The organism is Burkholderia cepacia (assembly GCF_001718835.1).
Taxonomy (GTDB): domain Bacteria; phylum Pseudomonadota; class Gammaproteobacteria; order Burkholderiales; family Burkholderiaceae; genus Burkholderia; species Burkholderia cepacia_F.
Map to the genome: position 1 here is coordinate 566,440 of NZ_CP013443.1, position 454,605 is coordinate 1,021,044.

The following is a 454,605-nucleotide window of genomic DNA, read 5'->3' on the forward strand; positions in this document are numbered from 1 at the left end:
CGAGCTTGTCGCCACGCAGTGGCGACAAAGCACCCAACAATGATCGTTGCGGTGTGATGAGCGGTGGATTTGAAGGAGTGTACGCATGGTAGGAGAGCGTTCCGTAAGCCTGCGAAGGTGCCTTGTAAAGGGTGCTGGAGGTATCGGAAGTGCGAATGCTGACATGAGTAGCGATAAAGGGGGTGAAAGGCCCCCTCGCCGTAAGCCCAAGGTTTCCTACGCAACGTTCATCGGCGTAGGGTGAGTCGGCCCCTAAGGCGAGGCAGAAATGCGTAGCTGATGGGAAGCAGGTCAATATTCCTGCACCGTCGTTAGATGCGATGGGGGGACGGATCGCGGAAGGTTGTCCGGGTGTTGGAAGTCCCGGTCGCTGCATTGGAGAAGGCGCTTAGGCAAATCCGGGCGCAGGATTCAAGGGTGTGGCGCGAGCGCTCTAGGGCGCGAAGCAATTGGAAGTGGTTCCAAGAAAAGCCTCTAAGCTTCAGTCTAACGATGACCGTACCGCAAACCGACACAGGTGGGCGAGATGAGTATTCTAAGGCGCTTGAGAGAACTCGGGAGAAGGAACTCGGCAAATTGGTACCGTAACTTCGGGATAAGGTACGCCCTTGTAGCTTGACTGGCCTGCGCCAGGAGGGTGAAGGGGTTGCAATAAACTGGTGGCTGCGACTGTTTAATAAAAACACAGCACTCTGCAAACACGAAAGTGGACGTATAGGGTGTGACGCCTGCCCGGTGCCGGAAGATTAAATGATGGGGTGCAAGCTCTTGATTGAAGTCCCGGTAAACGGCGGCCGTAACTATAACGGTCCTAAGGTAGCGAAATTCCTTGTCGGGTAAGTTCCGACCTGCACGAATGGCGTAACGATGGCCACACTGTCTCCTCCCGAGACTCAGCGAAGTTGAAGTGTTTGTGATGATGCAATCTACCCGCGGCTAGACGGAAAGACCCCATGAACCTTTACTGTAGCTTTGCATTGGACTTTGAACCGATCTGTGTAGGATAGGTGGGAGGCTATGAAACCGGAACGCCAGTTTCGGTGGAGCCGTCCTTGAAATACCACCCTGGTTTGTTTGAGGTTCTAACCTTGGCCCGTGATCCGGGTCGGGGACAGTGCATGGTAGGCAGTTTGACTGGGGCGGTCTCCTCCCAAAGCGTAACGGAGGAGTACGAAGGTACGCTAGGTACGGTCGGAAATCGTGCTGATAGTGCAATGGCATAAGCGTGCTTAACTGCGAGACCGACAAGTCGAGCAGGTGCGAAAGCAGGTCATAGTGATCCGGTGGTTCTGTATGGAAGGGCCATCGCTCAACGGATAAAAGGTACTCTGGGGATAACAGGCTGATACCGCCCAAGAGTTCATATCGACGGCGGTGTTTGGCACCTCGATGTCGGCTCATCTCATCCTGGGGCTGTAGCCGGTCCCAAGGGTATGGCTGTTCGCCATTTAAAGAGGTACGTGAGCTGGGTTTAAAACGTCGTGAGACAGTTTGGTCCCTATCTGCCGTGGGCGTTGGATATTTGAAGGGGGCTGCTCCTAGTACGAGAGGACCGGAGTGGACGAACCTCTGGTGTACCGGTTGTCACGCCAGTGGCATCGCCGGGTAGCTATGTTCGGAAGAGATAACCGCTGAAAGCATCTAAGCGGGAAACTCGCCTTAAGATGAGATATCCCTGGGGACTAGATCCCCTTGAAGGGTCGTTCGAGACCAGGACGTTGATAGGTCAGGTGTGTAAGCGCAGTAATGCGTTCAGCTAACTGATACTAATTGCCCGTAAGGCTTGATCCTATAACAAGGCTGTCTCGATAGCCGTTAGCGCTTCAGCGCTTACGGATATCGAGCGTCGAGTGCAAGGCACTCGACGTACTGCGGTTGAAGTGCCGCGTATGTGTGAGATACACACAACCTAAATTACTGCTTCTTCCCAGATTGGTTCTGTTGCCAAGCCAGCAGAACAACCCTCTTTGCCTGATGACCATAGCGAGTCGGTCCCACCCCTTCCCATCCCGAACAGGACCGTGAAACGACTCTACGCCGATGATAGTGCGGATTCCCGTGTGAAAGTAGGTAATCGTCAGGCTCCCTAAGCCAGAAACCCCCGCCCGATCAGGCGGGGGTTTTTGCGTTTCCGGCGACGGAAATGGCACCGGGCCCGCCGGCGCACGGAAATGTTACCCATCACCTCGCCCGAGACTGGTGGCCAGAAGGCTAGTAGAGATCCCAGCCTTCTCGCGAACGCTCCGTTCGCCCCCCGATTCTCGCAATCTCCCTCCGTCCTCATCGAAGCACGAGGCGATTTCTCGTCACGAAATCGACACTTTGCCGCTCGCCTCCGCCGTAAAATCCTCTAATCCCCAATCCTCGAACAAAACGATGAACGCCCCTACACAGATGGCCAGGGCCGTCTGCCCGCATGATTGTCCGGACACGTGCGCAATGCGCGTGACCGTCGAAAACGGCAAGGCGATAAAGGTCACGGGCGATCCTGACCATCCGCCGACACAAGGCGTGTTGTGCACGAAAGTCAGCCGATATGCCGATCGCGTTCATCATCCCGATCGCCTCACCGTTCCGCTCAAGCGTGTCGGTGCCAAAGGGGAAGGGCATTTCGTACCGATCAGCTGGGGCGAGGCGTTCGACGAGATCGGCCGTCGTCTCTGTGAAATCGCGGCGCGCGCACCGGAGGCGATCCTGCCGTACAGCTATGCGGGGACGATGGGGCTCGTGCAAGGGGAGGGCATCGCCCAGCGGTTCTTCCACAAGCTTGGCGCTTCGCGGCTCGAGCGCGCGATCTGTGCCGCCGCGGGTGCGGCAGGGCTGCGCTACACCTATGGTGGCAGTCTCGGCATGCATCTCGAGCATTTCGAGGAAAGCGAACTGATTCTGATATGGGGGGCGAACCCGATCGCGTCGAGCCTGCATTTCTGGACGCGCGCGCAGGAAGCGAAGCGTCGAGGCGCCCGTCTTGTCGCCATCGATCCGTACCGCTCGCTGACAGCGGAAAAGTGCCACCAGCACATTGCATTGCGGCCCGGCACCGATGGCGCATTCGCACTTGGCATGATGCACGTGCTGATTACCGAAGACCTGCTCGATCATGACTACATCGCCAGCCATACGCTCGGTTTCGACGCACTCAAGGAACGGGCGATGTCCTATCCGCCGGATCGTGTCGCGCAGATCTGCGGCATCGATGCGTCGGAGTTGATCGACCTTGCGCGTCGTTACGGCGCTACCCGGAAGGCATCGATCCGCCTGAACTACGGCATGCAGCGCGTCCGCGGCGGCGGCAACGCGGTACGCGCGATCGCAAGCCTGCCGGCGCTGACGGGGGCATGGCGCGATCGGGCAGGCGGATTGCTGCTGTCTTCTTCGGAGTGGGCGCCGGTCAATCAGCCCGCACTGTTGCGCCCGGACTTGATGCCGGGCTGGCCGCACAAGCTGCCGCGCATCATCAACATGAACGCGATCGGCGACGCGCTGTTGCACCCGGGCGATGCCACCTTCGGGCCGAAGGTTGAAGCGGTGATCGTGTACAACTCGAATCCGGTGGCGGTCGCGCCGGACTCTTCGAAAGTCGCGGCGGGGTTCGCACGTGACGACCTGTTCACGGTCGTTCTCGAGCATTTCAAGACAGATACCGTCGATTTCGCCGACATTGTGTTGCCGGCAACCACGCAACTCGAGCATCTGGACATCCATAAATCGTACGGCCACACCTACGTGATGGCGAACCTGCCGTCGATTCCTCCGGTGGGAGACGCGCGGCCGAATACGGAGATCTTCCGCGGGATCGCGCGCAGCATGGGGCTGGCCGAGCCCGCGCTCTATCACAGCGACGAAGAGGTCGCGCGTGCGGCGCTCCGCTGGGACGATCCGGCACTCGACAGCAATTGGGATGCGCTGAAGCAGGCGGGATGGATCAAGCTCAAGCTGCCTGACGCGCCGTTTGCGAACGGCGGCTTCAGGACCCCATCGGGCAAATGCGAGTTCTATAGCGCGCAGCTGGCGGAGATGGGGATGGATCCGGTGCCCGACTACCTGCCGCCATTCGAATCGGCCGAGGCGGCACCCGAGCTCGCCGCGCGCTATCCGCTCGCGATGATTTCGCCGCCGGCCCGTCACTTCCTGAACAGCACGTTCGTGAACGTCGACAGCCTGCGCCATACCGAAGGTGAGCCGCATCTCGACATTCACCCGGCGGATGCCGATGCGCGGGGCATCGCGGAAGGCGATCTCGTTCGCATCTTCAACGACCGCGGATCGATGCAAGCGCGTGCACGGATCACCGACCGCGCCCGGGCCGGACTCGTGGTCGGCTTGTCGATCTGGTGGAAGAAGCTGTCGCCGGACGGCAGGAACGCGAACGAGGTGACGAGCCAGGCACTCACCGATCTCGGCAATTCGGCGACGTTCTATGACTGCCTGGTCGAAGTAGCGAGAATTTGACGGAAGATCGGTGCGAGCACGCGCACGTGGCCGCCGGAAGTTCGAAGGGGGTGTCTAACCCTGTTGTGCCAAGTCGAGCGAGCCGTTACGATGCGTTTTAGCACGATCATTCGAAAATCCGTGAGGAGACGCGCAGTATGGACAAAATTTGGCTGAAATCGTACCCACCCGGCGTTCCAGCCGAAATTGACGCGTCTCCTTATCCATCCGTTCCAGACCTGCTCGACGAAAGCTTCCGGCAGTACCGCGACCGCACGGCGTTCGTCTGCATGGGCAAGGGCATCACGTACGGCGAACTCGACAAGTTGTCGCGCCAGTTCGGCGCCTGGCTGCAATCGCGCGGGCTTGCGCGCGGGGCGCGCGTCGCGATCATGATGCCGAACGTGCTGCAGTACCCGGTGGCGATCGCCGCGGTACTGCGCGCGGGCTACGCCGTCGTCAACGTCAATCCGCTCTACACACCGCGCGAGCTCGAACATCAGCTGAAGGACAGCGGTGCCGAGGCGATCGTCATCCTCGAGAATTTCGCGTCGACGCTGCAGGCTGTCATCGCGAATACGAGCGTCAAGCACGTCGTCGTCGCGTCGATGGGCGATCTGCTGGGCATCAAGGGATGGCTCGTCAACTACGTCGTGCGCAACGTGAAGAAGATGGTGCCGGTGTGGCAGCTTCCGGCCTACACCCGATTCAAGGCCGCGCTGTCGGAAGGCGCGCGGCAGACATTCAAGGCGCAGAAGATCGGCCCCGACGACGTCGCGTTCCTGCAATACACGGGCGGGACGACAGGCGTGGCGAAGGGGGCGACGCTGCTGCACCGGAACATCGTGTCGAACGTGCTGCAGGCAGGCGCCTGGCACCATCCGGCTCATGAGAAGTTCCCGGAGGTGAAACAGTTCGTGACCGTTGTCGCGCTGCCGCTGTATCACGTGTTCGCGCTGACCGTCTGCGGTTTCCTGACGATGCGTACCGGGGGCATGGGCATCCTGATTCCGAACCCGCGCGACATCGCCGGCATGATCAAGGAGCTGAAGGGCTACCAGATCTCGACGATCCCGGCGGTCAACACGCTGTATAACGCGCTGCTGAACCACCCCGAATTCAATCAGCTCGACCTGTCGAAGCTCGTGATCGCCAACGGCGGTGGCATGGCGATCCAGGAAGGCGTTGCGAAACGCTGGTATGAAAAGACCCATACGGCGATCATCGAAGGATACGGGCTGTCCGAAACGTCGCCGGTCGCGACCTGCAACCCGGTGACGGCGACCGAATACAGCGGGACGATCGGCTTGCCGCTGCCGTCGACCGAAGTGGCGATTCGCGACGATGCAGGCAACGACGTCGCGCTCGGCGAACCCGGCGAGATTTGCATCCGCGGGCCGCAGGTGATGGCCGGCTACTGGAATCGGCCGGACGAGACCGCGAAGGTCATGTTCGCGGACGGCTTCTTCAAGACGGGCGACGTCGGCGTGATGGATGCGCGGGGTTACGTGAAGATCGTCGACCGGAAGAAGGACATGATTCTCGTATCGGGCTTCAACGTGTACCCGAACGAAGTCGAGGACGTGGTGGCGTCGCATCCGGGCGTGTTCGAGGTGGCGGCTGTCGGCGTGCCCGACGAGCATTCCGGCGAAGCCGTGAAGCTGTTCATCGTGAAGAAGGACCCTGCGCTCACCGACAAGGACATCCTCGCCTACTGCAAGGAGCGCCTCACGGGCTACAAGCGGCCGAAGCTGGTCGAGTTCCGTACGGAGCTGCCGAAAACGAACGTCGGCAAGATCCTGCGGCGCGAATTGCGCGACGGACGCGCCTGACGGGGCGAACGAACCACAGAACCCGGCTTCGGCTGGGTTTTCTTTTTTTCAGGCTGCCCCCACGCGTTTCCGATCGCCACAGTTCGCTGCAGAAAAAAGAAAAAGGCGCCCGGAGGCGCCTTCAATATGCTGCGGCTTGTCAGGCAAGCTGATTAGAACTTGTGACGGATGCCGACGCGTGCCGCGACCTGGTTCTTGGTGGACGACGGGTCGAGGCCGTTGATCGCCGCGGTTGCATCGACCGGCTGATTCGATTTCGGATCAAGGGTCTTGCCCGATGCGTGCTGGTACACGCCGATCGCGTAGACGTCGGTGCGCTTCGACAGGAAGTAGTCGACGCCCAGCGAGCCTTGGTGGTACTTGGCTGCCGAGTTGCCGTCGATCTTGCTGCCTTGCGTATAGTCGTACGCCGCGCCGAGAATCAGCGCCGGGGTCAGCTGATACTTGAAGTTGATTTCGCCGTTGTTGAACGTCGCGGTCTGGTTCACGAACGGGCCTGCCGAGAAGCCCTTGAACTTCGTGTTCGAGTACGTCGCGCCGATCGTTGCTGCGCCGAACGTGTATGCGCCGCCCGCACCGATGACCTGGTACGTGTTGGCGGTCGCTGCGTACGGACCATAGATCGGCGTCGATGCGATCGTCGTCGATGCGGTCGAACCGTTGTTGAACATGCCGCCGAACTGGTTCGGCGTACGCGCGTTCAAGTAACCGACGCCCAGGACCAGCGGGCCGTTGTTGTAGCCGGCGCCGAGCGACCAGACCTGGTTCTTCGAGAACTGGCCTGCCTGACCGCCGAAGCTGTACAGGCCGCCGAACGAGAAGCCGCCATAGGTCTGGCTCGTGAACTTGACCGCGTTGTTCACGCGATAGGCGTTGTTGAAGTTGTCGAGGTCGCCCGGGTGAGCGGCGATGTAGCCGCCCCACTGGTCGCCTGCCTCGAGCGGGCCGACGAAGTCGACGACGGAGTCGTATTGACGACCCAGCGTGACCGTACCGTACTGGCTCGACAGGCCGACGTAAGCCTGACGGCCGAATTCGAGGCCGCCCTGCTTGAGGCCGCCGGTGTTCACGTCGAAACCGTTTTCGAGGGTGAAGATCGCCTTCAGGCCGCCACCGAGGTCTTCGGTGCCGCGCAGGCCGAAGCGGCTGCCTTGCATCACGCCGCTGGCCATGCTGTACAGGTGCTTGCCGCCTGCGTTGTTGTTGAAGAGCAGGCCTTCATCGATGATGCCGTAAAGCGTCACGCTGCTTTGCGCATGGGCAGCGCCAGCGAACGCGCCCAGCGCGACGAGCGCGAGAAGCGACTTTTTCATTAACGGATCTCCAAAAATCACTGAATTTTTCTGGCGGGGCGGATAGTTATGTTCTGCAGACGATCCCCGCTTCAACTTCGCAAGAAGTCGCACGTAATGTAGCAAAAGGACTTTTTGCAACAAAGCAAGATGCCCTGGTCCGGGGTCGCCATGTTTCCTTTATGCAACAATGGTTAAAATCACGGGTTAACCGCAATTTCCGCTGAATAATCAAGTCGGTTACGCAGCGGACACGCGCTTTCGCCGGGTGCGGAAACGCAAGCACTAGCAGCCAGGAGAACAGGATGGTGTTTGATGAACTGATCAGCGAATTCGATCGCGGCCTGCGGTCGCTGACGGGCATTAGCCGGATGAGCCGGCCGGTGCCCGCGCCGGCCGAGGCGCCCGCCGCCGAACTGACGCCCGCGGAGCGTACGCATGCCGCCGGGCTGATGCGCGTCAACCACGTCGGCGAGGTATGCGCTCAGGCGCTGTACCAGGCGCAGAAACTCACCGCGCGCACGGCATCCGCGAAGGCGATGTTCGAGGAAGCCGCGCGCGAGGAGGAGGATCACCTCGCATGGACCGCGCACCGCCTGAAAGAACTCGACTCGCGCCCGAGCCTGCTGAACCCGCTCTGGTATGCGGGTTCGCTCGCGATCGGCATGGCTGCCGGCGCGCTCGGCGACAAGGTCAGCCTCGGCTTCATGGCCGAGACCGAACGGCAGGTCGAGAGCCATCTCGAAGGTCACCTGTCGACGCTGCCGGCGGCCGATACCGCGTCGCGCGCGATCGTCGACCAGATGCGGATCGACGAGGTGAAGCACGGCAAGGCCGCCGCCGACGCAGGCGGGATCGAACTGCCGCTGCCCGCACGAATGCTGATGCGCGCCGCGTCGAAAGTCATGACGAGCACTGCGTACTATCTGTGACGAAATCCACGGGGGCGGAGCGGTCTGCCGTCCCCCGATCGAGCCTTCCGATACCGCCCGTTTATTCCTCGTTTTCCCGCCCCCGAAAGCCCCGTCCGCACACCCGTCTGGCCCGTCTTTCTCACGTATCACCTTCACAAGTTGCACTAGCTCATTCATTTATAACGGTTTTTAGAATGAGGGGTCGCATGAGCATGTTCGCGTAAGTCCTTGTTCTAACTAACAAAATTCGTCAAAAAAGCGGGCCGCTCCCTTGACCGTGCCACACCCTTCCTCTAAAGTGGGAGACAGTGTGAGAAAGTGTATTTTTGTGTGATTTGGCGGGCTATTCCGGCTAAATTCTCAGCATTGAGCGGGTGCTTCGGTGCCCTGAACGGGAGAGCGGAAAGTGTTCCAAGGGGCGTCGGCGCTGACGCTCGATGCGAAAGGGCGGATGTCGGTGCCGGCTCGCTATCGCGAAGCGCTGCAAGGACAGGCAGAAGGACGGGTGACTGTGACCAAGCACCCGGACGGCTGCCTGTTGCTGTTTCCGCGCCCCGAATGGGAAGTGTTCCGCGCCAAGATCGCCGCGCTGCCGATGGACGCGCACTGGTGGCGGCGCATTTTTCTCGGCAATGCGATGGACGTCGATCTCGACAGCGCCGGCCGGATTCTTGTATCGCCCGAGCTGCGCATGGCAGCCGGACTGGAAAAGGAAGTCATGTTGTTGGGAATGGGTAGTCACTTCGAGCTGTGGGATTCGCAGACCTACAACGCGAAGGAGCAGGCGGCGATGGCGCAGGGCATGCCCGACGCGCTGAAGAATTTCACGTTCTGATTGCGGTGACGGAGACGCCCGCGATGGGAAACGAATTGCGGCATCGGACGGTGCTGTTGGATGAAGCGGTCGAATCGCTCGTGACGCGGCCGGACGGCGTTTATGTCGACGGCACGTTCGGGCGCGGCGGTCATAGCCGCGCGGTGCTCGCGCGGCTGGCGCCGGCCGGGCGGCTGATCGCGTTCGACAAGGATCCGCGAGCGATCGAGACGGCGCAGGGCATCGAGGATGCGCGTTTCTCGATCGTGCATGACAGCTTTGCATCGATGCGCGACGCGCTTGCGGCGCGCGGCGTCGAGAAGGTGTCGGGTGTGTTGCTTGACCTGGGCGTGTCCTCGCCGCAGGTGGACGATCCGGCGCGCGGCTTCAGCTTCCGCGCCGATGGTCCGCTGGACATGCGGATGGATCCGACGCGCGGCGAGTCGGCGGCCGAATGGCTCGCACGGGCTTCGGTGCAGGAATTGACGGAGGTGATACGGGATTATGGGGAAGAACGGTTTGCTTTTCAGATTGCAAAGGCGCTTGTTGCTCGCCGGGCAGAGTCCGACCGTCTTGGGCCTCTCGACACCACGGGCGAGCTTGCCCAAATCGTGGGTCACGTCGTCAAAACCCGTGAGAAGGGCAAGGATCCGGCAACCCGCACCTTTCAGGCTATACGGATTCACGTCAATCAAGAGCTTGCGGACCTGCAAGTCGTACTAGACGCGGCACTGTCGTTGCTGGAGCAAGGGGGGCGGCTGGTGGTCATCAGCTTTCATTCACTCGAGGACCGGATCGTCAAGCGATTCATGCAGGCGCACGCGAGTGCGCCTGCGGTCGATCGTCGCCTGCCGATCCGCGCCGTCGACCTCCCGAGCCCGCCGCTCAGGATCATCAGCCGCCAGTTTCCGAGTGAAGCGGAAGTCGCCGCGAACCCGCGCGCCCGCTCGGCCGTGATGCGCATTGCGGAGCGCGTCACGCCATGAGCCGCTTCAATATCTTCCTGCTGATCATCGTGATGGGCTGCGCGCTGTCGGTCGTCAATTCGACGAACCAGCAGCGCCAGATCTTCATCCAGCTGCAGCGTGCGCAGTCGCAGGAGCGTCAGCTCCAGCAGGACTACGCGCAGCTTCAATATCAGCAGAGCGCGCTGTCGAAGACGTCGCGCATCGAGCAGCTTGCGAACGATTCGCTGAAGATGCAGCCGATCTCGACCGGCCGCACGCAATACCTGACGCTGCCGCCGGGCGCGGCGAAGGCGATCGATGCGCCGATCCCGGCTTCGGCGGACATGGCCGGCAAGGGCAAGGGAGGCGCGCGATGAAGCCGTCCCAGAAGCGCCAGAACGTGAAGTTCTCGTCGAGCCCGGTGCTGGGCGTGCATCTGCCGATGTGGCGCTCGAAGCTCGTCGTGTTCCTGCTGTTCATGGCGTTCGTCGCGCTGGCCGCGCGCGCGTTCTGGATCCAGGGGCCCGGCAACGCGTTCTACCAGAAGCAGGGCGAAAGCCGCTACCAGCGCACGCTCGAGCTGCCGGCGACGCGCGGCAAGATCCTCGACCGTAACGGGCTCGTACTCGCGACGAGCCTGCCCGTGCGCGCGATCTGGGCGATTCCCGACGCGGTGCCGGACGATCTCGACGCCGACAAGGTCAACCAGCTCGGCAAGCTCCTCGGCATGACGTCGAAGGAACTGCGCGTGAAGCTGTCCGAAGACAAGGGTTTCGTCTACGTGAAGCGCCAGGTGCCGATCGACGTCGCGGACAAGGTTGCCGCGCTCGACATTCCCGGTATCTATCAGCGCAACGAATACAAGCGCTTCTATCCGGAAGGCGAGATCACCGCTCACCTGATCGGCTTCACGAACGTCGAGGACGAAGGGCAGGAGGGCGTCGAGCTCGGCGACCAGAAGATGCTGTCCGGCACGTCGGGCGTGCGTCGCGTGATCAAGGACCGGCTGGGGCATATCGTCGAGGACGTCGCCGAGCAGATCCCGCCGCACAACGGCACCGACGTCGACCTGTCGATCGACAGCAAGATCCAGTACATCGCGTACGCGAACCTGAAGGCCGCCGTCGAGAAGTTCAAGGCGAAGGCCGGCGCGGCGATGGTCGTCGACGTGCGCACCGGCGAGGTGCTCGCGCTCGTCAACTACCCGACCTACAACCCGAACGACCGCTCGCGCATGACGGGCGAGCAGTTGCGCAACCGGATCATGACCGACGTGTTCGAGCCGGGCTCGATCATGAAGCCGTTTACGGTGTCGCTCGCGCTCGACCTGCACCGCGTGACGCCGAACACGCTCGTCGAGACGGGCAACGGGCATTTCGTGCTCGACGGCGCACCGATCACCGACGACGCGGGTTTCGGCACGCTGACGGTCGGCGGCGTGATCCAGAAGTCGAGCAACATCGGCGCGACCAAGATCGCGATGACGATGCGGCCCGAGGAAATGTGGAATATGTATACGAGCATCGGCCTCGGCCAGGCACCGAAGGTCGGGTTCCCGGGCGCGGTGGCCGGCCGCCTGCGTCCGTGGAAGAGCTGGCGTCGCATCGAGCAGGCGACGATGTCGTACGGCTACGGCCTGTCGGTGTCGCTGTTCCAGCTCGCGCGCGCGTACACGGCGATCGCGCATGACGGCGAGCTGATGCCCGTGACCATTTTCAAGACCGACCCCAATCAGCCGGTCGCGGGTACGCAGGTGTTCAACCCGACCACCGCGCGCGAAGTGCGCGCGATGCTCGAAACGGTGGTCGCGCCGGGCGGCACGTCGCCCGATGCGGCCGTGCCGGGCTATCGCGTCGGCGGCAAGAGCGGTACCGCGTACAAGCATGAGGGGCACGGCTACACGCGCAAGTACCGCGCGTCGTTCGTCGGGATGGCGCCGATGCCGAATCCGCGCATCGTCGTCGCGGTGTCGGTCGACGAGCCGACCGCCGGCAGCCACTTCGGCGGCCAGGTGTCCGGCCCCGTATTCTCGGCGATCGCCGGCGATACGATGCGTGCGCTGAACGTGCCGCCGAACATGCCGATCAAGCAGCTCGTCGTGTCTGACGATTCGCCGGCAGCCCCTTCCGCAGCGGGGCCGCAAAAGCTCGCCGCGGGTGGCGGTGCGAAGCATATGATCGTGTCCAGCACGACGCGTAATTCACCAGGAGTTGTTCGATGAGCGCCGCTCGCAGTTCCCATCCGGCGCATCAGCAGATCGCAGCCGCGCTTGCGTGGCTGCATCAGCATGTGGCCCCCACGGCGCAACTGCATGCCGACACGCGCAGCCTCAAGGCCGGCGACGTGTTTTTTGCCTATGCGGTCGACGGGGCCGATAACCGCGCTTTCATTGTCGATGCCGTCGCGCGCGGTGCGGCCGCCGTACTGTATCAGCCGGAAGGGCTGGCCGCGGCACCGGCGGTGCCCGTTGCACTGGCCGTGCCGGCGCTCGACCAGCTCGCCGGCGAGATCGCCAGCGGCTGGTACGGCGATCCGAGCGACAGCCTGCTTGCGGTCGGCGTGACCGGCACGAACGGCAAAACTTCGTGCACGCAATGGATCGCCGCCGCGCTGACGGCGCTGCACCAGCCGTGCGCGGTGATCGGCACGCTCGGCACCGGGATGCCCGGCCAGCTCGTGCCGACGGGGTTCACGACGCCCGACGCGCCGCAACTGCAGCGCAGTCTCGCGCAGTTGCGCGACGCGGGCGCGAAGGCCGTGGCGATGGAAGTGTCGTCGCACGCGCTGCACCAGGGGCGCGTGAACGGCACGGGTTTCGACATCGCGGTGTTTACGAACCTCACGCAGGATCACCTCGACTATCACGGCACGTTCGATGCGTACGAGGCCGCGAAGGCGAAGCTGTTCGCGTGGCGCGGCCTGCGCGCGGCAGTCGTCAACCGCGACGACGCGGCCGGCAGCCGTCTGCTCGCGAGCCTGTCCGGCCAAGTGCGCACGATCGCATACGGAATCGGCGATGCGCCGGCGGCGGGCGCGGATCGCGAGCTGAGCGCGCATGACGTGCGCGCCACCGCGACCGGCACGGCGTTCCACCTGCGTTCGTCGTGGGGTGAAGCGGACGTCGAGGTCGGCACGCTCGGCACCTTCAACGTCAGCAACCTGCTCGCGGTGCTCGGCTCGCTGCTCGCGGCCGACCTGCCGTTCGACGCGGCGCTCGCCGAGATCGCGCGGCTCGAGTCCGTCAACGGACGGATGCAGCGGCTCGGCGGCCGGCTGCAGAACGACGAACCGCTCGTCGTGATCGACTACGCACACACGCCCGACGCGCTCGAAAAGACGCTCGACGCGCTGCGCCCGATCGCTACGGCGCGCGGCGGCCGGCTCGTCTGCATGTTCGGCTGCGGCGGCGATCGCGATGCGACGAAGCGCCCGCTGATGGGCGCGATCGCGGAGCGGCTTGCCGATGAAACCGTCGTCACGAGCGACAACCCGCGCAGCGAGGATCCGCAGCGCATCATCGACCAGATCGTCGCGGGCATGACCGCGGCCGACCACGCACGCCGTATCGAGGATCGCGCGAGCGCGATCCTGCAGGCCGTGCGCGGCGCCGCACGCGAGGATGTCGTCGTGCTGGCCGGCAAGGGCCACGAGGCCACGCAGGAAATCATGGGCAAGAAGCGTACGTTCTCCGACCAGGATCACGCGCGGCTCGCGCTGGCAGCGCGCGCAACGCATGGCAAGGGAGGCGCCGAATGACGATGCTCAGTCTCGGCGAAGCCGCTCGCCTGATTCCCGGCGCAACCGTCCACGGCGATGCGGGCGTCACGTTCGACCGCGTGTCGACGGACAGCCGCACCGTCGGCCCCGGCGACCTGTTCGTCGCACTGAAAGGCGAGCGCTTCGACGCGCACGATTTCCTGGGCGATGTCGCTGCGCGCGGTGCGGCGGCGGCGCTCGTCGCGCACGTGCCGGCGGGCGTCACGATGCCGGCGATCGAAGGCGGCGAAACACGTGCCGCGCTCGGCGCGCTGGCACATGGCTGGCGCAAACGATTCGCGCTGCCGCTCGTTGCGGTGACGGGCAGCAACGGCAAGACGACCGTCAAGGAAATGATCGCGTCGATCTTCGCGGCGGCGGTCGGCGCCGACGCGCGGCTCGCGACGGCCGGCAACCTGAACAACGACGTCGGCTTGCCGCTGACGCTGCTGCGCCTGTCGGCCGCACATCGTCTCGCGGTGATCGAGATCGGGATGAACCATCCGGGCGAGACCGAAGTCCTCGCGCGCCTCACGGCGCCGACGGTCGCGCTCGTCAACAACGCGCAGCGCGAGCACCAGGAGTTCATGGCGACGGTCGAAGCCGTCGCGCTCGAACACGCGGCCGTGATTCACGCACTTCCGCCGGACGGCGTTGCGGTATTCCCGGCCGACGACGCGTATGCGGGCATCTGGCGCGTCGCGGCGACCGGCAACCGGATCCTCGATTTCGCGCTGCACGACGCCGAACGGCAGAACGACGCGCAGGTCACGGGCAGCCTTCACGGCGGCGAACTCGCGATCGACACGCCCGCAGGCGCCGTCACGGTGCGGCTGCGCGCGCTCGGCGAGCACAACGCGCGCAACGCGCTGGCCGCCACGGCCGCGGCGCTGGGTGCCGGCGTCGCGCTGTCGGCGATCAAGCAGGGTCTCGAATCGTTCGAGCCGGTCAAGGGCCGGCTGCAGGTGAAGCCGGCGATCGCGGGCAGCCTCGCGGGTGCGACGGTCGTCGACGATACGTACAACGCGAATCCCGATTCGATGCGTGCCGCGATCGACGTGCTCGCCACGCAACCGGCGCCGCGCGTGCTGGTGATCGGCGACATGGGCGAGGTCGGCGACGAAGGGCCGGCTTTTCATCGCGAGGTCGGTGCATACGCGCGCGAGCGCGGGATCGACGCGCTGTTCGCGCTCGGCGACGCATCGCGAGATGCGTGCACGGCGTACGGCGACACGGCACGCCACTTCGACGACGTCGGCGCGCTCGTGGCGGCGCTGCTCGCGGCCGGGTACGGCGCGCAGGCGACGCTGCTCGTGAAGGGCTCGCGGTACATGAAGATGGAGCGCGTGGTCGACGCGCTGACGAACCAACCCGCGGCGGGCACGGCGCCCGCTGCACACTGAGTAGAAGGAAGGAAGCATGCTGCTGGCGCTGGCGCAATGGCTGCAAGGAGACGCAAGCTTTTTGCGCTTGTTCACGTACCTCACGTTCCGCGCGGTGATGGCCACCATCACCGCGCTCGGGATCGGGCTCGTGTGCGGACCGTGGGTGATCCGCAAGCTGACGCAAATGAAGGTCGGTCAGGCCGTGCGCAAGGACGGCCCGCAGACCCACCTCGTCAAGTCCGGCACCCCGACGATGGGCGGCGTGCTGATCCTGATCGGCATCGCGGTCGCGACGCTGCTGTGGGGCGACCTGACGAACCGTTTCATCTGGATCGTGATGCTCGTCACGTTCGGGTTCGGCGTGATCGGCTGGGTCGACGATTACCGCAAGGTCGTCCACAAGGATCCGCGCGGGATGTCGTCGCGCGAAAAGTATTTCTGGCAATCGGTGATCGGGCTGTTCGCGGCCGTCTACCTCGCCTTCAGCGTGTCAGAGGCGAACAACGTGCGCGTGTTCGACCTGTTCATGGCGTGGGTGAGGAGCGGCCTGTCGATGGGGCTGCCGGCACGCGCCGACCTGATGCTGCCGTTCCTGAAGTCGATCAGCTATCCGCTCGGCGTGTGGGGCTTCATCGTGCTGACGTATTTCGTGATCGTCGGTGCGAGCAACGCGGTGAACCTGACCGACGGCCTCGACGGCCTCGTGATCATGCCGGTCGTGCTGGTCGGCGCGTCGCTGGGTGTGTTCGCGTACGTGATGGGCAGCGCGGTCTATTCAAAATACCTGTTGTTCCCGCATATCCCGGGCGCGGGCGAACTGCTGATCTTCTGTTCCGCGATGGGCGGGGCAGGGCTCGCGTTCCTCTGGTACAACACGCACCCCGCGCAGGTGTTCATGGGCGACGTCGGCGCGCTGGCGCTCGGCGGCGCGCTCGGCACGGTCGCGGTGATCGTGCGCCAGGAAATCGTGCTGTTCATCATGGGCGGCATCTTCGTCGCGGAAACGCTGTCGGTGATGCTCCAGGTGTCGTGGTTCAAGTACACGAAAAAGCGCTACGGCGAAGGGCGCCGCCTGCTGAAGATGGCGCCGCTGCATCACCATTTCGAATTGTCCGGCTGGAAGGAAACGCAGGTGGTCGTGCGTTTCTGGATCATCACGCTGATGCTGTGCCTGTTCGGTCTGACCACCCTCAAGCTGCGGTAAAGGAAAGGTAACAAGGATGTCTGGCGAGATGTTTGGAGATCGGCAACGGCCGATGGTGCTCGTACTGGGGCTCGGGGAATCGGGTCTCGCGATCGCGCGATGGTGCGCGAGGCACGGGTGCCGGCTGCGCATTGCCGATACCCGCGAGGCGCCGCCGAACCTTGCCGCGCTGCAGGCCGAAGGCATCGATGCGGAATTCGTCGGCGGGGCGTTTACGCCCGCGCTGCTCGACGGCGGCGTCGAGATCGTCGGGCTGAGCCCCGGCCTGTCACCGCTCGAATCGGCGCTCGCGGCGCTGGTCGCGGCCGCGAACGAGCGCGGCGTCGCGGTGTGGGGCGAGCTGGAATTCTTCGCGCAGGCGCTGCGTGCGCTCGGCACGAGCGGCTACCAGCCGAAGGTGCTCGCGATCACCGGCACCAACGGCAAGACCACGACGACGAGCCTCACGGGCCTGCTGTGCCAGCGCGCGGGCAAGAAGGTCGCGATCGCGGGCAACATCAGCCCGGCGATGCTCGACCGGCTCGCCGGCGCGATCGACGAAACCGCGCTGCCGGACGTGTGGGTGCTCGAACTGTCGAGCTTCCAGCTCGAGACCGCGCGCACGTTCGCGCCCGACGCGGCCGCGATCCTGAACATCACGCAGGACCACCTCGACTGGCACGGCAGCTTCGACGCGTACGCGCAGGCCAAGGGCCGGATCTTCGGCGCGACGACGACGCGCGTGCTGAACCGCGACGATGCGGCCGTGATGAAGTTCGCGCCGGCAGCCGGTGCGGCCGACGCGCCGCGTACGGTCACGTTCGGCCTGAACGAACCGGTGCAGGACGGCGACTACGGGCTGTCGCGCGACAACGGCATCGCGTGGCTGGTGGAAGCCGTCGATCGCGATGCACCGGACGAAGCGGCGACGACGAGCCGCCGGCGCAAGCGCGATGCCGCGCACACGCCCGACATCGCGCAGAAGCGCCTGATGCCGGCCGACGCACTGCGTATCCGCGGGCTGCACAACGCGGCGAACGCGCTGGCCGCGTTCGCGCTCGCACGCGCGATCGACCTGCCGGCCGCGCCGCTGCTGCACGCGCTGCGCGAGTACCGCGGCGAAGCGCATCGCGTCGAAGTGATCGCGACGATCGACGACGTGGACTACGTCGACGACAGCAAGGGCACGAACGTCGGCGCGACGGTTGCCGCGCTCGACGGGCTCGCCCAGAAGATCGTGCTGATCGCGGGCGGGGACGGCAAGGGCCAGGACTTCGCGCCGCTGGTCGCGCCGGTCGCGCGCTGGTGCCGCGCGGTGATGCTGATCGGCCGTGACGCGCCGGCGATCCGCGACACGCTCGCCGAAACGGGCGTACCGCTCGCCGACCACGCGACGCTCGAAGGTGCGGTGCACGCGGCGGCCGACCTCGCCGAGCCGGGCGATGCGGTGCTGCTGTCGCCCGCATGCGCGAGCCTCGACATGTTCAGGAACTACGCCCACCGCGCGGATGTGTTCCGCGCGGCGGTCGACGAAATCGCCATCGACAAAGGAGCGACGCCATGAGCTGGTCCGATCGCCTCGTCTCCCGTTTCAACGATCGGCGCGACACCGGTGGCAATGCCGCGGGCGGCCGCGTCGCGTCGGCCACGCGCGCCGCGACCGGCGGCCTCGCGAGCGTCGTCAACGGCGTGCGCCCGAGCCGTTCGCGGATGCTCGACTTCGACTACTCGCTGCTGTGGGTCGCGATCGCGCTGCTCGGGCTGGGCGTCGTGATGGTGTACTCGGCCTCGATCGCGATGCCCGATTCGCCGAAATACGCGTCGTATCACGATTACGCGTTCCTGGTGCGCCACTGCGTGTCGCTCGTCGTCGCGTTCATCGCGGCGGTGATCGCGTTCCGGGTGCCGGTGTCGACGTGGGACAAATACGCGCCGCATCTTTTCCTAATCGCGCTGGTCGGCCTCGTGATCGTGCTGATCCCGCACGTCGGCAAGGGCGTGAACGGGGCGCGCCGCTGGATTCCGCTCGGCATCACGAACATGCAGCCGTCGGAAATCATGAAGCTCGCGGTGACGATCTATGCGGCGAACTACACGGTGCGCAAGCAGGAATACATGCAGAGCTTCGCGAAGGGCTTCCTGCCGATGGCGTTCGCGGTCGGCCTGGTCGGTGCGCTGCTGCTGCTCGAGCCGGACATGGGTGCGTTCATGGTCGTCGCGGCGATCGCGATGGGCGTGCTGTTCCTCGGCGGCGTGAACGGCAAGCTGTTCGGCGGCCTCGTCGCGACGGCGGTCGGCACCTTCACGATGCTCGTGTGGCTGTCGCCGTGGCGTCGCGAGCGGATCTTCGCGTACCTCGATCCGTGGGACGAGCGTTACGCGCAGGGCAAGGCATACCAGCTCACGCACTCGCTGATCGCGTTCGGACGCGGCGAGTGGTTCGGTGTCGGCCTCGGCGGCAGCGTCGAGAAGCTGAACTACCTGCCGGAAGCGCATACCGACTTCATCCTCGCGGTGATCGGCGAGGAACTCGGGTTCGTCGGCGTGCTGGTCGTGATCCTGCTGTTCTACTGGATCGTGCGCCGCGCGTTCGAGATCGGCCGCCAGGCACTCGCGCTCGACCGCACGTTCGCGGGCTTGATGGCGAAGGGCATCGGCATCTGGTTCGGCGCACAGACCTTCATCAACATGGGCGTGAACCTCGGGCTGCTGCCGACCAAGGGCCTGACGCTGCCGCTCGTGAGCTACGGCGGCTCCGGCATTCTGCTGAACTGCGTCGCGCTCGCGGTGCTGCTGCGGGTCGACTATGAAAACCGGGTGCTGATGCGCGGAGGGAAGGTATGACCGCGTCGCAACGCACGCTGATGGTGATGGCAGGCGGCACCGGGGGCCACGTGTTCCCGGGGCTCGCGGTCGCGCACCGGATGGAGGCGGCGGGCTGGCGCGTCGTGTGGCTCGGCAATCCGGCCGGGATGGAAGCGACGCTCGTGCCGAAGCACGGCATTCCGATGGAATACGTGCGGTTCGGCGGGCTGCGCGGCAAGGGCCTGAAGACCAAGCTGACGCTGCCGTTCAACCTGCTGCGCGCATGCGGGCAGAGCCTCGCCGCGCTGCGCCGCGTGCGCCCCGACGTCGTGCTCGGGATGGGCGGCTACATCACGTTCCCGGCGGGCGTGATGACGGCGCTGTCGGGGCGTCCGCTCGTGCTGCATGAACAGAATTCGATCGCGGGCCTGACGAACAAGGTGCTCGCGAAATTCGCGAAACGCGTGCTCGTCGCGTTCCCCGGCGCGCTGCCGCACGCGGAATGGACGGGTAACCCGATTCGCGCGGAACTTGCCGGCACGGAAGCGCCCAAAGCACGCTACGCATCGCGCAGCGGCCCGCTGAACGTGCTGGTCGTCGGCGGCAGTCTCGGTGCGGCGGCGCTGAACGAAGTCGTGCCGCGCGCGCTGGCGATGCTGACGCCGGGTGAACGCCCGCGCATCGTGCATCAGGCCGGCGCGAAGCACATCGACGCGCTGAAGGCGAATTACGAAGCGGCCGGTTTCGCGGCCGGCGAAGACGTGCGGCTCGTGCCGTTCATCGACGACATGGCGGCCGCGTATGCGGCGGCGGATCTGGTGATCTGCCGGTCGGGTGCGATGACGGTGTCGGAGATCGCGGCGGTGGGCGTGGCGGCGCTGTTCGTGCCGTTCCCGTACGCGGTCGACGATCACCAGACGAGCAACGCCGCGTTCCTCGCCGATGCGGGCGCGGCCGTGCTGGTGCAACAACGCGACCTGTCGGCGGAACTGCTCGCCGACTGGCTGCGCGGCCAGTCGCGGGCATCGCTCGCGGACATGGCGGAACGTTCGCGCTCGCTGGCGAAGCCCGAGGCCACCGACGAAGTCGCGCGCGTGTGCGCGAAGGCGGCCGGCGCGAACCTGGAAAAATTGCAATGAAACACATCGTCAAACACATTCATTTCGTCGGGATCGGCGGCGCGGGCATGAGCGGCATCGCCGAAGTGCTCGTCAATCTCGGCTACGAGGTCAGCGGTTCGGATCTCTCGCGCAACGTGGTGACCGATCGTCTCCAGGCGCTCGGCGCACGGATCGCGATCGGCCACGACGCGGCGAACATCGAGGGCGCGAACGCGGTCGTCGTATCGACGGCCGTGCGCTCGGACAACCCGGAAGTGCTGGCCGCGCGCGCGAAGCGCGTGCCGATCGTGCAGCGTGCGGTGATGCTGGCGGAATTGATGCGCCTGAAGCAGGGGATCGCGATCGCCGGCACGCACGGCAAGACCACCACGACGAGCCTCGTCGCGAGCGTGCTCGCGGCTGGCGGGCTCGACCCGACCTTCGTGATCGGCGGGCGGCTGATCAGCGCCGGGGCGAACGCGCGGCTCGGCACGGGCGATTTCATCGTCGCCGAGGCCGACGAGTCGGACGCGTCGTTCCTGAACCTGTATCCGGTGATCGAAGTCATCACGAACATCGATGCCGACCACATGGACACCTACGGCCACGATTTCGCGCGGCTCAAGCAGGCGTTCATCGAATTCACGCAGCGCCTGCCGTTCTACGGCAGCGCGGTCGTGTGCGTCGACGATCCGAACGTGCGGCAGATCATCCCGTTCATCTCGAAGCCGGTCGTGCGCTACGGGCTGTCGCCGGACGCACAGGTGCGCGCGGAAGACATCGACGCGCGCGATGGCCGCATGCACTTCACGGTGATCCGCGAAGGTCGCGCGCCGCTTGCGGTCGTACTGAACATGCCGGGCCTGCACAACGTGCAGAACGCGCTCGCGGCGATCGCGATCGCGACCGACCTCGGCGTGACGGATGACGCGATCCAGCAGGCGCTGGCCGAATTCAACGGCGTCGGCCGGCGCTTCCAGCGCTACGGCGAGGTGCCGACCGCGGACGGCGGCCAGTACACGCTGATCGACGACTACGGGCATCACCCGGTCGAGATGGCCGCGACGATCGCGGCCGCGCGCGGCGCGTTCCCGGGGCGTCGCCTCGTGCTGGCGTTCCAGCCGCACCGCTACACGCGCACGCGCGATTGCTTCGACGATTTCGTCAACGTGCTGTCGACGGTCGATGCGCTGGTGCTGACGGAAGTCTATGCGGCCGGCGAGGCCGCGATCTCGACCGCCAACGGCGAAGCGCTGTCGCGCGCGCTGCGCGCGGCAGGAAAGGTTGACCCGGTGTTCGTCGCGACGGTCGACGACGTGCCGGACGCATTGGCGAAGGTCGCGCAGAACGGCGACGTGGTGATCACGATGGGCGCGGGTTCGATCGGCGGCGTGCCGGCGAAGGTCGCGCCGCACACTCAACAGAAGGCATGACATGAGCGGGATTGATCCGAAACGTTTCGGCAAGGTGGCGGTGTTGTTCGGCGGCGAGTCCTCGGAGCGCGAGGTTTCGCTCACGTCCGGCCAGCTCGTGCTGCAGGGCCTGCGCGACGCGGGCATCGACGCGCACCTGTTCGACCCGGCCGAGCGCCCGCTGGCGGCGCTGAAGGACGAAGGGTTCGTACGTGCGTTCAACGCGCTGCACGGCGGTTACGGCGAGAACGGCCAGATCCAGGGCGCGCTCGATTTCTATGGGATCCGTTACACAGGCAGCGGCGTGCTCGGGTCGGCGCTCGGCCTCGACAAGTTCCGCACGAAGCTCGTCTGGCAGCAGACGGGCGTGCCGACGCCGCCGTTCGAGACCGTGCTGCGCGGCGACGACCTCGCGGCGCGCGCGACGGACATCGTCGCAAAGCTCGGCCTGCCGCTGTTCGTGAAGCCGGCGAGCGAGGGCTCGAGCGTCGCGGTGCTGAAGGTGAAGACGGCCGATGCGCTGCCGGCTGCGCTCGCGGAAGCCGCGAAGCACGACCCGATCGTGATCGTCGAGAAGAGCATCGAGGGCGGCGGCGAATACACCGCATGCATCGCCGGCGATCTCGACCTGCCGGTGATCAAGATCGTGCCGGCCGGCGAGTTCTACGACTATCACGCGAAGTACATCGCCAACGACACGCAATACCTGATCCCGTGCGGGTTGCCCGCCGACAAGGAAGCGGAGCTCAAGCGCGTCGCGCGGCGTGCGTTCGACGTGCTCGGCTGCACCGACTGGGGCCGCGCGGACTTCATGCTCGACGCCGATGGCAATGCGTACTTCCTGGAAGTGAACACCGCGCCGGGCATGACCGACCACTCGCTGCCGCCGAAGGCCGCGCGTGCGGTCGGCATCAGCTATTCGGAGCTGGTCGTGAAGGTGCTGTCGCTCACGCTCAACGACTGACGCAGGAACGGAACGACGTATGTGGAACAACGTTCGCCAACTCAACCTTGCCGCCAGCGCGCTGTACGCGCTGCTGCTGCTCGTGTTGGCGGCGGCCGGTTGCTACTGGCTGATCCAGCGCCCGACGTTCGCGTTGCGGGAAATCCGGATCGACGGCGACACCGAGCACATCAATTCGCCGACGGTACGCGCGGGCGTGGTCGGCCGGCTGAAGGGCAATTTCTTCACGGTCGATCTCGATGCCGCGCGCGCCGCGTTCGAGCAGATGCCCTGGGTGCGCCATGCGAGCGTGCGCCGGGTGTGGCCGAATGCGCTTGCTGTCACGCTCGAGGAGTACAAACCGCTCGGGACCTGGGGCAGCGACCAGCTCGTGAGCGTCGACGGCGAGCTGTTCACCGCGAACCAGGGCGAGCTGGAGCAGGAACTGCCGGCGTTCGACGGCCCGGAGGGCAGTGCGAAGGAAGTCGTCACGCGGTATCGCGACTTCGGGAAATGGTTTGCGCCGCTGAAGGCGGCGCCGGAAGAAGTGACGCTGTCGGCGCGGTACGCGTGGACGGTGAAGCTGTCGAACGGCATGCAGGTCGAGCTGGGCAAGGAACGCAACAGCGAGTCGCTGCATGACCGGAGCCAGCGCCTGGTCGCCGCCTGGCCGGCGGTCACGGAGCGCTGGGGCAACGACATCGAGTACGCGGACCTGCGCTATCCGAACGGATTCGCGATTCGCGCGGCAGGCATGCGGTTCCTGACCGATACCGACAAGCGCAAGAAGTAACGAGAGATCACACGCAAGAGCACTTTATGAGCAAAGACTACAAGGATCTGCTGGTTTCCCTCGACATCGGCACGTCGAAGGTGGTGGCCATCGTCGCCGAGCTGAAGGGCGAAGGTCACTACGAGGTGATCGGTCTCGGCCAGAGCGAGTCGAAGGGTCTGAAGAAAGGTGTGGTGGTCAACATCGAGGCCACCGTGCAGTCGATCCAGCGAGCGCTCGAGGAAGCCGAGCTGATGGCCGACTGCAAGATCACCAACGTGTTCACGGGGATTGCCGGCAGCCACATCCGCAGCTTCAACTCGAGCGGGATGGTCGCGATCAAGGACAAGGAAGTCACGCAGACGGACGTCGCGCGCGTGATCGAGACCGCGAAGGCGATCAACATCCCGACCGACCAGCAGGTGCTGCACATCCTCACGCAGGAATTCATCATCGACGGCCAGGAAGACGTGCGCGAGCCGATCGGGATGAGCGGCATCCGGCTGGAAGTGAAGGTGCACATCGTGACGGGCGCGGTGAGCGCCGCGCAGAACATCGTCAAGTGCGTGCGCCGCTGCGGGCTGGAAGTGAACGACCTGATCCTGCAGCCGCTCGCGTCGTCGCTGGCGGTGCTGACGGAAGACGAGAAGGACCTCGGCGTGGTGCTGGTCGACATCGGCGGCGGCACGACGGACATCGCGATCTTCGCCGAAGGCGCGATTCGCCACACTGCGGTGATTCCGATCGCCGGCGACCAGATCACGAGCGACATCGCGATGGCGCTGCGCACGCCGACGCCGGATGCGGAAGACATCAAGGTCGGCTACGGGATCGCGAAGCAGGCGCTCGCCGATCCGGACGAAATGGTGGAAGTGCCGGGCCTCGGCGAACGCGGCCCGCGCACGCTGTCGCGCCAGGCGCTCGCGGCCGTGATCGAGCCGCGCGTCGAGGAACTGTTCTCGCTCGTGCAGCAGGTCGTGCGCGAATCGGGTTACGAAGAACTCCTGAGCTCCGGCGTGGTCATTACCGGCGGCGCGTCGATGATGCCCGGCATGGTCGAGCTCGGCGAAGACATTTTCCTGAAACCGGTGCGCATCGGCGCGCCGGAGTATGCAGGCGGCCTTTCCGACGTCGTGCGCAATCCGCGCTACTCGACGGCGATGGGGCTGCTCGTCGAAGGCAGCGCCCAGCGCATGCGCGGCCGCAAGGTCGCCGTGCAGTCCGGCAACGCGGGGCAGGTGTTCTCGCGGATGAAGGAATGGTTCCTGAGCAACTTCTGACGAACCGAACCGAATCGAAATTCGCGCTGGTGCCGGCGGCTGGCGCGCGACAGGGGGTTGCCCGATCTCCTGCCGAATAACGGCCGAGTAGCAGTTTTTCTCTTGACGGAGGCAACATGGAATTCGAAATGCTGGAAACCGAGACCAACGGCACCATCATCAAGGTGGTCGGCGTTGGCGGCGCTGGCGGCAATGCCGTCCAGCACATGATCAACCGCGGCGTGCAGGGCGTCGATTTCATCGTGATGAACACGGATGCGCAGGCGCTGTCGCGTTCGCGCGCATCGTCGGTGATCCAGCTCGGCAACACGGGCCTCGGCGCCGGTGCGAAGCCGGAAATGGGCCGTGCGGCCGCGGAAGAGGCGCGTGAGCGTATCGCCGACGCACTGCGCGGCGCGCACATGGTGTTCATCACCGCCGGCATGGGTGGCGGCACGGGCACGGGCGCGGCACCGGTGGTCGCGCAGATCGCGAAGGAGATGGGCATCCTGACGGTGGGTGTCGTCAGCAAGCCGTTCGAGTTCGAAGGCGGCAAGCGCATGCGCGTCGCCGAAGCAGGCTCGCAGCAACTGGAGGATCACGTCGACTCGCTGATCGTCGTTCTGAACGACAAGCTGTTCGACGTGATGGGCGACGACGCCGAGATGGACAAGTGCTTCCAGTGCGCGGACGACGTGTTGAACAACGCGGTTGCAGGCATCGCGGAAATCATCAACGTCGATGGCCTCGTGAACGTCGACTTCGAAGACGTGAAGACGGTGATGGGCGAGCAGGGCAAGGCGATGATGGGCACGGCGACGGTTGCCGGCGTCGATCGCGCGCGCCTCGCGGCGGAACAGGCCGTGGCGAGCCCGCTGCTCGAAGGCGTCGATCTGTCGGGTGCGCGCGGCGTGCTGGTCAACATCACGTCGAGCCGTTCGCTGCGCCTGTCGGAAACGCGCGAAGTGATGAACACGATCAAGAGCTACGCGGCAGAAGATGCGACGGTGATCTTCGGTGCGGTGTACGACGACGCAATGGGCGATGCGCTGCGCGTGACGGTCGTGGCAACGGGTCTGGGCCGTGCGGCGAAGAAGCAGCAGTCGGCACCGATGACGCTGCTGCGCACGGGTACGGACAACCAGCCGGTCAGCGCGGTGTCGCACGGCTATGCACCGGCCCATCACGTCAGCACGGCGGACTACGGCGCGCTGGATACGCCGGCAGTGTGGCGCAATTCGCGCGAAACCGCGGCATCGCACGTGCAGGCGCTGCAGGAGAAGGGTGTCGACACGTACGACATCCCGGCTTTCCTGCGCAAGCAGGCTGACTGACGCAAACACAGGCGAAGCCGCGGCGAAACGGCCGCGGTATCGCCGGCGTGACGGATGCTACGGACCACGACAGGCCGCGTCGGCTGCGACGCCGGGCCGGGAAACGTGCCCTCTTCGCTCAGGCGGGGCGGGATGGGCCGTGCTGTCCGCAACACGCTGAAAAACCGCATCGCTATGAGGGACCAGCCATGATTCAAGTGGGCGACGCGCTGCCCGACGCGCAACTGTTCGAGTTCATCGACGACGCGCGCGAAAAGGGTGCACGCTGGGGCCGAACGCCTGCAGCGTGCGCGACCAGGTTGCGGGAAAGCGGGTGGTGATCTTCGGATTGCCGGGCGCTTTCACGCCGACCTGCTCGGCGCAGCATGTACCGGGCTATGTCGAACACGCCGAGCAACTGCGCGCGGCGGGGATCGACGAGATCTGGTGCGTGTCCGTCAACGACGCATTCGTGATGGGCGCATGGGGACGTGATCTGCACACCGCGGGCAAGGTGCGCATGATGGCGGACGGCAGCGCGGCTTTCACTCATGCGCTGGGGCTGACGCAGGATTTGTCCGCGCGTGGCATGGGGATTCGTTCCCTGCGCTACGCGATGGTGATTGACGGCGGTGTGGTCAAGACGCTGGCCGTCGAGGCGCCGGGCAAATTCGAAGTGAGCGATGCGGCGAGTGTTCTCGCGACGTTGACGTCCTGATCGTGCGGTGCGCCGTTGCCTGCCGGCAACGCTGCTCACCGGCCTCAGGGCAGTTGTAACACGGGCTGATGACCGGAAACGCCTCCGTTCCGGGCATCGGCCCGTCCCGTATCGGCAGGGGTAAACAGCCGAAACAGATTGATACGCAGTTTCAAACTGCGTTGAATAGGGAATTACGCTATAATCCCTCCTATCGAATATAACTCCTGATTGATATCTTCAATCACGACGAAGAACATCATGCTGAAGCAGCGCACCATCAAATCCATCGTGAAGACCGTGGGTATCGGTGTCCACTCGGGCCGCAAGATCGAGCTGACGCTCCGTCCCGCCGCACCGGGCACGGGCATCGTGTTTTCCCGCGTCGACCTTCCCACGCCCGTCGACATTCCCGCCGCGGCGACGTCGATCGGCGATACGCGGCTCGCGTCGGTGCTGCAGAAGGATGGCGTGCGCGTGTCGACCGTCGAGCACCTGATGTCGGCATGTGCCGGCCTCGGCATCGACAACCTCTATGTCGACGTGACGGCCGAGGAAATCCCGATCATGGACGGCAGCGCGGCGACCTTCGTGTTCCTGATCCAGTCCGCCGGGATCGAGGAGCAGAATGCGCCGAAGCGTTTCGTCAAGGTGAAGAAGACGGTCGAAATCCGTGACGGCGACAAGTTCGCGCGTCTCGATCCGTACTTCGGTTTCAAGCTGAAATTCTCGATCGACTTCCGTCACCCGGCCGTCGACAAGACCGGCCAGGAGCTCGAGGTCGATTTCGCGAATACGTCGTATGTGCGCGAGATCGCGCGTGCGCGCACGTTCGGCTTCGCGCATGAGGCCGAGATGCTGCGCGAGATGGGCCTCGCCCGCGGTGGCAGCATGGAAAATGCGATCGTGCTCGACGAGTACCGCATCCTGAACAACGACGGGCTGCGTTACGACGACGAGTTCGTGAAGCACAAGATGCTCGACGCGATCGGCGACCTGTACGTTATCGGCCATCCGCTGCTGGCGTCGTACACGGCGTACAAGTCGGGCCACGGGCTGAACAACGCGCTGCTGCGCGAGCTGCTTGCGAACGAAGATGCGTACGAGATCGTCACGTTCGACGATCCGCAAGCCGCGCCGAAGGGTTTCGCGTTCGACGCGCAGACGGCCTTCGCCTGAGCGGGTGAGCCCCGTGAGTCGATGAAAAAGCGGCCCAAGGGCCGCTTTTTCGTTTGCGTCGTCGACGCGGGTCGAGAAGCGTGCGTGGTCAGCGCGGCGATTTCGCCCCATGCCGGGCCGCCATCCGCGCAAGCGCGACCTGCAGCGGCGATGGTTCGAGATGATCGGCCAGATCGCGCAACGCGGCCGCGCCGACCGACGTCATCCGCGCCTGCTTCACGTGCGGCGGCTCCGGCGCATCCTTCGGCCGCACGCGCACGCGCAGCGTCGAGACCGGCCAGCCGCGCTTTTGCAGATCGCCGAGCAGCCGCGGCTCGACCTGCCGCAGCCGCGCGGCCAGCGCGTTGTGCGCGGCAAAGAGGGTCAGGGTGCCGTCCTTCACGAAGCCGGGTTCGACGTGGTTCGCCAGGTAGTCGGGCAGGAGCGCGGCAAGATCGCGCTGCAGCGACGCGATTTGCTCGACACCGGCGCGCAGTGCCGCGAACGCGTCGGTGCGGCCGAGCACTTCGGACACGGGTTGCGGGCGATAGGCGGCGAGCGGGCCGAAACGCTTGGAAAATCGGTTCATCGAGACATTCTTCGGGGCGCCGCAGCGCGCAGTGGTTGATGCCGATTGTACCCGCCGAGGCCCGCGCGCGGCCGGATTTGCGGCCGTGCCGGCAGCCGGCACGGCGAGGCTGCCGTCCGCCCGAGTCACGGGCGCGCGCCTCCCCGCGTGCTAAAATTCGACGTTTGAGTCCACTAATTCGCTAAGCCGCCGAGGCTCGGGCGTCGGGGCGCGCAACACGCGCCGGGCGCCGGTGCTGCGACGCAGGATCCGATCCGATGACAACCGGTTTTCTCCAGAAAATTTTTGGCAGCCGCAACCAGCGGCTCGTCAAGCAATACCAAAAGACCGTCACGACGATCAATGCGCTCGAAACGCAGATCGAGAAGCTGACGGACGACCAGTTGCGCGGCAAGACGGACGAATTCCGCCAGCGGATCGCGGCCGGCGAGTCGCTCGACAAGCTGCTGCCCGAGGCGTTCGCGGTCTGTCGCGAGGCCAGCCGCCGCGTGCTGAAGATGCGGCACTTCGACGTGCAGATGATCGGCGGCATGGTGCTCCACTACGGCAAGATCGCGGAAATGCGCACCGGCGAGGGCAAGACGCTCGTCGCGACGCTGCCCGTGTACCTGAACGCGCTGGCAGGCCGCGGCGTGCACGTGGTGACCGTCAACGATTACCTCGCGCAGCGCGACGCCGAATGGATGGCGCGCCTCTACAACTTCCTCGGTCTGTCGGTCGGCATCAACCTGTCCGGCATGGAGCACGACCAGAAGCAGCAGGCTTACGCGGCGGACATCACGTACGGCACGAACAACGAGTTCGGTTTCGACTACCTGCGCGACAACATGGTCTACGAGACCGACGCGCGCGTGCAGCGGGCACTGAACTTCGCAGTCGTCGACGAAGTGGACTCGATCCTGATCGACGAAGCGCGCACGCCGCTGATCATCTCGGGCCAGGCCGAGGATCACACCGAGCTGTACGTGCGGATGAACGCACTGCCGCCGCTGCTCGAGCGCCAGATCGGCGAAGAGAAGGCCGACGGCACGGGTGTCGAGAAGCCGGGCGACTACACGCTCGACGAGAAGGCCCGCCAGGTGTTCCTGACGGAATCGGGCCACGAGAAGGCCGAGCGCCTGCTCGCCGAATGGGGCCTGATCGGCGAGGGCGAGAGCCTGTACGCGCCGCAGAACATCACGCTGATGCACCACGTGTACGCGGCGCTGCGCGCACACACGCTGTTCCACAAGGATCAGCACTACGTCGTGCAGAACGGCGAAGTGGTCATCGTCGACGAATTCACGGGCCGCCTGATGGCCGGCCGCCGCTGGTCCGACGGCCTGCACCAGGCGGTCGAGGCGAAGGAACACGTGAAGATCCAGAGCGAGAACCAGACGCTCGCGTCGATCACGTTCCAGAACTACTTCCGGATGTACGCGAAACTCGCGGGCATGACCGGTACCGCGGACACCGAAGCGTACGAATTCAACGAGATCTACGGTCTCGAGACGGTCGTGATCCCGACCAATCGCCCGCCGAAACGGATCGACAAGCAGGACCAGATCTACAAGACGGCCAAGGAGCGCTACGACGCGGTGATCCGCGACATCCGCGAATGCCACGAGCGCGGCCAGCCGGTGCTGGTCGGCACGACGTCGATCGAGAACTCGGAACTGCTGTCGCACCTGCTGAAGCAGGCCGGGCTGCCGCATGAGGTGCTGAACGCGAAGCAGCACGAGCGCGAAGCGGCGATCGTCGCGGAAGCCGGCCGGCCGAAGCGCGTCACGATCGCGACCAACATGGCCGGCCGCGGTACCGACATCGTGCTCGGCGGCAACGCCGAGAAGCAGGCCGCGTTCATCGAGGCCGACGACGCGATCCCGGCCGACGAAAAGGCGCGCCGCATCCAGCAGCTGCACGACGAGTGGGAAACGCTGCACGAGCAGGTGAAGGCTGCTGGCGGCCTGCACATCATCGGCACCGAGCGCCACGAATCGCGCCGGATCGACAACCAGCTGCGCGGCCGTGCGGGCCGCCAGGGCGATCCGGGCTCGTCGCGCTTCTACCTGTCGCTCGACGATCCGCTGCTGCGCATCTTCGCGGGCGACCGCGTGCGTTCGATCATGGATCGCCTGAAGATGCCGGAAGGCGAGGCGATCGAGGCCGGCATCGTCACGCGCTCGATCGAGTCCGCGCAGCGCAAGGTCGAAGCGCGCAACTTCGATATCCGCAAGCAGCTGCTCGAATACGACGACGTGTCGAACGACCAGCGCAAGGTCATCTACCAGCAGCGCAACGAGTTGCTCGAAGCGCACGACATCACCGAGACGATCTCCGCGATGCGTCACGGCGTGATTGCCGAAGTCGTCCGCCAGTTCGTGCCGGAAGGCAGCATCGAGGAGCAGTGGGACGTGCCCGAGCTCGAGGAAGCGCTGCGCAACGACTGGCAGCTCGACCTCGCGATCCAGGAAATGGTGAACGAGTCGTCGTCGATTACGGCCGAGGAGATTCTCGACGCCGTGACGACGGCCGCCGACGAGCAGTACGAGGCGAAGGTCGCGATGGTCGGCCGCGAATCGTTCAGCGCATTCGAGCGCTCGGTGATGCTGCAGACGGTCGACCGCCTGTGGCGCGAGCACCTGGCCGCGCTCGACCATCTGCGCCAGGGCATCCACTTGCGTGGTTATGCGCAGAAGAATCCGAAGCAGGAATACAAGCGCGAAGCGTTCGAGCTGTTCGCCGCGATGCTCGAGGCGATCAAGCAGGAAGTCACGCGCGTCGTGATGAACGTGCAGATCCAGTCGCCGGAACAGCTCGAGCAGGCCGCCGAGCAGATCGAGGAGCGCGGCGGTCATCTCGAGAACGTCGAGTACCAGCACGCCGATTACGCGGAAGCCGGTGCGCCGGTGGCGAACGTCACGGCTGCCGCGGCGGCCACGGCGACGGCCGACATGGTCGGCAGCGCGATGACGCACAGCGGCCCCGGCGGCGAAATGCCGAAGGTCGGCCGCAACGACCCGTGCCCGTGCGGCAGCGGCAAGAAGTACAAGCAATGTCACGGGAAGCTGTCATGATCGGCGGCGGCGCGCGTGACGCGTGCCGCTCGGTTCGCAGCTTCGAGCGCGTGATATGAGTTGCGGCGGCCCGCGCATGCGGCCGCCGGTTCTTCCAATCGATGCCGGCGCATGCCGGCATTTTCCATCTGGCAGGTGTGCCCCATGGCTGTCAATTTTCCGTCGATCGATCCCGCCCAACTGCATCCTGTCGCCGGCGTCACGCTCGGCTGGGCGGAAGCGAACATCCGCAAGCCGAATCGCAAGGACGTGCTGGTCATCTCCGTCGACGAAGGCGCGACGGTCGCGGGCGTGTTCACCGAAAACCGTTTCTGCGCGGCGCCGGTCACCGTCTGCCGCGAGCACCTGGCGAAGGTGCGTGCGGGCGGCGCGGGCATTCGCGCGCTCGTCGTGAACACGGGCAATGCGAACGCGGGTACCGGCGAGCCGGGCCTCGTGAACGCGCGTGAAACCTGCTCGGAGCTTGCCCGCCTTGCGGGTATCGAGCCGGCGCAGGTGCTGCCGTTCTCGACCGGCGTGATCCTCGAGCCGCTGCCGATCGACCGCCTGAAGGCCGGTCTGCCGGCCGCGCTCGCGAACCGCAAGGCCGCGAACTGGTTCGACGCCGCGCAGGCGATCATGACGACCGATACGTTGCCGAAGGCCACGTCGCGCCAGGTGACGATCGACGGTCACGCGGTCACGCTGACGGGCATCAGCAAGGGCGCGGGCATGATCAAGCCGAACATGGCGACGATGCTCGGCTTCCTCGCGTTCGATGCGAACGTCGCACAGCCGGTGCTCGACACGCTCGTGAAGGAAGTGGCCAACCGCTCGTTCAACTGCATCACGATCGACGGCGACACGTCGACGAACGACTCGTTCATCCTGATTGCGTCGGGCAAGAGCACGCTGCCGGCGATCACGTCGACGGATTCGCCGGCCTATGCGGCGCTGCGCGATGCGGTGACGGAAGTCGCGCAGGTGCTGTCGCAGCTGATCGTGCGCGATGGCGAAGGTGCGACGAAATTCATGACGGTGCAGGTCGAAGGCGGCAAGAACGTCGCGGAATGCCGCCAGATCGCTTATGCGATCGGCCATTCGCCGCTCGTGAAGACCGCCTTCTACGCATCCGACCCCAACCTCGGCCGGATTCTCGCGGCGATCGGCTATGCGGGCGTCGCCGATCTCGACGTCGACAAGATCGACCTCTATCTCGACGACGTGCTCGTCGCGAAGGCGGGCGGCCGCAACCCGGCGTACCAGGAAGAGGACGGCCAGCGCGTGATGAAGCAGAGCGAAATCACGATCCGCGTGCTGCTTGGCCGCGGCGACGCTCAGGCCACCATCTGGACGTGCGACCTGTCGCACGACTACGTGAGCATCAACGCGGATTACCGCTCCTGATCGGGAGTGCCTGAACGACATGGACAAGCTTGAACAGTTTCTGACGCGCGCGGAAGCGCTGCTCGGTCGTCTCGAGGGAATGTTGCCGCCCGCGCAGGCAGCGGTCGACTGGAATGCCGCACACGCGTTCCGCTGGCGCAAGCGCCAGGGGCGCGGTTATCTGCAGCCGGTGCCGGCCGTGTCGTCGATCACGCTCGACGACCTCCACAACATCGATCGCCAGAAAGGGCTGATCGACCAGAACACGCGGCAGTTCGTGCAGCAGAAGCCGGCGAACAACGTGTTGCTGACCGGCGCGCGCGGTACCGGCAAGTCGTCGCTGATCAAGGCGTGCCTGAACGCGTATGCGAAGGACGGGCTGCGTCTGATCGAAGTCGACAAGGACGACCTGCACGATCTCGGCGACATCGTCGACCTGATCTCGCAGCGTCCCGAGCGCTTCATCGTGTTCTGCGACGACCTGTCGTTCGAGGAAGGCGAGTCGGGCTACAAGGCGCTGAAGGTTGCGCTCGACGGCTCGATCGCCGCGCAGTCGGACAATGTGCTGATCTACGCGACGTCGAACCGCCGCCATCTGCTGCCCGAGTACATGAGCGACAACGAGACGTACAAGCATCTCCCGGATGGCGAGATTCACCCCGGCGAAGTCGTCGAGGAGAAGATCTCGCTGTCGGAGCGCTTCGGTCTGTGGGTCAGCTTCTATCCGTTCAAGCAGGACGACTACCTCGACATCGTCGGGCACTGGTTGCGTCATTTCGGCTGCGGTGACGCCGAGATCGAGCAGGCGCGCGGCGATGCGCTCGTGTGGGCGCTCGAGCGCGGCTCGCGGTCGGGGCGCGTCGCGTGGCAGTTTGCGCGTGACTGGTCGGGACGCAAGGAGCAAGCATGAGCGCGGATCTCGCACAAGGCGCCGTGCGCGCGCCCGATGGACGCAAGGTAACGGAAGTAGCGGTCGGTGTGATGGTGCAGCCGGACGGCCGATACCTGCTCGCGCAGCGGCTGCAGGGCAAACCGTATGAAGGCTACTGGGAATTTCCGGGCGGCAAGCTGGAGGCCGGCGAAAGCGTCGAGGACGCGCTTGCGCGCGAACTGCACGAGGAACTCGGCATCCAGGTCACGGCCAGCCATCGCTGGCACACGCTCGAGCACGATTATCCGCATGCTTATGTGCGGCTTTATTTCTGCAAGGTGACGGGCTGGACGGGCGAGCCGCACAGCAAGGAAGGGCAGGCGTTCGTATGGCAGCAACTGCCGGTCGATGTCGCGCCGTTGCTGCCGGCCGCGCTGCCGGTGCTTGAACTGCTCGAGAAGGACGAAGCGCAACGCTGAGGCCGGGCGGCTCGCCGGGAGGCGGGCCGCAGCGCGCCGCGATTCAGCTCGGGCGATGCCCGTTCGTGCCGTCTTCTTCCTCGGACAGCGGCGAGTCGTCCGAACCGCCGATCCGGTACTTTTCCGCGGCCCAGGCGCCGAGGTCGAGCTGCTTGCAGCGGGCCGAGCAGAACGGACGGAACTGATTTTCGGGCGTCCAGCGCACTTCGGCGCCGCACGACGGGCATTTCACAACGGTAGTCATACGAAAGCGATCCGGCACGCGGCCGTTACAGATTGCACAGTGTCAGATGGAACGGCACGTCGATGTCCACCGCGCGCGGCCGCACATCGCCGTCCTGCATGGTGAACCGTACCCACAGCATGTATTTGTTGGCGCTTGCCTCGGGAATGACGCGCAATTCCGGCGCCACGCGCACCTGCATCAACTGGTAGGTGCGGCCGGACAGCATCTGCTGGTAGCTGCCCTGCATCGCCATGACCTTCGACGCCTGGCCCGATTCGCGCGCGAGCCGCAGCACGATCGCCGCGGCATCGCGCAGCGGCAGCATCGGCAGGATCCATTTTGCGATGTCCTGGCGCCGCTGCTCGGCGGGCCATTGCTGCCATGCGTAGTACGACGGCAGGTCGAACTTGCACGTGCCGCCCGGAATCACCGCACGGCTGCGGATGCTGGCGAGCCACTCGTTGTCGACGAGGTGCTGCCCGGTCTTGCCCTGCATCTGCGCGAGATTCGCGAGCGTCTGCTCGATTTCGCCGAGCACGGCTTCGAGCGCGTTCTGCTCGATGCCCGGATTGCCGCGAAAGGGGGCGAGCGTCTGGCGTTGACGTTCGAGCTCCTTCATCAGATCCGATTTCAGGTCCGCGCGGCCCGTTACCTCGGCGATTTCGAACAGCGTCGTCAGCGCGACGTGGTGTTCACGCGGGTCCTCCTGAGCCAAAAAGAACGCGAAGCGCTCGAAGAGATCTTCGAGGCGCAACAGCGTGCGAATTCGCTCGTTGAACGGATACTCGTAAAGAATCAAGCGCGCTCGCCTCTTTGGTAGGGATTGAAACAATGCAGAACATTCTAATGCTCACGCTCTACCCTAGCAACGCGCCAATTTCGTACGCCATCAGATCGCGCGCGAGGCTCAATGCGCGGCGGCTGCGAACCCGAGATAGCGTTGGTGCAGTGCATCGACCTGCGCGGCAAGCGCATCGGGCGTCGTCGCGTCGTTGACGATGACGTCGTCGGCCGCCGCGAGGCGGGCCTCGCGCGTCGCCTGCCGCGCGATGATCGCCTCGACCTGCTCGCGCGTGAAGCCGTTGCGCCGCATCACGCGTGCGATCTGCGTTTCGACCGGACAGTCGACGACGAGCACGCGATCGCTGCGCGTCTTCCAGTTGCCGGATTCGACGAGCAGCGGCACGACGAACATCACGTATGGGCCCTGCGCTTCGCGCGCCTCGCGATCGGTCTCCGCCCGGATCAGCGGGTGCGTGATCGCTTCGAGGCGCCGACGCGCGTCGTCGTCGCTGAAGATCAGTGCGCGCATCTGCGCGCGGTCGAGCGAGCCGTCGGCAGCAACGAAGCCGCGGCCGAATGCCTGTTCGATCGCGGGCATCGCGAGGCCGCCCGGCGCGGTGATGCGATGGGCGATCAGATCGGTATCGACCAGCGATGCGCCGCGGGCGGCGAACAGGTCGGCGACGGTCGTCTTGCCGCTGCCGATGCCGCCGGTGAGTCCGATTGCGAACATGTCAGCCTCCGAGCGCCGAATAGAAAGGGGTGCCGAAAAACAGCGTCGCGACGCCGCCTGCCGCGAGGAACGGGCCGAACGGAATCGGCTCCTCGAAGCGCATGCGGCCGCGCCAGGTCGCGACGAGCCCGACGACCGCGCCCGTCACCGCGGCGAACAGCACGACCTGCGGCAGTGCGGCCCAGCCCATCCATGCGCCGAGCGCGGCGAGCAGCTTCAGGTCGCCGAAACCGATGCCCTCGATGCCGCGCAGCCATTTGAACAGCCAGTAGACCGACCACAGGAACAGATAGCCGGCCATGGCCCCGATCACGGCCGAGCGCAGCGATGTGAACGTGCCGCCGAGGTTCAGCACGAGCCCGGCCCAGAGGAGCGGCAGCGTCATCGAGTCGGGCAGGTAGCCGGTCCGGATATCGATCGCGCTCATCGCGAGCAGCGCGGCGCACAGCGCGAACGCGGCAAGCGCGGCGACGGTCGGGCCGAATGCCGCGAGCGAACCGGCGGCGAGCAGCGCGCACGCGAATTCGATCAACGGGTAGCGCGCGCCAATTGCGTGGCCGCACTGCCGGCAGCGCCCGCGTTGCAGCAGGTAGCTGACGAGCGGGATGTTTTCCCATGCGCGCAGCACGTGGCCGCAATGCGGGCAGGCGCTGCGCGGGCGCCACAGGTCGTAGCGCGGCGGGTAGCCGTCGTCGGACTTCGCGTTCGTGCCGGTGGCCTCGGCGATCTCGGCCTGCCATGCGCGCTGCATCATCACGGGCAGCCGGTGCACGACCACGTTCAGGAAGCTGCCGACGCACAGGCCGATGACGACCGCGAACGCATACTGCAGCGCGGGCGGCAGCAGCGCGAACGCGGACAGCGCTGTCACGGGCGAATCGGGGGCGGCGTACAAGGGTTCGGGCGTCATGTTGCGGGGCGGTCGGACAAATCGGCGACAGAATCGGTTGCGATGCTACACCACGTTGCCGAGCTGAAGGATGGGCAGGTACATCGCGATCACGAGGCCGCCGACGAGTGCGCCCAATACGATCACGATCAGCGGTTCGCCGAGCGCGGCGAGTGTGTCGAGACGCGCGTCGAGCTGGCGCTCGCACAGCGTGGCGATGTCGGCGAGCATCGTGTCGAGTGCACCGGTCTCCTCGGCGACGGCGATCGGCTGCACGACGTCGTCCGGAAAGCAGCCGGCCGACTGCATCGCGTCCGCGAGACGAGCTCCGCGCAGCACGTGGGCTGCGATGTGCGCGGTGGCGCGCTCGAACACGGGATGGCCGGCCGTGCGTTCGAGCGTGGCGAAGGCGTCTGCGAGCGGCACACCCGCGCCGAGCAGCGTCGCCAGCGAGCGGCACCAGCGCGCGGCCGCGAACCGGCTCAGTATCGGGCCGACGAGCGGCGTGCGCAGCAGGCGCCGGGACAGCGAGAGGCGCAGCGCGGGCGAACGCCGGATCGCGTGCCGCGCGGCCACGCCGGCGGCCACGACGCCGGCAAGCAACGGTGCGCCCCATGCGGCCGTGGCGGATGCGAGCGCGAGCAGCATGCGTGTCGGCGCCGGCAGTGCGGCGCCGAAACCGTCGAAGATCTGGCGGAACGTCGGTACTACCCACACCATCAACGCGGCCGAGATCGCGAGCCCGAACAGGATGACAGCCGCCGGATAGGCCAGCGCGGCCCGCAGCTTGCGCCATTGCGCGTCGGCGCGCTCGCGATGCTCCGCGACGCGCGCCAGCACCGGGCCGAGCGCGCCGGACGTCTCGCCGACCTCGATCAGCTGGCGATACAGCGAGCCGAATTGAGACGGGTAGCGGGCGAGCGCGGCGGCAAAGCGCCGGCCGCCGACGATCTCGCGGGCGAGACCGGCGGCGATGCGCGGCAGGCCGTCGCGTGGGCGCGTGCGCGCGAGCATCTCGAGCGACGGCGCAAGCGGCAACCCGGCCTGCAGGAGGCTCGCGAGCTGGCGCGTGAAGCGCGTGATCTCCCGGGTGCGTGCCGTCGGCGGCCGGGCCGCACCGCGCGGATCGAGCGACAGGACGGCGATGCCGTCGCGTGCGAGCGCGGCGCGTGCGCTCGCGGCGTCGAACGCGATGACGATTCCGCGGCGTGGCGTGCCGTCGCGATGGCGGCCGCGCCATGCGAAGCGGCTTTCGCGCGGTGGCGTGTGCGCGTTCATGCGTCGGGCGTGGTGGCGAGCGCTTCCGCCAGACTCGTCGTGCCGTCCCGGACACGCGCGAGCGCCGCGTCGCGCAGACTGCGCACGCCTTCGCCGGCCGCATGGCGGGCGAGTTCGCCGACGCTTGCCCGGGCGACGATGCGTTCCGCCAGCCGGGGCGATACCGGCATCGTCTGATGCAGGCCGACGCGGCCGCGATAGCCGATGCCGTGGCAGGCCGAACAGCCTCGCGCGACGAACGGCCGCCATCCCGCGGCGAGCGCAGCCGGGTCGCAGCCGGCTTCGCGCAGCACGCGCGGCGGCGCGTCGGATGGCGCGCGACAAGCCGCGCAAAGACGGCGCACGAGCCGTTGCGCGGTGACGAGGTGCAGCGCGGCCGCGAGGTTGTACGGGGCGACACCGATGTCGAGCAGCCGCGCGACGGCCGCCGGCGCGTCGTTCGTGTGCAGCGTCGACAGCACGAGATGGCCGGTCTGCGCGGCCTTGATCGCGACGTCGGCCGTCTCCGCATCGCGAATCTCGCCGACCATGATGATGTCCGGATCCTGCCTCAGCAGCGCGCGCAGTGCGGTCGCGAACGTGAGCCCCGCCTTTTCGGCGACGCCGACCTGGCTGATGCCGTCGAGCTGGATCTCGGCGGGATCCTCCACCGTGCAGACGTTGTGCGCGTCGCGATCGAGCATCTGCAGCGCGCAATAGAGCGACAGCGTCTTGCCGCTGCCGGTCGGGCCCGTGACGAGCACGAGGCCATGCGGTGCGCGTATCGCGGCTTCCATCGCGGCCGCCTGTTGCGCGTCGAAGCCGAGACGGGCGAGCGTGAGGTCGGTCGGCAGGGTTTCGAGGCGCCGCAGCACGAGCTTTTCACCGAACAACGTCGGCAGCGAACTGACCCGATAGTCGCCGCGCGTACCGCCGTCGATCGCGATGCGCAGCCTGCCGTCCTGCGGGAGCCGCCGCTCGGCGATGTCCATGCGTGCGAGCACCTTGATCCGCGTGACGAGCGCGTCGCGCAGATGAAGCGGCGGCCGCGCATGTTCGTGCAGCACGCCGTCGATGCGCAGGCGGATGCGCCAGCCGGCTTCGAACGGTTCGATGTGGATGTCGGATGCGTCGCGCACGCGGCGTGAAGCGTGTCCGTCAGCAGCCGCACGGCCGGCGCATCGTCGAGCTGGGTCGCGTCGAGCGGGCGGGAGTCGGATGAAGGCGCGGAGCCGGGAGCGGCGGGCATCCCGCCTGAAGGTGTGAACAGCATGCATGCCGGCGCGTCGGCCGCCTGGTTACCGTGACCGTTGCATGGTCGCGCGACAGGGGCTGCGCCGGCAGTCGGCCGTTCGGCTAACGCGTGGCGAGGCTGCGCGCGCCGCGCGCCGGGCGCGGCTTGAAGAGCTTGACGGTGCGCACGGCCTGATCGTCGCTGCGCATCACCTCGAGCATCACGTCGCCGATTTTCAGGCACACGTCGTCTTCCGGAATTTCCTCGAGGATTTCGAGGACCAGTCCGTTCAGCGTCTTCGGCCCGTCGGTCGGCAGCTTCAGGTGCAGCCAGCGATTCAGTTCGCGCAGCGGCATGCTCGCCGAAACGATGCATTCGCCGTTCTCGTCCCAGCCGCCCGCGCGTTCGCTGCGCGGCATCGATGTCGTGAATTCGCCGATCAGCTCCTCGATGATGTCTTCGGGCGTGACGAGCCCTTCGAGTTCGCCGTACTCGTTGACGACGAGCGCGGTCCGCTGCCGCGTTTCCTGGAAAAACTGGAGCTGCTGGACCACCGGCGTGCCCGACGGCACGTAGTACGGCTCGGCGAGCAGCGTGCGCAGCGTCTCGCGGTCGAACTCCTGATTGTGCAGCGCGGTCAGCGTCTTGCGGACGTGCAGCACGCCGAGCACCTTGTCGATGTCGCCTTCGTAGACGACAAGCCGGTTGTGATAGCAGGTTTCGAGCTGGTGCAGGACGTCGTCGAGCGGCGCGTAGAAGTTGAGCGACTCGATCTGGCGGCGCGGCACCATCACGTCGTCGACCGTGATGTTCTCGAGGTCGAACAGGTTGAGCAGGATGCTGCGGTGCTTGGTCGGCATGAAACTGCTCGACTCGAGCACGATGGCCCGCAGCTCGTCGGCCGACATCCGTTGGTCGCGGCCCTTCTTCGTGTTGATGCGCAGCACCCACAGCACGCCGTTCGCGAGCGCGTTGACGAACCAGACGACCGGCTTGAACACGCGCATCAGCGGCGCGATCACGAGGCTGGCGGGCAGCGCGATGCGTTCGGGGAACGTCGCGCCGACGATCTTCGGCGCGATTTCGGCGAACACGATGATCAGGAACGCGACGATGCCGGTCGCGATCGACAGCGCGAGATTGTTGCGGCCGAACGTATGGAGCGCGAGCGACGTCGTCAGGACCGGGATGATCGTGTTGAACAGGTTGTTGCCGATCAGGATCACGCTGAGCAGCAGGTCAGTGCGCGTCAGCAGCCCCTGCGTGGTTTTCGCGCCGAGCGCGCCCTGGCCGGCGAGATGCTTCAGCCGATGGCGATTGAGCGCCATCATCGCGGTCTCGGAAATGGAAAAGAAGCTGGAACAGAGGAGAAGCAGGAAGACGGCGCCGATTTGCGCCCATAAGGGAATTTGGTCCACGCGTTGGAAGAGGCAGTGAAGGACAGGGATGGAGGGAATATAGCAGAGGCCGGTGGCAGGGGCGTGTCGCGCCGGCGGCACGGGTTGCGCGGCGCGCAGGCAAAAAAAAACCGTGCACATGGTGCACGGTTTTTTCAAAATCTGGTCGGGGTGAGAGGATTCGAACCTCCGGCCTCTACGTCCCGAACGTAGCGCTCTACCAGGCTAAGCTACACCCCGATTTATACTCTTCCGATTTCGCTGTCTTCTTCAAGATCGCTGCGTCGTCGAGCAAGAACATAACTATAACAGCGCTTTTTCTGAAATGGAATACCTTGGTGAAAATATTTTTTGAATCGTGTGTCCGCAGCGCGCTCAGGACTGCCGCGACGTCGAGTAAGCGCACAGCGCGAGCAGGCTTTCCTTGTAGATCGAATCGGGGAATGCGGCGATCGCTGCCGCTGCCGCCTGCGCTTCCTGGCGCGCGCATTCGAGCGTGTGATCCAGTGCGCCCGAGCGCGTGATTGCTTCGAAAATCGTGTCGAAGCGATCGGTGCCGCCCTGTTCGATCGCCTCGCGTGCCAGCGCTGCCTGCTCGGGCGTGCCGCGCTCGATCAGATAGATCAGCGGCAGTGTCGGCTTGCCTTCGCGGAGATCGTCGCCGGCATTCTTGCCCATTGCCTCGACGGTGCCCGCGTAGTCGAGCCAGTCGTCCATGATCTGGAATGCGGTGCCGATCCGGCGGCCGTATTCGGCGGCGGCGGCCTCGGTCGGCGCATCGGCGCCCGCGAGCACCGCGCCCAGGCGTGCCGATGCCTCGAACAGCTTGGCCGTCTTGTAGCGGATCACCTGCATGTAGCGCGTTTCGTCGACGTCCGCGTCGTGCATGTTGAGGAGCTGCAGCACCTCGCCTTCGGAAATGATCGTCGTCGCTTCGGACAGGATCTCCATCACGCGCATCTTGCCGACGCCCACCATCATTTCGAACGAGCGCGAATAGAGGTAGTCGCCTACCAGCACGCTCGCCGCGTTGCCGAACAGCGCATTGGCGGTCTGGCGGCCGCGGCGCAGTTCGGATTCGTCGACGACGTCGTCGTGCAGCAGCGTGGCCGTGTGGATGAACTCGACGACGGCGGCCAGCACGTGCCGCTGGTGCGACGTCTCGCCGAGTGCGCCGGCGACGAGCAGCAGCAACGCCGGGCGCAGCCGCTTGCCGCCCGCGCCGATGATGTACTCGGCGATCTGGTTGATCAACAGCACGTCGGACGCGAGGCTTTGCCGGATAACGCGATTCACCTGCTCCATGTCGCTGGTGATCGGAGCGAGCAGGTGGGCGGCGCTGAGGGTGGGGGAGGCGGTGGACGACGACATGATGATGGAATTGGGTGATGCGGCGGATTATAAGTCGAATCCGCCGCATCCCGGTCTGTCGCGCGCGCCGCGGGCACGATTTTGGCCATCCGGCCGAGGGAACGGCGCGGCAATCGTCGATCGGTTTTGACTTCGGTGCTAACCCCATGTATAATCACGTGTTTTCCGCGCGTGGTGTGCGGAAAAATTGGATCCAGAGTGAGGTTCTCAATGTACGCGGTCATAAAAACCGGCGGCAAGCAGTACAAGGTTGCCGTTGGCGAAAAACTCAAAGTAGAACAGATACCGGCTGACATTGACGCTGAAATCACGCTCGACCAGGTTCTCGCAGTGGGCGAAGGCGAATCGATTAAGTTCGGTACGCCGCTGGTCAGTGGGGCTTCCGTCAAGGCCACCGTTGTGTCGCACGGTCGTCATGCCAAGGTCACCATCTTCAAGATGCGTCGCCGGAAGCACTACCAAAAGCACGGCGGCCACCGCCAGAACTACACTGAGCTGCGCATCGACGCGATCAACGCGTAAGCGCCTCGGTAAAGGAGCAATCAGATGGCACACAAAAAGGCAGGCGGCTCTTCCCGGAACGGCCGCGACTCCGAGTCGAAACGTCTCGGCGTGAAAGTGTACGGCGGCCAGGCAATCAATGCCGGCGGCATCATCGTGCGTCAGCGCGGTACGCGCATGCACGCAGGCGAGAACGTCGGCATGGGCAAGGATCACACCCTGTTCGCGCTGGTCGACGGTCACGTCAAGTTCGCGACGAAGGGCGCGGACAAGAAGCATCTGGTCATCGTCGTCCCGGCGGCTGCCTAAGTTCAGGCACCCACGGGCTTCGTAGCCGAAAGGCCCCGCAGTCTTCGCGGGGCCTTTTTTTATTTGGCCGCCGGGCGCATGCGCGTTCCGGCGACCGTTGCGCAACCGGCGTACGATCGGCCGAACGGCAGATTGTTCAAGCGCGCCGGCGCGCGGCACAATAGCGGAAATACTGGGCGGAGTGACGAATGAAGTTCATTGACGAAGCACGAATCGAAGTCATCGCCGGCGACGGAGGCGATGGCAGTGCGTCGATGCGCCGCGAGAAATTCGTCCCGTTCGGCGGGCCGGACGGCGGCGACGGCGGTCGGGGCGGCAGCGTGTACGCGATCGCCGACCGCAACATCAACACGCTGATCGACTACCGTTACGCGAAGAAGCATCTGGCGCGCAACGGCGAAAACGGGCGAGGCTCGGATTGCTACGGCAAGGGCGGCGACGACGTCACGCTGCGCATGCCGGTCGGCACGATCATCAGCGACATGGATACCGGCGAGCTGATCGCCGACCTGACCGAGCACGACCAGCAGGTGATGCTTGCGCAGGGCGGTGCCGGCGGGCTCGGCAACCTGCATTTCAAGTCGAGCACGAACCGCGCGCCGCGCCAGAAGACGGACGGCAAGCCCGGCGAGCGTCGCATGCTGAAGCTCGAGCTGAAGGTGCTCGCCGATGTCGGCCTGCTCGGCATGCCGAACGCAGGCAAGTCGACGTTCATCTCGTCGGTGTCGAATGCGCGGCCGAAGATCGCCGACTACCCGTTCACGACGCTTGCGCCGAATCTCGGCGTGGTGCGGGTCGGCCCGAGCAAGAGCTTCGTGATTGCCGACATCCCGGGGCTGATCGAGGGCGCCGCCGAAGGCGCGGGCCTCGGCCATCAATTCCTGCGCCACCTGCAGCGCACCGGCGTGCTGCTGCACCTGGTCGATCTCGCGCCGTTCGACGAAAGCGTCGATCCGGTTGCGGAAGCGACGGCGATCGTCGGCGAACTGCGCAAGTACGACGAGGCGCTCTACGAGAAGCCGCGCTGGCTCGTGCTCAACAAGCTCGACATGGTGCCGGAAGACGAGCGCGAGGCGCGCGTCGCGGATTTCCTCGAGCGCTTCGAGTGGGACGGCCCGGTGTTCGAGATCTCGGCACTGACGGGCCAGGGCTGTGAAGCACTGTGCTACGCGATCTACGACTACCTCTCCGAACATTCGGACGCGCATCGCGCGGCGGAGGCGGAAGATCTCGCGGCGGACGTACGTTTCCGCGACACGCCCGCGCGCGACGGGCAGACGGCATCGGACGCCGACGCCTGAGCGGCGGGTGCGCGCCGGGCGCGAGCCGCCCGGCGCCGGCGTTCAGTCGCGCCCGGCCGGGCAGGCATCAGATACAGGAGACAGTGCAGGATGCGTTCGATCATCGCGGATTCGAAGCGATTGGTGGTGAAGGTGGGCTCCAGCCTCGTGACCAACGACGGCAAGGGGCTCGATCATGCTGCAATCGGCCGCTGGGCGGCCCAGATCGCCGCGCTGCGCGCCCAGGGCAAGGAAGTCGTGCTCGTCAGCTCGGGCGCGATTGCCGAAGGGATGCAGCGGCTCGGCTGGAGCAAGCGGCCGCGGGAAATCGACGAGTTGCAGGCGGCCGCTGCAGTCGGCCAGATGGGGCTCGCGCAGGTCTACGAGAGCCGCTTCACCGAACACGACATCCGCACCGCGCAGATCCTGCTGACGCATGCCGACCTGGCGGACCGCGAGCGCTACCTGAATGCGCGATCGACGCTGCTGACGCTGCTGCGGCTCGGCGTCGTACCGATCATCAACGAGAACGACACGGTCGTCACCGATGAAATCAAGTTCGGCGACAACGACACGCTCGGCGCGCTCGTTGCAAACCTGATCGAGGGCGATGCGCTGATCATCCTGACCGACCAGTCGGGGCTGTTTACGGCCGATCCGCGCAAGGATCCGAACGCGACGCTCGTCGCGGAAGCGAATGCGGGCGCGCCGGAACTCGAGGCGATGGCGGGCGGTGCGGGCTCGAGCCTTGGTCGCGGCGGGATGCTGACGAAGATCCTCGCGGCGAAGCGCGCGGCGCACAGCGGCGCGAATACGGTGATCGCGAGCGGCCGGGAGTCCGACGTGCTCGTGCGTCTGGCGGCCGGCGAGGCGATCGGCACGCAACTGATCGCACGTACCGCGCGGATGGCTGCACGCAAGCAGTGGATGGCCGATCACCTGCAGGTGCGCGGCCATGTCGTGATCGATGCGGGTGCGGTCGAGAAACTGACGGCCGGCGGCAAGAGCCTGCTGCCGATCGGCGTGACCGACGTACAGGGCGCGTTCGCGCGCGGCGAAGTCATCGCGTGTGTCGGCCCCGACGGGCGCGAAGTGGCGCGCGGGCTCACGAACTACAGCAGCGCGGAGACGAAACTGATTCACCGCAAGCCGAGCGGCGAGATCGAATCCGTGCTCGGCTACATGCTGGAGCCCGAACTGATCCATCGCGACAACCTGGTGCTGGTGTGACCCGTCCGGTCCGGTGATCGTCGATATGCAAAAGCCCTCGTGACGAGGGCTTTTGCTTTTCGGCTTCGGCCGGCCGGCGCGATCAGCGCAACTGGCTCATCGCGGTGCGGTGAAACCGGATGTTCTCCAGGATCTGCCGGGTCGAGCCTTGCGGCATCTTGTTCGCGCAGAAGTAATCCTGATACAGCGCCGAGTGGTAGGCATTCAGCTCGCCGTTCTCGATGCGCTGCCAATCGTTCTCGACCGTGCGATCCCAGCCGTCGTGGTCCGAATTCAGACCGGCATACTGGCGCCATTCGTAGGTGTCGCAGCGGATGCCTTCGTAGTTCACGTTGCGCGCGCCGGCCGGGCTCGTGACGACGACCGCGTAGCGCACGACGCCGTCGGTGCCGACCGCGAGCGACTTCGCATCGACGAAGAACTTGAGCGGCGTGTTCTGCGATACGTTGAACGGCAGCAGGTCGCTTGCCTGCGGCAGCGGCGGCAGCGAGTCGACCGTGTTTTCCTTCCAGGTACCCTGGCGGTCCAGCAGATACACGAACTCGCTGTCATCCTTGTTGGTCGGCGTCTTCGAATTCGCGCAACCTGCCAGCGCGGCCACCGCGGCAATCGATGCGAGCGCGAGAGCAATCGCTTTCAATATGCATTCCTCGTAAAAAAAGGGCGCGACACCAAGGTCGCGCCCGGTCATGCAGTTCGATTCGTCACTTGCCGACGATCACGCGGGGCGGCATCTCGTCGAGCGTGCTCGCTTCCACTTCGATCTCCGAACAGACTACCGATGTGTCGACAATCGTCAGCGTCTGCTGGGGCTGCGATTCCACGACGCGCGGATAGCGCGACAGACGCGGCCCACGCGGCTTCTCGGCTCGCTGCGCCGGGCGGCGCAGGAAGCGCGACAGTTCCGTCAGCGCCAACTGATAGACATCCCGCTTGAACTCGATCACCGCATCGAGCGGCACCCAGTACTCGTTCCAGCGCCACGCATCGAACTCCGGGTGGTCGGTCGCGCGCAAGCAAATGTCGCAATCGCGTCCAACCATCCGCAGCAGGAACCAGATCTGCTTCTGGCCGCGGTAATGACCGCGTACTTCGCGTTTGATGAACTTGTCAGGCACCTCATAACGCAACCAGTCGCGAGTGCGGCCGATTATCTTGACGTGTTCCGGATGCAGGCCCGTTTCCTCGTGCAGTTCCCGGTACATCGCCTGCATGGGGGTCTCGCCGTACTTGATCCCCCCTTGAGGAAACTGCCAGGAATGCTCGCGGAGCCGCTTGCCCCAAAACACCTCGTTGCGCGCGTTCAAGAGGATGATGCCGACGTTCGGGCGAAAGCCTTCACGATCCAGCATACAACCACCTTCGAATCCTTTAAAATTGCTTTGATTATAAACAGATAACGGGCGCTGCGCACCGTGGCGGAGCGAATCCGCGCGGGGCACACCGACTGAATTGTCCCTGATTAGTCTGCTACGTCATCTGCGCCATCGTCGTCCATTGCCGTCCATTGCCGTTCGCCGCGCGCAGCTTTTTCACCTTGAAACTTTTTCGGGCGCCCCGCCTGGGGGCGCCGTTTTTGGAACCGTCCGCATGAAAGCTTCCCGTTTCTTTATCGGCACCCTGAAAGAAGCACCCGCCGACGCAGAGATCGTCAGCCACAAGCTGATGGTGCGCGCCGGCATGATCCGTCGCGTCGCCGGCGGCATCTATAACTACCTGCCGGTCGGCCTGCGTTCGATTCGCAAGGTCGAGGCGATCGTGCGCGAGGAAATGAACCGGGCGGGCGCCATCGAGCTGCTGATGCCGGCCGTGCAACCAGCCGAACTGTGGCAGGAGTCGGGCCGCTGGGAACAGTACGGCCCCGAGCTGCTGCGCTTCAAGGACCGCAAGGACAACGACTTCGTGATCGGGCCGACGCACGAGGAAGTCATCACCGACATCGCGCGCAACCAGATCAAGAGTTACCGGCAGATGCCGGTGAACTTCTACCAGATCCAGACCAAGTTCCGCGACGAGATCCGTCCGCGCTTCGGCGTGATGCGCGGCCGCGAATTCATCATGAAGGACGCGTACTCGTTCGACAAGGATGCGGCCGGCCTGAACGAGTCGTATCGCAAGATGTACGACGCGTACGTGCGCATCTTCACGCGCCTCGGCCTCGAGTTCCGTGCGGTCGCGGCCGACAGCGGCTCGATCGGCGGCAACTTCTCGCATGAATTCCACGTGATCGCCGACACCGGTGAGGACGCGATCGCGTACTGCCCGACGTCCGAGTTCGCGGCGAACGTCGAAGCGGCCGAAGCGCTGCCGCTGAGCGCCGAACGCGCGGCACCGGCCGAGGCGATGGCGAAGGTCGCGACGCCGGGCAAGGCGAAGTGCGAAGCCGTCGCCGAACTGCTGGCCATCCCGCTCGAGCGCACGATCAAGTCGATCGTGCTCGCGACCGACAACGAAGGCGCCGAGCCGACCATCTGGCTCGTGATGCTGCGCGGCGATCACGACCTGAACGAGATCAAGGTGTCGAAACTGCCGGGCCTGAAGAATCACCGCTTCGCGACCGAGCAGGAAATCGTCGAGTGGTTCGGCACGCCGCCGGGTTATCTCGGCCCGGTCGGCACGAAGAAGCCCGTGAAGGTGATCGCGGATCGCACGGTCGCGAACATGAGCGACTTCGTCGTGGGCGCGAACGAGGTCGACTATCACATCGCCGGCGTGAACTGGGGCCGCGACCTCCCCGAGCCGGACGTCGCCGACGTGCGCAACGTGAAGAAGGGCGACCCGTCGCCGGACGGCAAGGGCGTGATCGACATCTGCCGCGGCATCGAGGTCGGCCACGTGTTCCAGCTCGGCACCAAGTATTCGGAAGCGATGGGCGCAACGTTCCTCGACGAGTCGGGCAAGCCGCAGCCGATGCTGATGGGCTGCTACGGCGTCGGCGTCACGCGTATTCTCGGCGCGGCGATCGAGCAGAACTTCGACGACCGCGGCATCATCTGGCCCGAATCGATCGCGCCGTTCGAAGTCGTGCTGTGCCCGATGGGTTATGACCGCAGCGACATGGTGCGCGAGACCGCCGACAAGCTGTACGCGGAACTGGCCGCGGCCGGCATCGACGTGATCCTCGACGACCGTGGCGAGCGCCCGGGCGTGATGTTCGCCGACTGGGAGCTGATCGGTGTGCCGCATCGTCTCGTGATCGGCGAGCGCGGCCTGAAGGAGGGCAAGATCGAGTATCAGGGCCGCCGCGACGCCGAAGCGACGCTGCTGCCGGCCGACGCGGCTGCGGCGACGGTCGCGGAGAAGATCCGCGCCGCGCTCGCGCGCTAAGCGCACCGACCGGGGAACGCGGTGGAATACACCTTCCTGTCGGCCACCGTGCTCCTGGTGCTGATCACCGATCCGCTCGGCAACATCCCGCTGTTCATCTCGGCCATGCGGGATGTGCCGCGCGAGCGGCGCGTGAAGCTGATCCTGCGTGAGGTGGGGATCGCGTTCGTGATCCTGCTGTTCTTCATGCTGGTCGGCGATCGCTTCCTGCGGATGATGAGCCTCACCGACCTGTCGCTGCGGCTCGGTGGCGGGATCGTGCTGTTCCTGATCGCGCTGCGGATGATCTTCCCGCATCCGGACGGCGCACTCGGCAACGATCCGCGCGCGGGCGGCGAGCCGTTCATCGTGCCGCTCGCGATTCCGGCGCTCGCCGGGCCGTCTGCGCTCGCGACGGTGATGCTGCTGACGTCGCAGGGGCCGGGCAAGATGCTCGAGTGGGTCGGCGCGCTGACGGTGACGATGATCGTCTGCGCGGTGACGCTGGTGCTGGCCGAGCGGATCCAGCAATGGATCGGCGAACGGACCGTCGCGGCGTTCGAGCGGTTGATGGGCCTCGTGCTCGTCGCGATTTCGGTCGAGATGATGCTGGGCGGCATTCGCGCATTCGTGCACCAGCTGTAGGCGGGGCGGGCGGCGCGTGCCCACGAAAAAGCGGCGCTCCGGGAAACCGGAGCGCCGCTTTCTATTTATATAGTGTAGTGCGGAGCAGGGCGCTCAGACGTTCGTGGTCAGCGCGCGGATCGTCGGCAGGTTGCGCCAGTAGCCCTTCGCATCCATCCCGCAGCCGAACACGTAGCGATCCGGCACCGCGAAGCCGCAGAAGTCGGGGTGCAGCGGCTTCGCCTTCGCGAGCGTCTTCTCGCACAGCACGGCCGACATGAAGCGCTGCGCGCCCATGTCGAGGATGCGGTCGCGGATCGCGGCCATCGTCTCGCCTTCGTCGAGGATGTCGTCGAGCACGAGCACGATCCGGTCCTTCACCGATTCGCGCGGCGCGACGCGCCAGTGCATTTCCGGGCTTCCCTGCGTCGTGTTGCGGTAGCGGGTCAGGTGGATGTAGTCGAATTCAAGCGGGAAATCGAGATGCGGCAGCAGCATCCCGGTAAACACCGCGGCGCCGCCCATTACCGAGAGAACGAGCGGGAACGCATCGCCGATCTCGGCGCGGATCGCGTCGGCCATCCGGGAGATCGACGCATTGACGGCGTCGGCCGAGACGATCTCTTCGGAGTGGTTGAAAATGTGGAGGGCTTCTTCGCGGTTCATGTGTTCTGGCGGGCAGTCGGTATACAAATAAGAATGAAGCAGAACGGCCGGCGCGCGCTACAGCAAAAACCCGCGCGCCGGCCGATGGGCGGAATCAGCGCATGCCGGGCATCATGCCCTTCAGGCCGCGCATCATCTTCTGCATGTTGCCGCCCTTCAGCTTCTTCATCATCGTACGCATCTGGTCGTACTGGTTCAGCATCCGGTTGACTTCCTGCACCGGCACGCCCGCGCCGGCTGCAATGCGGCGCTTGCGCGTCGCCTTGATGATCTCGGGTTTCGCGCGCTCGGCGGGCGTCATCGAGCTGATGATGCCTTCCATCCGGCGGATCGATTTCTCGGCCTGGCCCATGTCGGCGCCGGCCGCCGCCTGCTGGAACTGGGCGGGGAGCTTGTCCATCAGCGACGACAGGCCGCCCATGTTCTTCATCTGCGAGATCTGCGCGCGGAAATCGTTCAGGTCGAAGTCGCCGCCTTTCTTGACCTTGTCGGCGAGCTTCTGCGCGGCCTGCACGTCGACGCCGCGCTGCGCCTCCTCGACGAGCGCGAGGATGTCGCCCATGCCGAGGATCCGGTTAGCCATCCGGTCGGGGTGGAACACCTCGAGGCCGTCGAGCTTCTCGGCCACGCCGACGAACTTGATCGGCTTGCCCGTGACGTGACGCACCGACAGCGCGGCGCCGCCGCGCGAATCGCCGTCGAGCTTGGTCAGCACCACGCCGGTGAGCGGCAGCGTGTCGTTGAACGCCTTCGCGGTGTTGACCGCGTCCTGGCCGAGCATCGCGTCGACGACGAACAGCGTTTCGGCCGGCTTCAGCGTGCCGTGCAGCGCGGCGATTTCCTGCATCATCGCCTCGTCGATACCGAGGCGGCCGGCCGTATCGACGATCAGCACGTCATGGTAGTGGCGCTTCGCCCAGTCGACGGCCGCGACCGCGATGTCGACGGGCTTCTGGTCCGGCGTGGACGGGAAGAAGTCGGCGCCGACCTGTTCGCTCACCGTTTTCAGCTGCATGATCGCGGCCGGGCGATACACGTCGCACGACACGGTCAGCACCTTCTTCTTGTACTTCTCGCGCAGCAGCTTCGCGAGCTTGCCGGCGGTCGTGGTCTTGCCCGCGCCCTGCAGGCCGGCCATCAGGATCACCGCGGGCGGCGTGACCGCGAGGTTCAGTTCGGCGGCCTTGCCTTCGTAGTCGCCGCCGATCACGGCGGTCAGTTCCTTCTGGACCACGCCGACGAGCGCCTGACCCGGCGACAGGCTGCTGATCACTTCTTCGCCGAGCGCCTTTTCCTTGACCTTGGCGATGAATTCGCGGACGACCGGCAGCGAAACGTCGGCCTCCAGCAGCGCGAGACGCACCTCGCGGAGCATCTCCTGCGTGTTCGCCTCGGTAAGCCGGGCCTCGCCGCGCAGCGTCTTGACGACGCGCGCCATCCGTTGAGTGAGATTGTCGAGCATGGGGAGCGATGGACAGTGGGGCCCGAAGGCGCGCGGCGGAACCGAACAAAGGGAGCCGTCGCGGGAAGGGGGCCTAGTGTAAACTTCGAACATGGATATTGTACTGTATGCCCTCACCGCATTCCTGTACGGCGGCCTTGCCGTCGCAGGCTGGCGCACGCACCGTCAGGGCGCGACGCCGCTCGTCGCGAGCGTGCCGGCCGTGCCGGTTCCCGCGTCCGCCGCGTCCGGGATGAGCGGGGCCGGCCGCGCGCTGCTGTTCGCCGCGCTCGTCGCGCACGGCGTGCTGCTCCATACGACCATCTTCCCGCACGACGCGATGGTGTTCGGCTTCGCGTTCGCGCTGTCCGCGATGTTCTGGCTCGGCGCCGGCATCTACTGGATCGAGAGCTTCTTCTTCCCGCTCGACAGCCTGCGGCTGCTCGTGCTGCCGCTCGCGTGCGGTGCGTCGCTGCTGCCGCTCGTGTTCGGCGGCGTGCGGGTGCTGCCTTATGCCGCAGCGCCGCTGTTCAAGCTGCACTTCCTGATCGCGAACATCGCGTACGGGCTGTTCGCGATCGCCGCGCTGCACGCGATCCTGATGCTGATGGTCGAGCGGCGCCTGCAGTCGCTGAGGAGCGGCGGACGCGACGGCTCGACGGGCTGGATCGCGAGCTGGCTCGAGACGCTGCCGCCGCTGCTCACGCTCGAGAAGCTGCTGTTCCGCCTGATCGGCGCCGGCTTCGTGCTGCTCACGCTGACGCTCGCGTCGGGCATCCTGTTCAGCGAGCAGGTCGATGCACGCGCGCTGCGGCTCGACCACAAGACCGTATTCGCGATCCTGTCGTGGCTGATGTTCGGCGGCCTGCTGGTCGCCCGCAAGACGTCGGGCTGGCGTGGCCGCGGTGCCGCGCGCTGGGTGCTCGTGTCGTTCGCCGCGCTGCTGCTCGCGTATGTCGGCAGCCGGTTCGTTTTCGAGGTGTTGCTGCACCGTTCCGTGGTTTGAACGCAGGTTTCCGATGCGACAGATTCTTCTCCTGATTCTTCTCTTCTTCGCGGGTTCGTGGCTCGCGCGCAAGCTGCGCCAGGCGCAGGCGCAGGCGCGAACCGGGCAGGGCGCCGGTCGCGAAGCGGGGCCCGGCGCCGGTGCGCAAGGCTACCGCGGCGCCGCGCGCGCGGGCGGCGCGCAGCCGCTTCCCGAGCCGATGGTGCGCTGTGCCGAATGCGGCGTGCACGCGCCGAAGGGCGATGCCGTCGTCGCGGGCGGCGAATACTTCTGCAGCACCGAGCACGCACAGCGCCACGGCGCGCGCACGAACGACCGCGGCGCGCGATGAGCGGCGCGCGGTTCCTGTCGATCGACGCGAACGGCTGGGTGCGCGAAGCGCGCCACGCGCCGTCGCCGAATTTCGAGGTGCGTCCCGCGGGCGCGGTGCCGACGCTCGTCGTCGTCCACAACATCAGCCTGCCGCCCGGCGAGTTCGGCGGCGACGCGATCGAGGCGCTGTTCCTGAACCGCCTCGACTGCGATGCGCACCCCTATTACCAGAGCCACCTGCGCGGCGTGCGCGTGTCCGCGCACTTCCTGATCCGCCGCAGCGGCGAACTCGTGCAGTTCGTGTCGTGCGACGAGCGCGCGTGGCACGCGGGCTCGTCCGAGTTCTTCGGCCGGCCGCGCTGCAACGACTTCTCGATCGGCATCGAGCTCGAGGGCGCGGACGACGTGCCGTTCGACGACGCGCAGTACGCGACGCTCGGCACGCTCGCGCGCGGGCTCGCAGCCCGCTATCCAGTCGACGCGTTCGCCGGTCATTCCGATGTCGCGCCGGGCCGCAAGACCGACCCGGGTCCGCATTTCGATTGGCAACGCTTCGCGAGCGATGCCGGGTTTTCCGCCGAATACTTTCCTTTCCGTCAGCACTGATCGCGGGGTTTTTTGACGCGCGGGAACTATTTTTCCGGCGAATGCCTTGTCGTGTCTGCGCGTGAGCGATGTCAAGACCTCCATCGCAAATTATCCGTTTTGACCTCGTCCGAATGTCCACTATACTTGGTGCCAGTTGAGCGGTTCTGCACTAGATATAGTGTGTGTCGCAGGGGAAACCCGAGCGGCACCGGCCGGCGGCCAACGCCGGCGGACAGGGTTCTCAGGGCGGCGCGTCAGGCCGGGCGGTCCGGGCGTCGCGATCAGCGCAGCAAGTGTCGACGGGGCGCAGGACACATGACGAAGCACCAGACCGGATCACGTGCATCACGACGACCGAACCGGCTTCCCCGGCGCATCGCTCGCCTCTTACCGCTCGCGCACCGCGTTGCGCAGCGTTCGTTTTAATCCGCGGTTCTCTCCGCACCATCCAACACCAGGAGCTTTGCACATGCAAACCACCGACAACGCGACGTCCCAGTACGAGAGCGCCTCGAGCCGTCCGCTCGGCGGGACCGAACAGGGCGCGAAGGCGCTCGCGCCGCAGGCCACGTTCGCCGACTACAAGGTGATCCGCCGCAACGGCAGCGTCGTATCGTTCGAACCTTCGAAGATCGCGATCGCGGTGACCAAGGCTTTCCTGGCCGTCAACGGCGGGCAGGGCGCGGCATCGGCGCGCGTGCGCGAGCAGGTCGAACAGCTGACGCACAACGTCGTGCGCGCGCTCGTGCGCAGCCGCCCGAACGGCGGTACGTTCCATATCGAAGACATCCAGGACCAGGTCGAACTCGCGCTGATGCGCGGCGGCGAGCACAACGTCGCGCGTGCGTACGTGCTGTATCGCGAGAAGCGTCACCTCGAGCGCCAGCATGCGGGCGAGGAAGCCGCGGCAGCGGGCGGCGAGTCGAGCACCGGCATCAACGTCGTCGACAACGGCGTCACGCGCCCGCTCGACCTGAACGCACTGCGTGCACTGATCGTGTCGGCATGCGACGGTCTCGGCGCTGCGGTTAACCCTGACCCGATCGTCGCGGAAACGGTGAAGAACCTGTACGACGGCGTGCCGATGAGCCAGGTCTACGACTCGGCGATCCTCGCGGCGCGCACGATGATCGAGAAGGATCCGGCATACAGCCAGGTCACGGCCCGCATCCTGCTGCACACGATCCGTCGCGAGATCCTCGGCGAGGAAGTCGTCCAGGCCGAGATGCCGGCCCGTTACGCGGAATACTTCCCGCAGTTCCTGAAGCGCGGCGTCGACGCCGGCCTGCTCGACGACAAGCTGCTGCAGTTCGACCTGAAGCGCCTCGGCGAAGCGCTCGACGCGAACCGCGACCTGCAGTTCGGCTACCTCGGCCTGCAGACGCTGTACGACCGCTACTTCCTGCACGTCGACGGCACCCGCATCGAAATGCCGCAGGCATTCTTCATGCGCGTCGCGATGGGCCTGTCGCTGAACGAGATCGACCGCGAGACGCGCGCGATCGAGTTCTACAACGTGCTGTCCAGCTTCGACTTCATGAGCTCGACGCCGACGCTGTTCAACTCGGGCACGCACCGCTCGCAGCTGTCGTCGTGCTACCTGACGACGGTCGCGGACGATCTCGACGGCATCTATGAGGCGCTGAAGGAAAACGCGCTGCTGTCGAAGTTCGCCGGCGGCCTCGGCAACGACTGGACGCGCGTGCGTGCACTCGGCTCGCATATCAAGGGAACGAACGGCAAGTCGCAAGGCGTGGTCCCGTTCCTGAAGGTCGTCAACGACACGGCCGTCGCGGTCAACCAGGGCGGCAAGCGCAAGGGCGCGGTCTGCGCGTACCTCGAATCGTGGCACCTCGACATCGAGGAATTCCTCGAGCTGCGCAAGAACACCGGCGACGACCGCCGCCGTACGCACGACATGAACACGGCGAACTGGATTCCCGACCTGTTCATGAAGCGCGTGATGGAAGGCGCCGACTGGACGCTGTTCTCGCCGTCGACCTGCCCGGACCTGCACGACAAGTTCGGCGCCGATTTCGAGAAGGCTTACACGGCTTACGAAGAGAAGGTCGCGCGCGGCGAGATCAAGCTGTTCAAGAAGATCCCGGCGCAGCAACTCTGGCGCAAGATGCTCGGCATGCTGTTCGAGACGGGCCACCCGTGGATCACGTTCAAGGATCCGTGCAACGTGCGCTCGCCGCAGCAGCACGTCGGCGTCGTCCACTCGTCGAACCTGTGCACGGAAATCACGCTGAACACGAGCGACACCGAAATCGCGGTGTGCAACCTCGGCTCGGTGAACCTCGTCGCCCACCTGGTGAAGCAGGCCGACGGCAGCTACGCGCTCGACCACGAGAAGCTGAAGCGCACGATCAGCGTCGCGATGCGCATGCTCGACAACGTGATCGACATCAACTACTACGCGGTGCCGAAGGCGCGTAACTCGAACCTGAAGCACCGTCCGGTCGGCATGGGCATCATGGGCTTCCAGGACTGCCTGCACCTGCTGCGCACGCCGTACGCGTCGGAAGCGGCGGTCGAGTTCGCCGATCGTTCGATGGAAGCGGTCTGCTACTACGCGTACTACGCGTCGACCGAGCTGGCCGAGGAACGCGGCCGCTACTCGAGCTACCGCGGCTCGCTGTGGGATCGCGGCATCCTCCCGCAGGACACGCTGAAGCTGCTGACGGAAGCGCGCGGCGGTTACGTCGAGGTCGACACGTCGGCGTCGCTCGACTGGACGTCGCTGCGTTCGCGGATCGCCGCACACGGCATGCGCAACTCGAATTGCGTCGCGATCGCGCCGACGGCGACGATCTCGAACATCATCGGCGTGTCGGCCTGTATCGAGCCGACCTTCCAGAACCTGTACGTGAAGTCGAACCTGTCGGGCGAATTCACGGTGGTCAACGAGTACCTCGTCCGCGACCTGAAGGAACGCGGCCTGTGGGACGAAGTGATGGTCGCCGACCTGAAGTACTTCGACGGCATGCTGTCGCGCATCGACCGCATCCCGGCCGACCTGCGCGCGATCTACGCGACCGCGTTCGAAGTCGACCCGACGTGGCTGGTCGAAGCGGCATCGCGTCGCCAGAAGTGGATCGACCAGGCGCAGTCGCTGAACATCTACATGGGCGGCGCGTCGGGCAAGAAGCTCGACGAGGTCTACAAGCTCGCATGGCTGCGCGGCCTGAAGACGACCTACTACCTCCGCACGATGGCGGCGACGCACGTCGAGAAGTCGACGGTCGCGCACGGCGCGCTGAATGCAGTGCCGACGAGCGGCTCGAGCAGCGGCGGCGCGCAAGGCGCAGCGGGCGGCTTCGGTGCGGCGGGCGGCGATGCGTCGTCGGGCGCGGTCAACGCAGCACCGGCACTCGCGCCGGTCGAGGCGGATGGCCCGGTGTGCACGATGCGTCCGGGCGATCCTGGCTTCGACGAGTGCGAAGCGTGCCAGTAACGCAGTGCGCCTGACCTGAGAAGCAGGCAAGGGCGGCGCACACGACGACCGATCGAGGTTGAAGTGTGCGCCGCTCTCAACTAAAAAAATGATAAGGAATCTGTAACGCGGCACCTGCGTTGCAGGCAGTGACAAGCGATCGAAACGTCCCCGACGACGTCGTGTTTCGGTCAGCGTTCGATGCGTCGAGCGCACCTCGCGATACACGCGCGACTCGCATCGCGCGCTGCATGAATGACGATGCGTTGCTCAAAGTGTTGTATCGAGGTCGCAACGCGAATCGAAAAAAGGATTTTTCGTGAGCGAACCCTTTTATCGCTCAGGAAAAGATGGTACAAACCGTTCTAAATTGATGGTGAGAATTTATGCTCAACTGGGATGACGAGAAGACTGCCGTAACCCCCGCGAGCGGAGCGCAGCAAAACGCGATGCGCACCTCCGCCGGGATGGCTGTCGGAATGCAGGCTGCAACGCCTGCCGCCCATCAGGTCCGTGACATTTTCGAAGGCGATCTTGCGGTGCCGCCGCAAGCATCGGCTGTTCCCGCCGGCGGTTCGGAAGCGCGGGTCAATGTCGCCGACAAGCGCATCATCAACGGCCAGACTGACGTGAATCAGCTGGTGCCGTTCAAGTACAAGTGGGCGTGGGAAAAGTATCTGGCCGGTTGCGCGAACCACTGGATGCCGCAGGAAATCAACATGTCCCGCGACATCGCACTGTGGAAGGACCCGAACGGTCTGACCGAGGACGAGCGCCGCATCGTGAAGCGCAACCTCGGCTTCTTCGTGACGGCCGATTCGCTCGCGGCGAACAACATCGTGCTCGGCACGTACCGCCACATCACGGCGCCCGAGTGCCGGCAGTTCCTGCTGCGCCAGGCGTTCGAGGAAGCGATCCACACGCACGCGTACCAATACATTGTCGAATCGCTCGGTCTCGACGAAGGCGAGATCTTCAACGCGTACCACGAGGTCACGTCGATCCGCGCGAAGGACGAATTCCTGATCCCGTTCATCCACACGCTGACGGATCCGGCCTTCAAGACCGGCACGCTCGAAGCGGACCAGAAGCTGCTGAAGTCGCTGATCGTGTTCGCCTGCATCATGGAAGGCCTGTTCTTCTATGTCGGGTTCACGCAGATCCTCGCGCTCGGCCGCCAGAACAAGATGACGGGTGCTGCAGAGCAATATCAGTACATCCTGCGCGACGAGTCGATGCACTGCAATTTCGGTATCGACCTGATCAACCAGATCAAGCTCGAGAACCCGCATCTCTGGACCGCGGAATTCCGCGCCGAGATCCGCGAGCTGTTCAAGCAGGCTGTCGAACTCGAATACCGCTACGCCGAAGACACGATGCCGCGCGGCGTGCTGGGTTTGAACGCGTCGATGTTCAAGAGCTATCTGCGCTTCATCAGCAACCGCCGTTGCCAGCAGATCGGCCTCGATCCGCTGTTCCCGAACGAGGAAAACCCGTTCCCGTGGATGAGCGAGATGATCGACCTGAAGAAGGAACGCAACTTCTTCGAGACGCGTGTGATCGAGTATCAGACGGGCGGCGCGCTGTCCTGGGAATGACCCGCAGCAGCGACTCCGTCACGACGACGAGAAGCCGGCCGCCTCGCGGCGCCGGCCCTAGGTTTAGGAGCAAGAACGCCTGATGCAAAGCATGCCCGGTGCCTTAACGGCCCAACGACACGACAGGCACTTTGCGAACCCTTCAGTGGGATGGGCAAACTTCCCTCCGGAAAAAGCGGACGGCCGTGTGGCGGTCCGCTTGATCAAGCGATTAGGGGTAGCGGCGCGAGGTGCGCCGGCTACCGACTTGATTTGGCGCGCGAGGCCGGGTGGTCACGCGCGCCATACCGTATTCATTAGCGTAAGCGCGTGGTATCCGCGTACGCCGATGAATAGCCCGCTTCGAAGCGCACGTCCTGAACAGCGTCCGCGGGAAGCGGGTTTTGACGAAGGGTGTAGTTTGAACTGACTCTCATCTGAACCTGAAGGAGAACAACATGGCTACCGCCAAGAAGAAACCGGCTGCTAAGAAGGCTGCTGCGAAGAAGGCTGCTGCTCCGGCGAAGAAGGCTGCTGCAGTGAAGAAGGTTGCTGCGAAGAAGGTCGCGGTGAAGAAGGTTGCTGCGAAGAAGGCAGCACCGGCGAAGAAGGCCGCAGCGAAGAAGGCTGCTGCGAAGAAGGCCGCACCGGCGAAGAAGGCTGCTGCGAAGAAGGTTGCTGCGAAGAAGGTCGCGGTGAAGAAGGTTGCTGCAAAGAAAGTCGCTGCGAAGAAGGTCGCGGTGAAGAAGGTTGCTGCGAAGAAGGCAGCACCGGCGAAGAAGGCCGCAGCGAAGAAGGTTGCAGCCAAGAAGGTCGCTGCGAAGAAGGCAGCACCGGCGAAGAAGGCTGCTGCGAAGAAGGCCGCACCGGCGAAGAAGGCTGCTGCGAAGAAGGCCGCGCCTGCGAAGAAGGCTGCTGCGAAGACGGCAGCGCCCGCCAAGAAGGCTGCTGCACCGGCCAAGAAGGCTGCAGCTCCGAAGAAGGCCGTCGTGAAGAAGGCTGCGCCGGCAACGACCGCGTCGACCGCATCGGTTGCGCCGGCATCGGGCGTGAAGACCGCGCTCAACCCGGCAGCGGCATGGCCGTTCCCGACCGGCAGCCGTCCGTAATCGAGGCTGACCCGCACTACCCGGACACTCACGTGGTGTCCGTGGGTTGAGTAGCGCTACTCAATCAGTCCCGCCATCTGGCTCAGGTGGCGGGATTTTTTTCGTCCGCACGCGGCAGCACGGGGCGGCCAGGCGAAAAAAAACGCATGTGCAGCTTCGCACATGCGTTCGACCGCGGCTTGCGCCGCGAGCTGAGGTACCTGTTAGTGCGTGACGCGCGTGACGCCGCCGCTCGACAGCAGTCGTACCCGCTCGCCGGCGCGGAACGCTTCGCCGCTTGCTGCCTGCGTGATCGAGCGCAGATCGCCGTTGTCGAGGCGCACGGTGATTTCGACACCGTTCGCCGTGCTGAGGTTTTCGCCGACCGCGTTGCCCGCGACCGCGCCGACGAGACCGCCTGCGATCGCGGTCAGGATCGATCCCTTGCCGCCGCCGATCGCGCTGCCTGCCACCGCACCGAGTGCGCCGCCGCCGAGCGTGCCGATCGCACTACCGCCGCCGTCGGACTGGATGCGCACTGCACGGACGCTTTCGACCGTGCCCATGCGGACCGTCTGTTCGCGCTGCGCCTGGCCGACGCTATAGACATCCGCCGAGCCCGGCGCGGTGAAGCAACCGGTGAGCGTCAGCGAGGCCGTCAGCATGGCCGCGAGCGTGAGGGTCTTTTTCGTCAACATCTTTGCTCTCCCACAATATTCATTTGAGACTGTAACCGAATGCAGTCTCGAAGCGCGCGTCGATCTCGGCGCGCGTCAGTACGTAAGTCTGGGGCCCCTGGTGGGCGATCTTGATCGAGCCCATCAGGCTCGCGAGGCGGCCCGTGGTTGCCCAGTCGAGGCCATGCTCGATGCCGTACAGCAGGCCGCCCCGGAAGGCATCGCCGCAGCCGGTCGGATCGGCGATGTGCTCGGCCGGTACGACCGGAATCTGCTCCGCACCCTGTTTGTGGCGGATGGTCGCGCCGTGCTCGCCACGCGTAATGACGAGGGCGTCGACCCGGCTGGCGATTTCATCTTCGGACCATCCCGTCTTGTCGCTCACCAGCTTGGCCTCGTAGTCGTTGACCGCTACATAGGTCGCAAGTTCAATGCTGCGGCGCAGCGTCGCACCGTCGAACAGCGGCAGGCCCTGGCCCGGATCGAACACGAACGGCACACCGGCCTTCGCGAGCTCTTCCACGTGCTGCACCATCCCGTCGAAGCCGTCAGGGCCGACGATCGCGAGCTTGATGTCCGGCGCGTCGCCCGCGTGGTTCAGGTGCGATTGCATCATCGCGCCCGGGTGGAACGCCGCGATCTGGTTGTTGTCGAGATCGGTCGTGATCATCGCCTGCGCCGTATAGGTGTCGGGCAGCACGCGAACGTGGTCGCGGCGCAGGCCGAGCTGGTCGAGCCGGTCGAGATACGGCTGCGCGTCGAGCGCGCCCACCGTTCCCATCATGCGTGCATCGCCGCCGAGCAGGTGCAGCGCGTACGCGATGTTGCCCGCGCAGCCGCCGAATTCGCGGCGCATCGTCGGCACCAGGAAGCTCAGGTTGATGAGGTGCACCTGGTCGGGGAGGATGTGCTCGCGGAACCGCCCTTCGAAGGTCATGATGGAGTCGTAGGCGATCGAGCCGCAAATCAACGTAGCCAAGGTGTGCGTTCCTGTAGAAATGAGGGACCCTGCGCGACAACGCCGCGCGAAAGGCGCGGCGCGGCAGGGGAAAGCGAAAGAAAGCTTACTTCAGTGCGGCGAGCGCTGCATCGTAGTTCGGCTCGTCCTTGATTTCGCCGACGAGTTCCGCGTGGATCACCTTGTCCTGCGCGTCGAGCACGACGACCGCACGGGCGGTCAGGCCGTTCAGCGGGCCGCTCGTCACGTCGACGCCGTACGCGTTCGCGAACGCGCGGCCGGTGCGGAACGTCGATGCCGTCACGACGTTCGCGAGGCCTTCGGTCGTGCAGAAGCGCGTCGCGGCGAACGGCAGGTCGGCCGACACGACGACGACAACCGTGTTGTCGAGCGACGATGCGGCTTCGTTGAACTTGCGGGTCGACGTCGCGCAGGTCGGCGTGTCGAGGCTCGGTACGATGTTCAGTACCTTGCGCTTGCCGGCGAAGCTGGCGAGCGACAGGTCGGCGAGATCCTTGCCGACCAGCTTGAAATCGGCGCCTTGCGCGCCGACGGCCGGGAACGTGCCGGCGAGATCGATCGGGTTGCCACCCAGCGTAACTTTGCTCATGTTCGTGCTCCGAATGAGCGCGCCGCTCGGGCGCGCGGGTTGAGACGGGCGCGCATGCGCGCGCCGCGGTGCGTCACGGATAGAAGATCTGGACGCGGAAATTCGAGGCGGGCGTGCCGTTCGTTTCGAGGCGGACGACCATCGTCTGCGTCGTGCCGGGCGGCAACCCGGCGTCGATCGGCGTGCCCGGGCGCACGTAGTCGCGCGGCGCGAGTACGCGGCGCACGGTCACGTGGTTGGTGTCGTCCAGCAGCGTCAGCTCGAGCGACGGGTACGCGAGCGCGACGCGGTAGCGGTTCGTCAGCGGTACCTTCAGCTCGAGCTCGCGCGGGCCGTCGAGCTGGCGCAGGTCGGTCGCGTCGAGCCGCAGGCCGTCGATCGCGCGCGGCGGCGCGACCGTGCAGCCGAGCGGCGCGCAGGCCTGCCGGAACCAGCCCTGCGTGAGCGGCCAGTGGATCATCAGCGTTTCGCGTTGCCACCACGCGAGTTGCGCGACGAGCAGCACGGCCAGCACGGCGGCGACGAGGCCGCCGAAAAAGCCGCCGAGCATCCCGCGCCGCTGCGGCGCGCGCGTCTCGCGCGTGACGGCGAAGTGAGGACGATCGTCGTCGGCGGCCGGGATGGCCGAGAACGGTTCGGGGGCTGCACCGGCGGCGAATTGCGGTTCGCGTTGCGTGCGGGTGGCAGCGCGATCGGCGTCGGCGGAGGCATCGGCTGCGAAGCGGGGCTCGTGCTTGTCGTGCGCGGAGGCGAGCGGCGCGCGTTCGTCAGCGGCCGGTGCGTGTTCGCGCGTCGCGGACGGCGCTTCGGCGCCGAGGCGCGGCTCGCGCGCATCGTGTCGTGCGTCGTGCGCCGGGCCGAGGTCCGCGGACGCCGACGGTGCCGCCGGCTGCGCGGCAGCGGCGGCCGCAAAACCCGGGGACGGTTCCGGCGTTGCAGTCAGGCGAACGACGCCCGGTGCGGTTTCGAGCGCGGCATTCGCGTCAGGCAGCACAAGCGGAATCAGCGGTTCGGCGCTGACGTTCCGGCCACTGTGCTGCAACGACGGATCGACGTTGCCGTCCAGCCACGGCGCCCACATGTCCCAGTGATCCGGACGGAAGTCGGCATGCGTCGGGTGTTCGCCGGGCGCGTTGTCGACGAACAGCCGCGGCGGGGGTGTCGCGGGCAGGTCCGCAGCGTGATGCGCTTCGGTTTCGGGAACGGGGCTTGCGGCAGCGGGCGTTCCGGCGGCGGGCGATTCGACAGCAGGCGATTCGATCGCGCGCGCCTCGTCAGCGGGTGCCTTGGCCGCAGGGGTTTCGACGGCGGGCGTTTCGGCAGAAGGTGCTTCGACAGCCGGCGATTCGATCGCAGCCGCTTCATCGGCGAATGCTTTGGCCGGAGGGGCTTCGACGGCCGGCGTATCGGCAGCAGGTGCTTCGACAGCCCGGGATTCGATCGCAGCCGCTTCATCGGCGAGTGCTTTGGACGGAGGGGCTTCGACGGCGGGAGTTTCGACCGCGGGCGCTTCGAAAGCCGCGGCTTTGGTCGAAGGTGCTTCGACCCTGGCCGCTTCTACGGCAGCCGCGTGGTCAGCACCGGGCGCTTTCTCGGCAACGCGTTCATGATCCGCATCGCCGGCGAGCGCCGCCTCCGGCTGCGGCGCATGCTCGTGGACGAGCGATTCCGCCGCATCGAAGATTTGCCGGCAGTGCCCGCAGCGCACCAGCCCGCCGTGCAGCACGAGCTGTTCCTGCTGCAGCCGGAAGACGGTTTCGCAATGAGGGCAGCGCGTCGCAAGAAGCATGTCGAGCCGGGCGGCCTGCTGGCCAGAGTGAAGGACAGCGCTATTCTAATGGCTTTCGCGCCGGGTTCCGGCGAGGCATACCCAACCTTCGTGTTCGCGCCAGACCGAGATGTCGACGTAACGTGCATAGACGGCCGCGACTTCGTCCGCCTGGCGCGCGAGCACGCCCGACAGCGCGATGCGCCCGCCCGGCTTGACCTTCGATGCGAGCATCGACGCCATCAGCTTCAGCGGATTCGACAGGATGTTCGCGACGACGATGTCGAATTCGCCGTCCGGGCACGCGTCGGGCAGCCCGTACGTGACTTCCGCACGGTTACGTTCGCTGTTCTGCCGTGCCGATTCAACGGCCTGAGGATCGATGTCGATGCCGATGACGGGGTTCGCCCCGCATTTCTTCGCGAGGATCGCGAGAATGCCCGAGCCGCAGCCGTAGTCGAGCACCGATTGGCCGGGCTTCACCGACTGCTCGAGCCATTCCATGCACAGGCGCGTGGTCGGGTGGCTGCCGGTGCCGAACGCGAGGCCCGGATCGAGTTCGAGGACGAGCGCGTCGGGATCGGGCGCATCGTGCCACGACGGCACGACCCAGATCCGCTCGCCGATCGGGATCGGCTCGAACTGCGATTGCGTGAGTCGCACCCAGTCCTGTTCCTCGATTTCGCGGACGACGAACGTCGGCGCTTCAGCGATGCCGATCTCGTTGGCCGCCGCGGCGAGCAGCACGGCAGGCTCATGCTCGGCCGCGAGCAGCGCGACCACGCGCGAGTGCTGCCACGCGGTGCGATCGGGCACGAGGCCCGGCTCGCCGAAGAGCGGCTGTTCGTCGGGCGTGTCGGCGTCGGCGTCTTCCACGGACACCGACAGCGCGCCGAGTTCGAGCAGCGCGTCGGACAGCGCCTCCGCATGCTCACGGGCCAGTTCGACGACGAGTTCGCGATAGCTCATGCTTACGCTTCTTCCGGTGCGACCTGCTGCTTCTGGGCGAGCCGGTTTTCGAGGTAGTGGATGCTGGTGCCGCCTTCGACGAACTTCGAATCGATCATCAGCTCGCGGTGCAGCGGGATGTTGGTCTGGATGCCTTCGACGACCATTTCGGACAGCGCGATGCGCATCCGGCTGATCGCCTGCTCGCGCGTCGCGCCGTAGGTGATCAGCTTGCCGATCATCGAATCATAGTTCGGCGGCACGAAATAGCCATTGTAGGCGTGCGAATCGACGCGCACGCCGGGGCCGCCCGGCGTATGCCACGACGTGATCCGGCCCGGCGACGGCGTGAACTTGAACGGATCTTCGGCGTTGATCCGGCATTCGATCGCATGTCCGCGGAACTGGATGTCGCGCTGGCGCAGCGTGAGCTTCTCGCCGGCCGCGATGCGGATCTGCTCCTGCACGATGTCGACGCCCGTGATCAGTTCCGATACCGGATGCTCGACCTGCACGCGCGTGTTCATCTCGATGAAGTAGAACTCGCCGTTTTCGTACAGGAATTCGAACGTGCCCGCGCCGAGATAACCCATCTTCTTGCAGGCGTCCGCGCAACGGTCGCCGATGCGGTCGATCAGGCGGCGCGGAATGCCGGGTGCCGGCGCTTCCTCGATCACCTTCTGGTGGCGGCGCTGCATCGAGCAATCGCGCTCGCCGAGCCAGATCGCGTTCTTGTACGCGTCGGACAGCACCTGGATTTCGATGTGGCGCGGGTTCTCGAGGAACTTCTCCATGTACACCTGCGGGTTGCCGAACGCACGGCCGGCTTCCTCGCGGGTCATGTTGACCGCGTTGACGAGCGCGGCCTCGGTGTGCACGACGCGCATCCCGCGCCCGCCACCGCCGCCCGCCGCCTTGATGATGACCGGATAGCCGATCGCACGCGCAATCTTGACGATCTCCTTCGGATCGTCCGGCAACGCGCCTTCCGAGCCCGGCACGCACGGCACGCCGGTCTTGATCATCGTCTGCTTCGCGGTGACCTTGTCACCCATCATGCGGATCGTTTCCGGGCGCGGGCCGATGAACGTGAAGCCCGATTGCTCGACGCGTTCCGCGAAATCGGCGTTCTCCGACAGGAAGCCGTAGCCGGGGTGGATCGCTTCGGCGTCGGTGACTTCCGCGGCGCTGATCAGCGCCGGCATGTTCAGGTAGCTCAGGTTCGACGGGGCCGGGCCGATACAGACGGCTTCGTCCGCGAGGCGCACGTACTTGGCTTCCTTGTCGGCTTCCGAGTAGACGACCACCGTCTTGACGCCGAGCTCGCGGCACGCACGCTGGATGCGCAGCGCGATTTCACCGCGGTTGGCAATGAGGATTTTTTCAAACATAGCGAGTATTCGTCTCTTCGAGGGGCGCGCGAACGGCGCCTGGCGAGCATCGGCGGCGCGCGGCCCCCGCAGGCCGCGCGGCGGACTTAGCCGATCACGAAAAGCGGCTGGCCGTATTCGACGGCCTGGCCGTTCTCGACGAGGATTTCCTTGATCACGCCGGCCTTGTCCGACTCGATCTCGTTGAGCAGCTTCATCGCTTCGATGATGCAGATCGTCTGGCCTTCCTTGACCGTGTCGCCCACCTGGACGAACGGATCCGCGCCCGGCGACGGCGCGCGATAGAACGTGCCGACCATCGGCGACGTCACGACGTGGCCCTGCGGGGCGGCCGGTGCGGCAGCGCCGCCGGCGGCCGGCGCGGCAGCGGCTTCGGTCGGCAGGGCGACCGACGGAGCGGGCGCGCTGACTTGCGGGGCATACCCAGCCGTCGGCTGCACGTAGACCGGCGGCGCGTTCTTGACGATACGCACCTTGCCTTCGCCTTCCGTCACTTCCAGCTCGGAGATGCCGGATTCGGAAACGAGGTCGATCAGAGTTTTCAGCTTACGAAGATCCATCGGGAATTCCCCTTTCAATACGTGAAAGCGCCGGTTAAGGGGCCGGCGCTGAATCTAGATCGCGAATTCAGCCGCGCGACGTGCCTTGCAGCTTGTCCAGCGCGTACTCGAGCGCGTACAGATAACCTTTCCAGCCGAGCCCGCAGATCACGCCTTCGGCCTGGTCGGAAAAGTAGGAGTGGTGCCTGAACGCTTCGCGGCGGTGCACGTTCGACAGGTGAACCTCGACGAACGGGATGCCGACGCCGGCGATCGCGTCCCGGATCGCGACGCTCGTGTGCGTGTACGCGGCCGGATTGATCAGGATGAAATCGGTCTGTTCCTCCCGCGCGGCCTGGATGCGGTCGACCAGCGCGCCTTCATGGTTGCTCTGGAACGACGACAGTTCGGCGCCGGCTTCCCGGGCGCGCGCGGCAAGCGCCTGATCGATCTGTGCGAGCGTGACGCGGCCGTACACCTCCGGTTCCCGGGTGCCGAGAAGGTTCAGGTTGGGGCCGTGCAGCACCAGCAATCGTGTCATGGTCGCTTCTATTTCTGCGGAATTGCGCGAACTTTAGCGCTATTTAGAGAAATTTGTCTAGTTTTGCCGAACGGCCAGCCGCGCGGCGCCGGCAAGATTTACCGGCGCGCGGACAAAGTGTTCGCGAATTCACGCGAATTTGATGCGATCGCTATCCAAATCGCCGACAACGTGCAGCACGTTCGCCGGGCGGCTCAAAGCGCGTCGAGCGTCTTTTTCAGCTCGGCCGGCTGGATTTGTCCCAATTTTGTCTCGCGAATCTTGCCGGTCTGGTCGATGACGACCGTAAACGGCAGCGCGCCAGCGGTATTCCCGAAATTACGGGCCAGATCGGCACCCGCATATCCGCTGACGAATACGGGATAGTCGACCTTCACCTTCTGCAGAAAGTTCTTCACGTTCTGTTCGGAATCGACGCCGATCCCGATGAAACGGATGCCCTTCTGTTTGTACTGGTGCGACAGCGCGACGAGCTCCGGCATCTCCTCGACGCACGGGCCGCACCATGACGCCCAGAAATTGACGACGACCTTCTGGCCCTTGAACGACGCGAGCGTCGCCGGCTTGCCGTCGGCGTCGGTCAGCGCGGCGGCCCACAGCTGGGCGACCGCGTCGCCCGGGGCGGGCGCCGCCTCGGCGACGTTCTCGGCCGGGCCGCCCCGGAACCAATGGCCGGCGGCGAGCCCGCCGGCAACGGCGGCGGCCGCGACGACCGCGAGCGCCAACATGCGTTTCATGTTCATCATCGGATCAAGTGGGTTCTGAAGAGGTGTCGCTGGCCGAGAGGAGCGCGCGCAAGGCGGTTGCGTCGGCGCGCGGCAGCCGGCCGCGCGCGTCGGCCTTGACCGCGCCGCGCAGGTCGTCGCTCGCATAGAGGGCGAGATGGATGCCGATCGCATCCACGTCGCGCCGCGGGCGCCACAGGAAACTGAGCGTCTCGACGTCGGCGCGGCCCGCGAAGTGCCGCGTCTCGGACACGTCGTACTGGACGTTCTGGTTCAGCAGGTAGATCGCGACGTCCTTCGGGTTGTCGGTGAATGCCTGCAAATGGATATCCGAATGCGCGTTCGCGGTGCCGTTCAGCACGGCACCCGTCACATAAGGATGGAACTCGGCGAGCCGGCGCATCCAGTCGAGCGCGACTTCGCGCAGGCGGCGCAGTTCGTCCGGCTGCGTGTCGCTCTGGAACAGGGCGAGGTATTCGCGCAGTTCTTCCTCGATCTGGTCGTTATCCGGCAGCCATTCGCCGGCAATGCGCGAGTCGCCCAGCAACTGGCGCGCGGCCTTGCGTTTTGCGCCGGCATAGTCGAGGCCGTCCTCCGCGATCAGGCGGGCGGCGGACTGGGCAATTTCCTCGCGGAGGCGCCGCGGGTCGACAAGAGGTTTGCGAGACATGATCCGGCAATCATACTCGATCGACGCCGCGGCCGATGGCGGTGCGGCCGCTTGCCGCCGGCGGCCGGCCTTGCACGGGCCGCCGGCCGCCGCAAGCCGTCAGTTACAATAGCGGCCGGCGAACTGCGCCGGCCGCGCGGCCCGTCCGGCGTCTCGCCCATCCACTTTCCGAATCGACGGCGCCCGGCGGCGCGAAAGCATTCATCTATGCACATCCACATTCTTGGCATCTGCGGCACCTTCATGGGCGGTCTCGCCGTACTCGCGCGCGAGGCGGGCCACACGGTGACGGGTTGCGACGCGGGCGTCTATCCGCCGATGAGCACGCAGCTCGAGGCGCAGGGCATCACGCTGATCGAGGGCTACGGCGCCGAGCAGATCGACCTGAAACCGGACCTGTTCGTGATCGGCAACGTCGTCACGCGCGGCAATCCGCTGATGGAGGCGATCCTCGATCGCGGCCTGCCTTATGTATCCGGCCCGCAATGGCTCGGCGAGCACGTGCTGGCCGGCAAGTGGGTGCTTGCGGTCGCAGGCACGCACGGCAAGACGACCACGTCGTCGATGCTCGCGTGGCTGCTGGAAGATGCCGGCCTGACCCCGGGCTTCCTGATCGGCGGCGTGCCGCTGAACTTCGGCGTGTCGGCGCGGCTTACCGATTCGAGCTTCTTCGTGATCGAGGCCGACGAATACGATACGGCGTTCTTCGACAAGCGCTCGAAGTTCGTCCACTATCGGCCGCGCACCGCGGTGCTGAACAACCTCGAGTTCGATCACGCCGACATCTTCCCCGATCTCGCCGCGATCGAGACGCAATTCCACCATCTCGTGCGTACCGTGCCCGGTGTCGGCAGGATCGTCACGAACGGCCGTTCCGACGCGCTCGAGCGCGTGCTGGCGCGCGGCTGCTGGAGCGAGGTCGAGCGGTTCGGCGTCGACGGCGGCTGGCAGGCGTTGCCGGCCGAGGACGGCGTGCCGGTCGACGAGCGTTTCGCGGTGTATTCGCACGCGGAACGCGTCGGCGAAGTCGCGTGGCAGGTGCAGGGCGATCACAACCGGATGAACGCGCTCGCGGCGATCGCGGCCGCGCGCCACGTCGGCGTGCCGCCCGCGCAGGCCGCCGCTTCCCTCGCGTCGTTCCGCAACGTGAAGCGCCGCATGGAAGTGCGCGGCAGCGTGGACGGCGTGACCGTCTACGACGACTTCGCACACCATCCGACCGCGATCGAAACCACGATCGCCGGCCTTCGTGCACGCATCGGCCGTCAGAATTCCCGCATCCTCGCCGTGCTCGAGCCGCGCTCGAACACGATGAAGCTCGGCGTGATGAAGTCGCAATTGCCGGCGAGCCTGGCCGACGCCGATCTCGTGTTCGGTTACGGCGCGCCGACCGGGCGCGACGCGCTCGGCTGGAATCTGGCTGAGGCGCTGGCGCCGCTCGGCGACCGCGCGCACGCGTTCGACGATCTGCACCTGCTGGTGAAGTCCGTCGTCGCAGCCGCCCGCCCGGGCGACCACGTGCTCGTGATGAGCAACGGCGGCTTCGGCGGCGTCCACCAGAAGCTGCTCGATGCGCTCGGGAGCCGCACGTGATCCTGTATCTGCACGGCTTCCGGTCGTCGCCGGAATCGCAGAAGTCGCGCCAGCTCGCCGCGCGCATGGCCGAGCTCGGCCGCAGCGGCGAGTGGCGGTGCCCGTCGCTGTCGGTGTCGCCGCTCGAAGCGATCGCGGTCGCGGAAGCCGAGGTGGCCGGCGCGCGCGACGTGACCGTCATCGGCAGCTCGCTCGGCGGCTATTACGCCACCTGGCTGGCCGAAAAACACGGCTGGAAGGCCGTGCTGCTGAATCCGGCCATCGTGCCGCAGCGCGATCTCGAGCAGCACCTGGGCGAACAGCCGCTGTGGCACGGCGGCGGCACGATCGTCGTCGAGCGCCATCACCTGCATGAACTCGACGCGCTGCGCGTGCCGGCGATCACGCGTGCCGAACGCTACTATCTGTTCGCGGCCACCGGTGACGAAGTGCTCGATTACCGCGAGATGCTCGCGCATTACCCGGGCGCAAAGACGCGCGTGATCGAGGGCAGCGATCACGGGATCAGCGAATTTGCCGACTATGTCGACGACGTTCTCGCATTTTGCGACGGAAAGACGTCTTAATCCGGCCATGTGCCGATCGAATTCCCATCATCATGCGGCGCCGCAGACGCGGCGCCCGGCAGTCTGAACGAGAGTACTGAGTGAACGTTTTCTTCGAGGAATCGGGCAGTTTCAAGGCGGGCAGCGTGCTGTCGCGCCAGGGCGACGCATTTCAGGTCGAGTTGCCCGGCGGGCGGCGGGCCAAGGTGCGCGCGAAAGACGTGCTGATCGAATTCGACAAGCCGGCCGCGGGCGAACTGATGCAGGAAGCCGACACGGCCGCGCAGCAGATCGACCTGGATTTCCTGTGGGAATGCGCGCCGACCGACGAGTTCGCGTATACGGCGCTGGCCGCGGAATACTTCGGCGCGACGTACGGCCCGGTGGAGCGTGCGGCGCTGGTGTTGCGGCTGCACGGCTCGCCCGTCTACTTCCGCCGCAAGGGGCGCGGCCAGTACCAGCGCGCGCCGGAAGAGCAGCTCAAGATGGCGCTCGCGTCGCTCGAGCGCAAGCGCCAGCAGGCGCTCGTCCAGGCGCAGTATGAAGAGGAACTGAAGGCCGGCAAGCTGCCGGAAGCGTTCGCGGGCAAGGTGCTCGGGCTGCTGACGCGGCCGGACAAGAACGCGATCGAATACAAGGCGATGGAAGCGGCGGCCGGTGCGCGCGGCGTGTCGCCGGCGCGGCTGATGCTCGACTGCGGCGGCATCGCGTCGCCGCGCGCGCTGCACGAGGCGCGCTTCCTCGCGGAGTTCTTCCCGCACGGCACGGGCTTTCCGGCCGTCACGGTCGGCCCGCTGCCGGACGACCTGCCGCGCGCGGACGTCGAGGCGTTCTCGATCGACGACGTCACGACGACCGAAATCGACGACGCGTTCTCGGTCGAGCATCTCTCCGACGGCCGCGTGCGCATCGGTGTGCACATCGCGGCGCCGGCGCTCGGCATCGTGCGCGGCGACGCGATCGACGCGATCGCGCGCACGCGCCTGTCGACCGTCTACATGCCGGGCGACAAGATCACGATGCTGCCGGACGACGTCGTCGACGTGTTCACGCTGAAAGAGGGCGACTACCGCCCGGCGCTGTCGCTGTACATCATCGTCAACCGCGAAACGCAGGAGATCGTCGCGAACGAGACGCGCGCCGAGCTCGTGTTCGTGAAGAACAACCTGCGACACAACCACCTCGACGAGCTCGTCAACGAAGAGACGCTCGCCGCCGGCACCGGCGACTACCCGCACAAGGACGACATCGCCGTGCTGTGGCCGCTCGCGCAGGCGCTGTTCGAAAAGCGCCAGGTCGCGCGCGCGGGCTACGGCCTGAAGCGCGAGGTGCAGCGCAACACCGACTACAACTTCTACGTCGAAGGCGAGCACGTGACGATCACGCCGCGCCGCCGCGGCTCGCCGCTCGACCTGATCGTGTCGGAGCTCGCGATCCTCGCGAACTCGACGTGGGGCGCGTTCCTGCACGATCATACGGTGCCGGGCATCTACCGCTCGCAGCGCGGCTTCGGCGCACCGGGCCCGAAGCGCACGCGGATGCAGACGACGGCCGCGCCGCACGAAGGTCTGGGCGTCGCGCAGTACGCATGGAGCACGTCGCCGCTGCGCCGCTACGTCGACCTCGTGAACCAGTGGCAGCTGCTCGCGTGCGTGCAGCACGGCGTCACCGCGAAGCTCGCCGCACCGTTCAAGCCGAAGGACGCCGATCTGTACGCGGTCGTGCAGGGCTTCGACGACACCTATACGGCCTACGCCGACTACCAGCGCCGGATGGAGTACTTCTGGTGCCTGCGCTGGCTCGCGCAGGAGCAGAAGAAGCAGGTCGTCGCGAGCGTGGTGAAGGGCGATCTCGTGCGCCTCGAGGAAATTCCGCTGCTGCTGCACGTGCCGGGGCTCGGCGTGCATGCGCGCGGCACGCGCGTGCTGCTCGACGTGATGTCGCTCGACGAGCTGACGATCGAGGCATCGGTGCGGTTGCTGAACGTGCTCGACGCGCCGGTCGTGCCGGCCGGCGAAGCGGCCGAAGAAGAGGAAGACGGCGAGAACGGCGACGACGTGCTGCTCGACGCGGGCGACGCGTCGGCGCAAGCCGAGGCCGAAGCGCTCGCCGAGGCGGATGCCGGCCCGGCGGACGGCGATGGCGCCGCGGCGGAAAGCAACGGCAACGAGGAGGAGCGCGCATCATGAACGCAGCTGCGTCGACGAGCGGCGCCGACCGCTATGTCGTGTTCGGCAACCCGGTGGCGCACAGCAAGTCGCCGTTCATCCACGCGCAGTTCGCCGCGCAGACGGGCGAGGCGATCGTCTACGAGCACCGGCTCGCGCCGGTCGACGGCTTCGAGGCCGCCGTGCGGGCATTCGTCGCCGAAGGCGGTCGCGGCGCGAACGTGACGGTGCCGTTCAAGCTCGACGCGCATGCGCTCGCCGACACGCTGTCGCCGCGTGCGGCGGCGGCGGGGGCGGTGAATACGCTGCGCATCGATGCCGACGGCCGTATCCATGGCGACAACACCGACGGCGTCGGCCTCGTGCGCGACATCGAAGCGAATCTCGGCGTGTCGCTGGCGGGCGCGCGCATCCTGCTGCTCGGTGCGGGCGGCGCGGCGCGCGGTGTCGTGCTGCCGCTGCTCGACCGCGCGCCGCTGTCGATCACGATCGTGAACCGCACCGCGAGCAAGGCCGAGGCGCTCGTCGGCCAGTTCATGCAGGCCGCCCACGATGCGGGCTGCACGCTCGCGGGCGGCGGCCCGGACGTCGTGCGCGCGGAGCCGTACGACGTGGTGATCAACGCGACGGCCGGCAGCCTCGATGCCGCGCTGCCGGAGTGCGACGCGGCCGCGTTCGGCGCGGGCACGCTCGCGTACGACATGATGTACGGCGCGCAGCCGACGGTGTTCATGCAGCATGCGGCGTCGCTCGGCGCGCGCACCGCCGACGGGCTCGGGATGCTCGTCGAGCAGGCGGCCGAATCGTTCTTCATCTGGCGCGGCGTGCGGCCGGACGGCGCACCGGTGCTGGCCGCGCTGCGCCAGGCGCTCGCCGCCCACTGAGCGGGGGCGGCGGCAGGTGGTCGCGGTCAGCGGTGCGCAGCGGCGCGAGCGGGCGGACGGCCCGACGCGCTGGATCGTCTATGCGGGATCGGTGTTCGCGGGTGCGTGGCTCGCGACGCAACTGTTCTATCTCGCGCAGATCGCGCTGTGGTCGTTCATGAACCCGGGCTCGACCGCGTTCATGCGCACCGACGCGTGGTGGCTGTCGCGCGACAAGCCGCCCGCGCAGATCCAGCACCAGTGGGTGCCCTACGACCAGATCTCGCGCAACCTGAAGCGCGCGCTGATCGCGTCGGAAGACTCGACCTTCGCGACCAACAACGGCTACGACGTCGACGCGATCCTGCAGGCGTGGGAGAAGAACAAGGCGCGCGGCAAGATCGTCGCGGGCGGCTCGACGATCACGCAGCAGCTCGCGCGCAACCTGTTCCTGTCGCGCGAGAAGAGCTACATCCGCAAGGGGCAGGAGCTCATCATCACGTGGATGCTCGAAGCGGTGCTCGACAAGGAGCGGATCTTCGAGATCTACCTGAATTCCGTCGAGTGGGGGCGCGGCGTGTACGGTGCCGAGGCGGCCGCACGCTATTACTACCGGATTCCCGCGAGCCGGCTCGGCGCGTGGCAGTCGGCGCGTCTCGCGGTGATGCTGCCGAAGCCGCGCTGGTTCGACGCGCACCGCGGCTCGGCCTACCAGGCGCAGCGCGCGGCAGTCATCGCCCGCCGGATGGGGGCGGCCGAGCTGCCGCAATCGGAGTAAGCGCGCCGCGCGCGCGCGCGTTTGGCCCGATCTGCCCGATCTGCCCGATCGGCCGTTCAGCAGTTCCTGCCTCATTTTTGCGGTGCAATGCATGTGCGACGTCATGCATTGCGCACGCATTGTCTAGACGAATTCCTCTATTTCAGTTTGCTGACCAATGCCCATGTTCGGGCCCTGTTTGGTTGCAGGCACAACGAAAAACCCGGCAGTTGTCAGCGGATTCGAATGAACGCGCAGCTGGTTGAAAGCAGCACGAAATGCAACGTTTCGGAACTCGAATCATTTCTGAAAGCTCCGCACCGCATCGAATATCCTTCGAATATTTCAAAATTTTTCAAAGCTGACGGGCTCGCGTATATTGGCCAGCGCCTCGGCTTATCGGCCGTGCGATCGAGGCGGGGGGCGGCTTATCCGACCGCTCGACACAACAATATTCGAGAGAAGGAAAGCAACGATGCCAGCGAGCAAAGCGAAGCTGTTGTTGGGTGCAGTTCTCTCTTCGCTGATCCTGGCGGCGTGCAATGGAGACGACGTGACGTCGGCCTCCAGCCCCGCAAGCGCCGACAGCTCAGCCGATGCCGCTTCCACGGCGGACAAGCCGTACAACGATCCCAACCGCTATTCGTCGGACCCGGGCGCATCGCTCGCCGCGTCGGCCGCGCTCGAACGCGCCGCCGTCACGCATCACCAGATCACGCTGAACGGCAAGACGATCCGCTACACGGCCACGGCCGGCCACCTCGTGGCGCGCAATCCGCAGACGGGCGCGCCCGAAGCCTCGTTCTTCTACGTCGCCTATACGGCCGACAACCAGCCCGCGGCGAAGCGGCCCGTCACGTTCCTGTACAACGGCGGCCCCGGCTCGGCATCGGTGTGGCTGCACCTCGGCTCGTTCGGCCCGCGCCGGATCCAGACGGGCGACCCGAACGCGAACACGTCGACGTTCCCGTTCGTCGACAACCAGGAAAGCCTGCTCGACACGACCGACCTCGTGTTCGTCGATGCGATCGGCACCGGTTTCTCCGAAGCGATCGCGCCGAACACGAACCAGACGTTCTGGGGCGTCGACCAGGACGGCGGCGCGTTCCGCGATTTCGTCACGCGCTACCTCGCCGTGAACCAGCGCAGTGCTTCGCCGAAATACCTGTTCGGCGAGTCGTACGGCACGCCGCGCACCGACGTGCTCGCGAACCTGCTCGAGACGGCCGGCGTGAAGCTCGACGGCATCGTGCTGCAATCGTCGATCCTGAACTACAACACGAACTGCGACATGGCGAGCGACTACATCGGCAACTCGAACAACGGGTCGAGCCCGGTGAGTTGCGCGGGTTTCGTGCCGTCGTATGGCACCGTCGGTGCGTACTACCAGCTCGACAACCCGAACCCGTCGAACCTGCCGCAGTACGCGGACCAGATGCGCCTGCTGACGGCCGGCAGCTACGCGCCCGCCGTGAACGCGTACCTGGCGAGCCATACGCCGCCGCCGCCGGCCCTCGTCACGACGATGGTGAATTCGACCGGCGTGAAGCAGTCGCTGTGGAATGCGGACTTCAACGTGATCCCGACCTTCTTCGACAACAGCTTCCAGCTGTCGCTGATCCCGGGCACGCTGATCGGCCGCTACGACGCGCGCGTGAACGTGCCGCTGTCGAGCCCGCTTGCCGCGGACGGCGATCCGTCGAGCTCGTTCATCACGAAGCCGTTCACCGACACGATCGGCAAGTACCTGCCGAACGAGCTGAAGTACACCGCGCAGTCGGCGTATTCGTTGAGCAGCAATGCGATCAACACGTGGGACTGGACGCACGACGGGCTCGCGATGCCCGACACGATCCCGGATCTCGCCGCGGCGCTCGCGCTGAATCCGCAACTGAAGGTGCTGTCGCTGAACGGGTATCACGACATCGCGACGCCGTTCTACCAGACCGAGCTCGACCTCGCGCGGCTCGGGACGCAACCGAACCTGACGATCAGGGACTATCAGGGCGGACACATGGTCTATCTCGACGATACGTCGCGTCCGCAGGAGAAAGCCGACCTCGTGACCTTCTACAACGCGATCGCGCATTGATCCGATGCGCGGACCGGCGGCGCGCGCCACGGCGCGCGCCACGGCGCGGGCCGCCGGCCGTCGACGACCTCATTCCAGACTGGAGCCTGATATGAAGAATCGATTTATCGTCATCGCCGCAGCGCTCGCCTGCGGCAGTCTCGCCACCGCGTTCTCCGCGTTCGCGCAGGCGAGCGACGCCGCCGCACCGGTGCGCGCGCGCCAGGCGCAGCTCGGCGATCCGTACGTGCCGCCGGCCGCGCGCAAGCCGACCGCCGGCACGCAGACGACGGGCGCCGCGCTGCATGCGCAGGTGGTGCGCAAGCTCGCGCGGCAGTTCAGCGCGGCCGACTCGCAGAACACGGGTTCGATCACCGAATCGCAGGCGCGCGCGGCCGGCCTCGGTTATGTCGCGAACCACTTCCGGCAGATCGACTCGAGCGGCAACGGCCGCGTGTCGTTCGCGGACGTACAGCGCTACATGCAGACGCGCGACGCGAACCAGCAATAAGCGCATCGCGAGCACGACAAACGGGGGCGGAACCTGCGGCGAATGCGGGTTCCGCCCCCGTATTACTTCGTGCGCATGTGCCGCAATATCTCATTATCTGGGCAACGCATTCAAATATTGGAGGCGAGTGCGTGCGCTCCTACAATCCGAAGCACATCGACAGCTTCGGACCCACGCATCGCGCGGCGCCCGACGCACACGGAGACACCTTCCATGAAGTTCGCCGGGCGCTTTATTCGGTGCATCGACCGCCGCTTCGCCGCGGCGCCGGATCACGGTCCGGCGCGCGCAGCGGCATGACCGATTCCGTTGAAGACAGCCCGCTCATGACCAACATGCCCGCATCTTTTGCCCTCGACGTCCGCCGTCCGGCACCGGACGGCGCGCCGCCCCTCACCGACAGCATCGGCGCGACCAGTACGCCGCTCGATCTCGCTGCCCAGCAGGCCGGTACGCAGACGCTGCTGCGCGGTCTAGCGATCCTCGAGGCGATCGCGAACGGCGCGCGCGACATGCGCGCGATCGGCGCCGCGCTCGGCACGACGCGCAGCACGACGCACCGCCTCGTCAGCAGCCTCGTGCAGGCGCGCTACCTGCGGCAGGTGCAGGGCGGCTACCTGCTCGGCCCGAAGCTGATCGAGCTCGGCACGATCGCGCTCGAGCAGATGCCGCTCACCGCGGTCGCGCGCCCGCACCTCGAAGCGCTCGCGGAAGCGACGCTCGACACGATCCATCTCGGCGTGCGCGACGGCGACGACGTGCTGTACATCGACAAGATTCCCGGTACGCGCGGCCTCGAGATGCGCTCGCGCGTCGGCCACCGGATGCCGCTCGCGTCGACCGGCATCGGCAAGGCGATGATGCTCGACCTCGATCCCGACCTGTGGCGCTCGCTGTTCGAGGCCGCACGGCGCGCGCTGGCCGGCGTCAATTTCAAGCCCGACAACCGCCCCGAGACGAGCGCGTTCCTGCAGCGCATGGCCCATTACGCGGCCGGCGGCTATACGTTCGACCTCGAGGAGAACGAGGCGTCGATCCGCTGCGTGGCGGCACCGATCCGCGACGCATCGGGCGCGGTCGTCGCGGCGGTGTCGGTGGCGAGCACGATTCCGTACATGCCGCACGACCGGATGGACGAACTGATTCCGCTCGTGCAGCGCGAAGCGCGAGCCATTTCCGCGGAGCTGGGCTGGAGCCCGCCGCAGGGTACCCGCAGGATCAAACGATGACGACTTCGACCCGGCCCGTTCCGGATGCTCCCTCCGCCACCCCGTCGCTGATCGCGCTCGACTGGGGCACGACCTCGCTGCGCGCGTATCTGTACGACGCGCACGGCGCGCTCGTCGACACGCGCAGCCGCCCGGCGGGCGTCATGCATGTGCCGGGCGGCGGCGCGCGCGCGTTCGACGCGGTGTTCGAGGAAGCCTGCGGCGACTGGCTCGACCGCTCGCCGGGCCTGCCGGTGCTCGCCGCCGGGATGGTCGGCAGCGCGCAGGGCTGGCGCGAGGCGCCGTATGTCGCGGTGCCGGCCGGCGCCGACGCGCTCGTCGCCGGCATCGTCACGATCGAAAGCGCGCGCGGTGCGACGATCTCGATCGTGCCGGGCGTCATCGCCACGGGCGAATTGCCCGACGTGATGCGCGGCGAAGAAACGCAGATAGTCGGCGCACTCGATGAAGCTTCTTCAATTGGAGCGGATCATTCAGGTCTACTGATCGGCTTGCCGGGCACGCATGCGAAATGGGCGTGGGTGACGGACGGGCTGATCGAGCGCTTCCAGACCTTCATGACCGGCGAGCTGTTCGCGGTGCTGCGCGACCACACGATCCTCGGCCGCACGATGCGCTCGCCGGCGCGTCGCCCGATCGCGCGGCGTTCGTGCGCGGCGTAGCGGTCGCGCGCGGCGCGCGGCACACGGGGCTGCTCGCGACGATTTTCAGCACGCGCACGCTCGGCCTGACCGACCGGCTCGCGCCCGATGCGCAGGGCGACTACCTGTCCGGCCTGCTGATCGGCCATGAGCTCAACGCACTCGACGCGATGCTCGCGGAGCGCGGCGTCGCGCTCGCCGACCAGCCGCTGCTGCTGATCGGCGACGACGCGCTATGTGCGCGCTACGCGGCCGCGCTGCACGCGTTCGGCTGCCCGCATGCGCGGGTCGTTGCCGACGCGACCGAGCGCGGCCTGTGGCGGATCGCGTCGCGCGCCGGGCTCGTGCGCGCGGACAGTGCGCCGGTCTGCGCCGATTGATGAATCGAATCGATTGCGGAGGAAAGCCATCCATGTCGTCCGAACTCACGCTGCCCGCGCCGTATGCGCCGCATCCCGCGCTGATGCGCGCGTTCGACGCGTGTCCGCTGATCGCGATCCTGCGCGGGATCACGCCCGCGGAAGCCGCCGACCACGGCCGTGCGCTGTACGAAGCCGGCTTCCGGATCGTCGAGGTGCCGCTCAATTCGCCGGACCCGTTCGGCAGCATCGCGGCGCTGCGGCGCGCGCTGCCCGACGACGCGATCGTCGGCGCGGGCACGGTGCTGCGCGCCGAGTATGTCGATCGCGTGCAGGACGCGGGCGGTTCACTGATCGTGATGCCGCACAGCGACGCGGCCGTGATCCGCCGCGCACGCGCGCGCGGCCTCGCGAGCGCGCCGGGCGTCGCGACGCCGACGGAAGCGTTCGCGGCGCTCGCGAACGGCGCGGACGTGCTGAAGATGTTCCCGGCAGAGCAGCTGGGCGTGGTCGTCGTGAAGGCGTGGCGCGCGGTGATCGACCGCGCGGTGCCGCTGATCCCGGTCGGCGGGATCGCGCCCGACAACATGCAGCCGTTCCTCGCGGCCGGCGCGAACGGCTTCGGGCTCGGGTCGGCGCTGTACCGGCCCGGCCAGCCGGCCGACGAGACCGCTGCGAACGCGCATGCGTTCCAGGCCGGCCTGCGCGCGGCGCGCGGCGGAGCCGCATGATGGGCCGCCTCGCGGGCAAGGTCGCGATGGTGACGGGCGCGGGCCGTGGCATCGGCGCCGCGATCGCCCGCGCGTTCGTTCGCGAGGGCGCGGCCGTCGCGCTCGTCGACGTCGATCTTCCGCAGGCTTGCGCGACCGCGGACGCGATCGCGCGCGAGATCGACGGTGCGCGCGTGCTGCCGCTCTACGCGGACGTCACGCGCCAGGACTCGGTGCGCGACGCGCTCGCGCAGGCCGAAGCGTCGCTCGGGCCGCTCGACGTGCTCGTGAACAACGCGGGCATCAACGTGTTCGCCGATCCGCTGACGATGACCGACGACGACTGGCGCCGCTGCTTCGCGGTCGACCTCGACGGCGTGTGGCACGGTTGCCGCGCGGCGCTGGAAGGGATGGTCGAACGCGGCCGCGGCAGCATCGTGAACATCGCGTCGACGCATGCATTCAGGATCATCCCGGGCTGCTTTCCGTACCCGGTCGCGAAGCACGGCGTGCTGGGACTCACGCGCGCGCTCGGCATCGAATACGCGGCGCGCAACGTGCGCGTGAACGCGATCGCGCCGGGCTACATCGAGACGCAGCTCACGCGCGACTGGTGGGATGCGCAGCCCGATCCGGCCGCCGCGCGCGCCGACACGCTCGCGCTGCAGCCGATGAAGCGGATCGGCCGGCCCGAGGAGGTCGCGATGACGGCCGTGTTCCTGGCGTCCGACGAGGCGCCGTTCATCAATGCCGCGTGCATCACCGTCGATGGCGGGCGCGCGGCGCTGTATCACGACTGACGCAACGATTCGAAAGACCGCACGTGCGACGGCCGCGCGCACGCTGCGTCGAAACCAACAAGCGGCTGCATCCTGTTCGATGAAGACAAGGAGACACTGGAGATGAAACGCAGAACGTTCGTAACGCTGGCCGCCGCGGCCGCGGTGGTGATGGGCAGCCCGGTCGCGCACGCGGCCGACCCGGTCAAGATCGGCTTCCTGGTGAAGCAGCCGGAAGAGCCGTGGTTCCAGGACGAATGGAAATTCGCCGAGATCGCCGCAAAGCAGAAGGGCTTCACGCTCGTGAAGATCGGCGCGCCGTCCGGTGAAAAGGTGATGAGCGCGATCGACAACCTGTCCGCGCAGAAGGCGCAGGGCTTCATCATCTGCACGCCCGACGTGAAGCTCGGGCCGGGCATCGTCGCGAAGGCGAAGTCGCACAACCTGAAGATGATGACGGTCGACGACCGCCTCGTCGACGGCGCGGGCAAGCCGATCGAGTCGGTGCCGCACATGGGGATCTCCGCGTACAACATCGGCAAGCAGGTCGGCGACGGCATCGCGGCCGAGATCAAGAAGCGCGGCTGGGACATGAAGGATGTCGGCGCGATCGACATCACTTACGAACAGCTGCCGACCGCGCACGACCGCACGAGCGGCGCGACCGACGCGCTGGTGGCCGCCGGCTTTCCGAAGGCGAACGTGATCGCGGCGCCGCAGGCGAAGACCGACACGGAGAACGCGTTCAACGCGGCGAACATCGCGCTCACGAAGAACCCGCAGTTCAAGCACTGGGTGGCGTACGGCCTGAACGACGAGGCCGTGCTCGGCGCGGTGCGCGCGGCCGAGGGGCGCGGCTTCAAGGCCGACAACATGATCGGCATCGGCATCGGCGGCTCCGATTCGGCGCTGAACGAGTTCAAGAAGCCGCAGCCGACGGGTTTCTACGGCACCGTGATCATCAGCCCGAAGCGCCACGGCGAGGAAACCTCGGACCTGATGTACACGTGGATCACGCAGGGCAAGGCACCGCCGGCGCTGACGCTGACGACGGGCATGCTCGCGACGCGCGACAACGTGTGTCGAAGGTGCGCGACGAGATGGGGCTCGCGTCGAAGTAAGCGGCCCGCCGGCTGCCGCGGCGATGCGGCGGCCGGCGGTCGATCGATTCTCCGGAAGTGGAGAGGCGACGTGTCAGCGGCACTGCGTTTTGACAATATCGGCAAGGTATTTCCCGGCGTGCGCGCACTCGACGGCATCTCGTTCGACGTGCATGCGGGCGAGGTGCATGGCCTGATGGGCGAGAACGGCGCGGGCAAGTCGACGCTGCTGAAGATTCTCGGCGGCGAATACCAGCCCGATGCGGGCAGCGTGCTGGTCGACGGCCAGCACGTGCAGTTCGCGAATGCGGCCGCGTCGATCGCGGCCGGCATCGCGGTGATTCACCAGGAGCTGCAGTACGTGCCCGACCTGACGGTCGCGGAGAACCTGCTGCTCGGCCGCCTGCCGAATGCGTTCGGCTGGGTGAGGAAGCGCGAGGCGAAGCGCTACGTGCGCGAGCGGCTCGCGGCGATGGGTGTCGACCTCGATCCCGACGCGAAGCTCGGGCGGCTGTCGATCGCGCAGCGGCAGATGGTCGAGATCTGCAAGGCGCTGATGCGCAACGCGCGCGTGATCGCGCTCGACGAACCGACGAGCTCGCTGTCGCACCGCGAGACCGAAGTGCTGTTCAAGCTCGTCGACGACCTGCGCGCGCAGGGCCGCGCGCTGATCTACATCTCGCACCGGATGGACGAGATCTACCGGCTCTGCAATGCGTGCACGATCTTCCGCGACGGGCGCAAGATCGCGTCGCACGAATCGCTCGCCGACGTGCCGCGCGAACGGCTCGTCGCCGAGATGGTCGGGCGGGAGATTTCGGACATCTACCATTACGCGCCGCGCACGCTCGGCGACCTGCGGTTCTCCGCCGAAGGCATCGACGGCCATGCGTTGCGCGAACCCGCGAGCTTCTCGGTGCGCGCGGGCGAGATCGTCGGCTTCTTCGGGCTGGTCGGCGCGGGCCGCAGCGAGCTGATGCGGCTCGTGTACGGCGCGGATCACCGGCGCGCGGGCGTGCTGACGCTCGACGGCGCGCGCATCGACGTGAAGCGCACCGGCGACGCGATCCGCCACGGCATCGTGCTGTGCCCCGAGGACCGCAAGGAAGAAGGGATCATCGCGATCGCGTCGGTCGCGGAGAACATCAACATCAGCTGCCGGCGCCATTCGCTGCGCGCGAGGCTGTTCATCAACCGCAAGGCCGAAAGCGAAACCGCCGACCGCTTCATCCAGCGGCTCAAGATCAAGACGCCGAACCGGCGCCAGAAGATCCGCTTCCTGTCGGGCGGCAACCAGCAGAAGGCGATCCTGTCGCGCTGGCTCGCGGAGCCCGACCTGAAGGTCGTGATTCTCGACGAGCCGACGCGCGGGATCGACGTCGGCGCGAAGCACGAGATCTACGACGTGATCTACCGGCTCGCGGAGCGCGGCTGCGCGATCGTGATGGTGTCGTCGGAGCTGCCGGAAGTGCTCGGCGTGTCCGACCGCATCGTCGTGATGCGCGAAGGCCGGATCGCGGGCGAGCTGCCGCGCGAACAGGCGAACGAGCACGCGGTGCTGAGCCTTGCGCTGCCGCAGACGAGCGCCGTCGAGGCGGCCTGACGCGGGACACGACAATCGAATCGGACATGCGCGGCACGGGCCGCGCGATGCAGGAGCAGGAGACACAATCATGCAAGTCAACGAAAACCTCGGCAGCGCCGCCGTGAAGCCCGCGGCCGACGCGCTGGTGCCGCAGCAGAGCGACCGCCAGAAGTGGTGGCAGCACCTGACCGAATACAGCCTGATCGCGATCTTCGCGGTGATGTTCATCACGATGTCGCTGACGGTCGACCACTTCTTCTCGATCGACAACATGCTCGGCCTCGCGCTGTCGATCTCGCAGATCGGCATGGTCGCGTGCACGATGATGTTCTGTCTCGCGTCGCGCGACTTCGACCTGTCGATCGGCTCGACCGTCGCGTTCTCGGGCGTGCTGTGCGCGATGGTGCTGAACGCGACCGACAACACGTTCGTCGCGATCGTCGCCGCGGTCGCGGCCGGCGCCGCGATCGGCTTCGTGAACGGCGCGGTGATCGCGTACCTGCGCATCAACGCGCTGATCACGACGCTCGCGACGATGGAGATCGTGCGCGGGCTCGGTTTCATCGTGTCGAAGGGGCAGGCGGTCGGCGTGTCGTCGGATACGTTCATCGCGCTCGGCGGACTCACGCTCTTCGGCGTGTCGCTGCCGATCTGGGTCACGCTGCTGTGCTTCATCGCGTTCGGCGTGCTGCTGAACCAGACGGTGTATGGCCGCAACACGCTCGCGATCGGCGGCAACCCCGAGGCGTCGCGTCTCGCGGGGATCAACGTCGAACGCACGCGCGTGTACATCTTCCTGATCCAGGGCGCGGTGACGGCGCTCGCGGGCGTGATCCTCGCGTCGCGCATCACGTCGGGCCAGCCGAACGCCGCGCAGGGCTTCGAGCTGAACGTGATCTCCGCGTGCGTGCTCGGCGGCGTGTCGCTGATGGGCGGCCGCGCGACGATCTCCGGCGTCGTGATCGGCGTGCTGATCATGGGCACGGTCGAGAACGTGATGAACCTGCTGAACATCGACGCGTTCTACCAGTACCTCGTGCGCGGCGCGATCCTGCTCGCGGCGGTGCTGCTCGACCAGCTGAAGAACCGCGGCGTCCGCGACTGAACCGATGGAGCTGACCGACATGCATAACGAAACGTCCGCGCGCTATGCGCGCTACCCGAGCCTCGCCGACCGCACCGTGCTGATCACCGGCGGCGCGACCGGCATCGGCGCGGCGTTCGTCGAACACTTCGCGGCGCAGGGCGCACGCGTCGCGTTCGTCGACCTCGACGCGGCCGCCGGTGCCGCGCTGGCGGACAGCCTCGCGCACGTGCGCCATGCGCCGCTGTTCATCCAGTGCGACCTGACCGACGTCGGCGCGCTGCGCCATGCGATCGACGCGATCCGCGCGCGCATCGGCGCGATCGCGGTGCTGGTGAACAACGCGGCGAACGACGCGCGCCACGCGATCGGCGACGTGACGCCCGAATCGTTCGACGCGGGCATCGCGGTGAACCTGCGTCACCAGTTCTTCGCCGCGCAGGCGGTGATCGACGACATGAAGCAGCAGGGCGGCGGCGCGATCATCAATCTCGGCTCGATCAGCTGGATGCTGAAGAACGGCGGTTATCCCGTCTACGCGATGGCGAAGGCGGCCGTGCAGGGGCTGACGCGCGGGCTCGCACGCGACCTCGGGCCGTTCGGCATCCGCGTGAATTCGCTGGTGCCGGGCTGGGTGATGACCGACAAGCAGCGCCGGCTGTGGCTCGACGACGCGGGCCGCGCGGCGATCAAGGCCGGCCAGTGCCTCGACGCCGAGCTGCTGCCCGCCGATCTCGCGCGCATGGCGCTGTTCCTCGCGGCCGACGACAGCCGGATGATCACCGCGCAGGACGTGATCGTCGACGGCGGCTGGGCCTGACCGTTCGCACGACCCGCATCGTTTCTTCGACGAAGGAGTTCATCATGACCGCCACGTCCTCGCGCGCATCGTCGTCCACCAGCCAGTCGCGCCGCGCGCGCCTGGCCGCCGCCGCGCAGCCGGTCAGCCCCGGCCCGCAGACGGCCGCCTTCGCGCAGGGCGTCGGCGCCGCGCATGCGGCGGCCGTCACGCTGTCGAACGCGGCGCTGCGGCTCGACGTGCTGCCGCATCTCGGCGGCGGCATCGCGCGCTTCGACTGGCGCGGCGACAACGGTGCGTTGCTGCCGGTGTTCCGCCGCTGCGAACACCCGGAGACGGCGACGGACCCGAACGAGCTTGCGTGCTATCCGCTGCTGCCTTACTCGAACCGCATCGGCGGTGCGCGTTTCGAATGCGACGGGCGCAGCGTCGCGGTGCCGCGCAACCGCCGCGACGAGCCGCTGCCGATCCATGGCGACGGCTGGCTCGCGCCATGGCAGGTGGACGACGCGGCCGCCACGTCGCTGCAGCTGTCGCTCGATCGCACGGCCGGGGTGCCGTATGCGTTCCGCGCGATCCAGTCGTTCGAGCTCGACGATACGACGCTGTCGATCGCGCTGACGATCGAGAATGCGGGGCGTGCGCGATTGCCGTTCGGGCTCGGCGTGCATCCGTTCCTGGTGCGCGACGACGTGACCGAGCTGGCCGCGGCCGCCGGCGGGCTGTGGCTGTCGGGCGCCGATTTCCTGCCGGTGCGGCACGTGAGCGTGCCGCCGGCCTGGCAGTTCGGCGTCGCGTATCCGCTGCCGGCCGCGCTCGTCAATCACGCATTCACCGGCTGGGGCGGCCACGCGACGGTGAGCTGGCCGCGCCGCGGACTGTCGCTGACGGTGGCGGCCGACGCCGACGCGTACGTGCTCTATACCCCGCCCGGCGAGGACTTCTTCTGCTTCGAGCCGGTCGATCATCCGATCAATGCGGTGAACCTGCCGGGCGGCGCGACCGCGCACGGGATGACGCTGCTCGCGCCCGGCGAGCGGCTCACGCGGCGTTTCGCGTTCACCGTCGAGCGCAGCGACGTGCGCGGCGATGCACGCGGTGATGCACCCGCGCGCGAAAGCCGCCGGCGACGCGGGTAAAATACGCGGTCTACCAACGGTTTGCCGCGAGTACCCGCCATGTCTTCCCCGCTTACTTTCATCGAATCGCTGCGCGCCGCGTGGCAGCGTACGAATTCGCTGCTGTGCGTCGGCCTCGATCCCGAGCCGTCGCGCTTTCCCGTGCAGTTCGACGGCCAGCCCGACGCGATCTTCGAATTCTGCCGGCAGATCGTCGACGCGACCGCGCAATACGCGAGCGCGTTCAAGCCGCAGATCGCCTATTTCGCCGCGCATCGCGCGGAAGACCAGCTCGAGCGCCTGATCGCGCACATCCACCTCCAGCATCCGGGCCTGCCCGTGATCCTCGACGCGAAGCGCGGCGACATCGGCAGCACGGCCGAGCAGTACGCGCGCGAAGCGTTCGAGCGCTATCGCGCGGACGCCGTCACGGTGAACCCGTACATGGGCTACGACTCGGTCGAGCCGTACTTCGAGCACGAAGGCAAGGGCGTGATCGTGCTGTGCCGCACGTCGAACCCGGGCGGTTCCGACCTGCAGTTTCTGGAAACGAACGGGGCCGGCCATCCGGGCCGGCCGCTGTACCAGGTCGTGGCCGATCTTGCGGCGAACAAGTGGAACGCGAAGAACGGCCAGCTCGGCCTCGTCGTCGGCGCGACGTTCCCGAAGGAAATCGAGATCGTGCGCGGGATCGTCGGCGACATGCCGCTGCTGATCCCCGGCATCGGTGCGCAGGGCGGCGACGTGCAGGCGACCGTCAACGCGGGCCGTACGGCCGACGGCACCGGCATGATGATCAACTCGTCGCGCGCGATCCTGTACGCGAGCAAGGGCGAGGATTTCGCCGAAGCCGCGGCGCTCGCCGCGCAGAAGACCCGCGACACGATCAACGCGCATCGTTGAGCGGGGCGGGCCGCCGATCGCGGCCCGTTTCTTGGGTCCATCTCATGCGACCCGTCTCGTGCGGCCCGCACCGGGCCGCCGGCGCGTCAGCCCTCGCGCTCGTCGAGCAGCTTCAGCAGCCCGCGCAGTGCATGCGCGGCCGCCTGGGTGCGGATCTGATCGCGGTCGCCCTTGAACACGAGCGTCTCGACGTCGGTATGCAGCCGGTTGCTCCAGCCGAACGACACGGTGCCGACCGGTTTCTTCTCGCTGCCGCCGGCCGGGCCCGCGATGCCGGTGACGGACAGCGCGACCTGCGCGCGGCTGTTGCGCAGCGCGCCTTCGGCCATCGCGCGCGCGACGGGCTCGCTGACGGCGCCGTGCTTGTCGATCAGGTCGGGCGGCACACCGATCATGTCGATCTTGGCCTGGTTCGAGTACGTGACGAAGCCGCGCTCGAACCACTGGCTGCTGCCGGAGATGTCGGTGATCGCGGCGGCGATCATGCCGCCGGTGCAGGATTCGGCGGTGGCGAGCGTCAGGTGCTCGTCACGCAGCTTGTTGCCTGCGCGGATCGCAAGCTGGTGGACGACGGAATCGGTTGGCATGCGCGTCGGGAAACGGGAGTCGGGAAATCGGTCAGCCGGCGACGGAGCGCCACAGGGCGATCACGAGCAGCGTCATGAACGCGGCGACCAGGTCGTCGACCATGATGCCGAGCCCGCCTTTCAGGCGGCGCTCGACATAGCGGATCGGCGGCGGCTTGAGCATGTCGAAGATGCGGAACGCGACGAACGCCCATAGCTGGCCGACGAAGGTCGCGGGCGTGACGAACAGCATCACGAGCCAGATCGCGACGATTTCGTCCCAGACGACGGCGCCCGGATCGGACGTGCCCATCTTTCTCGCGGTGAAACCGGTGAGCCACGTGCCCGCCGCGAAGCCGACCGCGATCAGCGCCCACCATTCGGGCACCGTCAGGTAGCGGTTGAGCACGACGAACGTGAGCCAGCCGAACAGCGAGCCGAACGTGCCGGGCATGAGCGGCGCGAGCCCGCTGCCGAAGCCGAGCGACACGAGGTGTGCGGGGTGCGACAGCATGAAGCGCGCGGTCGCGCGCCGCGGCGTGTGTCCGCCAGGTGCGGCGCCGGGCTCGGCCGCGGCGTGCGCGGGCGTCGGGTCAGTCTGCATGGAAGTGGTCGAAGCCGTGCAACGTGAGGGCGAGGGGCGCGCCGGCGGCGTCGCGCCACGCGATCGCGGGCCGTTCCGACGGCGCGGACAACGCGCGTATTGTACCGATTCGCGTGACCGGCACGCCGGCCGTCAGAGGCCGGCCGCTTCGACCGCCGCGCGGGCCGCCGCCGGCGCGGTGAAGCACAGTTCGTAGTCGTCGCCCCCGGCCAGCGTGCAGCGTCGCTGCACGTCGGGCGGCAGCGTCGCGAGCGCGGCCGAGCGCGGCACCGCATCGGCATCGATTTCGGCGCACACGTGCGAGCGGGCGAGGATGTGCTGCAAGTCGCCGGCGAGGCCGTCCGAGATGTCGAGCGCCGCGTGCGCGACGCCCGCGAGCGCGAGGCCGAGCGCGATGCGCGGCTCGGGGCGCTCGAGCGCACGCCGGAACGCAGCCGCTTCGTTCGCACCGGCCGCCCATTCGCCGCGCGCGACGCCGAGGCCGGCGCGCGCATCGCCGAGCGTGCCGGACACCCAGACGTCGTCGCCGTCGCGCGCGGCATCGCGCCGCAGCGCCGCGTCGGGCGCGACTTCGCCGAATACGGTCACGCACAGGTTCAGCGGGCCGCTCGTGGTGTCGCCGCCGATCAGCTCGCAGCCGTAGCGCTCGGCGAGCGCGAACAGCCCGTTGCTGAATGCTTCCAGCCACGCCGCGTCGGCGCGCGGCAACGCGCACGCGAGCGTGAAGGCACGCGGTTCGGCGCCCATCGCCGCGAGGTCGGACAGGTTGACCGCGAGCGTCTTGTGGCCGAGCGCGTCGGGTGCGACGTCGGGGAAGAAGTGGCGGCCTTCCACCAGCATGTCCGTCGAAATGGCCAGCAATTTTCCGGATCGAGGCGCGATCAACGCGCAATCGTCGCCGATGCCGAGCGTCGACGCACGTGCGCCCTGGGCGGCACGGCGCGTGAAGAAGCGTTCGATCAGCGAAAACTCGGAGAGGGCGGCTGGCACGGCGGATGGATCCGAAACGATTGCAGGAACGGTTGTACGAGGCGAACGGCGGCGCTTCCGCACCATCCGGTACATTTTTGTCGCGGCTGTTGCACCCGAATCGCCGGTCTGGCGGCCGATGATTGGCGCTACAATGCCCGTCGAACAGTTATTCTAATCCGCCCGTCACGAGACACATGTCCACCCAATCCTCCTCCAAAGCCAAGCTCCGCGAAGCCGCGCTCGACTATCACGAATTTCCGACCCCCGGGAAAATCGCGATCGCCCCGACCAAGCAGATGATCAACCAGCGCGACCTCGCGCTCGCTTACTCGCCGGGTGTGGCGTACGCGTGCGAGGAGATCGTCGAGAATCCGCTGAACGCCGCGCGCTTCACCGCGCGCAGCAACCTGGTCGGCGTCGTCACGAACGGCACGGCGGTGCTCGGTCTCGGCAACATCGGGCCGCTCGCGTCGAAGCCGGTGATGGAAGGCAAGGCGGTGCTGTTCAAGAAGTTCGCGGGCATCGACGTGTTCGACATCGAGCTGAACGAGTCGGATCCGCACAAGCTCGTCGACGTGATCGCCGCGCTGGAGCCCACCTTCGGCGGGATCAACCTGGAGGACATCAAGGCGCCTGACTGCTTCATCGTCGAGCGCGAAGCGCGCAAGCGGATGAAGATTCCGGTGTTCCACGACGACCAGCACGGCACCGCGATCGTCGTGGCCGCGGCCGTCACGAACGGGCTGAAGGTCGTCGGCAAGGACATCAAGAAGGTCAAGCTCGTCGCGTCCGGCGCGGGCGCGGCCGCGCTCGCGTGTCTCGACCTGCTGGTCGACATCGGCCTGCCGCTCGAGAACATCACGGTGACCGACCTGGCCGGCGTGGTCTACAAGGGCCGCACCGAGCTGATGGACCCGGACAAGGAGCGTTTCGCCCGCGAGACGGACGCCCGGACGCTGGCCGAAGTGATCGACGGCGCGGACATCTTCCTCGGCCTGTCGGCCGCGGGCGTGCTGAAGCAGGAGATGGTGAAGGGCATGGCCGAGCGCCCGCTGATTCTCGCGCTCGCGAACCCGACGCCGGAAATCCTGCCGGAAGCGGCGCTCGAAGTGCGCCCCGACGCGATCCTCGCGACCGGCCGCACCGACTACCCGAACCAGGTCAACAACGTCCTGTGCTTCCCGTTCATCTTCCGCGGCGCACTCGACGTCGGCGCGACGACGATCACGCGTGAAATGGAGATCGCGGCCGTCAACGCGATCGCCGAACTCGCGCAGCACGAGCAGAGCGACATCGTCGCGACCGCCTACGGCATCCAGGATCTGTCGTTCGGGCCCGAATACCTGATCCCGAAGCCGTTCGACCCGCGCCTGATCGTGAAGATCGCGCCGGCCGTCGCGCAGGCCGCGATGGACGGCGGCGTCGCGACGCGCCCGATCGAGGACATGGACGCCTACAAGCAGCACCTGCAGCAGTTCGTGTACCACAGCGGCACGACGATGAAGCCGATCTTCCAGATCGCGCGCGCCGCGCCGGAAGAGAAGAAGCGCGTTGTGTTCGCGGAAGGCGAAGAAGAGCGCGTGTTGCGCGCCGTTCAGATCATCGTCGACGAAAAACTCGCGAAGCCGATCCTGATCGGCCGCCCGTCGGTGATCGAGCACCGTATCCAGCGCTACGGCCTGCGCCTGACGCCGGGCACCGATTTCACGGTCGTCAACACCGAGCACGACGAGCGCTACCGCGACTTCTGGCAAACGTACTACAAGATGATGGCGCGCAAGGGCATCAGCGAGCAGCTCGCGCGCGTCGAGATGCGCCGCCGCACCACGCTGATCGGCTCGATGCTGGTGAAGAAGGGCGAAGCGGACGGGATGATCTGCGGCACGATCAGCACCACGCACCGCCACCTGCACTTCATCGACCAGGTGATCGGCAAGCGCCCGGGCTGCAGCGTATACGCGGCGATGAACGGCCTCGTGCTGCCGGGCCGCCAGATTTTCCTCGTCGACACGCACGTGAACGTCGATCCGACCCCGGAGGAGCTGGCCGAGATCACGATCATGGCCGCGGAGGAAGTGCGCCGCTTCGGCATCGAGCCGAAAGTCGCGCTGGTGTCGCACTCGAATTTCGGCACGAGCAACGCCCCTTCGGCGAAGAAGATGCGCGATACGCTCGCGATCCTGCAGGATCGTGCGCCGGAGCTGAAGGTCGACGGCGAGATGCACGGCGACGTCGCGCTCGACGCGGCGCTGCGCAAGGAAATCCTGCCGGAATCGACGCTGGAAGGCGAAGCGAACCTGCTGATCCTGCCGAACATCGACGCCGCGAACATCGCGTACAACCTGCTGAAGACGGCCGCGGGCAACAACATCGCGATCGGGCCGATCCTGCTGGGTGCCGCCCAGCCGGTGCACGTGCTGACCGAATCGGCGACCGTTCGTCGTATCGTCAACATGGCGGCGCTGCTGGTCGCCGACGTGAACGCCGCGCGCTGAGCCAAAACGAACGCGCCAGGCCGGTCGAACCGGCGTGGCGCGTCGGGCGAAATTGTAAACAAAAGCAAAAAGAGGCGTGCCCGCAATGGGCACGCCGCGGGCAGGGCGCAAACGCGCTTCCCTCAAGGCAACAGCAGCATCTCTCCACTCCTGGTAACGAGCGCGGCAAGGAGGCAGGTCTTGCCATACGAGAGATGCCGCCTTTATTTTATCCTGTGTAAGATAAATGTAGTGCAATTTCGGTAAAAAATGCGCAAATCCGGGTATCACGATGCTTTCGATTCCCAAACGGACATTGATTCGCGCGGCCAATAACGCTACGCTAACGCCTTTGTTGGTCGTCAACTACTTGATTTAACAGCGGGAACCCTGGTTCATGGCACGCAAGTGGCTCCGCAACGGCGCGCTCGCGTCCGTCTTCGCGATGTTCGCGATGGGTATCGTCGGCACGCCGACGGGCAGTCTGGTTTCCGCCGCTTACGCACGGGAGGCCGTTCCGGCCGACGTCGCGGCGAGCGGGCTCGATACGATTCCGACCGCCAGTCTTCCGCGCGAGGCCGTGACCACGCTGGGCCTGATCGGCGCTGGCGGCCCCTATCCGTACGAGAAAGACGGCGTCGTGTTTGGCAACCGCGAGCGGATCCTGCCAAAAGCGAAGCGCGGCTACTACCATGAGTACACGGTACCGACGCCGCGTGCCCGCAATCGCGGCGCGCGCCGGATCGTCTGTGGCGGGCCGTTGCGCCGGATCGACAACTGTTATTACACGGGCGACCACTACAACAGTTTTAAACGTATTGTTGAATGACTTCGGGACGAATGGCATGAGCGACTCCATCTACGCGCACGAAACGGCGGCGGCGGAACTGTTCGCGGCCGGCGACGGCAATCTGTTTCAGCGCGTGATCCAACTGCACGCGGCGGCGCAGGCCGGCGGCACGCCGGAGCAACAGGAAGCCGAGCCCGGGCTTTCATCGAACGAGGAGCCTATGAGCCTTTTCACGACCGTGCGACCCAATCTCGTGCAGTCGATCCGCGCGTTCCGCGTGCAGGATCTTGCCGACGAAGCCGGCCGGCTCGGCCAGCATTTCCTGTATGCGTATTGCGGCGCCGCGCAGTCGAAGCAGGAAGTGATGGAAACGATCGCGACGTCGTTCCTGTTCCCGAAGCATTTCGGGAAGAACTACGACGCGCTGTACGACTCCCTCACCGACCTCGTCGCGAAGGCCGGCGCGCAGCCCGGTTTCGTGATCGTCCTCGAGGGGCTGCCGATCGCGCAGAAATTCGACAAGGAAGGGCGCGAGACGCTGCTCGACGTGTTCCGCGAGGCGGCCGAATTCTGGGCCGAGCGCAAGGTTGCGTTCCGCGTGTTCTACTCGTTCGCGTAAAAGTCCGGCGCTCGTCCCGGTTGCATAAGAAAGCCCGCCTTCGTGCGGGCTTTTTTGCGCCTGCGGCGCGAGCCCGTCGACGCTTTCATCGCGCGCTATTTTCCGGGACAATCGGCCGCCGTCCGGCGCGTCGGCGGCTTTCGGTGACGCAGCTGACTTCGCGTGCCGGACCGACAATTCGATCAATCCGAGAGAGGGCTATATTCCCATGACCGATTTCCGTCTCGCGCGGCGTGCCGCCGTGCGCGCGCTCGTCCTGTCGGTGCTCGCCGTCGCTGGCGTCGCCAATGCCGCACCGGTTTCGCCGACCCGCACCACCGAACTGTTCCTTGGCCTGTTCGTGAACGGCGACCTGTCGAAGGGCCGGGAATACAACGATGCGATGCGCGACTATCTGCACGGCAAGAACGCGCTCGATCTCGATGCGTACGAGAAGACGAGGACCGACCTGCGCAGGCAGTTGGCAGACCGGCTCGTGAATGCGCTGCCGCCCAACGTGCGCGCGCGCCAGGAAAAGCCGGCCCGCGACATGATGGCCGCGTTTGCTTCGACGATGAGCCGGTCTCGGTGCAGGGTGACGGGCGAGACGCGTGCGCCGAACCCCGGCCGCGACGGGCAGTCGATCGCGACCGTGACCTATGCGTGCGACGTGGCGAATGTCGGGCCCGGCGTGAAGCAGGTGGAGGCCGCGGTGCAGCCGGCGCCGGGCAAGTCGGAACAACAGCGCAGGGCGGCATTCGACACGATGTTTGCCGACATGGCCCGAGCGATGAACGACGCGCCGGTCGATTTGCCGATGACCGGCTCGATCGAACTGTTCGGCAGCGACGATACGGCGTGGACGAGCCCGTATGCGGGCGACATGTACCAGGCCGTGGCCGACTCGATTTTCAAGTCGGTCAGGATGCCGCGGATGGAGCGCGGCGACGAATGACGGGGCCGGCGAGGGCGCTGCCGGCGGCGGCCTGGCGACGTCCGCCGTTGCCGTCACGGCCGGCGTCGGTCACCACCCGCCCCAGCGTGCCGCAAGCGCGGCGAGCACGGCCGCGCCGGCGGTCTCGGTACGCAGCACGCGGGGCCCGAGCGACAGCGCGGTGAACCCGCGTGCGCGGGCCGCGTTTTCCTCGTCGGGCGACAGCCCGCCTTCCGGCCCGATCAGCAGCGTGACGGTTGCCGCAGGCGGCGCGCCGGGCAGCGACGCGAACGGGATGCTCGCGCGCGGCGACAGCAGCAGCCGCAGCTCGCCGTCGGCCGGTGCGGCCGGCAGCGTATCGAGCCACGCGTTGAAGCCGGCGACCTGCGCGACGTCGGGCACGCGGTTGCGCCCGCATTGCTCGCACGACGCGCGCACGACGCCGCGCCAGTGCGCGACGCGCTTGTCCGCGCGCTCGCCGGCGAGCTTCACGACGCCGCGCGCCGTCGACAGCGGCACGACCGCCGCGACGCCGAGCTCGACGGCCTTCTCGATCACCCAGTCCATCTTGTCGCCGCCGGCGATGCCTTGCGCGAGCGTCACGCGATAGGGCGGCTCGGCCTCGGCCGGTTCGAACGTGTCGATCTGCGCGAGCGCGCTGCGCTTGTCGATCTCGACGAGCCGCGCGCGGTACTCGCCGCCCGTGCCGTCGAACAGCGCGAGCGCGTCGCCGGGCTGCAGGCGCAGCACCTGAGCGTGGCGTGCGACATCGGCCGGCAGCGCGAGCGTGGCGTCGGCGCGCAGTGCCGCGTCGACGAAAAAGCGCGGCACGGCCGCGGTGGTGGTGGCTTCGTTCATGATTCGAGACGGCGCCCGAGCGCCCATCGGTAGCCGTCGAGATCCTCGATCTGCGCGAACCGGTCGCCCCAGAACTGGTCCTGCGGCGGGCTCAGCGACTTCGCGCCCGCGTCGAGCGCGCGCTGCCAGGTGGCGTCGACGTCGTCGACATACAGATAGAACGACTGCGGCGCGGTGGCGTTCGCGCTCTTCGGCGTGAGCGCGGTCGAGCCGAACGCGCCCTCGGGCGCGAACATCACGATCAGCTGGCCGCGATAGGCCATCTCGACGTGCATGATCGCGCCGTCCTCGTCGTGCACGTCGCGCAGCTCGAAGCCGAATGCGGCCTTGAAGAAATCGATGGCCGCGCGCGCGTTGCGTACGGCCAGGTAGGGTGTCAACCAAGGCACGTTGGCCGGACGTGGATCGGTCATGAAAATCTCCTGGATGGGGAAAGCGGAACGGCGCGACAGCTCAGCGGCGGACGCCCAGTGTATCGCGCAGCGCGCGCGGCAGGGCAAAGAGGGACGCATGCAGCCGCGCGTCGTAGTAGCGCAGCCCTTCGACGCCGCGGCTCGCGAGGCGTTCCTCGACGTCGTGCGCGAACAGCGCGGCCGCGTCGAGCGTGTCGCTCGCGATCGCCATCAGCCACTGCGAGCCGTACAGCGGCACGTGCGCGGACAACGGATCGACGACCGCGAAGCTTGCGCGCAGGTCGTCGAGCAGCGCGGCGATGCGCGCCGCGTGGAACACCGGCGAGCCGAGGTGCATCGAGATCGCGCCGCACGGCGTGAGGATCCGCTTGAGCCGCGCGTAGAACGCGCGCGTATAGAGGCCGGCCGCCGGCGAATCGGGCGGCGTGAGGTCGAACACGACGAGATCGAAATGCTCGACGGTCGACGTGACGAAATGCGCGGCGTCGCCGATCACGACCTCGACGCGCGGGTCGTCGAGCGCGCCCTGGTGCACGTCGTCGAGATAACGACGCGCCATGCCGACCACTTCGTCGTCGAGCTCCGCGACGACGATCCGCTCGATGCATGCGTGCTTGAGCAACTGGCGCGCCGCGCCGCCGTCGCCGCCGCCGAGCACGAGCGCCTTCCTCGGGCACGGATGCGCGAGCGCGGCCGGGTGCGTCATGCACTCGTGGTACACGTATTCGTCGCCGACGGACGTCATCGGCCGGCCGTCGAGCGTGAACAGGCGGCCGAGCTGCGGGGTGTCCCAGACTTCGATCTGCTGGTGCGGCGACGCGACGTGCGCGAGCCGCCGCGCGTTCGGGAAGCCGTACGCGGCGTCGGGCGTGGGATGAAAGAGAAGGGTCGTGCTCACGGGCGGGCCGCCAGGCCGCCAGGGCGGGGAGTTCCGACGTCTGAATTATAGGAGGCGGGCGGTTTGACGGAAAACCGTGCCGGAACACTACGCGCCGACAAGGGAAATGTCAGGCCATCTGTTAAAATGACGAGCTTTGCAGCCTCGTCCGTAGGCTCCGTCCGCTTCGCGTCCGTCAGGCGCCGCACCGCGCGCCGGGAACGATCGACGCCCGAGCTTCCGGATGCCGCCGTGCCCCCCGTTTCCTCGACTCGTTCTCCGGACTCGACATGACGACTTCGTCTCCCGCCTCCACCACCCTGATGGCCAACGCGATCCGCGCGCTCGCGATGGACGCCGTCCAGCAAGCGAACTCCGGCCACCCCGGCATGCCGATGGGCATGGCCGAAATCGGCGTCGCGCTCTGGTCGCGCCACCTGAAGCACAACCCGACGAACCCGCACTGGGCGGATCGCGACCGTTTCGTGCTGTCGAACGGCCATGGCTCGATGCTGCTGTACTCGCTGCTGCACCTGACCGGCTACGACCTGCCGATCGAAGAGCTGAAGAACTTCCGCCAGCTGCACTCGAAGACGCCGGGCCACCCGGAATACGGCATCACGCCGGGCGTCGAGACGACCACCGGCCCGCTCGGCCAGGGTCTCGCGAACGCGGTCGGCATGGCGCTCGGCGAGGCGCTGATGGCCGACGAATTCAACCGTGACGGCGCGACGATCGTCGATCACCACACGTACGTGTTCCTCGGCGACGGCTGCCTGATGGAAGGCATCTCGCACGAAGCCTGCTCGCTCGCGGGCACGCTGAAGCTGAACAAGCTGATCGCGCTGTACGACGACAACGGCATCTCGATCGACGGCGACGTCGTGAACTGGTTCCACGACGACACCCCGAAGCGCTTCGAGGCGTACGGCTGGAACGTGATCCCGAACGTGAACGGCCATGACGTCGACGCGGTCGACGCGGCCATCGCGAAGGCGAAGCTGTCGGACAAGCCGACGCTGATCTGCTGCAAGACGGTGATCGGCCAGGGCGCGGCGACCAAGGCCGGCGGCCACGACGTGCACGGTGCGGCGCTCGGCGCGGAAGAAATCGCGAAGACGCGCGAAGCGCTCGGCTGGAAGTGGGAGCCGTTCGTGATCCCGCAGGAAGTCTACGCGGCATGGGATGCGAAGGAGGCGGGCAAGCGCGCCGAAACCGAGTGGGATGCGACGTTCGCCGCCTATCGCGCGAAGTTCCCGGCGGAAGCCGCCGAATTCGAGCGCCGGATGGCCAACAAGCTGCCGGCCGACTGGGCGCAGAAGGCCGCGGCGATCATCGCCGGCGCGAACGAGCGCGCCGAGACGGTCGCGACCCGCAAGGCGTCGCAGCAGGCGATCGAAGGGCTGGCTGCCGCGCTGCCGGAGCTGCTCGGCGGCTCGGCCGACCTGACCGGCTCGAACCTGACCAACTGGAAGGCATCGAAGGCCGTCCGCGCGAATCCGGAAGGCCCGGGCGTCGTGCTGGGCAACCACATCAACTACGGCGTGCGCGAATTCGGCATGAGCGCCGCGATCAACGGCCTCGCGCTGCACGGCGGCCACAAGCCGTTCGGCGGCACGTTCCTGACGTTCTCCGACTACAGCCGCAACGCGCTGCGCGTGGCCGCGCTGATGAAGGTGCCGTCGATCTTCGTGTTCACGCACGATTCGATCGGCCTCGGCGAAGACGGCCCGACGCACCAGTCGATCGAGCACGTGTCGAGCCTGCGCCTGATCCCGAACCACGACGTGTGGCGTCCGGCCGACACGGTCGAGACGGCCGTCGCGTGGACCCGCGCGGTCGCCGCCGACCGTCCGTCGAGCCTGATCTTCAGCCGCCAGAACCTGGCATTCAACCCGCGTACCGATGCGCAGATCGCGAACATCGAGAAGGGCGGCTACGTGCTGAAGGACTGGGACGAGGAGATCGTCGCGCGCAAGGTCATCCTGATCGCGACGGGCTCGGAAGTCGAACTCGCGATGAAGGCCGTCGAGCCGCTCGCGCAGCAGGGCATCGCGGCACGCGTCGTGTCGATGCCGTCGACCAACGTGTTCGACCGCCAGGATGCCGAATACCGTGAGCGCGTGCTGCCGCACGGCGTGCGCCGCGTCGCGATCGAAGCGGGCGTGACCGCGTTCTGGCACAAGTACGTCGGCCTCGAAGGCGGCGTCGTCGGGATCGACACGTTCGGCGAATCGGCACCGGCCGGCGTACTGTTCAAGTACTTCGGCTTCACCGTCGAGCACGTCGTCGAGACCGCCAAGGCCGTGCTGGCCTAAAGACATACGACATACGCGACGCGCGCCCCCCTCGCGCGCGTCGCACGTGAAGCTGCACGAAACGAATTTTTTCAGCCATCAGGAGATAGACCCATGACGATTCGCGTCGCAATCAACGGCTACGGCCGTATCGGCCGCAACACGCTGCGCGCGTTCTATGAAAACGGCAAGAAGCACGATCTCGAGATCGTCGCGATCAACGACCTGGGCGATGCGAAGACCAACGCGCACCTGACCCAGTACGACACCGCGCACGGCAAGTTCCCGGGCGAAGTGTCGGTCGACGGCGATTACCTCGTCGTGAACGGCGACAAGATCCGCGTGCTGGCCAACCGCAACCCGGCAGAACTGCCGTGGGGCGAGCTGGGTGTCGACGTCGTGATGGAATGCACGGGCTTCTTCACGACGAAGGAAAAGGCGAGCGCGCACCTGAAGGGCGGCGCGAAGAAGGTCATCATCTCGGCACCGGGCGGCAAGGACGTCGACGCGACGATCGTCTACGGCGTGAACCACGACGTGCTGAAGGCCGAGCACACCGTCATCTCGAACGCATCGTGCACGACGAACTGCCTCGCGCCGCTCGTCAAGCCGCTGAACGACAAGATCGGCCTCGAAACCGGCCTGATGACGACGATCCACGCTTACACCAACGACCAGGTGCTGACGGACGTCTATCACGAAGACCTGCGCCGCGCGCGTTCGGCCACCCACAGCCAGATCCCGACGAAGACGGGCGCGGCTTCGGCCGTCGGCCTCGTGCTGCCGGAACTGAACGGCAAGCTCGACGGTTACGCGATCCGCGTCCCGACGATCAACGTGTCGATCGTCGACCTGTCGTTCATCGCGAAGCGCGACACGACGGTCGAGGAAGTCAACGCGATCATGAAGGAAGCATCGGAAGGCGCGCTGAAGGGCATCCTCGGCTACAACGACGCACCGCTGGTGTCGATCGACTTCAACCACAACCCGGCTTCGTCGACGTTCGACGCAACGCTGACCAAGGTGTCGGGCCGCCTCGTGAAGGTGTCGAGCTGGTACGACAACGAGTGGGGTTTCTCGAACCGCATGCTGGATACGGCTGTCGCATTCGCGAACGCGAAGTAATCCCGCACGTCGCGCGGCCGCCGCAAGGCGGCCGGCGTCGATCGCGATCGGGCCCGGTTCGGCTTCATGCCGGCCGGGCTTTTTTGTTGTCTTTTGCGAATTGCCGGAACAGGCAACATCGATTCTGGGGAACAGGCTGGTGCCATGAGCGTAGCCGCAGACCATACGCTTTATGGCCCCCGACGCGCCTGCCGACGACTTCGAACTGACCGGTGTGCATCGGCGCGCGCCAAAAAAAGAATGTGGTCTCGCTCACGCCCGGCAAGGAGACGAAATTCAGCTTCCCCGATGGCGGCGAGAGAACGGCGACCGTCTGGCGAGCGAAAGTCGACGACCATCCTGCCGGACCAGAACGCCATCACGAAGGGGCTGGATGCCGCGCCGCCAAATCCGCCAACATGTACTGGTCCAGCAAAGGCACGCCTTGTGAGCAGGAAGGACGAAAACGCTACCCCGCCCGTTATGAATATTTCGACAAGATCGCCAAGTAACTTCTGCCGAGCGTCAGCGGCTGTCATCGTGTCCACGTTGCTGGCGGGCGGTTGTGCGTCAGGTGCATTGGGAGCAAGCAGCACGTCAAAACCATTTCCGCCGGGCGCGCAGGATCCGCACGCGCCTCATCCCGGTTCGATCTCCGTGAAGTACGCATGGAACGGTTCGACGGAGATCTGGAAGGCCGCCGAATTGCCGGAGTCGTTCGTATTTCGCTGCAGCGATGCGAACGGGCATTCCGTCGCGCGGGGTCACGCTGCGTGGTGTATTCCTGTCGTCGAAATCGAGACCGTTTCGGTCGATCAGGCTGGCTGGCCAGCCGAGCCGACGGTGGCCCATTCGATCTCGAGCTCGCTCTACGGCCCCGGTCATATCTTCCTCGAGCAGGTGACGTCGGGACCCTCGAGCACGAAACGACTCCGATCGAATGATGCATGTCCGCGGAAATCTCCATGACCGAGATCCCTCCGTCTACACGGTTCAACCGAACGACACGTTGAGCGCGATCGCCGTTTGCGCAAGGCATATTGTCTGGTCCGAGCTACAAGGAAAACGACTACGACGGCAAGATGAAGGCCAATTTCGACGTATTCGAAAAGGCGGATGCCGACAAGAAAAAGGGAAAGTGATGAAGCGATTCTTGTTGGGATGGGCGGCGGCCGCGGCTCTGATGGCGGTGGGATGCGCAGGCGCCGACGAATTGCGCGCGGGCGTCTACGAATTGCGCAGCGTGCCGGGCACGCAGCTTGACTATCGGAAGGTGTACGTCGCGGTCGACAAGGGGGCGGTGACCGGCTATTTCGACAACCCGTTCACGGCGCCGGCCGTGAACAATCCGGATCGGGATCCGACGTGCCGTTTCCTGCTGAAGGGGGAAGCGGAGAAGGGCGGCGCGGTCGGTCTCGCCACGTATTTCGCGGGTGAACGGGGCGGGCGGATAAGCGTTTCGCCAGGCGATCGCGGCGTATGGAACGTGCGAGTCGACGGAGATCTGCCCAATTGCGAAGTGCCGACTATCGAAAGCGGGGATTTCCTGACGTTCAAGGCGAGCCGAAACTGGATCGGCTTCGCGACGGTTGCCAGTAAGCGGGCGCCGCTCTATATGGCTGCGCAGGATTCTGCACGCAGCAAGGCCTATGTCGTGAACGGTGACGTCGCCGCCGTGCTCGTGAGGCAAGGCGACTGGGTTCAGATCGATTACTTTGCGCGCGGCAGCGATGTGGTCCGCTGGATCAAGCGGAGCGACCTGCGCGACGATTGACCGGCGCAAGTGCAACTTGCTCGACCGCATCGACGAAAGCCCGCTTGACCGGGCTGTCGAGGTCGGTCCACGCGAGGCCGATACCGGTGCGGTGCCCGGCCAGGTCGAGCGGCCGCGCGAGCACGTTCGGCGGCAGCGCGCTGGCCGCCTCCGCCGGCATCAGCCCGATGCCCATCCCCGCCGCGACGAGCGCGAGCATCGTCGTGAATTCCCCGAACTCCTGGGCGATCTCGAGCGTCGTGCCCGCGCGGCTCAGCGCGAGCAGCATGTCGTCGTGAAAGCCCGGCGCGTAGCGGCGCGCGAGCACGAACGCGGGCTGGCCGCGCAGCGCGGCCGACGGGATCGCGTCGTGCGCGGCGAGTGGATGGTCGAGCGGCAGCGCGACGACGAAGCCTTCCTCGAGCACCACGCGCGTGTCGATGCCCGCATACGCGGCCGGCAGCCGGATCATCCCGAAATCGATCCGCCGGTCGCGCAGTGCGGCAACCTGGTCGGGCGTCGGCATGTCCTTCAGTTCGAGCGTGATCAGCGGATAGCGCTCGCGCATCGTGCGCAGCACGGCCGGCAGCAGCGCGGGCAGCACCGACGACACGAACGCGATCCGCAGCGTGCCGATCTCGCCGCGGCTCGACAGCCGCGCCATCTGTTCCGCGCGCGCGGCCTGCTGCAGCGTGGCGCGTGCTTCGGGCAGGAACACGCGCCCGGTGTCGCTCAGTTCGACCTTGTGCCGGTCGCGCTCGAACAGGCGTGCGCCGAGTTCTTCCTCGAGCGCCTTGATCTGCATGCTCAGCGCGGGCTGCACGATGAACAGGCGCTGCGCGGCGCGCCCGAAATGCAGTTCTTCCGCGAGCGTGACGAAGGCGCGCAATTGCTTGAGTTCCATGGGCGGCGGGCAGGCGTGGGCGGTAATCAGATTTCATGATAACCGGATCAAAAAAGACCATTGGCGCGAGGCCCGGCCGGCGGCCGAAGATACCGTCAACGCGAGACCGGCCGCGATGGGCCGCCGGCTCGACTGGCACGAGGAGACATGCATGACCCACGCGCTCGAACGGTTCCGCCTCGACGGCCGCCGCGCACTGATTACCGGTTCCGGACGCGGGATCGGGCTGACGCTCGCCCGCGGGCTGGCCGAAGCCGGCGCGGCGATCGTCATCAACGATCGCAATGAGGAGAAGGCCGCGACGCTCGTGCGGCACCTGCGCGAGGAAGGCTTCGCGGCCGACTACGCGGTCTTCGACGTCGCCGAGCACGCGCAGGTGCGTGCGGCGGTCGACGATTTCGAGGCGCGCGTCGGCGCGATCGACATCCTCGTGAACAACGCGGGCATCCAGCGCCGCGCGCCGCTCGACGCATTCGAACCCGACGACTGGCAGGCACTGATGCGCGTGAACCTCGACGGCGTGTTCAACGTCGCGCAGGCGGTGGCGCGGCACATGATCGCGCGCGGCCGCGGGAAGATCATCAACATCTGCTCGGTGCAGAGCGAACTCGCGCGGCCGACGATCGCACCGTATGCGGCGACCAAGGGCGCGGTGCGGATGCTGACGAAAGGGATGTGCGCCGACTGGGCGCGCCACGGCATCCAGGCGAACGGCCTCGCCCCCGGCTATTTCGAAACCGAACTCAACCGCGCGCTGGTCGACGACGCGGCGTTCTCCGACTGGCTGTGCAAGCGCACGCCGGCCGGCCGCTGGGGGCGCGTCGACGAGCTGTGCGGGGCGGCGATCTTCCTCGCGTCGGCCGCGTCCGATTTCGTGAACGGCCAGACGCTGTTCGTCGACGGCGGCCTGACCAGCGCCGTATAAGGAGAACCATCATGCGGATGCGTTGCATGTGTGTCGTGATCCACGGGCCGAACGACCTGCGGGTGGAAGAGCAGGACACGGGCGAGATCGGCCCGGGGCAGGTGCGCGTCGATGTCGCGATGGGCGGCATCTGCGGCTCCGATCTCCATTACTTCCGGCACGGCGGCTTCGGTGCGATCCGGCTGCAGCAGCCGATGGTGCTCGGTCACGAGGTCGCCGGCACCGTCGCGGAAGTCGCGCCGGACGTGACGTCGGTGAAGGTCGGCGATCGCGTCACGGTCAATCCGAGCCGGCCGTGCGGTGCGTGCCGCTACTGCCTGGAAGGGTTGCCGAACCAGTGCCTCGACATGCGCTTCTACGGCAGCGCGATGCGGATGCCGCACGTGCAGGGCGCATTCCGCGACGCGCTCGTGTGCAACGCGGCGCAGTGCGTGAAGGTTGCCGATCACGTGCCGATGTCGCTCGCGGCGCTTGCCGAACCGTTCGCGGTCGGTCTGCATGCGGTGTCGCGCGCGGGCTCGCTGATCGGCAAGCGCGTGCTCGTGTCGGGCTGCGGGCCGATCGGCGTGCTCGCCGTCGCGGCGGCGCGCGTGCACGGCGCGGCGGAGATCGTCGCGACCGACGTCGTCGAGGCGCCGCTGGAAGTGGCGGGCGCGCTCGGCGCCGACCGCACGATCAACGCGGCGGCCGACGCCGGTTGGGTCGAGCGCTACAGCGCCGACAAGGGCACGTTCGACGTGATGATCGAGTGTTCGGGCAATGCGCGCGCGCTGCGCGACGGGCTGGACGTGATGCGTCCGCGCGGGGTCGTCGTGCAGCTCGGGCTCGGCGGCGACGTCAGCCTGCCGCAGAACGTCGTGGTCGCGAAGGAGCTGTCGATCTGCGGTTCGTTCCGCTTCCATGCGGAATTCGCGCTCGCGGTGCAGCTCATCAATGCGGGACGCGTCGACCTGCGGCCGGCCGTCACGCGCGTGTTCCCGGTGCGCGACGCGAACCTCGCGTTCGAACTGGCCGGCGACCGGCAGCGCGCGATGAAGGTGCTGATCGATTTCGCGGGCGAGGCTGCGTGACGCCGGCAGGGCGGATGAGTGGTCGGGCGGCCGCCATCCGCTCCTGCGCGATCCCGCGACGGATTGCGTCCCGCCGGCGGGCGTCGCGCTACTGCGGCGCCTGCCTTGCGCCGACGCGCTGCGACGCAAGCCAGAGTGCGATCAGCACGCCCGCGAGCGCCGCGCCCGCGACGCACACGCCGCGCCAGCCGTCGATGCCGTACGCGACGCTCGCCGCGAACGACCCGAGCGCGCCGCCGATGAAGTAGCTCGTCAGGTAGATCGTCGTCACGCGGCTGCGCGCGTTGCCGGCCAGCGCATAGATCACGCTCTGGTTCGAGATGTGCATCCCCTGCACGCCGACGTCGAGCAGCAGGATGCCCGCGATCAGCGCCGCGAGCGAGTGCGCGCCGGCCGCGATCAGCGCGAACGACGCGAGCACGGCCGCCGCGAACAGCCCCGTCGCCGCATTGCCGTGTCCGCGATCGACCAGCCTGCCGGCCGACGTCGCCGCGAGCGCGCCTACCGCGCCGACGACGCCGAACAGGCCGATCTGCCCTTCGGAATAGCTGTACGGCGGCTGGCTCAGCAGGAACGTGAGGCCCGTCCACAGCAGGCTGAAGCACGCGAACACGAGCGCGCCGTAGGTGGAGCGCAGCGCGATCAGCGGTTGCGCGCGCACCAGCGCGACGAGCGACTTCATCAGCGCCGCATAGTCGAGGCGCGCGTCGCGGCGATCCTTCGGCAGCTTCACGGCGAGCACGACCGTCAGCACGAACACCATCGCCGCGGCGATGCCGTACACCGCCCGCCAGCCGAGCCCGTCGGCGATCGCACCGGCCGCCACGCGCGCGAGCAGGATGCCGAGCAGCAGCCCGCTCATGACGGTGCCGACCGCGCGGCCGCGCGAGCGCGCGTCGGCGAGCGACGCCGCGAACGGCACCAGCAACTGCGTCGAACAGGTGACGAAGCCGACCGCGACGTTCGCGGCGATGAATGCATGGAAGTTCGTGCTGCACGCGACGCCCGCCAGCGCGACGACGTTGAGCATCAGCAGCCGCACGATCAGCGTGTGGCGGTTGACAGCGTCGCCGAGCGGGACGATCAGCAGCAGGCTCGCCGCATAACCGAGCTGCGTCAGCGTGACGAGATAGCCGAGTTCGGTCGGCGCGCGGCCGAAGCTGTGCGCGATCGCGGCGAGCAGCGGCTGCGCGTAGTAGATGTTGCCGATGACGATGCCGCACGCGCACGCGAACAGCAGCGTCATGCCGCGCGTCAGGGCGGGGTGGGTGTCGTGGTGCGGGTTCATCTTTCCGGAAATCGGCGGCGCGGGTTACGGGAAACGGGCCGGCGCGGTTGCCGCGTTCGCGGGCCGCGCCGATGCGGCGGGCGGGCACGGCGTGCCGGTAGGGAAGCGCGTATGATGCGGACATCCGGCCATAGCGTCCAAGACTGGCTTGTTATGGTTTCGATTGGCCAAACCAATACCTGATTCGCGATGCTACTCCGCCACATCCGCTATTTCCTGGCCGTCGCCGAGCAGCGCAGTTTCACGCGCGCGGCCGACGCGCTGCACGTATCGCAGCCGACGCTGTCGCAGCAGGTCCGCCAGCTCGAGGACACGCTCGGCGTGCAGCTGTTCGACCGCTCGGGCCGCACGGTGCAGCTCACCGAGTTCGGCGAGGTCTATGCGCGCCACGCGCGCGCCGCGCTGCATGAACTCGATACGGGGCAGCGCGCGCTGCACGACGTCGCCGGTCTCGGCAGCGGGTCGTTGCGGCTCGCGATGATGCCGACCTTCGCGGCCTACCTGAGCGGCTCGCTCGTCGATGCGTTCAACACTGCGTACCCGAACGTCGCGCTGACGATCGACGCGATGCCGCAGGAACGCATCGAGGCGCTGCTCGCCGACGACCGGCTCGACGCGGGCTTCGCGTTCATGCCGCCGCCCGGCTGCCGGACATCGACGCACTGCCGCTGTGGGACGAGCCGCTCGCGCTCGTGACGGGCCGCACGCACCGTCTTGCGCGGCGCCGCCGCGCGCTGACGCCGGCCGAGCTCGGCGGCGAGCCGCTGGTGCTGCTCAGCCGCGCGTTCGCGACGCGCGAGAGCATCGACCGCTATTTCATCGAGCACGGCGCGCGGCCGCGCATCGCGATCGAGGTGAACGCGATCAACGCGATTCTCGAGCTCGTGCGGTGCGGCCGGCTCGCGACGGTGCTGCCCGACGCGGTCGCGCGCGAGAGTGCCGACCTGTGCGCGCTGGAGATCGATCCGCCGCTGCCCGCGCGCACGGCTGCGCTGCTGACGCGCAAGGGCGCGTACCGCAGCGTCGCGGCGCGCGCGTTCATCGAGCGCACGCTCGCGCATGGCGATGCGCCGGCGCGCGGGCGTTAGCGGACGTTGATCGACGTTGGTGGATTTTGGCCGGAACGCGCGCGGAGACCGCAAAGACTGAAGCGCGCCGCAAAGGCGGAACGCCCGGCCGAGCGGCCGCTCAGGCGCCCGGCGTCGGGAAGTACATGCCCGCGCGCTGCGCGGCGTTCGCGATGTGCGTTTCGATCGCGGTGCCCGCGGCGGCCGCATCGCGTGCGATCAGCGCGTCGACGATCGCGCGGTGCTCGTGCCACGTCGACAGCAGCAGCTCGCGCCGGTAGAACGGCATGCGCTGGCTTTCCTTCATGATGTCGGCGCTGCTGCGCAGGATCGATTCGATCGCCGCGTTGCCCGCGAGATGGATGATCCGCATGTGGAAGTCGAAGTCGAGCTGCGATGCCGCGTCGAGCGCGCTTTCGGTGAGCGCGACGTGCAGGTCGGCGAGGTTGTCCTCGAACCACGCGATGTCGTCGTCGGTGACGACGTGCGCGGCCATTCGCGCGGCGAACCCTTCGAGCGCATAGCGCATCTGGTACGTATCGGGCGGCGACGACTGCTCGGCGAACCGCCAGGCATGCGCGGCCGTGGCCTGCGCGCTTTCGACATACACGCCCTTGCCCGCGCGGATGCGCAGCATCCCGAGCGCCTCGAGCGTCGACAGCGCCTCGCGCAGCGACGCGCGGCTGATCTCCAGCTCCTCGGAGAGCTGGCGCTGGGCCGGCAGCAGGCTGCCGACCGGATACACGCCTGCCTCGATCCGGTCGCGGATCGTCGCGATGGCGGCGTCGGTCACGGTATGCGGAACGTTTTTCATGAGATGAACTTTGGCCGGTCTGACCGGCATTGTAATCCGCACGCAGGCGGTGCACGAACGCCCTACGGGAAAGCCACGATCTGCCCCTGTCCGGTGCGTTTCGGGCGGACGGGGAGGGGTGGGAAATCCCTATTTTGTCCGTCCTTGACGCCACTATATCGGCTTCCTACTATCCACCATAACATCACTGGTCTTACCAGTATGAACAGACGAAACTGCAACCGTTGGATCGGGAGAGCGCCGTGTCGAAATTCCTCAATTCGCTGTTTGGCCGGGTAGTCGTCGCACTAGTCCTGGGGATCGCGCTCGGCGCGTTCTTCCCGCATTTCGCCGAGTCGTTGCGACCGCTCGGCGACGGCTTCCTCAAGCTCATCAAGATGGTGATCGGGCCGATCGTGTTCTGCGTCGTGGTCAGCGGGATGGCGAACGCGGGCGACCTGAAGAAGGTCGGCCGGGTCGGCCTGAAGGCCGTCATCTACTTCGAGGTGATGACGACGCTCGCGCTCGGCATCGGCCTCGTGCTCGCGTGGCTCACGCGCCCGGGCGTCGGGATGAACATCGACCTGCGCTCGCTCGACGCGTCGTCGCTCGCGTCGTACGCGAAGAACGCCGAAAGCCTGAAGGACACGGCCGGCTACCTGATGAAGATCATCCCCGAGACCGCGATCGACGCGTTCGCGAAGGGCGACATCCTGCAGATCCTCGTGTTCGCGGTGCTGTTCGGTTCCGCGCTGTCGCTGCTCGGCGACAAGGCGCAACGCGTCAACGCGCTGATCGAGGAACTGTCGCACGTGTTCTTCCGGATCATCGGCTTCATCATCAAGCTCGCGCCGCTCGGCGTGCTCGGCGCGATCGCGTTCACGACCGGCAAGTACGGCGTCGCGTCGCTCAAGCAGCTCGGCTACCTGGTCGCGGTGTTCTACCTGAGCTGCTTCGTGTTCGTCACGGTCGTGCTCGGCGTGGTGATGCGGCTCGCGGGCTTCTCGGTGTTCAAGCTGATCCGCTACCTGCGCGAGGAACTGTCGATCGTGCTCGGCACGGCGTCGTCGGACGCGGTGCTGCCGCAGGTGATGCGCAAGCTCGAATACATGGGCGTGAAGGATTCGACGGTCGGCCTCGTGATCCCGACCGGCTATTCGTTCAACCTCGACGGCTTCTCGATCTACCTGACGCTTGCCGTGCTGTTCATCGCGCAGGCCACCAACACGCCGCTGTCGACGCATGACCTGATCGTCGTGCTGCTGGTGTCGCTCGTCACGTCGAAGGGTGCGCACGGGATCCCGGGCTCGGCGATCGTGATCCTCGCGGCGACGCTGTCGGCGATCCCCGCGATTCCCGTGCTCGGCCTCGTGCTGATCCTGCCGGTCGACTGGTTCGTCGGCATCGCCCGCGCGCTGACCAACCTGATCGGCAACTGCGTCGCGACGGTCGTCGTCGCGGTGTGGGAGAACGACATCGACCGGGCCCGCGCGAAGCGCGTGCTGAACCGCGAGCTGCGCTACGTGCCGGCTGAAGAGGAAGACCGCGCGGCGCCGGTCGCCGGCGACCAGGCTCACGCGCTCTGAGCGCAACCCCGCGCGGGCGGCCTTGCCCCGGGCTGCCCCGCACACTTGGCATTCATGTGGCCGGCGCCTCGACGCGCCGGCCCTTCATCGAACTTCAGGAGACGACATGGCAGCCCCCATCCTCGACCCGGATGCGCCGGCGTTTACGCGGCGTTACATGAACCTCGCCGACCCGCGCCTCGGGGCGCAAGCGCTCTTCGCCAGCGACGAATTCTTCGCGCCGAAGGAACGCATGCTGAATCCCGAGCCGGCCGTGTTCATCCCCGGCAAGTACGACGACCACGGCAAGTGGATGGACGGCTGGGAAACGCGCCGCAAGCGCACGACCGGCCACGACTTCTGCGTGGTGCGGCTCGCGCGGCCGGGCGTGATTCACGGCGTCGACCTCGACACGAGCCATTTCACCGGCAACTTCCCGCCGGCCGCGTCGATCGACGCATGCGTCGCCGAAGGCGACACGCCGTCCGACAACGCCGAATGGCGCACGATCGTCCCGGCGACGACGCTGCAGGGCAATTCGCATCACTACGTGAGCGTCGACGATGCGCAACCTTATACGCACCTGCGCGTGAACCTGTACCCGGACGGCGGCCTCGCGCGGCTGCGCGTGTACGGCCAGCCGCAGCGCGACTGGCGCCGGGTGCCGGCCGGCGAGCTCGTCGATCTCGCGGCGATCGAGAACGGCGGCTACCTGGTGGCCGCGAACAACCAGCACTTCGGCCCGGCATCGCAGATGCTGATGCCGGGTCGCGGCGCGAACATGGGCGACGGCTGGGAAACGCGGCGCCGCCGCGAGCCGGGCAACGACTGGGCGATCGTCGCGCTCGCGCGGCCGGGCATCATCCGGCGCGTCGAGGTCGACACCGCGTTCTTCAAGGGCAATTTCCCCGACCGCTGCTCGCTGCAGGCCGCATCGGTGGCGGGCGGCACCGACGATTCGCTCGTCACGCAGGCGATGTTCTGGGCCGAACTGCTCGGCGAGCAGAAGCTGTCGATGGACCACGTCCACACGTTCGACCAGCTTGCGGCGCTCGGGCCCGTCACGCACGTGCGTTTCAACATCTTCCCGGACGGCGGCGTGTCGCGCCTGCGTCTGTGGGGCGAGCCGGCTTGAAGGAGGGCAACGGCATGAGCGGATCCCGCATCCTGCGCGTCGAGCGCCTGACCCGCGAAGCGTTCGCGCCGTTCGGCGACGTGATCGCGCTCGAAGGCGCGCGGCATTTCCCGATCAACGGCGGCACGACCGAGCGCTTCCACGATCTCGCGACGATCGACGTGTGCGCGGACGGCGGCCGCCCGCTCGTCAGCGTGTTCCGCGCGCAGCCGCGCGCGCTGCCGGTCGCGCTCACGCTGATGGAGCGCCATCCGCACGGCAGCCAGGCGTTCATCCCGCTCGCGGCGGTATCGCGTTACGCGATCGTCGTCGCGCCGGCCGGCGAGTTCCGGCCCGACGCGATGCGCGCGTTCCTCGCGGAAGGCTGGCAGGGCGTGAACTATGCGAAGGGCGTCTGGCACCATCCGCTGCTCGCGCTCGATGCGGTCAGCGATTTCGTGATCGTCGATCGCGGCGGCCCGCAGCCGAACTGCGACGAAATCCCGCTCGACGGCGCCTGGCGGCTCGAACTCGCGCCGGCCTGCGCAAGCGCGGCCTGACCGGCGCCGGAACGCGCCCCAAAAGACGACGGCCCGCCCGGCGCAATGCCGGGCGGGCCGTCTCGCATGCGCGTGCGCGCGGATCAGTGCTTGCGGTGCGGGCAGTTCTCGGTCGTGCACGAACCGTACATCGCGAGCGAGTGCTCCTGGAGCCGGAAGCCGCGCTCCTTCGCGATCGCCTGCTGGCGGCCTTCGATCTCCGCGTCGAAGAATTCCTCGACCCGGCCGCAATCGAGGCACACGAGGTGGTCGTGGTGCGAGCCTTCGTTCAGTTCGAACACGGCCTTGCCGGATTCGAAGTTGCTGCGCGACAGCAGGCCGGCCTGCTCGAACTGCGTCAGCACGCGGTAGACGGTGGCGAGCCCGATGTCGAGCTGCTCGTTGAGCAGGTTCCGGTAGACGTCTTCCGCCGTCAGATGGCGCACCGGGCTTTGCTGGAAGATCTCGAGAATCTTGAGGCGCGGTAGGGTGGCCTTTAGCCCGATATTCTTGAGATCCGTCGGATTGGTCATGGCTAGGCATCCCTAGAGTACAATGCAGGGCTTCAATGTTACCGGCTTTTCGCCGTTCCAGAAACACGCGCGGCCTGCGACGCGGGCCTGCACGGTGAGGGAAATGATTCCAGAATCTCTTTCGCACTTTCAGAGGAGCCGCATGCGGAGTGTCATCATCGCTGCCGCCGCCGTTGCCGCGCTGGCTGGTTGTTCGTCGTACGACAGCGTGACGCAGCGCATCGCGCAGAGCATCACCCCCTACCGGATCACCGTCGTGCAAGGCAACTTCGTGTCGCAGGAGAAAGCCTCGCAGCTGCAGGTCGGCATGTCGCGCGAGCAGGTACGCGCGCTGCTCGGCACCCCGCTGCTGGCGGACATGTTCCACGCCGACCGCTGGGATTACCTCTTCTACTTCAAGCGCGGCTCGACGGCGGTCGTCCAGCAGCGCGATCTCGTCGTGACGTTCTCGGGCGATCGCGTCGCGGGCTGGACGGGGGCGGACAACCTGCCTTCCGAACTCGACCTGCTGGCCGACATCGACGGCGACCGTGGCGGCAAGAAGGCGAAGCAGGCGGCTGCGACCGCCGCTGCCGCGAGCGGCGCGAGCGCGGGGCAGACGGCTGCCGCACCGGTGGCGGTCGTGGTGCCGGAAGCGGCGAGCGCCGGCGCCGTCGCCGACCAGGATGCGAACGCGCAGGCCGCCCGCGCGGCGAACCGCGCGACCAACCAGGTGTCCGGGCAGGGCGGGTCCTCGCGGCGGTTCACGCCGTCCACGCAGGCTGCCGGCGGTGCGCCGGTGCCGGGCGGCCAGCCGCCGGGCGCGGTTCCGGCGATCCAGCCGCAGTTCCAGTTCCATCGTCCGCCGCCGCCGAACGCGTCGAACGAGGCGTCGCCGCCGGTCGGCCCGCAAGGCTCCGACACGCTGCAGAACCAGCCGCTCACCGCGCCGGCGCAGTAAGCCCGGGCGCGGAAACAGGGCGGCATGCGCCGCCCGCCTTTAGACCTGTCGTGTAGAAAGCCATGAAGATTGCGATTGCCGGCGCATCGGGCCGTATGGGCCGGATGCTGATCGAAGCCGTTCTCAACGATTCCGACGCGCAGCTCGTCGGCGCGCTCGATCGCGCCGATTCGCCGTTCCTCGGCCAGGACGCCGGCGCGTTCCTCGGCAAGGAAACCGGGGTCAGGCTGACCGCCGATCTCGACGCCGTGTTCACGCAGGCCGACTACCTGATCGACTTCACGCGTCCGGAAGGCACGATGGCCCATATCGAGGCCGCGCTGCGCCACGACGTGAAGCTCGTGATCGGCACGACCGGCTTCACCGCCGAGCAGAAGGCCGAACTGCAGGCCGCGGCGGGCAAGATCGGCATCGTGTTCGCGGCGAACATGAGCGTCGGCGTGAACGTCACGCTGAAGCTGCTCGAATTCGCGGCGAAGCATTTCTCGCACGGCTACGACATCGAGATCATCGAGGCGCATCACCGCCACAAGGTCGATGCGCCGTCGGGCACCGCGCTGATGATGGGCGAGGCGGTCGCCGGCGCGCTCGGGCGCTCGCTCGACGATTGCGCGGTGTACGGCCGCCACGGCGTGACGGGCGAACGCGATCCGTCGTCGATCGGCTTCGCGGCGGTGCGCGGCGGCGACATCGTCGGCGATCACACCGTGCTGTTCGCCGGGATCGGCGAGCGCATCGAGATCACGCACAAGTCGTCGAGCCGCGTGTCGTATGCGCAGGGCGCGTTGCGCGCGGTCCGCTTCCTGTCGGCGCGCGGCGCCGGCCTGTTCGACATGCAGGACGTGCTCGGCCTGCGCTGACCCCACGGCACGGGGAAACTCCGATGGCGATACCCACCGGCGTTGTCCACTACCTCGAAAGCGGCGATGCGATCACGCATGCCGTCGCTTATGTGCTGCTGGCGATGTCCGTCGCCAGCTGGTGCTTCCTCCTCATGAAAGCCTGGCTGCTGGTCCGCGCGAAGCGGCAGGGGCCGCGCGCGCTCGCCGCGTTCTGGCGCGCGCCGTCGCTCGACGCGGGCATCGCCGCGCTCGCCGGCGCCGATCGCGAGCGCGTGTTCGTGCCGCTCGCCGAAGCCGCGCGCGATGCGGCCGACGACCACGACCCGGCCGCGCTGGCCGCGCGCGTCGAGCGCAGCGAACGCGTGCTGCGTGCGTTGCGGCACGCGATGCTGCGCTCGCAGCGGCGCCTCGAATTCGGCCAGGTGCTGCTCGCGTCGATCGGCAGCACCGCGCCGTTCGTCGGGCTGCTCGGCACCGTGTGGGGCATCTACCACGCGCTCGGCAGCATCGCCGCGAGCGGGCAGGCGCAGATCGAGAACGTCGCGGGGCCGGTCGGCGAGGCGCTGATCATGACCGCGTTCGGGCTCGTGGTCGCGATTCCCGCGGTACTGGCCTACAACATCCTCGGGCGGCTCGTGCGGCAGCTCGCCGAGGAACTCGACGGTTTCGCGCGCGACCTGCACGTGTTCGTGTGCGCGCAGGAAGCCTGACGCGCCCATTCCGGAGGAGCGACCATGGCATTCGGCGGACTCGAGCACCACAAGACGTCCGCGCCGATGGCGGAGATCAACATGACGCCGCTGATCGACGTGATGCTGGTGCTGCTCGTCATTTTCATCATCACCGCGCCGTTGATGACGCACGCGATCCGGCTCGACCTGCCGAAGGTCGCGGCCAGCGTCGCGCGCGACACGCCGCAATCCGTCACCTTGTCGATCGACGACGCGGGCAAGCTGTACTGGGACGACGCGCCGGTGGCGCTCGACGCGCTGCCCGCACGCTTCCGGGCCGCCGCCGCGGGCGGTGCGCCGCCCGAGCTGCGGCTGCGAGCGTCGCGCGCGACCCGCTACGACGTGATTGCGCAGGTGATGGGCGCCGCGCAGGCCGCCGGCCTCACGCGGATCGGCTTCGTGACCGACGTGCCGACGCCGCAGCGAGGTTCCGCCGCGCTGCCTGCCGCGCCGGCGAACCGCTGAGCGGGCCGGGGCCCGCCGCGCCGCCGGCGCGAACGGGCCGCGACCCGCGAGACCGGCCGTGCGGGCCGGCGCGGACGGTATAATTGCCGTTTTTCCCCGGTTGGCAGAAATGCCCCAGGCAATCCGGGCAAGCACGATTTTCGATCCACTCCTGCGCGCGCGCCGTCGCGCCGCTTAAAGCCTAGTCCGAACCACACCATGCACGAGAGATACGTACCCGCCGACGTCGAAGCCGCCGCCCAGGGCGACTGGCGCGCAGCCGATGCCTACAAGACGCAGGAAGATTCGCAGAAGCCGAAGTTCTACTGCGTGTCGATGCTGCCGTACCCGTCCGGCAAGCTGCACATGGGTCACGTGCGCAACTACACGATCAACGACGTGATGTACCGCTATCTGCGGATGAACGGCTACAACACGCTGATGCCGATGGGCTGGGATGCGTTCGGGATGCCGGCCGAGAACGCCGCGATGGCGAACGGCGTGCCGCCCGCGAAGTGGACCTACGACAACATCGACTACATGAAGGGCCAGATGCAGTCGATGGGCCTCGCGATCGACTGGTCGCGCGAGATCGCGACGTGCAAGCCGGACTACTACAAGTGGAACCAGTGGCTGTTCCTGAAGATGCTCGAGAAGGGCATCGCGTACAAGAAGACGGGCACCGTGAACTGGGACCCGGTCGACCAGACCGTGCTCGCGAACGAGCAGGTGATCGACGGCCGCGGCTGGCGCTCGGGCGCGCTCGTCGAGAAGCGCGAGATCCCGATGTACTACCTGCGCATCACGCAGTACGCGGATGAGCTGCTGAACGACCTCGACGGCCTCGGCTGGCCCGAGCGCGTGAAGATCATGCAGCAGAACTGGATCGGCAAGAGCTTCGGCGTGAACTTCGGCTTCCCGTACGAACTCGACGGCGAGAAGAAGCTGCTGCGCGTGTTCACCACGCGCGCCGATACCATCATGGGCGTCACGTTCTGCGCGATCGCGGCCGAGCACCCGCTCGCCACGCGTCTGGCGCAGGACAAGCCGGAACTGCTCGCGTTCATCGACGAATGCAAGCGCGGCGGCGTCGCCGAGGCCGACGTCGCGACGATGGAGAAGAAGGGCGTCGCGACGGGCTTCTCGGTCACGCACCCGCTGACCGGCGAGCCGGTCGAGGTGTGGATCGGCAACTACGTGCTGATGAGCTATGGCGAAGGCGCGGTGATGGGCGTGCCGGGCCACGACGAGCGCGATTTCGCGTTTGCGAAGAAGTACGGCCTGCCGATCAGGCAGGTGATCTCGGCCGAAGGCCAGACGTACTCGCTCGACGCATGGCAGGAGTGGTACGGCGACAAGGAAACCGCGGTCTGCGTGAACAGCGGCAAGTACGACGGCCTGCGCTACACGGAAGCCGTCGACGCGGTCGCGGCCGACCTGAACGCCGGCGGCTTCGGCGACAAGCAGGTCACGTGGCGCCTGCGCGACTGGGGCGTATCGCGCCAGCGCTACTGGGGCACGCCGATCCCGATCATCCACTGCCCGTCGTGCGGCGACGTGCCGGTGCCCGAGCAGGATCTGCCCGTCGTGCTGCCGGAAGACCTCGTGCCGGACGGCTCGGGCAACCCGCTCGCGAAGTCGGAAGCGTTCCTGAACTGTTCGTGCCCGAAGTGCGGCGCGGCCGCGAAGCGCGAAACCGACACGATGGACACCTTCGTCGATTCGTCGTGGTACTTCTCGCGCTACACGGCGCCGGACGCCGAGACCATGGTCGACGCGCGCACCGACTACTGGATGCCGATGGATCAATACATCGGCGGCATCGAGCACGCGATCCTGCACCTGCTGTATTCGCGCTTCTGGACCAAGGTGATGCGCGACCTCGGCCTCGTGAAGTTCGGCGAGCCGGCGAAGAACCTGCTCACGCAGGGGATGGTGCTGAACGAGACGTTCTACCGTGAAGACGCTTCCGGCAAGAAGACCTGGTACAACCCGGCCGACGTGACGGTCACGCACGACGACAAGGGCCGCCCGGTCGGCGCGACGCTGAACACGGACGGCCAGCCGGTCGTGCTCGGCGGCATCGAGAAAATGTCGAAGTCGAAGAACAACGGCGTCGATCCGCAGGTGCTGATCGACCAGTACGGCGCCGATACCGCGCGCCTGTTCACGATGTTCGCCGCGCCGCCCGAGCAGCAGCTCGAGTGGTCGGGTGCGGGCGTCGAGGGCGCGAGCCGCTTCCTGCGCCGCGTGTGGAGCTTCGGTGCGACGAACCGCGAAGCGCTCGCCGCGCGCGCGGGCTTCGACGCGGCCGCGCTCGGCGAAGCCGACAAGGCGCTGCGCCGCGAGATCTACAGCGTGCTGAAGCAGGCCGATTTCGATTACCAGCGCCTGCAGTACAACACGGTCGTGTCGGCCGCGATGAAGATGCTGAACGCGATCGACGGCGCGAAGGGCGCGACGCCCGGCGTGCTGCGCGAAACGTACGGCGTGCTGCTGCGGGTGCTGTACCCGGTCGTGCCGCACGTCACGTTCGAGCTGTGGAAGGCGCTCGGCTATGCGGACGAATTCGGCCCGCTGCTCGACGCGCCGTGGCCGAAGGTCGACGAGGCCGCGCTCGAGCAGGCCGAGATCGAACTCGTGCTGCAGGTGAACGGCAAGGTGCGCGGCGCGCTGAAGGTCGCGAAGGACGCGAGCCGCGAGGCGATCGAAGCGGCGGCGGTGGCGGACGAAGCGTTCGCGAAGTTCAGCGACGGCAAGCCGGCGAAGAAGATCGTCGTCGTGCCGGGCCGCCTCGTGAACATCGTCGTCTGACGGCCCCGGCCGCCGGACGTACCCAGAAGGAGCGAAGGTGATCCGCAGATCGTTTTTGATGCTCGCCGTCGGCAGCGCGGTCGCGCTGTCGGCATGCGGCTTCCAGTTGCGCGGCCAGCAGGACTACGCGTTCAAGCACCTGCTGATCGTCGGCGCGCCGGCGCCGGTCGAGGCGCGCTTCGTGCGCCTCGTCGAGGCCGGCAGCGACACGAAGATCGTCAAGTCGGCGGACGACGCCGACGCCGTGCTGCGCATGTGGGAGTCGCGCGGGCAGAACACGCTGACGCTCAACAAGTTCGGCTCGGCGCAGGAATACGCACTGTTCTATACGCTGAACTACACGCTCACGAGCAAGGACGGCACCGTGCTGATCCCGCCGAGCGCGATCGCGTTGAACCGCGCGATGACGTATAGCGACCAGTACACGAACGCGAAGGCGCAGGAAGCCGACATCCTGTACGGCGACATGCAGAACGACGCGGTCGACCAGATGATGCGGCGTCTCGCGATCGTCCACTCGCTGACCCCGGCGCCGGAAGACGTGGTGCCGGGCGTCGCGCCGCGCGCGCCGTTGCCGCCGCCGCCGCTCTGATCGACGGCGTACGCACCGATGCAATTGCGACTTGATGCACTGGAGCCGCACCTCGCGAAGGGGTTGGCCGGGCTCTATACCGTCTACGGCGACGAGCCGCTGCTCGCGCAGGAGGCGTGCGACCGCATTCGTGCGGCCGCACGTGCGGCCGGCTTCACCGAGCGTTCGGTGCATACGGTCGAGCGCGGTTTCGACTGGAGCGTGCTGCTCGGCGCGACCCAGGCGATGTCGCTGTTCGGCGAGCGCCAGCTGATCGAGCTGCGCATTCCGTCGGGCAAGCCCGGCAAGGAAGGCGCCGACGCACTGAAGACGCTCGCGGCCGCGCCCAACCCCGACGCGCTGATGCTCGTCACGTTGCCGCGCCTCGATGCGGCCACGCAGAAATCCGCCTGGTTTACCGCGCTGCAGAACGGTGGCGTCGCGCTGAAGATCGATCCGGTCGACCGCGCGCAGCTGCCGAACTGGATCGGCCAGCGCCTCGCGATGCAGGGCCAGCGCGCCGCGCCCGGCGAGGACGGGCGGCGCGCGCTGCAGTTCATCGCCGAGCGCGTCGAAGGCAACCTGCTCGCCGCGCACCAGGAAATCCAGAAGCTCGGGCTGCTGTATCCGCAGGGCGCGCTGTCGTTCGAACAGGTGCACGACGCGGTGCTGAACGTCGCGCGTTACGACGTCTTCAAGCTGAACGAAGCGATGCTCGCCGGCGACGCCGCGCGGCTCGCGCGGATGATCGACGGGCTGAAGGGCGAGGGCGAGGCGATCGTGCTGGTGATGTGGGCCGTCGTCGAGGAATTGCGCACGCTGCTACGGATCAAGCGCGGCACGACGGCCGGCAAGCCGCTGGCGACGCTGTTGCGCGAGAACCGCGTGTGGGGGCCGCGCGAGCGGCTGATCGGCCCCGCGCTGAACCGTGTGTCGGAAGCCGTGCTCGAGAAGGCGCTCGCGTTTGCCGCGAAGCTCGACCGGCAGGTGAAGGGCCTGTCCGCGGTGACGCCGGGCCGCCGCACGCAGGACGAACCGCCGCCCGATCCATGGGACGGGCTGTTCCAGCTCGCGATGACGGTGGCCGGTGCCCGCGGCGAGCGACCGCCGACCGCGGGTCGCGGCGTGCGGCGCTAAGTCCCGCCTGCGGCGCCAGCGCGCCGTCCGCAACCCGCTTACAATTGCTTCGACAGCCGGCGCGGCCGATGCCGCCGCGTCGCGCCTTTCCCGACGAATTCATGCCGCCCAGCGCGGCGCGCTTCTCGAGTCACACGATGGATATCGATCAGTACATGACCGACCTGGGCCGTCGCGCCCGGCACGCTTCCCGCGCGATGGCGCGCGCCAGCACGGCCGCGAAGAACGCGGCGCTCGACGCCGTGGCTCGCGCGATCGAACGCGACGCGCAGGCACTGAAGGATGCGAATGCCCGCGATGTCGCCCGTGCCCGTGAAAAGGGGCTCGATGCGGCGTTCGTCGATCGCCTGACGCTGTCGGACAAGGCGCTGAAGACGATGGTCGAGGGCTTGCGCCAGGTTGCGTCGCTGGCCGATCCGATCGGCGAGATCGGCAACCTCAAGTACCGCCCGAGCGGAATCCAGGTGGGCCAGATGCGCGTGCCGCTCGGCGTGATCGGCATCATCTACGAATCGCGCCCGAACGTGACGATCGACGCGGCCGCGCTGTGCCTGAAGTCGGGCAACGCGACGATCCTGCGCGGCGGCTCCGAAGCGCTCGAATCGAACGCGGCGCTCGCGAAGCTGATCGGCGAAGGGCTCGAAGCCGCCGGCCTGCCGCAGGACGCGGTGCAGGTCGTCGCGACGGCCGATCGCGCGGCGGTCGGCAAGCTGATCACGATGACCGAATACGTCGACGTGATCGTGCCGCGCGGCGGCAAGAGCCTGATCGAGCGCCTGATCAACGAGGCGCGCGTGCCGATGATCAAGCACCTCGACGGCATCTGCCACGTGTACGTCGACGATCGTGCCGACCTCGGCAAGGCGCTGACCGTCTGCGACAACGCGAAGACGCACCGCTACGGCACCTGCAACACGATGGAGACGCTGCTGGTCGCGAGCGGTGTCGCGGCCAAGCTGCTGCCGCCGCTCGGCAAGCTGTATCGCGACAAGCAGGTCGAGCTGCGCGTCGATGCGGCCGCGCGTGCGGTGCTCGCCGATGCGGGCGTCGGCCCGCTCGTCGATGCGACCGAGGAAGACTGGCACACCGAGTATCTCGCGCCGGTGCTCGCGATCAAGGTCGTCGACGGCCTCGACGCCGCGATCGAGCACATCAACCATTACGGCTCGCACCACACGGATGCGATCGTCACCGAGGATCACGACCGCGCGATGCGGTTCCTGCGCGAGGTCGATTCGGCGAGCGTGATGGTCAACGCGTCGACGCGTTTCGCGGACGGTTTCGAATTCGGCCTCGGCGCGGAAATCGGCATCTCGAACGACAAGCTGCATGCACGCGGCCCCGTCGGCCTGGAAGGGCTGACGTCGCTGAAGTACGTCGTGCTCGGGCACGGCGAAGGCCGCCAATAACACACGCGAGGCACACAATCGATGGCGATGCTCTGGGTCAAGACGTTCCATATCGTTCTGATCGCCGCGTGGTTCGCGGGGCTTTTCTACCTGCCGCGCATCTACGTGAACCTGGCGATGGAAACCGATCCGGCCGCCGTGCGGCGCCTGTTGCTGATGGCGCGCAAGCTGTTCCGCTTCATGACGATGATCGCGGTGCCGGCGCTGGCCTGCGGGTTGTGGCTGTGGCTTTCGATCGGCATCGGGCAGGGGCAGGGCTGGATCCATGCGAAGGTGACGGTCGTGCTGCTGCTGATCGTCTATCACGCCTATTGCGGGCACCTGCTGCGGGTGTTCGAGCGTGGCGAGAACCGCCGCACCGACAAGTGGTATCGCGTGTTCAACGAACTGCCGGTGCTCGGCATGCTCGCGGCGGTCGCGCTGGTCGTGATCAAGCCGTTCTGAGTCGAGCGGCCGGCGAGGGGCGGCCGGCACGGTTGTCTGCACCGATCCCTGCGCGACGGCGCCCTTCGGGGCGCCGTTCGTCGTTTACGTGCGGGCCGGCTGTCGGCTGACGCGCCGGATCGTGCGCGGGTTCCGCATCGATCATGCGACGGCCGGTGCCGCGTGTGGGTCAATCCTTCGCGCCGTCGTCGATCCGGCGGCGCGTGATCGCCTCTTTCGCGCGGCCGACCCGCTCCATGAGCGCGGGGCCGCGCGACAGCGCGACACCGACCGCGAGGATGTCGCCGATCGCGAGATGCGACATCCGCGACGTCATCGGCGAGAACACGTCCGTTTCCTCCGCGACGTTCGATGCGAGGCTCACCGTCGCGAGCTTCGCGAGCGGCGAATGGCTCTGCGTGATCGCGACGACCTTCGCGCCGCACGCGAGCGCGGAACGCGCGGCGTCGACGATGTCGCGCGTGCGGCCGGTGTTCGAGATCGCGACGACGACGTCGTGCGGCCCGAGCAGCGCCGACGACATCGAGAACGTGTGCGGGTCCGAATACGCGACGCTCGGCACGCCGAGCCGGAAGAACTTGTGCTGGATGTCCTGCGCGGCGATGCCGGAGCCGCCGGCGCCGTAGAACTCGATCCGCGATGCATTCGACAGCAGCGCGATCGCTTCGGCGACGCTGCCGGCCGACAGGCTGTTGCGCACCTCGATCAGCGCGCCGATCGTGCGGTCGAACACCTTGCCGATGATGCCGGGCGCCGGTTCGTCGGGTTCGACGTCGCGATAGACCGACGACACGCCCGGCGCGACGCTCTGCGCGAGCCGGATCTTGAATTCGCGGAAGCCGCTGCAGCCGAGCGCCTGGCAGAAGCGCGCGATCGTCGGCTGGCTGACGCCCGCGCGCGTCGACAGCTCGGTCATCGCGAGGTCGAGCACCTCGCGCGGCGCGGCGAGGATGTAGTCGGCGAGCTTGCGCTCGGACGGGCGCAACTCGGCGCGGATCGCTTCAATGCGGGGCAGCATGGGACGGCAGGCAGGAATCGGGTTCGGATGAGCGAGTGTATCGCAATCGAATTGTAGAAAATCTACAAGAAATTACTAACTGATTCGTCAACAACTGATGGCGCGCGGGATACCGGTGATTAGGGTTTTCACTAGGTGAAGCCTTGCTGGTGGCGGGAATAAGGGTTGCGTGCATGCGGATCGACATTGCGTGCGTGTAGTTTTTCTACTAGACTGGCTTCGTTCGGTCGACGCACTCGACCGTCCCCACGATTCCAACCGCCGGTGTCGGCCGGCATACAGGAGCGCCCAGCATGACGTCGCTGCACCCCACTCTGGCGAAGGTCACCGAACGCGTGATCGCCCGCAGCCAATCGACCCGTTCCGCCTATCTGCAGCGCATCGACGGCGCGCAGGGCAAGTTCCCGGCCCGCGGCGCGCTGTCGTGTGCAAACCTCGCGCACGGCTTCGCGGGCCTCGAGGGCAACGACAAGTTCGCGATCAAGGCGATCCGCGAGCCGAACATCGGCATCGTGTCCTCGTACAACGAGATGCTGTCCGCGCATGCGCCGTACAAGGACTTCCCCGAGATCATCAAGGCGGCCGCGCGCGAGAACGGCGGCGTCGCGCAGTTCGCGGGCGGCGTGCCGGCGATGTGCGACGGCGTCACGCAGGGCAACCCGGGGATGGAGCTGTCGCTGTTCTCGCGCGAGGCAATCGCGATGGGCACGGCGATCGCGCTCACGCACAACATGTTCGACGCGGCGCTGTGCCTCGGCATCTGCGACAAGATCGTGCCGGGCCTCCTGATCGGCGCGCTGCAGTTCGGCCACCTGCCGACGATCTTCGTGCCGGCCGGCCCGATGACGAGCGGCCTGTCGAACGACGACAAGGCGAAGATCCGCCAGCAGTTCGCGACCGGCCAGGTCGGCCGCGACGCACTGCTCGAAGCCGAATCGGCCGCGTATCACGGCCACGGCACCTGCACGTTCTACGGCACCGCGAACAGCAACCAGATGCTGATGGAGCTGATGGGGCTGCACCTGCCGGGCTCGGCATTCGTTCATCCGCACACGCCGCTGCGCACCGCGCTGACGGCCGAGGCCGCGCGCCGCGTGCTCGACCTGACCGTCGAGCGCGGCCGCTACACGCCGATCGGCCATGTGATCGACGAGAAGGCGATCGTCAACGGGATCGTCGCGCTGCTCGCGACGGGCGGCTCGACCAACCACACGCTGCACCTCGTCGCGATCGCACGCGCGGCCGGCATCCTGATCGACTGGAACGACTTCGACGAACTGTCGGCGGTCGTGCCGCTGCTCGCGAAGATCTACCCGAACGGCAAGGCCGACGTGAACCACTTCCACGCGGCGGGCGGCGTGGCCTTCCTGGTGCGCAACCTGCTCGAGGGCGGGCTGCTGCACGAGGACGTGACGACGGTCGCGGGCAAGGGCCTGTCGCTCTACACGAAGGAGCCGAAGCTGATCGACGGCAAGCTGACGTGGGTCGACGGCGCGGCCGAGAGCCACGACACGAAGGTGCTGCGCGGCATCCGCGACCCGTTCCAGCCGGACGGCGGCCTGCGCCTGATGCAGGGCCGGCTCGGCCGCGGCGTGATCAAGATTTCGGCGGTCGCACCCGAGCACCGCAAGGTGAGGGCGAGCGCGATCGTGTTCGATTCGCAGGAAGCCGTGCAGGAGGCCTTCGATCGCGGCGAGCTGAAGCGCGATTTCGTCGCAGTGGTGCGCTTCCAGGGCGCGCGCGCGAACGGGATGCCCGAGCTGCACCGTTTGACGCCGCTGCTCGGCGTGCTGCAGGATCAGGGCTTCCACGTCGCGCTCGTCACCGACGGCCGCATGTCGGGCGCATCGGGCAAGGTGCCGGCCGTGATCCACGTGTCGCCGGAAGCGCTGCTGGCCGGCCCGCTCGGCAAGGTGAAGACGGGCGATACGCTCGTGATCGACGCCGAAGCCGGCGTGCTCGACATCGAGGTCGACGCCGCGGAGTGGCAGGCGCGCCCGGTCGCGCAGCCGCTGCACCAGGCCGAGAACGAGGTCGGTTTCGGGCGTGAACTGTTCGGCGTGTTCCGCGCGGCCGCCGCGCCGGCCGAGCAGGGCGCATCGGTTTTCGGCGCGCTGGTCGGCGAAACCGCCGCCCACGTCGCCGCATGAATTTCAAGGAGCCAATTCAATGAAGACGATTGCTGAAATCGTGAAGCTGGGCCCGGTCATCCCGGTGCTCGCATTCGACTCGGTCGAGCAGGGTGAGCACGTGTCGCGCGCGTTGCACGCCGGCGGCGTGAAGGTGCTCGAGATCACGCTGCGCACGCCGGCTGGCCTGGAAGCGATCCAGCGCGCGAGCCAGCTCGCGGACGACATCGTCGTCGGCGTCGGCACGATCACGAAGCCCGAGCATTGCGAGCAGGCGAAGCGCGCGGGCGCGAAGTTCGGCGTGTCGCCGGGCCTGACGAAAGAGCTGCACCTCGCGTCGCTCGACGCGGGCCTGCCGCTGCTGCCGGGCGTGATGACGCCGAGCGACATCATCCAGGCACTCGAATTCGGCTACGAGATCGTGAAGTTCTTCCCCGCCCAACAAGCGGGCGGCGTGCCGATGCTGCAGGCGTTCCACGGCCCGTTCCCGGCGCTGAAGTTCTGCCCGACCGGCGGCATCACGGTCGAAACCGCACCGAATTTCCTGAAGCTGCCGAACGTGGTGTGTGTCGGCGGCTCGTGGCTCACGCCGAAGGCCGCGCTCGCCGCGCAGGACTGGGCCGAAGTCACGCGCCTCGCGCAAGCCGCGAGCCAGCTTCCCCGTTAAGACTTGTACGAAATGACGGTTTGACCCTCGGAAAGCAAGCGCTTAGTGCTTGTTTTACCGAGGGTTTTTGCTAATGGAACCGGTTCTATCCGCGGACCGTAAAGATAAGTAAAATTCAGCGTCCTGACGGGGTGGGTACCCCCCGTGTTCCGGAGACCTGCATAGCCGGGCATACTCGCAACAACTCGCCCGGTTCGAACAATTCTAGGAGGAGTGGCCACATGGGGGCTGTCCAAGGCAGCATGCTGCTCGTATTCACGCTGATCGCGATTGCCGCGCTGATCCTGATGATCGCGCGCTACAAGATCTACCCGTTCCTGGTGCTGATCATCGTCTCGCTCGGCCTCGGCCTCGTCGTCGGCATGCCGATGGACAAGATCGTCAAGTCGTTCGAGGCGGGCACCGGCGGTACGCTCGGTCACATCGCGATCGTCGTCGGCCTCGGCACGATGCTCGGCAAGATGATGGCCGAATCGGGCGGCGCCGAACGGATCGCGACCACGCTGATCGACTGGTTCGGCGAGAAGAACATCCACTGGGCGATGATGTTCGTCGCGATCATCGTCGGCCTGCCGGTGTTCTTCGAAGTCGGCTTCGTGCTGCTGATCCCGATCGCGTTCAACGTCGCGAAGCGCACCGGCAAGTCGCTGCTCGTCGTCGGCCTGCCGATGGTGGCCGGCCTGTCCGTCGTGCACGGCCTGATCCCGCCGCACCCGGCCGCGCTGCTGGCCGTTCAGCAATACGGCGCCGATATCGGCAAGACGATCGCGTTCGGCCTGATCGTCGGCGTGCCGACCGCGATCATCGCGGGCCCGCTGTTCGCGCTGACGATCTCGAAGTTCGTGAAGCTGCCGGAAAACAACCCGCTCGCGTCGCAGTTCGTCGATTCGCACGCGGACGGCCGCAAGCGTGAACTGCCGAGCTTCGGCATCACGCTGTTCACGATCCTGCTGCCCGTCGTGCTGATGCTCGTCGGCAGCTGGGCCGACCTGCTGTTCACGCCGAAATCGCTGCCGAACAACCTGCTGCGCTTTGCCGGCAACTCGGACGTCGCGCTGCTGATCGCCGTGCTCGTGAGCTTCTTCACGTTCGGCAAGCTGCAGGGCTTCAACCGCGACCAGATCCAGAAGTTCTGCGGCGAGTGTCTCGCACCGATCGCCGGCATCACGCTGATCGTCGGCGCGGGCGGCGGCTTCGGCGGCGTCCTGCGCGACAGCGGGATCTCGCAGCAGATCGTCGAGACCGCGAAACATGCGCACCTGTCGCCGCTGCTGCTCGGCTGGTTCGTCGCGGCGCTGATGCGTCTCGCGACGGGTTCGGCGACGGTCGCGATGACGACGGCCTGCGGCATCGTCGCGCCGATCGCGGCGGCAGCCGGCACGACGGTCAGCCCGGAGCTGCTGGTGCTCGCCACGGGCTCGGGCTCGCTGATCTTCTCGCACGTGAACGACGGCGGCTTCTGGCTGATCAAGGAATACTTCGGGATGACGGTCGGCCAGACGTTCAAGACCTGGTCGTTGCTTGAAACGATCATCTCGGTGCTCGGCCTCGGTTTCACACTGCTGCTGAGCATGGTTCTGTAACAAGGGGTAGTCAATGATTCTGATCGCAATGGGCGTGTCGGGCGCGGGCAAATCGCGAATCGGCGAAATGCTGGCGGAACGCCTGTCGTGCAGCTATACCGACGGCGACGCGTTTCACAGCGCGGCGAACAAGGAAAAGATGCACAACGGCATTCCGCTGACCGACGACGACCGCTGGCCGTGGCTGCGCACGATCCGCGCGGCCATCGAGGAAAAGCAGCGCGCGGGCGAGACGGCCGTGTTCACGTGCTCGTCGCTGAAGCGGTCGTACCGCGACGTGCTGCGCGGCACCGACACCGACGTGCGGTTCGTGTATCTGAAGGGTTCGTTCGAGGTGTTGCACGAGCGCCTGAAGAGCCGCACCGGCCATTTCTTCGATCCGTCGCTGCTGAAGAGCCAGCTCGACACGCTCGAGGAGCCGGGGCCGGACGAAGCGATCGAGGTCAGCATCGAGCTGACGCCCGAACAGATCGTCGATCAGGTCATGCTGAAGATCGGCATCGCGCACCAGCACTGAGCGCGGTTTGCGGTAATCGGACAGGCAAGGGCGCCCCGCGGGGCGCCCTTGCTCATTCTGCGGCCGGCGTTCGTGTGTGCTGCGCGATGCCGTCGAGCAGCACGTCGAGCATCGTGTCGTGCACGGCTGCCGGATCGAGCTGCGCATAGAGCGGGGCGGCGGATTTCACGAGCGGGTGGCCGGCGTCGGGCAGCGCGTCGATTTCCGCGAGCTCGACGTCGTTCGCGGCGCGCGTGAGTCCGCCGGCTTCGGCCGCGGCAAGCCCGATCACGCTCGCATACCAGCCGACGCACACCGATGGCAGCGCCGCGCGCGGGATGCCGGCGTCGGCCAGCGCTCGATGCACGGCCTCGATGTGTGCGAGATCGGCCGGCCCCGTGCTCATGTGCCGCTGCAGCAGCGCGAACGCGGCCGGGTAGCGCAGCGCGAGCGCGCGGTACTGGCGCGCGAGATCCCGCAGCCGTTCGCGCCACGGCAGCGTGGCGTCGACCGGCACGAGCGAGCGCGACAGCGCGTTCGCGATCGCGCGGCTCAGGCCCTCCTTCGACTTGAAGTGGTACAGCACGCTCATCGGGTCGCAGCCGACCGACTGCGCGAGCTTGCGCACGCTGAACGCGGCTTCGCCGACGTCTTCGAGCAGCGCGAGCGCAGCCGCGACGATCGCATCCTTGTCGAGGCCGCGCGGGCCCTGGACGGGTTTCTCTTTCATCGGTGCGGAACGTCGGCCGGCGCATGCCGAGCCGTAAGCTTGACGAAAGCTTATTCTACACTGTAGAATTATTTCTGCGGTGTAGAAATTGGGTGTCCCGGCACCTTTCAATACGTGCTTTCGCACAGTCCGGGATCCAGGCGGCACGAGCGTGCCCGCCGTCAACACGGGCCATCGCGCCCCCTTTCTCGTTGACACCCATGTGGAACCGGCTGCCCCACCCGCGAAGCCAGACGGCTCTTCGACAGGCGGCCCAAGACCATGCAAGTGCAATCATGACTTCCAACAAGCCTCTGATTCTGGACGAATCGCGTTTCGAGCAAACGCAACTGAACATCGAAAAAGACAACTGGAACTGGTGCGATCCGGCCCGCTATGCCGGCGAGCGCCCGGCGAACTGGTACGAGGCGTCGCTGTCGCGCTGGGATAACGGCGCGCCGCTCGCGAGCGATGCCGTGTGTGATGTGCTCGTGATCGGCGCGGGGTTGCTCGGCGCATCGGCCGCGCTGCATCTCGCCGAAGCGGGCGTCGACACGATCCTCGTCGACAAGCATCACGTCGGTTCGGCCGCGTCCGGCCGCAACGGCGGGCAACTCACTCCCGGCCTTGCGCGCTGGGAAGCAGCTGACATGATCGACTCTCTGTCGCATGACGACGCGAAGCGGCTGTGGCGCTTCGCGTCGGCCGAATCGATGGACCTGATCGATACGATCGGTGCGCGTTACGCGCTCGAACTCGACCGCAAGCGCGGGCACATCACGGCGGCCGTCCACCCCGGCCACATGAGCGCGCTGCTGGACGGCGCGGATGCACGCCGCAGCCTCGGCGACGCAAGCGTGACGCTGGCCGGCAAGCATCAATTGCAGGACGAATACGTGCGCTCGGGGCTGTACCACGGCGCGGCGATCGATGCGATCGGCGGGCAGATCCATCCGCTCGCGCTGGTGCGCGGGCTCGTGCACGGCTTCAGGCTGAACGGCGGCGCGCTGTACGAAGGCACCGAGGTACTCGAGCTCGAGGAGACACCCGCGGGCGTCGTCGCGACGACGCCGGGCGGCACGATCACCGCACGCAAGGGTGTCGTGCTCGCGCTGCACAACACGACGTTCCGGCTGCTCGACGACGGCGCGGCGACCACGGTGCCGTTCTTCACCTACGTGAGCGTGACGGCACCGCTCGACGTCGACGTCGCGACGCTGATGCCGGCCGGCATGCCCGTGTACGACACGCAGTTCCAGATCGACTACTACCGGCCGGTGCGCGGCAACCGCCTGCTGTTCGGCGGGCAGGGCACCGGCACGTGCTGGGCGCAGCCCGACGTCAACGCGTATCTGCTGACGCGGCTGAACACGGTGTTCCCGCAGCACGACGGCCGGTTCGCGCTCGACTACTGCTGGAGCGGCGTCAGCGACTTCACGCTGAACGGCGCGACCGACAGCCGCAAGACCGACGGCCGCGTGCCGATGTACATGGTGCAGGGCTGGAGCGGCCACGGCGTCGCGCAGACGGTGCGGATCGGCAAGGCGATCTGCGACGATTTCGTCGGGCGCAACGACGATTTCTCGATGCTGACCGGCATCGACCATCGCGCGATTCCGCTCGGCCGCCAGTTGTCGCCGATCGCGATCCCGGCCGCGAAGGCCGCGATGAGCGTGATGACGGCGCTGAATCCGGGGAAGATGATCTCGTTCTGACCGTGCAACGCGGATCGCCGGCCGCACAAACGAAAACGCCCGATGCGCGATGCATCGGGCCTTTTTCCTGGGCGCGGCGCGGCGTTACGCGATCCGCTTCGCGAGTTCGACGGCCTTGCCGATGTACGACGCAGGCGTCATCGCGAGCAGGCGATCCTTCGCGTCCTGCGGGATCGCGAGCGTGGCGACGAATTCCTGCAGTGCTTCGCGCGTGATGCCCTTGCCGCGCGTGAGTTCCTTCAGCTGCTCGTACGGGTTCTCGATGCCGTAGCGGCGCATCACCGTCTGCACCGGCTCGGCGAGCACTTCCCAGCAGTTGTCGAGATCTTCGTTCAGGCGCTGCGGGTTCACTTCGAGCTTGTCGAGGCCGCGGATCAGCGAGTCGTATGCGAGCAGCGAGTAGCCGAGCGCGACGCCCATGTTGCGCAGCACCGTCGAGTCGGTGAGGTCGCGCTGCCAGCGCGACACCGGCAGCTTGTCGGCGAGGTGGCGCAGCGTCGCGTTCGCGAGGCCGAGGTTGCCTTCCGAGTTCTCGAAGTCGATCGGGTTGACCTTGTGCGGCATCGTCGACGAGCCGATCTCGCCGGCCTTCGTCTTCTGCTTGAAGTAGCCGACCGAGATGTAGCCCCACACGTCGCGGTCGAGGTCGAGCAGGATCGTGTTCGCACGTGCCACGGCGTCGAACAGCTCGGCCATGTAGTCGTGCGGCTCGATCTGGATCGTGTACGGGTTGAACGTGAGCTTCAGGCGGTTTTCGATCACGTCGCGCGAGAACGCTTCCCAGTCGAATTCCGGATACGCGGACAGGTGTGCGTTGAAGTTGCCGACCGCGCCGTTCATCTTGCCGAGGATCTCGACCTTCTCGATGCGCGCGATCGCGCGGTCGAGACGGGCCGCGACGTTCGCGAGCTCCTTGCCGAGCGTCGTCGGGCTGGCCGGCTGGCCGTGCGTGCGCGACAGCATCGGCTGGTCGGCCAGCGCGTGCGCGAGCGCGACGAGACGCTGGTGGACCGTGCGCAGCGCCGGCACGATCACGTGCTCGCGCGCACCGGCGAGCATCATCCCGTGCGACGTGTTGTTGATGTCCTCGGACGTGCACGCGAAGTGGATGAATTCGCTGGCCTTCTCGAGTTCTTCCTGGCCCTTCACCGATTCCTTGAGCCAGTATTCGACGGCCTTCACGTCGTGGTTCGTCACGCGCTCGATTTCCTTGATGCGCGCGGCGTCGTGCGCGGTGAAGCGCTCGGCGAGCTGCAGCAGGAACTGCTCGGAGGCTTCCGAGAAGCGCGGGACTTCCGCGAAGCCGGCGCGCGACAGCGCGATCAGCCAGTGCACCTCGACGGTGACACGGTGGCGCATGAAGGCGGCTTCGGAGAGCCAGTCGCGCAGCGCTTCGGTCTTGCTGGCGTAGCGGCCGTCGATGGGCGAAAGCGCGGTGAGGGCGAAAAGCGTATCGGGACGAGTGTCGGACATGATCGGGCGGGCTTTGAGGGCCGGGTCGAGCGAGGGAGGGAGAATCCGGCATTTTACCATCGGCGCGGGACGATTCCGGCCGTACCCGGCGAGCCGCCGCCGCCGCGAGCCGCCGCCATGCCGGCGCCCGCGTCCGGCAGCGCGCCGGGCCGCTTGCGCCGCCGCCGGCCGGGCTCGCCCGCCGGTAGAATGCAGGCTTCTTCCCGACCGCCGCCCGCCGCGCCCGCCTGCATGGAACTGAAATGGCTCGAAGACTTCGTCTCGCTCGCGGAAACGCGCAGCTTTAGCCGGTCCGCCGAGCTGCGGCACGTGTCGCAGCCGGCGTTTTCGCGGCGCATCCAGGCGCTCGAGGCGTGGCTCGCGACCGAACTGATCGATCGTTCGGTCTATCCGACGCGGCTGACGCAGGCCGGGCAGATCTTCTACGAGCAGGCGCTGACGATGCTGTCGCAGGCGCACGAGGCGCGCACGCTGCTGCGCGGCCACGTCGGCGCGCCGGTGCCGACGATCGAGTTCGCGGTGCCGCACACGCTGTCGCTCACGTATTTCCCGCGCTGGCTGCAGCGGATCGAGGCGAAGATGGGCCAGGTTCACACGCGGCTGCGCGCGCTGAACGTGCACGACGCGGTGCTGTCGCTTGTCGAGGGCGGCTGCGATCTCGTGATGGGCTACCACCACCCGAGCCACCCCGTCGCGCTCGACCCGGCACGCTACGACATGCTGATCCTCGGCAGCGAGCCGATCAGCCCGTTCTCGGCGCCGGGCCGCGCGGGGCGGCCGCGCTATACGCTGCCCGGCACGGCCGACGCGCGCGTGCCGTACCTGTCATATACGCCGAACGCGTATCTCGGCCGGATGACGGAGGTCATCGTCGCGAATGCGTCGACGCCGCTGTTCCTCGATCGCGTCTACGAAACCGACATGGCCGAAGGGCTGAAGGCGATGGCGCTCGCGGGCCACGGCATCGCGTTCCTGCCGCACAGCGCGGTCGAGGATGCGGTGGCGGGCGGCCGCCTGATCCGGCTCGACCGGTCGGTGCGCGGCGGCGCGCACCCGTTCACGCTGACGATGGAAATCCGGCTGTACTGCGACAAGCTCGCGCTGCAGGGCGACGACCCGCGACAGAAGCTCGTGCGTGCGCTGTGGGACGTCGTGCGCGACGAACTGCGCGAGGCGGCCGGCTGACGCCGGTTCACGCTGGCGGACGACGCGAGCCGGCGGCCGGCCGACACGTTGTCCGGCGCGCCGGATGCCGGGCCGATCGCGGGCGTTCTTGCGCAAATCGACCGCAGATTTGCGAAAAATCGCGATCATGCAAGAAACGCATAATCGAATAAGCAAACGGCATTGGATAAAAAAAACGGGTTTTTCGACAATGTGCGCACCTGTTGACCGTTGGAGCATCCATGTCTTCGCAATTGCAGTCCATCCCGTCCTACCTGCACGCCGACGATCTCGGCCCGTGGGGCAACTACCTTCAGCAAGTCGATCGCGTCGCGCCGTACCTCGGTTCGCTGTCGCGCTGGCTCGAAACGCTGAAGCGTCCGAAGCGCATCCTGATCGTCGACTGCCCCATCGAGCTCGACAACGGTACCGTCGCGCACTTCGAAGGCTATCGTGTGCAGCACAACGTGTCGCGCGGCCCGGGCAAGGGCGGCGTGCGCTACCACCAGGACGTGACGCTGTCGGAAGTGATGGCGCTGTCCGCATGGATGTCGGTCAAGAACGCGGCCGTGAACGTGCCGTACGGCGGTGCGAAGGGCGGTATCCGCGTCGACCCGCGCAAGCTGTCGCGTGGTGAGCTCGAGCGCGTGACGCGCCGCTACACCAGCGAAATCGGCATCATCATCGGCCCGAACACCGACATTCCGGCGCCGGACGTCAACACCAACGAACAGGTGATGGCGTGGATGATGGACACGTACTCGATGAACCAGGGCCAGACGTCGACCGGCGTCGTGACCGGCAAGCCGATCGCGCTCGGCGGTTCTCTCGGCCGCAAGGAAGCGACGGGCCGCGGCGTGTTCGTCGTCGGCTCCGAAGCGGCGAAGAAGAAGGGCCTCGAGATCGAAGGCGCGCGCATCGCGGTGCAGGGCTTCGGCAACGTCGGCGGCATCGCGGCGAAGCTGTTCCAGGAAGCGGGCGCGAAGGTGATCGCGGTGCAGGATCACACGGGCACGATCTACCAGCCGGCCGGCCTCGATTCGAACAAGCTGCTCGACCACGTTGCCCGCACGGGCGGCGTCGCGGGCTTCGAAGGTGCGGAGCCGATGCCGAACGACGAGTTCTGGACGGTCGAAACCGACATCCTGATTCCGGCGGCACTGGAAAACCAGATCACCGAAAAGAACGCAGCGAAGATCCGCACGAAGATCATCGTCGAAGGTGCGAACGGCCCGACGACGACGGCGGCGGACGACATCCTGACCGCGAACGGCGTGCTCGTGATCCCGGACGTGATCGCGAACGCGGGCGGCGTGACCGTGTCGTACTTCGAGTGGGTGCAGGATTTCTCGAGCTTCTTCTGGACGGAAGACGAGATCAACCACCGTCTCGAGCGCGTGATGCGCGAAGCGTTCTCCGGCGTGTGGGCGGTCGCGGAAGAGCACAAGGTGTCGGTGCGTACGGCGGCGTTCATCGTCGCATGCAAGCGCATCCTGATGGCGCGCGAAATGCGTGGCCTCTACCCCTGATCGGTCGACCTCGGTCGATCCTGACCAGAACATGACGCAATCCACCCGATTGCGAGCATGACCCTCGCGGGCGGCACCGGAACCGGTGCCGCCCGCTTGCGCATTCGGGGCGCCCGGAGCCGGGAGGAAGGCTTCGCCAGGGGCGCCGCGACGTGCGGTAAACAACAGTACTTTCAAAAATATTACTTTGATACACTGGCGCGGGTTTTAGCCAAGGAGATGACCAAAATGAAATACCAAAAGGCAGTCCTGATGGTCGCGGCGCTTTGCGCGTTCGCAAGCGGCGCGCATGCTCAGGAGACGGGCACGCTGAAGAAGATCAAGGACACGGGCGTGATCGCGCTGGGCCACCGCGAATCGTCGATTCCGTTCTCCTACTACGACCAGAACCAGCAGGTGGTCGGCTATTCGCGCGAATTCCAGCTGAAGGTGGTCGACGCGGTGAAGAAGAAGCTGAACCTGCCGAACCTGCAGGTGAAGAACATCCCGGTCACGTCGCAGAACCGCATTCCGCTGGTGCAGAACGGCACGGTCGACATCGAGTGCGGCTCGACGACCAACAACGCCGAGCGCCAGCAGCAGGCTGCGTTCTCCGACACGATCTTCGTGATCGGCACGCGCCTGATGACGAAGAAGGATTCGGGCGTCAAGGATTTCGCCGACCTGAAGGGCAAGACGGTCGTGACGACCGCCGGCACGACGTCGGAGCGCCTGCTGCGCAAGATGAACAACGAGAAGCAACTCGGCATGAACATCATCAGCGCGAAGGATCACGGCGATTCCTTCAACACGCTGGAATCGGGCCGCGCGGTCGCGTTCATGATGGATGACGCGCTGCTCGCGGGCGAGCGCGCGAAGGCGAAGCAGCCGGGCGAGTGGGTGATCGTCGGCACGCCGCAATCGGAAGAGGCTTACGGCTGCATGATGCGCAAGGGCGATGCGGACTTCAAGAAGGTCGTCGACGACGCGATCTCGCAGGTCGAGAAGTCGGGCGAAGCCGCGAAGATCTACGCGAAGTGGTTCGAGAACCCGATCCCGCCGAAGGGGCTGAACCTGAACTTCCCGTTGTCCGATTCGATGAAGAAGCTGTACGCGAACCCGAACGACAAGGCGCTCGACTGACCGCACGGCCGTTGATGCAGAAATGACGCTAATGAGACGGAAGAGGCCACGCTTCTTCCGTCTCTTTTTGCTGGAGTCTTGCCCATGTCTTACCACTGGAACTGGGGCATCTTCCTGAGCCCCGTGTCGACCGGCGAGCCGACGACTTATTTCGGATGGCTGATGTCCGGCTTCTGGGTGACGATCGAAGTATCGCTCGTCGCCTGGGTCATCGCGCTGATCGTCGGTTCGCTGTTCGGCGTGCTGCGCACCGTGCCGAACAAATGGCTGTCCGCGATCGGCACCGTGTACGTGTCGATCTTCCGGAACATTCCGCTGATCGTGCAGTTCTTCGTCTGGTATCTCGTGATACCCGAGCTGCTGCCTGCATCGATCGGCACCTGGATCAAGCAGTTGCCGCCCGCCACGCAGTTCTTCACCGCGTCGATCATCTGTCTCGGCCTGTTCACGGGCGCGCGCGTGTGCGAACAGGTGCGCTCGGGGATCAACGCGCTGCCGAAGGGCCAGCGCGCCGCCGGTCTCGCGATGGGCTTCACGCAATGGCAGACGTACCGCTACGTGCTGCTGCCCGTTGCGTACCGGATCATCGTGCCGCCGCTCACGTCGGAATTCCTGAACATCTTCAAGAACTCCGCGGTCGCGTCGACGATCGGCCTGCTCGACCTGTCCGCGCAAGCGCGCCAGCTCGTCGACTACACCGCGCAGACGTATGAATCCTTCATCGCGGTGACGCTCGCCTACGTGATCATCAACCTCGTCGTGATGGCGTTCATGCGCTGGATCGAAGGCCGCACGCGGCTGCCCGGCTATATCGGAGGCAAGTGATGCATCAGTTCGACTGGAGTAGTATTCCCGGCGCGATACCGACGCTGTGGACGGGTGCGATCGTCACGTTCAAGATCACGCTGATCGCGATCGTCGTCGGCATCGTCTGGGGCACGCTGCTGGCGCTGCTGCGGCTGTCCGGCGTGAAGCCGCTCGCGTGGTTCGCGAAGGCGTACGTGACGGTGTTCCGCTCGATCCCGCTCGTGATGGTGCTGCTGTGGTTCTTCCTGATCGTGCCGCAGGTGCTGCAGGGCGTGCTCGGGCTGTCGCCGACGATCGACATCCGGCTCGCATCGGCGATGGTCGCGTTCTCGCTGTTCGAAGCCGCGTATTATTCCGAGATCATCCGCGCCGGTATCCAGGCGGTGCCGCGCGGGCAGGTGAACGCCGCGTTCGCGCTCGGCATGAACTACGCGCAGGCGATGCGCCTCGTGATCCTGCCGCAGGCGTTCCGCGCGATGGTGCCGCTGCTGCTCACGCAGGCGATCGTCCTGTTCCAGGATACGTCGCTCGTGTACGTGATCAGCCTCGCGGACTTCTTCCGCACGGCGGCCAACATCGGCGATCGCGACGGCACGACCGTCGAGATGGTCCTGTTCGCCGGTGCATGCTATTTCGTGATTTGCTCGTTGGCGTCTGCTCTCGTCAAGGGTCTCCAGAAAAAGGTCACAAGATGATTTCCATCAAGAACGTTTCGAAGTGGTACGGCCAGTTTCAGGTCCTCACCGACTGCACGACCGAGGTCAAGAAAGGCGAAGTGGTCGTCGTGTGCGGCCCGTCGGGCTCGGGCAAGTCGACGCTGATCAAGACCGTCAACGGCCTCGAGCCGTTCCAGCAGGGCGAGATCCTCGTGAACGGCCAGTCGGTCGGCGACAAGAAGACGAACCTGTCGAAGCTGCGCTCGAAGGTCGGGATGGTGTTCCAGCATTTCGAGCTGTTCCCGCACCTGTCGATCACCGAGAACCTGACGCTCGCGCAGATCAAGGTGCTCGGCCGCGGCAAGGACGAGGCGAACGAGAAGGGCCTGAAGCTGCTCGACCGCGTCGGCCTGAAGGCGCACGCGCACAAGTTCCCGGGCCAGTTGTCGGGCGGCCAGCAGCAGCGTGTCGCGATCGCGCGCGCGCTGTCGATGGATCCGATCGCGATGCTGTTCGACGAGCCGACGTCCGCGCTCGACCCCGAGATGATCAACGAAGTGCTCGACGTGATGGTCGAACTCGCGCAGGAAGGGATGACGATGATGGTCGTCACGCACGAGATGGGCTTCGCGAAGAAGGTCGCGCATCGCGTGATCTTCATGGACAAGGGCGCGATCGTCGAGGACGACCGCAAGGACGATTTCTTCTCCAATCCGAAATCGGAACGCGCGAAGGACTTCCTCGCGAAGATCCTGCATTGACGCGGGGGCCGGCCCACGGGGAGGGCGGCGGGGCCGCCCTTCACATGTGCCTGCAAACGAAAACGCCCGGCGCTGCCGGGCGTTTTCGTATCCGCGCGTCGGAGCGCGCGTTCAGAAGTCGAACGCGTCCTCGCTGACGTCCGCCTCGACGGCCGGCAGCGGCCGCACGGGCGCCGACGCCGATGCGTCGAGCGCCGGATTGCGCAGCTTCTCGAGCACGCGTTCGGGCACCGGGATCCGCATCCGCGCGGCGACGTCGCCGCACTGGAACATGATCAGTTCGCCCGGCTCGAACGCGGTCCAGACTTCGTTGTCGGTGAGCGGCTGCGTCGCGATCACCGCGACGCGATCCTCGGGTGTCGTGTATTTCGCGAAGTCGATCGACAGGTCTTCGTCGACGAGATGCGCGGTCGAGAACGGCCAGCGCCGCACGAGGTAGTGCAGCCGCGTCGAGCAGTGCGCGAACAGCGCCTGGCCGTTCGACATCAGGAAATTGAACACGCCGTGATCGGTGATGCCGCGTGTCAGCTCGCCGACGCGCTCGAACAGTTCGGGCAGCGGCGGCTGCGCGCCGGGAAACGTTTCGCGCAGCCCCTGCATCAGCACGCAGAACGCCTGTTCGCTGTCGGTCGTGCCGACCGGATGATAGACGCTGCCGTCCATGTCCGGTGCGTAGTCCTGGAGGTCGCCGTTATGCGCGAAGATCCAGTGCCGGCCCCACAGCTCGCGCATGAACGGATGGCTGTTCTCGAGCAGGATGTGGCCCTGCGTCGCCTTGCGGATGTGCGCGATGGTGTTCTTGGACTTGATCGGGTAGCGCTTCACCATTTCGGCGATCGGCGACGTGGCCGATGCCTGGTGATCGATGAACAGGCGGCAGGCCTTGTCCTCGAAGAACGCGATGCCCCAGCCGTCGGCATGGTGATCGGTGAGCCCGCCCCGGGCCGCGAAACCTGTGAAGGAGAATGTGACGTCCGTCGGCGCGGCGCAGTTCATTCCTAAGAGTTGGCACATTTTACTTGGGGCAGCAGGCTGAGGCGGGGGGGGGTAACGAACCGGGCGAACCCCGGTACAATGCGGCTTCTAGCATATCACCGAGCCCTGAGCGGTAAAAAGCGGATTCCGCTGGCCAAAGGCCCCGTGTTGCGGTTTGCCGTCAGTCGGCCCGCGCACGCGCGTTCCGGCCCCGCCGATGGCCCGGCCGTTCCTCACGACGCCTCCTATGACTGCCTCGAACGCTTCCTCCCCGGCGACGCTCTCGCTCGCCCGTCCCGACGACTGGCACCTGCACCTGCGAGACGGCGACATGCTGGCCGCCGTGCTGCCGCACACCGCGCGCCAGTTCGGCCGCGCGATCGTCATGCCGAACCTGAAGCCGCCGGTGACGACCACCGCGCAGGCGCAGGCCTATCGCGAGCGCATCCTCGCCGCGCTGCCGGCCGGGATGACGTTCGAGCCGCTGATGACGCTGTACCTGACCGACAACACGCCGCCCGACGAGATCCGCCGCGCGCGCGAAAGCGGCTTCGTGCACGGCGTGAAGCTGTATCCGGCCGGTGCGACGACGAATTCCGACCACGGTGTCACCGATCTCGCGAAATGCGCGAAGACGCTCGAGGCGATGCAGGAAACCGGCATGCCGCTGCTCGTGCACGGCGAGGTGACCGATGCGTCGATCGACCTGTTCGACCGCGAGAAGGTCTTCATCGACCGCGTGATGACGCCGCTGCGCCGCGATTTCCCGGGCCTGAAGGTCGTGTTCGAACACATCACGACGAAGGACGCGGCCGACTACGTGCGCGACGCCGATGCGGCGCCCGGCCTGCTCGGCGCGACGATCACCGCGCATCACCTGCTGTACAACCGCAATGCGCTGTTCGTCGGCGGGATTCGCCCGCATTACTACTGCCTGCCGGTGCTGAAGCGCGAGACGCATCGCGTCGCGCTGGTCGAGGCCGCGACGTCGGGCAATCCGCGCTTCTTCCTCGGTACCGACAGCGCGCCGCATGCGCGCGACGCGAAGGAAACCGCGTGCGGCTGCGCGGGCTGCTATACGGCGCTGCATGCGCTCGAACTGTATGCGGAAGCGTTCGACCACGCCGGTGCGCTCGACAGGCTGGAAGGCTTCGCGAGCTTCTTCGGCGCCGATTTCTACGGGCTGCCGCGCAGCGCCGAGACGGTCACGCTGCGTCGCGAGGCGTGGGAATTGCCGCGCGAGATCTTCGCGGGCGATACGCCCGTCGTGCCGCTGCGCGGCGGCGAGACGATCGGCTGGAAACTGGCGTGACCATCGCGCCGCCGCGCGCGGCCGGTGAGCCGGACAGCGGTGCGGCGGCGTTCGCGCGGATCGACTGGTCCGTGCCGTGGCTCGCGGGCTTTGCCGCGACAGGGCGCGTCGCGCAGGCGGGCGCGCTCGACGGCGAGGCCGCGCTGCTCGACGCGCTGAACGGTGCACTGGATGGCGCGACGGGCGGCACGCCGCTCGTCACCGGCCGCGGCGCGCCGCTGCGCTTCGTGCCGCAAGCGGACCTGCCGCCCGGCGTCGCGTACGAGACCCATATCGCGGAGACGGGCGGTGTCCCGACCCGCCACAATCTGCACGACTTCTTCAACGCGCTCGTCTGGTTCGCGTATCCGCGCGTCAAGGCCGCACTGAATGCGCGCCAGGCCGCGGCGATCGACGAAGCGGGCGGGGTCGGCCCCGTGCGCGGCCCGTTGCGCGACGCGCTCACGCTGTTCGACGAGAACGCCGCGTTGTTCGTGACGGCCGACCGTGCGCTCGCCGACGCGCTGCGCGGGTTCGACTGGCCGCGGCTGCTGGTCGCCGCGCGCGATGCGTGGGGCACGCGCTGCGAGGCGCGGCTGGTCGGCCATGCGCTGCTCGAGAAACTCGTCGCGCCTTACAAATCCTGCACCGCGCACACGTGGATCGTCCAAGTGAGCGCCGACTATTTTTCGTGGCCGGCCGCGCGCCGGGCCGCGCACGTCGATGCGCAGGTCGCGCGGATGCTCGCGGCGCGAGACCTGACGAGCCGCGATTTCGCACCGCTCCCGGTGCTGGGCGTGCCGGGCTGGTGCGATGCGAATGCCGAGCCCGCGTTCTACGACGATCCGGCCGTGTTTCGCAGCGGGCGGCGGACTCGGCCACTGTAACGGCCGGACGCACAGTGCTAGAATGCGCGTCGCAAAGCAGGCCAGGCAGTCGCGGCCTCGCCGCCTTCGGGCGCGCGGGGGCGAGGAAAGTCCGGACTCCACAGGGCAGGGTGATGGCTAACGGCCATCCGTGGCGACACGCGGAACAGGGCAACAGAAAGCAAACCGCCGATGGCCCGGCGCAAGCCGGGATCAGGTAAGGGTGAAACGGTGCGGTAAGAGCGCACCGCGGCGACGGCGACGTTCGCCGGCACGGTAACCTCCACCCGGAGCAATTCCAAGTAGGCAGGCGTGCATCTCCGGATGCAGGACGGGGCCCCCGTCTCGTCTGCGGGTAGGAAGCTTGAGCGCGTCAGCAATGGCGCGCCTAGAGGAATGGCTGCCACGCGTTGCGTGCTTCGGCGCGCAGCGTGCACAGAATCCGGCTTATCGGCCTGCTTTGCCGTTCGAATGCGAAAGGGCCGGCGTCTCCCGACGGAGCGCCGGCCCTTTTTTCATGTGCGCTCGCCGCGCGCTCAGCCGGCGACGATGTCGAACGAATGCGTGAGTTCGGCCGTCTTCGCGATCATGATCGACGCGGAGCAATACTTGTCGTGCGACAGGTTGATCGCGCGTTCGACCGTGGCCGGGTTCAGGTTGCGGCCGGTGACGGTGAAGTGGAAGTGCACTTTCGTGAAGACCTTCGGGTCTTCGCTCGCGCGTTCGGCCTTCAGCGTGACCGAGCAGCCGCTGACTTCCTGGCGGCTCTTCTTCAGGATCAGCACGACGTCATAGGCCGTGCAGCCGCCGGTGCCGAGCAGCACCATTTCCATCGGGCGCGGCGCGAGGTTGTGGCCGCCGCCTTCGGGCGCGCCGTCCATCGCGACGAGGTGGCCGCTGCCGGTCTCGGCGGAAAACGCCATGCCGTCCTGCCCCATCCAGCTTACTTTGCATTCCATGCTTGCACTCCAGCGTTGCCTGATTCGGATTCGATCCGGCATTGTAGCCCGCACGGCCGTGGCCGGCTGATGCGCCGCACGATGCGGATCGGCGTGCGCCGCCGCGGGCTTCGCGACGGGGCGCGGGAACGCAAATTCCCTTCGGGATTTAGGGGTTTTGCTCTAGCCGGGTGCGGTCAGCTCGACTCCCTGGATTCTGCAAATAGATGATTTCAAAAGGAAAATTGGATAGCTGGCTTGCGATATCGAAATTTCGCATTATGGTTGTAGATTTCGTAATGCAAATTTTCTTGTGCTGCTGGCTGCCCGTTCGTATAATGAGCCTCATTGGTTGTCGCGCTGCGGCAACCTCCGAATGTCTCCTCCACCCTCCTCCTATGGTGGATTAAGCCCGAACCAGCCGTTCGGGCTTTTTTTCGTCCCATGCAAACATCGGCGCGCAATGTGCGCGTCTCGCGAGCGTCAGGCGCCTGGGGCGGCGACGGCTGATGCATGACCTTGGCGGCGCGCGCAGAAGTGGCGGACGCGTTCGCGCACCGCGCGCAGTTTCGCGACGCGGTCCTCGGCGCGTGCTTCGCGCGCGGCGGCGATGCGCGCGTCGAGCGAGTCGAGTTTCGCGGTGCAGCCGGCCGGGTCGGCGGCGGCCGATGTGGCGCCGCCCAGCAGGGCGGCCGTCAGGAGTGGCGTGAGTCGTTTCTTCATCGTGGCTGTTGTTTTCCTTGTCCGGCGCGTTCTTGCGTGCGCCGATGGATGCCCCCGGGCGCTCGGAATCGCCGGATATAACGGGGCAGGACCGGATTTTGGCCGATTTTCGGCGAGCCGGACACCCGGATGCGGATTCCCTTTGACCGCGTTGCGGTATTTCCTTTATAATTCAGGGCTTTTCCGCATTCATGCCCACGGAAAAAGAACAGGGAGAGCCTGCACCGCGCCTCGAAGCGCACACAGACAAGCAGGAAGAACACATCGGGCAAAGCAATTTTTTTGGATCGATCATGAAGACGTTTTCCGCAAAAGCCCATGAGGTGACGCGCGAATGGTACGTGATTGACGCGACGGATAAGGTTCTCGGCCGTGTTGCCAGCGAAGTGGCACGCCGTCTGCGCGGCAAGCACAAGCCTGAGTTCACCCCGCACGTCGACACTGGTGATTTCATCATCATCATCAACGCGAGCAAGTTGAAGGTCACGGGCAACAAGACGCTGGACAAGAAGTACTACCGTCACTCGGGCTACCCGGGCGGTATCTATGAAACGACGTTCGGCAAGATGCAGGAACGCTTCCCGGGCCGCGCGCTCGAGAAGGCGGTCAAGGGCATGCTGCCGAAGGGCCCGCTCGGCTACGCGATGATCAAGAAGCTGAAGGTCTACGCAGAAGCGACGCATCCGCACTCGGCTCAACAGCCGAAGGCGCTCGAGATCTAAGGGGACCCACATGATCGGTAACTGGAACTACGGTACGGGCCGCCGCAAGAGCGCAGTCGCACGTGTCTTCATCAAGGCTGGCAAGGGCGACATCATCGTCAACGGCAAGCCCATCGCTGACTACTTCTCGCGCGAAACGTCGCTGATGATCGTGCGTCAACCGCTGGAACTCACGAACCACGGCCAGACGTTCGACATCAAGGTGAACGTGAACGGCGGCGGTGAAACGGGTCAGGCAGGTGCAGTGCGCCACGGCATCACCCGTGCACTGATCGACTACGATGCGACGCTGAAGCCGTCGCTGTCGAACGCAGGCTTCGTCACGCGCGATGCACGTGAAGTCGAGCGTAAGAAGGTCGGTCTGCGCAAGGCACGCCGCGCCAAGCAGTTCTCGAAGCGTTAATTCCGCTTCATGGCCGCGCCGCTCCCGGGCGGCGTCCGCCGGAAAAACCGCCAGCTTTCGCGCTGGCGGTTTTTTTATGTCCGTTTCCAGGCGCGTGCTGCCGCGGCCTGCGCATGCGTGTTTGATGAAATCGACAAGAACCTATTGATTTCATGGACATCAGCACGATCTTCTGATCGGCCCTACAATAGCGGCTAAAGCTTTTTGGAGAGTTCGCAATGAACGCTGTTACCGAATCCGCAGCAACGACGGCGGCCGAAATGCCGGTTCCGTTCGTCTTCACCGACGCCGCAGCCGACAAGGTCAAGCAACTGATCGACGAAGAGGGCAATCCCGACCTGAAGCTGCGCGTATTCGTGCAGGGCGGTGGCTGCTCCGGCTTCCAGTATGGCTTCACGTTCGACGAGGAAGTCAACGAGGACGATACCGTGATGAACAAGAACGGCGTCCAGCTCCTGATCGACTCGATGAGCTACCAGTACCTGGTCGGCGCCGAGATCGACTACAAGGACGACCTCAACGGCGCCCAGTTCGTGATCAAGAACCCGAACGCGACCACCACCTGCGGGTGCGGCTCGTCGTTCTCGGTCTGAGCGCACGACAGATCCACGCCGGTTCGCCGGAATGAAAAAACGGGGCATGAAGCCCCGTTTTCTATGCGCGCATGCCGCTTCAGCGCGGATAGAGCGCGCCGAGCACGCGGTTGCCGGCCGCACCGGTGACCGTCGCGAGATTGCCGGGCTGGCGCGCGGTGAAACGGTGCGCGAGCCACGCGAACGCGAGTGCCTCGACCTGCTGGGGCGGCACGCCGAGCGCGGCCGTCGTGTCGACTGCCGCACGCACGCCGCGGTCGCGTAGCGCGCTTGAAAGCGCATCGAGCAGCACCGGATTGCGTGCGCCGCCGCCGCACACATGGACGGCCGTGCAGTCGGGCGCATGCTGCGCGATCTCGTGCGCGATCGACACGGCCGTCAGCGCCGTGAGCGTGGCCTGCACATCCTCCGGCGCGAGCTGCGCGAATGCGGCCAGTTTCGCGTCGAGCCAGGCGGGATTGAACAGGTCGCGCCCGGTGCTTTTCGGCGGCGGTGCGGCGAAATAGGGCTCGTCGAGCAGCACGTCGAGCAGCGCTGCATGGACGGTGCCGCGCGCCGCGAACTTGCCGCCGTCGTCGTACGGCTTGCCGAGATGGCGGGTCGCCCATTCGTCGAGCAGCGCATTCGCGGGGCCGCAGTCGAAACCGCGCACGTCGCCGCCTTCGCCGGGCAGGATCGTGACGTTGCTGATCCCGCCGAGATTGCAGACCACGCGCGTCTCGCCCGGTGCGCCGAATACCGTTGCATGGAAGGCCGGCGCGAGCGGCGCCCCGTGGCCGCCTGCCGCGACGTCGCGGCTGCGGAAATCGGCGATCACGTCGACCTGGGTCAGCTCGGCGAGCAGGGCCGGGTTGTTGATCTGCCGCGTATAACCGCGCTCGGGGCGATGGCGCACGGTCTGGCCGTGCACGCCGATCGCGCGGATCTCGTCGCGCGACAGCCCGGCCGTGCGCTGCAACTCGTGGCAGCACACCGCATAGCGCGCGACCAGCGCGTTCGCGGCGAGCGATTCGCGGTCGATCTCGTCGTCGCCGGGCTGCTGCAGCGCGAACAGCGCGTCGCGCAGCGATTGCGCGAAGCCGACGAAGGCCTCGGCAAGCACGGCCGGCGGCTTGCCGGCCTCGAAACGCACGGCGACGCCATCGACGCCGTCCATGCTGGTTCCCGACATCAGCCCGAAGTAGATGCCGTCGGCCGGATGGCCGGATGATGGACGTCGCAGCGGCACGTGAACCCTCCTGGATCGTGCGGCGCGGGCCGGTGCCGCGCGCCTTGCGCCCGATTATCCGCGCAACGCGGCGCGCCGTTAAGCGACGGGCGCGCAAGTTATGGGAAAATCCCTGTTTTTGCGACATTCTTCCTGGCACCGATGAGCACCGAACCCAGTTCCAAGCCCGTTTTCCCGATCACCGACGAAGTCCGGCATGCGCTCGCCGTCACGAAGCGCGGCGTCGACGAACTGCTGATCGAGGAAGAGTTCGCGCAGAAGCTCGCGCGCAGCGCGGCCACGGGCACGCCGCTTCGCATCAAGCTCGGCCTCGACCCGACCGCACCCGACATCCACATCGGCCACACCGTCGTGCTGAACAAGATGCGTCAGCTGCAGGACCTCGGCCACACGGTGATTTTCCTGATCGGCGATTTCACGTCGCTGATCGGCGATCCGTCGGGCCGCAACGCGACGCGCCCGCCGCTCACGCGCGAGCAGATCGAGTCGAACGCGAAGACCTACTTCGAGCAGGCCGCGCTCGTGCTCGATCGCGCGAAGACCGAGATCCGCTACAACAGCGAATGGTCGATGCCGCTCGGCGCGGACGGGATGATCAAGCTCGCGTCGCGTTACACGGTTGCGCGGATTCTCGAACGCGAGGATTTCACGAAGCGCTTCCAGGGCGGCGTGCCGATCTCGATCCACGAATTCCTGTACCCGCTGATGCAGGGCTACGATTCGGTCGCGCTGAACGCCGATCTCGAACTGGGCGGCACCGACCAGAAGTTCAACCTGCTGGTCGGCCGCGAACTGCAGAAGCAGTATGGCCAGGAACAGCAGTGCATTCTCACGATGCCGCTGCTCGAAGGCCTCGACGGCGTCGAGAAGATGTCGAAGTCGAAGGGCAACTACGTCGGCATCAGCGAGAAGCCGACCGACATGTTCGGCAAGCTGATGAGCATCTCGGACACGCTGATGTGGCGGTACTTCGAACTGCTGTCGTTCCGCAGCCTCGACGAGATCGCCGGTTTCAAGCGCGAGGCCGAAGGCGGCCGCAACCCGCGCGACTTCAAGGTGCTGCTCGCGCAGGAGATCGTCGCGCGGTTCCACTCGCAGGCCGACGCCGAGCGTTCGCTCGAGGATTTCAACCACCGTGCGAAGGGCGGCGTGCCGGACGACATCCCGTCGGTCACGCTCGCGGGCGCACCGCTCGCGATCGGCCAGTTGCTGAAGCAGGCGGGCCTCGTGCCGTCGACGAGCGAAGCGCTGCGCAATATCGACCAGGGCGGCGTGAAGATCGATGGCGCGACCGTGTCGGACAAGGGCCTGAAGGTCGAAGCCGGCGAGTTCGTCGTCCAGGTCGGCAAGCGCCGCTTCGCGCGCGTCACGCTGACCGCATGATCGCGCTGATCCAGCGTGTGAAGCGCGCCGACGTGCGCGTCGGCGACCGCACGACGGGCGAGATCGGCGCGGGCCTGCTCGCGCTCGTCTGCGCGGAGCGCGGCGACACCGAGGCAGCGGCCGACAAGCTGCTCGCGAAAATGCTCGGCTACCGTGTGTTCAGCGACGCCGCCGGCAAGATGAACCTGCCGGTGTCGAACATCGACGGCGAGGGCCGCGCAGGCGGCCTGCTGCTCGTGTCGCAGTTCACGCTGGCGGCCGATACCAACAGCGGGCTGCGTCCGAGCTTCACACCGGCCGCGCCGCCCGACGAGGGCGCGCGGCTCTTCGACCATTTCGTCGCGGCCGCGCGCGCGCGCCATCCGGTCGTCGAGACGGGCGAGTTCGGCGCCGACATGCAGGTGTCGCTCGTCAACGACGGCCCCGTGACATTCTGGCTGCAAGTACGGCCCTGATTCTTCCCCGGAGACGCGCCGCGATGGCCACCACGCAGATTCTTTTCATCCGCCATGGCGAGACGGCCTGGAATCGCATCAAGCGCATCCAGGGCCATATCGACATCCCGCTGGCCGACACGGGGCTCGCGCAGGCGCAGCGGCTGGCCGTGCGTCTTGCGCGCGAAACGCGCGACGGCGCGCGGATCGACGCGGTCTATTCGAGCGACCTGATGCGCGCGCAACAGACCGCGCAGCCCTTCGCCGATGCGCTCGGCCTGCCGCTCGTGCTGCGCGCAGGCTTGCGCGAGCGTGCGTACGGCATCTTCCAGGGGCACGACAGTACCGAGATCGAGGCGCTGTTTCCGGACGCATACGCGGCGTGGCAGACGCGCGATCCGGGCTTCGCGCCGGAAGGCGGCGAGTCGCAGCGTGAGTTCTATCACCGCGTGCTGCACGCGCTCGAGCCGATCGTGGCCGCGCACCCGGGCGGACGGATCGCGTGTGTCGCGCACGGCGGCGTGCTCGACAGCGTGTACCGGTTTGCAAACGGCATCGAACTGTCGGCGCCGCGCAATTACCAACTGCTCAACACGAGCATCAACGTCGTCGATTACGTGGATGGTCGCGCACAGGTCGTGCAGTGGGCCGACGTGTCGCACCTGGACACCGCAAGCGACGACGACGGGTACCGCAAGGTGCTCTGAGCGCAGGCCGCGCCCGGTCGTTCGCGGCAGGCCGTGGCCGGCTGCGCGCGCAGCTCGTCACATGAATGCGACGGCGAATCGAACTATTTGGAAGGCGGCTGTCAGGCAGAGGGCTTGCCGCTTTGCGGCGCCGCGGTCGCGCGCCGCCGGGCGCGCCTCGATGCGCCATTGACGAGCGCCCAGCGCAGCACGGGTGCGACGACCCGTATGCCTGGCCGGACCACCGCGCGTCGCAGCGGCGCGAATGCCGATACGCCGAGCATGCGCTGCGCCCACGGCGGCAGCAGGTCGATTCCGGCATGCATCACGAGGGTTGCGGCGGGCCGCATCGCCGGCCGTGCGACCGGCACGTTCAGCAGGATGGACATCACGTCGAACGTACGCGGCCCGGCCTCGAGTTCGGGCTGCATGCGCGCGAGATACGCGGCCACCTCGGCACGCGAACGGGGCACGTCCTGCGCGCCGAGCATCTCGGCGATGCGCGCCGTTTCGGCGTAGTAACGATCCTGCAACTCGCCCGGCAGGGCCGGATTCACGTAGCGCAGATGCGCGGCGAGAAAACTCGACACTTCCGCGACGTGCACCCAGGTCAGCAACGCCGGATCGTCGGCGCGGTAGGGCCGTCCGTCGGGCGCGGTGCCGTGCACTTTCGCGTGAATCGCCTTCACGCGCTCGATCAGCGCGAGTGCGTCGGCGCGGCTGCCGAAGGTCGTACCGGTAATGAACGTGGCGGTGCGCCGCAAGCGACCCAGGATGTCGGTGCGAAACGACGAGTGATCCCAGACGCCCGCGAGGGCGAGCGGATGGAGCGCCTGCAGCAGCAGGGCGGCGATGCCGCCCGTCATCATCGACGTGAAGTCGGCATGCACGCGCCAGCAGACGGCGTCGGGGCCGAACAGCCCCGGGTCTCCGGGCGGCAACGAAAAGTCGAGTGACGGGCCGCTGCCCGTCGTCAGGTGCGTGACGCCGGCCACGAGCCGCTTGCGGATCGGCTCGGCCCAGCGCGGGTGCGGCACCGGCGCGCCGGGGGGAGGATTGGATGGCGTCGTCATCGCCGGTGTAGCGTCGGGCGGGCGGTCACTGCCCGTCGGACGCCTCCCATGCGCCGCGCGCCGGGTTGCCCGTATCCGGCGCGGCGAGCCCGAAGTGGCGATACGTGAGCAGCGTCGCGACGCGCCCGCGCGGGGTGCGCTGCAGGAAGCCCTGCTGGATCAGGTAGGGCTCGAGTACGTCCTCGATCGTATCGCGCTCTTCGCCGATCGCCGCCGCGAGGTTGTCGATACCGACCGGGCCGCCGTCGAACTTGTACAGGATCGCCTCGAGCAGCTTGCGGTCCATCAGGTCGAAGCCGACCGGATCGACGTCGAGCATCGCGAGCGCGGCATCGGCGACGGCCGCGGTGATCTGGCCGTCGGCCTTCACTTCCGCGAAGTCGCGCACGCGGCGCAGCAGCCGGTTCGCAATCCGCGGCGTGCCGCGCGAGCGCTTCGCGATTTCCAGCGCACCGTTCGGATCGATCTGCGCGTTCAGCAGCGATGCCGAGCGCCGCACGATGCGCGACAGTTGATCGGCGTCGTAGAACTCGAGGCGCGCGACGATCCCGAAACGGTCGCGCAGCGGATTGGTCAGCATCCCGGCGCGGGTGGTGGCGCCGACCAGCGTGAACGGCTGCAGGTCGAGCTTCACGCTGCGCGCGGCCGGGCCTTCGCCGATCATGATGTCGATCTGGTAATCCTCGAGCGCCGGATACAGGATTTCCTCGACGACCGGCGACAGCCGGTGGATTTCGTCGATGAACAGCACGTCGTTCGCCTCGAGGTTCGTCAGCAGCGCGGCGAGATCGCCCGCGCGCTCGAGCACGGGGCCCGACGTCTGGCGCAGGTTCACGCCCATCTCCCGCGCGATGATGTGCGCGAGCGTCGTCTTGCCGAGGCCTGGCGGCCCGAACAGCAGCACGTGGTCGAGCGGCTCGGAGCGGCGCTTGGCGGCTTCGATGAAGATCTCGAGCTGGCCGCGCACCTTTTCCTGGCCGACGTAGTCGTCGAGCTGGCGCGGCCGCAGCGCACGTTCGAACACCTCCTCGTGCGACGAGGCGGGCGTGGCGGCGATGATCCGCTGCTGCTCGGTGGCGAGTTTGTCGGTTTCAATCATGCGGCCATTGTACCGCGCGCCGCACTCCGGCCCACCTGGCCGAACGGCCGACTGGCGCGCGGTGCCGCGCCGCGCGACACTGGTTTCGACGGCCGGATTGAACGCGCGTTACGCCTTCGACAGCGCCTTCAGCGCGAGCTTGATGCCTTCGGATACACCGGTGCCGGCCGGCACGTTCTTGATCGCGGCCAGGCCTTCCTTTTCGGAATAGCCCAGCGCAAGCAGCGCGTTGAGGATGTCGGTTGCATGGTCGGACGGCGACGCGGCGCCGGCGAGCGCGCCGAGATCGGCGCCGAGCTTGCCCTTCAGTTCGAGCAGCAGGCGCTCGGCCGTCTTCTTGCCGATGCCGGGCAGGCGCGTGAGGCGTGCGGCGTCCTGCATCGTCACGGCCTGCGCGAGCTCCTGCACGCTCATGCCGGACAGCACGGCGAGCGCCATGCGCGCGCCGATGCCGGTGATCTTCAGCAGTTCGCGGAAGGTCGTGCGCTCCTGAGGCGTCAGGAAGCCGTACAGCAGGTGCGCGTCCTCGCGGACGATTTGCTGGGTGAGCAGCACGACGCGCTCGCCCGTTTGCGGCAGGTTGTAGAAGGTGCTCATCGGCACGTCGATTTCGTAGCCGACGCCGTTGCAGTCGACGAGCAGGTGAGGCGGGTTCTTTTCGAGCAGGATGCCGGCGATGCGACCGATCATGGAGGGCGGGATGCGAGGAATAAAGCGCGAGTGTAGCGCACGTGCGGCGGAAAACCGATGGGCCGGCCGTTCGGCCGGGGGTGCAGGAAGCAGGGCGCGCGGCAGGGCGATCGCCCGGTGCGCGCCGCCGGGCGTCAGCCGACCAGCCGCCCGCGCCGTACGCGCAGCCCTTTCTTCGCGAGCGCCGGCGCGAGGCCGCCGAGCGTGCTGAGCGTGTCGCCGCCGTGCGCGTGGCAGATCGCCATGCCGAGCGCGTCGGCCGCGTCGGAGCCCGGCTGTCCGGAGAGATTGAGCAGCCGCGTGACCATTTCCTGCATCTGCGTCTTGGTCGCGCGGCCGTAGCCGACCACGGCCTGCTTGAGCTGCAGCGCCGTGTATTCGGCGACGGGCAGGCCGCCCGCGACGAGGCCGCAGATCGCGGCGCCGCGCGCCTGGCCGAGCAGCAGCGTCGACTGCGGGTTCACGTTGACGAACACCTTTTCGATCGCGGCCTGGTCGGGTGCGTGCTCGCGCACGATGGTCGAGACGCCCTGGAAGATCGTGCCGAGCCGGGTGGCCAGGTCGGCGGTCGGCGTGCGGATCACACCGCTCGCGACATAGGCGAGCCGGTGGCCGCTGACGTCGATGATGCCGAAACCGGTGACGCGCAGGCCGGGGTCGATGCCGAGAATTCGCATGAGTGAGGAGAAAAACCTGATGCAGCGATACTACAACGAATGGTGGGCGGCACCGGCCGCACGGTTGCGTGCGCCGGCGCGGCGCAATAAAAAACCCGGCGGGTGCAATGCCGCCGGGTCGTCGTGCCGCGGCCGTGCGGGCCGCAAGCGATCAGTGACGGAAGTGACGCACGCCCGTCAGGATCATCGCGATGCCGTGCTCGTCGGCTGCGGCGATCACTTCGTCGTCGCGCATCGAGCCGCCCGGCTGGATCACGCAGGTCGCGCCGGCCGCCACGACGACGTCGAGGCCGTCGCGGAACGGGAAGAACGCATCCGACGCGACGGCCGAACCGGCCAGCGTCAGGCCCGCGTTCTGCGCCTTGATGCTTGCGATGCGCGCGGAATCGACGCGGCTCATCTGGCCCGCACCGACGCCGAGCGTCATGCCGTTGCCGCAGAACACGATCGCATTCGACTTCACGTACTTCGCGACGCGCCACGCGAACAGCAGGTCGTCCATTTCCTTCGCGGTCGGCTGGCGCTTCGTGACGACGCGCAGCTCGCTCGGCTGCACGTTCTTCGAATCGAGCGACTGCACGAGCAGGCCGCCGCCCACGCGCTTCAGGTCGAATGCGTTGTGGCCGTCGCCCAGCGCGATCTCGAGCAGGCGCACGTTCTGCTTCGCGGCGAACACCTGCTTCGCGGCGTCCGTGAACGACGGCGCGATCAGCACTTCGACGAACTGCTTGGCCACCGCCTGCGCGGCCGCTTCGTCGACTTCGCGGTTGAACGCGATGATGCCGCCGAAGGCCGACGTCGGATCCGTCTGGAACGCCTTCGCGTACGCGTCGGCCGAATCGTTGCCGACCGCGACGCCGCACGGGTTCGCATGCTTGATGATCACGCAGGCGGGCGCGTCGAACGTCTTCACGCATTCCCATGCCGCGTCGGAATCCGCGATGTTGTTGTACGACAGTTCCTTGCCCTGCAGCTGGCGGTAGTTCGCCAGCGCGCCGGCCGGCGTCGCGAGGTCACGGTAGAACGCGGCGCTCTGGTGCGGGTTCTCGCCGTAGCGCAGGTCCTGCACCTTGTCGAACGCCATGTTCAGCGTCGCCGGGTACGCGCTGCGCGAGGCGTGCTTCAGCTCGTCGGTCAGGCTCGTCAGGTAGTTCGTGATCGCGCCGTCGTATTGCGCGGTGTGCGCGAACACCTTCGTCGCGAGGCGGAAGTTGGTCGCGTAGCCCACCGCGTTGCCGTTCGCCTTCATTTCGTCGAGCACGACCGCGTAGTCGGCCGGATCGACGACGACGGTCACGTCGCGATGGTTCTTCGCGGCCGAGCGCAGCATCGTCGGGCCGCCGATGTCGATGTTCTCGATCGCGTCGGCGAGCGTGCAGTCGTCCTTCGCGATCGTCGCGACGAACGGATACAGGTTCACGACGAGCAGGTCGATCGTCGGGATGCCGTGCTGTTCCAGCGCCTGCATGTGCTCGGGCAGGTCGCGGCGGGCGAGGATGCCGCCGTGCACCTTCGGGTGGAGCGTCTTCACGCGCCCATCGAGCATTTCCGGGAAGCCCGTGTAATCGGCCACTTCGGTGACGGGCAGGCCGGCGTCGGCGAGGAGTTTCGCGGTGCCGCCCGTCGACAGCAGCTTGACGCCGAGGTCGGACAGCGACTTCGCGAAGTCGACGATGCCGGTCTTGTCGGAAACGGAAATGAGCGCTTGCTTGATCATGATGGAACCACCAATAGCCAGGGAAACGGGGACGGGACGGCCGCCTACAGCAGGCCGTGCTGCTGCAGCTTCTTGCGCAGCGTATTGCGATTGATGCCGAGGTACTCCGCGGCGAGCGACTGGTTGCCGCCTGCCTGTACGAGCACGACCTCGAGCATCGGCTTTTCGACGCAGGACATCACCATTTCATAGACGTCGTGCGGATTGGAGCCGTCTAGATCCCGGAAATACACGTCCAGGCTCTCGCGGACACATTGTTCGATGTTGTGCTTGCTCATGCTGCTAACTGGTTATGGTCGTCCGACTCGCCCTGGCCGTTTTCCTCTTCGTCGTCGACGTAGACGAGGTGGTCCGACAGCGCCTTTTGCGCCTCGAAGAATGCGTTGACGGCGGCGAGCTGCTCGCGGGTGGAATCGAGCGTGTTCATCCTGTGCCGGAACCCGTTGGCACCGGAAAGGCCGCGAGTGTACCAGCCGATGTGCTTGCGCGCAGTACGGACTCCCGTGAATTCACCGTAGAAGGCGTAGTGGTCTTCCAGGTGTTCGTTCATCACGTGCTGGATCTCGTCGATCCGCGGCGGGGGCAGCAGCTCGCCGGTTTGCAGGAAATGGTCGATTTCGCGGAACAGCCAGGGCCGACCTTGCGCGGCACGACCGATCATCAGGGCATCGGCGCCGGTTGCGTCGAGCACGGCCTTCGCCTTCGCGGGCGACGTGATGTCGCCGTTCGCGACCACCGGAATCCGCACCGCCGCCTTCACGGCCGCGATGGTGTCGTATTCGGCGTCGCCGCGGTACAGGTCGGCGCGCGTGCGGCCGTGCACGGTGAGCATCGAAATGCCGGCGGCTTCGGCCAGGCGCGCGACCGTGCTCGCGTTCTTGTGCTCGCGATCCCAGCCCGTGCGGATCTTCAGCGTGACGGGCACCGCATCGGGCCCCGTGCCGACCGCCGCGACGACCGCCTCGACGATGCGCTGCACGAGCGGCTCGTTCTGCAGCAGCGCGGAGCCGGCGGCGACGTTGCAGACCTTCTTCGCCGGGCAGCCCATGTTGATGTCGATGATCTGCGCGCCGTTGTCGACGTTGTAGCGGGCCGCTTCGGCCATCATCGCCGGATCGGCGCCCGCGATCTGGACCGCGATCGGCTCCACTTCGCCTTCGTGGTTCGCGCGCCGCATCGTCTTCGCGCTTTTCCACAGCTGCGCGTTGGACGCGACCATCTCGGACACGGCGTAACCGGCCCCCATCCGCTTGCAGAGCTGGCGGAACGGACGATCCGTCACGCCGGCCATCGGGGCGACGAACAGGTTGTTACGCAAAACGTGAGGGCCGATAACGGGCATCGCAATGGCGCCGCCCGCGACGGGCGCGGGCAGGAAAAGGGCAGACGGAAACGCGCATTTTACCGTATTCCCATGCCCCGCCGATTTGACCCGGTTTGTCCGGCGCGCTGCGCGTGGCGCGCATCGGACACCGCGCGGTGCGGCGGGGGCAGCGGCGCGCGCGTCAGCGGCGCTGGCCGAACATCATCTGGCGCGCGATCACCTTCTTGAGCGGCGGCACGAACTCGAGCGCGGTGAGCGCGGCGCCGCGCAGCAGCGGGAGCGGGCCCGAGTCGATCGTGAACAGGCGTGCCAGCGTGTCGGTCGCGCCGATCGTGAAGCGCCGGTCGAGTGCGCGGCGCGCGTTGAAGGTGGCGAGCGCGGTCGCTTCGAAGCCTTGCGTGGACAGCGTGTCGACGAGCGTATGCGCATCGCGCAGCCCGAGGTTGAGCCCCTGGCCCGCGACGGGGTGCAGGGTTTGCGCGGCGTTGCCGACGATCGCGACGCGGCCGTTGACGAGCGTCTGCGCGGCGCTCAGGCCGAGCGGGAACGACGCGCGGCCCGCGATCGCGACGAAGTCGCCCATGCGTTCGCCGAACGCGCTGCCGAGCTCGCGCAGGAACGCGTCGTCGGGCAGTGCGGCGCGTCGCGCCGCTTCGCCGGGCGTGCAGCACCACACGAGCGCGTATTCGGCCTGGCGCGGCCCGCCGAGCGGCAGCAGCGCGAGCGGGCCTTCGTGCGTGAAGCGTTCCCATGCGACGTTCGGGCGCGGCGCCGATACCGTGACCGTGCCGACGAGCGCGGTCTGGCCGTAGTCGCGGCGATGCTTGCCGGTATCGGCCCGCTGTTCGTGGAACAGCCCGCCTTCGGCGTTGATGACGATGCGTGCGCGCAGCGTGCGCTCGCCTTGCGGGCCGTCGAGCGTCAGCGTGACGCCGTCGGCATCCTGCTGCGGCGCGCGCGCGGTGGTCGACGTGAGCCAGTCGACGCGGGTGCCGCGCACGGCGCCCGCGAGCGCCTGCACGAGCGAGCCGAAGCGCACGACATAACCGAGCGCGGCGACGTCGTGTTCGTCGCGGTCGATCAGCGTGCGGCCGAAATGGCCGCGCTGCGATACGTGGATGTGTTCGATCGGCGTCGCGTCGGCGGGCCACGCGAGCGTGTCGAGCAGCACGCGGCTGCCGTGCGACACGGCGATCGCGCGCGGATCGTTCGCGCTTGCGGCCGGTTCACGCGCATCGATCAGCGCGATCGATGCGTGCTGCGTGGCGCTGCGGCGCGCGAGCCAGCCGGCGAGCGCGAGCCCGACTGGGCCTGCGCCGACGATGGCGAGATCGTAGTCCGGCGTGGCCGGGGAGGAGGCGGTCGTCATCTTGATTCGTGAAACGGAGGTAACGGTCGGCGGCAGCCGGTCATGCGAGTGCGCGCATCAGCGCTTCGATCTCGTCCGCCGCGACGGGCACGCCGCGGGTGATCAGCTCGCAGCCCTGCTCGCGCACGATCGCGTCGTCCTCGATGCGGATGCCGATGTTCCAGTACTCGGGCGGCACGTCGTCGGCCGCGCGCACATACAGGCCGGGTTCGACCGTCAGCGTCATGCCGGCCTTCAGCGTGCGCCAGGGCAGCGCGCCGTTGCCGTCGCGCTCGGCGAGCCGCTCGCGGTAGTCGCCGCAATCGTGCACGTCCATGCCGATCCAGTGGCCGGTGCGGTGCATGTAGAAGCGCGTGTACGCACGCTCGGCGACGACGTCGTCGACGTTCGAGAAGCGCGTTTTCGGGATGATGCCGGTGTCGAGCAGCCCCTGCGCGAGCACGCGCACGGCAGCGTCGTGCGGCGCTTCGAACGGCACGCCGGCGCGCGTCGCGTCGATGGCGGCCTGCTGGGCGGCGAGCACGATGTCGTACAGCGTGCGCTGCGCGGGCGAGAAGCGCCCGTTGGCCGGGAACGTGCGGGTGATGTCCGACGCGTAGCCGTCGAGTTCGCACGCGGCGTCGATCAGGATCAGGTCGCCGTCCTTCGCGCTTGCGTTGCCGGCCGGGTAGTGCAGCACGCATGCGTTCGCGCCGGCCGCGACGATCGAGCCGTACGCGGGCGACTGCGCGCCGTGCTTGCGGAACACGTACAGCAGCTCGGCCTCGAGCTCGTATTCGCGGATGCCGGGGCGGCACGCCTGCATCGCGCGGCGGTGCGCGAGCGCGGAGATGTGCGCGGCGCGCATCATGATCGCGAGTTCGTGCTCGTCCTTCACGAGCCGCATGTCGTCGAGGAGCGGCGTGAGGTCGAGCATCGCGTCCGGTGCGGCGACGCCCGTGCGCGCCAGCGCACGCACCGCGTCGATCCAGCCCGCGAGCCGGCGGTCGAAGTCGGCCGATGCGCCGAACCGGTAATGCACGGTGCCGGAGTCGGCGAGCAGGCGCGGCATCTCGGTATCGATCACGTCGACCGCGAAGGCCGCGTCGAAGCCGAACGCATCGCGCGCGGCCTCGGGCCCGTAATGGAAGCCTTCCCAGATCTCGCGGTCGGCATTCTTGCCGCGGCAGAACAGGATCGACTCCGGCGCGCCGTGCGGTGCGGCCGCGTTCAGCACGAGCACCGCATCCGGCTCGGTGAAGCCCGTCAGGTAATGGAAGTAGCTGTCGTACCGGTACGGGTAGGCCGTATCGCGGTTGCGCAGCAGTTCCGGCGCGGTGGGGACGATGGCGACGCCGCCGCCGGCGGCACGCAGTGCGGCAAGCACGCGTTCACGGCGCTGGCGGTAGACGTCGACGGCGATGGCGGTATCGAGGGGCGCGTTCATTCGTGCGATTGTAGCGCCGCGTGACGCCGCGCGTGAGAGGGCGTGGGAAGGGGGCCGCAACGGCGCCGGCGCGGTTGTTGCAAACCATCCACAGGCCGGCCGGGCGATTTTCTGTCGGGCGACGCCGGCCGGTTATGATCGGCGACAACGTATACTCTCGGCGGTTCCCTTAAAAAGGCAGATGATGAAATTAATCGGTTCGCTCAGCAGCCCGTACGTCCGCAAGGCGCGGATCGTGCTGGCTGAAAAGAAGATCGACTACAAGCTGGAGCTCGAGAACGTGTGGGCGCCGGAGACGGATATTCATGCTTCGAATCCGCTCGGCAAGGTCCCGTGCCTCGTGATGGAGGATGGTGCCGCGGTGTTCGATTCCCGCGTGATCTGCGAATACGTCGACACGCTGTCGCCGGTCGGCAAGCTGATTCCGCCGTCCGGGCGCGAACGTGTCGAAGTGCGCTGCTGGGAAGCGCTGGGCGACGGCGTGCTCGACGCGTCGGTCGCGATCCGCATCGAAAACGTGCAGCGCGATGCGCATCAGCGCAGCGCGAGCTGGATCGCACGCCAGCAGCGCAAGATCGACGACGCGCTCGTCGCGATGTCGCAAGGGCTCGGCGGCAAGACGTGGTGCGTCGGTAATCATTACACGCTTGCCGACATCGCACTCGGCTGCGCGCTCGGTTATCTCGACTTCCGGATGCCCGAGCTCAACTGGCGCGACCGCCACCCGAACCTCGACAAGCACTTCGTGAAGCTGCTGCAGCGCCAGTCGTTCATCGATACGGTGCCGCAGGGCTGAGTCGGGGCTGAATCGGCAGGCGCCGTTGCCGTCCGCACATTCCGCAGAAGAAAAAACGCGCCCCGAGGCGCGTTTTTTCTTGCCGGGCGGCCGGCGCCGTCACTCGATCGACGCGTACACGGCATCGCCCAGCGTGAACGAATCGCTGCGCGAAATCGGCCACCATTTGTCGTACAGCGTAAAGCCGCAGGTGTTGCCGTCGAGCAGCGCGCCGGGCTTCAGGTACTTCAGCAGCTGCGACATCAGCCGGACCTCGTGCGGCGCGATGCGCTGCACGATGTGATGCGCGCGCAGCTCCGACGGATGCGCGAGGCCGGCCGCCTGCACGAGCTCCTGCAGCGCGTGCAGCGTGTTGCGGTGGAAGTTGTACACGCGGTCGGCCTTGTCGGGCACGACGAGCGCGCGCTGGCGCACCGGGTCCTGCGTCGCGACGCCGGTCGGGCAGCGGCCCGTGTGGCAGGTCTGCGCCTGGATGCAGCCGACCGCGAACATGAAGCCGCGCGCCGAGTTCACCCAGTCCGCGCCGATCGCGAGCGTGCGGGCGACGTCGAACGCGGTGATGATCTTGCCGCTCGCGCCGATCTTCACGCGGTCGCGCACGCCGATCCCGACGAGCGTGTTGTGCACCAGCAGCAACCCTTCCTGCAGCGGCACGCCGACGTGGTCGGTGAACTCGAGCGGCGCCGCGCCCGTGCCGCCTTCCGCGCCGTCGACGACGATGAAGTCCGGCACGATGCCGGTCTCGAGCATCGCCTTCGCGATCCCGAAGAATTCCCACGGATGGCCGACGCACAGCTTGAAGCCGGTCGGCTTGCCGCCCGACAGCGTGCGCAGCCGTTCGACGAATTCGAGCAGCCCGCGCGGGGTCGAGAATTCCGAGTGCGTCGCGGGCGAGATGCAGTCCTTGCCCATCGGCACGCCGCGCGTCTCGGCGATTTCCGGCGTGATCTTCGCGGCCGGCAGCACGCCGCCGTGGCCGGGCTTCGCGCCCTGCGACAGCTTGACCTCGATCATCTTGACCTGCGGATCGGCGGCCTGCTTCGCGAACTTGTCGAGGTTGAAGGTGCCGTCGTCGTTGCGGCAGCCGAAGTAGCCGGACGCGATTTCCCAGATGATGTCGCCGCCGTTCTCGCGGTGGTACTTCGACAGCGAGCCTTCGCCCGTGTCGTGCGCGAAACCGCCTTTCTTCGCGCCGAGGTTCAGCGAGCGGATCGCGTTCGCGGACAGCGAGCCGAAGCTCATCGCCGAGATGTTGAAGATCGAAATGTCGTACGGTTGCGCGCGATTCGCGCCGACGCGGACGCGGAAATCGTGGTTCGGCAGCTTCGTCGGCGCGAGCGAGTGGCTGATCCATTCGTGCGCGACGGCCTTCACGTTCAGCTCGGTGCCGTACGGGCGGTTGTCGGCGACGTTCTTCGCGCGCTGGTAGACGAGGCTGCGCTGCGCGCGCGAGAACGGTTTCTCGTCGGTGTCGTCCTCGACGAAATACTGGCGGATTTCAGGTCGGATGAATTCGAACAGGAAGCGGAAGTGGCCCCAGAGCGGGTAGTTGCGCAGGATCGCGTGGCGGTCCTGCTTCAGGTCGTACAGGCCGAGCGCGACGAGGGCGGCGGGAATCAGGATCCACAGCCACGCGATCGCGTGCCGCGCGGCGAGCGCCGCGACGGCCACGAACAGCAGGACCGCGCACCACATCGCGAGATAGCGTCGGGAAAACATGGGGACTCCCTATACATTTTCTGGATCGCCGCGATGCGCGATGCAGCGGCGCGGCGGCGGGCGCAACAGCCGGCGGCCGCCTGTGCCGGGTGCGCGGCGACATCCGTCTCGCGGGGCCGCGCATGCGCGCTGCGACCGGCGCCGATGCTGGGCGAGAGTCTACTACGGGAACCGGCAGGCCTGCGCTGACGCGCCGGCAGGGCCGGGCGGCATTTTCCCGAACTCGACGCGGCGCGCGAGCGCTACGACGGCGCGTTGCGCCGCACGGCCTGACGGACGGCGGCGCGGCGCGGTTCGGGAGGGAGGATCGGGAACGGGCCGGCAGGCCGCTCAGCGTGTTTCGGCGAGCGCCAGCGCGCCGGCCTCCGCGGGCGCCCCATGGCCGGGCTGGCCCGGCTGGCCGGTCGCCGCGAATTCGATGATGCCGCCGCCGAGACAGATCTCGCCGTCGTACAGTACGGCCGACTGGCCGGGCGTGACGGCCCACTGCGCGTCGTCGAACGTCAGCGAGAAGCGCTCGCCGCCGGCCCGTGCGAACGAGCAGGCCGCGTCGGCCTGCCGGTAGCGCGTCTTCGCGCCGCACGCGAAGCCCTCGGCCGGCGGCGCGCCGGCGACCCAGCTCACGTTGCCGGCAACCAGCTCGCGCGACAGCAGCCACGGATGATCGTGGCCCTGCACGACGTACAGCGTGTTCGACGCGATGTCCTTCGCGGCGACGAACCACGGTTCGCCGCTGCCGCTCTTGCTGCCGCCGAGGCCGATGCCCTTGCGCTGGCCGAACGTATAGAACGCGAGGCCGATGTGCTCGCCGACGACCTTGCCGTCCGGCGTCTTCATCGGGCCGGGTTTCGTCGGCAGATAGCGGTTCAGGAAATCGCGGAACGGCCGTTCGCCGATGAAGCAGATGCCGGTCGAATCCTTCTTCTTCGCGTTCGGCAGCCCGATCTGCGCGGCGATCTCGCGCACCTTCGTCTTCGGGATCTCGCCGAGCGGGAACATCGTCTTCGACAGTTGCGCCTGGTTCAGCCGGTGCAGGAAGTACGACTGGTCTTTCGTATGATCGAAGGCCTTCAGCAGCTCGAAACGCCCGTCGCGTTCGCGCACGCGCGCATAGTGGCCCGTCGCGATCATTTCCGCGTCGAGCGACATCGCGTGGTCGAGGAACGCCTTGAACTTGATTTCGGCGTTGCACAGCACGTCGGGGTTCGGCGTGCGGCCGGCCGAGTATTCGCGCAGGAACTCGGCGAACACGCGATCCTTGTATTCGGCCGCGAAGTTGACCGCTTCCACGTCGATGCCGATCAGGTCGGCCACCGACACGACGTCGATCCAGTCCTGGCGCGTCGAGCAGTATTCGCCGTCGTCGTCGTCTTCCCAGTTCTTCATGAACAGGCCGACCACGTCGTAACCCTGTTCCTTCAGCAGCCACGCGGTCACCGACGAATCGACGCCGCCCGACATGCCCACCACTACACGGCGCTTGCTCATTTGTTGACCGCCTGACGTTCGAATGCTTCGGGGCGCGGCGCGACCGAATGCGTATGCACGAAATCGAGCGGAATGCGTCGCCCGGCGAGGTAATCGTCGACGCAGCGCATCACCGCGGGCGAGCGATGGCGCGCGCTGCACGCGCGCAGTTCGTCGGCGGTCATCCACAGCGTGCGGACGATGCCGTCGTCGAGCGCGTGGCCCGCGATCGGCTCGCCGGCCGTGCCGCAGAACGTGAAGCGCAGGTAGGTCGCGCCGGCCGTGCCGGGACGGTCGTAGTGCGCGAGATAGACGCCGACGAGCGCGTCGGGCGTGAACGGGTGCGCGGTTTCCTCGAGCGTCTCTCGGATCACGGCGTCGGCCAGCGTTTCGCCGGCTTCGAGATGGCCTGCCGGCTGGTTGATGCGCAGGCCCGACGAGGTTTCTTCCTCGATCACGAGAAAGCGGCCGGCGTGCTCGACGAGCGCCGCGACCGTCACATGCGGGGTCCAGATTTCGGGTTTCATGGTTCGGCATTTTACCGGTTGCGCCCGGACACTGCCGGGCATGCAGCGATGGATGTTCCGACCCCGAAAGATCATCGACGCGGGCGGCGCGCGTCTGTCAAGTGCTGCAATGCAACAGCGCCGCACGATCGTGCGGAAACTGCTGGCGCGCCCCCCGCTTTCGGTTAAAGTGCACCGTGATAGCCGTTGCTCGTGAGCCGGTATGCAAGCCTGTCCGGCTCGCCGTCGCAGTAAGAATCGAATTGAAGAATTAATTACTGTAATGACTGGAGGAATCGACGATGCATATTGGCGTGCCTGCCGAAACGCGGGCGAACGAGGCGCGGGTGGCCGCGACGCCGGAAACCGTGAAGAAATACGCGGCGGCCGGCCACCGCGTGAGCGTGGCGAAGGGCGCGGGCGTCGCGGCCAGTTATCCCGACGAAGCCTATGCGGCCGCCGGTGCCGAACTGACCGGCCAGTCGGCCGCGTTCGACGTCGACATCGTGCTGAAGGTCCAGGCGCCCACCGACGCCGAGCTGCCGTCGCTCAAGCGCGGCGCCGTGCTGGCCGGCATGCTCGATCCGTTCAACGGCGAGCAGGCGGCGAAGCTCGCCGCGGCCGGCGTGACGGGCTTCGCGCTCGAAGCCGCGCCGCGCACGACGCGCGCGCAGGGGCTCGACGTGCTGTCGTCGCAGGCGAACATCGCGGGCTACAAGGCCGTGCTGGTTGCCGCGGCGCTGTATCCGCGCTTCTTTCCGATGCTGATGACGGCCGCGGGCACCGTGAAGGCCGCGCGCGTGCTGATCCTCGGCGCGGGCGTCGCGGGCCTGCAGGCGATCGCGACCGCGAAGCGCCTCGGCGCGGTGATCGAGGCGTCCGACGTACGGCCGGCCGTGAAGGAGCAGATCGAGTCGCTCGGCGCGAAATTCCTCGACGTCCCGTTCGAAACCGACGAGGAGCGCGACGCTGCGCAGGGCGTGGGCGGTTATGCGCGCCCGATGCCGCCGTCGTGGCTCGGCCGCCAGGCCGCGCTCGTGCACGAGCGCGCGAAGCAGGCCGACATCGTGATCACCACCGCGCTGATTCCCGGGCGCCCGGCGCCGACCTTGATCTCGGTCGAAACCGTGCAGTCGATGAAGCCGGGCTCGGTGCTCGTCGATCTCGCGGCCGGCCGCGGCCCCGAATTCGACGGCCGCAAGAGCGGCAACTGCCCGCTGACGGTCGCCGACCAGGTGATCGCGCACCACGGCGTGACGATCGCCGGCTATACGAATCTCGCGTCGATGGTCGCCTCGGACGCGTCGGCGCTGTATGCGCGCAACCTGCTCGACTTCCTGAAGCTGATCGTCACGAAGGAGGGCACGCTGAACATCGACCTGGCCGACGACATCGTCGCCGCGACGCTCCTGTGCCGCGACGGCGAAGTCACGCGCACATGAGGAGGAGACCATGGAAGTCGTCAATCACACGGTGATCGACGTGATCATCTTCGTGCTGGCGGTGTACGTCGGCTACCACGTGGTGTGGAACGTCACGCCGGCGCTGCATACGCCGCTGATGGCCGTGACCAACGCGATCTCGGCGATCGTGATCGTCGGCGCGATGCTCGCGGCGGCGCTCACCGTCGGCACGACCGGCAAGGTGTTCGGCACGCTCGCGGTCGCGCTCGCGGCGGTCAACGTGTTCGGCGGCTTCCTCGTGACGAGGCGCATGCTCGAGATGTTCCGCAAGAAGGCGCCCCGGCAGCCCGAACGCGGCAAGGGGGACGCGCGATGAGCATGAACGTCGTCACGCTGCTGTACCTCGTTGCATCGGTGTGTTTCATCCAGGCGCTGAAGGGCCTGTCGAACCCGAAGAGCGCGCGGCGCGGCAACCTGTTCGGGATGGCCGGGATGGCCGTCGCGATCCTCACGACGATCGCGCTGATCGCCAGGCAGGCGGCCTGGCTCGGCGCGAACCTGCCGCTCGGCCTCGCGCTGGTGCTCGGCGCGCTGATCGTCGGCGGCGGCGTGGGGGCGTTCGTCGCCGCGCGCGTCGAGATGACGAAGATGCCGGAACTCGTCGCGGCGATGCACTCGCTGATCGGTCTCGCGGCCGTGTGCATCGCGTACGCGGTGGTGTCGGAGCCGGAAGCGTTCGGGCTCGTGCCGCAGGAGGCCGTCGCGCCGGACTTCATTCCGTACGGCAATCGCGTCGAGCTGTTCGTCGGCACGTTCGTCGGCGCGATCACGTTCTCCGGTTCGGTGATCGCGTTCGGCAAGCTGTCGGGCAAGTACACGTTCCGGCTGTTCCAGGGCGCGCCGGTCGTGTATGCGGGCCAGCACCTGCTCAACCTGATGCTCGCGCTCGGGATGCTCGGCTTCGGCATCCTGTTCTTCATCACGCAGTCGTGGCTGCCGTTCGTCATCGTGACGGCGATCGCGTTCGCGCTCGGCGTGCTGATCATCATCCCGATCGGCGGCGCGGACATGCCGGTGGTCGTGTCGATGCTGAACTCGTACTCCGGATGGGCGGCGGCCGGCATCGGCTTCTCGCTGAACAACGCGATGCTGATCATCGCGGGGTCGCTGGTCGGCTCGTCGGGCGCGATCCTCTCGTACATCATGTGCCACGCGATGAACCGCTCGTTCTTCAACGTGCTCCTCGGCGGTTTCGGCGGCGACGCGGCGGGCGGCGCCGCCGCGGGCGCGAAGGAGCAGCGGCCGGTGAGGTCGGGTTCGGCCGACGATGCGGCGTTCATGCTCGGCAACGCGGAAACGGTCGTGATCGTGCCGGGCTACGGGTTGGCCGTCGCCCGTGCGCAGCATGCGCTGAAGGAACTGACCGACAAGCTGGTCGAGAAGGGCATCGACGTGAAGTACGCGATCCATCCGGTCGCGGGGCGGATGCCGGGCCACATGAACGTGCTGCTCGCGGAAGCGGAAGTGCCGTACGAGATCGTGTTCGAGATGGACGACATCAACGGCGAATTCGGCCAGGTCGACGTCGTGCTCGTGCTCGGTGCGAACGACGTCGTGAACCCGGCCGCGAAGAACGACCCGGCATCGCCGATCGCGGGGATGCCGATCATCGAGGCGTACAAGGCGCGCACGGTGATCGTCAACAAGCGTTCGATGGCGGCCGGCTACGCGGGCCTCGACAACGACCTGTTCTACATGGACAAGACGATGATGGTGTTCGGCGATGCGAAGAAGGTGATCGAGGACATGGTGAAGGCGGTCGATTGAACCCGGAGCGGGCGCGCGCGGCGGTGGCCGGGCTGCGCGAGCCATTTTGTCTATCTCGCGACGAACGTCTTGATTGCGAGCGCAATGAGGTCGAAGCGATTCACCGTTTTTTTTCCGTCTCGGATTGGCATGAGCCCTGTCGCGTGCGTGGATCGGGACCGTAACGGTTGCCGGGGTCGACCGGGGCGAGTGCCAGCGATACGACGATCACGACCGGTGCGACGAAGAGGAAGTAGCCGACGCACAGCAGGCCCGAGCGATTGCTGTCATGCAGTCTGCGCACGTTGTAGGACAACGTCGCGACCAGCGTGAGCAGGCTCAGCGCGAACAGCGGGACGTCATGACGATCGAATGCGTCCATGATCCAATGCGCGAGCGCATAGCCGAGCGCGTAGTGGAGCACGACGAACGACAGGAAATCCCGGCGCGTTTCCCGTCCGTGAAATGTCAGCGCGTCGCGATAGCCGCGCAGCCAGGCGCCGAGGATGCGGTGCAGCGCCGCGCTACGCATGATTCCGGTGCAGACGGACGACGCCCAGCGCGATCGCGTAGGCTAGCACGCCCAACCCCGGGAGTACGCCGATCTGATAGAGCGGGATGGCCGCCAGCGGTAACGCCACGCTGATGCCTATCGTGTCCGTCATGCCGATGAATGTTGACGCGTGCATGCGCACCGCCAGGAACGAGAAAACAGGCGCGGCTATCGCGATGACCGCGAGCCACGTGCGTGCGTTGGCTGCGGCGACAGCGGACAGCGCGAGCCGCTCGCACACGGCGAGGCCGATGCCGACCGCGAGACCGAAGAACCCGAGCGACGCTGCCGTGGCCGCGCGATGCGCGCATGCGCTGCCCGGTTCATCGGCAACGAGCGACACCGAATTGGCGTCGGTATTTACGACGGCTGCAAGCAGCCAGTCATATAACGCATTTCCCGCCAGCGCGAACAAGGTGGCGAGGGTAATGGGAATGAGCGCGGACGCCCATCGCTTCGATTGGGTCATGGCGGTCTCGCAGCGTTTTGGGGCGCTCAGAACTGCAGCACGGGAAGCTTCGCGTTCAGCTCGCGCAAGGTTCGATCGACCTGCTCGATCGTATTCAGCAGCACCAGCTCGCGGGTCGTGCTGTTGTATTTGGCGATGGCGGTCGACGGCGACAAGCCACCGTCACGTTGCAAGAATACCGCTCGCGTATTGCCATGCAGCATAACCGCCGGCAGCGGATCGACGCCGAAGATGTACGGTGAGCGGGAGGCGAACGCGCGCTGTTTCGTCAGCGTCTCGGGGATCAGGTCGCCGAGCGCGGGCAGCGGCTGGACGAGGTTGGTGAAGCCGGCGTACTCAAGTTTCACGGAGCGGGCGCCGTTGGGGCGGGTTGAAATGCCGATGCCCAGTGAGCCTTTGACGAGTTGCCACGGCGATAGGGACCTACCGGTGACCGGCTTGCCGTCAAGGTAGGTGTCGTGCAGGTCGTGTATCTGCAGGACGACGCGATAGATTTGCGTGATGCTGGGGCCGATGGTGTTGCCGAACGACGGCATGCCGGGCTTGGCATGCACTTGTTCGATGATCAGACACAACCCGGTGGGGGTGCCGTAGCGGATATTCGATGTCACGAAGGAAAAGACCCGTGCGGTCGAAGGAATCGGGTCTTTCCTTATAAGAGGTTTCGCGATCGAATGACATGGGACGGATACGAAAGTGGCGGCGCCGACTTGCTCGGCGCCGGCTTTCATCTCGCGACGATACAACGCGTCACTTCATCGGCGCTTCCGCGATCCGCATGTAGTCGGCGATCCGCCGTCCTTCCATGTCCGGAAACTGCTCGTGCACGACGATGTCGCCCATCCGCGCGATGTCGAAGGTGCGGAAATCGCCGCGCAGCTCGCACCACGCGCCGATCGTCCAGCGTCCGCCCCAGTAGACGAGCCCGAGCGGCCACACGCGGCGTTGCGAATGCGCGCCGAGCCGGTCGCGGTAGTCGAAGCTGACGACGTGGCGCGTGTCGATGGCCTGGTGGATCGCATCGACCTTCGCGCAAAACGTCTCGTCGATGTGGAACGACGGCGCGAACACGGGCAGGCGGTCGAGCGCCGTGCGCTTGTCGGCCGGCATCGCCGACGCGATCTTCGCGAGCGCCGAGCGCGCGCCGCTTGCAAAGCGTGCGCCGCCCCAGGTTTCGAGCATGCGTGCGCCGGTGGCGAGCGCCGCGAGCTCCTCGGCCGTGAACGTGAGCGGCGGCAGGCTCGCGTTGCGGTTCAGCCGGTAGCCGATGCCGGCTTCGCCTTCGATCGGCACCCCTGACAGTTGCAGGTCGCGCACGTCGCGATAGACCGTGCGCGGCGACACCGACAGCCAGTCGGCCAGCTGCTGCGCGGTCGTGAGGCGACGCCCGCGCAGCAGCTCGGCGATCTGGAACAGGCGGTCGGCACGGCGCGTCATGACGGCACCTCGGCTCCAACGGCAGTGGGGACTTCGCGATGATAGCGCCGCGCGGGCCAGACGGCCGCTGCGCTCAGTGGCATTTCGGCGCGTGCAGGCCGACGCGGTTGCCTTCGGTGTCGATCAGGTAGCCGACGTAGCCGTAGTTGTTCGGCAGCTCGACGACGGAGCCCTGCACGACGCCGCCCGCGCGCTTCGCGCGTTCGAGCGCCGCGACGACCGATTCGCCGGCGTTCAGGTAGACGAGCACGCCGTTGGCGCTCGGCTTGATCTGCTGCGGATCGAACACGATGCTGCCGCCCGTGCTCGATGCGTCGCGGTCGAACGTGGCCATCGGCACGCCGCCGACGACTTCGCGCTGCAGCGTCGTTTGCAGCACGGTTTCGTAGAAGCGGATCGCCCGGTCGAAATCGAGGGACGGAATGTCGAACCACGCGATCGCGCGCTCCTGGGTGGCAGTGGCAGTTGCGGACGTCATGACGAGCTCCTTGTTGCGTTGTTGTTCGGATTCGGTGCGGAAACCAGCCTTGCATTGCGCCGGGATTGCAGTGTGATCGCGGCCTGCTGACACCGTATTGTCAGTAGAGTTGTCAGCCTTGACATGCAACCATTTGGTTGCATAATGAAGCCATTGACCCGGGAGCGGCATGGACCTCGTTTTCAAGGCGCTGGCCGATGCCACGCGCCGCCAGTTGCTCGACCTGCTGCATGCGAAAAGCGGGCAGACGCTGTCCGAGCTGTGCGACGGGCTCGCGATGAGCCGGCAGGCCGCGAGCAAGCATCTCGCGCTGCTCGAGGCCGCGAATCTCGTCGCGACGACGTGGCGCGGCAGGGAGAAGCTGCATTACCTGAATCCGGTGCCGATCCACGACATCGCGGAACGCTGGATCGGCAAGTTCGAGCGTCAGCGCCTGCAGGCGCTGGCGGATCTCAAGCGCGGGCTGGAAGCGGCCCGCGATCCTGGAGACGACGATGAGTAATCCCGCCTTTGTGTACGTGACGTTCATTGCGTCGACGCCCGAGCGCGTGTTCGACGCGCTGACCAACGCCGAGCTGACGAAGGACTACTGGGTGCGGCATCGCAACGCGTCGCCCGACTGGCGGCCGGGCTCGCGCTGGGAACATCAGGACTACGACGATCCGTCGCGGGTCGACATCGTCGGCGAAGTGGTCGAGAACGATCCGCCGCACCGGCTGGTCGTCACGTGGCGCACGCCGTCGGGGGAAAGCGGGGAGTCGCGCGTGACCTACGTCGTCGAGCCGCACGAGGGCGTCGTGAAGCTGACCGTCACGCACGACGGCCTGGTGCCGGGCTCGGAGATGGATCGCGGGATTCGCGGCGGGTGGCCGGTCGTGCTGTCGAGCCTCAAGACGCTGCTCGAGACGGGGCAGGCGCTGCCGTTCACGACGGGGCGCTGGGAGAAGTCGAAGCACTGAAATGCATCGCCGCCCGGTTCGCGAGCGCGGTTCGGGCGGCGATGTGTGCGGCGCTAGCGCGCTTTTGCCAGCCGATCGGCAAGCGTGTCGAGTTCCTGGCTGAGGAAGAGGTCGATGCACTTCATCGTATTGAACGACGCCGGAATCGAGCCGCTGTATTTCCGGTTTACGTACCGTTGCGCGAGCGTACGGAGCGCGTCGTAGGCCTCGATTGGCTGATGGCCGAACTCCAGATACGCGCTTGCGGCGGCATTGGCGTCACCACGGTCGCGGGCGTCATGCGCGACTTGCGCGAGACAGACGCTGAGTGCCCAGTTCTTCAGCAACGTCTTTTGCGAATAACGTTCGACAGGGTTGCGAGCATCGGGGCCCGCGACCGTGGCTTGCGATGCCGCCGTGGCCGTGCCGTTCGCGAGGGCCATGAAGAGGGCTGGCAGCAGGCTTTTCAGCGTAATACCCATATCGATGCAGTTTCCGGGATGAAGGTGCCGTTGTCGGGAGCGTCGGCATCGCCGGAACAGGGCGACGCAAACAGTTGGGAAGGGAGAACCGGGGGAGAATGACCCGGCGTGTTCGCCGGGCAGGCAGGGGACGGCGACAGCCGGCCGCGCGGAGGCGCCCGGCACATGATGCGTCGCTTACGCGTCGCCTTCCGGCGCGGCCGGGCGCGCCTTCACGCTGCCGGCGATCAGGTCGAAGCGGAACAGCCGGCATTCGAGCGCACCGTTGAACAGCGGCGTCTTCGCCGATTCGCGCAGCCGCAGCTGGCCCGGCAGCGAACGGTCGGACGTCAGCAGGAACGCCTGCCAGCCCGTGAAGCGCTGCTTCAGCGCATCGCCGAGCGCGTTGAAGAACTCGCTGTCCGGTGCGTCGGTGTGGGTGCGGCGGAACGCGTCGTCGTTGCCGCGGTTGCGGCCCGTCTCGCGCACCTCGCCGCGCGCGCTGCGGCCGCGCACCTCGATCCGCTCGCCGTACGGCGGGTTCGCGAGGAGGATGCCGGGGCCGTCGCACGGCGGCGTCATCCCGCGCGCGTCGACCTGCTTGAGCCACACCGACGGCACGCCCGCGCGCTCGAGGTTCGCGCGTGCCTTCTCGAGCATGTCGCCGGAGATGTCGCTGCCGTACACGCCGAGCGCTTCGCCGCGCTTGCCGCGTGCCGCGCGCTTCGCGTCCAGCGCCGGGACCTTCAGCCCCTGCCATGCGGTGATGTCGTATTGCTTGAGTTTCTCGAAGCCGAACCGGCGCTCGACGCCCGGTGCGACGCCGAGTGCGATCTGCGCAGCTTCCGCGAGAAACGTGCCGCTGCCGCACATCGGGTCGTACAGCGCCGTGCCGGGCGTCCAGCCCGTCAGGCGCAGGATGCCGGCCGCGAGGTTCTCGCGCAGCGGCGCCGCGCCCTTGTCGAGACGCCAGCCGCGCTTGAACAGCGGCTCGCCCGACGTGTCGAGGTACAGCGTGCACTCGTTGGCCGTCAGGAACGCGAACACGCGCACGTCCGGCGCACCGGTGTCGATGCTCGGGCGCGCGCCGGTCTTGTTGCGCATCCGGTCGCAGATCGCGTCCTTCACGCGCAACGTCGCGAATTCGAGACTCTTCAGCGGCGACTTGATCGCGGTGATGTCGACGCGCAGCGTCTGCGTCGCCGCGAACCAGCGCTCCCACGGCTGCTCGAGCGCGAGCGCGTAGACGTCCTGTTCGTTGCGGTACGCGCGGTGCGCGATCTTCAGCAGGACCCGGCTCGCGATCCGCGAATGGAGGTTAGCGGCCATGCCGGCGGCCCAGCCGCCGCTGAAGTGGACGCCGCCCGGCACCTGCGCGCCCGCGGTGAACGGCGCGCCGTTCAGGTGGCGGCCGGCGATTTCGGCCAGCTCGGCGGCAAGCGCCGCTTCGAGGCCGCGCGGGCAGGGGGCGAAGAATTCGTACAGGGTGGGCGAGGACATAAGGCGGGTGAGGACGTGCAAAAGTCCACTATTGTACGCGGCGCGGGCGGCAGGGCCGGCGCGTCGTGCCGCGAGGGCCGCCGGCGGCCCGCAGAGGCCGGTTCGAAGCGGCCGGCCGTCCCCCGTGGAATCCGTTCGGCGTGCGGCGCCGTGCGGCCCGACCCGGCGGGCCGCACGCGGCGCTCAGTGCGACCCCGACTGACCCGCGCGGGCCGTCGCGCCGGCTGCCGGCCAGAACAGCGCGAGCGGATTCGACAGCACCGTGCGGACGATCGCGGAGACGAGCGCGCGCACCTTGGTCGGGCGCAGGCTGCGCGAGCGCACGGCCATCGTGAACGCGAGCGCGAAGCTCACGAGCACGTTGAGGATCGCCATGCTGAGCACGCCGGCGCCGGCCCACCACAGCTCGGGCGTGCCGAGCGCGTCCTTGCCCAGCACGCCGAGCGCGATCCCGATCGAGCCGGCCGACAGCGTCACGTGCCGCACCTCGAACGGGAACATGAACACGGTGACGATCGCCGGAACGAGGCCGAGCATCAGGCCGAGGCCGACGTTCGCGACCACGCCGGCCACGTTCGACCGGCAGAAATGCGCGAGCTTCGCGGCGCCGGCCGCGCCGAGCGTGAGGCGCAGCCGGCGGTTGTACGTGAGCGCGTCGCCGACCCGGTGCAGCACGAACCAGTTGTCGGCCCAGCCCGCGAGCAGGCTCGATGCCCACAGCAGCACGCCGGTCAGCGCCGCGTAGAGCGGCGTCGGGCCGAGCAGCGAGAACGAGTGCAGCGTCGCGTGCGCCTTCTCCGGCGAGATCAGGTTCGCGTGCAGCAGGTTGCCCGCGAACAGCTGCACCAGCAGGCACACGGGCAGCACGACGAGCACGTTGCCCGAAATCGCGGCGGCCTGCGTGCGGATCAGCGCGATCACCGATGCCACGAACGCCTTCACGCCTTCGTCGTGGCCCGTGTCGTCGAGCTCGCGCGCGAGCGTCGGCGCGGTCATCGCAGGCTGCTTGGTCGCGAGCGTGAAGTGCAGGAAGTGCATCAGCATGAAGCTGGCCGCGTAGTTGACGCCCGCGAGCAGCCCTTCGAGCATCGACTGCAGGTGCGCGCCCGTGATCGCGAACTTCACGCACACCGTCACGACGGTGACGAGGCCGCCGCCCGCGGCCATCCGCAGCATCTTCAGGTACTCGGCGCGGCCGCGCGAGATGTAGTGCTCGCCGGTGTCCGCGTTGGTTTCGACGAGCTTGCGCGCGAACAGCGAGAAGTTGCTGCGCACGAGGTGCGACACGCTCTGGCTGTTGTGGTTCGCGTCGACGAGCTCGGCCGTCAGGTGCGCCATCCCGTGCAGGTCGTCGCGCGCCATCCACGCGTTGAGCAGCATCTCGGCGCGCAGGATGCGCATGCGCATCCGCTCGACCTGGAACACGATGTCGACCGACACGCCGTTGCGGTACAGGTGCGAGAACACCTCGTCGACCGCGATCCGGCATTCGTCGAGCAGCACGCGCAGGTAGTTGACCTCGTGCAGCAGCTTGCTCGGGTCGCCGCCGTCCTCGACGGCCGCGTGCGCGGTCTCGACCGCGAGCATCGCGCGCGTGAGGCGGTAGAACGGCTGCGTTTCCAGCGGCTGGCGCGCATCGTCGTCGGAGAGCCGGCTGCGCACCGTCTGCGACAAGCCGGTCGAGCTGATCTGGCAGGTCAGGTTGTGCAGCGCGGCCAGCAGGTCGCGCGAGAACGAGCCCGGTTCGTGGCGCTCTTCGTCGGTGACGTCGAACGAGAACAGGTCGGCGAGGCGCGTGAGGAGATCGTCGGGCAGCGCGTCGATCCATTGCGCGTCTTCCGGCGTCGGGAACATCAGCGTGAAGAGCGCCGACAGCTCGCGGCGGTTCGGTGCCGGCGGGATCAGCGACGAGTCGATCCGCTCGAACAGCGCGCCGAAGAAGCCCGAGTGCACGGGCATGCCGGCGTCGCACAGGAGCGAGATGCCGTCGCACTCGCGCAGGATGCCGCGCAGGATGCGCGCGGCGTGCGCCTTCCATGCGGGGTTGCGATCGAGCACGTGGAACAGGTAGCGCAACCGCGCATGCGCGGGGAACGTGCGCGCGTCGTCGTCGCGTTCGGCGGCGTCCTTCGCCGCGGCCTGCATCGTGCCGGTGCGGCGCAGCCAGTGCGCGAGCTCGATCAGCCATTCGCTGCGCTCGGCGTACGACGCATCGGCGTCGGCGTGCGCGAGCAACGCATCGAGCTGGTGACCGGCATTGCGCGACGCGCGCCACTTCTTGATCAGGGTCGTCAGGGAACGAAACATAAACGGAATAGCGAAAGCCCTTGGCGGGCGGGTTTCGGATGCGGCGACGGCCGCGAAGCGGGCGCGGCGCCTTGGGTTGCGGTGTGGCTGGCCGGGTCGCCCCGCACGGCGCGGCGGCCCAGGGCGACCCGCAAGCGGCCCGTTCGATACGGCTCGCGCGGCGTCACGCGCGCGGGCGAAGGGCGATGCGGCTTGCGGGCGGCACGGCGCGGCCCCGGCGAAGGGCGGATCGACGGCCGGCGCAAGCAGGGAACTTGCGTAGGATCGTCAATCAGTCTCGAAAATGCAAGCCGACCGGATTGCCTGTCGCCGGTTCCGGCGGATTGTGACAAAGAATGCAAGATCGGTGGGTCGCCTGGCTCGCGAGTCATGTGCGGGGCGCGGCGTAGCGCGCACGTCGAAGCCGCGCGCACGCCGCGGTCGCTGTCGGTTACGTCCCCGCCTTGCCCGTCGCGCCGGCGTCGCCGCCGGGCGCCGGATTGGCCGGGCACGGCACGACCGGCGCGGCGGACTTGCCGCCGGAAGCCGTCGCGGCCGGCCCGCCACGCCGTGCGGCCAGCGCGCGCACGCCGGCCGCGGCTTGCGTCGCGATCACGTCGAGCGCGCGCCGGTGGCCGGCGACGAGTGCGTCGTAGCCGTCGGCGACCGGTTCCGCGACGCTCGTGCGGCAGGTCATCACGGCCTGCGTGGCGAGCGAGCGCACGCTCCACACCGCATCGACCGCCGCGCGCTTGCCCGGCCACGACTCGAAGCGCTGCACGTTCACGCTGATGCGATACACGGGCACGCCGGGCGGAGTCGCGGAATTCGCGACGTCGATCGTGCCGAGCCGTGCGGCGAGATCGTCCGACAGTGCGCGGCGGATCTCGTCGGCGGGCGGCGATGCCCAGCGTTCCTGCTCGAGCACGTCGACCTGCGCGGCGTTTTTCTGCACGACCAGCTGGTTCTTCGCGACCTGCTCGGGCACGCCGACGGACGGCACCTCGATCAGGAACGCCGGGTTGGCCGGCGCGGTGCGCAGCGGCGCCGCGGCGTCGGCCGGGCTGAGCGTATAGAACCGCGCGGGCGGCGAGCTGCACGCGGCGAGCGCGAGGGCGGCGGCAACCGCCGCCGCGCCGCTCGCGAAACCGTTCACGCGTGTGGTCATGGTTGATCTCCTGGCTTGCCCTTGAGCAGCGATTCGGGGTGACGCTCGAGGTAGTCGGCGAGCGCGTTCAGCGACTGCAGCGTGCGCGTGAGCTCCTTCAGCGCGCCGCGCACGTCGGACTGCAGCGGCGAATCCTGCTGCAGCGTCGCTTCGGCGGTCGAGAAGGTCTGCTTCGCGGCCGACAGCGTGTCGCGCGCTTCCGGCGCGACCTGCGTGTCGAGCTGCTTGAACAGCTTGTCGGCGTTCGCGAGCGCGCTGTTCAGGTTCGCGCCGATCTGGTCGAACGGCACCTTGTCGAGCTTCTTCGCGATGTCGGCGACCTGCAGCTGCAGCTCGTCGAGCGTGTTCGGCACGGTCGGCAGCTCGAGCGGCTGGCGTGCCGTGTCGATCTTCACGGCCGGCGCCTTCGGGAAGAAGTCGAGCGCGACGTACAGCTGGCTCGTCAGCAGGTTGCCGGTGCGCAGCTGGCCGCGCAGCCCGTGCTGGACGAGCCGCTCGACGATCTCGCGGCGGGCCGGTTCGCCCTTGCTCTCGATCGTTTCGCGGAAGCGGCGGCCGAGGCGTTCCGGATAGATGTTCATCGTCACCGGCATCAGGAAGTTCTTCGTCTTCGGATCGAAATCGATGCCGATGTTCGTCACTTCGCCGAGCACGATGCCGCGGAAGTCGACCGTCGCGCCGACGGCGAGCCCGCGCAGCGACTGGTTGAAGTTCATCACGACCTGCAGCGGCTGGCCGTCCGGGTCGCGCATCGCGTCGCCCTCGTCGGACGCGAGGCGGAACGTCGTGTTGTTCGGCGCCGTCGTGCCGGAGCCCTGGTTCGGCGGCGTCTGGAACGCGATACCGCCGAGGATCACCGTCGCGAGCGACTGCGTGTTCAGCTTCAGGCCGCTCGAATCGAGTCGCAGGTCGACGCCGCTCGCCTGCCACCAGCGCGAGTTGATGCCGACGTACTGGTCGTACGGCGCGTTGACGAACACGTTGAACGTGACGCCCGTGCCGTCCTTGTCGAGCGAGAAGCCGACCACCTGGCCGACCTGCACGCGGCGGTAGTAGACCGGCGAGCCGATGTCGACCGAGCCGAGCGAATCGCCGCGCAGCACGTACTGCGTGCCTTTCTGGTCGCCCGTGACGGCCGGCGGCGTCTCGAGGCCCGTGAAATCGGTCAGCGTGTCCTGACCGCGGCCGGCGTCGACGCCGATGTACGCGCCCGACAGCAGCGTGCCGAGCCCCGACACGCCGGTCGCGCCGACGCGCGGCCGCACGATCCAGAAGCGCGAGCCCTTGACCGCGAAGTCCTCGGCTTCCTTCTTCAGCTGCACCTGGACGAGCACGCGCGACAGGTCCTTCGACAGCTTGATCGTCTTGACCATGCCGATCTCGACATCCTTGTACTTGACCTGGGTCTTGCCGGGCTCGAGCCCTTCGGCGGTGTGGAAGCTGATCGTGATTTCCGGGCCGCGTTCGCGCACGGACTTGATCACGAGGCCGATGCCGATCAGCGCGGCGATCAGCGGCACGAGCCAGACGAGCGACGGCAGCCAGCCGCTTTTCGTCGAGATCGTCGGATCGGGCGGCCGGGGCGCGTCGTGCTGCGGGCCTTGTGGACTATTCATGGTGATTCCCTGAGGTTTCGACTGGATCCCAGATCAGGCGGGGATCGAACTGCATCGACGCGAGCATCGTCAGGATCACGACGGAACCGAACGCGAGTGCGCCGGGGCCGGCCGTGATGACGGCGAGCGATCGGAAATGGACGAGCGCGACGGTCAGCGTCACGACGAAGATGTCGAGCATCGACCAGCGGCCGATGCGCTCGACGATCCGGAACAGCCGCGTGCGCTGCTGCGGCCGCCACGCGGTGCGGCGCTGCGCGCTGATCACGAGGATCAGCAGCACGCCGAGCTTGAGCATCGGCACGAGGATGCTCGCGACGAACACGACGACGGCGAGCGGCCAGTCGCCCGATATCCAGAAATAGATGACGCCGCTCATGATCGTGTCTTCCTGCGAGCCGACGATCGACGCGGTGCGCATGATCGGCAGCAGGTTCGCGGGAATGTAGAGGATCGCGGCCGCGAGCAGCAGCGCCCACGTGCGCATCAGGCTGTCGGGCGTGCGGAAATGGAGCGCGCTGCCGCAGCGCGCGCAATGCGCGTGCGGATGGTCGAGCGTCTGCACGAGCCCGCACGTGTGGCAGCTGACGTAGCCCTCGCGGGCGGCGGTCGGGATCGTCATCGGCGGGCGGCTTCCGGCAGCGGCGCCTCGTCGTCGCCGGGCCCGGCGCGCAGGTCGTCGGCGATGTCCCACAGCGTGCGCGGATCGAACATCAGCACCACGGCGATCATCAGCGTGAGCGCGGCGAACGCGAACAGCGCGGCTTCGGGCACGACGCGCGCGAGGCTCACCATCTTCACGATCGTGACGAGGATCCCGAGCATGAACACCTCGATCATCCCCCACGGCCGCACCAGCTCGATCGCGCGCAGCACGACGTTGAAACCGGGCGGCACGACGCCGCGGCGGATCGGCAGCAGCAGGTACAGCAGCGCGGCCATCTCGACGAGCGGGAACAGCACGGTCGAGCAGAACACCATCACGCCGACGATCGCCATGTCCTGGCGCCACAGCGAGTCGATCGCGCCGATCAGCGTGGTCTGCACGCGGTTGCCGTTCACGTCCATTTCGAGGATCGGGAACGCCTGGGCGATCGTGAACGTGATCAGTGCCGCGAGCGCGAGCGCGCAGATCCGCTCGATCTGCGCCGCGCTGTTGCGATAGAGCAGCGCGTCGCAGCGCGGGCAGCGCGCGATTTCGCGGCCGCTCAGGCGCGGTTTGTGCAACAGTGCGTCGCACTCGTGACAGGCAATCAGGTCGTATCGTTGCATGGAAAAGGCAGTTGTGCGACGGCTAGGGACACGCGTCGACGGGGCCGGAACCCGCGCCAATCTTACCAAAACGCGCTTTTTGCGGTGTCAACACCGGGATCGGATGTGACCGATCGGTCACGCCGGGCAGGGGGCCGCGCGGGCGGCCGTGTTCGTGGTGAGAGTCCGCGCGCGTCAAAAGGTTGCGGTAGCATGGCGCCCTTGACAAGCGTCGGACGAAGGGCCGGCGCGGCTGTTCGCTGAACTGAGGAATCCATGGTATCGAAATCGACGCCGGCCGTGCCGGCACGCTATGCGCATACCGCGATCGCGCTGCACTGGCTGATCGCGCTGCTGATCATCTGCGGCTTCGCGCTCGGCTGGGTGATGACCGACATCCCCGGCTTCACGCCGACCAAGCTGAAATACTTCTCGTGGCACAAGTGGATCGGCGTGACGGTGTTCGTGCTGGCCGTCATCCGCGTGCTGTGGCGGGCGACGCACGTGCCGCCGCCGGCGCCCGCGGGCATGCCGGCGCTGCAACGCATCGCCGCGCACGGCGTGCACATGCTGCTGTACGTGCTGATGATCGTGATCCCCGTGACGGGCTACCTGTACAGCTCGGCCTCGAACATCCCGGTCGTCTACCTCGGCATCGTGCCGCTGCCGCGGCTGATCGACCCCGATCCGGCGCTCAAGGAAACCTTCAAGACGCTCCACGTGTCTTTGAATTACATTCTGCTTGCGCTCGTCGCGATACACGTGCTCGCGGCGCTCAAGCACCAGTTGTTGGACCGCGACGGCCTGCTGTCGCGGATGCTTCCCTCTGCCAAATGAAGGATCCCATGAAAGTGTCTTTCTCCCGCTCCATGCTGGCCGCGCTCGCCGCGGTGTCATTTGTCGCGTCGGGCGCGGCGCACGCCGATGTCGATCTCGCGAAGAGCAAGGTGTCCGCCGTATCGAAGCAGATGAACGTGCCGACCGAAGGCGCGTTCAGGAAGTTTTCCGCGCAGGTGAAGTTCGATCCGGCGAAGGCCGCGCAGGGCAGCGCCCAGATGACGATCGACGTCGCGAGCTATGACCTCGGCGACAAGATGTACAACGACCAGGTCGCCGGCAAGGACTGGTTCGACGCGAAGGCTTTCCCGCAGGCGACGTTCGTGTCGTCGGCGATCGCACCGGCCGGCGGCAACAAGTACAACGTGACCGGCAAGCTCACGATCAAGGGCAAGGCCGAAACCGTCACGGTGCCCGTCACGGTCACGCAGAACGGCGCGACGCAGACGTTCGACGGCGTGCTGCCGATCAAGCGTTCGACCTTCAACGTCGGCACCGGCGAATGGAAGGACACGTCGGTCGTCGCGGACGAAGTGCAGATCAAGTTCCATCTCGTCGCCACGAAGTAAGCGCGGCGGCGTGGCATCGCAACCCGAAGCCGCACCGGCGTGCGGCGACGTTCCAAGGAGATTGAATTGAGCAAGCAACTGATGATCGCGGCGGGCGCGCTCGCCGCAGCCCTGTCGTTCCCGGCGTTCGCCGACGTGTCGACGTACCAGTTCGATCCGTCCCACACGTACCCGAGCTTCGAGGCCGACCACTTCGGCGGCCTGTCGGTCTGGCGCGGCAAGTTCGACAAGTCGAGCGGCACCGTGACGCTCGATCGCGCGGCGAAGACGGGTACGGTCGACGTGACGACCGACATCGCGTCGATCCACACCGGCAGCGCGAAGCTCGACGAGCACCTGCAGACGAACGAATTCTTCGACGTCGCGAAGTTCCCGCAGGCGAACTACAAGGGCACCGTGAAGTTCAAGGGCGACAAGCCGGCCGAGGTGGTCGGCAACCTGACGCTGCATGGCGTCACGAAGCCGGTGACGCTGAAGATCGACTCGTTCAAGTGCATGCCGCATCCGATGCTCAAGCGTGAAGTGTGCGGCGTCGACGCGGTCGGCGAATTCAGCCGCGACGATTTCGGCCTCGACTACGGCAAGCAGTACGGCTTCAAGATGAAGACGAAGCTGCTGATCACGGCCGAAGCCGTCAAGCAGGACGCCGCCAAGCAGTAAGCCGGGCCGCGCCGGCGCCGATCGCGCCGGCCGCCTGCGGGAAACCGCCGCGCTCCGTTGCCGGGCGCGGCGGTTTTTTATTGCGCGCCGCCGGCGCGCCGGCCGCGCGGCCATGCAAGCAGCGCAGGCGGGCCGTCTATAATCGCCCGAACCGTCGACGGCGGCGCGCGGGCCGCGCCGCCGCGCGAACGCGAACGAACAACGAGGACAAGGAGATCGCCGATGCATGCCGTCACGCAGTCCCGTCCCATTGCCTCGTCGCCGCGCGTGTGGCGCGCGGTGGTCGCCGCGTCGATCGGCAATGCGCTCGAGTGGTTCGATCTCGTCGTCTACGGCTTCTTCGCGGTCACGATCTCGAAGCTGTTCTTCCCGGCCGGCAACGACACCGTGTCGCTGCTGCTCACGCTCGGCACGTTCGGCGTGTCGTTCTTCATGCGCCCGCTCGGCGCGATCGTGCTCGGCGCGTACGCCGACCGCGCGGGCCGCAAGGCCGCGCTCACGCTGTCGATCCTGCTGATGATGGCCGGCACGCTGATCATTGCGGTCCTGCCGACCTACGGGACGATCGGCGTCGCGGCGCCGGTGATCCTCGTCGCCGCGCGGCTGATGCAGGGCTTCTCGGCCGGCGGCGAATTCGGCAGCGCGACCGCGTTCCTCGCCGAACACGTGCCGGGCCGGCGCGGCTTCTTCGCGAGCTGGCAGGTCGCGAGCCAGGGGCTCACGACGCTGCTCGCCGCCGGCTTCGGCACCGTGCTGAACGCGCAGCTCTCGGCCGCGCAGATGGCGTCGTGGGGCTGGCGCGTGCCGTTCTTCTTCGGCCTGCTGCTCGGGCCGGTCGCGTACTACATCCGCACGAAGGTCGACGAGACGCCCGAATTCCTCGCGGCGGAAGGCACGGCGAACCCGCTGCGCGACACGTTCGCGTCGCACAAGGCGCGCCTGGTCGCCGCGATGGGCGTGGTCGTGCTCGGCACCGTCGCGACCTATCTCGTGCTGTTCATGCCGACCTACGGCGTGAAGCAGCTCGGCCTCGCGCCGTCGGCCGCGTTCGCGGCGATCCTCGTCGTCGGCGTGATCCAGATGGTGTTCGCGCCGCTCGTCGGCCACTGGTCGGATACCTACGGCCGCGTGCGCGTGATGATCGCGCCGGCCGTCGGCATCCTCGTGCTGATCTATCCGGCATTCGCGTACCTGGTCGCCCATCCGGGTTTCGGCACGCTGATCGCCCTGCAGGTGCTGCTCGCGTTCCTGATGACGGGCTACTTCGCGGCGCTGCCGGGTTTGTTGTCCGAAGTGTTTCCGGTGCAGACGCGCACGACCGGGATGTCGCTCGCGTACAACGTCGCGGTGACGATCTTCGGCGGTTTCGGGCCGTTCATCATCGCGTGGCTGATCAAGGCGACCGGGATGAAGACCGCGCCGAGCTTCTACCTGATGTTCGCGGCCGTGCTGAGCCTCGCGGCGCTGGTCGTGCTGCGCCGGCGGTTCGGCTTCCGGTGAAGCGGAGCAGGGCGGCGCGCACAAGCAAAAAGGCCGGTTCGAGCGAACCGGCCTTTTTCGTTTGCCGAGGCGGCGACGCGCTTACACCTGCGCGCCAGCGTTGGGATCGTCCGGATCGTGCGCGGTCTTCTTTTCCTTGATCAGGTCTTCGCGCTTGATGCCGAGCCACATCGCGAGCGAGCCCGCGACGAACACCGACGAGTAGATGCCGAACATGATGCCGACCGTCAGCGCGAGGGCGAAGTAGTGCAGCGTCGGGCCGCCGAAGAAGAACATCGACAGCACCATCATTTCGGTCGACGTGTGCGTGATGATCGTACGCGACATCGTGGTCGTGATCGCGTGGTTGATCACTTCCTGCACGGTCATCTTGCGTTCGCGGCGGAACGTTTCGCGGATCCGGTCGAAGATGACGACCGACTCGTTGACCGAGTAGCCGAGCACCGCGAGGATCGCCGCGAGCACCGCCAGCGAGAACTCCCACTGGAAGAACGCGAAGAAGCCGAGAATGATCACGACGTCGTGCAGGTTGGCGATGATGCCGGCCACCGCGTACTTCCACTCGAAGCGGAACGACAGGTAGATCACGATGCCGATCACGACGCACGCGAGCGCGAGCAGGCCGTCGGTCGCGAGTTCGCGGCCGACCTGCGGGCCGACGAATTCGACGCGTTGCAGCGTGACGTCCGGGCTCTGTGCCTTCAGCGCGCTCATCACCTGGTCGCTCTGCTGCGCGGACGTGAGGCCTTCCTTCAGCTGCAGCCGGATCAGCACGTTGCGCGACGTGCCGAAGTTCTGCACCTGCGCGTCGGCGTAGCCGAGCTTGCCGAGCGTCGCGCGCACGGGTTCGAGTTCGGCGGCCTGCTGGTACTGCACCTCGATCACCGTCCCGCCGGTGAATTCGACGGACAGGTGCAGCCCGCGGTGGAACAGGAAGAACACGGCGGCGAGGAACGTGACCAGCGAGATCACGTTGAACACCAGCGCGTGCCGCATGAACGGAATGTCTTTACGGATGCGGAAAAATTCCATGGTCTTCTCCGGGGCCTTATTGGGTCGAGCCCGGTTTCTTCGGCGACACGCCTTGCTGCGCGCGGTTGCGCAGCTGCGGCTTGCCGGTGCGCGGCGCGTTGCCCTTCGCGGGCGCGGCGAGCTTCGCGGCACGCGCGGTGTCGGTCGCATCGTCCGCCTCGGCGAACGCCGCGCTGGCTGCGGCGCCTTCCGGCTTCCACACCTGGCCGATCGCGAGCGACTTCAGCTTCTTGCGGCCGCCGTACCAGAGGTTGACGATCCCGCGCGAGAAGAACACCGCGGAGAACATCGACGTCAGGATACCGAGGCAGTGCACGATCGCGAACGCGCGAACCGGGCCCGAGCCGAACGCGAGCAGCGCGAGGCCGGCGATCAGCGTCGTGACGTTCGAGTCGAGAATCGTCGCCCATGCGTGCGCGTAGCCCGACTGGATCGCGAGCTGCGGCGGCTGGCCCGCGCGCAGTTCTTCACGCACGCGCTCGTTGATCAGCACGTTCGAGTCGATCGCCATACCGAGCGCGAGCGCGATAGCGGCGATACCGGGCAGCGTCAGCGTGGCCTGCATCAGCGACAGCACGGCGACGAGCAGCAGCAGGTTCACCGACAGGCCGATCACCGAGACCACGCCGAACAGCATGTAGTACGCGATCATGAACACGGCGATCGCGCAGAAGCCCCAGATCACCGAGTGGACGCCCATCTTGATGTTGTCGGCGCCGAGGCTCGGGCCGATCGTGCGTTCCTCGATGATGTCCATCGGCGCGGCGAGCGAACCGGCGCGCAGCAGCAGCGCGAGGTCGGCCGCGGCCTGCGGCGTCGGCTGGCCCGTGATCTGGAAGCGGTCGCCGAGCTCCGACTGGATCGTCGCGACCGTCAGCACTTCGCCCTTGCCCTTCTCGAACAGCACCATCGCCATCGGCTTGCCGATGTTCTCGCGCGACACCGCGCGCACCGAGCGGCCGCCCGCCGAGTCGAGGCGGATGTTGACCGACGGACGCTGGTGATCGTCGAAACCGGCCGATGCATCGATGATGCGGTCGCCCGTGAAGATCACTTCCTTCTTCAGCAGCACGGGCGCCTGGTTGCCCTGCGTGAACAGCTCTTCGCCCGGCGGCACCGGGTCGTTCGGGTTCGGGTGCGTGTTGATCGGGTCGGCGAGGCGCGCTTCGAGCGTCGCGGTGCGGCCGATGATGTCCTTCGCCTTCGCGGTGTCCTGCACGCCCGGCAGCTCGACGACGATACGGTCGCTGCCCTGCTGCTGCAGGATCGGCTCCGACACGCCGAGTTCGTTCACGCGGTTGTGGAGCGTCGTCAGGTTCTGCTTGAGCGCGGCGTCCTCGACGGACTTCTGCACGGCCGGCGTAAACGTGCCGACGACCTGCGTGCCGCCGCCGCCGGGCTGGGTCGCCCATTGCAGTTCGGTGATCGACAGCGCGAGCAGCTTGCGGGCATCTTCCGCCGTCTGCGCATCGCTGAAATTGACGACCACGGACTGGTCGACGCGGCTCACGCCGCCGTCGCGGATGTTCTTGTCGCGCAGCAGCGTGCGCGCGTCGGACGCGTCGGAATCGAGCTTCTTCGTGAGCGCGCCCGTCATGTCGACCTGGAGCAGGAAGTGCACGCCGCCACGCAGGTCGAGGCCGAGGTACATCGGCAGCGCGTGCAGCGCGGTCAGCCAGCGCGGCGACGCGCTCTGCAGGTTCAGCGCGACGACGTACTGCGGATCGTTCGGGTCGGCATTCAGCGATTTCTGCAGCAGGTCCTTGACGCGCAGCTGCGTATCGGTGTCCTTCAGGCGCACGCGGATGTTCGCGTTGGTCGCCGTGTTCTCGAAGGTGACGTCGTCCGGCGTGATCTGTGCGGCGGCGAGCGCCGATTCGACCTGGGTCAGCGTGGTCGAGTCGAGCTTGACCGTGGCCTTGCCGCTCGACACCTGCACCGCCGGCGCTTCGCCGAAGAAGTTGGGCAATGTGTACAGAAGGCCGATGGCGAGCGCCACGACCATCACGACATATTTCCAGAGTGGATAACGATTCATGAGGGAGCCGAACGGTGGTTGGCGTGAAAGCGTCGCGTCCGGCGCCGCGGCGGCCCGCTCTCTCAGGCGGGCACGGCGCGGGGAGCCGGACGCTCGGTGAAGGGCTTACAGCGACTTGATCGTGCCCTTCGGCAGAATGGTCGTGACCGCGGCCTTCTGCACGGTGATTTCGGTGCCTTCGGCGATCTCGACGCCGATGTAGCCTTCGGTGACCTTCGTCACCTTGCCCACGAGGCCGCCGCTCGTGACGACTTCGTCGCCCTTGGCCATGGCCGCGAGCATGTTGCGGTGCTCCTTCTGGCGCTTCATCTGCGGACGGATCATGATGAAGTAGAGCACGGCAAACATCAGGATGAGCGGCAGGAAGCTCATCAGGCTCGATTCGGCGCCACCGGCACCTTGCGCGAACGCGTTGGAAATGAACGGCACGTTGGTCTCTCCGTAGGGGAAGATCGAAAAATAAGCCGGTTATTCTACCACCGGCCCCATGCGCAAACGGCTCGGCAAATGCGCTTTCGGATCAAGCTGTTAAAGCGCGAACCGGTACCGTTGCGACTCGTTTGGAAAGGCAATTGTAATATTGGGCGGCCGGGTTCGACCGTTGGGACGCGTTATTTAGTACACGTCCCATGTGACGGGCCGCAGTGCGGGCAGCCGGCCCGTCAGTCGACCCCTCTCGCGCGATCCTCCGCGAAGCGCTGGCGGAACGCGTCGAACGTGTGGGTCTCGATCGCGTCGCGGATCTCGCTCATCAGCTGCAGGTAGTAGTGCAGGTTGTGGATCGTGTTGAGCTGCGCGCCGAGGATTTCGCCGACGCGGTGCAGGTGATGCAGGTAGCCGCGCGAGAAGTTCCGGCACGTGTAGCACGTGCAGCTCGCGTCGAGCGGCTTCAGCGAGTTCTTGTGCGTCGCGTTGCGGATCTTCACGTCGCCGAAGCGCGTGAAGAGCCAGCCGTTGCGGGCGTTGCGGGTCGGCATCACGCAGTCGAACATGTCGACGCTGTTCGCGACGCCCTCGACCAGGTCTTCCGGCGTGCCGACGCCCATCAGGTAGTGCGGCTTGTTGGCCGGCAGCTTCGGGCCCACGTGGCGCAGCACGCGCATCATGTCTTCCTTCGGCTCGCCCACCGACAGCCCGCCGATCGCGAGGCCGTGGAAGCCGAGTTCCGCGAGGCCCGCGAGCGATTCGTCGCGCAGGTCCTCGAACATCCCGCCCTGGACGATCCCGAACAGCGCGTTCGGGTTGCCGAGCCGGTTGAACTCGTCGAGCGAGCGCTTCGCCCAGCGCAGCGACATGCGCATCGAGTCGGCCGCTTCCTTGTGCGTGGTCGGCACGCCGTCGGTCGCGTACGGCGTGCACTCGTCGAACTGCATCACGACGTCGGAGTTCAGCACCTTCTGGATCTGCATCGACACTTCCGGCGACAGGAACAGCTTGTCGCCATTGATCGGCGACGCGAACGTGACGCCGTCCTCGGTGATCTTGCGCAGGTCGCCGAGCGAGAACACCTGGAAGCCGCCCGAGTCGGTCAGGATCGGCTTGTTCCAGCCCATGAAGCCGTGCAGGCCGCCGTGCGCGTCGATCGTGTCGAGGCCCGGGCGCAGCCACAGGTGGAACGTGTTGCCGAGGATGATCTGGGCCTTGATCTCGTGCAGCTCGCGCGGCTGGATCGCCTTCACGGTGCCGTACGTGCCGACCGGCATGAAGATCGGCGTCTCGACCACGCCGTGGTTGAGCTTCACGCGGCCGCGGCGTGCGTGGCCGTCGGTCGTCAGCAGTTCGAATTTCAGGCCGTTGTGCGGGCGGATGTGGGCGTGCGTATCGTGGGATGAACCTTCGGTCATCGCATTCTCCTCGCTACCGGAAAACAGTCCGGCGCATGTTGAGTGCGCCACCGGGATACCGGCGGCGGGTAAAAATCGGATGTGCGCACTGTAGCGCGCCGCGCGACGCTTACGCGCCGGCCTCCGGCGTGTCGCGCCGCGTGAGCAGCATCGCATCGCCGTAGCTGAAGAAGCGGTAGCGTTCGTCGATCGCATGCCGGTAAGCGGCGCGGATCGTCTCGACGCCCGCGAACGCGGACACCAGCATCAGCAGCGTCGACTTCGGCAGGTGGAAGTTGGTCACGAGCCGGTCGACCACGCGGAAACGATAGCCCGGCGTGATGAAGATGTCGGTCTCGGCCTGCGTGGCCGCGAGCGGGCGGCCCGCTTCGTCGGCCGCGCGCGCGGCGGCTTCGAGCGCACGCATCGACGTCGTGCCGACCGCGATCACGTTGCCGCCGCGCGCGCGGGTCGCGGCGATCCTGTCGACGAGCGACTGCGGCAGGTCGTACCACTCGCTGTGCATCTTGTGCTCGGCGATGTTGTCGACGCGCACCGGCTGGAACGTGCCGGCACCGACGTGCAGCGTCAGCGTCGCGCGTTCGACGCCCATCGCGTCGAGCCGGTCGAGCATCGGCTGGTCGAAGTGCAGCCCGGCAGTCGGCGCCGCGACCGCACCGGGATTGCGCGCGTAGACGGTCTGGTAGCGCGTCTCGTCGGTCGCGTCCGGATCGTGCTCGATATAGGGCGGCAGCGGCAGGCGGCCGTACTGCTCGATCAGATCGAGGCACGGCTCGGGGAAGATCAGCGTGAAGAACGGCTCGACGCGCTCGCCGACGGTCACGTCGAACGCATCGGCGAGGCGCAGCGTCGTGCCGGCGCCCGGCGACTTGCTCGCGCGGATCTGCGCGAGCGCCGTATGCGTGCCGGTCACGCGCTCGACCAGCACCTCGATCTTGCCGCCGCTGGCCTTCTGGCCGAAGAACCGCGCCTTCAGCACCTTGGTATCGTTGAAGACGAGCAGGTCGCCGGCCGCGATGCACGACGGCAGCTCGGCGAATTGGCGGTCGACGAGGCGCGCGGGCGCGACGGTGCCGTCGACCTCGAGCAGGCGGCTCGCGGTGCGGTCGGGCAGCGCGGTTTGTGCGATCAGCTCGGGCGGCAGATTGAAATCGAAATCGGAAAGCGTGAACATGCGGGCTGGTTCGAAGCGGCCGGCGGGCGTCGCCGGCAGCGCGGAAACGCGTAAATGGGGCGCGCGAGCCGCTATGATGACGGGATGCGCGGCCTGGCCGGCGTCGTTCGTTCGGACGACGTGAAAGCCGCTATTGTACTTGCCTTGCGAAGCACCCAGACGATCCGATGCCTGTGTCACCACGCCGTTCCCCCGCTGCCGTTGCCGATTCCGCCGATCCGTTCGACGCGGAGGATGCCGCGCCGCCCTCGCCCCGCACGGGGGCGCGCCGCGCGGCGCCGCGTCGCGGCGCCGACGGCAGGCTCGCGCAGCCGGCGGCCGCCGCGCCCGACGTGACGGCCGAGCCTGCTGCATCGGAGCCGGCCGCGTCCGCGCCTGAGCCGGCCGCGCCGAAGCGCAAGAAGGCCGCGGCCGACAAGCCCGTGAAGACCGTCGACAAGCTCGCAAAGCTCGGCCTCACGCGCTCGATCGATCTCGTGCTGCATCTGCCGATGCGCTACGAGGACGAAACCACGCTCACGCCGATCGGCGAGCTGCTGCCGGGCGGCATCGCGCAGACCGAAGGGGTCGTGTTCGACAACGAGGTCGCGTATCGCCCGCGCCGCCAGCTCGTCGTGAAGATCCAGGACGACGACGGCGAGCAGCTCGTGCTGCGCTTCCTGAATTTCTACGGCTCGCAGGTCAAGCAGATGGCCGTCGGCCAGCGGCTGCGCGTGCGCGGCGACGTGCGCGGCGGCTTCTTCGGGTTGGAGATGGTGCATCCGGCGGTGCGCGTCGTCGAAGCCGATGCGCCGCTGCCGCAGGTGCTCACGCCCGTCTATCCGAGCACGGCCGGCGTGTCGCAGGCGTACCTGCGCAAGGCGATCGAGAACGCGGTGGAACGCACGCCGCTGCCCGAACTGCTGCCGCCCGAGATCCAGCGCGACTACCTGAAGCCGCTCGACGTGCCGACGCTCGAGCAGGCGGTGCGCATCCTGCACCACCCGCGCGTCGATTCCGACGAAGCCGCGCTGATGGACGGCTCGCATCCGGCGTGGACGCGCATCAAGTTCGAGGAGCTGCTCGCGCAGCAGCTGTCGCTCAAGCGCGCGCACGAGGAGCGCCGCACGCGTGCGGCGCCCGCGATGCCGCGCCGCACCGCGAGCGATGCCGATGCGCTGACGACCCGGCTCTATGCCGCGCTGCCGTTCACGCTGACGGGCGCGCAGGCGCGCGTCGTCGACGAGATCGCGCGCGACCTCACGCTCGCGCACCCGATGCAGCGCCTGCTGCAGGGCGACGTCGGCAGCGGCAAGACGGTGGTCGCGGCGCTGGCCGCCACGCAGGCGATCGACGCCGGCTACCAGGCCGCGCTGATGGCGCCCACCGAAATTCTCGCGGAGCAACACGCGCGCAAGCTGCGCGCGTGGCTCGAGCCGCTCGGCGTCACGGTTGCGTGGCTCGCGGGCAGCCTGAAGGCGAAAGAGAAGCGCGCGGCGATCGAGGCGGCCGCGCTCGGCACCGCGCAGCTCGTGATCGGCACGCACGCGATCATCCAGGACACGGTCGAATTCGCACGGCTCGGCCTCGTGATCGTCGACGAGCAGCACCGCTTCGGCGTCGAGCAGCGGCTCGCGCTGCGGGCCAAGGCCGCGAACGCGGCCAACGGCGCGCGCGACTTCCAGCCGCACCAGCTGATGATGTCGGCCACGCCGATTCCGCGCACGCTCGCGATGACGTATTACGCGGATCTCGAGGTTTCGACGATCGACGAGCTGCCGCCGGGCCGCACGCCGGTGCTGACGCGCCTCGTCGGCGATGCGCGGCGCGAGGAGGTGATCGCCCGCGTGCGCGAGGCCGCGCTGACCGGGCGCCAGGTGTACTGGGTGTGCCCGCTGATCGAGGAAAGCGAGACGCTGCAGCTGCAGACGGCCGTCGAGACTTACGAGACGCTGGCCGCCGCGCTCCCGGAGCTGAAGGTCGGGCTCGTGCACGGCCGGCTGTCGCCGGCCGACAAGGCGGCCGTGATGGAAGCGTTCACGCGCAACGACGTGCAGCTGCTCGTCGCGACGACCGTGATCGAGGTCGGCGTCGACGTGCCGAACGCGTCGCTGATGGTGATCGAGCACGCGGAGCGCTTCGGCCTCGCGCAGCTGCACCAGTTGCGCGGCCGGGTCGGGCGCGGCACCGCGGCGTCGGTATGCGTGCTGCTGTACACGGGGCCGCTGTCGCTCACCGGCCGCGAACGGCTGAAGACGATGCGCGAGACGACCGACGGCTTCGAGATCGCGCGGCGCGACCTCGAGATCCGCGGTCCCGGCGAATTCCTCGGCGCGCGCCAGTCGGGCGCGGCGATGCTGCGCTTCGCGAACCTCGAGACCGACGGCTGGCTGATCGATCCGGCCCGCGAAGCCGCGACGCGGCTGATTGCCGCGTATCCCGAAATCGTCACGCAGCATCTCGCGCGCTGGCTCGGCGCGCGGGAGCAGTACCTGAAGGCTTGATCCGCGGGTTGGGGCCGGATCCGGAATCGCCGTTCGACGCATTCCGATGCAGAGAAACTTGGCGAACCGGTGTCACAGGGTGTATAAATTAAACCTATCGCTTGTATATCTCTGATTGACCCACAATGACGCTGACTGAATTGAAATACATCGTCGCGGTCGCGCGCGAACGGCATTTCGGCCGCGCGGCCGAAGCATGCTTCGTGAGCCAGCCGACGCTGTCGGTGGCGATCAAGAAGCTCGAAGACGAGCTGAACGTGCAGATTTTCGAGCGCGGCGCGAGCGAAGTGAGCGTGACGCCGATCGGTGACCAGATCGTCACGCAGGCGCAGCGCGTACTCGAGCAGACTTTCGCGATCAAGGAGATCGCGAAGCAGGGCAAGGATCCGCTGGTCGGCCCGTTCCGCCTCGGCGTGATCTACACGATCGGGCCGTACCTGCTGCCGACGCTCGTCAAGCAGATGATCCAGCGTGTCCCGCAGATGCCGCTGATGCTGCAGGAAAACTACACGCTCAAGCTGCTCGAACTGCTGAAGCAGGGCGAGATCGACGCCGCGATCATGGCGCTGCCGTTCCCGGAAACCGGCCTGATGGTGCGCCCGCTGTACGACGAGCCGTTCGTCGTCGCGCTGCCCGCCGGCCACCCGTGGGAGAAGCGCGACGAAATCGACGCCGAGGACCTGAAGCAGGAAACCATGCTGCTGCTCGGCAACGGTCACTGCTTCCGCGATCACGTGCTCGGCGTGTGCCCGGAGCTGATGCGCTTCTCGCAGACGGCCGACGGCATCCAGAAGACCTTCGAGGGCTCGTCGCTCGAGACGATCCGCCACATGGTCGCGAGCGGCGTCGGCATCACGGTGCTGCCGCGCATGTCGGTTGCCGAGATCGGCCCGCGCGCGAACGGCCCCGACGCCGAACTGCTGTCGTACGTGCCGTTCAACGAGCCGGTGCCCGACCGCCGCGTGGTGCTCGTATGGCGCAAGAGCTTCACGCGGATGCCCGCGATCGACGCGATCAGCGACGCGATTTCCGCCTGCGAGCTGCCGGGTGTCGCGAAGCTCGACATGCCGGCGACGATGAACTGATCAGGCGCGGCCTGTGGTCGCAGTTCGGGGACGGGGCCTTGCGGCCCCGTTTATTTTTGCCTATCGTATAGATGAAATTTATTGATTTCAAAAAATCAATAGCGAAATATAGAATCCTTCGCATGGATCGAGCGGCGTTGCGCACCGGTCTGCACGTTGAGTGCAAGCGTCAAAGGAGGATGTCATGATGCGGTCGGTATTGCAGCATGCGCAGCGGAACATCCCGCCGCGCGGGAAGGTCTTCGATCGCGCCCGGGCCGCGATCCGGCGCTTGCGCCCGATTGCGTTCGCGTACCTGGCGCAGCGCACGTACGGCGGCTGAACGCGCGCCCAGCCTGGCATCGATTCCGGCATCACCGTAGTACACGGGAGAGGGTCTCCTGTTTTTTTCCCCGCAGTGACCGTCCGCCGACGGCGCCCGGCTTCCGGGCCGAGCAGGCGGACGCAGATGATCATAGGAGAAGACGCATGTCGACTGAAAGCAAGTGCCCGTTCAACCACACCGCTGGTGGCGGCACGACGAACAAGGACTGGTGGCCGAATCAGCTCAACCTGAACATCCTGCACCGGCATTCGGCGCTGTCCGATCCGATGGACAAGGATTTCGACTACGCGGAGGCGTTCAAGAAGCTGGATCTCGCTGCGGTGAAGAAAGACCTGCACGCGCTGATGACGATGTCGCAGGACTGGTGGCCGGCCGACTTCGGCCATTACGGCGGCCTGTTCATCCGCATGGCCTGGCACAGCGCCGGCACGTACCGCACGGCCGACGGCCGCGGCGGCGCGGGCGGCGGGCAGCAGCGCTTCGCGCCGCTCAACAGCTGGCCGGACAACGTCAGCCTCGACAAGGCGCGCCGGCTGCTGTGGCCGATCAAGCAGAAGTACGGCCGCAACATCTCGTGGGCCGACCTGCTGATCCTGACCGGCAACGTCGCGCTCGAATCGATGGGCTTCAAGACGTTCGGTTACGCCGGCGGCCGCGTCGACACGTGGGAACCGGACGATGTGTACTGGGGTTCGGAAAAGATCTGGCTGGAACTGAGCGGCGGCCCGAACAGCCGCTACACGGGCAAGCGTGAGCTCGAAAGCCCGCTCGCCGCCGTGCAGATGGGCCTCATCTACGTGAACCCGGAAGGCCCGGACGGCAACCCCGACCCGGTCGCTGCCGCGCATGACATCCGCGAGACGTTCGCGCGCATGGCGATGAACGACGAAGAGACGGTCGCGCTGATCGCGGGCGGCCATACGTTCGGCAAGACGCACGGTGCCGGTCCGGCGTCGAACGTCGGCCCCGAGCCGGAAGCCGCGGGCCTCGAGGAGCAGGGTCTCGGCTGGAAGAGCACGTTCGGCACGGGCAAGGGCAAGGACGCGATCACGAGCGGCCTCGAAGTCACGTGGACGTCGACGCCGACGCAGTGGAGCAACGACTTCTTCAAGCACCTGTTCAGCTACGAGTGGGAGCTCACGAAGAGCCCGGCCGGCGCGCACCAGTGGGTCGCGAAGGACGCCGGCGAAGTGATTCCCGATGCGTACGACGCGTCGAAGAAGCATCGCCCGACGATGCTGACGACCGACCTGTCGCTGCGTTTCGATCCCGCCTACGAGAAGATCTCGCGCCGTTTCTACGAGAACCCGGCCGAGTTCGCCGACGCGTTCGCGCGCGCCTGGTTCAAGCTCACGCACCGCGACATGGGCCCGCGCTCCCGTTATCTCGGCCCGGAAGTGCCGGCTGAGGCGCTGCTGTGGCAAGACCCGGTTCCGGCCGTCGACCACGAGCTGATCGACGACGCCGATGCGGCCGCCCTGAAGGCGAAGGTGCTGGCAACGGGCCTGTCGGTGTCGCAGCTCGTGTCGACCGCATGGGCGTCGGCCGCGACGTTCCGCGGGTCGGACAAGCGCGGCGGCGCGAACGGTGCGCGTATCCGCCTGGCGCCGCAGAAGGACTGGGAAGTGAACCGTCCGGCTGAACTCGCGAAGGTGCTCGCGACGCTCGAAGGCGTGCAGAACGCGTTCAACGACGCGCAGACGGGCGGCAAGAAGGTATCGCTTGCCGACCTGATCGTGCTGGCCGGTGCGGCCGGCGTCGAGCAGGCCGCGAAGAACGCGGGCGTCGCGGTGACGGTGCCGTTCGCACCGGGCCGTGCGGATGCATCGCAGGAACAGACCGACATCGAAGCGATGGCCGTGCTCGAGCCGGTCGCGGACGGCTTCCGCAACTACGTGAAGGGCAAGTACCGGGTGCCGGCCGAGGCGCTGCTGGTCGACAAGGCGCAACTGCTGACGCTGAGCGCGCCCGAGATGACGGTGCTCGTCGGCGGCCTGCGCGTGCTCGGCGCGAACGTCGGGCAGAGCGCGCATGGCGTGTTCACCGACCGTCCGGAAGCGCTGACCAACGACTTTTTCGTGAACCTGCTCGACATGGGCACGGAATGGAAGCCGGTGTCGGCCGCGAACGACGTGTTCGAAGGGCGCGATCGCGCGACGGGCAAGGTGAAGTGGACCGGCACGCGCGTCGACCTGATCTTCGGCTCGCATGCGCAGCTGCGTGCGCTGGCCGAGGTGTACGGCAGCGCGGATGCGAAGGAGAAGTTCGCACGCGACTTCGTCGCGGCCTGGAACAAGGTGATGAACCTCGACCGCTTCGACCTCGCGTAATCGCGACGCCTCGCTGTTGACGCACTGACGGCGGGTAACGGGGAAACGGCCGGTCGCGAGACCGGCCGTTTTCGTCTGACGGATGGATTTTGTCGTTCTGTTTGAAGGAGTCACGATCATGACCCAATTGATGATGGATATGCGCGTCGCGCTCGCCGCGCCGGTGACGCGCGCGCCCGCGGCCGCGCTGCGGCGCTTCGTCGGCTTCGCGATCGCCGGCAGCGGCGCGGCCGTGCTGGTCGCGCAGGCGCTGCACCACGTCGCCGCCGTCGCGGCCGGTTGAGCGCGCGAGCCCGTTTCGCTCGAGAGGGCCGTTCACGATCCCCGCTGCGCGGGCGCCGGCCGCGGGCCGCCCCGACATGACGCGAAGCATCGCTCGGCTCTAAAATGCCGGGGTTATCTTCCCGGTGCCTCGCCATGCTTGCCCGCTTTCCCCTGTATCTGCGGCTCGTCCGGATGGACAAGCCGATCGGCAGCCTGCTGCTGCTGTGGCCGACGCTCAACGCGCTGTGGATCGCGTCCGACGGCCATCCGCGCTGGCCGCTGCTCGTGATCTTCTCGCTCGGTACGCTGCTGATGCGCTCGGCCGGCTGCGCGATGAACGACTACGCCGACCGCGATTTCGACCGCCACGTGAAGCGCACGGCCGACCGGCCGCTGACGTCGGGCAAGATCCGCGCGTGGGAAGCCGTTGCGATCGCCGTCGGGCTCGCATTCATCTCGTTCCTGCTGATCCTGCCGCTCAATACGCTGACGAAGGAACTGTCCGTCGTCGCGCTGTTCGTCGCGGGCTCGTATCCGTTCATGAAGCGTTTCTTCGCGATTCCGCAGGCGTATCTCGGCATCGCGTTCGGCTTCGGCATTCCGATGGCGTTCGCGGCCGTGCAGGACACGGTGCCGACGATCGCGTGGGTGATGCTGGTCGCGAACATTTTCTGGTCGGTCGCGTACGACACCGAATACGCGATGGTCGATCGCGACGACGACATCAAGATCGGGATCCGTACGTCCGCGCTGACGTTCGGCCGCTTCGACGTCGCGGCCGTGATGGCGTGTTATGCGGCGACGCTCGGCATCTACGTGTGGATCGGCGTGACGCTCGGCTTCGGCCTCGCGTACTGGGCCGGCTGGGCGGCGGCGGTCGGCTGTGCGCTGTATCACTACACGCTGATCAAGGGCCGCGAGCGGATGCCGTGCTTCGCCGCGTTCCGGCACAACAACTGGCTCGGCGGCGTGCTGTTCGCGGGGATCGCCGCGCATTACGCGGTGGCCGGGCTCTGAGCGCCGGTGACGGCGGCGCATCCTGCGCCGGAAAAAGAGCAAGCGGCCCGCGGGCCGCTTTTCTGTTTGCGCGAAGGGGCGAGCGGGGGGGCGGAGCCGCAACCGCCGCGCACGTACCGTGCGCACGTTCCGTTTAATCGCGCCCGAGTTCGTCGCCCATTTCCTTCGCACGCGCTTCGGCCGCGAGCGCGCCGCGCACGATCGCGTCCTTCACGCCCTGCGCGTCGAACGATGCGAGCGCGGCGGCCGTCGTGCCGCCCTTCGACGTCACGCGCTCGCGCAGCACGCTCGCCGGCTCGCCCGATTGCGCGGCGAGTTGCGCGGCGCCCGCGAACGTCGCGACCGCGAGCGCGCGGCCCTGTTCGTCGTTCATGCCGAGCCGGCGCGCGGCCTCCTGCAGCGCTTCGATGAAATAGAACACGTATGCGGGGCCGCTGCCCGAAATGGCCGTGACGGCATCGAGCTTCGACTCGTCGTCGAACCACACGATCTCGCCGACCGCGCCGAGCACGCTCGACGCGAGTTCGCGGCCCGCCGCATCGACGCCCGGCAGCGCGGCGAGGCCCGTCACGCCCATGCCGACGAGCGCGGGCGTGTTCGGCATCGTGCGCACGATGCGTGCGTAGTCGCCGAGCCAGCGCGCGAGATCGCTGCCGCGGATGCCGGCCGCGATGCTGATCACGAGCTGTGTCTTCAGGTGCGGCGCGAGCGCCTGCGCGACATCCTTCAGCACCTGCGGCTTCACCGCGAGCACGATCGCGTCGTAGTCGGCGAGCGTCGCGTCGACGGCCACGCCGGTGCGGATGCCGAATTGCTGCGCGGCGCGTGCGCGCACGTCTTCGTTGACGTCGACGGCATACAGGCCGTCAGCGGCGACGCCGCGCTTGATCAGGCCGCCGATCAGGGCCGCGGCCATGTTGCCGCCGCCGATGAATGCGATTTTCATGGTGTTCGATTGAGCGAGTGAGTGAACGGGAGGGCGGAAAGGGCGCGGCGTTCAGTGCGAGTAATCGCGCGCGCCGAAGATCGCGGTGCCGACGCGCACGATCGTCGCGCCTTCGAGCACGGCCGCGTCGAGATCGGCTGACATGCCCATCGACAACGTATCGAGCGGCAGGCCGTCGGCGCGCAACGCGTCGAACAGTGCACGCAGTGCGCGATGCGGCGCACGCTGCGCGTCGGTGTCGCCGGCCGGTTCGGGAATCGCCATCAGGCCGCGCAGCCGCAGCGACGGCAGCGCGGCGACCGCGCGCGCGACCTCGGCCACGTCGGCCGGCGCGACGCCGCTCTTCGACGCCTCGCCGCTGATGTTCACCTGCACGCACACGTTGAGCGGCGGCAGGTGCGCGGGGCGCTGTTCCGACAGCCGCTGGGCGATCTTCAGCCGGTCGACCGAATGGACCCAGTCGAAGCGTTCGGCAACCGCGCGCGTCTTGTTCGATTGCAGCGGCCCGATGAAATGCCATTCGAGCTGCGCGCGCAGGTCGGCGAGCGCGTCGATCTTGTCGATCGATTCCTGCACGTAGTTTTCGCCGAATGCACGCTGCCCGGCCGCATGCGCGGCGCGCACGTCGGCGGCGGGAAACGTCTTCGAGACGGCGAGCAGCGAGACGGTGGCGGGATCGCGGCCGGCCGCGCGGGCGGCGTCGGCGATGTGGCGATGAACGGATTCGAGGCGGGCGGCGAGATCGGACATGACGGGCACGAAAGCAGGCACGGGAGCGGTCGCGCCGCCGGCGCGCGGCGCTTGGATGCGCATCATTATACGGACGCGGTGCCCGTTCGCCGGCGCTAGGGCACGTTCGCAAGCCCGTTATTAGCGGGAGTCATATCAGCCGTACAGCAGGTGCTCGACGAGCTGGATCCAGTGGGCCACCGGAATCTGCGTGCCGCTCTGCAGGTGCGCGATGCAGCCGACGTTGCCGGAGACGATCATCTGCGGCTCGAGCGCCTGCAGCTTCAGCAGCTTCTGCTTGCGCAACCGGTACGACAGCGACGGCTGCGTCAGCGAATAGGTGCCGGCCGAGCCGCAGCACAGATGGCTGTCGGCCGGCAGCCGCACGTCGATGCCGAGCGTCTCGAGCAGGCGTTCGACCTTGCCGCGCGACTGCTGGCCGTGCTGCAGCGTGCATGGCGGGTGGTACGCGACCGTATGGATCGCGCGGCGGTGCGCGAGCGTCGCGAGCTCGGCCTCGAACGCGAGCAGCACGTCGGAGATGTCGCGCGTCAGCGACACGATGCGTTGCGCCTTCTCCGCGTAGGCCGGGTCGTCGCGCAGCAGGTGCGCGTATTCGAGCACCGTCGCGCCGCAGCCCGACGCGTTCATCACGATCGCCTCGACGCCCTGTTCGACATGGGGCCACCACGCGTCGATGTTGCGGCGCGCGTCGTCGAGCGCTTCGTCGTGATAGTTCAGGTGCAGGCGGATCGCGCCGCAGCAGCCGGCATCGGGCGCGACGACGGTCTCGATGCCGAGCGCGTCGAGCACGCGCGCGGTCGCGATGTTGATGTTCGGCAGCATCGACGGCTGCACGCAGCCGCCGAGCATCAGCATCTTGCGCGTATGCGTCAGGTGCGGCCATTCGAGCAGCCGCGTGCGCGGCGGCACCTTGTCGCGCAGCCGCTTCGGCAGCAGCGGGCGCACGTGCTGGCCGAGCCGCATCACCGGCGAGAACAGCGCGGCGTTCGGCACGAGGCTCGCGAGCACGCGGCGCACGAGACGCTGCTGCACGGGGCGCTGCACCTGTGCCTCGACGTGCTTGCGGCCGATCTCGACGAGCCGGCCGTACTGGACGCCGGACGGGCAGGTCGTCTCGCAACTGCGGCACGTGAGGCAGCGGTCGAGGTGCTGCTGCGTGCTGCGCGTGACGGGCGCGCCTTCGACCATCTGCTTGATCAGGTAGATGCGGCCGCGCGGGCCGTCGAGTTCGTCGCCGAGCAACTGGTAGGTCGGGCAGGTCGCGGTGCAGAACCCGCAATGCACGCACTTGCGCAATATCGCGTCGGCTTCGTCGCCGTCGGGCGTATTGCGGATGAAATCGGCGAGGTTCGTCTGCATCTCAGAGATCCGGGTAGAGCCGGCCGCGGTTGAAGATGCGCGCGGGATCGAACGCGGCTTTCAATCCGCGGTGGATTTTCATCATCGGGGCGGGGAGCGGCGTGAACACGCCCGCGCTGCGGTCGTACGCGTCGCCCGCGCGGAACAGCGTCGCGTGGCCGCCGGCCTGCTTGGCGCTCATCCGCACGGTCTGCGCATCGGCGTCGGTGATCCACCAGCGCTGCGCGCCGCCCCATTCCATCAACTGGGTGCCGGGCAGGTGCATCGGTTCGGTGATCGACGGCAGCGCGAGACGCCACAGCGCATAGCCGGGCGGGATGCCGTGGAAGAACGGGTCGGTATGCTCGCGCAGGCCGGCCCAGAAGCGCTCGGCTTCGACCGCGTCGACGACTTCGCCGCCGAGCAGCGTCTTCGCGGATTTCACGGCCGCTTCGGCGCCCGACAGGCGCAGGACGAGCGTGCCGTTGCGCCAGCCGCTCGCGCTGACGGGCAGCGGGTGGCCGCCCCATTCGTTGAGCTTGCGCACCGCGTCGGTCGCGGTCATCTCGAACTTCAGCGTGACTTCGGCGACGGGCATCGGCAGCACCTTGATCGACAGGTCGAGCATCAGCCCGAGCGTGCCGAGCGCACCGGCCATCAGCCGCGACACATCGTAGCCGGCGACGTTCTTCACGACCTGGCCGCCGAAGCGCAGCGTTTCGCCGCGACCGTTCATCAGCGTGACGCCGAGCATGAAATCGCGCGGCGCGCCGCAGGTGGCCCGGCGCGGGCCCGCGAGGCCGGCCGCGACGCAGCCGCCGACGGTGGCCGCGCGGCCGAAGTGCGGCGGCTCGAACGGCAGCATCTGGCCGCACTCGGCGAGGACGGCTTCAAGCTGCGCGAGCGGCGTGCCCGCGCGGACCGTGACGACGAGTTCGGCCGGGTCGTACGACACGACGCCCTGAAACGCGCGCGTGTCGAGAATCTCGCCCTCGAGCGCCTGGCCGTACCAGTCCTTGGTGCCGCCGCCGCGAATCCGCAGCGGCCGGCCGTCGGCGCTGGCGGCGCGGACGCGCTCGGCCCATCCGGCGACGATGTCGTCCTCTTCCATGATCGGTTGTCGTTTCGTCTCGTGTCGTTGTTCGGTCGATTGTACCGGGGTGGCGCGATTCCACATCGCGACTATCCCTAAGCCCGATTGCGGCGGCGCGTGTGCCGCGCCGCCGGCTCAGAAGCGCGGCAGGTCGGGGTGCGGCAGCAGCCCGCCGCGCACGTGCTGGCGACCGTACTCGGCGCAGCGCGCGCGGGTCGGGATGCCCTTGTCCGGGTTCAGCAGCCCCGCCGGATCGAAGGCGCGCTTGACCGCGAAGAACGCGTCGCGCTCCTGCGGCGAGAACTGTACGCACATCGAATTGAGCTTCTCGATGCCGACGCCGTGCTCGCCCGTCACGCTGCCGCCGAATTCCACGCAGCATTCGAGGATTTCCGCGCCGAACTGCTCGGCGCGGTGCAGTTCGTCCGGATCGTTCGCGTTGTAGAGGATCAGCGGATGCATGTTGCCGTCGCCCGCGTGGAACACGTTGATGCAGCGCAGCCCGTAGCGCGTTTCGAGCTGCTCGATGCGCGCGAGCAGCGGGCCGATCGCGCGGCGCGGCACGGTGCCGTCCATGCAGTAGTAGTCGGCCGAAATGCGGCCGGCGGCCGGGAACGCGTTCTTGCGGCCCGACCAGAAGCGCAGCCGCTCGTGCTCGTTGCGCGATACCTGGATGCGTGTCGCGCCATGCTCGCGCAGCACGGCCGTCATCCGCACGATCTCTTCCGCGACTTCCTCCGGCGTGCCGTCCGATTCGCACAGCAGGATCGCTTTCGCATCGAGATCGTAGCCCGCGTGCGTGAACGCCTCGACGGCCTGCGTGGCCGGCTTGTCCATCATTTCGAGCCCGGCCGGGATGATCCCCGACGCGATGATCGCCGCGACGGCCTCGCCGCCCTTGACGACGTCGTCGAAGCTCGCCATCACGAGCTGGGCCGTCTGCGGCTTCGGGATCAGCTTCACCGTGACCTCGGTGACGATCGCGAACATTCCTTCGCTGCCGATCATCACGGCGAGCAGGTCGAGGCCCGGCATGTCGAGCGCGAGCGAACCGAATTCGACGATCTCGCCGTCGATCGTCACCGCGCGCACGCGCATCACGTTGTGCACGGTCAGCCCGTATTTCAGGCAATGGACGCCGCCGGAATTTTCCGCGACGTTGCCGCCGATCGTGCACGCGATCTGCGACGACGGATCGGGCGCGTAGTACAGGCCGTACGGCGCGGCGGCCTCCGAGATCGCGAGGTTGCGCACGCCGGGCTGCACGGTCGCCGTGCGCGCGTAGGGATCGACTTCGACGATGCGCGTGAAACGCGCAAGCGACAGCACGACGCCGAGCGCGATCGGCAACGCGCCGCCCGACAGGCTCGTGCCCGCGCCGCGCGGCACGATCGGCACCTCCATGCGGCGGCAGATCTGTACGATCCGCTGCACCTGCGATTCCGTTTCGGGCAGCGCGACCGCGAGCGGCAGGCGGCGGTACGCGGACAGGCCGTCGCATTCGTACGGCGCCGTGTCTTCGTCGCGGTACAGCAGGCAGTGCGTCGGCAGCACGGCCATCAGCGCCTGCACGACTTCGCGCTGGCGCTGCGCGCGTGCCGCGCTCGACAGTTCGACGGGAGCGTTCATTGGGTCTCCTGCAGCAGGCGGCGCGGCGTCGCGCCGCCGTGTCAGCACGTGAAAATCTTGCCCGGATTCATCAGGTTGCGCGGATCGAGCGCGAGCTTGATCGCGCGCATCGTGTCGATCGCGTTGTCGCCGTGCTCCTTCGGCAGGAAGCGCATCTTGTGCAGCCCGACGCCGTGCTCGCCCGTGCAGGTGCCGCCGAGGCGCAGCGCGCGCTCGACGATCCGGTCGTTGATGTGCTCGGCTTCGGCGATTTCCTCGGGCTTGTCGGGGTCGATCAGGATCGCGACGTGGAAATTGCCGTCGCCGACGTGGCCGACGATCGGGCAGGGCAGCGACGACGCGCGCAGGTCGACTTCGGTTTCCTCGACGCACGCGGCGAGCTGCGAGATCGGCACGCAGACGTCGGTCGTCACCGCGCGGCAGCCGGGTTTCAATTGCAGCATCGCGAAATACGCGTTGTGGCGGGCGGCCCAGAGGCGCGTGCGGTCTTCGGGACGGGTTGCCCATTCGAAGCCCTGGCCGTTGTTCTGGCCCGCGAGCGCCTGCACGAGCTCCGCCTGTTCCTTCACACCGGCCTCGGTGCCGTGGAATTCGAAGAACAGCGTCGGCGCTTCGGTGAGCGTCAGGTTCGAATGGCGGTTGATCGAGCGCACGGCGAGCGCATCGACGAATTCGACGCGCGCGATCGGCACGCCGATCTGGATCGTCTCGATCACGGTGCGCACCGCGTCGCCCATCGACGGGAACGTGCAGATCGCGGCCGATACGGCTTCGGGCAGCGGGTGCAGGCGCAGCGTGATCTCGGTGATCACGCCGAGCGTGCCTTCGGAGCCGACGAACAGGCGCGTGAGGTCGTAGCCGGCCGACGACTTGCGGGCGCGCGAGCCGGTCTTCACGATGCGGCCGTCGGCGAGCACCGCGGTCAGGCCGAGCACGTTCTCGCGCATCGTGCCGTAGCGCACGGCGTTGGTGCCCGACGCACGCGTGGCGGTCATCCCGCCGATGCTCGCGTCGGCGCCCGGGTCGATCGGGAAGAACAGGCCGGTGTCGCGCAGCGCCTCGTTGAGCGCCTTGCGCGTGATGCCCGGCTCGACCGTCACGGTCAGGTCTTCGGCGTTGATCGACAGTACGCGGTTCATCTCCGACAGGTCGAGCGAGACGCCGCCGCGCACCGCGAGCAGGTGGCCTTCGAGCGACGAACCGGCGCCGTACGGGATCAGCGGGACGCTGTACAGCGAGCACAGCGACACGACTTCGCGCACGTCGTCAGCGCTGTGCGCGAACACGACGGCGTCGGGCAGTTGCGGGTCGAACGGCGATTCGTCGCGGCCGTGGTGGGCGCGGACGGCGTCGGCGGTCGACACGCGCTCGCCGAAGGCGGCGCGCAGCGCATCGAGCATGGCGGGGGGAAGGGGGCGGCGCGTGGCGGCCGGCGGGGCAGGGTGATTCACGCAAGTCTCCTCTCGATCAGCATGGGCGCTTCGGCACCGGGTGCGGTCCCATGCAAGGCTGCGAGCGCCTCGGCACCGGCACCGGTCCCGCGCTTTGCGCCTGGTCCCGTGCAAGGTCGGACGGCTTGCCGGGCGGTACCGCGTCGGGGCGGTTGGCTTTCATTCTACGCTGGAACACCTGCTGCGAGCCGCGCGGCGGGCTGCGATAATCGGCGTGCAATGCAACCCTGGCCGCGTCGCGGCCGCGCACGAGAGGACATCCGCATGGGCAACCGCTTGAGCAAGATCGCCACGCGTACCGGCGACGACGGCACCACCGGCCTCGGCGACGGCCGGCGCATCGGCAAGGACGATACGCGGATCGCCGCGATCGGCGACGTCGACGAACTGAACTCGAACCTCGGCGTGCTGCTCGCCGAAACGCTGCCGGACGATATCCGCACGGCGCTCGTGACGATCCAGCATGACCTGTTCGATCTCGGCGGCGAATTGTGCATTCCCGGCCATACGGTGCTCGACGACACGCATCTCGCGCGTCTCGATCGCTGGCTCGCCGACTACAACGCGACGCTGCCGCCGCTGAAGGAATTCATCCTGCCGGCGGGCTCGCGCGCGGCGTCGCTCGCGCACGTGTGTCGAACCGTATGCCGTCGCGCGGAGCGTTCGATCGTCGCGCTCGGCCGCGTCGAAACGCTGCAGGAGACGCCGCGGCGCTACGTGAACCGGCTGTCGGACCTGCTGTTCGTGCTGGCGCGCGTGCTGAACCGTACCGACGGCGGATCGGACGTGCTGTGGGAACGCGGCCGGGCGACGTGACGGGCGCAGCAGTGGGGGAGCCGGCCCCCCATTGATGCGCCGCGACAATTTGTCCACGCCGGCGCAGGGTTTTAAAGATGTATTGTGTGTGCATGTTTAACGGAGAACGAACATGACCCACATCACCGCTGACCAGATGGCTCGCGTGAAGGCCACTGCCCCTGTCCTCGCCGTGCACGGCGCGACGATCACGAAGCACTTCTACCAGCGCATGTTCGCGCGCCATCCGGAACTGAATAACCTGTTCAACCAGACGCACCAGAAGACGGGCAGCCAGCCGGAAACGCTCGCGAAGGCCGTCTACGCGTATGCGGCGAACATCGACAATCTCGGAGCGCTGGGCGGCGCGGTGTCGCACATCGCGCACAAGCACGCGAGCCTGAACATCCGCCCCGAGCATTACCCGATCGTCGGCGAGAACCTGCTCGCATCGATCGTGGAAGTGCTGGGCGACGCGGTCGATGCCGACACGCTCGAGGCGTGGCGCGTGGCGTACGGCCAGCTCGCGCAGATCCTGATCGGCGTCGAGGCCGACCTGTACGCGGGTGCGGCCTGGAGCGGGTTCCGTCCGTTCAGGGTCGAGCGCAAGGTGCGCGAAAGCGACGAGATCACGTCGTTCTACCTGACGCCCGCCGACGGCGGCGCGGCGCCGGCGTTCGAGCCCGGCCAGTACGTCACGGTGAAGCGTTTCGTCGGCGATCTCGGCGTCGACCAGCCGCGCCAGTACAGCCTGTCCGACGCGCCGCACGGCAAGTGGCTGCGCATCTCGGTGAAGCGCGAAGCCGGCCAGCCGGAAGTCATTCCGGCCGGCAAGGTGTCGACGCTGATGCACGACGGCGTGGAAGAGGGGGCGATCGTCGAGGTCACCGCGCCGATGGGCGAATTCTCGCTGAAGCGCGGCGTCGAGACGCCGGTGGTGCTGATTTCCGGCGGCGTCGGCCTGACGCCGATGGTGTCGATGGCGTCGACGCTGGTCGAGGAAGGCAGCAGGCGCGACGTGCGGTTCGTCCATGCATGCCGCTCGGGCGCGGTGCACGCGTTCCGCGACTGGCTGAACGACACGGTGCGCGAGCATGCGAACGTCAGGCGCACGGTGCTGTACGAGCTGGTCGGCCCGGACGATCGCGTCGGCGTCGACCACGACCTGGAAGGGCGCCTCACGCCGGAGCGCGTGCGGCACTACGCGCTGGTGCCGGACGCCGATTACTACATCTGCGGGCCGATCGCGTTCATGAAGGCGCAGCGCGATGCGCTGGTCGCGCTCGGCGTCGCGCCTGAGCGCGTGAATAGGGAGATCTTCGGGTCTGGGGCGCTCGATTGAGCGAGCGGCCGGCAGGTTGATCGATCGGGCCCGGTGCGAGCCGGGCCGTTGTTGTTGTCGCTCGCGTTGTCGCGCGGGTGATGTCAGGCACGCAGCATCAGCGTCGCATGATAGCGCCACACTTTCGGGTCGGCGCTGACGAGCGGCATGCCTTCATGCAGTGCCTGCGCAACCATCACACGGTCGAACGGGTCGGCATGGTCCGGAAAATCGGGCAGCGCGGCAACTGCTTCGACGTGGTCGCTGCTGATCGGCAACTCCGCGAATCCGGCGAGTCGGAACGCCGAGCGTGCGTCGCGCGGATGAACGGGCAGGTTGCCTTTGCGGTATTTGATCGCGATTTCCCAGATTGACGCGGCACTGACGTACAGGATGTTGTCGGGATCTTCGATCAACGCAGCTGCTGTCGACGAAAGTTGCGGTGCGCCCTCGGCAGCCCAGAGCGCGATATGCGTATCGAGCAGCAGCTTCACGGTGCGAGCCCCTGCTCGCCACTGGCATCAAAGTCAGCGGCGATCGATGCGTCGCCCGCGTTGAACGCTTCGACGGTTGCCGGAATGTTCAGGCCGGCAAGCAACTGGCGAGCCGCGCCGATCCGCTTCGGCGCCGAGTAGGGAACGATCCGCGCGACCGGATGGCCATTGCGGGCAATCACGACTTCGGATTCACGTCCCAATTCGAGTGCTTCGACGAGGCTCGAGAGCCGTGACTTGGCATCGTGCATGTTGACGGTCGACATGGCCGCTCCCTGCTTAGCTAAAAGATGTTAGCTAGTCTAGCAGAGTCGATCATCGCCTGCAGATGGAGTCCGTGATCGCCCCGCCGAGAGGCGCGTGGCGACCACGCCGATTTCGCAGGTTCTCCGCCCGTCAGTTGCCGCTGCCGCGCGTGACGCGGCGCGCCTTCACCGACTCCGCGAGCCCTTCGAGCACCTTCACGCTGTCGTCCCATGCGATGCACGCGTCGGTGATGCTCTGGCCGTAGGTCAGTTCGCAGCCTTCCTTCAGGTCCTGGCGCCCCTCGACGAGATGCGACTCGATCATCACGCCGACGATGCGGGCGTCCCCGGCCGCGATCTGGCGGCCGATGTCGGCACAGACGGGGATCTGGTTCTCGTGCTTCTTCGAGCTGTTCGCGTGGCTCGCGTCGATCATCAGGCGCGCGGCGAGGCCGGCCTTGCCGATGTCCGCGCAGGCGGCGTTCACGCTTTCCGCGTCGTAGTTCGGCGTCTTGCCGCCGCGCAGGATCACGTGGCAATCCTCGTTGCCTGCCGTCGACACGATCGCCGAATGGCCGCCCTTCGTCACCGACAGGAAATGGTGCGGCTGCGATGCGGCCTTGATCGCGTCGACCGCGATCTTCACGTTGCCGTCGGTGCCGTTCTTGAAGCCGACCGGGCACGACAGCCCCGACGCGAGTTCGCGGTGCACCTGCGATTCGGTCGTGCGCGCGCCGATCGCGCCCCACGAGATCAGGTCGGCGATGTACTGCGGACTGATCATGTCGAGGTATTCGGTCGCGGCCGGCAGCCCCATTTCATTGATCTGCAGCAGCAGCTCGCGCGCGGTGCGCAGCCCTTCGTTGATCTTGAAGCTGTTGTCGAGGTGCGGATCGTTGATGAGGCCCTTCCAGCCGACCGTCGTGCGCGGCTTCTCGAAGTACACGCGCATCACGATTTCCAGTTCGCCCTTGAAGCGCTCGCGCTCCTTCACGAGCCGCCCCGCATACTCGATTGCCGCCTTCGTGTCGTGGATCGAGCACGGCCCGATCACGACGATCAGCCGGTCGTCCATCCCGTGCAGGATGCGGTGCATCGACTGGCGCGAGTTGTAGATCAGCTCGGACGCGGCTTCGGAGCACGCGAATTCGCGGATCAAGTGGGCGGGCGGCGTCAGTTCCTTGAGTTCGCGGATGCGGACGTCGTCGGTGTTGTGCGGGGGCATGCTGTTTCTCCTATGTCGACCGGAGTGAGCGCTTTAGCGGTTACTCCGGTCCCATGCAAAGCGGTTAAGGGCGCCGTTCGGTCAGTGCGCGTGCGGCAGATTCATCAATTCGGGCAATTCAGTGATTTCGGTCGGGGCCGCGGAACCGCTGCGGCGGCGACCGGGTGGCGAAGGGCGAAAAAAAACCGCCGGGTTCGCCGGCGGTTTTTCGGGAATTTCGGTTGCGCTTTACGCGCCATCAACCCTCTCGATCCGCCAGCGGTCTGAGATACCAAAAAAAGTAAAAGTAAAACTTGGCGGACATGACGGAGATTCGGTTCGTCAAAAAAGTTGATTCGGAATTTATACCCCGTCGCCGGGCGGCTGGCAACCGGGAAACGTCGAAAATGCGGACATTCCGCGCGTTTTCTTCAAAATGCGCGGAATGTCTGCGCCGCGATGCGGTTATGCCGTACCGCCGACCGTCATCTTGTCGATCCGCAGGGTCGGCTGGCCGACGCCGACCGGCACGCTCTGGCCTTCCTTGCCGCATACGCCGACACCCGTGTCGAGCGACATGTCGTTGCCGATCATGCTCACGTACTTCAGCGATTCGGGGCCGCTGCCGATCAGCGTCGCGCCCTTCACCGGGTAGGTGATCTTGCCGTTCTCGATCATGTACGCCTCGGACGCCGAGAACACGAACTTGCCGTTCGTGATGTCGACCTGGCCGCCGCCGAAGTTCACCGCGTACAGGCCGTTCTTCACCGATGCGATGATTTCCTGCGGATCCTTGTCGCCGTTCAGCATGTACGTGTTCGTCATGCGCGGCATCGGCAGCGCCGCGTACGATTCGCGCCGCGCGTTGCCCGTGACCGGCATCTTCATCAGGCGCGCGTTCAGCGTGTCCTGGATGTAGCCCTTCAGGATGCCGTCCTCGATCAGCGTCGTGCACTGCGTCGGGTTGCCTTCGTCGTCGATGTTCAGCGAGCCGCGGCGGTTCGGCAGCGTGCCGTCGTCGACCACCGTCACGCCCTTCGCGGCGACCTGCTCGCCGATCCGGCCCGCGAACGCGGACGAACCCTTGCGGTTGAAGTCGCCCTCGAGGCCGTGGCCGATCGCCTCGTGCAGCAGCACGCCCGGCCAGCCCGGCCCGAGCACGACCGTCATCGCGCCGGCCGGCGCGGGGCGTGCGTCGAGATTCACGAGCGCCGCATGCACGGCGTCGTCGACGTAGCGGGACAGCACGTCGTCGGTGAAGTAGCCGTAGTCGAAGCGGCCGCCGCCGCCGCCGGAGCCGATCTCGCGGCGGCCGTTCTGCTCGGCGATCACCGTGACCGACACGCGTACGAGCGGGCGGATGTCGGCCGCGAGCGCGCCGTCGCTGCGTGCGACCAGCACGACGTCGTATTCGCCGGCGAGGCCCGCCATCACCTGCGTGATGCGCGGGTCGCGGCCGCGCGCCATCTGCTCGATGCGCTCGAGCAGCTTGACCTTGGCCGTCGCGTCGAGCGACGCGAGCGGATCGGACGGCAGGTACAGGTCGCGGCCCGAGATGCCCTTCAGCGACGTGGCCGCCTTGATCTTCTGGCGGCCGCCGCCGGCCGCCGCGATCGCCTTGGTGGCCGCGGCCGCCTGCGCGATCGCTTCCGGGGACAGGTCGTCCGAGTACGCGAACGCGGTGCGGTCGCCCGCGACAGCACGCACGCCGACGCCCTGGTCGATGCTGAAGCTGCCCGATTTGACGATGCCTTCCTCGAGGCTCCACGCTTCGCTGCGGGTCGCCTGGAAGTACAGGTCCGCGTAGTCGACGCGATGCGTGAAGATGTCGGCGATCGTGCGCGTGAGCAGGCTTTCGTCGAGGCCGTACGGCGTGAGCAGGATGTCCTTCGCCAGCGCGAGGTTGCGGATGCCGGGTTCGATGATGTTCATGCGGATATCGGGGTTTCTCAAAAAGTTGTCGGGTGCTTCTGGGCAGATGGGTTGGCCGCGCGGTGTTTCAAGCGGGGCGGCGGATTCAGGTCAGCACGCGGTGCCGCCACGCGGGCAGGCTCTGGCGCACGTCGGCGATGCGCTGCGGATCGAGCGCGCCGAGCACGACGCTTGCGCCCACGTCGCGCACCGCGACGATCTCGCCCCACGGGTCGATCAGCATGCTGTGTCCCCAGGTGCGCCGGCCGTTCTCGTGCTTGCCGCCTTGCGCGGCCGCGAGCACGTAGCACTGGTTCTCGACGGCCCGCGCGCGCAGCAGCGTTTCCCAGTGTGCGCGGCCCGTCGTATACGTAAACGCCGACGGTACGACGATCAGCGCGCAGTCGCCCATCCTGCGATACAGCTCCGGAAAGCGGAGATCGTAACAGACGGACAGGCCGACCCGCCCGAACGGCGCGTCGAACGCGACGACCGTATCGCCCGCGCGGATCGTGCGCGCCTCGTCGAACGACTCGTCGCCTTTCTCGAAGTTGAACAGGTGGATCTTGTCGTAGCGCGCGGCTTCGTTGCCGGACGGATCGAACACGAGCGTCGTGTTGAGCACGCGGTCGGGCTCCGGAGCCTTCAGCGGCAGCGTGCCGCCGATCACCCAGATGCGGTGGCGGCGCGCGGCGTCGGCGAGGAAACGCTGGATCGGGCCGTCCTGGTAGGGTTCGGCGAGCGCGAGCTTGTCGGTGTCGCGGTGGCCCATGAAGCAGAAGTATTCGGGCAGCAGCACGAGCTGCGCGCCTTCGCCGGCGGCTTCCGCGATCAGGCGGCGCGCCTCGGCGAGATTGCGCGCGACGTCCGGCGTGCTCACCATCTGCAGCGCGGCGACCTGGAAGGGCGTGGCGGAACGGGTGTGGTCGGTCATCGCTGGATCGGTTGCGTCATAAATGGGGTGCGGCCCGTGCGACTCAGGGATTCGGCGTGCCGGCCGCGTCGTGATTCATCTTACCCTGATCGCCCCGCACCCGCTCGATGTGCGGGTGCGCCCACGAGCCGGTGATCGCGTAGTCGAGCGCGAACGCGCGCGACAGCGTCTCCGACAGCGCGTAGTTCGCGGCCAGCACGCCGACGCCGAGCAGCGGGTTGATGATGGCCGCCCCGATCGCGGCCGCGCCCGCGCTGATTTTCGGCGAGACGTGCGCGTGCAGGTCCTGCGTCTCCGCGCCGAGGTCGACCGAGCCCTTCAGCGTGACCTTCGCGGGCGGCGTCGTCATCTCGAAATCGTCGGTGCGGGCGATCCCGTTCGAGATCCGGCCGGTGCCCGTGATCTTGTCGAACGGCAGCCCCTTGCCGATCACGTCGCGGAAATTCAGCGTCAGGAAGCGCGCGAGGCTCTGCAGGCTCAGCACGCCGAGGAGCTTCGCCGCGCCCGGATCGACCTTCAGGATCTGGCCGTGTTCGAGGTCGAGCGCGATCTGGCCGCCGAGCGACGGCAGGTCGACCGCGGTCGGGCCGCCGCGCCAGCCGACCTTGCCGGTGACCGTGCCGTGACCGTCCGCGAGCGTGCGCGGCAGGCCGACGCGGTCGAGCAGCGCGCCGGCGTTGTCGATGTCGAGCTTGAAGTCGAACACGGTGCGGCGCGGCGCATCGTTTTCATCGGCGCCGCGCGCGAGTGCGCGGCGCGACGTGCGCCAGTTGCCGGTCGCCGTCAGCTTCGCGGCCGGGTTCGACAGTTCCAGCTTGTCGAGCTGCCAGACCGGCGTGCCGGCTTCGTCGATGTTGCGCGCGTTGACGACGAGGCGGCCGATGTCGTGGTTGCGCGCGACGACCTGGTCGACGATCAGGTCGATCGACGGCATCGGGCGGTCGGTCGGCGTCGGCAGGTTCATCGCGCGGCCGACCAGATCGTGCTGCGCGCTGTCGGGCACCACGAGCTTCGCAAGCCGCGCGTTCAGCACGCCCGCGCCGTTGTGGCCGCCGCCCGGCGCCCATGACAGGTAGCCCGACACCTGGTTCGACGCGATGTTCGCCTGCCAGAGCTCGTCGACGTGCGACGCGCCGACGATCACGTTTTCCCAGTTGCGCTTGAGCAGCTTCAGCGTGCCGAAATGGAACGCGAAACGCTTCGGCGCGAAGCTCGCGACATCGACGCGCGGCGCGGCTTGCGGCTCCTGCGCGCGCGGCGTGTCGGGCTTCAGCGTACGGGCCAGCGCGAGCCACGCATCGGCGTCCAGTTCGTTGACGTCGACGGCCGCGCTCACGCCGTCCTGCGGCATGTCGGGCATCCGGTGGACGCCCATCGCGCCGCGCACCGCGCGCAGCGGCTGGCCGCGCGTCGCGTCGAGCAGGTAGGTCGCCGATACGGGGCCGAGCGTCAGGTCGGCGTGCTCGAGGCGCTTGCCGTCCGCCTGCGGCGCCGGCTGCAGCGTGAAGCTGAACGGCATCGGCGTGCCGGCCGGTTTTGCGAACGGCGCGGGGAAATTCAGTGCCACGCCGGTCAGGTCGGAATGCGCGCTGATGTCGGGCAGGCGGCCCGGCGCGCCGCGCACGGCGACCTTGTACGGTGCGTCGCCGACCACGTGCTCGAGCAGCGCGGCCGCCGGGCCGTGCAGGTTCAGGCCGCGCGTGGCGTCGAGCGCGAGCCGGCCGTCGACGTCCACCGTGTACGGGCCGTGCGACTGGAAGTTGCCGTTCGCGCGCACCGGGCCGCCGAGGAAGCGCCCCGACAGGTCGTGCAGCGACGCGCCGGCCTCGGTGAACCGGACACTGCCGCGCAGCGCGGACAGCGGCGGCACGCCGCTGGTCGTCAGCGTGTTGCCGCCGAACGCGAGCGCGCCTTCGATGTGCGTGTGCGGGTGCGCGACGTGCTGCGGAATCGTGATCTTGAGCGCGAGCGACGCGGGCCCTTGCGCATCGATCCGCTGGCCGATATGCCCGCTCATCGTGCCGAGCGAGCTGTTGTCCGCGTAGTCGATCAGGTCGGCGAGCGGGCCCTGCGCATGGCCGTCGATGACGAGCGGCGAGTGGCTCGGGTTGCCGAGATCGTCGATGCGGCCCGCGACCTTCGTCAGCGCGACGCGCTTGTAGTGCGCACGGTCGATGTCGAAGCGCAGCTTGTTCTGCGCGAGCTCGAACACGCCGTCGATCCCGTCGAGCGCCGGCCAGACGCTCGGCGTGCCGTTCGCGAGCTTGCGCGGCGGATACGGCGTCGGCTCGAAGCGGCCGCCGGTAAACGGCGCGACGATGTGGAACACGCCGGCGTCCGGCTCGTGTTCGAACGGGAACTTCTCGAGCGGGCCGCGGGCGACGATCGACGCGCCCTTGGTCACCTGGCCGGCCTGCAGCGCGTGGCCGAGATAGTCGCGCAGGTGTTCGGACATCCCGGTCGGCAGGTAGCGCGGAATGCGCGCCACCGACGCGCGGGCGAAATCGGCGCGCAGGTCGAGCGAGCCGCGGCCGTGGCCGGGGTTCGTGTACGAGCCGGACACCGCGATTTCGGCATCGGGGTTCGAGACGAGCAGGTCGGGCAGCGCCACGTCGACGCGCGCATGCTTTTCGCCGGCCGCGGGCGTGATCGTCCATCTGGCGTTGCCGCGCAACCGGTCGAACGTCAGGCGCGGCTCGTCGAATTCACCGGGTACCGTGACGGCCGCGTTGACCGTATCGAAATGCGCGCTGCCGCCCGTCTCGTTCGCATCGACGCGGCCCCACAGGTTCTCGACGCCCGGCCAGCCGGCCCGCGGGTGGCCGCGCGGCGACAGGCCGGGCGGCGGCTCCTGCGCGGCGAAGCTGATGCCCTGCAGGTCGCCGAGGAAGCGGTAGCGGACGATCGGCGCGGCGCCCATGCGCCGCTCCTCGTCGGCGAGGTCGGCCCGCGCAGGCTTCGCGCGTTCGACCTCGATGTGATAGTTCGACATCATCCCGCGCGGGTCGATCTTGATCAGCTCGTTGCGCAGGCGTGCCGGCAGCGGCAGCCCGCGAATGAACTCGCTGAGGATGCCGAGATCGACGCGGTCGCCGGCCACGCTGATCAGTTGCCCCTGGCTCGCGGATGGCACCCGGTAGCGCGCGGTGAGCGTCGCCATGCCGAGCGAGCGGGCGAGCGGTGTGCCGTCCGGCAGCGGCGGCTGGCCGAGTTCCGCGTTGAAGCGCGTCAGGTGCAGCGTGTAGTCGTGGCCGGCATCGAGCTTCATGTCCCAGCCGAAGCCGACCGTCGGCACGTCGAGCCGCGGCTGCGTCGGGCGCACGCGCAGCGCGACGTCCGCGCCCTGCAGGTCGCCGCCCGCCGAATGCAGGTGGCCGTCGCTGAAGGTGGCCCAGATCGCGTTGTCGATCCGGCCCGCGTGGATCGTGAGCGGCATGTTCACGTAGCGGGCGAGAGTAGGCAGGTCGACCGGGCCCGTCGACAGATACGCGTCGCCCGACCAGTTCGACGGCTTGCCGACCGGCGCGAGCGGCTTGTGCCTGAAGCGCGCGCGGAAATCGAGCGGGCCGAGCAGCAGCGTGCCGTTCGCGGGCGCCTGCAGCGCGGCCTTGTGCACGCGGCCGTCGTTGAGCACCGCGAGCCGGATGCCCGACAGCACGAGCTCCGGCGCGTCGTGCTGCGCGTCGCGCCAGCGCAGCGTGCCGCCGCGCAGCACGATCGCTTCCTGCTTCAGCAGCCACGTGCCGAACGTGTCGTCGTTGCCGCCGTGCGTGGTTGCCACGCCGACCCCGGCGATGAACAGCTCGCCGTCCGCGGTGCGCTCGACGACGAGGTCGGGCTGGTCGACGATCAGGCTCGACAGCGCGGGCGACAGCCGCAGCAGCGACATCCACGACAGCGCGGCCGTTGCATGCGGCACGGACAGCGCGACCTTGCCGTCGTGGCCGCGGATCGTCAGGTTCGTGAGTTCGACGCCCGGCTGCATGCCGGACCAGTTCGGGGAAAGCTTGCCGATCGAAAGCTGTGCGTGGAGCTTGTCGGACACCGCGCGCTCGATGCGCGGGCGGAATTCGTCGATGCGGGGCAGCAGCACGTAGCGCAGCCCGAGGAACGCGCCGGCCGCGACGAAGTAGGTGCCGATCCCGACTGCCAGCGTCACCCGGAACACGCGGCGCAGGACCGGATGATCGTGCTTCGGAGGTCCCGCTTCGGGCGCAGCTACGGCGGATTCCTGACGGTCGGACATGCGGCGGACGGGCGGCGATATGGTAGTTTTGCAGACTGACGTTGAAATGTATCACACGGGTTCGTGCCGGCGGCCGTTGCGGCAGCGCGGCACGGGCCTTCCGGCGCGCGATCGTGCACCTGCCGCGCTCGCGGCAGCGCGTGCACGTTCCCCATGTCGCCCGATTCTTGCGCAAGGCCCGCTTCTCGATGACCGACGCTTCCGCCCTGATCAGCACGTCCTATTCCCGATACCTGGCGCGCGCGGTCGCGGCGCGCCCCGCGCTTGCCGGCCGGATCGCCGCGTGGGCGGCCGCCCCCTTGTCCCGCGCGCAGCTCGAAACGCGGCTCGACGAGCTGCTCGCGGCGCTCGCCGGAGCGGCCGCGCCGACCGAGGACCAGTTCAAGAAGGCGCTCCGCCAGTTGCGCGCCGAGGCGTTCGGCGCGGTCGCGGAACGCGACCTGCGCGGGCTGGCGGACGTCGCCGAGGTCACGGGCGCGATGACCGATCTCGCCGAAGTGGCCGTGCAGCGCTCGCTCGCGCTGCTGTCGGCCGAGCTCGAGGCGCTCTACGGCGAGCCGCGCGGCGCCGACGGCCAGCGCGTCGTGCTCGGCGTGGTCGGGATGGGCAAGCTCGGCGGCCGCGAGCTGAACGTGTCGTCGGACATCGACCTGATCTTCGTCTACGAGGACGACGGCGAAACGACCGGCGGCGCGCGTTCGCCGCTGTCCACGCAGGAATACTTCACGCGGCTCGGCCGGCGCCTGATCGGCGTGCTGTCCGAGGTCACGGCCGACGGCTACGTGTTTCGCGTCGACATGCGGCTGCGTCCGAACGGCGATTCGGGGCCGCTCGTCTGCAGCCTCGGGATGCTCGAGGAGTATTTCTACGTGCAGGGGCGCGAGTGGGAGCGCTATGCGTGGATCAAGGGGCGGCTCGTGTCGGAAGGCGACAGCGACGCGGCGCGACGGCTGGAGTCGCAGCTCGAGTCGATCGTCAAGCCGTTCGTGTATCGCCGCTATCTCGATTTCGGCGTGATCGGCGCGATCCGTTCGCTGCACCAGCAGATCCGGCAGGAAGCCGCGCGCCGCGCGTCGATGCGGCCCGACAAGTCCGACGACATCAAGCTCGGGCGCGGCGGGATCCGCGAGATCGAATTCAGCGCGCAGGTATTCCAGCTGATCCGGGGCGGCCAGGATGCGGAATTCCGCGTGCGGCCCACGCTCGCGGTGCTGCGCCATGCGCAGGCGCGCGGGCTGATCGGCGAGGACGTGCGCGCGCGCCTGGCCGATGCCTACAACTTCCTGCGCACGCTCGAGCACCGGCTGCAGTACCGCAACGACGCGCAGACGCACGCGATGCCGGTCGAGCCGGACGAGCGCGCGGCGCTGGCCGCGTCGCTCGGCTTTGCCGACTACGCGGCGCTGATGACGGCGCTGGATGAACACCGCAATTTCGTCGAAGCGCAGTTCGACCAGATCTTCGCCGACAAGGTCAGCGGCGGGCCATGCGGGGCCGCCGACGACAGCGAGGCGGCCTGGATCTGGAGCGGCGCGCTGGCCGACGACGGCACGGACGATACGCTGGCGGCCCGTCTGGAAAGCCTCGGCTTCGGCGATCCGCAGGCCGTGCTGACGCGCCTGCGCGCGATCTGGCAATCGTCGCGCTACACGGGCCTGCCGGAAAAGAGCCGGCAGCGCTTCGACAGCGTCGCGCAGCGGGCGCTCGAGGCCGCGCCGGGCATCGACGCCGCGCGCCGCGACGACACGATCGTGCGCCTGTTCGACCTGCTCGAGACGGTCAGCCGCCGTGGCGTCTATCTCGCGCTGCTGACCGAATATCCGGCCGCGCTCGACCGCGTGCTGTCGGTGCTCGGCGCGACGCGCTGGGGCGGCGGCTACCTGATCCGCCACCCGCAACTGCTCGACGAGCTGCTCGACGACGAGGCGATCGCGAGCCCGTTCGACTGGCCTGCGTTCAAGGACGCGTTGCGCGCGCGCCTCGCGGCGGCCGACGGCCCCGAGCAGCAGATGGACCTGCTGCGGCACGCGCAGCACGCGGAGGTGTTCCGGATCCTGCTGATCGACCTGGCCGGGCAGCTGTCGGTCGAGCACGTGAGCGACCGGCTGTCCGAGCTGGCCGATGCCGTGCTCGACGTGACGATCGAAGTCGTCTGGTCCCAGCTCGCGAAGCGCCATCGCGACGTGCCGAAGTTCGCGGTGATCGCGTACGGCAAGCTGGGCGGCAAGGAGCTCGGCTATGCATCGGATCTCGACCTGATCTTCCTGTACGACGACGCCGACGAACGTTCGGCGGACGTCTACACGACCTTCACGCGGCGGCTCATCACGTGGCTGACCACGGCGACCGGGGCCGGCGCGCTGTTCGACATCGACCTGCGGCTGCGGCCGAACGGCGAGGCCGGGCTGCTCGTCACCGATCTCGATGCGTTCCGCCGCTACCAGCTGCGCGAGGGCGATGCCGCCAATACCGCGTGGGTCTGGGAGCACCAGGCACTGACGCGCGCCCGCTACAGCGCGGGCGACGCGCAGATCGGCGCGGACTTCGAGGCGATCCGCCAGCAGGTGCTGACGACGCCGCGCGACGGCAGCGTGCTCGCGCAGGAGATCGTCGACATGCGCGGCAAGGTGTTTGCCGGCCACCCGAACCAGACCGAGCTGTTCGACCTGAAGCACGATCGCGGCGGGATGGTCGACATCGAATTCATCGTCCAGTACTGGGTGCTGCTGCATGCGTCGAGCGACGCCGAGCTGATCCGCAACACGGGCAACATCGCGCTGCTGCGCGAGGTCGCGCGCTTCGGGCTGATGGGCGAGGACGAGGCCGAGCGCGTCGGCGCGGCCTACCGGAAGTACCGGAAGCTGCAGCACAAGCTGCGGCTCGACGGGATGGAGAAGGCGCGGGTCGATCCGGCCGTGGTGGCCGACGAGCGGGCCGCCGTGACGGCGCTGTGGGCGCGCGTGTTCCGGGTGGCAGGGACTGACGGCGGTTCGGCTGATACGAGCGCCTGAACGCGGTTGGGGGCCGAATGTCGAAGCCCCGGCTTGTAGTGCTGGCCCGCGGCCGAATCTGAATCCGGGATCGAGCCCCGAGCCCCAACCGCTTTGCGCGGCAGAGCGGCCCGTCAGGCCGCCAGCATTTCCTTCGCGTGCTTGCGCGTCGTGGCCGTGATCTCGAGTCCGCCGAGCATCCGCGCGACTTCCTCGATCCGGTTGGCGCGGTCGAGCGCGACGACCGTCGACACCGTGCCGCCGCGCTCGTCGGCGCCCTTCGCGACCTGGAAGTGGTGGTCGCCGCGCGCGGCGACCTGCGGTAGGTGCGTCACGCACAGCACCTGGCGATCGCGCCCGAGCTGGTGCAGCAGGCGGCCGACCACTTCGGCGACGCCGCCGCCGATCCCCGTATCGACTTCGTCGAAGATCAGCGTCGGCGTCGGGCTCGCCGCGCTTGCGATCACCGCGAGCGCGAGGCTGATCCGCGCGAGTTCGCCGCCCGACGCCACCTTCGCGAGCGGCCGCAGCGGCACGCCGGGGTGGCCGGCGACCCGGAATTCGACCTGCTCGAGCCCGTGCGGGCCGCCGTCGGCGAGCGGGACGAGCGCGACTTCGAAGCTTCCGCCCGCCATCGACAGTTCCTGCATGCCGGCCGTGACGGCCGTGCCGAGCGCCTTCGCGGCCTGCGCGCGCGCCTTCGACAGATGCCTGGCATCGGCGAGGTAGGCTTCCCGCGCCTTGGCCTGCGTCGCCTCGAGCGCACCGAGATCGGCGGCCGCGTCGAGCGCGGCGAGCTGCGCGCGGCGTGCCGCGTGTTCTTCGTGCAGCGTGTCGGGCGGCAACCGGAACTTGCGGGCGGTCGAGTGCAGCGCATCGAGGCGCGTTTCGACCTGCGCGAGCCGCTCGGGATCGAGATCGACGCGCTGCGCATAGTGCGACAGCGAGTAGACGGCTTCCTGCAGCTGGATCTCGGCCGGTTCGAGCGACGCGAGCGCGTCGCCGAGCGCGGTGTCGTAGTCGGCGAGGCTGCGCAGCTTCGACACGATCGCGCCGAGCTGCGCGAGCATCGCGTCGTCGGCCTCGGACAACGCGTTGAGTGCGCCGCGCACGCCGTCGATCAGGTTCGCCGAATGCGACAGGCGCTTGTGCTCGTTGCTGACTTCGTCCCATTCGCCGGGCTGCGGCGCGAGCTTGTCGAGCTCGGCGAGCTGCCACGCGAGCTTTTCGCGTTCGAGCTGCAGCTCCCGCTCGTGCGCCTTCGCGGCCTCGATCGCCTGTGTCGCGTCGCGCCACACGCGCCACGCGCGCGCGACGTTCGCCGCATCGGCGACGAGCCCCGCGTGCGTGTCGAACAGCTCGCGCTGCGCGTCGGGCCGCATCAGCAGCTGGTGCGCATGCTGGCCGTGGATGTCGACGAGCATTTCGCCGAGCTCACGCAGCTGCGCGAGCGTCGCGCTGGTGCCGTTGATGAACGCGCGCGACCGGCCGTTCGCGTCGATCACGCGGCGCAGCATCACGGTGTCCTCGGTGTCGAACGCGTGTTCGTCGAGCCAGCGCGCGACGCGGTCGTGCGGCGTGAATTCGGCGGTGATGTCGGCGCGGCCGCAGCCGGTGCGCACGACGCTCGCGTCGGCACGTTCGCCGAGCGCGAGGGCGAGGGCGTCGATCAGGATCGATTTCCCGGCGCCGGTTTCACCGGAAAAGACGGAAAAGCCGCTGTCGAATTCGAGATCGAGCGCGGCGACGATGACGAAGTCGCGGATCGAGAGGTGGCGGAGCATGGTGTCGGGCGGAGCGGCGTCAGGACGCCTTGTCGTCTTCGTTCGAGGCGTGTTCGTTCCAGTGCAGCTTCTTGCGCAGCGTCGAGAAATAGCTGTAGCCGATCGGGTGCAGGAACGGCACCGTGTGCTTCGAGCGGCGCACCTCGATCGTGTCGTTCAGTTCGAGCGACGTGAACGACTGCATGTCGAAGTTCACGTTGACGTCGCGCCCGCCGACGATCTGGATCGCGATCTTCGAATCGTCGGGCAGCACGATCGGCCGGTTCGACAGCGCGTGCGGCGCGATCGGCACGAGCACGATGCCCTGCAGCTGCGGATGGAGGATCGGGCCGGCCGACGACAGCGCGTAAGCGGTCGAGCCGGTCGGCGTGGCGACGATCAGGCCGTCCGAGCGCTGGTTGTACATGTACCGGCCGTCGACCGACGCGCGCAGCTCGACCATGCCGGAGAAGCCGCTGCGGTTCACGACCACGTCGTTGAACGCGAGCGCGTGGTAGATCGGTTCGCCGTCGCGCATGATCCGGGCCTCGAGCAGCGAGCGCTCCTCGCGCTCGAACTTGCCCGACAGGATCACCGGGACGAGCGCCTGCATGTCGGCCGCCGCGATATCGGTGATGAAGCCGAGCCGACCGTGGTTGATCCCGATCAGCGGTGTCTTGTACGGCGCGAGCTGACGGCCGATGCCGAGCATCGTCCCGTCGCCGCCCAGTACGACCGCCACGTCGGCGCGCGCCCCGATTTCGGCAGGGGTCAGCGCCGGGTAGCCGGTGATGCCGATCTCGCGCGCGGTCTCGGCTTCGAAGACGACCTCGAAGCCCCGCTTGGCGATGCAGGCGGCCAGCGTGGCGAGCGGCTCGGCGATGTTCGGCGTGTTGCTCCGGCCGACGAGCGCGACAGTGTTGAACTGATTACCGGTTTTCATGCCGGCATTACACCATAGCTCGTTGACGAAAAGAACCGGCTGTGCGCTGACGGGGCCGGATCGGGCCGGCCCGCGCATCGGTGGCCGACGCCACTCGCCGCGGTCGCGCGGTTGCGCTAAAATTTTCCACCATGCTAGATCCTCGCGCACGAACCCTCCTGAAAACCCTGATCGAACGGTATATCGCCGACGGTCAGCCAGTCGGATCGCGCACGTTGTCCCGTTACTCCGGGCTCGAGCTGAGCCCGGCGACGATCCGCAACGTGATGTCCGACCTGGAGGAGCTCGGCCTCGTGTCGAGCCCGCACACGTCGGCCGGCCGCGTGCCGACGCCGCGTGGCTACCGGCTGTTCGTCGACACGATGCTGACGGTCGAGGTGCCGATCGACGCCGAGGCCGTCGCACGGCAGGTGCAGAACACGCTGCAGGCCGGCGAGCCGCAGCAGCGCGTCGTGGCGGCCGCCGCGAGCGTGCTGTCGAACCTGTCGCAGTTCGCGGGCGTCGTGCTGACGCCGCGCCGCAGCCACGTGTTCAAGCAGATCGAGTTCATGCGCCTGTCGGACAAGCGCATCCTGCTGATCATCGTGACGCCCGAGGGCGACGTGCAGAACCGGATGCTCGCGACGCCGCGCGACTACTCGCCGTCGCAACTGACCGAGGCGTCCAACTACATCAACGCGCATTTCGCCGGACTGTCGTTCGACGAGGTGCGCCGCCGCCTGCGCGACGAGATCGACCAGTTGCGCGGCGACATGACCACGCTGATGCATGCGGCCGTGACGGCCAGCACCGAGGTGCCCGACACCGAGGACACCGTGCTGATTTCCGGCGAGCGCAACCTGCTCGAGGTGGCGGATCTGTCGTCCGACATGGCCCGGCTGCGCAAGCTCTTCGACGTATTCGACCAAAAGACGGGCCTCCTGCAACTGCTCGACGTGTCGAGCCACGCCCAGGGCGTGCAGATCTTCATCGGCGGCGAATCGACGCTCGTGCCGATCGAGGAAATGAGCGTCGTGACCGCCCCTTACGAGGTGAACGGGCAGATCGTCGGCACGCTCGGCGTGATCGGCCCGACCCGCATGGCGTACAACCGCGTGATCCCGATCGTCGACATCACCGCGCGGCTGCTGTCGCTCACGCTGAGCCAGCAATAACCGGTCCCGCCATCGTGCCGCGGCGCGCTGCGCGCCGCAATCGGCCGAACGGCCAGTCACCCCTTGCAGGACGGCCCGCTATAATTGAGAGCCGTCCGGTCCCGTGCCCCGAGCACGTTCTTGCCCATGCGTTTCGATCTTGAGCCGCCTTCGAGTATCGCGGCCGCCCATCGCATCGGCGTGCTGCTGATCAATCTCGGCACGCCCGATGCGCCCACGCCGCGTGCCGTGCGGCGCTATCTGGCCGAATTCCTGTCGGATCCGCGGGTCGTCGAGATTCCGCAGGCCGTCTGGCAGGTGCTGCTGCGCACGCTGATCCTGCCGCTGCGCGGCCGCGCGTCCGCGAAGAAATACGCGGCCGTCTGGATGCCCGAGGGCTCGCCGCTGCGCGTGCATACCGTGCGCCAGACCGACGGCGTGCGGCACCTGCTCGCGTCGAACGGTTATCAAGTGCAGGTCGACTACGCGATGCGCTACGGCAGTCCGAACATTTCGCACGCGCTCGCGCAGTTCAAGCGCGGCGGCGTCGAGCGCGTACTGCTGATGCCGATGTATCCGCAATACTCGGCGTCGACCACGGCCACCGCATTCGACGCCGCATTCGGCGCGCTCGCGCGCATGCGCAACCAGCCGGAGGTGCGCACGGTGCGGCACTACGCCGACCATCCGGCCTATATCCACGCGCTGGCCGAGCAGGTGCGCCAGTATTGGGCGCAGCACGGCCGGCCGGACTTCGCGGCCGGCGACAAGCTCGTGCTGAGCTTTCACGGCGTGCCGAAGCGCACGCTCGACCTCGGCGATCCCTATCACGACCAGTGCCAGCAGACGGGCGCGCTGCTGATGGCCGCGCTCGGGCTGTCGACGACCGAGTGCCGCGTCACGTTCCAGTCGCGTTTCGGCAAGGCCGAATGGCTGCAGCCTTATACCGCGCCGACGCTGCGCGAGTTCGGCGAGGCCGGCGTACAGCGGGCCGACGTGTTCTGTCCTGGTTTCACGGCCGATTGCCTGGAGACGATCGAGGAGATCGGCATGGAAGTGCGCGACGAGTTCCTCGCCGGTGGCGGCAAGGCGTTCCACCGGATTCCGTGCCTGAACGGCGCCCCCGCGTGGATCGGCGCGCTCGGCGAGATCGTCGCCGAGAATCTGCAGGGCTGGCCGGTCAAGGCCGCGCAGCCCGAAACGGTGGGTGAGGTACGATGAATTACAAGATTTCGACCGAACCGGGCGCGAAGCTGCGCATCGACAAATGGCTGTGGGCGGCCCGGTTCTTCAAGACCCGCTCGCTCGCGACCGACGCGGTCGACAAGGGGCACGTGAAGATCGGCGGGGCTGCAGTCAAGCCGGCGAAGGAAGTGCGTGTCGGCGACGAGGTCGAAATTGCGATCGACGGCATCGTCTGGCACATTGCCGTACTCGGCGTGTGCGACGTGCGCGGGCCGGCGAGCGTCGCGCAGACGCTTTACGAGGAAACGGAAGCGGGGCGGGCCGCACGGCTCGCCGAACTGGAGCGGCGCCGCACCTATCGCGAGCCGGCGGCCGAATTGCACGGCCGGCCGACGAAGCGCGACCGGCGCATCATCGACAGATTTTCTGGTGGGAGCTGAACATCTGGTCGAACGTCGCCCGCGCGCTCCCGTATTCGGTCGTGCGGTCGGTCACGGCTCCCGACAGGCAGATGGTGGTGGTGCCGGCAATGAGTACCAGCGCGACCACCGAGATCGCAAAGGTCAGTTTCACGGTACTCCCCTCGAGAAGGGGTGAAAACGGCGCCAGGTGGAGTTCGGGCAACGGCCGGGTCAGGGTAAACGCGCTGCGCCGATGCCTGAAATGCAGTGTAGTGCAGCGTCCGGAGGCGGGCTAGTAGTCGCCGGGTAAGCGTTGTTACAGCCCGTTTCGACCGCTCGGGCGGCGGTTGCCGCGGACGGCGCGGTTGTTTCGCGGCATTGGAGAATGCCGGCGAATAACCCTCTTGAAATCGCAGTTTTCACCCTTATTTGCACCAGCAATGTGCGGTGCCGTCGACGATTCGTCAGACGGTTGCCGATTTGGCTTCAACCTCTAATCGACTTTCAGCGACATGGAAAACACGCAAGAGAACCCGTCTACCCAATCGGCCGAAGAGATCGGCAGCGAGAAGCAGGCGGCGCAAGGCGCTGCTCCCGCCGCCGAAGCAGCCGACGCGGCGCTCGCGGAGGCTCAAGCCAAGGTCGCCGAGCTGCAGGAGAGCTACCTGCGCGCGAAGGCCGAGACCGAGAACGTCCGCCGCCGCGCGCAGGACGACGTCTCGAAGGCGCACAAGTTCGCGATCGAGAGCTTCGCGGAGCACCTGCTGCCCGTGCTGGACAGCCTGGAGGCGGCCGTCAACGATACGTCCGGCGACATCGCGAAGGTGCGCGAAGGCGTCGAGCTGACGCTGCGCCAGCTGACGAGCGCACTCGAGAAGGGCCGCGTCGTCGCGATCAACCCGGTCGGCGAGAAGTTCGATCCGCACCAGCACCAGGCGATTTCGATGGTGCCGGCCGAGCAGGAGCCGAACACCGTCGTCACGGTGCTGCAGAAGGGCTACACGATCGCCGACCGCGTGCTGCGTCCGGCGCTCGTCACCGTCGCGCAGCCGAAGTAAGGGCGTCGCGATGGTGCCTGCCGGCGTCGATCCGGCCGCATTTGACGCGTTCGACATGCAGGCGCTGGACGCCGGCACGTTCGACGCGGCGATCGACGGCGCGGGAGACGCGCTTGCGGTGGTGTTCTTCTGGGGCGTCGACTGCTTCAACTGCGAGATCGCGAAGAAGGCGATGCTCGCCCAGCCCGACGCCATCCGCGCGCTGGGCTTGAAGTGGTTCCATTGCAACGTGTACGAACACCACCAGCTGGGGCGCCGCTTCGGGCTGCACGGTGTGCCGACGTGGTTCTTCTTCCACCGCGGCAAGCGGCTCGGCCGCGCGACGGGCTGGCATGGCCTCGCGCAGTTCCAGGCGGCCGTGTCGGCGGCGCGCGCGAAAATCGCGGCGGCGGGCAGCGATCCCCTAGCCGGCGGCGATTGAAAAAATTTAATATCCGCATCGCTCGGCGGGTCTTGAAAACGGGCCGGCCGGACGCATTTCGGGAACAGAGTTGAATTCTGGCGCGCGAAACCGCCCCAAAACGCGGGGTTTTGCGCAGCAAACAAGCATTTCTGGAGATTAGGAAAAATGGGAAAGATCATCGGTATTGACCTCGGCACCACGAACTCGTGCGTCGCCATCATGGAAGGCAACCAGGTCAAGGTCATCGAGAACTCGGAAGGCACGCGCACCACGCCGTCGATCATCGCCTACATGGACGACAACGAGGTGCTCGTCGGCGCGCCGGCCAAGCGTCAATCGGTGACCAACCCGAAGAACACGCTGTTCGCAGTGAAGCGCCTGATCGGCCGCCGCTTCGAAGAGAAGGAAGTCCAGAAGGACATCGGCCTGATGCCTTACAGCATCATCAAGGCCGACAACGGCGATGCATGGGTCGAAGCGCACGGCGAGAAGCTCGCGCCGCCGCAGGTTTCGGCGGAAGTGCTGCGCAAGATGAAGAAGACGGCCGAAGACTACCTCGGCGAGCCGGTCACGGAAGCCGTGATCACGGTGCCGGCGTACTTCAACGACAGCCAGCGCCAGGCAACCAAGGATGCCGGCCGCATCGCGGGCCTCGAAGTCAAGCGGATCATCAACGAGCCGACCGCAGCCGCGCTCGCGTTCGGCCTCGACAAGGCCGAGAAGGGCGACCGCAAGATCGCCGTGTATGACCTCGGCGGCGGTACGTTCGACGTGTCGATCATCGAGATCGCGGACGTCGACGGCGAAATGCAGTTCGAAGTGCTGTCGACCAACGGCGACACGTTCCTCGGCGGCGAAGACTTCGACCAGCGCATCATCGATTACATCATCGGCGAGTTCAAGAAGGAGCAGGGCGTCGACCTGTCGAAGGACGTGCTCGCGCTGCAGCGCCTGAAGGAAGCCGCTGAAAAGGCGAAGATCGAGCTGTCGTCGAGCCAGCAGACCGAAATCAACCTGCCGTACATCACGGCGGACGCGTCGGGCCCGAAGCACTTGAACCTGAAGATCACCCGCGCGAAGCTGGAAGCGCTGGTGGAAGACCTCGTCGAGCGCACGATCGAACCGTGCCGCATCGCGATCAAGGACGCAGGCGTCAAGGTGTCGGACATCGACGACGTGATCCTGGTCGGCGGCCAGACGCGCATGCCGAAGGTCATGGAGAAGGTGAAGGAGTTCTTCGGCAAGGATCCGCGTCGTGACGTGAACCCGGACGAAGCCGTCGCGGTTGGCGCGGCGATCCAGGGCCAGGTCCTGTCGGGCGACCGCAAGGACGTGCTGCTGCTCGACGTGACCCCGCTGTCGCTCGGTATCGAGACGCTCGGCGGCGTGATGACGAAGATGATCAGCAAGAACACGACGATCCCGACGAAGCACGCGCAAGTGTATTCGACGGCGGACGACAACCAGGGCGCCGTGACGATCAAGGTGTTCCAGGGCGAACGCGAAATGGCAGCCGGCAACAAGCTGCTCGGCGAGTTCAACCTCGAAGGCATCCCGCCCGCACCGCGTGGCGTGCCGCAGATCGAAGTGACCTTCGACATCGACGCGAACGGCATTCTGCACGTCGGCGCGAAGGACAAGGCGACCGGCAAGGAAAACAAGATCACGATCAAGGCGAACTCGGGTCTGTCCGAGGCTGAAATCGACCAGATGATCAAGGACGCGGAAGCGAACGCAGCGGAAGATCACAAGCTGCGCGAGCTGGCCGATTCGCGCAACCAGGGCGACGCGCTGGTCCACAGCACGAAGAAGGCGCTGACCGAGTACGGCGACAAGCTGGACGCGGGCGAGAAGGAAGCGATCGAAGCGTCGCTGAAGTCGCTCGAGGAAGTGCTGAAGGACACGTCGGCCGACAAGGCGGCGATCGACGCGAAGGTCGAGGAACTCGGCAAGGTTTCGCAGAAGCTCGGCGAAAAGATGTACGCCGACATGCAGGCCCAGCAAGCGGGTGCGGCCGGCGCAGCGGGTGCAGCGGAAGGCGCGGCCCACGCGGGCGGCACGCAACAGGCTGCCGACGATGTCGTCGACGCCGAGTTCAAGGAAGTGAAGAAGGACTAAGCCGGGTTGCCCCGGTGCCGCACGCCGCGCGCGCAACACGCGCGCGGCGCGGCTGACGGGCTGGCTGGCAAGCGGTCTGTCTTTCCTTCCGGATGGCCGGATCGACTCCACGCCTGGCGGGCTTTGCGGCCCTCCGGGCACATTTGTTTTTTGGCGGGTGCTGCGCGAGCCGTCCGCGGACGGGCGCAGCGCCAGACGAGTCGAGAGACTTTACTGCGGGCGAAAGGAGCCGCCGCGTGCGCGATGCGTGGCGGCACAGTGAATCGATATGGCGAAACGGGATTACTACGAGGTTCTGGGCGTCGCGAAGAATGCGAGCGACGACGAAATCAAGAAGGCATATCGCAAGCTTGCGATGAAGTATCACCCTGACCGCAATCCGGACAGCAAGGATGCGGAAGAGCATTTCAAGGAGGTGAAGGAAGCCTACGAAATGCTCTCGGACAGCCAGAAGCGGGCCGCGTACGACCAGTACGGCCATGCGGGCGTCGATCCGAACATGGGCGGTGCGGGCGCACAGGGCTTCGGCGGCTTCGCGGATGCGTTCGGCGACATCTTCGGCGACATCTTCGGCCAGGCCGCGGGCGGCGCCGCGGCGCGCGGCGGCCGTGGCGGCCCGCAGGTGTATCGCGGTGCCGACCTGCGCTACAGCATGGAAATCACGCTCGAGCAGGCCGCACACGGCTACGACACGCAGATCCGCGTGCCGAGCTGGGTGTCGTGCGAGGTCTGCCACGGGTCGGGTGCGAAGCCCGGCACGAAGCCGGAAACCTGCCCGACCTGTCACGGCCAGGGCACGGTACGCATGTCGCAGGGCTTCTTCAGCATCCAGCAGACCTGCCCGAAGTGCCACGGCACGGGCACCTACATCCCCGAGCCGTGCGCGCATTGCCACGGGTCGGGCAAGGTGAAGGAAACCAAGACGCTCGAAGTGAAGATCCCGGCCGGGATCGACGACGGGATGCGCATCCGCTCGGCCGGCAACGGCGAGCCGGGCATCAACGGCGGGCCGCCGGGCGACCTGTACGTCGAGATCCACATCAAGCCGCACTCGGTGTTCGAGCGCGACGGCGACGATCTCCACTGCCAGATGCCGATCCCGTTCACGACCGCCGCGCTCGGCGGCGAGATCGAGGTGCCGACGCTGGCCGGCCGTGCATCGTTCCCGGTGCCGGAAGGCACGCAGTCGGGCAAGACGTTCCGGCTGCGCGGCAAGGGCATCAAGGGGCTGCGTTCGAGCATCGCGGGCGATCTGTACGTGCACGTGCAGGTCGAGACGCCCGTGAAGCTGACCGACAACCAGCGCGACCTGCTCAAGCAGTTCGAGAAGTCGCTGGCCGAGGGCGGCGCGCGTCACAGCCCGCAGAGCAAGAGCTGGTTCGATCGTGTGAAGAGCTTCTTCGAGTAACTCGAGTAACTCGAGTAACGGCATGACTGAAGGCAACGAGAGCGCGTCGTTCGCGCTCTTGGACGATTGCGACTCGACCGCGTCCGCGCGGTCGAGTCGTTTGTATTCGGGATTCGTGCGCGAACGCGTGTGCACGGATCCGGCGCGGCTCGACGCAGTCGATGCGGCGGTCGCGCAGGACCTGCGCGACGGGCTGCATGCGGTCGTCGTCGGCGATTACGAATTCGGTCGCAACCTGCAACGGGCGCAGCCGGGCCATGCCCCGCTGCGCTTTTTGCTGTATGCGCGCTGCGAACGCCTGTCGCGCGACGAAGTCGACGCGTGGCTCGCGCAGCAGGACGGCGGCAGCGACGCGCCGTCGATCGCGGGCGTTGCGCATGTCGCGAAGAGCGTGTCGCGCGATGCGTTCGATGCGGCGATCGCCGCGGTGCACGACGCGCTGCGCGCGGGCGATTCGTACCAGGTCAACTACACGTACCGGCTGAACTTCGACGTGTTCGGCACGCCGCTCGCGCTGTACCGGCGGCTGCGTGCGCGCCAGCCGGTGCGCTACGGCGCGCTGGTCGCGTTGCCCGACGGTGCGTGGGTCGTGTCGTGTTCGCCCGAGCTGTTCGTCGAGAAGCACGGCGACGTGCTGCGCGCGCGGCCGATGAAGGGCACCGCGCCCCGTTCGGCCGATCCTCGCGACGATGCGGCGGCGGCCGCGTTCCTCGCGAACGATCCGAAGAACCGCGCGGAAAACGTGATGATCGTCGACCTGCTGCGCAACGACGTATCGCGGATCGCCCGCACCGGGACGGTTCGCGTGCCGGCGTTGTTCTCCGTCGAGCCGTATGCGTCGGTGTGGCAGATGACGTCGACGGTCGAGGCCGGCTGGCGCGAAGGGACGACGTTCGCGCAGATGCTGCGTGCGCTGTTTCCGTGCGGATCGATCACGGGCGCGCCGAAGTACAAGACGATGCAGTTGATCGATGCGATCGAGTCGACACCGCGCGGCCTCTATACGGGCGCGATCGGCTGGCTCGACGCGCCGAAGGAAGACGCGGGCGAGGCGTTGCACGGCGCGGCGGCTGGCTGTGGCGATTTTTGCCTGTCGGTCGCGATCCGGACGCTGACGCTCGATCCGGACGGCGTCGGCAACGACACGGACGGCAAGGGCACCGCCACCGCGGCAGCCGGCCGGCGTCGTGGCACGATGGGGGTCGGCGCGGGCATCGTGCTCGACAGTGTCGCGGCCGACGAATATGCGGAGTGCGAATTGAAAGCACGATTCCTGACGGACGCCGATCCCGGCTTCCAGCTGTTCGAAACGACCGCTGCCACGCGTGCGGACGGCATCCGGCACCTCGATCGTCATCTCGCGCGGCTGCAGCGTAGCGCGGATGCGTTCGGCTTCCGCTTCGACGCCGATGCGTTGCGCGGCGCGATCGATACGCACTGCGCGGCGCTCGATGGCGACGGGGCCTACCGGATGAAGCTTTCGCTCGCGAAGGATGGCGCCATCGAGATCATCGCGGCGCCGCTCAAGCCGCTGCCGGCGGGGCCGGTCGGCGTGTTGCTGGCATCCGCGCACGGCTTCGCGCAGACCCGCGCGAGCGATGCGCTGCTGCTGCACAAGACCACGCGCCGCGCCGAATACGATCGCGCATGGCAGGCGGCCGAGGCGCTGGGCGGTTTCGACATGCTGTTCGTCAACGAACGCGGCGAGGTGACGGAAGGCGGGCGCTCGAATGTGTTCGTGAAGCTCGACGGTCGATGGGTGACGCCACCATTGTCGTGCGGCGTGCTGCCGGGCGTGATGCGTGGCGTGTTGCTCGACGATCCGGCAGTAGGCGCCAAAGAGCGTGTGCTGACGCTCGACGATGTGCTGAACGCGGATGAGTTGATGATCTGCAATGCGTTGCGCGGGCCGATGGCAGCGCGCTTGCTTCACGGCTGCGCACCGGCCTGAACGCGGACTACTTCTGCGGCGTACATTGCCAGCTTTGTACGATGGCGTGCCCACGTCTGTAGCGCGCGACGCAGGTCTGTGCCTGTTTGCCCAGCGGCCGTGCGATCACGACGCTCGTATTGCCGTAGTCGCACGAAACCCAATAGTCTTCACTGTTTTCGGCGAGCGACCAGATGTAAATATCGCTTTTGGACTCGGAACGCGAGCGGTTCGGCAGCAGCGATGTCATCCGGTCCGGCGGTCCTGACCAGAATCTGACGGTGGCAAGCGGATAAGTATCTTGCGTGTCGAAGTTTTTCCAGCCATCGGGCGGTTGGCCATCGAGTTGCTGGGTAACGGCAATGCGTGCAGGGCACTCTGCTGTTGCAGCTGACGCGGGTAATGCGACGAGCGAACTGTATGCGAATGGGGCGATGGCGAGGAGTCGATACGGTGCCGGGCGCATGCGCATCCTCATTTCACGACCGAAAATGCATCGGCGTTATTGCTTGGATCGATGTAACGGCCATTTTTGTCCGTGCCTTTGAACGGAATGCACCTTCTCTGGATGACGCCGAGTGAGCGCCATTGTTCAACGACATGGATGCCGCACGCATCCTGGCCCAGATAGAACGCCGCATGATTTCCATGTGAGCGGCTTGGGTAGCGACCGTTCTCGAACGTTGCAATGACGGTTCCGACGCGGATATTCATGTCGCCACGTGCTTTTTTTTCCGGGCGCCAGACGGTGGTGGGGCCGACGGACGTATAAATCTTAACGCCAGTTTTTGCCCGACGAGTTCAGTCGCCTTTTCATACACGTGAGCCACCTTTTACATCTCCTTCGATTGACGAAGGCTTGATGGTCGCAGCAACGAAGGCACACGGATATAGGACGTGTTTGAAAATGCAGCGCGGTCAAATCGAACGACGGGCGTTGTCGAGCAGGCGGCGACGCTTGCCTTCGCATCGAGCCGCCCCCTTCGTCCGGGAATCAGAACGAGTGTTCCGGGCCCGGAAACGATCGATCCTTCACCGCGCGCACATACGCTTCGACGGCCGCCTGGATGTTCGGCTGACCCTGCATGAAGTCCTTCACGAAGCGCGGCCGCTTGCCGGGGAACACGCCGAGCATGTCGTGCAGCACGAGCACCTGGCCCGAGCAGTCGACGCCCGCGCCGATGCCGATCGTCGGAATCTTGAGCATGTGCGTGACTTCGGAGGCGACCAGCGTCGGCACGGCTTCGAGCACGACGAGCTGCGCGCCCGCATCCTCGATTGCGCGCGCGTCGCGCAGCAACTGGGCGGCACCGGCTTCGGTCTTGCCTTGCACCTTGAAGCCGCCGAACGCGTGCACCGATTGCGGCGTGAGGCCCACGTGCGCGCATACGGGCACCGCGCGCTCGACGAGGAAGCGGATCGTCTCGGCGAGCCATTCGCCGCCTTCGAGCTTGACCATCTGCGCGCCGGCACGCATCAGCTTGACCGCACTCGCGAACGCCTCGGCCGGCGTACCGTACGTGCCGAACGGCAGATCGGCGACGACCAGCGCGCGCGGCTGCGCGCGGGCGACACAGGCGGTGTGATACGCGATGTCGTCGAGCGAGACGGGCAGCGTGGTCGTGTGGCCCTGCAGCACGTTGCCGAGCGAATCGCCGATCAGCAGCACGTCGACGCCCGAACGGTCGAGCAGAGCGGCAAAACTCGCGTCGTAGCAGGTGAGCATCGCGATCTTCTCGCCGGCGACACGCATTGCCTGCAGCTTGGGCACCGTGACGGCAGGCCGGCTCGATTCCTGGAGATAGGTCATGGGAAATCCGGTTCGGATGGGTGAGGAACGACAGGCGAGGACGCGTCAGCGCGTCGTCTCGCCCTTGACGAAGAATTCCTTGCGGCCGCGCATCGTCTCGATGCGCTCGACCAGCAGGGCGAGATCTTCGGGGGAATCCTGCGGGTTCAGGTGTTCCGCGGCGACCGTCAGCACCGGCGTGCGGTCGTAGTGGTAGAAGAATTCGTTGTACGCGTCGACGAGCGAGCGCAGGTACGCGTCGCTGATCTGCAGCTCCATCGGCAGCCCGCGCTTCTGGATGCGCGAGAACAGCACTTCGGGGCTCGCCTGCAGGTAGACGACGAGGTCGGGCGACGGCGCCTGCGGCACGTCCACGTGCGTCGCGACCGAACGGTAGAGCTGCCACTCGTCTTCCGGCAGGTTCAGCCGCGCGAAGATGTCGTTCTTCTGCGGCATGAAATCGGCGACGACCGGGCGGCCCGTTTCGAGCGCACCGATCAGCTCGCGGGCCTGCTGCGCACGCTGCAGCGCGAACGACAGCTGCACGGGCAGCGCGTAGCGCGCGGTATCGCGATAGAAGCGTTCGAGGAACGGGTTGTCCTGCGGGCGCTCGAGCAGCGTCTGCATCGACCAGCGTTCGGCGAGCAGGCGCGCGAGCGTCGTCTTGCCGACGCCGATCGGGCCTTCGATCACGAGATAGCGGTGCGGGGCGCGCAGGTCGGGCGCAGTGACGGTGAGGGGTGTCGGGGTCATCGGCAGCGGTTCTTGTCGGCGCCTTCGCTGGCGGCGAGCGCCTTCTGCATCAGGCACTGGCAGGTCTGTACCTTCTCGACGCGCTGATCCGCGACGGCGGCGAGGAAGGCATCGGCACGGCCGCGCGCGGGAATGTCGAGTGCCGGCTCGATCTCCACGAGCGGCACGAGCGCGAACGCGCGGTCGGTGAGGCGCGGGTGCGGGACGATCAGGTCGGGTTCGTCGATCGAGTCGGCGCCGAACAGCAGGATGTCGAGGTCGAGCGTGCGCGGTGCGTTGCGATACGGGCGCTCGCGGCCGAAGTGGTGTTCGATCTTCTGGCAGAGCGCGAGCAGCTCGCGCGCCGACAGCGTCGTGTCGAGCTTGACGACGCAGTTGTAGTAGTCGTCGCCGCCCGCTTCGAAGGGCGCCGTGCGATACAGGCTCGACTTGCCGAGGATCGAGATGGTGCGCTGCTGCGCGAGGCACACCACCGCGTCCTTCAGGGTCTGGCGCGCATCGCCGAGATTCGCCCCCAGTCCGATATATGCAACCGTCATGGCATCACTTCCTACGTCGTTCGCCGTCGTGCGCGTCAGTCGTCGGAACCGGCCGGGCCGTCCGACGCCTGCTCCGCGCCTTCGGTGCCCTTGCGGTTCTTCGCGCCGCCGCGGCGGCGCCGCTTGCGGGGCGATTTTTCCTTCGTGCCGCCCTGCGTGAGCAATGCCTCGCGAGCGGCCGCGTCGCCTTCGATGAAATCCGTCCACCACTGTCCGACTTCCGCATCGAGTTCGCCGGATTCGCAGCGTAACAGGAGGAAATCATACCCCGCTCTAAACCTTTGGTGTTCCAGCAGCCTCATCGCGCTGCGGCCCGAGCGTTTCTCGAGGCGCAGCTGCAGGCCCCAGATCTCGCGCATGTCGGCCGAGTAGCGCTTGTGGATCGCGAGTTTCTCGGTCTGCATGTCGAGCACGTCGTCCATCGCGCGATGGAGCGCCGGCACCGGGATTTCGCCTTCGGCCGTGTATTGCTCGAAGCGCTGGCGCATGTCGTGCCACAGGAGCGTCGCGAACAGGAAGCCCGGGGAAACCGGCTTGCCGGCGCGCACGCGTGCATCGGTGTTGTTCAGCGCGAGCGTGATGAACTTCTCGCCCTGCGGCTGTTCGAGCACGACGTCGAGCAGCGGCAGCAGCCCGTGGTGCAGGCCCTCCTTGCGCAGCTGCTTCAGGCACGCGAGCGCGTGGCCCGACAGCAGCAGCTTCAGCATTTCGTCGAACAGGCGCGCGGCCGGCACGTTGTTGATCAGGTCGGCGAGCGCGTTGATCGGCTCGCGCGTGTGCGGCTCGATCTCGAAACCGAGCTTCGCCGCGAAGCGCACGACGCGCAGCATCCGCACCGGATCCTCGCGGAAGCGCGTGGCCGGATCGCCGATCATCCGCAACAGGCGGGCGCGCACGTCGGCCATCCCGTCGTGGTAGTCGAGCACCGTCTGCGTCGACGGGTCGTAGTACATCGCGTTGATCGTGAAGTCGCGGCGTGCGGCGTCTTCGTGCTGCTCGCCCCACACGTTGTCGCGCAGCACGCGGCCGCTCGCGTCGACCGCATGGGTGCGGCGATCGAGTTCGTCGCGCTTCAGGCGCTTCGGCGGCTCGGCAGCGGCCGCCTCCGCCTCGGGCGGCGCATCGACCAGTGCGCGGAACGTCGACACCTCGATCAGCTCCTGGCCGAACTGCACGTGGACGATCTGGAAGCGGCGGCCGATCAGGCGCGCGCGGCGGAACAGGCGCTGAACTTCGGTGGGCGTCGCATCGGTCGCCACGTCGAAGTCCTTCGGCGCGATGCCGAGCAGCAGGTCGCGTACCGCGCCGCCGACGATGAAGGCGCGGAAGCCCGCCTGCTGCAGCGTGTCGGTCACGCGCACGGCATTCTTCGAGATCAGTGCCGGGTTGATGCCGTGCACGCTGGCCGGCACGACGGTCGGCTCATGGTTGCTGCGCGGCTTTTTCGTGCCGCCGCGGGCGCCTTTCGGGGCACGCGGGCTAGCAGGGGCCGCTTGGTCGGCCGGGGCCGCTGCGGGAGAGGTTTGCTCGGTTTCGTCCTGGCCGAGCAGCTTGCGGATGAATTTTTTGATCACGACGTTCAGAAGAGATCGAGGATGCGCCAGCCGCGGTTGCTTGCATGCGCACGCAGCGTGTCGTCAGGGTTGGTCGCGATCGGGTCGGTGACTTTCTCGAGCAACGGGATGTCGTTGTGCGAGTCGCTGTAGAAGTAGGTGTGCGTGAAGTCGCTCCATTGCTTGCCGAGCGACGCGAGCCACGCTTCGGTCCGCACGATCTTGCCTTCGCGATAGCTCGGCGTGCCGGTCGGCCGGCCCGTGTACGGCGAATCGGGATGCCCGTCGGTCGTCTCGACCTCGCAGGCGATCAGCGTGTCGACGCCGAACGCGGTGGCGATCGGGCGCGTGATGAATTCGTTGGTCGCCGTCACGACGCAGCACAGGTCGCCCGCATCGAGATGCTTGCGCACGAGTTCGAGCGCGGCGGGCGTCATTGCGGGCCGGATCACCTCGTGCATGTACTGCTCGTGCCATTGCGCGAGCTGCGCGCGCGAATACTTCGCGAGCGGCGTGAGCATCGCCGTGAGGTACGCGTGGATGTCGAGCTTGCCGGCCTTGTAGTCGGCGAAGAACTGGTCGTTCTGACGCGAGAAGCTTTCCGCGTCGACGATGCCGAGCTTCACCATGAAGCGGCCCCATTCGTGGTCGCTATCGGTCGGGATCAGCGTGTGATCGAGGTCAAAGAGTGCCAGATTAGTCATGGAAGCGCATTTTACTCGAAGCGGTTCGGGCCCGTGCCCGGTGGGGTGATGTCGTCGCCGGGACGCGCCAGCATGCGGCGCAGCAACGGCAGCGTGACGGCGCGTTTTTGCTCGAGCGAGAAGCGGTCGAGCGCGTCGAGCAGCGCCATCAGGCTCGGCATGTCGCGGCGGAAATGGGTCAGCAGGTAGGCGGCGATGTCGTCGGTAAGCGCGATCCCGCGCTCCTTCGCCGCGAGCTTGAGCACGGCGATCTTGCCGGCATCGGACGGCGGCGACAGGTGGAACACGAGCCCCCAGCCGAGGCGCGTGCGGAGATCCTCGCGCACGTCGAGCGCGAGCGGCGCCGCCGGGCCCGCCGCGACGAACGCGCTCGACGGGTGCGCGCGCACTTCGTTGAACAGGTTGAACAGCGCGACCTGCTGCGTGTCGCTCATCCGGTCGCAGTCGTCGATCGCGTAGATGCCGATGCGCGGGTCGAACGTGAACGCGCCGAGCGGGCTTTGCGGCGTGAGATAACGCGCATAGCCGTACGAGGCGTCGCTCACGAGCGCCTGCAGCAGATGGGTGCGGCCGCATCCGGGCTCGCCCCAGATATAGAACGACCGGTCCGGCACGGGGCCCGCCGCGAGCGCGAGGTCGAGCTTCTGCAGGCGCGAGATGAGCTCGTCGTTCTCCTCGTTCATGATGAAGTTGTCGAACGTGGCGGGCGGCGGCGTGCCGAGATCGAGCGTCAGTTGACGGGACACAACAACAGTCACAATGCGGGTCGGTTGAAAATACGCGTGCCGTACGCCGGGCACGCGCCGGGAACTGCGCCTTCGCGGGCTTCACGCGCGTCCGCACGCACGGCGCCGCGCCGGTTTCGGCGCGGTTCACTCGGCGATGAAAACGGGGACGTGTTGACCAAGATGCAATCCCTGACGATTCGGTGCTGGGAATTCCGGCCAACGGGCCGGCTTCGGGTAAAATCGCATTTTACCGACCTTCTCGCATTCCCCCATGAATCCTCCGAAATCCGCTCCTGACGCCCAGGGTCTGTCCTATCGCGACGCAGGCGTCGACATCGACGCGGGCGACGCGCTCATCGACAAGATCAAGCCTTTTGCGAAGAAAACCCTGCGCGACGGCGTGCTCGGCGGCATCGGCGGGTTCGGCGCGCTGTTCGAAGTACCGAAGAAGTACAAGGAGCCCGTGCTCGTGTCGGGCACCGACGGCGTGGGCACCAAGCTCAAGCTGGCGTTTCATCTGAACAAACACGACACCGTCGGCCAGGATCTCGTCGCGATGAGCGTGAACGACATCCTCGTGCAGGGCGCCGAGCCGCTGTTCTTCCTCGACTACTTCGCGTGCGGCAAGCTCGACGTCGATACCGCGGCCACGGTCGTCAAGGGCATCGCGCAGGGTTGCGAACTGTCCGGCTGCGCGCTGATCGGCGGTGAAACGGCCGAAATGCCGGGCATGTACCCGGACGGCGAATACGACCTGGCCGGCTTCGCGGTCGGCGCGGTCGAGAAGAGCAAGATCATCGACGGCAGCACGATCGCTGAGGGCGACGTGGTGCTGGGCCTCGCTTCGAGCGGCATCCACTCGAACGGCTTCTCGCTCGTGCGCAAGATCATCGAGCGCGCGAACCCCGACCTGTCGGCCGATTTCCACGGCCGCTCGCTCGCCGACGCGCTGATGGCCCCCACGCGCATCTACGTGAAGCCGCTGCTCGCGCTGATGCAGAAGCTGTCGGTGAAGGGCATGGCGCACATCACGGGTGGCGGCCTCGTCGAGAACATCCCGCGCGTGCTGCGCGAAGGCCTCACCGCGGAGCTCGACCAGAACGCGTGGCCGCTGCCGCCGCTGTTCAAGTGGCTGCAGGAGCACGGCGGCGTCGCCGACGCGGAAATGCACCGCGTGTTCAACTGCGGGATCGGCATGGCCGTGATCGTCTCGGCGGCCGATGCCGACGCAGCGATCGCCGACCTGACCGCCGCCGGCGAACAGGTGTGGAAGATCGGCACCGTGCGTGCGACCCGCGAAGGCGAGGCGCAGACGGTCGTGGTCTGACGCGCCGCCCGACGCGCAAAGTCACAGGAAGCCGCCCGGAGTCGATCCGGGCGGCTTTTTTTTCGCCGCGCGTCGCGCGGGCGGCCGGATTCCGCTTATGCGGCCGGACTTTCTCGCGCCGGCCGCGCGTGGGCCAGCAGCGGCGGCACCAGCAGGTAGAGCAATGCGGCCGAGGCCCAGACGAGCCCCGGCCACGTCGCGCGAGTCGCCGCATAGGTCGCGGTGACGACCAGCGGCCCCGCGACGCCGATCAGGCTCGCCACGCTCGCGAGCGCGCCTTGCAGTTCACCCTGGCGCGCATCGTCGACCTGCCGCGCGAGCATCGCCTGCAGCGCCGGCAGCGTCATGCCGCCCGCCGCGAACAGCGGCAGCAGCGCGAACGGCACCCACGCGGCGGTCGCGAACGCAATCGCCACGAGCCCGAGCGCGTCGCCTGCGAGGCCCAGTGCGAGCGCGCGACGCTCGCCGAGCCGCGCGATCAGCGGCCCGATCGCGAAAGCCTGCGCGAGTGCGTGACAGGCACCGTAGCCCGCCAGCGACAGCCCCGCGATCGGTGTCGACCACCCGAAATGTTCCTGGCCGTACAGGATCCACAGCGTGGCGGGCGCCTGCGACACCAGCGCCACGATCACGTAAATGCCGATCAGCGGCACGAGCGCCGGGCCGCCGCGCAGCCGCCGCAGGCTCGCGAACGCGTTGAGGTTCACCGTGGCGGCGCCGGCGCGCGCGGCCGCCGGCCGCGATTCCGGCAGCGCGCGCCAGACGAGCACGAGATTGAGCGCGTTGAGCACGGCGGCCGCGACGAACGGCGCGCGCACCTGCAGCGCGCCGAGCAGGCCGCCGATCAACGGGCCCGCGATGAAGCCGATGCCCATCGCGGCGCCCAATTGACCGAAACGGCGCGCGCGGTCGGGTTCGGCCGTGACGTCGGTCACGTACGCCGTCGCGACCGCGACGTTCGCGCCGGTGATGCCCGCGATCAGCCGCCCGACGTAAAGCCAGGCGAGCGTCGGCGCGAGCGCCATCAGCAGGTAGTCGAGCGCGGCGCCCGCGAGCGACACGAGCAGGACCGGCCGGCGGCCGAAGCGGTCGCTCAGCGCGCCGAGCAGCGGCGCGCACAGGAACTGCGCGAACGCGTACAGCGCGAGCAGGATGCCGTAGTGCGTGTCGGCGCCGCCCGCGCCGGAGAGCGAGCGCAGGAGCCCGGGGAGGATCGGCATCACGATCCCGACGCCGATCGCGTCGAACAGGACCGTGGCCAGAATGGCAATCAGGGACGGATTCAAGAGTGTGTCTCTATCGGTGATAGAGTGGTGATTATTCCACAGCTTTCCCTATCGGTGATAGAGATGAAGGACACAGGGGCGCGATTGACGCGCGACACGGTACTGCGCGCGGCGCTCGACCTGCTCGATGAAGTCGGCATCGACGGGCTGTCGACGCGGCGGCTCGCCGAGCGGCTCGGCGTGCAGTCGCCGACGCTTTACTGGCATTTCCGGAACAAGGCCGAACTGCTCGACGCGATGGCCGAGGCGATCATGCTCGAGCGGCACGATGCGTCGCTGCCGCGGCCGGGCGAGGCGTGGGATGCGTGGCTTCTCGACAACGCGCGCAGTTTCCGCCACGCGCTGCTGGCCTATCGCGACGGCGCGCGCCTGCATGCCGGTACGCGGCCGCGCGGCGCGCATTTCGACGGGATTGAATGCAAGCTGGCGCTGCTGTGCGACGCGGGTTTCACGCCGGAGCAGGCGATCGACCTGATGTTCGCGATCGGCCGCTTCGTGGTTGGATGGGTGCTGGAGGAACAGGCGGAGCCGGCGCGCGCGCCCGATGCGGATGCGCCGGACCCGGCCACGCATCCGCGCGTCGCGCAAGGGTGGGCCGCGCTGCACGCACGCAGCCCGGACGAAGCGTTCGAGCGCGGCGTCGCGCTGATCGTCGACGGCGCGCGTGCGCAACTCGCCGCGCGACGAGCCGGGTGACGACGCGCGCGGCCGCGCGCCGCTGCGGTGGCGTCAGTCCGGCGCGCGGCCGTCGAGCACGCGTTCGAGCGCGTCGAGCGCGCGGGCCGTGGCGTCCGGCGCGATGCAGTCGACGACGATCCGCTCCGGCATCGCACGCAGCCAGGTGATCTGGCGCTTGCAGAGCTGGCGCGTCGCGAAGATGCCCTTGTCGCGCATCGTCCGGTAGTCGGTGTCGCCGTCGAGGAATTCCCATGCCTGCCGGTAGCCGACGCAGCGCATCGACGGCAGGTCGGGATGGAGATCCTCGCGACGGCGCAGCCGCTCGACTTCGTCGATGAAGCCCGCGTCGAGCATCGCATCGAAGCGCTGTGCGATCCGTGCGTGCAGTACCGCGCGATCGGACGGCTCGAGCGCGACCGGCACGAAGCGGTAAGCGGCGGCCGCATCGTCGCTGCGCCGCGGGGCGGCGAGCAGCACCGACATCGGCTGCCCGCTCAGCATGAACACTTCGAGCGCCCGCTGGATCCGTTGCGAATCGTTCGGCGCGAGCCGCGCGGCCGTGTCGGGGTCGACCTGCGCGAGCCGCGCGTGCAGCGCGGGCCAGCCATCGCGCGCGGCATCCGCGTCGAGTTCCGCGCGCACGGCCGGGTCCGCGGACGGCAGGTCGTTGAGCCCCTGCGTCAGTGCCTTGTAGTAAAGCATCGTGCCGCCCGCGAGCAGCGGCGTGCGGCCGCGCGCGGCGATCTCGCCGATCAGGCGCAGCGTGTCGGCGCGGAAACTCGCGGCCGAATACGCGTCGGCCGGATCGATGATGTCGATCAGATGGTGCGGCACGCTCGCGCGCTCTTCGCGCGAAGGCTTCGCGGTGCCGATATCCATGTCGCGGTAGACGAGCGCCGAATCGACGCTGACGATCTCGATCGGGCGGCGCGCGGCGAGCGCCAGCGCCGCGGCCGTCTTGCCCGATGCGGTGGGGCCGAGCAGGCAGGCGATCGTCGTTTGAGCGGGAGACTGCGACACGCTCATTGGCCGCGCATGAAGAGGCGGTCGAGATCGTTCAGCGTGAGCTGATACCACGTCGGCCGGCCGTGATTGCACTGGTCCGCGCGTTCGGTCGCCTCCATCTGCCGCAGCAGCGCGTTCATCTCGTCGAGCGTCAGGCGCCGGTTCGCGCGCACCGCGTGGTGGCAGGCGAGCGTGCCGAGCAGTTCGTGCTGGCGCTCGGTAAGCACGCGCGAGCCGCCGAACGCGTGCAGGTCGGCGAGCACCGCGCGCGCGAGCGACTGCAGGTCGGCGTCCTTCAGCAGCGCCGGGACCGCGCGGATCGCGAGCGTCGTCGGCGACAGCACCGCCAGGTCGAAACCGAGCGATTCGAGCGTGTCGCGCTCTTCCTCGACCGTGCCGATCTCGACCGGCGTGGCCGTCATCGAGATCGGCAGCAGCAGCGCCTGCACGGCGACCGTACGATCGGCGAGCGCGTTCTTGAACTGTTCGTACAGGATCCGCTCGTGTGCCGCATGCATGTCGACGATCACGAGCCCGTGCGCGTTCTGTGCGAGCACGTAAATGCCGTGGATCTGGCCGAGCGCGAAGCCGAGCGGCTGCTCGTCGTGCGCGGTGTGGGCGAGCGTCGGCGCGGCGGCGAATCCAGCCAGCGGTGCGGCCGGCGCGTCGGCTGCGTCGGCTGCGTCGTGCGCGACCGCCGTGGTGCCGTCCGGCGTGCCGGCACCGCTATCCTTGCGGCCGAACATCGCGTCGTAGAGCGCGAGCGGCTGCGCGACGGGCAGCGTGCCCTGCGTCATCCGCGCCTGGCGCAGCCATGTGCTGCCTTGAGACGGCGTGGGCGCGGGGCTGCCGACGCTCGCGGCCTGGCCGAGCGGCGTACCCTGGAACGAAGCGGGGCCCGGCGCCGGTTCGATATGCGCGGCATGGCCGCCCGCCGTGGTTTCCGGCGACGCGCCCGCGTGGCGCGCGAGCGCGCGCTGCACCGCATGGAACACGTACTGGTGGATCGAGCGCGAATCGCGGAAGCGTACCTCGATCTTCGACGGATGCACGTTCACGTCGACGGCTTCCGGCGGCAGGTCGAGGAACAGCACGTACGACGGATAGCGGTCGCCGTGCAGCACGTCCTCATAGGCCGCGCGCACCGCGTGCGTCAGCAGCTTGTCGCGCACGAAGCGGCCGTTGACGAAGAAATACTGCTGGTCGGCGCGCCCGCGGCTGGCGGTCGGCAGCCCGGCGCAGCCGTAGACGGCGAGCGGGCCGGCCTGTTCGTCGAGCGGCAGGTGCGCGGTCGCGAAGCCGTCGCCGAGGATCTTCGCGACGCGCTGCGCGGGCTCGGTCGCATTCCAGTGTTCGACGGCCTTGCCGTTGTGCAGCACCGAGATCGCGACGTCCGGCCGCGCGAGCGCCGCGCGGCGGATCATTTCCAGGCAGTGGCCGAACTCGGTCTGCTCGCTCTTCAGGAACTTGCGCCGCGCGGGCGTGTTGAAGTACAGCTCGCGCACCTCGATCGTCGTGCCGGTCGCACCGGCGGCGGGCGACAGCACGCCCGTCTGCGCGTCGATCTTCATCGCATGCGCGGCATCGGCCGTCCGGCTCGTGATCGACATCTCGGCCACCGATGCGATCGACGCGAGCGCTTCGCCGCGAAAACCCAGCGTGGCGACCGCCTCGAGCTCCTCGAGCGAGCGGATCTTGCTGGTCGCGTGGCGCATCAGCGCGAGCGCCAGCTCGTCGGGCGGAATCCCGCAGCCGTCGTCGGTGATCGAGATGCGCTTGACGCCGCCTTCTTCCAGCACGATGCGCAGCGTCGTGGCGCCGGCGTCCATCGCGTTCTCGAGCAGTTCCTTGACGACCGACGCCGGGCGTTCGACGACCTCGCCGGCGGCGATCTGGCTGATCAGCTGGTCGGGCAGGGGCTGGATCGCGCGCAGCGGGCGCGGAGCAGGGGCGGGCGTGTCGCCCGCGGCCGTTTCGGTGATTTCGGACATGGCCGAATTATAGCGAGGCGGCGGATGCGTGCCGGGGCGGCGGAGCGTTACGTTTTTTCACGGAGCCTTAAGGTAGTTTCGGTATCATGGCTCCGTTTCGCGCGCCGCCCTTGGCCGGCGGGCGATTCCGCCCTTTGTGCCGTCACCGGCCTGCTTGCCCTGAAGGAATCGCATTTGGATACGCTGCTTCATTTCGTCAACCTTGTCCTGCATATCGACGCCTTCCTCGGCGATTTCATCCGGCAGTACGGCGCATGGGTCTATCTCGTGCTGTTCCTGATCGTGTTCTGCGAGACGGGGCTCGTCGTGTTCCCGTTCCTGCCGGGCGATTCGCTGCTGTTCATCGGCGGCGCGTTCGCGGCGACGGGCGAAATGAACGTCGGCGCGCTGATCGTGCTGCTGCTCGTCGCGGCGATCGCCGGCAACACCGTGAACTACCTGATCGGCCGCTGGGTCGGCCCGAAGGTGTTCAATACGCATATCCCGGTGCTCGAGCGCTTCCTCGATCGCGCCGCGCTGCAGAAGACCCACACGTTCTACGACAAGCACGGCGGCAAGACGATCGTGCTCGCCCGCTTCATCCCGGTCGTGCGTACGTTCGCGCCGTTCGTCGCGGGCGCTTCGTCGATGAGCGTCGCGCGGTTTCAGCTCTTCAACGTGATCGGCGCGCTGGTGTGGGTGCTGCTGCTCGTGCTGCTCGGGTATTTCTTCGGCAACATCCCGTTCATCCGCCAGTACCTGAACGTGATCGTGCTGGTCGGGATCGGCGCGGCGATCGTGCCGGTCGCGCTCGGCGCGGTGTGGAAGCTGGTGCGCGGCCGCTCGGGCGGCGCGGGCAAGACCAGCGGTCACTGACCTGCGCGGGTCGCGCGGTTCGGCGCGGCGATAAAAAAGCGTGGCTCGCAAACTGCAGCCACGCTTTTTTCATGTCCGCCGACGCGTCGCGCCGTCACGCAGTGCGGTGCGAGACCGGCGTTTCGGGCGTCGGGTACTGCGCGTCGCGGAACGTCTCGAGGATCACGCGGTTGGTGTCGCAGTACACCTGCCAGTAGTTCGGGTTGCGTGGACGGGCGCACGAACAGCAGCGGGCCTTCCGGCGTGAACTGCAGCACGCCGACGTCCGGCGCCGGGGTGGTCAGCACGTTCGGGATCTGCTGGATCGACGCCTTCAGGCGGTTGATCGCGTCGACCGCATCGACGCCGTTCGCGATCTTCGCGGTCAGGTCGACGCGACGGTACGACGTTGCGCTGTAGTTCGCGATGTTGTCCGAGAAGATCTTGTTGTTGCCGACGATCGTCACGATGTTGTCCGCGGTGACGATCGTCGTGCCGAACAGGCCGAGCTCCTTGACCGTGCCCGTGACGCCGCCCGCGTTGATCACGTCGCCGATCTTGAACGGGCGCAGCACCTGCATGAACACGCCCGCGGCGAAATGCGCGAGCAGGCCGCCCCAGGCGGTGCCGATCGCGAGGCCGAGGCCGGCGAGCAGCGCGGCGAACGAGGTGGTCTGCACGCCGAAGATCTGCAGGATCGCGAGGATCAGCAGGATCGTCAGCAGCACGCCGACGACGGAGGTCAGGTAGTCGGTCAGTGTCGGGTCGACCTTGCCGCTGCGGCGCACGACCTTGCCGAGCAGGCGCGTGCCGATGCGGATCGCCCAGCGGCCGACGAACCACAAGACGATCGCGGCGAGGAGGTTGAGGCCGAAGTCGAGGCCGCGGGTCATCAGGAATTGCTGGGCGGTGGCGAGGTCCAGGGTCAAGGTCGGTTCTCCATAAGACGTTGAACGGAGGGCGGTCATGCCCGCAAGCGCGGCATGCCGAAAATCTTCGGACTTTTATAGCCGACGCGCGGCGGCAAGGCAACCTGTTGCGCCATGCCTACGCGTGACGCCGCGGCTCGAACGGCCGCTGCTCGACGTCGCCGCCGCGCGCAATGATCGCCGTGCTCTCCGGCACTTCCTCCCACGCGCCGCGCAGGTCGACGAGCGGCTCGGACACGACCATGAACGCGTCGTCGCCGGCTTCGGCGATGCGCGGGTTGTGCGGATACAGTTCGTGCAGGTGCTTGAACGACGTGCTGTGGAACAGCGAACGCGATTGCCGTTCGCTCGAATAACGCACCGCGATGATCCGCTCGCCGTCGGTCGCGCAGATCGTCATGTTGAGCGGTTCGGCCACGCGGTGACGCGCGCCGGTTTCCTCGACCACGCCGACCATCCGCTCGAGCGCCGGCAGCGGCGTCTGTTCGAGGCCGTAGGTCAGCGCGAGCCGGAACATCAGTTCGGAGTCGGTCGAGCCTTCGAGTGTCGGGAATAGCGCGGGATCGACCTTCATCGTCAGGTCGCGGCGCAGCTTGTGGAAGTCGCGGATCAGCCCGTTGTGCGCGAACAGCCAGCGGCCGTGGCGGAACGGGTGGCAGTTGGTTTCCTGTACCGGCGTGTCGGTGGCCGCGCGGATATGCGCGATGAACATCCGCGAGCGGATCGCGCGTGCGGCTTCGCGCAGGTTGCGGTCGTTCCACGCGGGATGCACGGAGCGGTAGCGGAACGGCAGTTCGTCGGGGCGCCCGTACCAGCCGATGCCGAAGCCGTCGCCGTTGGTGGTCGTCGCCCCCAGCTCCGAATGCAGGCTCTGGTCGATCAGCGAATGCTTCGCGCGGAACAGGACGGTCTCGAGATGGATCGGATTACCCGTATAGGCGAGCCAGCGGCACATGGAGCGCTCCTTCACGATGGATCGTTCGCGCATGGTAGCCGAGTTCCCCGCAGGCAGGTTCACCGCCGCGGCGGGCGGCCGCTTGCATGCGCCCCGGCGCGCCGGACGAGGCCGGGCGCCGGGGCGTCGACGCGTGACCGCGGTCGCGGGCTCAGTCGCCGAGCGCGTCCATCACGCGCGCCGAATAGACGAGCGCCGCACCCGCGTTCAGCGCAATCGCGACGCCGAGCGCTTCTGCCACTTCCTCCTTCGTCGCGCCATGCTTGGCCGCTTCGGCCGTGTGCACGGCGATGCAACCGTCGCAGCGCGTCGTGACCGCCACCGCGAGCGCGATCAGCTCGCGCGTCTTTGCGTCGAGATGGCCCGTCTTGGCACCGGCGCCGGACAGCGCCTTGTAGCCGGCCAGTGTGTCCGGCGACAGCTTGGCGAGGTCGCCGATGCGCGTCGAGAGTTCCTTCCGGTATTCGTTCCAGTTCAGCATGGCTCGTCCTTTTTCATGGATGGGTGGCCGCGGCGGGTGCCGCGTGCTGCGGAGATGCACGGCTATTCTGAGCGTCGGCGGTGATGGTTTCGATACGCTAGAGTGTCAATTTTTAGCGCAATCGTCTCATGGATGCCCTGAGTCAACTGCTGTCGCTGGGCCGCAGCCGTGTCGAGCTCGACGTGCGTTGCCTGCTCGGCGGGCCGTTCGCGATGCCGCACGATCCGCTGCCGCCGGGCGAGGCGGCGTTTCACCTGGTGCTGGCCGGGCAATGCCGTCTGCGCACGGCGGACGGTCGCGCGCTGCAGCTCGCCGACGGCGATTTCGTGCTGCTGCCCGCGGGCGGCGCGCACGAGATTCACGACGCGACGGCCGGGCCGGCGGCCGCCATGCCGATGCGCGAGCTTGCCGCGGCCGGCGGTGCGGTGCTGCCCGTCAAATGCAATACCGGCGCGCCGGACCGCGCGAGCGTGGACCTGCTGTGCGGACGGTTCGTCTATGCGCGCGGCGCGGGCGAACTGCTGATGCGCGCGTTGCCGGACCTGCTGCATGTCGGGCTGCGCGAGGCGTCGGGGTTCGCACCGCTGCAACTGCTGACGAGCGTGCTGCGCACCGAGGCGTCGCATGGGCAGCCGGGCGCCGGCGCGATCGTGAACGCGCTCGGCCAGGCACTGCTCGCGTATGCGTTGCGCGCATACGGTCGTGGCGCGCGCGTGCCGTCCGGCTGGCTTGCGCTCGCTGCCGATGCGCGGCTCGGCCCGTCGATCCAGGCGGTGATGCAGGCGCCCGCGCAGCCGTGGACGGTCGAGTCGCTCGGCGATGCCTCCGCGATGTCGCGTGCGACGTACGCGCGGCATTTCCGCGAGCGGGCCGGGATGAGTGTCGGCGCGTTCGTCGCGCAGATCCGGATGATGCACGCGTGCGCGCTGCTGCAGGACACGCAGCGCGGGCAGGCGGAGATCGGGCAGGCGGTCGGTTACCAGTCGGAAGCCGCGTTCGGCAAGGCGTTTCGCGCGGTGCTCGGCACGACGCCGGGGCGCTGGCGACGCGCGCATCGCGGCGCGTGAGCGCGCCGGTGTGGAGGGGCGAAGCAGGGGCCGAAGCGGAGCGCCTAGCCTGACTTCGTCCGGCGCAGGCCGCCGGGCGGCGTGCCTTTCGGACGCTTCAGCAGCCGGATGTTCAACGCGATGTCCGCGTACTCGTCGCCCAGCGAGGCGGTGCTGACGCGTTCGCTGAAGCGGCGGTCCTCCGGAGAAAGCAACGCGCGCTCCTTGAGAGCGATCGTCCGCGCCTTGTCGGACAACGCGGCGAAGATCCGCTCCGACGTTTGCCCCCATTTTTTCGCCATGTCTTCCCAGGACTGCAGCTTGAGCCGCGGCGGCACGCCGCGCAGCATGCCGTTCATCGATCGGAATGCCTGCTCGAACTCGGTCGCGATCCGGTCGAAGCGCAGGGATTCGGCGACGCACAGCACGACGAGCGATTGCATGACGAAACGCCGGTCTCCTTGCAGCACGCGCTGGTCCTTTCTCAGCAGGCCCCGAATTGCGTTGTCGAGCGTGATATCGGCCGGCAGCGACGACGACAGCGTCGACGCGTAGCGCGTAAACGGCTGCGCGTCGATCGTCTCGACGTACAGGTCGTTCATGTGCATCCGCAGCACGAGGCCGCTTTCCGCGCCGACGCTCGGCAGCAGCGTCAGGCCGAAGGCCGCCGCCGGGTCGCTGGTTTTGCAGACGCGGTAAAACGTGTTGTCGAAGCGGATTAGATTCGTATCCTCGCTGACCGCGTTCCGGATTCGCTGGATCTGCGATGCCCAGTCCGGTCCTACGCGCAATGTGAAATGCATGGAAGCGTCCCCTTGCAATGGGCCGGCGTCGCGCGGCCTGGTCGCGCGCTCGACGGTGTTTTGGTGAATTTACATCATACGAATGCGCTTTGGCATGCTTCGGACGAGGTGGCGCGTGCGTGGACCGCCGCGGTCGCGCGGCGCGTCGATCCGGTCATTTCGTGTGACAAAACTGCTACCATGCTCGCGATTTATTTCAACAAGAAAGAGAGGGCAAAGCAATGAACCAGACCACCATCCAGCAACCGTCGTTCGCGTTCGTCGCGGCGTCGTGGGCGGCATTGATCGCGGGCTTCGCCGCGTTTCTCGTCGGGCTCTGGAACGCGGGCATGCAGCTCAACGAGAAGGGTTACTACTTCACCGTGCTGGTGTTCGGCCTCTACGCGGCGATCTCGCTGCAGAAGAGCGTGCGCGACCGCGCTGAAGGCATTCCCGTCACCGGCATCTACTACGGCCTCAGCTGGATCGCGCTGCTGCTGTCGATCGCGCTGCTGATCGTCGGCCTCTTCAATGCGACGCTGCAACTGAGCGAGAAAGGCTTCTACGCGATGTCGTTCGTGCTCGCGCTGTTCGGTTCGGTGGCCGTGCAGAAGAACACGCGCGACCTGCAAGGCGCGAAGCCGCGGCTGACCGACATCGATCCGGCGCAGCCGTCGCAGGAATGAACGCAGGGCGGGCGCTGCCCGCCCGTCGTCGCGCTCAGAGATCGCTGCGCTTCTCCGACGCGAGCGTGAATTCGAGCAGGTCGCGGGCGTTCGGGTGCGCCTGATTGGCCAGGCAGGCATGCCGCCGGAGTTCGTCCTCCCGCCGTGAATCGTCGTCGTGACGCGCGTCGCGCTGGAGGACGGAGCGGGCGGCGCCCGCGTGAGCGCGGGCACGCGTTGCATGTTCGCGCGCCTTTCTGGCGCGCTCCCGAACCAGTTGCTTTCTGGACAGCGTGCTTGGAAAGTCGTCGGCCGTACGCTCGCTGGTCGCACGCTCGCTGGCCGCACGCGTCGATCCAGCCGAGGCCAGTCGGTCGAGCTCGGTGGCACACGCATCCGCGGCACGCGCGTCCAGCGCGGCAAACCGGGCCGCCTCTCGCGCGGCGTCGCCTACCGTATCGTGCGGATGACAAAGCGTGTGACTTCCGCGCGCCGACGCCCGCGTGCCGCCGGGCAGCTCCTTGCACCATGCCCGCATCAGCCGCGGCGATGCGGCCGCAAGCAGGATTACCGTACCAACGACGCTGATCAGAATGGTCATCGACATTGCGTGCGTGTGACGAGTGAAGTGGGCGCAGGAGAAATCGACCGGCGATCCATGCGTGTCGCGCTGCCGATCCGCGACACGCTCGAACACGATTACGCCGACGCGTCGATCAGGAACTGTTCGCGACTCTGCCCGTTGATCCACAGGGGCTCGCGGCCGCGGCCGCTCCATGTCGCTCCGCTCTGCGGGTCGCGGTACTTCGGCGGAACCGGGCCGCGCTTCGCGCGTCGACGCGGCTTGCGCGGCAGATCGTCGAACAGGTCGCCGGGCGTCAGGTCGTACAGCGCGATCGCTTCCCTGATCCTCGACACGGCGGCCTTTTTTTCCTCCAGCCGGACCGACTCGGCTTGTGCTTGAAGCACTTCTATTTGTGCCTGGAGCTCTCGATAGCTTGTCACGGTGTTCTCGTTACGGTGTCATCGATCCGTCAACGGTCCCGATCGGATCGCTGCCGGGTCGAGTCGTTGATTGGCCGCCGGCTTCATCCGGATTGCGGCAGGCGACCCTGTCGTGTGAGGCTCGAGCCGTCGTTCGCATGGGGCCGGTGTTTCGATTGCCGGAAGCATTGGCGACACCGCCGGCATGGCGGTCGCGGGGCGCTGCTGCATTCCGCTCCCATTTCGGAATGCAGGCGGAATGCAGGAATCAACCTGCCCGATCACGTGCTGGTGTTGCAAGAATGCAATGCCTGTCTTAACCGGAATAATATGGACGAAGCGGTGATCATTTAAAACTAGTAAATATGACAGGAAGGTTGTTGTATTTCGGCTGGATGCGCGTTGATGACGACCTGTCGGGCGTGCCGCCGATCCGTTGCGGCGAACTCGCATGAAATGGCCAATCGGATTGGCCTTATTTGCTTTTACGATGCCGTAAGGTGCCCGGCACGGACGGGCCGAGGCGATCGTCGCCTTGAACCGGTTGCCAACGGATAAAAGAAAAGGCTACGGTATCATGGCGAAGTTGGCGGCATAAGTGGCAATTGAGCCTTTGCGTATTTAAATAATCGCACTGAATTTATCAAAAAATAGAACGCTGAAATCGAAAATTCAAGGACATGAACTCGCTATCCAATCAAGGCGCCCTGGAGCTCGGCAAGCAATCCAAGTACGAGTCGATTTACAACCCGGAAAAGCTCTATGCGATTCCGCGCACGATCAAGCGCGAGGAGATCGGCATCACGGATACGCTGCCGTTTTTCGGCGTCGACGTATGGAATCACTACGAGGTGTCGTGGCTCACGCCCCGCGGCGTGCCGCGCGTCGCGATCGCGACGATCGTCGTGCCGTGCACGTCGCCGAACGTGATCGAATCGAAATCGATGAAGCTGTACTTCAACACGTTCAACAACACGTCGTTCGAGAGCCGGGAGGAAGTCGAGCGCATCGCCGCGAACGATCTGTCGCGCTGCGCCGGTGCGCCCGTTTCGGTCACGCTCGAATCGCTCGAATACGCCGCCGCCTTGCAGATCGGCGCGCCGGTCGGCACCTCGATCGACGAGCAGGACATCGACATCGCGCAGTTCAGCGTCGACCGGCAACTGCTCGCGACGCATGACGAGCACGTCAGCGAAACGCTTTATTCGAACCTGTTGAAATCGAACTGTCTCGTGACGGGCCAGCCCGACTGGGGGACCGTGTCGATCGAGTACGAAGGGCGCCGCATCGACCGCGATGCATTGCTTCGGTATGTCGTGTCGTTCCGCAATCACGAGGAATTCCACGAGCAATGTGTCGAGCGGATCTTCAAGGACATCCAGGATCAATGCGCGCCGGCCCGCCTGACCGTGTCGGCCCGCTATACGCGCCGGGGCGGACTCGACATTAATCCGGTGCGCAGCAGCGCGCCCGTTCAGGATGTGCCGAATACGCGCCTGATCCGACAATGACTTCGCACCGCGAGCCGATCATGGAATCCGCTTCTCACGAAATCGAAGCCGTCATCGAGCCGTCGCTCGAGAGCGATGCGTTGCAGGTCCTGGTGCGGGTGCGCGATTCCGGCACCACGTTCAGGATGTCGCCGCGCGAGCTGAACACGAAGGCGTGGCTCGACAAGTTCTCGCGCGAGGACGTCGCACACATCGGCTTTCTCAACGCGGCCACGTATACGGACCAGCCCATTCCCCTCTCGTACTTTCCGACGCGCAAGCATCAGCTGACGCCCGCCGTCCTGTTGCTGGCGCTTCTTTACGTCGGCTTCCTGATGCTGTCGAACGTGACGGGCGCGCGCGTCATCGCGGTCACGCTTGCCGGCATCACCTTCGGCATTCCGGCCGCGCTGATCGCGTTTCCGATGACCTATGCGTTCAGCACGATCATCACGGAAGTGTACGGATATCGGGTCAGCCGGATGGTGATCTGGGGCGGTCTTGCCGTGAACCTGATGTTCATCATCGGGACCTGGCTCCTGTCGTTGCCGCCGGGCTTGCCCAGCTGGGAGGCGCAGAACCCGACGCTCGCCGCGGCCTACCCGGCGCTCGCGCTGGAGTTCGCGCGGACGTTCGTCGCGTCGACCGTCGCCTACTTCTGCGGCGAGTTCGTCAACACGACCTTTCTCGCCAAGCTCAAGATTGCGAGCGCGGGCCGCCATCTGTGGGCGCGCATCGTGTCGAGCACCGGCGTCGCGATCGTGATCGACAGCACGCTGTTCTGCGTGATCCTGTTCTGGGGCCGGCTGCCGAACGATGTCGTGCTGACGATGATCGGCGTTCAGATCGCGGTCAAGGTGACCTACGAGCTCGTGCTGCTGCCGGTCGTCACGACGGCTTCCAGGCGTCTCAAGCAAATGGACCAGATCGACTACTACGACTATCACACGAGCTTCAATCCGTTCTCGTTCAAGGATTGACCAGGCGCGACTCGGTGACGACGCCGAGCACCACGACGCTCGCGCCGAACGCGTTGATCGTGTCTGCCGGCGAAGGGGCGAGGCCTTTGAGCCAGACCGCTTCGCCGTCCTGGATGACGCGGCGCAGCGTCGGCTCGCCGCCGTCGATCGCGGCGACGACGACCTGAGCGTCGCGAAACGCGACGCCCGGCTCGACGATCACGATCGAGCCTTCGCGGAACCGCGGCGCCATCGACGGCTTGGTGCGTGCCGCGAACGTTCCCGGCCTGCGCGGCGTGTCGACGGTCAGCCAGCGTGTGTTGCGCGCGACGTCGTAGACGCCGCGCGCATAGCCGAGCATCTCGTCCCAGCCGAGAATCGGGATCGGATAGGCCCGCTCACTTTGAAGCAGATACCCGACGGTCGTTCCGAGCGCATCGGCGATCGCCATGACGGTGCTGATGCGCGGGTCCTCGGTCGCCATCGACAGCACGCGGCTCAGCGTTGCGGGCGACACGCCGGTCTTGCGGGCGAGATCGGCGTCACTGAGGCCTTGCCGCTGCATCAGCGCGCGTATTCTCGCGACCATCAGGGCCAGCCGCTGGGTCGTTTCCATGGTGTGTTCTTGCTCCTCCCGGACGGCCGGCGGATGCTCGACATTTCAGAGACGGGTGGGGTGCAGCGTGGGCCTCCGCTCAAAAGAGCGATCGTACCCTAACAAATTTGTAATGTGCGAAATGGGTCGCGACGGCTGTTCTCGGAGATTTAACCGGCTTGATGAACGCAGGCAAGTCGAAATCACGTATCTGGCCATTCGTATTCAGGCTGACGGCCGGCGCGCTTCGGGAATGAGCGCGAATTCAAAAACGAACCGCAAGCGTCGATGCGCCGGAATCGATTTGTCTTAAAATCTCGCGCAGAGCACTGACGGGCGGGTCGACTCGGCTCGCCTTTTCAAGGAGATCGAGAGAGCTCATGTTAAAGGCTATCGCAGGCGTTGTGATCGGAGTCGTTTTTCTCGTGATCGCGGCTTTTACGGCATGGTCGACGCGGGATTTTCTACGGACGGCGATCGCGGTGCCTGGGGAACCTCAATGGGAGCAGGAAAAATGTCTGGTGCAGAAGTTTATTTCATCTCCGGTTGTGCTGTGGAAAGTGACATTGTTTACCTGGCTACTCAGCTTGAAGATGTCGATTCGTCTGAATACACGCATACGAGAATGAGCGTATACGTCGGGCGTTTTGAAGCCAGTCGGCAATGGTTCTATCACGATGTCGACGCAAACATTGTGTCTGTATGCAACATGAGGCATACGAACCCGAAGGTGAAGCAGCTAGTCGCTCTCTCCAAGGAAGGCGAGGTTGAATTGTGGACAAACCAAGACGGTTCATCCCCCATGGAGAAGATTCTCGATGCGGGGGTGCGTCTCGGAAGTCTCGGCTACATGCGATCGATTCGGGAAATCGGTAGCAGACTGTTCGCCTGCGGATTTAACAGTCAGGTTTATGAGCGACGGCACGATGGCTGGATATCACTCACGGCGGGACCATTGAAGTATCACCGTGCAGCGTCGAACGACTATGTTGTCTTCAATGGAATTGACGGATTTTCAGAAAGCGATGTATATGTCGTTGGCTCGAATGGAAAACTTTATCACTGGAACGGAGGAGATTGGCGGCAAATCCCGCTCAAGACCGATGAAAACCTGGAGTGTATCCGTTGTTATGGAGCTGACGAAGTCTGGATCGGTGGGTCTAATGGAACGTTGCTAAATGGCAATGTTGCCAACGGTTTTCGGGACGTCAGCGACGTAGCCGACAACGATACGTTTTGGTCGCTTGCGAAGTTCAAAGACAAGGTTTATCTCGGTACGACCAAGGGTTTGTTTGCCTACGACGGACAAGCCATTCGGCCGGTAGTGACTGGATTGAATCCGGAAGTGGAGACCTATACGGTCGACTCGACCACAGATGCGCTCTGGTCGATCGGGGCCAAAGACTTGGTCAGATTCGACGGGCAGGTCTGGACGCGAATTGATCACCCTAACAACCCCCCCATCAGGCCTTGAGAGCTATCACGATGGACCGAGACGACATTGCAAATCAAATTTGCGCGCGAATTGGGTGCTTTGATGTCGCTGAATGGTTGAACGAACTGGCACAGACGTTGGCGATTGACAGGCTCGAGCTGATGCCAGTGCCAGTAGTTGATTCCAGAATTGTTGTTGCTCGGCAGCTGGGGCTCAAGCTCACGGTTCACCATCCTCTTGCCGGGTTTGTGGAGGAGGGAGATCCGGCACGCTGGGTGTTGACTGACACAGAGTTCGAGCTGGAGGCGGGCGATGAAGGTACTTGGACTGGAGCGTTGCCGCTTGGGCTAGACAAACGCGCCAGCACGCCTGAGAGCGTGAAAGCAAGATTGGGTGATGCGACATATGGATTGATGCCAGCTGACGTCGCGGCAGGTGATTTTCGACAGACCTACTTCATGGACGACGGTCTCGCTGTGGGAATCACATGGAATCCAGCGTTGGTCGGTATAGAGCGATTGCATTTGACCCGGCTAGGAGCTCATATGCCATTTGTTTCACATGATGTGCCGGACCACAATCACCGAACATGATCGCGGGGTGACAATTGCAACCCTGAGCATCGGGGAGCGGGCGACTCGCTTCCCAGATAGTGCGGATGATTGTCCGGCTCCCCAGTAGGGTAATCCTGCTTCGTTTCCAGTGCAGCAACTCATGGGGCGATCAACCTGCCCTCGTAGTCGAGGGGGAAGGTAGTCGATTGAAGTATGCAGGCATTACCGACTGTAATAGCCTTCGATCCAGTCGACGATGTCCAGGCAGTCATTCGCCCTGGAATACGGGCCGCCGTACCTGAAAGGCGTGGCTATCCGCCGAAATCCTCAAACGCACCGGGATGAACGAATCTATTTCGCAGAGAAGGCGCTGCCGAAGTGGCTTTATCTCGGCAGCCAGGAAATGCTCGTCGTGATTCCAAATATCGGGCATGAGACGGACAAGAAGTACCTCGTCTACCACTATGTCGCCGGGAGGGGGCAGCCCAACGAGAGCACGGCAACGGACAAGCTACCGGTGTCGGCACGCGCGCTGCGTCTTGTGCAGCCGCAATGATGTTCCGTCCGCGTCGACGGGGACCGGGCTCAACCCACTGACGGGGGAGCGGAGGCGGCCGTAGCCGTTGGCTACCCGAAAAGAAAAAGGGCTTAGCATTGCTGCTAAGCCCTTTCCGTACATCTTGGTAGGCCGTACAGGACTTGAACCTGTGACCAACGGATTAAAAGTCCGCTGCTCTACCAACTGAGCTAACGACCCAAAGAAGAAAATTATAGCTTTAGGTTGCGAACCTGTCAACAACCCCGAACATCATTATTTGATGGTCTGCAGCTTGCCTTGTGCCGTCTGCGCCGCGCTCGTCCCGTTGTACTGCGAAACGACCTGCTCGAACGTCTTCTTCGCGGCCGCCTTCTGGCCTTGCTCGAGCTGGTTCGTGCCGATCGCCACGAGCGCATCGGCGGCGCGCGGGTGCTGCGGGAACTTGCTGACGATCCCCTGCCACGTTGCAGTCGAGCCGCGGTAGTCGCGCAGCGCGTATTGCGCATTGCCGTACCAGTACTGCGCGGTCGGCTGGTAGGGGCTCTGCGGATACTTCGCGATGAACGCGCGGAACGAAGCCGCGGCCGCCTTGAAGTTGCCGTTGCGGAACTGCTGTTGCGCCGCATTGAGCGCATCCGTTTCGCCCGGCTGCACGGTGCCTTCGACACCATCGATCGTCGCCTGCTGCGGCTCGAACTTCTTGAGCCGCGTATCGAGATCCTGGTAGTACTCCTTCTGCTGCCGCTCGAGCGTCGTCAGCCGGTTCGTCAGATCCTCGTTCTCGCCGCGCAGCGTCGCGACCTGCTGGTTCAGCTGGTCGAGGCGGGCGGTCTGATCGAGGATCGTACGCTGGGCGGCCGACAACTGGCTCGCCAGGTTGTCGGTCTTGCTGCGCAGATCGAGCACGGCGCGGCGCGCTTCGTTGTCGTCGAACACGCCGGCGTGCGCCGGCGCGGCCGACCACGCCGCGCCCGCGACGCAGAGTGCTGCGGCCACGCGCAGCAGGGATACACGGTGCGTCATACGGCGATTCTTCCGTTACTTACTGTTGGTAGACGAGGTCGGCGCGACGGTTCTGCGCCCACGATGCTTCGTCGTGACCCGTTGCCTGCGGCTTTTCCTTGCCGAGGCTCACGGCTTCCATCTGCGAATCGTTCACGCCGAGCAGTGCCATCGCACGGCGGACGGCTTCCGCACGCTTCTGGCCCAGCGCGAGGTTGTACTCGCTCGTGCCGCGTTCGTCGGTGTTGCCCTGGATCAGCACGTGGCGTTGCGGGTGGCTCTTCAGGTACTGCGCGTGTTGCTGCATCAGCGACTGGTAGTCGTCCTTCACCGAATAGCTGTCGAAGTCGAAGTAGATGCTGCGCTTCGCGAGCGGGCTGTTCGGGTCGTTGAGCGGATCGACGTTTACTTGCGCGACGTTGTCGGCGCTCGGCTGCGTGCTGACCGCGCCCGCGTTGGCCTTGTCGTCGAGCTTCACGCCCGACTTGCACGCTGCGAGCGCGCTGATCATCATCACGGCCAGGGCCAGACGAGCTTTATTCGACATCATGGTTACTCTCCTTGTGGTCATTGCATGAAGGGCCCCCACGACGGCTCACGTACGGAGCCGCCCTGGACGGACAGGATTTGCGGCGGCGCGCTGCCGTCGGAGGGCACTGCTGCCAGAACATTGCGACCACCCGACTGGGTAGCGTACAGAAGGTACTGGCCGTTTGCCGCGAAGCTCGGCGATTCGTCGCGATTCGTATTCGTGATGGCGTTCGCCGCGCCCGATTGCAGATCCTGAACGTACAGCTTGAAGCCCCCGCCCGTGCGGGAGATGTAAGCGAGCAGCTTGCCGTCCGGGCTGATACGCGGGCTCGTGTTGTAGCTGCCGGTGAAGGTCACGCGCTGTGCGGCACCGGCGCTTTCGCCCTGGGCGGGCATCCGGTAGATCTGCGGCGCACCGCCGCGATCGCTCGTGAAGTAGATCCAGCGGCCGTCCGGCGAGTAGAACGGCTCGGTGTCGATCGAGCTGCTCTGCGTGAGGCGGCGCAGGCCGCCGCCCGTCGAATTGACCGAATAGATTTGCGTATTGCCCGTCAGCGACAGCGCGACGGCCAGCGTGTTGCTGTCCGGCGACCACGCCGGTGCGCTGTTGTTGCCCTTCTGGTCGGAGACGATGTAGCGGCGGCCGGTCGGCAGGTCGTGGATGTAGACGATCGGCTTCTTGCGCTCGAACGACACGTACGCGACCTTCGTGCCGCTCGGCGACCACGACGGCGAGATGATCGGCTCGGTGCTCGACAGCGCGATGCGCGCGTTCTGGCCGTCCGAATCCGAGATCTGCAACTGGTAGCGATTACCGGTCTTGATCACGTACGACAGGCGCGTGGCGAACACGCCGCGCACGCCGAGCAGCTTCTGGTAGATGTAGTCGGCGATCTTGTGGCCGGCCGTGCGCAGCGTGGTGTCGGTGGCCGTCAGCGACAGGCCGCCGAGGCTTTGCTGCTTCACGGTGTCGTACAGGATGAAGTTGACCTTGTACTGGCCGTTCGCCTCGCGGTTCACGCTGCCGGCGACGAACGCATTGGCGCCCTTGGCCTTCCATGCGCCGAGATCGACCGATGCCGTCTCCGGCACGGGCGTGCTGCCTGCGTCGATGTTGGTGAATTTGCCGCTGCGGGCGAGGTCGGCTCGGACGATCGACGTGACCTGCTGCGGCAGGTTCGCCTCGTTCGCGAAATTCGCGGTGGCGATGGGGAACTGGGTCGACCCGACACCGGTGATCAGCACGTTGACCTGGGCGTTAGCGGCGCTGCCCGCCGTAATCAGACACGAGGCCACGAGTGCCCTGAAACCTAGCTTTGTCATCAAACTCATGCTTCTTGCTTCCCGTATGGCTTGGATCGCTGCGCAACGGCAGAGACAGTAAAAATACCCGATTCGTTCCCGTCCGACAGCGACGCCCGGAGTGTAAGCGCATTTCGTTTCACTCCGCTGCCCTGAAGGTAATCGTAATGTCCGACGGGGTACGACCGTTAGAATCGGGCGGCAACGGGACCGATGCGTGGATCGCATTGACCACGGCTTGATCCCACCCCGAATTCCCGCTGGAGCGGGAGACCGATGCGCTCAATACGTCACCGGACGGCGTGCACCGAATCTTGACGACGGTGGTCAGGCCTGCCCGCTCGCCGCCCCAAACGATGTTCGGCTTGACGCGGCGGCGCACCTTGTCGGCATAGCCGGGCGTCGCGGCATTGCCGCCGGAGCCCGTGCCCGTGCCGCTTTTCGCGAGGCCTTCGCCGCCGCCTTCACCGGCGCCGGACAGGCCCTGCATCTGCGCGAGGCGCGCGCTGCGCTCGCGGTCGAGCTTCGCGTTCGCCGCCGCGTTGGCCTTCGCGCGCGCCGTGGCCTCGGCCTTCGCCTTGGCCTGGGCTTCCGCCTTTGCCTTCGCGGCCGCGTCGGCTTTCGCCTTCGCCGCCTGCTGCGCTTCGAGCTGCGCCTGCTTCTGCTGCTGGAGTTTCTGCTGTTCGAGCTTCTGCTGCTCGGCGAGCTGCTGTTGCTTGAGCCTGTCGGCCTGTTTCTGCCGGTCGCGTTCGGCGGCCTTCTGCGCGGCGAGTGCGGCCGCCTGCTGCGCGGCAAGCTGCGCGCGCCGGGCTTCCTCTTCCTGTTGCGCCTTCAACTGCTGCGCGCGGCGCTGCTGCTCGAGCAGCGCTTCACGCGCGGCCGCTTCCTGCTGTCGCTTCTTCTGCTGCAGCGCGATGTCGGCCTGCTCGTCGCGCACGGGCGGGGCGGGCGGCGCGACCTTCGCGGGCGGCGCGGGCGTGACGACGGGCCGCGGCGCGGGCACGTCGGGCACTTCGGTCCACAGCTCGGCTTCGGCGCCGGCGGGCGTGCTGTTCTGCCACTGCACGCCGTGATAGAGGAACAGCGCGAGCAGCACGTGCATCAGCGCGGCGAGCGCGAATGCGCGCCAGGTACCGCGCTCGCGGGGAGGCTGAGGCGGGTAGGCGGAGCTGCGCGTGGATTATTGCTGCCGGTTCATTGCGATTTGACGAGGAGGCCGACGCGCTTGACGCCGCGCGCCTTCAGATCGGACATCACGGTCATGACTGCATCGTACTGCACGGTCTTGTCGGCCGCGATCACGACCGGCTGGTCGGGATGATCGGCCTGCCGGGCCGTAATGAAGCTGTCGAGCTCGGCCTTCGTCATCGTGTCTTCCTGGGTCGCGCCCGAGTCGCCCTTGTACTTGACGCTCATCGTGCGATCGGCCTTGATGTTGACGACGACGGGCGGCGTCTGCTCCTGCGGCGCGGCGTTGCCGACGGTCGGCAGGTTGATGATCGACGGGGCGACGAGCGGCGCGGTGACCATGAAGATCACGAGCAGCACCAGCATCACGTCGATGTACGGCACGACGTTGATGTCGGCCATTGCGCGGCGCGAGCGGCCGCCGCGCATGCTGGATCGGATGGGGCTTCCTGCCATGGCGCGCTCCTTACTGGGCCTGACGCTGCAGGATGTTCGAGAACTCTTCGATGAAGGTCTCGAAGCGGATCGCGAGGCGGTCGATGTCGTGCGCGTAGCGGTTGTACGCGACCACCGCCGGAATCGCGGCGAACAGGCCGATCGCGGTGGCGACGAGCGCCTCGGCGATGCCCGGCGCGACGTTCGCGAGCGTGGCCTGCTGCACGTTCGCGAGGCCGCGGAACGAGTTCATGATCCCCCAGACCGTGCCGAACAGGCCGATGTACGGGCTGACCGAGCCGACCGACGCGAGGAACGCGAGGTTCGCTTCGAGCACGTCCATTTCACGCTGGAACGACGCGCGCATCGCGCGCCGTGCACCGTCGAGCACGAGGCCCGGATCGCTGATGCGCTTTTCCTTCGCCTTCAGGAACTCGCGCATGCCCGATTCGAAGATCCGCTCGAGCGCGCCGATCGTGTGGCGGTTGTTGGCTGCGCTCTGGTACAGCGCCTGCAGGTCGCCGCCCGACCAGAAATCCTTCTCGAAGCGTTCGGTCTGCGCGCGTGCGCGGCGGATCGCGAACCACTTGCGGAAGATGAAGGTCCACGACATCAGCGACAGCAGCAGCAGCAGCCCCATCACGGCCTGGGCCAGCACGCTCGCGTTGAGGACGAGGGAAATGATCGACAGGTCTTGAGAAGTGTTCATAGAGGTTTGAGTAACGTCCCTTCGGGGCGCGCGGTATGCGTGCGGCGCGGCGCGCCGGCCATGCCGGGCGCCGAACCTTGCTTAGTATCGAATCAGAAACGCAAGTTCATAGGCTGTGTCTAAACGGCGCTCATGCGAGCTTCGTTGACAGTGCAGTCTGCCCGTCGTGGATGGCGGGCCCGCGCTGCAGCGCGTCGAGCACGGCCGGCGGGATCGCCGCGGGCCGAATGCCGGTACGGTCGACGCAACCGAGGCGGATGTGCCCGGCCACGAGCAGCGTGTCCCCACACCAGGCTTCCTGCGTGAATTCCACCGATGCGCGGCCGATGCGTCCGGGCCGGCTCGTGATCGCCAGTGTGTCGTCGAGTCGCGCCGGTGCGCGGTAGTCGAGCGACGTGCTGCGGACGACGAAGATCGCATCGGTATCGTCGGCGAGCCGGCGCTGGTCGATGCCGCATGCGCGCAGCCACTCGGTACGGGCGCGTTCGAAGAACTTCAGGTAGTTGGCATAGAAGACGATGCCGCCTGCGTCGGTATCCTCGTAGTACACGCGCACCGGCCAGATGAAGCCGGAGGGCGCTTCCGGGGAGCGGGTAGGCTGGGTCATGGCGCGCATTCTACCGGAAGCGGGAAGGCCGCTTCGCAACCGATTCGTAACGGAATGTTCCGGGCCGCGAGCCGGCCGCCGGGGCGGCTCGCGACGGACCGTCAGCCGCGATGGACGGTGAGGCCGGCCGGCGCCTGGGCGACCGGCATCAGCTCGATCGTGTTGACGTTGACGTGCGCCGGGCGCGTCGCGATCCAGTAGATCGTGTCGGCGATGTCCTCGGGCATGAGCGGCTGGACGTTCGCGTACACGCCGGCCGCCTTCGCGTCGTCGCCGCGATAGCGAACGTTCGAGAATTCGGTGCCGCCGCACAGGCCTGGCTCGATGTCGGTGACGCGCAGCGGCGTCCCGAGCAGGTCGGCGCGCAGGTTCAGGCTGAATTGTCTGACGAAAGCCTTGGTCGCGCCGTACACGTTCCCGCCCGCATAAGGGTACGAACCCGCGACCGAACCCAGATTGAAGATATGCCCGCGGCCGCGCTCGATCATGCCGGGCAGGAGCGCGTGCGTGACCGTGACGAGGCCCGTGCAGTTCGTGTCGATCATCGTGTGCCATTCGTCGAGGCTGGCTTTTTGGGCCGGCTCGACGCCGAGCGCGAGGCCGGCATTGTTGACGAGCACGTCGAGTGCCGCGAATTCGGCGGGAAGGGCGGCCGGCACGGCCTCGACGGCCGCGCGATCGCGTACGTCGAGCTCGAGCGGCAGAAGGGACTCGCCGAGTTCGGCGGCGAGCGCATCGAGACGATCCTTGCGACGCGCGGTCGCGACGACGCGGTGGCCTCCGTTGACGAAGGCACGGGCGATGGCGGCGCCGAAGCCGGCGGATGCGCCTGTGACGAACACGATCATTGCTGCTCCTGGTCGAAGACAAAATAGCGGGTGATATCCCGCAAGCCTACTGAGATTGCCGCACCGCGGCAAGGCGGCAAAGCGTTCCAGCACGGGCGCGTAGAGTCTGGCCCCAATTGCTTCCGGCGCACCGCCGTGCGGTTGCCTATTCATGACGCATCCAATACACTAATGCGCTCATCACCCCTGCGTGACTGGCGATAGAACCCTTCGGGTTCAAGGTGGAGCATCCCACCGTGAAGCGCGGGGCGCCGTTTTTGCCGTTCGCCTGGGCAGCCGTTGTGCGCCGTCGCGTGCATCGCCGGTGGCTGTCCTGCCTCGCGTCATACGGATTCTTCCGCCACGTCGAGCTGGTCCCGCCAGCAACGCACCGTACTCGGCCACTCCGGTCAACCTGTACACACTTAACGGAAACCGTATGTTTGACAGAGCCCAAAGCACCATCGCGAACGTCGATCCCGAAATCTTTGCCGCGATCGAGCAGGAAAACCGCCGCCAGGAAGATCACATCGAGCTGATCGCGTCGGAAAACTACACGAGCCCGGCGGTGATGGCCGCGCAGGGCTCGCAGCTCACGAACAAGTACGCGGAAGGTTATCCGGGCAAGCGCTACTACGGCGGCTGCGAATACGTGGACGTGGTCGAGCAGCTGGCGATCGATCGCGTGAAGCAGCTGTTCGGCGCGGAAGCGGCGAACGTGCAGCCGAACTCGGGTTCGCAGGCGAACCAGGGCGTGTTCTTCGCGATGCTCAAGCCGGGCGACACGATCATGGGCATGAGCCTCGCGCACGGCGGCCACCTGACGCACGGCTCGCCGGTGAACATGTCGGGCAAGTGGTTCAACGTGGTGAGCTACGGCCTGAACGAAAACGAAGACATCGACTACGAAGCAGCGGAGAAGCTGGCGCAGGAACACAAGCCGAAGCTGATCGTCGCGGGCGCGTCGGCGTTCTCGCTGAAGATCGATTTCGAGCGTCTGGCGAAGATCGCGAAGTCGGTCGGTGCGTACCTGATGGTCGACATGGCGCACTACGCCGGCCTGATCGCGGCAGGCGTGTACCCGAACCCGGTGCCGCACGCGGACTTCGTGACGACGACGACGCACAAGAGCCTGCGCGGCCCGCGCGGCGGCGTGATCCTGATGAAGGCGGAATACGAGAAGCCGATCAATTCGGCGATCTTCCCGGGGATCCAGGGCGGCCCGCTGATGCACGTGATCGCGGGCAAGGCGGTGGCGTTCAAGGAAGCACTGTCGCCGGAGTTCAAGGAATATCAGCAGAAGGTCGTCGAGAACGCACGCGTGCTGGCTGAAACGCTGGTCAAGCGCGGCTTGCGGATCGTGTCGGGTCGCACGGAAAGCCACGTGATGCTGGTGGATCTGCGCGCGAAGCACATCACGGGCAAGGCAGCGGAAGCGGCGCTGGGCGCGGCGCACATCACGGTGAACAAGAACGCGATCCCGAACGATCCGGAAAAGCCGTTCGTGACGAGCGGCGTGCGCCTGGGCTCGCCGGCGATGACGACTCGCGGGTTCGGTCCGGCGGAAGCGGAACGGGTGGGCAACCTGATCGCCGACGTGCTGGACAACCCGGAAGATGCAGCGACGATCGAACGCGTGCGCGCGCAGGTCGCCGAGCTGACCAAGCGTTTCCCGGTCTATCGCTGATCGACGATGCGCTGCCCGTTCTGCCGGCATGACGACACGCAGGTCGTGGACTCGCGCGTGTCCGAAGATGGCGCCGCGATCCGGCGGCGCCGTCGCTGCTCGGCTTGCGACAAGCGCTTCACGACGTACGAGCGGGTCGAGCTGTCCCTGCCGTTCGTCGTGAAGAAGGACGGCAGCCGCACGGAATTCGACCGTCGCAAGATCGTCGCCAGCATGCAACTCGCGCTGCGCAAGCGGCCGGTTGCTGCCGACGCGATCGACGCGGCGGTCGCCCGCATCGAGTATCAACTGCTCGCGACAGGCGAGCGCGAAGTGCGTAGCGAGAAGCTCGGCGAACTCGTGATGAACGAGTTGCGCGGCCTCGATACGATCGCTTATGTCCGCTTCGCATCGGTGTATCGCCAGTTCGAGGACGTTTCCGAATTTGCCGACGTGATCGAAGAGTTCCGTCGCGCCTCTCCCGCCAAGACTCCGCGTAAGCGCTGACGCGCTGCGTCGTTTCATCTCATTTCCTCCGGTTCGTTCACGCTGCGCCGATTGTGGCGGGCATCGCTGCGCGCCGCCAGCTGGCCGTTCGGCAGATGGTGCGCCAGCGTGCGCGCCGCTACAGTCGTCGCATGACGTTGACGGAGGATGGCGATGTGGCGCAGCGGAGCAGTATGGAGGGCGGGGGGATTCACGCTCGTCGAGCTGATGGTCGTGGTCGCGGTGCTGGCCGGGCTCGGCCTGTACGCGGCGCCTTCGTTCGAGCAGTGGCGGATGCGCGAGCGGGTCGACGCCCGCTCGCGCGTGTTGCTCGGCGCGCTGTCGTTTGCGCGTACCGAGGCGACGCGTCTCGGCGTGCGCGTCACGCTGTGCAGGGCCGGGAACGACGGCGCCTGTGTACGTCCCGGCCAGCGCTGCGATGACGGCGAATGGTCGTGCGGCTGGCTCGTGAGCGGACATTTCGACGAGCGGGCGCAGGTACTGCGGCGGTATCCGCGCGATCCGGACGTGATCGTCGAGGGCGTCGCGCACGAGCTGGCCTTTGCGCCGCCGGTCGGTCAGGCAATCGGTGGTATCCGGCGGTTCGAACTGCGCCCGCGCCGCAGCGCGCATGAGGCCGATGCGCCGCGCGCGTCGCGTTGCGTGCGGATTGCGGCAGGTGGCCGGGCGCGGGTTGTCGCCGGTCGTTGCGGGGCGGCCTGATGAGCGCGCGGCGCACGATGCGCGGCGCGTCGCTGATCGAGGCGGCGGTGGCGGTCGCGCTGCTCGCCGTCATGATGCTCGCAGTGGCCGGCGGCCAATTCGCGATGGCGCGTGCGCAGCGCGCGACGATCTGGCGTGAGCGCGCGCTGTGGCTGGCCGATGCGCGCATCGAAAGCGTGCGCGCGGCGGCCGGTGCCGATGCGGGCCTCGCGGCGCTGGCCGTCGCGTCGTTGCCGGATGGCGTGATGACGATCGATGGCGGGCCGGGTGGTGCCCGGCTCGCGACCGTCGGCTGGCGTGACGGCGATGCCGCGGGATGCGAAACGGTCGGCCGATCGGCGCGTTCGCCGTCATGCGTGCGGATCCCGTTCCGCGAGGTGCCGGCTAATGCATATTGATCGCCGCGCTCGTGCGCATACGCTCCTCGAATTGCTGATTGCGATGACCGTCGGTCTGCTCGTGCTCGCGGCAGTCGGCGCGCTGTATCACGCGCAGCGTGTCGGGCAACGCCGGGCCGACGATGCGTTCCGGATGCGCGATGCGGCCGGCACCGCACTGATGCTGATCGGGCAGCAGATCCAGATGGCGGGCTTTCAACCGCTCGACCTGTCGACGTCGCCGCTGCCGCCGCTGTTCGGGTGCGCATCGGCTCGCGTGCGCGGCGAAGATGCCCAAGTGCGCTGCGAACCGGCACCTGCATCGTCCGACGCGCTGCTGATCCGGTATGTCGGCGACGCCGTGTCGACGTGGCCGACGGCAAACGGCCAGGTGTCGGATTGCCTCGGGCAGGGCGTCGGTGCGCCGGCGGACCGTCCACTCGTGTCGAACCGCTTCGACGTGCACGTCAGTCCTTCGACGGGCGAGCCCGAACTGTATTGCGAAGGAAACGGGCGCCTAGGGACCGCGCAGCCGGTCGTATCGGAAATCGACCAGCTGCGCCTGCGCTTTCTGCGACGTGGCGAGACGCGGTTCGTCGATGCCGATGCCATGCGCGTCGACGACTGGCGCGAGGTCGTGGCCGTGCATGTCTGCGTGCGGGCGCGTGGCGAACCGATGCGGGAGCGCGTCAGTCATGTCGATTGCGACGGCCATGCCGCCGTCGCGCCGGATCGCCGCGCGCGGTTGACGCTGCATCGCGTCGTGGCGTTGAGGAATGCGTCGGCCGAGCGCGACGATCGCCAGACCGAGACGCGGCGCGCATCCGGAGCATCGCGTTGAGCCGGGCCGAGCAACGGGCGATGGGGCACACGCGGCCCAAGCGCGTTTGCCGCGACGCAGGGATGGCGCTGCCGGCCGTGGTCGCGGTCGGCGCGGCGGTTGCGGCGCTGACGGGCACGTGGTTCGAAGCTGCGCTGACGGAATCGCGCCGCACGCGCGCGTTGTCCGATCGGCTGGTCGCATTTCACGCGGCCGATGCCGCGCTTGCTGCGTGTGTCGAGCGCTTGCGTCAGGGCTCGGCGCCGTACCTGGGCGCGGGCCTGTCGCATGCCGAGCCTGACGCCTGGCGGCGAATGCCCGCGCTGGACATGCCCGAAGCATTCACACCGTTTGCCGCATGGCCGGTGGCCGCGGAGCCGGCGCGTTGCCTGATCGAGGCGTGGCACATCGCAGGGCCGGCCGCCGGTCGTGCGTACCTGGTTACCGCGCGCGGTGTCGGTGCGCATGCATCGAGCGCCGTCTGGCTGCAGATGCAGGTCGTGATGCACGACGGCCGGATCGTCGCGCAGCGATGGCGGCGCGTCGCCGCGCAGCCCCGATGAGCATGGGGGCACGCATGCGCCGGTGGGCTGGATTCACGTTGCTCGAATTGATGATCGTGCTGGCGATCATCGCGGTGCTGGCCGGCGTGGCGGTTCCGTCATACCGTCAACAGGCCGCGCAGTCGCATCGCGCGTCGGCCGTGACCGCGCTGTACCGGGCGGCCCAGTATCTCGAGACGCTCGACGGCGTACCGCCACCCACATTGCCGGACGCACTCGCGCATGCGCCGCCGGACGGGCGGGCCGTCTATCGGCTGGCAATCCGGCGCCCGGACGACGGCGCATTCGTGTCCTATGAACTCGACGCGCGTCCGCTCGACGACGGGCCGATGCGTGATGACCGCTGCGGGGCCTTCACGCTGCGCTCGGACGGAACGAAAGGCAATGTGCTGCCGGACGGCGCGCGTGAATGGGAGCCGACGTGCTGGGGCGTGCGATGACGTGACGCGACACGCATGTCGCCGCGCCGGCGCCGGGCATCGGCTGGCGCCGCCGCGAGCCGTGCGTCAATCGTTGCCGGTCGTCTCGCCGTCGCTTCCTTCGCGCGATTGTTGGAAGAACCGGTAGATTTCCCACGCGGCAAAGCCGAGCGAACCCCACTTCAGCACCGGGCTCGCGCTCGCGCGCAGCAGCGAGCGAACGGGTTTGGCGAGCACGAGCGATGCGAGCGAACTCAGCATCGGATACTGGTTGACGAGCTGGCCGAGGCTCGCGTTCAGGTTCTTGGCGGACTGCCCGAGCGAGCCGCCCATGAGCCCGGGCGCCAGCAGCTTGAGCCAGCGGAAGCGGGTGACGGCCTGCCGTATTTCCGTGCCGGCCTCCGCGAGTTCGAGCCGCTCGACTTCGGATCGCAGGATCAGCAGTTCCTTGCGGAGCGCGCGGTTCTGTGCGGCATTCAAGCGCGATTGCGACGAAGCCGTGCGGTATCGGTTGCCTGTGGCGGGATGGCTCATGGCGCGTCGGCGAAGTAGATGAAGGAAACGAACGCGTGCGCGCTCACGGCTTGCCGCGGAACAGCTCGCGGTCTTTCTCGAGTTCGGCGAGCGTCGCCTCGAAGACGGTCGGCGCGTCGCGCAGGCTCGCACGCACCTTCAGTGCGCAGGCGGCGCCGGCGATCGCGTACAGCGCGGTGATCGCCGCGAGCGACTGCCAGCGGTAGGTATCCCAGAACGCGATCGCGACGAGTACGGTCAGGCTGATGAGTGCCATCGTCGCGAGCATCATCGCGGCGAGCCCGAGGAACAGCACGCCCATCAGGCGCTCCTTCTCCTCGGCAAGCTCGATGCCCACCAGTTCGAGGCGCGTTTGCAGAAGCCCGATCGCGGAGCCGACGAGGCGGCGCAGCGGTCCTTGGCCGGACGGCTGCGAGGTGGTGTCTGTCGTCATGGGTGAGGTGCGTGCGCGTGCAGAAAGCGGCTAAGACAAAGCCGACCGGCATGTCGCCAGTCTCGGCTTTGGCGCCCGCGAGCCGCGTCGGGCGGCCCGCCAGGCGGTTTGGCGCTGGCCGCGCGTTACTTGCGGTTGATCAGCAGGCCGATCAGCACGCCGACGCCGGCGGCGACGCCGATCGACGTCCACGGATGCTCGTGCACGTAATCGTCGGTCGCGCGTGCGGCCTTCTTGCCTTTCTCGACCACCACGACCTGGACGTCGGCTGCCTTTTCCTTGGCCTGCTTCAGGCGCGACATGGCTTTCTCGCGCAGCTCGGCCGCACGGTCGCCCGTGCTGCTCGCAGCTTGCTTGAGCAGGTCTTCGGCGTCCGAGAGAACGGTTTTGATATCCGACATCAGTTTCTCCTTGTTGATTTCCGACATTGCAACTCCCTTCATGCTGTCATGCTGCAGGTTCACATCGTAGCGAAACGCCTGCCTGCTGGCGAGCCGGGATGATGCGGCGCGGTGGCGCAAGACAACATAGTAAACGATGTGTAATGTTCAAGGGGAGCGGCAAAACGGGCGGAAACGTTTCCCGACAAGGGCGCGCGCCGGACAAAAATGACAAAAAAGTATGAATATCAAACGGAATAATCGTTCGCATGGCTGTCCGCTTCCCGTAAGCTACCCGACTGTCCCGCGCGAGTGGCGCGGGGTTCACCACGCATCGTTCGAGGAGGGAACATCATGAGTCTGCGTCTTGGCGACATCGCACCGGATTTCGAGCAGGAATCGAGCCTGGGCCCGATCAAGTTTCACGAGTGGCTGGGTGACGGCTGGGGTGTCCTGTTCTCCCATCCGGCCGACTACACGCCGGTATGCACGACCGAACTCGGGCTGACCTCGAAGCTGAAGGGCGAATTCGAGAAGCGCAACGTGAAGGTGATCGCGCTGTCGGTCGACGGTGTCGAATCGCACAAGGGCTGGATCAACGACATCAACGAAACGCAGTCGACGGTCGTCGGCTTCCCGATCATCGCGGATGCGGATCGCAAGGTTTCGCAGCTGTACGACATGATCCACCCGAACGCGAACGAAACGCTGACGGTGCGCTCGCTGTTCGTGATCGACCCGAACAAGAAGGTGCGGCTCATCATCACGTATCCGGCCAGCACGGGGCGCAACTTCGACGAAGTGCTGCGCGTGATCGATTCGCTGCAACTGACCGACAACTACAAGGTCGCGACGCCCGGCAACTGGAAGGATGGCGACGACGTCGTGATCGTGCCGTCGCTGCAGGATCCGGAAGAGCTGAAGAAGCGCTTCCCGAAGGGCTTCAACGCAGTGCGTCCGTATCTGCGCCTCACGCCGCAGCCGAACAAGTGAGCACGGTGCGCCGCATCGCGCGGCGCGTGCTCGCGGTTGCAGGCGGTCCGCCCGCCGGCTCACGGCGCACGCAACCGCTCCGCTCATGGACACACGGCCTGCCCGGCATCGACGCCGGGCAGGCCGTTTCGTTTGCGGCGCGCCGTGATGCGCGCGTCGGTCAGTCGTCCGGCGGGCGCGTTCAGAAGAACGCCTGGATGCCCGTCTGCGCACGGCCGAGGATCAGCGCGTGGATGTCGTGCGTGCCTTCGTACGTGTTGACCACTTCGAGGTTCACGAGGTGGCGCGCGACGCCGAATTCGTCGGAGATGCCGTTGCCGCCGAGCATGTCGCGCGCGAGCCGGGCGATGTCGAGCGCCTTGCCGCACGAGTTGCGCTTCATGATTGACGTGATCTCGACGGCCGCCGTGCCTTCGTCCTTCATCCGGCCGAGGCGCAGCACGCCTTGCAGGCCGAGCGTGATTTCGGTCTGCATGTCCGCGAGCTTCTTCTGGATCAGCTGGTTCGCGGCGAGCGGCCGGCCGAACTGCTGGCGGTCGAGCACGTACTGGCGCGCGGTGTGCCAGCACGATTCGGCGGCGCCCAGCGCGCCCCATGCGATCCCGTAGCGGGCCGAGTTCAGGCACGTGAACGGGCCGCGCAGGCCGCTCACGTTCGGCATCAGGTTCTCTTCCGGCACGAACACCTCGTCGAGGACGATCTCGCCGGTGATCGATGCGCGCAGCCCGACCTTGCCGTGGATCGCGGGCGCCGACAGCCCCTTCCAGCCCTTCTCGAGGATGAAGCCGCGGATCGCGTCCTTGCCGTTCTCCTCGAGTTTCGCCCACACGACGAACACGTCGGCGATCGGCGAGTTCGTGATCCACATCTTCGCGCCGGACAGCGAGTAGCCGCCGGGCACCTTCTTCGCGCGGGTGACCATGCTGCCCGGGTCGGAGCCATGGTTCGGCTCGGTCAGCCCGAAGCAGCCGATCCATTCACCGGTCGCGAGCTTCGGCAGGTATTTCTGCTTCTGCGCGTCGGAGCCGAATTCGTGAATCGGCACCATCACGAGCGACGACTGGACGGACATCATCGACCGGTAGCCCGAATCGACGCGTTCGACTTCGCGCGCGATCAGTCCGTAGCTCACGTAATTGAGGCCGGGGCCGCCGTATTCCTCGGGAATCGTCGGGCCGAGCAGGCCGACCTCGCCCATCTCGCGGAAGATTTCGGCGTCGGTGCGCTCGTGGCGGAACGCCTCGGTGACGCGCGGGGCGAGCTTGTCCTGCGCATACGCCTGCGCCGCGTCGCGCACCATCCGCTCTTCTTCGGTCAGTTGCTGGTCGAGCAGCAGCGGATCGTCCCAATGAAAAGTTGCAGCACTCATCGTCTCATCTCCTGTCGGGCAGAGTTGGCGCTTCAGCGCTTACTCTGGCCCCATGCTTTGCGGTTGGACCGGTCTTCCAGTCGGGCCCCATGCCAAAAGTTTGCTTGACTGGTGTTCCGCTGTGCGGAACAATGTTTTGCAAATCGAACCCAGTGTAGCACCAGATGACACTTTCAACCATCGATGAAACCACGATCGACGAGCGCAAGTTCGTCGTCGCGCTCGCGCGCGGGCTCGACCTGCTGCGCGCATTCCGGCCCGGCGAGACGATGCTCGGCAACCGCGACTTCGCGGAGCGCACCGGGCTGCCGAAGGCGACCGTGAACCGGCTCGCCTATACGCTGACCGTGCTCGGCTACCTGCGCTACGACGAGACGCTCGGAAAGTATGCGCTCGACGCCGGCGTGCTGTCGCTCGGCTACGCGCTGCTGTCCGGCTCGGGGACGCTCGACCTCGCGCGGCCGCACATGCAGGCGCTCGCGCGCGAGATCGGCGCGGCCGTGTCGCTCGGCTGCCGCGACGGGCTCGACATGATCTATCTGGAGACGATCCGCAGCGAGACCGCGCTGACGCTCGGGCTCGCGCCCGGCTCGCGGCTGTCGATGCTGACGAGCTCGATGGGGCGCGCGTACCTGGCCGTGCAGCCGGAAGACGTGCGCCGCGCGCTCTATGCGGAGCTGCACCGCGCGGCCGGCGGTGCGGCCGACGCCGATGCGCTCGTTGCCGCCGCGCAGCACGCGGTGGCCGAGTTCTCCGCGGACGGTTGCTGTTATTCGTTCCGGGCGTGGCACATGGACGTCAACGCGGCGGCCGTACCGTTTCGCGAGCCGCGCGAGGGGCGCTGGCTGATCCTGAGCTGCAGCGGCCCCGCATCGTCGATGGACGAGGAGGTGTTTCGCACGCAAGTCGGGCCGAAGCTGAAGGCGCTCGCGCAGCGGCTCGGGCAGGTTGTCTGAGGCTGCTTGAGCACTTCCCGGTTGTGCATCCGCCGAACGGCGCTCATCATCGGTGCCTGACACCCGAATACGACGAGGTTCGCCATGTCGCACACGGAAATGCTCGAAGGCGGATGCGCGTGCGGCGCGATCCGCTACCGTATCGCCCAGGTCCCGACCGATGCCGGCTTCTGCCACTGCCGGCTCTGCCAGAAGACGACGGGGGCCGCGGTGCTCGCATCGGCGTCGCTGCCGATCGACGCATTCGCGTATCTGCGCGGCGAGCCGGTCGTCTATGCATCGAGCGCGTGGGGCGAGCGGCGCTTTTGCGGCCGTTGCGGCGCGCAGCTCGAATACCGGCTGATCAACGCGCCGAAAACGGTCGAGATCAATTCCGCTACGCTCGACGATCCGTCGAGGATTCGCCCGGTATGGCACATCTGGTACGCGAACCGGTTTCCCGGCATCGAGATCGACGACGATCTGCCCAAGTACGACGATGGCGGCGAGGGCTGACGCACGCCGCCGCGCGGCCTCAACCCGTCATCCGCCGCCTCAGGCCGTCACGACCTTCGCGAACACAGGCCCCTGCATGAACCGCACGTCGTGCTGGCGCAGCAGCTCGCACTGCGTTTCGTCGACGACGCCGTCGAAGATCAGCGGAATCCGCACGCGCTGCGCATACGCGACGAGCGCCTTGACCATCCCGTCGCGCAACGCGATGCCCGCATCCATCTTGATGTAGTCGGGGCGCGCCATGTCCGATTCGACCGCGAGGATGCGGCCCGGGTCGGGCAGCTTGTCCGCCACCTTGAAGCCGTGATGCTGGTAGCTGCGTGTCAGGTAGCCGAGGAAGGTCTTGTGCGCGACCGCGACCGCCGGCAGCTCGATCACGATCCGCTCGGTCGGCAGCCCGAAGCGCTGCAGCACCGACGAGAAATGCTTGCCGTGGTCGTACTTCACGCTCTTGAGCAGCCGTTCGTGCACGCGCAGGAACAACAGCCCGTGGCGCTGGGCGCCGAAGAAGTTGATCGCGTGCAGCGCGCGCGACAGGCGGTCGATCGCCACGAGCGTCTGGTCGTCGACGGCCGAGTCGACCGGATCGGGCGCGGTGCCCGTCGCCAGCGTCACCGCCTGGAAGCCGAGTTCGTCGCCATAACGCTCGATGGCATCGGCGAACGACGTCGATTGCGGCGCGCCCGGCATCGTCACGTCGTAGATCGGTTCGTAGGCGCTGCCGAGCGTGCGCTCGGGCAGGTTCGCGCTTGCGGTGCCGCCATCGGCGAGCGCGAGGTGATCCCGCAGGTACGGCAGTTGCCCGGCACGGGCGACCAGCTCGGGAATGGTGGGCGGAATCATCGGCGTAAGAAGGAAAAACGGCGGCCGAACGGGCCGCCTCACCACTCGATAGTAGCAGCGCGCGCCGCGCTCGGCTCGGCGTTTCACTCATATGGTTATCCCGCCGGCAGCCGATGCTTAGGGTTTACGTTGATTTCACTATTCGTAATTGGTTTTACTATTCGTAAATCCAGAATTTGTCGCCGATCAAGAAAGTCAGCATTCGGGCGTCGTCGGACGATGCCCTGTCCCCGATTCAACAGGAAGCAAGGAGCGAGACGTGGCGGGTGAGACGAAATGGACGTCGCAGGCGGGCACGATGTGGGCCGAGCGACAGGGTGGAGCGCACGGATGGCGATCATGAGCATCGATTACCAGACGCTGAAGTTTGCGTACCGGCCGCGCGCGGAGCGCGGCGCCGACAGCGACGCGGCGATCCATCCGGTGATCGTCGTCGGCGCGGGCCCGGTGGGCCTCTCGGCGGCGATCGACCTCGCGCAGCAGGGCGTGCCCGTCGTGCTGCTCGACGACGACGACACGCTGTCCACCGGCTCGCGCGCGATCTGCTTCGCGAAGCGCACGCTCGAGATCTTCGACCGGCTCGGCTGCGGCGAGCGCTTCGTCGACAAGGGCGTGAGCTGGCACGTCGGCAAGGTGTTCCTGCAGGACGAGCAGCTGTATGCATTCGACCTGCTGCCCGAGGAAGGGCATGCGCGCCCCGCGTTCATCAACCTGCAGCAGTACTACGTCGAAGGTTATCTGGCCGACCGCGCGTTCGAGCTGCCGAACATCGATATCCGCTGGAAGCACAAGGTGACGGGCATCGTGCAGTCGGACGCGTGCGCGGAACTGACGATCGAGACGCCGGAAGGCATCGCGACGCTGCGCGCGCGGTACGTGATCGCGGCCGACGGCTCGCGCAGCCCGATGCGCACGATGATGGGCCTCGAAAGCCACGGCCGCACGTTCAAGGACCGTTTCCTGATCGCCGACGTGAAGATGAAGGCGGAGTTTCCGACCGAGCGCTGGTTCTGGTTCGATCCGCCGTTCCACCCCAATCAGTCGGTGCTGCTGCACCGCCAGCCCGACAACGTGTGGCGCATCGATTTCCAGCTCGGCTGGGATGCCGATCCGGTCGCCGAGAAGCAGCCGGAGCGCGTGATTCCGCGCGTGCGCGCGCTGCTCGGGCCGGACGTCGAGTTCGAGCTCGAATGGGTGAGCGTCTATACGTTCCGCTGCCAGCGGATGGCGTCGTTCCGTCACGGCCGCGTGCTGTTCGCGGGCGACTCCGCGCACGGCGTGTCGCCGTTCGGCGCGCGCGGCGCGAACAGCGGCGTGCAGGACGCCGACAACCTCGCCTGGAAGCTGAAGCTCGTGCTCGACGGCCGTTCGGCCGACAGCTTGCTCGATACGTATGCGAGCGAGCGCGAGTTCGCGGCCGACGAGAACATCCGCAACTCGACGCGCTCGACCGACTTCATCACGCCGAAGAGCCCGGTGTCGCGCGTATTCCGCGATGCGACGCTGAAGCTCGCGCGCGACTGCGAGTTCGCGCGCAAGCTCGTGAACAGCGGCCGCCTGTCGGTGCCGGCGGTGCTGGCCGATTCGCCGCTGAACACGCCGGACCGCAGCGGCGACGCATTCGCCGGCGCGATGCGCCCGGGCGCGGCGGCAGCCGATGCGCCGGTGCGTGCGCAGGGCGTGTCGGGGTGGCTGCTGCAGCATCTGGGCAGCGGCTTCACCGGCGTGCTGTTCGGGCTGCCGGGCGATGCGGGCGCGCTCGCGCAGGCGCTCGACGGCCTCGCGTTGCCGGTGCGGCCCGTGCTCGTCGTGCCGAAAGGCCAGGCGCGCGACGTGTCGGGCGTCGACGTCGTGGAAGACGTCGACGGTTTCGCCGCGCAACGCTACGACGCGAAGCCCGGCACGTTCTACCTGCTGCGCCCCGACCAGCATGTCTGCGCCCGCATGCGCACGCTCGAGCGTCAGGCGCTTGCCGACGCACTGGCGCGCGCGACCTGCGCGGCCTGACCGCCAACACGACATCGGAGACACCCGTTCATGCCTCACCATCTCGACACCCGCCCGCGCCTGGCCGACCCGGACGCGTTCTACGAAGCGCTGATCGACATGCATCGCGACCTGTCCGACGCCGACAGCCAGCTCGTCAACGCGAAGCTGATCCTGCTGCTCGCGAACCAGATCGGCGACGCCGACGTGCTGCGCGAAGCGATGGCGCTCGCGCGCCAGGGCGTGACGCCGCCCGTGCATTCGGCTGCCGAGGTCGCGCAATGAGCGCGGCGCCGGCCGACGCACGCGTGCTCGAAGTCGAGCACGTGATCGACGAGACCCATCGCCCGGGTTTTCACTGGATGCTGGTCGTGCTGTGCGGGCTGTGTCTCGTGATCGACGGCTTCGATGCGCAGGCGATGGGCTACGTCGCCCCGAGCGTGATCGCCGAATGGGGCGTGCCGAAACAGGCGCTCGGGCCCGTGTTCAGCGCGAGCCTGTTCGGGATGCTGCTCGGCGCGCTCGGGCTGTCGGTGCTGGCCGACCGGATCGGGCGGCGCCCGGTGCTGATCGGCTCGACGCTGTTCTTCGCGGTGACGATGCTCGCGACGCCGTTCGCGGGTTCGATCCCGGTGCTGATGGCGCTGCGCTTCGTCACGGGCCTCGGCCTCGGCTGCATCATGCCGAACGCGATGGCGCTGGTCGGCGAGTTCAGCCCGGCCGCGCATCGCGTGAAGCGGATGATGATCGTGTCGTGCGGCTTCACGCTCGGCGCAGCGCTCGGCGGCTTCATCAGCGCCGCGCTGATTCCGGCGCTCGGCTGGCGCTCGGTGTTCTTCGTCGGCGGCGCGGTGCCGCTCGTGCTCACGATCGCGATGGTCGCGCGGCTGCCCGAGTCGCTGCAGTTCCTGGTGCTGAAAGGGCGCGTCGCGCAGGCGCGCGACTGGCTCGCGGGTTTCGCGCCCGAAGCCGGCATCGACGCCGATACGCGCATCGTCGTGCGCGAGCGGGCCGCGACCGGCGCGCCGGTCGCCGAGCTGTTCAGCCACGGCCGCCTGCCGGTCACGCTGCTGCTGTGGGCGATCAGCTTCATGAACCTGATCGACCTGTATTTCCTGTCGAACTGGCTGCCGACGGTGATGCGCGATGCCGGTTATTCGCCGGGGACGGCCGTGATCGTCGGCACGGTGCTGCAGACGGGCGGCGTGATCGGCACGCTGTCGCTCGGCTGGTTCATCGAACGCTACGGCTTCGTGCGCGTGCTGTTCGCCTGCTTTGCGTGCGCCGCGGTGTCGGTCGGGCTGATCGGCTCGGTCGCGCATGCGTTGCCGTGGCTGCTGGTGGTCGTGTTCGCGGGCGGGTTCTGCGTGGTCGGCGGGCAGCCGGCGGTGAACGCGCTCGCGGGCCAGTATTACCCGACGTCGCTGCGCTCGACGGGCATCGGCTGGAGCCTCGGCATCGGCCGGATCGGCTCGGTGCTGGGGCCGCTCGTCGGCGGACAACTGATTGCGCTCAACTGGTCGAACGGTGCGCTGTTCCACGCGGCCGCGGTGCCCGTGCTGTGCTCGGCGCTGTTCGTGCTCGGGCTGGCCGGTGTGACGCGACGTGGCGGCGCGCAGGCGCCGAACGCCGCGATGAATTGATGGAGAAAGGAAACGATGACGCTTGACCTGTCGAAACCGGCGAACGCCGGCTACCTGAGCGGTTTCGCGAACGAATTCGCGACCGAGGCGCTGCCCGGCGCGTTGCCGCACGGCCGCAACTCGCCGCAGCGCGCGCCTTACGGGCTGTATGCGGAGCAACTGTCGGGCACCGCGTTTACCGCGCCGCGTGGCCACAACCGCCGCTCGTGGCTGTACCGCATTCGCCCGGCGGCCGTGCATCGGCCGTTCGAGCCGTACGCGGGCCCGCAGCGGCTCGTGTCGGAATTCGGCGACTCGGCCGACGTGCCGCCGACGCCGCCGAACCAGCTGCGCTGGGACCCGCTGCCGATGCCGGTCGAGCCGACCGATTTCGTCGAAGGGCTGGTGACGATGGCCGGCAACGGCTCGGCCGCCGCGATGAACGGCTGCGCGATCCACCTGTACGCAGCGAACCGCTCGATGCAGGACCGCTTTTTCTACAGCGCGGACGGCGAACTGCTGATCGTGCCGCAGCAGGGGCGCCTGTTCATCGCGACCGAATTCGGCCGGCTCGACGTCGAGCCGTTCGAGATCGCGGTGATCCCGCGCGGCGTGCGTTTCTCCGTCGCGCTGCCGGACGGCGATGCGCGCGGCTACATTTGCGAAAACTTCGGCGCGCTGCTGCGTTTGCCGGACCTCGGCCCGATCGGCTCGAACGGTCTCGCGAACCCGCGCGACTTCCTGACGCCGCAGGCCGCTTACGAAGACCGCGAAGGCGCGTTCGAGCTGATCGCGAAGCTGAACGGCCGGCTGTGGCGCGCGGACATCGGCCATTCGCCGCTCGACGTCGTCGCGTGGCACGGCAACTACGCGCCGTACAAATACGACCTGCGCCTGTTCAACACGATCGGCTCGATCAGCTTCGACCATCCCGATCCGTCGATCTTCCTGGTGCTGCAGTCGCAGAGCGACACGCCGGGCGTCGACACGATCGACTTCGTGATCTTCCCGCCGCGCTGGCTCGCGGCCGAGGATACGTTCCGCCCGCCCTGGTTCCACCGCAACGTCGCGAGCGAGTTCATGGGGCTCGTGCACGGCGCGTACGACGCGAAGGCCGAAGGCTTCGTGCCGGGCGGCGCGAGCCTGCACAACTGCATGTCGGGCCACGGGCCCGACGCGGACACGTTCGAGAAGGCGTCCGCGAGCGATACGAGCAAGCCGCACAAGGTCGACGCGACGATGGCGTTCATGTTCGAGACCCGCACGCTGATCCGGCCGACGCGCTGCGCGCTCGATACGGCGCAGCTGCAGGCCGACTACTTCGAATGCTGGCAAGGCATCAGGAAGCATTTCAATCCGGAGCAAAAATGAGCGATACCCAAGACTGGCGCGCGACGCTCGACCCGGCTCGCAAGAGCTGGATCGACACGGCGAACGATCCCGCGTGCGACTTCCCGATCCAGAACCTGCCGTTCGGGATCTTCAGCGATGCGAAGCAGGCGGCGCGTCGTGCCGGCGTCGCGCTCGGCGACCAGATCGTCGATCTTGCGGCGCTCGCGCGTGCGGGCCTCGTGACGTTGCCGGCCGGCGCCGCCGACGTGTTCGCGCAGCCGACGCTGAATGCGTTCATCGCGCTCGGCCGCGAGGCATGGCGCGGCGTGCGCGTGCAATTGAGCGAGCTGTTCGCGCGCGATGCCGCACGGCTGCGCGACGACGCGGCGCTGCGCGCGCAGGCGCTGGTGCCGCAGCGCGACGCGACGCTGCATCTGCCGGTCGACATCCCCGGCTACACCGATTTCTATTCGTCGAAGGAGCATGCGACCAACGTCGGTTCGATGTTCCGCGATCCGAAGAACGCGTTGCTGCCGAACTGGTCGGAAATGCCGATCGGCTACAACGGCCGCGCGTCGTCGGTGGTCGTGAGCGGCACGCCGGTGCGGCGTCCGAACGGGCAACTGAAGCTGCCCGACCAGGAGCGTCCGGTGTTCGGTGCGTGCCGCAAGCTCGACATCGAACTGGAGACGGGTTTCATCGTCGGCCGCGGCAACGCGCTCGGCGAGCCGATCGCGTGCGAGGACGCCGAAGCGCACATCTTCGGGATGGTGCTGCTGAACGACTGGAGCGCGCGCGACATCCAGCAGTGGGAATACGTGCCGCTCGGCCCGTTCAACGCGAAGACCTTCGCGACGACGATCTCGCCGTGGATCGTCACGCTCGACGCGCTCGAACCGTTCCGCGTCGCGCAGCCCGAGCAGTCGCCGCAGCCGCTCGCGTATCTGCGGCACGCGGGCAAGCATGCGTTCGACATCGCGCTCGAAGTGACGCTGCGCGCGGAAGGGGCGGCGGAGGCGACGTCGATCTGCCGTACGAACTTCAAGCACATGTACTGGACGATGGCGCAGCAGCTCGCGCATCACACGGTGGCCGGCTGCAATACGCGCGTGGGTGACCTGATGGGTTCGGGCACGATCAGCGGGCCGACGAAGGACTCGTTCGGCAGCCTGCTCGAACTGACGTGGAACGGCAAGGAGCCGGTTGCGCTGAACGGCGGCGGCAGTCGCGCATTCATCGAGGACGGCGACGAGCTCACGCTCGCCGGATGGTGCCAGGGCGACGGCTATCGCGTCGGTTTCGGTGAGTGCGTCGGCAAGATCCTGCCGGCGGCGAAGGGGTAATGCACGCGCGATGGCGGTTCGTCAGGCACGGACCGCCATCGGGCGCACCGCTAGACCGCGCGCTGCAACGCGGCGCGTCGCTCCCACAGCGCGGCCGCGACGAACGCGGCGACACAGGCGACCAGCACGCCGACCAGCGCGTTGCTGCCCAGTTGCTCCATCAACGCGCCGGCGACCAGCGGGCCGCCGAAGCTCGCGGCGCTCCACGATGCCGACACGAGCGAGCTCGCGGTGACGAGCGCCGCACCGCGGAAGCGTTCGCCGCACGCGACGAGCGACAGCGTATAGATGCTGCCGGCCGCCGCGCCGAGCACGAACAGCAGCGGCCAGCACAGCCACGGGTTCGCGATGACGAACGGCAGCAGCGGCAGGCCGGCCAGCACGATCCAGCCCGCGCCGAGGTGCACGCGTTCGCGGCCGAGCTTGTCCGCGAGCCAGCCGATCGGGAACTGCATCGCGGTATCGCCGAACAGCATGATCGACGCGAGCAGCACGGCCGTGGCGCTCGCGACGCCGTGATCCATCGCGTAGAGCGGCAGCAGCGACAGCGCGAGCGTATCGAACAGCGCGAAGAAACCGGTGCCGATGATCAGCGCGGGCATGCGCGGCAGCACGTCGAGCCAGCGGCCGTGCGCTTCGTGATGCGCGTCGTCGCCGGCGAGCGGTGCGCGCCGGATCGTCGCGAGCGTCGGCAGCGCGAGCAGGAACAGCGCGCCGCACAGCGCGAAGCGGATGCTCGTCGCACCGGCGATCTGGCTCACGAGCACGGGGCCCGCCATCTGGAACAGCGTGAAATTGGTCGCGTAGATCGCGACGACGCGGCCGCGCGTCGAATCGTCGGCGAGCTGGTTGACCCACGCCTCGCCGATCGTGAACAGCAGCATCAGCGCGGCGCCGCACAGCACGCGCAGCGCGCCCCACAGGATCAGGTTCGACGTGAACTGCATCAGCGCGGTGGCGGCCGCGAGCAGCACGACCGATACGACGATCGCGCGGCGCGAGCCGATGTGGCGTGCGAGTGCGGTGACGAACGGGACGATCGCGAGGCCGCCGAGGGCCTGCGCGGCGGTCAGCATGCCGACGACGTTGGTGCCGTGCCCGGCCTCGGTCAGCGCGAGCGCGGTGAGCGGCAGCGTGGCGCCGGTGCCGAGGCCGACGACCGCGACGCTCAGGATCAGCGCGAGGAAATCGCGATTAAGAATGGCTTTCATCGGCGGGGATGCTACACCGCGGACCTTGAAAGGTCCATGAAGGCCATCAGGTCCGGGTGGCGTTGCAGGCGTTGCGCGCGCAACGAATGCGCGCGGGGCGGCGTTACACGTATTCGGTCGGCACGGTCACCGGGCGGCGTTCGAGCGACGCCGACCACAGCGTGAGCGCCAGCGCGGCGACGGCCATCGCGACGCCGACCCACGGCAGGTTCACGAGCGACACGCCGGAGCCGATCGCCATCCCGCCGAGCCACGCGCCGGTCGCGTTGCCGAGGTTGAATGCGCCCTGGTTCAGCGTCGATGCGAGGTTCGGCGCGTCGCTTGCGCGGTCGACGATCAGGATCTGCAGCGGCGGCACGATCGCGAACGCGAGGATGCCCCACACGAAGATCGTCGCGAGCGCGGCGAACGGCAGGTGCATCGTGCCCGCGAACAGCGCGAGGACGATGCCGATCAGCGCGAGCGTCGCGATCAGCGACGGCATCCGGCGCCAGTCGGCGAGCTTGCCGCCGAGCGTGCCGCCCACCGTCAGCCCGAGGCCGAACAGCAGCAGCACGTAGGTGACCTGGCGCGGGGAGAAGCCCGTCACGTCCTCGAGGATCGGCGTGATGTACGTGAACACGCTGAACAGGCTTGCCGATGCCAGCACGCTGATGCCGAGCACCATCAGCACCTGCGGGTGCTTCAGCACGCTGAATTCGCGCGTGATGCTGGTGTCGGGCATCGCGAGGTGCTTCGGCAGGCAGACGGCGAGCGCGGCAGCCGCGGCGATGCCGATGCCGGTGACGGCCCAGAACGTCGCGCGCCAGCCGAACGCCTGGCCGAGCGCGGTGCCGAGCGGCACGCCGAGCACGTTCGCGAGCGTGAGGCCGGTGAACATCAGGGCGATCGCCTGCGCGCGGCGGTTCGGTGCGACGAGGTTGCTCGCGACCACCGAGCCGATCCCGAAGAACGCGCCGTGGCAGAACGCGGTGACCACGCGCGCGGCCATCAGCACCGCGTAGCCCGGTGCGATCGCGCAGAACAGGTTGCCCGCGATGAACAATCCGATCAGGCCCATCAGCGCACGCTTGCGCGGCATCTTCGCGGTGACGATCGCGAGGATCGGCGCGCCGATCGTCACGCCGAGCGCGTAACCCGACACGAGCATCCCGGCGGCCGGGATCGACACGCCGAGATCGCGTGCGACGTTGGGCAGCAGCCCCATGATCACGAACTCGGTGGTACCGATTCCAAATGCGGCGACGGCAAGGGCGAAAAGAGGTAGGGGCATCGCGGTGGGCTCGGGAAAAGCCGCCGCTCGTGCTGGCGCAGGATGCGCGGGACAGGCGGAGGAAGGACGTCAGCCGCGATTCTACTTCAGTGAAAACCCTTATGCTTGGGGCCGGAATGGTTGTTGCCGGCTTGCGACGGGGCGCGATGCGAGTGTCCGGAGTGTGGGGGCGCGCAGGGCCGGCGGGGGTGTGGATAACCGGGGCGCAATTACACCGTCGACGCTGTGGGCGGACGCTCAGACGGCGTTTCGTGCCTGCGTGGCGGGTTTGCCCGATTCGTCGGACGTTCCGGACGTTCCGGACGCTCCGGACGCTCCGGACTCGATCGATGCGCCGGTCTCACCTGCCGCACCGTTCCAGCCATTCTCGGACACACACGCTTCGATCGGCATCCGCGCGGCCCAACGCTCCTGCTCGAGCATCGGCTTCGCATAGAACGCGTCGACGTGCCCGACGCACAGCACGGCGATCGGCTTTGCACCGTCGGGCATGCGCAGCAACGCGCGCAGCGCGTCGACGTCGAACAGCGAGACCCAGCCCATCCCGAGCCCTTCGGCGCGGGCCGCGAGCCACATGTTCTGGATCGCGCACGCGGCGGACGCGAGATCCATTTCCGGCAGCGTGCGGCGGCCGAACACGTGGCGCTCGCGACCGTCGGCGAGCGCGACGACCAGCAGCTCGCCGCATTCGCGCACGCCTTCGACTTTCAGCCGCATGAATTCGTCCTGGCGCTCGCCGAGTGCGTCGGCGGTCGCGCGTCGCTCGGCCTCGACCAGCGCGTGGATCGCCGTGCGCAGCGCGGGATCGGTGATGCGGATGAAGCGCCACGGCTGCATGAAGCCGACGCTCGGCGCGTGATGCGCCGCGCGCAGCAGGCGCGCGAGCACGGCGGGATCGACGGGCGCCGGCGTGAAGTGGCGCATGTCGCGCCGTTCGAAAATGGCGCGGTAGACGGCGGCGATGGCGGAATCGTCGAAACGCATGAGCGTGAGGGGCGGGATAACGTCGGCGCAACGATAGCAGACTGCGCGCGGGCGGCGTTACATGAGCGGGAGCGAAGTGCTGGATTGATGCCGATCGTGAAACGATCCGGCCGCGGCGCAACGAAACGGACAGGTGAACCCGGCCGGCGCGCCGCCTGCCGTCAGCGATTCGCGGTCACGACGTTCTGCGGCGTGCCCGCATGCCACGCCTCGATGTTCAGCAGCGTCGTGTGCGCGATCTCGGCCAGCGCTTCGCGGGTGAAGAACGCCTGGTGGGACGTGACGATCACGTTGGGGAAGGTCAGCAGGCGGGCGAGCACGTCGTCCTGCAGCGGCAGGTCGGAGTGATCCTCGAAGAAGAGCCCGCTTTCCTCTTCGTACACGTCGAGCCCGAGATGGCCGAGCTGGCCGCTCTTGAGCGCATCGACCAGCGCCTGCGCATCGACGAGGCCGCCGCGCCCGGTATTGATCAGCATCGCGCCGTGCTTCATCCGCGCGAGCGTGCGTTCGTTGATCAGGTGGTGCGTCGACGGCAGCAGCGGGCAGTGCAGGCTGACGATGTCGGCGTGGTGCAGCAGCTCGTCGAGCTCGACATAACGCGCGCCGAATGCGATCAGCTCGTCGTTGTACGGCGGCACCGAGTGCGCGAGCACGTGCATCCCGAAGCCCATCATGATCTTCGCGAACACGCTGCCGATGATGCCGGTGCCGATCACGCCGACGGTCTTGCCGTGCAGGTCGAAGCCGAGCAGGCCGTTCAGCGAGAAGTCGCCTTCGCGGGTGCGCGCGACCGCGCGCGGCAGGCGGCGGTTGAGCGCGAGGATCAGCGCGACCGCGTGCTCGGCCACCGCGTGCGGCGAATAGGCGGGCACGCGCACGACCGTGATGCCGAGCCGCTGGGCGGCGGCCAGGTCGACATGGTTGAAGCCCGCCGAGCGCAGCGCGATCAGGCGCGTGCCGCCGTCGGCCAGCCGTTCGAGCACGGCCGCGTCGACGGTGTCGTTGACGAACGGGCAGACGACCTCATAGCCGTGCGCGAGGATCGCGGTTTCCGCGTCGAGGTGCGACGGCTGGAAGTGCAGCCGATAGCCGAACTGCCGGTTGGCGGCCGCAAACGAATCGTCGTCGTACTGCCGGCTGCTGAACAGGATCACGCGCACGCTGCACCTCCGAAGGCTGACGCGCGCAGTTTACTGCAGGCCCGTGACGATGTCGGAGCGCTCCTGGGCGCGCGGGTCGCGCAGGAACACGTAGCTTGCGTGCGTGCGCGCCGCCTGGGTGCTGAAGTGGTCGAGTGCGTGTTCGACGAAGCTGCGCGTGCGGGCCGGCACGTACTGGCGGTTCGGGTAGACGAGCGACAGCTGCGTGTCGGGATCGTCGATCCGGTAGCCGGCCATCAGCCGCACCAGCGTGCCGCTCGCGAGCGCGTCGGCGACGACGTTTTCCGGCAGCACGGCGATGCCCGAGCCCGCGACGGTCGCCGCCTGCACGAGCGACAGCTGGTTGACCGTGTAGACGGGGCGCACCGTCACCGGATGAACCGCGTCGTCCGGGCCGACGAACCGCCACGCGGGCGCATGCTGGTGCGAGGCGAGCGTGACCCAGTCGTGGCCCGGCAGGTCGTCGGGCAGGCGCGGCTCGCCGCGCCGCTCGAGATAGGACGGTGCCGCGCACGCGACGAACGGGTTCGGCGCGAGCGCGTGGCCGATCAGCGTCGGGTTGCCGTCGAGCCGGTTGCCCGTGACGATGCCGACGTCGTAACCCGAATCGAGCACGTCGAGCGGCCCTTCGGAGACGGTCAGCTGCACGCGCAACTCGGGGTAGCGGTGCCGGAAGCTGCTGACGAGCGGCGTCAGTGCAAGCGGCGACAGCAGGCCCGACGCGACGACGCGCAGCGTACCGGCCGGTTCGCGCACGGCATGCGCGACGGACGATTCGAGGTGGTCGAATTCCTCGAGCAGCGCACGGCACCCGTCGAGGTAGCGCACGCCGGCCTCGGTTAGCGACAGGTTGCGCGTGGTGCGGTGGATCAGCCGTGTGTTCAGGTGGCCCTCGAGCATCGCGATCGAACGCGTGACGAGTGCATTGGACACGCCGAGATGGTGCGCCGCGCGCCGGAAGCTCTGCTGCTCGGCGACGCAGACGAATACACGCATGGTCTGAATCTGGTTCATGGCTTGCGTATTTCTGGCCCGGTTGATTGATTATGGTTGTGTTTTTGCGTTGCGCAAGTCTGAAAATCGTTGCTCAACCCTATTTCGACTTCACGTCGAAAAGAACGGTTTTCGATTGCGCCACCGATTGTTCATTACCTCGGCAATATTCGTCAACCTGAGAAAAGGGGCGGGTTGCATAAAATCGGCGTCGCGCGTATCGAAAAAGCGGCCGGTGCGCCAATGTTCGGTACGTGATGCGCCGGCTTTTTCTTGATCGCGGGAAGTGGGGCGAATTGAAAATTCTTTAATAATCAATATGTTGCTTTTCACATGCGCGCGCGGAATACGACATTGCAAGAATGTCAGGCCAAAGTGCGCCGCAATAGCGGTTTTTTGGGCTGGATCGTCTAAATGCACCAAAAATGGATGGGTGCAATTTTTGATGCAGCGCATTTTTTCGAATGGCGCGGAGCATGTGCGGGCGGCAAGTGTTCGGCAATTGTGTCGGTACACGCGAAAAATATCGTGCGCGCGGCACTGGTGGATGGAACCGATTCACGCCGGATTCGGAGGCTCGCCGAATCGTTGGCCGATTCGGCGAGCGAATTGTGCGTCGGCCGTGCGCTTGACGACCTTATCCGGCGTCGGCGGCACGTATTTTGCTGATTTGACGCACGCTCCTCTTGCGCATCGCAGCGGAACGCGGAATCATCGATGAATTCGCCGCGGCGCGCGGCGACGATTCGCGCCTTTTCGTCCTTTATCCTGTTCCAGTCATGTCCATCGATTACTCGCCGATTCCCTGTCCCGTCGTCGTGCCGCTCGACGCGATCCTGCCCGAAGAACCGCTGCTGATGATGGGGGCCGGCCCGGTTCCGATCCCGGCCGCCGTCGCGAAGGCGAACACGATCGTGATCAACCACCTCGGCGCGACGATGGCGAAGATCATCGAGCAGGTGAAGGAGATGGCGCGCTACGTGTTCCAGACCCGCACGAAGTGGGTGCTCGGTGTCGCGGGCCCCGGTTCGGCCGCGATGGAAATGGCGATCTCGAACCTCGCGTGGCGCGGTACCCGCGTGCTGTCGATCCGCAACGGCTTCTTCAGCGCGCGGATGGCCGAGATGGCCACCCGCGTCGGCGCCGACGTCGCGACGCTCGAAGTGGCCGACCGCGCAGTCGCGAGTCTCGACGAGATCGCGGACGCGATCGCGCGCGAGCGGCCCGAGATCGTCACGATCGTGCAGGGCGAGACGTCGAACACCGTGTGGAACCGCGACCTGCGCGACATCGCGGCGCTCGCGAAGGCGGCCGGTGCGCTGGTCGTGGTCGACGCGGTGTGCACGCTGTCGACGATGCCGCTCGAGATGGACGCGTGGGGCATCGACGCGGTGATCACCGGCGGCCAGAAAGGGCTGTCGTCGATTCCGGGCGTGTCGCTGATCGCGTTCTCCGACGCCGCCTGGGAGCGCATGAAGCAGCGCCCCGAACCGAACGCGCACTGGTGTCTCGACATGGCGCTCGCGGAGAACTTCTGGCACAACGCGGGCTATCACTACACGGCGCCCGTGTCGGGCGTGCTCGCGCTGCACGAAGCGCTGCGGCTCGTCTGTGCCGAGACGCTCGAAAGCCGCTTCGCGCGCCATCTGCGCTGCTCGCTCGCGCTGCAGGCGGGCGTCGAGTCGATGGGGCTCAAGCTCTATGCGCCGAAGGATTGCCGGCTGAATTCGGTGGTCGGGATCGAGACGCCGGAAGGGCTGACGCCGGGGATGGTCTGCGGCCACATCTCGAAGCAGTACCAGGTCGAGATTTCGGGCTCGTTCGGGTTGCCGATCGTGCGGATCGGCCAGATGGGCGAGCAGTGCCGCGAGCACAACCTGTTCCGTACGCTGCATGCGTTCGGCCGCACGATGGTCGACCTGAAGGTGCCGGTCGACCTGCCGGCCGGCGTCGCGGCGCTCGAACAGGAACTGTCGCGGCGCGGCGCGTAAGCCGAGACGGGGCCGCGCTCAGCGGCCCTGCATCGCACGCCGGTAGGTATTCGGCGTCGTCCCGTGGGCGTCGCGAAAGCGATGGCTGAAGTGGCCGGCGTTCGCATAACCGCAGTCGGCCGCGATCTGCGCGAGCGGCAGCGCCGTCGTGCGCAACAGCTCGCGCGCCCGCGCCAGCCGTTGCTCGGCCACCCAGGCGTGCGGCGCCCGGCCGAACGACAACCGGAACATCCGCGAGAAGTGATACTCGGACAGCGCGGCGACGTCGGCGAGTTCGCCGAGCGTCAGCGGTTGCGTCAGGTACGTGTCGATGTAGTCGCGCACGCGGCGGCGCACGGCCGGCGCGAGCCCGCCGCGGAACGACGTGTCGGTGCGGGTCGTGCTCTGCCCGCGCAGCAGCAGGCTCAGCACCTCGTGTGCGGTCTCGTTCACGCGCAGCCGCTCGTCGGCATCGTCCCAGCCGTCCAGCGCGAGCGAGCGCAGCAGGGCGGCGACGCGCGCATCCTCGAAGTACGTGCGGTCGGCGAGCTTCAGCTCGCGCGGCTCGCGGTCGAGTTCGCGGATCGCGCGCTGCGTGAAGTGCTCGGGCAGGAAATACAGGTGGATGAAGTGCATCTCGCCGCGCACCCACCAGCGCGATTCGTGGTCGCCCGGCAGCGCGCACAGCAGGCTCGGCGCGCCGTAGCGCGGCACGCGCTGGCGTTCCGTCCGGTAGCCGCCGTCGAGGTAGCACGACAGCGTGTGGTGGCCCGGCTGCTCGTAGACCGTCTCGCTTTCGTCGGTGATCCGCGTCCATTCGGCGATCGCGAGATGGTCGCCGAGCCACGCGAAGCGCTCGAGCGTCGCGTTCGCGTCGGCGAGCGTGCGGCAGACCGACTGCAGGCCGAACGGCAAATCGCCGCCGACGGCGGCAGCGGCTGCGGCGGCCGGTGACGGCACGGCGGGCGGGGCGGGAGGGGGGACACGCATGATGACGGAGTATAAGCGCGCCTGCGCCGGCCCGTTCCGCCGGCCGGCAAAAGACCGCAATTCCGGACAATCGGCGCGCGCCGGGCGGCGGCATAGTCGGAGACCCCGCATCCGTTGCGCCTTTTGTCCCGGTTTCCGTCATGAATCTTTCGCTCTACATCCTCACCGTGCTGATCTGGGGCACCACCTGGATCGCGATCAAGTGGCAGCTCGGCTCCGTGCCGCCGCCCGTGTCGATCGCATGGCGCTTCTGGCTCGCGGCCGCCGTGCTGTTCGCGCTGCTGCGCGTGATGCGCCGGCCGGTGCGCCCGCCGCGCGAAGCGTGGCGCTACCTCGCCGCGCAGGGCTTCGCGCTGTTCTGCCTGAACTTCCTGTGTTTCTACTACGCGGAGCAGGTCGTGCCGAGCGGCCTCGTCGCGGTGATCTTCTCGACCGCGCCGCTGTTGAACTCGATCAACGGCCGGCTGTTCATGGGCCGCCCGCTGCGGCCGTCGGCGATCGCCGGCGCGCTGCTCGGCCTGACGGGCATCGCGTGCCTGTTCTGGCAGCAGATGGCCGGCCATCTCGACGACCACGCGACCTGGACGGGGCTCGCGATCGCGCTGGCGGGCACGATGTGCTTCTCGGCCGGCAACCTGCTGTCGAGCCGGATGCAGTCGATGGGGCTGCACCCGCTCGCGACCAACGGCTGGGCGATGCTGATCGGCGCGGCGATCCTGACCGTCGGCAGCGCAGTGGCCGGCTTGCCGTTCACGCTCGACACGAGCCCGCGTTATCTCGGCGCGCTCGTGTACCTGGCCGTGCCGGGCTCGGTGATCGGCTTTACCGCCTACCTGACCCTCGTCGGCCGGATCGGGCCGGAGCGTGCCGCGTACTGCACGGTGCTGTTCCCGATCGTCGCGCTGGCGGTGTCGACGGTGTTCGAGGATTACCAGTGGTCGCCGCTCGCGGTGGTCGGGCTGCTGCTGGTGGTGGCCGGCAACCTGGTCGCGTTCGACCTGGCGCGGCGGCTGTTCCCGCGCATGGCGTGACGGCTCGCCGCTCGGCGCGCGGGCCGGTTCCGGCCCGGTGGTCCGCTGTTCGCCTGCATTCGCGCATGAATAAAAAACCCCGCGTTCCGGAGAACGCGGGGTTTTGTCATTGATGCGAGCGGGCAGTGCGGTCAGGCCGCCGCGCCGCTGCCGGCAACCCGCGCCTGCCGCTGGTACAGCACCATCGACAGCGCGACGCCCGCGGCGGCGGCCACCGCCGCGAACAGGAACACCTGCGGATAACCGAACGCGCCCGCGACATAGCCGGCGAGCGGGCCCGTAATGCCGAGCGACAGGTCGAGGAACACCGAGTACGCGGACAGCGCCGCGCCGCGGCTGGCGGGCGGCACGAGCGCGACGGCCTCGACGCCGAGTGCCGGGAAGATCAGCGCGAAGCCGAAGCCCGTCAGCGCGGCGCCGACGAGCGCGACGTGCGGCACGGGCGCGAGCCACAGCAGCACGAGGCCCGAGCATTCGAACGCGAACGACACGATCGCGACGCGGAAGCCGCCGTACGTCTTGATCGTGTTCGCGAACAGCAGGCGCGCACCGATGAACAGCGTGCCGAACACGGTCAGCGACAGCGCGGCGTTCGGCCAGTGGCGCGCCGCGTAGTACAGGGTAACGAAGGTGGCGATCGAGCCGAAGCCGGCCGAGCCGAGCGCGAGGCCGAGGCCGTGCGGCAGCACGCGCGTGAACACGCTCGCATACGACATCCGTTCGCCGTGCACGAGCGGCACGGAATCGATCAGGCGCGCGAGATAGAAGCCGGTCGCGGCGAGCGCGATCACGATCACGCCGATCAGTGCCGGATTCAGCGTATGCGCGATCGCGACGCCGACCGGCGCGCCGAGCGCGAGTGCGCCGTAGGTGGCGATCCCGTTCCACGAGATCACCTTCGCGTTGTGCGTGACGCCGACCTTGCCGATACCCCACAGGATCGCGCCGGTGCCGCACAGGCTCTCGCCGACGCCGAGCACGAGCCGGCTCGCGACCAGCAGCACGAGGCTCGCGGCCGGCCAGTGCGCGAGCAGCAGCGCGACGAGCAGCAGCACGCCCGACACTCCGCAGCCGACCAGCCCGCGCAGCACCGTCTGCTTCGGCCCGAGCGTATCGGCGAAGCGCCCGGCGAGCGGCCGCGACGCGAGCGTCGCGAAATACTGGACGCTGATCGCGCCGCCCGCGACGATCGCGGAAAAACCGAGGTCGTCATGGACGAAACCCGGCAGCACCGCGAGCGGCAGGCCGATGGTCAGGTAGCAGATGAACGTGAAGCAGACGACGGACACGATTTGCAGCGTGACCGCGAACCCGCTGCGCGGCGGTGTGGCGGAATCGGTTGACATGGGGTCGGAACGAATGAGCGAAGCAGACGGAAGACGGCGAAAAAGGGAATCGGGATTTTCCCATGGAACCGGTTTTCACGCAGGCCCTTCATCCGTCCCCATGCGGCATATCGCCTCAGTTATATGGGCCCCATGCGTGATGGGCTATGGGTTGCGAAATTTGATGGTGTTAGCGTGCAAACTGTCAGAGAAGACGACGGTCCACCGCATCGGCGCGGGCCGCCTTGCCCAACTTGAAGAACGTTACGAGACATGAGTGAGCCGATCCGCTTCTACCATCGTCACGCGATCCGCGAAGTCAGCGGCGCGGACGTCACCCGCACCGTGCTGCAGTACCTGCGCGAGGACGCGCATTGCACCGGCACCAAGGAAGGCTGCGCGGAAGGCGACTGCGGCGCGTGCACGGTCGTCGTCGGCGAGCTGACCGACACCGGCGCGGTCGAGTTCAAGGCCGTCAACGCATGCATCCAGTTCCTGCCGACGCTCGACGGCAAGGCGCTGCTGACGGTCGAGGACCTGCGTCAGCCCGACGGCACGCTGCACCCGGTGCAGCAGGCGATGGTCGACTGCCACGGTTCGCAATGCGGGTTCTGCACGCCCGGCTTCGTGATGTCGATGTGGGCGCTGTACGAGAAGCACGGCCACGAAGGTTGCGGCAGCGCGTGCGCGAAGGCGAAGGACGTGCCGACGCGCACCGAGATCGCCGATGCGCTGACCGGCAACCTGTGCCGCTGCACCGGCTATCGCCCGATCGTCGATGCGGCGGTGCAGATGTTCGGTGCAGCCGGCGAAGGCGCTGCCGGCGAAGGCGCGGCCGGCGAAGGCGCCGCGCCGGTCGACACGGCCGCGCTGGCCCGCACGCTCGCGTCGCTCAAGCGCGACGATACGTTCGACTACACGACGATCGGCGGCGCGCGCTTCGCGGCGCCGCGCACGCTCGACGCGCTGGCGGCGCTGAAGGTCGAGCGCCCCGACGCGCGCATTCTGGCCGGCAGCACCGACATCGGCTTGTGGGTCACGAAGCAGATGCGCCGGCTCGACGACCTGATCTACGTCGGCCAGATCGCCGAACTGCAGCGCCTCGCGGAGCGCGGCGACTGGATCGAGATCGGCGCGGGCGTGACGGTCGAGAAGGCGTATGCGGCGCTGGCCGGCACGTATCCGGAACTGACCGAAATGTGGAAGCGCTTCGCGTCGCTGCCGATCCGCAATGCCGGCACGATCGGCGGCAACGTCGCGAACGGCTCGCCGATCGGCGATTCGATGCCGGGCCTGATCGCGCTCGGCGCGCGCGTGGTGCTGCGCGGCGGCGACACGGTGCGCGAGCTGCCGCTCGAGGCGCTGTACACGGGCTATCAGCAGAAGGACATGGCGCCGCACGAATTCGTCGTCGGCCTGAAGGTGCCGACCCGCACCGGCGCGCGCGAGAAGCTGCAGTTCCGCACGTACAAGCTGTCGAAGCGGTTCGACTCCGACATCTCGGCCGTATGCGCGGCGTTCGCGTTCATCGCGGACGGCGACACGATCCGCGAGCCGCGCATCGCGTTCGGCGGGATGGCCGCGACGCCGAAGCGCGCGACGCACACGGAAAGCCTGCTCGACGGCGCGACGTGGCACGAAGCGACCGCGCAGGCCGCGATGCAGGCGCTCGAGCGCGACTACCAGCCGCTGTCCGACATGCGCGCGACGAGCACGTATCGCCTCGATACCGCGAAGAACCTGATGTATCGCTTCTGGCTGGAGACGCGCCCGCACGATCCGCTGCCGCCGCAGGCGCTGAACGTGCGCGAGGTCGCAGCGGTTGCGGCGCGCGCCTGACGAGGGAGGGCACACGATGAACCAGCAAGCAGAACCGTTCCTGAGCACCCTCGATCCGCAAGCCGACGCCGCGCAGGTCCACGTCTCGCGCGCGCACGAATCCGCGCACCTGCACGTCAGCGGGCGTGCCACCTACACCGACGACATCCCGATCGTCGCGGGCACGCTGCACGCGGCGCTCGGCCTGTCGGCGAAGCCGCACGCGAAGATCGTGTCGATGAACTTCGACGCGGTGCGCGCGACGCCCGGCGTGGTCGCCGTGTTCACGGCCGACGACATCCCGGGCGTCAACGACTGCGGCCCGATCATCCACGACGACCCGGTGCTCGCGAAGGGCATCGTGCAGTTCGTCGGCCAGCCGATGTTCATCGTCGTCGCGACCTCGCACGAAACCGCGCGGCTCGCCGCGCGCCGCGCCCAGGTCGACTACGAGGAGTTGCCGGCGATTCTCACCGCGCAGGAAGCGCGCCGCGCGCAGTCCTACGTGATCCCGCCGCTGAAGCTCGCGCGCGGCGACGCGGCCGCGCGGCTCGCCGTCGCGCCGCACCGCGAGTCGGGCGAAATGCTGCTCGGCGGCCAGGAGCAGTTCTACCTCGAAGGACAGATCGCGTACGCGGTGCCGAAGGACGACGACGGGATGCACGTGTACTGCTCGACGCAGCACCCGAGCGAGATGCAGCACCTCGTCGCGCACGTGCTCGGCGTCGCGTCGCACAACGTGCTCGTCGAATGCCGCCGGATGGGCGGCGGGTTCGGCGGCAAGGAATCGCAGTCGGGCCTGTTCGCGTGCTGCGCGGCGCTCGCCGCATGGAAGCTGCTGTGCCCGGTGAAGCTGCGTCCGGATCGCGACGACGACATGATGATCACCGGCAAGCGCCACGATTTCCATTACCGCTTCGACGTCGGCTACGACGACGACGGCCGCATCGACGGCGTCGCGCTCGACATGACGTCGCGCTGCGGCTTCTCGGCCGACCTGTCGGGCCCGGTGATGACGCGCGCGGTATGCCATTTCGACAACGCGTACTGGCTCGGCGACGTAAACATCGCCGGCTACTGCGGCAAGACCAACACGCAGTCGAACACCGCGTTCCGCGGTTTCGGCGGCCCGCAGGGCGCGTTCGCGATCGAGTACATCCTCGACGACGTCGCGCGTTCGCTCGATCGCGATCCGCTCGACGTCCGCTACGCGAACCTGTACGGCAAGACCGAACGCAACGTGACGCCGTACGGGCAGACGGTCGAGGACAACGTGCTGCACGAACTGCTCGGCGAACTCGAGGCGACGAGCGACTACCGCGCGCGGCGGGCGGGCGTGCGCGCATTCAACGCACGCAACACGGTGCTGAAGAAGGGCATCGCGCTCACGCCGGTGAAGTTCGGCATCGCGTTCAACGTCACGCACTTCAACCAGGCCGGCGCGCTGGTGCACATCTACACCGACGGCTCGGTGCTCGTGAACCACGGCGGCACGGAGATGGGGCAGGGGCTCAACACGAAGGTCGCGCAGGTCGTCGCGCACGAGCTCGGCATCCGCTTCGGCCGGATCCGCGTGACGGCGACCGACACGAGCAAGGTCGCGAACACGTCCGCGACGGCCGCGTCGACGGGCTCCGACCTGAACGGCAAGGCCGCGCAGGATGCGGCGCGCCAGCTGCGCGAGCGGCTCGCGGTGTTCGCGGCGAAGCAGTTCGGCGACGGCAAGGTCGATGCGGCCGACGTGAAGTTCGGCAACGACTTCGTGTGGGTCGGCGGCACGAGCGTGCCGTTCGGCGACGTGATCGCGAAGGCGTACCTCGCGCGCGTGCAGCTGTGGTCCGACGGTTTCTACGCGACGCCGAAGCTGTACTGGGATCAGTCGAAGCTGCAGGGCCGGCCGTTCTACTACTACTCGTACGGCGCGGCCGTGTCGGAAGTCGTGATCGACACGCTGACGGGCGAGATGCGCACGCTGCGCGTCGATGCGCTGCACGACGTGGGCGCGTCGCTGAACCCGGCGCTCGACATCGGCCAGGTCGAAGGCGCGTTCATCCAGGGGATGGGCTGGCTCACGACCGAGGAGCTATGGTGGAACAAGGGCGGCAAGCTGATGACGCATGCGCCGTCGACGTACAAGATCCCGACGGTGAACGACACGCCGCCCGAATTCAACGTGCGGCTGTTCCGGAACCGCAACGTCGAGGACAGCATCCACCGGTCGAAAGCCGTCGGCGAGCCGCCGCTGCTGCTGCCGTTCTCGGTGTTCTTCGCGGTGCGCGACGCGGTGGCCGCGGTCGGCGACTACCAGGTGAACCCGCCGCTCGACGCACCGGCCACCGGCGAGTCGATCCTGCGCGCGGTGCAGGCCGTGCGCGCGGCGCGAGGCTGAGATGACGTTCGCCAAGGGCACCGGCCAGCGCAACCGCGCGAGCGGCACGCCGCCGCCGATGCACATCGTGCTGTTCGGCGCCGGGCACGTCGGTCACGCGCTCGTCACGCTGCTCGGCGCGCTGCCGTGCGTCGTGCAGTGGGTCGACACGCGCGACGAGCTGTTCCCGGACGAATGTCCGCCGAACGTGCAGCCGGAGCCGACCGACACGCCGGAGGCCGTCGTCGACGCGGCGCCGCCCGGCGCATATTTCCTCGTGATGACGCACAACCACGCGCTCGACTTCTCGCTCGCCGCGCAGATCATGCGGCGGCGCGACTATGCGTACTTCGGGATGATCGGCTCGCGCACCAAGCGCGTGAAGTTCGAGCGCCGGCTTGTCGCGCGCGGCGTCGATCCGGCGCGGCTGGTCGAGATGGTGTGCCCGATCGGCGTCGCGGGCATCGTCGACAAGGCGCCGGGCGCGATCGCGGTGGCCGTGTGCGCGGAGCTGCTGCAGGCGCGCTCGGGCATGCCGGTGGCGGACGCGAAGGCCGCCGCGTCGGGGCGCCCGGCGGACGACCTGTCCTGCGTGCGGTGACGGCGCGGCGACGCACGGCCGCACGCTTTTGCCTACACTGACGAATCGCGCGGCACCGGGCCGCGCCTTACCGTGCACGCACCATGTCCGATCACCAGGTTTATCTCGACACGCTCGATGCGAGCCTCGTCGCCATCGAGCGCTGGCTGTCCGGCGTCGATAGCGCGCCCGAGGCGCTCGACGCGCTGCTCGCGTCGTTCTCCGCCGATTTCACGATGATCCTGACCGACGGCCGCATGGTCGATCATGACGGCATGCGCGCGCTGTTCGCGAAGCTCGCCGGCGCGAAGCCGGGGCTGCGCATCGGGTTGTCGGAAACGCACGTGCTCGTGTCGGACGACCGCCACGCGGTCATCACCTATCTCGAGGCGCAGCACGCGGCCTCGGGCGAGCTGCCCGCGCGCCGCGCGACCGCCGTGTTCGACCGCGACGCGGCGGGCGTCGTGCGCTGGACCCATCTGCAGGAAACCTTCTGCACCGCGTGAGCCGCGCGGCGTCAGCGCTTGCGCGCGCCGCGTGCGGCGGTCAGCTCGTCGGACACGCTCTGCATCAGCGCACACAGCCACGCGATGTCGGTCGGCCGGTCGGGTTGCGGATGCGTGAGCAGGTAGCTCTTGATACGCGGAAACGGCACCGGCGGCGTAACGACGACGAGCGGCAGCAACTGCGCATAATGCGTCGCGAAGCGGCGCGTCGTCGTGAAGATCAGGTCCGATTGCAGCAGCACCTGCGGCACGATCCCGAAGTACGGCAGCGTCGTCACGATGCGCCGCGTGAGGTGTGCGCGGGCAAGGCCGATCTCGATTGCGTTGCGCTTGTCGCCGGTGTACGGCGTCGGCGCGACGTGCGCGGCCGACGCGTACGCTTCGCGCGTGAGCGGCCCGCGCGCGAGCGGATGGGAGTCCCGCATCAGGCACACGATCGTGTCGGAGAACAGGTCCTGACGCGCGAACTGCGGGTCGGGCTTCGGCCAGTTGCCGATCACGAGGTCGAGCGCGCCGGATTCGAGCGCGCCCGCGTGATCGAGCGCGGGATTCAGCGAATCGATTTCCAGGTGCGCATGCGGCGCCGCGTCGCGAAAGCGCTCGATCAGCGTCGGCATGAAGAAATCGTTCAGGTAGTCGGGCGCGGCGACGCGGAACGTGCGCCGGGCGGACGACGGATCGAAGTCGCCGTGCGGCGTTGCGATGAAATCGACCTCGCGCAGCGCGCGCTGCGCGGCCTCGAGCAGCGATGCGCCGTATTCGGTCGGCACCATGCCGGATTTGCCGCGCACGAGGATCGGGTCGTTCAGCGTCTCGCGCAGCTTGCGCAGTGCGGTGCTGATCGCGGGCTGGGTCTGGTTCAGCCGCAGCGCGGCCTGCGTGACGCTGCGCTCGAGCAGCAGCGTGCGCAGCACACGCACGAGCCAGATATCGAGCGAGGCGGTACGGTCGTCGTCTTCCATCGGTGGGGGATGGGGCGGGCGACGCGTAACCTTACCGCAGGCGCGCGCGCCCGTGCATCGTGACCGGTTGATGACCGCTATTACGCACGGACACGCGCTTACGCGCGGCCCTTCGGCAGCGCGCTGATACGCTTGACCTCGCGCGATTCGAGCCAGTTCGGCGTGCGCGCGCAGTACAGCACCATCGGCAGCGCGTCCTCGCCCCAGAACAGCTGCTTGTTCATCCAGAACGTCGGCACGCCGAACACGCCGAGCGCGATCGCGTCGTCGATGTGGCGGCGCAGCTGCGCGGCGGTTTCCTCGAATTCGATCAGTTCGTCGCCGTGGCCGACGCCGACGCGTTCGCACAGCGCCGCGAAGCCTTCCGGCGTCGACGGATCGTTGCCTTCGCGCCAGATGAAGCGGAACATTTCCAGCACCGTCACGATATCGGCGCGCAGCGCGATCGCGAGGCGCAGCACCTTGTCGGACTCGAACGGGTGCGCGGGCGGCATCTTGAAGCGGATGCCGAGCTGCTCGGCGCGGAACAGCGCGTGGCGGTACGTGAACACGCGCTTGGCCGGCACGTCGGCGCTGGGGCGCTGCCCCCAGTGGCGCTGCAGGTCGGGCAGCGACACCGCGACGGGTTCGAACGGCACGTCCGGCCACTTGTCGTGCTGTTCGAGGAGCAGGTAGGAGAACGGCGACACGAAGTCGAAGAACCAGGCGGGCTGGGCGGTATCGAGGCCGGTTGTCATGTCGATCTCCAGAGGAAGGGGCCGGGGCCGGCCGTCTCGCGCGCGGCGCCCGGCGGCGGCCCCCATGTTACGCGGCGGCGCACGCATGCGGCAATGATCGCGGATCGTCCGGTCAAGCGGAACCGGGAGTCGCCCGAGGGGGCGCGCCGTCGCCGCCGGACGCGTGCGGCGCGTCGTGCGGGCGGCCGTGCGGATCGGCTTCGTGCGCGGTGAGCCGTTCGCGCACGAAGCCGATGTGCTCGCGCAGCACGTAGAACTGGCCGGCATAGGCGAGCGGCATTTTCATCCGGTTCACGGCTTCCTCGATGTCGTCGAGTTCGTCGAGCAACTGCACGCGCTCCTCGGCCGTGTGCTCGCCGAGCGCACGGCGCTCGAGCGCGATCAGCGCGCCGTACCAGCGGTAGATGCGCGAGCGCACGCGCCAGCCGTACAGCGACGGCACGAGCCGCAGCCCCGGGATCAGCACGACGATCAGCGGCACGACCACGACGAGCAGCCGGTCGACGAGGCTCGCGACCCAGAACGGCAGCCGTCGGTACAGGAAGGTCTTGCCGGATTTGTAGTAGCGCGCGGCGTCGTCGGACAGCGGGAAGCCGCGCGTGACGGACGACGGGAATTCGCCCGCGTGCTGCAGGATCGTCGCATGGCCGTGCACCTCGCGCGCGGCCTCGATCAGCAGGTCGGACAGCGCGGGGTGCAGCGAGTCGCGCGCGACCAGCTCGATGGTCGGCGCGACCGTGTGGATGTCGGCGGGCGGCAGGTTGCGGCCGAGATCGTAGACGCCCATCGGCAGCGTGATCGCGGTCAGGTACGGGAAGCGCCGCGCGTACGCCTCGGCCTGCGTGAACGAATACACGTGCACGCCCGGTGCGCGGAACAGTTTCGCCATCACCGGGATCTGCGTCGAATCGCCGGACAGGAATGCCGCGTCGATCTTGCCGTCGAGCAGCGCGGTGGCCGCATCCTCGCCGGCGGTCGGCAGCAGCTCGGTCGACCCGCCCGGCACGATGCCGTTCATCTTCAGCAACGCGAGGCTCAGTTCGCGCGCGCCGCTGCCTTCCGCGCCGAGCGCGAGCCGCTTGCCCTTGAAGTCGGACAGGCGCGCGACGACCGGGCCGCGGTACATGATCGCGAGCGGCACGTAGCCGATGCTGCCGAGCGACACGAGGTGTTCGTCGCGCTCCTTCGGGCCGATACCGCTCTGCACGAAGCCGACGTCGACCGGCGCGTTCGGGTTCGACAGCCGCGCGAGGTTCTGGGCGGACCCTTCGGACGACTGGACGTCGAGCGTGACGCCGTTCTTCGCGAGGATCGTCTTGTATTTCTGCGCCGCGTTCCAGTACGTGCTGCCGGGCGGCCCGGACGAGATCACGAGCGTGGACGGCGGGGCCGGCTGGATCAGCTTGACCGCGAGCCAGACGGCCGCGACGGCGAGCAGCACGGTGGGGCCGATCGACAGCGCGAGGTCGCGCCACGACACCGCGACGAAGCGGGCGAGGATGCGGCGCGGCCGGCGAGGGCGCAGGAGTGGCTTCATGAACGGCGATAGGCGAGTGACGCATGCATGACGGATCGATGACGCGGACGCGTGACGGATCGCATGCATTCGCGGCGATGGTAACCGGATTCGCCGCGCATGCGCGAATTCGGCGAATCCGGCGGGCCCGGCCGGCGCCGGCGCCGCGTCAAAAGCTTTGCGCTTCCGCGGTCGCTGGATTACATTGTGCGACGCAGCCGCGCCCGATTCGCGCGCGACCCGGCACGCAATGAGACCGGGCGCGTCCGGCCGGCGGCTGTCCGGCCCGGCCGGCCCGCTCTTCGCGTGCGCCGTCCGCCGGTCCGTCTTGCCTCTCTCGTATCGCCGTGGAAAACACCGGCTGTCCCGCCGCGCTCGCGCGTGCAGGCCGGCCGCCTTTGGGGGTAGTCGGCCGCACTGTGCGCGGCCGTTTTGATTCACTAGGAGATAGCATGAAGTCGATCGTGTTGAGAGCGTTGGGAGCGTTGGGGGTGGCCGCGGTGGCCGCGTGTCTGTCGGGCAGCGTGTATGCGCAGTCGAGCGAGCCGGCGGCGCCCGAAGCGCCCGCCGCCGCGAAGAGCGCATCGAAGGCCGCCGCGAAAACCGCGAAAAAAGCGAACCGCAAGCTCGGCTACGCGGTGCGCAAGGCCATTTCGAAGGAACAGGGCGTGAATGTGTCGAACCTCGTCGTGCGTTCGAAGGGTGGCGCGATCACGCTCGAGGGCTCGGTGCCCGACGCCGCACAGATCGACAAGGCCGAAGCTGCAGCCAAGGGCGTGACGGGCGTGACGTCGGTCACGAACAAGCTGAGCGTCCAGCCGCAATGACGCGGGGCGGCGCGTTCGCGCCGCTCGCGCTCGCATCCAGGCGGGCCTCGGAAATCCGGGGCCCGTTTTCGCTTGGAGTCCATCCGACATAACGAGAGAGAGGGCGACAATGACGAAGCTACGGTGGGGCAGGCGGGTCGGGTTCGGAGCGGCGCTGGCCGCCGTCGTGACGCTGTTCGGGGCCTGCAACGGCAACGAGACGCGCGACGGCAACCAGCTGCCCGGTTTCATCGCGGGCAGCGTGCGCACGACGGCCTATGACGGCGCGAGCGACGACCTGCTGACGGCCGGCCTCGGCAAGAGCGGCCTCGCGAGCGCCGTGCCGCCCGCGTTCGCGAACCCGGCCCGGCCGACGGCGGCCGAGCTGCGCCGCCTCGCGATCTGGTCGAACTACCGCGCGCTCGTCGACATGAGTGCGAACGGCGGCTACGGCCGCTTCTGGGGGCCGAACGTCGATCTCGACGGCAACGACACGCTCGGCGAAGGCAAGATCCCCGGCACCGAATACCTCGCGTACGCCGACGACGGCAGCGGCAGCAAGAACGTGACGCTGCTCGTGCAGGTGCCCGCCAGCTTCAATCCCGCGCAGCCGTGCATCGTCACCGCGACGTCGTCGGGCTCGCGCGGTGTGTACGGCGCGATTTCCGCGGCCGGCGAATGGGCGCTCAAGCGCGGCTGCGCGGTGGCCTACAACGACAAGGGCGGCGGCAATGGCGCGCACGAACTCATGTCGGACACCGTCACGCTGATCGACGGCACGCTCGCCAACGCGGTGCTGGCCGGCACCGCGAGCCTGTTCACCGCGAACGTGACGAGCGGCGATCTCGCCACCTTCAATGCCCGCTTCCCGAACCGCTATGCGTTCAAGCACGCGCATTCGCAGCAGAATCCCGAGCAGGACTGGGGGCGCGTGACGCTGCAGTCGGTCGAGTTCGCGTACTGGGCGCTCAACGAGCAGTTCGGCCCGCTGGTCGACGGCTCGCATCACGGCGTGCGCTATCGCGCGGGCGACATCACGACGATCGCCGCGTCGGTCAGCAACGGCGGCGGCGCGTCGCTCGCGGCGGCCGAGCAGGACAGCCGCGGCTGGATCACCGCGGTCGTGGTTGGCGAGCCTCAAATCAACGTGCGGATGGCGCCGAACGCGGTCGTGCGCTCGGGCGGCCAGCCGGTGCCGTCGTTCGGCCGGCCGCTGGCCGACTACGCGACCCTCGCGAACCTGCTCGAGCCGTGCGCGGCGGCGGCGTCCGCGCTGGCCGGCGCGCCGTATCTCACCGCGCTGCCGTCGGCCGTCACGCAGTCGATCCGCACGCAGCGCTGCGCGACGCTCGCCGCGGCCGGGCTCGTGTCGGGGGCCGATACGCAAAGCCAGGCCGCCGACGCGCTCGCGCAGCTCCACGCGGCCGGCTACCTGGCCGATTCCGACCTGCTGCAGGCGCCGATGTGGGATTCGCAGGCGATCCCGGCGATCGCGGTCACGTACGCGAACGCGTACACGCGCTCGCGCGTCGCCGACAACCTGTGCAATTTCAGCTTCGCGACGACGAACCCGGCGACGGGCGCCGTCGCCGCGCCCGCCACGTCGCCGATGCCGGCCGTATTCGGCGTCGGCAACGGCGTGCCGCCGACGGCCGGCATCAACCTCGTGTTCAACACGGGCGCGGGTATCGACCACCGGCTCGCGACACCCGATGCGAGCTTCGCGGGCGCGCTGTGCCTGCGCCAGCTCTGGACGAACGGGATGCTCGGGATGCCCGCGAACGTCGACGCGGTGCGCGTGAACGCGAACCTGCAGGGCAAGCCGGCGATCATCGTCCAGGGCCGCAGCGACGCACTGGTGCCGGTGAACCACGCATCGCGCGCGTACGTCGCGCAGAACGGCATCAGCGAAGGCGGGCGCAGCCAGCTCGTGTTCTACGAGGTGACGAACGGCCAGCACTTCGACGCGTTCCTGCCGGTGCCGGGCTTCGACACGCGCTTCGTGCCGGTTCACTACTACAACCTGCAGGCGCTGAACCTGATGTGGCGGCACCTGAAGAACGGTGCACCGCTGCCGCCGTCGCAGGTGATCCGCACGGTGCCGCGCGGCGGCACGCCGGGCGCCGCGCCCGCGCTGACGAGCGCGAACCTGCCGCCGATCTCGGCCGCGCCGGGCGGCAATGCGATCACGGTCGGCGCGGGGGCGCTCGACGTGCCGTTCTGAACGCGCGCCGCCGCCCGCCCGAAGCCGGACGCGCGCGTCCGGCTTTTTTTCGCCCATGCGCGGGAATCGCTTCCCGGATTCGATGCCCGGCGAAACGCCGGCGCCGTAACAAATTGTTACTTTACGGCTGAAAACCCGGAATTTATTATGCGCCGGTATTTTCACTTAATTTAATAAATTATCCGGGACACATATTCCTTTCCTTTCGTTTAGATAATCCTTTCGGTTTTATTAATTCGGCCCGGGCCGCGATTGAACGCAATTTTGCGATTAATCGACGCTCCGCCGAGAGGGATTGCTCGCCCTTTCGCAGCAAAGCGGCCTTGTCCGGCCTGGCTTTGCGGGGTGAGGCTTTGCCTTCGATCTGCATGCGCTTCGCCACGGCCGGGAATCGGGCGTGAAATCGCGAGTGATTTTGAATTGCCGTTTGCAATGGAATTGATTCCATTGGGTGCTTGCTGAATATCGGGTGGGGTAAATCGTGCCGATCGGTATTCGCCGATCCGGTAAAAAACTCGGAGTGCGTCGCATAACGAATGCATTCCTGGTGCGGAGCGCCGGCGCAAATGATCCTTTGCGACCGGCGGTATTTATCGTTCTGTTCGAGAGGCAATAATGACGACACGGAAGTCCTTGAAAGACGGTTTCGCGCTATTCGGAACGACACTGAGCGTGCCGCTCGCCGCCGCTGCGGCCGCGGCGCTGCTCGTCACGGGGTGCGGCGGCGACGACGGCGCGAGCCCGTCCGCCGCCGCGGCCGCGGCGGCCACGGCCGCGAATACGCCGGCGTCCGGCGCGTCGACGAACGCCGCGCAGGCCGACCAGCCGTACGTCGACACCGACGTGTACGGCACCGGGCCGAACGACGCGGTGACCGACGCCACCGAAGGCGCGGCGGTCGTGCACCGGCAGGTGTCGATCGGCGGCAAGACCATCAAGTACACGGCCACCACGGGCCACCTGACGACGATCGACCCGGTCACGTCGGCGCCGAACGCGAAGATGTTCTACGTCGCGTACACGCAGGACAATCCGGACCCGTCGAAGCCGCGCCCGGTCACGTTCTTCTACAACGGCGGCCCCGGCTCGTCGTCGGTCTACCTGCTGCTCGGCTCGTACGGGCCGAAGCGCCTGCAGTCGTCGTTCCCGAACTTCACGCCGCCCGCGCCGTACAAGCTGCTCGACAACCCGGACAGCCTGCTCGACCGTACCGACCTCGTGTTCATCAACCCGGTCGGCACCGGTTACTCGGCGGCGATCGCCCCGGCGAAGAACAAGGACTTCTGGGGCACCGACCAGGACGCCCGCTCGATCGACCGCTTCATCCAGCGCTACCTGACCAAGTATTCGCGCTGGAATTCGCCGAAATTCCTGTACGGCGAGTCGTACGGCACCGCGCGCAGCGCGGTCGTGTCGTGGGTGCTGCATGAGGACGGCATCGACCTGAACGGGATCACGCTGCAGTCGTCGATCCTCGACTACGCGAATGCGTTGTCCGCGCCGGGCACGTTCCCGACGCTCGCGGCCGACGCGTTCTACTGGAAGAAGACGACGCTCAACCCGACGCCGACCGATCTCGACGCGTACATGGTCCAGGCCCGCAACTACGCGGACAACACGCTCGCGCCGCTCGCGCAGAAGCCGAACCCGCAGGACGGCGGCTTCGTGAACGTGCGGCTGAACCTGAACCTGCAGACCGCGCAGCAGATGGGCGCGTACATCGGCACGGACCCGACGTCGCTGATCCAGACGTTCGGCAACCCGGCCGCGCTCGGCAACGTGCCGTCGTCGGACGACAACCCGCCGTACACGTTCTTCCTGACGCTCGTGCCGGGCACGCAGATCGGCCAGTACGACGGTCGCGCGAACTTCACGGGCAAGGGCATCGCGCCGTACATCCTGCCGAACTCGGGCAGCAACGATCCGTCGATCACGAACGTCGGCGGCGCGTACACGGTGCTGTGGAACAGCTACATCAACACCGACCTCAAGTACACGTCGACGTCGTCGTTCGTGGACCTGAACGACCAGGTCTTCAACAACTGGGACTTCAGCCACACCGACCCGACCGGCGCGAACAAGGGCGGCGGCAATACGCTGTACACGGCCGGCGACCTGGCGTCGACGATGAGCGTGAACCCGGACCTGAAGGTGCTGTCGGCGAACGGCTATTTCGACGCCGTCACGCCGTTCCACCAGACGGAGCTGACGCTCGCGCAGATGCCGCTCGACCCGACGCTCAAGGCGCAGAACCTGACGATCAAGAACTACCCGTCGGGCCACATGATCTACCTGAACGACGCGTCGCGGACCGCGCTGAAGGGCGATCTCGCCAACTTCTACGACGGTATCCTCGCGAACCGCACCGCGCTGCAGCGGGTGCTGAAGCTGCAGGCGCGCACGCAGCAGCTGCGCCAGCAGAAGCTGGAGCAACAGCAGCAGCTCCACTGAGCGCGGGCGGCGCACGCGCCGCCTGACGCGACGTAAAAAAAACGCCGCCCGGTCACGAGCCGGGCGGCGTTCTTGATTGGAGCGGCGCGCGCGTGGCGCGCCTGCCGTCACGCGAGCACGAGCCGCACGCCGACCGCGACGAGCGTCGCGGCGAGCAGGTTGCGCAGCAGCCGCTCGGGTGCACGCGCCGACAGCAGGCTGCCGAGCACGATGCCCGGCAACGAACCGAGCAGCAGCGACAGCAGCATCGACCAGTCGACCGAGCCGAGCAGCCAGTGGCCCATGCCCGCGACCAGCGTGAGCGGCACCGCGTGCGCGATGTCGGAACCGACGATGCGGGTCGTCGCGAGCATCGGATACAGCAGCAGGAGCACGGTGACGCCGATCGCGCCGGCGCCGACCGACGTCATCGACACGAGCACGCCGAGCACGGCGCCCGTCAGCACGGTCGACCACAGCGTGCGCGCGGGGCTCGGTGCGAGCGGGTTGCGCGCGGCGAACGCGGTGAGCTGCGGCCGGAAGATCAGGGCGAGCGACGTGAGCAGCAGCGCGACGCCGAGCACGAGCTGGATCATCCGCGCGGTGCCCGGCGTGTTCATCCCGTGCGTGTGCAGCCACCACAGCGTGATGGCCGCGGCCGGCACGCTGCCCGCCGCGAGCCGGCCCGTGATGCGCCAGTCGATCGAACCCTTCAGGCCGTGGACGAGCGTGCCGGTGGCCTTGGTCGCGGCCGCGTAGAGCAGGTCGGTGCCGACCGCCGTCGCGGGGTGGACGCCGAACAGCAGCACGAGGATCGGTGTCATCAACGAACCACCGCCGACGCCCGTCAGGCCGACGAGGATGCCGACGAACAGGCCGGACAACGAGTACAGCAGATCGATATGGGGAAACGACATCGGAAGCAGGCGGTTATGCGGCGTTCGGCGGCGACGCGCGGCGGCGGCGCGTGGGTCAAAGTCCGCCATTGTCGCAAAAGTGGCGGGTCGGTGTACGACTGCGTTAAAAATCGGCCGTCCGGCCGCCTGCGGCCGATGCCCCGAATCAGTGCATCGCGCTGCCGACCCCGCTTCCTGCCAGGGCCTGCCGCCGGATGCGCAGCGCGAGCCCGATCAGCGCGGCGGCGGCGGCGAATGCCGCGCCGAACGCGAAGGCCGCATGGTAGCCGCCGTTCAGTGCGTCGAGCGGCGCGGCGTTCGCCGCCGCGAGCACGTCGGTGCGGGCGGCCGCGAGGCTCGCGAGCACGGCGAGGCCGAGCGCGCCGCCCATCATGAACGCGGTGTTGACGATCCCCGACGCGAGCCCGGAGTCGGCCGGATCGACGTCGCTCATCGCGGCGAGCAGCATCGGATTGAACGCGACGCCCGCGCCGATGCCGAGCAGCGTCATGCCGGGCAGCACGTGCCAGACGAAGCCGCCGTCCACCGGCGCGCGCGAGAACAGGGCGAGGCCGCAGGCCGCGATCAGCAGGCCGGCCGCGATCGGGCCGCGGATCCCGAAGCGCATCACGATACGCGCGGACAGCCCGAGCGAGAACGCGGCCATGATCAGGTTCGCCGGCAGGAACGCGAGACCGACCTGCAGCGGCCCGTAGCCGAGCACACGCTGCATGTACAGCGCGGACAGGAAGAACCACGCGAACATCGCGGCCGCCCACAGCACGCCGATCACGTTCGCGAGCGCGACGTTGCGCGCGGCGAACAGCGTGAGCGGCATCAGCGGATGCGCGGTGCGCGCCTCGATCGCGATGAACAGCGCGAGCAGCGCGACAGCCGCGCCGATCAGCACGACGGTCTGCGTCGACAGCCAGCCGGCTTCGTTGCCGCCGACGATCCCGTAGACCGCCAGCATCAGCGATGCGGTCACGGTGACCGCGCCCGCGACGTCGAGCCGTGCGGTGCCGGCCGGCGCGCGCAGGCGCGGCAGCAGCGCGACGCACATCGCATAAACGGCGATGCCGATCGGCAGATTGACGAGGAAGATCCAGTGCCACGACAGCGAACTCGTCAGCAGCCCGCCGAGCAGCACGCCGATGCTGCCGCCGCCCGCACAGACGAAGCCGTACACGCCCATCGCCCGCGCGCGTTCGCCGGGCTCGGTGAAGAGATTCATGATCAGCGACAGCGACACGGCCGACACCACCGCGCCGCCGAGCCCCTGCACCGCGCGCGCGGCGATCAGCATCGTCTGCGACTGGGCGAGGCCGCACGCGAGCGACGCGAGCGTGAAGACGACGAGGCCGGCGAGGAACATGCGCCGCTGGCCGTACAGGTCGCCGAGACGGCCGCCGAGCAGCAGGCAGCCGCCGAACGTCAGCAGGTACGCGTTGACGACCCACACGAGGGCCGTCTCGGTGAAATGGAGGTCGGTGCTGATCGACGGCAGCGCAACGTTCACGATCGTGCTGTCGAGCACGATCATCAGCACGCCGAGGCAGAGGACGATCAGCGCGTACCAGCGCCTCTCGCCGTGGATCCCGTGGGTCATGGGGAGGTGGCCTTTTTAGTTATTTGAAAGGCAACATTCTAGACGCCGCACGGCGCGGCTTCCTGCCGGTTTCTGGCAGCAGTGAAGCGGACCGTTACGCCGTTACGCGCGCTGCGGCAGCGCGCAGCCGTCGGGGCCGCAGGCGGCCGCGTCGTCGCCGCCGATCGCGACGATGCCGTCGCGCCATGCCTGGTCGAGCGCCTGCGCGAACGCGTCGGCCGGCTGTGCGCCCGACACCGCGTAACGGCCGCCGAACACGAACAGCGGCACGCCGCGCCCGCCGATCTGCGCGGCGCGCGCGATGTCGGCTTCGACTTCGTCGCGGTACAGGTCGCTGCGCAGCACGTCTTCGACGGCCGCGCGCTCGAGCCCCGCTTCGACCGCGAATTCGGTCAGCGCGGCGTGATCGAACAGCGAGCCGTGCTCGCAGAAATACGCGCGGTACAGCCGCTCGGTCAGCGCGTGCGCGCGGCCCGTCGCTTCCGCGAGCTTCACGAGCCGGTGGCCGTCGAGCGTGTCGCCGACGAGCGTGCCCGGCAGGTCGTAACGCAGCCCGACGCTTGCGGCCGCATCGGTCACCTGGCGCAGCATCTGGTCGACCTGCGCGGGCGACATCCGGTACTTGCCGGCGAGCATCGCCTCGACCGGCTCGACGGGCTGGCCCGGCATCAGCCGGTATGCGCGCAGCGCGACGTCGACGCGCTCGGCGTGCGCGAACGCGGCGAGCGCCTCGTCGAAGCGGCGCTTGCCGATCCAGCACCACGGGCAGATCAGGTCGGACCAGATTTCGACGGTCAGGGTCGGGCGAAGCGCGGGGGAGGAGGCGGTCGGCATGGGATGGCGGTTCGGGAAAAAATGTAACCGGGACTATATCATTTCGTGCTTCGACGCCTATGCGTCGCCCTGCGTTTCCTTCAGGTGCTTGAGGTGCTTGTAGACCGTCGCGCGGCCCATCCCGAGCACATTCGCGACGTAGTTCGCCGCGCTCTTGCCGCGGAACGCGCCCTCCGCGTACAGCGCTTCGACGAGTTCGCGCCGGTGCTCGCGCGTGAGCCCGTTCAGCCCGACCTGCCGCTCGCGCAGCCAGCCGTGCAGGAACGTGTTGATGCGCTCCTGCCAGTCGTCGCGGAACAGCTCGTCCGGCTGTGCGACGACACCCGCACCCTTGATGAACAGGTCGAGCGTCGCGCGCACTTCGTCGAACACCGCGATGTTGAAGTTGATGCACATCATCCCGGTCGGGTGGCCCTCGTCGTCGAACAGCACGTTGCTCACGCAGCGCATCCGCCGGCCGTCCCAGTTCAGCTTCTCGTACGGGCCGATCACGCGCTCGCGCGCGGAATGATCGATTTCCTCCAGCGCGGAATCGTCGCCGACCTCGCGCTTCGACAGGTTGTTCGCGAGATACAGCACGGTCTGGTCGTGCAGGTCGTGGATCACGACTTCCGCGTACGGGAAGAACAGCGCGGCGATACCGTCGGCGATCGGCGCATAGCGGGTGAGCAGCAGGTCTTTGACGGGGGATTTCTTCTTGCGCATCGGGATCGCACTCTCGGGTGAGCCGCGGCCGGGCGAGCCGGCGGGCTGGCGGCCCGTCGCTCCGGCACGCCGACGCGCGGCCGCCGCGGCGGTTGCGTCATTGTATCGGCCCCGCGCGCGCGTGCCGCTCATGCGCGCGTCAGGTGCGCATACAGCGCGTGCGCGATCGCGATGTCCTCGAGCCCGAGGCCGATCGAGCGGAAGAACGCATGGCGCGTGCGCGACGGCGCCGGGCACGCGCGCTGCACGAGCGCCGGCAGGTCGCCCGCGATGCGCTCGACGCGCCAGCCGTGCTCGGCCGTCGCGATCTGCATCTCGCCGGCGCTCGCGGGCGTCGTGTGCCGGTAGTCGCAGTACACGTCCATGTCGGGCAGCCAGGCGGGCGGGATCTCGTGTGCGCGCGCGACGTTCGTGCTGATCGACGTGACGAGCGCGGGGCGCGTGAGCATCCCGTCGCCGAGCACGGGCGTGCCCGACGACGTGCACAGCATCACGACGTCCGCGTCGCGCACGCACGCGTCGACACTGTCGGCCGGCCGCGCACGCGGGTCCAGCCGCGCGAGTTCGGCCCGCATCGCCGCGTCGCCGGCGAGCGCGGGCGAGTACACGCGGATCGTCTCCCAGTCGCGCAATCCCGCGGTGTGCCGCAGGTGCGCGAGGCCGACCGCGCCCGCGCCGATCACCGCGAGATGCTTCGCGTCGCCGGGCGCGAGACAGTCGACCGCGAGCGCGGTCGTGCCGGCCGTGCGCTCGACGGTCAGCAGGCCCGCGTCGCACCACATCAGCGGCTGGCCCGTGCGCATCGACATCAGCGCGGTCCACGCGGTGACGATGGGTTTGCCGCCCGTCACGACATACGGCGACAGCTTCGCGCCGAACACCTGCGCATCGGCGAGCGCGCCCAGATACGTGATGAAGTCGCCGGCCTGCCCGGGAAACAGCGTGAGCGTCTGCGGCGGCTGCACCGCGCGCGCCGCGGCAAGCGACGCGAACATGCTGCGCAGCGTGCCGAGCACGTCGAGCGACGGCAGGGCCGCGCGCACCGCGGCTTCGTCGACGGTCAGCGGCAGGGGCGGGGTGGTTTGCGTCATGGATGCGTCTCCAGTGGGGCCGGACCAGCAGTCTCGCGACGTGGCGTCCGGCGATGTTCGTGATGGACGAAAAGTCTAATATAGACTCATGATGTCGGGCGAGCTTTTCTTTTCAGGCTGTCCATCGTTCGGACGGTTTTTGAAAAGACGCCTGAAATCAATGTCTTGGATGGGCAGGTGTCGATCCCGGCGAAGCGAAACCGGGGCACGATTCTCGTATCCCCTATAGTCTATAGTAGACTTTGAGTCTATATTTCGCGTGCATGGAGTCGCGTTGCCGATCTTTATTGACTCAACCCGGACAGGACCCGTCATGAACTGGAAGCTTGCCTTTTGCGCTGCCGCGGCCTTCGCGGGCGCGGCCGTCACGGCCCACGCGGAACAGACCACGTTGCGCTTCGGGATCGAAGCCGCCTATCCGCCGTTCGAGAGCAAGACGCCGGCCGGTCAGCTGCAGGGTTTCGACGTCGACATCGGCAACGCGGTGTGCGCGAAGCTGAACATGAAGTGCGTGTGGGTCGAGAATTCGTTCGACGGCCTGATTCCGGCGCTGCAGGCGCGCAAGTTCGACGCGATCAATTCGGCAATGAACATCACCGCGAAGCGCAAGCAGAGCATCGACTTCACGCCGGCGATCTACGTGGTGCCGATCGTGATGGTCGCGAAGCACGGCTCGCCGCTGCGGCCCGACGTCGCGAGCCTGCGCGGCAAGCACGTCGGCGTGCTGCAGGGTTCGTCGCAGGAGGATTTCCTGAAGGCGCACTGGGCCAGCGCGGGCGTGGCCGTCGTGTCGTACCAGGATCAGGACCAGATCTATGCCGATCTCGTCGCGGGTCGTCTCGACGCGGCCGTGCAGGAAGCGCAGACCGCGCAGGACGGTTTCCTCGACAAGCCGGCCGGCCGCGATTACCAGATCGTCGGCGAGCCGCTGAAGGATCCGGCGACGCTCGGTGAAGGCACGGGCTTCGGGATGCGCAAGAACGACAAGGCGCTGCAGGCGAAGATCGTCGGCGCGCTCGACGCGCTGAAGAAGGACGGCACGCTCGGCGCGCTGTCGCAGAAGTACTTCAAGCGCGACATCGTCGCAAAGTAACGACCGCCGCGCGCCGGCCGCCGGGCGGGCGCGTGCCGCATCGAATCTCGACGCAGTACGGGGAATCATGGATTTCGACGTCATCGTTCTGGGGGCCGGCATCGTCGGCGTGTCGTCGGCGCTGCATCTGCAGGATCGCGGGTTGCGCGTCGCGCTCGTCGACCGGCGCGCGCCCGGCGAGGAAACGAGCCACGGCAATGCCGGGCTGATCGAACGCTCGTCGGTCGTGCCGTACGCGTTTCCGCGCCGGCTCGGTACTTTGCTGCGCTATGCGCGCAACCGCTCGGTCGATCTCTACTGGGACTACCGCGCGCTGCCCGCGTATGCCGGCTGGCTCGCGCGCTTCTGGCGCGAATCGTCGCCGCAGCGGCTCGCAGCCGCCGCGCGCGACCTGCTGCCGCTCGTCGCGGCGAGCGTCGTCGAGCACGACGCGCTGCTCGCGCGTACCGATGCGCAGCCGCTCGTGCACGACGGCGGGTGGATCGAAGCGTTCCGTTCGCCCGCGCTGTTCGATGCGGAAACGCGCGTGCAGCAGCGCGTGGCCGACGCGCACGGGCTGCGGATGACGGTGCTCGATGCACGTGCGTTGCGCGCGACGGAGCCCGGCGTCGGCGACGCTTTCTGCGGCGCATTCCACTGGCGGGACCCGAAGACCGTATCGAGCCCGGGCGGGCTGACCAAGGCCTACGCCCGGTTGTTCGAGCGCGACGGCGGCACGTTCGTGCTCGGCGACGCGACCACGCTTGCGCAGGAACGCGACGGCTGGAGCGTCGACACCGCGCATGGGCGGATCGCGGCCCGCTCGGCGGTGGTCGCGCTCGGGCCGTGGTCGGATCATGTATTCGCGCCGCTCGGCTACCGGATTCCGCTGCGCGCGAAGCGCGGCTACCACATGCACTACCGGCCGACGCGCACGCCGCTCGCCGTGCCCGTGTGCGATACCGAGGAAGGTTTCGTCGTCGCGCCGATGGAAGGGGACCGCCTGCGGCTCACGACCGGCGTCGAGATCGCGCTGCGCGGCGCACCGCCGACCGGCGTGCAGCTCGCGCGTGCGGAGCCGCTGGCGCGCGACGCGTTCGGCATCGGCGAGCGGCTCGATCCCGAGCCGTGGCTCGGGATGCGGCCGTGCACGCCCGACATGCGCCCGGTGGTCGGGCCCGCGCCGCGCCATCGCCACCTGTGGTTCGCGTTCGGCCATTGTCACCACGGGCTCACGCTCGGCCCCGCGACCGGGCGCCTGCTCGCTGAAATGATGACGGGCGCGCCGACCTATATCGATCCCCATCCGTACCGGCCTGCACGCTTCGGCTGAGCGCGCGCTTATGCCGCGCGGACACGGTTCTTCAGGGCGACGGCAATCCGGCCGGCGTGCTGACCGGCGCACTCGCGAACGGCCCGGCGGCACTGTCGCAGGCGGGCGGCGCGCTCGGCGGCGCGGCCGGTTCGACGGCGGCGGCGGGCGGTGGCCTGATGGGCGCGGGCGCAGGTGCAGCCGGCAGCACGGCGGGTGCGATCGGCTCGGCGCTGACGACCGGCGCGACCGCAACGGCCACGGTCGTCAACTCGGCCGGCGCCGCAGTGGGCACGGCGCTCGGCTCGACGCCGAGCGTGTCGGTCACGCCGCACTCGGGCGGCGGCTCGGCGAACAACCCGCTCGCACCGGTGTCGTCGCTGCTTCAGTCGCTGACGGGCGCACTGCCGAGATAGCACAGCGGAGACCCCGGGCAGCGGCGTGCATCGCCGTTGCCCGCCGGCGTCAAGCGAGGCGGCACGACAGCGATGTCATGCCGCCTTTTCCATTCGACCCCGCTCGCGCACCCCCGCGAACCCGGCCGTCACTCGCCGCTTCCGCACATTTGTCGGGTCGCGACGGAATAATTGGCCGCGCTCGTCCGTTTATCTACCGAGTCACGGCGCGGCCGCGCGGCGGGATAATTTCCGCGATGGCGTCGATTCTCCGGTTTCGCGCCGGCCGCGTCCGCGCCCGGCGGCGCCGTGCGCGTCGCTATGCCATGCGAAGGAGAGCGGGAATGAAACGGATGCTGCTCGTCGCCGCGTTGACGATCGGGGCGGCGCTGCCCGCCGCCGCGGAGCTGCCGCAGGTGAGCGGCGGGAAGCTGGTCGACGAAGATCGCATGACGCTGTACGTGTTCGATCGCGACGCGCCCGGCAAGAGCGCGTGCGACAGCGCGTGCGCGGCCAGCTGGCCGCCCGCGCTTGCCGACGCGTACGACAAGGCGTCAGGCGCATGGAGTCTCGTCAAGCGCGACGACGGCAGGATGCAATGGGCGTACAAGGGACACCCGCTGTACCGGTGGAAGATGGACGGCAAGCCCGGCGACGCGGGCGGCGACGGGATCGGCGGCATGTGGCACGTTGCGCACCCGTGACCGCGCGGCGGTGCGCGAGGCATCCTGATGAGCTATGAATCGGACCTGCTGGTGTGGTTGCCGCATCTCACGCGCTATGCGCGCGCGCTGACGGGCGACCGCGCCTGGGCGGACGATCTCGTGCAGGACACGCTCGAGCGTGCGCTGAACCGCCCGCCGCGCGATGGCGGCAACCTGCGCGCGTGGCTGCTGACGCTGCTGCGGCACCGCTTCATCGACCAGTTGCGCGCGCGGCACGAGATCGCGGTCGACGATGCGACGGCGCCGTGGCAAACGATGGCCGCGCCGGCCGGCGAGATCGGCGGGCTGGTGCTGCGCGACGTGCAGCGCGCGCTGTACCGGTTGCCGGTCGAGCAGCGCGAGGTGTTGCTGCTGGTCGCGCTCGAGGAGCTGAGCTACCAGGAGGCCGCGCAGGTGCTGGCGGTGCCGGTGGGAACGGTGATGTCGCGCCTCGCACGGGCGCGCGGGCAGATGCGCGCGATGCTGTCGGACGAGCCGTCGGCGCACGGCACGCCGCGTTACGGGTGATCGGGAAGACATGATGGACGATTCGCGCAAGCCCTCGAACGAACACGACGCGGACGCGTCGGCCCGGCTGCTGTCCGCGTTGCTGGACGGCGAGCTGTCCGGGCGCGAGCGAAACGAGATGCTCGAGCGGGTGCAGGCCGATCCGGAGGAGGCCGAACGATTCGCGCATTACCGGGCGCAGCGCGACGCACTGCAGGCGCTGTTCCCGCTGCCGGGTGCCGCGCCCGCGCTGTTCGTGCAGCGCCGCGCATCGTGGCGTCGCGCCGTCGCGGCCGGTCTCGGCGGGCTCGCGGCCGGGCTGCTGATCGGCATCGCGCTGCATGCCGAATGGACGACGTTCAGCGGGACGCCGGCGTTCGCCGCGCGAGCGGATGTCGCGTACGCGGTGTACGCGATCGATCGCCAGCACCCGGTCGAAATCGGCGCGAGCGAGCCGGAGCGGCTCGCGGCGTGGCTGTCGGAACGCGTCGGCCAGCCGGTGCGCGCGCCGTCGCTCGACGAATACGGTTACGCGCTGCTCGGCGGCCGGCTGCTCCCGGGCGACGCGGGGCCGGCCGCGCAACTGATGTACCAGCGGGCGGACGGCGAGCGCGTGACGCTGTACGCGACCGTATTCGGCGGGCGCAGCGTGGCGCCGCGCGCGCTCGTCGCCGACGGCCGCCGCACCTACTTCTGGTCGGATCGCGGGATGGGCTACGCATTGTCCGGCCAGGGCGATGAACGGCGCCTGCGCGAACTCGCGATCGAAGCGTGCGGCGCGCTCGGCGGCCGGACCGACGCGTGGAAGGGGTGACGAGCCGCGTAGCGCGGAAACGGAGGATGCGATGTGGCGGACGGCCCGAATCCTGTTGCTTGCGCTGGCGGCCGGCGCGGCCGGCATGGGCGCCGCGCGCGCCGCCGACGATGCGCCGGTGCGCGTGCCCGTCGACGCCGATGGCGTGCAGCGGGTCGCGATCGTCGGCGGCAGCTATTTCTTCCGGCCGAACCACGTGATCGTGAAGGCCCGCGTCCCGGTCGAGCTGATGGTGTCGAAGGAGGCCGGGCTGACGCCGCACAGCTTCGAAATCGATGCGCCGCAGGCCGGCATCGCGGTGCGCACCGAGTTGTCGACCACGCCGAAGACGTTCCGCTTCACGCCGGCGCAGCCGGGCCGGTTCGCCTACTATTGCACGCATCGGCTGCTGTTTTTCAGCAGCCATCGCGAGCGCGGGATGGAAGGCGTGCTCGATGTCGAGGCGGCGCCGTGATTGCCGGATGGCTGGCCGCCGCCGCGTTGCTTGGAGCGAGCATGACCGCCGATCCCGTGACCGTCGCGCAGGCGCATTTCGAGCAGGCGAGCTCGTACCGGGCGACGATCCGTGCGTGGCCGCGGCAGGGCGAGCATACCGAGATCCGCTACGCGTACCGCAAGCCCGGCTACATCCGGATGGATTTCGTGTCGCCGCATCACGGCGCGGTGCTCGCGTACGATCCCGGCGACGGCAAGGTGCGGCTGCGCCCGTTCGGCGCGCATGCGCCGCCCGCGCTGACGCTGTCGCCGTCCAATCCGCTCGTGCGCGACCGCAGCGGCCATCGGGTCGACCGGTCCGACGTCGGCGAACTGTTGCGCAACGTTCATGCGCTGCAGGAGGGCGGCGTGACCGTGCTGCAGGGCGAGGAGGCCGTCGGCGGCCGGACCGCGCTGCGCGTGTCGGTCACGGGCGCGCCCGCGCATGCGGTCGACGGTGTTCATCGCTACCGGCTGTGGCTGGATACCGAGGACGGTTTTCCGCTGAAGGTCGTCAGCTTCGCGGACGATGGCGACGTGCCGCTCGAAACCGTGACGCTCGACGACGTCGAGATCGACGTCGCGTTTCCCGATCATTTCTTCGATCCCTGATATGCCGGAGGCTGCATGGCGGAATATCGGTTCTCGACGACCTGGCGCGTCGACGCGCCGCTCGCGGCGGTGTGGGACGCGATCTACCAGGTCGACCGCTGGCCCGACTGGTGGAAGGGCGCCGTGCGCACCGTCGAGATCGAGCCGGGCGACGCGCGTGGCGTCGGCGCGCTGCACCGGTACACGTGGAAGGGCGCGCTGCCGTACCGGCTGACCTTCGACATGCGCGTGCGACGCGTCGAGCCGCGTCATGCGCTCGAAGGCCGCGCGAGCGGCGCGATCGAGGGCGACGGATGCTGGTCGTTCGCCGTCGACGGCGAACGCACGATCGTGCGCTACGACTGGCACATCCGCACGCACGTGCGCTGGATGAACCGGCTGGAGCCGCTCGGTCGGCCGCTGTTCCGATGGAATCACGACGTCGTGATGCGCGCAGGCGCGCGCGGGCTCGCGCAACTGCTCGGCGCCTGCGTCGAGGCGGACGGCCGGTCGTTCGCGCCGGTCGCCGGCGCGTGCCGCGCATGCTGTGCGGACCCGCAGGGCGGGCCGGCGGGCCGCGGCTGACGCGCGGGGCCGAAGGCGCCGCGCGGGGCTGTCAGCGGCGCGCCGGCCCTGTCGGCGAATCCCTACACGACGGACCGCGAAAATATGACGTGAAGATCAGCGTTCGATGATTTGAATCCCGCCCGCCGTTGCCGATACTTTCCTCACAACAAACGTATTCCGTTTTTCGTCCGACGTGATCGAACCTGCCCCCGACGCGGGTGCCGATATCCCCACAACGGACGCCTCCGTGCCCGGTTCAGCGATCGAACGCTGCATGAGGCTTGAGTGGCTGGCTTCCTTCTTGTCGAACCAGCAGCTTGACATCCCGTATTCAAAACCACACGGAGACCATCATGAGCCGCGCAGCCCAGGACCTGATCGAATTGCAACGCCTCGCCCAGAGCGGCGCCGGCGCGTTGACCGAGCACCTTCTACGTGAACTGGCGAAGAGCCTCATCGCCGAGGGCGTGTCGGACGTGCGCGGCGGATGCTGAACGCCGGGTATGTCCGGCGGTGCGCGTGACGGCGCGCCGATGGAGCGACGACGAACGGCAGGCCGGCGCCCCGCGCCGCGAACCTCAGCGCGCGTACGCCATCACCGCGCCGTCGACCGCGAGCGCGACGCGCTCGCCGACCGCCGGACAGCGATGGCCGGGCACCCGCGCACGCACGAGCGTGTCGGGCGCGGTGGCGAGACGCGCGAACACGTCAGCGTCCTGGCCCGCGAACTGCGCGGCTTCGACGCGCGCCGTATGGCCGCGCGCGGTGTCGGCAAGCGCCGCCGGCATGACGTGGATCTGCTCGGGACGCAGCATCGCGTCGGCCGGCCCGTCGGGCAGCGGCGCGACGAGCGGCAGTTCGCCGAGCGCGCATGCGATGCGGCCGTCGCGTACCTGTCCCGCCAGCAGCACGGCCTGCCCGACGAACGATGCGACGTCGCGCGTGACCGGCTGCCGGTACAGCGTCTGCGGCGCCGCCGTCTGGACGAGCCGGCCGTGCCACATCACCGCTACTTCGTCGCCGAGCGTCATCGCCTCGGGCTGGTCGTGCGTGACGAGCACCGATGTCGCGCCCGCCGCGGCGAGCGCATCCGCGACCGCGCTGCGCGTTTCGTGGCGCAGCGACGTGTCGAGCGCGGAGAACGGTTCGTCGAGGATCACGAGCGACGGCTCTGGCGCGAGCGCGCGGGCGAGCGCGACGCGCTGCTGCTGGCCGCCGGACAGTTGCTGCGGCGCGCGGTTCGCATACGATGCCGGCAGCCCGACCATCTCGAGCAGTTCGTCGACGCGATGATGGCGCCGCCGCGCCGCGCGCGGCAGCCCGAACGCGATGTTGTCGGCCACCGACAGGTGCGGAAACAGCGCGCCTTCCTGCGGCACGTAGCCGATGCGCCGCCGCTCGGGCGCGACGTGCGTGTCGGCCGATGCGACGCAGCGGCCGTCGATTTCGACGGTGCCGCGCTCGGCGCGCTCGAAGCCGCACAGCACGCGCAGCAGGGTGGTCTTGCCGCTGCCGGACGGGCCGAGCAGCGCGAGCCGCGAGCCACGCCGCACCGTGAGGTCGATGTCGTGCAGCACCGCGTGCGCGCCGAACGACTTGGAGAGGCCGCGGATTCGGAGTTCGCTCATGGAGGGATCGGGTAGGGCGCGTCGGGCGGACGGCGGCTCACGCGCGCACGGAGGCCCGGCCGAGCAACAGGAACAGGACGATGGACGCGCCGAGCGACAGCGCGACGAGCAGCGCCGCATAGGGCGCCGCGGCGGCGAACGCGAGCGTCGCCGTGTCGCTCCACACCTGCGTCGCGAGCGTGCGGGTGCCGATGGGCGACAGCAGCAGCGTCGCGTTGAGTTCCGTCACGACCGAGATGAACACCATCGTCGCGGCCGCGCCGAGGCCGGGCGCGGCGAGCGGCAGCACCACGCGCGCGAGCGTCGCGCGCCAGCCGAGGCCGAGCGCGCGCGCGGTTTCCTCGAGCCGGACCTGCACGTGCGACAGCGCGGCGCGCACGCTGACGACCGCGAGCGGCAGGAACAGGATCGCGTACGCGCCGATCAGCATCGGCGCGCTCTGGTACAGCGGCTCGACGAGCCGCACCGTCAGCGAGACCAGCGCGAGCGCGACGACGATGCCCGGCACGCCCTGCACGGTCATCACGATGCGCTCGAACGTCGTTGCGACGCGGCCCGGAAAGCGCGCCAGCAGGAACGCGAGCGGCAGCGCGAGCAGCGTCGTCAGCGTGGCGCCGGCGAGACCGTAGCCGGACGACGCGAGCGCGGCCTGCCACAGCAGCTCGGGCGACACGTCGGCCGGCGTGACGGCGGCCGCGCCCTGTTGCGTGAGCCAGTAGCCGATCATCGCGAGCGGCACGCCGAGCGTCGCGGACGTGAGGGCGACGAAGCCCGCGACGGCGACGCCGCGCCATGCGCCGAGCTCGTAACGCAGTGCGGCGCGGCGCGCCGCGCGATGCGTGAGCCCGTAGCGCGCGCGGCCGCGCACGCGCGCTTCGACGGCCACGCAGACGAGGCACAGCGCGATCAGCACGCAGCCGAGCAGCGAGGCGCCGCCGCCGTCGAACGCGGTGCGGTATTCCGCATAGATCTCGGTCGTGAACGTGCGAAAGCGCAGCAACTGGAAGGCGCCGAACTCGGACAGCACGCCGAGCGCGACGAGCAGCATCCCGCCGCACAGCGCGGGGCGCAACTGCGGCAGCACGACGCGGAAGAAGGTATGCCACGGCGAGCAGCCGAGCGTGCGCGCGCTTTCCTCCAGCGCGGGGTCGAGTTCGCGCAGCGCGGCGGCCACCGGCAGGTAGACGAGCGGGAAGTACGCGGAGGTCAGCACGATCAGCGCGCCGAGGAAATCCTGCAGGTCGAGGCTCAGCGATACCCACGCGTAGCTCGTGACGAACGGCGGCACCGCGAGCGGCGCGGCCGCCAGCGCGGCCCACAGCGGCCGCAACGGCAGCGTCGTGCGTTCGACGCACCACGCGACGGCCGTGCCGAGCACCGCGCAGGTGAGCGTTGCCGCGAGCGTAATCAGCAGCGTGTTGACAAGCAACTCGCCGACGAGCGGGCGCCACAGCAGCTCGATCGCATCGTCGACGCCGAAGGTGGCCGCGCGGTACAGCGTGAAGCCGAGCGGCAACAGGATCGCGAGCGGCCCGAGCAGCGCGGCCGCGACGAGCGCGTGCGGCGCGCGCCGCCATGCCGCGCCGCGACCGGCGTCGGGCGTGACGGCGGCGACGGTGGGCGTGGCGGGAACGGCGTCGCTCATGCTCAGAGGAGGCCGGCCTGACGCAGCAGCTTGCCGGCCTGGCTGTCGTCGCCGAGCTGTTCGAACGTCAGCGCCGGCGGGCTCAGTTCGTTGAACGGTTTCAGGATCGGATCGGGGGCGACGCCCGGATGCAGCGGATACTCGAAGCTGACGTGGCCGCCCGCCATCAGCTTCTGCGCACGCTCGCTGACGAGATACGCGACGAACTTCTGCGCTTCCGGCTGGTGCTTCGACGCTTTCAGCACCGCGGCGCCGGACACGTTGACGGCACCGCCGACGTCGCCGTGGCCGAAGTGATGGATCGCGCTGCGCGTCGACTTGTCGCCGAGTTCGGCGTGCAGGCGGTCCCAGTAGTAGTTGTTGACGATGCCGGTCAGCACGCCGCCGCGGTTGACGGCGGCCGTCACGCCTTCGTCGTCGTCGAAGATCTGCGCGTTGGCCTTCAGGCCCTTCAGCCATTGCAGCGTCGCGGCCTCGCCGTGCAGCGCGAGCACCGCGCTCACGAGCGGCAGGAAGTCCGCGTCGCTCGGCGCGACGCCGACCTTGCCCTTCCATTCGGGCTTCGCGAGATCGAGCAGCGACGCGGGCAACTGTTGCTGCTGGATTTTCGCGGTGTTGTAGACGAGCACGTTCTCGCGTGCGAGCACGCCGACCCAGTTGCCGTCGGCCGGGTTGAAGCGCGCGGGCACGGCCTTCAGTGCGTCGGCGTCGACTTTCGCGAACAGGCCCTTGCGGTCGAGCAGCACGAGCTCAGGCGAGTTTTCGGTGAAGTACACGTCGGCCGGCGTGCGGTCGCCTTCCGCGACGATCTGCGCGGCGAGCGCGGGGCCCTCGCCCGAGCGCACCTTCACGGAGATGCCGCTCTGTGCTTCGAAGTCCTTGACGAGCTGGTTCACGACCTGCTCGTGCTGCGCGTTGTACAGCGTGAGCGTCGCGGCATGCGTGCGGGTGGCGTGCAGCGCGCCGGTCAGCATCAGCGCGGCGGCCGCCGCGGCGATCAGGTGCCGCAGCGGGCGGCTAACGGGTGAAGTCTTCATGTCGGTAATCGGGTAGTGAATCCGGAAAGGCCGGCGGGCGTGTCGAACTACGCGCCGAACAGCGCGGCGCCGATATACGAACCAGGTTGCGCGCCCGGCGGGCACGCGAAGATCGCGCTGCCGACGTGCGTGGTGAACTGGTTCATGATGTCCAGCTTCGAGAGCTTCTCGTTGATCGGAATGAAGCCACGGCGCGGGTCGCGCTGGTGCGCGACGAACATCAGCCCCGCGTCGTACTCGGTCTGCTGGCGCCACGGCGGCCAGCGCTCGATGTAGAAGTTCGTGCTGTCGTTGTACGAGTACGCGCGGCGCAGGATCTGCGCGCCGTTGTTGAGCTGCGGCGACGCGAGGCGCGCATGCGCGTTGTCGGGGATCACCGGGTTGCCGTCCTTGTCGGCCGCGTCGAGGTCGAGCGCCTCGAACTCGTCCTTCCGGCCGAGCGGCGCGCCGCTGTATTTGTGGCGGCCGACCACCTGTTCCTGGAAGCCGAGCTCCGTGTTGTCCCAGTGCTCGAGCGTGATGCGGATCCGGCGCACGACCGTGTAGGTGCCGCCGTTCATCCATGCCGGGCCTTCGCTGCCGGCCCACACGAATGCGTTCATCGCGGCCGGATCGGACATCGACGGATTCATCGTGCCGTCCTTGAAACCCATCAGGTTGCGCGGCGTCTCGCCGGGCTTGCCCGACGTGAAGCCGGCCTGGCCCCAGCGCATCTGCGTTGCCTTCGCGCCGAGGCGCACGAGCTGGCGCACCGCGTGGAACGCGACCTGCGCGTCGTCCGCGCAGGCCTGGATGAACAGGTCGCCGCCGGTTTTCTCGGGCAGCAACTGGTCGCCGTTGAAACGCGGCAGGTCGACGAGCGCGGCGGGGCGATGCTTCGCGAGGCCGTAGCGGTCCTTGCCCGCGAGCGCGAACAGGCCGGGCCCGAAGCCGAACGTGAGGGTCAGGCGGGCGGGGCCGAGGCCGAGCGCGTCGCCGCCATCGACGGGGGCCGTGTCGTCCCCGCCCGACGTGACGAGCGGTTGCGCGGTGTCGCCGCGTGTCATCCGCGCGGCGGCGTCGGTCCAGGTCTTCAGCAGCGCGATGACGTCCGCGCGCTGCGCCGTCGTCAGGTCGAGCGCCGCGAAATACGCGTGGCGCTGCTGCGGCGTCACGATGCCGCCCTGGTGCCGGCCGTAGAACGGCTCGACGCCGTCGTGCGCGGGCGCTTCCGGAGGCGGCGCGCCGGCCGCATGCGCGGCGGGCATCGACGCGGCGGCGAGGCCGGCGGCCACCGCGGCGCCGCCCGCCTTCAGGAAGCCGCGCCGTGCGGGGCGGGGCGGCCGGTTGCGATCGTTTGCCATGGTTCGCTCCGTTACTTCGCGAGCAACAGCGTGTTGACGTCGTCCGCGACGTAGTAGAAGCCGTCGCCTTCGGGCGTCATCGCGATGCCGAACAGGTTGCCGTTGCCGGGGGGCGACTGTGCCTTGTCGGTGTTGATCCAGCGCGCGTAGAGCTGCTTGCCGGCGACCGGATCGATCTCGACGACCTGGCCGTTCTGCGCGTTGGTCGCGAGCAGGTGCCCGTTCGGTGCGGCCGCGAGCGCGAGCGGGCGGCGCAGGAAACCGTCGGCGGTGACCTGGCGGCCGACGCCCGCGCTGGTGTCGCGCGTGAGCGGGTCGTCGATCTCGACGATCCGGTTGCCGATCGCGTCCGATACGTACAGCTTCTTCTGGTCGCCGGACAACGCGAGGCCGGTCGGGCCGACCAGGAACACGCCCTTGTCGGCCTGCGCGCCGAGGCCGCTCGCGACGACCGTTTCCTGCCTGATCGCGGGCGGCTTGCCCGCCGGCACGTCGAGATCGAGGCGCAGCACGGTCGCCTGCTTGTAGACGGGCGGATTGCCGTCCGCGCCGCCGACGCCGAAGCCGGCCATGCTGACGAACAGCGTCGCGCTGTCGCCGCGGTCGACCACCGCCATGTTGCCCCACGGGTCGTTGATGTTCGGGGTCGACCACGTCGAGGCGATCCTGCCCTGCGGATCGAGCACGATCAGGCAGCCGGCACCCTTGGTGTTCGTCGTGCCGTCGTTGCTCGGCGTGCTGCCGACGATCACCCAGCCGGATTTCAGCATCGTCATCGCCGTCGACAGGCCGATGCCGCCCGGGCACGCCTTCAGGTCGCGCGGGATCGATGCGAACAGGCTCAGTTGCTTCGTCGACGGGCGGTAGTCGACGATCGTGCTGCCGGTACCTTGCAGGTTCGCCGCGTTGTTGAAGTTGTCGACGAGCACGTCGCCCGCCTGGATCGTGCCGGCCGACACCGGCGCGACCGCGATCGCGTACGGGTTCTGGTCGCCGTTGTCGGGCACCGTGTTGACGAGCGTGGTGTGACGATGCAGCGTCTCGAGGAAACCTTGCGGCTCGGCGAGTGCGCCGGCGGCGGCCGTCAGTGCGGCGGCGGCCAGTGCGCCCGTCGCGAGGCGGCGAAGCGGGGCGGATTCGATCATGCGGAGTCTCCTGGGAGGCGCGCCGGCGGCCGGCGCGCGAAAGCGGGATGCAGGGGCGGGCGCTCAGAACGTGATCGTCGTACGCGCGCCGAGCACGAACGTGTTGCGCAGCGGCTGGGTCGCGTCGCCCGGGTTCTGGCCCGCGCCGGCGTTGAACGTGTACTGCGCGTCGGCCTGGACGATCCACCACGGGTTCACCTGGTACTGGTAGGTCGCCTCGAGCGTCGTCTCGCGTGTGCGCACGCCGTACGGGCCGTTCGAGAATGCTATCTGGTCGCGGTCGAGCGACGTCACGTGATTGCCGATCTTGATGTAGGTAACCGCGAGGCCGACGCTGTCGTTGTCGCGGCCTTCGAACGGCGCCTTCAGCACGATCCCCGCGTTGGCCGAGAAGCTCACCAGGTTGCGGTCGCCCGGCGCGCCCATCACGCGCGCGAACACGCCGAGGCTGCGCGGGCCGCTCGGATCGGGGCGCCAGATCATCTGGTCGGCCACCGCGTAGAAGCTGTAGTCGCCGTGGCGCAGCTGCGCGTTGTCGTTCGACGCGGGATCGGCGAGCGACAGCCCGTCGGTGCCCACGTTCTGGTCCGCGAAGCGGCCGTTGTGATACCAGACGCCGATCTTGTAGGTGCCCGGCAGCCCGTTCGAGCGGCCGGTGTCCATTTCGCCGTCGGACGGCTGGTTCAGCGCGTACTGCAGCTCGCCGATATAGAGCGTGCCGTTGTGCAGGTTGAAGTTGGTGCCGCTGAGGTTGTTCGGGTTGTTGCCGAGCGGGTCGCCGTCGAACACGCCCGCGAGCGCGGTGAGCTTCGGCGTGATCTGCGCGCGCACGCGCACGCCGAGGCCCGCGAGCGGATACGCGGGGCCGCCGTTGGGCAGGTCGTACGACGGCAGCGCGGGCCAGCCGAACATCGTGTTGACGAACGTGTTCGCATACGTGCTGACCATGAATTCCTGGTCCAGGCTCTGCTGGCCGATCTTCACGTCGACGCGCTTGTCGAGGAACGACTGCTGGTACCACAGCTCCCACAGGCGCGTCGTGCCCTGCGCCTCGATGCCGCTTGCGGTGTTGAGCGTGCCGAGGTTGTATTGGCTCAGGTTGGTGCCGTGGATCTGCAGCGCACTGACGTTGAACGTGCCGCCGGCCAGGCCGATCGCCTTCTGCGTGTCGACCGTCAACGTGGCCGTCGTCAGTCCGTCGTAGGCGCCGCCGCGGTTCAGGCCGCCGCGCAGGTTCGCGAGGTATTCGCTGGTTTCGGTGATCTGCAGCGTCGCGCCGTACTTGCCGAGCCACGGGCGGATGCCGCCCATGTCGCCGAGCAGGCTCTGGCGCGTCCAGATGCCGGTCCACATGCTGGTCGGCTTCGCCTGGATCGCCAGGTCGGCCTCGGGGGCCTCCGGCTGCGCGTCGACGGACGCGGCGGCGAACGCGGCGGCGCTGACGAGCGAGCCGCAGACGACGAGGGCCGCGCGCGCGGCCGGGCGCATCCGCGCGCGGATGCCGTCTCCATTGGACGATGCAAATTTCATGTCTAACCCCCTGGTTCCATTTGATCTGGAGTCCTGCTTTTCTGGCGCTCTCCGAACGCTCGGCGACGGGTGGCCAGGGCATGAAGATGAACGCAACGCGGCGCATCGTAGGAGCCTCAAATGGGAAAGTCAATGTAAACGAGAATGATTCGCATTAAATTACTAAATGTAATTGCCGGTCTTACGGATAGGGCCTGACGCGTGTTTTCAAAGCATCGGAAATGTAAATATCGGCGTAATGAAACTGAATGGATGGATCGGTGTCGATGTGTTCGGGGAGGGGGCGGCGCCAGGAGCCGGACGATTCGCGACGCGATCCAGGCAGGGGCGACGTTCGACCGATGAAATTCGCATCATCGCGCGGCCGGCAAGGTGGGTGGGCAGCGTGTTCGGATACCCCGTGCTTACCCGGTATCCAACAGGGGCGGATCGCCGGCAAGTTGGCGTGAAGGCGCCGCGACGAGTCTGGAGATTTTTTGCAAGTATATGTTTTTAAATCATATTTTTTGGGTTTTGCGGTGCGCTTCGGGCCGTTCGGAAGCACGTAAAAATCGTGCTTCCCCCCTTCTTGAATTTGTCAAAACCCGTCCATATAATTAGCACTCGCTGCACGAGAGTGCTAACAATTCTCTGCCGGGTGACAAGCCGGGCAGATTCCCTAAGCGTTCTTCAATCTCAGTCAAGAGAGGAGTGAATATGAACCTTCGTCCTTTGCACGATCGCGTGATCGTCAAGCGCCTGGATCAGGAAACCAAGACCGCCTCGGGCATCGTGATCCCCGACGCCGCTGCTGAAAAGCCGGACCAGGGCGAAGTCCTGGCCGTCGGCCCGGGCAAGCGTGACGACAAGGGCGCGCCGATCGCGCTCGACGTGAAGGTCGGCGATCGCGTCCTGTTCGGCAAGTACGCAGGCCAGACCGTGAAGGTCGACGGCAACGAACTGCTGGTCATGCGCGAAGAAGACATCATGGCCGTGGTCAACGCCAAGTAAGCGTCCACCGACGGTACATATTCCCAAGAATTCAAGGAGTTAGAAGATGGCAGCTAAAGACGTCGTATTCGGCGATTCCGCCCGTTCGAAGATGGTCGAAGGCGTGAACATTCTCGCCAACGCAGTCAAGGTCACGCTGGGTCCGAAGGGCCGCAACGTGGTGCTCGAGCGCAGCTTCGGCGGCCCGACGGTCACCAAGGACGGTGTGTCGGTCGCGAAGGAAATCGAGCTGAAGGACAAGCTCCAGAACATGGGCGCGCAAATGGTCAAGGAAGTTGCTTCCAAGACCAGCGACAACGCAGGCGACGGCACGACGACGGCAACCGTCCTCGCGCAATCGATCGTCCGCGAAGGCATGAAGTACGTCGCATCGGGCATGAACCCGATGGACCTGAAGCGCGGCATCGACAAGGCAGTCGCAGCGGCTGTCGAGGAGCTGAAGAAGATCAGCAAGCCGTGCACGACGAACAAGGAAATCGCACAGGTCGGCTCGATCTCGGCGAACAGCGACACGTCGATCGGCGATCGCATCGCTGAAGCGATGGACAAGGTCGGCAAGGAAGGCGTCATCACCGTCGAAGACGGCAAGTCGCTGGCCGACGAACTCGACGTCGTCGAAGGCATGCAGTTCGACCGCGGCTACCTGTCGCCGTACTTCATCAACAACCCGGAAAAGCAAGTCGCCGTCCTCGACAACCCGTTCGTGCTGCTGCACGACAAGAAGGTGTCGAACATCCGTGATCTGCTGCCGGTGCTCGAGCAAGTCGCGAAGGCTGGCCGTCCGCTGCTGATCATCGCTGAGGACATCGAAGGCGAAGCGCTCGCAACGCTGGTCGTGAACAACATCCGCGGCATCCTGAAGACCGTTGCGGTCAAGGCGCCTGGCTTCGGCGATCGTCGCAAGGCGATGCTGGAAGACATCGCGATCCTGACGGGCGGCCAGGTGATCGCCGAAGAAACCGGCCTGACGCTCGAGAAGGCAACGCTGGCAGAACTGGGCCAGGCGAAGCGCATCGAAGTGGGCAAGGAAAACACGACGATCATCGACGGCGCAGGCGAAGCCGTGAACATCGAAGCACGCGTGAAGCAAGTGCGCGCGCAAATCGAAGAAGCGACGTCGGACTACGACCGTGAAAAGCTGCAAGAGCGCGTGGCCAAGCTGGCCGGCGGTGTTGCAGTGATCAAGGTCGGTGCTGCGACCGAAGTCGAAATGAAGGAAAAGAAGGCACGTGTCGAAGACGCACTGCACGCCACGCGCGCAGCTGTGGAAGAAGGCATCGTGGCAGGCGGCGGCGTTGCGCTGATCCGCGCTCGCACCGCGATCGCAGGCCTGACCGGCGCGAACGCCGACCAGAACGCCGGCATCAAGATCGTGCTGCGCGCAATGGAAGAGCCGCTGCGCCAGATCGTCACGAACGGCGGTGAAGAAGCCAGCGTCGTGGTGGCGGCAGTTGCTGCAGGTACGGGCAACTACGGCTACAACGCGGCGACGGGCGAGTACGTCGACATGGTCGAAGCCGGCGTCGTCGACCCGACCAAGGTCACGCGTACCGCACTTCAGAACGCAGCTTCGGTTGCAGGCCTGCTGCTGACGACGGACGCAGCGGTTGCCGAACTGCCGAAGGAAGACGCACCGATGCCGGGCGGCATGCCGGGCGGCATGGGCGGCATGGGCATGGACATGTAATCGACTTCGGTCGATGGTGTCCGGAGCGCGCAGCGATGCGCGTTCCAGCCAAAAGAAAAGACCCGCAGCGATGCGGGTCTTTTTTGTTGTGCGCCCAGCATGGGCGCACTCCTGCGGGTGTAAGTCCCGCCATGAGCTGGTCACGGCGAATGAAGTGAAGCGCAACTGCACGAGGGCGACCGAATGTGGGGAGGAAGCGTGGAGCGTAAATCGCGAGCCGATGGACAAGAACTGCATAGAAGGCGCTGCCGAGCAGGGCGAGCGGGCAACAAACCGCGAAGCTCTTGTGACCAAGGCGCGGCGGCGTAAATGCAGCGGTTGTGCGATGAAGGAGTGCGTTCTTACCTGGGGAGGCCTCGCCTCATGCCTGAAAGGGCAACGACGTCGAGTCGGAGCGAGGAGTCAGCAGAGGCCATAGTAGTTGGGCGGTGTGGCTGGGAAAGCTAAAGCTGCCGGCGAAGGGCCGAAGGGATGGGAGGGGGAGCCCTCTGGTTATCGGAAGTGAAGCGCCTCAGATGTTCGCGAGAGCGAAGCTCGCCGGTCAGGTGGATAGGGTGAAGCCCGACAGGCCCCGGCAGCGAGGAATCAGTTCCGCCGAACCGGACCACGGCAAGCCTGGGCGTCGGGTCGGGAGCAACACAAGCCTGACGACCTCAACCATTCCAACCGCCTGGTGCGGACCCGCATGCCAGGTGGTAATGGAATGGACGCCCCCGTCCGAAGCGGCATTGCCGTGTCAAAGTGGTGAGGCTGTCGAAACACCACCTTCACCGGAGGAGGGCGTCACCATGAACGTTACTACGATCGGCATTGACCTCGCCAAGGACATCTTCCAGGTCCACGGTGTGAACGAGCACGGCAAGCCGATATTGAGGAAGCAACTGAAACGGCACCAGATAGTCGCGTTCTTTGCGAACCTTCCAGGGTGCCTCATCGGCATGGAAGCCTGCGCCAGCGCCCACTTCTGGGCACGCAAGCTGCAGACGCTCGGCCATACGGTGAGGCTCATGGCTCCCCAGTTCGTTAAACCCTATGTGAAGACGAACAAGAACGACGTTGCCGATGCCGAAGCGATCTGCGAAGCGGTGGCGCGACCCAACATGCGGTTTGTGCCCATCAAGAACGTCGATCAACAGGCGGTTCTTGCATTGCACCGAGCCCGCCAAGGGTTCGTTCGGGCGCGTACCGCGCAGGCCAATCAGATCCGCGGGCTGCTGGGGGAATTCGGTTTGGTGATGCCGCGGGGGATCACCAGCATTGCCCAGCACGTACCTCAGCTCATCGAAGACGCCAGCAATGAACTGCCGGGGTCATTCCGTCTGTTGATACAGCGCTTGACGGACCACTTGAAGGAGCTTGACCGGCAGGTCGCAGAGATCGAGACGCAGATCAAGGCGTGGCATCACGCGAGCGACGCCAGTCGCCGACTGGCAGAGATTCCCGGCATCGGCCCGATTACGGCCAGCGCTCTGGTTGCCTCGATCGGCGACGGCAAGTGCTTCAGCAATGCCCGGCAACTGGCGGCGTGGTTAGGTCTGGTACCCAGACAGCATTCGAGCGGAGGCAGGCCGACGCTGCTGGGTATCAGCAAGCACGGCGATACCTACCTGCGGACACTGATGGTGCACGGCGCGCGGGCTGTCGTTCGCTATTGCGCCAACAAGGACGATGCGTTCTCGGGCTGGCTTCATCGCTTGCTCACGCGCCGGCACAAGAACGTCGCCGTGGTGGCAGTGGCGAATAGGAACGCCCGGATTGCCTGGGCGCTGCTCACGCAAGGCACTGCGTTCCGATCGGATTACGCGCCGTCCGTGGCCGCTGCGTAATCCGATCGGGTTCGGTTAAGGCTCTCCCAGGAGGTTGCTTGGGCAATCGTGACGTGATGGCAAGACAGGTTGGACCGGGATCGGAATACTCTGCCCTCCCACAGGCGCTTCGAGCGCGAGGTGGTGATTAGAGTCCGATCAGCTGATTCCATCAGGGACAGAGGCGTCTCGCTAGCCTCCTGAACAGTCCGGATGTATGGCCGCAATCTCAATCTATCTGCCGATCGTGTACGGCTGCCTTGCAAAACGGAGGCGTCCATGTATGTGGGAGGGGACCGGTCAGATTACCTGACCGCCCCTATCCCGATTGCGCCATGGCGGGCGGAATCGGAAGCCCGACGGCCAAGACGAGGCTTCCCCGTCTACTTCAACGGCAAGCCAGATACCGCGTCGCGTAGTTGATCGGCTCGTCTATTGTTGAGTTCCGCGACGCAGGCCAAACGCTGCATTTCGAGAGCGTTGCCGATTGCACCACCACCCAAAGACGAAGCAAATGCGCATTGTGCTTCGCGATATTTGGCAAATGCCTTTTTTGAAGCGACAAACCTTGCCTTCGTAATTCGGATGTACTTGGAGTCTTCATCCCATCTGTCGAACAAATTCTCTGCCTTGTCTTCGGCATGCTTCAAATTGGCTTCACTGTCTTGCCGTTTCTTCTGCAAACATTCCTTTACACCGGTTATTTCGTATGAGCATTCGGCGCGAAGCTCTCGCTCACTCGGAATGACGCTATTTGGTGCGGCGAAGGAATCCGGCGGTAAGGACGCTGCTGTTGCAAAGGCTATGAGCACTATTGTTCGCATGTTGCAGCCTTTCCTTGACGAAGCGCGAGCAATACATAGTCGAGTTTCGTAGCGTAATTGGGATCGCCGCCCCCGTTATAGCGCTGTGCGATCGATGTCGTGGATATGGATCTCCAGCTTGTGATGACACGTTGAACCGATGCTTTCTGGCACTTCAATACTTGCCCCGGTCGCAGAACGGCAGTCGTCGGGTTGAGCTTCTTCAGCGCGTAGCCCATCTTCAGAAACCCGGCAGATAGCACGACGCTTCGTCATCTGCGTCATGAAGCCCATAGCTGCACGCAAACGGATCGTGCCAGCCGTTGTGACGACCGTTATAGAGATAGACCGTGTTTTCGCTCGATGCCCAGGTCAGTGACGCCGTGCCGCTGGAGTAGATGTGCCATTTGCCTGAGCTGCCGTCCGGAAAGGACACGGTGCCGCTCGCACGGCAGGGCGAATAGTAATCGTGTGCGACAAACTTGCCGTCAATCGGCGCGGCTCTGGAAAAGAACCGCTTCAGCTGTGGAACGGTCGGTGTGAATTTCTTGCATGCTTCCCTGGTCAGCAGGTCATGCCTGTCAGAGGACTCGCCGGATTCAGTAATCGTCACGGCGCTGACTTCTCGAGCGTGGCAAATGGACAGGGGGACGCACAAGGCGACGACGGCGACATATCCATGCAAAATCATTTCGTCACTCCCATCTTGCCGTGCTTGCCTCGGTCGCGTTTTTGCGACCGACTTCCGGATGCCGATATACCTCGCTCATCTGGACGTCCAGCGTTTCGGACAATTCCCGTATCAACCATCTGAGAGATGCATTTTGTTCGTCGGTTGCGCTCTCGTAAACAGGTTCGCCGGTCTTCTCGTCCATGTAGTACATACCGACCAGCTCGATTCCGATCGAGTCCGAATTCGACGGGTAGCGGTCCGGAAATGTTTTTCGGGACTCATGACGATGAAATGCCGTGGGACCTGCTTTGTATGCTCGTCTTGCTGCCTGGAGGTCGGTTGGAGAGCACTTCAGGGTCCTGATGCAGCGGGACTGCAATTTGCCAACATGATTGGTAATTCTGCTCAAGGATGCAGTTTGATAAATGGTCCCATCTTTGTCGATCAGGAAGTGTGCGCCATTGGGTATGTGCGTGTTATTGCTGTAGCTATTGAAGGTACTCGAAGTTGTCGTTCCTCCCGTCTGATGAACAACAATTCCATTGATTTTCTCCATTGGTCCTCGCTCAATGGACGGGAAGATCTTTACGATGACGCGCTCGGCATCCACGTGGCCTTGCTTCGAAATAAACAGCATGATTTCTCCGATTTTCAGATCGCTTTGTTGGCCTGGATGTCGTATCCCATGCTTACTGTTCCGCCGCTTCCGCCCTGGGGGTTCTGGAATTTACCCGCTCCGCCGCCCGCTCCTGAATGCCTGGTCGATTGCTGGCTTACAGACCAATCCCATGTCAATACGCCGATTTCGTTCGGGTGACGAGCGTCCTGGGATTCGCCATCGATACCGGTCAATTTCAAAAAATATCTTGCGCCATCGCATGCTCCTTCATGTTGGTCATGTTTGACGAGCCGAAAAGCAATATGAGTCTTCGGTGAAATGAACCTAACATGCCGGATAGTCCTGATCTATCGGACTGCTTCGATTTCCGGTTCGTTGCGCAGATGAAAAGTACTATTTGACGATTGTCAGCTTGCCGACGGCCGATACGATGCGAGCCAGAAATCGACGAGCAGTGAATTGACGGCAATCATTAGACGTTCGCCGGATGCAGGGATTGGCGTGGCTTCGCCCGATGAGTCGAGTATCCGTGGTGCCACTTAGGGATGGACTGCAAACGTGACGGGCATCGCACGGAGCGAGAGATTTCGCACTCTCGATTCCGTGTCGATATCCAGATGCTGATTACCGAATGAAGGCAAATGGCCTGAGGAGGAGGGGGCGACGTCGCTTGTTCACATGGGCGTGCCCCAACGACTCAATGCCGGTGCGACGTCCTCGGCAGCGAGTCCGGCGTCATCGCGGGCGGCGACGCATCCTCGTCGTTGCTGCGCGCCCAGAAGAACCGGTCGGGCAAATACGCGCCCATGCCGGGCCGGAACGCGTCACGCACGGCCTGATACAGGTATTCCTGCGCCTCGCGAACCGCTTCGGGCGGCTCCTGGCCGTTCGCGAGCAGTGCCGCGATGGCCGCGCCCAGCGTATCGGTGATGCCCATCAGCCGATGCGGCGAACGATCCCACATGTCCTCGCGCAGCTGGCCTTCTTCGCCGTACAGCGTGTTGACGAGCCGGTGCGAGCCCGTCTCGGACGACAGGATGTACTCGCAGCCCTGCGACAGCAGGTGCGACACGGCCGCGTCGAGATTCGGTGCCTCGGCGTCGCCGTCCGGCTGCGCGAGCGCGATCAGCGTCGCGTGGTCGGCGACCAGCAGCGTGGTTTGCGGCGCCAGCAGGTCGGCGATCGATTCGCGCAGGTCGTCGGCGGCCAGCACGTGTTCGTCGTCGAGCGTGAAGTCCGGCGCGAGCACGAGCGGCACGCCGTCGTAGTCGGCGACGACCTCGGCGATCGCGCTCACGACTTCCGCACGCGTCGCCGCGCCGATCTTGAATGCCGCAACCGGCATGTCTTCGAGCAGCATGCGCGCCTGGGCGGCGACCACGTCGGGATCGAGGCCGGTGACTTCGTCGCAGGCGGCCGAGTCGCGCACCGTGTAGCCCGTCAGGACGGACACGCCGTGACAGCCCATGCTCGCCAGGGTCATCAGATCGGCTTGGAGGCCGGAGCCGCCGGTGGGATCGGACAGGCCGAAGGTGAGGACGATCGGAGGGGCGTTGCTGGACATGTAAAAATGGGGCAAGAAGAAACGGTCAAGCGGGGCGGGCTGCACCAGCGTGGTGAGCCCTTCGCAGCCATTATGCGGCGGAATCCGGCCCGCACGACGGATTTTTTAGCGCGACGCAACGAAGGCGTGCGCCTGGAGCGCGATTGCTAGGCAGTCCGGCCCCGACACGGTACCATCATGGCTCCCGAAATTACCGACTTTCCCGACGCGGCTTAAGATGGAATACAAGAGCTGGATGTGCCTGATTTGTGGCTGGATTTACGACGAAGAAGCCGGGCTGCCCGAAGAGGGCATTGCCCCGGGCACGCGCTGGGAAGACGTCCCGATCAACTGGACGTGTCCTGAATGCGGCGCCCGCAAGGAAGACTTCGAGATGGTCCAGATCTGACCGGACCGTCGCCCTCAGGACATTCCGCTCCGGCCTCGGTGCCGCCGGCGCTTTGGTGCCGCGGCAACGCGAGCAGCTTGCCCATGACCAGCGCGAGTGCCCTCGATGTCCGATCCGGCGGTAATCCCCGTTATTGATGCACTGCCCAACCCGCGCGGCGGGGCCGTGCTCGCGGCCGACGCGTGGCTTGCGGCGGCCGCCGACGCGTTCGAGCGCCGCGACGATGCGGCCGCGCCGCTGTCCGCGGCGGCGGCCGTGCTGGCGGAAGCCGGCTGGCTGCCGGCCGCGCGATTCGCGGGCCAGCTGGCGCAGGCCGCTGCGCTCGTCGCCGTCGAGCCGACTTCGGCCGGCTGGCGGGCCGCGCTGCGCGATTTCCGCGCGGCCGTCGGCCGCCACAACCTGCGCGAGCTCGCCTGCTCGCCGATCCTGTTCGACCACTTCCGCACGCTGCGCGCGCAGAGCGCGGCGGACCTGCGCGTGCAGGTGCCGTACGACACGCTCGCGCTCGTCGGCCGCGCGGTGCCGCCCGCGTCGCTGCGCGTGCTGCCCGCCGCAGCCGTCGTGCGCACGCGCGCACGCTACGAGCAGGCGCTGCTCGCCGCGCTGCGGGCGCCCCAGGTGCCGCCCGACGCGGCGCTCGATGCGCTCGACGCCTGCATGACCGAACTCGCCGCCGACGCGCCCTATGACTTCTGGCGGCTCGCGGCCGCGTGCGCGCGCGCGCTGCGCGCCAGCGGCGCGCCGGAGCTGAAGCGCTTTCTCGCGCGGACGAACCTGCTGCTCGGCGAGCATGCGCAGGGCCGGCGCAGTGCGCCGCCGGAACGCGTGCGCGAAACGGTGGCGCTGCTGTGGCGCGATTTCGCGCTGTTCGGCGCCGCGGCCGAGGATGTCGCGCTCGTCGACGTGCTGCACGACTACGGGCTGACGGTCGACTGGCACGTCGCCGGCACGCCCGCATCGGAGGCGCTGTGGGAGGCCGATGCCGCCCGGGCCGAGCAGGACGCGATCGCGGCGGCGCCGACCCGCGCGCTCGGCGTCGTGACGGTCAATGCGCATGCCTATGAGGATTTCCTGCAGACGGCCGATGCGTCGATGGCCGACCTCGCTGCCGATCCGGCCGCGGCCGACGCGAGCGTTGCATGGCGCGCGGCCGAAGCCGCGTACCGCGTGGGCGCGGCGGCCTGTGCGCTCGGCCTTGGTCACGCGGCGCTGCTGGCCGACGCGCTCGGCCTCGCGTGGCGCCGCGCCGCGCATGGCGTGCCGGCGGCCGACGGCGGCCTCGATGCGCACGGCCACGCGTCCGACATGCTGCGCGCGGCGCTGCTGAAGATCGCGGCCGGCATGGCGCCGCCGGACCTGAGCGCGGCCGGTGAAGCCCTCGGCGCCGCGCTCGGCGGGATCGGGCACGGATGATGCGTGACGCGGGCGCCCGTGCCGTGCGCCCGGCAACGCGCTGCCGCCGGCTCCCGTGTGCATGTTAGAGTGCCGTGTGATCCGCGCGCGCCGTTGCCAGCGCAGCGCGGCGTTGCTTGTTGATCGCGGCCCGGTCAGGCCGCGGCGTCTTTGCTAAAATTCAAACCATGTCAAAGCCTTCCGATCGCATCAATCTCACCAACCAGTTCCTGATCGCCATGCCGAACATGGCGGATCCGACGTTTTCAGGAACGGTGGTCTATCTTTGCGATCACAGCGAGCGCGGGGCGCTCGGCCTCGTCATCAATCGTCCGACCGACATCGATCTCGAATCGCTGTTCAACCGCATCGACCTGAAGCTCGACATCGAGCCGCTGCTGCACATCCCGGTGTATTTCGGCGGCCCGGTGCAGACTGAGCGCGGTTTCGTGCTGCACGAGCCGGTGGAGGGCGCGAGCTACAACTCGTCGATGTCCGTCGAGGGCGGGCTGGAGATGACCACGTCGAAGGACGTGCTCGAGGCGGTCGCGACGGGCACCGGCCCGAAACGCTTCCTGCTGACGCTCGGCCATGCGGGCTGGGGGGCCGGGCAGCTCGAGGAAGAAATTTCCCGCAACGGCTGGCTGACCGTGGCCGCCGATCCGCGCATCGTGTTCGATACGCCGGCCGAAGAGCGCTTCGAGGCCGCACTCGGCCTGCTCGGCGTCAGCTCGTCGATGCTCTCCGGCGAAGCAGGGCACGCATGAGTGGCGCGAGCGCGCGCGATGCGACGCTGCTCGCGTTCGACTACGGCGAAAAACGTATCGGCGTCGCGATCGGCAATGCGCTGACACGCTCGGCCCGTGCGCTCGTCGTGATCCAGAACCTGAACCGCGAACACCGCTTCAAGGCGGTCGGCGACCTGCTGGCCGAATGGCGGCCGGACGCGCTCGTCGTCGGCCTGCCGATGCATCCGGACGGCACGCCGCACGACATGACGCAGCAGGCGAAGCGCTTCGGCAACCAGCTGAACGGCCGCTTCGGGCTGCCCGTCACGTGGGTCGACGAGCGCTATTCGTCGGTCGAGGCCGAGGCCGGGCTGCGCGAGCGCAACGTGCGCGGCCGTGCCCGGGCCGAGATGCTCGATGCCGAGGCCGCGCGCGTCATCCTTCAACAGTATCTCGATCAATTGTCCGACCATGAGCACCATTGACGCCGAGGCGCTTTACCGCGTCCTGCTCGACCAGATCCGCGCCGCGTACGGCACGGCGTTCGCCGAACCGGGCGGCCCGCGGCTCGCCGGCATTCACAGCGGCGGCGCATGGCTCGCCGAGCGCCTCGCGCGCGATCTCGGCGCGCCGGCATTCGGCGTCGTGAACGTCGCGCTGCACCGCGACGATTACGCGAAAAAGGGGTTGCACAGCCAGGCCAGCCCGACGTCGCTGCCGTTCGAGGTCGACGGCGCGCGCATCGTGCTCGTCGACGACGTGTTGTATACCGGGCGCACCGTGCGCGCGGCGCTCAACGAGCTGTTCGACTACGGCCGTCCGGCCGCGGTCGAGCTCGCGGTGCTCGCCGATCGCGGCGGCCGCGAACTGCCGGTCGCCGCGCGTTTCGCGGGCGGCGCGCTCGACGTGCCGGCCGGCGCGACGCTCGTGCTCGCGCGCGACGACCAGTTCACGCTGCGCGTCGAGGCGCACGGCGCCTGAGCGGCACGCGAACCGTATCCCGGGCCGCTGGTTTGCACCGCGGCCCGTTTGCATAGTTGGAATCACGCACACCATGACCACCGACACCACTGGCCGCACCGGCAATCCCGCTGCGGCCGCGAGCCCCGACCGGTTCCGCTACGGCTTCCTGAAGGGCAATCCGCAGCTCACGAAAAACGGCGAGCTGAAGCACCTGCTGTCGATCGAGGGCCTGCCGCGCTCGATCGTCAATCACATCCTCGATACGGCCGAACAGTTCGTCAGCGTGACGGACCGTGAAGTGAAGAAGGTGCCGCTGCTGCGCGGCAAGTCCGTGTTCAACCTGTTCTTCGAGAACTCGACGCGTACCCGCACGACCTTCGAGATCGCCGCGACGCGCCTGTCGGCCGACGTGCTGAACCTGAACATCAACGCGTCGTCGACGAGCAAGGGCGAATCGCTGCTCGACACGATCAACAACCTGTCGGCGATGCATGCCGACCTGTTCGTCGTGCGCCACGCGTCGAGCGGCGCGCCGTACCTGATCGCCGAGCACTGCGCACCGCACGTGCACGTGATCAACGCAGGCGACGGCCGTCATGCGCACCCGACGCAGGGCCTGCTCGACATGTACACGATTCGTCACTACAAGCGCGACTTCACGAAGCTGCGCGTGGCGATCGTCGGCGACATCCTGCATTCGCGCGTCGCGCGCTCGGACATCCACGCGCTCACCACGCTCGGCGTGCCGGAAGTGCGCGCGATCGGCCCGCGCACGCTGCTGCCGGGCGGCCTCGAGCAGATGGGCGTGAAGGTGTTCCACAACCTCGACGAAGGGCTGAAGGGCGTCGACGTGATCATCATGCTGCGCCTGCAGAACGAACGGATGAGCGGCGCGCTGCTGCCGTCGGCGCAGGAGTACTTCAAGACCTGGGGCCTGACGCCCGAGCGCCTCGCGCTCGCCGCGCCCGACGCGATCGTGATGCACCCCGGCCCGATGAACCGCGGCGTCGAGATCGACTCGCAGGTCGCCGACGGCCCGCAGTCGGTGATCCTCAACCAGGTCACGTTCGGCATCGCCGTGCGGATGGCGGTGATGGGCATCGTCGCCGGCAACAGCGACTGAGCCCGCTTTCGCGCATCCTGATCCAGGCACTCAACGCAATCAACGCATTCACAGACAGCGCATGAAGATTCATATCAAAGGCGGCACGCTGATCGATCCGGTCGCCGGCACCGAACGGCAGGCCGACGTTTTCGTCGCGGACGGCAAGGTCGCCGCGATTGCCGACACCGGCACCGCCGCGCCGGCCGGGTTCAACGCCGGGAAGACCATCGACGCATCGGGCCTGATCGTCGCACCCGGCCTCGTCGACCTGTGCGCGCGGCTGCGCGAGCCCGGCTACGAGCACAAGGCGACGCTTGCGTCCGAGATGGCCGCGGCCGTCGCGGGCGGCGTCACGACCCTCGTGTGCCCGCCGGATACCGACCCCGTGCTCGACGAGCCGGGCCTCGTCGAGATGCTCAAGTTCCGCGCACGCAACCTCCGCCAGGCGAACGTGCATCCGCTCGGCGCGCTGACGGTCGGCCTCAAGGGTGAAGTGATCACCGAGATGGTCGCGCTGACCGAGTCCGGCTGCGTCGGCTTCACGCATGCCAACGTGCCGGTTCGCGACACGCAGGTGCTGCTGCGTGCGCTGCAGTACGCGAGCACCTACGGCTACACCACGTGGCTGCGCCCGCAGGACGCATTCATCGGCCGTGGCGGCGTCGCCGCGAGCGGCGCGCTTGCGTCGCGGCTCGGGCTGTCCGGCGTGCCGGTCGCGGCCGAGACGATCGCGCTGCACACGATCTTCGAATTGATGCGCGTGACGGGCGCACGCGTGCACCTCGCGCGGCTGTCGTCGGCGGCCGGCCTCGCGCTCGTGCGCGCGGCGAAGGCCGAGGGGCTGCCCGTGACGTGCGACGTCGGCGTGAATCACGTGCACCTGATCGATGTCGACATCGGCTACTTCGATTCGCAGTTCCGGCTCGATCCGCCGCTGCGCAGCGAGCGCGATCGCGAAGCGATTCGCGTGGCGCTCGCCGACGGGACGATCGACGCGATCTGCTCCGACCACACGCCGGTCGACGACGACGAGAAGCTGCTGCCGTTCGGCGAAGCGACGCCGGGCGCGACGGGGCTCGAGCTGCTGCTGTCGCTGACGCTGAAGTGGGCGGACGAGACGCGTACGCCGCTGGCGCACGCGCTGCGCCGCATCACGTCCGCGCCGGCCGACGTGCTGCAGCTGCCGGCCGGCCGCCTCGCCGAAGGCGGCGCGGCCGACCTGTGCGTGTTCGACCCGCGCGCGCACTGGCGCGTCGAGCCGCGTACGCTGAAGAGCCAGGGCCACAACTCGCCGTTCCTCGGCTACGAACTGCCCGCCTGCGTGCGCACGACGCTCGTCGCCGGACAGATCGCGTTCGAGCGCCCCTGAACCACGCCGGACCTTCGCCATGATTGCCCTTCGCAAGCTGCGTCTCGTCTTTCACCTGTTGCGCGGCATGGCGATCGTCGCGCTGCGTTTTTCGCACGTCGCGCCCGCGCGACGTGCCGAGATGACGCGCCGCTGGTCGCTCAAGCTGCTGCGGATCTGCGGGATGCGCCTCGTCGTCCACAACGACGGCGCGCGGCTCGACGCGAGCGCGCTCGTGGTCGGCAACCACGTGTCCTGGCTCGACATCTACACGATCAACGCGTGGCGGCCGACGCCGTTCGTGTCGAAGGCCGAGGTGCGGCAATGGCCGGTCGTCGGCTGGCTCGCCGAGAAGCTCGACACCGTGTTCCTGCAGCGCGAGAAGCGCACCGAGGCGATGCGGGTCATGCACGAAATGGCCGAGCGCCTGCGCAACGGCGGGCTGATGTGCGTGTTTCCGGAAGGCACGACGACCGACGGGCAGGAACTGCTGCCGTTCCATGCGAACCTGTTCCAGGCCGCGGTATCGGCCGGCTGCGCGGTGCAGCCGATCTGCCTGATGTACGAGGACGCGCAGCGGCGGCAGTCGGTCGCGCCGGCCTACACGGGTGAGCTGGCGCTCGGCAAGTCGCTCGACATGGTGCTGCGCGGCGGCCCGCTCGTCGCGCATCTGTACGTGTGCGAGCCGATCGCGCCGGGCGGCGACCGGCGGGCGACGTCGGCCGCGGCGCGCGATGCGATCGCGGCCGCGCTCGAAACGATGCAGGCCGGCGTCGGTCGGCCCACGGCCGGTGCGCTCGAGCAGCTTGCCCGGGATGCCTATCCGGCGACCGAAGTCGGCGCCGGTGCGGCCGCTGATGGTGCGGCCGACGAGCCGGTGCCGGGGCGCGAAGGCTAGGGGCGGCGCGGGCTCGCTGTCCGCTTGCACGGGCGCCGTTGCGCCCGTGCGCTTACTCTCCCGGCGTGCGGCACGCTTCGCACTGCACCTGCGTGACCGAGCGCTGTGCCGGATCGGCCGTCAGCCGGACGGCCGACAGCTGGTTACCCCACACACATCCCGAATCGAGCGCGACGACGTTCTCGCGCAGCATCAGGCCGAGCGCGGCCCAGTGCCCGAACACGACCGTCACGTCCTCCGTGCGGCGCCCCGGTACGTCGAACCACGGCAGGTAGCCTGGCGGCGCGCTGTCGGGGCCGCCGTTCGCCTTGAATTCCATCGCGCCGTCGGGCGTGCAGAAGCGCACGCGCGTGAATGCGTTGAACGCGACGCGCATCCGGTCGCGTTTCTTCAGGTTGGGACTCCATTGATTCGGCTCGTTGCCGTACAGCTGCTGCAGCGTGTCGCGCCAGTCGGGCGCGCGCAGCGCGCGCTGGAGTTCGTCGGCGAGTTCGAGCACGAGCGTCGTGTCCCATTGCGGTAGCACGCCCGCGTGCACGAGCAGCATCCCATGCTCGAAATGCGCGAACGGGAGATGGCGGACCCATTCCAGCAAGGCCTCGGCGTCGGGGTCGTCGAGGATTTCGCCGATCGTGTCGCCCGGGCGTTCGGTGCGCAGGCCGGCGGAGACCGCAAGCAGGTGGAGGTCGTGATTGCCGAGCACGACGGTCGCGCGCGGGCCGAGGTTGACAACGGCCCGCAGGGCGGCGAGGGAGCCGGGCCCGCGGTTGACGACGTCGCCGGCGATCCAGAACGGGGTGTCGGGTGGGGCGGCGAGCTTTTCCGTCAGCGAGAGGAAAGCGGAATGACAGCCTTGGATGTCGCCGATGGCGATGGGGGTAGGGGGCATGGAGGTGGGTGGTTGCAAAGCTGGGCGGTTTGGTAGAACAGAGAACTCTACAACGGGCGGGCAATCTTCATACCACTTCAACCATTTGATCTGACAGAATTTTTCCCGGTGATGCAGGGCCGGAGCGTTGTATCAAGTTGTTAGCGGCATGGCTCTTGCTTTGCACGATTTCCTATAATCATCGTTTTCCTCGCAAAAAATTAGCATTTCATGACTTTGGAGGCCATGTCGACCGGTTAAAATCCGGGCCTGATGTGGCTCGCGCGTTGCCACTTGCTGTATGCCATGCGGCAAGCGCCCGGCTGGGCGTACCGCATATTTCTAGAGGGAGCCTCATGATCCTGGTTACGGGCGGCGCGGGTTTTATCGGTGCCAATTTTGTACTCGACTGGCTGTACCACAGCGACGAAGCCGTGCTCAACGTCGACAAGCTGACGTACGCAGGGAACCTGCGCACGCTGCAGTCGCTTGACGGGAATCCGAAGCACGTATTTGCGCGCGTCGATATCTGCGACCGCGCTGCGCTCGATGCGCTGTTTGCAGAGCACGCGCCGCGCGCCGTCGTGCACTTCGCCGCGGAAAGCCATGTCGACCGCTCAATCCACGGTCCCGCAGACTTCGTTCAGACCAATGTCGTCGGCACGTTCACGCTGCTCGAAGCGGCGCGCGCGCATTGGAACGGCCTGAACGACGCCGACAAGGCGGCGTTCCGCTTCCTGCACGTGTCGACCGACGAGGTGTTCGGTTCGCTGTCGGCCACCGACCCGCAATTCTCCGAGACGACACCGTACGCACCGAACAGCCCGTATTCGGCGACGAAGGCGGGTTCCGATCATCTGGTGCGTGCGTACCACCATACGTATGGTCTACCGGTGCTGACGACGAACTGTTCGAACAACTACGGCCCGTACCAGTTCCCCGAGAAGCTGATTCCGTTGATGATCGCGAATGCGCTCGCGGGGAAGCCGCTACCGGTGTACGGCGACGGCCAGAACGTGCGCGACTGGCTGTACGTCGGTGACCACTGCAGCGCGATCCGCGAAGTGCTCGCGCGCGGCGTCCCCGGCGAGACGTACAACGTCGGCGGCTGGAACGAGAAGAAGAACCTCGAGGTCGTGCATACGCTGTGCGACCTGCTCGACAAGGCGCGCCCGAAGGCAATCGGCTCCTATCGTGACCAGATCACCTATGTGACGGATCGCCCTGGTCATGATCGCCGCTACGCGATCGATGCTCGCAAGCTCGAACGCGAGCTCGGCTGGAAGCCTGCGGAAACGTTCGAGACCGGTCTGGCGAAGACGGTCGACTGGTATCTCGACAATCAGGCGTGGGTGGACGACGTCGTGTCGGGCGAATATCGCAAGTGGGTCGAGACGAATTACGCGCAACGTACTTGAGGGCATGGTCGATGGCACGTAAAGGCATCATTCTCGCCGGCGGTTCCGGCACACGGCTGTACCCGATCACGCACGTCGTATCGAAGCAACTCCTGCCGGTGTACGACAAGCCGATGATCTACTACCCGCTGTCGACGCTGATGATCGCGGGCATTCGCGACGTGCTGATCATCTCGACGCCGCACGACACGCCGCGCTTCGAGTCGATGCTCGGTAACGGCAGTCAGTGGGGGATGAACATCCAGTACGCGGTGCAGCCGTCGCCAGATGGTCTCGCGCAGGCGTTCATCATCGGCAAGGAATTCATCGGTAATGATCCGTCGGCGCTGATCCTTGGCGACAACATCTTCTACGGCCACGACCTGGCGAAGCAATTGGAGCGTGCGAACGCGAAGGAATCGGGCGCGACGGTGTTCGCTTATCACGTGCAGGATCCCGAGCGTTACGGCGTCGTCGAATTCGACAAGGAATTTCGCGCGCTGTCGATCGAGGAGAAGCCGGTCGTGCCGCGCTCGAACTACGCGGTGACCGGCCTGTATTTCTACGACAACCGCGTGTGCGACATCGCGGCCGATATCAAGCCTTCACCGCGCGGTGAGCTGGAAATCACCGACGTCAATTCGCGTTATCTCGCCGACTCCAAGCTCGACGTCGAGATCATGGGACGTGGTTATGCGTGGCTCGATACCGGCACGCACGATTCGCTGATCGAGGCGGCGACGTTCATCGCTACGTTGCAGAAGCGGCAAGGGCTCGTCGTTGCATGCCCCGAAGAGATCGCATACCGCAAGAAATGGATCGACGCGGATCAGTTGTGCAAGCTCGCTGCCCCACTGTCGAAGAACGGCTACGGGCGTTATCTAGAACACATTCTTACGGATCAAGTCGCATGGCCATCCAAGTAACGACGACGACGCTGCCCGAAGTCAAGATCATCGAGCCGAAGGTATTCGGTGACGCGCGTGGGTATTTCTACGAGAGTTTCAATGCGCGTGAATTTGCGGAGCAGGTGGCGGCCGGCTTCGAATTTGTTCAGGATAACCATTCACATTCGGGAAAGGGTGTGCTGCGCGGGCTGCATTATCAGATCGAGCATGCGCAGGGCAAGCTCGTTCGGGTCGTCGAAGGCGAGGTGTTCGACGTGGCGGTTGATATTCGCAAAAGCTCTCCGCGCTTCGGTCGATGGGTCGGCGTCGTCCTGTCCGCCGACAATCATCGTCAGCTGTGGGTGCCGCCCGGCTTCGCACACGGTTTCGTTGTGCTGTCGGAGGCCGCGCAGTTTCTGTACAAGACGACCGACTACTGGTTTCCGGAGTTCGAGCGCTGCATTCGCTGGAACGACGAGCATATTAGCATTGACTGGCCGATGGAAACGGCACCGCTGGTGTCCGCAAAGGACGGGCGAGGTGCGACGCTGGCGGATGCGGAGGTATTCGTATGAAAATAGTTGTAACAGGCGCGCGGGGGCAGGTCGGCTGGGAACTGGTCCGGTCGATGTCCGTGCTGGGCGCAGTGCACGCATGGGATCGCGCAGCAGCCGACCTGAGCCGTCCGGACGAACTGGTCGACGCGGTTCGCGAATTACGCCCTGACGTGATCGTCAATGCGGCAGCCTATACATCCGTGGACAGGGCGGAGTCTGAAGAGGCGCTTGCCACGACGATCAATGGGGAGGCCGTGGGCGCGCTGGCACAGGCGGCACGTGATATTGACGCGCTGTTCGTCCACTATTCGACGGATTACGTGTTCGACGGCATGGCGAGCGAGCCCTATCGCGAAGACGCGATCGCAGCACCGCAGAATGCATACGGACGCAGCAAATTGCTTGGTGACGAGGCGGTAGCGGCGTCCGGGGCGGATCATCTGATTTTTCGCACGACCTGGGTCTACAGTGCGCGCGGTACAAACTTCCTGTTGACGATGTTGCGCCTGATGTGCGAGCGGCCGGAGCTTAGCGTCGTTGCCGACCAGTTTGGCGCACCGACGAGTGCGCGCTTCATTGCCGATGTCACCGCGCATGCCGTTCGACAGTGCATGAACGAGCGCGCGGAGGGCTGCTTCGACAGCGGCCTCTTCAATCTCACGGCCGATGGTGTGACGTCATGGCACGGCTTTGCCCAGGCAATCTTCGATTGTGCGCGGACGGCAGGAAGCGGCGTGACCCTGAAGACAGGGAAGATCAATGCAATCAGGGCATTGGATTATCCGACTCAAGCAGTGCGCCCGATCTATTCCGTTCTCGACGGCGGCAGGCTCCGGCATCGTTTCAATCTGCACCGCCCGCACTGGCAAGATGGTGTGAAGCTTGTGCTGGACGAACTGCTTTGTCGCTGACGCTGCTGGGCTTGAACGCTCAAATTTCGTCTTCTCGCCACTCATACTCGATTGCTATATCCTTGCCGTCGGCTAGCGCCAGACAGCCCGAGCCTTCCGTCAATTTACCGCGTCGTTATCGTCATGTCCGCATCCGCTATTACCATCGCCGCTCAGTTGGACCGTCACTTCACGCAGACTATCCTGCCGATCTGGCTCGGGCCGGGGTTCGATCGCGCGTTGAGGTTGCCGTTCGAGGCGGTGTCGCCGGACACGCATATGCCGTTGCCCGTCGTGCGTTACCGCGCGATGGCCTGCGCGCGTCAACTGTTCGTGTTCTCGGAGGCGGGCAATGCTGCGCACGCGGATACGCTTTTCGCGTCGCTTTGCGAGCGCTTTCGCGATCCCCGCCACGGCGGCTGGTTCTACAGCATCGATCCGAACGGCGAGCCGCTCGATCGTACGAAGGACCTGTACACGCATGCGTTCGTCGTGTTCGCATGCGCGGCTTATTTCACGGCGTCTGGTAATTGCGACGCGCGTAGCGTCGCGGAAGAGACCGCTGCGCTGATCGTTGAGCGCTTCGCGCGCCATCCGGGTGACGCGCTGCTCGATGCGGCCCGCAACGAGAATTTCACTGACACAACGGGCGGATCGCTGCAGAATCCATTGATGCACCTGACGGAAGCCTGGCTCGCGGCGAGCGACGCATTCGGCGATACCGCATTCGACGACGCGCTGCTGCGCGTTGCGCAAGCGGTCGAAAGTACGTTCGTGGATGCCGGCACGGGTTGCATTGCGGAACTGCCGCTCGGTGAGCCGGACAATCGTTTCGAGCCGGGTCACCAGTTCGAATGGTTCTATCTCGTCAGCGCGGCCGGCGCTCGGCTCGCGTCGACCGGCCTGCCGCAGGCGCTCGACCGCGCGTATGCCTTCGCGGAGCGTCATGGCATCGATTCGTTCACTGGCGGCGTATGTGCGGCAATCGACGCGCGAGGAGCATGCATCGATGCGACACAGCGCATCTGGGCGCAGACGGAATACTTGCGTGCACTCGCCACACGCGATCCTTCGCCGAACTCGCCGACCCTGGCGCGGCAGATCGAGCGTTTCGCCGCTAAGTTTCTCCATCCGCGCGGCTGGTACGAGTGCAAGACCGCGCAGGGTGTGGTGTCGCGCGCGGACATGCCGTCGACGACGCCCTATCACCTGGCGACCGCCTACGCGGCATTGTCGGCCGGTGCGTGAGAGCGCATTCGCCAGTTGAAGCGCCGAAGCGTGCGTGCGCGTATGCGATGGCGCCGCTGCGCCGCTCCGGTGCGGGGCACACACGGTGTCGACGCGGCGCGGCCGGCGACAGCGGGCGGCGGCATGCGATATTCCGAACAATCGGGACACGACCATCGTCCGCTGGCCGATTTCCGCCGATTGCATATCGGTTGAGTGAGCCGGCATTCATCGACCGAAATTCATTGAGTTGTCTCGCGTACGGACATGGTAGCGACTATCGCGCGACGAGTATTTTTTATTGGGATTCGAAAGCGGATTGTCTGCCGTATTGATTCAATTTATCTTCGAATATTTGAAATTCGATGCTTTGCAGGGAAACTGAATATTCGATATGGCTGTGAGAGAAATATATGGTGCCTGCACTGTTTTTGGATCGCGATGGCGTTATCAATGTCGATACCGGATATTTGCATCGGCCTGAGGAATGCCGGTTCGTACCCGGAATTTTCGAGTTGGTGGGGGCGGCAAATCGCGCGGGTTATCGCGTGTTGATCGTTACGAACCAATCGGGGGTCGGACGTGGATACTTTTCGGAAGAAGTGTTTCGTTCGTTTACGGAATGGATGATCGGTGAATTCAAGAGGCGCGGCTTGTCGATCGACGGGGTCTACTTCTGTCCTCACCATCCCGATGCGCCGCTTGACGCGTACCGGGTCGCGTGTGCTTGCCGCAAGCCGGAACCGGGCATGTTTCTTAGTGCGCGTGATGAATTTGATGTCGACATGCATCGCTCCATCATGGTTGGCGACAGTCGGACCGATATCGAAGCTGCCCATGCAGGAGGGGTCGGTCGAGCCTTCCTGCTGGTCGATCCGTCGCAGGATGGTGGCCTGATTGACGATTGCACGGTCATACATTCGTTGGACGAGGTGTTGCAGGCGCTGGCCGACCGGACCAAGTCAGTGTAGGATATTGATTTTTCGCGGAATTTTCTCGTGTAGTCGTTTAGTCATGTATGCTTTCGGCGGAACTCGGGGGTGGGGTACGAGACGCATGCGCAACGCGCGAGACGAGGCGTTTGCTGCGTGATCGCCGTGGGGGTATCTAGGCATGTAGTGCCTGATCGAGAGTGACGTAGATTGCGAAAATGAAAGATAAGGGCTGAATGCTAGGCTGAGCTTTCGACTGCAACGCTAAACGTAAGGGGCGTAACTGAATTTAACAAGTTTCCTTCGCTCCCGGGTGACGTTGTATACTGATGCGCCGTCTACCATCCCCCTTGATCCGGTTTGGGTCGCGTCGACCCAGGTGTTCGCCTGATCGTCCCTTCTGCGGAGACCATGGCGTCTAGGATGCATTCTTTTGGCGACGCTGGCTCGGCGTCGCGATTGACCGTTGCATCACCGGCGTTATGAAAAGATGGCTGAACGTGTGCCCCGACGGTGTGTGTCGGCTAAAAGCACGGTGTCACGACCGCCGATCACATCAATTTCACATATTCTGGATGACTGCATTTCAACTTCCCAACAACAGCCTTCTCAGTGGTGTCAAGGCTTGGCGTCTTTGGAGCCTGCTCGGCTGGCTCGACATTCGTCAGCGTTATGCGCGTTCGATGCTCGGTCCGTTCTGGATCACCGTGAGCATGGGCGTCATGGTCGGTTCCATGGGGGTCGTGTACGGGACCCTTTTCGGTCAGCCGATGAAGGACTATCTGCCGCTGGTCGGCATGGGCTTCGTGATCTGGGCGCTGATCTCCGGCGTGCTCAATGATGCCTGCGGCGCGTACATCAACAATGCGAATTATATTCTTCAGAGCGATGTCGGCCTCTGGGTTTATGTACTACAGGTGCTGTGGCGGCAATTGATTATATTCGCGCACAACTTCGTGATCGTTCTCGCGTTATTCGCCGTGTACGGCATCAGCCGGCCGGACTTGCTGCCGCTGTTCATTCCCGGGCTACTCGTCCTCATGCTCAACCTGACCTGGATGGCGAAAATGGTCGCGGTGACGTCGGCGCGCTATCGTGACGTCACCCAACTGGTTGCTTCGACAGTGCAGATCCTTTTCTATATTACGCCGCTGATGTGGAAGCCGACGATGCTGAGCAAGCATCAATGGCTGGTCACGATCAACCCTTTTGCCGCACTCGTGGATCTAGTGCGCTCACCCTTGCTCGGGCAGGTGCCTGCAATGTCGAGCTGGATGATCGCGCTCGGGCTCGCCGCCGTTGGATGGGGGCTCGTCATGTTGGTTGCCTCGCGGGTTTCCGATCGAGTGGCATATTGGGTGTAAAGGTCAGTCATGTCTGAACTCGCAGTAAATGAAATTACCGTCGATCTTCCCGTATTCGAAGTGCACGGGCGCTCCCTTCGCAAGCACCTGTCGGCGTTCGGCAAAGGCAATCGGCTCGCCGAGAGCAACGATGGTGTAGTGATCGTGCGTGCGCTCGAGAACGTGAGTTTCCGTCTCCAGAAGGGCGACCGGCTCGGGCTGATCGGCGCCAACGGCGCAGGCAAGAGCACGCTGTTGCGTGTGCTGGCCGGAATCTACAAACCGGCCAAGGGTGCGGTCGTGAGGACCGGCAAGACAGTCCCGCTGCTCGACATCACCCTGGGGCTCGACGAGAACTCCACCGGACGCCAAAACATTCGCTTGCGCGGATTGTTTCTCGGTCAGACTCGTGCATGGGTCGAGGAAAACGAGCGTGATATCTGCGAGTTCTCGGAGCTCGGCGACTACCTCGACATGCCGGTGCGTACGTACTCTAGCGGCATGCGCATGCGTCTCGCGTTCGCGATTTCGATGGCGGTTCACGCCGATATCCTGCTGCTTGATGAAGTGATGGGCGTGGGCGACAGTGCCTTTCAGGATAAGGCGAAATCGCGCGTGCGGCAGGTTTCGGATCGCGCCGGCGTAGTCGTGATGGCGCTGCATTCGAGTCCGACGATCATGGAAATGTGCAACAAGGCGCTCTGGCTCGACAAGGGCCACGTTCGCATGCTCGGTGATAGCCATGAGGTCGTGCGGGCCTACGACGACTTCATGCATGGAAGGAGCGCCTCGTGAACGTCGACCTGGACCGCTTGAGGGAGGAGCGTCTTCGCTCGATCGACACCAAGGAAAACAGCATTCCGTTTTTGCGTCGAGGCATTCGGCGCTACAAGCAGTTGTCGACCACGAATTCCCAGTGGAAGGTGTTCGGCTATTTCCTCGAGCGCTTCTTTAGCCGCGGGCGGTCCGCAATCGCTTCGAGACTGATGAAGCTCCGCTCCTGGTCACGCCGGGGGGGCGGCTGGCTGCTTGGTGGCGATCGCGAGGACGCGTTGACCTATGCGATTCGTATCACGGGCGGTCTGGGCGACGCGCTGATCATCGCGCGCCTTGCGCGCGATCTGCAGGCCGAGTTGGGCCCGGTGCCGTTCGATGTCTATTTTCAGTCGCCGGAAACTGTCGAGCCCTTCTTCCGGGCGATTCCGGGTTTTCGTGGATGCACCGACATCGATGCTTTTCCCGCAGCCGTTGCTCAGTATAGCTTCGTATTGCTAGCCAATCAGTTCGTCACGTTTTCCAAAGAGCATCTGAAGTCGCAGCTCCTGTCGCGAAAGGCGCCGAAAGTGCTCGAGCTTGTCGCGCATACGGAGCGCGCGCGAAAGTCGATCGAGATGTACATTGCGGTGCATCCCGCGCTCGACGGCGCGTTCGCCGACATCGTGGCGCCGCAAGGGCGCAAGCGCCATACATACCTGCACGACATGATCGGGTTGTGCTACCGCGGGGATGCGCTGGATATCCCCGTCGATCCGCAATTGCCGCCGCAACTCGGGCTCGACGTCGGCAAATACATTACCGTGCACGACGGATGGGACACCAAGGCCAGGCTGATGTCCGATCGCCCGATGAAGGCATTGCCGCAACAGACCTGGAAAGAGATCGTCGCCGAAATCAAGGCGAAGCGTCCGGATATTCAGATCGTGCAGCTTGGCGGCGCGACCGGTGGCGATATCGAGGGTGTCGACGTCAACCTCAAGAAGAAACTGACATTCTTGCAGTCGGTATCGGTTCTTTCGGAGAGCCTGCTTCATATCGATACGGAGTCGGGGCTCGTGCACGTCGCTGCATCATTGGGTGTGCGAAGCGTCGTCGCTTTCGGGCCGACCAATGTGGACTGGTTTTGCTATCCGCAAAACGTGAATGTCAGGCCGAAGCTTTGCGGCAATTGCTGGTGGGTCACCGATAGCTGGCTGGACGTCTGTGCCGCTGGTCATCCGGTACCGGTTTGTACGAGCCGAGACAGTATTTCTCCTGCCGAGATTGCCAGCCGGGCACTCGAAGCGATCGATCTGAACGCGCGCTATGTCTCGGGTTGCGAGAAGGCGGGCAGTGTTGCAGGGGCAATTCGTGCATTCTGACAATCAGGCCGTTTTGGGCAGCAAGCGCAATGACGACATCGAAATCTTGCGCGGTGTCGCTATCGTCTTCGTGTTTATCGAGCATCTCCTGGCCGTCTGGGATCTGCCTCGTGTGCACAGCTTTTCCAGCGGCTACTTTTCCTTCTGGGGAGGGGTGGATCTGTTTTTCGCCATCTCCGGCTACGTCATTGCGCACTCCATTTTACGCAACTTGGCTGCGTTATCGGGAACCGCCGAGAAGGTAAAGGCGCTGGTTGAATTCTGGATTCGCCGCGCCTGGCGCCTCTGGCCCGCTGCCTGGTTCTGGCTTCTGGTGCCGTTCGTCGCGATGATGATCTTCGATCCGCATTATCGGGGTGGAGAAGCACTGCGTGCCAACTGTGCGAGCGTGATCGGTTCCGTGCTCAACGTGACCAATATCCAGGTATGGCGCTCGAAAGCAGGATTGGGCATGCAGAATGAATTCTGGAGCCAGTATTGGAGCTTGTCTCTGGAGGAGCAGTTTTATCTCGTCGCGGCGCCCTTGTTGCTGTTCGTTTCGCGGCGTTGGGTTGTCGCGCTGATGATAGCGCTTGTCGTGGCGCAGGTTTTCTTCGCTCGAGTGGCGAATTCGAGCGACCTGTCGTGGTTTGTCCGTAGCGATGCGTTTGCCTGGGGCGTGCTGATCGCAATTCTCTGGAATGGCAATCTCGACAAGGCGCTCATCGAGCCGACATTTTTGCGCAAGCGTCACTATGCATGGCTGTTGCTCGGAGTCATGCTGACCGCGATTTCGGCGACGCAGTTGCTGTATTCGGTGCCGTTCGACGTGTCGATCATAGCCTTGGCCTCTGGCGCCCTGGTTTTCGTCGCAAGCTTCGACAAAGGCTATCTCGGTGTCGGTGGCGTCTTGGGCCGTGTCATGTCGTGGGTCGGGGATCGTTCTTATGCGATCTACCTCGTGCACGGGGTGGTGATCGGAGTGGGACTTCGTGTCGGGCCACTTGCTCATCTGGATCGGCAAAATGTCGCGGATCTCTGCGTGATCACGGTGGCGCTCATCGTGGTCACGCTCATCCTGTCCGAGTTGTCGTATCGATTCATCGAAGTTCCTGCCCGCCTTCATGGGCGCAAGCTGGCACAAGCCTATCACGCAACGTGTGACGGAGCCGCAGCGCGTGCGACGGATGCATATGCGGGGTGCCAGTATTCACCTTCGGGGGAGCAGGTGTCCGGTTGATCCGTGCAAGCATGGCGTGCCCGGACATCCTTTTTTGATTTCTGATCGCAAGAATTTCTCAAGACCTGATTACAGATGGCTGCTCATTCCCTCTCTTCCGCCAATGTTATTGTCGCGGGCGACGCGATGCTGGACCGGTACTGGTTCGGCGACAGTACACGGATTTCTCCCGAAGCGCCGGTGCCGGTTGTGCACGTCCAATCGGTGCGAGAGACGCCTGGCGGTGCTGCGAACGTTGCCCTCAACGTAGTTGGCCTCGGGGGGCGCTCCACTTTGCTGTCGGTAGTTGGCGATGATCACGACGGGCAAACGTTACAAAGGCTGCTTGAAGACAGCAACGTGCAATGCGCGCTGTTGCGCGACAAATCGCTACCGACGATCGTCAAGCTGCGCCTCGTGGCGCGCAACCAGCAAGTGGTTCGGGCCGATTTCGAGAAGCGTCCGGATCACGAGATACTGCTGCCGCTGGTGGACATGTTTTGCGACCGGCTTCCCTCGGCGAACGCTGTCGTCTTTTCCGATTACGGTAAAGGCGGGCTGTCGCACCTGCGGACGATGATGGAGTGCGCGATCAAGACCAAGGTTGCCATTCTGATCGATCCGAAAGGGTCGGACTATTCCGCTTATCGCGGCGCCACGGCGGTTACGCCGAACCGTGAGGAATTTGCCACGGTGGCCGGGCGCTGGGTCGACGAGGCAGATTTCGAGCGTCGGGCTTTCGCGCTTCGCGACGAACTGGAATTGCAGAGCCTGCTCGTCACGCGTTCGGAAGAGGGAATGAGCCTGTTTCTCGAGGGGCGGCATATCCATATCCCGACGCAGGCGCGAGAAGTTTTCGATGTCTCCGGTGCGGGCGATACGGTGATCGCCACGATGGCTGCAGCACTCGGAAGCGGACTCGATATCGAGGCCGCTGCGCGTCTGGCAAATGCCGCGGCAGGGATTGTCGTCGGGAAATTCGGTACCACCCCGATTTCGGTCGACGAATTGACGCGGCATGTCTGAATGCATGATCGTGACACAGGGTGCCGGCTTCATTGGCAGCAGTGATCACGTGATTGTGGAGGTCGGCATCGCGGCGTACCTGCCGGTGTGGATGATCCAGGCGGGAATGAGGCTTGATATTGGGTTTTGCTGGTGTTGGACCGCATGCGGCTTCGTGATTTGAGCTGCCTTCGAGTTTTATGAAGATCAGTTGGCGTGGATATTCATGTGTGGAAGAGGGTCTGATGCGTGATGTGAGGCGTGAGAAAATTAATCGCGTGCGCACTGTCGACTTGCGAGAGGGGGGTAATCCCTTTTTTCGCCGCTTGACGCAGCGGTACCACGATTTTCGGTGCTTTTATCCGGCTCCAATCGTTTTTGCATATCTGGCAAAGCACGGGGCGGTATTTTTTGCCAAACTTGCTTATTGTCGGATTATTGAGTCCATGAAAATGATGATGTTTGGACGAGGACGGAAGTTGTTCCCGAGAGAGGCGGAAGTCGACGCTTTGGTCGATCAGATCGCTGTGCGATTGCAGGAAGCCGGCAGCAGCGGCGGGCTTGCCGCCCGCCGGATGATCTATTCCATTCGAATTACAGGCGGGCTTGGTGACGCCCTTATCATCGCGCGACTGATACGTGATTTGCAGCGTCTGCTTGATAATGGGGCACAGTTTGACGTTTATTTTCAGTCGCCGCAAGTTATCGAGCCATTTTTTTCCGTTATTCCGGGTTTCCGCGAATGCATCCACGCGGCGTCTTTTCATTTGACTGCCCCGTATTACACGTTTTCCTTGCTAGCTAACCAGTTCGTGACCTTTGTTGATGAATATATGGATCATCAATTCCTGATTCGGAATGAGCCGAAGGTCATCAGGTTGTTGGGGAACGTCAACTCTGTTCGCAAGGATATCGATAAGTACATCGCTGCGCATCCAACGCTGGACGGCGCATTTGCGGATCTGGCCGTTCGCGGTGGTCACAAGCGTTATACCTATCTCCACGAGATGATGGGGATCCCATATGGTGGAGACCGCCTGCCGCTTGCTGTCGATGCAGCGGTGCCGGTGCGCCACGGTTTGCAATCAGGACGGTACATTACCGTGCACGACGGCTGGGACAACAATTTCAAGCTGGCAACCCATCGTCCCACCAAGGCGTTGCCAATGCAGACGTGGATCGATGCGGTCCGTCACATCAAGGCGGCTCGCCCAGATCTGACGATCGTGCAGTTGGGTGGCAGGGTTGGTTCGGATATTCCGGGCGTCGATCTCAATCTAAGAAAGAAGCTGAGTTTTCAGGAGTCCACGTCGATTCTTGCGAATTCAGCGTTGCATCTGGACAGTGAGTCGGGGTTGGTACACCTCGGTGCAACACTCGGCGTCAAGAGCGTGGTGATGTTCGGGCCGACCAACGTAGAGTGGTTCGGTTACCCGCAAAATGCAAACATCAAACCGAAGGAATGCGGCAATTGCTGGTGGTCGACGGACACATGGATGGATATCTGTCCTGCCGGCTATGAGAAGCCCATCTGTACCGGGAGTATCGATGCACGAGATATTGTCGATTCGGCATTGGCGCTGCTCGCTGCAGCAGATTCGAATCCCTCTCCTGCAAGCGACGTTACCGAACCGGTATCCGGCAGTTAATCGGCGCAGGTTTGTACCCATGCCGGTGCTGCGACCCGGCGAGACCTGCATGGGTTGACCGCCTGAGGCCGACACCTTGGCCCGAGTCTGCGACCGATGATGATCGCAACAGTCATCTGGTTTTCTTTTAATCCGCGAATCGACGTTTCATTGCATCGCGGCATCCGGACAACAAGTTCACCTAGCAAGAAATGTGCATCGATCATGGAGTGTCGCCCGCGACCACAGTGTCATGCTCGTCATATCCGGGCCGTTTCAATGCCCGGGCAGATCCATTCCGTTGCTGCGGGTCGGTGAGGTTACAATTGGCGCGAGCGCTCTGCGTGGCACACGAAAAGAATTCGTGTGCCGATACTTCATCCACCCACGCCAGCGCGCAATCGAACCCTGCATGAATCTGACAAGCGCGTCGTCCTCGCACGCCCATGGACTTTCGGTTTCCATCGTCGTCTATCACCCCGATGTTGCACTGCTCGCGCAGACGCTGAGCAGCCTGAGCGCGGCATGCGCGCGCTTGCGCGCTGCCTTGCCCGGATATCCGGTCGAGTTGTTCCTGGTCGACAACGGCGGTCTGGACGACATGCGGGTTGTAACGGATCGACTTGCGGGCCAAGGCATCGATTGCCGGGTGCTGACGGGGCACGGCAACGTCGGGTACGGGCGTGGCCACAATCTTGCGATCGACCAGGCGGCGCACCGCTTCCATCTAATATTGAATCCTGACATCGATCTGGACGAACAGGCGCTGGTTGCGGCGCGCGATTTCTTCGAGGAACGCCCTGCGGTCGGTCTGCTGGCGCCCTGGATAGGCGACGAAACCGGCAATCAGCAGTATCTCTGCCGCCGTTATCCGGCGCTGCTCGACCTATTCGTTCGCGGTTTCCTGCCCTCGGGCCTCCGGCAACTGTTCGCCGAGCGTCTCGCCCGGTACGAAATGCGCGATGTCATTGACGGAACGTCCGTCGTCTGGAACCCCCCGATCATTAGCGGCTGCTTTATGCTGTTTCGCACCGACGTGCTGAAGCGCCTACAAGGATTCGACCCGCGCTACTTTCTCTATTTCGAGGATTACGATCTGAGCTTGCGCGCGCATGACGTCGCGCAGGTCGCTTATGTCCCGTCGGTGCGCGTGACCCATCACGGCGGCGGTGCGTCACGCAAAGGCTTCGCGCACATCCGCATGTTCGCAGCATCGGCTTTCAAGTTCTACAATCGCTTCGGCTGGAGGTGGTTGTGAGCGACATCGTCGTCAGCGGCGCCAACGGTTTTGTCGGCCGCGCAGTCTGCCGGCTTGCGCTTGCGGCCGGACATACCGTGACGGCACTCGTGCGCCGGCCTGGCGGATGCGTCGCGGGCGTGCATGAATGGGTACACGACGCGCCCGATTTTGACGGGATCGCCGATGCGTGGCCTCCGGGACTCGATGCGGATTGCGTAATCCATTTGGGCGCGCGCGTGCACGTGATGCGCGACGAGTCGCCGGATCCCGACGCCGCGTTCGATGCCACCAATGTCGCCGGCACGCTGCGCCTCGCGCGGGCGGCTCGTGCGAAAGGCGTGCGGCGTTTCGTATATGTGAGCAGCATCAAGGCGATTGGCGAGGGCGACGGCGGCGTGCCGCTCGCGGAAGATATCGCGCCCAGCCCGCAGGATGCATACGGGCGGTCGAAGCTGCGTGCCGAGCGCGAGCTCGCGCAATTCGGCGAGGCCGACGGTCTCGAGGTCGTGATCGTTCGCCCGCCGCTGGTCTACGGGCCGGGAGTGCGCGCGAATTTCCTGCGGATGATGGAGGCAGTATCGGGAGGGGTGCCGCTTCCGCTCGGAGCGATCCCTGCCCGCCGCAGCCTAGTCTTCGTCGACAATCTCGCGGATGCGCTGCTGCACTGCGCGTCTGACCCTCGGGCGGCGCACGGCTGTTTCCACGTCGCCGATGACGACGCGCCGACGGTGACGGACCTGCTGCGCATGCTCGGCGATGCGCTCGGCAAGCCTGCGCGGCTCTTCCGGGTTCCGGCCGGTGTGCTGAGCGCGATGGGCAAGCTGACCGGCCGTAGCGCAGCGATCGACCGCCTGACGGGCAGCCTGCAACTCGATACGAGCCGGATCAAGCGCGTGATCGGCTGGGCGCCTCCCTATTCGATCCGACAGGGTCTCGAAGCGACGGCAGCGTGGTATCGTTCGCGCGACACTCGACAATAGGCAAGATGCAATTCGCTATGACCACATGGCTGATCGCAGCTGCGGTCGCGCTGGCCGCAGCCGTCGCGACGACGACGATCCTGCGTATGCTGCTCGCGACCGGACTCGCATGGCGCCTTGCCACCGATATTCCGAACGACCGTTCGCTTCACGCGCTCCCAACCCCCCGAGTCGGCGGCTGGGGTGTCGTGCCAGTGTGCGTCATCGTGCTGCTGTGGCTCTCGCCGAGGATGTGGCTGATTGCCGCCGCCGCTGCAGGCCTTGCGGCGCTGTCCCAGATCGACGACCGGCGCGGACTGCCAGTGCGCGTGCGCTTCGCGGCGCATCTTGCGGCAGTCGTTGCGCTGTTGGCCGTCTATCCGGCCGCCGCACCCTGGTGGCTGCTCGCCGGCGTGGGACTCGCGATGGTCTGGCTGACGAACCTGTACAACTTCATGGATGGCGCCGACGGGCTCGCGGGCGGCATGGCGCTGTTCGGCTTCGGCGCATATGCCGCCGCGGCGCTGGGAGGGGCGCATCCGTCTCCTGACCTTGTCACGGGGGGGGCGGCGGTCGCCGGCGCGGCACTGGGCTTTCTTCTGCTCAATTTTCACCCGGCGAGGCTGTTCCTCGGTGACGCGGGCTCGATTCCGCTCGGATTCATGGCCGGCGCGTTCGGCTATTGGGGGTGGCGCAACGGGATCTGGCCCCTCTGGTTTCCTGCGCTTGTGTTCGCCCCCTTTATTGCTGACGCGTCTGTAACACTTTTGAGACGTCTGTTACGCGGAGAAAAGTTCTGGCAAGCGCACCGGGAGCATTATTACCAAAAAATGGTGCGTTCGGGCATCGATCATGGACGTACTGCCATTTACTGGTACCTCATCATGCTCACGGGCATAATTGTTGCCGTGTGGGCACTGAGTCGTTCCGAGTTGCAGCAGTGGTTGCTGTTTGTCGCGTGGTATGGCGTCCTGGCGTGTATCGGAATCGCAATCGACACGCGCTGGCACAGGGTTCAGAAGGTCACCGAAAACAATTCTTGAGGTCTCCCGCCGATGTTGCGTTCCAAAGCATCTTGGCTGTCATTGAGTGCTTTCCTGTTTGACCTGACGGCGGTTGTTGCCGCGTGGTTGTTCGCCTATCTCGTCCGGTTCAACGGTAGTATTCCGCCAGAGTTCATGCGCGGGTCGCTGGTCGTGCTCGCGTGGGTGCTGCCCGTCTATGCGTTGATGTTCGTTCTGTTCGGCCTGTATCGCGGGCTGTGGGTATTCGCCAGCCTGCCCGACCTGATGCGGATCTCGAAGTCGATTGCGGGCGGCGGCGTGATCGTGATGATCGGTGCCGTGATGTTCCAGCCCGTGCCGATCATTCCGCGCTCGGTCCTGCTCGTATCGCCGTTGATGCTGTTCCTGGTGATGGGCGGCGCACGCGCGCTGTATCGCGCAACCAAGGAGTATTACCTGTACGGCGGCCTGGTCGGGAAGGGCAAGCCGGTGCTGGTACTCGGTGCCGGCACGGCCGGCGCGAGCCTCGCGCGCGAACTGTCGCGTTCCGGCGAATGGCGCCTCGTCGGCCTGCTCGACGACGACGTCGCCAAACAGGGCCGCGAAATCTACGGACACAAGGTGCTCGGCTCGTTCAACGACCTCAAGCACTGGACCGACGCGATGAAGGTCGAGTACGCGATCATCGCGATTCCGTCGGCTTCCGTCGAAACGCAGCGTCGCGTCGCGACGCTGTGCGTGCGTGCCGGCGTGAAGGCGATGGTGCTGCCGTCGCTGACCGCGCTGATGCCGGGGCAGGGTTTCCTGTCGCAGGTGCGGAACATCGATCTCGAGGATCTGCTCGGCCGCGATGCGGTGACGATCGACACGCCGCACGTCGAGGCGCTGCTGCGCGGCCGCGTCGTGATGGTGACTGGTGCGGGCGGCTCGATCGGCTCCGAGCTCTGCCGGCAGATCCTGCGCTTCGCGCCTGCGCAACTCGTCGCATTCGACCTGTCCGAATATGCGATGTACCGGCTCACCGAAGAGCTGCGCGAGCGCTTCCCCGACCTGCCTGTCCTGCCGATCATCGGCGATGCGAAGGATTCGCTGCTGCTCGACCAGGTGATGTCGCGCCACGCGCCGCACATCGTGTTCCACGCAGCCGCGTACAAGCACGTGCCGCTGATGGAAGAGCACAACGCATGGCAGGCGCTGCGCAACAACGTGCTCGGCACGTACCGCGTGGCCCGTGCGGCGATCCGCCACGACGTGCGCCACTTCGTGCTGATCTCGACCGACAAGGCCGTCAATCCGACCAACGTGATGGGCGCGAGCAAGCGCCTCGCCGAAATGGCCTGCCAGGCACTGCAGCAGACGAGCGGGCGCACGCAGTTCGAGACCGTGCGCTTCGGCAACGTGCTCGGCAGCGCCGGCAGCGTGATCCCGAAATTCCAGCAGCAGATCGCGAAGGGCGGCCCGGTGACGGTCACGCACCCGGAGATCACGCGCTTCTTCATGACGATCCCGGAGGCATCGCAGCTCGTGCTGCAGGCGTCGAGCATGGGGCATGGCGGCGAGATCTTCATTCTCGACATGGGCGAGCCGGTGAAGATCGTTGATCTCGCGTGCGACCTGATCCGCCTGTACGGGTTCTCGGAAGAGCAGATCCGGATCGAATTCACGGGGCTGCGGCCTGGCGAGAAGCTCTACGAGGAGCTGCTCGCGGACGACGAGGCGACGACGCGTACGCCGCATCCGAAACTGCGGATCGCGCGGGCGCGCGAAGTGCCGGACAATTTGCTCGACGAGCTGCTGCCGTGGCTGATGCAGCACCGCGTGCTGTCCGACGATGAAGTGCGGCGCGACCTGCGGCGCTGGGTGCCCGAGTATCAGTCGACCGTCGCGCCCGTGCTGCACAGCGTGCCGGTGCGTGCGGCGTCGAACGGCTAAATTCCGGACCCGCCGGTAGGCGGGACGCAGCAACAAAAAAGCGCCTCGTCAGGCGCTTTTTTGTTGCAACCGGCAGGCCGCTCAATGGTGATGCCGCCGCTCCTTCCTCACTACCATCCACCGCGGCACGCGGAACCGCACGATGCTGAGATAAAGCCACACGTAGGTCAGCGCGAACAGCACGACGAACACGAACAGGTGCACCGTATGCCGCCAGAACAGCGTCGCCGGTATCACCGCGACGAGGCACAGCAGCCACAGATAAGGTGAAGTCAGCGAGTTCCGCCGCGTCAGGTCGTGCGCATGCTTCGTACCGACGGCCCAGCGCATCAGCCGCTTGTACACGAGCATGTGCAGGTGCACGCCGTCCGGGATGCCGGGCGACATGCCGCGGATGAATTTCTTCCGGTAGATCGAGAAGCAGGTCTCGAAGATCGGGTACATGAACAGCAGCACCGGGTACCACGCCGACACTTCGCGGTTGCGCATCACGAGCATGATCGCGAGTTCCGCGAGCATGAAGCCGATGAAATACGCGCCGCCGTCGCCGAGGAAGATCAGTCCGGCCGGGAAGTTCCACAGGAAGAAGCCGAGCACCGCGCCCATCATGATGATCGACGCGGACATCACGACCGGATCGTTGACGTGGAACGCGACGTACGCAAGCGACGCGAACATCATGAAACTGACCATCGACGCGAGGCCGTTGAAGCCGTCGATGATGTTGATCGCGTTCGCGAGCGCCGCGACCGCGAGCACCGTGATGAACGCCGAGATGGCCACGTAGCCGAGCAGGAAATCGAGCGGCGGCACGCTGATGCGCTTGACCGCGATACCCATCAGCCAGAACGCCAGCGCGGCCGCGCCCATCGTGCAGAGCAGCCGCGCGCGCGGCGACACGCGTTTGGTCAGATCCTCGACGAGGCCGGACAGGAATGCCGGCAGCCCGCAGGCCGCGATGCCGAGAATGCTGCCGGCGATCGTCGGATAGCGCCGGGACAGGATCAGCGCGGCCACGACGACCCCGGCGAGGATCCCGATGCCCCCCACTCGCGGCACGGGCCGCACGTGGAATTTCTGCACGCCGGCCAGATCGCTGTCGACCGAGAATTTCTCGTGAAGGTGCGCGTAGCGCACGATGAACAGCGTAACGAGCAGGGAGACGATGAAGCCGGACGCGAAGCTGAGCATGGGATCGCTCGAAAAATGGACAGCGGATTATACAAAACCGCGCGGGTTCCCCTCCTGCCATCGCCAGTGGTCGGCGCACATTTCCTCGATGCCGAGCGTCGCGCGCCAGCCGATGATGTCGGCCGCGGCCTGCGGGTTCGCGTAGCACTCGGCGATGTCGCCCGGGCGGCGTGCGACGAGCTCGTACGGCACTGGGCGGCCCGACGCCTTCTCGAACGCACGCACGACTTCCAGCACGCTGTAGCCCTGGCCGGTGCCGAGGTTCACGACGAAGCTCGCGTCGCGCTTCGCGAGCGCGTCGAGCGCGGCGATGTGGCCCTTCGCGAGATCGACGACGTGGATGTAGTCGCGCACGCCCGTGCCGTCCGGCGTCGGGTAGTCGGAGCCGAACACGCGCAGTTTTTCCAGCTTGCCGACGGCGACCTGCGCGACATACGGCATCAGGTTGTTCGGGATGCCGGCCGGATCCTCGCCGATCAGCCCGCTCGCATGCGCGCCGACCGGGTTGAAGTAGCGCAGCGTCGCGATGCGCCACGAAGGATCGGACACCTCGAGATCGCGCAGGATCTGTTCGGCGATCAGCTTCGACTGGCCGTAGGGGTTCGTCGCCGACAGCGGGAACGACTCGTCGATCGGCGAGCGCTCGGGCACGCCGTACACGGTCGCGGACGAGCTGAACACGAACTGCTTCACGTTGCGCTCGCGCATGACCTTGAGCACGGCGAGCAGGCCGCCGAGGTTGTTCTGGTAGTACTCGAGCGGCTTCTCGACCGATTCGCCGACGGCCTTGAGCGCCGCGAAATGGATCGTGCCGGTGATCGGATGCGCGTCGAACACCTTGGCGAGCGCGGCTTCGTCGCACACGTCGACCTGATGGAACGCGGGCGTCTTGCCGGTGATCCGCTCGATGCGGCGCACGGATTCGGCCTTGCTGTTGACGAGGTTGTCGACGATCACGACATCGTAGCCGTTGTCGAGCAGCTCGACGGCCGTGTGCGAGCCGATATAGCCCGCACCGCCGGTAACGAGGATGGTGCCTTTAGCGGTCATTGCAGATGCGCTCCTTCAGAGGGTGATGCCGGTTAGCGAATGGATGGTGCGCCGGTAGCGTTCGACGACCTGCTGTTCGTCGAATTCCGCCGCGACCTTCTGCCGGCCGCGCGCGCCCATCGCGTCGCGTCCGGCCGTTCCGAGTTCGATCATGCGAAGCAGTTGCTCCGCGAGGCTCGCGCTGTCGCGTGCGCGGCACAGGAAGCCCGTGTCGCCGTCGGCGACGACGTCGCGGCAGCCCGGCACGTCGGTCGCGACGATCGGGCGGCCCATCGCCGACGCTTCCATCAGCGTGCGCGGCACGCCTTCGCGGTACGACGGCAGCACGACGCAGTCGGCCGCCGCGATATGGGGGCGCACGTCGTGCGCTTCGCCGAGATATTCGATGATGCCTTCGCCGACCCACGCATCGACATCCGCGCGGCCGATTGCGCTCGGGTTGTCGACGCCGAGCGGCCCGAGCAGCTGGAAGCGCGCGTTCGGGAAGCGCGCGCGCACGATGCGCGCGGCTTCCACGTATTCGCGCACGCCCTTGTCCCACAGCAGGCGGCCGATCAGGATGAAGACGGGGGCGCTGCCGGCCGGCAGCGGCACCGGCGCAAACTGTTCGAGATCGACGCCTTCGCCGTGCAGCAGCCGCGCGCGATCGGGATGCGCGAGCAACTGCTCGTCGGTGAAGGTGGCGAGATCGTCGCGGTTCAGGAACCACACTTCACGCGGGAAGCGGAACGCGAACCGGTACAGGCGCTTCGCGACGCTCGCCGCGCGGCTCTTCTGGATGAAGACGTAACCGAGCCCCGTCGTCACCGCGATCGACGGCACGCGCGCGAGCCACGCGGCGACCGAGCCGTAGATGTTGGGCTTGATCGTGTAGTGGAACACGAGATCGGGCCGCAGCGCGCGGTAATGGCGGACCAGCGCGGCAAGCGTGCCGAGATCCTCGCGCGGGCTCGTGCCTTTCGACGCGACCGCGAGCGCCACGTAGCGGCAGCCCATCTGCTCGAGCAAGGGCACCGTGCGGTCGTGCGGCGCGATCACGACGACCTCGGCGCCGCGCGCGACGAGCGCGCGGATCAGCCCGTGGCGATACGTGTAGATCGCCCAGGCCGTGTTGCAGACGAGCGCGATGCGCAGCGGGGGAGTGGCGGACATGAAAAAAAGAAAAAATAAAGCGTCGAAATGGCCGAAAGCGCCGGCTACGCGTCAGGCGGACGGCCGGGCGGCGAACAGCGTCTGCTTGATCCGCTGCAACGTACGGTACGGCGTCACGAAATGCAGCAGGTTCTTGGCGAGGCCGGCCCAGTCGTACGGGTTCAGCGCGTTGAAGTGGCTCAACAGCAGCGTGAGCGTCGACACCAGCTGGCGCCGGCGCTTGGTCGCACTGATCCCGCCCTCGTTCAGTTCGTAATAGAGGCCGAGTTCCGGCAGGTTCGCGCAATCGTAGCGTTGCATTAACCGCAAGAAAAGATCGAGATCCTCGGCCGCACGGTATTTCGCGCGATAGTTCCCCACTTCGCGCACGGCGTCGATGCGCAGCATGACCGACGGATGCACGAGCGGCGAGCGCAGAAAGCGCGTGCGGCGCAGCATGCGCGGATCGGCGGGCGGCGTCAGCATGAAGCGCGGTTCGCCGGCGCGCGACACGACCTGCGTCCACATGCCGACGCAGGCCACGCGCGGGTGGGCGCCGAGATACGCGCGCTCCTTCGCGAGGCGCTGTGGCGCAGCGAGATCGCCCGCGTCGATGCGCGCCGCGAAGCGAAAGCCGCGCGCGGCGAGCGCGTCGATGCCGGCCGCGAGCGCGCGTTCGATGCCGCCGTTCTCCGGCATGCGCAGCACCTCGATCGTGAGGCCGGGCAGGTCGGGCGCGACGATTGGCGGCGTGCTGCCGTCATCGACGATCAGCACGTGCACGGGCGTGTCCTCGCGAAACGATGCGAGGGTCCGAACGACGTCGTCGTGCCCGTTGTAGGCCGGCATCAGCACGGCCACGTCGTCGAGCGGGGTCGGGCAATCAGGGGACGTCATGGTCGCAGCTTGAAACGGATGTAATAAAAGTTGACGGCGGCGGCGGCGAGATAGCCGGCCGCCAGCCCGACGAGCGCGCCGTACAGGCCGAGCCGCGGGATCGCGAACAGGTTGACGAGCGCGGCGATCGCGAGCGCGAGCAGCCATTTCGACAGCAATACGAATTTTGCTTGATATTTGAGAACGATAAGATTGCCTATCGCCTCGATGCCGGCCGGCACCGACAGCCAGACCGCCCAGCGGAAGATGTCGACCGATGCCTCGTAGCCGTGGCCGAACACCTTGCCGACGATCAGCGGGGCGGCGGCGTCGAGCACGAGCGCGCCGGCCGTCATCAGGCCGGCCGTCATCGCGATCAGCCGGACGATGTTGCGGCGCAGCCGCGCGACGTCCTGCACGCGGTAGACGAAGGCGGGCGCGATCGTCTGCGCGAGCATCAGCGCGAGCGTGATCCAGTTCTCGTTGAGCTGCTGCGCGGCCGAGTAGCGGCCGAGATCGGCGAACGACACGTGACGCTCGAGCATCAGGCGGTCGAGCTTCAGGAACAGGTACATGCAGATGAGGCCGAGCCAGAACACGGTGCCGGCCGTGGCAAAGTGCCTGAACAGCGGCTTGTCGAACGTCCAGCCGAGCGAGCCGCCGTTACGATGCCGGTAGTACAGCATCAGCGCGAAGCCGATGGCGGCGGCCTCGAGCGCCCACAGCCACGCGAAGCGGGCGGGGCCCGCGGCCGCGCGGACGAGCAGCCAGACGAGCAGCGCCTTCGCCAGCGCGGTGACCATGCTGGTGACGAGCTGCGGCTTGCTGTAGGTCATGCTCTGCAGCCACGCGTTGATGACGCCGACGAACGGCTCGCGGAACACCATCGTGACCGCCAGGCCCGCGAGCATCGCGCCGACCAGCGGATCGAAGGCGCCCGCGGCGATCGCGATCCAGGTCGCGACGAGCGCGGCGGCGGAGACGGCGATGCGCAGCGCGAATGCGCTGCCGAGTACCGCGCCGAGCTGGGCGGGCGGGCGCTGGACGATGGTCGGGACGAGGATTTCCGCGCCGCACACCCAGGTGAGCGGCGCCAGTACCAGGAGGAGCGTATTCGCATACTGCCATTTGCCGAACACATCCGGCCCGAAATAACGGGCCAGCAGGCCGCTGATCGCGATCGCGACGCCGATCTGCGTGAGCCGTTCGAGCCCCAGCCAGACGAGATTCGCGACGGCCTTCGCGACGTCCGGGTTGCCGAAGCGCTTCAGCATGGCGCGCCGCGCCGGCGCGCGCGTCGGAAGGGCGCAACGGCGCCGGCAGGCGGGCGCGTTGCGGCGACGGGACGGCTAGGCATTAAAATGGGCGGCATGCGCGTCATCGAAACCCGCGATTATAAGTTGGTTCGGGATCGCTCCCGCCATCGCGGCCCATCCGGGCAAGCCCCGGGCGCGAGGCCCGGCGCCGGCGACGAGGCGGCCAACGTTTTCCATGCAGGCAACTGAGAGAAGAGAATCGATGATCTCCCAATCCATCTTCAAGGCATATGACATTCGTGGCGTGGTCGGCAAGACGCTCGACACCGACACGGCGCGCGGGATCGGCCGGGCCTTCGGCAGCGAAGTGCGCGCGCAGGGCGGCGATGCGGTCGTCGTCGCGCGCGACGGCCGCCTGTCGGGGCCGGAGCTCGTCGGCGCGCTTGCCGACGGCCTGCGTGCGGCGGGCGTCGACGTCGTCGACGTCGGCATGGTGCCCACGCCGGTCGGCTATTTCGCGGCGAACGTGCCGCTCGCGCTGAAGGACGGCGAGCGCCGCGTCGATTCGTGCATCGTCGTCACGGGCAGCCACAACCCGCCCGACTACAACGGTTTCAAGATGGTGCTGCGCGGCGCCGCGATCTACGGCGAGCAGATCCAGGCGCTGTACCGCCGCATCGTCGACGAGCGCTTCGAGACGGGCAGCGGCTCGTACGAACAGGTCGACGTGGCCGACCAGTACATCGCGCGCATCGTCGGCGACATCAAGCCGGCCCGTCCGATGAAGCTCGTCGTCGACGCCGGCAACGGCGTGGCCGGCCCGCTCGCGACGCGCCTGTTCAAGGCGCTCGGCTGCGAACTCGTCGAGCGCTTCACCGACATCGACGGCACGTTCCCGAACCACCACCCCGATCCCGCCCACCCGGAAAACCTGCAGGACGTGATCCAGGCGCTGAAGGACACCGACGCCGAGATCGGCTTCGCGTTCGACGGCGACGGCGACCGCCTGGGCGTCGTCACGAAGGACGGCCGGATCATTTATCCGGACCGCCAGCTGATGCTGTTCGCGGAAGAAGTGCTGTCGCGCAACCCGGGCGCGCAGATCATCTATGACGTGAAGTGCACGCGCCACCTCGCGCAATGGGTGAAGTCGAAGGGCGGCGAGCCGCTGATGTGGAAGACGGGCCACTCGCTCGTGAAGGCGAAGCTGCGCGAGACGGGTGCGCCGCTCGCCGGTGAAATGAGCGGCCACGTGTTCTTCAAGGATCGCTGGTACGGCTTCGACGACGGCCTCTACACGGGCGCGCGCCTGCTCGAGATCCTCGCGAAGACGGCCGACCCGAGCGCACTGCTCAACAGCCTGCCGGACGCGATGAGCACGCCCGAACTGCAACTCTGGCTCGACGAAGGCGAGAACTTCCGCCTGATCGACAAGCTGCAGAAAGAGGCGAAGTTCGACGGCGCCGAGGAAGTCGTGACGATCGACGGCCTGCGTGTCGAGTACCCGGACGGTTTCGGCCTCGCGCGTTCGTCGAACACGACGCCGGTCGTCGTGATGCGTTTCGAAGCCGAGACGCAGGAAGGGCTCGAGCGCATCCAGGCGGACTTCCGCCGCGTGCTGACGGCCGCGAAGCCGGACGTCAAGCTGCCGTTCTGAACGCGGGCGGCGGCGCGTTCGCCGCTTCGCGTTTCCAGGGCCGCTCCCCCGAAAAGCGGCGCACGCGCAACGCGGGCGCCGCTTTTTGCCGGTCGGGGCGGCCGGGCGCGATAAAATCGCGTCTTTATGCCTGTCGCCGGCTGCCTGCCGGCGTTTTTTCAGCGTGCAAAAGATCCTGATCGTGCGCGTGTCGTCGCTGGGCGACGTCGTGCACAACATGCCGGTGATCGCCGATATCCGGCGCCGCCACTCCGATGCGCAGATCGACTGGCTCGTCGAGGAAAGCTTCGTCGACCTCGTGAAGCTCGTCGACGGCGTGCGCAACGTGCTGCCGTTTTCGCTGCGCCGCTGGCGCAAGAAGCCGTTCTCGGGCGCCACGTGGCGCGAGATCCGCGCGTTCCGCCAGCGCCTCGCGGCCGAGCAGTACGACCTCGTGATCGATTGCCAGGGGCTCATCAAGACGGCCTGGGTCGCGAGCTGGGCACGCGGCCCGCTGGTCGGGCTCGGCAACCGCACCGACGGCGCCGGCTACGAGTGGCCCGTGCGTTTCTTCTACCGCAAGCGGGTGCCGATCGCGCCGCGCACGCATGTCGTCGAGCGCTCGCGGCAACTCGTCGCGGCCGCGCTGGGCGACCCGGCGCCGACGCCGGCCGATCCGGTCGACTTCGGCCTCGATACGCGTGCGGCGGCGCTCGCGGTGGCCGCGCTCGGCCTGAACCTGCCGGTGCCGTACGTGGTGTTCGTCCACGCGACGTCGCGTGCCGACAAGCAGTGGCCGGACGCCGCGTGGATCGAGCTCGGCCAGGCGCTCGTGCGGCGCGGCGCGTCGCTCGTGCTGCCGTGGGGCAACGACGCGGAGCGGGCGACCAGCGAGCGGCTCGCGAAGGAATTCGGCGCGGCGGCGATCGTGCCGCCGAAGCTGTCGCTGCCGGCGGTGGTCGGCCTGATCGACGGCGCGGCCGCCACCGTCGGGGTTGATACAGGTCTGGTTCACATCGCGGCGGCGCTGAAGCGTCCGACGGTCGAACTGTACAATTTCGCGACGGCCTGGCGGACCGGCGGCTACTGGTCGCCGGACGTCGTCAATCTCGGCACGGCGGGGCAACCCCCGTCGATCGCGCAGGTGAAGTCGGCGCTCGCGGGCTTCGGTCTCCTGTAACGCCCGCCATAGGCACGAACCGGCACGAACCCGCGCGAACCCAAGCGAACCGATCATGAGCGAATCCCAGATCATCGAAGTCCCGTCCGCCGACTGGAGCGGACACAACCTGTCGGCGCCGCGCGAACAGCTGCTGGCCGCCGTCGAGGAAGGCAAGGTGCTGTATTTCCCGCACCTGCGCTTCGCGATCGAAGGCGGCGAGGAAGCGCTGCTCGATCCGGCGCTCGCCGACCCGAAACGCAAGAACATCAGCCTCGCGCCGAACGGCGGCGCGCTCGCCGGCGTGCTCGGCGACAGCGTCACGCAGTCGGCGGTGCGCGCGCTCGTCGCGCGCTTCCAGCAGCAGGCCGGCACGCTCGTCGACGGCCTCTTCCCCGAATACCGCGGCAAGCTGCGCGTCGCGCCGACGAGCCTGCGGCTGATGCAGGTCGAGACGCGCCAGACATCCTGGCGCAAGGACGACAGCCGGCTGCACGTCGACGCGTTCCCGTCGCGGCCCAACTACGGCGAGCGCATCCTGCGCGTGTTCACGAACGTGAACCCGGCCGGCGTGCCGCGCGTGTGGCGCGTCGGCGAGCCGTTCGAGGACGTCGCGAAGCGCTTCCTGCCGCGCATCAAGCCGCAGCTGCCGGGTGCCGCGTGGCTGCTGAACCTGCTGCACGTGACGAAGTCGCCGCGCAGCGCGTACGACCACCTGATGCTGAACCTGCACGACAGCATGAAGGCCGATCTCGACTACCAGAAGACGAGCCCGCAGGAGACGATGCCGTTCCCGCCGGGCTGCGTGTGGATATGTTTCTCGGATCAGACTTCGCACGCTGTGATGTCCGGCCAGTTCATGCTCGAACAGACCTTCTTCCTGCCGGTCGACGCGATGGTCCGCCGCGAATGCGCACCGCTCGGCATTCTCGAACGCCTGAAGGGCAGGGCGCTGGTTTGAGCGCACCTCTTCTCCGAAACAACACGAGGGGCGCCGCATGCTGCGGGTGATCTATCGCGCGCTGTGGTGGCTCGTCGCGCCGGCCGCGGTCATCCGTCTCTACGTGCGCTCGCGCAAGGAGCGCGGCTACCGCGAGCATATCGCCGAACGTTTCGGCCACGTGGCGGGCCGCTCGCGCGACGACCGCGCGCCGCTGATCTGGGTGCATGCGGTGTCGGTCGGCGAGACGCGCGCCGCGCAGCCGCTGATCGACGCGCTGATGCGCGCGCGTCCCGATGCGCGCATCCTGCTCACGCACATGACGCCGAGCGGCCGCGCGACCGGCGAACAGATCTTCGGCGATCGCGTGCTGCGCTGTTACCTGCCGTACGACATGCCCGGCGCGGTGCGGCGCTTCCTGCGTGCGTGGCGGCCGACGCTCGGCCTCGTGATGGAAACCGAGGTGTGGCCCACGCTGATCGACGAGTGCCGCCGCGCGGACGTGCCGCTGGTGCTGACCAATGCGCGGATGTCCGCGCGTTCGTTCCGGCGCGCGGCGAAGTTCGGCGCGGCGACGCGCGACGTGTTCGGCGGCTTCTCGCGCGTGCTCGCGCAGAGCCCGGCCGATGCGGAGCGGCTGACGTCGCTCGGCGCGCGCAACGTGACCGTGCTCGGCAACCTGAAGTTCGACATGACGACGCCGCCGGAGCTTGCCGCGCGCGGCCATGCGTGGCGCGATGCGATCGGCGCGCGGCCGGTGTGGGTCGCCGCGAGCACGCGCGAGAACGAGGAGGCGCTGGTGCTGCAGGCGTTCGCCGCGATGCGTACGCCCGGTGCGCTGCTGGTGCTCGTGCCGCGTCATCCGCAGCGTTTCGCCGAAGTCGAGGCGCTCGTCGAGCGCAACGGGCTCAAGTGCGTGCGACGTTCCGCATGGGCGGCCGACGCGGCGGCACTCGCGGCCGGCCAGCCGGCGGCGGCGCGGTTGCCGGCCGACGTGACGGTGCTGCTCGGCGATTCGATGGGCGAGCTCGGCGCGTATTACGCGGCCGCCGACATCGCGTTCATCGGCGGCAGCCTGCTGCCGCTCGGCGGACAGAACCTGATCGAAGCGTGCGCGGTCGGCGTGCCGGTACTGATCGGGAAGCACGTGTTCAACTTCACGCAGGCGACCGCCGATGCGGTCGCGGCCGGCGCGGCGCAGCAGGTGCAGGACCCCGCGGATCTCGCGCACGTGCTCGACGCGCTGTTTGCCGACAACGCGCGGCGCATCGCGATGGGTGCGGCCGGCGCGGCGTTCGCTTCGCGTCACCGCGGCGCGACCGCGCGCACGGTCGACGTGCTCGCCGCGCTGCTGCCGGCCGCCGGGAACGACGCGCCCGAGATGCAGGACGAGTAGGGCACGGCGCGGCGCGCTTTCACTTCGGCGAGCGCGTGCCGCCGCCTTCGCTCACACCGTCAGCAAACCCTTCTTCTCGATGAACGCGATCACGTCCGCGACGCCTTCGAGCGCCTTCAGGTTCGTCATCACGTAGGGCCGCTCGCCGCGCATCTTCTTCGTGTCGGACGCCATCACGTCGAGGTTCGCGCCGACCAGCGGCGCGAGATCCGTCTTGTTGATCACGAGCAGGTCGGACTTCGTGATGCCGGGGCCGCCCTTGCGCGGAATCTTCTCGCCGCCCGCGACGTCGATCACGTAGATCGTCAGGTCCGACAGCTCGGGGCTGAAGGTCGCCGCGAGATTGTCGCCGCCCGATTCGATGAACACGATGTCGGCGTCGGGAAAGCGTGACAGCATCCGGTCGACGGCCTCGAGGTTGATCGACGCATCCTCGCGGATCGCCGTGTGCGGGCAGCCGCCCGTCTCGACGCCCATGATGCGCTCCTCGGGCAGCGCACCGGCAACCGTCAGCAGCCGCTGGTCTTCCTTCGTATAGATGTCGTTGGTGATCGCGACGAGGTCGTAGCGCTCGCGCATCGCCTTGCACAGCATTTCGAGCAGCGTGGTTTTGCCGGAGCCGACGGGGCCGCCGATGCCGACGCGTAGCGGCGGCAGTTTCTTCGTGCGACGGGAGGGGGCGGGGGCGGGTGCGTTCATGGCGTGTGTCGGGTTCAGGAGCGGAACAACCGCGAATACTGGGTTTCGTGCCGTGCGGACAGGATGCCGAGCTGCGGCGCGAACGTGTTGACGGCACATCGGGCGGCGTCGCGAGCGCGCGGCGCACGGCCGCGTCGATCGCGCCGCGCAGCGCGACGATGATGCGTTGCCCGGCGAGCTGGCCGAGCGGCACGGCCTTCAGCGCGGCGGACGTCTGGTTCTCGACCCAGCCGAATGCGTACGCGGCGAGCACGGCGTCGGCGCTCGCGGCGTGCGCGGCGGCCGCGTACGCGAATGCGGTCGGCAGCGCGATCGGCGACATTGCCGCGAGCGTCGCGCGGCGAGCGGCATCGCCCCAGTCGAGCGACGCGCACAGTTGCGCGAGCGACCAGCCCATCTGTTCGGTTTCGCGGCGCAGTTCCGCCGATTCGCGGCTCGCGACGAACCATGCATTTTCGGCGACGAGCGCGTGCGTGTCGTGCGCATGCCAGCGCGCGAGCTGGTGCGAGAGGAACGGCAGCTCGCCGTGCGCGAGCACGTCGGTCAGGCCGCTGGCGATCCAGTCGCGCGCGGAATCGGCGTCGTGGATCAGGTTCGCGTCGAGCGCGGCTTCGAGGCCCTGCGAATAGCTGTACGCGCCGATCGGCAGCGCCGGCGACGCGAGATGCAGCAGCGCGACGAGTTCAGTGGTGGTCATGGTCGTGGCCGTGCGTGCATCCGGGACCATGCTGATGATCGTGATCGTGATCGTGCGAGTGCGAGTGCGAGTGCGAGTGGCCGTGATGCTCGCCGAACACCTGCTGCGCAAGCGCGTAATCCTCGGCGAACGTCGCATCGTGCCCGTGCTTGTGTCCGCCGCCGTACGCGCCGGCTTCCGGCTGGAACGGCGCTTGCGTTTCCTCGACCTGTGTGCCGAGCCGGCGCAGCATGTCCGCGAGCACCGGGTCGGCCTCGAGCTTCAGGTAGCCGTCGCCGATCTCGACCGGCGTATGACGGTTGCCGAGGTGATACGCGGCACGCATCAGCGTGAGCGGATCGGCCGCGCGCACGCGCAGCACGGTTTCGGCGGCCGCGGCGATGCGCACGAGCGCGCCGTCGTCGGCGACGAGCACGTCGCCGTCGCGCAGGATCGTGCCGCGCGGCAGCAGCACAGCAACCTCTTCACCGGTGTCGAGCGTCGCCGCGAGGCGGCTCCTGCAGCGGGCGTCGTAGGCGAGCGTGAGCGTCGGCGCGCGCGCGACGAGCGACGCGGCGAGTTTCACGTTCGGGGCAATGCGTTTGTCGAGAGTGCGCATGAAACTGGAACCGGAAACCGGCAATCAGAACAGGAAATAACGCTGCGCCATCGGCAGCACCGTGGCCGGCTCGCAGGTGAGCAACTGGCCGTCGGCGATCACGTCGTAGGTTTCGGGATCGACGCTGATCGACGGGCGCCACGCGTTGTGGATCATGTCGGCCTTCGTCACGTTGCGGCAGTTGCGCACGGGCACGATCCGCTTCGCGAGCCCGTAGCGTTCGGCGATGCCCGCGTCGGCGGCCATCTGCGACACGAAGGTGAGCGACGTGCGCGCGAGTGCACCGCCGCGCGTCGCGAACATCTCGCGATAGTGGACCGGCTGCGGCGTCGGGATCGACGCGTTCGGGTCGCCCATCTGCGCCATCGCGATCATCCCGCCCTTCAGGATCATCGACGGCTTGATCCCGAAGAACGCGGGCTCCCACAGCACGAGGTCGGCCCACTTGCCGGGTTCGATCGAACCGACTTCGTGCGCGATGCCGTGCGTGAGCGCCGGGTTGATCGTGTACTTCGCGACGTAGCGCTTCGCGCGGAAGTTGTCGTTGCGCGTGCCGTCTTCCGGCAGCGCGCCGCGCTGCACCTTCATCTTGTGCGCGGTCTGCCAGGTGCGGATGATCACCTCGCCGACGCGGCCCATCGCCTGCGAGTCGGACGACAGCATCGACAGCGCGCCGAGATCGTGCAGGATGTCCTCGGCCGCGATCGTCTCGCGGCGAATGCGCGATTCGGCGAACGCGAGATCCTCGGCGATCGACGGATCGAGGTGATGGCACACCATCAGCATGTCGAGGTGCTCGTCGAGCGTGTTGATCGTGTAAGGGCGCGTCGGGTTGGTCGACGACGGCAGCACGTTCGCCTCGCCGCACACCTTCAGGATGTCGGGCGCATGGCCGCCGCCCGCGCCTTCGGTGTGGTACGTGTGGATCGTGCGGCCCTTGAACGCGGCGACCGTCGATTCGACGAAGCCGCCTTCGTTCAGCGTATCGGTGTGGATCGCGACCTGGGTGTCGGTGTCGTCGGCGACCGACAGGCAATTGTCGATCGCCGCGGGCGTCGTGCCCCAGTCCTCGTGCAGCTTCAGCCCGATCGCGCCGGCCGCGATCTGCTCGACGAGCGGCTGCGGCAGGCTCGCGTTGCCCTTGCCGAGGAACCCGAGGTTGATCGGCCAGCCGTCGGCGGCCTGCAGCATCCGCTCCATGTGCCACGGGCCCGGCGTGCAGGTCGTCGCGTTGGTGCCGGTGGCGGGCCCCGTGCCGCCGCCGAGCATCGTCGTGACGCCCGACGCGAGCGCCTCGTCGATCTGCTGCGGGCTGATGAAGTGGATGTGCGTGTCGATGCCGCCGGCCGTCACGATCAGCCCTTCGCCGGCGATCACTTCGGTCGCGGCGCCGATCGCGATCGTCACGCCGGGCTGGATGTCGGGATTGCCGGCCTTGCCGATCGCGGCGATGCGGCCGTGCTTGATGGCGATGTCGGCCTTCACGATGCCCCAGTGATCGAGGATCACCGCGTTGGTGATGATCGTGTCGGGCACGTCGGCGGCCACGCGCTGCGACTGGCCCATGCCGTCGCGGATCACCTTCCCGCCGCCGAATTTCACTTCCTCGCCGTAGGTCGTGTAATCGCGTTCGATCTCGATCAGCAGTTCGGTATCGGCCAGCCGGACGCGGTCGCCCGTCGTCGGCCCGAACATTTCCGCGTACGCGCGGCGGCTCAAGCGTAATGTCATGTGCTGTTCCTGAAGAGCGGGGCGCGGCTTACAGCGGCCCCATCACCTTGCCCTGAAAACCGTAGACGGCGCGATCGCCCGCGAGCGCGACCAGCTCGACGGTGCGCGTCTGGCCCGGCTCGAAGCGCACGGCGGTGCCGGCCGCGATGTTCAGGCGGAAGCCGCGCGCGGCCGCGCGATCGAACGCCAGCGCATCGTTGACTTCGAAGAAGTGGTAGTGCGAGCCGACCTGCACCGGGCGGTCGCCGGTGTTCGCGACGACGAGCGCGAGCGTCGCGCGGCCTGCGTTCAGTTCGTGTTCGCCGTCGTCGGTGAGGATTTCGCCGGGGATCATGCGTGCTGCCTCGGTCGGTCACGGAATCGGGTGGTGGACGGTCACGAGCTTCGTGCCGTCGGGGAAGGTCGCCTCGACCTGGATGTCGGGGATCATCTCCGGCACGCCTTCCATCACGTCGTCGCGCGTGAGCAGCGTCGTGCCGTAGTGCATCACCTCGGCGACCGTCCTGCCGTCGCGCGCGGCTTCCATCAGCGCGGCGGTGATGAAGGCGACTGCCTCCGGATAGTTGAGCTTCAGGCCGCGTGCGCGACGGCGCTCGGCCAGCAGCGCCGCCGTGAAGATCAGCAGCTTGTCCTTCTCTCGTGGAGTCAGTTTCATGAAGGCAAACGTTCAGGAAAACGTAATTGTTTCTCGGTGCACTGCCGCCGTGCAGAAGCGCGATTTCATCGTAGCACCGCATCATCCGGCGTGCCGTGTGTATCGGTTATGTAAGCAGCAAGGCGCGTGCCATGCTCGCGGAACGGCGCCGGATGTGCGTTCGTGGTGCGCGGTGCATCCGCGGCGTGCACCGCCGGGTGCAGCGCTGCGCCGAAATGGGGCGTTCGGGCGGGCGGGGTCAGGTTTGCCAGAGGCGCAGCGGCCGTGCGTCGACGCCGTGCACGATCGGCCGCAGATGCAGCCAGCAGTCGATGAAGTGGCGTTGCAGCGCCTCCATCGACGTCGACAGCGCGCGCACCAGCACGACGCCGGGCGTCACGCAGGTCGCGCCCGTACGCAGCGTGGCATCGAACGGCATCCGCGCGGCGAGCGATTCGGCGAGCGCGGCGTCGCATGCGGCGCCGGCGGCCCACAACGTGCCGTACACCGGAAAGCCTGCGAGGCCCTGCAGCGCGCCGCGCAGCGGATCGTGCGCATCGAGCAGCGCGCGTTCGGTCCACAGCGGCCGACCGTCGGCATCGACGAGCGCCGAGGTCGACGCGATGCGGCCGGCCGACCAGGTTTCGCCGGCCGCCTGCCGGCCGAGCTGCGTCGCGTCCCAGCCGATCGCGCTCGCGCCCGCGCCGATCGTCACCGTGAAATCGAGCGACGCATGCGATGCATCGAAGAACAGGTTGTTCTGCGGCAGCCAGTCGAGCTTCGCGTGGTCGCCGACCGCGATGCCGATGCGCTGCGTCGCGTCGAGGCCGTTCGACTTGTACCACTTGGTCGCGCCGGGCGTCGTCAGAACCGCATGCGTGCCGCTGCCGAGCGCGATGTCGATGCCGAGCCGGTCGCCGCCCGCGACGCCACCCGGCGGGTGGACGATCACCGCATGGCAGATCGCGTCGCCTTCCGGGTACAGCGACCGCTGCACGCGCAACGGGCCATCGTGCAGTCGATGTGCAAGTGTGGTGCGCGCGCCGTGCCGCTCGAAGCCGAGTTCGAGGCGGCCGCGCCACGACTTGGCGACGGCGGGGCGGGACAGCGGGGCGTGAGAATCGGGGGCGGACATCGGCAGGCGGGGCACGGGAAACGGACGCGGGGAACGTGGATGCTACCGGAACAATAATCCCGGCGCCGCCTTCATTGAAAGCGTGGCGTTCAACAAATGCTGAAACACGTCATTTCACTGAAACCTGCCGCCGCAACCGCGATCCGGCGCCGCTTGCTACACCGCGATCAGCTCGCGCACGCCGTTCGTTTCCATGTCCTTCGCATCGCCGCCCGCTATGACCTCGCCGCGGCTCATCACCCAGTAGCTGTCCGCGATCGATTGCGCGAAGTCGTAATACTGCTCGACGAGCAGCACGGTCATCCGCGCTTCGTCGACGAGCTGCCGCAGCGTGCGGCCGATGTCCTGGATGATCGACGGCTGGATGCCTTCGGTGGGCTCGTCGAGGATCAGCAACTGCGGCTCGCTCATCAGCGCGCGGCCGATCGCGAGCTGCTGCTGCTGGCCGCCCGACAGGTCGCCGCCGTGCCGCGTGCGCATGTCCTTCAGCACCGGGAACAGGTCGTAGATGCGGTCGGGCACCTTCGACGGCGCCTTGCGGCTCGCCGCGCCGACCAGCAGGTTCTCCTCGACGGTGAGCCGCGGAAAGATGTCGCGGCCTTGCGGCACGTACGCGAGCCCGGCCGCGACGCGCGCATACGGCGGCATTGCATCGAGCGCGGTGCCGCGCCACGACACGCTGCCGCTCTTCGCGGCGACGACGCCCATCAGGCAGCGCAGCAGCGTGCTCTTGCCGACGCCGTTGCGGCCGAGCAGCACGGTGAGCTTGCCGTCGTCGGCGGCGAGGCTCACGTCGCGCAGGATATGGCTGCCGCCGTAGTACTGGTTCAGTGCTTCGATCTTCAGCATCGCATCAACGTCCGAGATAAGACTCGATCACCGCGTCGTCGCGCTTGACCTGGTCGAGGGTGCCTTGCGCGAGGACCGCGCCTTCGGCCATCACCGTCACGCGGCCCGACTCGCCCGCGAGCGCCGCGACGAATTCCATGTCGTGCTCGACGACCATCATCGAGCAGGTGCCGCGCAGCGTGTTCAGCAGCTCGGCGAGCTCCATCGTCTCGTGGTCGGTCATCCCGGCCGCCGGTTCGTCGAGCAGCAGGAGAGCGGGACGCTGCATCAGCAGCATGCCGATCTCGAGCCGCTGCTTCTGCCCGTGCGACAGCTCGCCCGCCGCGCGATACGCGTCACTTTCGAGGCCGATCAGCGCGAGCGTCTCCTCGATCTTCGCCTGCGCGGTGCGGTCGAGCCGCGCGCGCAGCGACGCGAGCCAGCCCTTGTCGGTCTGCATCGCGAGCTCGAGGTTTTCCCACACCGGATGCTGCTCGAACACGGTCGGCTTCTGGAACTTGCGGCCGATGCCTGCGCGCGCGATCTCGGGCTCGTTCATGCGCGCGAGGTCGAGGGTCTGGCCGAGAAACACCTTGCCCGCATCGGGTCGCGTCTTGCCGGTAATCACGTCCATCATCGTCGTCTTGCCCGCACCGTTCGGGCCGATCACGCAGCGCAGCTCGCCCGCGTCGATCGCGAGCGACAGCTTCCTCAGCGCGCGGAAGCCGTCGAAGCTCACCTCGATATCCTCGAGGTAGAGGATCGTGCCGTGCGACGTGTCGATGCCCGGCGGCACCACGCGCCCCATCGATGCCGTGCCGCTGACGGCCAGCAGCTCGTCCTCGGGCGGCGGCGTGAACTGGTAGAGAGCCGTTCCGTTCATGCGCGCTTCCCCTTCTCGAGCACGGTTTCGACGAGGCCCATGATCCCGCGCGGCAGCAGCAGCGGCACGAGCACGAAGATCAGGCCGAGGAAGAACAGCCAGTATTCGGCGAAGTAGGCGGTAAACAGGCTCTTCGCGCCGTTTACCGCGAACGCGCCGACGATCGGCCCGATCAGCGTGCCGCGCCCGCCCACCGCGACCCAGATCGCCATCTCGATCGAGTTGCCGGGCGACATCTCGCCGGGGTTGATGATGCCGACCTGCGGCACGTACAGCGCGCCCGCGATGCCGCACAGCACGGCCGACACGGTCCACACGAACAGCTTGTACGCGAGCGGGCTGTAGCCGAGGAACATCAGTCGCGTCTCGCCGTCGCGCACCGCGGTGACCACGCGCCCGAGCTTGCTGGTGACGATCGCGCGGGCGGCGATGAACGCGAGCACGAGCGTCGCGAACGTCAACAGCAACAGCACCGTGCGCGTGCCGGGCGACGTGATCGCGAAGCCCGCGATGCGCTTGAAGTCGGTGAAGCCGTTGTTGCCGCCGAAACCCGTCTCGTTGCGAAAGAACAGCAGCATCGCGGCGAACGTCAGCGCCTGCGTGATGATCGACAGGTACACGCCTTTCACGCGTGAGCGGAACGTGAAGAAGCCGAACACCCACGCGAGCACGGCCGGCACGAGTACGACGAGCGCGAGCGCCCACGCGAGATGCTGCGTACCGCTCCAGTACCACGGCAACTGGTGCCAGTCGAGAAACACCATGAAGTCGGGCAGGTCGCTGCCGTACTTGCCGTCGCGGCCGATCTCGCGCATCAGGTACATGCCGATCGCATAACCGCCGAGCGCGAAGAACAGCCCGTGGCCGAGGCTCAGGATCCCGCAGTAGCCCCACACGAGATCGAGCGCGAGTGCGGCGATCGCGTAGCACATCAGCTTGCCGGCGAGCGTCATCGCGTAGGCGGACAGATGGAGTGCGCTCGACTCGGGCACGACGAGCGCGGCAAGCGGCACGCCGATGCCGATTGCGATGCACAGCGCGATCAGCGCGAGCCACGCGCGGCGCGACAGCAGCGCGGGACGGGGCGGCAGGCCGAGCGCGAAAGGGGCCGCCGCACGCGCGGCGGCAGCGGGCTTCGGCGCGTCGGCGAGCGGCTTCGACAACGAATCGGTGATTGAAGTCATGTCAAGCCTCCGCACTGCGGCCCTTCGGGGCGAACATGCCCTGCGGACGTTTCTGGATGAACAGCACGATCATCACGAGCACCGCGATCTTCGCGAGCACGGCGCCCCAGAACGGCTCGATCGCCTTGCTCGCGAGGCCGAGCCCGAAGCCGCCGAGCACGGTGCCGGCGATCTGCCCGACACCGCCGAGCACGACCGCCATGAACGAATCGATGATGTAGTTCTGGCCGAGGTCGGGGCCCACGTTGCCGATCTGCGACAGCGCGCAGCCGCCGAGGCCCGCGATGCCGGCGCCGAACGCGAAGGCGTACGCGTCGACGCGCGCGGTCTTCACGCCGACGCACGCGGCCATCCGGCGGTTCTGCGTGACGGCGCGCACGAACAGGCCGAGCCGCGTCTTCGTCAGCACGGCCCACGCGACGAATACCACCGCGAGCGCGAACGCGAGGATCGCGAGCCGGTTGTACGGCAGGATCAGGTTCTGCATCACGGTCACGCCGCCGCTCATCCACGACGGGTTCACGACCTGCACGTTCTGCGCGCCGAACAGCATGCGTGTCGCCTGGATCAGGATCAGGCTCACGCCGAAGGTCGCGAGCAGCGTCTCGAGCGGACGGCCGTACAGGTGCCGCAGCACGAGCCGCTCGAGCACGATGCCGACGAGCGCGGCCGTCACGAACGACACCGGCACGGCGACGAGCGGGTACCAGTCGAACGCGCCGGGCGCGTAGCGCTGGATCAGCGTCTGCACGACATAGGTTGCGTACGCACCGATCATCAGGAATTCGCCGTGCGCCATGTTGATCACGCCGATCAGCCCGTACGTGATCGCGAGGCCGAGCGCGGCGAGCAGCAGCACGCTGCCGAGCGACAGGCCGGCGAACAGCGTGCCCGCGATCTCGCCGCGGCGCTGCAGCGCGTGCAACGCGTCCAGTCCTTGCTGCGCGGCGTCGCGCACACGCGCGTCGGGCTCCGCGTAACTGCCGTCGGCGTTCTTCGCGACGAGCGGCCGCAGCTGTTCGATCATGTCGAGATCGCGGCGCGCGGCCACCACCTGCACGGCTTCGAGGCGTTTCGCCGGATCGGCGTCGTGCAGCGCGGCGATCGCCCACAATGCATCGAGGCGGCGCTTCAGCGCGGGATCGGTTTCCTTCGCGCGCGCACGATCGATCATCGGCTTGAGCGCCGGGTCGGGCGACTTCAGCAGCGCATCGATCGCGTCGCGGCGCGCGGCGACGTCGGGCGACGCGAGCGCGAGCCCCGACAGCGCGCCCGCGATTTTCGTGCGCAGCAGGTTGTTCAGCATCACGGGCTGCGCGTCGCCGGCCGGCGTCGCGGCCTGCGAGAGCGCGTCGTGCGCGGTGTCGCCGGTCTGGATCAGCAGGCGGCCGTCGCCGGTCGCGAGCGCGTCGCCGCTCGACAACGCATTGAGCACCGCGACGGCGCGCGGATCGGGATCGGCGGCGAGCCGTTCGATCGCGGCCGTCTTCGCGTCGAAGTCGTCGCCGGCAAGCGCGGCGGTATCGGCAGCCGTCAGCGCGAAGGCCGCGCGCGGCGCGACGCCGGCGAGGGCGGCGCACGCGACGATCGCGACGGCGGCTCGGCGAAAGCGTGTAGGCATCGGGAAATCCTGGCAGACGTGGGGGAGATGTCTCGTGCGGCGATGCCGGGGCGTCGGCGGGCGCGGTGACGGTTCGCGATCGCGGCCGAAGCCGGCGTGCCGCAACGGCGAACCGCCGCGACCGGGAGCGCCACGCGTTCGCGCGGCGCCCCGTGCCGCGTCAGGCGAGCGCCGTGCGCTGCCGGCGCAGGAACGCCGGGATCGACGTGACGATGTCCGGCTTGCCCTGGTTACCCGCGATGAACGGGCTCCACGGTTGCGCGCGCACCGCGGTCTTGGTCTTCCACACGACGTTGAATTGCCCGTCGCCGCGGATCTCGCCGATCATCACCGGCTTGTGCAGGTGATGGTTGCCGTCCATCGCGAGCGTGAAGCCCGACGGCGCGGCAACCGTCTGGCCGATCATCGCGACGCGCACCTTGTCGACGTCGGTGCTCTTCGCCTTCTCGACGGCCTGCTTCCACATGTGGATGCCCACATAGGTCGCCTCCATCGGGTCGTTGGTCACGCGCTTCGCGCCGCCCGGCAGGTTGTTCGCCTTCACCCAGGCGGCGAACTGGTCCTTGAATTTCGTGTTGGTCGGGTTCTTCACCGACATGAAGTAATTCCACGCGGCGAGGTGGCCGACGAGCGGCTTCGTGTCGATCCCGCGCAGTTCCTCCTCGCCGACCGAGAACGCGACGACCGGCACGTCGGTCGCCTTGATCCCCTGGTTGCCGAGCTCCTTGTAGAACGGCACGTTCGAGTCGCCGTTGATCGTCGAGATCACGGTCGTCTTGCCGCCCTGCGAGAAATTCTTGATGTTCGCGACGATGGTCTGGTAATCGCTGTGGCCGAACGGCGTGTAGACCTCCTGAATGTCGGCGTCCTTCACGCCCTTCGATTTCAGGAACGCGCGCAGGATCTTGTTGGTCGTGCGCGGATACACGTAGTCGGTGCCGAGCAGGAAGAAGCGCTTCGCGCTGCCGCCTTCCGCGCTCATCAGGTACTCGACGGCCGGGATCGCCTGCTGGTTCGGCGCCGCGCCCGTATAGAACACGTTGCGCGACATTTCCTCGCCTTCGTACTGCACCGGGTAGTAGAGCAGCCCGTTCAGCTCCTCGAACACCGGCAGCACCGACTTGCGCGACACCGACGTCCAGCAACCGAACACGCACGCGACCTTGTCCTGCGTGAGCAGCTGGCGCGCCTTCTCGGCGAACAGCGGCCAGTTCGACGCGGGATCGACCACCACGGGCTCGAGCTTGCGGCCCATCACGCCGCCGCTCTTGTTGATGTCGGCGATCGTCATCAGCGCGGTGTCCTTCAGCGACGTCTCCGAGATCGCCATCGTGCCCGACAACGAGTGCAGGATGCCGACCTTGATCGGGCCGGTGCCCGCATCGGCCGCGTGCGCGAACGGGCTCTTGCCCGCGAGCGCGAGTGCGCCGGCCATCGAACCGAACTTCAACAGACTGCGACGTTTCATCGGGTTCCCCTTGACGTGTTGGATATGCGTGCGCCGTTGCGGCGTCGACCATCGGCATTACGCAAGGCATGTGCCAGCCGCGCGCATGCACGGCGGACGTGCGTCGCGCGGGCGGCGGCGCGGTGCGCGTGACGCGTCGTGCGGCATGAATGGCTCGTCGCGGTGCAGGGGCGCGGGCGGAAATGGTGCACGGTTGTGCTTCACCGTTGCGGTGCTTACACTCGGGTTTCGCATTGCTTCGCATCATGTCTTCGCACCACGCCGGCGCGCCCTGCCACCGCGCAGCCGCGCCGAACGATTCCACCGAGGAGCCGCCATGAGTCAGCAGCAAACGAACGCCCCCGATCTGTCCGCCTTCTGGATGCCGTTTACCGCCAACCGCCAGTTCAAGGATGCGCCGCGCCTGCTGGTATCGGCGAAGGGGATGTACTACACGTCGCACGACGGCCGGCGCATTCTCGACGGCACCGCCGGGCTCTGGTGCGTGAACGCCGGGCACGGGCGCGACGAGATCGTCGCGGCGGTGAAGGCGCAGGCGGAAGAGATGGATTTCGCGCCGACCTTCCAGATGGGCCATCCGAAGGCGTTCGAGGCGGCCACGCGGATCGCGCGCCATACGCCCGGCGACCTCAAGCACATCTTCTTCACGAACTCCGGCTCGGAGGCGGTCGATACCGCGCTGAAGATTGCGCTCGCGTATCACCGCGCGCGCGGCGAAGGGCAGCGCACCCGCTTCATCGGCCGCGAGCGCGGCTATCACGGCGTCGGCTTCGGCGGCATCTCGGTCGGCGGGATCGCGCCGAACCGCAAGGCGTTTTCGGGCGCGCTGCTGCCGTCGGTCGATCATCTGCCGCATACGCTGAACCTCAATGAAGCCGCGTTCTCGAAAGGGCAGCCCGCGTGGGGCGCGCACCTCGCTGACGAGCTCGAGCGGCTCGTCGCGCTGCACGACGCGTCGACGATCGCCGCGGTGATCGTCGAGCCGGTGGCCGGCTCGACCGGCGTGCTGATTCCGCCGAAGGGCTATCTCGAGCGCCTGCGCGAGCTGTGCGACCGGCACGGCATCCTGCTGATCTTCGACGAGGTGATCACCGGCTGGGGGCGCCTGGGCGCGCCGTTCGCCGCGCAGTTCTTCAACGTGACGCCCGACCTGCTGACGATGGCGAAGGGCACCAACAACGCGGCGGTGCCGATGGGCGCGGTCGCGGCGAGCGATGCGATCCACGACACGATCGTGAACGGCGCGCCGGCCGGCATCGAGCTGTTCCACGGCTATACGTATTCGGGGCATCCGCTCGCGGCCGCCGCCGCGTGCGCGACGATCGACCTGTACGAGCGCGAGAAGCTGTTCGACCGCGCCGCGCGGATGGCGCCGGTGTTCGAGCGCGAGATCCACAAGCTGAAGGACGCGCCGCACGTGATCGACGTGCGCAATCTCGGCCTCGTCGGCGGCGTCGAGCTGAAGCCGCGCGACGGCAAGCCCGGCGCGCGCGCGTACGACGTGTTCGTCAGGTGCTACCAGAAGGGCGCGATGGTGCGCTATACGGGCGACATCCTCGCGTTCTCGCCGCCGCTCATCGTCGAGGAGGCGCAGATTGCCGAGCTGTTCGCGATCGTCGCGGAAGCGCTGAAGGAAACGGAGTAGGGCGGAAAGAAAAACGGGCGCGCGGCGCGCGCCCGTCGGGCACTTCGTGTGGCCGGCGAGGTGCGGCCGGTCAGTCAGGTCAGTAGCGCGGCACGGACGGATCGACGTCGCGCGACCACGCGTCGATCCCGCCTTGCAGGTTGTACAGCTTCGTGAAGCCGCGCGACTCGAGGAACATCGCGACCTGCGCGCTGCGCATGCCGTGATGGCACACGCAGACGATTTCCGCTTCGTCGTCGAGCTCTTCGCTGCGCGCGGGAATCTGCTGCATCGGGATCGACACGCTGCCGGCGATGTGCGCGGTCGCGATTTCCCACGGTTCGCGCACGTCGAGCACGACCGGCGCGGGGCGCGTCTTGTCGCCGAGCCATGCCGCGAGCATCGCGGCGGTCAGGATCTGCATGGAGGCTACGCCGCTCAGAACTTGAAGCGCGACGGCTCGATCGCGTTGACGAGGTGGTCGATGTAGGTTTCGAACACGTCGGCGACGCGGTACTGCTTGTCGTCGATGCGCGTGATGATCTGCGCCTTCATCACCGGACGGCCGCCGACGAATGCCGAGAGACGGCCGCCGACTTTCAGCTGTTCGAGCATTTCCTGCGGCACGACGGGCAGGCCGCCCGCGACGCAGATCACGTCGTACGGCGCCTTGCCGGCCCAGCCGCGCGAACCGTCGCCGAGGACGACTTCCGCATTGGTCACGCCGTCGTTGCGCAGGTTGTCTTCCGCGAACTTCGCGATGGCCGGATCGATCTCGACGGCCGTCACGTGCTGCGCGCGATGCGCGAACAGCGCGGCCAGGTAGCCCGAACCGGCGCCGATCACGAGCACGTTCTCGTGCTTCTTGACCGCCAGCTCCTGCAGCACGCGCGCTTCGACGCGCGGGAACAGCATCTTGCTGGTGCCGCCCGGCAGCGGCAGTTCGAGGTCGGCGAACGCGAGGTCGCGGTATTCGGCCGGCACGTAGTTTTCACGCTTGACGATCGACAGCAGGCCCAGGACGTCGAGATCCAGCACGTCCCACGGCCGGATCTGTTGTTCGATCATGTTGAAACGCGCGTTTTCGATATTCATGGTGTGGTCACGCAGCCTGGTCGGCCATCAGCGGGGATAGAGAAACTTGTCAATTGTACCAAACGGCACGGGCAGCCAGCCTTCAGAAGCCCTGCAATGCAGCTTATCGCTTGCTCTTCTTGATCTGCGCCTCGAATGCGAGGTCGAGCTTGCTCGCCTTGCGCGGCTTTTTGGGGCCGAATTCGTCGACGAACCTGACGAACTCGTCGAGCGGCAGCGGCTCGCAGCGCTTCTCGGCGGTGCCGCCGGAACGGTCGACGAGATAGAACAGGCCGCCCGCCATCGCGACGGCCGCGAATTGCGGGTTGCCGGAGCGGGTCTTCAGGCGTTCGACCGCGTGGGTCGCTTTGGTGGTGCGCATCGTGCGGATTCTGCTGCGGACATGAGGCCCACACTGTATCAACAACCGGCCGCGCGTGCGCGGCCGGCGACCCGCTTAGACCGTGCGTGAATAACGCTGCTGCTGCGTCTGGCCGAGATACGCGTCGAACGCCATCGCGATGTTGCGCACGACCATCCGGCCGGCCGGATGGATCGTCAGGCGGTCGCCCGCGATCGTCAGCAGCCCGTCGCGCTCGAACGGGCGCAGCGCGTCGAGCTCGCGCGAGAAATGATCGGCGAAGCGGATGCCGTGTGCGGCCTCGACATGCGAGAACGGCAGTTCGAGGTTGCACATCAACTGCGTGATCACGTCGCGGCGCAGCCGGTCGTCGGGCGTGAGCCGCACGCCGCGCGCGATCGGCAGCCGGCCCGCGTCGAGCGCGGCGCCGTAGGCGGGCAGGTCCTTCGCGTTCTGCGCGTAGACGTCGCCGACCTTGCCGATCGACGACACGCCGAAACCGACGAGGTCGGTATCCGCGCGCGTGCTGTAGCCCTGGAAATTGCGTTGCAGCGTGCCGTTGCGCTGCGCGCGCACGAGCTCGTCGGACGGCCGCGCGAAGTGGTCCATCCCGATGTACACGTAGCCGGCCGACGTCAGCATGTCGATCGCGAGGCCGAGCAGCGCGATGCGCGTTTCCGGCGGCGGCAGCGTCGCCTCGTCGATCTGACGCTGCATCTTGAACATGTGCGGCATGTGGGCGTAGCCGAACACCGACAGCCGGTCGGGCGCGAGTTCGATGATCGTTTCCAGCGTGCGCGCGAAGACGGCAACGGTCTGGTGCGGCAGCCCGTAGATCAGGTCGACGCTCACCGAATGAAACCCCGTCGTGCGCGCGGCCGAGAGCAGGTCGGCCGTCATCGCGCGCGGCTGGACACGGTTGATCGCCTGTTGCACGACCGGATCGAAATCCTGCACGCCGAGGCTCAGCCGGTTGAAGCCGATATTGCGCAGGTGGACGAGCGTGGCGGGTGTGACCGTGCGCGGATCGATCTCGATCGAGAACTCGGCGTCGGCATCCGGCGCGAGCGCGAAATGCTCGCGCGTGGCCGCCATCAGCTCGGCCGTTTCGTCGTCGGACAGGAAGGTGGGCGTGCCGCCGCCCCAGTGCAGCTGCGTGACCGGGCGCGCGGGATCGAACAGCGCGGCCTGCAGCGCCATCTCGCGCTTGAGCTGCTCGAGATACGGGCGCGCGCGGCGGCGGTTGTTGGTCGCGATCTTGTTGCAGCCGCAGTAGAAGCACGCGGTGTTGCAGAACGGGATGTGGAAGTACAGCGACAGCTCGCTCGACGAGGCGCCGGGGTCGCTCGCCGCGCGCAGGTAGTCGGCCGGGTCGAAATCGTCGCGGAACTGCAGCGCGGTGGGGTAGGACGTATAGCGCGGCCCGTTCGCGCCGTACTTCGCGAGCAAATCGGGACGGAACAAGGTGTCGGCTGAGCTCATCGCGGTCTCGCGCATTTAGATGCTTTCGAGTATATAAACGCGCGATTGGGCTGCATTGTGTAATAACGTCGCAGCCGGCGATGGCACAATGCGGGGTGGGGCTGCCGGCCTCGAGGCGCGGCGCCGCGTTGTTGCCGTCGTTCCGTTCGAGAGAGCCGAGTGTCCGTCGAAATGCCTGTCCGCCCGGCGCCTGCCGATGTCCCGCCGCCGCATGCGTGCCGCGAGGGCTGCGGCGCGTGCTGCATCGCGCCGTCGATTTCCAGCCCGATTCCGGGCATGCCCGACGGCAAGCCGGCCGGCGTGCGCTGCGTGCAGCTCGGCGACGACCTGCGCTGCCGGATCTTCGGCCGCCCCGAGCGGCCCGCGTGCTGTTCCGGGCTGCAGCCGGCCGCGGACATGTGCGGCGCGTCGCGCGACGACGCGCTCGCGTGGCTCACGCGTCTCGAGGCCGCGACGCAGCCGTCACAGCCGCGCTGATATCGATGGGCCCCCCGATCGATCAGGCGCCCATTTCGGCAAGCATAGGAGATTCAGCATGACCGCCAGCCGCGCGCGCCGTCGGCGCCGCTTCCTCATCGCATGCACCGCCGCCGTCGGCGTGACGCTGTCGCTCGCCGCGTGCGCGTCGACGTTCCCGTTCATCCCCGATCACTACACGTTCTCGCGCGGCGACGTGCAGAAGGCCGTCGCGCGCAAGTTCCCGTACCAGAAGACGGTCGCGCAGGTCGTCGACGTGTCGCTCGCGAACCCGGCCGTCAACCTGCTGCCCGACCAGAACCGCGTCGCCGTGCAGCTCGACGCGCATTTCGCGAGCCCGTTCCTGCGCGCGCCCGTCAGCGGCAAGTTCACCGTGTCGGGCCAGCTTGCCTACGACGCACCGAGCCGTTCGGTCGTGCTGAAGTCGCCGGCCGTCGACAGCCTCGCGCTCGACGGCGACGCGCAGACGTACGCGCAACAGGTCGGCGCGGCCGCCGGCCTGCTCGCGACGCAGTTGCTGACCAACTATCCGATCTACACGTTCAAGCCCGAACAGCTGCAATTTGCCGGGGTGAACTACGAACCCGGTACAATTACGATTCTTACAAACGGCATACGCGTGGCGATCGTCGAAAAGTGACGACGAACCGCGCTCGGCCGGAGGGGGGCCGCGCGTGGAAGAGTGGCCCATTCATTCGACCATTTCGGAGTTGGGCCACGGATGGACTGGATCCTGATCTGCAAGGCTTTGATCCTCGGCGTCGTCGAGGGGCTGACGGAATTCCTGCCGGTGTCGAGCACCGGTCACCTGATCGTCGCGGGCAGCTTCCTGAATTTCAACGATACGCACGCGAAGACTTTCGACGTCGTGATCCAGTTCGGGGCGATTCTCGCGGTCTGCTGGGAATACCGGCAACGGATCGCGTCCATCGTATCCGGGCTGCCGAGCCGGCCCGATGCGCGGCGCTTCACGCTGAACGTCGTGATCGCGACGATTCCCGCGATCGCGCTGGGCCTCCTGCTCGAGAAGAAGATCAAGGCCGTGCTGTTCTCGCCGGTACCCGTCGCGTTCGCGCTCGTCGCGGGCGGGGCGATCATCCTGTGGGCCGAGGCGCGGCAGCGCGAACGCAGCGAGCCGCCGCGCGTGGTGTCGGTCGATGCGCTGACCCCGCTCGATGCGCTCAAGGTCGGCATCGCGCAGTGCTTCGCGTTGATCCCCGGCATGTCGCGCTCGGGCTCGACGATCATCGGCGGGATGCTGTTCGGTCTCGACCGGCGCGTGGCCACCGAGTTCTCGTTTTTTCTCGCGATTCCGATCATCTTCGGCGCGACGCTCTATGAAACCGTCAAGGACTGGCAGGCGTTCACCGTCGATTCGCTCGGCCTGTTCGCGCTTGGCCTCGTCGCGGCGTTCGTCAGTGCGTTCGTGTGCGTGCGCTGGCTGCTGCGCTACGTCGCGACGCACGATTTCACGGTGTTCGCGTGGTACCGGATCGCGTTCGGGCTGTTCGTGCTGCTGGTCGGGTACAGCGGCTGGCTGAACTGGGCGTGATGCCGATACGGCGGCCGATGCGCCACCGATAAAAAAGGCCCGATCGGCAGATGCCGGTCGGGCCTTTTTCCATTCGGGGCAGGGGCGAGTCGTTCAGCCTGTGCGCTTGCGGAACACCAGGTCCCACACGCCGTGGCCGAGGCGCAGCCCGCGCCGTTCGAACTTCGTGACCGGGCGGTAGTCGGGGCGCGGCGCGTAGTCGGCGGCGGTGTTTTCGAGCGTCGGTTCCGCGCCGAGCACTTCCAGCATCTGTTCCGCGTAGTTCTGCCAGTCGGTCGCGCAGTGGATGTATGCGCCGGGCTTCAGGCGCGACGCGAGATGCGCGACGAGCGGCGGCTGGATCAGCCGGCGCTTGTGGTGGCGCGCCTTGTGCCACGGGTCGGGGAAGAAGATGTGCACGCCGTCGAGACTTTCCGGAGCGAGCATGTGCTCGAGCACCTCGACCGCGTCGTGCTGGATGATGCGGATGTTCGGCAGATCCTGCTCGCCGATCAGCTTCAGCAGTGCGCCGACGCCCGGCTCGTGCACTTCGACGCCGAGGAAGTCGTCGCCCGGGCGGTTCGCGGCGATTTCCGCGGTCGACGCACCCATCCCGAAGCCGATCTCGAGGATGCGCGGCGCGCTGCGGCCGAACACCGCGTTCCAGTCGGGCAGCTCCGGCGCATACGGCACCACGAAGCGCGGGCCGAGTTCGTCGAGCGCGCGGCGCTGGCCGGTCGACACGCGGCCGGCGCGCGTCACGAAGCTGCGGATGCGGCGGTGGTGCAGCGGATTGACGGCGTCGGCGCCTTCGGCGGCTTCATCGGGAATGGCGTCGTCGTGCGGCGGCAGGCCGGCTTCGTTCGGATCGTCGTGCATCATCGGTACAGAGAAAGGCTCGGTTGCGGGCGAGGGCCCGTTGCGCGATTGCCGCGCCGGCCGGACCGGCGCGCGGTACAAAAAAGCCGCCTTCGACGAGGCGGCTTGTGCGCAGGCTGCGATGCAGCCGGAAAGTGGAGCGGGCGATGGGACAGTCAGCCATCGACCTGCAATTCCACTTGCATTCAACTGCTTGCCCGGTTGCCTGCCTGAACGTCGAGCAGGCGGCCACGGGCAACAGGCCTGCCATGCAGGGGTCGGTAGAGTAGCACAACGCAAAATCGTCCGTCCAGTTGCCGGGCAATTGAGTAGACTCGCTGGCACTGCGGCGCTTCCGTGTTTGCGGGGTATGAAGTGAAGGGGGCAGGTGAATGCGAAATGGGGTCTTGGTGCTCGTCCTGATTGCGGGATCGATGGCGAGCCTGTCGGCGGTGCAGGCAAGCGAAGCGGCACCTGCGCGGCCGCTTGTGCAGCGCGATCTGCCGCTCGCGCATCGACTCGCCGACGCTGCGTCGGCAGCACCGTCCGCCGTGAAGGAGGATGGTTCGCTCTACGGCGTACAGAGATGGAATGCCGCGACCGGGAGGCGCTATCTCGGACTGCGATTTCCCGGGCTGCTGTCGTGCGCGTACACGGTCAGCGCGATCTTCAGGGAGGCGGGGCATCCGATAGGCAACCGCGCGTCCGTCTCCTCGATCGATTCGGCGTTGTCGACCTGGCCGAAGGTTCGCAAGACCGAGGATTTGAAGCCGGGCGATGTCGTGTTCTGGAAGCCCCGGCCCTCGGGTGCGTTGGGGCTGAAATGTCCATCGGACCACTGGCACGTGGGCATTGCGGTCGGCGACGGGAAAACGGTCGATAACGACTGGTGGTCGGGGAAACCCGTCAGGCATTCGATCGATCGGCTGTGCGTGACGTTCGCGTATGCGCGCCGAGTGCCCGACACTGTGCGATAGCCGGAAGCGCGTTCAGTTTTTGGGTGGCTCGATCTCGATCGAGCTAAACGTTTCCTTGAGGCTGAATGCGTTTTCCAGATGTCCCGGATAAACGCGACTTAACGCTGTGTTTGATTGATTGCCCCGCGAGGTCACGCTTGAACGATCGCGTCAAGCGCAGAGATGTTCCCGAGGCGTTCCGCAAGGATCGCCGGACGTTCGTAGCGCCAGGAATGTCCGCCTGATTTCCTGTTGCGGTGCAGCCGAGGTGTCTTGATAAGCAGGGAAGGCTCCCGACGGCAATTCTCGGACAGGGTAAGTGGCAGGTGTGGGAGAAGTGTGGGTGCGGCCACTTCTGGCCGACCGGCAGAGCCTTACGAGACAAGGCTCAGAGTCGATCTGGAGCGGGCGATGGGAATCGAACCCACGTCATCAGCTTGGGAAGCTGAGGTAATGGCCATTATACGACGCCCGCAGAACGGGTGATTCTACAGGGTTTGACGCGGGGATGGCAAGCGGGCGGTTTGGGGCGGTGGCAGCGAAACTGGCATGGCCGCTCGGTGGAGCGGTGGCGTCGCTGGGGCGGGAGGCCGAGATGCGACGACCGAAGGAATTACCTTCTATCGATTGCCTCTGAATGGATCGGCGTCAAATTTCGTCAAGCCAGACAATATTCCTCAGACTTTAGCTAGAATCGCGCGAGAGCGACCTTGCGTCGCCGCTGGCTGACCGTCCTTGTGTCGCTTCTCTGACGGTCGAACCTGAGAGAGAAGGACAACGTGAAATGGTACTCAGACCACCCGCACTCGGGGACCTGAAAAATCGCGGCCTGTATGAGGCCGTCCACCGGGGCTTGTTGCAGCACGACCGGCTGTTGATGCTGGATACGCCGCTCGGCCAGAACGTATTGACGCCATTGCGGGCGCGCGGATCATCCGGAATCGGCGGCGATTATCACTGGACCGTGGATGTTGCATCGCTGCGCGGTGACACCGATTTGCTGTCGCTGATGCATCAGCCAGTCACCCTCTGGATTCAGCAGCGGACGGCACTTTACGCCGATTCGGCCTATCGACCCGTGCATGGATTCGTGCATCAGGTCGGGTATTTGGGCGGCGACGGTAGCGTGTCAACGTACCAGCTCGAATTTTCCTCCGCCCTGATTTTCCTGAGCAAGACCCATAACGACGAGGGTTGGCTCGAAAAGGACGCGCGCGAAATCATTTCCGACGTTCTCAACCGATATCCGCAGTTCCAAGGGCGGTTCCGGTTCGAACTGACGCGCGAGCCTGCTGTGCGGTCATGGTGCCGTCAAAGCGAATCCGACCTGCATTTTGTGCATCGCCTTCTCGAAGATGAAGGCTGGTACTTCTATTGGCTGCACGAGCCGACGAAAGAAGGTGAGTGGCCGAAAACGACGCTCGTCATTCTCGATCGTGTATCGTCACTGCCGGAAGCGAAACCGGCCGAATACTATCGCGGTAACGCTGATCACGAAGCGGATGGGTTTACGCAATGGGCGGTCGTGCAGACGATGCAGAGTCTGCGCTACATGTCTCGCGCGTTCGACTACAAGCGGCCAACATCCCATTTCCAGACCGACAGCGCCCTGCAATCCACAACCTACGCGGCGGACGGCGGGCGGTATTCGGATTCGCGCAGCATTCCTGTTGCACCCATGACGGTTTACGAGCCGACAGCGTACGGCTACCCCGATTCGGACAGCGGTGCAGCCCGCGCACATCGGCGTGTAGAGGGATGGGATTCGCGCGCTCGCCGCTTTTTCGGTGTCGGGGGTTTGCGATGGCTCGACGCCGGGTTGCGATTCACGCTGAACAACCATCCACGCCATCCCGACAGCGATCCGAAGAAGCGGGAATTTCTCGCCATCGAGGCGCGTTGGTACGTCGAAAACAACGTGTCGATTGGTCAACAGGCGACGGAATATCCGCGCAGTCTGCGTGCGACGTTGGCCGAGCAACAAGCGGCACACGGGGCGCGTTTCAAGACACCGGAACACCCGCAGGACGGAACAGCGGGATTTTTTGTCATCGAGGTTGAGGCGCAAGAGGCGAGCGTTGAATATCGCAGCCCGCTCGCGCACCCGAAGCCGAACATGACGATTGAACACGCTATCGTCGTGACGCAGCAAGGATCGGAAGCGTGGACGAACGAGCGGAACCAGGTGCGCGTGCATTTTGCGTGGGACCGCAAGAATCCGGATGGCTCGTTCGCTTCATCGCCGCTGCTATCGACAATGCAGGCCGATACGGGCAACGGCTACGGATCGGTACACGTGCCGCGGGCCGGTGAATGGGTTTTGGTCGCCTATTGGGCAAACGATTGCGACAAACCCTTTATTTTGGGGCGTGTCAACGGTGGCACGACACCTTCTCCATGGCATTCGAATGTCTTGCTGTCGGGTTTCCAGTCGCAGGGGTTCGGCGGTACGGGCGCGTTTAACGCGTTCGTCCACGATGACGCAACGAATCAAAGCGGTACGCGGCTGGTCAGCTACACGGGCAGTAGCTACGCATCGATCGCACAGGGTTATTTGATTCAACAAAATGGCAACACGCGCGGGCGGTATCTCGGTTCAGGGTTGCTGCTGCATGCTGATCATTACGCGTCGATGCGCGGTAGCCGCGGCGTGTCGATCAGCGCGCACCCTGTTTCGCGCGATAGCGATCAGCTAGACGTTGACGAGGCGCGCGAACAGCTTACGCGCTCGAAAAACCTGCTCGGCAGTATTTCGGATGCGAGCGAACAGCATCAAGTCGAGAGCCTGAAACCCGGTGTTGATGCACTGACGGCGTTCACCGCTGCAACGAAGCAGTCGGCATCCGGTGAAGCATCCGGCGGCCATACGGCGGGCGGCGGAACTGGTAACGCGAATGCATTCGCTGAACCGCTGTTGTTGCTCGGCAGTCCGGCTGGAATTGGCCTGTCCACGCATCAGTCGCTTCATGCCAGCGCAGACCAACAGGCGAACTGGATCAGTGGGCAAGATTCGTATCTGGCGGCGGGCGGGTCGATGCACGCGGCTGCGGTAAATCATCTGAGCCTGTTCGCACGGAATCAGGGGATCAAGGCCGTAGCGGGCAAGGGCAAGGTCGAAATACAGGCGCAGGATGGCGATCTGGAAATGGTCGCGCAGCAGCTAGTGAAACTGTTGTCGGTGGCCGGACGGATGGAAATTGCGGCTGATCAGGAATTAGTCCTGTACTGCGGCGGTGCGACGATTCGCATCAAGGGTGGCAACGTCTCGATACATGCACCGGGCAATGTTGATTTCAAGGGCGCATCGTTCAGCTTCGCCGGACCGGTCAGTGAGTCGTACGCGATGCCGCAGTTCAGGCCGTCGTATCAGGCGCAATACGTCCTGAAGAACCAGACGGACGGCACACCGATGATTCGACATGCATACGAACTGAAACTGCCGTCGGGAAGAACCGTGCTCGGGCACACGAACGATTTTGGCGAAACGGTGCCGGTTTTTACGCCGAGCGCACAGAGCGTGAGCCTCAAGGCGTTCGAGCAGGAAAAGCAGGATGTGGAGCCGTGGAAGTATGCAGGCGGCGGGGAACCTGACATTTGGGCCGATTATGTGAAGGTCGACCCCGACGAGCGCACGTGAGTGCCGACGATACTTGGAGAACACAATGGGCGGGTCACTTCAACCGGCGGGCGCGTGCGAGACGATCAAAGAGCGTGTACCTGAGTACGCGTATCTGCCGCCAAACACCAAGGGATATTTGCAGGAAAAGGTCGAGACTGCGCTGAAAACGGCGAAGTACGTTCCCGTCAAGTTGCGCGATGGTTCGATCGTTCACCGGTTGCTCATGCAGTCCGCGATGAGTGTGCCGATGATGATCGAGGAAGAGTTCAAGTGGAAGTGGCTATTCAAGTACAAGGCCGAAGTGAGCTTCGACATGATGCCGTTCTTCGCGACAGGCGGCGTTGCTGCTCCGATTCCCTTCTTGAGTAATGAAAAACCCCACGGGACAGAGCGTCGTCGAAGCCGGAACCCGTTTCCACCCGGAGCGAAGGTAGGTGCTCTTCGGCGACCCGACGTGATCATTGTGGAAAGTGAGGCGATTCTCTGGCCCGGGCGTGGAACTGTCGATCGCGAAGGCGGGCATCATGCCAACAATATGTTGCGATTGGTCGAAGTCAAATTCCCGGGTGACAATTGGGGCCCGGGGCAAGAGGAAGCGTACCGGGCCATTTCCGGCGACTTCAAAAACCGCATGACCGTTATTGATGTGACTGACTGCAATGGGGACTTGCAGAAAATCCCCAAACCCGCCCCTATTCCCGCGCCGAAAGCCCAAGAGGAAAAGGAGCGCCAGCGCGTGCCTATTCGTAGCGTCCCTGCTGTCCCGCATCACGTCTGGTATGAGGACTGGTGGCAAAAGGCACACGAGTTCGGCGAAGAGGTTGAACATGCTGTCGCCCCTGTTTGGGACGCTGTTCATCGTGGGTATTCATACCTGTCCGCTGAAACCAGCGCGTTCCTGCATCAGCATGCGGCATGGATGTTTACGGCGGGTCAGTGGGTCGCCGACAAGGCACATAGCGCTTGGGTGTGGGTTGACGAGACGGGGCACGAAATATTCCGCTACACGGCTGCACAACTCAAGGCTGGATGGGAAGCGATAGTGCGCATGACTGATATGACGTGGGACGTGCTCACTCATATCGATTGGGCGCAGGTCGGCGTGACGCTGCTGAAAGGAGCCGCGATAGCGGTCGCCATTGTCGTTGGCGTCGCGATCGTGATCCTGTTGCTGCCTGAGTTGATCGCGATTTTCGCTGCTCTGTGTGCGATTATCGCGGCTGGTGCGGAGGCCGCTGCGGCATTGGCTGCGACCCTTGGTGTAGTCGTCGGGGGTGGGAGTGCGGTCGCAGCGTTGTCCGCAAGTTGACCGAATTCATGTGCGACTGATCAATTGACGATCCGATTATGACTTTGAGTGATTCGAAACCTGTCTTGACGCCGCTGCAGGCGCTTTCCCGCTATCAGGAAGATTTGAGCGTACGCCTTGCCGACAACTCAATGGGCGTGTTACCGGGTGTCATCGGTACGGTGTTCTTTGAGCGCGGCTCGCAGCCTGAGGTCCGACAGGCGATCCTTGACTGCTTTGACCGCTTTGATGAAATGTTCGGCGAGCATCTGAAGGGAGGGAAGGATGCTGACCTTGGAAAATTCACGACGCGAAATGCCAAGGGTGTTGAGAAGATTCGCCGTGCAATTTCCGATACACCGTCATATATGCAAGTCAGTGTGTTGCGTTCCAGTGCAACCGACCAAGATACAGCGGCGGAATTCAATATCGGGGTGTTAACCGGGACGGCACTTCAAGAGGACTATGTTTCGCCCACCGGACGATTGAGGGTGCCTAAGGGACGGGAGACGGGTTTATCGCATTTGAAATTCAATGTGCCGATGAATTTGGTCACTACCGCCGAAGGAGTCGCGAAGTACGAGGAATTTCTGCGTTATGTGTGTAACAAACTCGTAGTGCGTGGTGGCTATGGTGGGCTTGCGCCTGTTCTTGCGTATAGCTACCACCGATATATGCCGCAAGAATGGGCACTTGCGGAACGTTTCAGCGGGTTAGACATTGACAGTACCGCGCACCTGCAGAAACAAGAGTACGACCCGGTATCCTACGAAGGTGAATCCAAGGACGATCTAACCGCCTCCTATGATCATCTGCATCCCGGTGCGAAGGTCGGGCGGTGGGGCTTCATCAAGGGGGTGAACTGGTTCACGATCCTAGGCGAACTGTTCATCGAGCGTTTGGGCGGCGAGGCGGCGATTCGAGAAAAGCTTGATCGTCCTGATATTCACATCGAGCGCGCGAATGCGTGTCTGATGATCCGCGCGGGCGACTTCCCCCGCCTTGGCGCTCCTGAAGAGGGCTTGCCTGAACCGTATGTGTTCGTGAACAGTGTCCTGCGTGTGCTGCGCGATCCGAAGCCCGACGCGCTGCATACCTATATTCCCGATCTTCCGAGCGCGGATGTGAAGAACGCCCGCAAGTGGGTAGCCCGTTTTGATTTGCCTGATGCACAGCCGATTCCTGAGCCGCCGACGATCGTTCCGCCGCCCGTAAATCGAGAACCGGCCCGCCAGAGTGTGCGAGGTGGCAGTGCATGTCCGGAAGCGGGATGGTGGCACACACCAGCCAAGGCGGGAAGCCGTCGTTATTTCGAGGTGGGTGAAATCATGCCCGTGATTGAGGGAAGCTCTTGGGGTACGACGAATTGGCACTGGTCGCCGAACCAAAAGCAAGACGGGTAACGCCTACCATGACGAGATACTTGATTCTCGACGGCGATCATACGACGGTGGCGGGAACGGTCCAAGCCAAGATCACGCCGTTTGCACTCGACGGCAGGCACATCGCGCACGAGGACGACGATGTGTTTTGCCCAGTATGTAAATCGATCGGCAAGATTCAGTGCGTCGGTCTGCGGCTTCCGATGACAGGACCGGACGGTCGCCGTGTCGCACTGAGTGACGATCTTTGCATTTGCAAGTGTCCGACGCCACCGAAGCTCATCGCGTCGCAGCAGGTGATGAAGGTTGACGTGTGATGCCTGATTGGCATGACCAGAATTAAGCTGTCCGCCAGGTTGTTCGTGTAGCACTGTTGCCGTTACGCAGGTATCAGGGGATGGTGGCGACATGAACGAGATCAAACGACCTGACGACCTGTCGTCGCTGAACGCCGATCAAATTCACGAACTGGCAGCGGTCGTTCGGGAAGATTGTGGTGATGGCCTTGTGCAAACCACTTTTACCGAATGTCTGCTGCTACTTCTCGAAGATGTTTCGGGATTCGAGGCGGGCGAGATTCCGGCTTCTCTGATCGACGCAGCATGGGTTGCCTACAATCAAAGCGCGTCGCCGTCAAAGTAGTCCGAGTCGATCTTCTTGATCTGATAGCTGCTCGCGGTTGAAACCCCGACATCATGATCGTCTTCGCCTGAGCGAGGCTATAGATTCGACGACACTTATCGTCGTCGTCCGGACGCCTTCCCGGTTCGCGGCCTCTGTCATCGCGGCCCTTGCACGTTGCAAGGGCCCATTCACATAAAAACAGGACGATGCCTGCAAGCAGTATCCACGCAGCGGAATTCCCGCCATCGATGTCAATCTTGGCTCCCCTCCGCGTTGCCATCCCCAAACGGAAACCCCCCATGAAAAGCTGGACGATCGGCGTGCTGCTCGGCATGGCGACCATTCTGGTCCACGCGGCCGCGATGGTTTCTCTGGCGGTCGCCGCCCGTCGGGTCCGCCATGTGCTCGACGTGCGGCGCGACGACATCCACGCGCACTTGCGCAAGGTGACCGCCATCATCGCGTTGATCTGCATCGCCCTCGGCCTGCAGCATGCGCTGGAGGCGGCTGCATGGGCCGCGACGTTCGTGTGGCTCGACGCAATCGGTTCGTTCGGCGATGCGCTGTTCTACTCGATCGATACGATGGCGACGCGAGGCGCGTCGGGTCTCGCACTGATCGGCAACTGGCGGATGCTGGGCGCGATCGAGTCGTCGTGCGGCGTGCTGCTGTTCGGCATGTCCACCGCGTTCATCTTCGCCGTCATCCAGGCCGATTTCGGGGCGATCACGGAGGTGCTGCATCGCGGCCGTCGCCGCGGTTAGCGATTGCATTCGGTGTCTCGTGCAACAACCTGCAACACAACGGGAACAGGACCATGCGCATCACCGACATCCGCGAACGCACGATTCCCGTTTCCCGTTACGCCGACCCGGCCATTCCATCCGGCGGCCTGACGACGAGTGTCGTGGCCGTGGTCACCGACGTGTCGCGCAACGGCAAGCCGGTCGCCGGCTACGGCTACGCATCGGTCGGCCGCTTCGCGCAGGGCGGCCTGATCCGCGAACGGTTCGCGCCGCGCCTGCTGGCCGCCGCCGACGCGCTCGCCGACGAAGCCGGCACGAACCTCGACCCGCTCCGCGCGTGGCGCGCGATGATGGCCGGCGAAAAACCCGGCGGACACGGCGAACGATGCGTGGCGATCGGCACGCTCGACATGGCGATCTGGGACGCCGCCGCGAAGATCGCCGACCTGCCGTTGTATCGCTTCCTCGCCGACAGACTCGGACGAAAAGTCGCCGTTTCACCGCACGTGCGCGTATACGCGGGCGGCGGCTACCGCTATCCGCATGACGATCTCGCGCGTCTGTCGGATGAAATGCGCCGCATTGCCGATCTCGGCTACACGCACGCGAAGATCAAGATCGGCGGCGTCGATCCCGATCGGGACCGCGCGCGCATCGAAGCAGCCGCGGCGCAGTTGCCGAGCAGCCGGCATCTCGCGGTCGACGCGATGAACACGTACGACGCGCGGACCAGCCGCGCCGCCGTCGCGATGCTCGCGCCGCTCGATCTATGGTGGTTCGAGGACATCTGCGATCCGCTCGACCTGCCGCTCCAGGCGGACGTCGCCACGCGCTACGCCCCGCCGATCGCGGCCGGCGAAGCGCTGTTCTCGCTCGCGGAGGCGAAGCTGCTCGATCTGCATGGCGGCTTGCGCAAGGACCGCGACGTGCTCGTGTTCGACCCGGTGCATTGCTACGGGCTGCCGGGTTACCTGCAGATCGTCGACCATTTCACCACGCGTGGATGGCCTCACGACGCATTCTGGCCGCATGGCGGCCATCTGTTCTGGCTGCATGTCGTCGCGGCGCTGGGCTTGGGCGGCGCGGAAATCAACCCGTTCGCGTTTCGACCGTTTCGCGGACTGGCTGACGGCGCGATGGTCGCAGCCGGCCAGGCGTCCGTGCCGCAGGCGCCCGGTATCGGATTCGAGTTGCATCGCGAAACGTGGGCAGCATTCCGGACCGCATTCGGCTGCTGATCGAAGCGGTATGGGCGGGGCGAGCGGATGCGAGCCGTGTCGGCCTCAATGACCTGCCAGCCGATCAGCGTCGCGAGCAGTGAGCCGGGGCCGGACACCATCCGGGCGATCGCGAAATCGTTGACGAACGGTGGGGTGGTCATCCAGTGATGGACGTCGGCGGCCTGACGCTGGAGATCGGCGATGATCGCCTGCCCGCCGCCGATCGTCGCGATCGACAGTGGCGCGAACACGCCGCTACGCGCGCACGACCGTCACGCCCGCCGCTTCGATCGGCTTCGTCAGCGCGGCGTCGGTCGCGTCCTCGACGACGATCGTCTGCGCCAGCGTGAGCTCGCCGATCACGAACTGCGACGCCGCGTTGAGCTTGGACGACGACGCGAGCACGACGGTCTCGGCCGCGCGTTCGGCCAGTGCGCGCTTGATCGCCGCTTCCTCGAAATCGCCGGTGCTGAGCCCCGCAACCGGGTGCACGCCCGTCACGCCCATGAAATACAGGTCCGCATGCACGCGTGCGATCGCCTCCATCGCCGCCGCGCCGACCGTCACAATCGAATGCTTGAACAACTGGCCGCCGATCAGGATGACGTCGATCGACGGATGCGCGGCGAGCGCCACCGCGACACTCGGGCTGTGCGTGACGATCGTCGCGCGCAGGTCGGCAGGCAACTGGCTGACGAGCAGCGCCGAGGTGGTGCCGCCGTCGACGATCGCCACCTGCCCGGGCGCGATCATCTCCGCGGCGCGGCGCGCGATGCGCCGCTTCGCGGCCGATTCGAGATCCTGGCGCTGCGCGAACGGCGCGGTCGCGGGCGACGCCGGCAGCGCGCCGCCATGCACGCGCTGCAGCAGGCCCTCGGCCGCGAGCTCGCGCAGGTCGCGGCGGACGGTGTCTTCGGATACGCCGAATTGCGCGCTCAGCTCGACCGCCAGCACCTGGCCGTCGCGCGCGAGTGCGTCGAGGATCGCTTTCTTGCGTTGTGTCGTCAGCATCGTGTTTGCACGAATTTTCTTGAAATTGCACGAAACTGCACGTTACCATCAGCGCCGTCATCTGTCGAATGGAGGCTGTCATGGCTGCAACGCGGGACCGAGTCCGCATCGTCGATACGACGGTGCTGTCCGATGACTGGTATGTGTTGAAGAAGGTGACGTTCGATTTCCTGCGCCGCGACGGAACGTGGCAGCGCCTGAGCCGCGAGACCTACGATCGCGGCAACGGCGCGACCATCCTGCTGCGCAACGCCGATACCGGCGACGTGCTGCTGACGCGGCAGTTCCGGATGCCGGCGTTCGTCGGCGGGCACGACGGCATGCTGCTCGAGGCCGCCGCCGGCCTGCTCGACGACGCGACGCCCGAAGCGCGCATCCGCGCGGAGGCCGAGGAGGAGACCGGTTACCGCGTGCGCGGCGTGCGCAAGGTGTTCGAGGCGTTCATGAGCCCGGGCTCGGTGACGGAGAAGTTGCATTTCTTCGTCGGCGAATACGATGCGTCGCTGCGCACCGGCGACGGCGGCGGCGTCGCGGAAGAGGGCGAGGATCTCGAGGTCGTCGAGATGCCGCTGCGGGCGGCGCTGGATGCGGTCGAGCGCGGCGAGATCGTCGATGCGAAGACGATCATGCTGCTCCAGTACGCGGCGTTGCAGGACGCGGCGGGAGGGAGCGCATGACGCCGCAACTCATCCTGGTCGCCGGCCCCTACCGCAGCGGCACGGATGGCGACCCCGCGCGCATCGCCGCGAACCTCGCGCGGCTCGAGCAGGCGGCGCTCGCCGTGTATCGCCGCGGGCATGTGCCGATGATCGGCGAGTGGGTGTCGCTGCCGCTCGCCACGATGGCCGGGTCGAAGCAGGTCGGCGATGCGATCAGCGAGGCGTTCCTGTATCCGGCAGCGCACCGGTTGCTGCGCCGCTGCGACGCGGTATGGCGGATCGACGGCGAATCGCGCGGCGCGGATGCCGACGTGGCGCTCGCGCGCCGTCTCGGCAAGCCGGTCTATCGCTCGCTCGACGACGTGCCGGCCGCGACGCCCGAAGCACGCGGCGACGGCGGCCCGTGACGCCACGGCGCAGGAGTCGCCACGCGCGGCGCGTCGGCGTATGATCGCGACGGCGAAAACCCTGCCGCCCCCCGCACCCGACCACCGAACCCTCATGCCGTCCCTCGATTCCGCCTGCGCCGGCGAACCGCCGCTGCCTGATTCCCTGATCGCCGCCGCCGTCGCCGCGCTGTCCCGTGCCGATGCGCTGCTCGTGACGGCCGGCGCCGGAATCGGCGTCGATTCCGGGCTGCCCGATTTTCGCGGCACGGACGGGTTCTGGCGCGCGTATCCGGCGCTGCGCCACGAGCGCTTCGAATTCCACGAGATCGCGTCGCCGCACGCGTTCCGCGCGCGTGCGCCGCTCGCATGGGGCTTCTACGGGCACCGCCTCGCGCTCTACCGTGCGACGGTGCCGCATGCGGGCTTCGCGATCCTGCGCCGCTGGATCGACGCGATGCCGAACGGCGGCTTCGTGCTGACGAGCAACGTCGACGGCCAGTTCCAGAAAGCCGGCTTCGATCCGGCTCGGATCGTCGAGATTCACGGCTCGATCCACGCTATGCAGTGCCTGCGTTCGTGCACGGACGACACGTGGGAGGCGGCGCCGTTCGTGCCGGACGTCGACGAAACCACCTGCCGCCTCGTCGGCGAAATGCCGCGCTGCCCGCGCTGCGGCGGCCTCGCGCGGCCGAACATCCTGATGTTCGGCGACACCGGCTGGCTCGGTGCGCGCTACGACGCGCAGGAGCGCGCGCTGGAAGCCTGGCTGGCCGGGGCCGGGCGCGTGGCCGTCGTCGAAGTCGGCGCGGGCACCGCGATCCCGACCGTGCGCCTGCTGAGCGAACGGCTCGGCGCCGACGTGATCCGCATCAACGCGCGTGAAGCGCATGCGCGCCGTGCGGACGTGATCGGCCTGAAGGGCGGCGCGCTGGCGACCCTGACCGCGCTCGAGCGCGCGTGGCACGGCGGCTGACCTGCACCACCCGCCGCCGGCTGCGCGCCTATGGCCGGGCGACGAGCGCCTGCACGAGCGACGGCGCGAGCGGCGAACCGAGGCCGGTCACGTAGTCGTAGCCGCCTGCGGCGGTGCAGATCGCGCCGCAACTGCCGTTGGTGCCGGTCGTCACGTCGTGATAATTGCTGCCGTAAGCGGCCTTCCCGGCCGCATACAGCGCGTCGTACGTGCCGCTCAGCCGTGCCTTGCCGGCCGCCGCGCGCAGCGAATTCGCAATCGCGACGAGCGCCGACCATTGCGGCGCGCCCGCGCTCGTGCCGCCGACCTGGAACCAGCCCGCTTGCCGCTGATAGGTGACCGAGTCGTAGACCGCGAACCCGCTGGACGGATTCGCGTCGTAGCTGACGTCCGGCACCCCCCGCTTGCCCGCGACCGGAATCGGCCACGCGGACTGTCCTGCGGGCTCGGCTTCGCCGCTGCTCACGCCGCCGCCGCTGCCGCTCCAGGCCGTCTCGCCGACGTAGTTGCCGTACGGATCGGTGGACAGCGTCGTGCCGCCGACCGCGACCACGTACGGCGACGCCGCCGGGTATTCGGTGCCGGTGCCGCTGTCGCCGGACGACGCGACGAAGGTGACGCCCGGTGCGCCGAAGTGGCCGTCGAAGCCGGATTCGCCGCTGAATTCGTTGCCGCCGAAGCTCATCGACACGACCGACGCGCCGCGTTGCACCGCGACGTCGACCGCGGCCATCAGGTCGTTGAAGCTGGCCGACGCGGCTTCGACGAGCACGATCTTCGCCTTCGGCGCGATCGCGTGCACCCATTCGACGTCGAGCGCCATTTCGAGCGACCAGCCGGCGTCGCCGCGGGGCTTGCTGCCGCTCGCGTACACCTTCGTGAAACAGCCGTTGGCCGTGGTGCACGGCGGCAGCGAGAACGCGTTGCTGAACACGCCGAGATCGGATTCGATCCGCGGGTCGTCGTACGCGTCGACGATCGCGACGACCATGCCGTCGCCCTGGTTGGCGATCGCGTCGAAGCCGTACGCGTGGCGCGCGAGCGCAGGCGTGAGCCCGGCGACCGTGGCCGTGCTCGCGCGCGGCTTCGTGTGGAACGGCGGACGCGCAAACCCCTTCGGCGCGCGGTTGCCTTCGACGTAGGACGGCGGGCCGCCGCTATCGGCGAACGCGACGCTCGACGCGAGCAGCGACGCGCACAGCGCCGGAATCAACATGGACGACAGGCGGATATTGTTCATTTTCGAGTCTCCATGTCGAATGGAGTGGATGGGCGAATGAAGTCTAATAAATCGGCGGATTCAATTGCATGAAATATCGGCGAAATTCGGGAATGTCTGATAAGGGAAAATACGTGGATCGGCGATGGCAAAGGCTCGTGCGGGGCTGAAGCGAGAATTGTTCAATCGGGCTCGCGGTATTTGACGATCGGTCGTTAATCGATTTTTTAGAATGTATTTGTAATATCCAGCGTAATGCGCGGGAAAAGATGAATATCCGTCCGCGCGCACCCGCGGCATCATTCGGCAAACGCCGATCCGGCCCGTCCGCATTGCCGGCGCGGCGCGAATCCGCATACAGTTCAGCGTGTCCTGCACGCGTCGCGCATCGGGCGTGGCGCCGCATCGTCAGCGAGGCATTTCCTTGTTCTATTCGATCGTCGCGATCTTCGTCGGCGCCGGGCTCGGCGCATTGCTGCGCTGGTTCCTGAGCCTCGCGCTCAACGAGTTCTTTCCCGCCGTGCCGCTGGGCACGCTCGCCGCGAACCTGATCGGCGGCTACGTGATCGGCATCGCCGCCGTCGTGTTCACGACCCGCGTCGGGTTGCCGCCCGAGTGGCGGCTGTTCGTGATCACGGGCTTTCTCGGCGGCCTCACGACGTTCTCGACCTATTCGGTCGAAGTGATGACGCATGCGTTGCAGGGCGAATTCGGATGGGCGTTTGCGGTGGCTGCCCTACACTTGACTGGATCGTTCGCGCTGACGGCGCTCGGCATGTGGACCGCGCGTGCGTGGCTGGCCGCCGCGTAAGCGCGGCCGGCATCGGAGACGGCGATGGACAGGATCTTCTTGCGCTTCTACGTGCACGAGCAGCACCGGCTGCACTGGAAGCCGCTGTGGGAATGGCTGCTGGAGGAGGCGAAGCGGATGGGCGTCGCGGGCGGTTCCGCGTTTCGCGCGATGGCCGGCTTCGGCCAGCATCGCGTGCTCCACGAGGACCGCTTCTTCGAACTGCAGGGGGCGCTCGCGATCGAGGTCGAGTTCATCGTCACCGAGGACGAGGCGCAGCGCTTGCTCGCGAGGCTGTCGCAGGAAAAGGTGCGCGTGTGCTACGCGATGATACCGGCGCAATTCGGCGTGATCGACACGCTCGGCGCACCGCCGGCGCAGGGGCGGGAAGGCGCGTCTTAGATGCTGAACAGCATGAGCGCCGCGGCGGCGCGTGACACGATCATCAGCAGCACCTGCACGATCACGAACAGCAGGATCGGCGACAGGTCGATGCCGCCGAGATTCGGGATCACGCGGCGCAGCGGGTTCAGGAACGGCGCGGTGAGCTGGTAGAGGATCGGCATGGCCGGCGAGCGCGGGTTGAGCCACGACAGCAGCGCCATCAGGATCGTCATCCAGATCACGAGATTGAGCGCCCACTTCACGACGGTGAGCAGCGCGACCACGACGAGCGTCGGAATCAGCCCGAGCGGGTCGAAGCCGGCCATCACGACCATCAGCACGACGTAGACGAGCGCGGTGAGGAGGGCGGCGACGACGCTGGCCCAGTCGATGCCGCGCACGCCCGCGATGACGCGGCGCAGCGGCAGCACGAGCCAGTTGGTCGCCTGCAGCACGGCCTGCGTGACGGGGTTGTACGGCGGCACGCGGACGGCCTGCATCCAGACGCGCAGGATCAGCGCGGCGCCGAACAGCGTGAAGATGGTATTGAGCAGAAAACGGGCGATCTCGCCGAACATCGTTGGCATCCTTTTTATACGGTCAGTAGCGTGCGGCCGCCAACGCCGGATGGCGGCGCATCGGCCGACACCTTATCACGCCTCGTCTCGCGACGGGGAGGGGCGCGCGGCCGTGCGTGCGAGCGACGTTTCGACGGCTTCGGCGAGCGCCGGCAGCGACGCCGGCGGCGTCGCGCACTGCGCCGCGAGCGCGACTGCGCGGCGCGTCAGCAACGCGTACAGCGTCGCATGATCGCCGCCGAGCGTTTCAAGCAGTGCCAACTGGCGTTCGACGATGCCCGTATCGCCGCGCGACACGGGGCCGGAGAGCGCGTTCGCGAGCCCCTTGTCGCGCGCGGTCTCGATCGTGCCGGCCAGCATCGGCAGCAGCGCACGCAACGCGGCTTCCTCGTCGAAGCCGAGGCCGCGCCACAGCTCGACCGCTTCCGCCAGCCCGCACAGCGCGAAGCTCGCCGCGTAGTGCGCGGCCGCGTGATAAAGCATCCGGCCGCCGGCCGGAATCGACAGCGGATGGCAGCCGAGTGCGGCGGCAAGTCGCATCAGCGTCGCATGCAGCGCGCCGTCGGCTTCGATCGTGACCGAGCAGCCGTCGATGCGGGCGAGGTCGGCGTCGGTGCCGCCGAACAGGTAGAGCGGATGGAAGCCGCCCGTCGCTGCGCCTTGCCGTTTGGCCGGGTCCAGCAGGCCGACGGCCGACGCGCCGCTGCAGTGAACGACGGCCTGCCGCGCGGCGCGCGATGCGTCGAAGCGCAGCGCCGCGGCGGCGGATGCGAGGTGGTCGTCGGGTACCGTCAGGAAGATCAGGTCGGCGGCGTCGGCGACCTGCTGCGGCGTGTCGACCGCCTGGCAGCCGTCGATGCGCGCGGCGAGGGCCGCGGCCGATGCGGGCGTGCGGCTCGCGATCGCGACGACCGGAAAGCCGGCCTGCGCGAAGCGTTGCGCGACACAGCGTGCGAGACGGCCGGCGCCGATGAAGCCGAGGCGGGGGGTGTCGGGGAGAGGCATGGCGGTCGACGACGCGAAAAAACGGGAAACCGCCAGTATCGCAGGAATGGCGACGCGCTCGCGCCCGCCGCGTTTCAGCGCCACGCCGCGATCCGGCCCCGAGCGACGGCTTCGCGAGCTGTCGGATTCTTGTCTCAAATTTGTAATCGTTCATTACGACGCTTCGCGCGCGGCGTGCAAGGCGATCGGTAAGACTGACCTGACGAAACCGCCTCCGCTGTCCGGTCTGACGGATTGCGGCGATCCGCGGCGGCCTGCGGCGGGCCGTCGCGCCGCGCGGCGCGGGGCTCGCGCGCGGGCGCGATTGCAATTTGCAACAAATGGCCGATACGTGAGGGGCGGGTTTTCGCTACATTGCTTCCATGCGACGTGCATGCCCGCCGTTGCCGACAGGGGCGCATAAAATACCGCTCCAGCAGGAGAATCGAAGTGAAAAAGCTCATTCCGTTCATCGCCGCCGCCGCGCTGGGCCTGGGTGCCGCAAGCGCTGCACAGGCTCACGTGTCGATCGGGGTCGGCATCGGTATCCCGGTCGCACCCGCGTATCCCGTCTATGCACCGCCGCCGCCCGTGTACTACGCGCCGCCGCCCCCGCCCGTCTATTACGCACCGGCGCCGGCCTACTACGCTCCGCCGCCCGCCGTGGTCGTCGGCGGCTATGGCGGCTACTACGGTCGCCCGTACTGGCGTCATCACGGCTACTACGGCCACGGCTACTGGCGTCGCTGATTGATTCCCGCGCGGCTCGACCGCGCGTGGTGAACGGCGCAGCGTCTCGTGACAGGACGCTGCGCCGTTTTTTGCTGGCGCGGCGCGCTGGGTCAGACCGCGTGGGCGATCAGGTCGCGGTAGCCGCCGACGATCACGCTATACGAGAAATACGCGAACAGCAGCGCCGACGCGATGTGACAGGCGCGCATCAGCCCTGCGCCCGCGCGCTTGCGGCCCTGGCTCGCGAGCGTGCACATGAAGAGCGTCCATGCGAGGCCGCCGAGGAAAAAGCCCGACAGGAACACCGACGCGGTGGCCGGCGTGGTCGCGCCGGCTTTCGCGATCAGCGCGCCGCCGACCGCCGCGAACCACAGGATCGCGCTCGGCGACGACATCGCAAGCAGCATGCCGCGCAGGAAACTGCGTCGCGCGCTTGCGCGGGGCGGCGAGGCGTCGTCAGCGCCATCGTCGCCCGCCGCCTTGGCCGGCGCCAGCGCTTCCCGTGCCATCTTCCACGTGAGGAACAGCAGCACCGCGCCGCCGCCGATCCACACGATCCAGCGCACCGGCTCGAACTGCAGCAGCACGGCCATCCCGGCGAGCGCGAGCGCCGCATAGACGAGATCGCCGACGCACGATCCGATGCCGAGCCAGAAGCCCGGCCGGAAGCCGTGCGACAGCGTCAGCGACAGCATCGCGACGTTCACGAGGCCGATGTCGAGACAGAGCGACAGCGACAGAAAGAAGCCGTCGGACAACATGGAGGCGGGCGGAAAGGTCATCGTTGTTCTTCTGGCGGTTTCGGGAGTCGGGCGGCGCGCGGCCTCACAGGCCGAGGTCGCGCCAGAGCCGGTCGACGCGCGCCTTCACGGCGGCATCCATCTCGATCGGGCGGCCCCATTCGCGGCTGGTCTCGCCCGGCCACTTGTTGGTCGCGTCGAGCCCCATCTTCGAGCCGAGGCCGGCCACCGGCGATGCGAAGTCGAGATAGTCGATCGGCGTGCTGTCGACCATCACGGTGTCGCGCACGGGGTCGACGCGCGTCGTGATCGCCCAGATCACCTCCTTCCAGTCGCGGATGTTCACGTCCTCGTCGACGACCACGATGAACTTCGTATACATGAACTGCCGCAGGAAGCTCCACACGCCGAACATCACGCGCTTCGCGTGGCCGGCGTAGCTCTTCTTCATCTGGACGATGGCCATCCGGTAGCTGCAGCCTTCGGGCGGCAGGTAGAAGTCGGTGATCTCCGTGAACTGCTTCTGCAGCAGCGGCACGAACACCTCGTTGAGCGCGACGCCGAGCACCGCGGGCTCGTCGGGCGGCTTGCCCGTGTAGGTCGAGTGGTAGATCGCGTCGCGGCGCATCGTGATGCGCTCGACGGTGAACACGGGGAACCACTCCTGCTCGTTGTAGTAGCCGGTGTGGTCGCCGTACGGGCCCTCGAGCGCGTGCTCGTATGCGGCCGACGCGTTGCCGGCTGGCCGTGGCGGCGCGCCGGCCGGAGCGGGGGCGGGGGCGCCCTCCTGCGGATGAATGAAGCCTTCGAGCACGATCTCCGCGCGCGCGGGCACCTGCAGCGTGTCGACGCCAGGCGTCAGGCACTTCGCGAGCTCCGTGCGGCTGCCGCGCAGCAGGCCGGCGAACTGGTACTCGGACAGCGAATCGGGCACGGGCGTCACCGCGCCGAGCGTCGTGGCCGGATCGGCGCCGAGCACGACCGCGACCGGATACGGCTTGCCGGGGTTGCGCAGCGCGAATTCGCGGAAATCGAGCGCGCCGCCGCGATGTGCGAGCCAGCGCATGATCAGCTTGTTGCGGCCGATCAACTGCTGGCGGTAGATCCCGAGATTCTGCCGCGGCTTGTTCGGCCCGCGCGTGACCGTCAGGCCCCACGTGACGAGCGGCCCCGCGTCGCCGGGCCAGCAGGTCTGGATCGGCAGCCTGTTCAGGTCGACGTCGGCGCCCTCCCAGACGATCTCCTGGCATGGCGGCGACGACACCGACTTCGGCGCCATGTCCCACACGGCCTTCGCGAGCGACAGCAGCTTGCCGGCATCCTTCAGGCTCTTCGGCGGATCGGGTTCCTTCAGCGCGGACAGCAGGCGCCCGAGATCGCGCAGCGAATCGAGCGCGGCGTCGTCGCCCGCGTCGACGCCCATGCCGAGCGCGACGCGGCGCGGCGTGCCGAACAGGTTGCCGAGCACCGGGAAATCGTAGCCGGTCGGTGCGTTGAACAGCAGCGCAGGGCCACCGGCGCGCAGTACGCGGTCGCACAGCTCGGTCATTTCCAGCACGGGCGACACGGGCTGCGTGACGCGCCGCAGTTCGCCGAGCGCCTCGAGGCGCTGGATGAAATCGCGTAAGTCTTTGTATTTCATGAAGATGGTCCGGGCCACCCGCGTGGCGGGCAGCGATGGGCGGGCGCAGCGGCCGGCTGCGACCCCGAATCGACCGACGATTTTACCCGGCCGGTCGCGCGACTGCCCGGCCGAGAAAAAAGTCGACCGCGCGCAAACCCCCTACGGCACGGGGCTTGCGCTTCTGAAGGGGGCTTTATAATTACTTTTTGTTATAGTTTTAAGGTTTTATAGTGTTGACGATCTATAAAACCCTGCTAGAATCCGCTCACATTGGCTGCAGGGTAAAAGGCTTCGAGCCGCCAATCACCGATCTTTGACGCAGCGCGTCACCGTCCGCCGACACCTGCACGGCGTATCCGACGGCCTTAGTCGTAGTCTCAGCCAGCGCCACCAGACGCTGGTTTTTTGCGTGGGTGCCACCGCGTATGCCCGCCTTCATATGGATATGAAGGCGTCGGCCCTGTCTTGCCGTGGCCTCGAACGGTACTTATACCGTTTCCCCGATGTCTGCACGTCCCGACCAAGGCGTGCGGCGTCGTGATTCCGCGGCGCGTTACCTGTCTCGCCATCGAGCTGAGCGAGCCGCACGAGTCATGTTCATGGGAGATGATCTGAATGAACGCTTGGTTATCGTGGCGTCCTAGCGAGCAGCATGCGCAATTCGTGCGCAGCATGCTGCGGCGCGGGACGCGTGTCAGTCACCATCTATTCAGCGTTGTCGGCTGTCTCGCGGTCGCGGTTGCACTCGCACTGTGGCTGCTGCCAACCGTGCGCGGCACGCTCGCCGCGAAGCTGATGCCGGTCGTATCCGCGGCCGTGCAAGCCGGGCCGGCCCGTCTGCTGACCGGCCATCCGCTGCCGAACTTCGCGCCCGCCGGCGCGCAGCCGCAGCAGGAAGACAGCCCTGAAACGGACGCGCTTGCGGTCGGCCTCGACGTCGCATCGGACGCTGTCGCGCAGAACGACGCGGCCGATGCGTCCCGCAACGGCCCGTCGCCCGTCGCGCTGGCGAAGCTGATCCCGACCCAGCGCGTGGCGGCCGATGCGCGCGACGACCGTGCGCTCGCGTCGAATCGCGAACAGGCGCTTGTCGCGACCTACCTGTCGCGCCGTTACCGCGTCGCGCAGGAGCCGCTCGGCCAGCTCGTCAAGGCCGCGTTCCAGACCGGCCGTGACGTCGGCCTCGATCCGCTGCTGCTGCTGTCCGTGATGGCGATCGAATCGGGCTTCAACCCGTATGCCGAAAGCGGCGTCGGCGCGAAGGGCCTGATGCAGGTCATGTCGAAGGTTCATTCCGACAAGTTCGAGTATTTCGGCGGCACCGATACCGCACTGCAGCCGCTCGCGAACCTCCAGGTCGGTGCGCTCGTGCTGAAGGACTGCATTGCGCGTGGCGGTTCGCTCGCGAACGGCCTGCGCCTGTATAACGGCTCGACGAATCCGGACGACACCGCATACGGCGCGAAGGTGATGGCCGAGCGCGGTCGCCTGCGCGACGTGTCGCATGGCCGCAGCGTGCCGGTCAACGCGCCGCAGGCGCCGGCGAAGCCGATCGTCACGGCTGCCGCCGTGACCGCGGCAGCGGGCGGTGCGAAGCGCGTGCATGCGACGCTCGAAGCGGCCCAGCCGCTGACGGCGAAGACGGCCGCGCCGAAGGCGCAGCAGCAGGACGACGCGAGCGTCGATACCGCGAAGCAGTCGCACGGCGACCGTTCGGAGCTCGGCGCGTAACGCGAGCAGCATCCCCGCCGGAAACGAAAAAGCACCCAATGGGTGCTTTTTTCGTTTCTGCGCCGGCAAATAGCGGGTTTCGCGGCCGGGCTCGCCGTGACGTGCGCCGCCGCGCTTCGGCTCGCGCCCGCGCGGCGATGTGCGCGGCCGGTCAGCGCAGCCGGAACAACGTCGCGAGCCGTTCGACCGCTTCCTCGAGCCGCGAGTAGGCCGTCGCATAGGACAGGCGGATATAGTCACGCGGCGCATGGACACCGAAGTCCATGCCGGGCACCAGCACGACCCCCGCGTCGTGCAGCATCGCCGTCGTGAGCGCGGCGCTGTCGCCGGCCGCCGGGTGGGCGACGCCGCCGCAGTGTGCGTACACATAGAACGCGCCGTCCGGCATCACGGGCACCGTGAAGCCGAGCCGTTCGAGCGCCGGTGCGATGAAATCGCGGCGGCGCTTGAATTCGAGCCGGCGCGCTTCGTAGATGTCGAGCGCGGCGGGCTCGAAGCACGCGAGCGCCGCATGCTGCGCGAGCGCGGACGGGCAGATGAACAGGTTCTGCGCCAGCTTCTCGAACGTGCCGACCAGGGCGGGCGGCACGACCAGCCAGCCGAGCCGCCAGCCCGTCATGCTGAAGTACTTGGAGAAGCTGTTCACGGTGACGACGTCGTCGCCGAATGAAAGCGCCGACACGGGCGCCGCGTCGTAGCTGAGCCCCTGGTAGATCTCGTCGACGATCGTGAAACCGCCGCGTGCGCGCACGGCTTCGACGATCCGTTTCAGCTCGTCCGGTTCGAGCGACGTGCCGGTCGGGTTCGACGGCGATGCGAGCAGCACACCGCGCGTGCGGTCGCCCCAGCGCGTGCGGACGTCGTCCTCGGTGAGCTGGAAGCGCGCGTCCGGGCCGCTCGGCACGAGCACCGCGCGGCCTTCGGCCGCCGCGACGAAGTGCCGGTTGCACGGATACGACGGGTCGGGCATCAGCACCTCGTCGTCACGCCCGACGAGCGCGAGGCACGCGAGCAGCAGCGCAGCCGACGCGCCGGCCGTCACGACGATCCGTTCCGGGCTGATCGTGAGGCCGTAGGCACGCGCGTAGTGCGCGGCGATCGCTTCGCGCAGCGGCGCAATGCCGAGCGCGCTCGTATATTGCGTGACGCCGCGGCGCAGTGCCGCGGCCGCAGCCTCGACGACCGGCTCCGGCGCGGTGAAATCCGGCTCGCCGATGCCCATGTGGATAACATCGCGCCCGGAGGACTCGAGACGCTGTGCCTCCTTCATCAGTTCCATCACGTAGAAGGGCTGGATCGCGTCGACGCGTGCGGCGAGCTTGACGAGCGAATCGGTGGCGGTATTCATCGGGCGGGCAGGGCGAGGGGGGCGTGACGAAAGAAAAAAACGGGCGCATGCGCGCCCGTTCCGGACCAACGGTATCAGCTGTTGCGGCGCGCCTGCGTTTCGGCGGGGCGCAGCTTCGCGGCGAGCTTGTCGAGCACGCCGTTCACGTACTTGTAGCCGTCGGAGCCGCCGAACGTCTTCGCGAGTTCGACGGCTTCGTTGATGATCACGCGGTACGGCGTTTCGACGTGGTGCGTGAGCTCGAACGTCGCGATGAGCAGCACGGCGCGTTCGACCGGCGACAACTGGTCGATCGGGCGGTCGAGCGACGGCGTCAGCGCTTCGACGAGCGTGGCGTGCTCGCGGATCACGCCGTGCAGGATCGCGTCGAGCAGCTCCTTGTCAGCCTTGTCGTAACCGAGCGCGCCGCGCAGTTGCGCGTCGATCTCGCCGGAGGACGCGTTCGACAGCAGCCACTGGTACAGCCCCTGCGTCGCCAGCTCGCGCGATTGTCGGCGGGCGCTCTTCTTCATGCGCGCTCCTCTTCGTCGTCTTCGTCCTCTTCTTCGTCCTCCTCGTCGTCGTCGCCGAGCTGGTCGAGCGCCATCGTCAGGTTGGCCATCTCGACGGCGACGCGCGCGGCGTCACGACCCTTTTCGGTCATGCGCGCGACGGCCTGCTCGTCGTTTTCGGTCGTCAGGACCGCGTTTGCGATCGGCAGGTTGAAGTCGAGGCCGATGCGGGTGATGCCCGCGCCGCTCTCGTTCGACACGAGTTCGAAGTGGTAGGTCTCGCCGCGAATCACCGCGCCGAGCGCGATCAGCGCGTCGAACTGGCCGCTTTCCGCGAGCTTCTGCAGCGCGAGCGGGATTTCCAGCGCGCCGGGCACCGACACGAGCAGCACGTCTTCACCGGTGACGCCGAGGCGTTCCAGTTCCTCGACGCACGCATCGGCGAGGCCGTTGCACACCGGCTCGTTGAAGCGCGATTGCACGATGCCGATCCGCAGGCCGTCGCCTTCGAGATTCGGTTGGTATTGTCCGATTTCCATGATCTGTCCGTGGTGTGGATGAACGGTTATAGGGCGAAAGCGCCGTGGCGGGTTACGCGTGGGACGCCGGGCAGGACTTGGCTTCGCCGCCGGGCATCGGAATGAAGCCCGTGACTTCCAGGCCGTAGCCGGACATGCTGCCCAGCTTGCGCGGATTCGACAGCACCTGCATCTTGCCGACGCCGACATCGCGCAGGATCTGCGCGCCGATGCCGAACGTCTTGAAATCGACCGGCCGGCGCTTCAGCACAGCGGCCTTTTCTTCCTCGTCGAACGCCTTGAAGACGTCGATCAGGTGTTCCTTCGTGTCGCCGCAGTTGAGCAGCACGATCACGCCGAGGTCGCGCTCCGCGATCTCGCGCATCGCGGCGTCGAGCGTCCACGAGTGCGTCGACACGCCCGTTTCGAGCAGGTCGAGCACCGACAGCGGCTCGTGCACGCGCACCGGCGTATCGACGTCGGGCGACGGCGCGCCGCGCACCAGCGCGATGTGCGGCGAGCCGCTCGGCTGGTCGCGGTAGAGCACCGCGCGGAAGGTGCCGTGCGCGGTCTGCATCGTACGCTCGGCGATCCGCTCGATGATCGATTCGGTGCGGCTGCGGTACTGGATCAGGTCGGCGATCGTGCCGATCTTCAGGTTGTGCTCCTGCGCGAATTCGATCAGGTCGGGCAGGCGCGCCATCGTGCCGTCGTCCTTGATGATCTCGCAGATCACCGCGGCCGGCGTGAGGCCGGCGAGCGCGGTGAAGTCGCAACCGGCCTCGGTGTGGCCCGCGCGCACGAGCACGCCGCCCGGCTGCGCCATGATCGGGAACACGTGGCCCGGCTGCACGATGTGCTCGGGGCGCACGTCGTGCGCGACCGCCGTGGCGATCGTATGCGCACGGTCGGCGGCCGAGATGCCGGTCGTCACGCCTTCGGCCGCTTCGATGCTGACCGTGAACGCGGTGCCGTACTGCGTGCCGTTGCGGTAGGTCATCAGCGGCAGGTGCAGCTGCTTGCAGCGTTCCTGCGTCAACGTCAGGCAAATCAGGCCGCGGCCGTACTTGGCCATGAAGTTGATCGCTTCCGGCGTGACGAATTCGGCGGCGATCACGAGATCGCCTTCGTTTTCGCGGTCTTCTTCGTCGACCAGGATCACCATCCGGCCGGCTTTCAGCTCGGCGATGATGTCGAGCGTGGAGGCGAGCGTCATAAGGGGGCGAGAAAGAGGAAAGTGCGTATTTTACGCCAGCCGGACGGCGTTTCGGCTGGCGCGGGCGGGGCCGGCCGCGGAACGGGTCCGACACGGCCGCCGCGCCGCCCGGACCAGCGGCCGGGGCGCGTCACATGCGGCCGTCGCGGCCGCCGAGAAAATCGAGCTTGCCGAGCTCGACGCCGCTGTGGCGCAGGATGTCGTACGCGGTCGTCACGTGGAAGAAGAAATTGGGCAGCACGAAATTGAGCAGGTACGACTGGCCGGTGAACTCGATCGGGCCGACACGCATCTTCAGCACGATCTGGCGCGTCTCGCTGCCGTCGATCTGCGCGGCGTCGAAGCTTTTCAGGTAGTCGATCGTCTTCTGGATACGTGCGTGCAGTTCGTCGAAGGTCTGCTCGACGTCCGGGTAGCTCGGAATCTCGACGCCGGCGAGGCGCGCGGCGCAGCCCTTGGCCGTGTCGGTCGCGATATAGACCTGGCGGACGAGCGGCAGCATGTCCGGGTACAGGCGGGCGCCGACGAACACCGACGGATCGATCTGCTTTTCGGCCGCATGCGCCTGCGCCTTGCCGAGGATGTGCTGAAGATTGGTCAGGCCACGGATCAGCACGGGCAGCGAAGCCTGGTACATCGAGATGGACATGGGCGTTTCCTCGAAGGGGACGATCGTGCGCGCGCCGGCGCGCGATGCCGTGGTGCAGCGGGAGCGGTGCAATGGCCGCTGCAGCATCATAGCGCGGCGGCATCGCGCGTGCGCGACGCTGGCCGAACGGTCAGGGCCGGCGTGCGCATGGCCGGACGGGCGAGTCGCGACCGGCAGTCCGTACCGGGTAGAATGCGCGCACCACCACCGCCTCGCCGGCGGACAGACCACAACGCCGGGCTGCGTATTGCCCGCGCCGACGGCCATCATGCCGACCGGTTTCGCGCGCCGATGGCGGCGCGCGCGACGGCGTTTGGCGATTTCGATCGGATGCCCCCCGGACATGTCGACTCCCGCCGTTCTGCTGCTCGTCCTGCTGATCAATTGCGTCGCGACGTCGGCGGTGCTCGGCTCGCTGTGGCGTGCCGACGTGCCGGGCGTGCGCCGCTGGCTCGCGTCGCAGGCATTGCTCGCGATTGCGGTCGGTGCGCTGCTCGCCGCGCCGTCGTCGCCGGTGGCCGTCCTGGTCGCCGTCGTGCCGTACGTGTGCGCGACGCTCGCGATCCTGCAGGGCTTCCGGCAATTCTTCGGCGTGCGGCCCGTGTATCGGACGGAGCTGGCCGCGGCCGCGCTGCTGGTCGCGGCGGTCGTCTGGTGTGCACGGGACGAAGCGCTGTCGAACCTGCGCGTCGTATTCGTGTCCGTGATTGCCGTGTATGTTCGCATCGCGATCGGCTGGCTCGCGTATTGCCGGCGCCCCGCGCACCGTCCGGCGTTTGCCTACGGATTTGTGTGGGTGGTCGCGATTGCCGGCGCGATCGTCCAGTTCGCGCGCGGCGTCGCGTTCGCGCTCGGGCACGGCGGCGACGCGTCGCTGCTGCACGCGACGCCGTTGAACGTCGCGTTCGTCGCACTTGCCGTGCTGAGCCTGTCGTGCCTGTCGATGGGCGTCGTGATGCTGGCGCACGACCGCATCGCGGAACGCCTCGAGCGGCTTGCGACCGTCGACGGCCTGACGGGCGCGCTGATGCGCGGGGCCTTTCTCGAGCAGGCCGAACAGCGGTGCGGGCGCGCGGCGCGTGCCGGCTCGCCGCACTCGCTCGTCATCGTCGACCTCGACAACTTCAAGGCCATCAACGATCGCCACGGCCATGCGGCGGGCGACCAGGCGCTCGTGCATTTTGCGGCGGTGATGGCGGGGGGCATCCGGTCTCGCGACCTGTTCGGGCGGCTGGGCGGAGAGGAGTTCGCGGTGCTGTGCCCCGATACGCCCGCGGATGAAGCGGCGCGGGTGATCGATCGCCTGCGCGCATCGCTGGCGGGCGCTGCCGCCGGGTCGACCCGTGGCGGCGTCAGGTTCACGTTCAGCGCGGGTGTCGCCGAGCGCGTTGCCGGCGAGCCGCTGTCGCAGCTGATGGCCCGGGCCGATGCCGCACTGTATGCGGCGAAGGCGGCCGGGCGCGACCGCGTGATCGTCGCCGCGCACGCGCAGCGCGCCGACGTGGCGGCCTGACGCGCGGCGGGCGACGCCGGGCGATCAGTCCTGCGGCGTGCCTGCCGAAGGCGACGTCGACAGCATCCGCTCGACGTATCGCGCTGCGTTGAGTCTGGCGGGAAAGCTACGCCCCAAATAGCCGGGGTCGAGAAAGGCCGCTCGTATACCGTCAGCAATACCGTCGCGTCGTGTTGCTTGTAACGAGGCGCTGATAGGCGATGCTGGACGGCGCCTGCAATCGGACATCATTCAGAGCGTTTCCAGCATCCGAAGCGTTTCCGGGTGCTTGGCGACCAGTCGGATCAGCGTGGCGGCCTGTGCGTTGGGTTTGGCCTTGCCTTGTTCCCAATTCTGATACGTGCGCACGTTGATGCGCAGGCTTCGAGCCATGACAGCTTGAGATGCGTGAGATGCTTCGCGCACGGCCTTGATTTCGGCCGGCGAAACGTCGAGCGCATCGGGCACCTCGGCCTTGATCTTGCGCAGTGTGATTTTCTCTTCGCGCTCGGCAGCAAGGGCGTCGAGACCCTCAGTCAATTCAGCAAACAGATTTCGCTTCTTCATTGCTTGCTCCGTATCGTGACCTCTCTTTCCAGTAGCTTCGCGAAGGCTTTCCGCTCGTCACTGGTCAGGTCTGCCATTTCATCCTTGTCGTACAGCGTGAACAACCAGAATTGATAACCGCTAACCCAGTAGTAATAGATCACTCGTAGGCCACCGCGTTTGCCTTTCTGGCGACGTTTGTCAGCGAACCTCAGCTTCCGCAGACCGCCGGTTCCCTTGATCAAGTCACCGGCCTCGGGATTAGCCAGCAGCTCTTTCTGCAGCACGGCGTACTCATCATCCGCGAGGTAGTTCTCGCGTTCACGGGAAAATGGCGGCAGTTCGATGAAGGTCGCATGCACCGGTGAATTATACGCTATCTGCGTATAATTGCAACGATATGCGTTGGCGAGCGCGCCGGGCCCAATCGGCTTGTTCGCCGGGCGTAACCTTCTCTTGGTAGGAATGCTCCCTTTTTCTATGCCGTCGCCGGAGCGAGCATTGAAAGACCTGGCCAGCGATGGGGGAGTGGGCGCCTGATCGCGAGTTGCCGCGGCGTAGTGCGTTTTGAGCGGACCGAAGGGCTGAAAAACCCGACGCGCCGGGTCCAAAGGGCAAAGAGTTACGCAGTCGCCGATGCGGCGACTGCTCGCGGAACGCTGCTTCCCGCAGCGGTCAGCGATGTTGTGTGGGCGTTGCGCTCGACAACATCCGCTCCACATACCGCGCAATCATGTCGATTTCGAGATTCACCTGGCTGCCCGCCCGCAGGTGACGCAGTGTCGTGACCTCGACCGTATGCGGAATCAGGTTGATCGAGAACTCGCAGCCGTCGGCGCGGTCCGCAACCGAGTTCACGGTCAGGCTCACGCCGTCGACCGTCTCTTGTACGCGAGACAGCGGCCGAGCTCGCGCGGCGCGACGATGCGCAGTTCGTGCGACTCGCCGACCGGCGCGAAGCGCGACACGGTGCCGAAGCCGTCGACGTGACCCGATACGATGTGCCCGCCGAGGCGATCGTGCGCGCGCAGCGCCTTCTCGAGGGTCACTTCGCCGGGTTGGGCGAGGCCGACCGTGCGGTTCAGGTTTTCGCGCGACACGTCGACGTCGAACGCGGTGTCGGTTTTTTAGATCACGGTCATGCACGCGCCCTGGATCGCGATGCTGTCGCCCGGCGCGACATCGGCGAGGTCGCGCCCGCCGGCCAGCACGGTCAGGCGCATGCCGGCGTCGGCCGACGCACCGAGCGGCCGGATCGATTCGATACGGCCGACAGCCGCGACAATGCCGGTAAACATCGTGACGATCCCGTTCAGTGCGCGGCGTCCGCCGGCGTGAAGCGCGCGAGGATCCGCAGATCGTCGCCGATCCGCTCAATGCTGTGAAATGAGAGCCGCGTGCGCGCATCGAGGCTCGCCGGCGCGGCGAGGTCGAACATGCCAGCCGCATCGCCGCCCAGCAGGCTCGGTGCGAGATAGACGAGCAACTCGTCGACGCACTGTTCGCGCAGCAGCGAGCCGTTCAGCTTGTGGCCGGCCTCGACGTGCAGTTCGTTGACGCCGCGTGCGCCGAGCGCCGCCAGCATCGCGGGCAGGTCGACCTTGCCGTGCGCATTCGCGAGCGGCACGATTTCCGCGCCGCGCGCCTTCAGCACCTTCGCCCGCACTTCGCCGGCGGCGTCGAGCCGGCCGCAGAAGATCAGCAGCGGGGCGCCTTCGAGCAGCCGCGCGTCGAGCGGCAGGTCGAGGCGGCTGTCGACCAGGATGCGCTGCGGCTGGCGCGGCGTGTCGATTCCGCGCACGGTCAGCAGCGGGTTGTCCTCGCGCACGGTACCGATGCCGGTCAGGATCGCGCAGGCGCGCGCACGCCACGCGTGCCCGTCGAGGCGCGCGGCCTCGCCGGTGATCCACTGGCTTTCGCCGGACGGCAGCGCGGTGCGGCCGTCGAGCGACGCGGCGGTCTTCATCCGTACCCACGGGCGGCCGCGTGTCATCCGCGACACGAAGCCGATGTTCAGTTCGCCGGCTTCATGCGCGAGCAGCCCGCAGCGGACGTCGATGCCGGCGTCGCGCAGCATTCCGAGGCCGCGCCCCGATACCTGCGGGTTCGGGTCTTCCATCGCGGCGACGACCTTCGCGACGCGCGCGTCGATCAGCGCGTTCGCGCACGGCGGCGTGCGGCCGAAATGGCTGCACGGTTCGAGCGTGACGTAGACGGTCGAGCCCGCGACGTCGTAGCCGCGCGCGCGCGCGTCCTTCAGCGCCTGGACTTCCGCGTGATCCTGGCCGGCCGGCTGCGTGAAGCCTTCGCCGATCACGTCGCCGTCCTTGACGATCACGCAGCCGACACGCGGGTTCGGTGCCGTCGTATACATGCCGCGCGCGGCGAGCGCGAGCGCACGCTGCATGTGGGCGAAATCGATATCCGAGAACATGCGCGCGGACCCGGGTCAGGCAGCGAGTGCGGCGAACGCGCGGCGCGCGGCCGCGAGCGTCGCGTCGATCACCGCGTCGTCGTGCGTGCTCGACACGAAGCCGGCCTCGTACGCGGACGGCGCGAAATACACGCCTTCGTCGAGCATCAGGTGGAAGAAGCGGTTGAAGCGCTCGGTGTCGCTCTTCGTGACTTCGGCGAAGCGGGTCGGCACGCGTTCGGCGAAGTAGAGGCCGAACATCGCGCCGATCGAGTCGGCCGCGAACGGCACGCCGGCCGCGCGCGCTTCGGCCGCGAGGCCGTCGGCGAGCCGCTTCGTCTGCGCGGTGAGCGCATCGTAGAAGCCCGGCGCCTGGATCAGTTGCAGCGTCTTCAGCCCCGCGGCGACCGCGATCGGGTTGCCCGACAGCGTGCCGGCCTGGTAGACGCCGCCGAGCGGCGCGAGGTGGGCCATGATGTCGCGGCGGCCGCCGAACGCGGCAGCCGGCATCCCGCCGCCGATCACCTTGCCGAGGCAGGTGAGGTCGGCCGTGATCCCGTAGTAAGCCTGCGCGCCGCCGAGCGCGACGCGGAACCCGCACATCACTTCGTCGAAGATCAGCACGGCGCCGTGCTTCGTGCACAGTGCGCGTAGCGCGTCGAGGAATTCCGGCGTGCCGCGCACGAGGTTCATGTTGCCCGCGACCGGCTCGACGATCACGGCGGCGATCTCGTCGCCGAACGCGCCGAACGCTTCCTCGAGCGCGGCGACGTTGTTGTATTCGAGGACGGTCGTGTGCTTCGCGATGTCGGCGGGCACGCCGGCCGACGTCGGGTTGCCGAACGTCAGCAGGCCCGAGCCGGCCTTCACGAGCAGGCTGTCCGCGTGGCCGTGGTAGCAGCCCTCGAACTTGACGATGCGGCTGCGGCCCGTGAAGCCGCGCGCGAGGCGCAGCGCGCTCATCGTGGCCTCGGTGCCGCTCGACACCATCCGCACCTGCTCGATCGACGGCACGAGCTTGCAGATTTCCTCGGCGATCTCGATCTCGGCTTCGGTCGGTGCGCCGAACGAGAAGCCGTCGGCGAGCACGTTCTGCACGGCCGACAGCACTTCAGGATGGACGTGGCCGACGATCATCGGGCCCCACGAGCCGATGTAGTCGATGTACTGCTTGCCGTCGGCATCCCAGAAATACGGGCCTTGCGCGCGCGCGACGAAGCGCGGCGTGCCGCCGACCGAACGGAATGCGCGCACCGGCGAGTTGACGCCGCCGGGAATGGTCTTCTGGGCGCGTTCGAAGAGGATCTGATTGTTGGACATGGGCGAAACCTGCGAGAGAAGGGCGCGGGGGCCTGTGCACGGGCCGCGGCGCCTGGGCGGAACGATCGTCCGATTGTACCGGAGACGCGCGCGGCGGGCCCGCGGCGCGGTCTGCGGCCTTTCGGCGCGTGGGGATTCGGCCCTAGCGCGCCGGCTTGCGCTTGCCGGTCAGCTCGGCCCAGCGCTTCTCGAGCGGGCCTTCGACCATCGGCTTGATCGCGGTGCCGGAGCTTTGGGCATCCCAGGTCTGTACCGAGTACGGGTGCACGCGCAGCGCGTCGCGCGGAATCACGACGTCCTGGTGCGCGTCGACCAGCCAGTCGTAGACGAAGTCGATGCACAGCCGGTAGCCGCGCTTCGTTGCCGGATCGGCTACCTCGTACGGTGCGCGTGTCACGTAGCCGGAGCCGAACACGCCCTTGGGCGGCTGCGCGACGCGGTGCAGGAACACCCGGTCGCCCGGCAGGATGCCGCGCGCGAAGCCGCAGCCCCACACGTCATGCACGGCCTCGCCGGCCTTCACGCGCGCGGCGACGTCGGGCAGTTCGGGCCACGGCCATTTCTTGGGGCTCCAGATCAACAGGAAAGCAGTCATCGGTTCGGTCGGGACGGGGATTGGTCAGACAAGGGAAGCAAGCTTAATCCAATCGGCGCACGGCGGCGCGCCGCGCGCGCGGGTTGGCGCCGAATCAGGTGGCGTGAAAAAGTTGCGCGTACAATCATGGGCTTGGCGGCGCCGCACCCGGCTGCCGCGCTCCCGTCTTCACCGCCACGCGCGCCCCGATGCGCGCGGGCTCCATTCCGGATACCCATGTCTCACGTCGTCCGGCGCCGGCCCGATGCCCGGCTGATCCTGTTGCTCGGCGCGCTCGCCGCCTGCGGGCCGATCGCTACCGACATGTACCTGCCGAGCCTGCCGTCGATCGCCGACGGCTTCTCCGTCAGCCCCGGCGCCGCGCAGCGCACGCTGACCAGTTTCATGGCCGGCTTCTCGGTCGGCATGCTGCTGTACGGCCCGCTGTCCGACACGTGGGGCCGCCGGCCCGTGCTGCTCGGCGGCATCGCGCTGTTTACGCTCGCGAGCATCGGCTGCTTCGTGTCGAACTCGATCGACATGCTGATCCTCGTGCGTTTCCTGCAGGCGCTCGGCGCCGGCGCGGCGTCGGTGCTGTCGCGTGCGATCGCGCGCGACGCGCACGAGCCGACCGACGCGGCGAAGGTGCTGTCGATGGTCGCGATCGTCACTGCGGTCGGGCCGCTGCTGGCGCCGCTGATCGGCGGGCAGATCCTGCGTTTCTCGGGCTGGCGCGGCGTGTTCGTCGTGCTGGCCGTGTTCGGCGCGGTGTGCGCGACGACCGCGTACCTGCGCGTGCCCGAAACCTGGCCGAAGGAGCGGCGCAAGAGCGCGGCCGTGCTCGCGTCGTTCGCATCGTACGGGCGCATCCTGTCCGATCCCGTCGCATGGGGGCACATGCTGTGCGGCGGGATGGCGTTCGCGTCGATGTTCTCGTACATCACCGCGACACCGTTCGTCTACATCGAGTATTTCCACGTGTCGCCGCAGCACTACGGGCTGCTGTTCGGCCTGAACGTGGTCGGCATCATGATCGGCAACTTCACGAACACGCGGCTGGTCGGCCGCGTCGGCTCGCTGCGCATCATCGCGGCCGCGTCGCTGGTGAGTTGCATCGCGTCGCTCGCGGTCGCGCTCGTCGCGCTGACGGGGTGGGGCGGGCTGTGGTCGATCGTCGTGTGCCTGTTCTTCGTCGTCGGCGTGGTCGGGATCCTGTCCGCGAACTGCACGACCGACCTGATGCATCGTTATCCGCACAATGCGGGCGCGTCGGCGGCGGTGTTCGGCGCGATGCAGCTTGCGCTCGGCGCGCTGGCGAGCGTCGCGATCGGCGCACTCGCGGACGGCACGCCGTTCGCGATGGGCGTGACGATCGGCGTCACCGGCGTGCTGTGTTTCGTCGGGCGCTGTCTCGTATTGCATTGGCACGGACGGCCCGTGCCAGCCGGGGCTTGAGCGGCGCGGCGGGATTGGCGGAGGAAGGACGACCGACGGGGGCGCGAATGCAGCGGAGCGACTACGGCGCAGTCGTGAATTCGTGTTCGCGATCACGCCGCTAAAGTGGATGAAAGGGAGTGGGTTGGTGTTTCCTTAATGTGCGCGAATCCATTTTAAAAATTTCCCCCAAAGTCCCTTCTGGTCGCGAGGTTCTTCGTGTTTTTTGTCGGAGGAAAGATGGTCGAGCACAAAATCTGAAATGCCTTCTATTGTTGGCGGGCAGTCTGGATTGTTTATTATTGGCATTTCAAAGTGCTGGAACACTCTTATTAAAAACAAGGAAATGTCATCGTGATAGATTTTAAAATCTTCGAGTATATTTGTGTTTTTTGATACTTCGCTTCGCTCAATGAATGCGATTTCCTTGACGAAAATGTCAATTACTGTTTCGATTATCTCTTCTTTCGAGGGGATTGGTTGAGATTTGGTTTCCATGTCTTGCATCATATGCACATTTTCCTATGAGGGCTGCATCAATGACACCCATTGCTATGGCACCCACTCCAGAGGCCCGGCCAAGTACTCCAAATACGCGAACCGTGCCGAAAGTCTTCTTGGCGAAATTTGCCATCGGGCCGTGAGGCAATAATAGCCTCGGGAAAAATTTAATGCCGATGTCGCTAAGAATATTGGTGTATTTGCTTGAGTTTCCTATCACGGGGTGTCCCAGTAGCGATTTTTTAATGGGAATCCCGCCTGCTCCAATTAAAATTGTTGCCCCGGTTAATCCGTAATATTCTTTTGCGCACCGCCACAGATCCGTTCCGATGGATTCGACCGACTTTTTGACGTCGATGGGTGGTGAAAAGTGCAATACTTCATAACCGACATGGTTTTTTGAGGGGATGGCAATAATCCCGCTTGTATTGCTGGAAAATCTGTTGAGCTCGAGTGATAGTTGTGATGCGTTGGGTTTGAAGCTATTGCCGGTCGTGTGATTTATTTCTCTTATTCCGGATCTTGTTTCAAAGTTGAATGGCATTGGTTCCTCGGGTTTAATTATTGTTGCGTTGTCGTGGGTGACTTGGCGGCTGATTAAAGGCTGATTCCGTGCTCGCGATCGAATTGCACAAAGATGAGCGGATCGCGAAGGCAGATAAATCAGCCCTTTGTTGGTTATTTCGGTGCGGGTGCATATCGATAACCCATTGGTTTGTGTGCATCTAGTCGTGTTTGGGTGTTGTTGTATAAGACGGCTGACTACGAGGATATCCGAATTTCGGACAACTCGATCTCCTCCGGCAATTTATGCAGCATTGTCATGGAGGCGCATCCCTTGTCACCGTTGGTGATACAACCTGAATTGCACAGTCGTTACTTTGTTGCGCAGTGTTAATTCGTCGATTTGCCCACTGCGGCACGTCAAGTAAATCTCCCAATGCAAAACACCCCGAACACTGGACCTGAATCCAGCGTTCGGGGTGTCGTGTATCGACGGCGTCCCGTCGAAGCGTCAGTCCCGCGCGACGTCCTTCGCCGCCGGCGACGCGCCGTGACTCAGCCAGTCGAGCACGTCGGCCGTTTCGTCGTCGCTCGCTCGCGCGCGCGCCTGCGCGACGGCCTCGGTCAGCTCCGCGTTCGGCGCCGCGCGGCGGATCGCGACGCCGACCGCGAGGATGTCGATCATCAGCAGATGCAGGATCCGCGAGATCATCGACAACTGCGATTCGCGCATCTCGATGTGGTCGGTTTCGAGCGCGACGGTCGCGCGCTTCGCGAGCGGCGTGTTGCTCGACGTGATCGCGATCACCTTCGCGCCGGCCTGCATCGCGACGTCGAGCACGCGCAGCAGTTCGGGCGCGCGCCCCGACTTCGACACCGCGACGATCACGTCGCCCTTGCCGAGCAGCGCGGCCGATGCCGCCTGCATGTACAGGTCGCCGTACGCAATCGTCGGAATGCCGAAGCGGAAGAACTTGTAATGCGCGTCCTGCGCGACGATGTTCGAGTTGCCGAGCCCGTAGAACTCGATGCGCCGCGCGCCGTTCAGGATCTCGATCGCGTTCTCGACGTGCTCGAAGTTCAGGTGCTCGCGCAGCTGCAGGATCGCGGACACCGTGTTGTCGAGCACCTTCGCGCCGAAGTCGGTGGCCGTGTCGCCGAGATGCACCTGGCTGTGGCTCATCGGGATCGTGCCGGTGAGGCCGGTCGCGAGCTTCAGCTTGAAATCCGACAGCCCCTGGCAGCCGAGCGAGCGGCAGAACCGGATCACCGTCGGCTGGCTCACGTCGGCCTTGCGCGCGATGTCGACGATCGGGTCGTTGATGATCGAGCGCGGATGGTTCAGCGCGAGATCGGCGACGCGGCGCTCGGCCGGCGTCAGTGCGTCGCGCATCTGGCGGATCCGTTCGAACACGGCCGACGACGCGCCGCCCGAGCGGTTCGACAACTGCTCCGCGAGGATCGCGGATACGCCGAGGAACGCCGGGTATTCGGCGGTGATCAGGTAGGTCGGGATGTTCTCGAGATAGCGCGTGAAGCGGCCTTTCGCCTCGAAGCGCGCGCGGAACGACGAGCGCGTGAACAGTTCGCCGAGCTTCAGCGCGACGCCGCCGCCGATGTACACGCCGCCGAGCGCGCCGAGCGTCAGCGCGACGCTGCCCGCGAACGCGCCGAGAATCCCGCAGAAGCATTCGACCGTCTCGAGCGCGAGCGCGTCGCCCGCGTGCGCGCGCTCGACGATCTCGACCGTATCGACGGTCGCGGCGACGCGCTTCTTGTCGCGCGCGGCGAGCGCGCGATAGATGATTTCCATGCCGGGCCCCGCGCACACGCGTTCGAACGACACGTGCGGAAACTTCTTGCGCGCATACTGCAGCACCAGATCTTCGCGCTCGTCCTGCGGTGCGAACGACGCGTGGCCGCCCTCGCTGCCGAGCGCGATCCAGCGGTCGTCGGCCGGAATCAGCCCCGACACGCCGAGCCCGGTGCCGGGCCCGAGCAGCCCGATCACGCTGTTCTGGCGGCGCGTGCCGCCGCCGATCTGCACGCGCTGCGCGTCGGTCAGGCCCGGCAGCGCCATCGCAAGCGCGGTGAAATCGTTGACGACGAGCAGCGTGTCGAAGCCGAGCGCGCGACGCGTCGCCTCGATCGAGAAGCTCCAGTCGTGGTTGGTCATCGTGACCTGGTCGCCGTCGACCGGATTGGCGATCGCGATCGCCGCGTGGTTCACGCGACTGATCTTCACGTCCTTCAGGTATTTGCGGATCGCGTCCGTGAGCGTCGGATAGTCGGCGCCGGGATACACGCGGATCTGCGTGATGTCGCCCGGGCCGGTTTCCAGCGCGAAGCGCGCGTTGGTGCCGCCGACGTCCGCGAGCAGGCGCGGGCCGTCGGCATGCTGGCCCGCGACAACGGCCTTACTTTGCGCACCAGTAGACATCGAGCTGGGTCCCCTTGTCGTTGGCCAGTTGGGAAATCGCGTTCTTCTGCAGCGAGGCGGCCGCGGCGTCGAGCACCGCGCGCTTGCGTTCGCCCGCGATCAGCAGGAACAGCCGGTCGACGCGCTTCAGTGCATCGAGCGAATAGCTCACGCGCGCATGCGGCGCCGCACCGGGATGCACGGCGACGAAGCGTTCGGGCGTCGTGATCGCGTGGTCCCATTCGGGCGCATCGGCGAAGATCGATGCGGTATGGCCGTCCTCGCCCATGCCGAGCACGGCGACGGTCGGCACGCGGTAATCGGCGTTCGCGTTGAGCGCGGCGACGTGCGCGTCGAGCGACACGCGCGTGTCGACGAGCGGCAGGAAGCGGGCCGGAGCCGCGGCGTGCTGCAGCAGCGTGTCGCGCACCAGGTGCGCGTTGCTGGCCGCGTCGTCCTCCGGCACCCAGCGGTCGTCGACCAGCGTCACGTCGACGCCGGCCCAGTCGAGCGCCGTATGCGACAGCGTTTGCAGGAACGGGCGCGGGCTCGTGCCGCCTGACACCGCGAGCGTCGGGCGCGCGGGGCCGGCGAGTGCGGCGCGCAGCGCATCGCCGACGGCGCGCGCGAGCGCTTCGCTTTGCGCTTCCTGGGTGTCGAAAGCGTGGATCTCGATCACATCTCCTCCGGACTGCTTTGTCTGTTCAAATCGTACGAATCGTGGGGCACGTCGCCGCGTACGAAGACGTGGCGGCGACGTTGAATCAGTTCTCTTCCTCGAGCCAGCAGGTGTCGTGCTGCGCGAGCATCGCGCTCGCCGCGGCCGGCCCCCACGTGCCCGCCGCGTACGGCTTCGGCGGCTTCAGCGTGCGTGCCCATTCGTTCAGGATCGGTTCGACCCAGCGCCATGCGGCTTCCTGTTCGTCGCGGCGCACGAAGAGGGCGAGACGGCCGTTGATCACGTCGAGCAGCAGGCGCTGGTACGCCTCCATCTGCCCTTCCTTGAAGAACTGGTCGAACGCGAGGTCGAGGTGCACGCTCGCGAGGTTCATCCCTTCGCCCGGCTGCTTGGCGAGGCAGTACAGGCGGATCGTCTCGTTCGGCTGCAGCCGGATCACGAGGCGGTTCGAGCCGGGACGCAACGCGGTGGGCCCGAGCGCCGAGTGCGGCACCGGGCGGAAATTGACGACGATCTCCGCGACGCGGTCGGCCAGACGCTTGCCGGTGCGCAGGAAGAACGGCACGCCGGCCCAGCGCCAGTTCTCGATCTCGACCTTCAATGCGACGAAGGTTTCGGTCTGGCTGTCGGGTTTCACGCCCGGCTCGGTCGCGTAGGCCGGTACCTGCGCGCCCTTGATCACGCCCGCATGATACTGGCCGCGCACGGCCACCTTGCCGATGTCGCGCGGATCGACCGGCTTCAGCGCGCGCAGCACGCGCAGCTTCTCGTCGCGCACGGAATCCGAATCCATCGAATGCGGCGGCTCCATCGCGACGATCGACAGCAGCTGCAGCAGGTGGTTCTGCACCATGTCGCGCAGCGCGCCCGTATTGTCGTAGAAATCGCCGCGTGCCTCGACGCCGAGCTCCTCGGCGATCGTGATCTGGATGCTCTCGACCCATTCGCGGCGCCATAGCGGCTCGAACAGCGCATTGCCGAAGCGCAGCGCGAGCAGGTTCTGCACCGGTTCCTTGCCGAGGTAATGGTCGATCCGGTAGATCTGGCCTTCCGTGAAGATCTCGCCGACTGCGTCGTTGATCGCGTTCGACGATTTCAGGTCGTAGCCGAGCGGCTTCTCGAGCACGATGCGCGCGCCTTCGTTCAGGCCGACCGATGCGAGCGCATTGCAGATCGGCACGAACAGCGACGGGCCCGTCGCCAGGTAGAACACGCGGATGCCGGGCAACGGGTCGACCGTGTCGCGCAGCAGTACGTAGTCTTCCGCACGGCCGAGGTCGAGCTTCACGTACTCGATGCGCTCGACGAAGCTTTTCCAGGCGGCCTCGTCGAACGCGCCGCGCGATGCCTTCGCCGCGTGCGGCTTCACATGTTCCTCGACCCACTCGAGATACTCGGCGAGATCGGCCGAGTGACGCGCGACCGCGACGATCCGGCCGCTCGCCGCCAGCATGTTCGCGCGGTGCGCTTCGAACAGCGCGGGCAGGATCTTGCGCATCGACAGATCGCCGGTGCCGCCGAAAAGTACGAAGGTAAAGCTGGAATCGGTATGCATGTGTCTCCGCCGTGTTTGGGGGTGCTCGGAAGCGATCCGTAGTGCGATAAAAATATTTTTGACACTGAATTGTAGTTTAACTACAATCCGCCGCAAGGGGTAGCACCTGGGTGAAGAAAAAAAGAAGTGCGGTCGATGAACTGCGCGAGCTTCGCCTTCGGGAACGCCTTGTGCCGAATGTTATCGGACATTGACGGCGCGCATCGTCAGCGCGGCGTCGGCCCCGGGCTCGCGCCGCAGCATCGCGGCGGGCCAGAAACACAAAGAGGAGACACGCCGTTGAATCTCGATTCACGCTTTCTGTAAGAGCCCGGCCGGTCATCGGCCCCGTACGCTGCATGCGTCCCGCGGCTCGATTTCCCCGTCGTTATCAAGAAGCCGGTTCCCCGTTGGGGAACCTCACGAGTTGATTCAGTCTGGAGGAGATAAGTAATGAAAGTTCGCTCGATCATGGGTGCGCTCTGCGCGGCAGGTCTGATGGCTGGCGCCGCGGCGGCGCAGGCAGCCGAGAATGTAACGGTGCTGCACTGGTGGACCTCGGGCGGCGAGTCGAAGGCCGTCGGCGTGCTGAAGGACGACGTGCAGAAGCAGGGCTACGTGTGGAAGGACTTCGCGGTCGCGGGCGGCGCGGGCGCAGCGGCGATGACCGCGCTGAAGACCAAGGTGATCAGCGGCGACGCACCGTCGGCCGCGCAGATCAAGGGCCCGCTGATCCAGGACTGGGCCGACCAGGGCGTGCTCGTCAACATCGATTCCGCTGCCGGCGACTGGAAGCAGAACCTGCCGCCGGAAATCGACAAGATCATCAAGTACAAGGGCCACACCGTCGCGGCGCCGTTCTCGGTGCACCGCGTGAACTGGCTCTATATCAACAAGGCCGCGCTCGACAAGGTCGGCGCGAAGGTGCCGACCACCTGGCCTGAATTCTTCGCGGTGGCCGACAAGCTGAAGGCCGCGGGCATCCAGCCGGTCGCGATGGGCGGCCAGCCGTGGCAGGACCTGACGCTGTGGGAAGACGTCGTGCTGTCGCAGGGCCCGGCGTTCTACAGGAAGGCGCTGGTCGACCTCGACCAGGCGACGCTGACGTCGCCGCAGATGCTGTCCGTGTTCGACACGGTGCGCAAGATCCAGGGTTACTTCGATACCGGCCGTAACGGCCGCGACTGGAACCTCGCGACCGCGATGGTGATCAACGGCAAGGCCGGCATGCAGTTCATGGGCGACTGGGCGAAGGGCGAGTTCGAGAACGCCGGCAAGAAGGCGGGCAAGGACTACATCTGCGCGGCGGTGCCGGGCACGGCGAATGCCTACACGTTCAACGTCGACTCGTTCGTGTTCTTCCAGCAGAAGGGCGAGAAGGCCGCGACGCCGGGCCAGCTCGCGCTCGCGAAGACGATCATGACGCCGGACTTCCAGGAGCAGTTCAGCCTGCTGAAGGGCTCGGTGCCGGTGCGCCTCGGCGTGAAGATGGACAAGTTCGACGACTGCGCGAAGAAGTCGTACGCCGACGAGCAGACCGCGATCAAGTCGGGCGGCTTCGTGCCGTCGCTCGCGCACGGGATGGCGCAGGGCGACGCGACCGCCGGCGCGATCACGGACGTCGTGACGAAGTTCATGAACTCGCAGCAGGATTCGAAGAGCGCGGTCGCCGCGCTCGCGAAGGCCGCGAAGGTCAAGTAACGCGCGACAGGCGCCCGGCCGGTAACGCTTCATCGGCCGGGCGTTTTTGCATGTGCAGCAAACGGGCTCGCCCGCGGGCCCGTGCCGTACCCGGCGCCGGCCCGGCCTGCGTCGCCCTCGTTCCAGGAGTCGAATCAAGTGGCTGCCCCTCTTAGCGGAAACGGATCCGGCGCTGCCGCCGCCGCACGGCGCACGTCGCCGATGTCGGCCTTCGCCGATCGCTGGATCCCGAAGCTCGTGCTTGCGCCGAGCGTCGCGATCGCCGTGGTGTTCATCTACGGCTTCATCCTGATTACCGGCTATCTGTCGCTGACCCGCTCGCGGCTGTTGCCGAACTACGAATTCGACGGCTTCGGCCGTTACTCGGACCTGTTCCAGAACGACGTGTGGTGGACCTCCGCCGCGAACCTCGGCTGGTTCGGGATTCCGTTCATCGCGATCTGCGTCGCGCTCGGGCTGTTCCTCGCGATCCTGCTCGACCAGCGCATCCGCAACGAAGGCGCGCTGCGCGCGATCTTCCTGTACCCGATGGCGCTGTCGTTCATCGTCACCGGCACGGCGTGGCAGTGGATCCTGAACCCGGGCCTCGGCCTCGAGAAGGTGATGCACGACTGGGGCTGGACGAGCTTCTCGTTCGGCTGGCTCGACGATCCGGACAAGGCGATCTTCTGCGTGGTGATCGCGGCCGTGTGGCAGTCGACCGGCTTCGTGATGGCGCTGTTCCTCGCGGGGCTGCGCGGCGTCGACAGCGAGATCTTCAAGGCCGCGCAGGTGGACGGCGCGACGCTGCCGACCATCTACCGCAAGATCGTGATCCCGAGCATGCGCCCGGTGTTCTTCTCGGTGCTGCTGATCCTCTGCCACATCACGATCAAGACCTTCGACCTCGTCGTCGCGCTGACGGCGGGCGGCCCGGGCACGTCGTCGTCGCTGCCGGCCATGTTCATGTACACGTTTTCGTTCAACCGCGGCCAGCTCGGGCTCGGCGCGGCGTCCTCGGTGATGATGCTCGCGACCGTGGTCGCGGTGCTGGTGCCGCTGATGTATATGGAATCGAGGAGCACCCGCAATGCAGCCTAAGATGACGATCAGCCGGGCAGTGATCTATGCGGCACTGATCCTGTTCGCGCTGTATTTCCTGTTCCCGATCTACGTGATGCTGTCGACGTCGTTCAAGGATCTCGACCAGCTGCGCACCGGCAACCTGCTGACGCCGCCCACCACCTGGACCGTCGATCCGTGGGTGAAGGCGTGGAGCGGCGCGTGTACCGGCGTGCGCTGCGACGGCATGAAGCCGTTCTTCCTGAACTCGCTGCAGATGGTGATCCCGGCCGTGCTGATCTCGTCGCTGATCGGTGCGTTCAACGGCTACGTGCTCACGCACTGGCGCTTTCGCGGCGCCGACGCGCTGTTCACGATGATGCTGGTCGGCTGCTTCATCCCGTTCCAGGTGATCCTGCTGCCGATGGCGCGCCTGCAGGGGATGCTCGGCCTCGCCAACACGATTCCGGGCCTCGTGTTCGTGCACGTGGTGTACGGGATCGCGTTCACGACGATGTTCTTCCGCAACTTCTACGTGAGCGTGCCGGCCGAGCTGGTGAAGGCCGCGCGCATCGACGGCGCCGGTTTCTTCACGATCTTCACGAAGATCCTGCTGCCGGTGTCGCTGCCGATCTTCATGGTGTGCCTGATCTGGCAGTTCACGCAGATCTGGAACGACTTCCTGTTCGGGATCGTGTTCTCCGGCGTCGATTCGATGCCGATCACGGTTGCGCTGAACAACCTCGTCAACACGTCGACGGGCGTGAAGGAGTACAACGTCGACATGGCCGGCGCGATCATCGCCGCGCTGCCGACGCTGCTCGTCTACATCGTCGCCGGCCGCTATTTCGTGCGCGGGCTGACGGCGGGCGCGGTGAAGGGGTAAGCGCGGCTTCATCCGATACGACGAACCGGCCGCGCCTCGCGCGCGGCGCATCGAAACGAACCCGACGCGGCGCCGGAGTGCGCCGCGCGAGACGAGACAGAGGATTCACAGCATGGCAAGCCTTTCCATCCGTGACGTGTACAAGACCTACCCGAACGGGGTGCCGGTCCTGAAGGGTGTCGACATCGAGATCGAGGACGGACAGTTCCTGATCCTGGTGGGCGGCTCGGGCTGCGGGAAATCGACGCTGCTCAACATGATCGCCGGGCTCGAGACGGTCACGAGCGGCGAGATCTGCATCGACGGCAAGGTCGTGAACGACCTGTCGCCGAAGGATCGCGACATCGCGATGGTGTTCCAGTCGTACGCGCTGTACCCGTCGATGACGGTGCGCGAGAACATCTCGTTCGGCCTGAACATCCGCAAGGTGCCGAAGAGCGAGCAGCAGCAGATCGTCGACCGCGTGTCGCAGATGCTGCAGATCCAGCACCTGCTCGACCGCAAGCCGGGCCAGCTGTCCGGCGGCCAGCGCCAGCGCGTCGCGATGGGCCGCGCGCTCGCCCGCGATCCGTCGCTGTTCCTGTTCGACGAGCCGTTGTCGAACCTCGACGCGAAGCTGCGCATCGAGATGCGCGCGGAAATCAAGCTGCTGCACCAGCGTCTCGGCACGACGATCGTCTACGTGACGCACGACCAGATCGAGGCGATGACGCTCGGCGACCGGATCGCGGTGATGAAGGACGGCGTGGTCCAGCAGTTCGGCGCGCCGCAGGAGATCTACGATTCGCCGTCGAACCTGTTCGTCGCGGGCTTCATCGGCGCGCCGCCGATGAACTTCATCAACGGCAAGCTGGTCGAGCAGGGCAGCGGGATCGCGCTCGAGATCGACACGGGCCTCGCGCGCAGCGCGCTGAACCTGCCGTTCGACGCGAAGCGGATGAACGGCCACGTCGGCCGCGAGGTGATCCTCGGGCTGCGTCCGGAGCGCATCACCGATGCCCGCAACGCGCACCACGGCGAGGCGTCGAAGCTGCAGCCGATCGACGTGCGCGTCGACGTGACCGAGCCGACCGGGCCGGATACTCACGTGTTCGCACAGGTGAACGGCAAGCGGATCGTGAGCCGCGTGCATCCGGCCGCGAACCCGCAGCCGGGGCAGACGCAGTCGCTGCTGTTCGACGTGTCGAAGGCGGTGCTGTTCGATCCGGCGTCGGAAGAGCGGATCGCGTAACGCGTAACGCGAATGAGCCGGGGCAGCGACGACGTGTCTTGTTACGCCTTCGAATGGGAGACGCGTCGATTGCCCGGTTTCAAGAGACACCCCCGAGTTCGACGCAGTTGTCGGGCCATTTGCGCCCGTACAGGGAGATGATGCGAGGGGGGCGTTCACAACGGCATCGGACCCAATCTCCATCCAGGGCTTGAAGCCTTCCGCCGGAAGCGAGGTCGCGCATTCGTCCATTGTCCGGAGAGCCGGGAGCCGCTTCGATCGTTCCGACGCTTTCGCAGGTGTTGCACCACGCCTGTTGTCCGAGGAACGCGATACTTCGGCGCTCGCCGTCGTCACCCGTGATCGTTCCGCATTTTCCTTCCTTGAGTACGTGGCCTCCGCTGTCCAACGGATCGCCTTCAACCACCGCATAAAGGATGCTCATGCCGCTTTCCACTCGGTTGTCATCACCGGGCGGAACGTAGCATGGGGCCATTGCGCGTCGAAAGGGATATGTAAAAGACTGTGTCCGATGGATCGCGTCAATTCCGGACAGCGGGTGGTCTGCGCTCAGTGCGGCAGCCGCACGTCGAACTTGAACGTCGCGAGCCGCGCGACGAGGATGAAGCCGGTCGCGAGCAGCACGCTGTACACCGAATCGAACTGCAGCCACACGAGCAGCAGGTAGAACCAGCAGCCGACGAACGCACAGGTCGCGTACGGCCGCGAATCGCGCAGGATCAGCGGGATGTCGTTGCACAGCACGTCGCGGATGATCCCGCCGACCACGCCGGTAATCACGCCCATCATCACCGCGATGAAGCGCGGCATCTCGGCGTCGAGCGCGATCGCCGTGCCCGAGATGCTGAAGATCCCGAGCCCGATCGCATCGGCGACGAGCAGCAACCGCTCGGCCGACAGCCGCGACAGCATGCGCAGCACGAACGGCGCGAACAGCGCGAGCACGAAGATCGCGATCACGTAGTCGTCGTGCACGACCCAGTAGAACGGACGGCGCTCGAGCAGGATGTCGCGCAGCGTGCCGCCGCCGAACGCGGTGGCGAGCGCCACGACGAACGTGCCGACCGAATCGAGACGGTTCTTGCGCGCCTCGATGAAGCCCGAGATCGCAAAGGCCAGCGTGGCGATCGCCTCCAGTACCGCGATCGCGAGCGTCAGCCTAGGATGCGGCACGCGGCCCCCGGTCGGCGGGCGCCGCGAACGGCTGCAGCAGCACCAGCACCGCGCCCGCGCCGCCGTCGTGGCCGCGCGCCTCGCAGAACGCGATCACCTCTTCCTTCTGCACGAGCCACGCGCGCACCTTGCCTTTCAGCACAGGTTCCTTGCCGATCGAGCCGAGCCCCTTGCCGTGGATCACGCGCAGGCAGCGCAGCCCTTTCTTGCCGGCTTCGCGGATGAACTCGGCGAGCGCGTCGCGCGCCTCGTCGCGCCGCATCCCGTGCAGGTCGATCTGCGCCTGCACGATCCACGCGCCGCTACGCAGCTTGCGCACGACGTCGCGGCTGATGCCGGGGCGGTGGTAATACAGCGAGTCGTCGCTGTCGAGCAGCGTCTCGGGATCGAATTCGTCGGATAGCGTCGCGTTCAGCACGGCTTCCTCGTCGCGCTGCGTCTGCTTCGGCACCGGGTCGGGCGGCGTGCGGCCGGCCGCCGCGCGCGGCGGGGCATTGAGCGGCTGGATCGCGCCGATCTCGTTGCGGAACAGGTTCGCGTCGGCTTCCGCCTTGCGCTCGGCCCTGGCCGTTTCGACGCGCTGGCGTTCGCGGCGATCGGCTTCGCCTTGCAGCGACTTGCGCAATGCGCCGAGGCCCGCGAGCCCCTGGCCGCGCAATGCGGCGGGATCGGGCGCGGGCGCCGGCGCGACGGGCGCGGGGTTCGCGGGACGGGCGGCGATCTGCCGCTTCGCGGGATCGCTCGGATGGGGCTGGTTCTTCGCCATGATTCGGGTCGCAGGGCAGGCGCGTTCGGGCGCGCGGGCAAAAAAAAGCCGCTGCACGGCGGCAGCGGCGTTCCGGTCGAGCCCGCTTCGCGGCAGCGGACGCCATTGTAGCGCCCGGCGCGAGCGGTCTAGCGGTCTCGCGGCTTACTTCTTGTCGTGCAGGCTTTCGAGGTAGCGCTGCGCGTCGAGCGCGGCCATGCAGCCCGTGCCCGCGCTGGTGATCGCCTGGCGGTACACGTTGTCCTGCACGTCGCCGGCGGCGAACACGCCCGGCACGCTCGTCGACGTCGCGTTGCCGTGCAGGCCGCTCTTCGTCAGGATGTAGCCGTCCTTCATCTCGAGCTGGCCCTGGAACAGGTCGGTGTTCGGCTTGTGGCCGATCGCGACGAACACGCCCTGCACGCTGAGGTCTTCCGTCGCGCCGGTCTTCACGTTCTTGATGCGCAGGCCCGTGACGCCAGAATCCTCGCCGGTCACTTCGTCGAGCACGTGATCCCACTTGATCACGACGGCGCCTTCCTTTTCCTTTTCCAGCAGGCGGTCGATCAGGATCGGCTCCGCGCGGAACTTGTCGCGGCGGTGGATCACCGTGACCTTCTTCGCGATGCCCGTCAGGTAGAGCGCTTCCTCGACGGCCGTGTTGCCGCCGCCGATCACCGCGACTTCCTGGCCGCGATAGAAGAAGCCGTCGCAGGTCGCGCAGGCCGACACGCCCTTGCCCATGAAGTGTTCTTCGGACGGCAGGCCGAGATACTGCGCGGACGCGCCGGTCGCGATGATCAGCGAGTCGCACGTGTATTCGCCCGAGTCGCCGATCAGGCGGATCGGCTGCTCGTGCAGCTTCGCGGTGTGGATGTGGTCGAACACGATTTCGGTGTTGAAGCGCTCGGCGTGCTCGAGGAAGCGCGCCATCAGCTCCGGACCCTGCACGCCTTTCGCGTCTGCCGGCCAGTTTTCGACGTCGGTCGTGGTCATCAGCTGGCCGCCCTGCGCGATGCCGGTGATCAGCACCGGGGACAGGTTGGCACGTGCCGCATAGACGGCAGCCGTGTAGCCGGCGGGGCCGGAACCGAGAATCAGGACTTTGGCGTGTTTGGGCGTGGACATGTGCGAATCCGTAAAAGTCGGCCGCGGCGGGCGGGGTAGGGCTCGCCGTACGATCCGGGTTGACCGGGATGCCGTCATAGATGGGTATCAGACGCGCATTATAAAGGCCCCGTTGCTGCGTTGCCGAACGAGAGTTTCAATCGCGGCGATAGCGTTCGGCGGGGCGGGGGCGACGGGGCGGTCGCCGGCCGGCGCCCATGTAACCGTCATTTACACTTGGCGGCGCGGTGCAGCGCTTACAATATGCGGGATCGAACGACAGGCGGGCGCGCAGCCCGTCCTCTTTATACGGATTCATGGCAAAAGCTCCTTATTCCGCCCAGGCACAGGCGTTGCCGCACCGGATGTCGAAGCTCCTCACGGAGATCCGCTGGATTCTCCAGGTCGCGCTCTGCGCATTTCTGGTGATGGCCCTGCTGAGCTACAGCCGGCGCGATCCGAGCTGGACGCACGCCGCCCAGGTGGACCACATCTCGAACTGGGCCGGCCGCGTCGGCGCCTGGACGGCCGACATCATCCTGCTGCTGTTCGGCCTGTCGGCCTACTGGCTGATCGTGCCGCTCGCGCGGCGCATCGCCGTCAACTACCGCCGCATCACGCGTCACGAAGCGTTGCCCGACGAGCCGGAGCGGCCGATCGGCTGGCTCACCGAAATCTTCGCGTTCGTGCTCGTCGTGCTGGCGTGCGACGGCATCGAGGCACTGCGCATGTGGTCGCTGAAGGTGCAGTTGCCGCGCGCGCCGGGCGGCGTGATCGGCGAGGCCGTCGCGGGCGCGATGTCGCATGCATTCGGCTTCACGGGCGGCACGCTGCTGCTGCTGATCGCGCTGGCGATCGGCCTGTCGCTGTATTTCCGTTTCTCGTGGCTGTCGGTCGCCGAGCGCGTCGGCGGTGCGATCCTGTCGGCCGTCAACGTCGCGAAGCTGCGCCGCGAGGCCGAGCGCGACCGCAAGCTCGGCGAGGCCGCGGCCGTGCGCCGCGAAGGCAAGGTCGAAGAGGAGCGCGTGCGCATCGAGGATCACGAGCCCGTGACGATCGTGCCGCCGGTCGTCACGCCGGCGAAGTCCGAGCGCGTCGAGCGCGAGCGCCAGGTGCCGCTCTTCACCGACCTGCCCGGCGATTCGACGCTGCCGCCGGTGTCGCTGCTCGACCCCGCGCCGAAGGCGCAGGAGGCGATTTCGGCCGATACCCTCGAATTCACGTCGCGCCTGATCGAGAAGAAGCTGAAGGACTTCGGCGTCGAGGCGAGCGTCGTGGCCGCGTATCCGGGCCCGGTCGTCACGCGCTACGAGATCGAGCCGGCCACCGGCGTGAAGGGCAGCCAGATCGTCAACCTCGCGAAGGATCTCGCGCGCTCGCTGTCGCTCGTGTCGATCCGCGTCGTCGAGACGATTCCCGGCAAGAACTACATGGCGCTCGAACTGCCGAACCAGCGCCGCCAGACGGTGCACCTGTCCGAGATCATCGGTTCCGAGGTCTACGCGGCCGCATCGTCGGCGCTCACGCTCAGCCTCGGCAAGGACATCGGCGGCAAGCCGGTGTGCGCGGATCTCGCGAAGATGCCGCACCTGCTGGTCGCCGGTACGACCGGCTCGGGCAAGTCGGTCGGGATCAACGCGATGATCCTGTCGCTGCTGTACAAGGCGACAGCCGAGCAGGTGCGCCTGATCCTGATCGATCCGAAGATGCTCGAAATGAGCGTCTACGAGGGCATTCCGCACCTGCTGTGCCCGGTCGTCACCGACATGCGCCAGGCCGGCCACGCGCTGAACTGGACGGTCGCGGAGATGGAGCGCCGCTACAAGCTGATGAGCAAGCTCGGCGTGCGCAACCTCGCGGGCTACAACAACAAGATCGACGAGGCCGCGAAGCGCGAGGAGAAACTGCCGAATCCGTTCAGCCTGACGCCGGAAGATCCCGAGCCGCTCGGCCGCCTGCCGAACATCGTCGTGGTGATCGACGAGCTGGCCGACCTGATGATGGTCGTCGGCAAGAAAGTCGAGGAACTGATTGCACGGATCGCGCAGAAGGCGCGCGCGGCCGGCATCCACCTGATCCTTGCGACGCAGCGTCCGTCGGTCGACGTGATCACGGGCCTCATCAAGGCGAACGTGCCGACCCGGATCGCGTTCCAGGTGTCGTCGAAGATCGACTCGCGCACGATTCTCGACCAGATGGGCGCGGAATCGCTGCTCGGGATGGGCGACATGCTGTACCTGCCGCCAGGCACCGGGCTGCCGGTGCGCGTGCACGGGGCGTTCGTCGCCGACGACGAAGTGCACCGCGTCGTCGAGAAGCTCAAGGAGCAGGGCGAGCCGAACTACGTCGAGGGCCTGCTCGAAGGCGGCACGGCCGACGGCGACGAGGGCTCGGCCGGCGCGGGAACCGGTGAAGGCGGCGGCGAGTCTGATCCGCTGTACGACCAGGCGGTCGAGATCGTCATCAAGAACCGCCGCGCATCGATCTCGCTCGTGCAGCGTCACCTGCGGATCGGCTACAACCGCGCGGCACGGCTGCTCGAGCAGATGGAGCAGTCGGGGCTCGTGTCGGCGATGTCGTCGAGCGGCAACCGCGAAATTCTTGTGCCGGCGCGCGACGCGGAATGAGTCCGCGGCGTTCGCCGCGCCGGCCACCCAGGGAGAAAACCGCAATATGCAGCAACATTCGTTCGCAATGTCCCTTCGTTCGACGCGGCGCTGGCTCGGCGCGGCGCTCGCCGGCGCATCGCTGATGCTCGCGGCGACGCACGCGTTCGCGGGCGGCACCGAGCAGCTGAAGGCGTTCGTGTCGCAGGTGCGTTCGGCGAAGGGCGACTTCACGCAGCAGATCGTCAAGGCGCCGGCGAAGGGCGCGAGCGCCGCGCAGGCCGCGCCGAAGCCCACCGACAATTCGAGCGGCACGTTCGTGTTCGCGCGCCCGGGCAAGTTCATCTGGACGTACCAGAAGCCGTACCAGCAGGTGCTGCAGGCCGACGGCGAGAAGCTCTACGTATACGACCGCGACCTGAACCAGGTGACCGAGCGCAAGCTGAACGGCGCGCTGGGCGCGAGCCCGGCCGCGATCCTGTTCGGCAGCAACGATCTCGACAAGAACTACACGCTGCGCGATGCCGGCGAGAAGGGCGGCATCGAGTGGCTCGAGATGCTGCCGAAGGCGCAGGACACGCAGTTCCAGCGGATCGGCATCGGTTTTCGCAACGGCACGCTCGCCGCGATGGAGCTGCACGACGTGTTCGGCAACGTCACGCTGCTGACGTTTACGAACATCCAGACGAATCCGCCGCTGAAGGGCGATACGTTCAAGTTCGTCGTGCCGAAGGGCGCCGACGTGATTACCGGCTGACCGGCGCCGCACGCCGCTTTTTCGCAACGGGCCTGCCGGCGACGGCAGGCCCGTGTTGTTTTCGGGCGCGGGCACCGGGCGCGGGCACCGGGCGTGGGCGGCAGGCACGGCGGTGCCGTCGCGCGGCTGTCATAATGTCGGGTCCGGCGGCCGGTTCGGCCGCGACCGTTTGATGGAGCGAGGGTTCATGTCCGATCTGTTTCAAGTCGAGCCGCGCCGGCCGCTCGCCGAGGCGCTGCGGCCGAAGACGCTCGCCGAGGTGATCGGCCAGACGCATTTGCTGGGCGAAGGCAAGCCGCTGCGGCTCGCGTTCGAATCGGGCAAGCCGCATTCGATGATCCTGTGGGGGCCGCCCGGCGTCGGCAAGACGACGCTCGCACGGCTTACCGCACTGGCGTTCGACTGTGAATTCATCGCGCTGTCCGCGGTGCTCGGCGGCGTGAAGGACATCCGCGAGTCGATGGAGCAGGCGAAGGACACGCTGAACCGCACCGGCCGCCACACGATCCTGTTCGTCGACGAGATCCACCGCTTCAACAAGGGGCAGCAGGACGCGTTGCTGCCGTTCGTCGAGTCGGGGCTCGTGACCTTCATTGGCGCCACGACCGAGAACCCGAGCTTCGAGGTCAATTCGGCGTTGCTGTCGCGTGCGCAGGTGTACGTGCTGAAGTCGCTGGACGACGACGAGATGCGCCAGTTGCTGAAGCGCGCACAGGAAATTGCGCTCGACGGCCTCGCGTTCGACGACAAGGCGATCGATACGCTGGTCGGCTATGCGGACGGCGATGCGCGGCGCTTCCTGAACCTGCTCGAGCAGGCGCAGACGGCGGCCACGTCGGCCGGCGTCGCGACGATCGATGCCGATTTCGTCAGCAGCGCGATGACGCTGAACGCGCGGCGCTTCGACAAGGGCGGCGACAACTTCTACGACCAGATCTCGGCGCTGCACAAGTCGGTGCGCGGTTCGAGCCCGGACGGCGCGCTGTACTGGTTCTGCCGGATGATCGACGGCGGCGCGGATCCGAAGTACCTCGCGCGGCGGATCGTGCGGATGGCGTGGGAAGACATCGGCCTCGCCGATCCGCGCGCGCTGCAGGTGGCGAACGACGCGGCCGAAACCTACGAGCGGCTTGGCTCGCCGGAAGGCGAGCTCGCGCTCGGGCAGGCGGTGATCTATCTCGCGTGCGCGGCGAAGAGCAACGCGGGCTACAACGCGTTCAACCAGGCGATGGCGTTCGTGAAGCAGGACAAGTCGCGCGAGGTGCCCGTGCACCTGCGCAACGCGCCGACCAAGCTGATGAAGGAGCTCGGCTACGGCCACGCCTATCGCTACGCGCACGACGAGCCGAATGCGTATGCGGCCGGCGAGACGTACCTGCCGGACGGGATGCGCGAGCCGCGCTGGTACCAGCCGGTGCCGCGCGGGCTCGAATCGAAGATCGCCGACAAGCTCGCGTGGCTGCGCGAACTCGACCGCGAAGCCGGCAAGAAGGATTAGCGCGCGAGCGGCCGGCCTGCGTCAGCGCTTGCGTGCCGGCTGCTTCTTCCAGTAGTCGAACGGCTCCTGGTGGCATTCGATGTCGAGTTCGGCGATACGCGTGTGCAGGCTCGACTGCGCGTCGGCGATCGCGAGGTTGTAGATCACCGGGCCGATCTCCTCGACGAAGAAATGCAGCAGCGCGCCGGCCTGGATATTGCCGATCGGCTCGTCCATGTTTTCTGTGAAATAGCGTTGCAGTGACGCGATCGCGCGGTCGCGTGTTTCCTTGTCCAGTTCGATGGCCATCGGTTCTCGGGTCCCCTGCGTGGCGGTTTGCCGGCGGGCGACATGCGGCCGGCACCGCGAGTCTGCCACGGCCGGCCGCGGCGTGTTCCGGCGTTGTCCATCCGGCCGATGCCGGCACGGGCCCGCGGTGCGTTAGAATTCCCGTCTTACACAACGATTCTCCATGTCCTCCCATGCTCGACATCCAGTTGCTGCGCAAAGACCTCGACGGCGTCGCGAAGCGCCTCGCCGATCGCGGCTACACCCTCGACATCGCCGCGTTCTCCGCTCTCGAAGCGGAACGCCGCGCGATCCAGACCCGTACCGAAGAGCTCCAGGCGCGCCGCAACAGCCTGTCGAAGCAGATCGGCGCGATGAAGGGGAAGGGCGAGGACACGTCGGCCGTGATGGCCGAGGTCGGCGGGATCGGCGACGAAATGAAGGCGGGGGAAGCCAAGCTCGGCGACATCCAGGCGCGCCTGTCCGACCTGATGCTGGGTATGCCGAACGTCGCGCACGAAAGCGTGCCGGTCGGCAAGGACGAAGCCGACAACGTCGAGGTGCGCCGCTGGGGCACGCCGCGCCAGTTCGACTTCGAGGTGAAGGATCACGTCGACGTCGGCACGCCGCTCGGCCTCGATTTCGAGACGGGCGCGAAGCTCGCCGGCGCGCGCTTCACGATGCTGCGCGGCGCGATCGCGCGCCTGCACCGCGCGCTCGCGCAGTTCATGATCGACACGCACACGCAGCAGCACGGCTATACCGAAGCCTATACGCCGTACATCGTGAACCCGGAAATCCTGTACGGCACGGGCCAGCTGCCGAAGTTCGCGGACGACATGTTCCGCGTCGAGAAGGGCGGCGAGGAGAACAAGGTCACGCAATACCTGATCTCCACGTCGGAAATCTCGCTGACGAACACCGTGCGCGAGTCGATCGTCGAAGGCTCCGCGCTGCCGATCAAGCTGACCGCGCATTCGCCGTGCTTCCGCTCGGAAGCCGGTTCGTATGGCCGCGACACGCGCGGGATGATCCGCCAGCACCAGTTCGACAAGGTCGAGATGGTGCAGGTCGTCGCGCCGGATGCGTCGTACGCGGCGCTCGACGAGATGGTCGGCCATGCGGAAGCGATCCTGCAGAAGCTCGGCCTGCCGTACCGCGTGATCACGCTGTGCACGGGCGACATGGGCTTCTCGGCCGCGAAGACGTTCGACCTCGAGGTGTGGCTGCCTGCGCAGAACACCTATCGCGAGATCTCGAGTTGCTCGAACACCGAGGCGTTCCAGGCGCGCCGGATGCAGGCGCGTTTCCGCAACGCACAGGGCAAGCCGGAACTCGTGCATACGCTCAACGGTTCGGGCCTTGCGGTCGGCCGCACGCTCGTCGCGGTGCTGGAGAACTACCAGAACGCGGATGGCTCGGTCACGGTGCCGGAAGTGCTGCGTCCGTACATGGGCGGCATCGAGCGCATCGACGCGCCGGCACAGGCGTCGTGAGCTTGCCCCGCAACCTGCTTCCGAAGGCCTCGCAAAAAAATTTGCAAAAAGGGCTTGTGAGATTCGAAGAGATCGCTCTATAATCTTTTCTTTCGCGGAAACGACCAAACGCGAAATGCAGTAAAGCAGCAAGGAAGGAGAGGTGGCAGAGTGGTCGAATGTACCTGACTCGAAATCAGGCGTACGGTTTCCCCGTACCGTGGGTTCGAATCCCACCCTCTCCGCCAAAATAAAGTAAAAATCCCCGTAAGTTCAAGGACTTACGGGGCTTTTTCTTTTTCAGCCCATCGGCAGGCCCATCAGCGGAGACATGCTTGGCTGCGCCTCCCATTTGGTTGCACGGCGTTTTTGCGGTCGGGTGGGCACGGTTTTTTGGAGGCGCTGCCGGCGGCCCCCGGTGATTGCTCGTCCCGTATACTCCCGGGAAAAGACACATCGTCCAACGGGGTCCAAGTGCAAGTCCGCGTCAAGCTTCCGTCTGATCCGCTGCTCGAATTCTGGCACTTCTGCGACGCGATCGCACAAGCGCTATGTCCGCTCGCCAAGAAGGATCTAGTGGGGATCGAATGCGTCATTGGGAAGCGGATCACCCGAGAAGTGTCGTTGGCGGCATCTACGGATCAGCGCGAGCGCTGGCCGCTTCATATGGGTCTCCAGCGGGTCTTGCTGTCCGACGATGACCGCACTCTCGATGAGATGCTTCGGGAGCCGCCCGAAGCTCCGGATGGTGACGACGAGCTTCCGTTGAATGTTGCGCCACGCCGTGAGGTGGTGGAAGTGCCGTCGATCGTTGATCTGGACGATGACGACCGGGTTGTTCTTGAGAAGCTGTTGCCGGATCTACCGACGCTTTGCTCTCCGATTTCTCCGCAGGATGAAGAGGCGTTCCTGTCTGCGTATCGCGACATTTCGGGGCGGCCTGCCTGGGTGCCAGTGTTTGTGACGGCAGCCGATATAAAGCGACATGAGCGGCAGCAGGATGATGTCCGTGACCATCATCGGCGAGCCCTTCAGACTGAATTCGCGGAAGGGCGAGTGACCGCCGTGAATGGGCACAATGCCCCGATTCCCGTGCTGACGACAGGCAGCTTCATTCCACGTGCGCAGGCGCTTGCCTATCTCGATCGGTGTGGTCTCGCGTATGGAGACGATGCCGCGGGTGTAAAGGTCCGCAGAAGTAAGCAATCGAAACAGCCAAAGCGAAAGGTCGCTTCGGCGGCTATGCCGTCGCCAGACGAATCGATACAGAGCGTTGGCGCGCCCACCCAATCGGCGGCGGGGTTGGTTGCCGGTGTGCCGGACACCTCGAAACAGCCAGTTTGCGAAGTACTCGAACAACCGTTGGACGCTCAACCGCGGCTGCGGGGTAAAGTTGCACGTCTCAAGCGTGTATGCGAGCTAACCGGCTTGAGTAGAAGCTCCATCTACAATCGCATGGACTCGCGGTCTCCCTACTACGATCCGACGTTCCCGCGTTCATTCTCGCTCGGTGCAACGGCCAATAGTGCGGTCGGGTGGAATGAAGAGGAAATACAAGCCTGGGTCACCGCTCAGGAGAGGGATAATTTTGCGTGAATAGGTCCTGGTATCGGAGGAAAGGCACCATCGCTGACGCAGCGGTTGTCGATCTTGCTCTCAGAAACTCGGAATCAGGTATCGACCGACGATTCCACTGAAATGCTCGGCGTCGATATAAAGCATTTACCCGCGTCTCTTGTTGAAGCCGAGGGCTATGTAGTTGGTCAATCCCGCGACTCGGATTGGAGCGTAATTGAATAACCGTCAGGAGCCCATTGCAGCCCACTGACGGCCATTGTTTGGAGTCGCCCGCTACACACCTCTAACGACCTGATTCAAAGGCTGCTGTGGTTCGATTTAGTTGTCCCGTTCTGCATCCATATCCGCTTCCTCGCGCGAGTTCATCGTCGTGCTGCCGGCTAGATTGCCGTCGCGCTTCGGCTTTACCCCACGCGGACGTCCCGACTTCTCCTTTTCCTTCACCTGGCTCGTACCGAATATGTGGCTGCGTTCGCCGTACTTCATCTTGAGGAACTGGTCCGCTTTCGTCATGTAACGAATGTTTTCGCGCAGCGCTTCACGTTTGGCGTCGTTGTCCCAGTTGATTTCGCCCGTACCGACACCGTGGCCGTACTTCTCGTGGAAAATCTTGTTGGCGTTGCTGTTCCAATACTGACCTTTGCCATCCGTTACCTTGACCCAGTATTCCCCGATCAGCTTCGCGATGTACACGTCGCGACACGAATCGGCCGTGTAGAAGATGAGCACGTGCAGATGCAAACCGGATTCGTCGCCTTCTTCGAGTTTCCAGATGTAATCGACAATGCCGCGCAGCAACTTGTTGGTGCGGCAATTATTGAAGAACTTCTGGCGGTATTTCTGGATTTCTTGGAACGTGATCTTCGAGCGGTGTGGCTCCTGGAAACCGAAGTGCAGCATGAGCACGAGCTGGCGCGACTTGCTCTCGAACACCTGCCGCTCGATTGCGAGCCCCTTCGACTCGTTCCGTTCCGCATTGCGCTTACGCACCCGCACACGCTCCTTGAACACAGACGAAGCGACGATCTCACTCACCTTAGCGACAACCTCGTTGAAGATTGCGCCATGCGTTTTGCCCATACTGGGCTCGCGCGTACCGGGTTCACGGAAGCGGAAGGAGTACGGATGCAGGCCTATGGCGTCCAACGCCTCGACGACCGCTTGCACGTGCGGGCTGAAGACGCAACGCTCCGACTTGGTGTGGTACATGAAGAACACCTTGAGATAATGGAAGTACTTTAACGTTTCCGTCTTCTCCTTCGGCGTAACGATCATCCTGCCGCGCTCGTTCGTCTTGATCTCGAAACCAATGCAGTTCTTGTCGAATTCGATCTCGCGCGCCATCGCCTCCATGGCGACTAGGATCGGCCTGAGCACGCCGAATCCGTCGCGTAGATATGTCTTCTCTTTGCCATCGACCGAGGCTCCTTCCGTGTTGGTCGTCCAGTCCACGTATTCGTAAATCTTGCTGAAATCGTCTTCTTCGAAAGACATGATTGATCACCTGTTAAGATTGAATTTGAAAATGCGAGTTTTTGTGTGCGGTGATGATTTTATTTAACTTCTCCTTGTTGTTTTGAATGTTGAATGAATGGTGTAATGAGGTGGGCGATCTCAAGAATCAAGTGCAACGTTTCGCTAATCCAGCGGCAGCCAATTCAATGGCCATCGCCTCTTCCGGCGTTTTCCATCCGAGGGTTTGACGAGGACGGCCATTGAGCAATTTGGCGATGTCGTTCAACTGCGTTTGCGTGACGCCCGACAGGTCCATGCCCTTGGGCAAGAACTGGCGCAGCAAACCGTTGGTGTTCTCGTTGCTGCCTCGCTGCCAAGGCGCGTATGGGTCCGCAAACCAGATATCGAGATTCAGCCGCTCGGCCAGTTCGACATGACAGGTCATTTCCGATCCACGGTCATACGTCAGGCTCTCGCGCAAGAACGCCGGCAACTTCTTCATCTGGCGCGTGAAGCCTTCGAGTGCATCCTTCGCCGTACAGCCGTCCATGCGGCACAGCACCACGAAGCGTGTCTTGCGCTCGACCAGCGTGCCCACGCAGGAGCGATTGAAGGCGCCCTTGACCAGATCGCCTTCCCAATGCCCCGGCCATTTGCGCGTTTCGATCTGCTCGGGCCGGTGAATGATGCGCAGTTCTTCCGGTACGAAGCTCTTGCGGGCAAGGGTCTTGCGCGGGTTGCCGCGCGCAGGCTTTTCCTGGCGAAGCGCCTCGATCATGGCTTGCTTCAAGCCACCACGAGGATGGGTGTAAATCGCCGCGTAGATCGTTTCGTGGCTGACGCGCTGGTCGGGGCTGTCTGGGTGCATCTCGCGAAGTCTGGCAGCAATTTGCTGCGGCGACCAGCGCCGATAGACCAGTTGATGATGCACATGCCAGTACAGCGCGCTTGCGGCAAGCAGTTTGCGCGGCCGCCGGCTTCGCTCGCGCCGCGTGCGGTAGGCCTTGGCCGCGACCGTCGCGTCATAACATCGCGCAGACTCGGCGCGGTTGCGCGCCAGTTCTCGCGTGACGGTCGATGCGCTGCGTCCGAGCAGTCGGGCGATCGCGCGCACGCTCACCTTCTTTCCGCTTTCGATCATGATCACCGCACGTTCTTCCGCGCTCAGGTGGCTGTAGCTTTTCTTCATCGCAACACCCTATCTCAATACAGGTGTTGCACTTGAAACTAGAGTCTAAGGTGTGTCAGGCTGGTCGTTGATGATGGGTGAGGTAATGTCTGTCTACTGTTGCTGCTTTCTATTACATAAGCTCCATAAATCATGCATTGCAGAAAACCAGTGATTCATGTGGTCTGTGTGAAAAAGAGATCATTTTTATCTGGCAAATTTAAATCATCCTGATATACATACTTATGACCGCTCCAAACAAGCAAGGGACGGTCTGTTCTGGACCTGTTCGGCGTCCGATAGCGATCAGCCACCTCGCTGAGCAACGGCTGACAACCGTATCGTCGCAAGTTGTGTTGCTTCGACGTAACTTGTATGTGTTCGATGTAGTTTGTGTGTTTGCTTCATCCTCTCTTGCGTTAGCGATCTGAGCGTCTCCAGTCCGAAAATAAGTCTCAGTGCAGTGGTTGAATTCGCAAGCTATACAAATTCAAGGGGTGAGGCAATCGTGAGGATAAGTATGATGAGAAATCGACGGTGTCCAATCTCGTCCAGTCCAATCCAATTAAGTTCAAACCGATCTATTTGATTTATTCTGAGATTTGTAAAAATACAACGATGTTTCGCGACCCTGACGAGCGAGGAAATCGGCAGGGGCGGGACTGGTGAGCGGTGGCTGAAAATGGGGTTTGATCGCATTGGAGTTGGTGAGGCGATGGCTGCGCGGGCGCAACGGCGCATGTCCTCGGAACGTTATAAATGGGGCTGCATTGGGTGCCGTACCTGACCGCGTAGACGGAGATTCGCGAAGACTGTCGGATGGATGTAATCGATTCAGGTGGGGTTGGCGTGCATTCTCCGTGCACTTTCCATGCACTCATCATGCGCTTGCGTGGCAAAATTGCTTCCGATTAGACGCAATGGGAGTGCAGGCGAAATGGATAAGGCAGGCAGGGTAAGCGCAGGCGGTGAGCAGCCAGAAACGCCGGTATCAGACGGTGAACTGCTTCGGCGTCTACGTGAACGCGCGGCTGATTGCCGGCAAAAGTCGATGACGGCGCGCTTGGCGGCCGTGCTGGAACCCGTCGAGGAGATTCTTCGTCGCGGATACGATCGCTCGCAGGTGCGCGAGATCCTGACCGAGACGGGGTGGAGCTTCACGCGGGACAGCTTCGATTCCGCGTTGAGCCGGCTGCGCAAAAGGCGCGCGAACCGTACTAGTGAGCAAGGTAGCGCGGATGAATCAAACTCGCGCGCAACGACCGATTCGAGTGTGATAAGAAACGGTGAGCCACGGCCTACTGCTGATAGCTTTCTGGAACGGACGGGGCCTGGCATGAGACATAGGTGGAGATAGGCGAAGGTTGGTTGCATCACCTTGATCGTCGCCGATCGTGTCTATCCTGTGCTGAGCGATTACCCCCGAAATTGCTCGGCATCCTCGAGATCTACCCCTTGGGCCGGCGGTTGTACAACCGGCCTGTTTTTTTGTTCGATTGACAGTAAATCAGGGGGGTATATTAAGCAGGGTGCGGTAATCTGCTTAACGGTAGCGTCAGCCAGCATACAGTGTGATGCGCAAGATGCTTTCGTCTATATAACTCGATGAATTATGCACAATCTCGACAAGATTCTTGAGCATTTGGGGAAATGCAAGCCCTACGCGCAGCAGAATACCCCTGCCGCGCGGCGAGCAACATTTATTGGATGGGTGCTTTTCCTGATAAGTGCCGCGGCCATACTCGCTGTCAAACTAAGTGTAACGACTCTTCCACCCAGTGGCTCGGATCGATTCATCGCAGACTCCGCCCGTATCGGGGTCGTGTTTGGCGCACTGTTGCTCTTTATCGCTTTCATTACGCAGGTCGTCGTAGATGTTCGAACAACGTTCCGTAATAGAGCCGAGTCGAATCAGAAGGCTGTTACGCAACGACAACTTGAAGTCGACGAGAATAACGTGCTATTTCTGCTTGATCAGCCCGACAAGTCACTGGCTTATGCTCAGTGCTATCTCAAGCAAATGAATTCTCGAGCTGGTGAATGGATCGCCCACCTGTTCGGAAACGCAGCGCCCCTTTTGCCACTCTTGGTCGTTCTGTTTGCTTTCTCTAGGGATCTTGGGGTGGTTCGTTGGCTTGAGAGAACATTGACGCAGGACCACCCGTCGAATCCGCTGGTACTGCGGTTGATCGTCTTTGCTATCGCCGTGGCGATTTTGATCTTTGTCTTTGCCTATGGTTTGGCTGCCGAGCAGCGGAGGAATAGCTACAGACTCGGATTGCTGGAGATGGCGATCACGCTAAAGAGCATGTCGGACAAACCGCGTCGTGGTCGGTCGAGGGGCGGCGCTCGCTAACGCACTGTGTTCGATGCAACCGCTGTCGCGCGTGCGTTAATCTGCTACCTCACAATATTCGCCGATGAACTTGTCCAATACTTCGAAACACAGACATCCGTCGTGTCCGACGCCCATGTATGCGCCGCGTTGGGCCATCCCGGCGACGCGCAATCGGTCGTCCGTAAGAGGTCCGCCGCTGTTGCCTGGGCGGATGCTGCCTGAGTTTGCGATGGTGAAACTGACCATACCGGCGTTCGGTAAGGTACCTGAGCGAGCGCTTCAAGCACTGGAAACGTTCCACGGCGAGGTGCTTGTTTCCCGGCGCTGCCCGCTGTGTAGTCGAAATCGGCTGAGTGATTTGTAGCGAATGATCGTTGCGGACGAAAAAAAGAAGCGGCAAGCGTTGAGGATGCGCCCGAAGGCGTATCCTGTTATGCAGCGCTTGGATTGCCTCTTTAGTTCGGCCACTTTCCCCCTTTACACCATGAGCCCCATTCTTCGAGCTGGTCGGCTGTGACAATAGAGTCGTCACCGTTTTCGCGACGAAAGGCTACGGTCCACGCGTCGATGCAACTGGTCGGACCTGGCGGCGTGCGTGAGTCCATTTTGGCAGTTTGCGTCGAACCGGATGCTGACGGATGCGTGCCGGCTCTGCATGATGTTTCCCACTGCTGATGCAATTCGGCTGACGGAAAAGCGCGATGGCCCGGTATGGCTCGATAGGCATCATCCCATTCGTTCATGCATGCACCGAAGTCAGAACCGTCGGCGCCGACCTCGACGCCATCCGAATAGGTTTTGTCGGTGATCAGTGTTCCGTTCGCATCCCATTCCTTGTACGGTCCATTGAGTTTTCCTTTCGCATAGGTCGCGCTGAGCGTCATCTGCTTGCCGTCGGGCGCGTAGTGAATGACTTCGCCCTCGTATTTGCCGTCAATGAACGTTGCTCGCTTCACGACTGCCCCCGTATTGGCGTCGAATGCTTCTTCCGTGCCGGACGCGATGCCGCTGTTCCACGGGAATGTGTGGACGAGCTTGTGATTGGTCCAACTGTAGACTTTTTGTGTGCCATCCGGTTGGCCGTTGTGGAATGTGACTTCCATCAATGGGCCGTTGTCTTGGCCGCCGGAGAGAGCGAAAGTTCCATCCAGAGCACCATGCTTGAACGACGTTTCGATGCGTACCAGGTCGGGTGTCTTGCAGACGGCCTTGCCATCAGGGAGGCCATCGCTGATCTGGACATCGCACAACGCGTCGGATAGCAGTGTCGCCGCGCCCGATGTTCCGAGGAACGATTGCGCGTTGCGTTCGGCAGCAGGCACGCTGTCAGCGAGCGCGATGCTGGCCAGCTTGCCGGTTAGCAGGAATCCGGCCTGTTCGGTCAGTAGTACGTGGTCCGGCACGTTCGCCAGCTTTCCGGAAAACGGCTCGTTCGCGTTTCCAGCATAGACCTTGCCGTTGACGATTTGAGCATTGCGGTAGTCGAGCATGTCACCTTTGCAGCCGGCAAGTAGGGTTGCGGTCAGGATGATCGCGGTAAGCATCAGTGAGCGTCGTTTCAGGTTGATCGCTTTCATGGATTTCCAGTAATAGAGGACGTGAGCACAGCCGCGCATCGCGCGCGAGGGAAGCGCAAGGGGCAGTCGAGAAGGAATAAAAAGCGCCGACCGGCGAACCGGCCGACGAAATGGTTCTGGCGATCCGAGACTGATGTGTGCCAGAACCACAGGCACTGAACGCCGCGCGAGCATGCGGACAGATGATCACGACAACCGGTCAGTGGCGCAGGAGCGGCAGGAACTGCTTGGCGACAAGCCCATTTCCGTAGTCGGACAGGTGATCGCCGTAGCTATAGAGGTAGTGCCGGTCCAGCGTCATCGGGCAGACATCGCGCTTCGCGTCGCACAGCGCGGGGGCCGGGTCGTAGACGAGCAGGGTCGGATGGCGTTGCTTGAGTTCGTCGACGAGCGCTTGGAATGGCGCCATTCGGGCAACGTGTTCGCGGTAGCCGATCGCGCAGCGCTGCGCCGCGTCCATATCGGTCACTCCGAGCGCATGCCGCACGAAGGGCCATGCCAGCGGCCGGCGATCCATGCACTGCCGTGGATCGCGTAGGCGCGGGTTGTCGAGGACCAGCGCGACCTGCCTGCCAGCCCGCTCAAGTGTCGTCACGGCCTGGTCGAGGCCATCAAGCGCGGCGGCAGAGTTGGAGCTGGATTGCCCGTCGACGGCGAAGGTCTGTCCGATCACGTCACGGTCGGTCATGACAAGCACCACTGTCTTGAGTTCGGGCGTGTCCAGCAACATGTGCAGCGCCTCGTCGTTGGCGGCGCGGCACAGAGTCGGATCGTCGCCGGCGTTCGACGACGTGCGCCAGACGCCCGCCATCGGTGCGCAGCTCGGGCGGGCAATTAGCGTCCAGCCTTCGCCCGGTGCCGATTCACGCACGAGTCCCCAATACAGCGCGTCGGCTTTGCTGTCTCCCCACACGGCGAAATGGGAGCGCACTCGTTTGTCGGTCGCGCAGAACGGAAACAATCGCTGTTCATCAGGCGACACGCCGCATATGGCGTTGACGAACTCATGACCTGCGCCGAGCTTGGCCGTCGTCACGTCGGCATCCGGGCTGTAGCCCTTGCGGAATCCAAGTCCACTGCGCGTGTACGTCATGCCGCCGAGATAGACGATGCCGATCATCAGCAGGCAAGGCACAACGAGCTTCCATACCCTGGGCGGGCCAAAGCGCACGGGCCGCTCGACGATCACGGTCGTGAGCCACGCCAGCACGACGGCGATGACGACCAGCCCGCCTCGCACGGCAGGCGACGGCATGCGGCTGGCCACGATGAACGCGAACGACAGCAGCGGCCAGTGCCACAGGTACAGCGCGTAACTGATCGTGCCGAACCAGACAGATATGGGATGCGCGAGCACGTGCCTGTTGATCCAGCCGTCTCGACCGGCGGCGATGAGCCCGACCGCGCCGGCGATAGGCAACAGCGCCCACCAGCCCGGAAACGCGGTTTGGGAATCCACGAACGCGAACGACGCGAGACACAACAGGGCGCCGGCCACCGATAGCACGTGGGTCCAGCCACCGATAAGCCGGACGTGGGCTGCGCCAATCGCCAGCGCTGCGCCCGCCAACAGTTCCCACATTCGCGTGATCGGCCAGTAGAAGGCGGCAGACGGATGGTGACTGGCAAGCGCGACGTTTGCGATGAACGAGGCCAGTCCGATGACGGCACACACCCGTCCGATGCGTCCGGTCTTGTGCGCCGCCCACAGCACAAGCGGCCAGACGATGTAGAACTGCTCCTCGACGCCGAGTGACCATAGGTGCAGCAGCGGCTTGGCTTCTGCCGCCTGGTCGAAATACCCAGCCTCGGTCCACAGCACCCAGTTCGAAACAAATCCCGCGCCGGCCACGATGTGTCGGGCGAGTTCCCGGAATTCGTCGCCATACAGGCTGAACCAGCCCATTCCGTAGGTCGCGAGCAGTACGACGACTAGCGCGGGGAAGATCCGACGAATCCGCCGCGCGTAGAAGCGGCGGAGCGAGAAACGATCTGCCCCTAGATCGGCTAGCAGGATGCCGGTGATCAGGTAGCCGGAAATGACGAAGAAGACGTCGACGCCGACGAAGCCGCCCGGTAGCGCGGACGGAAATGCATGGAAGATGACAACGGCGAGCACCACGACGGCGCGTAGGCCATCAATGTCGGGCCGGTAGACGAGCGTGCCGGCAGCCGCCGTAGCCAGTACTGAAAGGGTTTTGGTCATGGATGTTCTTGTCCGAAGCAGCGGTATGTTTGTAGTGTTTACTCGACAAACCGAGGCGTGACGAAGCGTCCGGCCGCAGGGAGGCAGGAGGCGACGGGTACCCCGGAGGATCAGTGGTTGTAGGATTGTAGAGTAAACACGACTGATAACGTTGTGTATACTACGTCGTGAATCAGTCGACGGCGCGGCATCCTGCACGCCATGACTGTGAAGCGCTCATCCCCGTCCGTTAGCCGACCGGCTCCGATCTCGATTGCCTTGGGCAAACGGATCAAGGAGTGTCGGCATGCGGCTGAGAAATCCCAGGAAACGCTGGCCTTCGAGGCTTTGGTCGATCGCACCTATATCTCGGCGATCGAGCGCGGGATCGCGAATCCGTCTATCGAGACGCTCGCGAACATCTGCTATTCGCTGAACGTGACGCTGGCGGAACTGTTTGCGCCGCTGGAAGGGGTGTCATTGAAGCCGACGGGCGAGCGTCGCGCGAACGCCGCGACGCCGCCGGAAATCAAGCGTCAAAGGTTGCGCTGATCGGGCAGGTACAGCATCTTTCCCAGATTGCGTTTCAATGTCGGATAGGCAATTGCCCGTTCAATATCGGGAAACCGACAGCTTCAACAATGGTCAAGGCGCTAGTCTTATGGACGAATATTGTTGTGAACTTTGGGGGCCAAGTGGCTGGCGTACCGTCAGCGTGATTGATGCGTTGACACGGCCCGACAGGATCGTGCGATGTCAGGAATGCCATGGAGCAGTTCGATTGCATGTGGCAGGGCCGAGCGGCGTGCCTCGCGCACATGCCGAGCATCGAATAGGACATCCGGGTTGCTCGCTCGGTCATTACTACAACGGTACCCCGAGTCCACACCCGTCTCCCGTGATTGCCCCGACCAACTCGGCACTAGAGACCGCGTCATCAATCGTGGCGACCGAGGACGACGAATCCGCTTTTGCCGAGGGTAAGGAGTCGTTCAAGCTGCACCGAAAGTTAGAGCGTGACGGCAGCTTTCCTCGGCGTGTCAAGGCCGAACGTTTAAAGCGTACGGGCAGGCTGGAATGCGAGGTCTGCCTATTCGATTTTTCGGCAACGTATGGATTGCTCGGCGATGGTTTCATTGAAGCTCACCATCGCCGCCCAGTACATCAATTGGATGGTACCGAGAAGACCAAGGCAAGCGATCTGGCTCTCGTATGCTCCAATTGTCATCGCATGCTTCATCGGGCGGCCCCTCAGATGTCTGTCGAGGAGTTACGTGCGAAGCTGATAAAAGCTTGATGGGACCAAACGGTCGGATTTTTGACAAGCGGGCACGCTGCGCGAACGAATGGTATTGAAATGCCGGGAACCACCATTACCCACGCAGCGCTGGATGACGACAATGGGTTGGGTACCGCAATTCGACAGCCAATCACAATCAGATTGGTCGGAGTTGCTGCCATTGAACGATGAGTGCCGCGCGAGCGCGGCGACTCCGGCTGAGATTAAGCATTAGTGACTGCGTTGACGACTGTGCGAATTGAAATGCCACCCAGCGGATTGACCGATCGTTTCGCAGCGGCCGACTGATAGCGGAACTGATCGTTGCCGTGCCGATCGAGCCGCGCATTGAATCCGGCGAGCCCTGGCTCGTTGCCCGCCGTGTCGAGTAGCAACAATGCTCGCGAATCGAATGCTCGTCCGTTTTGACTGCCTTCGGTGCCGATGCCAAGCGCGGCCCGCCATTTGACCGGATGCCGTTGTTGCCATCCCACGATGATCGGCCAGCCTGCGTGAAGCTCGCGCTCTGCGACACGAAATAGTTCTACGCCGGACGCGGTACAGGATACCGGTCGCACACCGAGGTCCAGATCGGAGACAAAGCTAGCCAGTTCACCGAGCGTCAACCCGTTCAGGTAATGCGCCCACGCATCATCCCAAACGATCTGTTCCGGACCGAATGTGTGGTACGGCAGGTAGACCGGATCGTTCAGCTTGCCGAGCATGGCGAGCGCCATCGCCACGCAGTGCAGCGTGCTGCCGCCGTCCCAGTGTCCTTGACGACTAAAGAGCGGATTGCCCGAGACGGCGAGCACGGGCTGCTGCCCCAGGCGGATACTTGAAGAAATTTCTGGATCAACATGTCAGTAGTCGCCCGGCAACAGGAATGTTGTTGAGGACCGGTCCCATTCGGTGATGACCCAGACGGTTTGCCCGCCGGGCAGGACGTAGCTGGACAGCAGACGCAGCCCTGCATCAATCGACAATTCGTTCTGCTGGCGGTCGGATTCGGACAGGTCACCCCAGTCGCCGCGCATGTGGCGGATCAGCAGGTCGATGATCGAGACGCGTGTGTTGGCGATGACTTCCAGTGCGGCGGGCGTCGCGAAGATCCGGCCGATCTTGAAGCACGGGCCGGCGTGGCGAGGGGGAGGCAGATTCACGCAAGACTCCAGGTAAGGGGCGAGCACGATCCTCCGGACGAGCCGGATACCGATTTCGCTGAATTAGGGGGGGAAACGAGACGCAGGACGCGTCGCGGAACTACCGGGCTGCGGACGCGAGGGCGTTCGGATAGTGCTTCGCGAGAATCAGGTTCATTCTGTCGACCAAATCTGCGCGTTTGAACGTCAGATGGCCGTTGCCGTTCTTGAACCAGCGCAGGTGGAAATAGCCATGCTCGGCTTCGCTGCGGCGGGCCTGCCGGGTGTCGGAGACGAGGCTATATGCGCCGTTGCGATGATCCGGCTCCGGCTTGCCATCGAGCACGCTGAACACTCGCATCAGATCGTCCAGTTCGTTCGTGACGCGGAAATTCGGGGAGCCGGAACTGAGCAGGTAGCGCACGATGATGCGCTTGCCGAACTTGAAAGGCTGATTGGTCTTGTAGTCCCACGACAGCCGCTGGAAGCATTGCAGCACGCCGCGTTCGAACATGTCGCCGCGTGCTCCATAGAGCTGCGCGAAGGTGGCTTCGATGTTGGCGACAGTCAGTTCCGGTACATCGCCTTCGGCAATCTGATTGCTCCATTGTTCACGTGCCTTCGCATCCATGAAGGTGCGCAGGCCCGACTCTGACAGCAGGTAGTCCCAGCCGCGCACGTCGACGATGCGCACCATAGCGGCTTCGGCTTCGTCGCGCTTGGCGTACTCTCCGGTAATGGTCGGTCGGCCGCGACAGCCGTAGCTTTCGTCGAGGACAAGACGAGGGAAGCCGAGATGCGCGGCCTTGGCAAGCCGTTGGGCTTCGCCGAGCAGATCGAGGGCGGCGCGCACGCGCTCGACGACGGCGACGCGCTGGTTGGCGAGATTCGCGATGCTGATGCTGGGGACGAGTTCGGTGGTTTCCATGTGGCATGACGAGAATGAAGTGGGATGAGGGCGACAAGAAAACAGCCGGGCGCGAGGCCCGGCTGTTTATGCCGTCACGTTGTAATCGGCAAGCTGACGACGGAGCTCGGCCGCGCGCGCTTGGGAGCAGCTCAAATGACGGCGTATGTCGGCGACGGTGGGACGGACGAGACCGGCCGCCACATCCCGAACCAGTCGCGACAGGTGGTCGTCGCGGGGAGCGGCGCCCGGTAGCTGCGCAATCGGATCGTCGCGCGGCGAGTGACTGCGGGTCGTGCTGTCGTCACGACCCGTCGCGGAATTGCGACTAACGGTCTCGTCGGCCTGACTCGCCGTGACGGGCATGACTGCTGCCGGAGTCATGTCGGCCGCATTCGTGACTGCCGCGACAATTGGCTCAGTCACGGCCCGAGTCACCGTGACTGCCGGTGCGGTCTCCCCCGTCACGACTGGTAACGGCGATCGAAGGGCGACGCTCCACAACAGGCAGGCGACACCCTCCAGGACGGCGGCGAACGCGAGACCCGTCAGCAGGTCCACGCGACCGTTCGTCGTGTCGAGTAACGCGGCGAGTCGCGACGTGACTGGATCGACGAGTAACGCATCATGTTGTACCGTGACTCGATCCACTGCGGCCTGCTGGCGTCGCACGTCTTCGGCTTCGGCGTTCAGCGCATCGAGCTTGGCGGCGAGCGTCGCGCGACGGGACGCCAGCGTGACGCAGTTCCCGACGCAGTGACGGGCGTTGGCTGCTGCGAGCTGCGCAGTCACGGTGGCGCGCTCGGCCATGACGATGGTGAGGCTGCGAGCGGGCGAGGGCGCAGGGGCCGCCTGGACTATCGATGCCCGTAGCTCACCGGCATGCTGCTGGGCGAACGCGAAAAACACGGCATGGCCGTAGCAGGCCGTGACCAGACACGCGGCCCATAACACGCTCCCCACGCTGCGAATGACGATCGGCATCTCACGGATCAGCGCCGGCAACAGGTGCGCGCTCGTGACGAGCACCATGCCGATGGCGATCCAGATAAGCCGTTCCGGTAACGTGCCGCCGCGTTGCCAGCCCGCCAGAATGGACAGGCTGAGCGCGGTGGTCGTCGCCGTGGTCGCCAGCGCGAGCGTCCAGCGTCGACCGCTCATGCTGCCTTGCCGCCGAGCAGCACGGCCTTGCGTTCGAGTTTCTGGCGGAGCGTCGCCGAGTCGTCGGAGGGGGTACCGTCGCCAGAAGCGGATTGGTCGGTCGTGTCGGGATAGAACTCTTCCGCGACAGCCGCCGTTTCATCCGGACTGTCCTCGAACGCGCCGTTGGCGAACCCTGCGCGCGCAGCGGCGTCTAGCGCGGCTTGATCGAAGCCGGCGGCGCGGCGGCGCGCATCCAGTTCCTTCGCCTCGATCAGCGCCTGTTCGAGCGTATTGCCCGAACGCACGCCGAGGTCAACGTAGTAGATCGCCGACCGGTAGCTCTGCGCGGTCGACTTGCCGCGCAGCTTCAACTCCAGCGGCAAGCAGGCGAGCAGATTGCCCGATACGGCGCGGAAGTAGTGCAGACGCGCAGCCAGCGTCCGAATCGAGTTATACGACGTCGTGCGGAATATGAACGAACCCATCTCGTCGTGGTCGCCGATGCTCACGTTCAGCCGCCCGTAGGGTTTGCATCCCGCCTGACGACCGAATGTGCAGCCATCCGGCGACGGGCAGGGCATCGCTTCGATCCCAGCATCGGTGACGCGTCGGCACTGTTCTCCGTTACCGACACAGACTGGCCGGCCGGTATCGCGATCGAACAGCGTGTAGTCGGCACGCAGGTTCAGATCCGGATCGTTGAACAGCGCACGCACCGGTATCGCGCGCAGCTTGCCGGAGGTGGCCTTGCGCAGCGTCTCGTTCAGCGGGTGCAGCATCCATTCACCGCGCTGCTGCACCTGGGTAGTGAGGGTGAACTGGTCGTCTTTTTCCGGGATGCGCTTGCCGTTCTTCTCGACAATGCGCCCAATGGAGATGCGCCCGACAACGGGCGGCGTGAGGGCTAAACCCTTGATCATGAGGGGCCTCCAAATAGAAAGGGGGAAGGGAGTCGCGCTGATTACCGCGCGAAGTGGGCTTCGAGCTTGGTGTGGATCTCCTGAGCGACGCCGTGCCAGGCTTCGACGCTGATGAGCGGATGAACGCCGAATTGCTTCTGCAATGCGTCGAGGGGAACGTTTGAAACGCGCTCGGCATGCTTGCTGAGAGCGTCCATCACGAACGCTTGCGCGAGTGCGCCGTATCGCGAGAACGTCATGATCTCCGTGAGACATTCGAGGTTGGTCATGGGGATTGGAATCAGGTGGAAACGAGAAAACGCCGGGAACCCGGCTTCGAGATGGCGTACTGCGTTTCGAACTCGGGGTGGTCGGCCAGCAGTCGCGCCAGATCGACGCCAGACGAATCCTTGCTGCGCTTGAACGACACGGCGCCGGTCTGGAATACGGCCCGGTTTGCGTCACCCATGGCCTGCTGGAGCGTTTGCTTGAACTGCGCTTCGAGCTGCTGGCGCGTCTCGATCTCGGCACGTACGGCAACCAGATCGGCGAACACGGCCGACAGGCGATGGTCATCGCTGAAGTCGACCGTTTCGCCATTTCCCGGATACAGGTGCCGCAGCGCACGGTCGGCCGACTCCGAACCGTCAGCCGGCGGGGGCGTATCGGTTTCCACGAACCGCCAGAACCGCGCTTCGAGTTCGACCAGGCGTCCGATCAGCGCATCGTCGCGATCGATCCGATGCACTTCGAGCGCCTGACCACAGAGCAGCACTGCGACGTGCGCCGCCGATTTGCCGGTGACGGCGAGTTGATGTTGCACCTGTATTTGCACGTACTCGGGCACGCCTTCTCGCCAGAGCCGTGCGCCGAACTCGCCGGCCGTTTTACATTCCAGAATCTGTACGTCGGGCACACCGATAACCTCGCGATCGATGTTCGCCAGCATCCATGGGATGTTCGGGTGCCGTAGCACCGCGTTGACCTTGCGAACCTTGTTGCCGGTCTGGGCGGTGTAGGCCGCAGCGACGATGGGTTCGAGCAGCGTGCCCCAGTACGTCGGCGACGTCGTATCGGCCGAATCGGGGCGCGGCATGCTCTCGCCCCTTCCGGTCTTGTCGAACCATAGTTCCAGCGCGCTCATATAGGGGTTCAGGCCGACAGCAGCGGCGGCATCGGACCCGCCAATTCCAGTACGACGCACAGCCAGCCAGTCATCGCGTGATAGATCGGCAGTTTTGACGAGCTTTAGAGCGGGTTTTCGCGTGCGCGGTGGCTCAGGGTGAGGGGTGTTCAAGAGACCTCCAAAACGAAGAAGCCCGGCAGACGAATCTGACCGGGCCAAAGGTGAGGAAA

General features: G+C 66.6%; 427 protein-coding genes, 4 tRNA genes, 2 rRNA genes, 1 other RNA gene, 11 pseudogenes and 1 riboswitch (1 of these 446 only partly in view). Of the genes and pseudogenes, 236 read left to right on the plus strand and 209 right to left on the minus strand.

The genetic code is table 11. The annotated features are described in order from the left end of the window. From WT26_RS05960 to WT26_RS05975, 4 genes are all read left to right on the plus strand, one after another. Positions 1-1,791: ribosomal RNA gene (locus WT26_RS05960) — 23S ribosomal RNA — on the plus strand; it begins 1,183 nt to the left of the window's first position. Between the two features lie 179 nt (positions 1,792-1,970). Beyond that, positions 1,971-2,083, plus strand: a 5S ribosomal RNA gene (gene rrf / locus WT26_RS05965). 293 nt (positions 2,084-2,376) lie between these two features. Continuing rightward, a complete protein-coding gene (locus tag WT26_RS05970) occupies positions 2,377-4,452 on the plus strand; it encodes a molybdopterin-containing oxidoreductase family protein (RefSeq protein WP_069272368.1) in 2,076 nt (691 codons plus the stop codon). A gap of 137 nt (positions 4,453-4,589) precedes the next feature. Continuing rightward, positions 4,590-6,263 (plus strand): long-chain fatty acid--CoA ligase, encoded by a 1,674-nt coding sequence (locus tag WT26_RS05975; protein WP_069272369.1) that lies wholly within the window; start codon positions 4,590-4,592, stop codon positions 6,261-6,263. Positions 6,264-6,415: 152 nt separating this feature from the next. On the opposite strand, the gene WT26_RS05980 is transcribed toward WT26_RS05975, so the two are convergent. Next, positions 6,416-7,576 carry a porin gene (locus WT26_RS05980; RefSeq protein WP_069272370.1) on the minus strand — a complete coding sequence of 387 codons (1,161 nt, stop codon included), beginning with the start codon at positions 7,574-7,576 and terminating at the stop codon, positions 6,416-6,418. 284 nt (positions 7,577-7,860) lie between these two features. Here WT26_RS05980 and coq7 point away from each other — a divergent pair, with 284 nt between their 5' ends. From coq7 to lpxC, 18 genes and pseudogenes are all read left to right on the plus strand, one after another. Next, a complete protein-coding gene (gene coq7, locus WT26_RS05985; RefSeq protein WP_069272371.1) occupies positions 7,861-8,487 on the plus strand; it encodes a 2-polyprenyl-3-methyl-6-methoxy-1,4-benzoquinone monooxygenase in 627 nt (208 codons plus the stop codon). A 388-nt stretch (positions 8,488-8,875) separates the two neighbouring features. Further along, positions 8,876-9,304: a division/cell wall cluster transcriptional repressor MraZ gene (mraZ, locus tag WT26_RS05990; RefSeq protein WP_006487094.1), complete on the plus strand. Its 429-nt coding sequence runs from the start codon at positions 8,876-8,878 to the stop codon at positions 9,302-9,304. A gap of 23 nt (positions 9,305-9,327) precedes the next feature. Next, the gene (rsmH, locus tag WT26_RS05995) at positions 9,328-10,269 is read left to right on the plus strand and encodes a 16S rRNA (cytosine(1402)-N(4))-methyltransferase RsmH (RefSeq protein ID WP_059529683.1); all 942 of its coding nucleotides are present in this window, start codon (positions 9,328-9,330) and stop codon (positions 10,267-10,269) included. Continuing rightward, positions 10,266-10,607 carry a cell division protein FtsL gene (gene ftsL / locus WT26_RS06000; RefSeq protein ID WP_069272372.1) on the plus strand — a complete coding sequence of 114 codons (342 nt, stop codon included), beginning with the start codon at positions 10,266-10,268 and terminating at the stop codon, positions 10,605-10,607. The genes rsmH and ftsL overlap by 4 nt, the downstream gene beginning before the upstream one ends. After that, positions 10,604-12,451, plus strand: coding sequence for a peptidoglycan D,D-transpeptidase FtsI family protein (locus WT26_RS06005; RefSeq protein WP_059664227.1), 1,848 nt, complete (start codon positions 10,604-10,606; stop codon positions 12,449-12,451). Before ftsL ends, WT26_RS06005 begins: the two co-directional genes overlap by 4 nt. Continuing rightward, the gene (locus tag WT26_RS06010; protein ID WP_069272373.1) at positions 12,448-13,986 is read left to right on the plus strand and encodes a UDP-N-acetylmuramoyl-L-alanyl-D-glutamate--2,6-diaminopimelate ligase; all 1,539 of its coding nucleotides are present in this window, start codon (positions 12,448-12,450) and stop codon (positions 13,984-13,986) included. Before WT26_RS06005 ends, WT26_RS06010 begins: the two co-directional genes overlap by 4 nt. Beyond that, positions 13,983-15,389 (plus strand): UDP-N-acetylmuramoyl-tripeptide--D-alanyl-D-alanine ligase, encoded by a 1,407-nt coding sequence (locus tag WT26_RS06015; RefSeq protein WP_069272374.1) that lies wholly within the window; start codon positions 13,983-13,985, stop codon positions 15,387-15,389. The genes WT26_RS06010 and WT26_RS06015 overlap by 4 nt, the downstream gene beginning before the upstream one ends. A 16-nt stretch (positions 15,390-15,405) precedes the next feature. Further along, entirely contained in the window at positions 15,406-16,575 is a 1,170-nt protein-coding gene (gene mraY / locus WT26_RS06020) for a phospho-N-acetylmuramoyl-pentapeptide-transferase (protein ID WP_006477019.1), read from the plus strand. Between the two features lie 28 nt (positions 16,576-16,603). Next, positions 16,604-18,118: a UDP-N-acetylmuramoyl-L-alanine--D-glutamate ligase gene (murD, locus tag WT26_RS06025; protein ID WP_069272375.1), complete on the plus strand. Its 1,515-nt coding sequence runs from the start codon at positions 16,604-16,606 to the stop codon at positions 18,116-18,118. Further along, positions 18,115-19,398 carry a putative lipid II flippase FtsW gene (gene ftsW, locus WT26_RS06030; protein WP_069272376.1) on the plus strand — a complete coding sequence of 428 codons (1,284 nt, stop codon included), beginning with the start codon at positions 18,115-18,117 and terminating at the stop codon, positions 19,396-19,398. Before murD ends, ftsW begins: the two co-directional genes overlap by 4 nt. Then, entirely contained in the window at positions 19,395-20,498 is a 1,104-nt protein-coding gene (murG, locus tag WT26_RS06035; RefSeq protein WP_059528584.1) for an undecaprenyldiphospho-muramoylpentapeptide beta-N-acetylglucosaminyltransferase, read from the plus strand. The genes ftsW and murG overlap by 4 nt, the downstream gene beginning before the upstream one ends. Next, entirely contained in the window at positions 20,495-21,892 is a 1,398-nt protein-coding gene (gene murC, locus WT26_RS06040; RefSeq protein WP_059528587.1) for a UDP-N-acetylmuramate--L-alanine ligase, read from the plus strand. Before murG ends, murC begins: the two co-directional genes overlap by 4 nt. A gap of 1 nt (position 21,893) precedes the next feature. Then, positions 21,894-22,835 (plus strand): D-alanine--D-alanine ligase, encoded by a 942-nt coding sequence (locus tag WT26_RS06045; protein ID WP_059528589.1) that lies wholly within the window; start codon positions 21,894-21,896, stop codon positions 22,833-22,835. A 19-nt stretch (positions 22,836-22,854) separates the two neighbouring features. Beyond that, entirely contained in the window at positions 22,855-23,607 is a 753-nt protein-coding gene (locus tag WT26_RS06050; RefSeq protein WP_011350842.1) for a cell division protein FtsQ/DivIB, read from the plus strand. A gap of 26 nt (positions 23,608-23,633) precedes the next feature. Beyond that, positions 23,634-24,866, plus strand: coding sequence for a cell division protein FtsA (gene ftsA, locus WT26_RS06055; RefSeq protein ID WP_006487138.1), 1,233 nt, complete (start codon positions 23,634-23,636; stop codon positions 24,864-24,866). A 116-nt stretch (positions 24,867-24,982) separates the two neighbouring features. Continuing rightward, the gene (gene ftsZ, locus WT26_RS06060; protein WP_021159911.1) at positions 24,983-26,179 is read left to right on the plus strand and encodes a cell division protein FtsZ; all 1,197 of its coding nucleotides are present in this window, start codon (positions 24,983-24,985) and stop codon (positions 26,177-26,179) included. 188 nt (positions 26,180-26,367) lie between these two features. After that, positions 26,368-26,876: pseudogene (locus WT26_RS06065) on the plus strand (peroxiredoxin). 240 nt (positions 26,877-27,116) lie between these two features. Beyond that, positions 27,117-28,034, plus strand: a complete 918-nt coding sequence (lpxC, locus tag WT26_RS06075) for a UDP-3-O-acyl-N-acetylglucosamine deacetylase (protein ID WP_027788449.1) — start codon at positions 27,117-27,119, stop codon at positions 28,032-28,034. A gap of 88 nt (positions 28,035-28,122) precedes the next feature. On the opposite strand, the gene WT26_RS06080 is transcribed toward lpxC, so the two are convergent. Beyond that, positions 28,123-28,602, minus strand: a complete 480-nt coding sequence (locus tag WT26_RS06080; RefSeq protein ID WP_069272377.1) for a DUF721 domain-containing protein — start codon at positions 28,600-28,602, stop codon at positions 28,123-28,125. A 257-nt stretch (positions 28,603-28,859) separates the two neighbouring features. Between WT26_RS06080 and secA the strand changes: the two genes are divergently transcribed. The 4 genes from secA to WT26_RS06100 all read left to right on the plus strand — a co-directional run bounded on the left by secA (position 28,860) and on the right by WT26_RS06100 (position 34,373). Then, positions 28,860-31,658 (plus strand): preprotein translocase subunit SecA, encoded by a 2,799-nt coding sequence (gene secA, locus WT26_RS06085; RefSeq protein WP_059528592.1) that lies wholly within the window; start codon positions 28,860-28,862, stop codon positions 31,656-31,658. A 144-nt stretch (positions 31,659-31,802) separates the two neighbouring features. Continuing rightward, positions 31,803-33,044 carry a bifunctional glutamate N-acetyltransferase/amino-acid acetyltransferase ArgJ gene (gene argJ / locus WT26_RS06090; protein ID WP_069272378.1) on the plus strand — a complete coding sequence of 414 codons (1,242 nt, stop codon included), beginning with the start codon at positions 31,803-31,805 and terminating at the stop codon, positions 33,042-33,044. 19 nt (positions 33,045-33,063) lie between these two features. Then, the gene (locus WT26_RS06095) at positions 33,064-33,933 is read left to right on the plus strand and encodes an ATP-binding protein (RefSeq protein WP_069272379.1); all 870 of its coding nucleotides are present in this window, start codon (positions 33,064-33,066) and stop codon (positions 33,931-33,933) included. After that, positions 33,930-34,373, plus strand: coding sequence for an NUDIX domain-containing protein (locus WT26_RS06100; protein WP_069272380.1), 444 nt, complete (start codon positions 33,930-33,932; stop codon positions 34,371-34,373). Before WT26_RS06095 ends, WT26_RS06100 begins: the two co-directional genes overlap by 4 nt. 43 nt (positions 34,374-34,416) lie before the next feature. On the opposite strand, the gene WT26_RS06105 is transcribed toward WT26_RS06100, so the two are convergent. The 9 genes and pseudogenes from WT26_RS06105 to WT26_RS06145 all read right to left on the minus strand — a co-directional run bounded on the left by WT26_RS06105 (position 34,417) and on the right by WT26_RS06145 (position 42,263). Then, entirely contained in the window at positions 34,417-34,617 is a 201-nt protein-coding gene (locus tag WT26_RS06105) for a DNA gyrase inhibitor YacG (RefSeq protein ID WP_069272381.1), read from the minus strand. A gap of 25 nt (positions 34,618-34,642) precedes the next feature. Continuing rightward, positions 34,643-35,398, minus strand: coding sequence for a cell division protein ZapD (gene zapD / locus WT26_RS06110; RefSeq protein WP_021159901.1), 756 nt, complete (start codon positions 35,396-35,398; stop codon positions 34,643-34,645). A gap of 108 nt (positions 35,399-35,506) precedes the next feature. Then, the gene (coaE, locus tag WT26_RS06115) at positions 35,507-36,115 is read right to left on the minus strand and encodes a dephospho-CoA kinase (protein ID WP_059528601.1); all 609 of its coding nucleotides are present in this window, start codon (positions 36,113-36,115) and stop codon (positions 35,507-35,509) included. 1 nt (position 36,116) lies between these two features. After that, positions 36,117-37,025, minus strand: a complete 909-nt coding sequence (locus WT26_RS06120) for a prepilin peptidase (protein WP_069272382.1) — start codon at positions 37,023-37,025, stop codon at positions 36,117-36,119. 45 nt (positions 37,026-37,070) lie between these two features. Further along, the gene (locus tag WT26_RS06125) at positions 37,071-38,282 is read right to left on the minus strand and encodes a type II secretion system F family protein (protein WP_069272383.1); all 1,212 of its coding nucleotides are present in this window, start codon (positions 38,280-38,282) and stop codon (positions 37,071-37,073) included. Then, positions 38,279-39,534: pseudogene (locus WT26_RS06130) on the minus strand (GspE/PulE family protein). Before WT26_RS06130 ends, WT26_RS06125 begins: the two are co-directional and overlap by 4 nt. Before the next feature lie 83 nt (positions 39,535-39,617). Further along, positions 39,618-40,913, minus strand: a complete 1,296-nt coding sequence (locus WT26_RS06135; RefSeq protein WP_069272384.1) for an HlyC/CorC family transporter — start codon at positions 40,911-40,913, stop codon at positions 39,618-39,620. A 142-nt stretch (positions 40,914-41,055) separates the two neighbouring features. Then, positions 41,056-41,132, minus strand: a tRNA-Pro gene (locus WT26_RS06140). Between the two features lie 135 nt (positions 41,133-41,267). Beyond that, on the minus strand, positions 41,268-42,263 hold the full coding sequence (locus WT26_RS06145; protein WP_059528616.1) for a polyprenyl synthetase family protein: 996 nt from the start codon (positions 42,261-42,263) through the stop codon (positions 41,268-41,270). A gap of 210 nt (positions 42,264-42,473) precedes the next feature. On the opposite strand from WT26_RS06145, the gene rplU reads away from it, so the two are divergent. The 4 genes from rplU to proB all read left to right on the plus strand — a co-directional run bounded on the left by rplU (position 42,474) and on the right by proB (position 45,583). Further along, a complete protein-coding gene (gene rplU / locus WT26_RS06150; RefSeq protein ID WP_006025184.1) occupies positions 42,474-42,785 on the plus strand; it encodes a 50S ribosomal protein L21 in 312 nt (103 codons plus the stop codon). A gap of 24 nt (positions 42,786-42,809) precedes the next feature. Further along, positions 42,810-43,073 carry a 50S ribosomal protein L27 gene (gene rpmA / locus WT26_RS06155; RefSeq protein ID WP_006476999.1) on the plus strand — a complete coding sequence of 88 codons (264 nt, stop codon included), beginning with the start codon at positions 42,810-42,812 and terminating at the stop codon, positions 43,071-43,073. Positions 43,074-43,261: 188 nt separating this feature from the next. Then, positions 43,262-44,374: a GTPase ObgE gene (obgE, locus tag WT26_RS06160; protein ID WP_069272385.1), complete on the plus strand. Its 1,113-nt coding sequence runs from the start codon at positions 43,262-43,264 to the stop codon at positions 44,372-44,374. A 90-nt stretch (positions 44,375-44,464) separates the two neighbouring features. Beyond that, entirely contained in the window at positions 44,465-45,583 is a 1,119-nt protein-coding gene (gene proB / locus WT26_RS06165) for a glutamate 5-kinase (RefSeq protein ID WP_059528622.1), read from the plus strand. An 82-nt stretch (positions 45,584-45,665) separates the two neighbouring features. Here proB and WT26_RS06170 read toward each other — a convergent pair whose 3' ends face one another. Continuing rightward, positions 45,666-46,274, minus strand: coding sequence for a CNP1-like family protein (locus WT26_RS06170; RefSeq protein ID WP_059528625.1), 609 nt, complete (start codon positions 46,272-46,274; stop codon positions 45,666-45,668). A gap of 13 nt (positions 46,275-46,287) precedes the next feature. Continuing rightward, complete coding sequence (locus WT26_RS06175; RefSeq protein WP_069272386.1) at positions 46,288-46,935, minus strand: RNA pyrophosphohydrolase; 648 nt, start codon at positions 46,933-46,935, stop codon at positions 46,288-46,290. Between the two features lie 238 nt (positions 46,936-47,173). Between WT26_RS06175 and WT26_RS06180 the strand changes: the two genes are divergently transcribed. Both WT26_RS06180 and WT26_RS06185 read left to right on the plus strand, forming a co-directional pair. Then, on the plus strand, positions 47,174-48,910 hold the full coding sequence (locus WT26_RS06180; RefSeq protein WP_027788433.1) for a proline--tRNA ligase: 1,737 nt from the start codon (positions 47,174-47,176) through the stop codon (positions 48,908-48,910). Positions 48,911-48,931: 21 nt separating this feature from the next. Continuing rightward, on the plus strand, positions 48,932-49,534 hold the full coding sequence (locus WT26_RS06185; protein ID WP_009688453.1) for a MarC family protein: 603 nt from the start codon (positions 48,932-48,934) through the stop codon (positions 49,532-49,534). Between the two features lie 93 nt (positions 49,535-49,627). Here WT26_RS06185 and WT26_RS06190 read toward each other — a convergent pair whose 3' ends face one another. Continuing rightward, positions 49,628-50,179 carry a hypoxanthine-guanine phosphoribosyltransferase gene (locus WT26_RS06190; RefSeq protein WP_059528628.1) on the minus strand — a complete coding sequence of 184 codons (552 nt, stop codon included), beginning with the start codon at positions 50,177-50,179 and terminating at the stop codon, positions 49,628-49,630. A gap of 94 nt (positions 50,180-50,273) precedes the next feature. Further along, a complete protein-coding gene (ffh, locus tag WT26_RS06195; RefSeq protein WP_021159890.1) occupies positions 50,274-51,641 on the minus strand; it encodes a signal recognition particle protein in 1,368 nt (455 codons plus the stop codon). A gap of 91 nt (positions 51,642-51,732) precedes the next feature. Between ffh and WT26_RS06200 the strand changes: the two genes are divergently transcribed. From WT26_RS06200 to WT26_RS06225, 7 genes are all read left to right on the plus strand, one after another. Further along, entirely contained in the window at positions 51,733-52,626 is an 894-nt protein-coding gene (locus tag WT26_RS06200) for a cytochrome C assembly family protein (protein WP_027788432.1), read from the plus strand. Between the two features lie 13 nt (positions 52,627-52,639). Continuing rightward, positions 52,640-52,957, plus strand: a complete 318-nt coding sequence (locus tag WT26_RS06205; protein ID WP_069272387.1) for a PP0621 family protein — start codon at positions 52,640-52,642, stop codon at positions 52,955-52,957. Beyond that, the gene (gene ampD / locus WT26_RS06210; RefSeq protein WP_069272388.1) at positions 52,954-53,544 is read left to right on the plus strand and encodes a 1,6-anhydro-N-acetylmuramyl-L-alanine amidase AmpD; all 591 of its coding nucleotides are present in this window, start codon (positions 52,954-52,956) and stop codon (positions 53,542-53,544) included. Before WT26_RS06205 ends, ampD begins: the two co-directional genes overlap by 4 nt. A gap of 451 nt (positions 53,545-53,995) precedes the next feature. Continuing rightward, positions 53,996-56,986, plus strand: a complete 2,991-nt coding sequence (locus WT26_RS06215; RefSeq protein WP_059664245.1) for a ribonucleoside-diphosphate reductase subunit alpha — start codon at positions 53,996-53,998, stop codon at positions 56,984-56,986. 365 nt (positions 56,987-57,351) lie between these two features. After that, a complete protein-coding gene (locus WT26_RS06220) occupies positions 57,352-58,563 on the plus strand; it encodes a ribonucleotide-diphosphate reductase subunit beta (protein WP_059528638.1) in 1,212 nt (403 codons plus the stop codon). Between the two features lie 82 nt (positions 58,564-58,645). Continuing rightward, the gene (locus WT26_RS35320; protein ID WP_080982133.1) at positions 58,646-58,972 is read left to right on the plus strand and encodes a hypothetical protein; all 327 of its coding nucleotides are present in this window, start codon (positions 58,646-58,648) and stop codon (positions 58,970-58,972) included. A gap of 28 nt (positions 58,973-59,000) precedes the next feature. Further along, on the plus strand, positions 59,001-59,651 hold the full coding sequence (locus WT26_RS06225; protein ID WP_069272389.1) for a histone H1-like DNA-binding protein: 651 nt from the start codon (positions 59,001-59,003) through the stop codon (positions 59,649-59,651). 203 nt (positions 59,652-59,854) lie between these two features. Here WT26_RS06225 and WT26_RS06230 read toward each other — a convergent pair whose 3' ends face one another. The 10 genes from WT26_RS06230 to WT26_RS06275 form a co-directional block, all read right to left on the minus strand. Next, entirely contained in the window at positions 59,855-60,328 is a 474-nt protein-coding gene (locus WT26_RS06230) for a glycine zipper 2TM domain-containing protein (protein WP_021161893.1), read from the minus strand. A 19-nt stretch (positions 60,329-60,347) separates the two neighbouring features. Beyond that, positions 60,348-61,286, minus strand: coding sequence for a carbohydrate kinase family protein (locus WT26_RS06235; protein ID WP_021161892.1), 939 nt, complete (start codon positions 61,284-61,286; stop codon positions 60,348-60,350). Positions 61,287-61,371: 85 nt separating this feature from the next. After that, positions 61,372-61,875, minus strand: coding sequence for a thiol peroxidase (tpx, locus tag WT26_RS06240; RefSeq protein ID WP_059664249.1), 504 nt, complete (start codon positions 61,873-61,875; stop codon positions 61,372-61,374). A gap of 73 nt (positions 61,876-61,948) precedes the next feature. After that, on the minus strand, positions 61,949-63,664 hold the full coding sequence (locus tag WT26_RS35325; protein ID WP_081333711.1) for a DUF3426 domain-containing protein: 1,716 nt from the start codon (positions 63,662-63,664) through the stop codon (positions 61,949-61,951). Between the two features lie 45 nt (positions 63,665-63,709). After that, a complete protein-coding gene (gene prmA / locus WT26_RS06250; RefSeq protein WP_069272390.1) occupies positions 63,710-64,612 on the minus strand; it encodes a 50S ribosomal protein L11 methyltransferase in 903 nt (300 codons plus the stop codon). Positions 64,613-64,614: 2 nt separating this feature from the next. Beyond that, entirely contained in the window at positions 64,615-65,982 is a 1,368-nt protein-coding gene (accC, locus tag WT26_RS06255; protein ID WP_021161890.1) for an acetyl-CoA carboxylase biotin carboxylase subunit, read from the minus strand. Between the two features lie 86 nt (positions 65,983-66,068). After that, on the minus strand, positions 66,069-66,542 hold the full coding sequence (gene accB, locus WT26_RS06260; protein ID WP_059528648.1) for an acetyl-CoA carboxylase biotin carboxyl carrier protein: 474 nt from the start codon (positions 66,540-66,542) through the stop codon (positions 66,069-66,071). A gap of 67 nt (positions 66,543-66,609) precedes the next feature. Further along, positions 66,610-67,062, minus strand: a complete 453-nt coding sequence (aroQ, locus tag WT26_RS06265) for a type II 3-dehydroquinate dehydratase (RefSeq protein ID WP_011350880.1) — start codon at positions 67,060-67,062, stop codon at positions 66,610-66,612. 194 nt (positions 67,063-67,256) lie between these two features. Then, positions 67,257-67,805: a TlpA family protein disulfide reductase gene (locus tag WT26_RS06270; RefSeq protein ID WP_069273697.1), complete on the minus strand. Its 549-nt coding sequence runs from the start codon at positions 67,803-67,805 to the stop codon at positions 67,257-67,259. Positions 67,806-67,812: 7 nt separating this feature from the next. Beyond that, positions 67,813-68,457: a UDP-N-acetylmuramate--alanine ligase gene (locus WT26_RS06275; RefSeq protein ID WP_069272391.1), complete on the minus strand. Its 645-nt coding sequence runs from the start codon at positions 68,455-68,457 to the stop codon at positions 67,813-67,815. A gap of 159 nt (positions 68,458-68,616) precedes the next feature. Between WT26_RS06275 and mpl the strand changes: the two genes are divergently transcribed. The 17 genes and pseudogenes from mpl (at position 68,617) to pyrF (ending at position 87,272) form a co-directional block, all read left to right on the plus strand. Then, positions 68,617-70,050 carry a UDP-N-acetylmuramate:L-alanyl-gamma-D-glutamyl-meso-diaminopimelate ligase gene (gene mpl / locus WT26_RS06280; RefSeq protein ID WP_231130471.1) on the plus strand — a complete coding sequence of 478 codons (1,434 nt, stop codon included), beginning with the start codon at positions 68,617-68,619 and terminating at the stop codon, positions 70,048-70,050. Further along, the gene (locus WT26_RS06285) at positions 70,047-70,616 is read left to right on the plus strand and encodes a YqiA/YcfP family alpha/beta fold hydrolase (protein WP_021161885.1); all 570 of its coding nucleotides are present in this window, start codon (positions 70,047-70,049) and stop codon (positions 70,614-70,616) included. The genes mpl and WT26_RS06285 overlap by 4 nt, the downstream gene beginning before the upstream one ends. Before the next feature lie 80 nt (positions 70,617-70,696). Further along, on the plus strand, positions 70,697-72,784 hold the full coding sequence (locus WT26_RS06290) for a ribonuclease catalytic domain-containing protein (RefSeq protein ID WP_069272392.1): 2,088 nt from the start codon (positions 70,697-70,699) through the stop codon (positions 72,782-72,784). After that, positions 72,781-73,647, plus strand: coding sequence for a shikimate dehydrogenase (gene aroE / locus WT26_RS06295; protein ID WP_069272393.1), 867 nt, complete (start codon positions 72,781-72,783; stop codon positions 73,645-73,647). Before WT26_RS06290 ends, aroE begins: the two co-directional genes overlap by 4 nt. A gap of 16 nt (positions 73,648-73,663) precedes the next feature. After that, the gene (gene mtgA / locus WT26_RS06300) at positions 73,664-74,404 is read left to right on the plus strand and encodes a monofunctional biosynthetic peptidoglycan transglycosylase (protein ID WP_069272394.1); all 741 of its coding nucleotides are present in this window, start codon (positions 73,664-73,666) and stop codon (positions 74,402-74,404) included. Between the two features lie 454 nt (positions 74,405-74,858). Further along, positions 74,859-76,475, plus strand: coding sequence for a S10 family peptidase (locus tag WT26_RS06305; RefSeq protein ID WP_069272395.1), 1,617 nt, complete (start codon positions 74,859-74,861; stop codon positions 76,473-76,475). 91 nt (positions 76,476-76,566) lie between these two features. Next, positions 76,567-76,965, plus strand: a complete 399-nt coding sequence (locus tag WT26_RS06310) for an EF-hand domain-containing protein (protein WP_069272396.1) — start codon at positions 76,567-76,569, stop codon at positions 76,963-76,965. A 326-nt stretch (positions 76,966-77,291) separates the two neighbouring features. Next, the gene (locus WT26_RS06315; protein WP_069273699.1) at positions 77,292-78,194 is read left to right on the plus strand and encodes an IclR family transcriptional regulator; all 903 of its coding nucleotides are present in this window, start codon (positions 77,292-77,294) and stop codon (positions 78,192-78,194) included. Then, positions 78,191-79,215 (plus strand): annotated as a pseudogene (locus WT26_RS06320) (2-dehydro-3-deoxygalactonokinase). Before WT26_RS06315 ends, WT26_RS06320 begins: the two are co-directional and overlap by 4 nt. 32 nt (positions 79,216-79,247) lie before the next feature. Continuing rightward, entirely contained in the window at positions 79,248-79,925 is a 678-nt protein-coding gene (locus tag WT26_RS06325) for a 2-dehydro-3-deoxy-6-phosphogalactonate aldolase (RefSeq protein WP_069272397.1), read from the plus strand. Next, positions 79,925-80,704 (plus strand): SDR family oxidoreductase, encoded by a 780-nt coding sequence (locus WT26_RS06330; protein ID WP_069273698.1) that lies wholly within the window; start codon positions 79,925-79,927, stop codon positions 80,702-80,704. The genes WT26_RS06325 and WT26_RS06330 overlap by 1 nt, the downstream gene beginning before the upstream one ends. A gap of 150 nt (positions 80,705-80,854) precedes the next feature. Then, positions 80,855-81,673: pseudogene (locus tag WT26_RS39015) on the plus strand (arabinose ABC transporter substrate-binding protein); the annotation flags it as partial. A gap of 201 nt (positions 81,674-81,874) precedes the next feature. Next, positions 81,875-83,386: an L-arabinose ABC transporter ATP-binding protein AraG gene (gene araG / locus WT26_RS39020; protein WP_069273700.1), complete on the plus strand. Its 1,512-nt coding sequence runs from the start codon at positions 81,875-81,877 to the stop codon at positions 83,384-83,386. 70 nt (positions 83,387-83,456) lie between these two features. Further along, on the plus strand, positions 83,457-84,473 hold the full coding sequence (gene araH / locus WT26_RS06340) for an L-arabinose ABC transporter permease AraH (RefSeq protein ID WP_059664266.1): 1,017 nt from the start codon (positions 83,457-83,459) through the stop codon (positions 84,471-84,473). A 19-nt stretch (positions 84,474-84,492) separates the two neighbouring features. Continuing rightward, complete coding sequence (locus tag WT26_RS06345; RefSeq protein WP_069273701.1) at positions 84,493-85,272, plus strand: SDR family NAD(P)-dependent oxidoreductase; 780 nt, start codon at positions 84,493-84,495, stop codon at positions 85,270-85,272. A 44-nt stretch (positions 85,273-85,316) separates the two neighbouring features. Next, positions 85,317-86,390: an aldose 1-epimerase gene (locus tag WT26_RS06350; RefSeq protein ID WP_069272398.1), complete on the plus strand. Its 1,074-nt coding sequence runs from the start codon at positions 85,317-85,319 to the stop codon at positions 86,388-86,390. 39 nt (positions 86,391-86,429) lie between these two features. Next, positions 86,430-87,272 (plus strand): orotidine-5'-phosphate decarboxylase, encoded by an 843-nt coding sequence (pyrF, locus tag WT26_RS06355; RefSeq protein ID WP_069272399.1) that lies wholly within the window; start codon positions 86,430-86,432, stop codon positions 87,270-87,272. Positions 87,273-87,358: 86 nt separating this feature from the next. On the opposite strand, the gene WT26_RS06360 is transcribed toward pyrF, so the two are convergent. From WT26_RS06360 to thiL, 3 genes and pseudogenes are all read right to left on the minus strand, one after another. Further along, positions 87,359-87,859 (minus strand): CinA family protein, encoded by a 501-nt coding sequence (locus tag WT26_RS06360; protein WP_059664273.1) that lies wholly within the window; start codon positions 87,857-87,859, stop codon positions 87,359-87,361. A gap of 31 nt (positions 87,860-87,890) precedes the next feature. Next, on the minus strand, positions 87,891-88,442 hold the full coding sequence (locus WT26_RS06365) for a phosphatidylglycerophosphatase A (protein WP_059528735.1): 552 nt from the start codon (positions 88,440-88,442) through the stop codon (positions 87,891-87,893). Next, positions 88,432-89,432 (minus strand): annotated as a pseudogene (thiL, locus tag WT26_RS06370) (thiamine-phosphate kinase). The gene WT26_RS06365 and the pseudogene thiL overlap by 11 nt, the downstream one beginning before the upstream one ends. Before the next feature lie 176 nt (positions 89,433-89,608). Between thiL and WT26_RS06375 the strand changes: the two are divergent. From WT26_RS06375 to WT26_RS06390, 4 genes are all read left to right on the plus strand, one after another. After that, the gene (locus WT26_RS06375) at positions 89,609-91,909 is read left to right on the plus strand and encodes an NADP-dependent malic enzyme (RefSeq protein ID WP_059528741.1); all 2,301 of its coding nucleotides are present in this window, start codon (positions 89,609-89,611) and stop codon (positions 91,907-91,909) included. A 376-nt stretch (positions 91,910-92,285) separates the two neighbouring features. Then, on the plus strand, positions 92,286-92,717 hold the full coding sequence (locus WT26_RS06380; RefSeq protein WP_006476946.1) for a ribonuclease domain-containing protein: 432 nt from the start codon (positions 92,286-92,288) through the stop codon (positions 92,715-92,717). Positions 92,718-92,733: 16 nt separating this feature from the next. After that, positions 92,734-93,297 (plus strand): barstar family protein, encoded by a 564-nt coding sequence (locus tag WT26_RS06385; protein ID WP_059528744.1) that lies wholly within the window; start codon positions 92,734-92,736, stop codon positions 93,295-93,297. A gap of 208 nt (positions 93,298-93,505) precedes the next feature. Then, positions 93,506-94,231 (plus strand): hypothetical protein, encoded by a 726-nt coding sequence (locus tag WT26_RS06390; protein ID WP_069269872.1) that lies wholly within the window; start codon positions 93,506-93,508, stop codon positions 94,229-94,231. Between the two features lie 69 nt (positions 94,232-94,300). Here the strand turns inward: WT26_RS06390 and WT26_RS06395 are convergent, their stop codons facing one another. From WT26_RS06395 to speE, 3 genes are read right to left on the minus strand one after another with little or no spacing between them, the layout of a single operon-like run. Beyond that, positions 94,301-95,068 (minus strand): 16S rRNA (uracil(1498)-N(3))-methyltransferase, encoded by a 768-nt coding sequence (locus WT26_RS06395; RefSeq protein WP_069272400.1) that lies wholly within the window; start codon positions 95,066-95,068, stop codon positions 94,301-94,303. After that, complete coding sequence (locus tag WT26_RS06400) at positions 95,065-95,481, minus strand: VOC family protein (protein ID WP_069272401.1); 417 nt, start codon at positions 95,479-95,481, stop codon at positions 95,065-95,067. The genes WT26_RS06395 and WT26_RS06400 overlap by 4 nt, the downstream gene beginning before the upstream one ends. Before the next feature lie 40 nt (positions 95,482-95,521). Further along, positions 95,522-96,379: a polyamine aminopropyltransferase gene (speE, locus tag WT26_RS06405; protein ID WP_069272402.1), complete on the minus strand. Its 858-nt coding sequence runs from the start codon at positions 96,377-96,379 to the stop codon at positions 95,522-95,524. Between the two features lie 269 nt (positions 96,380-96,648). On the opposite strand from speE, the gene tkt reads away from it, so the two are divergent. The 4 genes from tkt (at position 96,649) to WT26_RS06420 (ending at position 101,533) form a co-directional block, all read left to right on the plus strand. Then, a complete protein-coding gene (gene tkt, locus WT26_RS06410) occupies positions 96,649-98,676 on the plus strand; it encodes a transketolase (RefSeq protein ID WP_069272403.1) in 2,028 nt (675 codons plus the stop codon). A 93-nt stretch (positions 98,677-98,769) separates the two neighbouring features. After that, positions 98,770-99,780, plus strand: a complete 1,011-nt coding sequence (gene gap / locus WT26_RS06415) for a type I glyceraldehyde-3-phosphate dehydrogenase (protein WP_006485712.1) — start codon at positions 98,770-98,772, stop codon at positions 99,778-99,780. A 212-nt stretch (positions 99,781-99,992) separates the two neighbouring features. Further along, entirely contained in the window at positions 99,993-100,271 is a 279-nt protein-coding gene (locus WT26_RS37140) for a hypothetical protein (protein WP_155123068.1), read from the plus strand. Positions 100,272-100,768: 497 nt separating this feature from the next. Next, entirely contained in the window at positions 100,769-101,533 is a 765-nt protein-coding gene (locus WT26_RS06420) for a hypothetical protein (protein WP_196774785.1), read from the plus strand. On the opposite strand, the gene WT26_RS06425 is transcribed toward WT26_RS06420, so the two are convergent. After that, positions 101,505-102,416: a LysR substrate-binding domain-containing protein gene (locus WT26_RS06425; protein ID WP_069272404.1), complete on the minus strand. Its 912-nt coding sequence runs from the start codon at positions 102,414-102,416 to the stop codon at positions 101,505-101,507. The genes WT26_RS06420 and WT26_RS06425 overlap by 29 nt on opposite strands. Positions 102,417-102,567: 151 nt before the next feature. On the opposite strand from WT26_RS06425, the gene WT26_RS06430 reads away from it, so the two are divergent. Continuing rightward, a complete protein-coding gene (locus WT26_RS06430; protein WP_059529692.1) occupies positions 102,568-103,341 on the plus strand; it encodes an SDR family NAD(P)-dependent oxidoreductase in 774 nt (257 codons plus the stop codon). An 11-nt stretch (positions 103,342-103,352) separates the two neighbouring features. Further along, positions 103,353-104,411 (plus strand): L-idonate 5-dehydrogenase, encoded by a 1,059-nt coding sequence (locus tag WT26_RS06435; protein ID WP_059528772.1) that lies wholly within the window; start codon positions 103,353-103,355, stop codon positions 104,409-104,411. Positions 104,412-104,499: 88 nt separating this feature from the next. Here WT26_RS06435 and WT26_RS06440 read toward each other — a convergent pair whose 3' ends face one another. Beyond that, on the minus strand, positions 104,500-105,699 hold the full coding sequence (locus tag WT26_RS06440; RefSeq protein ID WP_069272405.1) for an MFS transporter: 1,200 nt from the start codon (positions 105,697-105,699) through the stop codon (positions 104,500-104,502). 189 nt (positions 105,700-105,888) lie between these two features. On the opposite strand from WT26_RS06440, the pseudogene cynR reads away from it, so the two are divergent. Then, positions 105,889-106,787, plus strand: a pseudogene (gene cynR, locus WT26_RS06445) (transcriptional regulator CynR). Between the two features lie 100 nt (positions 106,788-106,887). Here cynR and WT26_RS06450 read toward each other — a convergent pair. Continuing rightward, positions 106,888-107,610, minus strand: a complete 723-nt coding sequence (locus WT26_RS06450) for a FadR/GntR family transcriptional regulator (RefSeq protein WP_081333713.1) — start codon at positions 107,608-107,610, stop codon at positions 106,888-106,890. 212 nt (positions 107,611-107,822) lie between these two features. Here WT26_RS06450 and WT26_RS06455 point away from each other — a divergent pair, with 212 nt between their 5' ends. The 3 genes from WT26_RS06455 to WT26_RS06465 all read left to right on the plus strand — a co-directional run bounded on the left by WT26_RS06455 (position 107,823) and on the right by WT26_RS06465 (position 110,798). After that, positions 107,823-109,145 carry a C4-dicarboxylate transporter DctA gene (locus WT26_RS06455; protein ID WP_059528780.1) on the plus strand — a complete coding sequence of 441 codons (1,323 nt, stop codon included), beginning with the start codon at positions 107,823-107,825 and terminating at the stop codon, positions 109,143-109,145. Positions 109,146-109,251: 106 nt separating this feature from the next. Further along, positions 109,252-110,259, plus strand: a complete 1,008-nt coding sequence (gene alc / locus WT26_RS06460) for an allantoicase (protein WP_059528784.1) — start codon at positions 109,252-109,254, stop codon at positions 110,257-110,259. A 14-nt stretch (positions 110,260-110,273) separates the two neighbouring features. Further along, entirely contained in the window at positions 110,274-110,798 is a 525-nt protein-coding gene (locus tag WT26_RS06465) for an ureidoglycolate lyase (protein ID WP_069273702.1), read from the plus strand. Positions 110,799-110,881: 83 nt separating this feature from the next. Here the strand turns inward: WT26_RS06465 and fur are convergent, their stop codons facing one another. Further along, a complete protein-coding gene (gene fur, locus WT26_RS06470) occupies positions 110,882-111,310 on the minus strand; it encodes a ferric iron uptake transcriptional regulator (protein WP_034182711.1) in 429 nt (142 codons plus the stop codon). 142 nt (positions 111,311-111,452) lie between these two features. Between fur and WT26_RS06475 the strand changes: the two genes are divergently transcribed. From WT26_RS06475 to WT26_RS06515, 9 genes are all read left to right on the plus strand, one after another. After that, positions 111,453-112,250: an outer membrane protein assembly factor BamE gene (locus tag WT26_RS06475; protein ID WP_069272407.1), complete on the plus strand. Its 798-nt coding sequence runs from the start codon at positions 111,453-111,455 to the stop codon at positions 112,248-112,250. A 62-nt stretch (positions 112,251-112,312) separates the two neighbouring features. Further along, entirely contained in the window at positions 112,313-113,110 is a 798-nt protein-coding gene (gene dapB, locus WT26_RS06480) for a 4-hydroxy-tetrahydrodipicolinate reductase (protein ID WP_069272408.1), read from the plus strand. 23 nt (positions 113,111-113,133) lie between these two features. Beyond that, positions 113,134-113,802, plus strand: a complete 669-nt coding sequence (locus tag WT26_RS06485; RefSeq protein ID WP_059528793.1) for a MotA/TolQ/ExbB proton channel family protein — start codon at positions 113,134-113,136, stop codon at positions 113,800-113,802. 24 nt (positions 113,803-113,826) lie between these two features. Next, positions 113,827-114,288, plus strand: a complete 462-nt coding sequence (locus WT26_RS06490; RefSeq protein WP_069272409.1) for an ExbD/TolR family protein — start codon at positions 113,827-113,829, stop codon at positions 114,286-114,288. A 198-nt stretch (positions 114,289-114,486) separates the two neighbouring features. Continuing rightward, positions 114,487-117,081 (plus strand): leucine--tRNA ligase, encoded by a 2,595-nt coding sequence (gene leuS / locus WT26_RS06495; protein ID WP_059528800.1) that lies wholly within the window; start codon positions 114,487-114,489, stop codon positions 117,079-117,081. A 37-nt stretch (positions 117,082-117,118) separates the two neighbouring features. Beyond that, the gene (lptE, locus tag WT26_RS06500) at positions 117,119-117,673 is read left to right on the plus strand and encodes an LPS assembly lipoprotein LptE (RefSeq protein WP_059528803.1); all 555 of its coding nucleotides are present in this window, start codon (positions 117,119-117,121) and stop codon (positions 117,671-117,673) included. A gap of 18 nt (positions 117,674-117,691) precedes the next feature. Then, positions 117,692-118,789 carry a DNA polymerase III subunit delta gene (holA, locus tag WT26_RS06505; RefSeq protein ID WP_069272410.1) on the plus strand — a complete coding sequence of 366 codons (1,098 nt, stop codon included), beginning with the start codon at positions 117,692-117,694 and terminating at the stop codon, positions 118,787-118,789. Positions 118,790-118,926: 137 nt separating this feature from the next. Continuing rightward, complete coding sequence (locus tag WT26_RS06510; protein WP_059484648.1) at positions 118,927-120,198, plus strand: glutamate-5-semialdehyde dehydrogenase; 1,272 nt, start codon at positions 118,927-118,929, stop codon at positions 120,196-120,198. Positions 120,199-120,219: 21 nt separating this feature from the next. Beyond that, a complete protein-coding gene (locus WT26_RS06515) occupies positions 120,220-120,642 on the plus strand; it encodes a CopD family protein (RefSeq protein ID WP_011350935.1) in 423 nt (140 codons plus the stop codon). A 169-nt stretch (positions 120,643-120,811) separates the two neighbouring features. Here WT26_RS06515 and WT26_RS06520 read toward each other — a convergent pair whose 3' ends face one another. Next, positions 120,812-121,660, minus strand: a complete 849-nt coding sequence (locus WT26_RS06520) for a MurR/RpiR family transcriptional regulator (protein ID WP_059528808.1) — start codon at positions 121,658-121,660, stop codon at positions 120,812-120,814. A 293-nt stretch (positions 121,661-121,953) separates the two neighbouring features. Between WT26_RS06520 and edd the strand changes: the two genes are divergently transcribed. From edd to WT26_RS06540, 4 genes are all read left to right on the plus strand, one after another. Beyond that, on the plus strand, positions 121,954-123,810 hold the full coding sequence (edd, locus tag WT26_RS06525) for a phosphogluconate dehydratase (protein ID WP_059664293.1): 1,857 nt from the start codon (positions 121,954-121,956) through the stop codon (positions 123,808-123,810). 19 nt (positions 123,811-123,829) lie between these two features. After that, entirely contained in the window at positions 123,830-124,456 is a 627-nt protein-coding gene (gene eda / locus WT26_RS06530) for a bifunctional 4-hydroxy-2-oxoglutarate aldolase/2-dehydro-3-deoxy-phosphogluconate aldolase (protein WP_011350938.1), read from the plus strand. Positions 124,457-124,677: 221 nt separating this feature from the next. After that, positions 124,678-126,039 carry a GntP family permease gene (locus WT26_RS06535; protein ID WP_042974304.1) on the plus strand — a complete coding sequence of 454 codons (1,362 nt, stop codon included), beginning with the start codon at positions 124,678-124,680 and terminating at the stop codon, positions 126,037-126,039. A 13-nt stretch (positions 126,040-126,052) separates the two neighbouring features. After that, on the plus strand, positions 126,053-126,556 hold the full coding sequence (locus WT26_RS06540; protein ID WP_059528814.1) for a gluconokinase: 504 nt from the start codon (positions 126,053-126,055) through the stop codon (positions 126,554-126,556). Positions 126,557-126,608: 52 nt separating this feature from the next. Here WT26_RS06540 and WT26_RS06545 read toward each other — a convergent pair whose 3' ends face one another. After that, entirely contained in the window at positions 126,609-127,265 is a 657-nt protein-coding gene (locus tag WT26_RS06545) for a TetR/AcrR family transcriptional regulator (protein ID WP_069272411.1), read from the minus strand. Positions 127,266-127,540: 275 nt separating this feature from the next. Here WT26_RS06545 and WT26_RS06550 point away from each other — a divergent pair, with 275 nt between their 5' ends. Continuing rightward, positions 127,541-128,959: an NAD(P)/FAD-dependent oxidoreductase gene (locus WT26_RS06550; RefSeq protein ID WP_069272412.1), complete on the plus strand. Its 1,419-nt coding sequence runs from the start codon at positions 127,541-127,543 to the stop codon at positions 128,957-128,959. 84 nt (positions 128,960-129,043) lie between these two features. Here WT26_RS06550 and purB read toward each other — a convergent pair whose 3' ends face one another. Beyond that, on the minus strand, positions 129,044-130,432 hold the full coding sequence (gene purB, locus WT26_RS06555; protein ID WP_059528825.1) for an adenylosuccinate lyase: 1,389 nt from the start codon (positions 130,430-130,432) through the stop codon (positions 129,044-129,046). Positions 130,433-130,663: 231 nt separating this feature from the next. Here purB and WT26_RS06565 point away from each other — a divergent pair, with 231 nt between their 5' ends. The 6 genes from WT26_RS06565 (at position 130,664) to WT26_RS06590 (ending at position 136,471) form a co-directional block, all read left to right on the plus strand. Further along, positions 130,664-131,617 carry a LysR substrate-binding domain-containing protein gene (locus WT26_RS06565; protein ID WP_069272414.1) on the plus strand — a complete coding sequence of 318 codons (954 nt, stop codon included), beginning with the start codon at positions 130,664-130,666 and terminating at the stop codon, positions 131,615-131,617. A 221-nt stretch (positions 131,618-131,838) separates the two neighbouring features. Next, positions 131,839-133,125 (plus strand): Glu/Leu/Phe/Val family dehydrogenase, encoded by a 1,287-nt coding sequence (locus WT26_RS06570; RefSeq protein ID WP_059528830.1) that lies wholly within the window; start codon positions 131,839-131,841, stop codon positions 133,123-133,125. A gap of 228 nt (positions 133,126-133,353) precedes the next feature. Next, entirely contained in the window at positions 133,354-134,247 is an 894-nt protein-coding gene (locus WT26_RS06575; protein ID WP_059529702.1) for a glutamate/aspartate ABC transporter substrate-binding protein, read from the plus strand. A gap of 84 nt (positions 134,248-134,331) precedes the next feature. Beyond that, the gene (locus WT26_RS06580; RefSeq protein ID WP_039361471.1) at positions 134,332-135,072 is read left to right on the plus strand and encodes an amino acid ABC transporter permease; all 741 of its coding nucleotides are present in this window, start codon (positions 134,332-134,334) and stop codon (positions 135,070-135,072) included. After that, positions 135,072-135,749 carry a glutamate/aspartate ABC transporter permease GltK gene (gene gltK / locus WT26_RS06585; RefSeq protein WP_027788373.1) on the plus strand — a complete coding sequence of 226 codons (678 nt, stop codon included), beginning with the start codon at positions 135,072-135,074 and terminating at the stop codon, positions 135,747-135,749. Before WT26_RS06580 ends, gltK begins: the two co-directional genes overlap by 1 nt. Then, a complete protein-coding gene (locus WT26_RS06590; RefSeq protein ID WP_027788372.1) occupies positions 135,746-136,471 on the plus strand; it encodes an amino acid ABC transporter ATP-binding protein in 726 nt (241 codons plus the stop codon). The genes gltK and WT26_RS06590 overlap by 4 nt, the downstream gene beginning before the upstream one ends. Before the next feature lie 111 nt (positions 136,472-136,582). Here WT26_RS06590 and WT26_RS06595 read toward each other — a convergent pair whose 3' ends face one another. Further along, on the minus strand, positions 136,583-137,485 hold the full coding sequence (locus tag WT26_RS06595; protein ID WP_069272415.1) for a class II glutamine amidotransferase: 903 nt from the start codon (positions 137,483-137,485) through the stop codon (positions 136,583-136,585). A gap of 208 nt (positions 137,486-137,693) precedes the next feature. Here WT26_RS06595 and pyrC point away from each other — a divergent pair, with 208 nt between their 5' ends. From pyrC to rnpB, 3 genes are all read left to right on the plus strand, one after another. Beyond that, positions 137,694-138,758 (plus strand): dihydroorotase, encoded by a 1,065-nt coding sequence (pyrC, locus tag WT26_RS06600; RefSeq protein WP_059528836.1) that lies wholly within the window; start codon positions 137,694-137,696, stop codon positions 138,756-138,758. Continuing rightward, a complete protein-coding gene (locus WT26_RS06605; protein ID WP_069272416.1) occupies positions 138,755-139,624 on the plus strand; it encodes a DUF3025 domain-containing protein in 870 nt (289 codons plus the stop codon). The genes pyrC and WT26_RS06605 overlap by 4 nt, the downstream gene beginning before the upstream one ends. A gap of 33 nt (positions 139,625-139,657) precedes the next feature. Next, an RNA gene (rnpB, locus tag WT26_RS06610) (RNase P RNA component class A) lies at positions 139,658-140,069 on the plus strand. Between the two features lie 70 nt (positions 140,070-140,139). Here rnpB and WT26_RS06615 read toward each other — a convergent pair. Together WT26_RS06615 and WT26_RS06620 are read right to left on the minus strand one after the other, a co-directional pair. Continuing rightward, entirely contained in the window at positions 140,140-140,604 is a 465-nt protein-coding gene (locus WT26_RS06615; RefSeq protein ID WP_027788367.1) for an OsmC family protein, read from the minus strand. A 420-nt stretch (positions 140,605-141,024) separates the two neighbouring features. After that, positions 141,025-141,264, minus strand: coding sequence for a DUF1090 family protein (locus tag WT26_RS06620; RefSeq protein ID WP_042583118.1), 240 nt, complete (start codon positions 141,262-141,264; stop codon positions 141,025-141,027). Between the two features lie 293 nt (positions 141,265-141,557). Between WT26_RS06620 and rplM the strand changes: the two genes are divergently transcribed. The 3 genes from rplM (at position 141,558) to erpA (ending at position 142,982) form a co-directional block, all read left to right on the plus strand. Next, positions 141,558-141,986 (plus strand): 50S ribosomal protein L13, encoded by a 429-nt coding sequence (gene rplM / locus WT26_RS06625; protein ID WP_009687896.1) that lies wholly within the window; start codon positions 141,558-141,560, stop codon positions 141,984-141,986. A 10-nt stretch (positions 141,987-141,996) separates the two neighbouring features. Continuing rightward, the gene (rpsI, locus tag WT26_RS06630; RefSeq protein WP_011883283.1) at positions 141,997-142,389 is read left to right on the plus strand and encodes a 30S ribosomal protein S9; all 393 of its coding nucleotides are present in this window, start codon (positions 141,997-141,999) and stop codon (positions 142,387-142,389) included. Between the two features lie 218 nt (positions 142,390-142,607). Continuing rightward, positions 142,608-142,982, plus strand: coding sequence for an iron-sulfur cluster insertion protein ErpA (erpA, locus tag WT26_RS06635; RefSeq protein WP_069272417.1), 375 nt, complete (start codon positions 142,608-142,610; stop codon positions 142,980-142,982). A gap of 79 nt (positions 142,983-143,061) precedes the next feature. On the opposite strand, the gene WT26_RS06640 is transcribed toward erpA, so the two are convergent. After that, positions 143,062-144,153: an anhydro-N-acetylmuramic acid kinase gene (locus WT26_RS06640; RefSeq protein ID WP_231130472.1), complete on the minus strand. Its 1,092-nt coding sequence runs from the start codon at positions 144,151-144,153 to the stop codon at positions 143,062-143,064. Positions 144,154-144,351: 198 nt separating this feature from the next. Between WT26_RS06640 and tyrS the strand changes: the two genes are divergently transcribed. The 3 genes from tyrS to WT26_RS06655 are packed head-to-tail and all read left to right on the plus strand — an operon-like array spanning position 144,352 to position 146,734. Beyond that, the gene (gene tyrS / locus WT26_RS06645; protein ID WP_069272419.1) at positions 144,352-145,593 is read left to right on the plus strand and encodes a tyrosine--tRNA ligase; all 1,242 of its coding nucleotides are present in this window, start codon (positions 144,352-144,354) and stop codon (positions 145,591-145,593) included. Then, a complete protein-coding gene (gene dtd, locus WT26_RS06650; protein ID WP_069272420.1) occupies positions 145,590-146,048 on the plus strand; it encodes a D-aminoacyl-tRNA deacylase in 459 nt (152 codons plus the stop codon). Before tyrS ends, dtd begins: the two co-directional genes overlap by 4 nt. Before the next feature lie 23 nt (positions 146,049-146,071). After that, positions 146,072-146,734 carry a histidine phosphatase family protein gene (locus WT26_RS06655; protein ID WP_069272421.1) on the plus strand — a complete coding sequence of 221 codons (663 nt, stop codon included), beginning with the start codon at positions 146,072-146,074 and terminating at the stop codon, positions 146,732-146,734. A gap of 101 nt (positions 146,735-146,835) precedes the next feature. Here the strand turns inward: WT26_RS06655 and WT26_RS06660 are convergent, their stop codons facing one another. The 9 genes from WT26_RS06660 to WT26_RS06700 form a co-directional block, all read right to left on the minus strand. Then, positions 146,836-147,786 carry an oxygenase MpaB family protein gene (locus WT26_RS06660; RefSeq protein ID WP_069272422.1) on the minus strand — a complete coding sequence of 317 codons (951 nt, stop codon included), beginning with the start codon at positions 147,784-147,786 and terminating at the stop codon, positions 146,836-146,838. 25 nt (positions 147,787-147,811) lie between these two features. Further along, the gene (gene ruvB, locus WT26_RS06665; RefSeq protein ID WP_069272423.1) at positions 147,812-148,885 is read right to left on the minus strand and encodes a Holliday junction branch migration DNA helicase RuvB; all 1,074 of its coding nucleotides are present in this window, start codon (positions 148,883-148,885) and stop codon (positions 147,812-147,814) included. A 108-nt stretch (positions 148,886-148,993) separates the two neighbouring features. Next, positions 148,994-149,575: a Holliday junction branch migration protein RuvA gene (ruvA, locus tag WT26_RS06670; protein ID WP_021162490.1), complete on the minus strand. Its 582-nt coding sequence runs from the start codon at positions 149,573-149,575 to the stop codon at positions 148,994-148,996. A gap of 134 nt (positions 149,576-149,709) precedes the next feature. Next, positions 149,710-150,252 (minus strand): crossover junction endodeoxyribonuclease RuvC, encoded by a 543-nt coding sequence (gene ruvC / locus WT26_RS06675; protein ID WP_021162491.1) that lies wholly within the window; start codon positions 150,250-150,252, stop codon positions 149,710-149,712. 151 nt (positions 150,253-150,403) lie between these two features. Next, a complete protein-coding gene (gene purH / locus WT26_RS06680) occupies positions 150,404-151,969 on the minus strand; it encodes a bifunctional phosphoribosylaminoimidazolecarboxamide formyltransferase/IMP cyclohydrolase (protein ID WP_059528856.1) in 1,566 nt (521 codons plus the stop codon). A gap of 44 nt (positions 151,970-152,013) precedes the next feature. Further along, entirely contained in the window at positions 152,014-152,247 is a 234-nt protein-coding gene (locus WT26_RS06685; RefSeq protein WP_006476892.1) for a Fis family transcriptional regulator, read from the minus strand. Then, entirely contained in the window at positions 152,244-153,311 is a 1,068-nt protein-coding gene (dusB, locus tag WT26_RS06690; protein WP_069272424.1) for a tRNA dihydrouridine synthase DusB, read from the minus strand. The genes WT26_RS06685 and dusB overlap by 4 nt, the downstream gene beginning before the upstream one ends. Positions 153,312-153,474: 163 nt before the next feature. Continuing rightward, positions 153,475-154,662 carry a UbiH/UbiF/VisC/COQ6 family ubiquinone biosynthesis hydroxylase gene (locus tag WT26_RS06695; RefSeq protein WP_069272425.1) on the minus strand — a complete coding sequence of 396 codons (1,188 nt, stop codon included), beginning with the start codon at positions 154,660-154,662 and terminating at the stop codon, positions 153,475-153,477. 40 nt (positions 154,663-154,702) lie between these two features. Next, positions 154,703-156,088, minus strand: a complete 1,386-nt coding sequence (locus WT26_RS06700) for an aminopeptidase P N-terminal domain-containing protein (protein WP_069272426.1) — start codon at positions 156,086-156,088, stop codon at positions 154,703-154,705. Positions 156,089-156,272: 184 nt separating this feature from the next. Here WT26_RS06700 and WT26_RS06705 point away from each other — a divergent pair, with 184 nt between their 5' ends. After that, positions 156,273-156,884: a glutathione S-transferase family protein gene (locus tag WT26_RS06705; RefSeq protein ID WP_069273703.1), complete on the plus strand. Its 612-nt coding sequence runs from the start codon at positions 156,273-156,275 to the stop codon at positions 156,882-156,884. Between the two features lie 99 nt (positions 156,885-156,983). Here the strand turns inward: WT26_RS06705 and WT26_RS06710 are convergent, their stop codons facing one another. From WT26_RS06710 to WT26_RS06720, 3 genes are all read right to left on the minus strand, one after another. Continuing rightward, positions 156,984-158,603: an FMN-binding glutamate synthase family protein gene (locus tag WT26_RS06710; RefSeq protein WP_069272427.1), complete on the minus strand. Its 1,620-nt coding sequence runs from the start codon at positions 158,601-158,603 to the stop codon at positions 156,984-156,986. A gap of 330 nt (positions 158,604-158,933) precedes the next feature. Beyond that, on the minus strand, positions 158,934-160,091 hold the full coding sequence (gene mnmA / locus WT26_RS06715) for a tRNA 2-thiouridine(34) synthase MnmA (RefSeq protein ID WP_069272428.1): 1,158 nt from the start codon (positions 160,089-160,091) through the stop codon (positions 158,934-158,936). Then, complete coding sequence (locus WT26_RS06720; RefSeq protein WP_059528880.1) at positions 160,088-160,597, minus strand: NUDIX hydrolase; 510 nt, start codon at positions 160,595-160,597, stop codon at positions 160,088-160,090. Before WT26_RS06720 ends, mnmA begins: the two co-directional genes overlap by 4 nt. 281 nt (positions 160,598-160,878) lie before the next feature. Between WT26_RS06720 and WT26_RS06725 the strand changes: the two genes are divergently transcribed. The 3 genes from WT26_RS06725 to WT26_RS06735 are packed head-to-tail and all read left to right on the plus strand — an operon-like array spanning position 160,879 to position 163,806. Then, positions 160,879-162,018 carry a Re/Si-specific NAD(P)(+) transhydrogenase subunit alpha gene (locus WT26_RS06725; RefSeq protein ID WP_069272429.1) on the plus strand — a complete coding sequence of 380 codons (1,140 nt, stop codon included), beginning with the start codon at positions 160,879-160,881 and terminating at the stop codon, positions 162,016-162,018. A gap of 10 nt (positions 162,019-162,028) precedes the next feature. Beyond that, entirely contained in the window at positions 162,029-162,355 is a 327-nt protein-coding gene (locus tag WT26_RS06730) for an NAD(P) transhydrogenase subunit alpha (protein ID WP_059528886.1), read from the plus strand. Then, complete coding sequence (locus WT26_RS06735; protein ID WP_069272430.1) at positions 162,352-163,806, plus strand: NAD(P)(+) transhydrogenase (Re/Si-specific) subunit beta; 1,455 nt, start codon at positions 162,352-162,354, stop codon at positions 163,804-163,806. Before WT26_RS06730 ends, WT26_RS06735 begins: the two co-directional genes overlap by 4 nt. A 100-nt stretch (positions 163,807-163,906) precedes the next feature. Here the strand turns inward: WT26_RS06735 and WT26_RS06740 are convergent, their stop codons facing one another. The 5 genes from WT26_RS06740 to WT26_RS06760 all read right to left on the minus strand — a co-directional run bounded on the left by WT26_RS06740 (position 163,907) and on the right by WT26_RS06760 (position 166,722). Further along, entirely contained in the window at positions 163,907-164,317 is a 411-nt protein-coding gene (locus WT26_RS06740; RefSeq protein ID WP_059856572.1) for a DUF805 domain-containing protein, read from the minus strand. Continuing rightward, complete coding sequence (locus WT26_RS06745) at positions 164,310-164,753, minus strand: hypothetical protein (protein ID WP_059887484.1); 444 nt, start codon at positions 164,751-164,753, stop codon at positions 164,310-164,312. Before WT26_RS06745 ends, WT26_RS06740 begins: the two co-directional genes overlap by 8 nt. An 80-nt stretch (positions 164,754-164,833) precedes the next feature. Further along, positions 164,834-165,538, minus strand: coding sequence for a hypothetical protein (locus WT26_RS06750; RefSeq protein ID WP_155774635.1), 705 nt, complete (start codon positions 165,536-165,538; stop codon positions 164,834-164,836). Positions 165,539-165,557: 19 nt separating this feature from the next. Continuing rightward, entirely contained in the window at positions 165,558-166,244 is a 687-nt protein-coding gene (locus tag WT26_RS06755; protein ID WP_069272431.1) for a helix-turn-helix transcriptional regulator, read from the minus strand. Between the two features lie 73 nt (positions 166,245-166,317). Further along, positions 166,318-166,722, minus strand: coding sequence for a VOC family protein (locus tag WT26_RS06760; RefSeq protein WP_059528898.1), 405 nt, complete (start codon positions 166,720-166,722; stop codon positions 166,318-166,320). A gap of 169 nt (positions 166,723-166,891) precedes the next feature. Between WT26_RS06760 and WT26_RS06765 the strand changes: the two genes are divergently transcribed. Beyond that, positions 166,892-167,224, plus strand: a complete 333-nt coding sequence (locus WT26_RS06765) for an ArsR/SmtB family transcription factor (RefSeq protein WP_059528901.1) — start codon at positions 166,892-166,894, stop codon at positions 167,222-167,224. Continuing rightward, complete coding sequence (locus WT26_RS06770) at positions 167,217-167,681, plus strand: SRPBCC family protein (RefSeq protein ID WP_059528903.1); 465 nt, start codon at positions 167,217-167,219, stop codon at positions 167,679-167,681. The genes WT26_RS06765 and WT26_RS06770 overlap by 8 nt, the downstream gene beginning before the upstream one ends. A gap of 53 nt (positions 167,682-167,734) precedes the next feature. Here the strand turns inward: WT26_RS06770 and WT26_RS06775 are convergent, their stop codons facing one another. The 7 genes from WT26_RS06775 to WT26_RS06805 all read right to left on the minus strand — a co-directional run bounded on the left by WT26_RS06775 (position 167,735) and on the right by WT26_RS06805 (position 175,963). Further along, positions 167,735-168,142, minus strand: a complete 408-nt coding sequence (locus WT26_RS06775) for a T6SS amidase immunity protein Tai4 family protein (RefSeq protein ID WP_196774786.1) — start codon at positions 168,140-168,142, stop codon at positions 167,735-167,737. A gap of 177 nt (positions 168,143-168,319) precedes the next feature. Beyond that, a complete protein-coding gene (locus tag WT26_RS06780) occupies positions 168,320-169,621 on the minus strand; it encodes a THUMP domain-containing class I SAM-dependent RNA methyltransferase (RefSeq protein ID WP_059904065.1) in 1,302 nt (433 codons plus the stop codon). A gap of 183 nt (positions 169,622-169,804) precedes the next feature. Further along, positions 169,805-171,928 carry a site-specific recombinase gene (locus WT26_RS06785; RefSeq protein ID WP_069272432.1) on the minus strand — a complete coding sequence of 708 codons (2,124 nt, stop codon included), beginning with the start codon at positions 171,926-171,928 and terminating at the stop codon, positions 169,805-169,807. A 430-nt stretch (positions 171,929-172,358) separates the two neighbouring features. Further along, positions 172,359-173,075 carry a PqiC family protein gene (locus tag WT26_RS06790; RefSeq protein WP_069272433.1) on the minus strand — a complete coding sequence of 239 codons (717 nt, stop codon included), beginning with the start codon at positions 173,073-173,075 and terminating at the stop codon, positions 172,359-172,361. After that, the gene (locus WT26_RS06795) at positions 173,072-174,691 is read right to left on the minus strand and encodes an intermembrane transport protein PqiB (RefSeq protein WP_059528915.1); all 1,620 of its coding nucleotides are present in this window, start codon (positions 174,689-174,691) and stop codon (positions 173,072-173,074) included. The genes WT26_RS06790 and WT26_RS06795 overlap by 4 nt, the downstream gene beginning before the upstream one ends. Beyond that, the gene (locus tag WT26_RS06800; protein ID WP_059528918.1) at positions 174,684-175,313 is read right to left on the minus strand and encodes a paraquat-inducible protein A; all 630 of its coding nucleotides are present in this window, start codon (positions 175,311-175,313) and stop codon (positions 174,684-174,686) included. Before WT26_RS06800 ends, WT26_RS06795 begins: the two co-directional genes overlap by 8 nt. Then, positions 175,310-175,963 (minus strand): paraquat-inducible protein A, encoded by a 654-nt coding sequence (locus WT26_RS06805; RefSeq protein ID WP_069272434.1) that lies wholly within the window; start codon positions 175,961-175,963, stop codon positions 175,310-175,312. Before WT26_RS06805 ends, WT26_RS06800 begins: the two co-directional genes overlap by 4 nt. Before the next feature lie 255 nt (positions 175,964-176,218). Here WT26_RS06805 and WT26_RS06810 point away from each other — a divergent pair, with 255 nt between their 5' ends. The 4 genes from WT26_RS06810 (at position 176,219) to WT26_RS06825 (ending at position 179,508) form a co-directional block, all read left to right on the plus strand. Beyond that, positions 176,219-176,779: a cytochrome b gene (locus tag WT26_RS06810; RefSeq protein ID WP_069272435.1), complete on the plus strand. Its 561-nt coding sequence runs from the start codon at positions 176,219-176,221 to the stop codon at positions 176,777-176,779. An 8-nt stretch (positions 176,780-176,787) separates the two neighbouring features. Continuing rightward, entirely contained in the window at positions 176,788-177,348 is a 561-nt protein-coding gene (locus WT26_RS06815) for a YceI family protein (protein WP_059529711.1), read from the plus strand. Between the two features lie 66 nt (positions 177,349-177,414). Then, complete coding sequence (locus tag WT26_RS06820) at positions 177,415-178,008, plus strand: YceI family protein (RefSeq protein ID WP_069272436.1); 594 nt, start codon at positions 177,415-177,417, stop codon at positions 178,006-178,008. Between the two features lie 222 nt (positions 178,009-178,230). After that, a complete protein-coding gene (locus tag WT26_RS06825) occupies positions 178,231-179,508 on the plus strand; it encodes an MFS transporter (RefSeq protein WP_059528926.1) in 1,278 nt (425 codons plus the stop codon). Positions 179,509-179,589: 81 nt separating this feature from the next. Here WT26_RS06825 and secF read toward each other — a convergent pair whose 3' ends face one another. The 5 genes from secF to queA form a co-directional block, all read right to left on the minus strand. Then, positions 179,590-180,540, minus strand: a complete 951-nt coding sequence (gene secF / locus WT26_RS06830; RefSeq protein ID WP_021163787.1) for a protein translocase subunit SecF — start codon at positions 180,538-180,540, stop codon at positions 179,590-179,592. A 16-nt stretch (positions 180,541-180,556) separates the two neighbouring features. Beyond that, the gene (gene secD / locus WT26_RS06835; RefSeq protein ID WP_069272437.1) at positions 180,557-182,578 is read right to left on the minus strand and encodes a protein translocase subunit SecD; all 2,022 of its coding nucleotides are present in this window, start codon (positions 182,576-182,578) and stop codon (positions 180,557-180,559) included. Between the two features lie 105 nt (positions 182,579-182,683). After that, the gene (gene yajC, locus WT26_RS06840; protein ID WP_006476868.1) at positions 182,684-183,007 is read right to left on the minus strand and encodes a preprotein translocase subunit YajC; all 324 of its coding nucleotides are present in this window, start codon (positions 183,005-183,007) and stop codon (positions 182,684-182,686) included. Between the two features lie 233 nt (positions 183,008-183,240). Continuing rightward, complete coding sequence (gene tgt, locus WT26_RS06845; protein WP_069272438.1) at positions 183,241-184,422, minus strand: tRNA guanosine(34) transglycosylase Tgt; 1,182 nt, start codon at positions 184,420-184,422, stop codon at positions 183,241-183,243. A gap of 109 nt (positions 184,423-184,531) precedes the next feature. Further along, the gene (queA, locus tag WT26_RS06850) at positions 184,532-185,596 is read right to left on the minus strand and encodes a tRNA preQ1(34) S-adenosylmethionine ribosyltransferase-isomerase QueA (protein ID WP_069272439.1); all 1,065 of its coding nucleotides are present in this window, start codon (positions 185,594-185,596) and stop codon (positions 184,532-184,534) included. A 167-nt stretch (positions 185,597-185,763) separates the two neighbouring features. On the opposite strand from queA, the gene recG reads away from it, so the two are divergent. Both recG and WT26_RS06860 read left to right on the plus strand, forming a co-directional pair. Further along, the gene (recG, locus tag WT26_RS06855; RefSeq protein ID WP_069272440.1) at positions 185,764-188,079 is read left to right on the plus strand and encodes an ATP-dependent DNA helicase RecG; all 2,316 of its coding nucleotides are present in this window, start codon (positions 185,764-185,766) and stop codon (positions 188,077-188,079) included. Between the two features lie 125 nt (positions 188,080-188,204). Next, a complete protein-coding gene (locus WT26_RS06860; protein WP_006483664.1) occupies positions 188,205-189,164 on the plus strand; it encodes a LysR substrate-binding domain-containing protein in 960 nt (319 codons plus the stop codon). A 169-nt stretch (positions 189,165-189,333) separates the two neighbouring features. Here the strand turns inward: WT26_RS06860 and WT26_RS37145 are convergent, their stop codons facing one another. Further along, entirely contained in the window at positions 189,334-189,531 is a 198-nt protein-coding gene (locus WT26_RS37145) for a hypothetical protein (protein WP_155774636.1), read from the minus strand. A 101-nt stretch (positions 189,532-189,632) separates the two neighbouring features. On the opposite strand from WT26_RS37145, the gene katG reads away from it, so the two are divergent. The 3 genes from katG to ubiA all read left to right on the plus strand — a co-directional run bounded on the left by katG (position 189,633) and on the right by ubiA (position 193,100). Continuing rightward, positions 189,633-191,819, plus strand: coding sequence for a catalase/peroxidase HPI (gene katG / locus WT26_RS06865; RefSeq protein ID WP_069272441.1), 2,187 nt, complete (start codon positions 189,633-189,635; stop codon positions 191,817-191,819). A 118-nt stretch (positions 191,820-191,937) separates the two neighbouring features. Continuing rightward, entirely contained in the window at positions 191,938-192,102 is a 165-nt protein-coding gene (locus WT26_RS37965) for a hypothetical protein (RefSeq protein ID WP_088500461.1), read from the plus strand. A 134-nt stretch (positions 192,103-192,236) separates the two neighbouring features. Then, positions 192,237-193,100: a 4-hydroxybenzoate octaprenyltransferase gene (gene ubiA, locus WT26_RS06875; protein ID WP_069272442.1), complete on the plus strand. Its 864-nt coding sequence runs from the start codon at positions 192,237-192,239 to the stop codon at positions 193,098-193,100. A 133-nt stretch (positions 193,101-193,233) separates the two neighbouring features. Here the strand turns inward: ubiA and proC are convergent, their stop codons facing one another. The 6 genes from proC to WT26_RS06905 form a co-directional block, all read right to left on the minus strand. After that, positions 193,234-194,046: a pyrroline-5-carboxylate reductase gene (gene proC / locus WT26_RS06880; RefSeq protein ID WP_069272443.1), complete on the minus strand. Its 813-nt coding sequence runs from the start codon at positions 194,044-194,046 to the stop codon at positions 193,234-193,236. Between the two features lie 51 nt (positions 194,047-194,097). After that, the gene (locus WT26_RS06885) at positions 194,098-194,796 is read right to left on the minus strand and encodes a YggS family pyridoxal phosphate-dependent enzyme (RefSeq protein WP_069273704.1); all 699 of its coding nucleotides are present in this window, start codon (positions 194,794-194,796) and stop codon (positions 194,098-194,100) included. 135 nt (positions 194,797-194,931) lie between these two features. Then, a complete protein-coding gene (gene glcF, locus WT26_RS06890) occupies positions 194,932-196,158 on the minus strand; it encodes a glycolate oxidase subunit GlcF (RefSeq protein ID WP_059528952.1) in 1,227 nt (408 codons plus the stop codon). A 1-nt stretch (position 196,159) separates the two neighbouring features. After that, on the minus strand, positions 196,160-197,248 hold the full coding sequence (gene glcE, locus WT26_RS06895; protein WP_059528955.1) for a glycolate oxidase subunit GlcE: 1,089 nt from the start codon (positions 197,246-197,248) through the stop codon (positions 196,160-196,162). A gap of 117 nt (positions 197,249-197,365) precedes the next feature. After that, a complete protein-coding gene (locus tag WT26_RS06900; protein WP_021163857.1) occupies positions 197,366-198,859 on the minus strand; it encodes an FAD-linked oxidase C-terminal domain-containing protein in 1,494 nt (497 codons plus the stop codon). A gap of 41 nt (positions 198,860-198,900) precedes the next feature. Beyond that, a complete protein-coding gene (locus WT26_RS06905; protein WP_059529720.1) occupies positions 198,901-200,310 on the minus strand; it encodes an FAD-binding oxidoreductase in 1,410 nt (469 codons plus the stop codon). Positions 200,311-200,574: 264 nt separating this feature from the next. Between WT26_RS06905 and WT26_RS06910 the strand changes: the two genes are divergently transcribed. Then, positions 200,575-201,126, plus strand: a complete 552-nt coding sequence (locus WT26_RS06910) for a cob(I)yrinic acid a,c-diamide adenosyltransferase (protein ID WP_069272444.1) — start codon at positions 200,575-200,577, stop codon at positions 201,124-201,126. Between the two features lie 112 nt (positions 201,127-201,238). Continuing rightward, positions 201,239-202,447 (plus strand): NO-inducible flavohemoprotein, encoded by a 1,209-nt coding sequence (gene hmpA / locus WT26_RS06915; protein WP_069272445.1) that lies wholly within the window; start codon positions 201,239-201,241, stop codon positions 202,445-202,447. 83 nt (positions 202,448-202,530) lie between these two features. Here hmpA and WT26_RS06920 read toward each other — a convergent pair whose 3' ends face one another. The 6 genes from WT26_RS06920 to WT26_RS06945 form a co-directional block, all read right to left on the minus strand. Next, positions 202,531-202,920, minus strand: coding sequence for a type II toxin-antitoxin system VapC family toxin (locus tag WT26_RS06920; RefSeq protein ID WP_059533384.1), 390 nt, complete (start codon positions 202,918-202,920; stop codon positions 202,531-202,533). Next, the gene (locus tag WT26_RS06925; RefSeq protein ID WP_059533381.1) at positions 202,917-203,186 is read right to left on the minus strand and encodes a type II toxin-antitoxin system Phd/YefM family antitoxin; all 270 of its coding nucleotides are present in this window, start codon (positions 203,184-203,186) and stop codon (positions 202,917-202,919) included. The genes WT26_RS06920 and WT26_RS06925 overlap by 4 nt, the downstream gene beginning before the upstream one ends. A 130-nt stretch (positions 203,187-203,316) precedes the next feature. Beyond that, positions 203,317-204,390: a 3-deoxy-7-phosphoheptulonate synthase AroG gene (gene aroG / locus WT26_RS06930; RefSeq protein WP_027788323.1), complete on the minus strand. Its 1,074-nt coding sequence runs from the start codon at positions 204,388-204,390 to the stop codon at positions 203,317-203,319. Positions 204,391-204,834: 444 nt separating this feature from the next. Next, positions 204,835-206,301, minus strand: coding sequence for a metalloprotease TldD (gene tldD, locus WT26_RS06935; protein WP_059528967.1), 1,467 nt, complete (start codon positions 206,299-206,301; stop codon positions 204,835-204,837). Positions 206,302-206,386: 85 nt separating this feature from the next. Beyond that, a complete protein-coding gene (locus tag WT26_RS06940; protein WP_059528970.1) occupies positions 206,387-207,214 on the minus strand; it encodes a carbon-nitrogen hydrolase family protein in 828 nt (275 codons plus the stop codon). A 43-nt stretch (positions 207,215-207,257) separates the two neighbouring features. Further along, a complete protein-coding gene (locus WT26_RS06945; protein WP_069272446.1) occupies positions 207,258-211,460 on the minus strand; it encodes a YhdP family protein in 4,203 nt (1,400 codons plus the stop codon). A gap of 188 nt (positions 211,461-211,648) precedes the next feature. On the opposite strand from WT26_RS06945, the gene glnE reads away from it, so the two are divergent. Next, positions 211,649-214,471 (plus strand): bifunctional [glutamate--ammonia ligase]-adenylyl-L-tyrosine phosphorylase/[glutamate--ammonia-ligase] adenylyltransferase, encoded by a 2,823-nt coding sequence (gene glnE / locus WT26_RS06950; protein WP_069273705.1) that lies wholly within the window; start codon positions 211,649-211,651, stop codon positions 214,469-214,471. A gap of 113 nt (positions 214,472-214,584) precedes the next feature. Here glnE and recN read toward each other — a convergent pair whose 3' ends face one another. After that, a complete protein-coding gene (gene recN / locus WT26_RS06955; protein ID WP_021162220.1) occupies positions 214,585-216,234 on the minus strand; it encodes a DNA repair protein RecN in 1,650 nt (549 codons plus the stop codon). A gap of 19 nt (positions 216,235-216,253) precedes the next feature. Continuing rightward, a complete protein-coding gene (locus WT26_RS06960; protein ID WP_059528978.1) occupies positions 216,254-217,156 on the minus strand; it encodes an NAD kinase in 903 nt (300 codons plus the stop codon). A 131-nt stretch (positions 217,157-217,287) separates the two neighbouring features. On the opposite strand from WT26_RS06960, the gene hrcA reads away from it, so the two are divergent. From hrcA to WT26_RS06975, 3 genes are all read left to right on the plus strand, one after another. After that, positions 217,288-218,310, plus strand: a complete 1,023-nt coding sequence (gene hrcA, locus WT26_RS06965) for a heat-inducible transcriptional repressor HrcA (RefSeq protein WP_021162218.1) — start codon at positions 217,288-217,290, stop codon at positions 218,308-218,310. A 126-nt stretch (positions 218,311-218,436) separates the two neighbouring features. Beyond that, positions 218,437-219,510 carry a ferrochelatase gene (gene hemH, locus WT26_RS06970; protein ID WP_059664348.1) on the plus strand — a complete coding sequence of 358 codons (1,074 nt, stop codon included), beginning with the start codon at positions 218,437-218,439 and terminating at the stop codon, positions 219,508-219,510. Next, positions 219,507-219,914 carry an RNA-binding S4 domain-containing protein gene (locus tag WT26_RS06975; RefSeq protein ID WP_021162216.1) on the plus strand — a complete coding sequence of 136 codons (408 nt, stop codon included), beginning with the start codon at positions 219,507-219,509 and terminating at the stop codon, positions 219,912-219,914. Before hemH ends, WT26_RS06975 begins: the two co-directional genes overlap by 4 nt. Here WT26_RS06975 and WT26_RS37970 read toward each other — a convergent pair. Next, positions 219,886-220,047 (minus strand): hypothetical protein, encoded by a 162-nt coding sequence (locus WT26_RS37970; RefSeq protein ID WP_006476841.1) that lies wholly within the window; start codon positions 220,045-220,047, stop codon positions 219,886-219,888. The two genes, WT26_RS06975 and WT26_RS37970, sit on opposite strands and share 29 nt — an antisense overlap. Positions 220,048-220,387: 340 nt before the next feature. Here WT26_RS37970 and grpE point away from each other — a divergent pair, with 340 nt between their 5' ends. The 5 genes from grpE to WT26_RS07000 all read left to right on the plus strand — a co-directional run bounded on the left by grpE (position 220,388) and on the right by WT26_RS07000 (position 226,813). Next, positions 220,388-220,933 carry a nucleotide exchange factor GrpE gene (grpE, locus tag WT26_RS06980; protein WP_059528984.1) on the plus strand — a complete coding sequence of 182 codons (546 nt, stop codon included), beginning with the start codon at positions 220,388-220,390 and terminating at the stop codon, positions 220,931-220,933. Between the two features lie 10 nt (positions 220,934-220,943). Further along, on the plus strand, positions 220,944-221,354 hold the full coding sequence (locus WT26_RS06985) for a thioredoxin family protein (RefSeq protein WP_059528987.1): 411 nt from the start codon (positions 220,944-220,946) through the stop codon (positions 221,352-221,354). A gap of 147 nt (positions 221,355-221,501) precedes the next feature. Then, positions 221,502-223,454, plus strand: coding sequence for a molecular chaperone DnaK (gene dnaK / locus WT26_RS06990; RefSeq protein ID WP_059528990.1), 1,953 nt, complete (start codon positions 221,502-221,504; stop codon positions 223,452-223,454). Between the two features lie 268 nt (positions 223,455-223,722). Further along, a complete protein-coding gene (gene dnaJ, locus WT26_RS06995) occupies positions 223,723-224,862 on the plus strand; it encodes a molecular chaperone DnaJ (RefSeq protein WP_069272447.1) in 1,140 nt (379 codons plus the stop codon). 22 nt (positions 224,863-224,884) lie between these two features. Then, on the plus strand, positions 224,885-226,813 hold the full coding sequence (locus WT26_RS07000; protein WP_069272448.1) for a chorismate-binding protein: 1,929 nt from the start codon (positions 224,885-224,887) through the stop codon (positions 226,811-226,813). A gap of 7 nt (positions 226,814-226,820) precedes the next feature. On the opposite strand, the gene WT26_RS37150 is transcribed toward WT26_RS07000, so the two are convergent. The 8 genes from WT26_RS37150 to hda all read right to left on the minus strand — a co-directional run bounded on the left by WT26_RS37150 (position 226,821) and on the right by hda (position 232,876). Continuing rightward, positions 226,821-227,258 (minus strand): STY0301 family protein, encoded by a 438-nt coding sequence (locus WT26_RS37150; protein ID WP_155123071.1) that lies wholly within the window; start codon positions 227,256-227,258, stop codon positions 226,821-226,823. Positions 227,259-227,266: 8 nt separating this feature from the next. Next, the gene (locus WT26_RS35375) at positions 227,267-227,566 is read right to left on the minus strand and encodes a BPSL0067 family protein (RefSeq protein ID WP_080412841.1); all 300 of its coding nucleotides are present in this window, start codon (positions 227,564-227,566) and stop codon (positions 227,267-227,269) included. Between the two features lie 220 nt (positions 227,567-227,786). Beyond that, positions 227,787-228,602 (minus strand): 3-methyl-2-oxobutanoate hydroxymethyltransferase, encoded by an 816-nt coding sequence (gene panB, locus WT26_RS07010; RefSeq protein WP_069272449.1) that lies wholly within the window; start codon positions 228,600-228,602, stop codon positions 227,787-227,789. A 45-nt stretch (positions 228,603-228,647) separates the two neighbouring features. Then, positions 228,648-229,334: a deoxynucleoside kinase gene (locus WT26_RS07015; protein ID WP_059529004.1), complete on the minus strand. Its 687-nt coding sequence runs from the start codon at positions 229,332-229,334 to the stop codon at positions 228,648-228,650. After that, positions 229,331-229,873 carry a 2-amino-4-hydroxy-6-hydroxymethyldihydropteridine diphosphokinase gene (gene folK / locus WT26_RS07020; protein ID WP_059529007.1) on the minus strand — a complete coding sequence of 181 codons (543 nt, stop codon included), beginning with the start codon at positions 229,871-229,873 and terminating at the stop codon, positions 229,331-229,333. The genes WT26_RS07015 and folK overlap by 4 nt, the downstream gene beginning before the upstream one ends. 35 nt (positions 229,874-229,908) lie before the next feature. Beyond that, a complete protein-coding gene (gene pcnB / locus WT26_RS07025) occupies positions 229,909-231,447 on the minus strand; it encodes a polynucleotide adenylyltransferase PcnB (protein WP_069272450.1) in 1,539 nt (512 codons plus the stop codon). Between the two features lie 5 nt (positions 231,448-231,452). Continuing rightward, entirely contained in the window at positions 231,453-232,130 is a 678-nt protein-coding gene (locus WT26_RS07030; RefSeq protein WP_021162206.1) for an HAD family hydrolase, read from the minus strand. Between the two features lie 11 nt (positions 232,131-232,141). After that, positions 232,142-232,876: a DnaA regulatory inactivator Hda gene (gene hda / locus WT26_RS07035; RefSeq protein ID WP_006484992.1), complete on the minus strand. Its 735-nt coding sequence runs from the start codon at positions 232,874-232,876 to the stop codon at positions 232,142-232,144. Between the two features lie 253 nt (positions 232,877-233,129). Between hda and purM the strand changes: the two genes are divergently transcribed. After that, on the plus strand, positions 233,130-234,185 hold the full coding sequence (purM, locus tag WT26_RS07040) for a phosphoribosylformylglycinamidine cyclo-ligase (RefSeq protein ID WP_006484927.1): 1,056 nt from the start codon (positions 233,130-233,132) through the stop codon (positions 234,183-234,185). 95 nt (positions 234,186-234,280) lie between these two features. On the opposite strand, the gene tet(64) is transcribed toward purM, so the two are convergent. Continuing rightward, on the minus strand, positions 234,281-235,471 hold the full coding sequence (tet(64), locus tag WT26_RS07045) for a tetracycline efflux MFS transporter Tet(64) (RefSeq protein ID WP_069272451.1): 1,191 nt from the start codon (positions 235,469-235,471) through the stop codon (positions 234,281-234,283). A 63-nt stretch (positions 235,472-235,534) separates the two neighbouring features. Between tet(64) and tetR the strand changes: the two genes are divergently transcribed. Continuing rightward, entirely contained in the window at positions 235,535-236,167 is a 633-nt protein-coding gene (gene tetR, locus WT26_RS07050) for a tetracycline resistance transcriptional repressor TetR (protein ID WP_069272452.1), read from the plus strand. Positions 236,168-236,200: 33 nt separating this feature from the next. On the opposite strand, the gene miaA is transcribed toward tetR, so the two are convergent. After that, complete coding sequence (gene miaA / locus WT26_RS07055) at positions 236,201-237,175, minus strand: tRNA (adenosine(37)-N6)-dimethylallyltransferase MiaA (RefSeq protein WP_069272453.1); 975 nt, start codon at positions 237,173-237,175, stop codon at positions 236,201-236,203. After that, complete coding sequence (mutL, locus tag WT26_RS07060; protein WP_069272454.1) at positions 237,172-239,145, minus strand: DNA mismatch repair endonuclease MutL; 1,974 nt, start codon at positions 239,143-239,145, stop codon at positions 237,172-237,174. Before mutL ends, miaA begins: the two co-directional genes overlap by 4 nt. 174 nt (positions 239,146-239,319) lie before the next feature. Here mutL and WT26_RS07065 point away from each other — a divergent pair, with 174 nt between their 5' ends. Next, positions 239,320-240,000 (plus strand): DedA family protein, encoded by a 681-nt coding sequence (locus tag WT26_RS07065; protein WP_069272455.1) that lies wholly within the window; start codon positions 239,320-239,322, stop codon positions 239,998-240,000. A gap of 94 nt (positions 240,001-240,094) precedes the next feature. Here the strand turns inward: WT26_RS07065 and WT26_RS07070 are convergent. The 3 genes and pseudogenes from WT26_RS07070 to WT26_RS07080 form a co-directional block, all read right to left on the minus strand. Then, a pseudogene (locus tag WT26_RS07070) lies at positions 240,095-240,947 on the minus strand (mechanosensitive ion channel family protein). Positions 240,948-241,026: 79 nt separating this feature from the next. Further along, a complete protein-coding gene (locus WT26_RS07075) occupies positions 241,027-241,863 on the minus strand; it encodes a class II glutamine amidotransferase (protein WP_069272456.1) in 837 nt (278 codons plus the stop codon). A 151-nt stretch (positions 241,864-242,014) separates the two neighbouring features. Next, entirely contained in the window at positions 242,015-242,344 is a 330-nt protein-coding gene (locus WT26_RS07080) for a carboxymuconolactone decarboxylase family protein (RefSeq protein WP_059529061.1), read from the minus strand. Between the two features lie 128 nt (positions 242,345-242,472). On the opposite strand from WT26_RS07080, the gene WT26_RS07085 reads away from it, so the two are divergent. Beyond that, positions 242,473-243,411: a cupin domain-containing protein gene (locus tag WT26_RS07085; protein WP_069272457.1), complete on the plus strand. Its 939-nt coding sequence runs from the start codon at positions 242,473-242,475 to the stop codon at positions 243,409-243,411. Positions 243,412-243,455: 44 nt separating this feature from the next. On the opposite strand, the gene WT26_RS07090 is transcribed toward WT26_RS07085, so the two are convergent. Continuing rightward, positions 243,456-244,193 carry a hypothetical protein gene (locus tag WT26_RS07090; protein ID WP_060118417.1) on the minus strand — a complete coding sequence of 246 codons (738 nt, stop codon included), beginning with the start codon at positions 244,191-244,193 and terminating at the stop codon, positions 243,456-243,458. A gap of 12 nt (positions 244,194-244,205) precedes the next feature. Here WT26_RS07090 and WT26_RS37155 point away from each other — a divergent pair, with 12 nt between their 5' ends. Together WT26_RS37155 and yiaA are read left to right on the plus strand one after the other, a co-directional pair. After that, a complete protein-coding gene (locus WT26_RS37155; protein WP_155774637.1) occupies positions 244,206-244,418 on the plus strand; it encodes a hypothetical protein in 213 nt (70 codons plus the stop codon). Then, the gene (gene yiaA / locus WT26_RS07095; protein ID WP_069272458.1) at positions 244,415-244,858 is read left to right on the plus strand and encodes an inner membrane protein YiaA; all 444 of its coding nucleotides are present in this window, start codon (positions 244,415-244,417) and stop codon (positions 244,856-244,858) included. Before WT26_RS37155 ends, yiaA begins: the two co-directional genes overlap by 4 nt. Positions 244,859-244,892: 34 nt before the next feature. Here the strand turns inward: yiaA and WT26_RS07100 are convergent, their stop codons facing one another. Both WT26_RS07100 and WT26_RS07105 read right to left on the minus strand, forming a co-directional pair. Further along, positions 244,893-245,438 (minus strand): hypothetical protein, encoded by a 546-nt coding sequence (locus WT26_RS07100; RefSeq protein ID WP_069270654.1) that lies wholly within the window; start codon positions 245,436-245,438, stop codon positions 244,893-244,895. A 98-nt stretch (positions 245,439-245,536) separates the two neighbouring features. Beyond that, positions 245,537-245,842, minus strand: a complete 306-nt coding sequence (locus WT26_RS07105) for an H-NS family nucleoid-associated regulatory protein (RefSeq protein ID WP_059533342.1) — start codon at positions 245,840-245,842, stop codon at positions 245,537-245,539. A gap of 659 nt (positions 245,843-246,501) precedes the next feature. On the opposite strand from WT26_RS07105, the gene queF reads away from it, so the two are divergent. Together queF and WT26_RS07115 are read left to right on the plus strand one after the other, a co-directional pair. Then, on the plus strand, positions 246,502-247,332 hold the full coding sequence (gene queF / locus WT26_RS07110) for an NADPH-dependent 7-cyano-7-deazaguanine reductase QueF (RefSeq protein ID WP_042583186.1): 831 nt from the start codon (positions 246,502-246,504) through the stop codon (positions 247,330-247,332). 20 nt (positions 247,333-247,352) lie between these two features. Beyond that, entirely contained in the window at positions 247,353-248,291 is a 939-nt protein-coding gene (locus WT26_RS07115) for a queuosine precursor transporter (RefSeq protein ID WP_230461605.1), read from the plus strand. Here WT26_RS07115 and WT26_RS07120 read toward each other — a convergent pair. Further along, positions 248,281-248,886, minus strand: a complete 606-nt coding sequence (locus tag WT26_RS07120) for a LexA family protein (protein ID WP_059716823.1) — start codon at positions 248,884-248,886, stop codon at positions 248,281-248,283. The two genes, WT26_RS07115 and WT26_RS07120, sit on opposite strands and share 11 nt — an antisense overlap. 424 nt (positions 248,887-249,310) lie before the next feature. On the opposite strand from WT26_RS07120, the gene WT26_RS07130 reads away from it, so the two are divergent. The 3 genes from WT26_RS07130 (at position 249,311) to WT26_RS07135 (ending at position 251,410) form a co-directional block, all read left to right on the plus strand. Further along, the gene (locus WT26_RS07130; protein ID WP_155123073.1) at positions 249,311-250,339 is read left to right on the plus strand and encodes a hypothetical protein; all 1,029 of its coding nucleotides are present in this window, start codon (positions 249,311-249,313) and stop codon (positions 250,337-250,339) included. A gap of 11 nt (positions 250,340-250,350) precedes the next feature. Further along, positions 250,351-250,893, plus strand: coding sequence for a hypothetical protein (locus tag WT26_RS37160; protein WP_155123074.1), 543 nt, complete (start codon positions 250,351-250,353; stop codon positions 250,891-250,893). A gap of 217 nt (positions 250,894-251,110) precedes the next feature. Further along, the gene (locus WT26_RS07135; RefSeq protein ID WP_069269902.1) at positions 251,111-251,410 is read left to right on the plus strand and encodes a hypothetical protein; all 300 of its coding nucleotides are present in this window, start codon (positions 251,111-251,113) and stop codon (positions 251,408-251,410) included. A 125-nt stretch (positions 251,411-251,535) separates the two neighbouring features. On the opposite strand, the gene WT26_RS07140 is transcribed toward WT26_RS07135, so the two are convergent. From WT26_RS07140 to WT26_RS07180, 9 genes are all read right to left on the minus strand, one after another. Further along, positions 251,536-251,611: transfer RNA gene (locus tag WT26_RS07140), tRNA-Lys, on the minus strand. Between the two features lie 54 nt (positions 251,612-251,665). Further along, the gene (gene ybgF / locus WT26_RS07145) at positions 251,666-252,415 is read right to left on the minus strand and encodes a tol-pal system protein YbgF (RefSeq protein WP_069272461.1); all 750 of its coding nucleotides are present in this window, start codon (positions 252,413-252,415) and stop codon (positions 251,666-251,668) included. Positions 252,416-252,434: 19 nt separating this feature from the next. Beyond that, positions 252,435-252,944 carry a peptidoglycan-associated lipoprotein Pal gene (gene pal / locus WT26_RS07150; protein WP_069272462.1) on the minus strand — a complete coding sequence of 170 codons (510 nt, stop codon included), beginning with the start codon at positions 252,942-252,944 and terminating at the stop codon, positions 252,435-252,437. Positions 252,945-252,961: 17 nt separating this feature from the next. After that, positions 252,962-254,257 carry a Tol-Pal system beta propeller repeat protein TolB gene (gene tolB, locus WT26_RS07155; protein WP_027788267.1) on the minus strand — a complete coding sequence of 432 codons (1,296 nt, stop codon included), beginning with the start codon at positions 254,255-254,257 and terminating at the stop codon, positions 252,962-252,964. Between the two features lie 109 nt (positions 254,258-254,366). Continuing rightward, entirely contained in the window at positions 254,367-255,329 is a 963-nt protein-coding gene (gene tolA, locus WT26_RS07160; RefSeq protein WP_069272463.1) for a cell envelope integrity protein TolA, read from the minus strand. Between the two features lie 92 nt (positions 255,330-255,421). After that, positions 255,422-255,871 (minus strand): protein TolR, encoded by a 450-nt coding sequence (tolR, locus tag WT26_RS07165; protein ID WP_050011742.1) that lies wholly within the window; start codon positions 255,869-255,871, stop codon positions 255,422-255,424. A gap of 10 nt (positions 255,872-255,881) precedes the next feature. Further along, on the minus strand, positions 255,882-256,559 hold the full coding sequence (gene tolQ / locus WT26_RS07170) for a protein TolQ (protein WP_021157170.1): 678 nt from the start codon (positions 256,557-256,559) through the stop codon (positions 255,882-255,884). A gap of 130 nt (positions 256,560-256,689) precedes the next feature. After that, positions 256,690-257,175 carry a tol-pal system-associated acyl-CoA thioesterase gene (ybgC, locus tag WT26_RS07175; protein WP_059664431.1) on the minus strand — a complete coding sequence of 162 codons (486 nt, stop codon included), beginning with the start codon at positions 257,173-257,175 and terminating at the stop codon, positions 256,690-256,692. A 92-nt stretch (positions 257,176-257,267) separates the two neighbouring features. After that, positions 257,268-258,014, minus strand: coding sequence for an SDR family NAD(P)-dependent oxidoreductase (locus WT26_RS07180; protein WP_069272464.1), 747 nt, complete (start codon positions 258,012-258,014; stop codon positions 257,268-257,270). Positions 258,015-258,194: 180 nt separating this feature from the next. Continuing rightward, positions 258,195-258,295, plus strand: a riboswitch (ZMP/ZTP riboswitch). Between the two features lie 137 nt (positions 258,296-258,432). Between WT26_RS07180 and glyA the strand changes: the two genes are divergently transcribed. From glyA to WT26_RS07215, 7 genes are all read left to right on the plus strand, one after another. Next, a complete protein-coding gene (glyA, locus tag WT26_RS07185; RefSeq protein ID WP_059529091.1) occupies positions 258,433-259,680 on the plus strand; it encodes a serine hydroxymethyltransferase in 1,248 nt (415 codons plus the stop codon). 6 nt (positions 259,681-259,686) lie between these two features. Next, the gene (gene nrdR / locus WT26_RS07190; RefSeq protein WP_050011738.1) at positions 259,687-260,166 is read left to right on the plus strand and encodes a transcriptional regulator NrdR; all 480 of its coding nucleotides are present in this window, start codon (positions 259,687-259,689) and stop codon (positions 260,164-260,166) included. Positions 260,167-260,313: 147 nt separating this feature from the next. After that, complete coding sequence (locus tag WT26_RS07195) at positions 260,314-260,868, plus strand: GspH/FimT family pseudopilin (protein ID WP_069272465.1); 555 nt, start codon at positions 260,314-260,316, stop codon at positions 260,866-260,868. After that, a complete protein-coding gene (locus tag WT26_RS07200; RefSeq protein ID WP_081333744.1) occupies positions 260,868-261,266 on the plus strand; it encodes a hypothetical protein in 399 nt (132 codons plus the stop codon). Before WT26_RS07195 ends, WT26_RS07200 begins: the two co-directional genes overlap by 1 nt. Continuing rightward, the gene (locus WT26_RS07205) at positions 261,256-262,086 is read left to right on the plus strand and encodes a type IV pilus assembly protein (RefSeq protein ID WP_069272466.1); all 831 of its coding nucleotides are present in this window, start codon (positions 261,256-261,258) and stop codon (positions 262,084-262,086) included. Before WT26_RS07200 ends, WT26_RS07205 begins: the two co-directional genes overlap by 11 nt. A gap of 62 nt (positions 262,087-262,148) precedes the next feature. Further along, positions 262,149-262,628, plus strand: a complete 480-nt coding sequence (locus tag WT26_RS07210; RefSeq protein WP_231130462.1) for a hypothetical protein — start codon at positions 262,149-262,151, stop codon at positions 262,626-262,628. A gap of 14 nt (positions 262,629-262,642) precedes the next feature. Continuing rightward, positions 262,643-263,068, plus strand: coding sequence for a type IV pilin protein (locus WT26_RS07215; RefSeq protein ID WP_059887583.1), 426 nt, complete (start codon positions 262,643-262,645; stop codon positions 263,066-263,068). Between the two features lie 66 nt (positions 263,069-263,134). Here WT26_RS07215 and WT26_RS07220 read toward each other — a convergent pair whose 3' ends face one another. The 3 genes from WT26_RS07220 to WT26_RS07230 form a co-directional block, all read right to left on the minus strand. Beyond that, positions 263,135-263,581, minus strand: coding sequence for a DUF3318 domain-containing protein (locus WT26_RS07220; RefSeq protein WP_069272468.1), 447 nt, complete (start codon positions 263,579-263,581; stop codon positions 263,135-263,137). Between the two features lie 43 nt (positions 263,582-263,624). Beyond that, positions 263,625-264,014 (minus strand): phage holin family protein, encoded by a 390-nt coding sequence (locus WT26_RS07225; protein WP_069272469.1) that lies wholly within the window; start codon positions 264,012-264,014, stop codon positions 263,625-263,627. A gap of 125 nt (positions 264,015-264,139) precedes the next feature. Continuing rightward, positions 264,140-264,442: a DUF883 family protein gene (locus WT26_RS07230; RefSeq protein ID WP_006494044.1), complete on the minus strand. Its 303-nt coding sequence runs from the start codon at positions 264,440-264,442 to the stop codon at positions 264,140-264,142. Positions 264,443-264,748: 306 nt separating this feature from the next. Between WT26_RS07230 and WT26_RS07235 the strand changes: the two genes are divergently transcribed. Further along, entirely contained in the window at positions 264,749-265,387 is a 639-nt protein-coding gene (locus WT26_RS07235) for a peroxiredoxin (RefSeq protein WP_059497291.1), read from the plus strand. A 181-nt stretch (positions 265,388-265,568) separates the two neighbouring features. Here the strand turns inward: WT26_RS07235 and WT26_RS07240 are convergent, their stop codons facing one another. Continuing rightward, a complete protein-coding gene (locus tag WT26_RS07240) occupies positions 265,569-266,756 on the minus strand; it encodes an acyl-CoA dehydrogenase (protein WP_046545018.1) in 1,188 nt (395 codons plus the stop codon). 164 nt (positions 266,757-266,920) lie between these two features. Here WT26_RS07240 and WT26_RS07245 point away from each other — a divergent pair, with 164 nt between their 5' ends. Both WT26_RS07245 and WT26_RS07250 read left to right on the plus strand, forming a co-directional pair. After that, positions 266,921-267,712: an IclR family transcriptional regulator gene (locus WT26_RS07245; RefSeq protein WP_069272470.1), complete on the plus strand. Its 792-nt coding sequence runs from the start codon at positions 266,921-266,923 to the stop codon at positions 267,710-267,712. Between the two features lie 84 nt (positions 267,713-267,796). Further along, positions 267,797-268,207, plus strand: coding sequence for a GFA family protein (locus WT26_RS07250; protein WP_069272471.1), 411 nt, complete (start codon positions 267,797-267,799; stop codon positions 268,205-268,207). A 39-nt stretch (positions 268,208-268,246) separates the two neighbouring features. On the opposite strand, the gene WT26_RS07255 is transcribed toward WT26_RS07250, so the two are convergent. Beyond that, positions 268,247-269,050 (minus strand): EAL domain-containing protein, encoded by an 804-nt coding sequence (locus WT26_RS07255; protein ID WP_069272472.1) that lies wholly within the window; start codon positions 269,048-269,050, stop codon positions 268,247-268,249. A 330-nt stretch (positions 269,051-269,380) separates the two neighbouring features. On the opposite strand from WT26_RS07255, the gene WT26_RS07260 reads away from it, so the two are divergent. The 5 genes from WT26_RS07260 to fahA are packed head-to-tail and all read left to right on the plus strand — an operon-like array spanning position 269,381 to position 275,333. Further along, positions 269,381-271,057: an FAD-dependent oxidoreductase gene (locus WT26_RS07260; protein ID WP_069272473.1), complete on the plus strand. Its 1,677-nt coding sequence runs from the start codon at positions 269,381-269,383 to the stop codon at positions 271,055-271,057. A 30-nt stretch (positions 271,058-271,087) separates the two neighbouring features. Further along, positions 271,088-271,321, plus strand: a complete 234-nt coding sequence (locus WT26_RS07265) for a DUF2783 domain-containing protein (RefSeq protein WP_069272474.1) — start codon at positions 271,088-271,090, stop codon at positions 271,319-271,321. Further along, positions 271,318-272,679 carry an MFS transporter gene (locus tag WT26_RS07270; protein WP_069272475.1) on the plus strand — a complete coding sequence of 454 codons (1,362 nt, stop codon included), beginning with the start codon at positions 271,318-271,320 and terminating at the stop codon, positions 272,677-272,679. The genes WT26_RS07265 and WT26_RS07270 overlap by 4 nt, the downstream gene beginning before the upstream one ends. A gap of 15 nt (positions 272,680-272,694) precedes the next feature. Further along, positions 272,695-274,029 (plus strand): homogentisate 1,2-dioxygenase, encoded by a 1,335-nt coding sequence (gene hmgA / locus WT26_RS07275; protein WP_069272476.1) that lies wholly within the window; start codon positions 272,695-272,697, stop codon positions 274,027-274,029. Beyond that, positions 274,026-275,333 (plus strand): fumarylacetoacetase, encoded by a 1,308-nt coding sequence (gene fahA, locus WT26_RS07280; RefSeq protein ID WP_069272477.1) that lies wholly within the window; start codon positions 274,026-274,028, stop codon positions 275,331-275,333. Before hmgA ends, fahA begins: the two co-directional genes overlap by 4 nt. Before the next feature lie 50 nt (positions 275,334-275,383). On the opposite strand, the gene WT26_RS07285 is transcribed toward fahA, so the two are convergent. The 6 genes from WT26_RS07285 to WT26_RS37975 all read right to left on the minus strand — a co-directional run bounded on the left by WT26_RS07285 (position 275,384) and on the right by WT26_RS37975 (position 281,470). After that, complete coding sequence (locus WT26_RS07285) at positions 275,384-276,544, minus strand: MFS transporter (protein WP_059664447.1); 1,161 nt, start codon at positions 276,542-276,544, stop codon at positions 275,384-275,386. 103 nt (positions 276,545-276,647) lie between these two features. Beyond that, the gene (locus WT26_RS07290) at positions 276,648-277,817 is read right to left on the minus strand and encodes an MFS transporter (RefSeq protein WP_059529134.1); all 1,170 of its coding nucleotides are present in this window, start codon (positions 277,815-277,817) and stop codon (positions 276,648-276,650) included. Positions 277,818-278,054: 237 nt separating this feature from the next. After that, on the minus strand, positions 278,055-278,801 hold the full coding sequence (gene bluB, locus WT26_RS07295; protein WP_069272478.1) for a 5,6-dimethylbenzimidazole synthase: 747 nt from the start codon (positions 278,799-278,801) through the stop codon (positions 278,055-278,057). Positions 278,802-278,962: 161 nt separating this feature from the next. Continuing rightward, positions 278,963-279,961 (minus strand): 2-hydroxyacid dehydrogenase, encoded by a 999-nt coding sequence (locus WT26_RS07300; protein WP_059529140.1) that lies wholly within the window; start codon positions 279,959-279,961, stop codon positions 278,963-278,965. A gap of 30 nt (positions 279,962-279,991) precedes the next feature. Next, the gene (locus WT26_RS07305; protein WP_069272479.1) at positions 279,992-280,975 is read right to left on the minus strand and encodes a LysR family transcriptional regulator; all 984 of its coding nucleotides are present in this window, start codon (positions 280,973-280,975) and stop codon (positions 279,992-279,994) included. 90 nt (positions 280,976-281,065) lie between these two features. Further along, positions 281,066-281,470 carry a hypothetical protein gene (locus WT26_RS37975; protein WP_196222143.1) on the minus strand — a complete coding sequence of 135 codons (405 nt, stop codon included), beginning with the start codon at positions 281,468-281,470 and terminating at the stop codon, positions 281,066-281,068. Between the two features lie 263 nt (positions 281,471-281,733). Between WT26_RS37975 and WT26_RS07310 the strand changes: the two genes are divergently transcribed. Then, positions 281,734-282,945 carry a pyridoxal-phosphate-dependent aminotransferase family protein gene (locus tag WT26_RS07310; RefSeq protein ID WP_034206542.1) on the plus strand — a complete coding sequence of 404 codons (1,212 nt, stop codon included), beginning with the start codon at positions 281,734-281,736 and terminating at the stop codon, positions 282,943-282,945. Positions 282,946-282,963: 18 nt separating this feature from the next. Here WT26_RS07310 and WT26_RS07315 read toward each other — a convergent pair whose 3' ends face one another. Then, the gene (locus WT26_RS07315) at positions 282,964-283,914 is read right to left on the minus strand and encodes a helix-turn-helix domain-containing protein (RefSeq protein ID WP_069272480.1); all 951 of its coding nucleotides are present in this window, start codon (positions 283,912-283,914) and stop codon (positions 282,964-282,966) included. A 140-nt stretch (positions 283,915-284,054) separates the two neighbouring features. Between WT26_RS07315 and WT26_RS07320 the strand changes: the two genes are divergently transcribed. Beyond that, a complete protein-coding gene (locus tag WT26_RS07320; RefSeq protein ID WP_069272481.1) occupies positions 284,055-284,945 on the plus strand; it encodes a DMT family transporter in 891 nt (296 codons plus the stop codon). Between the two features lie 131 nt (positions 284,946-285,076). Here the strand turns inward: WT26_RS07320 and WT26_RS07325 are convergent, their stop codons facing one another. Beyond that, positions 285,077-286,291: an MFS transporter gene (locus WT26_RS07325; protein WP_069272482.1), complete on the minus strand. Its 1,215-nt coding sequence runs from the start codon at positions 286,289-286,291 to the stop codon at positions 285,077-285,079. Between the two features lie 252 nt (positions 286,292-286,543). Here WT26_RS07325 and xdhA point away from each other — a divergent pair, with 252 nt between their 5' ends. The 4 genes from xdhA to WT26_RS07345 all read left to right on the plus strand — a co-directional run bounded on the left by xdhA (position 286,544) and on the right by WT26_RS07345 (position 291,542). Continuing rightward, a complete protein-coding gene (gene xdhA / locus WT26_RS07330; protein ID WP_069272483.1) occupies positions 286,544-288,109 on the plus strand; it encodes a xanthine dehydrogenase small subunit in 1,566 nt (521 codons plus the stop codon). Between the two features lie 16 nt (positions 288,110-288,125). Then, complete coding sequence (xdhB, locus tag WT26_RS07335; RefSeq protein WP_069272484.1) at positions 288,126-290,477, plus strand: xanthine dehydrogenase molybdopterin binding subunit; 2,352 nt, start codon at positions 288,126-288,128, stop codon at positions 290,475-290,477. Between the two features lies 1 nt (position 290,478). After that, complete coding sequence (xdhC, locus tag WT26_RS07340) at positions 290,479-291,057, plus strand: xanthine dehydrogenase accessory protein XdhC (protein ID WP_069272485.1); 579 nt, start codon at positions 290,479-290,481, stop codon at positions 291,055-291,057. Positions 291,058-291,140: 83 nt separating this feature from the next. Then, complete coding sequence (locus WT26_RS07345; RefSeq protein ID WP_069272486.1) at positions 291,141-291,542, plus strand: nuclear transport factor 2 family protein; 402 nt, start codon at positions 291,141-291,143, stop codon at positions 291,540-291,542. An 11-nt stretch (positions 291,543-291,553) separates the two neighbouring features. Here WT26_RS07345 and WT26_RS07350 read toward each other — a convergent pair whose 3' ends face one another. The 3 genes from WT26_RS07350 to WT26_RS07360 form a co-directional block, all read right to left on the minus strand. Continuing rightward, a complete protein-coding gene (locus WT26_RS07350; RefSeq protein ID WP_069272487.1) occupies positions 291,554-292,504 on the minus strand; it encodes a LysR family transcriptional regulator in 951 nt (316 codons plus the stop codon). Positions 292,505-292,602: 98 nt separating this feature from the next. Beyond that, positions 292,603-293,241: a DsbA family protein gene (locus tag WT26_RS07355; RefSeq protein WP_069272488.1), complete on the minus strand. Its 639-nt coding sequence runs from the start codon at positions 293,239-293,241 to the stop codon at positions 292,603-292,605. A gap of 112 nt (positions 293,242-293,353) precedes the next feature. Beyond that, the gene (locus WT26_RS07360; protein ID WP_069272489.1) at positions 293,354-294,778 is read right to left on the minus strand and encodes a TAXI family TRAP transporter solute-binding subunit; all 1,425 of its coding nucleotides are present in this window, start codon (positions 294,776-294,778) and stop codon (positions 293,354-293,356) included. A gap of 431 nt (positions 294,779-295,209) precedes the next feature. Here WT26_RS07360 and WT26_RS07365 point away from each other — a divergent pair, with 431 nt between their 5' ends. The 3 genes from WT26_RS07365 to WT26_RS07375 all read left to right on the plus strand — a co-directional run bounded on the left by WT26_RS07365 (position 295,210) and on the right by WT26_RS07375 (position 300,238). Next, positions 295,210-295,584 (plus strand): BON domain-containing protein, encoded by a 375-nt coding sequence (locus WT26_RS07365; RefSeq protein ID WP_069272490.1) that lies wholly within the window; start codon positions 295,210-295,212, stop codon positions 295,582-295,584. Between the two features lie 109 nt (positions 295,585-295,693). Beyond that, complete coding sequence (locus WT26_RS07370) at positions 295,694-297,787, plus strand: D-(-)-3-hydroxybutyrate oligomer hydrolase (protein WP_069272491.1); 2,094 nt, start codon at positions 295,694-295,696, stop codon at positions 297,785-297,787. A 615-nt stretch (positions 297,788-298,402) separates the two neighbouring features. After that, positions 298,403-300,238, plus strand: a complete 1,836-nt coding sequence (locus WT26_RS07375; RefSeq protein ID WP_069272492.1) for a S10 family peptidase — start codon at positions 298,403-298,405, stop codon at positions 300,236-300,238. 107 nt (positions 300,239-300,345) lie between these two features. On the opposite strand, the gene WT26_RS07380 is transcribed toward WT26_RS07375, so the two are convergent. The 5 genes from WT26_RS07380 to WT26_RS07400 form a co-directional block, all read right to left on the minus strand. Next, complete coding sequence (locus WT26_RS07380) at positions 300,346-301,134, minus strand: sulfite exporter TauE/SafE family protein (protein WP_059731264.1); 789 nt, start codon at positions 301,132-301,134, stop codon at positions 300,346-300,348. A gap of 145 nt (positions 301,135-301,279) precedes the next feature. Continuing rightward, positions 301,280-302,722, minus strand: a complete 1,443-nt coding sequence (locus WT26_RS07385) for a DHA2 family efflux MFS transporter permease subunit (RefSeq protein ID WP_069272493.1) — start codon at positions 302,720-302,722, stop codon at positions 301,280-301,282. A gap of 102 nt (positions 302,723-302,824) precedes the next feature. After that, positions 302,825-303,556 (minus strand): DsbA family oxidoreductase, encoded by a 732-nt coding sequence (locus WT26_RS07390; protein WP_069272494.1) that lies wholly within the window; start codon positions 303,554-303,556, stop codon positions 302,825-302,827. A gap of 57 nt (positions 303,557-303,613) precedes the next feature. Continuing rightward, positions 303,614-304,393 carry a helix-turn-helix transcriptional regulator gene (locus WT26_RS07395; protein ID WP_069272495.1) on the minus strand — a complete coding sequence of 260 codons (780 nt, stop codon included), beginning with the start codon at positions 304,391-304,393 and terminating at the stop codon, positions 303,614-303,616. Further along, the gene (locus WT26_RS07400; RefSeq protein WP_069272496.1) at positions 304,390-305,352 is read right to left on the minus strand and encodes an ornithine cyclodeaminase family protein; all 963 of its coding nucleotides are present in this window, start codon (positions 305,350-305,352) and stop codon (positions 304,390-304,392) included. The genes WT26_RS07395 and WT26_RS07400 overlap by 4 nt, the downstream gene beginning before the upstream one ends. A 313-nt stretch (positions 305,353-305,665) precedes the next feature. On the opposite strand from WT26_RS07400, the gene WT26_RS07405 reads away from it, so the two are divergent. The 10 genes from WT26_RS07405 to WT26_RS37170 all read left to right on the plus strand — a co-directional run bounded on the left by WT26_RS07405 (position 305,666) and on the right by WT26_RS37170 (position 312,282). Next, entirely contained in the window at positions 305,666-306,445 is a 780-nt protein-coding gene (locus tag WT26_RS07405) for an ABC transporter substrate-binding protein (protein ID WP_069272497.1), read from the plus strand. 67 nt (positions 306,446-306,512) lie between these two features. Next, positions 306,513-307,757: an NAD(P)/FAD-dependent oxidoreductase gene (locus WT26_RS07410; protein ID WP_069272498.1), complete on the plus strand. Its 1,245-nt coding sequence runs from the start codon at positions 306,513-306,515 to the stop codon at positions 307,755-307,757. A 56-nt stretch (positions 307,758-307,813) separates the two neighbouring features. After that, positions 307,814-308,152, plus strand: a complete 339-nt coding sequence (locus WT26_RS07415; protein WP_069272499.1) for a hypothetical protein — start codon at positions 307,814-307,816, stop codon at positions 308,150-308,152. Between the two features lie 323 nt (positions 308,153-308,475). Then, on the plus strand, positions 308,476-308,835 hold the full coding sequence (locus tag WT26_RS07420) for a hypothetical protein (protein ID WP_069272500.1): 360 nt from the start codon (positions 308,476-308,478) through the stop codon (positions 308,833-308,835). 27 nt (positions 308,836-308,862) lie between these two features. Further along, positions 308,863-309,363 carry a sigma-70 family RNA polymerase sigma factor gene (locus WT26_RS07425; RefSeq protein WP_069272501.1) on the plus strand — a complete coding sequence of 167 codons (501 nt, stop codon included), beginning with the start codon at positions 308,863-308,865 and terminating at the stop codon, positions 309,361-309,363. Between the two features lie 10 nt (positions 309,364-309,373). Then, complete coding sequence (locus WT26_RS07430) at positions 309,374-310,156, plus strand: anti-sigma factor family protein (protein WP_081333717.1); 783 nt, start codon at positions 309,374-309,376, stop codon at positions 310,154-310,156. A gap of 31 nt (positions 310,157-310,187) precedes the next feature. Further along, complete coding sequence (locus tag WT26_RS07435) at positions 310,188-310,610, plus strand: quinol oxidase (protein WP_069272503.1); 423 nt, start codon at positions 310,188-310,190, stop codon at positions 310,608-310,610. A gap of 41 nt (positions 310,611-310,651) precedes the next feature. Then, positions 310,652-311,242 carry a LolA family protein gene (locus tag WT26_RS07440; RefSeq protein ID WP_420480933.1) on the plus strand — a complete coding sequence of 197 codons (591 nt, stop codon included), beginning with the start codon at positions 310,652-310,654 and terminating at the stop codon, positions 311,240-311,242. Positions 311,243-311,257: 15 nt separating this feature from the next. Then, entirely contained in the window at positions 311,258-311,806 is a 549-nt protein-coding gene (locus WT26_RS07445; protein ID WP_069272505.1) for an SRPBCC family protein, read from the plus strand. Between the two features lie 335 nt (positions 311,807-312,141). Then, complete coding sequence (locus tag WT26_RS37170) at positions 312,142-312,282, plus strand: hypothetical protein (RefSeq protein ID WP_010099042.1); 141 nt, start codon at positions 312,142-312,144, stop codon at positions 312,280-312,282. An 84-nt stretch (positions 312,283-312,366) separates the two neighbouring features. On the opposite strand, the gene WT26_RS07450 is transcribed toward WT26_RS37170, so the two are convergent. From WT26_RS07450 to WT26_RS07475, 6 genes are all read right to left on the minus strand, one after another. Beyond that, complete coding sequence (locus WT26_RS07450; protein WP_069272506.1) at positions 312,367-313,416, minus strand: ABC transporter ATP-binding protein; 1,050 nt, start codon at positions 313,414-313,416, stop codon at positions 312,367-312,369. A 37-nt stretch (positions 313,417-313,453) separates the two neighbouring features. After that, on the minus strand, positions 313,454-315,061 hold the full coding sequence (locus WT26_RS07455) for an ABC transporter permease (RefSeq protein WP_069272507.1): 1,608 nt from the start codon (positions 315,059-315,061) through the stop codon (positions 313,454-313,456). Positions 315,062-315,063: 2 nt separating this feature from the next. Further along, entirely contained in the window at positions 315,064-316,098 is a 1,035-nt protein-coding gene (locus WT26_RS07460; protein ID WP_069272508.1) for an iron ABC transporter substrate-binding protein, read from the minus strand. A gap of 47 nt (positions 316,099-316,145) precedes the next feature. After that, complete coding sequence (gene efeB, locus WT26_RS07465; RefSeq protein ID WP_069272509.1) at positions 316,146-317,441, minus strand: iron uptake transporter deferrochelatase/peroxidase subunit; 1,296 nt, start codon at positions 317,439-317,441, stop codon at positions 316,146-316,148. 11 nt (positions 317,442-317,452) lie between these two features. Then, a complete protein-coding gene (locus WT26_RS07470; protein WP_069272510.1) occupies positions 317,453-318,586 on the minus strand; it encodes a hypothetical protein in 1,134 nt (377 codons plus the stop codon). Between the two features lie 63 nt (positions 318,587-318,649). After that, positions 318,650-320,116, minus strand: a complete 1,467-nt coding sequence (locus WT26_RS07475) for a carbohydrate porin (protein WP_069272511.1) — start codon at positions 320,114-320,116, stop codon at positions 318,650-318,652. 696 nt (positions 320,117-320,812) lie between these two features. Here WT26_RS07475 and groES point away from each other — a divergent pair. The 3 genes from groES (at position 320,813) to WT26_RS07490 (ending at position 324,619) form a co-directional block, all read left to right on the plus strand. Next, on the plus strand, positions 320,813-321,106 hold the full coding sequence (gene groES, locus WT26_RS07480) for a co-chaperone GroES (protein ID WP_011351136.1): 294 nt from the start codon (positions 320,813-320,815) through the stop codon (positions 321,104-321,106). A 46-nt stretch (positions 321,107-321,152) separates the two neighbouring features. Then, the gene (gene groL, locus WT26_RS07485) at positions 321,153-322,793 is read left to right on the plus strand and encodes a chaperonin GroEL (protein ID WP_043181578.1); all 1,641 of its coding nucleotides are present in this window, start codon (positions 321,153-321,155) and stop codon (positions 322,791-322,793) included. 788 nt (positions 322,794-323,581) lie between these two features. Further along, positions 323,582-324,619 (plus strand): IS110 family transposase, encoded by a 1,038-nt coding sequence (locus WT26_RS07490; RefSeq protein WP_060093842.1) that lies wholly within the window; start codon positions 323,582-323,584, stop codon positions 324,617-324,619. Between the two features lie 362 nt (positions 324,620-324,981). Here WT26_RS07490 and WT26_RS35400 read toward each other — a convergent pair whose 3' ends face one another. The 5 genes and pseudogenes from WT26_RS35400 to WT26_RS07500 form a co-directional block, all read right to left on the minus strand. Then, entirely contained in the window at positions 324,982-325,422 is a 441-nt protein-coding gene (locus WT26_RS35400; RefSeq protein ID WP_080420497.1) for a lysozyme inhibitor LprI family protein, read from the minus strand. A gap of 220 nt (positions 325,423-325,642) precedes the next feature. After that, entirely contained in the window at positions 325,643-326,014 is a 372-nt protein-coding gene (locus tag WT26_RS37175; RefSeq protein WP_155123076.1) for a hypothetical protein, read from the minus strand. A gap of 82 nt (positions 326,015-326,096) precedes the next feature. Next, positions 326,097-326,711, minus strand: coding sequence for an N-acetylmuramoyl-L-alanine amidase (locus WT26_RS07495; RefSeq protein WP_059855481.1), 615 nt, complete (start codon positions 326,709-326,711; stop codon positions 326,097-326,099). Between the two features lie 89 nt (positions 326,712-326,800). Continuing rightward, positions 326,801-326,995, minus strand: a pseudogene (locus WT26_RS35405) (type VI secretion system tube protein Hcp); the annotation flags it as partial. 395 nt (positions 326,996-327,390) lie between these two features. Further along, on the minus strand, positions 327,391-328,257 hold the full coding sequence (locus tag WT26_RS07500; RefSeq protein WP_069272512.1) for a hydroxymethylpyrimidine/phosphomethylpyrimidine kinase: 867 nt from the start codon (positions 328,255-328,257) through the stop codon (positions 327,391-327,393). A 217-nt stretch (positions 328,258-328,474) separates the two neighbouring features. Here WT26_RS07500 and WT26_RS07505 point away from each other — a divergent pair, with 217 nt between their 5' ends. The 8 genes from WT26_RS07505 (at position 328,475) to WT26_RS07540 (ending at position 335,079) form a co-directional block, all read left to right on the plus strand. Further along, positions 328,475-328,645, plus strand: coding sequence for a rubredoxin (locus WT26_RS07505; protein WP_004186709.1), 171 nt, complete (start codon positions 328,475-328,477; stop codon positions 328,643-328,645). Positions 328,646-328,750: 105 nt separating this feature from the next. Continuing rightward, a complete protein-coding gene (locus WT26_RS07510) occupies positions 328,751-330,058 on the plus strand; it encodes a hypothetical protein (protein WP_069272513.1) in 1,308 nt (435 codons plus the stop codon). 167 nt (positions 330,059-330,225) lie between these two features. Next, positions 330,226-330,804, plus strand: a complete 579-nt coding sequence (locus tag WT26_RS07515) for a YqgE/AlgH family protein (protein ID WP_011351143.1) — start codon at positions 330,226-330,228, stop codon at positions 330,802-330,804. Further along, positions 330,801-331,250, plus strand: a complete 450-nt coding sequence (gene ruvX / locus WT26_RS07520) for a Holliday junction resolvase RuvX (RefSeq protein ID WP_027788201.1) — start codon at positions 330,801-330,803, stop codon at positions 331,248-331,250. Before WT26_RS07515 ends, ruvX begins: the two co-directional genes overlap by 4 nt. Continuing rightward, entirely contained in the window at positions 331,237-331,746 is a 510-nt protein-coding gene (pyrR, locus tag WT26_RS07525; protein WP_069272514.1) for a bifunctional pyr operon transcriptional regulator/uracil phosphoribosyltransferase PyrR, read from the plus strand. The genes ruvX and pyrR overlap by 14 nt, the downstream gene beginning before the upstream one ends. A gap of 73 nt (positions 331,747-331,819) precedes the next feature. Then, a complete protein-coding gene (locus WT26_RS07530) occupies positions 331,820-332,851 on the plus strand; it encodes an aspartate carbamoyltransferase catalytic subunit (RefSeq protein WP_006476735.1) in 1,032 nt (343 codons plus the stop codon). A 61-nt stretch (positions 332,852-332,912) separates the two neighbouring features. Further along, the gene (locus WT26_RS07535; protein WP_059731293.1) at positions 332,913-334,202 is read left to right on the plus strand and encodes a dihydroorotase; all 1,290 of its coding nucleotides are present in this window, start codon (positions 332,913-332,915) and stop codon (positions 334,200-334,202) included. Positions 334,203-334,221: 19 nt separating this feature from the next. Continuing rightward, positions 334,222-335,079, plus strand: a complete 858-nt coding sequence (locus WT26_RS07540; RefSeq protein WP_069272515.1) for a lysophospholipid acyltransferase family protein — start codon at positions 334,222-334,224, stop codon at positions 335,077-335,079. A 52-nt stretch (positions 335,080-335,131) separates the two neighbouring features. On the opposite strand, the gene WT26_RS07545 is transcribed toward WT26_RS07540, so the two are convergent. Beyond that, a complete protein-coding gene (locus tag WT26_RS07545) occupies positions 335,132-335,968 on the minus strand; it encodes a symmetrical bis(5'-nucleosyl)-tetraphosphatase (RefSeq protein ID WP_069272516.1) in 837 nt (278 codons plus the stop codon). A 335-nt stretch (positions 335,969-336,303) separates the two neighbouring features. Between WT26_RS07545 and rfbB the strand changes: the two genes are divergently transcribed. The 17 genes from rfbB (at position 336,304) to WT26_RS07625 (ending at position 354,284) form a co-directional block, all read left to right on the plus strand. Beyond that, positions 336,304-337,365 carry a dTDP-glucose 4,6-dehydratase gene (gene rfbB, locus WT26_RS07550; protein WP_069272517.1) on the plus strand — a complete coding sequence of 354 codons (1,062 nt, stop codon included), beginning with the start codon at positions 336,304-336,306 and terminating at the stop codon, positions 337,363-337,365. 11 nt (positions 337,366-337,376) lie between these two features. Then, the gene (rfbA, locus tag WT26_RS07555) at positions 337,377-338,270 is read left to right on the plus strand and encodes a glucose-1-phosphate thymidylyltransferase RfbA (protein ID WP_069272518.1); all 894 of its coding nucleotides are present in this window, start codon (positions 337,377-337,379) and stop codon (positions 338,268-338,270) included. Next, positions 338,255-338,806, plus strand: a complete 552-nt coding sequence (gene rfbC / locus WT26_RS07560) for a dTDP-4-dehydrorhamnose 3,5-epimerase (protein WP_069272519.1) — start codon at positions 338,255-338,257, stop codon at positions 338,804-338,806. The genes rfbA and rfbC overlap by 16 nt, the downstream gene beginning before the upstream one ends. Next, entirely contained in the window at positions 338,803-339,699 is an 897-nt protein-coding gene (gene rfbD / locus WT26_RS07565; protein WP_069269928.1) for a dTDP-4-dehydrorhamnose reductase, read from the plus strand. The genes rfbC and rfbD overlap by 4 nt, the downstream gene beginning before the upstream one ends. A gap of 123 nt (positions 339,700-339,822) precedes the next feature. Next, positions 339,823-340,926 carry an AGE family epimerase/isomerase gene (locus tag WT26_RS07570; RefSeq protein ID WP_069269929.1) on the plus strand — a complete coding sequence of 368 codons (1,104 nt, stop codon included), beginning with the start codon at positions 339,823-339,825 and terminating at the stop codon, positions 340,924-340,926. A gap of 392 nt (positions 340,927-341,318) precedes the next feature. Next, positions 341,319-341,876 (plus strand): D-glycero-beta-D-manno-heptose 1,7-bisphosphate 7-phosphatase, encoded by a 558-nt coding sequence (gmhB, locus tag WT26_RS07575; protein WP_069269930.1) that lies wholly within the window; start codon positions 341,319-341,321, stop codon positions 341,874-341,876. 536 nt (positions 341,877-342,412) lie between these two features. Continuing rightward, a complete protein-coding gene (locus WT26_RS07580; protein ID WP_069269931.1) occupies positions 342,413-343,201 on the plus strand; it encodes an ABC transporter permease in 789 nt (262 codons plus the stop codon). A 9-nt stretch (positions 343,202-343,210) separates the two neighbouring features. Beyond that, the gene (locus WT26_RS07585; RefSeq protein ID WP_069269932.1) at positions 343,211-343,975 is read left to right on the plus strand and encodes an ABC transporter ATP-binding protein; all 765 of its coding nucleotides are present in this window, start codon (positions 343,211-343,213) and stop codon (positions 343,973-343,975) included. Continuing rightward, complete coding sequence (locus WT26_RS07590; protein WP_069269933.1) at positions 343,972-345,318, plus strand: glycosyltransferase family 9 protein; 1,347 nt, start codon at positions 343,972-343,974, stop codon at positions 345,316-345,318. Before WT26_RS07585 ends, WT26_RS07590 begins: the two co-directional genes overlap by 4 nt. Beyond that, positions 345,308-346,537 carry an acyltransferase family protein gene (locus WT26_RS07595; protein WP_196222144.1) on the plus strand — a complete coding sequence of 410 codons (1,230 nt, stop codon included), beginning with the start codon at positions 345,308-345,310 and terminating at the stop codon, positions 346,535-346,537. Before WT26_RS07590 ends, WT26_RS07595 begins: the two co-directional genes overlap by 11 nt. 75 nt (positions 346,538-346,612) lie before the next feature. Continuing rightward, positions 346,613-347,542, plus strand: coding sequence for a D-glycero-beta-D-manno-heptose-7-phosphate kinase (gene rfaE1 / locus WT26_RS07600; RefSeq protein ID WP_069269935.1), 930 nt, complete (start codon positions 346,613-346,615; stop codon positions 347,540-347,542). Positions 347,543-347,546: 4 nt separating this feature from the next. After that, positions 347,547-347,705 (plus strand): hypothetical protein, encoded by a 159-nt coding sequence (locus tag WT26_RS37180; RefSeq protein WP_231130464.1) that lies wholly within the window; start codon positions 347,547-347,549, stop codon positions 347,703-347,705. A 46-nt stretch (positions 347,706-347,751) separates the two neighbouring features. Beyond that, a complete protein-coding gene (locus tag WT26_RS07605; RefSeq protein WP_196222145.1) occupies positions 347,752-349,170 on the plus strand; it encodes a glycosyltransferase family 9 protein in 1,419 nt (472 codons plus the stop codon). 391 nt (positions 349,171-349,561) lie between these two features. Next, on the plus strand, positions 349,562-350,407 hold the full coding sequence (locus tag WT26_RS07610; RefSeq protein WP_069272520.1) for a glycosyltransferase family 2 protein: 846 nt from the start codon (positions 349,562-349,564) through the stop codon (positions 350,405-350,407). Beyond that, a complete protein-coding gene (locus WT26_RS07615) occupies positions 350,404-351,369 on the plus strand; it encodes a UDP-glucose 4-epimerase family protein (protein WP_069272521.1) in 966 nt (321 codons plus the stop codon). Before WT26_RS07610 ends, WT26_RS07615 begins: the two co-directional genes overlap by 4 nt. A gap of 5 nt (positions 351,370-351,374) precedes the next feature. Next, positions 351,375-352,391, plus strand: coding sequence for an MraY family glycosyltransferase (locus WT26_RS07620; protein WP_069272522.1), 1,017 nt, complete (start codon positions 351,375-351,377; stop codon positions 352,389-352,391). Positions 352,392-352,403: 12 nt separating this feature from the next. Continuing rightward, positions 352,404-354,284: a polysaccharide biosynthesis protein gene (locus WT26_RS07625; protein ID WP_069272523.1), complete on the plus strand. Its 1,881-nt coding sequence runs from the start codon at positions 352,404-352,406 to the stop codon at positions 354,282-354,284. A gap of 81 nt (positions 354,285-354,365) precedes the next feature. On the opposite strand, the gene WT26_RS07630 is transcribed toward WT26_RS07625, so the two are convergent. From WT26_RS07630 to WT26_RS07650, 5 genes are read right to left on the minus strand one after another with little or no spacing between them, the layout of a single operon-like run. Continuing rightward, positions 354,366-355,475, minus strand: a complete 1,110-nt coding sequence (locus tag WT26_RS07630; RefSeq protein ID WP_069272524.1) for an MraY family glycosyltransferase — start codon at positions 355,473-355,475, stop codon at positions 354,366-354,368. A gap of 27 nt (positions 355,476-355,502) precedes the next feature. After that, positions 355,503-356,525 (minus strand): UDP-glucose 4-epimerase GalE, encoded by a 1,023-nt coding sequence (gene galE, locus WT26_RS07635; protein ID WP_059529312.1) that lies wholly within the window; start codon positions 356,523-356,525, stop codon positions 355,503-355,505. Between the two features lie 15 nt (positions 356,526-356,540). Continuing rightward, positions 356,541-357,677, minus strand: coding sequence for a glycosyltransferase family 4 protein (locus WT26_RS07640; RefSeq protein WP_059667462.1), 1,137 nt, complete (start codon positions 357,675-357,677; stop codon positions 356,541-356,543). A 51-nt stretch (positions 357,678-357,728) separates the two neighbouring features. Next, on the minus strand, positions 357,729-358,553 hold the full coding sequence (locus WT26_RS07645; protein ID WP_059529318.1) for a glycosyltransferase: 825 nt from the start codon (positions 358,551-358,553) through the stop codon (positions 357,729-357,731). Then, positions 358,550-359,806, minus strand: coding sequence for a lipopolysaccharide biosynthesis protein (locus WT26_RS07650; RefSeq protein ID WP_059529321.1), 1,257 nt, complete (start codon positions 359,804-359,806; stop codon positions 358,550-358,552). The genes WT26_RS07645 and WT26_RS07650 overlap by 4 nt, the downstream gene beginning before the upstream one ends. A gap of 244 nt (positions 359,807-360,050) precedes the next feature. Between WT26_RS07650 and WT26_RS07655 the strand changes: the two genes are divergently transcribed. The 4 genes from WT26_RS07655 to waaA all read left to right on the plus strand — a co-directional run bounded on the left by WT26_RS07655 (position 360,051) and on the right by waaA (position 364,919). Then, positions 360,051-361,445 carry a phosphomannomutase/phosphoglucomutase gene (locus WT26_RS07655; RefSeq protein ID WP_069272525.1) on the plus strand — a complete coding sequence of 465 codons (1,395 nt, stop codon included), beginning with the start codon at positions 360,051-360,053 and terminating at the stop codon, positions 361,443-361,445. Between the two features lie 163 nt (positions 361,446-361,608). Further along, the gene (gene waaC / locus WT26_RS07660; RefSeq protein WP_069272526.1) at positions 361,609-362,604 is read left to right on the plus strand and encodes a lipopolysaccharide heptosyltransferase I; all 996 of its coding nucleotides are present in this window, start codon (positions 361,609-361,611) and stop codon (positions 362,602-362,604) included. 55 nt (positions 362,605-362,659) lie between these two features. Beyond that, positions 362,660-363,544, plus strand: coding sequence for a Kdo hydroxylase family protein (locus WT26_RS07665; protein WP_021161704.1), 885 nt, complete (start codon positions 362,660-362,662; stop codon positions 363,542-363,544). Between the two features lie 37 nt (positions 363,545-363,581). Beyond that, positions 363,582-364,919: a lipid IV(A) 3-deoxy-D-manno-octulosonic acid transferase gene (waaA, locus tag WT26_RS07670; RefSeq protein WP_069272527.1), complete on the plus strand. Its 1,338-nt coding sequence runs from the start codon at positions 363,582-363,584 to the stop codon at positions 364,917-364,919. A 51-nt stretch (positions 364,920-364,970) separates the two neighbouring features. Here waaA and ureG read toward each other — a convergent pair whose 3' ends face one another. From ureG to urtA, 12 genes and pseudogenes are all read right to left on the minus strand, one after another. Then, on the minus strand, positions 364,971-365,618 hold the full coding sequence (gene ureG / locus WT26_RS07675; RefSeq protein WP_059529335.1) for an urease accessory protein UreG: 648 nt from the start codon (positions 365,616-365,618) through the stop codon (positions 364,971-364,973). Positions 365,619-365,632: 14 nt separating this feature from the next. Then, positions 365,633-366,315: pseudogene (locus tag WT26_RS35410) on the minus strand (urease accessory protein UreF). Beyond that, positions 366,302-366,913 (minus strand): urease accessory protein UreE, encoded by a 612-nt coding sequence (ureE, locus tag WT26_RS07685; RefSeq protein WP_069272529.1) that lies wholly within the window; start codon positions 366,911-366,913, stop codon positions 366,302-366,304. The pseudogene WT26_RS35410 and the gene ureE overlap by 14 nt, the downstream one beginning before the upstream one ends. Before the next feature lie 24 nt (positions 366,914-366,937). After that, positions 366,938-368,644, minus strand: coding sequence for an urease subunit alpha (gene ureC / locus WT26_RS07690; protein WP_059529341.1), 1,707 nt, complete (start codon positions 368,642-368,644; stop codon positions 366,938-366,940). A 28-nt stretch (positions 368,645-368,672) separates the two neighbouring features. Next, positions 368,673-368,978, minus strand: a complete 306-nt coding sequence (locus WT26_RS07695; protein WP_069272530.1) for an urease subunit beta — start codon at positions 368,976-368,978, stop codon at positions 368,673-368,675. A gap of 18 nt (positions 368,979-368,996) precedes the next feature. Continuing rightward, entirely contained in the window at positions 368,997-369,299 is a 303-nt protein-coding gene (ureA, locus tag WT26_RS07700; protein WP_010091605.1) for an urease subunit gamma, read from the minus strand. A gap of 238 nt (positions 369,300-369,537) precedes the next feature. Then, positions 369,538-370,413, minus strand: a complete 876-nt coding sequence (locus WT26_RS07705) for an urease accessory protein UreD (protein ID WP_069272531.1) — start codon at positions 370,411-370,413, stop codon at positions 369,538-369,540. Positions 370,414-370,569: 156 nt separating this feature from the next. After that, a complete protein-coding gene (gene urtE / locus WT26_RS07710; RefSeq protein ID WP_069272532.1) occupies positions 370,570-371,262 on the minus strand; it encodes an urea ABC transporter ATP-binding subunit UrtE in 693 nt (230 codons plus the stop codon). 4 nt (positions 371,263-371,266) lie between these two features. Then, positions 371,267-372,124 carry an urea ABC transporter ATP-binding protein UrtD gene (gene urtD / locus WT26_RS07715; protein WP_059529354.1) on the minus strand — a complete coding sequence of 286 codons (858 nt, stop codon included), beginning with the start codon at positions 372,122-372,124 and terminating at the stop codon, positions 371,267-371,269. Continuing rightward, positions 372,121-373,308, minus strand: a complete 1,188-nt coding sequence (gene urtC, locus WT26_RS07720) for an urea ABC transporter permease subunit UrtC (protein ID WP_059667455.1) — start codon at positions 373,306-373,308, stop codon at positions 372,121-372,123. The genes urtD and urtC overlap by 4 nt, the downstream gene beginning before the upstream one ends. A 1-nt stretch (position 373,309) precedes the next feature. Beyond that, a complete protein-coding gene (urtB, locus tag WT26_RS07725) occupies positions 373,310-374,929 on the minus strand; it encodes an urea ABC transporter permease subunit UrtB (RefSeq protein WP_069272533.1) in 1,620 nt (539 codons plus the stop codon). Between the two features lie 160 nt (positions 374,930-375,089). Next, positions 375,090-376,397, minus strand: coding sequence for an urea ABC transporter substrate-binding protein (gene urtA / locus WT26_RS07730; protein WP_059529362.1), 1,308 nt, complete (start codon positions 376,395-376,397; stop codon positions 375,090-375,092). 316 nt (positions 376,398-376,713) lie between these two features. Between urtA and WT26_RS07735 the strand changes: the two genes are divergently transcribed. Beyond that, positions 376,714-378,042 (plus strand): aspartate aminotransferase family protein, encoded by a 1,329-nt coding sequence (locus tag WT26_RS07735; protein ID WP_059533166.1) that lies wholly within the window; start codon positions 376,714-376,716, stop codon positions 378,040-378,042. 79 nt (positions 378,043-378,121) lie between these two features. Here WT26_RS07735 and WT26_RS07740 read toward each other — a convergent pair whose 3' ends face one another. From WT26_RS07740 to hemN, 4 genes are all read right to left on the minus strand, one after another. Further along, on the minus strand, positions 378,122-378,445 hold the full coding sequence (locus WT26_RS07740; RefSeq protein ID WP_059529365.1) for a rhodanese-like domain-containing protein: 324 nt from the start codon (positions 378,443-378,445) through the stop codon (positions 378,122-378,124). 14 nt (positions 378,446-378,459) lie between these two features. Continuing rightward, on the minus strand, positions 378,460-379,116 hold the full coding sequence (locus WT26_RS07745) for a protein-L-isoaspartate O-methyltransferase family protein (protein ID WP_059529367.1): 657 nt from the start codon (positions 379,114-379,116) through the stop codon (positions 378,460-378,462). Positions 379,117-379,219: 103 nt separating this feature from the next. Then, positions 379,220-379,477, minus strand: coding sequence for a hypothetical protein (locus WT26_RS07750; protein WP_069272534.1), 258 nt, complete (start codon positions 379,475-379,477; stop codon positions 379,220-379,222). Positions 379,478-379,552: 75 nt separating this feature from the next. Further along, on the minus strand, positions 379,553-380,938 hold the full coding sequence (gene hemN / locus WT26_RS07755) for an oxygen-independent coproporphyrinogen III oxidase (RefSeq protein WP_069273707.1): 1,386 nt from the start codon (positions 380,936-380,938) through the stop codon (positions 379,553-379,555). 171 nt (positions 380,939-381,109) lie between these two features. Between hemN and WT26_RS07760 the strand changes: the two genes are divergently transcribed. From WT26_RS07760 to WT26_RS07770, 3 genes are all read left to right on the plus strand, one after another. After that, the gene (locus tag WT26_RS07760; RefSeq protein ID WP_069272535.1) at positions 381,110-381,415 is read left to right on the plus strand and encodes a YkgJ family cysteine cluster protein; all 306 of its coding nucleotides are present in this window, start codon (positions 381,110-381,112) and stop codon (positions 381,413-381,415) included. 58 nt (positions 381,416-381,473) lie between these two features. Further along, positions 381,474-382,055, plus strand: a complete 582-nt coding sequence (locus WT26_RS07765; protein WP_069272536.1) for a DUF1439 domain-containing protein — start codon at positions 381,474-381,476, stop codon at positions 382,053-382,055. An 81-nt stretch (positions 382,056-382,136) separates the two neighbouring features. Next, positions 382,137-382,967 (plus strand): undecaprenyl-diphosphate phosphatase, encoded by an 831-nt coding sequence (locus WT26_RS07770; RefSeq protein ID WP_059529377.1) that lies wholly within the window; start codon positions 382,137-382,139, stop codon positions 382,965-382,967. Between the two features lie 93 nt (positions 382,968-383,060). Here WT26_RS07770 and trmB read toward each other — a convergent pair whose 3' ends face one another. Then, the gene (trmB, locus tag WT26_RS07775) at positions 383,061-383,828 is read right to left on the minus strand and encodes a tRNA (guanosine(46)-N7)-methyltransferase TrmB (RefSeq protein ID WP_059731347.1); all 768 of its coding nucleotides are present in this window, start codon (positions 383,826-383,828) and stop codon (positions 383,061-383,063) included. Positions 383,829-384,211: 383 nt separating this feature from the next. On the opposite strand from trmB, the gene WT26_RS07780 reads away from it, so the two are divergent. Next, positions 384,212-384,781, plus strand: a complete 570-nt coding sequence (locus WT26_RS07780) for a C40 family peptidase (protein ID WP_059551070.1) — start codon at positions 384,212-384,214, stop codon at positions 384,779-384,781. Between the two features lie 379 nt (positions 384,782-385,160). On the opposite strand, the gene WT26_RS07785 is transcribed toward WT26_RS07780, so the two are convergent. Beyond that, positions 385,161-385,235: transfer RNA gene (locus WT26_RS07785), tRNA-Gly, on the minus strand. 309 nt (positions 385,236-385,544) lie between these two features. Here WT26_RS07785 and WT26_RS07790 point away from each other — a divergent pair. From WT26_RS07790 to WT26_RS07815, 7 genes are all read left to right on the plus strand, one after another. Beyond that, the gene (locus WT26_RS07790; protein WP_060156967.1) at positions 385,545-388,397 is read left to right on the plus strand and encodes a type VI secretion system Vgr family protein; all 2,853 of its coding nucleotides are present in this window, start codon (positions 385,545-385,547) and stop codon (positions 388,395-388,397) included. 25 nt (positions 388,398-388,422) lie between these two features. Beyond that, positions 388,423-389,688, plus strand: a complete 1,266-nt coding sequence (locus tag WT26_RS07795) for a VRR-NUC domain-containing protein (RefSeq protein ID WP_069269947.1) — start codon at positions 388,423-388,425, stop codon at positions 389,686-389,688. A gap of 38 nt (positions 389,689-389,726) precedes the next feature. Beyond that, complete coding sequence (locus WT26_RS35415) at positions 389,727-391,070, plus strand: type VI immunity family protein (RefSeq protein ID WP_080406056.1); 1,344 nt, start codon at positions 389,727-389,729, stop codon at positions 391,068-391,070. Between the two features lie 8 nt (positions 391,071-391,078). Beyond that, positions 391,079-391,366 (plus strand): PAAR domain-containing protein, encoded by a 288-nt coding sequence (locus WT26_RS07805; RefSeq protein ID WP_044357849.1) that lies wholly within the window; start codon positions 391,079-391,081, stop codon positions 391,364-391,366. 91 nt (positions 391,367-391,457) lie between these two features. Further along, positions 391,458-391,691, plus strand: a complete 234-nt coding sequence (locus WT26_RS35420) for a hypothetical protein (protein WP_080406057.1) — start codon at positions 391,458-391,460, stop codon at positions 391,689-391,691. A 281-nt stretch (positions 391,692-391,972) separates the two neighbouring features. Next, a complete protein-coding gene (locus WT26_RS07810; RefSeq protein WP_060133526.1) occupies positions 391,973-392,437 on the plus strand; it encodes a hypothetical protein in 465 nt (154 codons plus the stop codon). Positions 392,438-392,490: 53 nt separating this feature from the next. Next, positions 392,491-393,657, plus strand: a complete 1,167-nt coding sequence (locus tag WT26_RS07815) for an enolase C-terminal domain-like protein (RefSeq protein ID WP_069272537.1) — start codon at positions 392,491-392,493, stop codon at positions 393,655-393,657. A 50-nt stretch (positions 393,658-393,707) separates the two neighbouring features. Here the strand turns inward: WT26_RS07815 and WT26_RS35425 are convergent. After that, positions 393,708-393,890: pseudogene (locus WT26_RS35425) on the minus strand (chromate transporter); the annotation flags it as partial. Between the two features lie 4 nt (positions 393,891-393,894). Further along, positions 393,895-394,650: a DeoR/GlpR family DNA-binding transcription regulator gene (locus tag WT26_RS07820; protein WP_069272538.1), complete on the minus strand. Its 756-nt coding sequence runs from the start codon at positions 394,648-394,650 to the stop codon at positions 393,895-393,897. A gap of 80 nt (positions 394,651-394,730) precedes the next feature. On the opposite strand from WT26_RS07820, the gene WT26_RS07825 reads away from it, so the two are divergent. The 3 genes from WT26_RS07825 to WT26_RS07835 all read left to right on the plus strand — a co-directional run bounded on the left by WT26_RS07825 (position 394,731) and on the right by WT26_RS07835 (position 396,671). Next, on the plus strand, positions 394,731-395,327 hold the full coding sequence (locus WT26_RS07825) for an NUDIX domain-containing protein (protein WP_069272539.1): 597 nt from the start codon (positions 394,731-394,733) through the stop codon (positions 395,325-395,327). Next, positions 395,324-395,716, plus strand: coding sequence for a DUF4406 domain-containing protein (locus WT26_RS07830; RefSeq protein ID WP_069272540.1), 393 nt, complete (start codon positions 395,324-395,326; stop codon positions 395,714-395,716). The genes WT26_RS07825 and WT26_RS07830 overlap by 4 nt, the downstream gene beginning before the upstream one ends. A gap of 94 nt (positions 395,717-395,810) precedes the next feature. Beyond that, positions 395,811-396,671 carry an SIR2 family NAD-dependent protein deacylase gene (locus tag WT26_RS07835; protein ID WP_069273708.1) on the plus strand — a complete coding sequence of 287 codons (861 nt, stop codon included), beginning with the start codon at positions 395,811-395,813 and terminating at the stop codon, positions 396,669-396,671. 28 nt (positions 396,672-396,699) lie between these two features. Here the strand turns inward: WT26_RS07835 and WT26_RS07840 are convergent, their stop codons facing one another. Together WT26_RS07840 and WT26_RS37185 are read right to left on the minus strand one after the other, a co-directional pair. Next, the gene (locus WT26_RS07840) at positions 396,700-397,911 is read right to left on the minus strand and encodes a S53 family peptidase (RefSeq protein ID WP_069269949.1); all 1,212 of its coding nucleotides are present in this window, start codon (positions 397,909-397,911) and stop codon (positions 396,700-396,702) included. A 60-nt stretch (positions 397,912-397,971) separates the two neighbouring features. Then, positions 397,972-398,268 (minus strand): hypothetical protein, encoded by a 297-nt coding sequence (locus tag WT26_RS37185; protein ID WP_155123079.1) that lies wholly within the window; start codon positions 398,266-398,268, stop codon positions 397,972-397,974. A 46-nt stretch (positions 398,269-398,314) separates the two neighbouring features. On the opposite strand from WT26_RS37185, the gene crcB reads away from it, so the two are divergent. Beyond that, a complete protein-coding gene (gene crcB / locus WT26_RS07845) occupies positions 398,315-398,701 on the plus strand; it encodes a fluoride efflux transporter CrcB (protein ID WP_027788140.1) in 387 nt (128 codons plus the stop codon). Between the two features lie 24 nt (positions 398,702-398,725). Next, the gene (locus WT26_RS07850; protein ID WP_069272541.1) at positions 398,726-399,082 is read left to right on the plus strand and encodes a DUF190 domain-containing protein; all 357 of its coding nucleotides are present in this window, start codon (positions 398,726-398,728) and stop codon (positions 399,080-399,082) included. On the opposite strand, the gene WT26_RS07855 is transcribed toward WT26_RS07850, so the two are convergent. Both WT26_RS07855 and WT26_RS07860 read right to left on the minus strand, forming a co-directional pair. Next, entirely contained in the window at positions 399,079-399,642 is a 564-nt protein-coding gene (locus tag WT26_RS07855) for a YggT family protein (protein ID WP_069272542.1), read from the minus strand. The two genes, WT26_RS07850 and WT26_RS07855, sit on opposite strands and share 4 nt — an antisense overlap. Before the next feature lie 75 nt (positions 399,643-399,717). Next, positions 399,718-400,647, minus strand: coding sequence for a Rossmann-like and DUF2520 domain-containing protein (locus WT26_RS07860; protein ID WP_069273709.1), 930 nt, complete (start codon positions 400,645-400,647; stop codon positions 399,718-399,720). A gap of 429 nt (positions 400,648-401,076) precedes the next feature. Between WT26_RS07860 and WT26_RS07865 the strand changes: the two genes are divergently transcribed. Further along, on the plus strand, positions 401,077-401,376 hold the full coding sequence (locus WT26_RS07865; RefSeq protein ID WP_069272543.1) for a hypothetical protein: 300 nt from the start codon (positions 401,077-401,079) through the stop codon (positions 401,374-401,376). 92 nt (positions 401,377-401,468) lie between these two features. Here WT26_RS07865 and WT26_RS07870 read toward each other — a convergent pair whose 3' ends face one another. Together WT26_RS07870 and WT26_RS07875 are read right to left on the minus strand one after the other, a co-directional pair. Beyond that, positions 401,469-402,140: a LysE family translocator gene (locus WT26_RS07870; RefSeq protein ID WP_069272544.1), complete on the minus strand. Its 672-nt coding sequence runs from the start codon at positions 402,138-402,140 to the stop codon at positions 401,469-401,471. 43 nt (positions 402,141-402,183) lie between these two features. Beyond that, positions 402,184-403,740: a UbiD family decarboxylase gene (locus WT26_RS07875; RefSeq protein WP_069272545.1), complete on the minus strand. Its 1,557-nt coding sequence runs from the start codon at positions 403,738-403,740 to the stop codon at positions 402,184-402,186. 597 nt (positions 403,741-404,337) lie between these two features. Here WT26_RS07875 and WT26_RS07885 point away from each other — a divergent pair. Next, positions 404,338-405,453 (plus strand): lytic transglycosylase domain-containing protein, encoded by a 1,116-nt coding sequence (locus tag WT26_RS07885; RefSeq protein WP_069272547.1) that lies wholly within the window; start codon positions 404,338-404,340, stop codon positions 405,451-405,453. 151 nt (positions 405,454-405,604) lie between these two features. On the opposite strand, the gene WT26_RS07890 is transcribed toward WT26_RS07885, so the two are convergent. From WT26_RS07890 to WT26_RS07910, 5 genes are all read right to left on the minus strand, one after another. Continuing rightward, a complete protein-coding gene (locus WT26_RS07890) occupies positions 405,605-406,801 on the minus strand; it encodes a pyridoxal phosphate-dependent aminotransferase (protein WP_069272548.1) in 1,197 nt (398 codons plus the stop codon). Between the two features lie 74 nt (positions 406,802-406,875). After that, positions 406,876-407,313, minus strand: a complete 438-nt coding sequence (gene nusB, locus WT26_RS07895; protein ID WP_059529437.1) for a transcription antitermination factor NusB — start codon at positions 407,311-407,313, stop codon at positions 406,876-406,878. Further along, positions 407,310-407,831, minus strand: coding sequence for a 6,7-dimethyl-8-ribityllumazine synthase (ribH, locus tag WT26_RS07900; RefSeq protein WP_069272549.1), 522 nt, complete (start codon positions 407,829-407,831; stop codon positions 407,310-407,312). The genes nusB and ribH overlap by 4 nt, the downstream gene beginning before the upstream one ends. A gap of 52 nt (positions 407,832-407,883) precedes the next feature. Then, positions 407,884-409,026: a bifunctional 3,4-dihydroxy-2-butanone-4-phosphate synthase/GTP cyclohydrolase II gene (gene ribBA / locus WT26_RS07905; RefSeq protein WP_059529440.1), complete on the minus strand. Its 1,143-nt coding sequence runs from the start codon at positions 409,024-409,026 to the stop codon at positions 407,884-407,886. A gap of 130 nt (positions 409,027-409,156) precedes the next feature. Beyond that, positions 409,157-409,675, minus strand: a complete 519-nt coding sequence (locus WT26_RS07910) for a DUF1993 domain-containing protein (RefSeq protein ID WP_069273710.1) — start codon at positions 409,673-409,675, stop codon at positions 409,157-409,159. Between the two features lie 343 nt (positions 409,676-410,018). Between WT26_RS07910 and WT26_RS07915 the strand changes: the two genes are divergently transcribed. Further along, a complete protein-coding gene (locus WT26_RS07915) occupies positions 410,019-411,188 on the plus strand; it encodes a GGDEF domain-containing protein (RefSeq protein WP_069269953.1) in 1,170 nt (389 codons plus the stop codon). A gap of 231 nt (positions 411,189-411,419) precedes the next feature. Here WT26_RS07915 and WT26_RS07920 read toward each other — a convergent pair whose 3' ends face one another. The 6 genes and pseudogenes from WT26_RS07920 to WT26_RS07945 form a co-directional block, all read right to left on the minus strand. Further along, a complete protein-coding gene (locus tag WT26_RS07920) occupies positions 411,420-411,734 on the minus strand; it encodes a helix-turn-helix domain-containing protein (protein WP_059590709.1) in 315 nt (104 codons plus the stop codon). Next, positions 411,731-412,075 (minus strand): type II toxin-antitoxin system RelE/ParE family toxin, encoded by a 345-nt coding sequence (locus WT26_RS07925; RefSeq protein WP_059590707.1) that lies wholly within the window; start codon positions 412,073-412,075, stop codon positions 411,731-411,733. Before WT26_RS07925 ends, WT26_RS07920 begins: the two co-directional genes overlap by 4 nt. Positions 412,076-412,388: 313 nt before the next feature. Beyond that, positions 412,389-413,011, minus strand: a pseudogene (locus tag WT26_RS07930) (riboflavin synthase). 14 nt (positions 413,012-413,025) lie between these two features. Further along, positions 413,026-414,147, minus strand: coding sequence for a bifunctional diaminohydroxyphosphoribosylaminopyrimidine deaminase/5-amino-6-(5-phosphoribosylamino)uracil reductase RibD (ribD, locus tag WT26_RS07935; RefSeq protein WP_069272550.1), 1,122 nt, complete (start codon positions 414,145-414,147; stop codon positions 413,026-413,028). 15 nt (positions 414,148-414,162) lie between these two features. After that, the gene (hemL, locus tag WT26_RS07940; RefSeq protein WP_059529450.1) at positions 414,163-415,446 is read right to left on the minus strand and encodes a glutamate-1-semialdehyde 2,1-aminomutase; all 1,284 of its coding nucleotides are present in this window, start codon (positions 415,444-415,446) and stop codon (positions 414,163-414,165) included. Between the two features lie 142 nt (positions 415,447-415,588). Then, positions 415,589-416,041, minus strand: coding sequence for a hypothetical protein (locus WT26_RS07945; protein ID WP_069272551.1), 453 nt, complete (start codon positions 416,039-416,041; stop codon positions 415,589-415,591). Between the two features lie 216 nt (positions 416,042-416,257). On the opposite strand from WT26_RS07945, the gene WT26_RS07950 reads away from it, so the two are divergent. Beyond that, a complete protein-coding gene (locus WT26_RS07950) occupies positions 416,258-417,475 on the plus strand; it encodes a Bcr/CflA family multidrug efflux MFS transporter (protein WP_069272552.1) in 1,218 nt (405 codons plus the stop codon). A 418-nt stretch (positions 417,476-417,893) separates the two neighbouring features. Here the strand turns inward: WT26_RS07950 and WT26_RS37195 are convergent, their stop codons facing one another. The 4 genes from WT26_RS37195 to zwf all read right to left on the minus strand — a co-directional run bounded on the left by WT26_RS37195 (position 417,894) and on the right by zwf (position 423,112). Continuing rightward, entirely contained in the window at positions 417,894-418,499 is a 606-nt protein-coding gene (locus WT26_RS37195; RefSeq protein WP_155123082.1) for a hypothetical protein, read from the minus strand. A 471-nt stretch (positions 418,500-418,970) separates the two neighbouring features. Continuing rightward, positions 418,971-420,899 carry a bifunctional transcriptional regulator/glucokinase gene (locus WT26_RS07955; RefSeq protein ID WP_069272553.1) on the minus strand — a complete coding sequence of 643 codons (1,929 nt, stop codon included), beginning with the start codon at positions 420,897-420,899 and terminating at the stop codon, positions 418,971-418,973. After that, complete coding sequence (pgl, locus tag WT26_RS07960; protein WP_059529472.1) at positions 420,877-421,557, minus strand: 6-phosphogluconolactonase; 681 nt, start codon at positions 421,555-421,557, stop codon at positions 420,877-420,879. The genes WT26_RS07955 and pgl overlap by 23 nt, the downstream gene beginning before the upstream one ends. 85 nt (positions 421,558-421,642) lie before the next feature. Beyond that, the gene (gene zwf / locus WT26_RS07965; protein ID WP_069272554.1) at positions 421,643-423,112 is read right to left on the minus strand and encodes a glucose-6-phosphate dehydrogenase; all 1,470 of its coding nucleotides are present in this window, start codon (positions 423,110-423,112) and stop codon (positions 421,643-421,645) included. A 432-nt stretch (positions 423,113-423,544) separates the two neighbouring features. On the opposite strand from zwf, the gene WT26_RS07970 reads away from it, so the two are divergent. The 4 genes from WT26_RS07970 (at position 423,545) to WT26_RS07985 (ending at position 427,950) form a co-directional block, all read left to right on the plus strand. Beyond that, positions 423,545-424,792: an ABC transporter substrate-binding protein gene (locus WT26_RS07970; RefSeq protein ID WP_059529479.1), complete on the plus strand. Its 1,248-nt coding sequence runs from the start codon at positions 423,545-423,547 to the stop codon at positions 424,790-424,792. 138 nt (positions 424,793-424,930) lie between these two features. Continuing rightward, entirely contained in the window at positions 424,931-425,872 is a 942-nt protein-coding gene (locus tag WT26_RS07975; protein WP_069272555.1) for a carbohydrate ABC transporter permease, read from the plus strand. Then, on the plus strand, positions 425,862-426,719 hold the full coding sequence (locus WT26_RS07980) for a carbohydrate ABC transporter permease (protein ID WP_011544828.1): 858 nt from the start codon (positions 425,862-425,864) through the stop codon (positions 426,717-426,719). Before WT26_RS07975 ends, WT26_RS07980 begins: the two co-directional genes overlap by 11 nt. Positions 426,720-426,831: 112 nt before the next feature. Next, entirely contained in the window at positions 426,832-427,950 is a 1,119-nt protein-coding gene (locus tag WT26_RS07985) for an ABC transporter ATP-binding protein (protein ID WP_021163438.1), read from the plus strand. Positions 427,951-428,029: 79 nt separating this feature from the next. Here the strand turns inward: WT26_RS07985 and WT26_RS37200 are convergent, their stop codons facing one another. The 4 genes from WT26_RS37200 to trxB all read right to left on the minus strand — a co-directional run bounded on the left by WT26_RS37200 (position 428,030) and on the right by trxB (position 430,996). After that, a complete protein-coding gene (locus WT26_RS37200; protein WP_155123083.1) occupies positions 428,030-428,374 on the minus strand; it encodes a hypothetical protein in 345 nt (114 codons plus the stop codon). Between the two features lie 125 nt (positions 428,375-428,499). Next, a complete protein-coding gene (locus WT26_RS07990) occupies positions 428,500-429,123 on the minus strand; it encodes a trimeric intracellular cation channel family protein (protein WP_027788121.1) in 624 nt (207 codons plus the stop codon). Then, positions 429,110-429,889 (minus strand): Smr/MutS family protein, encoded by a 780-nt coding sequence (locus tag WT26_RS07995; RefSeq protein WP_059529482.1) that lies wholly within the window; start codon positions 429,887-429,889, stop codon positions 429,110-429,112. Before WT26_RS07995 ends, WT26_RS07990 begins: the two co-directional genes overlap by 14 nt. A gap of 144 nt (positions 429,890-430,033) precedes the next feature. Further along, complete coding sequence (gene trxB / locus WT26_RS08000; protein WP_021163435.1) at positions 430,034-430,996, minus strand: thioredoxin-disulfide reductase; 963 nt, start codon at positions 430,994-430,996, stop codon at positions 430,034-430,036. Between the two features lie 296 nt (positions 430,997-431,292). Here trxB and WT26_RS08005 point away from each other — a divergent pair, with 296 nt between their 5' ends. The 3 genes from WT26_RS08005 to WT26_RS08015 all read left to right on the plus strand — a co-directional run bounded on the left by WT26_RS08005 (position 431,293) and on the right by WT26_RS08015 (position 435,836). Continuing rightward, positions 431,293-433,602 carry a DNA translocase FtsK gene (locus tag WT26_RS08005; RefSeq protein WP_069272556.1) on the plus strand — a complete coding sequence of 770 codons (2,310 nt, stop codon included), beginning with the start codon at positions 431,293-431,295 and terminating at the stop codon, positions 433,600-433,602. 46 nt (positions 433,603-433,648) lie between these two features. Next, a complete protein-coding gene (lolA, locus tag WT26_RS08010) occupies positions 433,649-434,338 on the plus strand; it encodes an outer membrane lipoprotein chaperone LolA (protein ID WP_059667436.1) in 690 nt (229 codons plus the stop codon). A gap of 187 nt (positions 434,339-434,525) precedes the next feature. Further along, positions 434,526-435,836, plus strand: a complete 1,311-nt coding sequence (locus tag WT26_RS08015) for a replication-associated recombination protein A (protein ID WP_059529495.1) — start codon at positions 434,526-434,528, stop codon at positions 435,834-435,836. A 21-nt stretch (positions 435,837-435,857) separates the two neighbouring features. On the opposite strand, the gene WT26_RS08020 is transcribed toward WT26_RS08015, so the two are convergent. Further along, positions 435,858-436,124, minus strand: a complete 267-nt coding sequence (locus WT26_RS08020; RefSeq protein WP_059529498.1) for a DUF2164 domain-containing protein — start codon at positions 436,122-436,124, stop codon at positions 435,858-435,860. 173 nt (positions 436,125-436,297) lie between these two features. Between WT26_RS08020 and serS the strand changes: the two genes are divergently transcribed. From serS to WT26_RS37980, 3 genes are all read left to right on the plus strand, one after another. Further along, entirely contained in the window at positions 436,298-437,599 is a 1,302-nt protein-coding gene (gene serS, locus WT26_RS08025) for a serine--tRNA ligase (protein WP_059529501.1), read from the plus strand. Between the two features lie 136 nt (positions 437,600-437,735). Then, positions 437,736-437,826 (plus strand) — tRNA-Ser (locus WT26_RS08030). A gap of 226 nt (positions 437,827-438,052) precedes the next feature. Beyond that, complete coding sequence (locus WT26_RS37980) at positions 438,053-439,174, plus strand: helix-turn-helix transcriptional regulator (RefSeq protein WP_196774787.1); 1,122 nt, start codon at positions 438,053-438,055, stop codon at positions 439,172-439,174. Between the two features lie 300 nt (positions 439,175-439,474). On the opposite strand, the gene WT26_RS35435 is transcribed toward WT26_RS37980, so the two are convergent. Continuing rightward, on the minus strand, positions 439,475-440,650 hold the full coding sequence (locus tag WT26_RS35435) for an inovirus-type Gp2 protein (protein WP_080485634.1): 1,176 nt from the start codon (positions 440,648-440,650) through the stop codon (positions 439,475-439,477). A 127-nt stretch (positions 440,651-440,777) separates the two neighbouring features. Further along, complete coding sequence (locus WT26_RS08045) at positions 440,778-441,800, minus strand: IS30 family transposase (RefSeq protein WP_080485635.1); 1,023 nt, start codon at positions 441,798-441,800, stop codon at positions 440,778-440,780. A gap of 1,591 nt (positions 441,801-443,391) precedes the next feature. Here WT26_RS08045 and WT26_RS08050 point away from each other — a divergent pair. Next, positions 443,392-444,135 (plus strand): hypothetical protein, encoded by a 744-nt coding sequence (locus WT26_RS08050; protein WP_069269956.1) that lies wholly within the window; start codon positions 443,392-443,394, stop codon positions 444,133-444,135. 437 nt (positions 444,136-444,572) lie between these two features. On the opposite strand, the gene WT26_RS08055 is transcribed toward WT26_RS08050, so the two are convergent. Continuing rightward, complete coding sequence (locus WT26_RS08055; protein ID WP_080485690.1) at positions 444,573-445,694, minus strand: toxin-antitoxin system YwqK family antitoxin; 1,122 nt, start codon at positions 445,692-445,694, stop codon at positions 444,573-444,575. Positions 445,695-445,893: 199 nt separating this feature from the next. Next, positions 445,894-447,900, minus strand: coding sequence for an acyltransferase family protein (locus tag WT26_RS08060; RefSeq protein ID WP_069272557.1), 2,007 nt, complete (start codon positions 447,898-447,900; stop codon positions 445,894-445,896). Positions 447,901-448,101: 201 nt separating this feature from the next. On the opposite strand from WT26_RS08060, the gene WT26_RS08065 reads away from it, so the two are divergent. Then, a complete protein-coding gene (locus tag WT26_RS08065) occupies positions 448,102-448,431 on the plus strand; it encodes a helix-turn-helix domain-containing protein (protein ID WP_069272558.1) in 330 nt (109 codons plus the stop codon). A gap of 346 nt (positions 448,432-448,777) precedes the next feature. Next, positions 448,778-449,176, plus strand: a complete 399-nt coding sequence (locus tag WT26_RS37985; protein WP_157642333.1) for an HNH endonuclease — start codon at positions 448,778-448,780, stop codon at positions 449,174-449,176. A 206-nt stretch (positions 449,177-449,382) separates the two neighbouring features. Here the strand turns inward: WT26_RS37985 and WT26_RS08070 are convergent, their stop codons facing one another. From WT26_RS08070 to WT26_RS08100, 7 genes are all read right to left on the minus strand, one after another. After that, positions 449,383-449,973 (minus strand): hypothetical protein, encoded by a 591-nt coding sequence (locus WT26_RS08070; protein ID WP_231130465.1) that lies wholly within the window; start codon positions 449,971-449,973, stop codon positions 449,383-449,385. 48 nt (positions 449,974-450,021) lie between these two features. After that, a complete protein-coding gene (locus WT26_RS08075) occupies positions 450,022-450,321 on the minus strand; it encodes a hypothetical protein (protein WP_069272559.1) in 300 nt (99 codons plus the stop codon). A 100-nt stretch (positions 450,322-450,421) separates the two neighbouring features. Then, on the minus strand, positions 450,422-451,228 hold the full coding sequence (locus WT26_RS08080; protein WP_069272560.1) for a DUF4942 domain-containing protein: 807 nt from the start codon (positions 451,226-451,228) through the stop codon (positions 450,422-450,424). 66 nt (positions 451,229-451,294) lie between these two features. Then, positions 451,295-452,368, minus strand: coding sequence for a hypothetical protein (locus WT26_RS08085; protein ID WP_069272561.1), 1,074 nt, complete (start codon positions 452,366-452,368; stop codon positions 451,295-451,297). Beyond that, positions 452,365-453,270, minus strand: a complete 906-nt coding sequence (locus WT26_RS08090) for a phage capsid protein (RefSeq protein WP_069272562.1) — start codon at positions 453,268-453,270, stop codon at positions 452,365-452,367. The genes WT26_RS08085 and WT26_RS08090 overlap by 4 nt, the downstream gene beginning before the upstream one ends. 41 nt (positions 453,271-453,311) lie before the next feature. Beyond that, positions 453,312-453,539 (minus strand): hypothetical protein, encoded by a 228-nt coding sequence (locus WT26_RS08095; RefSeq protein WP_069272563.1) that lies wholly within the window; start codon positions 453,537-453,539, stop codon positions 453,312-453,314. A gap of 11 nt (positions 453,540-453,550) precedes the next feature. Then, complete coding sequence (locus tag WT26_RS08100) at positions 453,551-454,546, minus strand: YqaJ viral recombinase family protein (RefSeq protein ID WP_069272564.1); 996 nt, start codon at positions 454,544-454,546, stop codon at positions 453,551-453,553. Positions 454,547-454,605: the final 59 nt, after the last annotated feature.

Bases quoted from the DNA above. Each gene is read 5' to 3' on its own strand.
- purH (WP_059528856.1), bottom strand. From the start codon at position 151,969: ATGATCAAGCAAGCGCTCATTTCCGTTTCCGACAAGACCGGCATCGTC.
- WT26_RS08050 (WP_069269956.1), top strand. From the start codon at position 443,392: ATGCACAATCTCGACAAGATTCTTGAGCATTTGGGGAAATGCAAGCCC.
- queA (WP_069272439.1), bottom strand. From the start codon at position 185,596: ATGTTCACGCTTTCCGATTTCGATTTCAATCTGCCGCCCGAGCTGATC.
- WT26_RS07650 (WP_059529321.1), bottom strand. From the start codon at position 359,806: ATGCTGAAGCGCTTCGGCAACCCGGACGTCGCGAAGGCCGTCGCGAAT.
- WT26_RS06050 (WP_011350842.1), top strand. From the start codon at position 22,855: ATGTGGAACAACGTTCGCCAACTCAACCTTGCCGCCAGCGCGCTGTAC.
- WT26_RS06620 (WP_042583118.1), bottom strand. From the start codon at position 141,264: ATGAAGAAACGACTCACGCCACTCCTGACGGCCGCCCTGCTGGGCGGC.
- WT26_RS06175 (WP_069272386.1), bottom strand. From the start codon at position 46,935: ATGCTGGATCGTGAAGGCTTTCGCCCGAACGTCGGCATCATCCTCTTG.
- lpxC (WP_027788449.1), top strand. From the start codon at position 27,117: ATGCTGAAGCAGCGCACCATCAAATCCATCGTGAAGACCGTGGGTATC.
- proB (WP_059528622.1), top strand. From the start codon at position 44,465: ATGCGTTCGATCATCGCGGATTCGAAGCGATTGGTGGTGAAGGTGGGC.
- WT26_RS07955 (WP_069272553.1), bottom strand. From the start codon at position 420,899: ATGTCTACTGGTGCGCAAAGTAAGGCCGTTGTCGCGGGCCAGCATGCC.
- WT26_RS07375 (WP_069272492.1), top strand. From the start codon at position 298,403: ATGACGACACGGAAGTCCTTGAAAGACGGTTTCGCGCTATTCGGAACG.
- WT26_RS07180 (WP_069272464.1), bottom strand. From the start codon at position 258,014: ATGATCGTGTTCGTCACAGGCGCATCCGCCGGCTTCGGCGCCGCCATC.
- mutL (WP_069272454.1), bottom strand. From the start codon at position 239,145: ATGTCCGAAATCACCGAAACGGCCGCGGGCGACACGCCCGCCCCTGCT.
- ftsL (WP_069272372.1), top strand. From the start codon at position 10,266: ATGAGCCGCTTCAATATCTTCCTGCTGATCATCGTGATGGGCTGCGCG.
- WT26_RS06425 (WP_069272404.1), bottom strand. From the start codon at position 102,416: ATGGAACTCAAGCAATTGCGCGCCTTCGTCACGCTCGCGGAAGAACTG.
- WT26_RS06570 (WP_059528830.1), top strand. From the start codon at position 131,839: ATGTCTTCGCAATTGCAGTCCATCCCGTCCTACCTGCACGCCGACGAT.
- zwf (WP_069272554.1), bottom strand. From the start codon at position 423,112: ATGCATACCGATTCCAGCTTTACCTTCGTACTTTTCGGCGGCACCGGC.
- WT26_RS37150 (WP_155123071.1), bottom strand. From the start codon at position 227,258: ATGCGCCCGGCACCGTATCGACTCCTCGCCATCGCCCCATTCGCATAC.
- WT26_RS07350 (WP_069272487.1), bottom strand. From the start codon at position 292,504: ATGGAAGACGACGACCGTACCGCCTCGCTCGATATCTGGCTCGTGCGT.
- hmgA (WP_069272476.1), top strand. From the start codon at position 272,695: ATGACGCTTGACCTGTCGAAACCGGCGAACGCCGGCTACCTGAGCGGT.
- WT26_RS06815 (WP_059529711.1), top strand. From the start codon at position 176,788: ATGAAAGTGTCTTTCTCCCGCTCCATGCTGGCCGCGCTCGCCGCGGTG.
- WT26_RS06770 (WP_059528903.1), top strand. From the start codon at position 167,217: ATGAGTAATCCCGCCTTTGTGTACGTGACGTTCATTGCGTCGACGCCC.
- aroG (WP_027788323.1), bottom strand. From the start codon at position 204,390: ATGCCCCCGCACAACACCGACGACGTCCGCATCCGCGAACTCAAGGAA.
- secF (WP_021163787.1), bottom strand. From the start codon at position 180,540: ATGGAATTTTTCCGCATCCGTAAAGACATTCCGTTCATGCGGCACGCG.
- WT26_RS06910 (WP_069272444.1), top strand. From the start codon at position 200,575: ATGGGCAACCGCTTGAGCAAGATCGCCACGCGTACCGGCGACGACGGC.
- eda (WP_011350938.1), top strand. From the start codon at position 123,830: ATGAAGACGATTGCTGAAATCGTGAAGCTGGGCCCGGTCATCCCGGTG.
- WT26_RS07365 (WP_069272490.1), top strand. From the start codon at position 295,210: ATGAAGTCGATCGTGTTGAGAGCGTTGGGAGCGTTGGGGGTGGCCGCG.
- WT26_RS06975 (WP_021162216.1), top strand. From the start codon at position 219,507: ATGAATTACAAGATTTCGACCGAACCGGGCGCGAAGCTGCGCATCGAC.
- tolQ (WP_021157170.1), bottom strand. From the start codon at position 256,559: ATGAACACTTCTCAAGACCTGTCGATCATTTCCCTCGTCCTCAACGCG.
- ybgF (WP_069272461.1), bottom strand. From the start codon at position 252,415: ATGACGCACCGTGTATCCCTGCTGCGCGTGGCCGCAGCACTCTGCGTC.
- WT26_RS06225 (WP_069272389.1), top strand. From the start codon at position 59,001: ATGGCTACCGCCAAGAAGAAACCGGCTGCTAAGAAGGCTGCTGCGAAG.
- WT26_RS07515 (WP_011351143.1), top strand. From the start codon at position 330,226: ATGTCAAAGCCTTCCGATCGCATCAATCTCACCAACCAGTTCCTGATC.
- rsmH (WP_059529683.1), top strand. From the start codon at position 9,328: ATGGGAAACGAATTGCGGCATCGGACGGTGCTGTTGGATGAAGCGGTC.
- coq7 (WP_069272371.1), top strand. From the start codon at position 7,861: ATGGTGTTTGATGAACTGATCAGCGAATTCGATCGCGGCCTGCGGTCG.
- WT26_RS07370 (WP_069272491.1), top strand. From the start codon at position 295,694: ATGACGAAGCTACGGTGGGGCAGGCGGGTCGGGTTCGGAGCGGCGCTG.
- glcE (WP_059528955.1), bottom strand. From the start codon at position 197,248: ATGGAAGAGGACGACATCGTCGCCGGATGGGCCGAGCGCGTCCGCGCC.
- WT26_RS07225 (WP_069272469.1), bottom strand. From the start codon at position 264,014: ATGACGACAGACACCACCTCGCAGCCGTCCGGCCAAGGACCGCTGCGC.
- WT26_RS07260 (WP_069272473.1), top strand. From the start codon at position 269,381: ATGGCGATCATGAGCATCGATTACCAGACGCTGAAGTTTGCGTACCGG.
- WT26_RS07695 (WP_069272530.1), bottom strand. From the start codon at position 368,978: ATGATCCCCGGCGAAATCCTCACCGACGACGGCGAACACGAACTGAAC.
- WT26_RS06360 (WP_059664273.1), bottom strand. From the start codon at position 87,859: ATGCCAACCGATTCCGTCGTCCACCAGCTTGCGATCCGCGCAGGCAAC.
- WT26_RS37180 (WP_231130464.1), top strand. From the start codon at position 347,547: ATGATCGTGACACAGGGTGCCGGCTTCATTGGCAGCAGTGATCACGTG.
- WT26_RS06330 (WP_069273698.1), top strand. From the start codon at position 79,925: ATGGGCCGCCTCGCGGGCAAGGTCGCGATGGTGACGGGCGCGGGCCGT.
- WT26_RS06100 (WP_069272380.1), top strand. From the start codon at position 33,930: ATGAGCGCGGATCTCGCACAAGGCGCCGTGCGCGCGCCCGATGGACGC.
- WT26_RS06575 (WP_059529702.1), top strand. From the start codon at position 133,354: ATGAAATACCAAAAGGCAGTCCTGATGGTCGCGGCGCTTTGCGCGTTC.
- katG (WP_069272441.1), top strand. From the start codon at position 189,633: ATGTCGACTGAAAGCAAGTGCCCGTTCAACCACACCGCTGGTGGCGGC.
- serS (WP_059529501.1), top strand. From the start codon at position 436,298: ATGCTCGACATCCAGTTGCTGCGCAAAGACCTCGACGGCGTCGCGAAG.
- prmA (WP_069272390.1), bottom strand. From the start codon at position 64,612: ATGAGCTATCGCGAACTCGTCGTCGAACTGGCCCGTGAGCATGCGGAG.
- recG (WP_069272440.1), top strand. From the start codon at position 185,764: ATGCCTGTGTCACCACGCCGTTCCCCCGCTGCCGTTGCCGATTCCGCC.
- aroE (WP_069272393.1), top strand. From the start codon at position 72,781: ATGAACGCAGCTGCGTCGACGAGCGGCGCCGACCGCTATGTCGTGTTC.
- dtd (WP_069272420.1), top strand. From the start codon at position 145,590: ATGATCGCGCTGATCCAGCGTGTGAAGCGCGCCGACGTGCGCGTCGGC.
- WT26_RS07765 (WP_069272536.1), top strand. From the start codon at position 381,474: ATGACCGCCAGCCGCGCGCGCCGTCGGCGCCGCTTCCTCATCGCATGC.
- WT26_RS37170 (WP_010099042.1), top strand. From the start codon at position 312,142: ATGAGCCGCGCAGCCCAGGACCTGATCGAATTGCAACGCCTCGCCCAG.
- WT26_RS06270 (WP_069273697.1), bottom strand. From the start codon at position 67,805: ATGAACATGAAACGCATGTTGGCGCTCGCGGTCGTCGCGGCCGCCGCC.
- WT26_RS07205 (WP_069272466.1), top strand. From the start codon at position 261,256: ATGCATATTGATCGCCGCGCTCGTGCGCATACGCTCCTCGAATTGCTG.
- WT26_RS07630 (WP_069272524.1), bottom strand. From the start codon at position 355,475: ATGCTCAGCTTCGCGTCCGGCTTCATCGTCTCCCTGCTCGTTACGCTG.
- WT26_RS07200 (WP_081333744.1), top strand. From the start codon at position 260,868: ATGAGCGCGCGGCGCACGATGCGCGGCGCGTCGCTGATCGAGGCGGCG.
- ubiA (WP_069272442.1), top strand. From the start codon at position 192,237: ATGCTTGCCCGCTTTCCCCTGTATCTGCGGCTCGTCCGGATGGACAAG.
- WT26_RS08065 (WP_069272558.1), top strand. From the start codon at position 448,102: ATGACTGTGAAGCGCTCATCCCCGTCCGTTAGCCGACCGGCTCCGATC.
- tpx (WP_059664249.1), bottom strand. From the start codon at position 61,875: ATGAGCAAAGTTACGCTGGGTGGCAACCCGATCGATCTCGCCGGCACG.
- tetR (WP_069272452.1), top strand. From the start codon at position 235,535: ATGAAGGACACAGGGGCGCGATTGACGCGCGACACGGTACTGCGCGCG.
- WT26_RS07345 (WP_069272486.1), top strand. From the start codon at position 291,141: ATGTCCGATCACCAGGTTTATCTCGACACGCTCGATGCGAGCCTCGTC.
- WT26_RS07920 (WP_059590709.1), bottom strand. From the start codon at position 411,734: ATGAAGAAGCGAAATCTGTTTGCTGAATTGACTGAGGGTCTCGACGCC.
- WT26_RS06230 (WP_021161893.1), bottom strand. From the start codon at position 60,328: ATGTTGACGAAAAAGACCCTCACGCTCGCGGCCATGCTGACGGCCTCG.
- WT26_RS07210 (WP_231130462.1), top strand. From the start codon at position 262,149: ATGGCGCTGCCGGCCGTGGTCGCGGTCGGCGCGGCGGTTGCGGCGCTG.
- WT26_RS06440 (WP_069272405.1), bottom strand. From the start codon at position 105,699: ATGAACCCGCACCACGACACCCACCCCGCCCTGACGCGCGGCATGACG.
- WT26_RS06015 (WP_069272374.1), top strand. From the start codon at position 13,983: ATGACGATGCTCAGTCTCGGCGAAGCCGCTCGCCTGATTCCCGGCGCA.
- groL (WP_043181578.1), top strand. From the start codon at position 321,153: ATGGCAGCTAAAGACGTCGTATTCGGCGATTCCGCCCGTTCGAAGATG.
- ureG (WP_059529335.1), bottom strand. From the start codon at position 365,618: ATGAACGCACCCGCCCCCGCCCCCTCCCGTCGCACGAAGAAACTGCCG.
- secA (WP_059528592.1), top strand. From the start codon at position 28,860: ATGACAACCGGTTTTCTCCAGAAAATTTTTGGCAGCCGCAACCAGCGG.
- WT26_RS06535 (WP_042974304.1), top strand. From the start codon at position 124,678: ATGGGGGCTGTCCAAGGCAGCATGCTGCTCGTATTCACGCTGATCGCG.
- WT26_RS06765 (WP_059528901.1), top strand. From the start codon at position 166,892: ATGGACCTCGTTTTCAAGGCGCTGGCCGATGCCACGCGCCGCCAGTTG.
- WT26_RS07645 (WP_059529318.1), bottom strand. From the start codon at position 358,553: ATGACGTCCCCTGATTGCCCGACCCCGCTCGACGACGTGGCCGTGCTG.
- WT26_RS06545 (WP_069272411.1), bottom strand. From the start codon at position 127,265: ATGAAAGAGAAACCCGTCCAGGGCCCGCGCGGCCTCGACAAGGATGCG.
- WT26_RS37160 (WP_155123074.1), top strand. From the start codon at position 250,351: ATGGACCGAGACGACATTGCAAATCAAATTTGCGCGCGAATTGGGTGC.
- hemL (WP_059529450.1), bottom strand. From the start codon at position 415,446: ATGTCCAACAATCAGATCCTCTTCGAACGCGCCCAGAAGACCATTCCC.
- ribD (WP_069272550.1), bottom strand. From the start codon at position 414,147: ATGTTCTCGGATATCGATTTCGCCCACATGCAGCGTGCGCTCGCGCTC.
- ribBA (WP_059529440.1), bottom strand. From the start codon at position 409,026: ATGACGCTCGCCTCCACGCTCGACATCATCGCCGAGCTGAAAGCCGGC.
- rfbD (WP_069269928.1), top strand. From the start codon at position 338,803: ATGAAAATAGTTGTAACAGGCGCGCGGGGGCAGGTCGGCTGGGAACTG.
- WT26_RS37965 (WP_088500461.1), top strand. From the start codon at position 191,938: ATGACCCAATTGATGATGGATATGCGCGTCGCGCTCGCCGCGCCGGTG.
- WT26_RS07745 (WP_059529367.1), bottom strand. From the start codon at position 379,116: ATGAATATCGAAAACGCGCGTTTCAACATGATCGAACAACAGATCCGG.
- ffh (WP_021159890.1), bottom strand. From the start codon at position 51,641: ATGCTCGACAATCTCACTCAACGGATGGCGCGCGTCGTCAAGACGCTG.
- urtE (WP_069272532.1), bottom strand. From the start codon at position 371,262: ATGCTGAAGATCGAAGCACTGAACCAGTACTACGGCGGCAGCCATATC.
- WT26_RS07420 (WP_069272500.1), top strand. From the start codon at position 308,476: ATGAAACGGATGCTGCTCGTCGCCGCGTTGACGATCGGGGCGGCGCTG.
- rfaE1 (WP_069269935.1), top strand. From the start codon at position 346,613: ATGGCTGCTCATTCCCTCTCTTCCGCCAATGTTATTGTCGCGGGCGAC.
- murC (WP_059528587.1), top strand. From the start codon at position 20,495: ATGAAACACATCGTCAAACACATTCATTTCGTCGGGATCGGCGGCGCG.
- araH (WP_059664266.1), top strand. From the start codon at position 83,457: ATGCAAGTCAACGAAAACCTCGGCAGCGCCGCCGTGAAGCCCGCGGCC.
- aroQ (WP_011350880.1), bottom strand. From the start codon at position 67,062: ATGACACGATTGCTGGTGCTGCACGGCCCCAACCTGAACCTTCTCGGC.
- nrdR (WP_050011738.1), top strand. From the start codon at position 259,687: ATGCGCTGCCCGTTCTGCCGGCATGACGACACGCAGGTCGTGGACTCG.
- rplU (WP_006025184.1), top strand. From the start codon at position 42,474: ATGTACGCGGTCATAAAAACCGGCGGCAAGCAGTACAAGGTTGCCGTT.
- hemH (WP_059664348.1), top strand. From the start codon at position 218,437: ATGCGTTTCGATCTTGAGCCGCCTTCGAGTATCGCGGCCGCCCATCGC.
- WT26_RS06725 (WP_069272429.1), top strand. From the start codon at position 160,879: ATGCATATTGGCGTGCCTGCCGAAACGCGGGCGAACGAGGCGCGGGTG.
- WT26_RS08090 (WP_069272562.1), bottom strand. From the start codon at position 453,270: ATGATCAAGGGTTTAGCCCTCACGCCGCCCGTTGTCGGGCGCATCTCC.
- WT26_RS37195 (WP_155123082.1), bottom strand. From the start codon at position 418,499: ATGCCATTCAACTTTGAAACAAGATCCGGAATAAGAGAAATAAATCAC.
- WT26_RS07090 (WP_060118417.1), bottom strand. From the start codon at position 244,193: ATGCATTTCACATTGCGCGTAGGACCGGACTGGGCATCGCAGATCCAG.
- WT26_RS06465 (WP_069273702.1), top strand. From the start codon at position 110,274: ATGAGCGGATCCCGCATCCTGCGCGTCGAGCGCCTGACCCGCGAAGCG.
- WT26_RS06310 (WP_069272396.1), top strand. From the start codon at position 76,567: ATGAAGAATCGATTTATCGTCATCGCCGCAGCGCTCGCCTGCGGCAGT.
- WT26_RS07500 (WP_069272512.1), bottom strand. From the start codon at position 328,257: ATGTCCAGCAACGCCCCTCCGATCGTCCTCACCTTCGGCCTGTCCGAT.
- WT26_RS06005 (WP_059664227.1), top strand. From the start codon at position 10,604: ATGAAGCCGTCCCAGAAGCGCCAGAACGTGAAGTTCTCGTCGAGCCCG.
- lolA (WP_059667436.1), top strand. From the start codon at position 433,649: ATGCAGCAACATTCGTTCGCAATGTCCCTTCGTTCGACGCGGCGCTGG.
- WT26_RS07455 (WP_069272507.1), bottom strand. From the start codon at position 315,061: ATGAGCGACGCCGTTCCCGCCACGCCCACCGTCGCCGCCGTCACGCCC.
- WT26_RS06615 (WP_027788367.1), bottom strand. From the start codon at position 140,604: ATGCCGGATCGAATCCGAATCAGGCAACGCTGGAGTGCAAGCATGGAA.
- ftsW (WP_069272376.1), top strand. From the start codon at position 18,115: ATGAGCTGGTCCGATCGCCTCGTCTCCCGTTTCAACGATCGGCGCGAC.
- WT26_RS06215 (WP_059664245.1), top strand. From the start codon at position 53,996: ATGCAAACCACCGACAACGCGACGTCCCAGTACGAGAGCGCCTCGAGC.
- WT26_RS06795 (WP_059528915.1), bottom strand. From the start codon at position 174,691: ATGAATAGTCCACAAGGCCCGCAGCACGACGCGCCCCGGCCGCCCGAT.
- WT26_RS07995 (WP_059529482.1), bottom strand. From the start codon at position 429,889: ATGGCGAAGAACCAGCCCCATCCGAGCGATCCCGCGAAGCGGCAGATC.
- WT26_RS08055 (WP_080485690.1), bottom strand. From the start codon at position 445,694: ATGAAAGCGATCAACCTGAAACGACGCTCACTGATGCTTACCGCGATC.
- WT26_RS07805 (WP_044357849.1), top strand. From the start codon at position 391,079: ATGACGAGATACTTGATTCTCGACGGCGATCATACGACGGTGGCGGGA.
- WT26_RS06735 (WP_069272430.1), top strand. From the start codon at position 162,352: ATGAGCATGAACGTCGTCACGCTGCTGTACCTCGTTGCATCGGTGTGT.
- WT26_RS07215 (WP_059887583.1), top strand. From the start codon at position 262,643: ATGCGCCGGTGGGCTGGATTCACGTTGCTCGAATTGATGATCGTGCTG.
- WT26_RS06780 (WP_059904065.1), bottom strand. From the start codon at position 169,621: ATGTCCTCGCCCACCCTGTACGAATTCTTCGCCCCCTGCCCGCGCGGC.
- tolB (WP_027788267.1), bottom strand. From the start codon at position 254,257: ATGAGTTTGATGACAAAGCTAGGTTTCAGGGCACTCGTGGCCTCGTGT.
- WT26_RS06045 (WP_059528589.1), top strand. From the start codon at position 21,894: ATGAGCGGGATTGATCCGAAACGTTTCGGCAAGGTGGCGGTGTTGTTC.
- WT26_RS06945 (WP_069272446.1), bottom strand. From the start codon at position 211,460: ATGTCCGACCGTCAGGAATCCGCCGTAGCTGCGCCCGAAGCGGGACCT.
- WT26_RS07385 (WP_069272493.1), bottom strand. From the start codon at position 302,722: ATGACCCACGGGATCCACGGCGAGAGGCGCTGGTACGCGCTGATCGTC.
- recN (WP_021162220.1), bottom strand. From the start codon at position 216,234: ATGCTCCGCCACCTCTCGATCCGCGACTTCGTCATCGTCGCCGCGCTC.
- WT26_RS06080 (WP_069272377.1), bottom strand. From the start codon at position 28,602: ATGAACCGATTTTCCAAGCGTTTCGGCCCGCTCGCCGCCTATCGCCCG.
- pal (WP_069272462.1), bottom strand. From the start codon at position 252,944: ATGATGTCGAATAAAGCTCGTCTGGCCCTGGCCGTGATGATGATCAGC.
- WT26_RS07450 (WP_069272506.1), bottom strand. From the start codon at position 313,416: ATGAGCGAACTCCGAATCCGCGGCCTCTCCAAGTCGTTCGGCGCGCAC.
- ureC (WP_059529341.1), bottom strand. From the start codon at position 368,644: ATGACATTACGCTTGAGCCGCCGCGCGTACGCGGAAATGTTCGGGCCG.
- WT26_RS05980 (WP_069272370.1), bottom strand. From the start codon at position 7,576: ATGAAAAAGTCGCTTCTCGCGCTCGTCGCGCTGGGCGCGTTCGCTGGC.
- WT26_RS07665 (WP_021161704.1), top strand. From the start codon at position 362,660: ATGAGCGAATCCCAGATCATCGAAGTCCCGTCCGCCGACTGGAGCGGA.
- ruvA (WP_021162490.1), bottom strand. From the start codon at position 149,575: ATGATCGGTCGCATCGCCGGCATCCTGCTCGAAAAGAACCCGCCTCAC.
- WT26_RS06365 (WP_059528735.1), bottom strand. From the start codon at position 88,442: ATGCAGACTGACCCGACGCCCGCGCACGCCGCGGCCGAGCCCGGCGCC.
- WT26_RS06985 (WP_059528987.1), top strand. From the start codon at position 220,944: ATGGTGCCTGCCGGCGTCGATCCGGCCGCATTTGACGCGTTCGACATG.
- WT26_RS06375 (WP_059528741.1), top strand. From the start codon at position 89,609: ATGTCCACCCAATCCTCCTCCAAAGCCAAGCTCCGCGAAGCCGCGCTC.
- gmhB (WP_069269930.1), top strand. From the start codon at position 341,319: ATGGTGCCTGCACTGTTTTTGGATCGCGATGGCGTTATCAATGTCGAT.
- WT26_RS07120 (WP_059716823.1), bottom strand. From the start codon at position 248,886: ATGGAAACGACCCAGCGGCTGGCCCTGATGGTCGCGAGAATACGCGCG.
- WT26_RS06925 (WP_059533381.1), bottom strand. From the start codon at position 203,186: ATGTCGACCGTCAACATGCACGATGCCAAGTCACGGCTCTCGAGCCTC.
- fur (WP_034182711.1), bottom strand. From the start codon at position 111,310: ATGACCAATCCGACGGATCTCAAGAATATCGGGCTAAAGGCCACCCTA.
- waaA (WP_069272527.1), top strand. From the start codon at position 363,582: ATGCTGCGGGTGATCTATCGCGCGCTGTGGTGGCTCGTCGCGCCGGCC.
- WT26_RS07000 (WP_069272448.1), top strand. From the start codon at position 224,885: ATGACTGAAGGCAACGAGAGCGCGTCGTTCGCGCTCTTGGACGATTGC.
- secD (WP_069272437.1), bottom strand. From the start codon at position 182,578: ATGAATCGTTATCCACTCTGGAAATATGTCGTGATGGTCGTGGCGCTC.
- WT26_RS06200 (WP_027788432.1), top strand. From the start codon at position 51,733: ATGGATATTGTACTGTATGCCCTCACCGCATTCCTGTACGGCGGCCTT.
- WT26_RS35320 (WP_080982133.1), top strand. From the start codon at position 58,646: ATGCAAAGCATGCCCGGTGCCTTAACGGCCCAACGACACGACAGGCAC.
- WT26_RS37200 (WP_155123083.1), bottom strand. From the start codon at position 428,374: ATGAGCATCCTTTATGCGGTGGTTGAAGGCGATCCGTTGGACAGCGGA.
- edd (WP_059664293.1), top strand. From the start codon at position 121,954: ATGACGTCGCTGCACCCCACTCTGGCGAAGGTCACCGAACGCGTGATC.
- WT26_RS05975 (WP_069272369.1), top strand. From the start codon at position 4,590: ATGGACAAAATTTGGCTGAAATCGTACCCACCCGGCGTTCCAGCCGAA.
- WT26_RS07505 (WP_004186709.1), top strand. From the start codon at position 328,475: ATGGAATACAAGAGCTGGATGTGCCTGATTTGTGGCTGGATTTACGAC.
- WT26_RS35325 (WP_081333711.1), bottom strand. From the start codon at position 63,664: ATGCTTCTTGCGACGCGCTGCCCTCATTGCGAAACCGTCTTCCGGCTG.
- WT26_RS07620 (WP_069272522.1), top strand. From the start codon at position 351,375: ATGCAATTCGCTATGACCACATGGCTGATCGCAGCTGCGGTCGCGCTG.
- ruvB (WP_069272423.1), bottom strand. From the start codon at position 148,885: ATGATTGAAACCGACAAACTCGCCACCGAGCAGCAGCGGATCATCGCC.
- xdhB (WP_069272484.1), top strand. From the start codon at position 288,126: ATGAACCAGCAAGCAGAACCGTTCCTGAGCACCCTCGATCCGCAAGCC.
- WT26_RS06940 (WP_059528970.1), bottom strand. From the start codon at position 207,214: ATGACCGACCACACCCGTTCCGCCACGCCCTTCCAGGTCGCCGCGCTG.
- WT26_RS07830 (WP_069272540.1), top strand. From the start codon at position 395,324: ATGACGCCGCAACTCATCCTGGTCGCCGGCCCCTACCGCAGCGGCACG.
- WT26_RS06180 (WP_027788433.1), top strand. From the start codon at position 47,174: ATGAAAGCTTCCCGTTTCTTTATCGGCACCCTGAAAGAAGCACCCGCC.
- WT26_RS06960 (WP_059528978.1), bottom strand. From the start codon at position 217,156: ATGAAAACCGGTAATCAGTTCAACACTGTCGCGCTCGTCGGCCGGAGC.
- WT26_RS07080 (WP_059529061.1), bottom strand. From the start codon at position 242,344: ATGCTGAACTGGAACGAATACCGGAAGGAACTCTCGACGCGCATCGGC.
- ftsZ (WP_021159911.1), top strand. From the start codon at position 24,983: ATGGAATTCGAAATGCTGGAAACCGAGACCAACGGCACCATCATCAAG.
- WT26_RS07490 (WP_060093842.1), top strand. From the start codon at position 323,582: ATGAACGTTACTACGATCGGCATTGACCTCGCCAAGGACATCTTCCAG.
- WT26_RS06485 (WP_059528793.1), top strand. From the start codon at position 113,134: ATGGCGATACCCACCGGCGTTGTCCACTACCTCGAAAGCGGCGATGCG.
- WT26_RS07255 (WP_069272472.1), bottom strand. From the start codon at position 269,050: ATGATTCCGCCCACCATTCCCGAGCTGGTCGCCCGTGCCGGGCAACTG.
- leuS (WP_059528800.1), top strand. From the start codon at position 114,487: ATGCACGAGAGATACGTACCCGCCGACGTCGAAGCCGCCGCCCAGGGC.
- rplM (WP_009687896.1), top strand. From the start codon at position 141,558: ATGAAGACGTTTTCCGCAAAAGCCCATGAGGTGACGCGCGAATGGTAC.
- WT26_RS07395 (WP_069272495.1), bottom strand. From the start codon at position 304,393: ATGAGCGGCACGCGCGCGCGGGGCCGATACAATGACGCAACCGCCGCG.
- pyrF (WP_069272399.1), top strand. From the start codon at position 86,430: ATGTCTTCCCCGCTTACTTTCATCGAATCGCTGCGCGCCGCGTGGCAG.
- urtB (WP_069272533.1), bottom strand. From the start codon at position 374,929: ATGCCTACACGCTTTCGCCGAGCCGCCGTCGCGATCGTCGCGTGCGCC.
- WT26_RS35415 (WP_080406056.1), top strand. From the start codon at position 389,727: ATGACTTTGAGTGATTCGAAACCTGTCTTGACGCCGCTGCAGGCGCTT.
- galE (WP_059529312.1), bottom strand. From the start codon at position 356,525: ATGACCGCTAAAGGCACCATCCTCGTTACCGGCGGTGCGGGCTATATC.
- WT26_RS07115 (WP_230461605.1), top strand. From the start codon at position 247,353: ATGGAATCCGCTTCTCACGAAATCGAAGCCGTCATCGAGCCGTCGCTC.
- ruvC (WP_021162491.1), bottom strand. From the start codon at position 150,252: ATGCGAATTCTCGGCATCGACCCCGGCCTGCGCGTCACCGGTTTCGGC.
- WT26_RS06785 (WP_069272432.1), bottom strand. From the start codon at position 171,928: ATGTTTCGTTCCCTGACGACCCTGATCAAGAAGTGGCGCGCGTCGCGC.
- WT26_RS07825 (WP_069272539.1), top strand. From the start codon at position 394,731: ATGGCTGCAACGCGGGACCGAGTCCGCATCGTCGATACGACGGTGCTG.
- WT26_RS06660 (WP_069272422.1), bottom strand. From the start codon at position 147,786: ATGACGACGCCATCCAATCCTCCCCCCGGCGCGCCGGTGCCGCACCCG.
- WT26_RS07100 (WP_069270654.1), bottom strand. From the start codon at position 245,438: ATGACCATTCTGATCAGCGTCGTTGGTACGGTAATCCTGCTTGCGGCC.
- WT26_RS07795 (WP_069269947.1), top strand. From the start codon at position 388,423: ATGGGCGGGTCACTTCAACCGGCGGGCGCGTGCGAGACGATCAAAGAG.
- WT26_RS06435 (WP_059528772.1), top strand. From the start codon at position 103,353: ATGCGGATGCGTTGCATGTGTGTCGTGATCCACGGGCCGAACGACCTG.
- holA (WP_069272410.1), top strand. From the start codon at position 117,692: ATGCAATTGCGACTTGATGCACTGGAGCCGCACCTCGCGAAGGGGTTG.
- WT26_RS07305 (WP_069272479.1), bottom strand. From the start codon at position 280,975: ATGAACCAGATTCAGACCATGCGTGTATTCGTCTGCGTCGCCGAGCAG.
- WT26_RS07750 (WP_069272534.1), bottom strand. From the start codon at position 379,477: ATGCGCACCACCAAAGCGACCCACGCGGTCGAACGCCTGAAGACCCGC.
- dapB (WP_069272408.1), top strand. From the start codon at position 112,313: ATGAAGATTGCGATTGCCGGCGCATCGGGCCGTATGGGCCGGATGCTG.
- WT26_RS06380 (WP_006476946.1), top strand. From the start codon at position 92,286: ATGGCACGCAAGTGGCTCCGCAACGGCGCGCTCGCGTCCGTCTTCGCG.
- gltK (WP_027788373.1), top strand. From the start codon at position 135,072: ATGCATCAGTTCGACTGGAGTAGTATTCCCGGCGCGATACCGACGCTG.
- ampD (WP_069272388.1), top strand. From the start codon at position 52,954: ATGAGCGGCGCGCGGTTCCTGTCGATCGACGCGAACGGCTGGGTGCGC.
- tolA (WP_069272463.1), bottom strand. From the start codon at position 255,329: ATGCACGTGCTGCTCGCGCTGTTCCTCTATCACGGCGTGCAGTGGCAG.
- purM (WP_006484927.1), top strand. From the start codon at position 233,130: ATGAATCCTCCGAAATCCGCTCCTGACGCCCAGGGTCTGTCCTATCGC.
- WT26_RS07640 (WP_059667462.1), bottom strand. From the start codon at position 357,677: ATGTCCGCCACTCCCCCGCTGCGCATCGCGCTCGTCTGCAACACGGCC.
- trxB (WP_021163435.1), bottom strand. From the start codon at position 430,996: ATGTCCACGCCCAAACACGCCAAAGTCCTGATTCTCGGTTCCGGCCCC.
- ribH (WP_069272549.1), bottom strand. From the start codon at position 407,831: ATGGAAATCGGACAATACCAACCGAATCTCGAAGGCGACGGCCTGCGG.
- rfbB (WP_069272517.1), top strand. From the start codon at position 336,304: ATGATCCTGGTTACGGGCGGCGCGGGTTTTATCGGTGCCAATTTTGTA.
- WT26_RS06655 (WP_069272421.1), top strand. From the start codon at position 146,072: ATGGCCACCACGCAGATTCTTTTCATCCGCCATGGCGAGACGGCCTGG.
- efeB (WP_069272509.1), bottom strand. From the start codon at position 317,441: ATGGCAAACGATCGCAACCGGCCGCCCCGCCCCGCACGGCGCGGCTTC.
- WT26_RS07970 (WP_059529479.1), top strand. From the start codon at position 423,545: ATGAAAGTTCGCTCGATCATGGGTGCGCTCTGCGCGGCAGGTCTGATG.
- WT26_RS07540 (WP_069272515.1), top strand. From the start codon at position 334,222: ATGATTGCCCTTCGCAAGCTGCGTCTCGTCTTTCACCTGTTGCGCGGC.
- urtA (WP_059529362.1), bottom strand. From the start codon at position 376,397: ATGAAACGTCGCAGTCTGTTGAAGTTCGGTTCGATGGCCGGCGCACTC.
- bluB (WP_069272478.1), bottom strand. From the start codon at position 278,801: ATGCGTTTCGACGATTCCGCCATCGCCGCCGTCTACCGCGCCATTTTC.
- WT26_RS35435 (WP_080485634.1), bottom strand. From the start codon at position 440,650: ATGTCTTTCGAAGAAGACGATTTCAGCAAGATTTACGAATACGTGGAC.
- WT26_RS06730 (WP_059528886.1), top strand. From the start codon at position 162,029: ATGGAAGTCGTCAATCACACGGTGATCGACGTGATCATCTTCGTGCTG.
- yiaA (WP_069272458.1), top strand. From the start codon at position 244,415: ATGAACCAGACCACCATCCAGCAACCGTCGTTCGCGTTCGTCGCGGCG.
- WT26_RS07265 (WP_069272474.1), top strand. From the start codon at position 271,088: ATGCCTCACCATCTCGACACCCGCCCGCGCCTGGCCGACCCGGACGCG.
- WT26_RS07910 (WP_069273710.1), bottom strand. From the start codon at position 409,675: ATGTCCATCTCGATGTACCAGGCTTCGCTGCCCGTGCTGATCCGTGGC.
- WT26_RS07285 (WP_059664447.1), bottom strand. From the start codon at position 276,544: ATGAAAGCCATTCTTAATCGCGATTTCCTCGCGCTGATCCTGAGCGTC.
- folK (WP_059529007.1), bottom strand. From the start codon at position 229,873: ATGACGGTTGCATATATCGGACTGGGGGCGAATCTCGGCGATGCGCGC.
- WT26_RS06885 (WP_069273704.1), bottom strand. From the start codon at position 194,796: ATGTCCGATCTCGCCGCCCGCCTCGAATCCGTTCATCGCCACATCGCC.
- urtD (WP_059529354.1), bottom strand. From the start codon at position 372,124: ATGAACGGAACGGCTCTCTACCAGTTCACGCCGCCGCCCGAGGACGAG.
- WT26_RS07510 (WP_069272513.1), top strand. From the start codon at position 328,751: ATGTCCGATCCGGCGGTAATCCCCGTTATTGATGCACTGCCCAACCCG.
- WT26_RS07770 (WP_059529377.1), top strand. From the start codon at position 382,137: ATGGACTGGATCCTGATCTGCAAGGCTTTGATCCTCGGCGTCGTCGAG.
- hmpA (WP_069272445.1), top strand. From the start codon at position 201,239: ATGACCCACATCACCGCTGACCAGATGGCTCGCGTGAAGGCCACTGCC.
- coaE (WP_059528601.1), bottom strand. From the start codon at position 36,115: ATGTTCGCAATCGGACTCACCGGCGGCATCGGCAGCGGCAAGACGACC.
- WT26_RS06275 (WP_069272391.1), bottom strand. From the start codon at position 68,457: ATGTCTCGCAAACCTCTTGTCGACCCGCGGCGCCTCCGCGAGGAAATT.
- WT26_RS07425 (WP_069272501.1), top strand. From the start codon at position 308,863: ATGAGCTATGAATCGGACCTGCTGGTGTGGTTGCCGCATCTCACGCGC.
- WT26_RS07405 (WP_069272497.1), top strand. From the start codon at position 305,666: ATGAACTGGAAGCTTGCCTTTTGCGCTGCCGCGGCCTTCGCGGGCGCG.
- WT26_RS35420 (WP_080406057.1), top strand. From the start codon at position 391,458: ATGAACGAGATCAAACGACCTGACGACCTGTCGTCGCTGAACGCCGAT.
- WT26_RS07380 (WP_059731264.1), bottom strand. From the start codon at position 301,134: ATGTCGTTTCCCCATATCGATCTGCTGTACTCGTTGTCCGGCCTGTTC.
- argJ (WP_069272378.1), top strand. From the start codon at position 31,803: ATGGCTGTCAATTTTCCGTCGATCGATCCCGCCCAACTGCATCCTGTC.
- WT26_RS06490 (WP_069272409.1), top strand. From the start codon at position 113,827: ATGGCATTCGGCGGACTCGAGCACCACAAGACGTCCGCGCCGATGGCG.
- WT26_RS06220 (WP_059528638.1), top strand. From the start codon at position 57,352: ATGCTCAACTGGGATGACGAGAAGACTGCCGTAACCCCCGCGAGCGGA.
- WT26_RS07250 (WP_069272471.1), top strand. From the start codon at position 267,797: ATGTCGCACACGGAAATGCTCGAAGGCGGATGCGCGTGCGGCGCGATC.
- WT26_RS07945 (WP_069272551.1), bottom strand. From the start codon at position 416,041: ATGACTGCTTTCCTGTTGATCTGGAGCCCCAAGAAATGGCCGTGGCCC.
- glnE (WP_069273705.1), top strand. From the start codon at position 211,649: ATGACCGACGCTTCCGCCCTGATCAGCACGTCCTATTCCCGATACCTG.
- WT26_RS06145 (WP_059528616.1), bottom strand. From the start codon at position 42,263: ATGTCGTCGTCCACCGCCTCCCCCACCCTCAGCGCCGCCCACCTGCTC.
- WT26_RS07625 (WP_069272523.1), top strand. From the start codon at position 352,404: ATGTTGCGTTCCAAAGCATCTTGGCTGTCATTGAGTGCTTTCCTGTTT.
- WT26_RS06760 (WP_059528898.1), bottom strand. From the start codon at position 166,722: ATGACGTCCGCAACTGCCACTGCCACCCAGGAGCGCGCGATCGCGTGG.
- rfbA (WP_069272518.1), top strand. From the start codon at position 337,377: ATGGCACGTAAAGGCATCATTCTCGCCGGCGGTTCCGGCACACGGCTG.
- WT26_RS07320 (WP_069272481.1), top strand. From the start codon at position 284,055: ATGAATCTTTCGCTCTACATCCTCACCGTGCTGATCTGGGGCACCACC.
- tldD (WP_059528967.1), bottom strand. From the start codon at position 206,301: ATGAACATCATCGAACCCGGCATCCGCAACCTCGCGCTGGCGAAGGAC.
- WT26_RS07230 (WP_006494044.1), bottom strand. From the start codon at position 264,442: ATGTCGGAAATCAACAAGGAGAAACTGATGTCGGATATCAAAACCGTT.
- WT26_RS06755 (WP_069272431.1), bottom strand. From the start codon at position 166,244: ATGACGCGCCGTGCCGACCGCCTGTTCCAGATCGCCGAGCTGCTGCGC.
- queF (WP_042583186.1), top strand. From the start codon at position 246,502: ATGAACTCGCTATCCAATCAAGGCGCCCTGGAGCTCGGCAAGCAATCC.
- WT26_RS07860 (WP_069273709.1), bottom strand. From the start codon at position 400,647: ATGCCTCTCCCCGACACCCCCCGCCTCGGCTTCATCGGCGCCGGCCGT.
- groES (WP_011351136.1), top strand. From the start codon at position 320,813: ATGAACCTTCGTCCTTTGCACGATCGCGTGATCGTCAAGCGCCTGGAT.
- WT26_RS08005 (WP_069272556.1), top strand. From the start codon at position 431,293: ATGGCAAAAGCTCCTTATTCCGCCCAGGCACAGGCGTTGCCGCACCGG.
- WT26_RS06750 (WP_155774635.1), bottom strand. From the start codon at position 165,538: ATGAAAGCCGGCGCCGAGCAAGTCGGCGCCGCCACTTTCGTATCCGTC.
- WT26_RS07470 (WP_069272510.1), bottom strand. From the start codon at position 318,586: ATGATCGAATCCGCCCCGCTTCGCCGCCTCGCGACGGGCGCACTGGCC.
- purB (WP_059528825.1), bottom strand. From the start codon at position 130,432: ATGTCCGACACTCGTCCCGATACGCTTTTCGCCCTCACCGCGCTTTCG.
- WT26_RS07440 (WP_420480933.1), top strand. From the start codon at position 310,652: ATGACCGCCGATCCCGTGACCGTCGCGCAGGCGCATTTCGAGCAGGCG.
- WT26_RS08080 (WP_069272560.1), bottom strand. From the start codon at position 451,228: ATGGAAACCACCGAACTCGTCCCCAGCATCAGCATCGCGAATCTCGCC.
- WT26_RS07475 (WP_069272511.1), bottom strand. From the start codon at position 320,116: ATGAAATTTGCATCGTCCAATGGAGACGGCATCCGCGCGCGGATGCGC.
- WT26_RS07580 (WP_069269931.1), top strand. From the start codon at position 342,413: ATGACTGCATTTCAACTTCCCAACAACAGCCTTCTCAGTGGTGTCAAG.
- WT26_RS07815 (WP_069272537.1), top strand. From the start codon at position 392,491: ATGCGCATCACCGACATCCGCGAACGCACGATTCCCGTTTCCCGTTAC.
- WT26_RS08045 (WP_080485635.1), bottom strand. From the start codon at position 441,800: ATGAAGAAAAGCTACAGCCACCTGAGCGCGGAAGAACGTGCGGTGATC.
- WT26_RS07435 (WP_069272503.1), top strand. From the start codon at position 310,188: ATGTGGCGGACGGCCCGAATCCTGTTGCTTGCGCTGGCGGCCGGCGCG.
- WT26_RS07610 (WP_069272520.1), top strand. From the start codon at position 349,562: ATGAATCTGACAAGCGCGTCGTCCTCGCACGCCCATGGACTTTCGGTT.
- WT26_RS07495 (WP_059855481.1), bottom strand. From the start codon at position 326,711: ATGCTGTTTATTTCGAAGCAAGGCCACGTGGATGCCGAGCGCGTCATC.
- WT26_RS07410 (WP_069272498.1), top strand. From the start codon at position 306,513: ATGGATTTCGACGTCATCGTTCTGGGGGCCGGCATCGTCGGCGTGTCG.
- WT26_RS06595 (WP_069272415.1), bottom strand. From the start codon at position 137,485: ATGTGCCAACTCTTAGGAATGAACTGCGCCGCGCCGACGGACGTCACA.
- WT26_RS06700 (WP_069272426.1), bottom strand. From the start codon at position 156,088: ATGAACGCGCCCCTCGATACCGCCATCGCCGTCGACGTCTACCGCCAG.
- WT26_RS06510 (WP_059484648.1), top strand. From the start codon at position 118,927: ATGGATATCGATCAGTACATGACCGACCTGGGCCGTCGCGCCCGGCAC.
- ybgC (WP_059664431.1), bottom strand. From the start codon at position 257,175: ATGCGCGCCATGACCCAGCCTACCCGCTCCCCGGAAGCGCCCTCCGGC.
- rpsI (WP_011883283.1), top strand. From the start codon at position 141,997: ATGATCGGTAACTGGAACTACGGTACGGGCCGCCGCAAGAGCGCAGTC.
- WT26_RS06590 (WP_027788372.1), top strand. From the start codon at position 135,746: ATGATTTCCATCAAGAACGTTTCGAAGTGGTACGGCCAGTTTCAGGTC.
- nusB (WP_059529437.1), bottom strand. From the start codon at position 407,313: ATGAAGAAGAGCGCCCGCCGACAATCGCGCGAGCTGGCGACGCAGGGG.
- WT26_RS06315 (WP_069273699.1), top strand. From the start codon at position 77,292: ATGACCAACATGCCCGCATCTTTTGCCCTCGACGTCCGCCGTCCGGCA.
- WT26_RS06565 (WP_069272414.1), top strand. From the start codon at position 130,664: ATGGAACTGAAATGGCTCGAAGACTTCGTCTCGCTCGCGGAAACGCGC.
- proC (WP_069272443.1), bottom strand. From the start codon at position 194,046: ATGAAAATCGCATTCATCGGCGGCGGCAACATGGCCGCGGCCCTGATC.
- WT26_RS06640 (WP_231130472.1), bottom strand. From the start codon at position 144,153: ATGTCGGGAACCAGCATGGACGGCGTCGATGGCGTCGCCGTGCGTTTC.
- panB (WP_069272449.1), bottom strand. From the start codon at position 228,602: ATGACCTATCTCCAGGAATCGAGCCGGCCTGCCGTCACGGTGCCCAAG.
- WT26_RS07245 (WP_069272470.1), top strand. From the start codon at position 266,921: ATGACACTTTCAACCATCGATGAAACCACGATCGACGAGCGCAAGTTC.
- tkt (WP_069272403.1), top strand. From the start codon at position 96,649: ATGACGACTTCGTCTCCCGCCTCCACCACCCTGATGGCCAACGCGATC.
- WT26_RS06520 (WP_059528808.1), bottom strand. From the start codon at position 121,660: ATGCTGCCCCGCATTGAAGCGATCCGCGCCGAGTTGCGCCCGTCCGAG.
- WT26_RS06900 (WP_021163857.1), bottom strand. From the start codon at position 198,859: ATGAACGCTCCCGTCGAACTGTCGAGCGCGGCACGCGCGCAGCGCCAG.
- WT26_RS07085 (WP_069272457.1), top strand. From the start codon at position 242,473: ATGGATGCCCTGAGTCAACTGCTGTCGCTGGGCCGCAGCCGTGTCGAG.
- WT26_RS07075 (WP_069272456.1), bottom strand. From the start codon at position 241,863: ATGTGCCGCTGGCTCGCCTATACGGGTAATCCGATCCATCTCGAGACC.
- WT26_RS07585 (WP_069269932.1), top strand. From the start codon at position 343,211: ATGTCTGAACTCGCAGTAAATGAAATTACCGTCGATCTTCCCGTATTC.
- tolR (WP_050011742.1), bottom strand. From the start codon at position 255,871: ATGGCAGGAAGCCCCATCCGATCCAGCATGCGCGGCGGCCGCTCGCGC.
- WT26_RS07655 (WP_069272525.1), top strand. From the start codon at position 360,051: ATGATCTCCCAATCCATCTTCAAGGCATATGACATTCGTGGCGTGGTC.
- WT26_RS06825 (WP_059528926.1), top strand. From the start codon at position 178,231: ATGCATGCCGTCACGCAGTCCCGTCCCATTGCCTCGTCGCCGCGCGTG.
- WT26_RS06790 (WP_069272433.1), bottom strand. From the start codon at position 173,075: ATGACCACACGCGTGAACGGTTTCGCGAGCGGCGCGGCGGCGGTTGCC.
- WT26_RS07885 (WP_069272547.1), top strand. From the start codon at position 404,338: ATGAACGCTTGGTTATCGTGGCGTCCTAGCGAGCAGCATGCGCAATTC.
- WT26_RS06685 (WP_006476892.1), bottom strand. From the start codon at position 152,247: ATGAGCAAGCACAACATCGAACAATGTGTCCGCGAGAGCCTGGACGTG.
- WT26_RS07460 (WP_069272508.1), bottom strand. From the start codon at position 316,098: ATGAAGACTTCACCCGTTAGCCGCCCGCTGCGGCACCTGATCGCCGCG.
- WT26_RS08095 (WP_069272563.1), bottom strand. From the start codon at position 453,539: ATGACCAACCTCGAATGTCTCACGGAGATCATGACGTTCTCGCGATAC.
- WT26_RS07325 (WP_069272482.1), bottom strand. From the start codon at position 286,291: ATGTCAACCGATTCCGCCACACCGCCGCGCAGCGGGTTCGCGGTCACG.
- WT26_RS08020 (WP_059529498.1), bottom strand. From the start codon at position 436,124: ATGGCCATCGAACTGGACAAGGAAACACGCGACCGCGCGATCGCGTCA.
- WT26_RS07855 (WP_069272542.1), bottom strand. From the start codon at position 399,642: ATGTTCGGCGAGATCGCCCGTTTTCTGCTCAATACCATCTTCACGCTG.
- WT26_RS06400 (WP_069272401.1), bottom strand. From the start codon at position 95,481: ATGACCGATCCACGTCCGGCCAACGTGCCTTGGTTGACACCCTACCTG.
- WT26_RS06125 (WP_069272383.1), bottom strand. From the start codon at position 38,282: ATGAACGCGCACACGCCACCGCGCGAAAGCCGCTTCGCATGGCGCGGC.
- WT26_RS06515 (WP_011350935.1), top strand. From the start codon at position 120,220: ATGGCGATGCTCTGGGTCAAGACGTTCCATATCGTTCTGATCGCCGCG.
- WT26_RS08085 (WP_069272561.1), bottom strand. From the start codon at position 452,368: ATGAGCGGTCGACGCTGGACGCTCGCGCTGGCGACCACGGCGACGACC.
- WT26_RS06810 (WP_069272435.1), top strand. From the start codon at position 176,219: ATGGTATCGAAATCGACGCCGGCCGTGCCGGCACGCTATGCGCATACC.
- WT26_RS07890 (WP_069272548.1), bottom strand. From the start codon at position 406,801: ATGAATACCGCCACCGATTCGCTCGTCAAGCTCGCCGCACGCGTCGAC.
- dnaK (WP_059528990.1), top strand. From the start codon at position 221,502: ATGGGAAAGATCATCGGTATTGACCTCGGCACCACGAACTCGTGCGTC.
- WT26_RS05970 (WP_069272368.1), top strand. From the start codon at position 2,377: ATGAACGCCCCTACACAGATGGCCAGGGCCGTCTGCCCGCATGATTGT.
- tgt (WP_069272438.1), bottom strand. From the start codon at position 184,422: ATGACCGAAGGTTCATCCCACGATACGCACGCCCACATCCGCCCGCAC.
- gap (WP_006485712.1), top strand. From the start codon at position 98,770: ATGACGATTCGCGTCGCAATCAACGGCTACGGCCGTATCGGCCGCAAC.
- erpA (WP_069272417.1), top strand. From the start codon at position 142,608: ATGAACGCTGTTACCGAATCCGCAGCAACGACGGCGGCCGAAATGCCG.
- WT26_RS07290 (WP_059529134.1), bottom strand. From the start codon at position 277,817: ATGCCCCTACCTCTTTTCGCCCTTGCCGTCGCCGCATTTGGAATCGGT.
- WT26_RS06430 (WP_059529692.1), top strand. From the start codon at position 102,568: ATGACCCACGCGCTCGAACGGTTCCGCCTCGACGGCCGCCGCGCACTG.
- WT26_RS07355 (WP_069272488.1), bottom strand. From the start codon at position 293,241: ATGACAACCGGCCTCGATACCGCCCAGCCCGCCTGGTTCTTCGACTTC.
- WT26_RS06475 (WP_069272407.1), top strand. From the start codon at position 111,453: ATGCGGAGTGTCATCATCGCTGCCGCCGCCGTTGCCGCGCTGGCTGGT.
- WT26_RS06170 (WP_059528625.1), bottom strand. From the start codon at position 46,274: ATGACCGGGCGCGACCTTGGTGTCGCGCCCTTTTTTTACGAGGAATGC.
- WT26_RS07030 (WP_021162206.1), bottom strand. From the start codon at position 232,130: ATGACTAATCTGGCACTCTTTGACCTCGATCACACGCTGATCCCGACC.
- ureE (WP_069272529.1), bottom strand. From the start codon at position 366,913: ATGCGCACTCTCGACAAACGCATTGCCCCGAACGTGAAACTCGCCGCG.
- accB (WP_059528648.1), bottom strand. From the start codon at position 66,542: ATGGATCTTCGTAAGCTGAAAACTCTGATCGACCTCGTTTCCGAATCC.
- WT26_RS07130 (WP_155123073.1), top strand. From the start codon at position 249,311: ATGGTCGACGCGGGATTTTCTACGGACGGCGATCGCGGTGCCTGGGGA.
- WT26_RS07840 (WP_069269949.1), bottom strand. From the start codon at position 397,911: ATGAACAATATCCGCCTGTCGTCCATGTTGATTCCGGCGCTGTGCGCG.
- WT26_RS07835 (WP_069273708.1), top strand. From the start codon at position 395,811: ATGCCGTCCCTCGATTCCGCCTGCGCCGGCGAACCGCCGCTGCCTGAT.
- WT26_RS06105 (WP_069272381.1), bottom strand. From the start codon at position 34,617: ATGACTACCGTTGTGAAATGCCCGTCGTGCGGCGCCGAAGTGCGCTGG.
- hrcA (WP_021162218.1), top strand. From the start codon at position 217,288: ATGCTAGATCCTCGCGCACGAACCCTCCTGAAAACCCTGATCGAACGG.
- dnaJ (WP_069272447.1), top strand. From the start codon at position 223,723: ATGGCGAAACGGGATTACTACGAGGTTCTGGGCGTCGCGAAGAATGCG.
- tyrS (WP_069272419.1), top strand. From the start codon at position 144,352: ATGAGCACCGAACCCAGTTCCAAGCCCGTTTTCCCGATCACCGACGAA.
- WT26_RS06805 (WP_069272434.1), bottom strand. From the start codon at position 175,963: ATGCAACGATACGACCTGATTGCCTGTCACGAGTGCGACGCACTGTTG.
- WT26_RS07850 (WP_069272541.1), top strand. From the start codon at position 398,726: ATGGACAGGATCTTCTTGCGCTTCTACGTGCACGAGCAGCACCGGCTG.
- WT26_RS06800 (WP_059528918.1), bottom strand. From the start codon at position 175,313: ATGACGATCCCGACCGCCGCCCGCGAGGGCTACGTCAGCTGCCACACG.
- WT26_RS08015 (WP_059529495.1), top strand. From the start codon at position 434,526: ATGTCCGATCTGTTTCAAGTCGAGCCGCGCCGGCCGCTCGCCGAGGCG.
- WT26_RS06205 (WP_069272387.1), top strand. From the start codon at position 52,640: ATGCGACAGATTCTTCTCCTGATTCTTCTCTTCTTCGCGGGTTCGTGG.
- WT26_RS06550 (WP_069272412.1), top strand. From the start codon at position 127,541: ATGACTTCCAACAAGCCTCTGATTCTGGACGAATCGCGTTTCGAGCAA.
- WT26_RS07875 (WP_069272545.1), bottom strand. From the start codon at position 403,740: ATGAAATACAAAGACTTACGCGATTTCATCCAGCGCCTCGAGGCGCTC.
- WT26_RS06710 (WP_069272427.1), bottom strand. From the start codon at position 158,603: ATGTTTTCCCGACGCTATCTCGCGATGTGGTGCGCGGTCCTGCTGTTC.
- miaA (WP_069272453.1), bottom strand. From the start codon at position 237,175: ATGAGCGTGTCGCAGTCTCCCGCTCAAACGACGATCGCCTGCCTGCTC.
- murG (WP_059528584.1), top strand. From the start codon at position 19,395: ATGACCGCGTCGCAACGCACGCTGATGGTGATGGCAGGCGGCACCGGG.
- WT26_RS07360 (WP_069272489.1), bottom strand. From the start codon at position 294,778: ATGAAGCCACTCCTGCGCCCTCGCCGGCCGCGCCGCATCCTCGCCCGC.
- WT26_RS06540 (WP_059528814.1), top strand. From the start codon at position 126,053: ATGATTCTGATCGCAATGGGCGTGTCGGGCGCGGGCAAATCGCGAATC.
- WT26_RS07760 (WP_069272535.1), top strand. From the start codon at position 381,110: ATGCCTGTCCGCCCGGCGCCTGCCGATGTCCCGCCGCCGCATGCGTGC.
- WT26_RS07790 (WP_060156967.1), top strand. From the start codon at position 385,545: ATGGTACTCAGACCACCCGCACTCGGGGACCTGAAAAATCGCGGCCTG.
- WT26_RS07270 (WP_069272475.1), top strand. From the start codon at position 271,318: ATGAGCGCGGCGCCGGCCGACGCACGCGTGCTCGAAGTCGAGCACGTG.
- WT26_RS06395 (WP_069272400.1), bottom strand. From the start codon at position 95,068: ATGAACGAAGCCACCACCACCGCGGCCGTGCCGCGCTTTTTCGTCGAC.
- WT26_RS07980 (WP_011544828.1), top strand. From the start codon at position 425,862: ATGCAGCCTAAGATGACGATCAGCCGGGCAGTGATCTATGCGGCACTG.
- WT26_RS07390 (WP_069272494.1), bottom strand. From the start codon at position 303,556: ATGCCGACCGCCTCCTCCCCCGCGCTTCGCCCGACCCTGACCGTCGAA.
- glyA (WP_059529091.1), top strand. From the start codon at position 258,433: ATGTTTGACAGAGCCCAAAGCACCATCGCGAACGTCGATCCCGAAATC.
- WT26_RS06390 (WP_069269872.1), top strand. From the start codon at position 93,506: ATGACCGATTTCCGTCTCGCGCGGCGTGCCGCCGTGCGCGCGCTCGTC.
- WT26_RS06095 (WP_069272379.1), top strand. From the start codon at position 33,064: ATGGACAAGCTTGAACAGTTTCTGACGCGCGCGGAAGCGCTGCTCGGT.
- WT26_RS06350 (WP_069272398.1), top strand. From the start codon at position 85,317: ATGACCGCCACGTCCTCGCGCGCATCGTCGTCCACCAGCCAGTCGCGC.
- WT26_RS06740 (WP_059856572.1), bottom strand. From the start codon at position 164,317: ATGCGTAGCGCGGCGCTGCACCGCATCCTCGGCGCCTGGCTGCGCGGC.
- WT26_RS06775 (WP_196774786.1), bottom strand. From the start codon at position 168,142: ATGGGTATTACGCTGAAAAGCCTGCTGCCAGCCCTCTTCATGGCCCTC.
- WT26_RS06345 (WP_069273701.1), top strand. From the start codon at position 84,493: ATGCATAACGAAACGTCCGCGCGCTATGCGCGCTACCCGAGCCTCGCC.
- rpmA (WP_006476999.1), top strand. From the start codon at position 42,810: ATGGCACACAAAAAGGCAGGCGGCTCTTCCCGGAACGGCCGCGACTCC.
- WT26_RS07570 (WP_069269929.1), top strand. From the start codon at position 339,823: ATGTCCGCATCCGCTATTACCATCGCCGCTCAGTTGGACCGTCACTTC.
- rfbC (WP_069272519.1), top strand. From the start codon at position 338,255: ATGGCCATCCAAGTAACGACGACGACGCTGCCCGAAGTCAAGATCATC.
- obgE (WP_069272385.1), top strand. From the start codon at position 43,262: ATGAAGTTCATTGACGAAGCACGAATCGAAGTCATCGCCGGCGACGGA.
- WT26_RS06120 (WP_069272382.1), bottom strand. From the start codon at position 37,025: ATGACGCCCGAACCCTTGTACGCCGCCCCCGATTCGCCCGTGACAGCG.
- WT26_RS07400 (WP_069272496.1), bottom strand. From the start codon at position 305,352: ATGACGCAAACCACCCCGCCCCTGCCGCTGACCGTCGACGAAGCCGCG.
- mnmA (WP_069272428.1), bottom strand. From the start codon at position 160,091: ATGAGCAAGCGCCGTGTAGTGGTGGGCATGTCGGGCGGCGTCGATTCG.
- trmB (WP_059731347.1), bottom strand. From the start codon at position 383,828: ATGATGCACGACGATCCGAACGAAGCCGGCCTGCCGCCGCACGACGAC.
- WT26_RS07740 (WP_059529365.1), bottom strand. From the start codon at position 378,445: ATGCAGATCCTGACCGCCGCGATGCTCGCGGCATGGCTCGGCGACAAG.
- WT26_RS07530 (WP_006476735.1), top strand. From the start codon at position 331,820: ATGACCACCGACACCACTGGCCGCACCGGCAATCCCGCTGCGGCCGCG.
- fahA (WP_069272477.1), top strand. From the start codon at position 274,026: ATGAGCGATACCCAAGACTGGCGCGCGACGCTCGACCCGGCTCGCAAG.
- alc (WP_059528784.1), top strand. From the start codon at position 109,252: ATGGCAGCCCCCATCCTCGACCCGGATGCGCCGGCGTTTACGCGGCGT.
- WT26_RS07235 (WP_059497291.1), top strand. From the start codon at position 264,749: ATGAGTCTGCGTCTTGGCGACATCGCACCGGATTTCGAGCAGGAATCG.
- mraY (WP_006477019.1), top strand. From the start codon at position 15,406: ATGCTGCTGGCGCTGGCGCAATGGCTGCAAGGAGACGCAAGCTTTTTG.
- xdhC (WP_069272485.1), top strand. From the start codon at position 290,479: ATGACGTTCGCCAAGGGCACCGGCCAGCGCAACCGCGCGAGCGGCACG.
- WT26_RS06190 (WP_059528628.1), bottom strand. From the start codon at position 50,179: ATGAACCGCGAAGAAGCCCTCCACATTTTCAACCACTCCGAAGAGATC.
- WT26_RS07310 (WP_034206542.1), top strand. From the start codon at position 281,734: ATGTCCATCGATTACTCGCCGATTCCCTGTCCCGTCGTCGTGCCGCTC.
- WT26_RS07950 (WP_069272552.1), top strand. From the start codon at position 416,258: ATGTCTCACGTCGTCCGGCGCCGGCCCGATGCCCGGCTGATCCTGTTG.
- WT26_RS06010 (WP_069272373.1), top strand. From the start codon at position 12,448: ATGAGCGCCGCTCGCAGTTCCCATCCGGCGCATCAGCAGATCGCAGCC.
- WT26_RS07240 (WP_046545018.1), bottom strand. From the start codon at position 266,756: ATGAGTGCTGCAACTTTTCATTGGGACGATCCGCTGCTGCTCGACCAG.
- glcF (WP_059528952.1), bottom strand. From the start codon at position 196,158: ATGCAGACGAACCTCGCCGATTTCATCCGCAATACGCCCGACGGCGAC.
- ftsA (WP_006487138.1), top strand. From the start codon at position 23,634: ATGAGCAAAGACTACAAGGATCTGCTGGTTTCCCTCGACATCGGCACG.
- urtC (WP_059667455.1), bottom strand. From the start codon at position 373,308: ATGACTTCAATCACCGATTCGTTGTCGAAGCCGCTCGCCGACGCGCCG.
- WT26_RS07985 (WP_021163438.1), top strand. From the start codon at position 426,832: ATGGCAAGCCTTTCCATCCGTGACGTGTACAAGACCTACCCGAACGGG.
- WT26_RS07135 (WP_069269902.1), top strand. From the start codon at position 251,111: ATGTCCAGGCAGTCATTCGCCCTGGAATACGGGCCGCCGTACCTGAAA.
- hemN (WP_069273707.1), bottom strand. From the start codon at position 380,938: ATGAGCTCAGCCGACACCTTGTTCCGTCCCGATTTGCTCGCGAAGTAC.
- pyrC (WP_059528836.1), top strand. From the start codon at position 137,694: ATGACTGCCTCGAACGCTTCCTCCCCGGCGACGCTCTCGCTCGCCCGT.
- dusB (WP_069272424.1), bottom strand. From the start codon at position 153,311: ATGCCCGTTATCGGCCCTCACGTTTTGCGTAACAACCTGTTCGTCGCC.
- WT26_RS07735 (WP_059533166.1), top strand. From the start codon at position 376,714: ATGAGTCAGCAGCAAACGAACGCCCCCGATCTGTCCGCCTTCTGGATG.
- WT26_RS08060 (WP_069272557.1), bottom strand. From the start codon at position 447,900: ATGACCAAAACCCTTTCAGTACTGGCTACGGCGGCTGCCGGCACGCTC.
- WT26_RS06385 (WP_059528744.1), top strand. From the start codon at position 92,734: ATGAGCGACTCCATCTACGCGCACGAAACGGCGGCGGCGGAACTGTTC.
- WT26_RS06860 (WP_006483664.1), top strand. From the start codon at position 188,205: ATGACGCTGACTGAATTGAAATACATCGTCGCGGTCGCGCGCGAACGG.
- WT26_RS06580 (WP_039361471.1), top strand. From the start codon at position 134,332: ATGTCTTACCACTGGAACTGGGGCATCTTCCTGAGCCCCGTGTCGACC.
- WT26_RS06720 (WP_059528880.1), bottom strand. From the start codon at position 160,597: ATGAAACCCGAAATCTGGACCCCGCATGTGACGGTCGCGGCGCTCGTC.
- WT26_RS07430 (WP_081333717.1), top strand. From the start codon at position 309,374: ATGATGGACGATTCGCGCAAGCCCTCGAACGAACACGACGCGGACGCG.
- pyrR (WP_069272514.1), top strand. From the start codon at position 331,237: ATGAGCACCATTGACGCCGAGGCGCTTTACCGCGTCCTGCTCGACCAG.
- WT26_RS06325 (WP_069272397.1), top strand. From the start codon at position 79,248: ATGTCGTCCGAACTCACGCTGCCCGCGCCGTATGCGCCGCATCCCGCG.
- WT26_RS07705 (WP_069272531.1), bottom strand. From the start codon at position 370,413: ATGTCCGCCCCCGATTCTCACGCCCCGCTGTCCCGCCCCGCCGTCGCC.
- WT26_RS07810 (WP_060133526.1), top strand. From the start codon at position 391,973: ATGAAAAGCTGGACGATCGGCGTGCTGCTCGGCATGGCGACCATTCTG.
- WT26_RS07015 (WP_059529004.1), bottom strand. From the start codon at position 229,334: ATGACCCCGACACCCCTCACCGTCACTGCGCCCGACCTGCGCGCCCCG.
- WT26_RS07535 (WP_059731293.1), top strand. From the start codon at position 332,913: ATGAAGATTCATATCAAAGGCGGCACGCTGATCGATCCGGTCGCCGGC.
- WT26_RS06450 (WP_081333713.1), bottom strand. From the start codon at position 107,610: ATGCCGGTCAGACCGGCCAAAGTTCATCTCATGAAAAACGTTCCGCAT.
- WT26_RS07870 (WP_069272544.1), bottom strand. From the start codon at position 402,140: ATGACCTTTCCGCCCGCCTCCATGTTGTCCGACGGCTTCTTTCTGTCG.
- WT26_RS07445 (WP_069272505.1), top strand. From the start codon at position 311,258: ATGGCGGAATATCGGTTCTCGACGACCTGGCGCGTCGACGCGCCGCTC.
- WT26_RS06705 (WP_069273703.1), top strand. From the start codon at position 156,273: ATGAAATTAATCGGTTCGCTCAGCAGCCCGTACGTCCGCAAGGCGCGG.
- WT26_RS07315 (WP_069272480.1), bottom strand. From the start codon at position 283,914: ATGCGTGTCCCCCCTCCCGCCCCGCCCGCCGTGCCGTCACCGGCCGCC.
- WT26_RS07195 (WP_069272465.1), top strand. From the start codon at position 260,314: ATGGCGATGTGGCGCAGCGGAGCAGTATGGAGGGCGGGGGGATTCACG.
- murD (WP_069272375.1), top strand. From the start codon at position 16,604: ATGTTTGGAGATCGGCAACGGCCGATGGTGCTCGTACTGGGGCTCGGG.
- grpE (WP_059528984.1), top strand. From the start codon at position 220,388: ATGGAAAACACGCAAGAGAACCCGTCTACCCAATCGGCCGAAGAGATC.
- ureA (WP_010091605.1), bottom strand. From the start codon at position 369,299: ATGAAACTGACTCCACGAGAGAAGGACAAGCTGCTGATCTTCACGGCG.
- WT26_RS07915 (WP_069269953.1), top strand. From the start codon at position 410,019: ATGTCGACTCCCGCCGTTCTGCTGCTCGTCCTGCTGATCAATTGCGTC.
- ruvX (WP_027788201.1), top strand. From the start codon at position 330,801: ATGAGTGGCGCGAGCGCGCGCGATGCGACGCTGCTCGCGTTCGACTAC.
- xdhA (WP_069272483.1), top strand. From the start codon at position 286,544: ATGAGTGAGCCGATCCGCTTCTACCATCGTCACGCGATCCGCGAAGTC.
- WT26_RS07545 (WP_069272516.1), bottom strand. From the start codon at position 335,968: ATGCCCCCTACCCCCATCGCCATCGGCGACATCCAAGGCTGTCATTCC.
- WT26_RS07220 (WP_069272468.1), bottom strand. From the start codon at position 263,581: ATGAGCCATCCCGCCACAGGCAACCGATACCGCACGGCTTCGTCGCAA.
- WT26_RS06305 (WP_069272395.1), top strand. From the start codon at position 74,859: ATGCCAGCGAGCAAAGCGAAGCTGTTGTTGGGTGCAGTTCTCTCTTCG.
- accC (WP_021161890.1), bottom strand. From the start codon at position 65,982: ATGTTTGAAAAAATCCTCATTGCCAACCGCGGTGAAATCGCGCTGCGC.
- WT26_RS35400 (WP_080420497.1), bottom strand. From the start codon at position 325,422: ATGCGAACAATAGTGCTCATAGCCTTTGCAACAGCAGCGTCCTTACCG.
- WT26_RS07820 (WP_069272538.1), bottom strand. From the start codon at position 394,650: ATGCTGACGACACAACGCAAGAAAGCGATCCTCGACGCACTCGCGCGC.
- WT26_RS06695 (WP_069272425.1), bottom strand. From the start codon at position 154,662: ATGACGACCGCCTCCTCCCCGGCCACGCCGGACTACGATCTCGCCATC.